Genomic DNA, 328097 nt, shown 5'->3' on the forward strand with positions numbered 1-328097 from the left:
CCCCGAGTGGTACTGGTCCAGCGCCGCCCGCGACATGGGCATCGTCTGGCACGAGCAGCCGCTGTGCGCCCGCGACGGGCGGGGCGGGATCGCCGCCACGCGCTGGTTCCCCGGCGGGCGGACCAACCTGGTCGAGTCCTGTCTGGAACGCCATGTGCGCCGCGGCCGCCCGGACGCGACCGCCCTGCGCTGGGAGCGCGAGGACGGCACGCGGGGACAACTCGGCTACCGCGAGACGGCGCGGCTGAGCGCCCGGGTCGCCACGGGACTCCGCGGCCTGGGAGTGGGGGAGGGGGACCGGGTGGCGGGCTATCTGCCACCCGGTCCCGAGGCCTTCGTGCTGCTCTTCGCCTGCGCCCGCATCGGCGCCGTCCTGGTCCCGATGTTCTCCGGCTTCGGCACCGAGGCGCTGGCGGTCCGGCTCGCCGACGCCGAGGCGCGGGTGCTGGTGACCGTCGAGGCGACGACCCGGCGCGGCAAGCGGTACGAGATGCTGCCCGTCGCCCGCGCGGCGGCGGAGAAGGTCCCCGAAGTACGCCACCTCGTGGTCGTCGCGGACGAGCCGACCGGCACGGCCACCACCACCTGGCGGGCCCTCACCGAGGCCGAGCCCGCCGAGACCGTCCATCTGCCCGCAGGTGCGCCCTTCCTGCTCCTGTACACGTCCGGCACCACCGGCCGCCCCAAAGGCGCCGTCCACACCCATGGCGGATTCCCCGTCCAGGTCGGCTCCGAGGTCCGCTACAACCTCGACGTGCGCCCCGACGACGTGGCCTTCTGGGTCACCGACCCCGGCTGGATCATGTTCGCGCTCGTCGTCATCGGCTGCACGCTCGCGGGTGCGAGCGTCCTCGCGTACGAGGGCGCAGTCGACCACCCCGGCCCGGACCGGCTGTGGCGGCTCCTGGACGACCACCGGGTGACCGTCTTCGGCAGCTCGCCCAGCCTCGCCCGGGCGATGATGACCACCGACGGGCCCGGGGCTGCCGCGTCCCGGCTGCGGATCCTCGGCTCCACCGGCGAGCCCTGGACCGAGGACGCCTGGCGCTGGTACTTCCACGAGGTCGGCGGCGGCCGCTGCCCCGTCATCAACATCAGCGGCGGTACGGAGGTGGGCGGTTCGCTCCTGGCGTCCGCGCCCACCGTCCCCCAGACGCCGTGCGGCTTCACCGGGCCCTGCCTCGGCATCGACGCGGTCATCGAGGACGCGGACGGCGCCGAGGTCGGCGAGGGCGAGATGGGCGAGCTGGTGGTGCGCCAGTCCTGGCCGGGCATGACCCGCGGCCTGTGGCGTGCGCCGGAGCGGTTCGCCCACACCTACTTCAGCCGCAGGCCCGGCCGCTGGTCCCACGGCGACCTCGCCTCCCGATCCGACGGGGAGTGGTTCGTGCACGGCCGCCTCGACGACGTGATGAAGGTGGCGGGCAAACGGCTCGGCCCCGCCGAGGTGGAGGAGGCCGCGCTCGGGGACCCCGCCGTGGCCGAGGCGGCGGCGGTCGGCATTCCGCACCCGGTGAAGGGCGAGGCGCTGTGGTGCTTCGTGGTGCCCGCGCACGGGACGCTGTCGGCGGCGGACGCCGACCGGATCCGCGCGCGCGTCGCCGACGCGCTCGGGCCCGCCTTCCGGCCCAGCCGGGTGATCGCCCTGCCCGAACTGCCCCGGACCCGCACCGGCAAGGTGATGCGCCGCCTCATCCGCGACTGCGTCACCCAAGACGCACCCGGAGACCTCTCCACGCTCGCCAACCCGCACAGCCTCGCAGCGCTGCGCGCCGCCGTCCACGAGGCGGCCGACGGCTGACACCGGACCGGCCGTCCGAGCGTCAACGGCGGCCACACACAAGGGATTTCCATGCCGACGATCGACATTCTCCTGCCCGGCTTCGCCATCGACACCGACCAGGGCTACCCCGCCTTCTGCGGCGTCTTCCTCGTCCGGGGCGTCGACGCCACCGGCCGCCCGCGCACCATCCTCGTCGACGCCGCCCACGTCGGACGCCGCCCCCATCTGTGGGCGGCGCTCGCGGCGCACGGCCTCACCGCGGCGGACATCGACACCGTGGTGCTCACCCACGCCCACTGGGACCACGTACAGAACATCGACCTGTTCCCGCGCGCCGAACTGCTCCTCCACGGCGACGAGCGGCGCTACGCCCACGCGCCGCACTCCAACGACTGGGCGACCCCCGCCTGGACCGGCCTGCTGCTCGAACAGCTGCCGATCCGGGAGGTGGCGGACGGCGAGGAGATCCTGCCCGGCGTCCGCGTCATCGCCCTGCCCGGGCACTCGCCCGGCAGCATCGGCGTCCTGGTCGACACCGACGCCGGGGTGGCCGCGATCACCGGCGACGCCCTGCACTTCGCGTACGTGGCCACCACGCGCCGCAACCCGCTGGTCTTCTGGGACGCCGAGCTCGCGGCCCGCAGCATCGACCGGGTGGTGGGGGCGGCCGATGTCATCTACCCGGGCCACGACCGCCCCTTCCGCCTCACCTCCGACGGCGCGATCGACTACCAGGAGCCGTTCGCGCTCACCGTCACCGGGCTGCGGCCCGACACCGAGGGGCTCGCCTTCGCCGACGGCTCCTCGCGCCCGCTGTGGGTCATGCCGGGCGTGGACGAGCAGCGCACGCTGTACGAGAAGAACGCGGAGGAGGCCCGGCGGCGCATGGCCGGGGTGCCGCGCGTGGTGCGGCCGCGCTGAGCCGGCCCGTCATGCGGGGGCCCGCCGCGCCTCGGTGAGCAGAGCGGCCAGCGAGCGGTTGAGCTCCTCGAAGAAGGGCTCGGGGGCCTCGCGCGGGAAGAAGTGGCCCCCAGGCACGGTGGTCAGCCGGAAGTCGCGCGCGTACCGCTCCCAGGCGCGGACCGCGCCCGGGTCCACGAGGGCGTCGTCCGCGCCCGCGAACGCCCGGATGTCGAGCGGCAGTCGCCGCTCGGCGTCGTCCGGGTCCGGCAGCCCCGCCTCCCGGTGGCTGGCGCAGATCCGCAAGTCGTCCCGGACGATGGGCAGCAGTGCGCGCAGCCAGTCGTCGCGGCCCAGGAACTGCGGGTGCAGCCCGCCGATGTCCACCAGGAGGCGGGCGAGGTCCGCGTCGCCGTACAGATCGGCCGGCGGCAGCGGCGGGGTGAGGTGCGGGGCCGCGTACGCGCCGACGTACAGCGCGAGCGGCGCCCGGCCCCCGGCCCGCATCCGGGCCGCCGCCACCGCGAAGCCGATCAGCGCGCCCATGCTGTGCCCGTATACCGCGTACGGCCGGTCCAGCCACGGGCCGAGCTCGTCGGCCAGGGCCTCGGCCAGGGTCCCCGCGTCCTGGAACCGCCGCTCGCGGAACCGCGATTCGCGGCCGGGCAACTGCACCGGCAGGACGTCCACTCCGGGTGCCACCCGCGCGGGCCACGGGGCGTAGAACGACGCCCCGCCGCCCGCGTGGTGGAAGCAGAACAGCCGCAGCGCCGCGTCCTCGCGTGGCGCCCGGACCAGGCAGCCCGCCGTGGCGGCCGTGGCGGGGCCGCTCACGCGCGCACCACCTCGTACATCTGCTGGAAGGTCACGGCCTCCAGGAGGTCGGCCACCGGGACGCGGCGGCCGGTGACGTTCTCCACCACGGTGACCAGGCGCAGCAGATGGACCGAGTCCCACTCGGCCACTTCGTCGAGGGGGCGGTCCAGGTCCTCGGGGGCGAGGCGGATGCCGAGCTCGTCCTCCAGGAGCGCGCAGAACCCGGCGGCGTCGGCGATGGCGGTGGCGGTCATGGTCAGTTCTCCTCGAAGGCGGTGTGCAGCCGCAGATGGGCGGGGGCGGGCGTGATGTCGCGCAGGGCATGGCGGAAGACGACTGTGGCGGGGTCCTCCGGGGCGACGCCGGTGGGGACGAAGCCGTGGTCGATGTAGAAGGAGGCGAAGGCGGCGTTGCGCGGGGTGGGCCGGTGGCGGGCCAGCGCGCCGTGCGCCCCGGACGCCGCCGCGTGCTCCAGGACGGCCGCCAGGCAGGCGCTCTCGATGCCGCGCGAGAACACCCGGCAGCTGAGCACGTAGTTGTCGATGTGCAGGTCCTCCGCGTCGCGGCGCCAGAACACCGCGCCGACCAGGCCGTGGTCGCCGAACCGGTCGCGGGCGCGGACCACCAGCACACCGCGGTCGGGGCGCTCGGCCCACTCCCGCACCTGCGGCAGCTGCAGGCGCTCGGGGGCGAGGTGGAACTGGTTGGTGCGCAGGGTGAGCTGGGAGACGCGGGACAGCTCGGCGGGCTCCGGCGGGCGCACGGTGACCTCGATACCGAGACCGTCCAGATAGTCCTGGTACGAGCCGGTGTCCTCGCGGAACTCCTGGCGCCTGGCCTCGGTGCGGTAGCGGGCCGCCCGCTCGCGGTCCTCGTCGGTGAGCACCGGTAGGTCGAACCAGCCGTCCGCGAGCAGCGCGGCCGGGTGCAGGGCCGGCTCCTCGTCGACGTGGACCACCGCGACCTGCGGCAGCTGCTCGCGCACCAGACCGCACTCGAAGGTGCTGTCGTCGACGAACACGAAGCTGTCCAGACCGATCCCGACCCGCTCCGCGATGTCGCGCAGATTGTCGTGCTTGGCCGACCAGTTGGCGTTGACGCGGACGAAGTCCTCCTCGCGCAGCAGCATCGAGGGGTGCTCGCGCAGCGCCTCGCGCACCTTGGCGTCGTCGTTCTTGCTGCTGACGGCGAGCAGCACGCCCTGCGAGCCGAGCTGGGCCACCACCCGCTGGAACTCGGCGAACGCCTCGCCGCGGAACCCGCTGCCGAGCTCGACGCCGTCCACGCCGTCCTCGCCGAGCACCCCGCCCCACAACGTCCCGTCCAGGTCGAGGACCAGGCACTTGCGGGTCCGGCCGAGCAGCCCGGTGACAAGGTGGCCGACGTCCCGGGCGTAGCTCGCGAGCAGTCCCTCGGCGAGGCGCGCCTTGGCGTACAGGCCCGTGCGCGGCTCGTACGCCGGTGTGCCCTGGGCGACCAGCGGGTCGAGGTCGACGACGATCAGCCCGGGGTGCTCCTCGGCGAGCGCGAGCAGCCCGCTGTTGAACTCGCGCCAGACGATGCCGAGCCGGGCCCGGGAGCGCAGATCCACCAGCTGGCGGGCGTGGCGGTGCAGCAGCGGAACCGTGTTGAGGACCAACGGGCCGCGCCCGCCGTCCTGGTGGGCGCGGACGGCCCGGGAGATCAGGGCGAGCCGGGACCTGGCCGCGGCCTCGACGTCCTCGACCCGCCAGGGCAGCGGCACCTCCTCGAAGACGGTGTGCGCGTCCAGCAGGCACAGCGTGAGCGTGGGCCGCCGGTCCGGCTCGGCACCGCCGGGCCCGAGCAGGTCCGCCAGATACGAGCCGTACGGCGAGACCACCGGGTCGAGCAGCAGCCCGTGGCGCGCCAGCTCCGCGGTGAGCGGGGCGACCAGCGGGGCGACGGTGGACTGGCCGGTGACGGCGACGGTCACCACGGGCACGTCGGCGTGGTGGCGGACGACGTCGTCGCGGTCGAGCCGGGCGAGCAGCTGGCCCGCGGCGGGCAGTTGCCGCTCCGGAAGCCGGGCGAGCAGCGGCCGTACCGACGGGTACTCGGCTTCCAGGCGCCCGGCCGCGTACAAGTCGCGCAGGGTGCGCAGCACCTCGGGGTCCTGCCAACTTCCGCCCGCTGAAGGGGTGTTGGTCGTGATGGTGGTCATGCGCGCTCCAGGGCGATGCCGGACTTGATCCACTTGCTGGACTCCACGGCGACGGTGACCGCGCGCCCGCCGCCCTGCCACCGGCCGAGCAGCTCGGCGAGCTGGAGGAAGGGCAGGGCGTTGCCGTTGTTGCCGACCGTGCGCACCACGTTGACGCGCTGGGCGAGCGGGGCGGGCATCGCGTCGGAGATGCGGTCGCTCATCCGGCCGGAGAGCTGGGGCGGCAGCAGATAGTCCACCTGGTCGGCCGTCCAGCCGACGTCGCCGATGAGCTCCCAGAACATCTGGGTGGCGAGGACCGGCACCGCCGCCTCGATCGCCTTGTAGTCCTCGGAGATCGCGATGCGGTCGCTGTGCCGGTCGCCCAGGCCGAACCAGTCGATGACCTGGCCGGGCGCCTTGCCCAGGCCCACCAGGCGGTTGAGGACCTGGCGGATCTCCACGCGCTCCCCGAACGACTCGGCGCTGAGCACGGCCGCGCCCGCCCCGTCGCCGAACAGGATGTAGTTGACCAGCTCGCCGGGGGTGCGCGAGCCGGGGTCGAAGTCCGTCTCCAGGTGCTTGGCGCAGACGTCGCCACCGATCACCAGGACCGTCGAGCAGCGCCCGGCGAGGAGCAGGGTGCGGGCCACGTCCAGTGCCTGGACAGCCCCGGCGCAGCCGGACTGGAGCTGGTAGGTGGGGACGTTGTCGATGCCGAGGCGGTCCGCCACCAGGTTGACGGTGGCGGGCATCAGCTGGTCCGGGGTGGCGGTGCCCATGACGACGCAGTCGATGTCGACGGCCTCCAGGCCCGCCGCCGCGAGCGCCCGGTCCGCCGCGGTCGCCGCGATGTCCGCGAGGGAGTGGCGGACCTGGCCGGTCGCCAGGTCGACGGCGAAGTGCCTGCTGACGTTGCCGATGAACATCTCGGCCCACTGCTCGTCGACGCCGACGAGCTTGGCCAGGGTGGCGTTGTCCACCGGTTCCCCCGGCAGGCAGGTGCCGACCGAGACCAGGTGGGCGACGGGGGCGGGTGACGGACTCATGTGCGCGGTCCTTCCGGGGCGGACGGTGTCGGGGCAGTCGGTACGAGGAGGCGCTCGCCCAGATAGCGGGCGAGGTCGCCCACCGTCTCCAGGCTGGCGAGCAGCTCCTCGACGGGCAGGCTGCCGAGCTCGGGCAGCTCGTTCTCGATGCGGGTCTTGAGCTCCATGACCTGGATCGAGTCGAAGCCGAGGTCCTCGGCGAGGCGGGATCGGTCCCGTACCGCCGAGGGGTCGTGCCCGCCGACCCGGCACACCAGACGGTGCGTCACCTCGGACACCCCGTGGGGGGAACCACCGTCCGGGGTCGGCGGGCACGGGTCCGCGAGGTCCGCCACCGGCGGCCGCGCGGCCGCCGCGTCCACGGGGAGGTGGGGCGCGGGCGGTTCGGGGGCGGTGGCGGAGCGCCAGGCGCGGAAGCTGTCGTCGAAGACGTACGGCGGCAGCCGGCGCGGCACGCGGTCCGCCTCCGGGTACAGGCTGTCCCAGGTGGGATCGGCCCCGGCGCTCCACAGCTGCCCGAGCAGATGGTGCAGCGGGTGGCGGGGCGCGCGCTCGCCGGGATGGGCGGCGAGGCAGCTCACCGGGTCCGCGTCGGCCGGCCGGAGCCGGGCGAGCATGGGGGTGAGCACGGCGCGCGGGCCGATCTCCACGATGTGGGTGACGCCGGACGAGAACAGCTCGGCGGCGGCGTCGGCGAACCGCACCGGCGCGGTGATCTGGCGCGCCCAGTAGTCGGCGTCCATGCGCTCCTCGCCGCCCATGACCCGCCCGTACACCGTCGAGAAGACCGGCACCGAGGGGGCGCCCGCCGTCACGTCCGCGCCCTCGTGCCGGAACGGGTCGACGGCGGGCCGCATCAGCGGGGAGTGGAAGGCGTGCGAGACGGTCAGCGGGCGGGCGTTGACACCCCGGTCGGCCAACGTTGCGCGCAGCAGGGCGAGTTCGTCGAGCCCACCGGCGACCACCGTGCTGCGCGGACCGTTGACGGCCGCGACGCAGACCCGTGCGGGATCGGTGAGCAGCGCCGCCACCTCCGCCTCGGGCAGTGGTACGGCGAGCATGCCGCCGCCGTCCGGGAGCGCCTCCATGAGCGCGCCCCGGCGGGCGACGAGACGCGCCGCGTCGGCCGCTTCGAGCACTCCGGCCGCGCACGCGGCGGCGAACTCGCCGATGCTGTGGCCGATGACGGCGGCGGGCCGGATCCCGGCGTCGGCCAGGGCGCCCGCCATCGCGTACTCGACGGCGAAGAGCGCCGGTTGGGCGAGGCCCGTGCGGTGCACGCCCGGATCGCCCGCCAGGACCGCGTCGCGCACCGAGAGGCCGAGGTGGCCCGCCAAGTGCGCGTCGATCTCGTCGAAGAGGCGGGCGTAGACGGGGGAGGAGGCGTACCAGGAGGCGGCCATGCCGGGGTGCTGGGCGCCCTGCCCGGTGAAGGCGAACGCCACCGCGGGCGCCGTGCGCCGCACCCCGCCCTCCTCGTCGTGGGTGCGCTCGGCGGCCTCGCGCAGCCCCGCCACCACGGACGCCAGATCGCCCGCGGCGACGGCGACGCGGTGCGGCAGCCGGGACTTGACGCGGTTGCTGGTCCAGCACAGCTGGGCGAGCCGGTCCTCGGGCAGCCGGGCCAGCGCGTCGGCTTGCGCCAGCAGATTGGGGCGCAGCTGGCGCGCGGAGCGGGCGGAGACGGTGAACACGCCCGGGACCCGCTCGCCGGAGCGGTGCACCGCGCGCGGCGGGGAGGAGAGCACGGCGTGCGCGTTGGTGCCGCCCATGCCGAAGCTGCTGACGGCGGCGTGCACGGTGCCGGACGGCAGCCGAAGCGGGGACCTGAGCAGCGACAGGCGCCGGTCGGGCAGTTGGAGCCCCGGGTTCTCGTCGTCGGCGAAGCGGCTGGGCGGCACCGTGCGGTGGTGCAGCGCCAGGACCGTCTTGACGACCCCGGCGATCCCGGCGGCGCCCTCCGCGTGCCCGAAGTTGCTCTTGACCGAGCCGAGCGCGACGCTGCCGCCGCTGCGGCCGCTGGTGAGGTGGCCGAGCGCCTGGGCCTCCATCATGTCGCCGAGGAGGGTGCCGGTGCCGTGCGCCTCGATGAAGCCGATGTCGTCGGCGCCTACCTCGGCCGAGCGCCAGACCCGCTCGATGAGCTGCTGCTGGGCCCAGCGGTTGGGCGCGGTGATGCCGTTGCTGCGGCCGTCCTGGTTGACGCCGGTGCCGCGCAGCACCGCGTAGACGGGCTGGCGGTCGGCGAGCGCGTCGGCGAGCCGGCGCAGCACGAGCACGGCGACGCCCTCGGCGCGGCCGATGCCGTCGGCGGACGCGCTGAACGGCTTGCAGCGGCCGTCGGGCGCGGACAGGCCCGCCTGGGTGTAGAAGATGTTGAGGACCGGCGTCATGATCAGGTTGGTGCCCCCGGCGAGCGCGTAGTCGCAGTCGCCCGCGCGCAGCGCGCCGGAGGCGAGGTGCAGGGCCACGAGCGAGGACGAGCACGCCGTGTCCACCGCCAGGCTGGGACCCTTGAGGTCCAGGTGGTACGAGACGCGGTTGGCGCCCATGAAGTAGCCGTTGCCGGAGCCGTGCCGGGCGGTGATCCCGTCGTAGTCGGCCAGTTGGAGGTGGGCCCACTCGTTGGCCATCACCCCCACGAACACGCCCGTGTCGGTCCCGGCCAGGTCCTCGGGGGCCACCGCCGCGTCCTCGATGGCGCGCCAGGAGCACTGGAGCAGCAGCCGCTGCTGCGGGTCCATGGCGGCCGCCTCGCGCGGTGAGATCCCGAAGAAGGCCGGGTCGAAGGCGTCCGGGTCGTCGATGAAGCCGCCGCGCACGGTGTTGGAGCGGCCGGGCGGCCGGGCCTCGCCCGGGGAGGCCGGGTCGGCGAGCACATAGCGGTCCGCCTCCCAGCGCTCCTCGGGGACGCGCCGGGTGCCGTCCCGGCCCTCCATCAGGAGGTTCCAGAACTCGCCTGCGTCCCGGGCCCCGGGGAAGCGGCAGTCGAGCCCGACGACCGCGACCGGTTCGGGTGCGCTCACGAGGCGGCCCCGGCGTCCCCCACGGCGAGCAGCTCGGCCAGGTGCCCGGCGATCGCGCGTACCGTCGGGAAGTCGTACGCGAGGGTCGGCGGAACGGCCAGCAGGTGGCGCTCCTCTATCTCGCCGCAGATGCCGATGGCGGCCACCGAGTCGATGCCGTAGTCGGCGAGCGGGGTGGTCGGGTCGATCTCCCGGGCGGGCCGGTGCAGATGGAAGGCCACCCGGTCGATGAGCCACTTCTCCAGGTCCGCGGGGGCGAGGACCGGGGTCTGCGGGCGGATCGCGGTGCGGGTGTCGGGGGCGATGGACATGAGGTACCTCTTCCTTGGGGGCGCTCGGTGGACCGGGCGGGCTCAGCGGCCGGGGGCGGCCAGCGGAGCCGAGTGCTCGGGGGTCTCGGCCGGGCGGGCGACGAGCTCCGCGACCGGCCGCTCCAGGCGCTGGTGGAGTACGGACAGGGCGCCGTCGAGGAACAGCCGGCGCATCAGGGTGCGCTGCGTCTTGCCGCTGGTGGTCTTGCGGACCGCGCCGGGGCGCACCAGGACCACACTGGCGGCGGGGAGCTGGAAGCGGCGGCTGAGCACGGTCTGGACGGAGGCGGCGAGGGCGGGCAGGTCGTGCTCGCCCTGCTGGTTGGGGCGGACCTCCTGCACCACCACGACGTGCGAGCGGTCGCCCTCCTCGTCCCCGACGGTGAACACCGCCCCGCCGCCGCGCCGCAGGGCGGGCCCCGAGTCCTGCACGGCCTGCTCGATGTCCTGCGGGTAGAGGTTGCGGCCGTGGTGGATGAGCATCTCCTTGATGCGGCCGGTGACGAACAGCTCCCCGCCGACCAGTCCGCCGAGGTCGCCGGTGCGCAGATAGCCGGTGCGGCCGTCGGCGGTCTCGGCGCGGAAGGTCTCGTCGGTGGCCTCGGGGCGGTTCCAGTAGCCGCGCGCCACGGACGGGCCGCGCAGCCAGATCTCGCCGACCTGGCCGTCCGCCAGCGCCTGGCGCGTCATGGGGTCGACGATGAGCACCTCGCTCCCGGCCGGCGCGCCGCAGCCCACCAGGGTCCTGGAGACGCGGTCGGGGCGGGCGGGTCGCAGCTCGTGCTGCTCCAGGAGGTGTGCGTCGACGGCGAGTTCGACGTGCGGGGCGGTGGTGTCCCCGGCGGAGGCCAGCAGGGTGTTCTCGGCCAGCCCGTAGCAGGGGAACAGCGCCTCGGGGCGCAGCCCCTGGGCGGCGAAGCGCGCGGTGAAGGTGCGGATGGTGGCGGCGCGCACCGGCTCGGCGCCGTTGAGCGCCACCCGCAGGCTGGACAGGTCGAGCCCCTCGGCCTGCTCGTCGGTGGTGCGGCGGGCGCACAGCTCGTACCCGAAGTCGGGCGAGGCGGTGCCCTCGACGCGGTAGTCGTGGATCATCCGCAGCCAGCGGTGCGGCTGCTTGATGAAGGAGATCGGCGACATCTGGACGCTCGTGCCGCCCATCCACAGCGGGTGCAGCGTCATCCCGATGAGGCCCATGTCGTGGTAGAGCGGCAGCCAGCTGCCGGTGACGACGCCGGGCGTGGTGAGCATGGCGTGGTGGATGGCCTCCTGGTTCGCGGCCAGGTTGGCGTGCGTGACCATGACGCCCTTGGGCTGGCTGGTGGAGCCCGAGCTGTATTGGAGGAAGGCGATGTCGTCGGCGCGGACCTGCGGCGGGAACCACAGTGCGGTGTCCTCGCCGTCGTCCTCGGGCGCCAGGCACACCACGTCCTGCTCCCCGGAGGCCGCCAGCCAGGCGGCGAGCCCCTGGCGGTGCTCGGGCAGGGTGAGGACCGCGCCCACCGAGGCGTCCCTCAGGATGCCGCTGACCCGGGCCAGCCGCTCGCCCGGCTCGTCCGGCAGCGGCGCCGGGATGGCGGTGCGCCCGGCGTAGAAGCAGCCGAGGAACGCGGTGACGAAGTCCAGCGTGGGCGGGTAGAGCAGCAGCACCGGGCGGGACGGGTCGCCCAGCGACTCCTGGCGCAGCCGGGTGGCGATCAGCCGGGCGCGGCGGTCCAGTTCGGCGTAGGTGAGCTCCTCGGGCCGCATGGTCCGGCCGTCCTCGTGCAGGTACACGAACGCGAGCCGGTCGGGGTGCTGCTCGGCTCCGGCGCGTACGGCCTCGGTCAACGTCTGGTGCATCTCTTCCCCTGTCGGTCAATCCGGGTCGGTCTGTCCGGGCTGGCGCGGCACCAAGTGCCATCTGTCGACCCATCGTTGGTGGGAAGCGAAAAGGACGTGTAAAGGCAGCCTTGAGGTGCACGTCGCAGCTTCAGAGGTTCCCGCAGGGTGCGCGGGAGAGGGGGAGCGCGAGGGGTGTTCACACGGGTAGGGAGGCGAAGTTGGCACCCAGTGCCGCAAGCTCACCTCACTCTCCCGTCACCCGGATGTGAGTCACCACTGTTTCGATACGCCATTGACTCGATTGGCGGGCGGGTCTAGCGTCGTCAACCGCACAGCCGCAGACGGCAGTTCACGCAACACCCTCTTCCTTCCGAGGAGCGGCATCCCGTGACCACTCAGCTCGAACCCCGCACGACCGAGCAGGACCAGGCCGCCGCCCACCGCTGGTGGGTACTGGGCGTGCTCGTGGTCAGCCTCCTGCTCGTGGTCCTCGACACCTCGATCCTCAACGTCGCGCTCAAGACGCTCGCCGAGCCCGCACCACAGGGCCTGGGCGCCTCCTCCAGCGCACTGCAGTGGTCGGTGGACTCGTACACGCTCGTCTTCGCGGCCCTCCTGTTCAGCACCGGAGTGCTGGCCGACCGCTGGGGCCGCAAACGCACCCTGGTGACCGGGCTCGTCGTCTTCGGCGGCTGCTCGCTCTGGTCCGCCTACGCGGGCAGCGCGGGCGAACTCATCGCCGCCCGCGCCGGACTCGGCGTCGGCGGCGCGCTGGTGATGCCCGCGACCCTGGCGATCATCATGAACGTCTTCCCGCCCGCCGAACACGCCAAGGCAGTCGGCATCTGGGCCGGGGCGGCCGGTCTGGCGGTCGCCGTCGGGCCCATCACCGGCGGCGCGCTCCTGGAGCACTTCTGGTGGGGCTCGGTCTTCCTCATCAACATCCCGATCGTCGTGATCGGCACCGTCGCCGCGCTGATCATCGTGCCGGAGTCCCGGGACCCCGGGCGCGGCGGCTTCGACCCGGTGGGCGTCGCCCTGTCCGTGGCGGGTCTCACCCTCCTCGTGTACGGGGTGATCCAGGGCGGCGAGTCGGACGACTGGGCGGCGGGGCGGGTGTGGGGGACGATGCTCGGCGGGCTCGTCGTGCTGGCGGCCTTCGTCGGCTGGGAGCGGCGGGCCGAGCGCCCGGCCCTCGACATCGCGCTGTTCCGCGTCCCGCGCTTCTCGGCCGCCGTGACCGTGATCGGCCTGGTGTTCTTCGCGCTGCTCGGCGCCACCTTCTTCCTCGTCTTCTATCTGCAGAGCGTGCGCGGCTGGACGCCCCTGCAGGCCGGGTACTGCCTGCTGCCGCTGGCCGTGGCCCAGTTGGCGTTCTCACCGCCCGCCACGCTCGCGGCCAAACGCATCGGGGTGCGCCCGGTGTGCACCACCGGGATGCTGCTGACCACGCTGGCGTTCGTCACCGTCGCCACCGTCGACGAGCACACCTCGCTGTGGCTGCTCGAATCCGTCTTCTTCGTCCTGGGCGTGGGCATCGCCTGCGTGATGCCGCCCGCCACCGCCGCCGTCATGTCGGCCCTGCCCCGCCAGCGCGCGGGCACCGGCTCGGCCGTCAACACCACCTTCCGCCAGGTGGGCGGGGCGCTCGGCGTCGCCGTCCTCGGCTCGGTGCTCTCCACCGCCTACCGCTCGCGGATGTCGGACCACCTGGGAGCCGTGCCGGACCAACTGCGCGACAAGGCCGGGGAGTCCGTGCAGAGCAGCCTCGCCGCGGCCGACGCGCTCGGCCCGCGCGGCACCTCCCTCGCGGGCCACGCCGTCGACTCGTTCGTCTCCGCGATGCACGTCACCGCACTGGTCGCCGCCGGGGTCACCTTCGTCGGCACCCTCGTCAGCCTGCTCCTGCTGCCCGCCCGTACGCCCGACGACGGAGCCGGCGCGCCCGAGGCGGCCAGGGTCCACCACTCCTCGGAGGTCTGAGCATGCCACCACCCGTTCCACCGGAGGCCGAGGGCGCCGCGCCCGCCGGCCTCCGGCCCGTCCCCGCGACCGGGGACGGGCCCGCCCCCGCGCAGCGCACCGCCCGCGGCGGGCGCCAGCGCGACCCCGCGGCCGACCGGGCGATCCTGGAGAGCACCCTGGGCCTGCTCGGCGAGGGGTGCAGCTTCAGCGCGCTGTCGATGGACCTGGTGGCTCAGCGGGCCGGGGTCGCCCGCGCCACCATCTACCGCCGCTGGCGCAACAAGGAAGAGCTGGTGCTCGCGGCCCTGAGCAGCCTCGACGTGCCCGTCACCCCCTCGGACGGACTGCCCCTGCGGGAGCGCCTGGTGGACCTGGTCGACCAGATCCGCCACCGCGGCCAGGACACCAACCTGCACCGCCTGCTGGCCGGCCTCCTCGGCGAGGCGGTGCACCGGCCGCAACTGGTGGAGGCGTACGAGAACACCGCGGTCGCCGCACGGAGGGACGCCATGCGGCAGGTGCTGCGCGACGGGCTGGACAGCGGAGAGCTGCGCCCCGGCCTCGACGTCGACCAGGCCATCGAGCTGCTGACGGGCCCGATGCTCGCGCGGCTGATCCTGCGTCAGCAGCCGGTGGAGTCCGCCGCGTTCGCCGAGGCGATCGTGGACACCTTCCTCGACGGCACCCGGAGCAACCCCGCACCCCGGTAGCCGGGCCGCGCCCACCGGACCGGGAACCGGGAACCCGGGCGCACGCACTGGTCGGCCGCAGCGCCATCCGCCCGTCCGCGCGGACGGGTACCGAACCGCCTCCCCATGCAGGAGCCGCAACCATGAAGTTCCTCTTCGACGACCCCGCCTTCGACTACCAGGCCTTACGAGCCGCCGGCTACGCCGACTTCGGCGGAGCCCAGCTCGGCGAGGTCATCGCCGTCGCCTCGCGCATCCCCGGCGGCGACACCGACGCCTGGCGGCGCGAGTGGACCGCGCTGGCCGAACGCGTCCACGGCCTCGCCACCGCCGCGCTCGCCCAGCACCGCACCCTCGACGCCCGCGCGGCCCTGCTGCGCGCCCACACGTACTACCGCACCGCCGAGTTCTTCCTGCGCGACGACCCGCTGCACGACCCCGAGGCGGTACGGCTGATGCGGCTCTCCAAGGAGACCTTCGCCGAGGCGGCCGGGCTCATGGAGCGCCCCCCGGAGTTCGTCCGCATCCCGTACGGGGACGGCTCGCTGCCCGGGTACTTCTACCGCGCCGACGACTCCGACGGGCCGCGCCCGACCCTCATCCACCACGGCGGCATCGACTCGACGCTCGAAGAGGGCTACTTCTTCATCGCGGCCGCCGCCCAGGCGCGCGGCTACCACGTCCTCTGCTTCGAAGGGCCCGGGCAGGGCTCGGTGCTGCGCGAGCAGGGACTCACCTTCCGGCCGGACTGGGAGGAGGTGGTCACGCCCGTGGTCGACTTCGCGCTGGCCCAGCCGGGGGTGGACCCCGAGCGCGTCACCCTGGTCGGGACCAGCCTCGGGGGGCTGCTCGCCGTCCGGGCCGCCGCGTTCGAGCACCGGCTCGCCGGATGCGTCGCCCATGACGCCGTCTGGCAGCTCGGGGACGTCGTCTGGCTGCCGCCGTTCGTCCACGAGTGGGTGGAGCAGGGCTGCGACGACTTCGCCAACCCCGTGATGTACGGGATCGCCGTGCAGCAGACCTTCACGCGCTGGCTGCTGCGGCAGGCGATGTGGACGTTCGGGGCGCAGAGCCCCTCCGAACTGCTGCGCCGGATGCCCGCGTTCGGCCTCGCGGACGTGGTCGGGCAGGTGCGCTGTCCGGTCCTGGTGCTCGACGCCGAGGAGGACATGTTCTTCGCCGGTCTGGAACACGCGAAGAAGGTGTACACGGGCCTGGGCGGCCCCAAGACCCTGCACGTGTTCACCGCGGACGAGGGCGGGGGAGCCCACTGCCACTCCGGGTCCATGACCCTCTTCCACGACCGGGTCTTCTCCTGGCTCGCCGAGACCCCGGCGTCCGAACCCGCGCCGTCCGTCTGACCGTTCGCACAGGCACGCCCGAGGCGGGCGGCCCCGGTGTCCCCGGGCCGCCCGCCTCGGGTGCTGTGTATACGGCCCCCGGAATTAATAATCGAATTCCCGCTGATTGGTGGCCGAAATGGCTCCTGGGTGCTGCGCTCCGGGTGTTAGCGCCCTTTTAATGGTTACGTAACGACTGCTCGACTACGATGTTTATCGGCAATCGCGTGCAGCTTGGGCGCGAGGGCCTGGGGTGAACGGGGAGATCCGAACTAGTTGAATGCCCGGCATGCATTCAAGGGGGTTGCGTCACGTGTCCCTGTCCTATGCACGACCGAGTCATCCGCTGCGCTACGAGGTACTGGGGCGGCTCCGGGTGACCTGCGGCGACGTCGATCTGACGCCGGCGCCACCGAAGATCGCCAAGCTGCTCGCTCTGCTGACGATCCGGGCAGGGGAGACCGTACCGGGCGACAAACTCATGGCGGAGCTCTGGGAACAGCACCCGCCGCGCTGTGCGGCGGCGAGCCTGCGGGTCTATGTGTCACAGCTGCGCAAGCTGCTCGGCACCCCCGGCCGGGCGTCGCCGATCGTCACTGTTTCCCCGGGTTACATTCTCGACGTCAGCCAGAACCAACTCGATGTCCGGACCTTCGAGAGGTTGTATGAAAGCGGCCGGGCCCGTTACCTGGCGGCCGACTACCTGGCCGCGTCCGAGTGTCTGAGAAATGCCCTCGCCCTGTGGCGGGGGCCGGTTCTGGACGGCATGTCGGGGTCTTCGGAGATCGGCTCGTTCGCCGCCGTGGAGGAGGAGAAACGGCTGAATTGCATCGAGCTGAATATTGAATCCGCCCTGGCGCTCGGCCGCCATCACGCCGTGATAGAGGAGCTCAAGGGACTCGTCGTCCAGCACCCGCTGCGCGAGCCCTTCTACCGCCAGCTGATGGCCGCCCTGTACCGGGTGGGCCGCCAGGGCGACGCCCTGGGCGTCTACCGCAGCGCGCGCCAGGTCATCCGGGAGGAGCTGGGCGTCGAACCGGGCCCGCCGCTGCGGCTGACGCAGGAAGCCATCCTGCGGGCCGATCCGGCCAGGCTGGAAGCCGTCGGCGTGACGGCGTCGGCACGCTGAACCACTACGGATCGCGGCGAGCCGGCTCAGACCGTTCCCTGAGCCGGTGCACGGCCGCGCGGTCGGGACGGGCGTCAGAGGACGCGCCGCAGGGATTCCGGCGTGAGGTCGGCGAGCGTCGGATAGCCGTCCACCGCCATCAGCAGATCCGCCTCGGCCAGCAGGGAACGCAGCACGTGGACGACACCGTCCGTACCGCCTATGGACAGTCCGTACGCATAGGGGCGGCCGACGCCGACGGCCGTGGCGCCCAGGGCCACGGCCTTCACGATGTCCGCCCCGGTGCGGACGCCCGAGTCGAACAGCACGGGCAGGCCGTCGGCCGCCTCGACCACGCCGGGCAGCGCGTCCAGGGCGGGCAGCCCGCCGTTGGCCTGGCGTCCGCCGTGGTTGGAGCAGTAGATCCCGTCCACGCCGCCGTCCTTCGCGCGCCGGACGTCCTCGGGGTGGCAGAGGCCCTTCACGATCAGCGGCAGCTCGGTGAGCGACCGCAGCCAGGGCAGGTCGTCCCAGGTGAGCGGGTTGCCGAAGACCTGCGCCCAGCGTATGGCGGCGGCCCGCGGATCCTCTTCGGGGGTGCGGTCCAGGGCGGCCCGGAAGACCGGGTCGGAGGTGTAGTTGGCCAGGCAGTGGCCCCGCAGCTGGGGGAAGTTGGCGGTGCTCAGGTCGCGCGGGCGCCACCCGGTGACCCAGGTGTCGAGGGTGACCACGATGGCCTTGAACCCCGCCTTCTCGGCCCGGCGCACCAGGCTCTCGGCCAGCTCGCGGTCGGTGGGGGTGTACAGCTGGAAGAAGCCCGGCGTGGAGCCGAACTCGGCGGCGACCTCCTCCAGGGGGTCGACGGTGAGCGTCGAGGCGACCATCGGGACGCCGGTGCGGGCGGCCGCGCCGGCCGTCGCCAGATCGCCGTGCCCGTCCTGGGCGCACAGCCCGATGACCCCGATCGGCGCCATGAACAGCGGCGACGGCAAGGTCATCCCGAACAGCTCGACGGACAGGTCGCGCCGCGCGGCCCCGACGAACATCCTCGGGTACAGCCCCCAGCGCTCGAAGGCCGACGCGTTGGCCCGCTGGGTGAGCTCGTCACCCGCACCGCCCGCCACGTACGACCACAGGGAAGGCCCCAGCGCGGCCTCGGCGCGGGACTCCAGCTCCTCGTACGTGAAGGGGAAGCGCGGCACGACGCCGCCGAGCCCCTCGAAGTAGATCTCGTTCTGGTAGAAACCGAACGGCTGGCTCATCAAGCGGCCCTCTCCTCGATCACTGGCTGATCACCGACTGGTCCCTGGCTGATGCCCGAGCGATCCCTACCCCTCATCTCCTCGCCGCAGCGCCCCTTTACGGCCGCCGTAAGTGGCATGGTGGAGAGTGAGGATCCAAGGACCCGGGCCCCGGGGAGACACCATGATCGGCCGTTTCCAGCCCGACCGGCAGCTGACCGCCCGCATGCTGGTCACCCTCTTTCTGCTCGGCCTGCTGTACGTGGGGTTCGTGGCCGCGCTGCTCGTCCTGCTGAAGTCGACGGTGCTGGTCGTCGTCATCGCCGCGGCGCTGCTGTTCGGGCAGTACTGGTTCTCCGACCGGATCGCCCTCTACGCCATGCGCGGCCGTCTCGTCACCCGCGAGGAGCAGCCCCAACTGCACGGTGTCATCGACCGGTTGTGCGCCACGGCGGACATGCCGGTGCCCCGGGTCGCCCTCGCCGACACCGATCTGCCCAACGCCTTCGCCACCGGGCGCAACGCCGACCACGCCGTCGTCTGCGTCACCACCGGGCTGCTCAGGCGACTGGAACCGGAGGAGCTGGAGGGGGTGCTGGCGCACGAGCTCTCGCACGTCGCCCACCGCGACGTCGCGGTGATCACCGTCGCCTCGTTCCTGGGCGTCATCGCCGGGCTGATCGTCCGCTTCGCCTTCTACTCCCAGATGTTCGGCGGCCGCCGCCGCGGCGACCAGAACACCTTCGCCATCCTGATGGCCGTGATGGCGGTCTCGGCGGCGGTGTACGCGCTGAGCTTCCTGCTGATCCGGGCCCTGTCCCGGTACCGGGAGCTGGCCGCCGACCGGGCCGCCGCCCTGCTCACCGGCCGCCCCTCCGCGCTCGCCTCGGCGCTGACCAAGCTGGACGGCGACATCGCCCGCATCCCCAGCAAGGACCTGCGCACGGCCAGCGCCTTCAACGCCTTCTACTTCGTGCCCGCCCTCGGCGCCGGCGCCTCGCTCTCCCGGCTCCTGTCCACCCACCCCAGCCTGGAGCAGCGGCTCGCCGGGCTGGCGAAGATCTCGGCGGAGCTGGGCCGCCCGGCATGAGCGGCCCCGCGCGCCCCGGACCGTACGGCCGAGAACCGTACGACGAGAGCCGCCACAGGACGGAGTGACTGATCCGCATGGGCTTCCTGGACATCCTGCTCGGGCGCACCAAGCCCGTCGCCCCCGACCTCGACCGGCTCTTCGCGGTGCCGTCGGCGGCCGTCACCCTGGAGGCGGCGGCCGGGTTCACGCCGACCGGCCGTGGCTCGGTCTGCTTCACCACGGTCGAAGGCGGGGCCTTCACCCGGATCCGCGAGGACGTCGAGGAACTGCTCAACGCGGACGCCGAACGGGCCGGGAGCCCGGTGGAGTCCAGCCGCGACGAGTACGGCTACACCTGGCTCCTGTCGCGGCGCGGCCCCGCCGACGTGACCGCGCTCGCCGGGGACCTGCACGCGGTGAACACCGCCCTGGAGGGCAGCGGCTTCGGCCCCCAACTGCTGTGCTCCCTGGTCGGTTTCGAGAACGCCGAGGGGCAGGCGCTCGCGCTGGTGTACCTCTACAAGCGCGGCACGTTCTACCCCTTCGCCCCGCTGTCCGGCGAGAAGCGCGACAGCGCGCTGGAGCTGCGGATCAAGGCGGTCCTCGCGGACGACCTGCACGTCGAGCAGGACCTCGCCCGCTGGTTCCCGGTGTGGGGCGCGCCCGGGCTGTGAGCGGCCGCTGTCACGCGGGCGGATAGGCGCGGTCGCGTACGAGCTGTCGGGTGAGGCGGGTGAAGGCGCGGGCGGCGGCGCTCTCGTACGCGCTCTCCCGCCGCAGCAGGGTCACCGTGCGGGCGGGCAGGGCCGGTTCGAGCGGGACCGGGTGCAGGCGCGGGTGGTCGTGGGTGACCGCGTCGGGCAGGACGGTGGCCAGTGGGGTGCGCTGGACGATCTCCACCAGGGCCTGGACGGAGTTGGCCTCCACCGCGATGTGCGGCCGCACGCCGTGCGCGTCGAGGTAGGCGTCGATGTGGCCACGGGTGGCGAAGTCACCGCTGAGTAGGGCGAGTTGGCGGTGTGCCAGGTCGTGGACGGGGAGCGGCGGCGAGGAGGCGGTGCCCACGACGAGGGTCAGGGTCTCGGTGAACAGGGGCGTCGCGGCGATCCCGGGCAGATGGGGCCGGTGGAAGGCGATGCCGAGGTCGAGCTCGTCGGCCAGCAGAGCGGCCTCGATGCGGTCCTGCGCCAGCTCCTTCACGTCCAGAGTGATGCCGGGGTGGCGGGCGTGGAGCTCCGCGACGAGAGGGCCGGTGAGATACGCGGTGAAGGTCGGCGTCACGGCGAGGCGCAGGCTGCCGCGCGAGAGGTCGGCCACGTCGAGGACCGCGCGCTCGGCGGCGGCCAGCTCCCGCAGGGCGCGGCGGGCGTAGTGGACGTACGTCTCGCCCGCGTCGGTGAGCCGTACGGTCCGCCCGGTGCGGTCCAGGAGCTGCGCCCCCACCGTGCGTTCGAGCTGTTTCACCTGCTGGGAGAGCGTGGGCTGCGAGATGCGCAGCTCCTCGGCGGCGCGGGTGAAGTTGCCGTGCTCGGCGACGGCGAGCAGATAGCGCAGATGACGCAGTTCCGGGGCCATGGACCAACTATAGATGAGACCAATAGCAGATATGGATAGCACGTCTTGGACACTATAGGAGCAGGTCATGCATGGTGGATCTCGTCAGCCCCACGGGGCCGACAGCCACCGAAGGGAGTGACATGCAAGACCTCACCGAGGGCGTCGCACGGTTCCGCCGGGACGTCTTCCCGGCCAAGGCGGAGCTCTTCGCACACCTGGCGACCAACCACCGGCCGTCGACGCTGTTCATCAGCTGTTCCGACGCCCGGGTGGTGCCGGAGCTGATCACCGGGAGCGAGCCGGGCGAGCTGTTCGTCATCCGCACCGCCGGAAACCTCGTTCCCGCGTACGCACCGGGCATCGACGGCATCGCGGCCAGCATCGAGTACGCGGTCGCCGCCCTGGGCGTCACCGACATCGTCATCTGCGGCCACTCCGCCTGCGGCGCGATGACCGCACTGGCCGAGAGCCACGACATGGGCGCCCTGCCGACCACCGCCGACTGGCTGCGCCACGCGGATGCCGCAAGGGCCCGCACCACCACGGCCGGGGTCGACGCCCTGGTGCGCAGCAACGTCCGCGCCCAGCTGGCGAACCTGGTCACCCACCCGTCGGTGGCCCGCGCCCTGACGCGGGGCACGGTCGCGCTGCACGGCTGGTGCTACGACATCGGCAGCGGCACCGTCGAGCAGCTCGACGTCGTGAACCCCTTCGCCACCGCGGCCTGATCCCCCTCTTCCACCGTTCTCACCCGCTCGAAAAGGAGCTCTTTCCCATGGTGCACGCCCAGTTCGACAACACCGCCCGTCAGGCCCTGGCCGCCAAGGCCGTCGACGCCAAGATCCGCAAGGACCTGTCCTGGCAGCAGATAGCCGACGCCGCCGGTCTGTCGGTCGCCTTCGTCACCGCCGCCGTCCTCGGCCAGCACCCGCTGCCCACGGCCTCGGCCGAGGCCGTGGCCGAGCTCCTGGACCTGGACGCCGATGACGCCAGGACGCTGCAGACCATCCCGACCCGCGGCTCGATCCCCGGCGGCATCCCCACCGACCCGACGATCTACCGCTTCTACGAGATGCTCCAGGTGTACGGCACCACGCTGAAGGCCCTGGTCCACGAGCAGCTCGGGGACGGCATCATCTCCGCGATCAACTTCAAGCTGGACGTGAAGAAGGTCGCCGACCCCGACGGCGGCGAGCGCGCGGTGATCACGCTGGACGGCAAGTACCTGCCGACCAAGCCGTTCTGACCCGATGCGGCTCTGATCCGATAGGGCTTTGCCCCGATACGGCGACGGGCGGCGGATCGTCCCCCACGACGACCCGCCGCCCGCCTACCGCCTCCTCCCCTACGCCGCGTGCAGCGCCAGCGTGGGGGAGAGCCGTGCCGCCCGTACCGCCGGATACAGGCCCGCGACCGTGCCGATCACCAAGGTCGCGCCGAAGCCGCCGCCGACCGCCCACAGCGGGACCACCCATGGCAGCCCTCCCGAGGAGGCGTACACACCGGTCGCCGCCGCGCCCAGACCGACGCCCGCGAGCCCGCCCAGGCCCGAGAGCATCAGCGACTCCGCGACGAACTGGATGCGGATCTGGCCCCGGGTGGCGCCGAGCGAGCGGCGCAGACCGATCTCGTGGCGGCGTTCGAGCACCGAGATGATCATGGTGTTGGCGACCCCGACCCCGCCCACCAGGAGCGCGATCCCGCCCAGGCCGAGCAGCAGCGTGGACAGCGCGCCCTCGGTCGCCGCCTTCGCCTGGAGCGCCGCCGACGGATCGCTGACGTCGACGTTCTGCGGGTTGCGCGGGTCGACCGTCGGCGCGAGCAGCTTCTGCACCTGGCGCACGGAGGCGTCCGTGGACCGTTCGTACACGGCCGTGGGGTGTCCGTCGAAGCTGAGCAGTTGCTGCGCCGCCGCCCAGCCGACCAGCGCCGACCGCTCGATCTCGGGCGCCAGCGGCATCGGGCCGAGCACGCCGACGACCGTGAAGTACCGGTCGCCGATCCACACCTGCTGCCCCGGCTCGGTCACACCGAGCCGTTCGGCGGCGACGTGGCCGAGGACCACGGACGGGTAGCGGCCGTTGGCGGCGTTCAGCCAGGTCCCGGCGGCGACCTTGCCGCGCAGGACATCGAGGAGCCGTTCGGTGGCCGCCTTGACGGCGATGCCGCCGGTCTCGTCCTTGGGGATCTTCTCGGTGCGCCGCACGGACTGCTTGAGGTCGCCGGTGGCGCCGACCTCCTGGACGCCGTCGATCCGCCCCACCATGCCCGGCGCGTCCTTGGGCAGCTTCACCTCCTGCCCGCTGAACATGCCCTCGCCGGGCTTGGCCACCAGCATGTTGGTGCCGAGCGCGTCCAGCTGGCGCATCAACTGCGCCTGGCTGGAGGCCGAGATGCCCACCACGGCGATCATCGTGGCGATGCCGATGGCGATCCCGAGCGCCGAGAGCACCACCCGGACGGGACGGCTGCGCAGCCCGGCCGAACCGACGTGCAGCACGTCCCGGGGGCTCAGCCGGGCCGCCTTGAGCCGCGTGCGCGAAGCGCCTTCCGTACGAGGGGAAACAGGAGCCATCACGCCGCGACCTTTCCCCGTGCCGTGTCCGCGACCACGCGCCCGTCGCGGATGCGCACCTGGCGGGGGAGCCCCGCCGCTATCTCGGTGTCGTGGGTGATGACCGCGATGGTCGCGCCCTCCCGGTTCAGATCGTGCAGGAGCTCCATCACGGCCTCCCCGGACGCCGAGTCCAGCGCCCCGGTCGGCTCGTCGGCGAGCAGCAGAGCGGGCTCGCCCACGACGGCCCGGGCGATGGCGACGCGCTGCTTCTGCCCGCCGGACAGCTCGTGCGGGCGGTGCTTCATCCGGTCCGCGAGGCCCACGCGGGCGAGCGCGTCGGCGGCCAGGGCGCGGCGCCGGGCCCGCGGAAGCCCGGAGTAGAGCAGCCCCTCGGCCACGTTGTCCCGGGCGCTGACGCCCGGCACCAGGTGGAACGCCTGGAAGACGAAGCCGATGTGCTGCGAGCGCAGCGCGGAGAGCCGCCGGTCGGTGAGCGAGGCCACGTCGAAGCCCGCGATCTCCACCGTTCCGGCGGAGGGCCGGTCCAGGGTGCCGACGATGTGCAGCAGGGTGGACTTGCCGGAGCCGGACGGACCGGCGATCGCCAGCAACTCGCCCCGCCCGATGGTGAGATCGACCCCGTCGAGGGCCCGGACGCCGCCCGCGTACTCCTTGGTGACGCCGCTGAGGCGGACGACCGTGCTCATACGGACGGCACCCCGACCTTCATGCCCTCGCGCAGTCCGCCGCCGCTGACCTCCACGCGCCCCTGTCCGAACATGCCGAGCTCGACCTCCACCTCGCGGGCGGTGCCGTTCTCCACCACCTGGACCCCGAAGCCCCCGCCGGGCAGCGCCAGCAGCGCGTTGACCGGGACGGACAGGACGTCCTTCCTCGTCTCACCGGTCAGCTCGACCGTGACGGGCGCCTGGTCGAAGCCGTCGACCTTCTTGGGGTCGTCGAAGGAGACCGTGATCTCGATCTTCGGCGTCTTGTCCTGGGCGTCGTCGCCGGGCTTCGCGGTCTTGCCGACGCCGCTCACCCGGCCCGGAGCCCGGCTGCCGTCCGGCAGCTGCACGGAGACCTTCGTGCCGGTCTTCGCGGACTTGGCGTCCGCGACCGGCACTTTGAACCGGACGACCCGCTCCGAGCCGGTGACGGTGAGCACCGGTTTGCCGGGGCCCACCGGGTCGCCGGTGGCCGCGCCCGCCTCCTTGATCCGCAGGGCGCTGCCCGCGAAGGCGATCTGGTCGGTTCCTATCTGCCCGGTCTGCTTCAGGTCGTGGGACCTCTGCCAGCGCTTGACGGCGGCCGCGGTGGCCGAGGTGTACTCGTCGTCGACGGTGAAGCCGGAGTAGCCGAGCGCGGCCAGGTTCTCCTCGACCTGGCGGACGTCCTTGCCCTTGTCGCCGCTCTTCAGCGTCCGGTACATCGGCTCCGAGCCGTACATCAGCCGCACCGGCCTGCCGTCCACCTCGTAGAGGCGTCCGTCGCGCCGCACGGTCGAGCCCGTACCGGCGATCCAGTTGAGGGTGCCGGTGGCGCCCGCGTTGATCCGCCGCTCGCCGAGGAAGCCGAGCGTGCCGTCCTGCTGCGAGCTGTCGCTGAGGTCGCCGCGGGTGACGGGGGCGGTGGCGGGCGGCAGCCCCGAGCGGTCCTGGGACTTCTTGTGCTCGGGGGTGCCGAGGGCGGTGACGGCGACACCGCCCCCGGCGACAAGCACGATCGTGGTGAGCGCGACGGCCAGTCGGCGGCGGCTCATCGGCTGACGCTCTCGCACGCCTTGTTCGCCTTGTCGAACTTCACCTTCTCGGCGCCCTCGGGGATGCGCTGCGCCGACATCATCCCGCCGTCGAACTTCGGGTCGGGCATGTTGAAGCCGTTCTTACGCATGCACTGGGCGTACTTGAGCATCTTGTCCTTGTCCGCCTGCGTGGGGCCCTTGCCGCTGCCCGAGCCGCCCTTGCCCGCGCACGCCTTGAGCGCCTTCTCCATCTTCTCCTTCGTCATGCCGTCGCCGGAGATGCTCACGGCGCGGTCGTCCTGGCCGGGCTTGGGCTCGGGCACGTTCAGCCCCTGCTCGCGCAGGCACTTGCGGTGCTCCAGGGCCTGGTCGGCCTTCTTGCCCGCGTCGCTCGTGCTGTCGTTCCCGGCGTCCGGGCCCTTGCCGCCGGAACAGCCGGTGGCGACGAGCGCGAGGGCGGAGAGGGCCGTGGCCGCCATGATCCGGCCGAGGTGTCGCTGCGAGGTCGTCATGGCCGGGAGCCTGCCGGGAGGGGGTGTTTCGTTTCTCTCAGCGGATGCGTTAACAACGGCGAAAGGCCCCTTTCATATACACAGGGGGCATGCGCGTACTGGTGGTGGAGGACGAGGAATTCCTGGCGGAGATGATCGCCGAGGGGCTGCGCCGCGACGCGCTCGCCGTCGACGTGGCCGCCGACGGCCCCGAGGCGCTGCGCAAGCTGGCCTTCGGCGCGTACGACGTGATGGTCCTCGACCGCGATCTGCCCGGCCTGCACGGCGACGAGGTGTGCCGGCACGTGGTCGAGCGGCGGCTGCTGACGCGGGTGCTGATGCTGACGGCCGCCGGGACCGTGCGCGACCGGGTCGACGGCCTGGGCCTGGGCGCCGACGACTACCTCGCCAAGCCCTTCGCGTACGACGAACTCCTCGCCCGCGTCCTGGCGCTCGGCCGCCGTGCCCGGCCCGCCCTTCCGCCCGTCCTGGAGCGCGCCGGGATCGTCCTGGACACCGCCCGCCGCCAGGCCAGCCGCGACGGACGCCATCTGCACCTGTCGCGCAAGGAGTTCGCGGTCCTCGAAGCGCTGCTGCGGGCCGAGGGCGCGGTGGTCAGCGGCGAGGACCTCATCGAGCAGGTGTGGGAGGAGCACACCAGCTACCGCACCAACGCCGTACGCGTCACCCTCAGCAAGCTCCGCGCCAAACTGGGCGAGCCGCCCGTGGTGGAGACGGTGCCGGGCGCGGGCTACCGGATCGGCGCATGAGGTCCGAACGCGCCCGGCTGACCGCCCTGTACGGCGGGCTCCTGGTCCTGGCGGGCGCCCTGCTCACGGCGGTGGTGTACCTGCTGGTCCAGCAGGGGCTCTACGCCTCGATCAGTACGGCCGTGACGACCGCCGTGCCCGCCAAGGAGCTGAAGGACCTCCCCACCGCCGTCCCCCGGCAGAGCGCCGCGCCCGCGAGCCCGTCCCCGCTGCCGCCGGGCGTCGTCCAGGGTCTCGCGGTCACCCGGACGCTCAGCGACGCGGCCGAGCACGCCGCCCTCAACCGGCTGCTCGCGGTCTCCGTGATCGTCTTCTGTGCCTACGCGGTGCTCTCCATCGCGCTCGCCTGGTGGATGGCGGGCCGGGTGCTGCGCCCGGTCGCCGTGATCACCGAGACCGCGCGGCGGCTGTCCGGCGAGAACCTGCACGAGCGGATCGCCCTGGAGGCGCCGCCGGGCGAGCTCAAGCAACTGGCGGACACCTTCGACGGGATGCTGGGGCGGATGGAGCAGCTCGTCTCGGCCCAGCAGCGGTTCGCCGCGAACGCCGCCCACGAGCTGCGCACCCCGGTGGCCGTGCAGCGGGCGGCGGCGGAGATCGGGCTCGCGGGGGAGCCGGACGCGCAGAAGGTGGCGCGGATCCGCGCCAAGCTCATCGCGGTCGCCGACGACAGCGAGCGGATCATCGAGGGGCTGCTGCTGCTCGCGGCCTCCGAGCAGGGCCTGGAGCGCCGGGAGCCGGTGGCGGTGCACGAGGTCGCCCGGGAGGCGGTGGGCGCACTCGCGGGCGAGGCGAAGGAGCGGGGCGTGACGGTCACGGTCCACGCCGGTCCGCTGACCGTGCCCGGGGACGCGGTGCTGCTCGACCGGCTGCTGCACAACCTGGTCGCCAACGGCATCCGCCACAACGTGCCGGACGGCCGCGTCGAGGTCCGCACCGGCCCCGACGGCATCACGGTGTCCAACACCGGCCCCGAGATCCCCCCGGACACGGTCCCCGCCCTCTTCGAACCCTTCCGCCGCCTCACCCAACGCCACCGCCACACCCCGGGCGAGGGCGCGGGCCTGGGCATGTCGATCGTCGCGGCGATCGCCCGGGCGCATGGGGGGAGGACGAGGGCGTATGCGAATGGAGAGGGGGGCGGCCTCACCGTGCAGGTGACCTTTCCTCGGGTTGCCGAGCCCCTACGGCACGGGTGAGCGGAGCCGTGGAGCCGCGTGCGGTCCCGGGTGCCCTACAGGGGCGCGGGGAACTGCGCGACCAGCCCAGACGGCCCGCAGTCGACCAAGCACAGAAGCAGCAAGTGCTTAGTCGCCCTCTATCAGCCGCTGCAAGCCCGGCGCATACAGATCCGCAACCCGCTCGGCCGAGGCAAGATGCCCCGCGCCCGGGCGGTGCAGGCTCAACGTCGCTCCCAGACCAAGGAGCTGGCCCGCGATCAGCTCGGCCCGCAACTCCGCGTCGGGGACGGGCAGCAGCCCGGACAGCCGCGCGGTGACCTGCTCGCGGAACCGGTCGCGCAGCAGCGTGCGCTCGTCGTCGCGCCCCAGCGAGAAGACGACGCGCAGCAGCGGATCGCCCCGGAACTCGTCACGCAGCCGCAGCATCGTGAGCACGAGGTGGCGTCCCAGCTCGGCGGGCGGCGCCGCGAACAGCTCGTCGGCCACGGGCTGGAAGTCGGCGACCGTGTGGAACAGCTGCTCCTTGCTGCCGAACCGCTTCACGATGAGGGAAGGACTGACCCCCGCGTCGGCCGCGATGCCCCGCAGGGTCACCTCGGTGTAGGCGCGCAGGGCGAAGGCGCGGCGCGCGGCGCGCAGGATGGCGTCGCGGCCGGTGCCCTGCTCGGGGGCCGTACTCTCCACGGGCGCGGTGGTCATCTGCCCTCCTGGGCCGCGGGCACCGATGTCGACCCTCCGACCGTACCGGCCCCGGCCGCCCCGGCGCGCTCCGGTCGCCGCGCGGGCAGGAACGCCGTCGCCACCAGGGCCGCGAGCGCGGCGCCCGCCGCGATCAGGAAGATCAGCAGATACGCGTGCAGAGTGGGCGCGGTGCGGCCCGCCGCCTCGAACGTGACGTTGGCCAGGACCGCGGTGACCACCGCGCTGCAGCACGCCTGGCCCACCGAACGCATCAGGGTGTTGAGGCCGTTCGCGGCGCCGGTCTCGCTCACCGGCACGCCCTGCATGACGAGGGCCGGGAGCGCCGAGTACGCGATGGCGGTACCGGCCGAGACCACGGTGGCGCCGGCCACGATCAGCCAGAGGCTGTGGCTGGTGAAGAACCGTACGACGTAACCCACCGCCATCACGCAGGCGGCCAGACCGAGGGCCGTCCGGGGGCCGTACTTGGCGGATATCTTCGCCGACACCGGCGACAGCGCGACCATCGAGAGACCGCCGGGCAGCAGACACAGACCGCTGACCACGATGGACGCGCCCAGCCCGTATCCGGTGGACTTCGGCTCCTGCACCATCTGGGCGGTCACCAACGAGTTGGCGTAGAAGGCGAAGCCGATGAAGAGGGCGGCGATGTTGGTGAGCAGGACCGCGGGCCGGGCCGAGACCCGCAGGTCGACCATCGGGGATTCGGTACGCAGCTCGTAGCGGCCCCAGACGAGGGCGATCGCCAGCGACCCGGCGAGCAGGCCGAGGGTGCGCGCCGAGGTCCAGCCCCAGTCGGCGCCCTGGGTGATCGCCAGCAGCAGGCCGACCAGGGCGGCGGTGAGGCCGAGCGTGCCGAGCACGTCGAAGCGGCCCGGGGTGCGCACCGGTGACTCGGGGACGATCCAGAGCACCAGGAGCAGATCGAGGACGCCGAGGGCCGCCGACGCCCAGAACATGGTGTGCCAGTCGAAGTTCTCCACGACCAGCGCCGCCACCGGGAGTCCCACGGCGGCGCCGATGCCGAGCGTGGAGCTCATCAGGGCTATGGAGGGCAGGACGCGGGCGGGCGGCAGTTCGTCGCGGATGATGCTGATGCCGAGTGGGATGACGGCGAGGGCCGCGCCCTGGAGCGCGCGGCCCGCGATCAGCACGCCGATGTCGGAGGTGGCCGCGCACAGCACGGACCCGACGGTCAGCACGCCGAGCGAGGCGAGCAGGACGCGCCGCTTGCCGTACATGTCGCCGACCCGGCCGAGGACCGGGGTGAAGACCGCGCCGGTCAGCAGCGTGATGGTGACGAGCCAGCCCGCCGCGCCCGGACTGCTGCCGGTGAGGGCCGGGACGTGCGGCAGCAGCGGCACGACCAGTGTCTGCATCACGGCGACGACCACACCGCAGAAGGCGAGCACGGGGACGACGAAGCGGCTGCGGGGGTCGTGGGCGGGGGTGGCTGTCGCCGCGGTCATGCTGCTCCAGGGGCTGGTCAGGAAGGGGTGCACAAGCGTTCACCCCCTCTTAGGGTAAACGCTTGTGCACCCCCGTGTCCCGGCCTTGTAGAGCCGCTGAGCGGACTCCTGGAAGTCCGCTGGACCGCTCAGCCTCCCGACGACAGCCTTCCCAGCGTCTCGATCACGGACCGCGACGCCGGGGACCCGGGCTCGATCAGCGTGTAGTGGCCGGTGCCCGGCAGCAGGACGTGCTCGGCATCCGTGTGCACCGCGAGGTAGTCCGTGAACTGCCCCAGCGGCACCTCCTCGTCCACCTCTCCGTTCAGCACCACCGTGCGCACCCCCGTGGTGCCCTTGCCGCGCAGCAGGGTGAGCGGGTCGACCAGCGGGAGCCGCGCCTCGACCTGGTCGGCGCCGCCCAGCAGTTGCAGGCCCGCGCCGTCGCTGAGGTCGTCGCGGATGGTGGCCGCGAGGTCGGTGATCGGGGCGAGGCCCAGGACCGCCGTGGGCAGCCGGGTGGTGTACCAGGGCGAGCTCTCGGGCAGCAGGGCCCGCGCCCCGGCCCACAGGGCGAGGTGGCCGCCGGAGCAGTGGCCCGCGAGCACGAAGGGCCGCCCCTCGGGGATGGTGTCGACGGCGAGCGCGATGTCGTCGAAGGTGGCCGGATACCCGCCCGCCCCGCCCGACCTGCGGAAGCCCGGCAGGATCGTGGTGAACCCGTGCTGTGCCAGATGGGCCGCGAACGGGGTCAGATGCATCCGGTCGTAGCGCCAGTAGCCGCCGTGCAGCAGCATCACCAGCGGCGCCTCGGGGTCCTCGGCCGGCCACAGGTCGTACACCTGGTGCGGGTGCGAGCCGTACTTGCGGTGCACGGGGGCCAGCACCGGGCGGATGCTCAGCACCCGGCGCTCCTCCTCGGCCGCGAACGCGGAAGGGGTCCTAGACATAGCTGCGCGCCGTCCAGAGCTCGGGGAACACGGACCGCTGGGCGCGCTTCTCCAGCCACGCCACGCCCGGCGAGCCGCCGCTGCCCGCCTTGGCGCCCATCGCCCGGCGGGTGGCGAGCAGATGGTCGCTGCGCCAGCGCAGCACGAGCTCGGCCACCTCGGTGAGCTCCTCGCCGAGCCGCACCAGCGGGTCGTCCTGCGGCCCGGCGTAGATCTGCCGCCAGACCTCCTCGACCCAGGAGTCCGGCTGGTACGCCTCGGTCACGTCCCGCTCCACGACGTGCTCCGGCACGGGCAGGCCGCGGCGGTACAGGAAGCGCAGCACCTCGTCGTAGAGCGACGGCTCGGCCAGCGCCTCCTCCAGCTCGGCGTAGACGGCCGGGTGCCCCCGGTGCGCCTGCACCATGGAGCGGGACTTGTCGGCGAGCAGGAACTCCATGTGGCGGTACTGCGCCGACTGGAACCCGGAGGCCTCGCCGAAGGCCGCGCGGAACCCGTTGAACTGGGCCGGGGTCAGCGCCGCCAGCGGCGTCCAGGAGTCGTTGAGCGCCTGGTGCGAGCGGCGGCTGCGGCGCAGCGCGTCCATCGCTTGCTCGAGGTCGTCCTTGAGTAAGGCGTCCCGGGCCGTGCGCCACTCGTACACGATGAGGGTGAACCACAGCTCCATCACCTGGGTGGTGACGATGAACGCCATCTCACCGGGGTCGTTGGAGAGCGGCCGCTGGAGGGTGGAAAGCAGCGAGGCGTGGACGTAGTCCTCGTACGGCGTGGTCCCCTCGAACTGCACCTGGGGCGCCTCGTCGGCGGCCGCGGGCGTGGCGAGGGCGCTGGTCTGCTCGGTCATGGGTCTCCGTAGGTGGTGGGGCGGGCCGGGTGGTCAGACCGGCATTCCGATGTGCGCGCCCCCGGTCGCGTCCAGCCACTGGCCGGTGACCCAGCGCGCGTCGTCACTCGCCACGAACGCGACCACGTCGGCGATGTCCGACGGGCGGCCGATCCGGTTGAAGACGGAGGTGGCCGCGTACGCGTTCAGCACCTCCGGCACCTTCAGGGTCGGGTTGATCTCCGTGTAGGTGAAGCCGGGCGCCACCGCGTTCACGGTGATCCCCCGCGTGCCCAGCTCCGGAGCGAGGGCGAGGGTGAGGGTGTCCAGGGCGCCCTTGGTCATCGAGTACGCGGAGATGTTCGGCATGGCGATCCGGGTGACGCCGGAGGAGATGTTGATGATGCGGCCGTTGTCGCGCAGCCGGCCGAGGCCCTGCTGGATGACGAAGAAGGGGGCCTTGACGTTGATCGCGAAGAGCCGGTCGTACTCCTTCTCGCTGACGTCGCCGATCCGCCTCGGCAGGGTGACCCCGGCATTGTTGACGAGGATGTCCAGGCCGGGCTCGGCGCCGTACTCGGACAGCCCCTTGTCGAAGGCGGCCCACAGCGCCTCGGCGTCGCCGGGCACGCCGAGCTCGGCGCGGAGCGCGAACGCCCGGCCGCCGGCCGCCTCGATCTCGGCGACGGCCTCCTCGGCGGCCTCGGTGCGGTGCCCGTAGTGCACGGCCACCAGGGCGCCCTCGGCGGCCAGCCGCAGCGAGATCGCCCGGCCGATTCCGCGGCTGCCACCGGTCACCAGGGCCGTCCGGCCGCTCAGCCTGCCCGTACTGGTCATCTCTCCACACTCCTGTGATCTCGGGGGACCGCGCGGTGGTCGCTGCGGTCGGGGGGCGGCAATGCGTCTGCCGCGTACGGGTGTCGGTACGGCGGGTGCTCAGGCGTCGAAGTCGAGCGCGATCTCGTCCGACTCCGGACGGGCCCGGCAGGGCAGGGTGTAGCCCGCGGCCAGCTCCGCCGGGCCCAGGGCGTACTGACGGTCCATCACCGCGCTGCCCCGGACCACCTTGGCGCGACAGCTGCCGCACAGGCCGTCGCGGCAGGAGTACGGGGTCTCCGGCCGGGCGCGCAGCACCGCGTCCAGCACCACGCGGTCCTCGGGCTTCATCACCGTCTCGGTGGTGCGGCCGTCCAGGCGGGCGGAGATGAGACCGGTGCGGCCCAGCGGCTCCGGCGGCGGCGCGGGCGGCAGGCCGCCGCCGGTGGAGAAGAGCTCGAAGCGCACCCGCGCCTCGTCCGCGCCCCACCGCGTGAGCGCCTCCCGGACGGTCTCGACCAGCCCCCACGGCCCGCACAGATAGAAGTGCGTGCGCTCGTCGGGCTCGGCGCCGAGCAGCGCCAGCAGCTTGGGCAGCCGGGCCGCGTCGATCCGGCCGGAGAGCAGCTCGCTCTCGCGCTCCTCGCGGGAGAGCACGTGCAGGGCGAAGAACCGGCCCACGTGGGCGTCCTTGAGGTCGGTCAGCTCGTCCGCGAGCAGCACCGACTGCGCGCTGCGGTTGGCGTAGACGAGCGAGACCCGGCAGTGGGGGTCCTCCCGCAGCGCGGCCGCCGCCATGCTCAGCAGGGGAGTGATGCCGCTGCCGCCCGCCACCAGGACGTGGTGCGCGCCGGGCACCTCCGCCAGGCGGAAGTCGCCGGTGGGCGGGCCGAGTTCGAGGGTGTCGCCGGGGGCGAGCTCCTTGGTGGCGTACTCGGCGAAGCCGTCCGCGCCGAGCCGCTTGACCACCAGCCGCAGCCCGGCCGGGTCCCGGGGCGGCAGGCAGACCGAGTAGCTGCGGCGCAGCTCGCGCCCCTCGGGCCGGTGCCGTACGACCACGTGCTGGCCGGCCCGGTGCGCGAAGGTGTCCGCGAGCGGGGCGGGCACGGCGAGGCTGATCGCCACCGACTCGTCGCCGACCTGCTCCACGGTGGTCACCGGCAGCCGGTACCAGCCGGTCGCCCGGCGGGTGGGCGCCGGGGAGGCGGCGGTGCCGCTAGTCGTCGCTGTCGTCATGGGGGTGCGTCACATCGCCTTCAGATGCGCGAAGGTCTCCTGGCACGAGGTGCACACCAGGACGGCTTGGCAGCGGGTCGCGCCGAAGTGGCTCTGCGGCCGGGTCGCCACCGAGCCGCAGTGCGGGCAGGGCGCGCCCAGGCCGATCCGGACCGGCAGGGGCGCCCCGGCGGGGCCGGGCGGCACGATGCCGTGCTCGGAGAGCTTGCGGCGGCCCTCGTCGGTGATCCAGTCGGTGGTCCAGGCGGGCGCGAGCACCTGCCGCACCCGTGCGTCGGGGTGGCCGCTCTCGGTGAGCACGGCCCGGATCCCGGCCTCGATGGCGGGCATCGCCGGGCAGCCCAGGTAGGTCGGGGTGATGACGACCTCCAGGGCGCCGTCGTCCGCGGGTTGAACGGCGCGGATGACCCCCAGGTCGGCCAGCGAGATCATCGGGAGTTCGGGGTCGGGCACGGTGTTCACCCGGGCCCGCACCTCGTCGGCGTCCAGCCGGACGGCGCTCACCAGGTGCCTCCCGGGTACTGGAGGCGTACGGACCGGAACTCGGCGAACAGCGGCGCGAACGCCTCGGTGTGCAGCCCGTCCCGGCCTCCCGTGGCCTGCCACGCGGGCTTGGGCAGCGTCAGACGCGCCTCGTCGAGGACGGCGGCGACCTCCCGCTCCCACTCCTCGCGCAGCCGCGCCGGGGCGACCGCGGTCCCCGCCGCGTCCAGCCGGTCCACCAGGGCGTCCCGCTCGAAGAGTTCGGCCGCGTACGGCCAGACCAGGTCGAGCCCGGCCTGCATCCGGCGGCGGCTCTCGGCGGTGCCCCGGCCGAGCCGTACGGTCCACTGGTCGGCGTGCATCTGGTGGTACTCGACCTCCCGGGACGCCCGCGCGCCGAAGGCGGCGAGGGTGGCGTCGGAGGACTTCTCCAGGGCGCTCCACAGCAGCCTGCTGTAGTGCGCGTACACCAGCTGGCGGGCGATCGTCACGGCGAAGTCGCCGGGCACCAGCTCCATCAGGAGCGCGCTGCGGAACTGGCGCTCGGTGCGGTGGTAGGCCAGCTCGTCCTCGCCGCGGCCGGTGCCGTCGAGCGTGCCGCTGTACGCGAGCAGGGTACGGGCGTGGCCGAGCAGGTCGAGCGCGATGTTGGCGAGCGCCAGGTCCTCCTCGATGGTGGGCGCCCGGGTCACCAGGGCGCACAGCCGCTGGCACAGCACCAGCGCGTCGTCGCCCAGGCGCAGGACGTACTCGGCGAGATCCGTGTCTTCAGCGGTGGGCTCAGCCGTCATGGCCGCTTTCCTCGTTCAACGGGATGTAGTGCTCGGGGTACCGGTACGGCTTGTGGGCGGCGTTGCTGAAGAACGGGTCCTTCTCGCTCGGCGAGGCGGCGTGCACCGAGTCGGAGCGCACCACCCACACCGAGACCGTCTCGCCCCTGCGGGTGTACAGATCCCTGGCGTTGGCCAGCGCCATGTCGGCGTCGGCCCCGTGGACCGAGCCCACGTGCTGGTGCGCCAGGCCCCGGCGCGGCCGGATGAACACCTCCCACGGCGTCAGCACCCGTGCGGACCGCTCACTCATGACACGCGCCTTCCCTCGTCGTCCAGTTCCACCGACTCCAGTTCGCCATCGGCCAGTTGGGCCGCGTACGCGTCGACCGCCTCGCGCACCCAGGCGCCGTCCTCGTGCGCCGCCACCCGGTGGGCGAGCCGCTGGCGCGCGCACTGCGAGCCGTCGCCGAGCGCGCCGCGGAACAACTGCCAGTCGATCGGGCTGAAGTCGTAGTGCCCCCGCTCCTCGTTCCAGCGGATCGCCGGGTCGGGCAGGGTCACCCCCATCCGCTCCGCCTGCGGCACGACGTTGTCGACGAACCGCTGGCGCAGCTCGTCGTTGGTGTGCCGCTTGATGCCCCAGGCCATGGAGCGCTGGGAGACAGCGGCGCCCATCGCCGCGGTGCGGTCGTCCGCGCCGCCCGCCACGGTGTCCGGCGGGCCGAACATCAGCGCCACCGCGGGCAGCCACCAGCGGTTGACGGCGTCCTGCGCCATCTCCTTCTGCTCGGGCGTCCCCTGGCACAGCGACCACAGCACGTCGTAGCCCTGGCGGACGTGGAACGCCTCCTCCTGGCACACCCGGCGCATCGCCCGGGCGTACGGGCCGTAGGAGGTGTGGCACAGCGGCGCCTGGTTGACGACGGCAGCGCCGTCCGTGAGCCAGGCGATGGCTCCGGTGTCGGCCCAGGTCAGGGCCGGGTGGTTGAAGGTGGCCGCATAGCGCTGGTGGCCGCTGTGCAGCGCGTCGAGGAGGTCGGCGCGCGACACCCCGAGGGTCTCCGCCGCCGAGTAGAGGTAGAGCCCGTGGCCCGCCTCGTCCTGCACCTTCGCCAGCAGACTGGCCTTGCGGTGCAGCGAGGGCGCCCGGGTGAGCCAGGAGCCCTCGGGCTGCATGCCGATGATCTCGGAGTGCGCGTGCTGGGAGACCTGCCGGACCAGCATCCGCCGGTAGCCGTCCGGCATCCAGTCCCGGGGCTCGATCTGCTCCCCGGCCGCGAGCAGCGCCTCGAAGTGCGCGTTGAGCTGCTCCACGCCGTCGACCACCCCTTCGTCCAGGACCGCCGCGGTGGCGGTGCCTTCACAGATGAAGAGGTCTGACCTGGGGCGTTCAATCCCCGCGCACATGCCGTTGACCCGTGACGAAGGTCACGCGGGGGCGGGGGAGTGTGGGCGGCCGCGTGCGCCTCTCTCTTCGGTAGTCAGTGCTGAACGAGAGGGGTATGCCATGAGCACCATCAGGACGATGCTGGTCGAGCTGACCGGGACGCCCGAGTTCGCCGAGGCGATCGGGGACGACGAGGACCTCAGCGCCAGCGGGATCGACTCCGGGGACCTGGTCCGCCTCATCCTGCTCATCGAGCAGCGCACCGGCGTCGAGGTGACGGCCGAGGACATGGAGGGCCTGACCACCATCGCGGACTACGAGCGGTTCATCGCGGGCCGCGACGCCGCCACCCCGCAGCAGGGCGCCGCCTGATGTGGCTGACCCAGTTGGCGGAGCGCAACCGCCAGTGCTTCCCGGACCGGACGGCCCTGGTGGACGAGCACCGCTCCGTCACCTGGGCCCAGTTCCACGACCGGGGCATCAGCCTCGCCCACGGGCTCGCCGGGCTCGGCATCCGGCGCGGTGACCGCGTCGCCGTGCTCTCCCTGGACCGCGTCGAGGTCCTGGAGTCGTACTTCGCGCTGGCCCGCATCGGGGCGCTCTTCGTCCCGCTCAACCACAGCCTGACGCCGGCCGAGGTGACCGGGATCGTAGAACGCACCGGCGCCGTAGCCGTGATCGGCGAGAGCGCGCTCCTCGCCCGCCACCCCGATCTGCCGGTGCGCACCCGCATCCCCCTGGACGACGAGGCGTTCGCCGCGCTAGGCGCCGAGGGCGGACCGGCGCTCGACGACATCCCGGACGACGCCCCCGCCGCGATCCTGCACACCTCGGCGACGACCGGCCAGGCCAAGGGCGTCACCGTCGACCACGCCTCGTTCCGGGCCATCGCGCTCGGCTGGCTGGCCGTGGCCCGGCCCGCCGACGACATGGTGCTGGTCAACTGCTGCCCGCTCTACCACGGCAGCATGGTCGTCTCGCTGACATACATGGCCGCGGGCGCGACCGTCGTCCTGATGCCCGGCTTCAAGCCGCAGACCGCGCTGGCCGCCGTCGAGACCCACCGCGCCACCCACGTCTGGCTCGTCCCGCAGATGCTGCGCTTCCTGCTGCGCGCCAAGTCCGCCGACACCGCGGACCTCTCGACCCTGCGCGAGATCCTGTACGGGGCCGCGCCCATGCCCCCCGACATCTACGCCGAGGCCGTCGAACGGCTCGGCTGCGGATTCCGGCAGGTGTACGGGATGACCGAGGTCGGCGGCCCGTTCGTCACGCTCGGCCCCGACGAGCACCCGGAGCCCGGCGCGGTGCCCGAGGTGATCCCGGCCGGCCGGGTCATCCCCGGCATGTCCGCGCGCGCCCTGGACGCCCAGGGCCAGGAGGTCGGGCCCGGCGACATCGGGGAGATCTGCGTGCGCGGCCCCGGTCTGATGCGCGGCTACTGGGGTGACGAGGCCGCCACCGCCGAGATCACCGTCGACGGCTGGATCCGCACCGGCGACCTCGGGTTCATCGACCGCGACGGCCTCATCCGGCTGATCGACCGCAGCAAGGACCTGATCATCCGGGCCGGCCAGAACGTCTACCCCTCGGAGATCGAGCGCGCCCTCCAGACCCACCCGGCGGTGCGCGACGCGGCGGTCGTCGGGGTGCCGGACGAGGACTTCGGCGAGGTCCCGCTGGCGTACGTCGTCGTCGAAGAGGGCACCGGAACGGTCGAGTTGCAGGCCCACCTGGCCCAGCGTCTCGCCTCGTACAAGCGCCCCCGGCGCATCGAGTTCATCGACCAGGTCCCTCGCAACCCGGCTGGGAAGATCATCAAAAAGCTGCTGCGTGCGTGACGCGGCGGCGTCCGATGCCCACGCCCTGCCGGAGGCGGCCCCCGGCAGGGCGGCCGCCGAGGCGGCGCTGCTCCTGCTGAGGCCCGCTCTCCGGGCCGACGGTCTCTCGCTCGGACTCGCGTACGCGGACGACCCGTCGGCGCGTCCGGGCGGCCCCGGGGAGCGGGCGTCGGCCGCCGCGATGCCGCCCCCGCGACGCCGTGACTTCCTCGCCGGACGCTGTGCGGCCCGGCGGGCACTGGCCGAGGCGGGCCACCCGGCGGCGGAGATCCTCCGGTCGGGCCGACGGCCGCTGTTCCCCGGTGGTTTCGCCGGGTCGATCAGCCACTCCGGCGGTCTGGCCGTCGCCCTGGCCGCGCGCGTCCCCGCCCTCGGCTGCGACCTCGAACTGCGGGGCCTGCCCCTGGAGAGCGCCCACATCGTGCTCGGCCCTGACGAGCGGGGCCCGGTCGACGACGCGCCGGACCGGGCCGCCGCCGAGCACCGGCTGCTGTGTGCCTTCTCGGCCAAGGAGGCCGCGTACAAGGCGTTCGGCGCCCTGCTCGGCGAGCGGGCCCCGGCGACGCTGCTCGCCCTGGCGACCCGGCCGGTGCCCGGCGGCTTCCGTGCTTGGCCCCGGTCGCTGCCGGGCCAGGTCATCGACGTACGGGTGCGACCGGCCGGGCCGGGCGTATTCAGCTGGGCCGTCGTACCCGTGGTGTGAACAGGTGCGACGGCCCAACTGCCCTATTACGCCTTCGCGTTGACCAGAATCGCCATGTTGCCCGCCGGGTGCTGGTTGTCGTGGATCAGCTGGTGGGCCTTGCCGATCTCCTCGAAGCCGAGCGTGAGCGACAGGCACGGGTCGAGCAGGCCCTGGTCGATCATGGTGGTCACCTCGCGGGCCTCGCGGGCGTTGGAGACGTGGGAGCCCTGCAGCCGCTTCTGGCGCATCCACAGGAACCGCAGGTCCACATCGCCGTTGTAGCCCGTGGTGCCGCCGCAGATGACGACCATGCCCGCGTTGTCGCACAGGTACATGGAGGTCGGGATGGTGTCGGCGCCCGAGTGCTCCAGGACGATCCTGGGGGCCCGGCGCTCGCCGAGGACCTCCCAGAAGCGGCGGCCGAAGGCGCGGGCGCCCTTGAGCCACCGGGCCATCGCCTCGTCGTCGGAGGTGTCGGGCAGCCGGCCCCAGTGGTCGAAGTCCCGGCGGTTGATGTAGCCCTTGGCGCCCAACTCCACGCAGTACTCGCCGCGTTCGTCGCTGGAGACCACCGCGATGGGGATGCCGCCGCGCTGGCGCACCATCTGGATCGCCATACAGCCGAGGCCGCCCGCCCCGCCCCAGATCAGCACCGCGTCACCGGGACGCACGGTGTGCGGCTCCCAGCCGAAGAGCTGGCGGTAGGCGGTGGCGGCGGTCGCCATGTAGCAGGCGGCCTGTGCCCAGGAGAGCCGCTTCGGCTTGGGGTGGCACTGGTACTCGTCGACGACGGCGAACTGCGCGAACGACCCGTAGTTCTCCTCGTACCCCCACACGCTCTGCGAGGACGAGGTGCAGGGGTCGGCGCCGAGCCGGATGTCCTCGGCGCTCTCGTCCCAGATGCTGGCGAGCAGCACGATCTCGTCGCCCGGCTTGAGGCGCACGCCCTCGCCGACCGCCCAGACGATGCCGGACGCGTCGGAGCCGCCGATGTGGAAGTCCTCGACGGCGCCGCGCTTCTGCCGGGCGGCTATGACGTCGACGGGGTCACCGAGCGAGGCCCACACGTTGTTGTAGTTGACGCCCGCCGCCATCACCTTGATGAGCACCTGGCCGGGCCCGACCGGGGGCACGTCGACGACTTCGGTTTGGAAGGCGCCGATGGGCGGCCCGTAGCGCTCGGGCCGGATGAGCGAGGCGTACATGCGCTTGGGCGCCTCGCCGAGCGGCGGCGCGTCACCGAGTTCGTACAGTTCCTGGGTCACGGGGTCGCTCCTGAGGGGGTCGCGGGGTGGGGTGCCTGCGCCAGGCGGGCGAGGCAGTCACGGTGGGCGGCGGCGGGTCCGGTGGCGTCCCACCCGGCCGGTACGGCGGCGAACGCGGGCCACAGGGAGTGCTCTCCCGCCGCGTTGACGAGCACCAGGTGCGACGGCTCGTCCTCGCCGCGGGGCTCGAACGGACTTGGCACGGTTGTTCCCTTCGTTGCTGCGCGGCCGGGGCCGCGGCGTGCCGCACGGTCGGGCGTGCGGCACGGCGTTCGGGTGGTCATCCGGCGGCGGGCCGCAGGGCGGCGGCGAGCACCGCGCCGATGCGGGCCATCGGCTCCGGCTCGGTCATCTCGTAGTGGCCGCATGGCACGGTGTGGTCGGTGAACGCGCCGCCGACGTACGGGCGCCAGCTGTCGGCCTTCCCGGTCGCCAGCGACAGGTCGGCCGGGTCGGCGGGAGCGCCGGCGTCCTCGGTGGCGCTGAAGAAGAGCACGTCGCCGCGGAACACCTCGGGGGCGAACTCGGGGGCGATGGCGAGGTTGTTGCGCATCACCCGGGCGATCGCGAGCGCCTCCTCGCGGGTCACCGGCGAAGGTCCGCGCTCGGCGCCGGCCTCGCTGATCCGCCGGATCACCTCGTCAACGTCGCTCGCCCCGCCGTCGGGCATCTCCAGGCCCGCGACGCGGACGAGCAGGGACGCCACCTGGCGCTCGGTCGCGGCCGGGTCGGCGGCCTCGTCCTGGGTGAGCGGGGCGTCCAGCATGGCCAGCAACTCGACCTCCTCGCCCTGCCGTTGCAGCGCGGTGGCCATCGCATGGGCGACGAAGCCGCCGTAGGACCAGCCCAGCAGCCGGTACGGGCCCTCCGGCTGCACCTCGCGCAGATGGGCCAGGTAGGAGTCGACCATGTCCTTGGCGTCGGCGGCCGGTTCGCGCGTGCCGTCCAGACCGTGGGCCTGGAGGCCGTAGACCGGCTGGCGGGCCCCGAGGTGGGGCAGCAGCCCGGTGTAGCGCCAGGCGATGCCCGCGCCGGGGTGCACACAGAACAGCGGGCGCTGGTCGCCGTCGGCGCGCAGCGGCAGCAGCGGGGCGAACGCGTCCCGCCCGGCCGCACCGCCGCGCCCGGCGAGCGCCACCAGACCGGCGACGGTGGGCGCCGACAGGAAGGCGGCGGCCGGGACGTCCAGGACCCCCTCGGCGCGCATCCGGCCCGCGAGGATCACGGCGCGCATCGAGTCGCCGCCCAGGTCGAAGTAGTTGTCGTGGACGCCGATGCCCTCGATGCCCAGCGCCTCCTCCCAGTGCCCGGCCACGGCGCGCTCCTGCGGGGTCCGGGGCGCGGCGTACTCGGTGGTGAGGTAGGGCCGGGGGGCCCGGCCGGAGCCGCCGCCCGGCGCCGCGTCCTCATCCGTGCCGACCGGCGGCTTGGCACCGGGCGCCTCGATCCAGTGGCGGCGCCGCTCGAAGGCGTACCCCGGCAGCGGCACCCGGCGCGGCTCGCGCGCCTCCTCGGGGCCGGTGATGTCGGCGGGCACGCCCGCGCTCCACAGCCGGCCGAGCGCTTCCGCGAAGACCTGCCCGTCGGGGCTCGCGGCCTTGGCGTGGCGCATGGTGGGGACGGTGGTCACCGGCGCGTCCCCCAGCCGCGCCCCGGCCAGCTTGGCGAGGCTGTCGCCCGGGCCGATCTCCACGAACAGCGGGTTGCCGCGCTGCCAGAGCGAGGCGATGCCGTCGGTGAACCGGACCGTGCGGCGGGTGTGGTCGAGCCAGTGGTCGACGCTCGTCGCCTGCTCGTCGGTGACCCAGGTGCCGGTGACGTTGGTGATGTACGGGATCTCGGGCGCCCGCAGCGACACGGTCCGCAGGGCGTCCGCGAAGGCGGGCAGGATCGGGTCCAGGACGTGGGAGTGCGCGGCCGCGGGCATCCGCAGCCGGCGGAAGGCCACCTCGTCCGCGAGCAGCCGCGCCTCCAGGGCCGTCACCGCGTCCGCGCGCCCCGCGACCGTACAGGCGGTGGGGCCGTTGACGGCCGCCAGCGACAGGTCGTCGGTGAGGTAGCCGCGCAGCTCCTCCTCGCCGAGGGCGACGCCCACGGTGGCGCCCCCGGCCGAGGCGATCAGCCGGATCCGCTCCGCGACCAGCGGCAGCATCTCCTCCGGCGTCATCACCCCGGCCAGCGTGGCCGCGGTGTACTCGCCCAGCGAGTGCCCGATGAACGCGGCGGGCCGCACCCCGTGCTCCATCAGCGCGGTGGCCAGGGCGTATTCGGTGACCACCAGGGCCAGGAAGGCGTCGACGCCGCCGGGTTCGGTGTGCTCGTACAGCGCGGTGCGCAGATCGCGGCCGGTCACCGGCCGCAGGATCGCTGCGCACCGGTCGACGGCGTCCCGGTAGACCGGCAGGTCGCGGTAGAGCCCGGCGCCCATGCCGATGTACTGGGTGCCGCCGCCGGGCAGCAGGAACGCGACCGGCGGGGCGTCCTCGCCGCGCACCTCGGCGGGGGCCTGGAGCGGGTGCAGCAGGATCCGCGCGGCCTGCTCGGCGCTCTGCGCCGCCACCGCCGCCCGGTGGGGCATGGCGGGGCGGTCGGTGCGCAGGGTGTGGGCGACGTCCGCCAGGTCGGTCCCGGGGTGCTCGGTGAGGTGGCGCCCGAGGTTGGCGGCCTGGCCGCGCAGGGCGCCCGGGGTGCGGGCGGAGAGCGGCAGCACGTGCCAGCGCGGGTTCTCCTCCTGGCGCGGGGCCGGTGCGGCCGGGGCGGTCGGAGCCTCCTCCACGATCACATGGGCGTTGGTGCCGCCGACCCCGAACGCGCTGACGGCGGCCCGGCGCGGCCCGGAGCCGGACTTCCAGTCCTCCAGGGCGGTGGGCACCCGGAACGGGCTCGCCGCGAAGTCGATCAGCGGGTTGGGCTGCTCGAAGTGGAGGGTCGGCGGTATCTGCCGGTGCTCCAGGGCAAGCACGATCTTGATGAAGCCGGCGATCCCGGCGGCCGCGCCCAGGTGGCCGATGTTGCTCTTGACCGACCCCAGGGCGCAGAACTGCTTGCGGTCGCTGCTCTCGCGGAACGCCCGGGTGAGGGCGGCCACTTCGATGGGGTCGCCGATGCGGGTGGCGGTGCCGTGGGCCTCCACGTAGCCGATCGAGTCCGCGTCGATGCCCGCGGCCACCTGGGCGGCGAGGATCGCCTCCGTCTGGCCCTCGGTGCTGGGGGCGGTGAAACCGACCTTGCGGCGGCCGTCGTTGTTGATGGCCGAGCCCCGGATCACCGCCCGGATGCGGTCCCCGTCGGCGAGGGCGTCCTCCAGGCGCTTGAGGACCACCATGCCGACGCCGTCGCCCGAGGAGGTGCCCGCCGCGTCGGCGGCGAACGCCCGGCAGCGCCCGTCCGGCGAGAACGGCCCGTCGGGCACGTGCCGGTAGCCGAGCATCGCCGACGGGTTGAGCGAGGCGGCCCCGGCCAGTGCGACGTCGCACCGGTAGTCGATCAGGTCCTGGCAGGCGGTGTGGATCCCGACGAGCGCGGTGGAACACGCCGTCTGGAGCGACAGGCTGGGCCCGGTCAGGCCCAGTTCGTACGAGATCCGGGTGGCCAGGGTGCCCAGCGAGTTGCTGGTGGCCGCGTGGACCAGGGCGACCGAGGCGCTCTGCCCGGCGAAGCGGGGGTGGACGTGGCCCGGGTAGTAGCGGCTGTCGCCCGCCCCGGCGTACACCCCGACCTGGAGGTTGCCGTGCCCGTCGGCGTATCCCGCCTCCTCCAGGGCGTGGTAGGCGCACTCCAGGAGGAGGCGCTGCTGCGGGTCGATGACCTCGGCCTCGGCCGGGCTGTAGCCGAAGAACGCGGAGTCGAACCGGTCGATGCCCTCGACCACCGACGCCATCCGCACCAGGTCCGGGTCGGCCAGGCCCGCCGGGTCGCCGCCCGCCGCCAGGAACTCCTCGTCGCCGATGGGCCGGATCGACTCCCGCCCGGCCGCGAGGTTCTCCCAGAACTCCTCGACCGTGTCGGCGCCGGGGAAGCGCGCCGCCATGCCGACGACCGCGATCGCCGTGTCGGGCCCGTACTCCTGCCCGTCCGTCTCATCCATCGTTGCGGGATCCATCGTTGCGGGGTCCTTCGTGCTCGGTGTGCGGGGTGTTCGGGGCGGGGCGGCGGGAGGCCCGGGCGGCGCGCTGGCGCTCGGCCCGCTGGCGTACGCGGTCGAGTCCGGTGGCCGGGGCGCTGTCCGGCGCCGTGGCGTGCACGGCGTCGGCGGATGCGGGTGCGGTGCCACCGGCGCCGATGTCGGTGAGGTGGCGGGCGAGCGCCCGGACGCTGGGGTGGCTGAACAGGTCGACCACGCTCAGGTCGCAGCCGAGCTCCTCGTTGACCGCGCCCTGGGCGCGGACCAGGAGCAGCGAGTGGCCGCCGAGGTCGAAGAAGTTCTCCTCGACACCGACCCGGTCGCGCTCCAGGACCCGGCACCAGATGGCGCTCAGGACCTTCTCCAGGCGGCGCAGGCCCTCGGCGGAGTCGTCCGAGGCCCCGGCCGCGTCGGCCGTCGACGAACCGGCCGCGCGCAGCACCCAGTTGCCGGTCGCCCCGGCAGCGTCGGCGGACTTCCCGGCCGCCCTGTACAGGACGCCGAGGTCGGCGTCGTCCTCCAGGGCCACCCGGCCCGCCAGACGGTGCACCGGGCGCGGCGGCGCCTGCACGTGGCCGCGCACCCAGGGCATGGCCCGGTCGGTGCCGATCAGCAGGTGCGGCTCGTCGAGCGTGCGGGCCAGGTCGAAGGAGCGCAGCGCGGCGGAGGAGTCCAGGACGCGGTAACCGCGCGCCTCCGTCAGCGACTTGAGGCCGTACCCCTCGCTCATGCCGAGCTCGTCCCACATGCTCCAGGCCAGGCTCTGCGCGTCCAGACCGGCACCGCGCTGATGGGCGGCGAGGGCGTCGAGGAACGCGTTGGCGGCGGCGTACGAGCTGCTCATGGAGCCGCCGAAGTAGCCGTTGACCGAGGAGAACGAGACGAACGAGCGGACCTCGTGCTCCTGGGCGAGCCGGTGCAGCGCCCAGCCGCCGGTGACCTTCGCGGCCAGCGCCGCACGCCACTCCTCCAGGCCCAGATCGGCCACCGCCCGCTGCTCGAAGCGGCCCGCGAGGTGCACCACCCCGGCCAGCGGGGCCGACCAGGCGGCGGCCGCCTCGCCGACGACGGCGCGCAGCGCGTCCGGGTCGGTGATGTCGGCGCTCGCGTACCGCACGTCGCCCAGCTCGCGCAGGCTCCGGTACGTCTCGATCCGGCGGGCCAGCGCCCCGCCCTCGGCGAGGTGCTTGCCCCAGCTGTCCTCGTCGGGCAGTTGGGTGCGCCCGACAAGGAGCAGCCGGGTGCCCGGCGTCCTGAGCAGGTGCTCGGCGAGCCGTCCGGCCACTCCGCCCAGACCGCCGCTGACGAGGCGGAACCCCTCGGCGACGGGCACCGGGGTGCGCGGCAGGGGATCGGGCAGCGGGGCGAGACGGCGGATCCAGCGCTGCCCGTCGCGGAACGCCACCTCGGCGTCGGCCACGGGCGCTGCGGCCTCCGCGAGCAGCAGCTCGGCGGTCTGCTCCGTGCCAAGGCCATCCAGGTCCACCTGGACGGTGCTCAGCCACGGCAGCTCCTCGCGCAGGCTCTTGAGGAGCCCGCCGACGGCGCCGTGCGTGTACGAGGGGCGCTCGTCCGGGAGCACCGCCTGGCCCCGCGCACCGACGAAGTGGACGGCGACGCGGCGGCCCGAGGTGTGACGGGCCGTCAGGGCCTGGGCGAGGCAGAGAAGCGAGTCGGCGCCGTCGCGCTGGGCGTCCAACAGCTCGCCCACGCCCTCCGGTTCGCCGCTCCCGGTGCCGAGCGCGCCCAGGTGCAGGACGGTGTCCACGGGCCGGTCGTCCGCCGCGAGCCCGTCGAGCAGGCGTCCGTAGTCCTCGGCCGCGTCGACGCGCACCCGGTAGGCGGCGGCGTCCAGCCGGGCGAACTCCGGCCCGGCGGTGACCACCGTGCACCGGGCGCCCCGAGCCCGCAGCCGCTCCGCGACGATCTCGGCCACCTCGGCGACCGGTGCGTGGCGCCCGGCGAGGACCAGGGTGTGCCCGCCGGGTGCGGCCGGGGCGTGGACGCGCTCGGCGCGCTGCCACACCGGGCGCAGGAACCAGTCCGGCACGGTCGCGGTGCTGCCCAGCAGGATCTCCGACGCCTGGGCGAGCTGGTCGAACTCGCCCGCCTCGAACCGCTTGCGCAGCTGGGTGCGCTGGATCTTCCCGATCTCCGTCTTGGGGATCACGGCCGCCTCGACCGGCATCAGGTGCGCCGGGCTGATGCCGATCTCCCGGGTGACCTTGCCGCGGACGGCCCGCAGCGCCTGGGTGACGTCGGTGCCCTCCTCCACGTGGAAGAAGAGCGCGAGCTCGTCGGTGCCCGCCGAGGGGTCGGTGCGCACCGCGCAGGCCGCGGTGAAACTCCGTACCACGAAGGGCAGTTCCTCGACGCAGGACTCGATCTCGTGGCTGTAGTGGTTGACGCCGTTGACGATGATGACGTCCTTGGCGCGGCCGGTGATGTACAGCTCGCCGGAGCGCAGGAAGGCCAGGTCGCCGGTCTCGAACCAGCCGTCGGGGGTGAACGACTCGGCGTTCGCCTTCGGGTTGTCGTGGTAGGCGGCGGTCACGGTGGTGCCGCGCACCTGGAGCCGGCCCGCGGTGCCCTCGGCGACGATACGGTCCTGGTCGTCCACGATCCGCATGGCGAAGCCCGGGTAGGGCAGCCCGCAGCTGACGAAGGTCTCCTCGCCGGGCAGCGGTTCGGCCGCGAGGACGGTGTCGGTGACCACCGAGGACGTCTCGGACATGCCCCAGCAGGGGTGCATGACGTCCTGCGGCAGCCCGAAGGGCTTGAGAACCTCCAGGAAGCGCCGGGCGGTCGCGGCGACGACCACCTCGCCCGCGTTCATCACCAGACGTACGGGGGAGAGGTCCCAGGGCCGTCCGGCCATCCGGTGGGCCTGCTCGCTGACCAGGCCGAACGCGAAGTTGGGGGCCCAGGTGACACTGGCGCGGTGCCGGTGCGCCAGGTCCATCCAGCGCAGCGGGTCCTCCAGGATCCAGGACGTCGGCGCGTGCACCTGGCGGCAGCCCAGGTAGACGTCGCGCAGGTGGAACATGACCACACCGGTGACGTGGTCGAGCGGGATCCAGTTGACCGAGACGTCGTGCTCGGTCAGCGAGTTGAGGGAGGCGGTGGCCGCCGCCCGGGTCAGGACGTTGCGGTGGCTGAGCCGGACCGCCTTGGGCAGCCCGGTGCTGCCCGAGGTCAGCAGCATCAGCACCACGTCGTCGGGCCGGGCCGGGTGCCAGTCGCCGTCGGCCGGTCCCTCGCGCAGGGCGTCCGTGGTGGTGAGCCGCAGGCCGTCCCAGGCGCGCCGCGCGGCGAGGTCGCGCAGCCCCGCCTCACCGGACGCGGAGGTGATGATCCAGGGGCGGTGGAGCATCTCCCACACGCCCTCCAGCTTGGTCAGGGGCGCCGACGTCGTCGCGTACGAGACGGGGACGGTCAGCGGCACGGTGACGAAGCCGCCCAGGACGCAGCCCCACAGCGTGGCGAGGAAGTCCTCGGTGTCCTCGCACTGGAGGATCACCTGGTCGCCGGGGCGCAGCCCCAGCTCGCGCAGACCGCCCAGGACGCGCGAGGCCTCCTCGATCAGCGAGGCGTAGCTGCGGCGCGTCTCGGTGCCGTCGGCGCGGACGTGGACGACCTCGGCGTGCGGGCCGCCCTCGGCCGCCCGCCGCAGCGCCTCGGCCCAACTGCCCACCGTCGGTTCGGGCAGCTCGGGTCCTTCGCTCAGCGCGGGCACGACCGTGCCCGCGTCGGCGCCGGAGGTGTGCGCGGGGGCGTCCGTGCGCGCGGAGGACGAGCCGATGTACAACCGGCCGAGTTGCTCGGTGACTTCCTCCAGGGCCACGGTCGCCGAGCGGACGCCCGGCAGCCCGGCCAGACCGCGCTCCCACTGCTCGGCGGCCTCGGTGTCGATCACGGGCAGTCGGTCGAGCGCCTCGGTGTCCAGGGTGCCGTCGGGGTTCCTGGGCAGGTCGTTGACGGCGGCGATCCGGGGAGCCTGCTCGGCGTCGGTGCGGCGCAGGGCGCGGGCCGCCTGCTCGGCCGCGGCGGCCCGGGTCGGTACGGCGAACACGGTCGGCCGTCCGTCCGCGCCCGCCACGGCCACCGCGTCGCGCAGGTCGCCCCGGGCGAGGAGTTCGCGCTCCAGGTCCGCCGGGTCGAACCCGGTGTCCGCCGCCTCGGCCCGGACGACGGGCTCGGGGGCGGGCAGGGCGCCGAGGCGCAGACCGGGGTCGGCGGCGACAGCGGTCAGCAGGGCGTGCAGGGCGCCAGCCGCGCGTTCCACGGTGGCGTGGTCGAACAGGTCGGCAGCGTACTCGACGTGGCAGGCGAGGCCGTCCCCGGCGCCGTCCTGAGCGCGGTGCTCCACCACGTCCACGAAGAGGTCGAACTTGGCGGTGCCGGTGGCGCTAGGCCGCAGCGGCGCCTCGGTGCCGCCGAGCCGCAGCACGGCCTCGGTGTTGTTCTGCAGGGCGAGCATCACCTGGAAGAGCGGGTGGCGGGCCGGGGTGCGGGCCGGGTTGAGCTCCTCCACGAGCCGGTCGAAGGGCAGGTCCTGGTGGTCGTAGGCGGCCAGGTCGAAGTCCCGTACACGGCCGAGCAGTTCGCGGAACTCGGGGTCGCCCGAGGTGTCGGTGCGCAGCACCAGCGAGTTGGCCATCAGACCGATGAGGTCGTCGAGCGCCTCGTCGGCGCGCCCGGCGACGGGGGTGCCGATGGGGATGTCGGTGCCCGCGCCCCAGCGGGTGAGCAGCGCGGCCAGGGCGCTCTGCAACACCATGAACAGGCTCGCGCCGCTCTCGTCGGCGAGGCGCAGCAGGGCGCGGTGCAGCTCGGGGGAGACGTCGAGGGTCAGATGGCCGCCGCGACGGCCCGGGGCCTGGGGCCGGGGCCGGTCGGCGGGCAGTGGGATCTCGACGGGGAGGCCGCCGAGGGCGTCCTTCCAGAAGCCGAGTTGACGACTCATCAACTTGCTGTCGGGGGCGAGCAGTTCGCGCTGCCAGAGCGCGTAGTCGGCGTACTGGACCGGCAGTGCGTCCCAGCCCGGGTCGCGGCCCTCGGCGCGGGCCGCGTACGCGGCGGACAGGTCCTCGGCCAGCGGGCGCAGCGACCAGCCGTCGGCCGCGCTGTGGTGCAGGACGATCACCAGCGTCCGCGCCGCCCCCGTCCCGTACAGACCGGCCCACAGCGGTTGGTCCCGGGTGAGGTCGAACCGGTGCCCGCGGGCGAGGGCGACATACGCCTCGACCTCCTGCGCGGGGCAGTCGACGACGTGCAGCACGGGCCGCAGGGTGCCCGGCGCGGCTATCTCCTGGCGGGGGGTGCCGCCGGTCTCCGGGAGCAGGGTGCGCAGGCTCTCGTGCCGGTCGGCGACATCGGCGAGGGCCGCCCGCAGGGCGTCCACGTCGATCTCCCGCGCCAGCGGGACCACCAGCGGAATGTTGTACGTGGCGGCCGCCCCGTCCAGCTGGTTGAGGAACCACATGCTCTGCTGGGTGGCGGAGAGCGGCACCGGGTCCGGCCGCTCGGCGCGCACCAGCGGCGGCCGGTCGGCGCCGGGGCCGTCGGACGTGACGTGGGCGGCGAGCGCCGCCGGGGTGGGCAGGGCGAAGAAGTCGGCCATGGAGACCTCGGCGCCGGTGGCCGTGCGCAGCCGGGTCATCAGGCGCGTGGCGAGCAGCGAGTGCCCGCCGAGGTCGAAGAAGTTGTCGTCGGCGCCGACCGTTCCCTCCGGCAGCCGCAGCAGTTCTTCGTAGAGGCGGCACAGCAGCGCCTGCGACCCGGTGGCCGGGGTGCGGCCGGTGGCCGCGGCGGCGAAGTCGGGGGCGGGCAGGGCCTTGGTGTCCAGCTTGCCGTTGGCCGTCAGCGGCAGCGCGTCCAGGATCACGCACGCGCTGGGCACCATGTGCTCGGGCAGCGACTCGGCCAGGTGGGCGCGCAGTTCGGCCGGCTGCGGACGCGATCCGGGGGCGGGGACCGCGTACGCCACCAGGATCCGGTCGGCCGCTCCCTCCGTCTCGCGGGTCACCACGGCGGCGCGGGCCACGTCCGGGTGGCCGACGAGCGCGGCCTCGATCTCACCGGGCTCGATCCGGAAGCCGCGGATCTTCACCTGCTGGTCGGAGCGGCCCGCGTACTCGAGCGTGCCGTCGGCCGAGCGCCGGGCCAGGTCGCCGGTGCGGTACATCCGCTCGCCCGGCGCGCCGAAGGGGTCGGCGACGAACCGCTCGGCCGTCAGCTCGGGGCGGTTCAGGTAGCCGAGGGCGAGACCGGGTCCCGCCACGTACATCTCGCCGACCCGGCCGGGCACAACCGGCTGGAGGCAGTGGTCGAGGACGTACACCCGGAGGTCCGGGAGCGCGGTGCCGATGACGCTGCGGGCGCGCGGGTCCTCGATCAGCTCGCGGGTGACGCGGTGGTGGGTGACGTGCACGGTGGTCTCGGTGATGCCGTACATGTTGACCAGGGCGGGCGACGCGTCGCCGTGCCGCTCCAGCCAGGGGCGCAGATGCGCGGGTTCGAGGGCCTCGCCGCCGAACACCACGTACCGCAGGGCGAGCGGGCCGTCCTCGGCACCGGCTTCCTGGTCGGCCTGGACGAGCTGCTGGAAGGCGGAGGGCGTCTGGTTGAGGACGGTGACGCCCTCGCTCCGCAGCAGCCGCAGGAAGTCGCGCGGGGAGCGGCTGGTGTCGTACGGGACGACGACGAGCCGGCCGCCGTGCAGCAGCGGCCCCCAGATCTCCCAGACGGAGAAGTCGAAGGCGTACGAGTGGAAGAGCGTCCACACGTCGTCGGCGCCGAAGGCGAAGTGGGCGGCGGACGTCTCGAAGAGGCGCACGACGTTGGAGTGCGGGATCACCACGCCCTTGGGGCGGCCGGTGGAGCCCGAGGTGTGGATGATGTACGCCGGGTCGCGCGGGGTGAGCGGCGTCGGGCGGTCGGCGCCCGTGAGGTCGGTGTCCGGGCGCGCCGCGAGGTCGCGCTCGACGGCCGCGTCCCCGATGACCACGGCGGCGGCGCCGGTCTCCGGCAGCGTCGGCGCGGTGTGCGCGTCGGTGACGAGCAGCGCGGGCGCGGCGTCCTCGGCCACCGCGCGGATGCGCTCGGCCGGGTAGCCGGGGTCCAGCGGCAGGTAGGCGGCGCCGGACTTGACCACGGCGAGCAGGGCGACGACGAGTTCCGCCGAGCGGGGCAGCGCCAGGGCCACCACCTGGCCGGGTCCCGCGCCGCGCTCGACGAGCAGGCGGGCGATCCGGTTGGCGCGGGCGTTGAGCTCGGCGTAGGTCAGCGAGGCGCCCTCGCACGTGACGGCGACGGCGTGCGGGGTGCGGGCGGCCTGCGCCTCGAAGCGGGCGGGCAGGACGGCGTCGGGCGCGGTGTGCGCGGCCTCGGCGGGGGCGTCCTGCGGTGCCTCACCGGGGAGCAGCAGGCTCGTGCGGGCGAGCGGCAGGGCGGCGTCGGCCTCGGCGAGCTGGTCGAGCAGGAGCAGCAACCGCCGCTGGTGGTCTTCGAGTTCGGCCTCGGTGTACAAGGCGGGGTTGGCGTCGAAGGCGATCCACAGCCCCTCGCCGCCCGCGCCGGGCCGGACGTTGATCTGGAGGTCCTCGACGGCGCCGCCGGACAGGTGGTGCGAGGTGGTGCGGTGGCCGCCGAAGGGCGGCTCCTCGTCGAACGGGACGAGGTTGACGACCGGACCGTACAACCGCCGTGCCCCGCCGATGAGTTTGAGGTCGCGGCGCAGGTCCTCGGCCCGGTACTGCTGGTGCCTGCGGACGTCGCGTAACTCGGCGGCGACCGCCGCGACCAGCTCACCGGCCGTGGTGGCGGGGGTGACGGCGAGGCGCAGCGGCAGGATGTTGGAGGCCGTGCCGGGGGTGCGCAGGGCGGTGGAGCCGAGCCGGCTCATGGTGGGCAGGCCGAGCACGATGTCGTCCTGTGCGGTGACCCGGTGCAGATAGGCGGCGACGGCCGCCACTACGAGGTCGTTGCGCGCCCCGCCCAGGCGCGCGGCCGCGGTGGCCAGCCGCTCGGTGGCGGCGGCGGAGAGCAGCGAGGTGCGGCGAAGGAAGGAGGCGGCGGGCGGTGCCACGGCCTCGGTGAGTCCGGTGGCGCCGGGGGAGTCGGCGAACCGGCCGGTCCAGTAGGCGCGGTCGCGCACGAAGCGGTCCGAGGCCCGGTAGGCCGTCTCCTCGTCCAGCAGGCGGCTCACCGGGGCGAACGGGCACTCGGGCACCTCGCGGCCGTCGGCGAGGGCCGCGTACACCTCGGACAGGCGCCGGGCGACCAGCTTGTAGCTGTAGCCGTCGAGGAGGATGTGGTGGGCCCGCAGGAACCAGAAGAAGCGGTCGGGGGCCACGGTGAAGAGGGCGTGGGTGAACAACGGCCCCTCGGAGAGGTCGGCGGCCGTCGCCATGTCGGCGCGTATCCATGCCTCGGCCGCCGCGCGCGGGTCCGCCTCGCCGCTGACGTCCACCAGCCGCAGCGGCCAGTCGTCACCGCCGGTCTGCGTGGAGCGGGGGCCGTCGGCGCTGTCGGTGAAGCGCAGGGCGAAGGTCTGCGCCTCGCCGACGGCGCGGCGCAGCGCGGTCTCGAAGAGCGCGGTGTCCACGGGGCCGTGGATCTCCACGTACTCGGCGGTGTTGTAGGCGGCGTTCGCGGGGTCGAGCCGCTGGGCGAACCAGAGTCCCTGCTGGGCTCCGGTCAGCGGGCTACTGGTGTCCTCCTGGACAGACATGGCACCAACCCTCATTAGGCGTCTGTGAAATTCGCGGCACGCGGAAAGAGCCCGCGGGCCCTCGCTGGGAAGCCGTTGGGCAGGCGCGTGCGATCCGCCCCACCGGGTGAGCGGAATGTTCATGGGAACGGAAGCAAGGAATGCGTCGCCGGAATACCGCTGCGGGGGCGGAATCCCGGTGAGAGCCGGCGGTGCCGTGACGGCGCAGCCTTCCTCGGAACAGCCACCCTGCATGAGGAGAAGTCGGCAGGTCAAGAGGATCATCCTCCCGGGCGTGTCCCCGACGGACCGTCAAAAACGCTTGGATTAGGGGTTTCACCCTGCCCCATGTCATGTGCACGGCGGTATGGATTTGGCCAGCTTTCGAAGTTCAGTTTGCGTCAACGAATCGGCCATGACCTGTTAAAAGATCGTGCTGTTGGCAAGTGCCACCTCGGGAAGACCGCTGTATACGAGCGCCTCGCGGGATCCGCCGAGGGCCGATGTTGAGCCAAATCGGCTTGCGCGGCGGGAGAGGTGGTTCCGTTCCGGTTAGCGTTCGGGGCACTCTGGGTATTCCCCCGACTGCGGAAGCGGGCCGGGTACCCGGGGGGTTGAGGGATAGGTCACTCCGCAAGCCTCCTTGAAGCCCTTGCGGCAGAATGGAATTGCCGCTTCACTGAAGCGCGATTCGAGATCCGCGCATAGGCCAATACGGCTGGGAACCAATGCGTGAAGGAAAGTCGAAAGGTCATGGGGATGCAGCGCAAGTTATGCCCGGTCGAAACGATCTACGTGGCGCAGCGGAGCCGTGCCGTGCTCTCCTGCACCGTGCGCGGCGACCTCGACGAGAAGCTGTTCGCCGCGGCGTTCGCCGCCAAGGTCGCCGAACACCCCTCGCTGCGCTGCCGGATCGCCGTCGAGGACGGGGTCCATGTGCTCCAGCCGATGGCGGCGGACGAACAGCCGAGGCTGCTGGTGCGCGACGGCGGGCCCGACTCCTTCACCGAGGAGTTCAACACCCCGCTGCCCGTCGGCGGCCCGCTGGTGCGGGCCGTGCTGCTGCGCGGTACCGACGAGCACACCGTGATGCTCAGCGTCGACCACACCATCACCGACGGCCACAGCGCCATCGCCCTCCAGAACGCCCTGTGGGACACCTACACCGCACTGTCCGGTGAACTCCCCGACGGCGCCGGGGAGTACGGCGAGACCTGGCCGAGCCCCGTCTCCGAACTGCTGCCGCCCGTCTCCGAGCGGGAGGCCGAGGAGTATCTCGCGCGCCGCGTCGAGCGGACCCGGCAGGCCCCCGTCGTCTGTCTGCCGTACGAGGCCGTGGGCACCGAACGCCCCGCCGGAGAGCTCGAACTCGCCGTGCGGCGCGTGCTGTTGGAGCCCGACGAGACCGCGCGGCTGCTGCGCTTCGCCAAGGCCGAGGGCGTGTCGGTGCACGGCCTGATCGCCGCGGCGGCCCTGACCGCCGTCCGCCACCGCCTCGGCGGCGAACCCGGGGTGCGCACGCTCGGCTGCCTCTCCCCGGTCGACCTGCGCTCCCGGCTCACCCCGCCGCTGGACCGCGAGGTGATGGTGCCCGCGGTCACCTCCTGCCTGGACGTGCTCGAAGTGGCGCACGACGCGGACCCGCTGAGCCTGGCCCGCCTGGTCACGGAGAACCTGCACGCGGCCATCGAGCGCGGCGACTTCCTCCAGGAACTGCACCTGCTGCCGAAGGTCCCGCAGCACCCCGCGCTCCTCGCCACCAGCGTGATCGTGACCAACATGGGCCGCGTCTCGGGCCCGGTGACACCGGACGGTCTGGAGGTCACCGACGTCCGCCTCGCGCCGGCCCGTGAGCACTACTTCCCGCAGGCCGGGCGCGGCCCCGTGATGGCGTGCGTGGTCTCCTTCGACGACCGGCTCGGCATCGAACTGCCCTACAGCGCGGGGTGTTTCACCCACGAGCAGATCGACGGGATCGGCGCCGCTCTGCACACCACCCTGCTCGCGTTCGCCGCCCACCGCGACGACGCCGAGGGCGCGGTGGCGGTGTCCGCGTGAGGGGCGCACCGGCCCGGCGCGGCCCGCACCCGCCACGCACCCGTTCGAGCAGACCGAGTCCAGGAGTACTCCCGCGGTGATCACGACGAACGATGCGCAGGCCCCCGTCACCACGGCCCTGCTGCCGCGCGCACAGGCCGGGGACGACCGGGCCATGAACGACATCCTCCTGCACATCGCACCCTTCGTCGGCCGGCTCTGTCTGCCGATTGCCCAGGGCCACAGCTCCGACGCCGCGCAGGAGGCCATGCTCGCGATATTCCGCGGCATCCGGGGCCTGCGCGAACCCGAGGCGTTCTACGGCTGGGTCCGCGCGGTCACCGTACGGGAGGCGGTCCGCACCTCGAAACGGCTGAGCCAGGGACCCACCGACGACCTGACCGACCGCGCCCTGGACGGCAACCCCCTGGACACCGTGCACATCTCCGACGCCATGGACCGGCTGCCCGACCAGCACCGCCAGGTCCTCGTGCTGCGCGCGGTCTACGGCATGAACGAGGAGGAGATGGCGGCGACCCTGGCCCTGCCCGTCGGCACTGTCCGCTCCCGGCTGCACCGCGCCCGGCGCAACTTCCAGAACGCCTGGCACCAGCAGTCGGCGTGACGGCGGCTCAACAGCAGGCGGCCACCGCGGGCCGTCACCCCACCGGGCGGCGGTCGACCGGCGTGACGGGGGTGCGGACGGCGACCGTGGTGCGGCGCGGGCCCGACCACGGGGCGGGCACGGCGTCGATGTCCCTCGCCAGCCAGTAGGCCAGCTGCTCGTAGTTGATCCGCCAGCCGCGGAAGTGCGGCCACGCCTCCTCCGGCGTGCGCTCCATCGGATACCCTTGGTCGGCCATCCGCGCCACACCGTGCAGGAAGTCCTCGTAGGTGAGCTCGATCGGGTCGTCGGGGTGCGGGTCGCGGTCGTACGGGATGCCCCGCAGATCCGCGATGTCGCGCAGACAGACGAACCCGGCCCGCAGCGCGAGCCGGACCTCGGCCTTGGGGTGGGAGGGGTTGAAGGCGAGCCGCAGCGCCGCCGCGTCCATCACGGCCAGCAGGGCGATCAGCCAGTTGCGGTTGGCCTTGGGGGAGCGGAAGTGGATCAGTACCGGGTAGGTGGTGTGGCTCTCGCTCACCTCGGCGCTCCACCGCTCCCAGTTGCGGAACAGCTCGGTGAGGCTGTGCAGCAGCTCGACCTGGGCGTACCGGGCGAGGATCTCCGGCCCCCAGGGCGGGCTGCCCGCACGTGACTGGAGGAGGGTCACCTCCGTCTCGCGCCGCTGGTAGGCGGCGTAGAGGGTGGGCAGATAGCCGATCTGGAGGCCGATCACGACGGGGCCGGTGGCGGCGGCGCAGAAGTCGATGACGTTGAGCGTGACCCGGGAGCCGCTGGCGAAGCCGAGGGTGAAGAGCGAGGAGCCGGACTCCACCATCGCGTCCTGGAACGGCAGCCGGCTGACGGCCGCCTCCAGAAGCGCGTAGCCGACCATGAAGCACGCCAGCCAGCCCATCAGCGTCACCACGATGGCCAGCGGCGCCACCGGGGCGAGTATCCGGTCCTTCGACTCCGCCTCCGGCAACCGGTCGGCCACCAGCTGGAACGGCCGCCGGACCAGGCCGTGGACGATCTGGGTGAAGCCGGAGCGGGTCGGCCGGGGGATCACCAGGGTGCGCAGCACCGAGGAGAAGATCCCGAGGACGACGACGGCACCCGTGATGCCCTGTAGTACACGCACCGCAGCTCTGTTCCTTCCCGGGTCGTGGGGATCATTCAAGCGCACGACGTGCGGGAACCACCCCCGACCCGGTCAGTGGGCCAGCGGGTTCGCGGCCGGGGCGCCCGGGCCCGGGTAGTCGGGGTCGTCCTCGGCCCGGGGCAGCGGACGGTGTCCCTCGGACCAGTCGTTGGTCCAGCCGCACACCCCGCAGGCGTACCGGCCGTCGAGCCCGGCCACGCGCGTGCCGCACTTGCGGCACTCGGCGTGCGTGATGTCGGGGGTGAACCCCGTGTCCGGCGCGGAGAGCGCGGCGCCGTGAACTTCACCCGCGCCGCCCCCGGTTGGTGGAGTGATCAACTACCTCTCCAGGTCTGCTAAATTTTCGCTTCGCCGCCATCTGGGACGCGGCCAGTTCAGCACCATTTCCGGGGGAGCAAGACTCTTATGAAGCGTACTTTGGCATGCCTTGGCGCCTTCGCCGCCATCACCGTCGGCATGTTCGTGACCGGTCCGTCGGCGCAGGCCGCCTCGGGCTGCACCGACACGACGAAGTACTACGACACCGCCGGCTACTACACCGACCTCCCGACCGCCGGCCTGCGCGGCACGTACTCCTGCACCCTGCGCCGCGGCGTGAAGAACGACGCCGTCTACGAGCTCCAGGTCACCCTGAACGAGTGCTACGGCCAGAACACGGGCGGCTTCGACGGCGACTTCGGCCCGAGCACCGAGACGGCCCTGCGCAACGTCCAGCGCAGCCTCGGCCTGTCCGCCGACGGCGTCTACGGCCCCAACACCCGCGACGGCCTCAAGTGGGCCTGGCGCAGCATGGCCGGCAACCACCGCTGCCTCAAGCTGACCCAGGCCCCGGGCCCGCTGAGCACCCGCTAGCCCCAGGGCGTACGCCCCTCGGTCCGCCACCCTCAAGTGACGGCGGACCGAGGGGCTTTCCCGTGTCGTGGGACGGCCTCGTACCACCGTACGAGGGCTGTTCTCGGCCATCGCGTCGAGCCTGCCCGTGGGCCGCCGCGCGGCTCGCTAGGCTGCGGCTGCCGATGCGGTGTGGGTCTCAGGAGATGAGGCGCGATGGGGTGGTCCCTGGGCTGGGCGCGAATGGCGATGACAGGGATCGCCGCGGTGGGGATGGTCGTCGGTGAGGGCGCACTCGCCCCCGGTGCCGCGCAGAGCGCGCCGACCGTGGGGTACGGGCGGACGGTCTCCGTCGCCCCCGGCATCTCCTACCGGAGCTTCACCGTGACCGCCTCCCACGGGCTGACACGTGGTCACCTCGTGGTGGCGGACCTGGGCAACCCGCACGTCAAGGTGGACCTCCTCACACCGGGAGCGGTGGCCGCCCGGGCGAAGGTCACCGCGATGGCCGACGCCATGGACGCGGTCGCCGCCGTCAACGGGGACTTCTTCAACATAAGCGAGACCCAGCACCCCGGCGTGGAGGCCACCGGTGCCTCCTCGGGCCCGGCCATCGCGTCCGGCCGCCCGCTGAAGGCCGCCGTGCCCGACGGCCAGCGGTTCGGCCCCACGCTTCCGCCGGGCACCAGCGCCCGGGACGTCATCGGCGTCGACCCCGCGCGCACCGGGCGCCTCGACCGCCTCTCCCTGGAGGGAACCGTCGACACCGGCCGGGGCGGGCTGCGCCTCGCCGGGCTCAACCAGTACGCCCTGCCGGTGGACGGGGTGGGCGCCTTCACCGCCAAGTGGGGGTCCGCTTCCCGGGCGCGCGCCGTGTGCGGCACCGACACCGCGCGCGGTGCGCCGTGCACCAAGGACACGTACGAGGTGACGGTACGGCGCGGCCGCGTCGTCAGTACGTCGACCGACCCGGGCAAGGGGCCGGTCCCCGTCGGCACCTTCGTCCTGGTGGGGCGCGAGAAGGGGGCCCACGCCCTGAGCGCGCTGCGCCCCGGGGACCGGGCCGGGCTCGCCTACCGGCTGCGCGCCCGCCGGGGGCCGCTGGCGTTCGCGGTGGGCGGCATGCCGGTGCTGCGGGCCCGCACACCGCTGAACGGACTCGACGACCGTACGGCCGCCACCCGCACCGGCGCGGGGATCGGCGGCCACGGCCACCGCCTCTACCTCATCGCCCTGAACGGCTCGGCCGAGAACGACGCGGGCCTCACCCTCGCCGAACTCGCCCGTCTGATGCGGGACATGGGCGCCGACGACGCGGTCAACCTGGACGGCGGCGGCTCCTCCACGCTGGCCACGCGCGGCCCCGGCGACCCGGGCGTCGTCGTACGCAACCGGCCGCCGGGGAGCTTCGAACGCGCGGTGGCCAACGGCATCGGGGTCTTCGTGAGGCGCTGAGAGCCTGTCGGCGATTGAACGGTCCGTCAGCGGCTGACGTAACAACGCGCAAGACACCTACGGGAGTCGATCGCGTCACTCGTTGCCGAGGAGGGAGTCTTCTTGTGAACTGGCGAAAGCGTGCGGCGTGCCGTACCGAGGACCCTGAGCTGTTCTTCCCGACGTACAGCAGGCGTTTCGCGGACCAGCAGCTGGCGGAGGCCAAGGCGGTCTGCCGCAGATGCCCGGTGACCACCGCGTGCCTGGAGTGGGCGCTGTCGAACAACGAGAAGCGCGGAGTGTGGGGCGGGCTCAGCGAGACCGAACTGCGCAGGGCGAGGCGGCGGATGGGCGTGGAAGTCGCCTGACGGGGGCGGACCCTGTGTCGCGCGGTAACAGCCGCGCGACTGAACGCCCGGGGGCGCGGCGCCGTATCAACCGGTCAGTAGCGTGCCGCGCCCGAGGAGGAGCCCGTGCCTTTTCGCCGTCTTCGCCGTCGCCTCCGGGGGACGGCCGCATGGTTGCTCGTCGCCGTGGTGGCGGGCGGACTCGCGTTCACCGTCACCAAGAACTCCACGGGGCCGCACGGCGGTTCCGGCCCGATCGGCTCCAGCGATCCGGCCGGGGCCGCCCGGCGCGCCGACCCGGGGCGGACCCCGGGCGGCTGGCAGGACTGGAACCGCTGGCTGCGGGGCGCGGCGGACTTCGTCAACCCCGTGGTCGACGGGCTGTGGGGGCCGGAGCGGATGGCCGGAGCCGCCGAGGGTGAGCGGTCCTTCGACGGCAGCGAGATGCCCCGGGGCGTCTCCGACCCCGAGCCGGACGCCGTGGACGCGCGGCCCGTCGCCCGCCCGTACGGCGAGAACGCGCCCACGGCCGGGCGGCTGTTCTTCGACACTCCCAAGGGGCCCGCCGCCTGCTCCGGCACGGTGGTGCGTGATCCCGCCCACCCGGGCCGGTCCAACCTGGTGTGGACCGCCGGGCACTGCGTCCACTCGGGCAAGGACGGCGGGTGGCTGAGGAACATCGTCTTCGCACCCGGGTTCGACAAGAGTGGAGCGGGTGGGCGCGGGAGTGCGGCGCCCCTGGGGATCTGGTGGGCCGACTGGGCGCAGACCTCCCAGCAGTGGATCGACCACGGCACCTCCAACGCGGGGGCGGGCGCGGCCTTCGACTTCGCGGTGCTCCATGTACGGCAGGCGGCCGGTGCTACGCGGTCGCTGGAGGAGACCGTCGGGGCGGCGGCGGACGTGGCCTTCGACGCCGAACTCTCCGGCTCCCGGGGCCTGGTCGACATCGTGGGGTATCCGGCGGGCCGCCCGTTCGACGGCTCGGCCCTCTTCCACTGCGCCGACCGGCCCGGCTCGTTCTCCGTCGCCGCCGACCAGCCCGACATGTACCGCATGGGCTGCACCATGACCGAGGGCTCCTCCGGCGGCGGCTGGCTGGTGCGCCGGGGCGACGGCGCACTGGTCCTCGTCTCCAACACCTCACTCGGCTCCCGCCCGGCCGCCTGGTTGGCGGGGCCGCATCTGGGTGCGGACGCGCGGCGCGTACTGACGGAGGTAAGCCGTCGGTTCGCCGGTAGTTGACGGGTCGTCGGGTCCTTTCCCCGGGGGCGGATGGGCAGCGCTCACCTTTGCTGACCAACCTTCAAAAATGTTCTTTCGCAATCATGGTGAACACCACACCCGTCTCATCCGTACCTAGGACTGCACACCTTCCGCCGATTCCGATCGGCTACGGAACACATCCCAGGAGGCGGCGAGTTGACTCACAGGCGCATACCCAAGCGGCGGGCCGTAATGGCAGGAGCGGGGGCCGCGGGCCTCATCGCGGCGGCCGTACTGCTCCCACGTGCGAACGCGTCACAGGCGCAGCCCGAGGCCCCGTCCGGGGCAGCGGCCGGGAAGGCGAACGCGGCCTCGGCGGCAGCCGTGGTGCGAGGCCTGGCCCAGCAGCTCGGCGACGCCTTCGCGGGGTCGTACTACGACGCCGCCAAGCAGCAGGTCGTCGTGAACGTCGCCGGTAACGACAGCAACGCGAACGAGCGGGTGAAGAAGGCCGGGGCGGTGCCGCGCGCGGTCCGCAACAGTGCGGCCGAACTGCGCTCGGCGGCCCACACCCTCGCCCGTACGGCGACGATCCCGGGCACCGCCTGGGCCGTCGACCCCCGGACCAACCGCATCGTGGTCTCGGCGGACCGGACGGTGAAGGGGGCGCAGTGGACCAGACTGGAGAAGGCCGTCAGGGCCCTCGGCGCGGACACCGCCCGGATCCAGAAGTCCGCCGGACAGTTCAAGGCGTTCAGCGAAGGCGGTGACGCGATATTCGGCGGCGGCGCACGCTGCTCCCTCGGCTTCAACGTCACCACCCAGGACGGCAAACCGGGGTTCATCACCGCGGGCCACTGCGGTGCCGCGGCCAAGAAGTGGTCGCTCAGCGCGAACGGGGCGCCCGCCGCCACCGTCCAGAAGGCGACCTTCCCCGGCAGCGGCGACTTCTCCCTGCTGACGTACGACGACGCCGCGACGCAGGCCCCGAGCGCGGTTGACACGGGGCAGGGCAAGCTGGTCCAGATCACCGGGGCGGCCGACGCGTCCGTGGGCGAGCGCGTCCTGCGCATGGGCAGCACGACCGGTCTGCACGACGGCAAGGTCACCGGCCTCGACGCCACGGTGAACTACCCCGAGGGTACGGTCACCGGATTGATCCAGACCGACGTCTGCGCCGAGCCGGGCGACAGCGGTGGCTCCCTGTTCACCGCCGACGGCGGCGCGGTCGGGCTCACCTCCGGTGGCAGCGGCAACTGCAAGGCCGGCGGCGAGACGTTCTTCCAGCCCGTCACGACCGCCCTCGCGGCGGTGGGCGCGACGATCGGTGAGGGTGGTCAGGGATCCGGTGGCTCGGGCGGAGACGGTGGTGCGGGCGACACCGGCGGTATGGGTGACGCGGGTGCTTCCGGTGGCGCGGATGCGTCGGGTGGTGCGGACGGTTCGGGACAGCCGGGGAACGGCGTGATCTCGATGGAGCCCGCACCCGGCTACGGCCGCCAGTGAGAGCGGTTCGCCGAGAACGGAGGTTCGCTCAGAAGTGAGAACTGGGAACTGAGAACAACCCGGCGGCCGTTCTGTCGACAGACGGCGGCCGGGTTCTTCCCACGGACGTGGCCACCCGCTGAAGGTGCCTCGGCACCCGGGTGGCCACGGCGCGGTGGGGGCGCGGTCCCGTCAGACGGTCGCGGGAGCGGGTGCGGGAGCCGTGGCGGGGGCGTCCACGGCTTCCGCGTCTGCGGTGGGTGTCTCGGTCTTCTCGGCGGACGCCGGGTTGCGGTGTGCCGTGTAGAAGACGGAGCCCTGCTTGCGCTCGCGCTCCAACTCGCCCTTGGCGACGAGTGCTTCGAGCGTGTTGCGGACCACCTGAGGGCTGGTCGTGCGGTCGGGGTGAGTGGTTGTCAGTTCGGTGAGGATGTCGGCGACCGTACGCGGCTCCTGGTGGTCCGCGAACAGGCCGAGCACCAGCTCACGCAGGGTGGGGCCACTGCTTTCCGTGCTCTTGCGGGCCGGCTTCTTGGCCGGTGCGGCAGCCTTCTTGGGGCTGGTGGCCGTCTTCGTCGTCCGGGCCGCCTTGGCCTCCGGCTTCTCCGCCTGGGGCTTACGGGGCTTGGGCACCGCCGCGACGGTGGGTGTGGCCGCGGGGGCGGCTGCTGCGGCGGGGGCCGGTGTCTTGGCCGGGGGCTGTGCCTTGGCGGTGCGCTTGCGCGGCGCCGTCTGCGCCTGGGCCGCCGCGGCGGCGGTGGTGCCGAGGGTGTGCTGCATGGTTTGCAGCAGGCCGTGGTCCCGCTCCAGGGACTCGAGCTGGTCCTTGAGTGTGTCGAGTTCGGCGCGGATACGTGACTGGTCCTGCTGGTTGGCTTCCAGGTCGGCGGTGACACGCGCCGCGTACTGGTCCTTGAGTGTGGTGAAGTCCGGCTCGTCCGCCATGAGAATTCGCTTTCCTCGTGCTGGATGTTGCCGCCGGATGCTACCCATCTCTGCGGCAACAGCACAGGTGAGTGCGCACAAGATTCACACGTTGGAGACACCAGGGGCCACAAACCGTCGGTTCGCGGTGGGGGTTTGGCGGTGGGTGTCGGCCACAGGGGCGCGCGGAGCGTGCCCTTTTCCGCCGTGCGCTCCCGTACGCCGTACCCACGGGGGAAACGAAGGCGTGGGGCCGGGACGTCAAACAAGTGCACCCGAACGGGGACGGCCTGGGGAGGCCGTGCGGTTACGAGGGGGACACTGTGGGACGCAGGCGGAAGACGCACGGGTTACCGGTGGTGGTACTGACAACGCTGCTGACGGTGGTGCTGCTCGCGGGCACGGCGGCGCCGAGCTTCGCGGCGGGGATGCCGGGCCGTGCGCAGGGGAGGAGTGCGGAGGCCGGGCCACCGTTGTCGCCCGGCCCGTCGCCCTCCGCCTCGGGCCCGGCACCGTCCAAGTCCAAGGAGAAACCGCCCCCTTCGAAGTCGCCTTCGGCACCACCGGATCCGGAGCACCCCAGCCCATCGGTGTCCAAGCCGTCGGAGCCGACTCCGTCGCCGACCAAGCCCACGGTGGAGCCGACCAAGCCCACCCCGACCACGCCTACCAGCCCTACCACCCATCCGACCCGCCCTCACGTGACTCCCGTGCTGTCGGTTCCCGAGAAGGTGGAGCAGGGCACGCGGCTGGTCGTGTCCGGCGAGCACTTCGACTGCGGGTCGGGCGAAGACGACGGCAGGGAGGCGGGTTCGCTCACGCTGACCGGCGAGCTACTGGTACCGACCACTGTACGGACCGACCCGTCAGGCTCGTTCTCGCACCCGATCAAGGTGCCCGAGAAGGCGCCTCCGGGTGTGTACGAGGTGGTCGCGACCTGTGACGCGCGCCCTTCCGTGACCGACTCGGACTCCTATGAAGTGGTGGCGGCCAAGGTGGTACAACCGCCCACCCCGACCCTCACCCTCTCGCGCGCTTCCGGGCCGCCCGAGACCAACGTGGGCGTCTCCGGCGAGGGGTTCCTGTGCCGAGGACCCGCCCGCCTGCTGTGGGACGGGGCCGACCTGCCGGGGACGGGCGTTACGCCCGGGACGGACGGCAAACTGTCCGCCTCCTTCGCCGTACCGGCCGGTGCCGGGGCCGGTACGTACAAGGTGACGGCGACCTGCGAAGCGGCGCCCGTGGGCGCCAGGGGCGTGGGAACGGCTCCGGCGGTGGCCATCGTGAACGTCGAGGCCTCGCAGACCTTCACGGTGACCCGACCGGCCATCACCCCGCCGCCGACGGGGAAGTACGAGATCACCATCCACCTGACCGACTACCCGGCCGTCTGCACTTGGGGCAGGATCCTGGTCGGCGGCAAGGGCCCGCTCGACCCGTGGCTGGACGCCGACTCGTACAAGGGCGACGCCGAGCCTGGCCACTGGAGGTTCATCGACCTCCACGCCTTCATTCCCCCGGATATGAAGGGCCACCAGCCGGTGGACCTCGACTGTCCCGGGCGCGCGGTGGAGCAGGCGGGGACCATCGACCTCCCGCCCGAGCCGTTCACGGCGTTCTTCCTGCCCCAGGGCTCACCGGTCGAGCACCACTCCGAGGGCAGCACCGGCGTCCTGCCCAGGCCCGAGCTGCCGGGGTTCACACCGCCCACTCCGACCCCGTCCCCCTCCGGCACACCGGGCCCCAGCCCGACCTCCTCGGACGATGTGCTTGGCACGCCCGACCCCGACCCGAGCCCTACGGCGAGCGCGCCCCCGGAGCAGGTCGGTGGCCATGACCGTCCGGCCGGGCTGGTGGGCAGTATGCGCACCCCGGCGGAAGTGTCCTGGGCGCTCAAGGACATCGCGGGATCGGTGGGGATGGCGGTCTGGTTCCTGCTGCTCGTGCTGCTGCTGGAGAAGGCGTTCCCCTCGCAGCTGGCGGACAACGCGCTGAGCCGTTGGTGGCACCGGCGCCGCGCGGGACGGGCGGCGCTGCGGAGCGCCGCACTGCCGGGCTGGCTGCGGATGGGTGCCTTCGCCCTGCTCGGCGGAGCGCTCGTCGTCTGGGCCGACGCCACGACCCACTGGAGTGCGCCCACCGTGGGGAAGGCGCTGGGAGCGGCGGTCGGCACCCTGCTGATCCTGGTGACGTACGAGAAGACGAAGGACTCGCTGCTGCGCCCCGGGCGGGGCGGTGTACGGGCCGAGTTGCGGGTGGTTCCCGCGGGGCTGCTCCTCGCGGCGCTGATGGCGGCGCTCTCGCGCGGCCTGGCGTTCCCGGTCCCGTACGTCTACGGCCTGGTGGCGGTCTATGTGGTGCTCGGCGCCGTGCCTCCCGGTTCGCGCAACGCCATGCCGAAGGGGCAGGCGGTGCTGGTCGGCGGCATCTGCGTCCTGAGTGCCGCACTGCTGGTGTGGGTCCTCGGCACACCGCTGATCGAGTCGGGCCGCACGGCCGGGGCCGGCACCTTCCAGAACGTGCTCGCGTACACCGTCGGTCTGATGGTCGTCGGCGGCATAGAGGTCGTGGTGTTCGGGATGCTGCCGCTCTCCGGCATGGACGGCCACGCCCTGAAGAGCTGGAGCAAACCGGCGTGGTACGCGCTGTATCTGCTCGCCCTGACCCTGTTCTTCCACGTCCTGCTGCACTCCGTGCACCCCGGCTTCGGCCCGGGGTTCGTGGTCTCGAAGGACCTGCGCTGGTGCACCCTGGCCATCGCCACCGGCCTGTTCGTGGCGGCGTGGGTGTTCTCGCTGGGCCTGCGCAGGCACGTGGCGAGGCTGGAACGCAGGGCGGCGGCGGTGGGCTGAGCGTGGTGCGCGGCGGGCACTTCCCGCTGGTGCTCGCCGTCACCGGAGCGGCGGTGTGCGCGGTGTGGGGTCGGCGTCGATGATGGGAGCCCTGTGCCGTGTACGTATACGAGAGACGGGACGCAGCGATGCCGCAGGATCGAACGGGTGGACCGGCCGAGCCGCCGTCCCCGGAAGCGGGGCGCGCCTGGTCCGGGCACGAGGGTGCGGAGGCGTTCGCGGCGGTGGAGGCGGGCACCGACTGGCTGCTCGGCTACCCGTTCGTGTTCAAGGCGCTGGCCGGGGCGGACGGGGCGCTCCTCGACTTCGGCTGCGGGCCGGGCCGCGTCGCCGCACACGCGGCCCGGGCGCTCGGGATGCGGGTCATCGGGGTGGACGCCTCCCCGGACATGCTCGCGCTGGCCCGGAAGGAGGGCCCGCCCGGAGCCGAGTACCACCTGGTCGCGGACGGCCGGGTGGACGGACTGCCGGACGCCTGCGCGGACGCGGCGATGTGCAACCACGTGCTGGCGTCGCTGCCCGACGAGCGGACGGTGCTGGAGGTGTTCACCGAGATCCACCGACTGCTCCGGCCCGGGGCGCGGTTCGCGGTGCTGACCACCGACCCCGCCTGCGCGGGCATCGAGTACGCGTCGCTGCGGGTGGGCGAGCCGGGTGTGACGTACGGCCCGGGCGAGCCCATGCCTGTACGACTGCGCCGTACGGACGGGACGTGGCAGTCCGTGCGGAACCACGCGTGGCCGGTGGAGGCGTTCCCGCCGTTGCTGGAACGAGTGGGCTTCGCCGCTGTGGCACAGCACCATCCGACGCCCGACGAGGCGGTGGGGGTGGCCGACCCGGAGCATGTGCGCGGCCGCGACTGGTCCGCCGAGCGGCTGCGGCCGCCGCTGGTGGTAACCACCGCGGTCAAGCGTTGACGCCGGGCGGTTCGACACGACCCGTGGTGTGCGGTGCTGTTACGAAGGGGCCGCGCATCCGGGTGGGAGGCGTACGTACACCGGGAGTTGACATAAGTGCTGGTTACGGAAATGTCCTGAATTCGTAAAGCGCGTCGGGTCGACGGGTTCCGATCGCCGCGGCGGGCCAGAGTGTGGGTCCTCGGCACCAGCCGGGAACCTGGCCCGCCCCGTCACCGGCCCGTTCAAGGCCCGCACCGGGGCTTGTCCTTGAGAGAGCACGCACATGTCTGCTTCGCGCACCAGCCGCCGTATCTTCGCCACCGTCCTCGCCGCCGGCACCCTGATCGGCGCCGCGGCCCTGCCCGCCGCGGCGGACGGCCACCACCGGCACGCTCCCCGCGACACCGTGGTCATCGGCAAGGTGCAGTACAACAGCCCCGGCCGCGACGACCACTCGAACCGCAGCCTCAACAACGAGTGGGTGGAGGTCATGAACACCGGTCGCCACGCAGTGAACCTGCGCGGCTTCACCCTCACCGCGAGCGACGGCGCCCGCTACCGCTTCCACACCCTGCGTCTGGAGGGCCACTCGGCGGTCAAGGTCCACACGGGCGTCGGCCGTGACAGCGGCAGCGACGTCTACCAGGACCGCCACAACTACGTCTGGGACAACCACCGCGACACCGCGACCCTGCGCAACGACAACGGCCGGATCCTCGACACCGCCATGTGGGGGCGCAGCCACCACGGTGGACACCGGCACCACTGACCCGCGTCGGTGACCGGCCCCGGGTACAGGGGCCGGTCACCGCCCGGCACCACCCAGCACCATCGCGCGGCGCGTCCGCGGCCCCACCGGCCGCCGGGCGCGCCGCGCTTTGTCATCGTCTTCCAGTAGGACGCGAGTTCACCTCAAGCGCACTAGCCTCGCTCGCTCAAGCTGAACATCTTTGCGGATGGAGAGCACGTGAACGACAGGACGAAGAAGCTGGGCGGCATGGCTTCGGCGGTGGGTCTGCTGGCGGCCGGTGTGATGCTGGGCGTCGCTCCGACGGCGAACGCGGCGGTCGGGCCGACGGGGTGCAGCGCGTACGTCTCGCACACCAACGACCATGTGGCCGTGGGCTGGTGTTCGCACGGCAACGGCACCTGGTACGTACAGGCCAAGTGCGCCGGTCCCGGCCGGGTGAACGGCCCGTACAAGGGGGACCAGGGCTACCGCAAGCTCGGCCAGGAGAAGGCGTCGACGCTCAACTGCGGTACGTCCGGCTACCCGCTGGAGATGAAGGTCGTCAACGTCAAGCCGTGAGTCGACGGCTCCGGTCCTGACGGGGAGACCCCGCTCGTGCCGCCGGACAACGGCACGCGCGGGGGCCTCCCTCGTGAACTCAGGAGGTTTCGGGCCTTCCTGCGTTGGGCGGTGCGGCGCGGAGCGTGCCCGCCATCGGCGTGGCGAGCTGGGTCCAGCCCTCGTCCCAGGTGAAGGTCGTGCCGTTGGTGTCGCCGTGGGTCTGCCAGACAGTGCCAGCTGTGGTGACCACCTTGACCCAGCTGTCGTTGCCGTGCGAATCGATGGCGATCCCGCAGACGTTGGCGGGGTAGTTCGGGTTGTCGGCGTTGGTCAGATCGGTCCAGACGACCGCACCTCCCGGTGTCGCCTGCCGACCGGCGAACGCCTTGCCGTTGATGAGCGCCGCGTTGAAGGTCTCGGTGCTCGACGGGGCGTTGCTGTCGATCTCGTAGCACGAGGCCGGGCCGGTGGCTCCGGTCGCCCCTGTGGCTCCAGTCGCGCCCGTGGCACCAGTAGCTCCTGTCGCGCCCGTCGCGCCCGTGGCTCCTGTCGCACCCGTTGCGCCCGTGGCGCCTGTGGCTCCTGTCGCGCCGGTGTGGCCAGTGGCCCCCGTGGCGCCCGTGGCTCCGGTCGCGCCGGTGGGACCCGTGGGTCCTGTCGGGCCGGTGGGGCCCGTGGGTCCTGTCGGGCCGGTGGGGCCCGTCGGTCCGGTCGCTCCCTTGGGCCCCGTCGGTCCGGGCGGTCCCTTCGGGCCCTGCGGTCCGGGCGGGCCCTGCTGGCAGTGGTCGTCGTCGCCGCCCATGGCGGGGCGCACGGACTTCGCGTCGGGCCAGTGCGGGGGCCGGCAGTGGTCGTCGTCCCCGCCTCTTTCGTCTTCTTCGCCGTACGCGACCCGGGTGCCCACGCCCTGAGGCGCGGCAGCCGCCGCCGGTCCGGCCGCACCGGCCAGCACAAGGGTGAGCGACGCGACGGCGCTTCCGGCGAGCCACTTGCCACGCCGGGGCAGCGGACCGAGCCGTGACCCCGACCTGTAGTCAGAATTCACTTACTTGCTCCCTCTTCGGAAAGGTCTGGTGCGTTCCACGAACGCATTCGAAGGCATCCCCGTTCGGAAGGGGTTCGTTCGCCCCGGTGCCGCAGAACACGCAGGTGGGTAAGCGGTTCGGAGTAGTGAAACCACTCCGATGGCTCAGCTGGGCGCTGCCGCGCGGGCACCCGCGTACGCCAGAACGGGCGACCCTTCCCCCCGCTCCGGCGTGGGTGACGCCGGCGGCCGACGCCTGGGTGTCACAGTGGGCCGCTGTTCGAACGACGCACCGAAACGGGTGGGTGATGCCGTGAAGCCGTCCATTTGTCTCTGCATGATCGTCAAGAACGAGGCGCGGGTCATCGAGCGCTGTCTCGCCTCCGTACGCGACCTGATCGACACCTGGGTCATCTCCGACACGGGGTCCACCGACGGCACGCAGGACCTGATCCGGGCCGCCCTCGACGGCGTCCCGGGCGAGCTGAGGGAAGAGCCCTGGGTGAACTTCGGCCACAACCGCACCCTGAACATCTCGCACGCCCGGAACAAGGCCGACTACCTGCTGCTCCTCGACGCGGACCTGGTGATCCGCCAGGACGGCCCGCTCCCGGACCTCACCGCGCACGCGTACATGCTGCGCCACGAGGGCGACACCTCGTACCGCATCAAGCGCCTGGTCCGCGCCGATTTCGCCTGGTACTACGAGGGCGTCACCCACGAGTACCTCACCTGCGACCGGGCGACCGGCCAGGAGAACCTCGACGCGCTGACGATCCTCGACTTCGCCGACGGCGGGTCGCGCCACGACAAGTTCGAACGCGACGCACGGCTGCTCGGCGCCGAGCTGGACCGCGACCCGGAGAACCACCGCACCGTCTTCTACCTGGCCCAGACCATGCGCGACATGGGCAGGACCGACGAGGCCATCGGTCTCTACCAGCGCCGCGCCGAGATGGGCGGCTGGGTGGAGGAGGTCTACTACTCACTGCTCCAGGTGGGTGTCCTGCGCGCGGAGAGCGGTGACTGGCCGTCCGCGATGGACGCCCTCGTACGGGCCTGGGAGGTCCGCCCGGAGCGTCTGGAGGCCTGCTACGAGCTGGCGTCGAGGCTGCGCACGATGGGCCGTCACCAGTCGGCGCACGCGATCGCCGGTGCGGGTCTGGACCGCACCGCGCCGGAGGACCTCCTGTTCACCCAGCCCTGGGTGTACCGGTGGGGGCTGCTGTTCGAGTTCTCCATCACGGCGTACTGGACCGGTGACTTCGCGGCTTCCCTGCGGGCCTGCGACCGGCTCCTCGCGCTGTCGGACCTGCCCGAGCCCTACCGCAAGCAGACCCTGGCCAACCGCCGGTTCGCCGAGGAGCAGCTGGCGGGCGCGGCGGCGGGGCGTGGGGCGGGTGCGGCCGTGCCCGCTTCGTGAGCCCGCCTCACCCCAACCGCCCGCCTCACCCCAACCGCTCGATCGCCACCATCGCGGCGTCGTCCCCCAGGCAGTGCCCCGCCGCATGGCTGAGCAGGTCGTCGCAGAGGTGGCTGAGCAGGGCGCGGGGGTTCGTGCCCTGCCAGGCGGCCAGGCGTTCCGCCAAGGGGTAGAACGTTCCCGTGTCGTCGCGGGCCTCGATGACGCCGTCCGTGTAGAGCAGCATGATGTCGCCCGCCTCGAACGCGAAGGTCTCCGCGGCGAACGTCTGCGCCGCGAGACCGGGCTCCACGAGCTCGGAGAGGCCCAGCGGCGGGGCCGGATGGGTCACGTCGAGGCGGATGACCCGGCCGCCGCGCAGGAGCAGCGGCGGCGGGTGTCCGCAGTTGACCAGGCCGAGCGTCTGGCGGTCGTCGGGCACGTCGAGCACGGCCGCGGTGATGAACGCCTCGCCCGGGTCGTCGACGCCGTCGGCGTCCTCGACGCACGCGTCCTGCAGGTCCGGGACGACCGCGCCTTCGAGATAGGCCACGAGGCCGGACAGTTCGGCCTCCTGGTGGGCCGAGGCCCGGAAGGCGCCCAGGACGACGGCCGCGTCCCCCACGGCCTCCAGGCCCTTGCCGCGTACGTCACCGATGAGCAGCCGGGTCCCGTGGGGGGTGCGGGCGGCGGCGTAGAGGTCGCCGCCGATCTGTGCCTCCGCCTCCGCCGCCAGGTACACCGACGCCATGCGCAGCGGGCCGATCCGCTCCCTCAGCGGCCGCAGCACCACCTGCTGGGCGGCCTCGGCCACCGAGCGCAGCTGGACGAGCTCCTTCTCGCGCACCTCGCGCAGATGGGCGAAGAGCGTCACGAACACCGAGATCAGGATCAGCGAGACGATCTGGACCGTGTGGTTGAGGTCGGTGGCGCTGCTGCGCACCATCGCCACCACGACCTGCGCGAGTACGGCGACCGCACCGATGAACCCCGTGATGCGGGGCCCGGCGAAGGAGGCGGTGAGGGCGGGCGCGGCCACCAGGAACGGCCCGAGGTGGACGTCGGACGGAGCCAGGACGTCGCCCACCGTGACGAGCGCGATCAGCGCGATCGGCGCCGCGAGCAGCGCGTGGCGCAGTCGGTGGTACGGGTGGCGCCGCGCGTTCAGTGCCCGAAGATCCATGACTCCTGCTTACACCGCACCCCGGCCCGCATCCCCCAAGCCCGGCCGACACGGAGGTGAAGTCCTGCGACGGACAGGTGGGCGTAGCGGGTGTGAGGGGTCGGGCGCGGGCCGTCCGTGGCGGGTGGGTTCGGACGCCGGAGGGGTGGATACGTACATCGGCGGCAGGGGGGCGGGGCACTACGGCCCGCAAGGTTCGGCCGTCGGCCTCCGGTGCGGCGGCCCGGCTCGGCCTGATTCCTCCTTGCCGTCGTTTCCCCGTGCGTGAAATGGCGTACGGACCTTGACAGTTGATATTGCTACATCAAAGATCACCGAGGAGAGGGGGTGCCGTGACGGAGCACGTGTTGGTGTTCGGCGTCGGGTACGACATACCGGCCCGCATGCGCGCGTTCGGCGAGACGGCCGGACAGAAGGTCACCACGTCCGTCATGTGCTGGCCCGAACACCTCGCGAAGACGGACGACATCGAGGAGCACAGCCGGATCGTCGTCCTGGGCCCGGAGGCCTCCGACGAGGAGTGGATCGCGATGGCCCGGTCCATCGACGCCGTCGACCCGGTGACCCGGATCGGCTCCTTCTACGACGACTGCCGGCCGCAGGCCGCCCTGGTCGCCCAGGCCCTCGGTCTCGACACGCACACCCCCGAGATCGTCGAACTCGTCATGAACAAGTACGCGATGCGGCAGCGGCTCGCCGAGACCGGTGTCGAGGCCACGGCCTCCGCCGTCGTCGAGAGCCCCGCCCAACTGCACTCCTTCGCCGAGGCGCACGGCTACCCCTGTGTGGTCAAACCGCTCACGGGCGCGGCCGGCAAGGGTGTCTCCGTCATCGCCGGGGCCGCCGAGGCCGAGGCGGCACTGGAGCGCGCCAGCGGTACGGGCCCCGATGCGCGGGCCACCGTCGAGGAGTTCCTCGCGGGTGCGCAGTACAGCGTGGAGGCCTTCTCGGAGCGGGGCGAGCACGTGGTCGTCACCATCACCCGCAAGTACTCCGACCCCGTCAGCCTGGTCGAGCTCGGGCATGTGATGCCCGCGCCGCTGAAGCCCGAGGAGACGGAGGCCGTCACCCGGCACGTCGTCGCCACCCTGGACGCGCTGGGCGTCGAGTTCGGGCCCACCCACACCGAGGTCATCCTCACCGAGCGCGGGCCGCGCGTCATCGAGACGCATCTGCGCACCGGCGGCGACGAACTCTGGAACATGGTGACCGACGCGACCGGTGTGGACCTGATCGAGTCGCAGCTCCAGCAGATCCTGGGTGAGAAGGTGCTGCCCGGAATCCGTGCCACGCTCGACGACGCGGACCGGGCCGGCCGCAGCGAGGCCATCTGGTTCGCGGGCGCCCCCGCCCAGGGAACCCTCGTCGAGGTGTCCGGCGCCGACGCCGAGCGCCCCGACGCGGTCACGCTCAACGTCCTGGGGACACCGGGCGCCGAACTGAACGGCCTGCAGAACAGCTTCTCCCGGCTGGCCTGGGCCCGCGCCCACGCCGACACCGCCGAGGAAGCGGTCGCCCTCGCCCAGGAGGCGATCGACGGACTCGCGTTCATCACGCGCGTACCGGCCGCGCGCGGCGAACTCCTCTAGCGGGCGGGATCGGGCCGCCCCTCTTGGACAATCCGATTGCGGCGCGCCATACCCGGTGATATCCCACCGGGTATGGAATGCCTCGTAACAGCACGGCTCGTACTCCACCCGATGAGCGTCGAGGACGCCGTCGCGCTGACCGCGGACGAGCCGGGCGGGTACGCGCACTGGGCGCCCGGATATCCCACCGAGGCCGACACGGCCGGGGCCCGGCGCTATCTGGAGACGTGCGAGAGCGCCGGCGACCCGCAGCCGTTCGGCGCGTACGAGATCCGCCGCCGCGAGGACGGCCGCGCCATCGGCGGCCTCGGCTTCCACGGCGCCCCCGACCTCGACGGAACCGTGACGATCGGCTACGGCCTGGTCCCGGCGGTGCAGGGCAACGGCTACGCCACCGAAGCCCTGCGCGCCCTGCTGCTGTTCGCCCGCGCCGAGGGCATCACCCGCGTCAAGGGCGACACGTCCCACGACAACATCGCCTCCCAGCGGGTGATGACCGCGGCGGGCATGAGCCTCGTCGCCCAGGACGAGTGGCTGAAGTACTACGCGGTGGAGTGGGCGGAGGACTGGGCGGACGACTGGATGGAGGAGTCGACGGACTGTGTGTGAGGCGACGTCCGCATCCGCCCCGCGCTGATCAGCCCTTGAGCACCCTCCGTACCACCTCCGCGAACTCCACGGGCTGCCCGAGGAAGCCGCCGTGGTCGCCCGGGAACTCGACCGGCCGCACCGCGAGCCGCTCGGCCAGGGCCATGGAGGTGCGGGCGGTGATCAGAGCGCCCGAGGTGGCTCCGATGCCGACGACGGTACGGGTCGGGGCGGCCTTCAGCGCGGCGATGTCGGGTATGTAGGCGGCGGTGCCGCGCAGCTCGTGGGCGAAGAAGCGGACACCGTTGGCGATGTCCCGGGGCGAGGGCTCGAAGACGGGCGGGGCGGCTTCGGCCTGATCGGTGCCGTCGCCGTCGTACTGTTCGGAGGGCTGGTCGAAGCCCGCGTTGGCCATGAACTTCCGCCACGCGGCGGGCTGCCCCTCGCGGTGGAACGTCAGGATGATGTCCTCGGTCGCGGCGCGCTGTTCGGCCGCGTCCGGGAGCAGTTCCATCACGGGCGGCTCGTGCGCGATGAGCGTCCCCACCCGCCCGGGGTGCCGGGCGACCAGGGCGAGCCCGGTCACCGCGCCGCCGCTGCTCCCGAACACGTCGGCGGTCTCGGCCCCGAGGGCGTCGAGCAGGGCGGCGACGTCGTCGGCACGCAGCTCGGGGGTGGAGTCCTGCTCGGGGTCGTCGAGGGTGCTGCCCGAGATGCCGCGCGGGTCGTGGGTGACGACGGTGTGGTCGCTCGCGAGTGCGTCGGCCAGCGGCGCGAACGCCCCGGCGTCCATCGGCGCCCCCATGACGAGCAGCAGCGGCCCGGAGCCGCGCACCTCGTAGTGCAGGCGCGCGCCGGGGACGTCGAGGGTGTGCGTGGTGGTCATGTGCGGTGTGCCCTTCCGTCCGAGTCGTCCGCGGGTGCGGTGACGGAGGGAAGACCGGTGCGGGAGCGGAAACTCATCGCCTGCCCGGGAAGAGGGTTGTCACACCGCCCCCACCTGGAGGAACGCCGTCACCGTCCGCGTGAAACCCTGCGGGTCGTCGAGCCAGGGGAAGTGTCCTGAGCCCGGTTGGACGGTGAGTTGGACCTTCGGGATCAACTCGGCGATGTCGGCCGCGACTCGGGGCAGCGGACCGCTGTCCAACTCTCCCGCGAGCAGCAGGACCGGAGCGTCCAGTTTCCCGATGACGGCCCGGGCAGCTTCGGGGGAGAAGGCGCCGGACGACGCGTACTCCTCCGCCGCCTCGAAGTTGCTCTGCTCCACGTCGGCCGTGGCGTGCGCCCGCGCGGTCGCGTCCCAACGGCCGTAGAAGAAGGGGGCGATGGCGTCCCAGTCGGCGTCGGCGTCGGACCCGGCCCAGATCCGCTCGTACGCCTCGTACGCGCCCCCGAACCACGGCTCGGACTCGCGTAGGGCGGCCGCCTCCCGGCGGTGGTCCTCGGTGAAGTCGACGCCGAGGGCCCGTGCGCGGGCGGTGATCAGGGTGAGCGTACGGACGCGGTGCGGGTGGCGGGCCGCGTACAGCAGGGCGAGGTCGCCGCCCGCCGAGTGCGCGAGCAGGTCGACGCGGTCGAGCCCCAGATGGTCGCGGAGTGCTTCGACGTCCGCTACCTGCCGGTCGACGCGGTACGTCGCCGGGTCGGCCGGAACCTGCGAGTCGCCGGTCCCGCGCAGATCGAGCAGGACCAGTCGGCGGTGTGCCGCGAGGCCGCCGAGGTCCCCGAGGTAGGCGGAGGCGCGCATGGGTCCGCCGGGTATGCAGAGCAGCGGCTCGCCGTCGCCGCGCAGGTGGTAGGCGAGTTCGGTTCCGTCCGGGGCGGTGAAGGCAGGCATGGCGCCATCCTCACCGCCCCGCGACGATCACGGCAAGGGAGTTCCCTCAGTCCGCCACCGCGAGCTGCACCCGGCTGTGCGCGGGCTCGTCGATCTCGTCCAGCACGGCGAGCGCCAGGTCGGGGTGCGCGATGTGCCCGGGGCCGTCGAGGACCGTGCCGACCGCCGTGCGGTACCGGCCGGTGCGCGGACCCTGAGCGTCCAGGTCGAGGGGCGGCACCACCATCAGCCAGTCGAGCTCGGGCCCGGCCGCGCCCAGCGTCGCGAACTCGGCCACGTGCCCCTGCGAGAACACCCGGTACTGCTCCGGGAACTCCGGCGCGTCCATGATCCGTACACCCGGCGCCGTCTCCAGCGTCGTGGCGATGCCCAGCACCACCAGCCGGCCCACCCCGGCCGCCTTGAGGCCGCCGGTCAGGGCCTCGGCGGCGGAGACGAAGTACTCCTCGGAGGGCACGTCGAGGCGCACCGAGGCGTTCACGGCCGCGTCGTGGCCGGTCGCTGCGGCGGCCACCGAGGCGGCGTCGGTGGCGTCGCCCCGTACGACGGTCACGGCGTCGGAGCCGAGGCCGGGATACTTCGCGGGGTCGCGCACGACGGCCGTCACCAGGTGCCCGCGTGCCACCGCCTCGGCCACCACGGCCCGGCCCACCCGCCCGCCGGCGCCGAAGACGGCGATGCGCTTGGGGGAGTCGGAGGAGTGGGCGGGGTGTGCGGAATCCGCGTGCGTCGTTGTCATGCGGGGAACGCTAGGACGGGCACCCCTGGTTACCGCAAAGGTACTGGGCTAGCGTCGCCACCATGAACGACAGCCCCACCCGCGCACCGCTGCCCGCCGACCTCTTCGACCGCCCCGACTGCGCGGGTGGTCTGGTGCCCTTCCGCGTCGGCGACAAGTGGACCGGTGTGGTCCTGCGCTGTCTGGAGGAGGGCCCGCGCCGGTTCTCCGAACTGCGGGTGCCACTGCACTGGATCACCCCGAAGGTGCTGACCGAGACCCTGCGCGCGATGGAGCGGGACGGCTTCCTCACCCGTACCGCGTACGACGAGAACCCGCCCCGCGTCGAGTACGAACTCACCGCGCTCGGACGGTCGTTGATCGATCCCCTCAACGCCACCTGCGCGTGGTCGCGGGCGCACCTGAGCGAGGTCACGGAGGCCCGCGAGCAGTACACGGTCCGGTAGCCGGACGCGAGGACGTACGAAGGCGAGGCCGGGCCCGCGCGTGCCCGGCCTGCCGGATGCGGGTGCTCAGTGGTTACCGGGGCGGGTCGTCAGTGGTTGGTGCCCGACGCCCATACGGCCCGGCTGCCGTCGTAGATGACCACGTTGCCGTCGTCCTGGACGGCGAGGCGCGAGCCCGGGCGGCCGTCGGTGTTGGAGGCCCACACCGGGCGGTTGGAGCGGGTGTAGACGACGAAGTTGCCGTCCGTCTGGAAGCGGGCGGTCCAGCCCCGGCCGACGGTGTTCGAGGCCCAGCGGGCCCGGTTGAACTCGTCGTAGATGACGAGGTTGCCGTCGGACTGCATGACCAGCCGAGCGGTGTCGGAGCTCACCGACTCGTTGTGGTTGAGGGTGAAGGGTGCATAGCGTATCTGGGTCGAATCCACCCGCGCCGACGCCGACTTGGCGGCGGTGGGCGACGGGGTGTGGTGCGAGGGTGTCGCACTCGCCTGCCCGACGAGGGCCATGGTGGCGAGGGTGGCGGTGGCCAGAAGTGTGGTGACTCTCTTCCCCACGAGAAAACTCCTTGGGTCAGGTAGTTCATCCATGGGCGCCCGGACCGGGCGCCGCACTCGGACTCTGACACCACGGCCGCACCGGAAGGACCCGCTCCGGGCCCGGGTGACGTGTTTCCCGTGCCTCTTCGACCGGAAATGGCAGGATCAACTGTCAGGGGTGCATACGGCGAGTGATCCCTACACGAGTCACCTCGGAGGGCTCACTGCGCGGCGTAGAGCAGATCCACGTTCCGCTCCGCCCACTCGCGCATGTGCGCCAGCGGCTCGGCCGCGCTGTGGCCCAGCTCGGTGAGGGCGTACTCGACGTGCGGGGGCACGGCGGGGTAGACCGTACGGGAGACGAGGCCCGCCTCCTCCAGGCGGCGCAGGGTCTGGGTGAGCACCTTGGGGCTGACGCCCTGGAGCACACGCTGCAGCGCCCCGAACCGTACGGGACCGTCCTCCATGGCGCCGATCGCCAGCGCGCTCCACTTGTTGGCCAGGAGCTCCAGCACGTTCCGGCAGGGGCACAGGGCCGCGTAGACGTCGTGCTTGTCGTGGCTGCCGGTGGTGCAGTTCCTGCTCATGGGCGATTCCTCGGCGCTTCCTCCGCGCCGGGGGCGCGATCAGGTGGGGGACGCTATCCAAAAGATAGTAGGTGCCCTTGCAGGTTACTACTACCCCTCCCATAGCTTTGCCGCATCGTTCACCGCGAGGGCCCAGCCGCCCCGCATTCGAGGAGTCACCCATGTCCCACACCGCCCCCACGATGCGCGCCGTCACCCAGTCCGCCTTCGGCGGCCCCGAGGTCCTCCGGGTCACCGAGGCCCCGCGCCCCGTCCCGCTGCCGACCGAGGTCCTGGTCCGGGTCGTCTCCGCCGGGGTCAACCCGGTCGACGTGAAGACGCGGGAGGGCCACGGTATGGCGGGCGTCCTCGGGGAGCCGCCGTTCGTCCTCGGGTGGGACGTCTCCGGAGTGGTCGAGGAGATCGGCTTCGGCGTGCACACCCTGGAGGTGGGGGACGAGGTGTACGGCATGCCGTGGTTCCCCCGCGCCGCCGGCGGCCACGCCGAGTACGTCACCGCTCCGGCCCGCCAGTTCGCCCGCAAGCCCGCGTCCCTGGACCACGACGGGGCCGCGGCCGTCCCGCTGGCCGCGCTCACCGCCTGGCAGATCCTGGTGGACACCGCCGATGTGCGCCCCGGGCAGCGCGTGCTGGTCCACGCGGCGGCGGGTGGCGTGGGTCACTTCGCCGTGCAGATCGCCAAGCACCTCGGGGCCCACGTCATCGCCACCGCGAGCGCGGGCAAGCACGCCTGGCTGAAGGAGCTCGGCGCCGACGAGGTCGTCGACTACACCGCCACCCGCTTCGAGCAGGAGCTCTCCGACGTCGACCTGGTCGTCGACCTCGTCGGTGACGAGATCGACAGCACCAGCACGCGCTCCCTCGCCGTGCTGCGCTCGGGCGGCCTGCTCGTCGCCGTCCCCTCCGGTGTGTCGGAGGAGCTCGCCGGGAAGGCCGCCGCGGCCGGTGTGCGGGCCAGGCCGTTCCTGGTGGAGCCGGACGGCACGGCCCTGACCACCCTGGCCGGTCTCATCGACGCGGGCGCGATCAAGGTCGAGGTGGCGGCGGTGCTGCCGCTGGAGCAGGCCGCCGAGGCCCACCGGCAGCAGGCCTCGGGCCGCACCCGGGGCAAGATCGTCCTGCGGGTCGCCGAGTGACGAAGCACTGAGGGGTGTGCGGCCCCGCTGTCACGACGCCCCGCCCCCGGTTCCGGCCGGAGGCGGGGCGTCCGACGTGAACAGCCTCCCGTACCCGGTGATCGCGGCGGTGTCGCTCCCGGCCGCCCGAAGCACCGCCCACAACAGGACCTGATTGGCTGTCAGTACGGGCCGCCCGAGGGTGTTCTCGAGGGTCTCCACCATCCCCACGGCCCGGAAGCCGTTGCCTCCCACGACGACGGCCTCCGCCTCATCAGGAACACGCCCGGCCACCCAGTCGTGCAGCTCGTCCGGCCGGATGAGGGCCTGCCCGCTGGGGAGGTCGCAGGGCGCGGAGAAACGTACGTCGAGTCCGGCGGCCTCGTAGTAGGCCCGGCCGAGGTCGTTGAGCCCGGTGTCGAACCACGGCGGATCGACCAGGCAGATCCGGGTGGCCCCCACGGCGCGCAGGGCCTCCACCGTCGAGGCGCAGGTGGCGACCACCGGCAGCCCGTGCGCGCGGCCCGCGAGGCGCGCGAGCATCGCCGCCTCGGCGTCCGCGCCGATCACATACGCGGAGCTGGTGAACGCGTAGCCGATGGCCGCCACGGGCGCGGTGGCGAGCTGGGCCGCGGCCTCGTCGACGTACGGCGGCTCGGCGAAGGCCCGCACGGGCGCCAGCGGGATCGTGGAGTCCATGGCGCCGCCCCGGCGCATGGCGCCGAACGGCACCCGGGCGGCGTGCACGCCCACGTCCGGCGGAGCCATCGCGCGGAACTCCGACTCGGGGCCCACGTCGCCGTGCGGGGTGAGCACACCGACGCGCACCCGTACGTCCCAGCCATCAGGTCGCCACATCGCTCCCGCACCTCCACACGGACGGTTCCTCTTCGGACTGGTTGCCTCCGCTTGTCCATCGTGCGGGTCCGCGGCCGCCCGCGCGACACGCCGACGCCATCCGGGTGCGCCCGGTGCGACGGCTGTGACCTGCGGGTTCTCGCTCTCCGAGGAGTTGAGCGCCGCGCGATCAACACCTGTGCATGATGCCGCAGTTGACCGGTGTCCTTGGATCGAACAACCTCACCACGGCTATCTTCCCGATGTGAGGAACGACAACCAGCAGCCAACCGCCCCCTTTCCCCGGAAGTCGTTCCGTACCGCCCGCGGGACCGCTCGGTCAAGACGACAGGAGAGTGTTGGTATGAGGAGTGGCGTGCCCAGGACGCTGTGCATAGTCGGCGCCGGACCGCGCGGTCTCTCGGTGCTGGAGCGGCTGTGTGCCAACGAGCGTGCGCAGCCGACGCACTCCTCGGTGACTGTGCACGTCGTCGAGCCGTGCGAGCCCGGCGCGGGTGCGGTGTGGCGCACCGACCAGTCCCGTCTGCTGCTGATGAACACGGTGGCGTCCCAGATCACCGTGCACACCGACGCCAGCTCGTGCATCGAGGGGCCCATCGAGCCCGGACCCACCCTCCAGGAGTGGGCCGCCGAGCTCGCCGCGTCCGGCGGGCGCGCCGGGCACGACGAGCAGACCCTCGCCGAGGCCCGTGACCTGGGCCCGAACACCTACCCCACCCGCGCCTTCTACGGCAGCTACCTCTCCGCGATGTTCCAGCAGGTCGTCCGGCGCGCCCCCGCGCACGTCACGATCGAGGTGCACCGCTCGCGCGCCGTAGCCGTGACGGACAGCCACGGCGAGGCCGACTGCGAGCAGGCCGTGGGCCTGTCCGACGGCACCTGGCTCAGTGGTCTGGACGCCGTGATCCTCGCCCAGGGCCACGTTCCCGTGCGGCCGACCGCCCACGAGGAGCGGACCGCCAGCCTCGCCCGGGTGCACGGCCTGCGCTACCTCCAGCCCGCCAACCCCGCGGACCTCGACCTGAGCGTGGTCAAGGCGGGCGAGCCGGTCCTGCTGCGCGGCCTCGGCCTCAACTTCTTCGACCACATGACCCTGCTCACCCAGGGCCGCGGCGGCTCCTTCGAGCGCGTCGACGGCCGTCTGGTGTACCGGCCCTCGGGCCAGGAGCCGGTGATGTATGCCACCTCCCGCCGGGGCGTTCCCTACCACGCGCGCGGCGAGAACGAGAAGGGCGCCTCGGAGCGCTACTACCCCCGCCTCCTCACCCCCGAGCACGTCGAGACCCTGCGCAAGCGGGCCGACGACGGCGAACGGATCGGTCTGCGCGACGAGTTGTGGCCGCTGATCACCCGCGAGGTGGAGAGCGTCTACTACGGCACCTGGCTCACCGCCCGCGGCCGCGACGCCGAGCGCACCGACCTGGTGGACCGCTTCCTGGTCTGCGAGAGCGTCGAGGAGCAGAACGCGTTGCTGGACGCGGCCGGCATCCCCGAGGCGGAGCGCTGGAGCTGGGAGCGCCTTTCGCGCCCGTACGACGGCCAGGAGTTCGGCGACCGGGACGCGTTCCGCGACTGGCTGCTCCAGTACCTGCGCGACGACGTGCGCGAGGCCAAGTACGGCAACCTCAGCGGTCCGCTCAAGTCCGCCCTGGACGTCCTGCGCGACCTGCGCAACGAGATCCGGCTCGCGGTCGACCACAGCGGGCTGCACGGCGACTCGCACCGCGACGAACTCGACGGCTGGTACACGCCGTTGAACGCCTTCCTCTCCATCGGCCCGCCCACCTCGCGCATCGAGGAGATGATCGCGCTGATCGAGGCGGGCGTCCTGGAACTCACCGGCCCGCAGACCGAGATACGCATCGACACGGTCAACCCCGCCTTCGTCGCCCACTCCCGGGCCGTACCCGGACCGCCCGTGCGGGCCCACGTACTCATCGAGGCGCGGCTGCCCGAGGCGGATCTGCGGCGAGCCGCCGACCCGCTGCTCCAGCACCTGGTCGCCACCGGGCAGGCCGTCAACCACCGGGTGCCCATCGAGGGCAGCAGGACCGGGTACGAGACCGGCGGCCTCGCCGTCGCCGAGCGCCCCTACCGCGTCCGCGACGCCCGGGGCCGGGCGCACCCGCGCCGGTTCGCCTACGGTGTGCCCACGGAGTCCGTGCACTGGGTGACCGCGGCCGGGATCCGGCCGGGGGTGGACTCGGTGACCCTGGCCGACTCCGACGCCATCGCCCGCGCGGTGCTCGCCCTCGCACCCCGTCCCACCACCTCGGTCGCCGCGTCCGACCATCTGCAAGGAGCACTCGTATGACCGCCCGCCCCGACAACCTGCTCGACTCCGGCCTGCTCTCGCCGGTCCGCGTGGGCACCCCTGTCGAGGAGGCCGTCGGCGATCTGGCGTGGCTGCAGGCGATGCTCGACGCCGAGGCCGGCCTCGCCCGGGCGCAGGCCCGGCTCGGCACCCTGCCGCAGAAGGTCGCCGAGGTCATCGGCGCCGAGGCCCGCGCCGAGCACCTCGACCTGAGGGAGCTGGCGCTGGCCGCGCGGGAGACCGCCAACCCGGTGGTGGGTCTGGTGCAGGCGTTCAGCGAGCGCGTCGCCGCCGTGGACCCGGCGGCCGCCCACTATGTGCACCGCGGCTCCACCAGCCAGGACATCTTCGACACCGGCGCGATGCTGGTCGCCCAGCGGGCGCTGCGGCTGATGCGCGCCGACCTCGCCAGGTCCGCCGACGCCCTGGCCGGGCTCGCCCGGGAGCACCGCGACACCACCATGGCGGGCCGCACCCTGGCCCTGCACGCGGTGCCCACCACGTTCGGGCTGAAGGCCGCGGGCTGGCGCAAGCTGCTGCTCGACGCGGACCTGCGCCTGGAGCGCGTCCTGGAGGGAGGGCTGCCCGTCTCCCTGGGCGGGGCGGCCGGAACGCTCGCCGGATATCTGGAGTACGCGCGCCTCGACGGCGAGGGCCCTCTGGACCCGGGCGCGTACGCGGCACGCCTCACCGACACCTTCGCGCAGGAGACGGGCCTGGCCACCGCCGAACTGCCCTGGCACACCCTGCGTACGCCCATCGCCGACCTGGCGGCCGCCCTCGCCTTCACGGCCGCCGCCCTCGGCAAGATCGCGGTGGACGTGCAGTCGCTGACCCGCACCGAGGTCGCGGAGGTCGCCGAGCCCGCGGTCACCGGGCGCGGCAGCTCCTCGGCCATGCCGCACAAGCGCAACCCGGTGCTCGCGACGCTGCTGCGCAGCGCGGCGCTCCAGGTGCCCGTGCTCGCGGCGGGCGTCACCCAGTGCATGCTCTCCGAGGACGAGCGCTCCGCCGGGGCCTGGCACGCGGAGTGGCAGCTGCTGCGCGAGTGCCTGCGGCTGACCGGCGGCGCCACCCACACCCTGGTCGAACTGGCCGAGGGGCTGGAGGTGCGGCCGCAGCGGATGGCCGAGAACCTGGCGCTGACCGGCGGCCAGATCGTCTCCGAGCGCATCGCCGCCGTACTGGCACCCAAGCTCGGCAAGGCCGAGGCCAAGCAGGCACTCACCCGGGCCTCGCACACCGCACAGCAAACCGGCCGCCTGCTCGGGGACGTGCTCGCCGAGTCCGACGAGCTCAGCGGCCACTTCACCGCCGGGGAGCTGGCCGAGCTGTGCGACCCGGCCCGGTACACCGGCGCGGCGGCGGCCCTCGTGGACCGGGCGGTGCGCTAGCCGCACCGAGGTCGCGGGCCGCCCGGCCGGGGGATACCCCGATCGGACCTGCCGTCTGCGTGGCTGACGGTCACTCAGCACCGAAGGTGCTGCCCTGTGACAGGGGGGCACGCGACGACAGGAGATCCATGCGTACCGCACTGCTGCGCAACGGGGCCAGGGCGGCGGCCGCCGCCCTGGCCTTCGCCACCGCCCTCGGTGGCGCCGCCACCGCCACCGCCCAGGAGGAGTACGGCGGCCACGGCCGCCACCCCGTCGAGGTGTCGATCGGGGCCTCGGGCATCCACGCGCCGGACACCGCACAGGCCGGTCTCGTCGCCTTCCACGTGAGGACCGACGACAAGAACGGGCATTTCCTCCAGGCCTTCCGCCCCCACCGCGGTGTCACCGTCCGCAAGGTGCTCGCCGACCTGGCCAAGGCCGTCGACCGGAACTCTCCCGCCACTGCCGCGCGGGGCATCTCGGCCGTACGTGACGAGGCGGACGCGCTCGGCGGCGCCCAGGTCACCCCGTCCGTGTCGGAGACCTTCACCACCCCGATCAGCGCGGGCCCCGTCCTCCTCCTGGACTTCACCGCCTTCCTGGCCGACCCGGCCCATCCGGTCACCCGCACGCTGAACCTGCGCGGGAGCCGGCGCGGCGGCTCCTCCGAGGACCTCGCGGCCTTTCCCGACAGCATCGTGATCACCCACGAGACGTCGGCCGGTCCCCGCTTCGACGTCAACGGCCTGCGCAGGGCCGCGGACAACATCCTGGTCCACAACGCCTCGGACGAGCTCCACGAGATGGGGCTCCAGCCCGTCAAGCGCGGCACCACCGACGCCCAGATCCAGGCGTTCTTCGGCGGCGACGGCTCCGGGACACCGCCGTTCACCGGCCCCTCCCTCGGCCTCGGCGCCATCTCCCCGGGCCGCACGGCGCTGCTGGAGACCCACCACCTGCCCCCGGGCACGTACGCGCTGCTGTGCTTCGTACCGGACGACAAGACCGGGCGTCCGCACGTCGCCGAGGGCATGCACAAGGTCGTCGTGCTGACCTGACGGCGTCGAGCGTGAACCGTCGACCAAATCCGGCCTGCAGGGCCGGATTTGGCCGGAACGTAAGACAAAAGGATCTTCGCGTTCGGGCGATTGTGACAGGCTGTTGGTCTGTCACATGTGCAAGAACGAACGAGAAGAGAGACGTTCATGACCACAGTGCTCGGAACCTCCGTGGACATCCCCACGCAGGACGGCACCGCCGACGCCTATCTCGTCCACCCCGACGACAACGCCCCGCACCCCGCGGTCCTGTTCTACATGGACGCCTTCGGCATCCGCCCCCACCTCAAGGGGATGGCCGACCGGATCGCCGCGGCCGGTTACACCGTCCTGGTCCCCAACGTGCTCTACCGCGTGGGGCGGGCGCCGATCGTCGAGCTGCCCGACTTCATCGACCCGCAGCAGCGGCCCGACCTCTTCGAGATCCTCGGCCCGCACATATTCGCCCTCACCCCCGAGCTGGTCGTGCGCGACGCCGACGCGTATCTGCGCTGGCTCGCCGACTCCCCGCTGGTCACGGACGGGCCGGTGGGCGTCACCGGCTACTGCATGGGCGCGGGCCTGGCCCTGCGCACCGCCGGATCCTTCCCCGAGCGGGTCGCGGCGGCGGCCGGGTTCCACGGCGGCCGCATGGCGACCGACGCCCCCGACAGCCCGCACCTGCTCGCCGACCGCATCACCGCGGAGCTGTACTTCGGCCACGCCGACCAGGACCCCGGCATGCCCGCCGAGCAGATCGACCGCCTGAACAAGGCCCTCTCGGCGGCCGGGGTGCGCCACGAGGCCGAGGTCTACGAAGGCGCCCAGCACGGCTTCACCCAGGCCGACACCGCCGCGTACGACGCGGCCGGCGACGCTCGCCACTGGGAGGCCCTGCTCGCCCTGCTGAACCGCGCCCTCTGACCGCGCGTGCACAAGGGAAGAGGCCCGCATCCCAAAGGATGCGGGCCTCTTCGCACAGTAGCGGGGACAGGATTTGAACCTGCGACCTCTGGGTTATGAGCCCAGCGAGCTACCGAGCTGCTCCACCCCGCGTCGGTGAACACAACTGTACGGCACTGTGCGCCTCCCCTTGACCAGCCGTCCCCTCCACCCCACCCCGCGAACCCGCAGGAGCCACACCATGGACGCCCAGGCGCCCGTCGAACCCATCAGCCCGGCACGGTTGCAGGCACTCAGCGACGGCATCATCGCGATCGCCGCCACCTTGCTGATCCTCGAAGTGAAACCGCCGGGCGCGGAGGAGCGCGTGTGGTCCGCGCTGTGGCACGAGTGGCCGTCGCTGGCGGCCTACGCGGTCACCTTCCTGATCATCGGGATCGCCTGGGTGCACCACCACAACCTCTTCCACCAGGTACGCAGGGTGGACCGGCCACTGCTGTTCCTCAACATAGGCATGCTGGCCACGGTGTCCTTCCTCCCGCTGCCGACCGCGACGCTCGGCAACCACCTGCGCGGCGACGACGCCGGCCCCGCAGCGGTGTTCTACACCCTGTCGATGCTGCTGGCCTCACTGTGGTTCACGCTGCTCTGGCACCACCTGTGCCGTCGGCCGGAGCTGCTGCACACCGGGGCGCGGGAGCACGCGCGCAACGCCCGCAGACACTCGCTGCTGGGCCCCGTGGGCTACGCGGTGGCCGCGCTGATCGCCCTGTTCAGCCCGGTGGGCGCACTGGCGGTCAGCGCGGCGCTGGTCGTGTACTTCATCGTGGGGCGCCGCGCCCCCGCCGCACGCACCCACCTCGCGCGCGGAGCGTGAGTCGGCGGCGGAAATCCCTGAGGAAACCGCCCGGGGCGGCCGCCGGGACAACCGGCAGACCGCCCCGCGCGGGGCTCAGCTCGCGTACAGCTGGGTCGTCGGGACCACCTGCTGGTCCTGGCCCGGGCTGGACCACAGGAGTTTCATGTGCGCCTCGCCGGTCTGCTCCGCGTACTCGATCCTGATCGTGTGGCGTTTGCCCGCGGTGAGGCCGACGGCGGCCTTGTCGACGCGCGGGCCGTGCGGCGACCAGGAGTCGATCACCAGCCTGCCGTCGATCCAGACGCGCGCCATGTCGTCCGAGACGGTCGTGAGGGTGTACGTCTCGGAGCGGCGCGGCTCGATCGTGCCGGTCCACCGGATGCTGAACCAGTCCGCCGGGACCGCCGGGTCGGGCGAACCGGCGAACCTCCAGGCGTGGTTCACGGCGGGGTCGGTGCGGGTGACCTTCGGGGTGCCGGTGAGGTAACCGTTGTCGAAGATCTCTTCCTTGAGTCCGTGGCCGGTTCCGGCGGGGGTGGTGGGACCGGGGTTCACGGTCAGTTCGACGACCGTGGCAACGGCGTTGGTCGCGGCGCCCGACGGCCTGATGTCGAACCCGTCACCGGCCTTGGTGACCCGCACCTGCTGCCCGCTGCCCAGCACCCGCGCCGCCTTCACATCGAAGGCCGTACGCGCCTTCAGATGCAGGGCCGCGCCGCCGGACGGCCACTGGGTGACCGCCGCGTACAGCTTGTCGCCCTTGCGGCTGACCGACCCCCAGGCGGGCTCGTCGACCAGGCCGCCGTAGCGGGCGCCGTAGACGGCCTCGCCCTGCCCCGAGGTGCGCAGCCAGTCGCCCATCTGCCGCAGCCGGTCGACGGAGGGCTGCGGGATGCGGCCGCGGGCGTCGGGACCGACGTTCAGGAGGTAGTTGCCGCTGCGCGAGGTGGTGGCGAGGAGGTTGCGTACCAGCGTCGTACCGGACTTCCAGTTCTGGTCGTAACGGGCGTACCCCCAGTGGTCGTTCAGCGTCATGCACGACTCCCACAGCTGGCCGTCGACCGGCGCGGCGGGGATCTCCTGCTCGGGGGTGCCGTAGTCGCCGTCCACGACGCGGCGCTTGCCGACCCGGTTGTTGACGACGAGGTCGGGGCTGAGGCCGTGCAGATAGGACTCCAGACGCTCGCCGTCCCGCTCGGACCACGGGTTGTGGGGGTTCTCGGTCGACCACTCGCCGTCGAACCACAGCAGATCGGGGTGGTAGCCGTCGACGAGCTCCTTGAGCTGGGCGTACATGCGCTGCTCGTACTTGGGGAAGGTCGTCGGGCTCGCGAAGTCCGGGTCGTGCCAGTCCCAGATCGAGTAATAGAACCCGAGCTTGATGCCCGCCGCCGTGGTGGCTTGCTTGAGCTCGGCGAGGATGTCGCGGTTCTTGTCGAAGGCCGAATGGTCGCGAAGGTTCCAGGAGTTGACCTTGGTGGGCCACATCGCATAGCCCTCGTGGTGCTTGGAGGTGACGACGATGTAGCGCATCCCGGCGTCCTTGGCCGCCTTGACCACGGCCTTGGCGTCGAAGTCGGCGGGGTTGAAGGTCGCGGCCTGCTTCTCGTACGCGTCCATGGGGATGCCGCACTCCCGCTTGATCCATTCGGCGTTGCGGCAGACGCTGCCGTCGGGGCGGCGGTACTCGCCCTCCCAGTTCGAGTACGACCCGAAGTGGATGAACATCCCGAAGCGGTCCTCGCGGAACCAGTTGGTGCGGTCGGAGGTGAACGGGTCGTCGGTGGCGTAGTCCGTACCGGGGCCCGCGACCTGGGCGGGTGGGGCGACGGCGGGTGGGTCCGCCGCGCTCGCGGCAGCGGCGGGAGCCATCGAGGCTCCCAGGGCGGAGGCGAGGAACACGGCGAGCCCGGCGACTGTGCGCCCGGTGCGACTGAGTGCGGTGTGCATGGGGCGACTCCCTGGTGTGAGGGTTCGCCCGGGAACGTAGGGACGAATACATCGGATGTCAATGCGCCCAGCACTCTTGATTCGCGGGGGAGTTGGTCCACTCCACGCGTAATCGACGGCAAGTGGTCCGATGACTACGGGTTTGATTGACTGAGAGCATGAGCGATCTCTTCGTCAAGATCTGCGGTCTGCGGACCGAGCGCGCTGTGGACGCGGCCGTCGAGGCCGGGGCCGACGCGGTGGGCTTCGTCTTCGCGGCCAGCCCGCGCACGGTGGACGCCGAAACGGCCCGACGGCTGGCCCTGCGGGTGCCGGAGCACGTCCTCACGGTCGGTGTGTTCCGGGGCCAGCCGGTGGACGAGGTCCGGCGTCTTACGGAGGAGAGCGGCATCCGCGCCGTGCAGCTCCACGGCGACGAGGGGCCGGAGTACTACACGGCCCTGCGCGCGCCGGGCCGCACCCTGATCCGGGCCACCGCCGCCACCGAGGTCCCGGTCCGCCGCGGCGAGCTGGACGAGGACATGCTGCTGCTGGACGCCCCCGACCCGGGCTCGGGCAAGCCGTGGAACTGGGCCTCGCCCGGCTTCACCGCCCCCGAGGGCCGCTGGCTGCTGGCGGGCGGACTGCACCCGGACAACGTCCGCCGGGCCGTCGAGGCCACCGGCGCGTGGGGCGTGGACGTCTCCAGCGGTGTGGAGAGCGAACGCGGGGTGAAGTCGGAGCAGCTGATCCGGGCCTTCGTGGCGGCGGCGCGGAAGTAGGCGGCCTCAGCGGTAGGCGGCCCTATTGGATGATCCCCTTGAGGGGATCACCGAAGGGGAGCGCGTCGAGTACCCAGACGTCGGCGGGGGCGCTCATCAGTCCCGCCACCTTCGCACGGGTCCGCGCGAAGGTGGGTCCGGCGGAGTGGACCGCGAGGTCCTCGTCGGTGGTCCAGCGTTCGACGACGAAGATCGACGTCTGGTCGGTGTGCAGGGCGAACAGCTCGCACCCCGGCTCCTGGTGGACCAGGGGGACGGCCTCAGCGTAGACGTCCAACACCTCTTGCAGACGACCGGGTTCGGGGTGGACACGCGCGATGACTACGGGCATGGGGCCGACCTTATCGCGGTGTTCCTGGACTGGCCGGGGCCCGGTGGTCCGGGAGCCCGCCGCGCGGGGCCGGACTGCCCGGCCCGCTCCGCTGTGGCCCTGAACCAGGCCCCGGCGGCACCTCACGACCCCGCCCGGATGCGAAGAGGCGGGGGAAGGGGTGATCCTGGGGTGCGGGGGCTGTTCTAGGAGGACAAGACATGTCCGTGATGGACAAGCTCAAGCAAATGCTCAAGGGGCACGAGGACCAGGCGGGCCAGGGTATCGACCGCGCCGGTGACTTCGTCGACGAGAAGACCCAGGGCAAGTACAGCAGCCAGGTCGACACGGCCCAGGAGAAGCTCAAGGAGCAGTTGGGATCGGACCGCACCCAGGAGCAGCGCGGGGAAGGCCCGCCCATGTGAACCACTTAGGCGTACGGGCGCCGGCCCCGGCACTTGCCGGGGCCGACGGCCCGTTGCTCAAGCGCCCGCCGCGGCCTCCCGGCATACGGGGCAGCGGTCCTTCGCGTCCCACGTGGCCCATCCGAAGGCCGCGGGCGTGAGGGACTGGCCTTCCAACTCCGCGCGCACGGCGACCCGGTAGGCCCACACCGCCGCGATGTAGGGGTGGTACGCCTCGTGGAAGGCGGCCGACTCCGCCCCGGCGCCGGTCGCCACCGCCCTGCGCAGCGCGCGCAGTTGCTCGAACATGCCCTGCCCGGCACCGGCGACGCCCGCGCTGGCCTCGATGAACAACCGCTCGCGCACCTCCTGGATGCCGCCCTCACGCAGCGCCGCCCGGGTGGCCGCCTCCAGGTCGGACTCCTCACCGGGGCTTTGCGCGAGGTGACGCAACCGCGTGAAGCACGCCTCGGCGGCGGTGATGAACTCCAGATACACCGCCCGCCGCCGCGCCCCGCCCCCGCGCTGGTCCTCCCGACGATGACGCAGGTAGTCGGCCAGCACGGTCCCGGAAATCGCGATCGAGCCACCGCTGAAGGTCGCGACGAGCGTGCCCCAGTCCACCTTTGCGTTCCCCCAGAGTTCATGCCGTCGGATGCGGAACCTACGCGGCTCAGCCCCCGATGGCCGCCTGATACTGCTCCGCCGTCAGCAGCTCGTCCGTCGGCTCGCCCTGGGCCGGGGTGAGTTTGAAGAGCCAGATGCCGTACGGGTCCGTGTTGACCGACTGCGGGGTGGCGACGGCGTCCGCGTTGGTGGCGACGATCTCGCCCGCCAACGGGGCGTAGATGTCGTTCGCCGCCTTCACCGATTCGACCGTGCCCACGGCCTCCTTACGGGAGACGGTCTTTCCGGCGTCGGGGAGTTCCAGGAACTCGATGTCTCCCAGGGCCTGTCGTGCGTAGTCGGTGAGGCCCACCGCGAGCACGCCGTCGCCCTCGTCTCGGACCCACTGGTGGAACAGGGTGTAGCGCAGGTCGGTGGGGATGTTCGACATGCTCGGGCTCCATTCGGCACACGCGGCACACGTACGTACCGTCCACGGCGGACGATCACGAGGAAATCTTCCCTGTGCGGCGGCCGGTTGGAGATGGTTTTTGGACAGCGGGAAGGTGTGAGGAAGCACACCGTCACAGGTTGCGGGCGATGGTGCTGATGACCTCGTCCAGGGCGATCTCCTTGAGCCCGGTGCCCGCCACCGAGGGCACGAACAGGGTCTTGTCCCAGGTCTCCGCGATGTCGCGCCACGGTTGCTGCTCCGGCGCGAAGATCAGCAGTCGCTTGGCGGACTGGTCCATCAGGGCGCCGTCCAGGCCCTCGCGGCCCCATTGGTCGTGGAGTTCGTCGAGGGTGCGTGGGTAGACGTCGTAGTCCGAGGGGGAGGCGGATGTCGCGGCCTTGCGGCGCGATGACCACCACGGCGGCCGGTCCGAGGGGGACTTGGCGGCGCGTCGGCGAGGAGTGTGTTTGCCCAGGGGGTGGGCCGGTGCGTCGGTGAACAGGACGACGATGTGCCGTCGGTCGTCGGTCTCCGCCGACCACGGTGAGCGGACCGCCAGGGCGAGTGCCTCCAGGCCCGACTCGGGGACGTCGCCCCCGCCGGTCGCCCTCAGTCCCGCGATGAACTCCGCGAACTCCGCGTCCTGTTCGGGCAGGTCCAGGAACGCCGTGCGTTCGATCGCGTGGTTGCGGTCCGCCCCGAAGTCGCGGAAGGCGATCACCCGTAACCGCATGCGGCCGACGGCCATCCCGCGCCGGGCCATCACGGTCTTCAGCCGCCCGTGGAAGGACAGCGCTCCTTCCTTCACCTGGTTCAGCACCGGGGCCATACTGCCCGTCACGTCGACGCAGAGCACGATGTCCACGGCCCAGCCGTCTGTCACCGGAGCGTCCGGCATCGCCCCACCCCCGCCGCCGAGTCGCCCGCGCCGCTGTGCGCGGACATCAGGTTCAAAGGGTGTGGGAGGAGGCGGTGGTTTGGGAAGGGTGTGTGCCGGAACAGGGTGGTGTCCGGCACGGAGCCGCTCCGTACCGGACACCACCTCATCGTGCGCGCTGGGCTCAGCAGGCTCCCAGGTCCTGCCAGACACCCCACTGACCGGTGGTGCCGGGCTCCTCGCCCTGCGTCCACCACTTGGCCTTCCAGTTGTGGCCCTTGTGCGACACCTGCGTCCCGCCGGTGTAGACGGAGGTGGCGTTCCACGGGGTGGCCGTGCACTGGTGGCCGCTGCCGCCGGTGATGGTCAGGGTGTACGTGGCCGAGTGGTCGGCGGAGGCGTTGGAGCCGGTCACCGTGAGGGTGTACGTGCCCGAGACGGCCGCCGACGTCGTCGACACCGTCAGGGTGGACGAGCCGCCCGCCGTCACCGAGGTGGGGCTGAGCGAGGCGGTGACACCGGCCGGGGCGCCGCTGACGGTGAGGTTGACGGACTGCGCCTGACCTGCGGTGACCGCCGTCTTGACCGTGGTGGTGGCCGAACTTCCCGCCGCCACCGAGCCGCTGTCGGGCGAGGCCGCCACCGAGAAGTCATTGGCGGGAGCGGTGGTACCGGAGGTGAACGGCTCGAAGATGTGGCTGAAGTCCCAGGTGTTCTGCTGGATGCCGGAGCAGTTGTCCGCGGCCGCACCGCCGGGGCAACTGCCGTTGTCGCGCTGGAGCGCCCAGAACGACAGGGTGTTGATGCCCTTGGAGACGGCCCAGTTGTACACCTGGGTGGCGTTGGCCAGCGTGAACGTCTCGGCGGGCCCGAAGTCGTCGACGCCCGGCATCTCGGTGACCCCGATCATGCCCCACAGCTGGGCCGAGGTCTTGCCGGGGTAGAGCTGGGCGAGCTGGTTGTACAGCCCCTGGGCCGCCGTCTGGGTGTCGTTGGCCATGTTGTGGCTGGCGTTGTCGTAGTAGTCGAACGTCATGATGTTGGCGACGTCGACGCGCGCCCCGTTGCTCACCGCGTTGCGGAGCACGGCGAGGCCGCTGGCGGCGAGACCCGAGGTGGTGGTGGGCAGGGTGTACGAGATCTCGACCTTGCGGCCGTTGGCCGCCGCCCAGTCCTGGACCTGCTTGATCGCCTTGTTGCGCCGGTCGATTCCGGCGCTGTTGTCCAGCGAGTCGACCTCGATGTCCATGTCGAGCCGGGACAGGTCGTAGGTCGTGATGACCTTCTCGTACGCGGCGGCGATCTGGCCGACGTCCGTGCAACTGTCGGCGATCTCGGTGCCGGTGGTGTCGGCGGTGTAGCCACCGAAGGACGGGATGACGTCCCCGCCGCGCGACTGGATGGTCTTGATGTCGCTGCCGAAGGTGGAGGCGGCGATCGGCATCCCGCTGTCGCCGTTCCAGTACGGCGTGCAGGAGCCCTTGGACGCCGTCTGGATGAACGCCATGGTCAGGTGCTTCGCGCCGGACTGGGCGGCCAGCGCGGCGGGGCTCTCGCCGGTCCAGGCCTCGAAGTAGGGGGCGAAGACATGGGCCGGCAGAGGGGTCGCGGCCTGGGCGGAGCCGCCGCCGAGCACGGCGAGGCCCGCCGTGGCCACGGCGGTGACGGTCGCGGTCAGGACCGCGCGGAGGGTACGCATGCGTCTCATGTCCGTCCAAGGTGTGAGGGGTGCGTCCGCCAATTCCCGTGGGACACAGCGGTGTTGGGTATGGGATATCTCCGTGATCAGAGACATGTCAATGGACTGGACCAAAACAGGACTAGACCAATTTCGGGCAAGGGTGGCTACGGCGTCGGTCACCGGGGATGCGGCGCACTGGACCACTCGCCGGGGAATTCCGCGGGGCGGGGAGGCGGGCACCCGGGACTCCGTCACCCGTACGGCCCATGCCGTTCGCAGCCCCCCGGCGCCGTGGGTATGTTCGGACCGTCGCTCGTTCACCGCCACCCGCCGCCCAAGGAGAAGCGCACATGGCCGGTCTCGTACGGAAGAGTTTCGATGCGCCGGAGGAGGTCCGTCCGTTCGAGGACGGCAAGGGGCGCCTGGAGCTGGTCAACGTGGGCGGGGGACAGGTGGGCCGGGCGACGTTCGAGCCGGGCTGGAAGTGGTCCGAACACGTCAAGCCGATCGCCCAGACCGACAGTTGCCTGGTCGCCCACGCGGGCTATGTCGTCTCCGGCCGGATGAAGGTCGTCATGAACGACGGCCAGGAAGAGGACTTCGGCCCCGGCGACTACATGAACATCGCGCCCGGTCACGACGCCTGGGTCCTCGGCGGCGACCCGTGCGTCGTCGTCGACTGGATGGGATTCGCGGACTACGCGAAGAGGTAGCCGCGCCCCGCACCCGCATACGCACCGCGCCCCCTCCACCAAGAGGGGGCGCGGTGCGTCTCGGCCGCTGCGCGAACGGCCGGTTTCCGTCGGTCGGTTACGCCGTGGCCTCGCGGCGGAACAGGGCGGTCCACAGGAACGGCTCGCCGAAGCGCGGTGAGTCCGGCGGCTCGTTGCGCATCCGGCGCAGCTCGACCTCCGCGAGGTCGGAGAAGATCCAGCGCAGGGACTCCGGGGTGTAGGCGAGGCCGCCGTGCAGGCCGTTCTGGCGGTAGAAGTCGCCGTCGGGGAGTTCGGAGCCCATCTCGCCCGACGCGAAACAGGTGAGGGCGAGATGGCCCCCGGGCGCCAGCGCCCGGTCGAGCAGGTCGAGGTAGCTGATGCGGCGGTGCGGCGGCAGATGGTGGAAGCAGCCGGAGTCGTAGATCAGGTCGTACGGCCCGGCCAGCACCGTATCGGCCAGCGTGAACGCGTCGCCCCGGTGGAACCGGATGTCGGCCCCCGCCTCCTTGGCGCGCTCCTCGGCCCAGTCGATGGCTCCGGGGGAGAGGTCGACGGCGTCCACCTCGAAGCCCAGCGAGGCGAGGTGGAGCGCGTTGCGGCCCGGCCCGCAGCCCAGGTCGAGCGCCCGGCCCGGCGCGATCAGCCCACGGTCGAGGTAGCTGACGAGGTTCTCGTCCGGCTTCGCCACGAAGAACGGCACCGGTTTGGTGTGGTCCGCGTAGAACTCGTCCCACCAGGTCGCCGCACCGATCGTCCACCGGTCGGCCTCGGGCGCGAACAGGCCGTCCATGAGCTTCAGTACGTCGTCGATGGTGCGGATGTTCCGGTCCATCCGGTCCCCCTTTCCCTGTCCCGTGATCGTAGGGAGGGCAGGAAGGAAAGACCAGATCAGGCGGGGTGCGGGGAGGTCGTGAGCGGCCGCGTGAGGGCCCTGGGTGATCATGGAAAGGGTCCCACGCGTGGGCGGGGGCGCGGAGTTGTTCAGGGTCCCGTCCAGGGCCGCCCCGGGGGAAGTGTCGAGGGGGTCGGGCGGGGTTTCTCAAAAGGGCACCAGGGCGGCGGCCCGGTGGCGGACTCCAGTCGCGAGTTCGTCACCGCGGCCCGCCGCGCCCGGCGGAATCAGCCGGTCAGCGGCCGGGACTTGCGCCCCGACACCTCGTCTATCTCGATGTGAGCCTTCTGCAGCAGCTGGGACGCGAGGTCCATCAGGACCCGCGAGCCCGCGATCTCTTCGCCGACCCGCAGCTGCTCGGGGTCCGAGGGGTGGCGCATCGCGTAGCCGTGCCCCTTCACCTCGGTGCCGTCACCGAGTCTGACCAGGCCCACCGCGCTGGTGCGGTCCCCGACCTCGGAGAACTCCAGCTCCACATGCCACCCGACGAGTGTGGTCATGACGGATCACCTCCAGGGCTCGCCCTTCCTACCTCCAGGGTCCCTCGGCGGCACCCCGGCCGCGAGACGGAGACGGAGTGCGGCGGCCGCCGGGCGTTCCTACTCTGGATGCCAGACCCCGGAGGACGCGATGACCGCCCAGCCCGACCCGCATCTGGCCATGATCCGCGACGTGGAGCCCCGGACCCCGCAGGGCTGCGAGGACTGTCTGCGCCTGGGCTCCCCCTGGGTCCACCTGCGGCTCTGCCTCAGCTGCGGCCACGTCGGCTGCTGCGACTCGTCCCCGCTGCGCCACGCCCGCGCGCACGCCGCGAGCGAGGAGCACCCCATCGTGCGCTCCTTCGAACCCGGCGAGGACTGGCGCTGGTGCTTCGTCCACGACGCCCTGGTCTGAGACCGCGGGCGCGGGTCGCCCACCATCCCACCATCCGGGCAACGTGGCGCGCCATACCCAAGGTTGGGGATACCGGGCGCCGCTCCCGTGGTTCGACCATGGACGGGAATCACGGCGACGGGGGACGACAGTGGACCACGGACTCAGATCGGTACGGCACGGGGGAGACGGCGGCGCGGTGGGGCGCGGCGTGCTGGAGGGGGCGTTCTCGCTGTTGGAGGCGCTGGCGCGGGTGGAGGAAGGGGGACTGAGCGAGCTGGCGGCGCATGCGGGGCTGCCCAAGACGACCGTGCACCGCATGCTGGACCAGCTCGTGGCGCTGGACGCGGTGCAGCGCCGGTCGGGCCGGTACCGCATGGGACCGGCGATCGTCCGCCTCGGCCGGGCCTGGAGCCCCGACCGGCCGCTGCACACGGCCGCCGTGGGGCCGCTGCGGCACCTCGCCGCGGCCACCCGCGCCAGCGTCAGCGTGTCGGTGCCCGGCACCGGAAACCCGCTGGTGGTGGCCGCGCTGCCCGGCGAGGTGGACGACGTCTTCCCGCTGCGGGCCGGTGCGGTCCTGCCGCCCGGGAGCGCCGCCGAGGTGGTGCTGGCGGCGGCCGGACCGGTGAGGGAGCCACCCGAGGGCCACGGCGACGGGTCCTGGCAGCGCCGGATCGAGGTGGCGCGCGAGCAGGGAACGGCCACCGACCACTACGAGGCCGACGTACTGGTGGCCTGTCTGGCGGCGCCCGTCCGCGCCCCGTCGGGAAAGGTCGTCGCCGCGCTCGCGGTCTCCGTCCTCGACCGCCGCAGGCTCGCCACCGCGGGCGAACCACTGCGCCGCGCGGCCCGCATGATCGGCGCGAACCTGGCACGTATGCCGCAGGCGTGGCAGCTCTGAGGGACGGGCTCCGCCGCCGAAAAACATCCGGGCCCGGCCCCGGACCGTGCTTCCATGACGCGGTGAAGAGCGAGAGAAGCGAACCGCGACGCCCAGTCCCGTACGTCCGCATGCGCAGGGATAGCGACCTGGACGCGTGCGTCCACGCGCTCGCCGCCGTCCACGAGCGCGACGGCTATCCGGTGAACTGGCCCGACCGCCCCGCCGACTGGCTGGCGCAGCCGTCGCTCCTCTCCGCCTGGGTGGCGGAGCTGGACGGCCGGGTCGCCGGTCACATCGGTCTGTCGCTCAGCGGTACGGGGGATGTGGCACCCGGTCTGTGGAGCGCCCGCGCCGGGGTCGGCCCCGACGCGACCGCCGTGGTCAGCCGGCTGTTCGTCGCCCCCGGGGCGCGCGGGCACGGGATCGGCCGACTGCTGATGGCCCGGGCGGTGGCCGAGGCCCGGGCCCGAGGTCTGCATCCGGTGCTCGACGTGGTGGCCTCGGACACCGCGGCGACCGCGCTGTACGAACGGCTCGGCTGGGAGCTGCTGGCCGAGGTCGAGCAGAAGTGGGGACCCCGGCAGACCGTGGCCGTCCGCTGCTACGCGGCGGGCGGCTGACGGCGCCGGAGCCCCGCCCGGGCTCAGCCCGCCGCGTGCGTCTCGCGCAGGAAGTCGACGAGTATGCCGTTGACCTCGTCGGGGCGCTCCAGGTTGGGGAGGTGGCCCGCCCAGGGGAGTTCGAGGTGGCGGGCGTCGGCCAGCACACCGGTGAGGTGCACGGCGATCTGCCGGAAGTCCGCGAAGTCGTGGTCGCCGGAGACGAGCAGGGTGGGGGCCTTGATCGCGGACAGGTCGGGCTCGACCTTGATCTGGCCGAACTCCTCCTCGGCGGCGATCTGGACGTCGAAGGCGTTGCGCTGCATCACGCGCACCTGCTCCCGGACCGAGGCATCGGCCTCGGGGCCCACCCAAGCTTCCACGTTGAGGTCGGTCGCCGCGGCGATGTCGCCGGCCTCGATCAGCGCGTCCTCGCGGTCGCCGAACGCGTCGAGTTCGGCGGTGGGCTCGTGCCCGGCCAGCGCGGTGCAGAGCAGTCCCAGCGAGGTGACCCGCCCCGGCCAACGGGCCGCGATCTCCAGCCCGACCCGGCCGCCGCCGGACGACGCGATCACCGCCGCGCGCTCGATGCCGAGCTCGTCCAGCAGGGCGACGACGTCCTCCGCGTTGTTGTACGGACGGTCGGGCATCGGCGACGCGCCGAAGCCGCGGAAGTCGCAGCGCACCACCCGGTAGCCGGCGCCGACGAGCGCCGACACCTGGGGGTCCCACATCCGCCGGTCGCAGACGGTGGAGTGGAGCAGGAGCACTGCGGGGCCGGTTCCGGCCACATCATGGGAAAGATTCACCGCGTCACCGTAGATGATCACACCCGCGCCGTACACCCCAGTTTTCCGGCCCGGGAGTCGGCCGGGTGCGGTGCCTCCGAACCGTCGGCCGCCGTCGGCAGCGTGGCGACGGGCCACCAGAAGTCGTCCCGGATGCCGTCCTCGGTGGCGGTGTCGATCTCCGGCTGTTCGCCGGTAAGGCGTCGAGTCATACGGTCAAGTGTGGTCGGTGGGACGCCAGTTGAGGAGGCGATTTCTAGAACAGTTTTCTACAGATCGCTGCGCTAGGGTTGCCATCATGGCAGACAGCATCCCGATCGGTGCCCCCTGGGGCGCCCCCCGAGCCCGAGGCCCTCGGCACGGGCACGCCACGCACCGGGCGGGGCGCGGTCATGTCGCCTAGGCAGCAGCGCGGTGAGGCCACCGTCGACCGCCTGCTGACGTCCGCCCTGCGGGTGTTCGCCGAGTCCGGCCAGCAGGGATTCACCGTCAGCGCCGTCACCCGCGCCAGCGGGGTCAGCCTCGGCAGCCTCTACCACCACTTCGGCAGCTTCGACGGCCTGGCGGCCGCTCTCTACACCCGGTGCATGGAGCAGCTCTTCGACGAGATGACCGCCGTGCTCACCCGGGCCCGCACCGCCCGCACCGGCATCCGCGCGCTCGTCCAGTGCTATCTGCGCTTCACCGAGGAGCACCCGGACGTCGCGCTCTTCCTGCACGCCTCCGCGTACTCCGGCTATCTCGCCGCCCACGCCGACGAGATCCGCCGGGTCAAGGCGATCAAGCTGGCCGTCATCGCCGCCTGGCTGGGCCCGCGCGTCGAGGCAGGCGAGATCGCGCCCCTCCCCTCGCCCCTGATCGACGTCCTCATCCTCGGGCCCCCGGCCGAAACCGCACGCCGCTGGCTGTCCAGTACGTACGACATCGACCTCGCCCAGGCGTACCGGATCCTGCCCGACCGGGTCTGGCGCTCGCTTCAGCCGGACTGACCGGACGGGACCTGGGCGGGGACCGGAGCGGCGGGGGTCGCCGCCCGGCGCGCGCCCCGGAGCGTCGCGGGCCCCATCGCGTACGAGGCCACCAGGATCATCCCGCCGAGCAGCAGCCAGCCGGGGCTGCCCCAGTCCACCAGGAGCGCGGTCAGCAGCAGCGGGCCCAGGGTGCGGGCGACGGTGACGCCCGTGCCGAACAGGCCCTGGTACTCGCCGATCCGGTCGGCCGGTGCCAGGTCGAAGCCGATCTGCCAGGAGCCCGCCGAGTGCAGCATCTCGGCGACGACCAGGAGCACCGAACCGGCGACGAGCGCCGCTGCGACCACCCAGGGCTCGTCACCCACAGCCGACAGCGCGAAGACCGCGCAGGCCGCCAGCATCACCGCGCCGGAACGGCGCACCGACCGCACGGCGCTCGCGAGTCCCGTGACGCTCCGGGCCGTGCGCACCTGGAAGAGCATCACCGCACCGGTGTTGAGCACGAACAGCGCCGAGACCAGCCAGGCCGGTGCGGCCGTGCGCTGAGTGATCCACAGCGGAATCCCCAGGCTGAGCAGCGGCATCCGCAGGAGCAGCACGGTGTTGAGGAGGGCGACCACGACGTACGGGCGGTCCTTGAGGACCGTCGGGCCACCGCGCCCGCCCGTGGGTGACGGCACGGGGGCGACCCGGGGGAGCCGCGCCAGGAGCAGCGCGCACACCAGGAAGCTCGCCGCGTCCAGGGCGAAGACCGTGAGGTAGGCGCCGGTCGTATCGGAGTGCAGGGCCACACCCCCGAGCGCCGCGCCCACGGCGAGCCCGGCGTTGAGCGTGGCCTGAAGACGTGCCAGGGTCGCCGTCCGCTCGGCCTCGGTCACCAGCCCGGCGAGGAGTGACTGACGGGCCGCCGACAGGCCCGACTGGGCCGTCGCGTAAAGGATGGCGGCCAGCAGGAACGGTACGAAGGAGCGGACGACCAGGAACGACGCCACCGCCGCGCCGGTCGTCAGGGCGAGGAGCACCGCCGTCCCGCGGGGCCCGCGCCGGTCCGCGAGCCGCCCGAGCGGTACGCCCGCGACCGAGCCGACCGCCCACGCGAGCGTCAGCCCCAGGCCGATGCGCGCCGGGGCGAGACCGACGACGCGCGTGAAGTACAGGGCGGAGGTGACGAGGTACGCGCCGTCGCCGACGGAATTGGTCAGTTGGGCCAGCGAGAGAAGGCGCCGAGGGTCTGCGGGGGCCACCGATCTTGTCGTCATGTACGGGACACTATGGCCCCGGTGGCCCTTCCCGCTGGTCCATTTCGCACGGGTGTGAGTGGGCCATTCCTCGCGTGCCGGTGGCGCCCGCGCTTTCGTACCGCCTCGGGGTCGCCGAACATGCGTTCCTCGTAGCGCGCGAGGGCGAGCAGCGCGCCCAGCATCAGGGGCGGGATCAGAACGGCCACGATGACCACGACGACTCCTCACGGGCGAACGGGTCTGTGGGATCGCGTAGCCCCGCAGGCGCGTCGAAAACATCGAACTGGCGAGGGAGGGAGGTAAGGGGTTGAATCTGGTGCAAATCGGCTACACGATGATGACCGACCAGACCGGCCCCCGCGCCCTCGTCTCCGACCTGGTGGCCGCGGAGCGCGCGAACACGTGGTGGGCACCGACGTCTCGGTCTTCGTCGACGCGGTACGCCCGTTCGCCGAGGTCGCCCTCGTCCAGATCGGCGGCGAGCAGCAACTCCCCTTCATCCACTGGGCCGAGGAGAAACTACTGCCCGCCCTGCGCGAGCTGTGACGCCGCCTCGGCCACCGCGCGACGGAGCCAGGTGGCTGTTCGGCCGACTCCCATGCCCCGCTCAGCCCGTGAGGACGCCCGGCAGCGCTAGCGCGCCGAGCAGGGCGGTGCCCGCCAGCAGCCAGGCCACGTAGTCGCCGATGTGGCCGGAGTGGAGGCGGCGCAGCGGCTCCGCCCAGCGGTGCGGTTCGGTGCGCGCCGGGCCGCGTACGGCCGCCCCGGCGAGGCCCGCCGCCAGCACCGCCGAGGCGAGCCCGAGGAGCACCCCCGGCAAGGTCCAGTGCGGTGCGTGGTGCGCCTCCACGCCGAACGCCCGGCCGGTCGCCTCCGCCAGGCCCGGCACCAGACCCGACGCCAGCGACCCGGCGAGCAGTACAGCGGGCACCCCGAGCATGGTCGCGGGCACCCGGCCGAGCCGGCCCTCGGTCTCCGGCTCCTCGTCCTCGCCGCTCGTCTCGTGCGCCGGGTCGCTCGGGGGCGGCTGCCCCAGGCCCAGAAACACCCGGGCGGCCACCCTGAGCACGGCACCCGCGGTGAGGGACGACACGGCGACGAACAGCACGGTGAAGCCGCCGCCCGCCGCCTCCTCCGCGACCGACTTGCCCAGTCCCGTGCCGAACGGCGGCAGCCCCGCCAGAGCCAGCGCCCCCACCGTGAACAGGACGGCGACGACCGGCAACTCCCGGGCGCGGCCGTGCAGTTCGTGCTCGTCGACGCTGCCGTAGCGGTCGAGCAGGATGCCGGTACAGGCGAACAGGGCGGCCTTCGCGCCCGCGTGGCCCAGGACGTACAGCGCCACCCCGCCGCTCGCCTCCGGCCGCAGCAGGCCGACGCCGACGAGGAAGAGCCCGGTGTGGGCGACGGTCGAATAGGCGAGCAGGCGCTTGATGTGGCGCTGCTGCCAGCACATCAGCGCGCCGACCAGCGCGGTCAGCGTGCCGAGCACCACCAGGGCGCGCTCGGCGTCCGGGGCGGGCAGCCCGCCCGGTCCCGCGAAGACCGTGCCGTACACCCGCCAGGTGCCGTACACCCCCAGCTCCACCATCACCCCGGACAGCAGCATGCACACCGGCGTCGGCGCGACCGCGTGCGCGTCGGGCAGCCAGAAGTGGAACGGCGCGGCGGCCGCCTTCACCAGCAGGCCGGTCAGGACGAGGGCGAAGGCGGCCAGGGTCAGCGCGTCCGGCCCGCCGTGCGCGTCCAGGCGCGCCCCGATCTGCCGCATGCCGAGCTCGCCGGTGCGGGCGTAGAGCAGCACGATGCCGGTCAGCGTGGCGTACGCGCCCAGCGAGTTGACCACCCCGAAGGTGAGCGCGCCCTGGACCGCCTTGGCCTCCTCGACGCGGTAGCCGGTCAGCGCGTACGCCACCACGCTCATCAGCTCGAAGAAGACGAAGGCGTTGAAGAGGTCCCCGGTGAGCGCGAAGCCGCACATGCCCGCCTGGAAGAGCAGGACCAGCACGGGGAAGGAGCCCGCGTGGCGGCGCGGCGGCTCGTCGAAGTAGTGCCAGGAGTAGACGAGTACGGCGACGACCAGGACGGACACCAGGGCGGCGAGCCCGGTGCCGGGACCGTCCCCGACCAGGACGATGCCGACACCCGCCCCGTTCTTCGGCCGCCAGCCGCCCACCCACTCCTCGGCGCCGGGCGAGGAGTGGACGAGCAGGACGATCGCGAGGACGGCCGTCGCCGCCGCGGTGCAGGCGCCGACCGACTCGGCGGCGACGCGCGGCAGTCGGCGCCCGGCGGCCACCAGGGCGGCGGCGCCGAGCAGCGGCAGGGCCACGACCAGCGGCAGCAGCTGGTTCATCCGCGCAGCTCGGAGAGCTCGTCGGGATCCACCGTGCCGTGCCGCTTGGCCACCTGCATCACCAGCGCGAGCAGCAGCGCGGTCACCGTCGCCCCGACCACGACGTCGGTGAGGGCGAGCGCCTGCACGACGGGGTCGACGACCGGCCGCGAGCCCGGTGCCAGGTCGGAGTGGACCGGCGCCGTGCCGCCGTCCCGGTAGCCCACGGCGAGCAGCAGGACGTACGTGGAGGACTGGCAGACCGCCAGACAGCCCACCGCGTGGACCAGGTGGCGGCTGGTGGCGATGCCGTAGCAGCCCGCCAGGAAGATCCAGCCCGCGACCAGGTACGGCAGTACGGACATCACCGCGCGCTCGCGCCCCCGTTCATTCCCCTCGGTCGTTCCCGCTTCCGGTGCTCCGCTCGATCTCCACGGCCTGGTCGAGGAAGCGGGCGAGCAGCACCACCACCGCACAGGCCACCTCCATGCCGACGGCCGCGTTGAGGAGCGGTACGGTCCCGCCCGACGCCAGGGTGTTGAACGTGCCGTACGGCAGCAGGGTGTTGGCGAGGAACGCGGAGCCGCCGACGAGTCCCGCGACGCCGAGGATCAGATACGCCGCCTCGCCCGCCGCGTCCCCGACCTCGTACAGGCCGACCGGCCGGATCCGCTCCAGGGCGCGGTAGTCCGCCCCGATGTAGAGCAGGTGCAGCGCGGTCGCCACGACCACGCCGCCCTGGAAGCCGCCGCCGGGGCTCAGCTGCCCGTGTGCGATGACGTAGAGCCCGGTCAGCAGCGCGACCGGCAGCATGACCAGCGCGTAGCGGCGGACGGGGGCGGCGACCCGCTCGGGGGCGGGGCGCACCTGGCGCTCGTCGCGGGTCTGGCGCAGCAGTACGACGGTGCCGAGCACCGCGGCGAACAGGATGGTCTCCTCGCCCAGGGTGTCGAAGGCCCGCTGGTCGAAGTTGACGGACGCGATGGTGTTGGAGGTCCGGCGGGCGAGGGAGGCCTCGACGGCGCGCTCCCCGTACGGGTGGTCGTCGCCGCCGAAGCCCGGCAGCCGCAGTGCGGCGGCCGCGAGCAGCGCGGCCACGCCGAGGCCGCCCACGGCCAGGACCCACATCCGCAGTCGCCGGCTCACCGGCCGCCGTCCTCGCGCTGCCCCCGGCGCCGGACCTTGCGTACGGACAGCAGGATCAGCAGCGGGGTGAGCGCCGAGCCCACCGCGAGCTGGGAGAGGGCCACGTCCGGTGCCTGCAGCACCGTGAACAGGACGGCGAGCGCAAGGCCGAGCACCGCGAGCACCAGCGCCTGGCGGGCCGGGTCACGGACCGCCACCGCCGCGGTCGCCGCCACGGCGACCAGGAGCAGCGCGAGGACGGTGAGCACATCAGCCATGGGAGGTCGCCTCCGCGTTCCGGTAGCCGCCCGAGACCGCCCGGGAGGCGATGACGTTCCCGGCGACCAGGAGCGCCCCGGTCACCAGCAGTTTCACCATGGCCCGGCCCGGTCCCGTGGCCGCGCACACCGCGACGACCACCGCCGTGGTGGCCAGGGCGGCCGCTGCGGTCAGCAGGTTGGTGTGCGGGGGATGCGGGGAGAGGTCGTCGGCGAGCAGCCGTGCGTACACCAAGGTGCCGACCGGGCCGAGCACGGCGAGCACCAGGGCGAGGTCGGTGTACGAGGGCCGTTGGTAGCCCTGCGCGAGCAGCAGCATGACCAGGCAGACGGCCGACGTGCCGAAGTTCTGGGCGACCACCCGGCGCCCCACCGGCCCGGTCGCGACGGCCCACACCACCGGCCCGAACCCCACCGCGAGCAGGACGGTCGCGGTCCACAGCCACCCGTTCACCGCTCGCCCATCGCCCGCCGCGCCCCGCAGGCCGCCAGCGCCCCCAGCAGGGCGCACCCGGCCCCGACGAACCCCTCCAGGGCGTCGACCGTACTGATGAACACGAGCCACGCGGCCATCAGCAGGAGCCACCACGCGAGGAGTTCGGCGGTCACGGCCGCCGCTCGACCCATCCGTACATCACCTCGACAGCTGTCGGGAACCGGTGGGCGCGCCCGGGTCGGACGCGCCCGCGTCGCGGGGAGTGCGCTCATGAAAGCACCGAGGGCAGGCGGGCCGCCGACGGCGCGCGGCGCCACCGCGCCCCGCCTTCTCCGGGCCGGCGGGTACCCGGCGCTCCGCCCGGCAATCCCCCGGACGGCGGGGCCGCCGTTTCGCGAGGCCCGGGAGGGGCACCCGGCTCCACGCCACATCCAGCGCCGGGGCGGGGAACGCCGCAGCCCGTGCGGCCCATGTGGCCGGATGCCCGGCGGTCGGAGATGCTCGATCTAGAGACGGCAGACGGCGGACCGCCGGGGCCGCATCCGCGCGCGGTGCGACGGGAAGGGAGCGCACACCATGCGACACGGTCCTGCGGGCCCCGCGAGAAGGCACCGATCGACCCCGTGGGTGCGCGATGACCTCCGTGGGGCCTGACGCCGACGACGGCCGCGAGCCGGAGCACCCGGCCTCGGCGGGGGTTGTCCGGGACGTGGGCCGCAAGGGCGTGGGCGGCCGGTCGTGGTTCGCCGTCGGTTTCTCGCTGGGCCTGGGAGCGACGCTGGCGTGGCTGACGGTGCAGACCGTCCTGGAGGTCGGCAGCCTGCTCACCCTGCTGCTGCTCGCCGTGTTCCTCGCGCTCGCCCTCGAACCCGTCGTCGTGTGGCTCACCCGCCACCGGTTGCGCCGGGGCTGGGCCGTCGCGGTCGTCCTGGTCCTGCTGCTCGCGCTGTTCGCGGGGTTCCTGGCGCTGGTCGTACCGCCGGCCGCCGACGAGATCAACGCGCTGGTCAAGGCCGTTCCCGGCTGGCTGCGGGACCTGCACGACCACAACTCCGCGCTGGGCCGGTTCGAGGACCGCTACCACCTGGTGGAGAAGGCCAGGCAGCAGTTCTCCTCCGGTGGGGCGGCCGGGCTGGCCGGCGGGCTGCTGGGCGCCGGGAAGTTCGTGGTCGGCGCGATCACCTCGGCCGCCATCGTCATCGTCGTGACGGTGTACGTGATGGCGTTCCTGCCCGGGCTCAAACGGTTCTGCCTGCGCTTCGTGGCGGCCCGCAAACGCCCGCACGCCCAGGAGGTCACCGAGGAGGTCCTCAACCGGGTGGGGCGCTACATGCTCGGCAACGTGGCCACCTCGGTCATCGCCGGTGCGGCCACCTTCGTCTGGTGCGCGGTGACCGGCGTCCCCTACCCGGCGGCGCTCGGCGTCTTCATCGCGCTGATGGACCTCATCCCCATCGTCGGCACCACCATCGGCGGCATCGTCGTCAGCCTGGTGGCCCTGTCGGTGTCCCTGCCGGTCGCCCTGGCCACCGCGGGCTTCTACGTCGGTTTCCGGCTGGCCGAGGACTATCTGATCGTGCCCCGGGTCATGAAGTTCGCCGTCGACGTCCACCCGCTCGTCACGGTCGTGGGCGTACTGATCGGCGGGGCGCTGCTCGGTGTCATCGGCGCCCTGGTCGCCATCCCGGCCGCCGTCGCCATCGGCATCGTCCTGGACGAGCACGTCTTCTCCAGGACGGATACGTCCTGACGCGCCTGCCGTACGAGGGGGAACACCCTCGTACGGCAGGCGCGAGGATCCCGGCTAGATACCGAAGGGCGCCGCGTAACGGACGGTGCCGCCAGGCAGCGGGTGGGCCGGGTCCAGGGCCAGGGCCATCAGGGCCTCGTCCGGGACCTCGATGGTCAGGCCGATCCCGTGCGCGGAGGCGCGGGTGAAGCCGAACCGCGGGTAGTACGCGGGGTGTCCGAGGACGACCGCGAAGCGCTCGCCGAGGCCCGCGGCCGCCTCCAGTGCGGCGCGGACGGCGGCCGAACCGGCCCCGCTCCGCTGGTACTCGGGCAGTACGGCGACGGGAGCCAGGCACAGGGCCGGGGTGTCGCCGATGTGGCAGCGGGTCAGCAGGGCGTGGCCGACGGGGCGGCCGTCCTCGTCGGTGCTGACGAGGGAGAGGCCGTCGATCCAGGCGGGGTCGGCGCGCAGGGCGTCGACGAGGTCGGCCTCCCCGGGAGTCTCGAACGCCGCGAGGTTGACGGCACGGACGGCGGGGATGTCGGCGCCGGTCTCGGCGCGGGTGTTCCAGGGGTTGCGTGTACGCATGACGGGATGAGGATCCGTTTCATGGTGGGTTCGTGTGGGAGAACACCTCGCGAGCTCACGCTCTCGGCGAGGCGGGGTGACTGGGTCAGACCGTCGCCCGGGACGTGAGGGCGGTCCGGGCGCTGCTCTTCGCAGTGGCCTTGAGCGCGGTCATCAGCCCCACCTCCCTTTCATCCTCAATCCGAAACGACACGAACCCTTGAAATGTACCACATTGCCGGGAAAACACCCGTGGATTTCATGGGTGTCCCACGTTGCTAGCCGGTCGGCGACGGTGGGGAAGCGGCCGGGGCGAGGGGAGCGCGAACCGTCGGGCGGGTGCGGCTGAGGTAGCGCTCGGCGGCATGCACCGCCTCGCGCGCGGTGCGCTCGCCCATGAGCACGCAGAGCGTGTACGCGGTGTCCTCGAAGCGTCGGCGCAGGGCGGGCTCATGGGGCTGTGCCAGGACCGCGCGTTCATGCGCCCGGTAGTGCGAGAGCAGCCGTGCGAGGGTCTGCTTGTCGGGCAGCAGCATCATGTCCTCCTGCACATGGGCGGGCCCCGGCCCACCCATCCTGACCGGGTCCGGGGACCTGCGCGAGCCGTATTGCTGCGCTCCGTGACGACCCGCGCCAACGGGGCCGGGCGGAGGGACTCCGCCCGGCCCCACAGCGCCGGGAACCGCGTTATTTGCGGAACGCGTCCTTGGTCTTCTCCTTGGCCTGGCGGAGATCGCCCTTCGCCTTCTCGGCGCGCCCCTCGGCGGCCTTGCTCTCGTTGCCCACCGCGCGGGCCGCGGTCTCCTTGGCCTTTCCCTTGGCCTGCTCGACCTTCGCCTTGGCCTTCTCGTTCTTCGCGGTCACGGTAATCACACCCTGATCTTTTCGAATTCGGTGGTCACGTCCGAGTCTGACCGTTCAGTGGATCCGCAAACGTCTCTCTCGTATCCGCCGGGAATCCCTCCGGGTAGCGCGTTCACCACCGGTACCAGCGGCTTCGGCGCCCACCACCCGCGGCCGGACGCGCGACGAAACCCACGAGCCACAGGACCAGGACGACAAGCGCGACCCACCACAGAACCTGGAGCGCGAAACCGGCGCCGAAGAGAAGCAGCGCGAGCAGGAGAACGACAAGAAGGGGAACCATGCTATGCACCTCCACAAAAGCGGGTTCCCCTGCCGGGCCGCGTCATGCACGGCGAATTCCGGACAGGGGTCGGGTGATTGCCGGTAACGGAGATCCGTTCATGGTTTTCCACCCCTGGACCCACGGGCATCGGCCGTCGCCGCGTCCGTGACGTCCAGGAACACCTGGTCGGCGTCGGGCCAGATGTTGGCCACCGATTCCTTGATGCGCTCGCAGACCAGCTCGACCCGCTCGCTCTCCAGGCCCGGCGCCAGGTCGATACGGGCCGCGACCAGCGCGGAGTCGGTGCCGAGCCGCATGGTGAGCAGGGCCTCCACGCTGTCGATCTCCGGCTGCGCGTCCAGCAGCGCCCGGATGCGGTCGCGTGTCTCGGGGTCGACCGCCTCCCCGATGAGCTGGTCGCGGGCGTCCTTGCCGAGCCGGTACGCCACGTATCCGAGCAGTGCGCCGATGGCCAGCGAGGCCGAGCCTTCCCAGACCACCTGACCGGTTGTCATGTGCAGCGCCATCCCGGCCATGGCGAGGGTGACGCCGAGCACGGCCGTCCCGTCCTCCGCGACCACCGTGCGCAGCGCGGGATCGCGCCCGATGCCGCCGCCCGGCTGGCCGCGCACCTGGTGCAGGGCCCGCAGCAGCGACGCGCCCTCGGCGAGGAGGGCGACCGCGAGCACGGCGAGCCCCGCGATGTACCCGGAGTGCGACTCGTCCGCGCCCGAGCGCAGGGCCTCGATGCCCTGGAAGACGGAGAAGCAGCCGCCCATCACGAAGATGCCCACGGCCGCGAGCAGGGACCAGAAGAAGCGTTCCTTGCCGTAGCCGAAGGGGTGGTGGCGGTCCGGCGGACGGCGGCTGCGGCGCAGTGCGGCCAGCAGGAAGACCTCGTTGACGCTGTCCGCGACGGAGTGGGCCGCCTCGGAGAGCAGCGCCGGGGAGCCGGCGACGACCCCGCCGATCGCCTTCGCCACGGCGATGAGCAGATTCGCGCCGAGCGCGACGAGGACGGTGAGCCGGGTGCCGGAGTCCTTGCCCCCGGTCCGCCCCGGCGCCTTGCCGTTCCTGTTCCCGCTCACGGTCCGCGCTCCCCGTCAGGGCGACCAGCGGCTTCCACGGGCAGCAGCGGGCCCAGCGGTCCGAGGTCGATGTTGAGGTCCTCCGGGCGCAGCCCGAACTTCGCCCTCAGCTCGCCCATCCGGTCCTCCAGGAGCATCAAGGTGAGCCCGATCCGCTCCTCCTGCTCGCCGGTGAGCTCACCGGTCTCCACCCGGCGCAGGGCCTGACGTTCCATCAGCTGGCGGAGCAGCTCCACCACGGTCAGGACCAGTCGGGCGAGATCGCGCTCCACCGTGTCGGCGTCGAGCTCCACGCGCCGCCGCCCGCTCATGAGCCCTCCCAGAAGCGGTCGTACGAGCTGGTCGGCAGCGCGGGCCCCTCGCTCTCGTACGCGTTCTCGAACGGCGAATGGACCTCCGCGCTCACCGAGCTGACCAGCGCGTTGAGATCGATCCGGACCAGGTCCACGTCCGCGATGCGCAGGGTGAGGTCGCCGGCGAGGACCACGCCTCCCGCGAGGAGCCGGTCGAGCAGATCGACCAGGGCCACCTGCCGCTCGGCGTGGGTGCCGTCAACGGCTGCCGTCGGGGCCATCGGCTCCTCCTCCGTCCGCGTCCACGCCGCCCGCGAAGGAGTACGGCGCCCACGGCCCGGTCACCTCGACGCGCACCCCCGCGACCCGCGATCCGTGCCGCTCGGCGAGGGCGACGAACTCCGCGCTGCGCTCGCGCGGCACCAGATAGGCGGCGTTGAGCACGTTCTCGCCCGCCTGCCCCGAGATCCGCGCGCTCTGCGGCCGGTGCAGCCGCTCCGCCTCGGCGTGCCCGGACAGCGTCCGGCGCAGACTGCGGGAGAGGGCGCCCGCCTGCCGCCAGGTGTCCTCACGGGCCTGGCGCTGGCCCAGCCTGCGGCGCAGATACTCCCGCCCGCTCGCGGGCTTCGCCCGCGGCGCGGGCTCGGGCGCCGAGGCTTCCGCGTACACCTTGACGCCCCACTCGACCCGCCCGTCCAGCCGCTCCAGGGCCGGTACGAAACGGGCGCGCCCGGAGTCGAGCAGTCGGCGCACCCCGCCCGTGCCCCGGCACACCGTGGCGAGCCGCAGCGGAATCGCGCAGGTCACCGAGGACAGCGCGGCCACCACCGCCTGATGGGCGCGGGCGGTGGCGGCGAGCCAGTCCAGGTCCTCCAGATGGGCGCGGAGCGGGGCGGCGTCGAACTCCCCTGCGGGCACCGGGCTCGCCGCCGCGCACAGCCCCCGGTGGACGATCAGCCTCGGCGGCCCGCCGTCCAGGCCGCGCACGCCGTCGGGCGGCGCCCCCTCGAAGGGCCGCACGACCGCGTAGACGTACCACAGCGCCTCATTCATCGCGTACCACCTCCGCGTGCGCGTCCCGGGAGTCGTCGTGGCGGCTTTCCAGTTCGGCGATGCGGGCCTGCAACTGCTCGTTCTCCCGGGAGAGTTCACGGCGGCGGGCGGCGCCGGAGAGCGCGGGGTCGTCCTCCCACCAGTCGATGCCCATTTCCTTCGCCTTGTCCAGGGAGGCGACGATGAGGCGGAGTTTGATGGTGAGGAGTTCGATGTCGAGGAGATTGATGCGAATGTCCCCGGCGATGACGATTCCCTTGTCGAGGACGCGTTCGAGGATGTCGGCGAGATTCGCGCTGCCGCCGTCCGACGCATACGGATCGGAGAGCCGTCCCGGGACCGTCATCAGCGCCTCCGCGAACCGGACTTGGCGTACCGGCGACCGGATTCTTGGGGCTCTTCCGGCGCGTCCTCTTCAGCCTCTTCCCATTCGTCGCCATATTCGACGGCGTCGTCGGTGTTCTCGGTGCCCTCGGGAATTTCCTCGTCCCCCTCCGGCTCCTCCTCGTACTCGCCCTCGAACGGCTCCTCGTCCCCGTGGGCCTCGTCGTAGGCGTCCTCGTCGCGCGTCTTCTCCTCCTGCGCCAGCGCGTCCTCGTGGCTCAGGACGACCTCGCCGTCGCGGATCTCGCCGCGCCAGCCGTCCGGGGCCTCGCCGCGCAGGGCGATGTGCCGGGCGAAGTTCTTCAGGTCGAGCCGGGCCCGGCGGCCCTGGGCGCGCCAGAGGTTGCCGGTCCGCTCGAACAGGCCCTTCGGGTAGTACTCGACGACCAGCAGCACCCGGGTGAGGGAGTCGCCCAGCGGGTGGAAGGTCACCACGCCCTTGGTGGTGCCCTTGGCACCCTCCGAAGTCCACGCGATGCGTGCGTCGGGGACCTGCTCGGTGGTGTGCGCCTTCCAGCTGCGGCTGGACCAGAAGACCTTCAGCTTCCAGTCGGAGCTGGTGTCGTCGGCGCTGTTCGCGCTGCGGACACCCTTGGTGAAGTGGGAGAACTCCTGGTACTGGGTCCACTGGTCGTACGCCTCGCGAACCGGTACGCCCACGTCGACCGACTCCATGATGACCGTCGGTTTGCGGCCGCCGCCCTTGCCGGGCTTCTTGCCGCCGAGGTTCCTGAACGCGTCGGTGACGTTCTCCTTGAGGTGGCCGGCGCCGAGTTCCAGGGCGGTACGGAGCGGCCCCTTGCCCTCGGTGAGTTTGCGGCCGCCTTTCAGCGCCAGCGCGGAGAAACCGGGGCTGCGCCCCTCGGCGATGTCGTTCAACTTCACCGTGGACTCGCCGAGTTTGCGCCCGATGCCGGTCAGCGCCCGCTCCAGCTGGGCGAGCGCGAGGGCCTGTAGCTCGGACTTGAGGCGGTCGGTGACGGCGCTGTCGACCAGCCCGGTCGCCTGTTTCGCCCCCGTCTGTTTCGTCTCAGTCACGGGACCGGCCCCCCTTCGCCTCGGCCCGCTCCGAGGAGCGGCTCCCGGCGCCGGGGGCCCGGCGCGCGGCGGCGGCCTTCTTCGCGGTGACGGCACGGCGTACCGGCTCGGACTTCTTCGCCGACTCCGCCTTCTTCGCGGGCGCGGACCGCTTCGCCCGGTCGGCCGTCTTCTTGACGGGTTCGGTGGTCTTCTCGGCCGCCTCCGCCCGGCCCTCGGGAACCACTCCGGAGATGCGGTCCTGCACATCGAGGGTGCGGTCGTGCAGCCGGTCCGCGATGCCTTCGAGCTGCCGGTTGACCAGGGCGCCGGTGGCCGCCCTGCCCACCCCGCGCAGGTCCTCGCGCAGTTGGTCGCCGATCTCCTTGAACTGCGGGTTGCTCTCCAACTGCCCGGCCGCGAACTCCGCGAGCGCCCCGGGGCTGAGCTTGAGGCGCTTGCCGAGCACCATGGTGCCGATGCCGAACGCGAGCTTGGCCTTCTTGGTGCGACCGAGCACATAGCCCGCGCCTACCGCGAGCCCTATTGCCAGCCGGTTGTTCATCGTGACGGATTCCTGTTCTCCAGCCGTTCGAGGAGCTCGTCCTCGCGGCGGTCGAACTCGGCCTCGTCGATCTCGCCCGCCATCAACCGCTGTTCCAGCACGGCGAGTTCGTTGCGGATGGCCGAGGGGTCGTGGTACTGCTGCTCCGCCTGCGCTACCACCTGCTCCAGCACCCAGAAGGTGCCGCGCACAGGGGCCGCGGGGAGCAGCAGCAGTTCCTTGAGCAGTCCCACGGGGAGCCTCCCGTCGGGTCGGGCGCGTCAGTCCGTGAAGCTGTACGGAGGCAGTGGACCGTGCACCTGGACGACGAGGTGCGGTGCCTCCTTGCGCAGTGTCTCCACGGACGCCACGAACTCGTCGGCGCGCTCGCGCGCCACCAGGAACGAGAGGTTGGCCAGCCAGCCGGTGGACTGCGGCCCGGGCCGCTCCTCCTCGGCGGCGCGCTCCAGGGCCCGCTGGATCAGCACCGCGTCCCGCGCCTCGCGCTGCTGCACCGCGACGGCGATCCGCTCGCCCAGGCGCAGCTTCTGCTCGTAGGTGCCGCCGCCCGCCTGCCGGTTGGCCTCGCTCAGGGCGCGCAACTCGGGGCTTTCCGCGAGCACTTGGTGCAGCACGGCCTCTTCGTCGTGGGCGGCCTTGATGTTGTACTCGACCTTGCCCTCAAGGGCTTCGAGGCGCTCCAGATACCGCTCGCCGTGCTCGGCCAGCGCGGCCTTCACGGCGTCGTCGTCGGGCGAGACACCGCCGAACCGCATCGGCAGCACCGCGCCGCCCGCGCCCGCCTCGGCGAGCACGCTCTGATGCGCCAGCAGATCGCGCCGCTTGGGCCGCAGGTCCTCGGGCGCGTCGCTGACCAGCGCCACCAGCTCGCCCTGGACGACCGTCCGCACCGGGCGCGGCGGATCGCCGACGCCGCCCATCTCCTCGGGCAGGTGCGCGTGCGTGCGGTGCGCGATCCCGTAGATGTACGTGGTCATTCCTGCTCCTCCTTCCGGCGCGCGGCGGTGCGCCGGGTGCGCGGGCGCTGCTCGGGTTCGGCTTCGTCGCGGGCCTGCTGGAAGGCGTCGGAGATGGTCTGGGCGGCGCCCGAGAGCGCGCCCTTGGACTTGCCGCGCGCACCGGACTCGGTGATCTCCCCGACCAGGTCGGGCAGTCCGGGGCTCTTGCGCGGACCGGCCTCCAGGTCGAGCCGGTTGCACGCCTCCGCGAAGCGCAGATAGGTGTCGACGCTCGCGACGACCACCCGTACGTCGATCTTGAGGATCTCGATGCCGACGAGGGAGACGCGCACGAACGCGTCGATCACGAGCCCCCGGTCGAGCACCAGCTCCAGGACGTCGTAGAGACCACTGGTCCCGCCGCTGCCTCCTTGTTGTGCCGGGACAACCGTCATGGTGTCCGGCCCTCCTTGTCTGTGATGTCGTAGGTTGAAGTCGTCGTCCTACGGGGTGCGGTCGGCCCGTCCCCGCTCGTACCGGCGCAGCCGCCGGTAGCCGGTCAGCTCGCCGTGCCGGTCCAGCTCGACCTCGTACGAGGCGAGCAGGCTCATGGTGTCGGGGACCCGGGCGAGCTCCAGGACCTCGATGCGCAGGACCCAGCCGTCCTCGCCGCGTTCGAAGGACGAGACCGACTCCGCCGTCATTCCGGTGAGTTCGGCGAGCTGGGCCCGGGCGCCGCGCAGTACGTCCATGGGGCCGGGCAGCTCCTCCCGGGAGTGGCGTTTGCCGCCGGACGTGTTCTCTGATGTGTTCGCCATGTCACCTCGCGTCTGAGGCTTTCCGGGTAGCCCCGCGCGGGCGGGGCAAACCCGCTCGATCAGCTCGTGACGACCCGCTCGTACAGCACCCGGACCGTCGCCGTGATGGACGCCGCGTCGATGGCGGCCTCGGCCAGTTGCTCCTCGGGGGTCGCGGAGCCGGGCATGTTCTCGACGGCGAGCCTGACCAGGCGGGGCATCGGGCGGCCGTCGGCGAAGCACTCGGCGACCGCGTCGCCGAGGCCGCCCTGGGAGCGGTGGTCCTCGACGGTGACCAGACACCCCGTCAGCGCCGCCGCCTCCTGGAGCACCCGCTCGTCGACCGGCTTGACCGAGTACAGGTCGACGACCCGCACCGGGATGCCGCTCTCCTCCAGCGCGTCCGCCGCGACCAGCGCCTCGTGGACGGTGACGCCCGCCGCGACCAGGGTCACCTTGTCGTGCGGCGAGGACCGCAGCACCTTGGAGCCGCCGACCGGGAACTCCTCGTCGGGCCCGTAGAGCACCGGGGTGTCGCCCCGGGTGGTGCGCAGATAGCGGATGCCCTCGCCGTCCGCCGTCGCCGCGACGAGCCTGGCCGTCTGGTTGGCGTCGCAGGGGTAGAGCACCGTACTGCCGTGCACCGCCCGGAACATCGCCAGGTCCTCCAGACCCATCTGCGACGGCCCGTCCTGCCCGATGGCGACGCCCGCGTGCGAGCCCGCCACGACGAGCGAGGCCCGGCTGATCGCGGCCATCCGCAGGAAGTCGTGGGCGCGGGTCAGGAACGCGGCGAACGTGGCGGCGTACGGCGTCCAGCCCCGGGCCGCCAGGCCCACGGCGGCCGCCAGCATCTGCTGTTCGGCGATGTAGCACTCGAAGTACCGCTCGGGGTGCTCCTTCGCGAAGAGCTCCGCCTTCGTCGAGTCGCCCACCTCGCCGTCGAGCACCACCACGTCGCCGCGCGCCGTGCCGAGGGCGGCGAGCGCCTGCCCGTAGGCGGTACGGGTGGCGACCTTCTCGCCCACTTCGTAGCGGGGCAGCGCAAGACGGCCGGAGGGCGCGGCCTCGGGCGTGCGGGCGGCGGGGGGCGCGGTCACGTCGACGCGGACGAAGCGGGGGCCGCCGAGCTCGGTGACGGCCGCCTCGGCGTCCGGCAGCGGCTTGCCGTGCATCCCCTCGCGGTCCTCCACGGAGGCGACGCCCTTGCCCTTCACCGTGCCCGCGAGGATCGCGGTGGGCCGGCGCGCGGTGGCCGCCGCCTCCCGGTACGCCGCGTCGACCGCCTCGACGTCATGGCCGTCGACCTCGACGGTGTGCCAGTCGAAGGCGCGGAACCTGCGCGCGTACGCGGCCAGGTCGCGCTGGTGGCGGGTCGGGCCGCGCTGGCCCAGCCGGTTGACGTCGACGATCAGCGTGAGGTTGTCCAGGTGCTGGTCCCCGGCGTGCTCGGCCGCCTCCCAGATCGAGCCCTCCGCGAGCTCGCTGTCGCCGCACAGCACCCAGACGCGGTACGGGAGGTGGTCGAGGTGCTTGCCCGCCAAGGCCATGCCCACCCCGACCGGCAGCCCCTGGCCGAGCGAGCCGGTGGCCACGTCCACCCACGGCAGCCGTGGGGTGGGATGCCCCTCCAGACGGCTTCCCTGCCGCCGGAAGGTCAGCAGCTCCTCGTCGTCGACGACCCCGGCCGCGCGGTACATCGCGTACAGCAGCGGCGAGGCGTGCCCCTTGGAGAGGATCAGCCGGTCGTTGGCGGGGTGCTCGGGCCGTTCGAAGTCGTACCGCAGATGCCCGGCCAGGAGCACGGCGGCCAGGTCGGCCGCGGACATCGAGGACGTCGGGTGGCCGGACCCGGCGGCGTCGGCGGCGCGGACCGCGTCGACCCTCAACTGCTGTCCCAGCTCGGTCAGTTCGGTGCGGTCGGGGGTGCGGGCGCTCTTCATGGTCTCAGTCCTTTCGGGTCGTGGGTGCGGGGCCGCCCGGGACGCGGGCCTGCTCCGGGGTCGCCGTGTCCAGCGGCACCGACCAGGACCGCACGAGGCCCAGCTGGACGCCCTGGCGGGGGAGCACGGCGTCGAGCAGCCAGTCGGCGGCCACGCGCACCCGGTTGCCGGGCATGGCGGCGAGGTGGTAGCCGCGGGTGACGGCGCCGGCGAGGGGGCCCGAGAGCGGCACGCCCAGCGGGTTGGCCGCGGCCTGCACCCCGCCGAGGTCCACGACGAACCCCAAGTCATGGTGTTTGTACGGCTGCTGGGTGCCGAAGCCGAGCGAGGCGGCCACGTTGAGCGCGGCCGTCCTGCCCTGCCGGGAGGCGTGCTGCGCGGTCATCGGGGTGAACTCGCCGGGCCGGGTGAGGTCGGGCACGGCCGCCGCGTCGCCGCAGGCGAACACCTCGGGGCGGCCCGGCACGTTCAGCCGCGGCTCCACGAGCAGCCGTCCGCGCTCCACGGACAGACCGAGCTCCGAGACCAGCGGATCAGGGCGCACGCCCACGCACCAGATCAGGGTGCGGGTCGGGACGAACTCGCCGTCGTCCAGGTGCACCCCGTCGTCGGTCGCCTCCTTCACCGACGTGCGGGTGCGCACGTCGACACCCCGGCGGCGCAGCACCCGGTCGGCCGTGACGGACAGCCTGCGGTCGAGTTCGGGCAGCAGCCGGTCGGCGATGTCGAGCAGGATCCAGCGCGCCGGTTCGCGCCGGTCGAGGGCGTCGGTGAACAGCTTGCCGTGCGCGGCCACCTCGGTGCCGGTGTAGCCGCCGCCGACCACCACGAAGGTGCGCCGCGCGGCCCGCTCCCGAGGGGTGTCGGTGCCCTGCGCGGCCAGCTCCATCTGCCGGGTGACGTGGTCGCGCAGATACAGCGCCTCGGGCATCCCCCGGAAGCCGTGCGCGTGCTCGGTGACCCCGGGCACCGGAAGCAGCTTGTTGACGCTGCCGACGGCGAGCACCAGCCGGTCGTACGCCAGCTCGCCCGGCACCCCCTCCGGCCCCGTGTAGGACACCGTCGAGGCGTCCAGATCGACCCGCCCGGCCTCACCGAGCACGAGCCGCACCCCGGGCAGCGTCCCGGTGAGCGAGACGGTGACCCGGCGCGGCTCCAGGATCCCGGCGGAGACCTGGGGGAGCAGGGGGAGGTAGAGGAAGTAGTCCGTGGGGTTGAGCAGGGTGATCCGGGCGCGGCCGCGCATCCGGCGCGCTAGGGTGCGGGCGGCCTCGTACCCGGCGAACCCGGCGCCTACGACGACGATGCGGGGGCGGTCCGGAGTAGGGGTGGTCACGTTCGGCTCCCGTTGGCTGGGGGCGGGCGGACAGGGTTCCCGCGTGCCCTTGGCGGGCGGGGCCAAACACGGGCCGGGGCGCCGGCGGGTGTGCGCGGCCGTGTCGGACGACACCGGCCGTGACCGTCCCGGCGCGATCACGCGGATAGGCTGTCCGGGTGTCCACGCGCCAGCAGCTCATCCTCGAAACCGCGACCCGCCTCATCGCCCGACGCGGAGTGCGCGGTCTGCGGGTCGAGGAACTGGCGGCGGAGGCTTCGGTGTCGACCGGGCTCATCTACTACCACTTCGGCGACCGCGCGGGCCTGATGCGCCGCACCCTGGAGTTCATCAACGAGCGCGCCGAGCGCTATACGGAACCGTCCGCGAGCCCCCGCACCGACCCCCGGCGCCACCTGGAGGAGATGCTGCTCCTCGAACTGCAGGACGACCCGATGGTGGTGGAGAACAGCACCGCGTGGGGGGAGTTCCAGGCGAGCGCCAGGTTCGACGCCGAGCTGCGCGAGCAACTGCGCGAGTCCACGGCCCGCTGGGTCGAGTACGCGGCCGACCTCATCCGGCGGGCCCAGGACGCGGGCACGGTCCGGGACGAGGTGGTCGCCGCCGACGCGGCCGAGCGGATCACCGCGCTGGTGGAGGGCCTGAGCGAGCGCTGGCTGACGGGCACGCTGACGCTGGAGCGCGCGCGGGGCCTGCTGCGGGACGCACTGGTCCTGGAGCTGGGCCCCGAGGCACGCGGGTAGAGCCCGTCCCCAGCTCGCCCCGCCCGGCCCCGCAAAAGGTCCACTTTCAGCAAAAATATCCACCTGTTTCGCCAGAAAGCGCACCCGGCACGCCCGCTCTCTTCATTCTTGACTGAATTTTCAGTCAGTGAGACAGTGCGGACATGGCACAGCCCTCGAAGACCCCCTTCACCCGTCGCGCCGCACTGCGCACCCTGGCCGCGACCGGCGCGGTCGCTCTCGGCGCCACGGCGTGCTCCCCGGAGGACGCGATGTCGCAGACCGCCTCGTCCCCGTCGCCGTCCGGCCGGGCATCGGGCCCCGCCGGAAGCCGCCGCCTGGGCGCCGAGTGGGAGAGCCATGCGCGTACGTTCATGTGCTGGCCCGCCTCGACCGGCGTCTGGGGCGGACAACTGTCCGCGGTCCGCAAGGACATCGCGGCGCTCGCGCGTGCCGTCGGCGCCTATGAACCCGTGGTCCTGCTGGCCCGCCCCGCGCAGGTGCGGGCGGCGCAGCAGGCCTGCGGGGAGGACGTCGAGGTCGTACCGATCCCGGTGGACGACCTGTGGGCCAGGGACACGGTCCCGGTGTTCGTCGAGGACGGCGGGCAGGTGCGCGGCGTCGACCTCAACTTCAGCGGCTGGGGCAACAAGCAGCGGCACGCCGACGACGCCGGGGTCGCCCGTGCGGTGCTCGCCAAGTACGGCATCCCGCGCGAGCGGACGTGGCTGGTGGCCGAGGGCGGCTCGTTCGAGACCGACGGCGCGGGCACGCTGATGGTCACCGAGAGCTCGGTGGTCAACGACAACCGCAACCGGGGCAAGTCCCGCCAGCAGATCGAGGACGAGCTCAAGCGCGTGTTCGGTGTGGCGAAGGTGATCTGGTTCACCGGTGTGCGCGGCGAGGACATCACCGACGCGCACGTCGACTCGCTGGCCCGTTTCGTCGCGCCCGGAGTCGTCCTCCTGGACCGGGCGTTCCCGGGCGAGCCCGCGGACTCCTGGTCCCGCTCGGCCGACCAGGCCAGACGGGTCCTCAAGGACACCCCCGACGCGCGCGGCAAGAAGATCCAGGTCGTCGACCTGCCGCAGCCCGACCCCGACCGCATCACGGGCACCGACCCCGAGATGCTCACCTCGTACGTCAACTTCTACGTCGCCAACGGGGCCGTGTTCGTCCCGGCGTTCGGCGACGCCAAGGCCGACGACCGCGCCAAGGGGATCCTGCGCGACCACTTCCCCGGCCGGGAGGTCGTCGGCGTGAAGATCGACGCCGTCGCCTCCGGCGGGGGCGGCATCCACTGCTCGACCCACGACCAGCCGGGCAAGCCCACGGAGTGAGGCGCGGGCACCCGTTCCGGTGACGGGGCGGCCCGCAGGGAACCCCGGCACCGGATCTTCCGTCTGCCCGGGTACGAATGCCGGTTCGCGGGTGGGAGGGTGCGGTGGAACGGGGGAGCGGGGCGACCCGTCGTACCGTGCTGGCGGGCCTGGCGCTGGGCGTTCCGCTCGCGCTGAGCGGGTGCGGCCCGAAGGGCCATGCCTCCACGTCGGCTTCCGTCTCCGGGGCCGACACCACCATCATGATCATCCGGCACGGTGAGAAGCCCGGCGGGGGCGAGCGGGGCCGGGACGAGAGCGGTCAGCGGGACAAGAAGTCGCTGACCGCACGCGGCTGGCAGCGCGCGAAGGCCCTGCCCGGGCTGTTCGTCGCGGCCTCCGGACGGCCCGCCCCGCCGCTGCCCCGGCCCGCCACGCTCTTCGCGGCGGCGGACACGGGGCCGCACGCCGGTGCGCACCGGATGCGCCAGACCGTCGCGCCCCTGGCCGAGGCGCTGCACGAGCGCGTGGACGTGTCGATCGCGGAGGGCCAGGAGAGCGCGCTGGCCGCCGCCGCGCTGGCGGCCCCGGCGCCGGTCCTGATCTGCTGGGAGCACTCCAGGATCCCGGACATCGTCCGGGCGCTGGGCGCCGCGGACTCCGGGGCGCCGCAGGCGTGGCCCGAACGGTTCGACCTCGTCTGGGTGTTCACGCGGCGGGCGGGCAAGTGGTCGTTCCGGGCGGTGGCGCAGGGGCTGCTGGCGGGCGACGCCTGAGCCCGCTCAGAACTCGGAGTTGGCGAACCAGCGGTCCAGCAGCTCCGCGTCCCCGCTCGTCCCCACCGATCCGGCCGAGCGGTCGAGGCGGCCGTAGACGAGCAGCAGGAGGTCGGCGGCCGTTCCCCGGACGGTCGCGTCGGCGGCCGTGCCGGCGCCGTCCGCGACGACGCCGAAGCCGTCGGGGCGCAGCTGTACGAGCCATTCGGCGTCCGTGTCGGCGCACGCGAAGCGGAGGTGCTGGACGCCCCCGGCGCCGCGCAAATTGGCGACCTTGGGCGCGAAGAACGTGGCGAAGGGGAGGTTGACCAGGAACTCGTCGACGCCGTCCCGGGCGAGCGCCTGGTCGATCTCGGAGTCCAGGCCGAGGGCCCGCTCCGCGTCGACGCGGTGCACCAGGGTCTCGAACAGCATCCGGCGCACCCAGAAGCGGGCGTGGCCGTCCGCGCCCCAGACCCACATCGGCGCGTCGAGGTCGGTGCCGGCGAACACCTGCTCCGCCTCGGCCGCGCCCGCCGCCAGCCAGTCGGCGTAGCTGTCCTCCCGCTCCGGCAGCCGCAGGTCCACGTCACGGCTCTTGGGCCGCTCCTGGACGCGGGCGCGCAGCAGCGCCGTGAACATGCGCTGGGCGCCGCCGGTGTGCTTGACCAGGTCGACGAGGGTCCAGCCCGGGCAGGTGGGCACGGCGAGCGTCGGATCGGCGCCCTTGACCAGGCCCGCGAACCGGCGCTCTCGGTGGCGACGGCCGTCCGGTGGTCGAGCGGTTCGGCGGTGTGCATGGTGGGGCGCCTCCTGGCGGGCCGGTTCTTCGTCAGTGGCAGCGTGTCACAGCCGCTCCGGCCGCAGGCAGGCGGGCAGGGCCGGGGCCGCCCTCACTCCGTGGCGGCACTCGCGAGCACCGCGTCGACCACCTCGTTGTCGCCGGGCTCGGGCGACTCGGTGACGCCGAGCAGGAAGGCCGAGCGGTCGCCGCCGCGCGTGACGATGGTCAGGCGCATCCGGCCCGCCCTGCCGCTGTCGTCCCGCACGTCCAGCGCCACCGTGTACGCGGGGTGGCCGCTCACCGTCGTGGCCCTGGACTCCTCCACCGTCGACCTGCCGTCCGGGTAGAAGAACTCCGCGTTGGACCGCGCCGCCGTCTCCGTCCGCCGCTTCAGGTCCGGCTCCTCGATGCCCCTGCCCCGCCCGGCGAGCACGGCGGCGCCGCCCCGGCCGCCGGAGTCCTTCGTGGTGATCGAGGAGGTGAAGGCCTGGATCAGGTCCTTGCCGTCGTTGCTCTTCCAGCCCTCGGGTATCGCGTACGAGAGCCCGGCCGAGTCGTCCGTCACGCGCGGCCGCCCGGCCAGCGGCGAGTCGTCCTCGTCCCGGTTCAGCCACCACACCGACGCCCCGGCGACGAGCACCAGGACCAGCGCCGCGACGGCGCCGACGATCCAGGCGCGCCGAGTACGCGGGCGTCGGGGCTGGTGGGGCGGTACGGGCGGAAGGGGCGAGGGGCTGACGGCGGGCGGTGTTGTCATGACCCCAGCTTCCGGGGCGAGGCCGGGCGCGACCTGAGCGGTCGTACTCAGTCCCGTACTCACAGGTACTCATCTCCCCTCACCCGGTCATCCGTGGGCACACCAGTTCCCTCCGCCCGTTTCGGCCCGCCGGCACCAGGGGAAGTAACCCCGCCATGACCACACTTGGCGCCGTCTTCCGCCCGCAGAACGCCCCCGAACGCCTCCGCTCCGTCGCCCTCGCCGCCGACTCCGCCGGTCTGGAACAGCTCTGGCTGTGGGAGGACTGCTTCCTGGAGAGCGGCATCGCCAGCGCGGCGGCCGCCCTCGCGTGGACCGAGCGGCTGCACGTGGGCGTCGGGCTGCTGCCGGTGCCGCTGCGCAATGTGGCGCTGACCGCGATGGAGAGCGCGACGCTGCACCGGCTCTTCCCCGGCCGCGTCACGCTGGCCGTGGGGCACGGGGTGCAGGACTGGATGGAGCAGGTCGGGGCGCGGGCCGGGTCGCCGCTGACGCTGCTGCGGGAGCATCTCGGCGCGCTGCGCGGCCTGTTGGGCGGGGAGAGCGTCACCGTCGACGGACGCTATGTGCGGCTCGACGGGGTCGCCCTGGACTATCCGCCGCACGGGTCCGCCCCGGTGCTGTCGGGCGCGACCGGCCCGCGCACCCTGCGCCTGTCCGGCGAGGCGTCCGACGGCACCGTCCTGGTGGCGGGCACCGGCCCGGACGGGGTGCGCCGGGCCCGTACGCTCGTCGACGAGGGCCGGGCCGCGGCCGCCCGCACCGACCACCACCCGCTGGTCGCCTATCTGCTCGCCGCCACCGGGCCGGACGCCGCCGAACGCGTACGTGCGGAGCTCGCGACCAAGAAGGGCGGGGACGCGTTCGGTGTGGCCGGGGACGCCGCCGCCGTCGCGGAGGCGGTGCGGCGGCTCGCCGAGGCCGGGGCGGACAGCGTGATCCTCGAACCCACCCCCGACGAACCGGACACCGAGGCGTTCGTCCGCTTCACCGCCGAGGAGGTCCGCCCGCTGGTGCTCAGCTGACGGTCGACGGCGCGAGGGCGAACCCGGAGCCCTCGCGCCGGACCTCGACCAGACCGGCCCCGGCGAAGTGCGCCGGGACCACCAACTCCCGCTCGGTGGCGGCCCGTTCGAGGATGCGGCGGCGGCTGTCGGCGGCCTGTTCCGCGTCGAGGCAGAAGCCGCTGTTGCAGGACGGGTCGAGGATCTGCACCGGGCTGTGCAGCAGGTCCCCCACGAAGACCGCCCGGTCGGTCCCGGACGTGAGTCGCAGGACCGACGAGCCGGGGGTGTGGCCGGGTGCGGATTCCAGGGTGAGGTGTTCGTCGATGCGGTACGAGCCGTCCCACAGCACGGACTGCCCGGCCCGGTGGATCGGCGCCACACTGTCCTCGTGGAGCAGCCGGTCGTCCCGGCGGGCGCCCTTCGCGTACGCGTTGTCCGGTCCGTAGTGGAAGTCGTCGGCGGCCGGGAGCAGATAGCGGGCGTTGGGGAACGTGGGCACCCACTCCCCGTCGGCGTCCCTGGTGTTCCAGCCGACGTGGTCGCTGTGGATGTGCGTGTTGACGACGACGTCCACGTCCTCCGGGCGCACCCCGGCCCGCGCCAGCGCGCCGAGGAAGTCGCCCTGCCAGTGGTGGAAGAGCGGCGAGTCCGGCCGCTCGCGCCCGTTGCCCACCCCGGTGTCGACCAGGACGGTCCGGCCGCCGCTGCGCAGCACCCACGTCTGGAGCGCGAGCACCGCCGTGTCGCTCTCCGGCTCCCAGTGGTCGGGCGCCAGCCACTTCCTCGTTGTCCTTCCACACCTCGGCGCCGACCTCCGGGACGAGGCTCCGAGCGGGCACGAACGGCCCCTGCCACTCCACGACCCGGGCGACCTCGACGTCCCCCAGGACGATGCGCTGTTCGCTCTCCTTGTTCATGTCTGCGACCGTACGGGGGAGTGGATGAGCTTCTCAATGCCCGTTCGGCTCATATCGATACGCGTGCGTCTCACCGTCGGCCCAGGAGATACGCTGCCGGGGTGGACGTGGTGAGCGATGCGATCTCGGCCGTACGGATCGGGCGGCCCTCCTCCGACCGGGTGCGGGCGAGCGGGAGCTGGTGCACCCGCCTCGCCCCGTACGACGGAGCCGGTTTCCACATCGTCCTGGAGGGCTCCTGCTGGCTGCTGCCCGACGGCGGCGCCCCCGTCGCGCTCGGCGTGGGCGACGCGGTGCTGCTGCCGCACGGCGCCGGGCATGTGCTCGCGGACTCCGCCGTCGACGCGGAGGCGGTGGCGCGGGCGCTGCCGTTCGAGGACTGGTCCGGCGACGGGTATCCCACGGTCGCCGGTTCGGACGAGGCGCAGGGGCAGCTCCACGTGCTCTGCGGCAAGTACCGGCTCGACCACAGCCGCGTCCACCCGCTCATGGCGGAGCTGCCGCAGGTCGTCCATCTGCCGCACCGGGTGGGCCGCCACCCCGAACTCCGCGCCGCCATCGACCTGCTGGGCGTCGAACTCGGCGACCGGCGCCCCGGCGCGGGCATCGCGGTCCCCAGCCTGCTCGACCTCCTGCTCGTCTATATGATCCGGGCCTGGATGAGCGAGAGCACGGCCGGAGCGTGGTCGGCCGCGCTGGGCGACCCGGTGGTGGCTGCCGCGCTGCGCGCGCTGCACGCGGACCCGGCCGCCCCGTGGAGCAACGACCGGCTGGCCACCGAGGCCGGTGTCTCCCGCCCCACCCTGGCCCGCCGGTTCACCGCGCTGGTGGGCCGCCCGCCGATGGCGTACCTCACCTGGTGGCGGCTGACCCGCGCCGCGCACCTGCTGCGCGACACCACCGACCCGCTGGCCGCCATCGCCGCCCGGATCGGCTACGGCACCCCGTACGCCTTCTCCCACGCCTTCACCAGGGAGTTCGGCACCACCCCCGGCCGCTACCGGGAAGGGCATCAAGGAGATCGCGCCCCCGAACCGGCCTAGCCGGGAGAACATGAGGGCGTGCCGATACGCAGACCCACATCACCGCAGCCCGCCCCGGTCGACGACCCCCTCCTGGAGCAGGCCCTCTCCGACCTCGACTGGTACGCGCGGACCCGCGACCGGGCCCGGCGGTGGCACTGGACCACCGAGCTCGGCGCGCTGCTCACCGGCGCCGCCACCGTCGTCGCGGCGGGCACCCAGGCGCCTCCCGCGGCCACCGCCACGCTGGCCGGACTCACCGTCTTCATCGGCGGGTTCCGGCAGGTGTTCAACCACGCCGAGCGGCATGTGCTCTCCGCGGAGGCCTGGTCCAGGCTGCGGCTGGCGATCCGCCGCTACCGGCTGATCCCGGAGGAGGAGCGGGACGAGACGGTCCGCCGGCGGCTCCAGGAGGAGATCGAGGACGTGGCGACCACCGAGGTGCAGAACTGGGCGGCGGGCCGCCGCGGACTGCGGCCGGGGCCGGTGGCGGGCGGTCAGCTGCCGCAGTGACACCCCGGGATCTGTTTCCATAGGGGCTGGTCATCGGCGTTGTCTGCGAGGAGTTGGCCCTGAACACCTGGGGTGCGGAGGTTGTGTCGGCCGGGCTGCTGCTGGCCGTGCTGGTGTGTGCGGTGGTACGCCCGTGGGGCTGGCCCGAGGCGGTGGTGGCGGTCCCGGCGGCGGGTGCGGTCGTCGCCTGCGGGGCGATCTCCCTGGACCACGCGCAGGCCGAGGCCGCCCGGCTGGGGCCGGTGATCGGCTTTCTGGCGGCGGTCCTCGTGCTCGCCCAGCTCTGCGACGACGAGGGGTTGTTCCAGGCCTGCGGGGCCTGGATGGCCCGCACCGCCGCCGGCAAACCGCGCCGCCTGCTGGCCCAGGTGTTCGCGGTCGCCTCGGCCGTCACGGCGGTGCTCAGCCTGGACGCCACGGTGGTGCTGCTCACCCCGGTGGTGTTCGCCACCGCCGCCCGGCTCGGCGCGCGGTCCAAACCCCACGTCTACGCCTGCACCCATCTGTCCAACACGGCGTCGCTGCTGCTGCCCGTCTCCAACCTCACCAACCTGCTCGCGTTCGCGGCCAGCGGGCTGAGCTTCACCCGGTTCGCCGCGCTCATGACCTTGCCGTGGCTGGCGGCCATCGGGGTCGAGTACGCGGTCCTGCGACGGTTCTTCGCCACCGACCTCGACGCCGGGGCGTCGGCCCCGTCCCGCGCCGAGCCGCCCGAACTGCCGCTGTTCGCCCTGCTGACCGTGGCGGGCACGCTGGCCGGGTTCGTGCTCACCTCGGCGGTCGGGATCGACCCGGCCTGGGCGGCGGCGGCCGGTGCGCTCGTGCTGGCGACCCGCGCGCTGGTGCGGCGCCGCACCACACCCGCCGCCCTGGTCGGCGCCGCGGCGCTGCCGTTCCTCGCCTTCGTGCTCGCCCTGGGCATCGTGGTCCGCGCGGTGGTCGACAACGGCCTCGCCTCGGGCCTGGCCCATCTGGTCCCCGACGGCACCGGTCTGCCCGCGCTGCTCGGCGTGGCCGCGCTGGCCGCCGTACTGGCCAACGTCATCAACAACCTGCCCGCCGTACTGGTCCTGCTGCCGCTGACCGCGCCGACCGGCCCGGGCGCCGTGCTCGCGGTGCTGCTCGGCGTCAACATCGGGCCCAACCTCACCTACGCCGGGTCACTGGCGACCCTGCTGTGGCGGCGCATCGTGCGGGAGCACGACAGCGACGTGGACCTGCGAGAGTTCACCCGGCTCGGTCTTCTCGTCGTGCCCCTCGCCCTGGCGCTCGCCGTGCTGGCACTGTGGGGGTCGCTGCACGTGCTCGGAGGCTGATGCACCATGACCGTCGTCGTCTGGATCACCGAAGGTTCCTGGCCCGCGTGCGTCGACGCGGCCCGCGCCCACACGGCGGACGGCGCCGACATCGTGCTCCTCCACGTCACCGGCCACGACGTGCCGGCGGTGGCCCACGGCGCCTACGCCGGGTTGCTCGGCCGCGGCCACCCCGAACGCGACCCCGGCACCCGCCTGGAACACCTGGCCGACCTCTCCGCCCAGGACCTGCTGCGCGCCGCCGCCGAACGCCTCGGCCGCCCGTGCCGGAGCCTGGAGCGCACCGGGCGCACGGAACGGGAGGTCGTGGCCGTCGCCGAGGGCGCCGACCTGCTGGTCTTCGCCCGCGACGGCGACCGCTCCCGGCTGGGCCCCAAGAGCCTGGGCCCCGCCTCCCGTTTCGTCCTGGACCACGCCCCCTGCCCCGTCCTCCTGGTCTGGCCCGAACCGGCCCCGGGGGTCGCCACACTGCCCCCGGAGCCACCGGACCGGCTCAGCTGACCTGCCACTGCTGGTACGTCGAGCCGCTGGCCGTCTGCTGGGTGACCAGGGCGCCGTCGGTGGCGGACGCGGTGGTCAGCAGGAGCGCGCTGTTCTTGTTGGCGACCGAGTAGCGGCCCGCGCCCAGCCCGGTGAACTGCCAGCGCTGACTGTCGCGGCCCGTGCAGGTCGCCTGGACGACGGCGGCGCCCGCGGTGGTGGCGCTCCCGGCCACGTCCGCGCAGAGCTTGGAGGCGCCGTTCACCATGGTGTAGCTGCCGTCGCCGTTGAGGGCCAGCTGCCACTGCTGGTTGGGCCCGCCGTGCGGGGTCCAGGTGATCAGCTGGGTGCCGGACGTGCCGGAGCTCGCCGGGTCGTCGAGCGCCTTGCCGCCCGCGGTGAGGGTCCGGGTGCCGCTCAACTGGCCGCCGTACGCCTCGAACTCGTACAGCGAGTACCCGTACGAGGTGCCGCGCTGGGTGGCGTACAGACGGAGGTAGCGCCCGGAGCCGGAGAGCCCGGTGAGGTCCTGGACGCCGCCGGTGCCGCTGGTGGTGGAGTAGAGCGTGCGCCAGGTCGTCGCGTCGTCGGAGAGCTGGATCTGGAAGGCCTTGCCGTACGCGGCCTCCCAGCGCAGCACCACGCGGTTGACGTTCTGCGCGGAGCCGAGGTCGACCTGGAGCCACTGCGGGTCGCTGTAGGCGCTGGACCAGCGGGTGGCGCCGTCGCCGTCGGTGGCCGAGGCGGCCGGGAAGTTGACGGTTTCGGTGCTGGAGGCGGTGGTGGGGCGGTTGCGGGCGAGGTTGCCTGGCTGGGAGAGACCCGGCCAGGCGGGGTTGTGGCCGACGGCCGCGACGATCGGGGTGAACGCGGCGTAACTGCTCGCCGGCTTCGGGGACCCCCAGGTCTGCTGGGCGAGGCCGCGCAGCGGGTACATGATGCCGGCCGCGATCTGGTCCTCGGTCTCCGCGTTGGGGTTGTCGCACCACACGTGGATCAGCGAGCCGGGGTTCCTGGCCGGGTCGGTGAGGGTGTTGTTGCCCTGGAACAGATCCGGGGTCCACGTCTCGTACATCCACTTGGTGTCGGGTTTGGCGCCCCCGAGGACGTAATAGGTGGGTGTCCAGGACTCGTTGGCCACGGTGTGCCCGGCCGCCGCCAGTTGCTGCGGGGTGAGGCCGTAGTTGTACCAGTACTCGACGAGGATGTCCGCGTTCGGGGTGACGGTGCCGTCGCCGGACTTGATGCCGTCGTTCCACATCCGGGTGGTCTTCCCGGCCGCCCGCACCAGCGCGTCGGCCCAGTTGACGTACCCGTAGTAGGTGTCCTTGGCGGTGGCGTCGGCGCCGTAGTGGGCGCGGGCGTAGCTGAGCAGCTGGGGGTAGCTGTTGTAGTCGGTGACGTACTCGTCCGCGCCGATGTGCCAGTAGCGGGCCGGGAAGAGCGGCAGGTACTCGTTGACCAGGTCCTTGATCAGGGTGTACGTGCCGGGCAGCGAGAGGTCGATGAACTCGGCGCTGGCCGTGCCGGAGCTGTTCTTGAGCTTGAGCTCGGGGTGGGCGGCCAGGACCGCGTTCATGTGCCCGGGGGTGTCGATCTCCGGGACGATGGTGACGTGGTACTTCTGCCCGAGCGCCACCAGGTCGGCGATGTCCTGCTTGGTGTAGTGGTCGGTGGAGACGATCTCCGGGTGGGTGGAGCTTTCGAGCCGGAAGCCGTACGTGTCCGACAGGTGGAAGTGGAAGTAGTTGAGCTTGAGGTAGGCCAGCTCCTTGATGTGCTGGCGGACCCAGGCGACGGTGAAGAACTTCCGGCCCTGGTCGATCATGAGGCCGCGCTCGGGTTTGGTGGGCCAGTCCACGGCCGTCCCGGCGGGCACCGAGGGGGACTGGTGGAGCAGTTGGAGGAGGGTGCGGGTGCCGTAGAAGGCGCCGGTGTCGGTGGCCGCCTGGATGGTGACGGCCTGGCCGACGGTCATCTTGTAGCCCTCGGCGGGCAGCGTGCCGTCGCCGAGGGTGAGCCCGATGTCGCCGGTGGCGGGCGTCCCGGTGACGACGGCCACCGTCCGCCCGGTCTGCGCGGCGAGGTCGTCCGCCAACGTGGCGGCTTCGTCGGAGAGTTGGGCGGTGTAGGCGGGGTCGACGGCGATCCGGCTGGTGGCGGTGAAGGCGTACGTGCCGGAGCCTGCCGTCCACTGCCGTAGTGCCGGAACGGTCTGCGGGGGCCCGGCGGCCGCCTGGGCGGGCGTGGCGGCGACGCCGGGCAGGGCGAGCGCGGCCAGCGCGCAGACCGCGGCGATCAGGAATCTGAGCAGTCGCATGGCGTATCCCTGGTCAAGGAAGGGGGCAGGGGGCGTGCGAGGTGAGTGGCGCCAGTGCAGCGTAGTGCCGCGTCCATGTCAAGAGATGCTCGAAACTCCGCCGTATCGCGCGCGATCGAGCAGGGAGCGGGCTTCCGCGGCGCTGTCCGCGCACGAAAACCCAAGAAGCGACGACGAAAACACATGTACTCCCGGCCGCCACCGGCAGTGGGATCGGGCGAACGCTCCTCCTCGGAGAGAAAGGACGACGACCTGTGTCACGCCTGCGAAGAGCCCTCGCGGCAACGGCCGCGGCCATCCCCCTGCTGGCCGGCGTCGTGCTGGCTCCGGAACCGGCGTCGGCGGCCGCGCCCGACGCCACGTACACGATCTCGATCGGGTCGGTGAACTCCTACAAGTACCCGACCGACACCCCGGCCGCCTCCTACGTCGACAAGGACGGCACCTTCTACTTCCAGCAGTCCGCCGCGCTCTACGGCGCGAGCGAGCCCCGGTACTGGGACTTCTACACCGGTACGGACTTCGACGACGCCACCCGGTCGAGTGCGATCAGCAACGCCGTGAACCCGGCCAACTCCAGCGACAGGAACAACGACACCACCTGGCGCTGCAACAACAGCCCCACCGGCGTGACGGCGACGTCCGCCGGGTCGGGCTCGGGCTACTCCCAGAAGAACTTCTGCGACCTGGTCGGGGTGTGGGTCGACCCGGACACGGGGGACTGGTACGGCCTGGTGCACAACGAGTTCACCCCGCAGCCCTTCGGTGACGGCCTGCACTACGACGCCATCGACTACGCGGTCTCCAAGAACCAGGGCAAGGTGTGGACCATCCTCGGCCACGCCATCACCTCGCCGTACAGCACCACCCGCAACGACTCGACGGCCTTCCCCCAGCAGACGTACCACTACGGAGACGGCGACCAGCGGCTGTTCGTCGACCCGGCGTCGGGCTACTTCTACGTCTACTACGGTTCGCGGGTCGTCCCCAAGGGCGGCACCGGCGGCAGCACCGGCGGGCTGGCGCACGTCGCCCGCGCGCCGATCTCCTCGAAGATGGCGAGCGGCTCCTGGTCGAAGTGGTACGACGGCGCCTGGTCGCAGCCCGGTGTGGGCGGCCGGGAGAGCAACATGGTGCCGGTGACCTCGGCGAACCCGACCGGCTACACGCCGGTGTCCGACGACTACGACCCCGCCAACGGCGGAACCGTCGACCAGCAGGTCGCGGCGGGCCAACTCCCGGCCAAGTCGGACCTGTTCATCATGAACATCGCCTACGACGCCCACCTCGGCCTCTACATCGGCGAGCCGGAGGTCGTCTCGGGGAAGGCGCCCCAGCGCTTCTACGTGACCGACGACCTGGCGACGCAGAAGTGGCGGCTGATCGGGGACTCGGGCAGCTACACCTCCGGCTCCTGGTACCGCTGGATGGTGGACTCCGCGAACCGCACGAACTCGACGATCGTCGGCAGGACGTTCCGGTCCTACTGCTCCATCGCCTGCGCCCGATCCGACGGCGAGTACGCCGAGGTCACGGTGGGCTCGTCCGCGCCCGCCACTCCGCCCGTCGACCCCACGAAGACGTACCGCGTCGGCAGCGGATCCGGCCGTGTGCTCGCCCAGACCTCCGGCGGCTCGACGGTCACCTCGCTGGGCTCCGCCACCGGTTCGAACCTGGAGGCGTGGGCCTTCACGGGCAACGGCGACGGCTCGTACCGGATCGCCAACGCGGCCACCGGGAACCTGCTGGGCGTCGACTCCGACGCGAAGACCGGCCGCGCCTGGGCGGCCAAACCGTCCGCCACCGTGCCCGGATCCGGCGGTCCCACGGTCGGGCAGCAGTGGTTCGTCGTCCCGGAGGTGTCGTCCGGCGGTGCACGCAGTGGTGCGTACCGACTGGTCAACCGCTACAGCGGGCTGGTGCTCGGCATGTCGTCGGAGGCCGCCCGCCTCGCCGAGACCACACCGGTCCGCACCTGGACCAATACGACGGGCGGAGTCGGCGGCTCGCGCACCGCCGCCGAGCAGACGCTGACCCTGACCGCGACAGGCTCGGCCCCGGCGAACCTGAACGGCCCGCACACCGTATCCGTGTCCGGCAAGGGGCTCGACGACCCCGACTGGTCCAAGGCGACCGGGGTGCAGCTGGTGACCTGGTCGCTCAACGGCGGGTCCAACCAGATCTGGAACTTCACCCAGCAGTCCGACGGCTCGTACACGCTGGTCAACGCCTACTCGAACCTGTGCGCCGACGACGACGGCGGGCTCACCGCACCGGGCACGGCGGTGATCCAGTGGACGTGCACCGGCAGTGCGAACCAGCGCTGGAACGTCACCCGACTCGCCTCGGGCGCCTACGCCATCGCCAACGCGCACAGCGGACTGCTGCTGACGACGTCGTCGGGCTCCGACGGCGGCCGGGTCACCCAGCAGGCCGACACCCACAGCGCGCTCCAGCAGTGGACGATCACCTGACCGTTCCGCCACCGGTCGTGAAGACCCCCGCGCGTGCGGCGGCGGCCGCGGCCTCGGCGGCGCGGTCCGCCGCCGCCTCGTCGAGCACGGTGGCGGTGGTCAGCAGGCGGTAGTACAGGGGGGCCGAGACCGCGCGGATCACTTCGCGGGTGTCGGTCCCCTTCGTCAACTCTCCTCGTTCAACGGCCTGTTGGACGCACGGCGCCCATTCGTCGACGCGCGTCTCGTAGAAGCGGTGCAGGGCGGCGGCGGTCTGCTCGTCGCAGGTCGCCGCGGCGATCACCGCTTTGAAGAGGGGGCCCTGGCGGGCGTCGGCCAGGGTGCGCTGGACGAGCCGGGCGTTGGCGCGCAGATCGCCCAGGAGCGTCCCCGTCTCCGTGCGCGGCAGCGACTGCTCGGCCATGTCCGCGAGCAGGTCGGCCACGAGGCCCGCCGGAGTGCCCCAGCGCCGGTAGACCGTGGTCTTGCCGACCTCGGCGCGGCGCGCCACATCGGCCAGGTCCAGCTCGGCGAGACCGCCCTCCGCGAGCGCGTCACCGGCGGCGGCGAGCACCGCGGTCCGTACGCGAGCGGTGCGGCCGCCGGGCCGGACGGTCCCCGGGTCTGCGTCTCCGGAAGCCATAACGGGTCTCCTGTTCCATTAACGGGTGAGGCTCTGCTACGTTGTGGGCACATCCTAACGGAACCGCAGAACCGTTAGTGGTCGTCGCTCGGCGACCGCACCGGCTGCACACGGAGAGGAACCTGTCATGGAATACAGGCGGCTGGGCGCGTCGGGGCTGATGGTGCCCGCACTGAGCTTCGGGGCCGGGACGTTCGGCGGGCGCGGGGAGCTCTTCAGCGCCTGGGGCGACACCGACGCGGAGCAGGCGCGCCGACTGGTGGACATCTGCCTGGAGGCCGGGGTCACCATGTTCGACACCGCCGACGTGTACTCCGCCGGTGCCTCGGAGGAAGTGCTCGGCGCGGCGATCAAGGGGCGGCGCGACGAGGTGATCATCTCCACCAAGGCCGGACTGCCGATGGGCGACGGACCCGGCGACGCGGGCACCTCCCGCTCGCGCCTGATCCGCGGCGTCGAGGACGCGCTGCGCCGCCTCGGCACCGACTACATCGACATCTTCCAGCTGCACGCCTTCGACGCGGGCACCCCGATCGAGGAGGTCATGTCCACGCTCGACGACCTGGTACGGGCCGGAAAGATCCGCTACACCGGCGTCTCCAACTTCTCCGGCTGGCAGCTGATGAAGTCGCAGGCCACGGCGGACCGGTACGGCTACCAGCGCTATGCGGCACACCAGGTGTACTACTCGCTGGTGGGCCGTGACTACGAGTGGGAGCTGATGCCGCTCGGCGCCGACCAGGGCGTCGGCGCGGTGGTGTGGAGCCCGCTCGGCTGGGGCCGGCTCACCGGCAGGATCCGCCGCGGGCAGCCGCTGCCGGAGCAGAGCCGGCTGCACACCACCGCCGACTACGGCCCGCCCGTCGAGGACGAGCTGCTCTACCGGGTGGTCGACACGCTCGACGAGCTGGCGGAGGAGACCGGCAGGACGATCCCGCAGATCGCCCTCAACTGGCTGCTGCGCCGCCCCACCGTCTCCTCGGTCATCATCGGCGCCCGCAACGAGGAGCAGCTGCGGCAGAACCTCGGCGCGCTCGGCTGGGCCCTGACGGCCGAGCAGGTCGCCCGCCTCGACGCCGCGAGCGGCCGGACCGCGCCCTACCCGTACTTCCCGTACGAGCGACAGGAGGGGTTCGCCCGGCTCAACCCGCCGATGACGGGCGGGGCGGGTGCCGGGCAGGCGTAGGGCCGGATCAGGCGGTGTACTCCGGGATGTTCGCCTCGGCCCAGGCGGCGAGGACGCGGGCGCAGTCGGCCACCGACTCGCGCCACGTCCTGGCCGCGCCCTCGCCCGCCTCGTCGCTGACGTGCTTGACGATACGGAGGGGGACACCGGCCCGCTGCGCCACGGAGGCGAGCGCGTAGCCCTCCATGTCGACGAGGTGGGCGCGCAGCGCCAGGCGGGCGCGGGCTTCCTCGTCGGCTATGAACGAGTCGCCGGTCGCCAGCGTCGGCCCGCCCCGGTCGGACACGTCGAGCGGTGGGCCGTACACCTCGCCGGTCAGCGCGGCCAGCACGTCGCTGTCCAGGTCGTGCTGGAGCACCGAGCCGATGACATGGGTGCCGGTCCACCCCGGGCGCAGCGCCCCGGCCGTGCCCAGGTTGACGACCCGGGAGGGGTGCGGCCCGCGCCCCAGGACGGTGGCCAGCGTGCCCGCCGCGTTCACCTTGCCCATGCCGGTGAGCAGGACGGGCAGATCCGTGTCGAGGAACTGCGCCTCTTCCTTGACGGCCAGCACGAGCAGCGGGCGGTCGGCGGCGATGTGTCCTGAGAGCTCCATGGGGACCAGGGTATTTCCGTGGGATCGGTGCTCCGGCGGCGGGTCAGGTGTGTGGGTGGGTGTGCTCCTGACCTGCGCCCCGTTTGATGCCCGTGTTTCAAGGAAGGCGCACCGGAGGGACGGCGTATGCCTCCCGCCGGTTTCCCGGAGACCGGGACTCAGTACACAGGAATGGAGAACACCGTGGCTGCCGTGAAGAGCACGTTGCCGGATGCCGACCTGAAGGTCGTGGGGACCGCGCTGCAGGGTGCCCTGGTGGATTTGGTGGATCTGTCGCTGGTGGCCAAGCAGGTGCACTGGAACGTCGTCGGCCCGCGCTTCCGCTCGGTCCACCTCCAGCTCGACGAGGTGGTGACCACCGCGCGGCTGCACTCCGACGTGGTGGCCGAACGCGCCTCCGCGCTCGGTGTCACCCCGGACGGCCGGGCCGCGACCGTGGCGGCCGCCTCCGCGATCGGCACGGTCCCGGAGGGCTGGATCAGGGACACCGAGGCCGTGCAGGTGCTCGTCGTCGCCCTGGGCAGGGTGACCGAGCGCATGCGCGAGCGGATCGCCGCGACCGGGGAGCCGGATCCGGTCACCCAGGACCTGCTCATCACCCTGACCGGGGAGCTGGAGAAGCACGCCTGGATGTTCCAGGCGGAGGACGCCTGACCCGTCACCCCCGCCCGGGCGCGCTACACGTGGTGGTCGTGCTCCGGCGCGTCCGGCCCTTGCGGTGGTCGGGTGTCGGGCGTCTGCCAGGAGTCCGCGCGCGGCTGGGGTCCCTGCGGGGGCTTCGGCCGCCGCGCGGCCCGGCGGCTGCCGAACCAGAAGGCCCCGATCAGGACGGCCACGACGAGGATGCCGACGATCAGGAACAGCCACGAGGACGAGGTGCTGGCGGCGAGGGGCTGGGAGAGCGTGAGGGTGTTCATGCACGGCGGGTGACCGGTGGGCGCGAAAGAAAACATCCGCCCCTGGGGCCGTGTGAGGCGCCCGCACAGGGGTACCGGCGCAAGCGCGTCGGCGGCACCGGCCTGGGCGGGCAGTGCACCGACGCGGCCCCGTAGAAGGCACTCGTGGAAAGGTCATCCCGTGTCGATGAAAGTCTCCGACCATGTTCTGGAACGGCTGCGCCAGTGGGAGGTCGAGCACGTCTTCGCGTACGCGGGCGACGGCATCAACGGCCTGCTCGCCGCCTGGGGCCGGGCCGACGACAAACCCCGGTTCATCCAGGCGCGGCACGAGGAGATGGCCGCGTTCGAGGCGGTGGGGTACGCGAAGTTCTCCGGGCGGGTGGGGGTGTGCGCGGCCACCTCGGGCCCCGGCGCGATCCATCTGCTCAACGGCCTCTACGACGCCAAGCTCGACCACGTGCCGGTTGTGGCGATCGTGGGTCAGACCAATCGCAGTGCCATGGGCGGCTCGTACCAGCAGGAGGTCGATCTGCTGAGCCTGTTCAAGGACGTGGCCTCCGAGTACTGCGAGATGGTGACCGTCCCCGAGCAACTGCCCAACGTCATCGACCGGGCCATGCGCACCGCCGCCGCCCGGCGGACCGTCACCGCCGTGATCATCCCGGCCGATGTGCAGGAGCTCGACTACGAACCGCCCGGCCACGCCTTCAAGATGGTGCCCTCCAGCCTCGGCGCCGCGCACTACGCGCCCGTTCCCGCCGACGACGAGATCGCCAGGGCCGCCGAAGTCCTGAACGCGGGGGAGAAGGTGGCCGTGCTCATCGGGCAGGGCGCGCGGGGCGCCCGGGCCGAGGTCGAGCGGCTCGCGGACGTGCTGGGCGCGGGCGTCGCCAAGGCGCTGCTCGGCAAGGACGCGCTCCCCGACGACCTGCCGTACGTCACCGGCGCCATCGGCCTGCTGGGCACCCGGCCCTCGTACGAGCTCATGCGGGACTGCGACACGCTGCTCGTGGTGGGGTCGAGCTTCCCGTACACCCAGTTCCTGCCCGAACTCGACCAGGCGCGGGCGGTGCAGATCGACATCGACCCGTTCATGGTGGGACTGCGCTACCCCTTCGAGGTCAACCTCGTCGGCGACGCCCGCGAGACGCTGACCCGGCTGCTGCCCTTGCTCAAGCGCAAGAAGCACGACAAGTGGCGCAAGAAGATCGAGAAGGACACCGCCCGCTGGTGGCAGGTGATGGAGCGGCGCGCGGCGATCGACGCGGATCCGATCAACCCCGAGTACGTGGTGCACGCGCTCGACGCGCTGCTGCCCGACGACGTCATCCTCGCCGCGGACTCCGGCTCGGCCGCCAACTGGTACGCCCGCCATCTGCGGATGCGCGGCACGATGCGCGGCTCGCTCTCCGGCACGCTGGCCACGATGGGGCCGGGCGTCCCGTACGTGATCGGTGCCAAGTTCGCCCACCCGGACCGCCCGGCCGTCGCGATCGTCGGCGACGGGGCGATGCAGATGAACGGGCTCGCGGAGCTGATCACCGTGGCCAAGTACTGGCGCGAGTGGGAGAACCCCCGCCTGGTCGTCGCGGTGCTCAACAACCAGGACCTCAACCAGGTCACTTGGGAGATGCGCGCCATGTCCGGCGCCCCGCAGTTCCTGCCGTCGCAGGAGCTCCCCGATGTGCCGTACGCGGACTTCGCGCGCTCCATCGGGCTCGACGGCGTACGGGTCGAGAAGCCCGGTGACGTCGAGGGCGCCTGGCGGCGGGCGCTGGACGCGGACCGGCCGTTCGTCGTCGAGTTCCGCACCGACCCGGCGGTCCCGCCGATCCCGCCGCACGCCTCGCTCGACCAGATCGAGGCCGCCGCAGCGTCGATCGTCAAGGGCGACAGCGACCGCGTCGGCATGATCCGGCAGGGACTGAAGGCGAAGGTGCAGGAGATGCTGCCGGGCAGCCGACACCGGGAGGACCGGCCGGGCGCGAGTGGCGACGCCTGACGCGGGACCCGCGAAGAGGCGGTGGCCCGGGAACGCGGGCAGAGTGGCATGGGTGGGTTTCACCGCCCGGGCGCGGGCAACCCGCAGGGTGCCCGCGCGGGACCCGACCGTACCGACCGACGCAGGAGGAGTGCCCCGATGAAGCCCACCGCCGCATCCCAGGCGCCGCCGGAACACCGCGTCCAAGTGGTGCTCAGCGCCTGTTCGGCCGACGACGCCGAGTCGGTCCTGGGCGTGCTGCGCCGGTACTTCTCGGTCGACGCGGGCGCCGACGACGCGGGCCACCGGCCCACGAGCCCCGATCCGGCGCGTCCGACCGTGTGGACGGCGGCCTTCGACACCTCGCGGGTGCCGGAGGAGGTGGGCCGGGCCGCGCTGGGCGGTGCGGTGACCGTCGACGTACAGGGCGGCCCCGTCGCGGTGGCCCGGCTCCGGGACGTCCTGCACCGGACCTTCGAGGTGGAGGACGCGGGGGCGGCCTCGGGCGACCAAGAAGTGGATCTGCAACTGCGACTTCGGGGGCGGTAGGAGCGCGCCCACTCAGCCGCGTCGCTCCAGCTCCGCCACCGGGCTGTCGTCGAGCGCGGCCAACAGCGCCGCCGGGTTGTCGTAGACGGCCACCGCGCCCGCCTCCTCCAGATCGGCGCGCGGGATGCCGCCCGCCAGGACGCCCACGGGCCGCACTCCGGCTCTGGCCGCCGCCTTCATGTCCCAGACCGTGTCGCCGACGAACACCGACGTTGCGGCGTCGCCGTCGACCAGTGCCAGCGCCTGGTGGACGGGGTCGGGGGCCGGTTTCCCGGAGTCGACGTCGTCCGCGCCGGCGCCGGTGATCACAACGGTCTGCGGCATGATCTCGTCCGTCCCTCCGGGCATCCCGTGGTGGGATACCCCTCGAAAGCCTCCCCATTCCCATGAACGGCCACTGAACGACCACGTGAATGAGCGCGGGCGGGCGCCGGCAAATGGTCCACCAATAAAACGTCTTCGGGAATGTGTGTGGCCGTCCGATGGGGGCACACGGAGAGTTGGAGGTTGATTGCCATGGTCCCCTTGCTCCTCGTTCTCCTGCTGGTCCTGATCCTTTTCGGCGCCGGCTTCGCACTCAAGATCCTGTGGTGGATCGCGATCGCGGTACTGGTCCTGTGGCTCATCGGATTCGTCGCCCGGCCGAGGGGTGGATCCGGCCGCTGGTATCGCTGGTAGCGGTGTTCCGCGCGGGAGGTTCCGCAAAGGCCGAAAAAGCGAGGTGTGGGCCGGAGGAACTCGGGCACCCGGCCCGTCGGGAGAGAGCGTCACCGAATGCTTTGAGCGGCGACGCTCTTCCGGTGCACCAATACCGAGTTCTGGCGCACGAATGACGAAAGGAATCACGTTTCATGACTGAGAACATCTGGGGCTACCCGGAAACCAGCGGCCACCTCGCCGGCGCGGATCTGCGCGGCTGGAGCGTCGAGGCCACCGACGGGAGCATCGGCAAGGTCGACAAGCACTCGGACGAGGTCGGCTCCGCGTACATCGTGGTCGACACCGGCGTCTGGATCTTCGGCAAGCACGTGCTGCTGCCCGCCGGTACCGTGACGCGGCTCGACGCGGCCGAGAAGAAGGTGTACGTGGACCGTACGAAGGCCCAGATCAAGTCCGCCCCCGAGTTCGACCGGGAGAAGCACCTCGGTGACCCCGGTTACCACGACCAGGTCGGTGGCTACTACAGCGGTCGCCCGCCGGTCGTCTGACGGTCGTCTGACGTTGCCATCAGGACCGCGTGTATCAGGACCCATTGAGCACACAAGAGCAAGATTCCCTCAGTCAGCGGGGCCGCCCGGAACAGCAGATCCGGGCGGCCCCGCTGCGTTCGCCGCTCACGCCGCCTCACCCGGCGCCGCGCACATCGCCTCCTCGCGCAGCCGCGTGCAGCACTGCCGCAGCAGTCGGCACACGTGCATCTGGGAGATGCCGAGCTCCCGGCCGATGTTCTTCTGTGTCATCCCCTGGAAGTAGCGCAGATAGAGGATCTTCCGCTCCCGGGCGGGAAGTTCGCGCAGACCGGGCTTGACGGACTCGCGGTCGATCAGCGTGTCGAGCGCCGGGTCCTCGCAGCCGATGGTGTCGGCCAGTGTGTACGAGCTCGGCGTGCCGCCGGTCTGTTCGGCGTCCAGGGACATGGCGCGGAAGCCGTCGAGGGCTTCCAGGCCGTCCCGTACGTCCGTCTCGCTCAGGCCGGTGTGTTCGGCCAGCTCCCGGACGGTCGGTTCGCCGGTTCCGGCGGACTGCAGCTCGTGGCGGGCCGTGCGGACGCGGTTGCGGAGCTCCTGGACGCGGCGCGGCACGTGGAGGGTCCACATGTGGTCGCGGAAGTGGCGCTTGATCTCGCCGGTGATGGTGGGAACGGCGTAGGCGACGAACGGTGTGCCCAGGGCGGGATCGAAGCCGTCGACGGCTTTGAGCAGGCCCAGGGCGGCGACCTGGCGCAGATCCTCCACGGATTCGCCGCGGTCGCGGAAACGTCCGGCGAGCCGTTCCGCGAGGGGAAGCCAGGAATTCACCAACTGCTCGCGCAGTGCCGCCCGTTCGGGCCCGTCGGGCAGTGCGGTGAGTCGCACGAACGCTTCGTCGGTATCCGGTGTGTCGTCGTACGTGCGGCGATTGGCGCAGTGAGTGGACATGACGTGCGCTCCTCGGACGGAAAAGGGATCTCCGTCGGAAAAGGAGGGGGTGCAGGGCCGGGGTGTAGGTCCCCGCCGCCCATTCCGTGGCAGCGTATTTCCACTGGAACGGGCCGTATGCATGCGGCGGAGCGGAATTCCGGGAAACTTCGTGGTGTGTGCGAGGGGTGACTTTGGGTGCGAGGCCGGGCGAATGCCGGGGCGTTTGTCCGCGCCCGCCGCCGTCACCGGGGCGACGCCGCTGCCCGAAGCTGGTTAGATCGAGCCGGGCGCGACCCCGGCGTAGATCGCGAAAGCGGTCGGCACGGCAGAGGGAGACACCATGGGCACGGCCAGGAGGACGGGCGCGCGGTCGCAGGCGCCGCGGGGCGGCGGGAGCCACGACGTGCTCCGGGTGCACGGGGCGCGCGTGAACAACCTCAAGGACGTCAGCGTCGAGATCCCCAAACGTCGGCTGACGGTGTTCACCGGGGTCTCCGGCTCCGGCAAGAGCTCGCTGGTGTTCGACACGATCGCCGCGGAGTCGCAGCGGCTGATCAACGAGACGTACAGTGCCTTCGTCCAGGGTTTCATGCCCACCCTGGCGCGGCCCGAGGTCGACGTCCTCGAAGGGCTGACGACCGCGATCGTCGTCGACCAGCAGCGGATGGGCGGCGACCCCCGCTCCACCGTCGGCACCGCCACCGACGCCAACGCGATGCTGCGCATCCTCTTCAGCAGGCTCGGGCAACCGCACATCGGCTCGCCCAACGCGTTCGCCTTCAACGTCCCCTCGGTCCGGGCGAGCGGCGCGATCACGGTCGACCGGGGTGCCGGGCGGACCAAGGCCGTGAAGGCGACCTTCAACCGCACCGGCGGCATGTGCACGCGCTGCGAAGGCCGGGGCGCGGTCACCGACATCGACCTCGCCCAGCTCTACGACGACTCCAAGTCGATCGCCGAGGGCGCGATCACGGTCCCTGGCTATACGGGCGGTGGCTGGAACTCCCGGCTCTACGCCGAGTCGGGCTTCTTCCCGCCGGAGAAGCCGATCCGCAAGTACACCAAGAAGGAGCTGCACGACTTCCTCTACCGCGAGCCGACCCGGATGAAGATCGCGGGCATCAACATGACGTACGAGGGGCTGGTCCCGCGGATCCAGAAGTCGATGCTCTCCAAGGACCGGGAGGCGATGCAGCCGCACATCCGGGAGTTCGTGGACCGGGCGGTCACCTTCACCGACTGCCCCGAGTGCGGCGGCACCCGGCTCAGCGAGGCGGCCCGGTCGTCGAAGATCGAGGGGATCAGCATCGCCGACGCCTGCGCGATGCAGACCAGCGACCTGGCCGCCTGGGTCCGGGGCCTCGACGAGCCGTCCGTGGCGCCGCTCCTCGCGACCCTGGAGCGCACCCTCGACTCGTTCGTGGAGATCGGCCTCGGCTACCTCGCCCTCGACCGGCCGTCGGGCACGCTGTCGGGCGGCGAGGCCCAGCGGGTCAAGATGATCCGCCACCTCGGCTCCTCGCTCACCGACGTCACGTACGTCTTCGACGAGCCCACCACGGGTCTGCACCCCCATGACATCCAGCGGATGAACGACCTGCTGCTGCGGCTGCGCGACAAGGGCAACACGGTGCTCGTGGTGGAGCACAAGCCGCAGACGATCGCGATCGCCGACCACGTCGTCGACCTCGGCCCCGGCGCGGGTACGGCGGGCGGCACCGTCTGCTTCGAGGGCACCGTCGAGGGGCTGAGGGCGGGCGGCACCGTCACCGGCCGCCACCTCGACGACCGGGCCGCCCTCAAGGAGAAGGTGCGCACGCCCGGCGGGGTGCTGGAGATCCGCGGCGCGACCGCGCACAACCTGCGCGACGTCGACGTCGACCTGCCGCTGGGCGTGCTCTGCGTCGTCACCGGCGTGGCGGGCTCCGGCAAGAGCTCCCTGGTCCACGGCTCGCTCCCGCCGGGCGCGGACGTGGTGTCGGTCGACCAGGGGGCCATCAAGGGATCGCGGCGCAGCAACCCCGCCACGTACACCGGGCTGCTCGATCCGATCCGCAAGGCGTTCGCCAAGGCCAACGGCGTGAAGCCGGCGCTGTTCAGCGCCAACTCCGAGGGCGCCTGCCCCGGTTGCAACGGCGCCGGAGTGATCTACACCGATCTGGCGATGATGGCCGGAGTGGCGACCAGCTGCGTCGAGTGCGAGGGGAAGCGGTTCGAGGCGTCGGTCCTCGACCACCACCTCGGCGGCCGCGACATCAGCGAGGTGCTGGCGATGTCGGTGGGCGAGGCGGAGGAGTTCTTCGCCGACGGCGAGGCGCGTACGCCGGCCGCGCACCGGATCCTCACCCGGCTCTCCGACGTCGGGCTCGGCTACCTCACCCTCGGCCAGCCGCTCACCACGCTGTCCGGCGGCGAGCGGCAGCGGCTCGAACTGGCCACCCATATGGCCGACAAGGGCGGCGTGTACGTCCTGGACGAGCCGACCACCGGCCTCCACCTCGCCGACGTCGAGCAGTTGCTCGGCCTCCTCGACCGGCTCGTCGACTCCGGCAAGTCGGTCATCGTCGTCGAGCACCACCCGGCGGTGATGGCGCACGCCGACTGGATCGTCGACCTCGGCCCCGGGGCGGGCCACGACGGCGGCCGGATCGTCTTCGAGGGCACCCCCGCCGACCTGGTCGCCGCCCGCTCCACCCTCACGGGCGAGCATCTGGCGCGGTACGTCGGCGAGTGACCCCCAGCGCTCGTGGGCCCCATACGCAGCGGCGCTAGGTCCTGACGCTCTCGCTCGTGATCAGGTCGATAACCGCCGGAATCCCGCCTTCCGTGAAGGCCCGGTGCTGCCGGTCGGCGCCGGTTCCCCGGCGCAGGAGCCGCTGCATCATGGAGTGGACCTCAAGCCCGTCGCCCGACGCCTCCAGAGCGGGGCCGATGTGCCGCGCGAGCTGGCACAGCACGTCGCCGCAGCTGCGCCGCTGTCCGGCGGGGTCGAGGAGGACGCCGTTGAGGCCTTCCCGGGCGGCGCGCCAGGTCGCGGCCTGGAGCAGTTCGAGCGGGCACTCCGGTACGGGCTCGCCGTCCTTGTGCTCGCGGATCGCGGTGGCGACCAGGGCGCGGATGATCCCGGCGAGCATCACCGCCTCGTCGACCCGCACCTGCACGTCGAGACAGCGCACCTCGATAGTGGGGTAGCGCTCGGAGAGGCGCGCGTGCCAGTAGAGCTGCCCGCTGTCGCTGACCGCCCCGGCGGTGATGAGCGCCTCCGCGCGGCTCTCGTAGTCGTCGAGGTCGGCGAAGCGCGGCGGGGGGCCGCTGACCGGCCAGCGGCTGAAGACGAGGGTGCGCCAGCTGGCGAACCCGGTGTCGCGGCCGTGCCACAGCGGTGAGTTGGCCGACATGGCGAGCAGGGTGGGCAGCCAGACGCGGATCCGGTTGAGGACGGCGACGCCGACCTCCCGGTCCGGCACTCCCACGTGCACGTGCATGCCGTTGATCAGCTGCTCGTCGACCAGCTGCCCCGCGTTCGTCTGCATCGCCAGATAGCGCGGCCGCGGAGTGACGGGGACGGGCCCCGCGCCGTTGACGGGAGCGGCCCCCACGGCGGCGACCCTGCAGCCCACGCGCTCCGCCGCGGTCCCCACCGTGTGCCGCAGACGCACCAGATGGCCGCCCAGCTCCGCCAGAGCCAGGCAGACCGGGGTCGCCACCTCCACCTGAGCCTGGAGCAGCTCGGCCTGCACCTCCGGCTCCTCGACCGTGTCCGGTCCGGTCAGTGCCCGTACCTCTTCCGAACGGGGCAGGGGCCGGCCGGTCACGGGGTCCACCAGCAAATACTCTTCTTCGACCCCAAAGGTGAGCATGAGAGGTGGTTACCCGCGCCCGAACCGGTCGAACCCGTGTGCGTTTGCGCCAGTCGGCCGGTACGCCCCCGGCGCAGGGGCGCACGACCGGCGCGCGGAGCAGTGGGAGGTGCCGCCGAGATGCCGGAGGGTGGCGGCTGTACGAGGGTGTGGAGAAGCCGTCGACCCGTCAGACCGAGGAGCCGTGAGGATGGAAGCAAGCGATCGCCCGCGTGAGCACAGCCCCGGGCCCGACTCCGGACCGGCCGACCGCGGTGGCGTGCTCCCGCCCACGCACTCGCGCATGACCCTGAAGGTGAACGACACCGTCCACGTCATCGAGCTCGACCACCGCACCACCCTCCTCGACCTGCTGCGCGAGCACCTCGCCCTCACCGGGTCGAAGAAGGGCTGCGACCAGGGCCAGTGCGGGGCGTGCACCGTGCTCGTCGACGGCAGACGGGTCAACAGCTGTCTGCTGCTCGCGGTGGCGCAGGAGGGGTGCGAGGTCGTCACCGTGGAGGGGCTCGCCGAGGCGGCGGGCGCGGACGGCGATCTGCACCCCCTGCAGCAGGCGTTCCTGGACCGGGACGCGCTCCAGTGCGGCTACTGCACCCCGGGCCAGCTCTGCTCGGCCGTGGGCATGCTGGAGGAGGCGAGAGCGGGCCAGCCGTCGGTCGTCACCGACACCGACCGGCCGACCGACGCCCCGGTGCGGCTGACCGTCGAGGAGATCCGGGAGCGGCTGAGCGGCAACCTGTGCCGCTGCGGGGCGTATCCGCACATCGTGGAGGCCGTGCAGGAAGTGGTCGTACGCGATGTCGCCGCGCGGGAGGTGATCGTGTGAAGCCGCTGCTGTACGTGAGGGCCGAGAGCGTCGGAGAGGCCGCCGCCGCCCACGCGGGCCGCCCGGAAGCGCGGTATCTGGGCGGCGGGACCAACCTCGTCGATCTGATGAAGCTCGGCGTGGAGCGGCCCGAGGTGCTCATCGACATCTCGCGGCTGCCCCTTGACCAGGTGGAGGAGCTGCCCGACGGCGCGCTGCGGATCGGCGCGACCGTGCGCAACAGCGACCTCGCCGGGCATCCGCTGGTCCGCGAGCGGTATCCGGTGCTGTCGCAGGCGCTGCTCAGCGGGGCCTCCGGCCAGCTGCGCAATGTGGCCACCACCGCGGGGAACCTCCTCCAGCGCACCCGCTGCGCCTACTTCCAGGACGTGGGCAAGCCGTGCAACAAGCGGGTGCCGGGCAGCGGCTGCGGCGCCCTGACCGGCGTCAACCGCGACCACGCGGTGCTCGGCCACTCGGAGCACTGCGTCGCCACCCACCCCTCCGACCTGGCCGTGGCGCTGGCGGCGCTCGACGCGGTGGTCGAGCTGGCGGGACCGGGCGGCGGCCGGACGGTCGAGCTGACCGAGTTCCACCGGCTGCCGCAGGACAGCCCCGACCAGGACACCGTGATCCGCCCCGGCGAACTCATCACCGGGGTGCTGCTGCCGCCCCTGCCCGGCGGCACCGTCTCGCGCTACCGCAAGGCGCGGGACCGGGCGTCGTTCGCCTTCGCGCTGGCCTCCGTCGCCGCCACCGTCCAGGTGCGGGGCGGTGTGGTCCGGCACATCGGGGTCGCGTTCGGCGGGCTGGCCCACCGCCCGTGGCGTGCCCGGCGGACGGAGGCCGCGCTGCTGGGCAGTGCGCCCACCCCCGAGGCGGTCGCCCGGGCCGTGGACGCCGAGCTCGCCGCCGCCGTCCCGCTGCGGGACAACGCGTACAAGGTGTCCCTCGCCCGCGACCTCGCCTGCGAAGTGCTCGGCTCGCTGACCGCCCGGACCTGACCGGGCCCCCGGAGAGGAGAGCCGCCGTGGGAGCGACCCCGAGCGCCCCGGGTGCGCCGGTCGAGCGCCGGGAGGGGCGCGCGAAGGTGACCGGCGCCGCCAAATACGCGACGGAATACGCGCCGCCGGGCCGGGTGTACGGATGGCCGGTGCCCGCGACCGTCGCGCGCGGCACGGTCGTCTCCCTCGACACCTCGGCCGCGCTCGCGCTTCCCGGAGTGCTGGCCGTCCTCACCTCGGACTCCGCCCCGCGCCTCGCCGACGCGGGCGATCCGACGCTGGCCGTGCTCCAGGACTCCCGGGTGCCGCACCACGGCTGGCCGGTCGCCCTGGCCGTCGCCGAGACCCTGGAGGCGGCCCGGGAGGCCGCCGGGGCCGTACGGGTGCGCTATGCGACCGAGCCGCACGACGTGACCCTGACGGTGGATCACCCGCGGGCCTACCAACCCGATGAGGTCAACGGGGGCCACCCGGGGGAGCGTCGGCAGGGCGATCCGGACGGCGCGTTCGCCGACGCGGCGGTCCGGGTGGACGTGTCGTACGCGGTGCCGCCGCTGCACAACCACCCCATGGAGCCGCACGGGGCGACCGCGCTCTGGCGGGACGACGAGCTCACCGTGTTCGACTCCAGCCAGGGCGGCGACACCGTACGCGCCACCCTGGCGAAGCTCTTCGCGCTGCCCGAGGAGCGGGTGAGCGTCGTCTGCGAGCACGTCGGCGGCGGCTTCGGCTCCAAAGGCACACCCCGCCCCCATGTCGTCCTCGCCGCACTGGCCGCCCGGCACACCGGACGCCCGGTCCAACTCGCCCTGCTCAGGCGTGAGTTGACGGAACTGGTCGGCCACCGCGCCCCGACCCTGCACCGCGTCCGGCTCGGTGCCCGGCCCGACGGCGTCCTCACCTCGCTGATCCACGAGGTCACCACGCACACCTCGCGCATCAGGGAGTTCGTGGAGCAGGCGGCGGTCCCGGCCCGCGTGATGTACGCCAGCGGGAGCAGCCGCACCAGCCACCGGGCGGTGGCTCTGGACGTCCCCACCCCGTCCTGGATGCGCGCACCGGGCGAGGCACCCGGCATGTACGCCCTGGAGTCCGCCGTCGACGAACTCGCCTGCGCCCTCGGGATGGACCCCATCGAGCTGCGGGTGGCCAACGAACCCCCGGCCGAGCCGGACAGCGGGCGCCCCTTCAGCAGCCGGCACCTCGTCGAGTGCCTGCGCGAGGGCGCCGCGCGCTTCGGCTGGGACGGTCGCGACCCCCGGCCGGGCGTACGGCGTTCGGGACCTTGGCTCACCGGCACCGGGGTCGCGGCGGCCACCTATCCCGTCCTGGTCTCGCCCAGCCGCGCCACGGTCACCGCCCACCCCGACGGGCTGTACGTCGTACGGCTCAACGCCACCGACATCGGCACCGGCGCCCGTACCGTACTCGCCCAGATCGCGGCGCAGGCGCTCGGTGTCCGGGTGGACTCGGTCCGTACGGAGATCGGTGTCACCGGCCTGCCCAGGGCGCCGCTCGCGGGCGGGTCCGCCGGCACGGCGTCCTGGGGCTGGGCCGTGCACGAGGCGTGCCGGGACCTGGCCCGCCAACTCGCCGAGCGGTCAGGCCCGTTGCCGCCCGGGGGAATGACCGCGTCCGCCGACACCGCGGGCACCGCGGACGCGGAATCCCCCTACGCGCGGCACGCGTTCGGCGCCCACTTCGCCGAAGCCGCTGTGGACACCGACACCGGAGAAGTACGGGTGCGGCGGTTGCTCGGGGTGTACGCGGCGGGGCGGATCCTCAACGCGCGCACCGCCCGCTCCCAGTTCATCGGCGGCATGGTGATGGGCCTCGGCATGGCGCTCACCGAGGGCGGTGGTGTGGACCCCGCATCCGGCGCCTTCATCGGCAGCGACCTCGCGGGCTACCACGTGCCCGGCCACGCCGACGTGCCCGCGATCGAGGCGCACTGGATCGACGAGGAGGACCCCCACCTCAACCCGATGGGCAGCAAGGGCATCGGGGAGATCGGCATCGTGGGAACGGCCGCCGCGATCGGAAACGCGGTCCACCACGCCACCGGCGTCCGCTTCCGGGAACTGCCGCTCACCCCCGACCGCGTCCACGTCTGACGCTCAGGCGCGGTGGCGGTGGCTGGTGTCGCACCACGGGTAGGTCCGGCTGCGGCGGCAGGTGCACAGCGCCACCACACAGCGGTCGGAGACCGCGCTGGTGCCGTCCTCCAGGACGACTTCCACGGGCCCCTCGACGAGGACGGGCCCCTCGCGCCGGACGCGGATGCGGCGCGGCTTGTCAGACGGGTCGTTCGGCACGGATGACCACCAGCTCTTCCGTCGTCTCGGTTTCCTCGATCAGGCCCTGCGCGTCCAGCCACGCCCGCCGGGCCCGCAGGACGGGCCCGAAGGGGATGAATCCGCGCGCGGCCACCGCCGCCTTGAGCCCCGCGCTCCGCAGCTCCCGCAGACTCGCCTCCGGCCCGCTGAGCGCGGAGTGGACAAGGAGCAGCACCCCGCCGGGACGCAGCAGGCGGGGTGCCTCGCGGCAGATGCGGCGCACGAACAGCCGCCCGTCGTGCCCGGCGTCCCAGGCCCGCGCGGCGCCGTGCCGGGGAGGGGCGGCGGCGCGCGCGGGCACGTAGGGCGGATTGCTCAGGATGAGGTCGTACGCCTGCCCCGCCACCGGCGCCAGCAGGTTTCCGCGCACCACACGCACCGGCAGACCGGCGAGCCGTGCGTTGAGCCGGGCGGTGAGAACGGCGAGCCAGGAGATGTCCACGGCGGTCACCCGGGCGCCGCGCCGGGCGGCGGCGAGGGCCAGCGCGCCGGTGCCCGTACCCACGTCGAGGACCTGGGCCCCGGGCGACACCGCCTCGTCGCGCAGCGCATCGGCCAGCAGAGCGGTGTCGGCCTGCGGGGTGTAGACGCCCGGTGGGGCCAGGAGAGTCATGTACGCCGAGTGCCCGGCCAAACGGGAAAGATCCTCGTAAATGCGTGTTTATCAGTCGGAATCCGGTTCCGGTCCAACGGACACGGTGGCCGGGCCGTCGAGCGGTGTCCGCAGCGAGCTGCGCCCCGCCCGCCAGTGCCCCAGCAGATCCTCGCCGAACCGGTCCTCCAGGAACACGGTGGCGTCGATGCCGAACACGACATCGGGCGCCAGGTGCGGCTCCTGCTCCAGGAGGCCGCCGATCACCTCGTGCCGCACCACCTGCTCGTGCACCGCGTCGGCCTCCACGTGCTCGGTGTAGAAGAGCTCGGCGGCGGGGCCCGCGCCCGCGCGCTGCATCGCGAGCGCCAGACGCCGGGATGCGGGCGACGAGGTGATCTCCAGGGTGGCGAAGTGCCCGACGAGCGCGCCCCGCAGGCTCCGGTGCAGCCCGCACAGGGACATGAGGTTCACCGTGGCGAGCGTCGGCGCCGATGCGGCGTTCAGATAGCGGCCGTACGCCGTGTCGAGGCCCAGGTCGGCCATGAGGTCGGCGAAGAGCCGGGCGTGGACCCGCTCGGCGCGGCCGCCGCCGAACTCGTCGAACTCCACCGCCGCCATCCCCGCCTTGGCCCGGCCCCACAGCCGGGGCAGCACCCAGGCGTGCGGGTCGGCCTCCTTGAGGTGGTAGAGCGACCGCTGGGCGGCGTACTCGCGCAGCTGCCACAGACGGCCCTCCTCCTGGAGGTGGTGCGAGACCCCGGTGCCGTGAAGGGGCTCGACGAGCAGGTCGTCGACGGCCTCGTCCACACCGTGGCCACGGGCCGCGTCGCGGCGCAGGGCGTCGAGGAAGCGCGCCTCCAGCAGGGCGCGCGCGGCGAGCAGCGCGGGATCCCATTCGACGGCGTCGTCCACCCCGGCGAAGCCCCGGTAGTGCGGCTCGTAGCAGACGTACAGCGCGAGCTGGAGGTCGTCGCCGTAGGGGTCGGCGCCGGCGGCCGCCCGCGCGTCCGGGAGCGGGGTGCCCTCGCCGCGCAGGTGGGCGATCACGGCTGCGGAGACCTCGCCGCGGCCGTCCGGCAGGGCGGGGCCCCGCTGATCGATGGTCATGGTCTGCGGGTACCCCCTGAATGCCGTACGCAACGGGCGCACCCGGTACGCCGTCGGTCACGGGCGTCCCGTCCGTCCCTCCCGGGTGGCCGCCGGATTGCGATCCGTAGGAGCGGGTACCGATGCGTGACCGTTCGCGTGCCGTGGGAGCGGGTGGCCGTGCCGGGGCGCGGAGAGTGGCAGGAGGCTGCGATGGACAGCGACGACAGGACGCGGCGCACCGACGGCGGCCGCGACGAGACCGCCGAGGGGCGGGCGGACCGCAAGTGGGGCGACCTCATCCAGGAGGTCCGGGTGGCCCAGACGGGCGTGCAGATCCTCTTCGGCTTCCTCCTGACCGTCGCCTTCACCCCGCTCTTCCACCAGCTCGGCGACACCGACAAGGCCATCTACGTCGCCACGGTCGTGCTCGGATCGGCGACCACGGGCGCCCTGGTGGCTCCGGTCTCCTTCCACCGGCTCCTCGCCGGCCGCCACATCAAACCGACGGCCGTCGCCTGGGCCTCCCGGCTCACCGTCGTCGGGCTCGTCCTGCTCCTGGCCACGATGACCTGCTCGCTCATCCTCGTACTGCGGGTGGCCTCGCACGGCGGGTACTGGCCGTGGCTGGTCGGCGCCGTGGTGGCCTGGTACCTGGTGTGCTGGTTCGTGCTGCCGCTGTGGGTGCGGCACTGGCACACGGAGGGCGAGGCGGACTGAGCGCGTGACCGGCCTCGCGCCCGGGAACGAAAGGGGCCGCGCGGGTAAAATCCGCAGGGGACACGTTGGCCCGCTCTCCGACCGTTCGGGACGGGAGATGCCGTGATCAAGCCGGTGCCGGACACCTCGGGGACGGTCGGCGCGCAGACGGCCTCGACCATCGCCGCGCTGTCCGCCGAGGCCGCCCGGCTGCGCGCCGAGCGCGCCCGTCACCACCTCCTCGACCTGGCCACCGGAGTCCTCGCGGCGCAGCTGCGCGTCGGCCCCGCCCAGGCGCGCGAGCACCTGGAGAAACTCTCGCGGGACACCGGGGTGAGCCCGGAGGACCTCGCCGCGGACGTGGTGAACGGCGTCGCGGGCGACCCCGGGGCCGCCCCGGCCGCCGAGGGCGCCCCGCCCCTCGCCGAGGCCCGCCGGGCCCGCCGTGCGGTGGCGGCCGCCGAGACGTACGAGAGCGTCGACGAATCCGCGGCGGCCCTGCTGGAGGGCGGTCTGGCACCTCTGGGCGCCCAGAGCCTGTGGCTGTGGCGCCGTACGGAGACGGGCTGTCTGCGGCTCGCCGGGCACGCCGGGGTGAGCGCCGCCGAGGCGGTGGTGTGGCAGTGGATCCCGCCGGGCGCACCCGCCATGTTCCATTCGGTCGTGGTGGACGGCAGCGCCTGCTGGCTCGGCTCCGGCCCGCCGCACGGCGAGGAGCTGCCGGGCCCGGGGCGGCGCGCGGGCCGGGCGCTGCTGCCGCTGGGCGCCCAGGGGGCGATCGTGGGCCTGGCGCTGGTCGTGTGGCCGGAGCCGGTGGACTTCGACGCGGCGCTGCGGCGGGCCCTGACCGGGCTGGTGGAGGTCGCCGGGACTGTGCTCGGCGGGGTCGAGGGCGAGCCGTCCGAGGTGCCCGCGCTGCTGGATGTACTGGACGCGCTCGGCCATCCCGCGATGGTGCTGCGGGGAGCGCCCGAGTCCCTCGCGCCGGCCGTCGAGTACACCAACGGGCCCGCCGTGCGGAGCCTGGGCGGGTCCGCGCCGCCCGTCGGCCGGCCGCTCGCCCTCGCCTTCCCGTACGTCCACGCCGAGCTCGCCCGGCTGGCCCGGGGCGCCCACGGCTCGTCCAGGCGCCAGAGCGTGCCCCGGCTGCCGAGGCTGGCCGCAGAGGCGACGGCCGCGCCGCTCCTCGACGTACGCGTCCTGCCCGCGGGCGCCGACCGGACCGTGGTGCTCTGGCACGCCAGCAGCGACCCCGAGATGTCCGCGAGCCGGGCCGTGGGCCATCTCGAAGGCGTGGCGCTGTTCCGGGACAGCGTGGCGGGCGACGCCTCGGTGTGGTCCGCGCCCGCCTACCGCATCTTCGGCATCGACCGGGACGCGGCGCCCGTCCCGCTGCTCGCCATGCGGTCGATGCTGCACCCCGAGGACGGCGACGTGCTGACCCGGCTGCTCACCACCCTCACCGAACACCAGCGGGGCGCGCTCGCCGTCCTGCGGATCGTCCGGGGCGACGGCACGCTGCGGCACGTCCGCGTCGCCGCCGAGCCGCTCGTCGACGACGGCGTCGTCACCGGGATCACCGGCGTCTACCAGGACGTTTCGGCGAGCAGGCGTACCGAGGCCGCGCTGACGGCGACGTTCGACCAGCTCACGGCCGTACAGAAGCAGGCGGCCATCCGTGACGAGATGGCCCTGCGCCTCCAGCAGGCCATCGTCCCCGAGACGCCGGGCATCCAGGAGCTGCCGGGCCTGTCGGTCGCGGCCCGCTACCGGCCTGCCGCGCAGGAGTACCGGGTCGGCGGCGACTGGTACGACGCGCTGCCGCTGCCCAGCGGCCGGGTCCTGCTGGCGGTCGGTGACATCGCCGGGCACGGCATCGGCGCCGCCACCGGCATGGTCGCCCTGCGCAACGCGCTGCGGGGGCTCGCCTTCAGCGGCCACACGCCGGGGCGGCTGATGGAGTGGCTGAACGAGGTGGCGCTGCGCACCAGCGGCGGCCCGACCGCCACCGCCGTGTGCGCCCTCTACGATCCGGCCGACCGGTCGCTGCGCTGGTCGAGCGCGGGGCACCTGCCGCTGCTGTTGCTGCGCGACGGCCGGGCGCGGCTCCTTGAGGGGCCGCACGACCTGCTGCTCGGCGCGAGCCCGTCCGTGACGTACCGGGAGATGCGCACACCACTGCGCCGCGACGACACCCTGCTGCTGTACACGGACGGTCTGATCGAGCGGCGCCACGACGCGCTGGACCAGGGCCTGGAGACGCTGGTGGGCCTCGCCGAGCAGTCGAGCGCGTGCGAGGTCGAGGAACAGGTGGACCGGCTGCTCGAAGCGGCCACCGGCGACACGGACGACGACACCAGCGTCGTCGCGATCCGGGTGCGCGGCTGAACCGCCCCTCGACCGGCCCCTTCTGACGGAAGGTCAGTCTCCCTTGAGGTGGTCGTGGATGACGGCCAGCAGCCGGTCCGCGTCGACCGGTTTGGCGACGTACTCGTCGACCCCCGCCGCGAGTGCCTTGGCGCGCTCGCCGGGCATCGCCTTCGCCGTCACCGCGATGATCGGGAGCCGGGCGAAGCGGGGTTGGCGCCGGATCGCGGCGGTGGCCGCGTAGCCGTCCATTCCGGCCATCATCACGTCCATCACCACCAGATCGATGTCGTCGCGGGCGGTCAGCAGGTCGATCCCGGCCTGGCCCCCGGCCGCCGTCAGCACCCGCATCCCGGCGTGTTCGAGGATCTGGGTGAGCGCGAAGACGTTGCGCGTGTCGTCGTCCACCACGAGGACGGTGTGCCCGGACGGCGCGGGCGCGGAAGCCTCGGCCTGCGGTACGGGCTCGGCGTCGTGCTCAGCAGTGCGGTCGGAGCGGCCGCCGAGCGGCAGATAGAGCGTGAACGTGCTGCCCCGGCCCACGGCGCTCTCCGCCACGATCACCCCGCCGAGCAGCCGGGCCACCTCACGGCTGATGGACAGGCCCAGGCCGGTGCCCCCGTACCGCCGGGCGGCGGTGCCGTCGCCCTGCTGGAAGGCGCCGAAGACGCTCTCCAGGCGGTCCTCGGGGATGCCGACGCCGGTGTCGGTGACCCGGAAGGCCAGCGCGGGGCCAGCGGAGCGCAGGGCGTACGGCAGTTGGTCGGCGGCGGCGGTGTGGACGTCGAGCCGGACGCGGCCGCTGTCGGTGAACTTCAGCGCGTTGGAGAGCAGGTTGCGCAGGATCTGGCGCAGCCGCGCCTCGTCGGTGGTCAGCTCCTCGGGCAGGCCCGGGGCGGCCACGACCTGGAAGTCCAGGGCGCGTTCGGCGGCCACCGGGCGGAAGGTCGCCTCCAGGTAGTCCAGCAGCTGCCGCAGCGAGAACGGCTCGGGGCGGATGTCCATCTTCCCCGCCTCGACCTTGGACAGGTCCAGGATGTCGTTGATGAGCTGGAGCAGGTCGGAGCCCGCGGAGTGGATGACCTCGGCGTAGTCGACCTGCTTCGCCGTCAGGTTCCCGTCCGGGTTCTGGGCGAGCAGCCGGGCCAGGATGAGCAGGCTGTTGAGCGGAGTGCGCAGCTCGTGGCTCATGTTGGCCAGGAACTGCGACTTGTACATGGACGTCCGCGAGAGCTGCTGGGCCCGCACCTCCAGCTCCTGGCGGGCCTGTTCGATCTCCAGGTTCTTGCCCTCGATGTCCCGGTTGCGGTCGGCGAGCAGCGCCGCCTTCTCCTGGAGTTCGGCGTTGGAGCGCCTCAGCTCCCGCTGCTGCTCCTGCAACTCCTGGGAGCGGGTGCGCAGTTCGGAGGTGAGCCGCTGGGACTCCCCGAGCAGCTGGTCGGTGCGGACGCTGGCGATGAGCGAGCTGACGTTGACGCCGACCGTCTCGATGAACTGGTCCAGGAAGTCCCGGTGCAGCTCGCTGAAGGGGCGCAGCGCGGCCAGCTCCACGGCGCCGAGGACCTGCTCCTCGACCACCACCGGCAGGACGATCAGCTGGCCGGGGTCGCCGGAACCGGCGCCGGAGGCGATCGTCGCGTAACCGTGCGGGACCCGGTCCACCACGATCGTGCGCCTGCTGCGGGCGGCCTCGCCGACCAGGGACTGGCCGAGGCGGAAACGGCGCGGCCCGGCGGCGGGGTCGTCGGGGGAGCCGTAGGCGGCGGTCATCACGAGCTCCGTGCCGTGCTCGTCCTCGTGGGTCAGGAAGAAGGCGCCGTACTGAGCGGACACCAGCGGGGGCACCTCGCTCATGATCAGCTCGGCTAGGTCGGGCAGGTTCGCGGTGCCCTGCATCAGCCCGGAGACCCGGGCGAGGTTCGTCTTCAGCCAGTCCTGGGCCTCGTTGGCCCGGGTGGTGGCCCGCAGGGACTCGACCATCGCGTTGATGTTGTCCTTGAGGTCGCCCACCTCGCCGGGCGCGTCGACCGTGATCGAGCGGGTGAGGTCGCCCTCGGCGACCGCGCTGGTGACCTCGGCGATGGCGCGGACCTGCCGGGTGAGGTTCCCGGCCAGCTCGTTGACGTTCTCGGTGAGCCGCTTCCAGGTGCCGGAGACGCCCTCGACCTCCGCCTGGCCGCCGAGCCGTCCCTCGCTGCCCACTTCGCGGGCGACCCGGGTGACCTCGGCGGCGAACGACGACAGCTGGTCCACCATCGTGTTGATGGTCGTCTTGAGCTCCAGGATCTCTCCGCGTGCGTCCACGTCGATCCTGCGGGTCAGGTCGCCGCCCGCCACGGCGGTGGTGACCTGGGCGATGTTGCGCACCTGGTTGGTGAGGTTGTTCGCCATGAAGTTGACGTTGTCGGTGAGGTCCTTCCAGGTGCCCGACCCCCCTCGTACGGTGGCCTGGCCGCCGAGTTTGCCGTCGGTGCCCACCTCTTTGGCCACGCGGGTGACCTCCTCGGCGAACGAGGAGAGCCGGTCGACCATCGTGTTGATGGTCTCCTTCAGCTCCAGGATCTCGCCGCGCGCGTCCACCCGGATCTTCTGGGTGAGGTCGCCGCGCGCCACCGCCGTGGCGACCTGGGCGATCGAGCGCACCTGCGAGGTGAGGTTGTCGGCCATGGTGTTCACACCGGAGGTCAGCTCCAGCCACACCCCGCGCACCCGCGGTTCCCTGGCGTGGCCGCCGAGCAGCCCCTGGCCGCCGACCTCCCGGGCCACCCGGGTGACCTCGGAGGTGACCAGGGACAGCTGCTCCACCATCCCGTTGTAGATGGTCGCGATCTCGCCCAGCGGGCCGCCCGCGTCATCGGGCAGCCGGGCCGACAGATCCCCGTCCCGTACGGCGGTGAGCCCCGCGAGCAGTCGGCGCAGGGCGTCCTCGGCGGGCTCCGCGGGGGGATCGGAGGAGCCGTGGCCGGGGATGCGACCAGACACGTCCATCGCAACCTCGCATCGAGCCGTCGTGGCGCACGGCCCGTGCGCGGCTCGCGCGTACGGCGAGCCCGACGGGCCCCTCCACTCTGGCACGGTCGGCCCCTGCCGACATCCCGGGGCGGGGCACCTGCGTGCGAGGCGCCCGTCAGCGGGCCGGCCCGGCCGGAGGACCCACGGGCATCTCGAACCACACGGTCTTCCCCGCCCCGCGCGGCACCCAGCCCCAGGCCGAGGAGAGCCGCTGCAGCAGATACAGGCCGTGCCCCGACGAAGCGGCCGGGCGGTGCCTGCCGTGCGGGTGCGGACCCAGCGGGCTGTGGTCGCTCACCTGCACCCACAGCCTGCCGTCGATGCGGTCGAGGCGGAGCTCGTACGGGGCGTCACCGTGTCGGCACGCGTTGGTGGCCACCTCGGAGACCAGCAGCAGCACGTCCGCCACCGCCACCCGCCCCTGCCCGCCGCCGGGCCCGAGCCACTCGTCGAGGACCTTCCGGGTGAGGTCGCGGCACTGGGCCACCACACCCGGTCCCCGCTGGAGGCTGAACCGGCGACTCTCCGTCACGTGTTCCGTGGCATGCCCGCGATGCATACCGGGCGGGTGCCCGGACCCTGACGAATGAACCACAATCCGCATCAAAGCACCTAAATGCGGGCATCACCCCCTCAGGACGCTCGGACGACGGACCCGCCGCCACCCGGCGGCGCAGGCCCCCGCCCCGTCGAAGGAGCCCCATGTCCACCGCTCGCGAAGACACTGTCCGTACGGAAGCACCGGCGCCCGTGGTCCGTGCCCGCGCGCTGGACGGCATACCCGAGGTGGCGCGGCCCCAGGACCTGAGCACCGGCGACGCGCAGTCCCTCTCGGCGACCCTGTTCCGGCGCCTGGCCGAGCTGGAGGAGGGCACGCCCGAGCACGCGTACGTACGGAACACGCTGGTCGAGCTGAACCTCAGCCTGGTCAAGTTCGCGGCCCGGCGGTTCCGCAACCGCGCCGAGCCGATGGAGGACATCGTCCAGGTCGGCACCATCGGGCTGATCAAGGCGATCGACCGCTTCGACGTGGAGCGGGAGGTGGAGTTCTCCTCCTTCGCGCTGCCCACGATCAGCGGGGAGATGAAGCGCTTCTTCCGCGACACCAGCTGGGCGGTCCAGGTACCCCGCAGGCTTCAGGAGCTGCGTCTGCGGCTGGCCAGGGCCCTTGAGGCGCTCGGCCAGGAGCTGGGCCGCCCGCCGACGACGGCGGAGCTGGCCGCCCACCTCGGGGTGACCGAGGCCGAGGTCGTCGAGGGCGAGCGGGCGGCCAACGGCTACATGGCGCGGTCGCTGGACGTGCCGGACGACGACACCGGGGCCGCCGCCGGACTCATGCGCAGGCTCGGCGAGGAGGAGGGCGCGTTCGACGTCGTCGACTCGCTGGAATCCCTCAAACCGCTCATCGCGGGCCTGACCGACCGCGAGCGCGCCCTGCTCTCCCTGCGCTTCGGCGAGGAGCTGACCCAGGCAGAGATCGGCGCCAGGGTCGGGCTCTCCCAGATGCACGTCTCGCGCCTGCTGGCCCAGATCCTGGAACGGCTGCGTGCGGGGCTGCTCGAAGACGCCCCCGAACCGGACGCGGACCGGTCAGCGGCTCCCGGGTGAGTGCCGGTACCCCGGTGAGGGTGACCCCTGCGCCCGCGACGGCAGCGCGACCTCCAGCCACACCACCTTGCCCGTCCCCACCGGCAGCGAGCCCCAGTCCCCGGCGAGCCGGTCGAGCACCATCAGACCGTGGCCGCCCGGCAGCGAGGGGGCCCGGGGGCGGCGGGCGGGGGCGACGGGACTGCCGTCGGCGACCTCCACCCGCAGATGGCCGTCCGCGTGGCGCAGCACGAGCTCGCGCGGCCCGCCCGCGTGCAGACAGGCGTTGGTGACGACCTCCGAGACGAGCAGGAGCACGTCGTCCACGCGCGCCCGGTCGTCCTCCCGGGCGGTCGTGGTCCACCCCCAGTCGGCCAGCGCGAGCGCGGTGAAGTCGCGGCAGCGGGTGACCACGCCCTTCGTGCCGAAGAGCTCCAGGCGGCGGATCTGGCTCCGCCCGGCCCGGCCCATGTCACCCATCGCCTTCTCCGCTACTCCGGCGGGCGGCCCGTGAGCGCCTGGTCCAGGTCGGCGTGGATGCGGAACACCGCGTACGCACCGGTGATCTCGAACATCCGGGCTACGGGCGGCTGGAGCGCGGCCAGCTCGATGCCGCCGCCCTCGGCCTGTGTGGCCGCCGCCCGCGCCCGCAGCAGCGCGTTCAGGCCGGTCGAGTCGCAGAACCGCAGACCGGCGCAGTCGACCACGATCCGCTCCGGGGCGGCCGCGATCTGCTCCGCGAGGGCAGTGCGCAACGGCTCCACCGTGTCGTGGTCCAGCTCGCCGGTGAGTGAGAGCACCGCGGCCCCGCCGACTCGCCGTGCCGCGACGGCGAACCGTCTGCCCCCGGCGGTGCCCCCGTCGTACGAGTCGTCGCTCGTGTCCGGTGACATGGGTCCACCCGCCTCCTTCGCCACTGCTCGGTGGTGCTCCGCACCGGGCGCCTGTAGGAAGAGTGCCCAATGATCGGCGCTCCAGTGCTCGGGCGGGGCGCGAGCCCGGCCCACCCATCCTCCCCGGCCGGACCCGCTTCCGCGATCGGTACGGCCGAGCCGGGCGGGCCTGCCCTGGATCGGCCGCACCCCGGTTTGAGCTGCTGATACGGGGTGACCCGGCAGACAGCCGAGAATCCGGAGTTACGAGAGAGGGGCACCGATGGGAATCACCGACAGCGCGGCCAGGCTCGCCGCCGAGGCGGACCTGAAGGAACGCGCGACACACGCCACGCACCGGACGACCGAGGCGGCGGCCGGGGCCCGCACGGCAGTCGGCCAGGCGGCCCGCACGGTCCGCGACCACACCCCCGAGCCCGTACGCCGGGCGACGGCCGTGGCGGCGATGGCAGGGCGCGCCCACCCCCGGCAGATCCTGCTGGCCGTGGCGGCCATGGCGGGCGCACTGTTCGTCCTGCGGGGCCGGCGCCACCGGAAGTGACTCCGCCGCCGGGCCACTGCGCACGCCGTTCGGCCGACCGCGGCCCGCGCCCGGTCGCACGCCCGGGCGTCCGGGCGCAGCATGGAAGACGGAAAGTCGTGCCGATCGGCCTGGGCCTGGCCAGCGGGCGTGTCCCGCGCAGGGGCGTACGGGTGAGGAGGCCGGTGATGGCTGGTGCGCAGTCCTTCCCGGCCCGCGCGGGGGCGAGAGATCCGTCGCTGGTGGCCGGTGGTCTGCTGGACGTGCTCGGGGTGGCCGCGGTCGTCCTTGACGCCGAGGGCCGCATCCGGCTGTGGAGTCCGCAGGCCAAGCGGGTGTACGGGTACACCGCCCAGGAGGCGCTGGGGCAGTACGCCGCGAAGCTGCTGGTGGACGAGGAGCACCGCGATGTGGTGCTGCGGCTGTTCGCCCAGGTGATGTCCGGCGAGGGCACCTGGGCGGGCGTCTTCCCGGTCCGGCACAAGGACGGCAGCTCCCTCCTGGTGGAGTTCCGCAACGTGCGCCTGGAAGCCGACAACGGCCGTATGTTCGCACTGGGCCTGGCCTCCGAGCAGGCCACGCTGCGGCGGGTGGAGCGCGATCTGGCCCTGTCGCTGCGGCTCGTGGACCAATCGCCCATCGGCCTGGCGGTCCTCAACACCGAGCTGCGGTACGTCCTGGTGAACCCCGCACTGGAGCGCATCAACGGCGTTCCGGCCGACGAGCACCTGGGGCGCCGGATCGTCGACGTGCTGCCGTTCCTGGACGGGGCCACCGTCGAGGAACGGATGCGCGAGGTGATGGCGAGCGGGCGCCCGGTGCTCGACGAGTTCACCACCGGCCGCACCGCCGCCGACCCCGAGCGGGACCACTCCTGGCTGGTGTCGGTGTACCGGCTCGACGACCAGGCCGGGCACGTCCTCGGCGTCGCGGTGTCCGTCGTCGACGTGACCGAGCAGCACGAGGCGGCCGTCTCCGCCGCCCAGGCCCGGCGCCGGCTGTCACTGATCGCGGACGCGTCCGTCCGTATCGGCACCACCCTCGACCTGGAGGTGACGGCCCGCGAGCTGGCCGACGTCGCCGTCCCGGAGGTGGCCGACATCGCGGCCGTCGACGTGCTCGACACCGTCCTGGCCGGTCCCCGGCCGGGGGAGGCGGACGGCGCCGTGCGGTTCCGCGCGCTGGCGCTCAACGCGGCCTACCCCACCCCGGCCACCGAGGCAGCCGACGCGGTCGGCGACGTCGCCCTGTACGGACCCACCCGGCTGGTGACCCAGTGCGCCCGCACCGGCCGCCCCGTCCTCGTCCCCCGGGTACGCCCCCAGGACCTGCCGCGCATCGCCCGCAACGAGGACGCCGTGCACCTGCTCGCCGCCGCCGGAGTCCACTCCTACCTCGCCGTCCCGCTCATCGCCCGCGGCCAGGTCCTCGGCGCGCTCGACCTCAAGCGCGCCCGCAACCCCGCCCCGTTCAGCAAGGACGACGTGCTGCTGGCCACCGAACTCGCCGCCCGCGCGGCGGTGTCCATCGACAACGCCCGCTGGTACCAGCGCCAGCGCGAGACGGCCCTGATGCTCCAGCGCCATCTGCTGCCCCAACGCCCCGCCGCACCACGCGGGTTGGACATCGCCTACCGCTACCAGCCGGCCGCGGCCGACGACGAGACCGGCGGCGACTGGTTCGACGTCATCGCCCTCAGCGGCGACCGTACGGCCCTGGTCGTCGGCGACGTGATGGGCAGTGGCATCAACGCCGCCGCCACCATGGGCCAACTGCGCGCCACGGCCCGCGCCCTGGCCCGGCTCGACCTTGCCCCCGCGACCGTGCTGACCCATCTGGACGCCGCCACCGCCGACCTGGGCGATGCGACGGCGACGTGTGTGTACGCGCTCTACGACCCCCACACGCACCTGTGCCACATCGCCGTCGCCGGCCACCCGCCGCCGGTGCACCTGCGTCCCGGCCGCCCGCCCCGGCTCCTGGACCTGCCCACCGGAGCGCCGCTGGGCGTGGGCGGCGTCCCGTTCTCGACCACCGCCGTCACCCTCGACCCGGGCGACGACCTCGTCCTGTACACCGACGGTCTGATCGAGACCCGCGACCAGGACATCGACACCCGGCTCGCGACCCTCACCGATCTGCTGACCGGCCCCAGCCGCCCGCTTGAGGACACCTGCGACTTCCTCCTCGCCGCCCTGCGCCGCCCGGACACCCACGACGACGTGGCCCTGCTGATCGCCCGGGCCCACGCCCTCACGGCCACCTGATCGGCTCACACCTACATCTGCGTGCCGAAGTCCTGGGTCCACCAAGGGCCCCCGGGGCCGTTGTGGATGCCGACTCCCAGCTCCTTGAAGGCGCAGTTGAGGATGTTCGCGCGGTGCCCGGGGCTGTTCATCCAGGAGTTCATGACGTCGGCCGGGGTCTGCTGGCCGCGGGCGATGTTCTCGCCGTAGGTGGACCACTGGTATCCGGCGGCGTGGATGCGCTCGCCGGGGCCCGACCCGCTCGGGTCGGTGTGGTCGAAGAAATCCTGTGCCGCCATGTTGTCGGAGTGGCGCTGCGCGGCCGTGGCGAGCTTGGAGTTGTCGCTCACGGGGCCGCAGCCGTTCTTGGCCCGCTCGGTGTTGACCAGCGCGATCACCTGCTGGGCGGTCGAGCCCTGCTTGGCGAGGGAGTTCGGCACCTTGGGCGCGTGCGACGAGGGGGTCTTGGCGGTGGCGGTGTGCGGCGCGGGGCTGTGCGCGGTGGGCTTCGGTGAGGCGGACGAGTGACTCGGGGACGGCGATGAACTCGGCTTCGAGGAAGGGGAGTTGGGGGTGCGCGTCGGCCCCGTGGCGGTGGCGCCGTCGGGGCTCGCCGCTGTGACGGTGCCGTCGGCCGGGGCGTCGGCGACCGCGGTGGGAGGCCCGGACGGATCCGACGAGACGTGGATGACCACGGCGAGGCCGCCTATCGCGGTGGCGCCCGCCAGCACCGCGGCGGCCCGGCGCCGCCGCCTGGCACGGTCGCGGTCGCGGCGGAGCTCGCCCCGGGTCGCCCCCTCGGAGGGTGCGCCCTTGCCACGGGGTGCCTGGCGGTGGCGGCCGGGCGGCGACGGCGGCCGCGGCGGCTCCACCGAGGCGACCGTCCCGTACGCCATGGGCGCGGTGGCCCGGTGCGCGGCCAGGGCCGCGAACAGACCCGCCGCCGAAGCCACCGGCACCAGGGCGAGCCCCGCCAGCAGGCCCTCGGGCGGTACGAGTCCAGTGGCGAGGCCGGAGCAGATGGGGCACACGCGGGTGTGCCGGGTGATGCGCTTGCGCCACAGCGAGGAGGGCACACCGTCCCAGAGCGAGAGCAGGCCGGTGAGTTCGTGGCAGCGCGGGGCGACCGCCAGGGTCCGCACCACCTGGCGCGACGCGTCGAGCCGCTCCTTCATGCGCTGCACGCGTACGGCGGTGTGCTGCGGGGTCAGTTCGAGCGACGCGGCCACCTCGGCGCGGGTCAGGTACCCCGCCGTTTCCAGCCACCACAGCGAGAGCAGCCCCCGGTCCTCGGGCTCCAGCCAGCGGGTGGCCTCGGCGGCCTCCCTGCGCTGCCCGGAGAGCCCGAGCCGCAGGATCGTCAGGTCGACGAAGTCGGCGCCGGGGTCGGGCAGGTCACTCGTCTCCTGGATGCCGGTGCCGTCCGGCCGGGTGCGGGCGCGCTGCCAGTACTGGCGCAGTTGGTTCATGGTGATGGCCACCACCCACGACCGGAAGCTGGCGGGGTCACGCAGCCCCGCGAGGCCGTCGAGCATCCGCAGCACGCTCTCCTGGACCACGTCGTCGACGTCGGCGTGACCGTTCAGCGCCCGACCGACGATGTTGTAGACCAGCGGCAGGCAGGCCGCGACAAGTTCGTCCTGGGCGTGCTGATCGCCGGCTCGCGCCGCCTCGACCGTCGCCGTCCCGTACTCCATGTTCACGCCTCGTCCACTCTCCCCGGGCCCCGGTGGTCTCCGGGCTCCAACCGACTGCTTCTCCACCGTGGGAGATCGGCGGGGGAGCGACGGATAACGAAAACGTGGAGGAAATCTTTTTCCCCGCCGTTTCCCGGGCGTGCGGGGTCACCCCGTGCGCCGCCCGAGCAGGGCGAGACCCATGCCGCTGGCCGTGTAGTGGACTTCGCGCCGGTAGCGGTGGCTGGTGACCAGACCGGCGTCGCGCAGCACGGCGAGGTGCTGGGATACCGCGCCGAGGCTGAGGCCCGTACGCGCGGCCAGCTGCGTGGTGGTGGCCGGTGAGCTCGTGTCGGCGAGCACCCGGGCGCGGCTGCGGCCGAGCAGCCGCGCCAGGCCCTCGTCGGCGGTGCCGCGCCGCTCCCACAGGGTGCCCACGGCGCGCGCGGGGTACAGGACGCAGGGCGGCGTCGGGCCCCGGCCGGGCAGCAGACGGCAGCGGGTGGCGAACGCGGTGGGGACCAGGGTGATCCCGCCCCCGTCGAGCCCCCACTCGCCCCGTGGCAGGTCCACCGACACCAGCCGGTCCTCGGTCCACCGCAGGGTGGGGTGGAGGTGGGCGAACACCTCCTGGATGCCGTCCTCGGCCAACTGGCGGGTGCGGTGGACGACGTCCGCCTCCAGGACGGCGCGGATGCGCGGCCAGTACGGCCGCACGGCGGCCCGCCACCAGGCGAACACCGCGTCACCCACCTCGGAAGGCACACCGGCGAGGGCGAGTTCCTCCTCGATCTCGGTGAGCGGACACCGTGGGGGAGGGGGCTCGAAACCGGCGAGTGCGGTACGCAGCGGATCGAGGCACCGAGCCAGCTCGCCGTCCTGGCGCAGGACCAATGCCTTCTTGATCCACGGCAGGTGGACGGCGTGCCGCCCGGGGTCCTCCGAAGCCCGCAGGCTCGCCACCGTCTCCCACAACGGCGAGATAGCGAACCGCAGGTTGACCAGATCGTCCACCCCGAACCGCACCGCTCCCATGCCCCGCGCCCCCCCGATCACCCCATGACGTTTTCGGTCAGACTAAAACAATGGCCCGGCCGCCCCGCCGGTGGTGGAGTGCGCGATCATGACGCTCTCCTCCTCCACGGACACCACCCCGGCACGGCCGGGCGCCCTGCTGCGCGACCGCGACTTCCGCAGGCTCTGGGCCGCCGACACGGTCAGCCAGGCCGGTACGGCCGTCACCGTCCTCGCGCTTCCCCTCATCGCCATCGGCGCCCTCGACGCGACCCCCTTCCAGGCCGGGCTGCTCATGACGTTCGAGTACCTCGGCTTCCTGCTCCTGGGGCTGTCCGCCGGGGCGTGGGTGGACCGGGCGCGCCGCCGCCGGGTCATGGTCGCCGGTGACCTGGGCCGCGCCGCACTGCTGGCCTCGGTGCCCGTCGCGAGCGCGCTGGACGTGCTGAGCCTGCCCCAGCTGTACGCGGTGGCCTTCGGCGTGTCCGTGTGCACGGTGTTCTTCGACGTGGCCGCCCAGAGCCACCTCCCCCAACTCGTCGACGGTCCCCGGCTGATGGAGGCCAACGTCAAACTGGAGGCCGGCCGCACCCTCACCCAGGCCGCGGGTCCCGGTGCGGGAGGCGCGCTCGTCGGGGCGCTCACCGCACCCCTCGCCGTCGTGGTGGACGCCGTCAGCTACCTCGCCTCCGCGCTCCTGCTCACCCGCGTACGCCGCCCCGATACAGTGCCGCCCGCGTCGACGACGACGCCGGGCCTGCGCGGTGAGATCACCGAAGGGCTGCGCTTCCTCTTCGCCCACCGGACGCTGCGGGCGCTCACCCTCACCTCGGCGATCTCCAACCTGTGCGGCACGATTGGCGCGTCCATGCTGCTCGTCCTGCTCGCCGGAGACCTCGGCCTCTCCCCGTTCCTGTGCGGTCTGGTGTTCACCGCCGAAGCCGTCGGCGGCTTCCTCGGCAGTCTGCTCACCACGAGGATCGCCGCCCGCCTCGGCCAGGGACCGGCGATGTGTCTGTCCGTGCTGACCAGTGGGGTGCTCTGGTTGCTCGCGCTGCCCTTCTACGAGTCCGACTGGCGCTTCGCGCTTGCCGTCGCGCTCCAGGGCCTCGGCTGGACGGCGTTCATGACCTTCAAAATCACCTCGGTTGCCCTGCGCCAGCAACTCTGCCCGCCCGCGCTCCTGGGCCGGATGACGGCGACTTTTCGGTTCGTGGTCTGGGGCTCCATGCCGATCGGCGCACTCCTGGGCGGCACCCTGGCCGAGCACTTCGGTGCCCGCACGGCGCTGTGGGTGGGAGCGCTGGGCGAACTGCTCGCCGTGGTGCCGGTGTTCCTCGCCACGGTGCGAAACGTACGTATGTCCGTGTCCGACCAGGGGCACGGGGCTCGGCGGACAGGTGCTGTCCGCCGAACTCCGTGCGGCTGATGCCGTACGGCGAGAGAGTCATCGACCCGGTCCAACCCCGGCGGAGGAGAAGGGTCAGGCCTTCGCGGGCACGGCGTCGGCGGTGGGCGTCGCAGCCGCTTCGGCGGACTTCTTGTCCGGGGCGGTGTAGAAGACCGAGCCCTGCTTGCGCTCCCGCTCCAGCTCGCCCTTGGCGACGAGCGCTTCGAGGGTGTTGCGGACGACCTGGGGGCTGGTCTTGCGGTCGGGGTGGGCGGTGGTCAGTTCGGCGAGGACGTCGGAGACCGTACGCGGCTCCTGGTGTCCGGCGAAGAGGCCGAGCACGACCTCGCGCAGGGTGGGGCCGGAGGTCTCCGCCTTGCTCCGGGAAGCGGTCTTCGCCGGAGCGGTGTTCTTGCGCGGGGCCCGGGCGGGCTTGGCCGCGGCGGCCTTGACCTCGGTCTTCTTCGTCCGGGGGGTGGGCACCTTGGCCGGTGCGACGGCCTTCGCGGGAGCGGCCTTCGTGGCCGCGGCCTTCTTGGGGGCGGCCTTCGCCGGGGCGCCGCCGAGGGTGTGCTGCATGGTTTGCAGCAGGCCGTGGTCCCGCTCCAGGGCTTCGAGTTGCCCCTTCAGTGTGTCGAGTTCGGCGCGAATACGTGACTGGTCCTGCTGGTTGGCGTCCAGATCGGCGGTGACACGCGCCGCGTACTGGTCCTTGAGTGTGCTGGTGTCCGGCTCGTCCGCCATGGGAGTTCGCTTTCCTCGTGCTGGATGATGCCGCCGGATGCCGGCCCTTGCTGCGGGCACAGCACAGGCGAGTTCTCAAAAAGATACACACCTCACCCAAACAAACGCAGCCCGTCTGAATCGGCTGCACACTAAAGAGTTGATGAGAGAAACGGTGAATCTCCCGATCATGCGAGGGATCACCGGCCGGGGAGCACGTCCTACGACCGGCGTGGTAGGTGTGGCGAAGTCGCCTACCACGAAAGTTCACCCGGGATGAAACCCTCGCCTGATGCCTCGTCAGCAGCGGTGACCTAGGGTGCGGTTGCCGGAATTCGGACGGGAAATCGGACGCGAAAACGGGAGATGACATGAGTGCTGTCGACGTACGCCGGGTGTCGGTCGCTCTGAGCGCCGCCGCGCTGATGGTGGGGAGCCTGCTGGGCGCCACCGCGGCGCAGGCCAAGCCGGGCGTCGCCAACATCGGTACGGGATCGGGGAACAAGGCCGGGATCAAGTGCGTCCAGCGCGCGTTCAACGCGTACGCGGGCACCAGGCTGACCGTGGACGGCGTGTACGGAAAGAACACCAAGGACGCCGTGGTGAACTTCCAGCGCTTCTGGCGCCTCCCGGTCGACGGGGTCGTGGGCCCGAACACCGGCGGCACGATCGAGTTCATGGTGGCCCAGAACAACGGCGGCAAGGACGTGTGGCGGACCAACGGCTGCTGGGCGGTGGTCCCGACCAAGAACTGACCCGGGCCGCACAGCGGCCGGTGCACGTGCTGCCACCTGGGGTGCGACCGGCATCACCGGCATGATCGGATCGGCACGGGGCACCCGAGACCCCAGGCCCCGTCGCGTCCCCCGTCGCGGCGGGGTCGCCCCCGCCCCCGTACCCTGTGCGGTCGGCCCGGCGGTGGGCGAGGCGGTTCCCTCACGAAAGCGAGGGGGATTGACCCATGGGAACCCTGGGCAAGTGCGCAGGGGGTGAGTGCGGGCGGTTCCGCATGCAGGACGGGGGCAGTGAGGTGAGTGAGGAGACGGCTCCTACCGGGAGGACCGGGCTCGTGCCGGTCGACGCCGCGGAGGCGCGCAGGCGGGTGAAGGCCCTGCTGGGCGCCGTGCTGGGCAGATCGCCGCTGTGGACGCAGGAGACGGTGGTCGCGGACGCGCTGCTGGTGACGTCGGAGCTGGTGACGAACGCGCTGCGGCACGCGGGCGGTGTCACCGCGTTCGAGGCGATGGCGGACCGCGTGGGGCTGCGGCTGGTGGTCGAGGACGCGAGCTGCGGGCTGCCGTCCACGAAGGAGCCGAGCGGCGACTTCACCCCCGGCGGCTACGGCTGGCCGATGATCTGCCGCCTGGCGACCAGCGTCACCGTCAGCCTGCTGCCGTCGGGAGGCAAACGCATCCAGGTCTTCGTGCCGCTGTAGTCGTGGCGGCGCGAGGGGCTCACGCCGACCTCGGCGTCAGATCCCGCTCGTACGACGCCGTACGGTCGTCGTCGCGCCACGGCAGCAGCAGCGGGGTCGCCAGGAGCAGCAGACCGGCGATCGCTATGGCCGTGCGTGGCCCGGCGGCAGCGGCCAGCAGACCCCACAGCGCCGTCATGGCCGCGATCGTGGCGCTGCTGGTGACCGACCACGCGGAGAGCGTACGGGCCACCCGGTCGTCCTCGGTCCGCGCGAGCCGGTAGGTGGCGTACACCGGGTTGAACACACCCGAGCAGGTGATCAGCGCGAACTCGACGGCGATGACGAGCACCAGCCCTGCGACCCCGGGCCGGACGAACCCGAGCCCGACCGACCAGCACGCGCGCAGCGTCCCGGAGGCGACCATCACCCGATGCTGCCCGAACCGGGTGGCGAGCGGGCCGGCCAGCCGCGAGCCCAGCAGTCCGCCGAGGCAGGCGATGCCGAACGCGAGGCCGTACTGCCAGGGCGCGAATCCGAGGTCACCGAGCATGAGCGCGGCGAGCACCGGCGCGGTGGCCATGACCAGGCCGTTGTTCAGGACCGTGTTGAAGAACAGCGGGCGCAGTGTCCGGTGGGCCAGGATGTACCGCCACCCCTCCAGCAGGTCCCCGGCCCGCATCCGGGGCGCACCGGTCCGTACGGGCCGCGGCTCCTGCCCGCCGATCGCGCGGATCCCCACCGCGGACAGCAGGAAACTGACGGCGTTGGCCAGTACGGTCGTCACCGGACCCAGCACCCCGATCGCGACGCCGCCCAGCGGCGGGCCGAGCACGGAGGCCGTCCAGGTGGTGGACTCGAAGCGGCCGTTCGCGACGAGCAGGTCCTCGGGCCGTACGAGCGACTTGAGGCACGCCCCGGCCGCCGCCTTGAAGGTGATGTCGCAGGCGGCCACCATCACGGACACCGCCAGGAGCTGGCCGAAGCCCAGCAGGCCGAGGGCGTACGCGACGGGGACGCTCAGCAGCGCGGCGAACCGGACGAGGTCCATGGCGACCATCACCGGCCGCTTGCGGCGGAACTCCACCCACGGGCCGAGCGGCAGCGCGACCGCCGCCCCCACCGCGAGCCCCGCGGCCGCCAGCGCCGACACCTGGGCGGGCCCGGCGTGCAGGGCGAGGATCGCGACCAGCGGGAACGCGTCGAACGCCAGCCAGGTGCCGAGCGTGCTCGCCCCGTACGCGGCCCACAGCCATCCGAATCCGCGCCCGAGCGCTCTGCTGCCCGCCATGCCCGGCGCACTCCTCGCTGTCCCGCCCGGAGATCCGGAACGACCTCACCTGGAGCAGCGATCAAAGCGGGCGGCACCGCCCCGGGTCAAACAGCCACCCGGGGCCGGGCCACGACGCGGGCGGAACAGGCCACGCGTCACTCGACGGCGACGCCCATGCCGGTCCGCAGCTTGGTGAGGATCCGGCGCAGGATGCGCGAGACCTGCATCTGGGAGACGCCGAGCGCCTCACCGATCTCCGACTGGGTGCGCTCCTCCACGAACCGCAGGTGCACGACGAAACGCTCGCGCTCGGTCAGCGTGTCCATCGCGGGCGCGAGGGCCTGGAAGTCCTCGACCAGCTCCATGGCCGGGTCCTCGCAGCCGATGACGTCGGCGAGCGCGGCCTCCCCCTCCTCCTCGTTGCCGGACAGGGCGGCGTCGAGGGACGAGGAGTGGTAGCCGTTGGCGGCCAGCTGGGCCTCCAGGACCTCCTCCTCGCTGATGTCCATCAGCGCGGCCAGTTCCTTGACGGTCGGGGAGCGGTCAAGCCGGCTCTCCAGCTCGGCCCGGGCCTTGCCCAGCTCCGTGCGGCGCTCCTGCAGTCGGCGCGGGACGTGCACGGCCCAGGTGGTGTCGCGGAAGAAGCGCTTCATCTCGCCGACGACATAGGGCACGGCGAAGGTGGCGAACTGCGTCTCGCGGGACAGCTCGAACCGGTCGATCGCCTTGATCAGCCCGATCATGCCCACCTGGACGACGTCCTCGATCTCGTCCGCGTACTGGCGAAAGCGCCGCGCGGCGAAGCGCACGAGCGACATGTTCATCTCGATCAGGGTGTTGCGGGCGTACTGATGGGCGGGGGTTCCCTCCTCCAGTACCGCGAGCTGTTCGAAGAAGAGGCGTGACAATTCCCGGGCGTCACGTGGGGCGAGCCTGTCGGGGCACTCGACCAAAGGCAGTTCGGGTGCCACCTGGCTCCGCTGTCCCACCGTGGTGCCGACCTCGACCGTCGTCATGATCTCTCCTTGGATCGACCTGTACAGCTTCCAACGCGTTCCGAACGCGAAGAGCGTGTACCCGCGAACTCACTTCGCACACGGCCCTGTTTCGAAGGGGCCGAAATGCGGTTGGGGGCGGGCCGCGCCCCTTGTCGGCCCGGTGCTCGTCTGCGGGCCGTCCCCAACTGGTCGCGCAGTTCCCCGCGCCCCTAATTGCGCCCCTTCGGGCCGCCCAGGGGATCCACCGAACCTGCCGCGCCTGCACCAGAGTTGCGCTCCCAGCGAGCACGAGGAGACTGGGCCGCGAGCAGACGAGCGGGGCTCACCAGGACTCCGACACCTCGGCCTGGTGCCGCTCCCCTGCACCCGCCGCCGCCCGGATGCGCAGGGCGGCGAGCGGCAGGATCAGCACGGACAGGATGGCCGCGCCGACGAGCGCCGCGCCCTCGCGGGTGTCGAGCGTGCCGTCGTCGATGCCGATGGTGGTGATGGCGACGACGAGGGGCAGACAGGTCGCGCAGTACAGGGCGAGGGCGGTGCGGTCGCGGCGCGCGAGGTCGTTCGGCGCGAGGAGGAGGGCGGGGGCGCCGCGTACGAGCAGGAAGAGGACGAGGAAGGCGGGGACCAGGGCGAGGGGGCGGCCGCCGTGGAGGAGGGCGGACAGGTCGAATTCGATGCCGGTGACGATGAAGAAGATCGGTACGAGGAAGCCGAAGCCCATTGCCTCGACCTTGCCGAGGATGTCACCGCTGTGGTCGGGCGCCGCGCCGACGAGGACGAGCCGCGTGAGCAGCCCGGCGGCGAACGCGCCGAGCAGGGAGTCGAGTCCGAAGGCGGCCGAGAGCCCGAGCATGCAGGCGAGCAGCAGCATGACGAAGCGGACGGCGAACTGGCCGCTGCTGTGCAGGGTCCTGGCGATGATCCGGGAGAACCAGGGCGGGCGCGGCCGCAGGGCCCAGAAGACGGCCGCCGCGGTCACGCCGGCGAACGCGATCAGCACGACCCCGGCCCGCCCGGGCCCGCGCCCGCTGAGCAGCACGGCCATCGCGATGATCGGGCCGAACTCGCCGACCGCGCCGAAGGCCATCACCACGGTGCCGAAGCGCCCGCGCAGACTGCCGGAGTCGCGCAGGATGGGCAGGACGGCCCCGAGGGCGGTGCTGGTGAGCGCGGTGCCGATGACGAAGCTCTTGTCGGCCGCGCCGCCGGTGAGCGCGAAGGCGATGCCGAGGGCCAGGCCGAGCGTGACCAGCCAGGCCCACACCGACCGGCGCAGGGTGTCCCCGCGCACCGCGCCGAAGTCGATCTCGTACCCCGCCAGGAAGATCAGCATGGAAAGACCGAGGTGCGACAGCACGTCGATGAGCTGGTCCTTCCGGGCCCAGTCCAGGATGTCGGGGCCGATGAGGACGCCGAGCAGGATCTCGAAGACGGCGACCGGTACGGGAGCCCAGCGGCCGACGGCGTATGCGATCAGGGGCGCGAGGACCGCGATGGCCATGATCAGGATGAGCGTCCCGGTGTGCGACATGGCTCGTATCTAGCACAAAGACAGCCAAAATCCCCCAATACCCCGCGCCCCTTGGTCAGGCGAACATGGCCGCGTGGTCGGCCGCCCACCGTGCGAACGGCAGCGGCGGCCGTCCCAGGATCCGCCGCGCGGTACCGGTCGCCGGGGATCCGCCCCGGGCCGCGGCGACGATGAACTGCACAATCGAGGCGGCGGCCGCGGGCGACCCGAACCGCTCGAACTCCCGCTGGGCCCGCGCCTCGGTGAGCTCCTCGATCCGGACCGGCCGTCCGGCGGCCTCGCCGATCAGCTCGACCTGGCGGCGCTGCGACATCAGCTCGCCGCCCGTCAGCAGATCGCTGACCCCGCTCTCCGCGCGGCCGGTCAGCGCGGCGACCGCCGCTGCGGCCACATCGCGCTCGTGGATCGGCGCGGTGGCCGCCTCCGGGTGCAGCATCCGGGCCACGCCCTCCGCGCGGATCGAGTACGACCAGGCCAGCGCGTTGTTCGCGAGGACGAGCGGACGGATCGGGGTCCAGCGCAGACCGGAGGCGGCGAGCACCCGCTCCATCGCGCGGTGCTCCTCGGCGATCGCGTTGCCGTGCGCGTACGGCAGGAGCACGCTCCCGGAGGAGAGGACCACCACGTGCTCGACGCCCGCCGCGCGGGCGGCGACGGCGAAGTCGGCCAGGCCCGCCGTGGCGTACACGAACACCTTCCGTACGCCGTCCAACGCGGCCGGGAGCGTCTGCGGCCTGGTGAGGTCGGCCGCGACGACGGGGACGCCGGCGGGCAGGTCCGCGGTCTCCGGGGTGCGTGCGGACGCCCGGACCGGCTCGCCCAGGGCGAGGAGCTGGTCGAGGACCTGTCGTCCGACGCTTCCGCGAGCCCCGATCACCAGCGTGGTCATGTGCGCCCTCCTGGGGTGCCGTGTCGTCCCGGTCGTCCTGGTTCTATCCGACATGGTCGGGGAAGTCAGAACGGGCTTGTCGGGCCAGACGGTCATAAAATGCTGTTACCGACCAGTCTGCTTCCGAGGGAGGCCTCGATGCGAGCGACCGAGGGTGACCAGCTGGTGCAGCACGGCAGGGTCGTGGGCCAGCACGACAAGACGGGCGAGATCGTCCAGGTGCTGGGGGAGAACGGGGCGCCGCCCTACCGGGTCCGCTTCCCGGACGGCCATGAGTCGATCATGGCGCCGGGCCCCGACTGCGCGGTGCGGTCGGAGGGAGCGTCAAGGAAGGAGCGGTGGTAGCCAGGTTGTGGGCGCTGTCTTGAAATCGCCCCTGACAAACCCCACTTGAAGGATTTTCTCGTACGCCAGTTCCCCCGCTCGGGAACCTTTCCGTGCACGAACATGTCATCCATGGGAAGGTGTCGATCTCCCTGGAGTGACGGGTGGGACACCAGGGGTGGACGAGTCGAGGGGGCACGCCTGTGGGCGGGGAGCATGGTGTCGATCTGAGTGGCAGTGGAGCGGAGCCGCTCGCGCCGGACGACCCACGGCAGATCGGCTCGTTCCCGCTGGTCGGAAGGCTCGGTTCCGGTGGCATGGGGCGGGTGTACCTCGGGGTGGCCTCGGGCCGTTACACCGCCGTCAAGCAGGTCCTGCCGATCCTTGCCGAGGACCAGGACTTCCTGCGGCACTTCGGGCACGAACTCGACAACCTGGGCAGGCTGCCCACCGGTGTCAGCGCGTCGCTGCTCGCCACCGACCGCACCGCGCGGCCGCCGTGGTTCGCCACCGAGTACGTACCCGGACTCACGCTGGACGCGGCGGTCGAGCTGCACGGCGGGTCACTGCCGCGCGAGGCGCTCTGGCGGCTGCTGGGGGACGCCGCGTCCGCCCTGCACGCCGTGCATTCCCGGGAGATCGTCCACCGGGACCTCAAGCCCTCCAACGTGATGCTCACCCTGGACGGCCTCACCCTGATCGACTTCGGGATCGCGCGGGCCGCGGACCAGAGCAGGCTGACCCAGACCGGCATGGTCATCGGGACGCTCGCCTACATGGCACCCGAACAGGCCGCGGGCAGCGTCCGGTTGACCGGCGCCGCCGATGTGTTCTCCCTCGGCTGTCTGGTCGTGTACGCGGCGACGGGACGGCCGCCGTTCGGGGAGGGCGCCGGACACGCCCAGCTGTACCGCATCGTGCACGAGGAGCCCGACCTCGAACCGGTGCGCCGTATCGACGCCGAGCTGGCGGACCTGCTCGAAACCTGTCTGGCGAAGAACCCCGCGGCCCGGCCCGCCGCGTCCGACCTGGCCGACCTCGCCCGCGAGAAGGCACCGTCCGTGGACGCGGCGTGGCCGTCGGCCATCGCCGAGCGGCTGTCCGAGCGGGCCGCGTTCGCCGCGAAGGTGCCCGACCTCGCCGAGTTCACCCGGTCGACGGTCAACCTCCGTCCCGCCGCCGCACCGGAAGTGGGCGTGGTGCAGGACGCGCCCGCCGCCAAGAAGCCGCGCGAGCGCCGCCCCCGCGTGCTGCTCGCGGTGGTCCCGGCCGTGGTCGTCGTGAGCGGCACGGTCATCGGCGTCAGCCTGATGCCGTACGGCTCCGACACGCGCGGCGCGGACCGGCCCGCCACCGGGGCGTCGTCCCCCGCCGCGCACTCCGCCGGGCAGCGCGGGGGAGCGCCTTCGGCGCAGCCGAACCGCTCGGGCACGCCGTCGTCGCCCGCCGCCAGTGCCTCCTCGGGCCCGTCGGGCGCGGCCTCCTCGGGACCTTCCGGAGCTTCCGGCACCACCGCCGCACCCCCGGGATCCGGCCCGCGCCCGGGCGGCGGGGCGGGTGGTGCCGGCTCCGGCTCGGGTGGCTCGGGCGGCGGCACACCGGCCGGAGGCGGCACCCGCACCAACCGCCCCCCGGCGGACCCGCCCGCCCAGAGCGGTGGCGCGGCGATCGGCTCAGCGGGCACCTACCGCGTCAAGAACGTCTCCAACAGCCAGTGCCTGAGCGCCGGCGGCACCGGCGCCTCGTACGGACCCTGCGAGTCCACCGCGTCGTACGCGTGGACCTTCAAGTACGCCTCCGACGGCACCTTCCAGCTGGTCAACCGGGGCAGCGGCTACTGCCTCGTGGGCGGCAGCGACTTCGGCGGGGGCGGCGGTTTCACCGGCTACGCCACCACCTTCCCCTGCGGCCAGACCGCCGGCGGCCAGCACTGGCGGATCGGCACCCGCACGTCGTCCGGCAGCACCATCAAGAACACGTCGAGCGGTGACTGCCTCGAAGTGGGCAGCAACGGCGCGATGGTGACCCCGTGCGACGCCACCCAGCACGCCCAGCTGTGGGTCAACGGCGGGGCCGCCTCGTGAGGTCCGGCCGAATCGGGGGGAGCGTGCGGGGGAAGAGTCCCCGGCGTGACTGACTCCACGCTCTGGATCTCGTCGTTGACCGCCGGTACGGCCGTGCTCGCCAGCTGGGTCACCAGCCGCGGCACGGCCCGCGCCGCCCAGATCCAGGCCGCCGCCACCGAGCGCACCCAGCGCACCATCCGGATCAGCGAGGCACGGCGGTCGGCCTATGTGAGCCTGATCGAGCAGGCACACAAGATGGCGGAGCTGTACTGGACGGTGTCGGACATCCACAAGTCGGGCGGCAGCCGCGCCGAACAACTCCCCGCGCTGAAGGAGGTGCAGGCCAGCCTGAGGGTGGAGTACGGCAGACTCCGACACTTCATATGGGTGATCAACCTGGAGGGGCCGGACAACGTGGCCGCGGCCGCCGAGACGCTCAGGCTCTCGACTCGGCCTCCGCACCGGGCACTTGGCGCGTCGATCGAGGGCGAGCCGGACGCCGTCGCGCTGTTCGACCAGTGCTACGACCCCTTCTGGGAGTCGGTCCTGGCCTTCGTCTCCGCCGCTCGCACGGCGGTGCACGACTTGTAGAGGGGCGCTATTGCAGGTGCGCCCTGACCTCGTCCGCCAGGAGCCGTGCCGTGTCGTTCGTGGGGGCGACCAGGCGGGTACGGGTCAGGGCGAAGGACAGGCCGCGGGCGCGGTCCGCGAAGGCGATGCTGCCGCCGCTGCCGTGGTGGCCGAACGAGGTGAGTTCCCCGGCCATTTCGGGCAGGCCCAGGAAGTAGCCGAGCCCCTTGGCGTGCCGGGCGCGCAGCACCCGGTCCTTGCCGCTGACGGCCACCGCGGTCGCGAGCTTCACACGGGCGCGGGGCAGCAGGCGTACGCCGTCCACCTCGCCGAGCAGCGCCGCGTACAGCCGCGCGGCGGCCCGGGCGGTGGTGGTGCCGCCCGCGGGCAGGTCCGCGAGGAGGAAGTCGCGGCGGTTGGCCAGCTCGGCGACCGTCCATACGCCGGGGTTCGGCGCGACCAGCGCACGGAAGGGCGCCGTCGGCGGCAACGACGCCAGCCAGGCACCCCAGCCGCCCTCCACCAGCGGTGCCGTGCGCGGCAGTTCGGCCTCGGGCAGGCCGAAGAACAGCTCGTCCGCAATGCCGAGCGGCTCGGTGACATAGGTGCGCAGGGCCTCGGCGGGGGTGAGTCCGGTGACGCGGCGCACGGTCTCGCCCAGGATCCAGCCGAAGGTCCAGCCGTGGTAGCCGCTGTCGGTGCCGGGCTCCCACAGCGGCTCCTGCTCCGCCACGACGGCGCACATGGTGTCCCAGTCGCACAGCTCGGCCGGGGTGAGGGCGACCGGCAGCTGCGGTACGCCCGCCGTGTGGGTCAGGGCGTGGCGTACGGTCACGCGCTCCTTGCCGTGGGCGGCGAACTCGGGCCAGTAGTGGGCGATCGGGGTGTCGTAGTCGATCAGCCCGCGCTCGGCGAGGACATGCACGAGCGTGGTGGTGAAGCCCTTGCCGGTGGAGAAGCCGTGGATCAGTGTGGCGGGGCCGAGCGGGCGGCCGTCCGGCGAACCGGCCGTACCCGCGCACGCGTCGACGACGAGCTGGCCGTCCGCGTAGACGGCGACCTGGAGCCCGCTCTCCGCCCCGGACCCGACGAGCGTGCCGAGGACCGCCTCGACCCGCGCCTGCACCTTCGCGTTCACGCCGGTACCCACCCCCGCATCATGACAGCGCCCCCACCCGGCCGCTCGCCGGTGGGGCCGGAGAAAAGGGTGGGACTTCGCGGCGGCCGCGGGCTACCCTCCCCGGATGCCTCAACTCACCGGTGACGAACCCCTGCCCGGTCGTTCGCGCGCGCTGTGGCGCGACCGCGACTTCGACGTTTTCTGGGCCGCGCAGACCCTCTCCGTCGTCGGTGACTCGTTCGCCCTGATCGCCCTGCCGCTGCTCGTGCTGCACGCGACGGGCTCGGTCGCGCAGATGGGCCTGCTGACCGGCGCCGCGGGCGCGGCCGCGGTCGTCGCGGGGGTGTTCGCCGGGGTCGTGGTCGACCGCCTCGACCGTAGGAAGCTGCTGATCGCGTGCGACCTCGTCCGCCTGGTGCTCTACGCGCTGATACCGCTGGTGTGGGCGTTCGGCCCGCAGATCTGGCTGCTGTACGTGGTGCTTCCGCTGGCCGAGGCCGTCGGGATGCTGTTCTCCGTCACGTATGTCACCGTCGTACGGGCGCTGGTGCCGGGCGACCGGATCACCGAGGCCAACGGCAGGCTGAACGCGACGGCAGCGGCGGCCGGTGTCGTGGGGCCGCTGCTCGCGGGTGTGGTGGCGGCCTGGGTGGGCCCGGCGGCGGCCGTCGCCGTGGACGCCGTGAGCTTCGGGGTGTCGGCGGTCTGTCTGAGCCTCGTCCGGTTCAAGGGCCGGGCCGAGCCGTCCGGTGACGCGGTGCGGGAGCCGCGACGGGAGTCGATCGGCAAGGAGTTCGCCGCCGGGGTGTCGTTCCTGCGGCGGCATCCGGTGCTGCGGAGCCTGACCGTTCTGCTGTCGGTCTTCAGCTTCCTGACGCTCGGCCTCAACGACCTGATCATCTATCACCTCAAGCACGACCTCGGCCAGGGCGACGGAGCGGTCGGCACCGTCTTCGCCGTCGGCGCCCTGGGCACGGTCGTCGGCGCGCTGCTGGTCGCCCGGATCCGCCACCGGCTCGGCTTCGGCGCGACCTGGATCAGCGGCGTCGCGGTCTGCGGGCTCGCCCTGGCGGCGATCGGCTCGGCCGGGAGCGTGGCGGGCATCGCGGCCCTGACCGCCGCGTTCCTCGGCTGCGTCAGTGTGTCCGGGACCTGCTCGATGTCGCTGCGGCAGGAAGTGACCCCGGACCATCTGCTGGGCCGGGTCACCTCCGCCTTCTGGACCATCCACTACTCGGCGGCCCCCATCGGCGCGGCCGTCCTCACCTGGGCCGCGCAGCGGTACGGCACCGGGTCGGTGTGCCTGGTCGCCGGGGCGTGCTGTCTGCTCACCGGGGTGCTGGCGCTGTTCACCCCGGTCCGCGCGCGCCGCCCCGAACAGGCCGGACCGGTCGCGGGCGGCCCCGCCCTGAGCGGGCCTGGCCAGGAGTCGGCCCGTAGTGGATCATGTCGGGATGACTGATCCACTTCCCCTGGCGCCGTTCGCCGCGGTGCGGCTGGCCGGGTACACGAAGGCCGACCAGAGCGAGATCCTGGGCGAGGGCGCCGACCCCTTCGGTGTCGCGGACGCCGGTCTGACCTGGCTGCCCAAGGAGGACCACTTCGGCGTCCGCCACGAGGGACGGCTGGTGGCCCACACGGGGCTGCTGTCGCTGCCGATGTCGGTCGGCGGGGTCGACGTGGAGGTGATGGGCGTCGGCGGGGTGGCCGTGGCCCCCGATCTGCGCGGGCACGGCCTGGCCCGGCTGGTCGTCGGCGCGGCCCTGGACCACGCGCGCACCAGGGGGCCGAGGCACGCTCTCCTGTTCTGCCGGCCGCCGCTCGTCGAGCTCTACCGGCGGCTCGGCTGGCGCACCCTGGAGCGGGACGTCGAAGTGGGGCAGCCGGACGGCCCCGTCGTCATGCCGCTGCGGACCATGTGGATCCCGCTGCACGACGACGAGCCCTGGCCCGACGGCCCGGTGAGGCTGCTCTCCTACCCGATGTGAGCGGCCGGGTCAGCCCTGCCGGGGGTCGGGCTTGAGGATGGCGAAGGGGGCGCCGTGCGGGTCGGCGAGCCAGGCGATCCGGCCGACGTCCGGCACGTCCGCCGCGGGCATGAGGACCGAGCCGCCGTTCGTCTGCGCCCGCTCGGTCGTGGCGTCCGCGTCGGCCACGCAGAAGTACGGGATCCAGCGCGGCTCCATGCCCTCCTGGAGCGGGGCGAGGCCGCCGAACGAGGCGTCCTGCTGGTCGCCGTCGGCGGCGGACAGCACGGTGTACGTCATGCCGGGCGCCTCCATCTCCTGCGAGCGCCAGCCGAACAGGGAGCGGTAGAAGGACAGCGCGGCCGGTACGTCACTGGCGTGCAGTTCGGCCCAGAGCAGTGTGTTCTCCTCGGACGTCGCCTCCAGGCCCTTGGTGGCGGCGGGCTGCCAGACGGAGAACTCGGCGCCGCCCGGGTCGGTCAGACACGCCATCCGGCCCGCTTCCATGACGTCGAAGGGCGCCACCCGCACGGTCCCGCCCGCCTGCTCGACCGCCTTGGCGGTGGCGTCCGCGTCCGGTGTCTGGAAGTACACCGTCCAGGCCGGGCTGGCGCCCTCCTCGGTGAGCGGACCCAGGGCGGCGACCGTCTTGCCGTCCTTCTGGAAGAAGCCGTACCCGCCGGCCTCGGGGCCCGCGGACTGGAAGTCCCACCCGAAGACACCGCCGTAGAAGGTCGCGGAGGCCTCCGTGTCGGGGCTGCCGAGGTCGAGCCAGTTGGGTGCGCCGGTGACGAAGTCGGTACTGAGCATGGTTGCGTGCCTGCCTTTCGCGGATCTGGCCGTGAGGGCGGGGAGTCCGCGGCCGGGCCGGTGTCCTCCCGTGGGCGAACCAGCCCATAACGGATCGTAGTGACAGGGCTGCGCATGGGGGATGCGGAACGGCGGAACGGGTGACGTACGGAAGGACGCGGCCCGGCCGCGCGCGGGCGTGCGGGCCGCTCACCACCGTCGCGGGCTCGGCCTTCAGCGGCGGGACGCTGCGGCCCGCCGCGCGCCGAAACGCCACGTCCGGCTCGTCCTGCCGCCCTCGCGCCGCCGCTCCCCGAGGTGGTGGAAGCCGCGTCCCATACGGCGGCCGAGCAGCAGATAGCCCAGCAGCGCCCCGGACGTGTTGAGCAGCACGTCGTCCACGTCGAACGCGCGCCCCTCGACGAGCGCCCCCTGCGCCAGCTCGATGAAGACCATCACGACGACCGTGTAGAGCAGCACCCGCACCGCCCGCAGCCGTCGGCGCACCAGCACCGGCAGGATCAGCCCGAAGGGCACGCCGAGCAGCAGATTGCCGCCCACCTGACGGCAGGCGGCGAGGAAGGTGTAGTCGTCGGCGTACTGGCGCAGCGAGTGCCCCGGCCGCAGGTTGGACCCCGCGAGGTCGCGCGACGCGGGCGACGGGGTGAGGGTGACCTCGGCGAGGACGACGGAGAACGCCACCAGCGCGGCGATCGCCACCACCATGATCAGAATCCGAACGGCCATGACCCGCCTGGCAGTTCGCGCCCTGGCCCGCTCGGCTTGAGTGGTCATGCCGTGCGGATTCCCCGTAACGCCGACGGTACGCCCCGGGTCACGCCAGCAGGGTGAGCACCCCCGGCAGTACGCGCGCGGTGACCGGCAGGACCGCCTCGACCTCTCCGTCCGCCCCGTACGGCAGCGGGCGGTCCGCCTCGATGCGCACTTCGCGGCCGCGCAGGATCTCCACCTGCGGCCGGTGGACGTGGCTGCCGTCCTCCAGCTCCTTCATGACCTTGAAGAACAGGCGGCGGGGGGAGTCGTTGAGGACGACCACGTCGAGCAGTCCGTCGTCGACCGCCGCCCCGGGCGCGATGTGCCGTCCGAAGCCGTAGAAGCCGGAGTTGGCGGCGATGACGGTGTAGCCGCTGCGCTCATGGACCGTGCCGTCGATCGTGACGCGGTAGTGGGCGGTGCGCCAGCCGAGCACCGCGCGCAGGCCGCCCATGTAGTACGAGGCGGCGCCGCGCAGCAGCCGGGAGGCGTTGGCGTGCCGGTTGGCCACCGCGTCGACCCCGGCGTAGACGCTGCCGAGGACGGCGACCTTGTCGTGCACGGCCGACTCGACCTCGATGGCGTCGACCTTCCTTGGCTCGCCGCGCAGCAGCAGCTCGGCCAGCGCGGCGGGCTCGGAGGGCAGCCCGAGCGCGCGGGCGAAGTCGTTGCCGCGCCCGGCCGGCACGATGCCCACGAGGGCGTCGGTACCGGCCAGGGCGCCCGCCACGCACCCCGCCATGCCGTCGCCGCCGACCCCGAGCACCACGCGGCCCTGTTCGGCGGCCCGGCGGGCCAGGGTGCGGGCGTGATCGAGGCCGCGGCTGTACTCGACCTCCAGCTCCGCACCCCCCTCGCGCAGCAGCCGGGCCAGCGGGATCAGGGCGGCGGCGCCCTGTGACCCGCCCGCGGTGGGGTTGACGACGGCCGTGAACTGTCGCATGGCTACGCTCCGATGGGCGACGACGGTGTTGCTTGCGGGCGGGGGACGCGGGTGCTGCGCGCGGTCAGACGGTGGGCAGCGGCGGCAGCAGGATGCCGGGGTTCAGGATGCCCGCCGGGTCGAGCCGGTCCTTGACCGCGTGCAGGACCTCGACGCCGAGCGGGCCGATCTCCCGGGCGTACCAGTCGCGGTGGTCGGTGCCGACGCCGTGGTGGTGGCTGATGGTGCCGCCCGCGGCGAGGATGGCGTCGTTGGCCGCCCGCTTGGCCGGGGCCCAGTGTGCCACCGGGTCCTTGCCCTGGGCGCTGACCACCGTGAAGTAGAGCGAGGCGCCCGCCGGGTAGACGTGCGAGACGTGGCACATCACCAGCGGCGGGGTGCCCGCGTCGGTGAGGGACCGGGTGAGGGCGGTGCGCACGGCGTCGTACAGGGCCGGGATGTCGGACCAGAAGGCGGCCGTCTCCAGGGTCTCGGCGAAGGCGCCGGCGTCCAGGAGCGCGTCGCGCAGATAGGGCGCGTTGTAGCGGCCGTGGGCCCAGCCGGTGCCCGGGTCCTCGCCCAGCGGCTCGCCCTGCGCCGCGCTCAGTGCGGTGTGCACGCGCGCCTTGCGGTGGGCGACCTCGTCGGCGGTGCCCTCGTACCCGACGATCGCCAGGCAGCCCGCGTCGGAGGAGAGGGAGCCGCCGATGGCGTCCGGCTTGGCGAGGCCGATCATGGTCTCGGTCTCGTCGGACAGCCGCAGCACGGTGGGCATCGGCCCGTCCTGGGCGAGCGTGCGCAGTGCGGCCTGGCCCTGGGCGAAGGACGGGAAGCGCCAGCCCTCGTAGACCTTGGCGTCGGCCGTGGGGTGGATCCGTACGGTCACCGAGGTGATCACGCCGAAGGCTCCCTCGGAGCCGAGGACGAGCTGGCGCAGGTCCGGTCCGGCGGCCGAGCGCGGGGCCCGGCCGAGGTCCAGGGTGCCGCGCGGGGTGGCCACCTGAAGGGCCGTCACCATGTCGTCGAAGCGCCCGAAGCCCGCGGAGGCCTGGCCGCTGGAGCGGGCGGCCGCGAACCCGCCGACCGTCGCCCACTCGAAGGACTGGGGGAAGTGGCCGAGCGTGTAGCCCCGTTCGGCCAGCAGCGCCTCCACCTCGGGGCCGCGCAGCCCGGGCTGGAGGGTGGCGGTGCGGGAGACCTCGTCGAGGGCGACCAGGCGGTTCATCCGGCGCAGGTCGAGCGCCACGAAGGCGGTGTGGCCCTGCGGCGCCAGTCCGCCGACGACGGAGGTGCCGCCGCCGAAGGGGACGACGGCGACGCGGTGCTCGGTGCAGGCCGCGAGAACGGCCAGGACCTCGTCGTGGTCGGCGGGCAGCACCACGGCGTCCGGTGCGTCAGTGACCTCACCGGCCCGGATGCGCAGCAGGTCGGGGGTGGACTTGCCGCGGGTGTGGCGGACCCGGGTCTCGTCGTCGCCGCGCACGTGCGCCTCGCCGACCGCGGCCTCCAGGGCGGCCCTGGCCTCCCCGGTCAGCCGCGAGAGGCGGGGCTCGATGGCCGCGAGGGCCGTCGCCGGGGCGTCCGCCGGGCGCACCCCCAGCAGGTCCCGCAGCAGGCCCACCACTTCTTCGGGCAGTGGCGCCGCCTTGGCCGGATCGCCCCAGCCGCTCCACAGCATGTCCAGCGAACCCACCTGATCACCCGCTTCGTCGCGCAGTTGTTCCGGTCCCACGGCGTGGGGGGCGGCTTGCCGTCGCCCGTTCCGTCGTTACACTGTGACAGATGAAGCCCATTCGTCACAACCGTCGGGACGACGAGGCGGTGCTCGACGCCGCCCGGGACTGCGTTCTCGCGGTCGGCGTCCGCCGGACGACCCTCACCGACGTCGCCCGCCGGGCCGGGGTCTCCCGCATGACCATCTACCGGCGCTGGCCCGACGTGCGCACCCTGGTGGGCGACGTCATGACACGGGAGTGGGTGTCCGTCACCCTCGGGGACACACCCACCACCGACACCACCCGCCCCGTGCGCGAGCAGTTGGTCGACGGGCTCGTGGCGGGGCTGCGCGCCTTCCGGTCCCATCCGCTGCTGTGCAAGATCCTCGACGTCGACCCGGAACTGCTGCTGCCGTACCTCTTCGACCGGCGCGGCGCCAGCCAGGACGCGCTGCTCGCCTTCGTCCAGGAGGCCCTGGAGCAGGGGCACAAGGACGGTTCCGTCCGCGCCGACCACCCGCTGCGCCAGACCAGGTCGCTCTTCCTGGTGATCCAGTCCTTCGCGCTCTCGCTGCAGACCATGACGGACGCGGCGGACCCCGAACTCGCCGACGAAGCGTTCTACGACGAGCTCCGGCACATCCTCGAGAGGACCCTCGCCCCATGAGCCGTACCGAACCCCGCTCGGACTTCTCCCTCACCGCCGCCCGCCGCGCCCGCGAACTGGACGAACTGGCCGCCGGGACGACCGTCGACGTCCTGGTCGTCGGCCTCGGCGCGACCGGCGCCGGAGCCGCCCTGGACGCCGCCTCGCGCGGTCTGTCCGTCGCCGCGATCGACGCGTACGACCTGGCCTTCGGCACCTCCCGCTGGAGCTCCAAGCTCATCCACGGCGGACTGCGCTACCTGGCCTCCGGGCAGCTCGGCGTCGCGCACGAGAGCGCGGTGGAGCGCGGGGTGCTGATGGAGCGCACCGCCCCCCACCTGGTGCGCGCCCAGCCGTTCGTGCTGCCCCTCACCTCGCTGACCTCCCGGCGCAACGCGGCGCTGGCGCAGGCCGGGCTGCGCGCCGGCGACCTGCTGCGCGTCTCGGCGGGCACCGCACGGCGCACCCTGCCGGGACCGCGCCGCCTCTCGGCCGTCGAGACCCTGCGGTCCGCGCCCGGGCTGCGTACGCACGGCCTGTACGGCGGACTGCTCTCCTGGGACGGTCAACTGGCCGACGACGCCCGCCTGGTGACCGCCATCGCCCGCACCGCCGCCGGACACGGGGCCCGCGTCCTCACCCGGACCCGCGCCCTGTCCGTCACCGGCTCCGGCGCCCTCGTACGCGACGAGCTGACCGGGCAGGAGCTGACCATCCGGGCCCGCGCGGTCGTCAACGCCACCGGCGTCTGGGCGGACCAGCTGGTCGACGGCGTCAAGCTGCGCCCCTCGCGCGGCACCCACCTGGTGCTGCGCGGCAGCACCCTGCCCGGCCTCACCGCCGGGCTGCACATCCCCGTACCCGGCGAGACCAACCGCTTCGTCCTGGTCCTGCCGCAAGGGGACGGCCGGGTGTACGTGGGGCTCACCGACGAGCCCGTCGACGGGCCGCTCCAGGACGAGCCCACGCCCCCCGAGTCCGACATCGGCTTCCTGCTCGACGTCCTCAACACCGCCCTGGACACACCCGTCCACCGCGACGACGTGGTGGGCGCCTTCGCCGGGCTGCGGCCGCTGCTCGACGACGACGGCTCGGGCAGCCGCACCTCCGACATCTCGCGGCGGCACGCGGTGCTGACGTCGAGCGAGGGGGTCGTGACCATCGTCGGCGGCAAGCTGACCACCTACCGGCGGATGGCCCAGGACGCCCTCGACGCCGCACTGGCCGCCCGGGGCATGACGGCGGCGCCCTGCCGCACCGCACGCCTGCCCCTGGTCGGCGCCGCCGCGCCCGCGGAGCTCGCCGCCCTGCCGGTACCCCGCAGACTGCTCGCCCGGTACGGCACCGAGGCCACCGCCCTGCACGCGCTCGGCGAGTCCGACCCCCGGCTGCGCGAACCGGTGGCCGACGGTGTGGAGACCACCCGGGCCGAACTGTGGTGGGCGATCAGGCACGAGGGCGCGCTCGACGAGTCCGACCTCCTCGACCGCCGCACCCGCGTCGGCCTGGTGCCCGCCGACCGGGCCGCGGCCCTCGACGCGGCACGCGAGGCACTCGACGCGGCGGCACACGAGTCCGCCGGATCCTGAGCTTCGCCGGGTCCTGGGCGGCGGGGCGGACGCGGTCGGCCCCGTGTGCTTCCCCGAGCTCACCGGGCCGCCCGGAAAGTGCCTGGTCACGGGCGTCTTCCCGGGCTCCGGACCGGAGTAGAGTGGACCTGCCGGGAGCCTTTCGTGCACCCGCTCCCAGGTGGGTGCCGTTTCCGGCGATCGAGACATCGGGCTGTCGTCGACGAGCCCGGAGGCGGGTTCGCGCCATGACCACGACCATCGACCTCACAGCACCTCACGCGCTCGCCCCACCGGTTCCCGCCCGTCTGTCGCTCACCCCGCGCAGCGCGCTGCCCGGGCAGTTGGACGGTGCCTGGTGGCCCGCGTCCCGCGACCTGGCCGTCGAGCTCGTGGGGCTGGCCCGGGCCCTGGACGGGGCGCGGGGGCGGATCACCCGCGTCATCGTGAACCCCGCCCGCTGGCCCGTGATCCCGCACAAGGTTCCCGTCGCCGGGCACACCGTGCACGTGGGCTGGTTCACCGAGCAGGACCCCGACAAGGTGATCCTGCTCTGCGGTACCGTCGCCCGCTGGGACCTGCTGGTGGTGCCGCCCGCGACCTCTCCGGCCGGCGCGGCCCGGCTGATGTCCGCCGCCGCGATCCCGGGAAGCGTCCTCACGGCGGGCGCGCTGATGGCCGCCGAAGCCGTCATCGGCCGGATACGGGAGGCACCGGGCGGGGACACCCCGCACCCCGGACCCGACGCACGACGCCGGGAAGACGCCTGGGAGTCCGAGGGCGGGGCCTGTATGTCGCCCTACGGTCACCCCATCGGCGGCCCCTCCGCACACGTCTGGAGGTGAGGAACATGGTGACCGTCCTCCTCGTCGTCGCCATCCTCCTCATGATCGGCATCGGCATGCGCCTGATCCATCTGCTCAACGCGCAGCACGACGCGCGGATCGCGTCGTACCAGTTCGGCGCCACCCTGCCGGCCTTCCGCAGGCGCAGCCACAAGCACCACCGGCGGGCACACCGCCGCTGAGCCGTCGACCGACGGGACCAAGTCGCGTTGAACACCGCCGAGCCCCTGCCTTAGGCGCGAGGGGCGTGGGCCCCGGGCGTGGGCCGGATGGAGCAGTGTGAAGGCGTGAAGCGGCACGGCGTCTGATGCTGGGTCAGGGGAAACGGGCGAGCCGGACCCGGCCGCCGTCATGCCTTCAGGAGGTACCCACGTGGCCGCACAACGCCGTGCCCGTCTGCCGCTGGCTGTCGCCGCTCTGCTCGCCGCCGCCTCGGCCGGTGCACTCGTCCCGTCCGCGCAGGCCGTACAGACACCGCCGCCGCAGGACCGGGCGCTGCAACGAGGACTTGAGCAACTCGTGGGCGCGGTCGGCGGACCGCCCGGTGTCATCGCCGTACTCAAACGAGGCGACCACGCCGACGTCTACCGGGCCGGGGTCGCCGACACCGAGACCGGGCGGCCACCGCGCCCCATCGATCACATGCGTCTCGCCAGCGTGTCCAAGGCGTACAGCGCGGCCGTGGCCCTGCGGCTGGTCGACCAGGGGCGGCTGTCGCTGGACACCACCATCGGCAGACGGCTGCCGCAACTGCCCGCCGCATGGCACAAGGTGACACTTCGTCAGCTGCTCAACCATACCAGCGGACTTCCCGACTTCACCACTTCCGCCGAGTTCCGCAGGATCCTCGGTGAGGACCCCCACCACGTCTTCGACTCGCGCAAGCTGCTCGACTTCGCCGCCGGGCAGCCGCTCGCCTTCCGGCCGGGCTCGCGCTACCAGTACTCCAACTCCGACAACATCGCCGTCGCGCTCATGGCCGAGGCCGCCACCGGCCACCGCTACGAGGACCTGCTCAAGCACCTCGTGTACCGCCCGCTGGGCCTGCGGCAGACCAGCCTGCCGCAGGGTTTCCGGCTGCCCGAGCCGTATCTGCACGGCTATGCGGTCGACCCGCCCGCCCCGCCGGAGGACGTCACCGAGCTCTTCGGCTCCTCGGGCCTGTGGGCGTCCGGAGCCGTCGTGGCGACCCCGAAGGACCTCGGCCGGTTCATCCGCGGCCACGCCGGAGGAACGCTGCTCTCGCCGCACACCCGCAAGGAGCAGGTGACGTTCGTCCCCGGCGGCGCGTCCGAACCGGCGGGCCCGGGCGCCAACTCGGCCGGACTGGGGATCTTCCGTTACGCCACCCGCTGCGGTGTGCTCTACGGCCACACCGGCAACACCGCCGGATACACCCAGCTGGCCGCCGCGACACCGGACGGCAGGAGGTCCCTGACCTTCTCGATCACGACCCAGACCAGCAAGAGCATCAAGCCCGCGCTCCTGGCGCAAGTGCGCAAGGTGCAGGAGGACTTCGCGTGCGCGCTGCTGCGCCGCTGAGGTGGGGATATCCCCACCGCGGCCGACCGGCTCGCCGGATGTTCCCGACCGCGTCGGAACGGCCACCATGAGTACATGATCACGCAGTTCAGGAAGACCGCGGCGCTCGTCGCCGGACTGTGCGCGCTCGGCGCGCTCACCACCACCGGCGCGGCGGGCGCCGCGGAACGGCCCGGCCCCGAAGGTATCTGGCAGGTCGACGACTACGGGACGGTGCTCGCCGTACACGGCGGGGTCCTGGACACCTACCAGGTGACGTCCGTCAGCTGTCTGAAGGGCGTCGTGGGCACCCGCGACAAGGACACACCGGCGCGGTACGCCATGGCGGACGGCGATGTGTACACCCTCCGCGCCGGGGCGCGGGCGAAGCTGCACATCGACGGGTCACCGGGGGACCGCTCCCTGCGGCGGCTCACCGCGCTGCCTGACACCTGCCGCGCACCGCAGCCCGGCGCGTTCGACGTCTTCTGGCAGACGTTCCAGGAGAACTACCCCTTCTTCGCCGCCAAGGGGATCGACTGGAAGGAGGTGCGCGAGCGCCACCGGCCGCGCGCCGAGGCGGCGCGCACCGACGCCGAGCTCTACGGCATCCTCACCGAGATGGTCGCGCCGCTGCACGACGCCCATGTCGTCGTCTCCGCCGACAAGACCGGCTTCTTCGGCATGACCCGCCCCGGCACGGTCGTTCCCGGCCCCGGCCTCGACACCAAGGTCAGGGCGTTCGTGGAGCGCCGCGACCTGAAGGGGCGGTCGCTGCGGCCGTACGCCAACGGCCGGATCGGATACGCCGACGTGCCCGCGCCGGGCGGCGGAAGCTACGGCTATCTGCGGCTGTCCGCGTTCAGCGGCTACAGCGAGGCGAACACCTACGCGGCCAACCGCGCCGAACTCGACCGCGCCCTCGACGCGATCCTCACCCCCGACCGGGTGCACCGGCTGCGCGGGCTGATCCTCGACGTACGGGTCAACGGCGGCGGCTCCGACAGCCTCGGTCTCGACCTCGCGGCCCGCCTCACCGACCGCCCGTACTTCGCCTACGCCAAGCGCACCCGCCACACCGACCCCCAGCCGCAGCACGTCCGCCCGGCCGCCGCCACGCGCTACTCCGGGCCGGTCGCGCTGCTCACCGGAGGGTCGACGTTCAGCGCGGGGGAGACGTTCACCCAGGCCATGATGGAGCGGCCCGCGCCGACGACGCGGATCGGGGAGCCCACCCAGGGCGTCTTCTCCGACGTGATGGAGCGCGCACTGCCGGGCGAGGGCCACAAGAAGTGGTGGTTCGGCCTGCCCAACGAGGAGTTCCTGACCCGCGACGGCAGGACGACGTTCGACGGGGTCGGGGTGCCGCCTCTGCTGCCCGAACCCGTCTTCACGGACGAGGAGTTCGCCCATGACCGGGATGCGGCGTTCGACCGTGCGGTGAGGTGGCTGGGGGAGCGGGGCCGCTGAACAGTGGACCCCGGCGCTCTTCCGAGTGCCGGGGTCCGGTCGGCCTTAGGAGGCGTCCCGTACCGTCCCGGTGAACTCCGGGCCGGGGCGCGGCTCCCAGCTCGAGTCGTACGTGATCAGACGCGCGCGCAGCCATTCCACGGGCTCATTGAGTCCGTCCTTGACGGTGGGCACGGACACCTCGGCGCTCACCTTGCCTGCGGGCACGGTGACCGAGAGGGAGGGGTCGTCCACCACCTTGGAGAGCGGCCGGGCCGGAGCGGAGGTCGCGTCGAAGGTGTCCTTGAGCCACTGCGGGGTGACGTCCAGGGTGGACAACTCCGCGCCCTTGTCGACCGGCAGTAGGGCGAAGTCGGCCATGACGTCCGCGTCGGCGACCGCCGACAGGGAGAACCGCCAGGTCAGCGGCTGGCCCTCGACCACATGGTCCGCGACGGGTGTGACCGTGACCGTGGGCTTCGGGTCGTCGTCCCGCGCGGTGACCCCACCGCGGTGCGAGCCGACCACCGTGCCGCGCACCGCCTTGACGAACGCGTCCTGTACGAGGTCGTAGCCATAGCGGGTGTTGCCGCGCACCACCACCGGCACGTCGATGTCATGGCCGCCCGGGCGGACCGTGACCGTGCGGACGGTGACGTTCTCCGTGCCCGGCTGGGGCACGAACAGCCGGACCTGGCCGCTGCCGTGGCCGGAGACCCGTACCGGGACGCGGTAGGTGCGCGTACCGGAGTCGCCTTCCTTCACCGTCAGCCGGCCGATGTCGACGCGGGTCAGCGCGGGTGCGTGCACGGCCGGGGTGCCGGGCTTCCAGCCCGAGGCGTCCATCAGCCACGCCTGGCCGCTCTTGGTGCGCGGGGTCAGCTCCAGAGCCCTGACCCGCTTCAGGTCGAGCCCGGTGCGGGCGGCGGCGGACAGCGGCATACGGACCTCACGCGCCCAGTACGAGGCGGTGCGCCCGGTGCCCGGCAGCCCGTCGACGCGCGCCCGGCCGAGGGTCGCCCGGTGGCCCGAGGCGTCGACGAGGGTGACGTCCAGCTGGGTGCCGGTGGTGTTGGGCGGGACGATCACCCGTAGCGCCAGCGCTTCGTTGCCCGCCAGGGAGACCGGACGCGCGGGCCGCACGGTGAGCGGCGAACCCGCCCGCGACCAGCGCATGGCCACCGCGTCGCGGCCGGGCTCCTTCGCCGTCTCCCACGAGGCGAAGTGCGGCGACGCCCCCGCGGTGTCGCGCGGCAGACAGGCGCGGGCCGGATCGGGGTCGACCTGGGCGCACACCCGGCCGCCCGACACGGCGAGGTCGGGGCCCGGCAGGAACGCCGGGGTGCGGTGGGCGCCGACCGCGTGGGACAGCACCCGGGCGGGGTCCGCCGAGGGCGCGCGGCGGCCGGAGCCGTCCAGGAGCGGGCGCACCCGGTCGTCGCCCGCGACGAACAGCCGGGCCGCCGCCGCGATGTAGGTGGCGCCCGCGGTCTGCTGCCGCGTGGCCGTCAGCCGGGTCCTGGTGCCCGGTGCGCAGATCCGGTCGGGGGTGTCGTCGGAGGAGAAGTCGTCGTCGGCGGGCGCCTTCGACTGGCCCGGAGTCCACTCGCTGTTGAAGAAGTTGTGGTTGGCGCCGACCATGTACACCGCGCTGTGCAGCGCGGCGCCGCGGCTGACTCCGCGTGTGCCGTCGACGTATATCTCGCCCTGCAGATCGGATACATCGCCGTCGCAGCCCGGCAGGACGGTCAGCGAGGGCACGTCGGGGGCGGGGTTCTGGCCGAAGACCGTCGGGCCGATCAGGACCGTGCCCCGGATGTTCCAGCGGACCGGACCGCGATAGCCGTCCTGGTCGGCGGGCGGCGCGTAGAGGCTGTCGAGGGCCGCCCGGTTGACGCCCTCGCCGCCCCGGGAGTGGCCGACGAGCAGCACACGGGACGGGTCCGCCGGGGCGACGGCGCGCACGGTGGCCGGTGCGCCGGACCGCTTCGCGGCCCACTGCGCCCAGCGGGCCAGATGCTGCCGGACCAGGGACGAACGGGCCTGGGCGCCGCCGTCGTCGAGCACGCCGTCCTGCCCGTTGATGCCGTTGGCGGCGATCGACACCGTCACATAGCCCTGCGAGGCCAGCAGCTGCTGGGCGCGCAGATACCCGTCCTGGCTCGGCACCGGCAGCGCACCGGGCTTGCACGGCCACTCGCCGCCGTCGTCGCCGGTGGTGGTGAAGCAGGTGTAGTGGCGGCCGTGCAGGAACAGCGCCAGCGGGCGCTTGCCCGGGGCGTTGGTCGGCCCCACCACGGTGCCGAGCATCTCCACCGGAGCCTTGAGACCCGGCAGCCGCACCGGGTCGAGGGTGTACGAGCCCCGGGCCGTGCGGTACGGACCCGGCACTCCGGGATCCACCTCGTTCGCGGGGAGCGGGGCCTCCGCCTGCGGGGCGGCGGGGGCGAGACCGGTCGGCGGGGGCGTGGTGCGTCCGGCCCCGGCCCCGGCCCCCGTCCCGGCCGCGTCGAGGCGGCGGCCGCCGGCCAGCACCTTCAGGTCGGCGGCCGACCCGATCCGCGTGCCGTCGAGCGGCAGGTGGAAGGAGCGCCGGTCCTGGGCGGGGACCGGCAGTCCGAGGAGGCGGTCACCGGCGCGGAACTCGACCCGGGCGTCGCCCACGGGCACCGGGTCGGGAGAGGTCCAGGTCAGCTGCCGGGCGGCGCCGGTGCCGGAGATACGCCAGCCCGGCGGCAAGCGGTCGTCGTCGGCGGTCTTGGACAGGGGGTTCGCTAAGGGGCGGGCGGACGGTTGCGCCTGGGCGAGCTCCGGTGACACAGCCGCCAGCGTGAGCACCGCCAGCGTGGCGGTCACGATGCGTTTCACACGTATCAAAGTGGTCGTCCTCGTCGTCGTTCTCGTCGGGGCGCCCCGGGCGAGGCCGAGGGCCCTTCGTCGTCCGGAGGACGGCAACGGGTGGGCGGGGGTTGCCCCGTGGTGCGCGGCGCGCCGTGAGCATGGCCGGAACCTGGCGCGGTGGCGGATACCGACCGCTGGACCAGGAGCTTGCCGAAACGGCAAGAAGAGTTGCCCCCTGGGGCGACCGGTCGCACGGTGCAGGTATGAACGCGATGGAGAAGAACCGCAGTGAACTGGATGTCGTGGTGGTCGGCGGCGGTGTCGCCGGGCTGTCGGGCGCGCTGACGCTCGTGCGGTCGCGCAGGTCCGTGGTGGTCGTGGACTCCGGCGAACCGCGCAACGCACCCGCGGCCGCCGCCCACGGACTGCTGTCCCGCGACGGCATACCGCCCCTGGAACTACTGAAGGCGGGCCGCGAGGAGGTGGCGGGCTACGGCGGCCGGATCGTCTCCGACCGTGCGGTGGCCGCGCGGCCGGTGGACGGCGGCTTCGTCGTCGAGACCGAGGGCGGGAGCAGCTTCACCGCCCGGCGGTTGCTGGTGACGACGGGGCTGGCGGACGAGCTGCCCGCGATTCACGGACTGCGCGAGCGGTGGGGGCGCGATGTGCTGCACTGCCCGTACTGCCACGGCTGGGAGGTGCGCGACCTGCCCATAGGTGTGCTGGCCACCGGCCCCGCCTCGATGCACCAGGCGCTGCTGTTCCGGCAGTTGTCGCCCCGGGTCACGTACTTCCCGCACACCGAGCCCGGCCCGGACCCGGAGCAGTCGGAGCGGCTGGCGGCGCTCGGGATCGCCGTCGCCGAGGGGGAGGTGGCCGGTCTCGACGTCGAGGACGACCGGCTGGCGGCCGTACGGCTGTCCTCGGGTGTACGGGTGCCCGTGTCGGCACTGGCGGTCGCCCCGCGCTTGGTCGCCCGGGGAGGTGTGCTGTCCGGCCTGGGGCTCACCGCGGTGGAGCACCCCATGGGTGTGGGGATGTACGTGGAGTCGGACGACAGCGGACTCACCGGTGTGCCCGGGGTGTGGGTGGCGGGCAACGTCACCGACCTCATGGCCGGCGTTCCGGCCGCCGCGGCCGCAGGGGTGCGGGCCGCGGCGGCCATGAACGCGGATCTGGTGGCCACCGACGCCGACGCGGCGGTGGCGGCTTACCGGAAGTCGGCCCCCGGGGTCGCGGACGCGCGCTGACGGGATTGGTTCTCTTTCGACTGGGGACCGCGCGTGGTTGGTGGCGCAGTTCCATGCATCACGGCTCCTCGCGCCCTTTCGGGTGGTCAGCCCCGGCGCCCGCCAGCCCCCTTCGTCCCCGGTTCGTCCGCGTCCAGCACCGACACGGCGTGGGCCGCCGAGGCCAGCGTCACATGGCGGTGCCAGCCCGCGTAGGAGCGGCCGGTGAAGTCCCGGATGCCGAGGCGGTCCGTGGTCTCGCGGAAGTCGTGGTCGGCGCGGCGGACGAGGCGGCTCAGCCGCATCAGGGTGGGCAGCCGGGTCTCCGTCATATCGGTGAGCCACAGTTCCACCGGCCCCTGGCGGCGGCTCTCCGCCACACCGAGGAGGGCCAGTTCGCCCGGCCCGGCCAACTGCCGTACGGCGGGCGAGGGGCGGACGCCGATCTTGGTGGTCAGATGCATCGGCCGTCCGCTCTCGGGACCGCGCCCCGGCAGCGGGGCCGGGCGCATCCGGTCACGGGCGGCGGTCATGATCTGGATGGCCTGCTGGACCTCCGGCGTCCGCCCCTGCAACGCGGGGTCGGTCACGGTGAGCTGGACCGCGCCGTTGATCCGGGCGAGGAAGGGGACCCCGGCGGCCCGGAAGGACGCGATGGTGGAGGCCAGGTCCATGTGCCGGGCGTCCAGCACGACCGGCCGCCGGGGCAGCCCCCAGCCGCTCGCCGTCTCCACGGCCGCCTCGACCGCCCAGTCGCCCAGAGTGAGGTCGCCGAGGTCGTCGGGGATGGACGCCTGGCGGCGCCGGATGCGGTCGTTGAGCCAGGAGGGCGAGAGGTGCAGCCGCCAGTTGAGGGGCACGCTCATCCTCTCGGTGGCGGACCAGACGCCCACCGCCTGCTGGGCGTTGACCAGCTGGCCCAGCTCGGAGACGAACTGCCGGTCCACCCCCACCGAGTTCTCGCCGGTCTTCGGAATGACCATGGGCCGCACCACATACGCCATCGGCGGGTCCAGCTGGGTGATGTGACGGGCGAGGGAGCGGCGCACCGGGACCCAGTCCCAGGTCGAGTCGCTGACGAAGTGGTGGAGGCTCTGCTCGGTGGCCGAACCACCCAGCAGGGCCGCCATGTTGCGTATCGAACGGCGCCCCTTCGCGCCGAGCAGACCCCGCAGGTACGCGACGCCCCTCAGCCGCTGGTCGCTGCGCCGCAGGGAGGCGAACAGCACCGTGCTCACCTCGGTGAGCACCCGCTCGTCCCAGGTCGCGGATGAGCCTGATTGGTGGGAGTCGTCGTCGGACGGGCAGTTCTCTAGTATCTGGGCAACGGCATTCATGAGTCCCCCGTGGACCTTGGAATGAGTGGGAGGAAGGGCTCGCCCAGTCCGGCGGGCCACTTGATTCCGGATCCAACGATGCTCGTCGCGCACTCGCGTGCCAAGGTAGAGGGGGCACCCTCTGACCGCCCCGAGGAGAGGGGTAACCTCCCTCTCACCGCTTCCAATCTTCCGGCCCCGACTTCTTGCCGGAGACAACCATCACACGCGGGGATCCGAGGTGGTGGCGGACACCACGGGGAACGGCATGGTCCGGCAAAGGGCAGGGCGGCCGACCGGTTTGTTCTCCTGAATCCCCTGGTCAGAGAGCCGTCTTGGACGTGTTCGAGGGCGGCGGACATGTGGTCCGGCCACACAGAACGCACCGTGACGGACGCAGGATCGGGCACTGCACGCTGCTACCGGCGGTACGGCCAGCGCGCTCAGCGTACGCCCGCACCCTCGGCGAGAAACACCCTGCTGCATACACAGAAACGCCCGGCCGCGAAGACCGTGGAGGTCTTCGCGGCCGGGCGTGGCGGCGGTGGGTGGTGGCTCAGGCCGAGCGGGCTCCGCTGTGGGCGAGCAGGTCGAGCGAGAGCAGCGGGGCGGTCCTGGTGGGCGCGTCGATCACCGGGTCGCAGGCCAGCACCGCCTGGTGCAGCCGGTTCATCCGGGGGGACGGTTCGAGCCCGAGCTCGTCGCCCAGCATCCTGCGCAGCCGCTGGACGACCTCCAGCGCCTGGGTGCGCCGCCCGGAACGGCTCAGCGCCAGCATGAACTGGGCGTGCAGATTCTCGTGCGTGGGATACAGCGCGCACAGCGCGCTCAGTTCACCGAGAAGATCATGGTGCCTGCCGAGCCGGAGATCGGCGTCGATGCGCTGTTCCTGGACGCTGATCCGGGTTTCCTCCAGACCCGCCAGATGAATACGCAGAACGGGCCCCGCCTGGACGTCGGAGAGCGCCGATCCCTCCCACAGCCCCAGGGCCGTGGAGAGCAGTTCGGAAGCGACGGCGTCGTTCTTGCCGAGTTCCGCCCTGCCCTGGCGCACGAGATCGTGGAAGAGATTGACGTCGAGTTCCTCGGGGCGGACAGCGAGCAGATATCCGCCGTCCCTGGTCTGCAGCAATTCGCGCGCCGCCTTGAGGCTGCCGATGCGCGGCACCCGCTTCAGGATGCGCCTGAGCTGCAGAACGTACGACTGGAGCGTGGAAAGCCCGGTATCCGGGGGACTTTCTCCCCACAGTTCCTCGATACAGGTCCCGACGGTGACGACTTGATTGGCGTTGAAGACGAGCAGCGCGAGGAGCTGACGCTGTTTGGGTGCGGTGGGGGCGTAATCGTGACCGTTTTCACGCACCCGCAGCGAACCGAGCACCGAGAATTCCATGACGACCTCTCGCTTGTTTCCCCGAATTGACGAAACCGGTGACGACCGGTGGCGCCGTTGTTCAGCGAGACTATCCCCGGGGCCCGGGTGGCTCTCCCAGGAGAGTTCAGGATCCGTCAACTCGCTCCATCGCGGCCCCCCATCGGGAGTTCAGTCAGCCTCCCTCGGGATTCCGTAACGTCGGCCTCCGTCGACACGATCCCCGAGGAGGCACACGTGCGACTCGCAGGGAAGGTCGCCATCGTCACCGGTGGCACCAAAGGCCTGGGGTACGCGATCGCCCAGGCATACGCCAAGGAAGGGTGCCGCGTCGTCTGCGCCGCCCGCGAGCCCGACGAGGGGCGCGAACTGCCGCCGGTGGGCGAGGGCGACCTCGCCTACCACCCCGTGGACGTCCGCGACCCGGACTCGGTGGAAGCGCTGATGCGCGGCACGTACGAGGCATACGGCCGCCTGGACGTCCTGGTGGCCGGCGCAGGCGTCAGCCGGGCCGGTCCGGCTCAGGGGCTGGACGCCGCGCACTGGGACGACGTCATCTCCACCAATCTCAACGGTACGTTTCTGTCCGTGCGTTCAGCGGTGCCGTACCTCTTGCGCGACGGCGGGGGCCGCGTCATCACCCTGTCGTCGGCGCTGGCGACCCGGGTGGCCCCCGGCTCGTCGGCGTACGCGGCGTCGAAGGCCGGGATCGAGATGCTCACCCGGGTCGTCGCCGTCGAGCTGGCGGGCAAGCCCATCACGGTGAACTGCCTGAGCCCGGGCTTCATCGACGAGGGGATGGGACGCCAGCTGGCCCGCAACGAAACCGTCTGGGACTACTACCGCGGCAAGATCGCGGCCGGTCGCGCCGGACGGGCCGAGGAGATAGCCGACGCCGCGCTGTTCCTGGCCGACGACGGCTCCGACTACGTCAACGGCCATGTCCTGGAGGTCAACGGCGGGCTGAGGTGGTGACCCACGACCACCCCGGCCCGTACCCCTTGCGCGCTGCCGACCGGCACCACTCGTAATTCCTGAAAAACCGTCAGACAAGGAGATCGACAGCCATGTCCCCATGGACCAAAGCGACTTGGGCGGAGGCCTCGTGAAGGCACTGGTGTCCGGTGACTCCGGACTGCGCCTCGACTCGGTCGCCGAGCCCGAGCCGCGCCCCGACCAGGCGCTCGTCGAGGTGCACGCGATCGCCGTCAACCGCGGTGAGCTCGCACTGATGGGGCAGCTCCCGCCGGGGTCCCGGCTCGGCTGGGATGTGGCGGGCACGGTCCTGCGCGCTGCCGCCGACGGGACCGGACCCGCGGCCGGAACCCGCGTCACCGCTCTCGCCGAACGCGACGGCTGGGCCGAGCGGATAGCCCTGTCGCCCACCCGGCTCACCCCCGTGCCCGACGGCCTGGACTGGCCCGCCGCCGCGGCCCTGCCGGTGGCGGGACTGACCGCGCTGTACGCGCTGGAGTACGCGGGACCGCTGCTCGGCCGGTCCGTGGTGATCACCGGCGCGGGCGGCGGAGTGGGCCGGATGCTGGTGCAGCTCGCCGCCGCCGCGGGCGCCGAGGTCATCGCCCAGGTCGGCTCCCCGGGCCGTGCGGAGGGCCTGCGGTCCCTGGGCGCCCACACCGTCGAGACGTACGAGGAGGGCGACGCCGGAGGTCCGGTGGACGTGCTGGTCGACAGCGTCGGCGGGCGGGTGCTCGCCGGTGCCTTCGGGCGGGTGCGGCCGGGCGGCACGGTCGTCTGCTACGGCAACACCGTGCGCGAGGAACTGCGGCTGCCGCTGGACTGGGGCCATGCGCGCCCCGGACTGCGGATCAGCTACCTCCACCTCTTCGACGAGGTGACCCGCCGCAGCGTCGCCCGCGACCTCGCCTCGCTGGTGCGCCTGGTGGCCGAGGGGCGGCTCACGCCCGAGGTCGCGGCGGTCGGGTCCTGGAGCGATCCCGAGCCCGCGCTCGACGCGCTGCGGCAGCGGCAGGCCAACGGCAAGGTCGTCCTCACCCTCTGAGACCTTCCTTCCCCGGGGCCCGGCGGTTTGTGCGGACCGCCGGGCCCCCACCCCTGCCGTGACGCGCCCCGGAGTCCTCCAGCCGTCGGTCACCGGCGCACCTCCTGTCCTCCAGGAGGTGTGGCCACCGTGGAAGGCATGAGCCTGCCATCCACAGCGTCCTCCGACAGCCCCGTCTCCCAGGTACCGCCGCCGCGCGTGGAGGAGGTGGCCGACCGGATCTTCGCGTACGTCCAGCCCGACGGAGGCTGGTGCCTGAACAACGCCGGGATCCTGGCCGGCCCCCACTCGGTGGCGCTCGTCGACACCGCGGCCACCGAGGCCAGGGCCCGCGCCCTGCGCGCCGCCGCGCTCGAACGCGGCGGCGCCGAACCGCGGACCGTCCTGAACACCCACCACCACGGCGACCACACCTTCGGCAACGCCGTCGCCGCCCCGCACGCCACCGTCATCGCGCACACGCACACCCGCGCCGAGATGGCCGAGAAGGGCGAGGGCCTCAAGCACGTGTGGCCCGACACCCCCTGGGGCGACCTCGGCGACCTCGGCCGCTCGCTGCCGATGGTGACCTTCGAGGACCGGCTGACGGTGTACGTCGACGACCTTGCGGTCGAGCTGATGTACGTGGGCCCGGCGCACTCCAGCAACGACGTGGTGGTGTGGGTGCCCGAGCACCGGGTGCTGTTCGCGGGCGACGTCCTGATGCCCGGGTGCACGCCGTTCCTGCTCGCCGGGTCGATCGTCGGCTCCCTGGAGGCGATCACGCGGCTGCGGGCGCTTGGGCCCCGTACCGTCGTGGGCGGGCACGGCCCGGTGGCCGGGCCCGAGGCACTCGACGAGGCGGAGGCGTATCTGCGCTGGCTGCAGAAGGTCGCCACGGAGGGGGTCGACGCGGGACTCACCCCGTTCGAGGCGGCCCGCGACACCCCGCTCGGCGCGCACGCGGAACTGCGCGACCCGGAGCGGCTGGTGGCCAATCTGCACCGCGCCTACTCCGAGGCGCTCGGCAACCCCCTGGACACCCAGATCCGCTCGGCCCCGGTGATGGGCGAGATGGCCCGCCTCAACGGCGGCCAGGCCCTGGCCTGTCTGGCCTGAAGGTAAACGCACGCAGTCGCCCCGCCGGTCGAACCGGCGGGGCGAAGCCATGCGCGGGCGCAGGCGCTAGCCGCGCTCGCCAGACCCCTCGGAGGAGGGTGCGACGGTGTGCAGGGCGCCCCGGTGGAAGACCAGGGGCGGGCGGGCGGCGTCCACCCCGAGACCCACCACTTCGGCGACGGCGAAGAAGTGGTCGCCGAGCCGCTGGACCTGGCGCACCAGACAGTCCAGCCAGGCGGTGGTGCCCGGCAGCACCGGGTTGCCGTGCGGCGACTCCCACCACGTCAGACCGGCGAACTTGCTCGCGGTGTCACCCGGTCCGCCGCTCTTGGCGAAGCGCGCGCACAGCTCCTGCTGGTCGTGGGCGAGGATGTTGACGGTGAAGGACCCCGCCTCGCTCATCGGCGGCCAGCTCACCGACTTCTCGTCGATGAAGATCCCTACGAGGGGCGGTTCGAGCGACACCGACACGAACGACCCCACCACAAGTCCGGCGGGCCCGGCCGCCGTCGCCGCGGTGACCACGGTGACGGGGCTCGGGACGTGGCCGAGTATGTGCCGGAACAGCTGCGGCTCCACGAACGCACCCACAGGCGGTGCCCAGGACATGTCGACCTCCTCAATGGTGTTCTCCGGTCAACAGCCATGCTGGGGGAGGTGGTTGGGGAACCGGTCGGAGGCGGATGCAGAGCCGCCGATGAGCGCGTCGGGCCGCCCCCGGCGTCGCCGTTCATCCTCCATCCGGTCCCCATCGGCCGCGAAGACCATGGGGGACACCCGTATATGGATGGAGGAGCCGGCCATGCCCGTGCCCCAGCAACGTGATCCCGAACTCACCCGCAAACATCTGACGACCTGGCTCGCCGAACGGCTGCCCGAGGCGGCGGACCTGCGCGTCCGCGTCGAGGTGCCCGAGGGCCTCGGCTTCTCCAACGAGACGCTGCTCGTGGACACCAAGTGGGGGCCACAGGGCTCCGAGGAGCACCGCCGCCTGGTCGTCCGGGTCGCCCCCACCCGCTACCGGGTGATGCCGGGCTCCCGGCTCGACGAGGAGTACCGCGTCCTCGACGCCCTGCGCGACACCGACGTTCCGGTGCCCGGCGTCGTCGGCTTCGAGCCCGACCCCGGACTGCTCGGCGCGCCCTTCTACGCCATGGACCGCGTCGAGGGCTGGGTCCCGCCGGACCTGCCCTCGTACCACCGCGACGGCGGACCTGTGTCCGCGCTGGACGAAGGCAGCCGCGCGGCGGTGTGGTGGGGCGGTGTGGAGGCGCTGCACCGCATCCACCGCCTCGACGCCAGTGCGCTCGGCCTCGACGCCCTGCGCGAGTCGACACACGGTCCCTACGGACTCGGCGCCCAACTCGACTACTACGAAGCCCACATGGACCACTTCGGCGGCGCGGACAGCGTCCCGGTCCGCGAGGCGCTGGCGCTGCTGCGGGACGGGCTGCCGCCCGAGCCGGAGCGGCCGAGCCTGCTGTGGGGCGACGCGCGCCTGGGCAACCTGATGTTCTCCGGGGTGGCCCCCGTGGCCGTACTGGACTGGGAGATGACCTTCCTGGGCCCCGGCGAGGCCGACCTCGGCTGGTACCTCTACCTCGACCGGCACCTCAGCGAGGGCGTCGGCGCACCCCGGCTGCCCGGGCTGCCCGGGCGCGCCGAGACGGTCCGGCGCTACGAGGAGCTGGCGGGGCGGCCCGTCGCGGCGCACATGGACTGGTACGAGGTGTTCGCGGGCTTCCGGTTCGCCCTGATCGCCTCCCGGGTGGGCCGGCTCCTGGTGGAGCACGGCCTGGTCGCCGCGGAGGCTGACGTCCCGCTGGCGCGCAACGCCGCCAACCTGCTCGCCCGCACCCTGGAACCGCTGGCCTGAGCCCGCGGCCCATGTTCAACTCGCCCCAACCTTACGTATGTTCCGACCCGTTCAGAGAGGCCGTCCCATGGAAACCCATCAGCACCGCACCGACGCCCTGGTCGTCGGCAGTGGTTACGCCGGATCGATCGCGGCCCTGCGGCTCGCCGAGGCCGGGGTCGCCACGATCGTCCTGGAGCGCGGCCGCCGCTGGCAGGTCGGCGCCGACGGCGACACCTTCGCCACCCAGCACCGGCCGGACGGCCGCGCTTCCTGGCTGAGCCCCAAGTCCCCGCTCACCGACCAGGCGCTCGACATCTACCCGGGTGTCCTGGAGTCCCTGGAGGGCGAGGGCCTGACGATGATCGCCGCGGCGGGCGTCGGCGGCGCCTCGCTGCTCAGCAACGGCACGATGGTCGAGCCCTCGCCCGAGCTCTTCCGCCGGGCCTTCGGGGACTTCCTCGACCAGCAGGAGATGCACGACGTCTGGTACCCGCAGGCCCGGGAGCTGATCGGCTGCTCCCCGATACCGAAGGACGTCCTCGACTCCGACTTCTACCGCTCCTCGCGCGACTTCATGGACCAGCTGGAGCGGGCGGGCATCCCCTACGACCTGGTCGACCTGGCCGTCGACTGGGACGCGATCCGCGAGGAGATGGCCGGCCGCCGCACCGCCTCGCACATCGCCGGGCTCAACGTCTTCGGCGTCAACAGCGGCGCCCAGCGCAGCATGGACGTCACCGTCCTCGCCCGCGCCGAGGCGACGGGCCACGTCGAGGTGCGCCCGCTCAGCGTGGTCACCGGGATCCGGCCGCAGGGCGACGGCCACCTCGTCTCGTACGACGAACTCGACGAGCGCGGCACACTGGTCGCCCGGCACGAGGTGCACACCACGCACCTGGTCCTGGCGGCGGGCACGCTGGGCACCACCCGGCTGCTGCTGCGCGCCAAGGCCGCCGGACACCTGCCCGGCCTGGACGCCTCGGTGGGCACCCGGGTCGGCAACAGCGAGGTCATCACCGCCCGGACGGGGATGGCCCCCAACAACCCGGCGCAGGGCGGCCCGTGCTCGGTCATCGTCAAGGACTGGCAGGACAACCCGCACGCCCCGGTGACCCTCCTCAACTTCCCCTGGGTGGACGCCCCGTCCGACGAGGGGTGGATCACCACCATCGGCGCCTCGCCGACCGAGCCGCTGGGCTCCTTCCGGTACGACGCCGGCAAGGACGACGTGGTCCTGAACTGGCCCGTGGAGGACCCGCGCGCGGTGCGGGCGACCCACGCGGTCCAGCACACCCTGGACCGGCTCAACGCGGCCACCCCGGGCAGCAAGACGGCCTTCAACCGCATCGGCACCACGGGCGGCAACGTGGTGGGCGGTGTGCCGCTGGGCCTGGCCACCGCCGCCGACGGCAGTGTGCGCGGCGCGCGCAACCTGTACGTCGTCGACAGCTCGTTGCTGCACGGCTCGTCCGGCGCCGTGCCGCCCGCGCTGACCATCTCGGCGGTCGCCGCGCGCGTGGCCTCGCTGCTGGTGGCCTCGGTCACGGGCGCCTGACCCGCCGATCGCTTCGGCGGACATACGAGAGGGGCTCCCCCGATGGTTTCGGGGGAGCCCCTTCCTCGTGCCCGCGCGCGTGGCGCGAAGTGCCGTGTGTCTACCGGAAGTTCGGGATGACCTGCTCGGCGAAGAGCCGGGCGGTGCGGGCCGTCTCCTCGTAGGGCGGGTTGCCGGAGATCATCTGGAGGCTGATGGTGACGTCGCCGTACCACTCGCGGATGGTGCGCAGCCGCTCGGTGACCTCGGCGGGGGTGCCCACCAGCGTCTTGTTCTCGGCCACCGACTTGTCGAAGTCGGACTTCTTGATCTTGTCGACGATGGCCTCGTACCCGGCGTAGCCCTCGCTGCGGCGGGTGCCCCAGGCGGCGACGGCGTCGACCATCACGGCGTTGGTGCGCTGCGAGTACTCACGGCCCTTGGCCATCGCCTCGGCGGAGTCCTCGCTGAGGTAGCAGCCGTAGCTCAGGTGCACCTCGTCGCCGCCCGGCGCGTGGCCCGCGTCGGCGTACGCCTTGCGGTACAGCGTGAGCATCTCCTGCACCTTCTCGCGCTTGGAGATGGACGGCACGAGCAGCAGCCCGTGGCCGTCGTGGCCCGCCTGCTCGCAGGACGAGGGCGTGATGGCCGCGGCCACCAGGATCCTCGGGTGCGGGCGCTGGTAGGGCCTCGGGAGCAGGGTGACCGGGCCGAACTTGTAGAACTCGCTGTCCCAGACCACGTTCTCCTCGGACCACAGCTTCTGGCAGGCGCGCAGGCCGTCCAGGAACCGGGGCCGGCTCTCGTCCATGGCCAGCTCGAAGGCGTCGAACTCGTCCGGCAGGAACGCCCGGCCGAAGCCCACCTGGAGGCGGCCCTTGGAGATGTTGTCCAGCATGGCGAGCTTGCCGGCCAGCTTCAGCGGGTGCGTGAAGGCCGGGATCACCGCGCCGGTGACCAGCTTGATGCGGCTGGTGCGGGCGGCCGCGGCGGCCAGGAAGGTCACCGGGTCCGGGCTGTAGCCGCCGTACTTGAAGAAGTAGTGCTCCACGGTCTTGATGTGGTCGTAGCCGAGCTCCTCGGCGAGCTCCACGAGCCGCAGGGCCTCGTCGAAGTACACATCGGCGGGCTTCTCCTCCGGACCGACGGTGGGGAAGAAATTGATACCGAATTCCATTGCTACTCCGTGTCGTCGCAGACGTGTTGGTCTGGTATGTCGTTGGGCGGTGCGGTCAGAACACGACCCCGGCGCCGCCGTCCACCGGCAGCACGAGGCCGGTGGCGAAGGACGCCTCGGGGCGCGCCAGGTGGACCAGCCACCAGGCGATCTCCTCGGGCTGCCCGACCCGGCCGAGCGGCACCCGGGCGCGCTGGCGCTCGCGCATCCGCTCGATGCCCGCGGCGTCGAGGCCGGCGTGCTCGCCGATCGGGGTCTCCACGGGCCCGGGGGCCACGGCGGCGACCCGGATGCCGCGCGGCGCGAGTTCGAGCGCCCATGTGCGGGTGAGGAAGTCGAGCGCCGCCTTGGTGGCGCCGTAGACGGAATGGCCGGGCCAGCCGCGCTGGTTGCCGGCGGTGGTGACGTTGAGGACGGTGCCCTTGGCCGCTTCGAGGTGGGGGAGCGCTTCCTGGGTGAGGAAGAGCGGCGCGAGCAGGTTGGTGGCCACCTGGCGGTGGGTGTCGTCCGCCTCGATGGTGCCGAGCGGGGCGGACCGCATGGTCACGGCGTTGTTCACCAGGACGTCGAGGCCGCCCAGTTCGCGTACGGCCGCCTCCACGACGAGCCGCGGCCCGTCCGGCGTGGAGACGTCGGCGGCGAACGGGTGGATCCCGGGGCGCCCGGCCGCCGTCTCGGCGAGCCGGGCGGCGCCGCGCCCCACCACCAGGACCCGGGCGCCCTCGTCGGCGAAGGCGTGCGCCACCGCCCGCCCGATCCCGGTGCCGGCCCCGGTGACGACGACGCACCGCCCGGCCAGGCCCGTGTCCGCGCCCGTGGCCGGGCCGGTCACAGCTCCGTGCGCTCTCCGTCGGTGCCGACCGGCGACCACCACAGGTTGCCCCGCGTGACACCGTCGGCGAACAGGGCGCTGCGCCCCTCGACGATCTTCCCGTTCTCCCAGCGCAGCATGTGCACGCCCTCGACCTGGAGCCGCTCGTACGGGGAGACGGTGCCCTCCTCGGCGTGCGCGCGGTAACCGTCGAGGCGGTAGATGTCGACGGAGACGCCCTCCGCCTCGTTGATCAGGATGTGCTGCGTCTCGGCCTCGATGCGGCCGCCGCACGCCTCGCCCAGCTTCCCCATCTTCTGGAGGTAGTCGTCCAGGCCGTTGAACCAGCCGGCGAACTGGTGGTTGCCGGGCATCTGGAAGCGCAGGTCCTCGGACCAGTATTCGGTGATCTTGTCGCGGTCGCCGGTCATGAGGGCCGCGTAGGCAGCCTCCACCCGCTCACGTGTCAGATCGGCCATGGTGTTCCTCCTGCTCGGTGCCGGTGTGCGAACCGGCCACGCTGTCGTGGGAGTTGACCCGGTGCCGGACGAGCCAGCCGTCGTCGTGACGGACCAGCTCGTCCCGCCCGGTGGTGCTCAAGTGGAGCTCGCAGGGACCGCCTCGCGGGGTCTGTACGAGCACCGCGTCGTAGCGGGTGTGCACGGCGCCGTCCGGGGCGGGGCGCACGGTCAGCATCCCGATCAGATACCGCCGTACCCGCCCGTCCGCCCGGCGCTCGCCGACCGCTCCGCGGGCCGCCGCCGCGATGGCGGCGCGCCCGGTGCGTACGGGCGGCGCGTTCCCGGCGAAGACCTTGTCCGCCGGGGCCTCCTGCTCGAAGACGGCGTCCTCGGTGAAGGTGAGCGCCCAGCGGTCCACGTCGCCGTCGCCCAGGAGGCGCACCTGGCGGGCGTAGAACCGCTGGACCTCGTCGTAGAGGCGGCCGTCCGCGGTGTCCGGGGGCGGGGGCGCCATCGGGTCAGGACCCGTCGTGGTTGATGTCGCGGTGCTTGATCAGCCACCGGCCGGACCGCCGGACCAGGACGTCCTCGCCGGTGGTGCTCAGATACACCGAGGCCTTGCCGCCGTGCGGGGTCTCGAAGACGACCGCGTAGTACTGGGTGCGGACCGCCTCCTCCTCCCCGGCGTCGGCGCTCTCGGGGGTCGCGACCACCATGGAGAACCAGTGCCGGCGCTGGACGTTGCGTCCCGCGAGCCGGTCGACGCCGCGCCGCATGGAGGTGGCGATGTGCGAACGGCCCTTCCACGGCTCGGGCTTGACGTTCTGCGCGAACACCCCGTCCTCGGTGAAGCCCTGTGCCCACTCCTCCGCCTCACCCGCGTCGAGCAGCTGCATGTGGCGGGCGTAGAACTGGAGGATCTGGGCGTACGTGTCCGCCGAGACGGCGGGCACATGCGTGCCGGCGGACGCCATGACCGCGGCGACGTCGGGGGTCATCGGGCCGCTCCGGCCTCGCGGGCGACGCCCTCGACGACGACGTCGCTCAGGTGCGGCTCGCCCTTGATGACGGTGCCCAGCGCCTTGAGGCGGGCCCGGAACTCGGGCTCGGCCAGCGCCGTGTCGAAGGACTCCTTGCTGTCCCACTCGGCCACGTTGAAGTAGGTGCCCGGCTCCTTCTGGGAGCGGATCAGCTGGTAGCGGATCAGACCGGGCTGCACCTCCATGAACTCGGCGACGTGCGCGTAGATCCGCTCCAGCTCCTCGGGCTTGCCGATGAGCGTCAGCTTGTTGACGAAGACGACCACGAAGACTCCTCGTTAGGACGAACGGTGACCCCGGCCACCGGCGCGGGCCGGACGGCTCCGGCCCGTGGGTGGTGGCTCCGGGGGCGCTCTCCACACTCCGCCCCGCCGCTGATGCCTGGTTGGTGACTCGTTGGAGGACGGCGGCGCCCGTACGCCACGACCGGGCCCCCAGCCCGTCGGTATCGCGCCCCGATCCGGTCACCGTCCCGGCTGCCGATGCTGAGGGCACCGTCTTGTCCACCGAACCCGGGAGTGTCCGTGTCCGAGGCATCCGTGCCCGTCCTCATCGCCGGCGGCGGTCTGTCAGGCCTGTCCACCGCGCTCTTCCTCGGCCTGCACGGCGTCCGGCCGCTGCTGGTCGAGAAACACCCCGGCACCTCCGTCGTGATGAAGGCGCGCGGGCAGTACCCGCACACGATGGAGGCGCTACGCATCGGCGGCGTGGCCGACCGGATCACCGCCGCCTCGCCGGGCGGCACCGGCGACTTCTACATGGCGCTCGCCGAGACCCTCTCCGGCCCGGTGCTGCGCGGCATCATGACGCAGGGCGAGATGAGCATGGGCCACGTCTCGCCCGAGGACTGGGCGATGGCCAGCCAGGAGCACACCGAGGTCATCCTCGCCGAGCGCGCCCGCGAGCTCGGCGCCGAACTCGCCTTCGGCACCGAGCTGGTCTCCTTCACCCAGGACGCCGACGGGGTCACCGCGCTCCTGCGCGACGTGGCCACCGGCGCCGAACGCACCGTGCGCGCCGACCACATGGTGGCGGCCGACGGCCGCAAGAGCCCAGCTCGCCGGGCCCTGGGCGTCGGCATCCACGGGCGCGGACGGCTCGGCGAGGTCTTCCGGGTGTTCTTCGACGCGGACATGAGCGGCCCCCTCAAGGGCCTGGAGGGAGGCGTGACCGAGGGGCAGAGGTTCGCCCTGTTCCACCTCCTGCAGCCGGTGCCGGGCGTCTTCTACACCACGGACATCCCCGGCCGGTACGGATACATCCACGGCATGACCAAGGACCAGCCCGACTTCCGCGACTGGACCGAGGAGCAGTGCGCCGCCCTCGTACGCACCGGTCTGGGCATGCCCGACCTGGAGCTGACGGTGGCGGGCTCGGGCCGCACCGAGATCGTGTGCGAGGTCGCGGACCGGTTCTCCGTCGGGCGGGTGCACCTGGTGGGCGACGCGGCGAAGGTGGTGCCGGCGCCCGGCGGGCTCGGCGGCAACACGGCCATCATGGACGGCTTCTACCTCGCCTGGAAGCTGGCCCTGACCGTCCGGGGGCAGGCCGGCCCGGGGCTGCTCGCCAGCCACGACGCGGAGCGCAGGCCGGTCTCCGACATGATCGCGGAGCAGCAGTTCGCCAACACCGTGGAGCGCCTGGGCCCCGACCTCGACGACGGCACGGCGGCCGAGCCCATCCACCCCGTCGTCCAGGTCTTCGGCTACCGCTGCGCCCAGGGCGCCGTGGTCCTGGAGCCGGGCGACGAGGGCGAGCTCCTGGAGGACCCGACGGCCCCCACCGGCCGCCCCGGCTCACGGGCGCCGTACGTACGGCTCGACGGCGGCGGCTCCACCACCGCCCTGTTCGGCCGCTCCTTCGTCCTGCTCGCCGGGGCCGACGCCACCGGGTGGGAGGCCGCCGCGAAGAGCGCCGCCGGGCGGCTCGGCATCGAGATCGCCGTGCACCGGGCGAGCGGCTGGGAGAAGAGCTACGGCGTGACGCCCACGGGCGCGGCCCTGGTGCGCCCCGACCGCTTCATCGCCTGGCGCGCGGCGGACGACTCCGGGACTTCGGGCCTGGAGGACGCCCTGCGCACGGTCCTGGACCGCCCCGCCACCTGACCACAGAACCTTCCCTCAGCTGAATCGGAGACTGCGACCATGACCATTTTGGTGACCGGGGCGACCGGCAACATCGGCGGCAAGGTGCTGGCGCGCCTGCACGCGGCGGGCCATTCCGTACGGGCCCTGACCCGCGACCCCGCCCGCGCCGGGCTCCCGTCCGGCATAGAGGTGGTGGGCGCCGACCTGGGCCTGCCCGACACGCTGCCGGACGCGCTCGACGGCGTGCGGAAGGTCTTCCTCATGTCGCTCGGCCACAACAAGCGCACCCACGACGCGAATCTGGTCGCCGTGGCCCGCAAGACGGGCGTCGAGCACATCGTGCAGCTGTCCACGCTCGGTGTCGCGGAGGTCGAGGAGGAGAACGACACCCCGCTGGGCCTGTGGCACCGCCAGGCCGAGAAGGCGCTCACCGAGTCGGGCCTGGCCTGGACGATCCTGCGCCCCAACGGCTTCATGACGGTCGCCCTCGGCTGGGCGGACGCGGCGCGCGGGGACGGCGTGGTGCGCAGCCCCGTCGCCGATCTGCCCGAGGCGCTGGTGGACCCGCAGGACATCGCCGACGTGGCGGTGCGCGCGCTGACCGAGCCGGGCCACGAGGGCCGCACCTACGCGCTGACCGGCCCCGAGGCGCTGACGGCCCGTGAGCAGGTGGCGGTGCTCGGGTCGGTGCTCGGCCGGAAGCTGCGCTTCGAGCAGATCTCGATCGAGGAGCACCGCGCGGTCATGGCGGGGCTGTACGGGGAGGCCACCGCCGACGGCGTGGTGGCGGCGCTGCGGAAGGCGCTCGAATCGGGCGACGACTTCCGCGGGCGGCTGTTCCCGGACGTGCAGGGCGTGCTCGGCCGCCGGGCGCGCAGCTTCCGGGACTGGGCCGAGGCGCACACGGCCGACTTCGCCTGAGCCTCGCTCCCTGCTGACTTCGCTTGACCGGTAAGGCTGTTACGGCAAGGTGCCCGGCGTCCATCGGATGGACGCCGGGCACCGTCGTGTTCGCCGGAGCCGGAGGGGTGTCAGGCGGCGGCCTGGGCGAAGGCCCGGGTGCGCTTCTGGTAGCGCGGGCGCCACACGGCCTTGTAGAGGAAGCGCACCGGAGGCGGCACCACTCCGAGCGCGGTGCGCTGCGTCTCCTCGGAGGCGCCGTCGAGCACCCAGGGGAAGTACAGGGCGCCGCCCTTGACCCCCAGCATGCGCCGCTGCTCGGCGCCGAACGTGTCGTACTCCTGGGCGCTGAGCACCGAAAGGACCACGGGCAGCGCCGCCCGCTCCTCGTGTTCGAGGTGGTGGGCCAGCTTGTCGGCCACGGTGGAGATCAGGGCGGGCAGCCGCTCCTGCTGCCGCTGGGCCAGTACGTCCTCGACGGCATCGAGGAGCGGGTCGAGGGCCTCGTGCTCGTCGTCCATCTCGTCGAGCAGCCGCAACCGCGCCGGGTCGTCGGCGAGCTTGGCGCGCATCAGCGGCCACAGCACCTTGTCCTCGGCGGTGTGGTGGATCGTCAGGAACGTCTGGAAGGTCTCCCACCCGGTCCGGAAGGCCGAGCCGGGCGCGGTGCCGTTGTCCCGGGCGGCCGCGGCCAGCAGGCCCAGGTCGCGCCGGAAGGCGTCGTGGGTCGCGTACATCAGCGTCAGATCGGGCTGGGCGCGGCCCTCGGTGGCGGTCATGGCAGGGGTCCTCTCACAAAACGGGTCGGGTGTCGCTGCGGTCGTTGCGGCGGTGGGGGAAGACGCCGGGCCGGCACTGAACGGTGCACGTTGCTCCGAACCTATGGAACAGCTTGCCCCACAGTAAGGTGTGGGGCAAGCTGTTCCATAAAGCTTCGTCGGGGAAGGTGGTCGGACAGTGGGTCGCACGGCGGGACAAGCCGCAGCTGCGGTACGCGTGACCTGCGCATACGTCAGCGGAAGGAGACACAGCAACCCGGGCCGCGCCCCTTACACTCGTGCCACCACGACGACAGGACGGAGCCGGATGTCCGCGCCCACCGAGCCGAGCCGCACCTCCGACGCGCCGGGCCGCGGCCCCGACCCGCGCGCCGAGCGCAGCCGGGCCGCCGCCCTGGCCGCCGCTCGGGACCTGCTCATCGAGCAGGGCTGGTCGGCCGTCACCCATGTCGCCGTCGCCGCCCGCAGCGGAGTGGGCCGTACGACTCTCTACCGCCACTGGCCCGACGCCTCGGGCCTGGTCCGGGACGTCATCGCCGAACGGATCTCCACCGCGCACACCCCGCCGACGGGCGTCCTGCGCGACGACCTCATCCGCGAACTCGACGGGCTGCGCCGCCTGCTGCACGATCCGGTGAGCGACAGAGGGCTGCGCGCGGTCATCGAGCGCGCCGGGGTCGACCCGGTCTTCGCCCGGCTCAAGGAGGCGCTCTACCGCGAGGGCTCCCGCGTCTTCCGTACCGTGCTCGACGCGGCCAAGGCCCGGGGCGAGCTGGCCGCGGACCTCGATGCGGACCTGGCGGTCGACCAGCTGGCGGGCCCGCTGATGTACCGGCGACTGCTCGCCGGGCGGGCGGTCACCGCCGAGTACATCGAGCGCGTGGTCGACGACTTCCTCGCCGCCCACGCCCCCACCTGAACCGGAACCCGCCCCGGTACGCGTACCGGGGCGGGCGGGGAGCCTCCTGGAGCGGGGTCAGCGCACGACCTGCCCGGCCACCGCCTGGCCCCGCAGCGACGCGCTGACCTTGGACAGGCGCAGGGCCAGCTGGATCTCCAGGGCCGGGCCCGGCTGCTGCCACTCGGGGCCGAGCAGCTGCGAGACGCGCTCCAGGCGCCGGGCCACCGTGTTGGTGTGCACCCGCAGCGCCTCGGCCGCGTACGTGGGACTGGCGCCCGCCGCGAAGTACGCCTCCAGGGTGGCGGCGAGATTGGTGGAGCGCCGCTCGTCGTAGGTGAGGATCGGGCCGAGCGTCTGCTCGATGAACGCGCCGATGTCCCGACTGCCGCCCAGCAGCATGCCGACGAAGCCGAGTTCGTCGGCCATCGCCGGAGTGTCCGCGTCCTCCTTGCCGAGGATCGTCAGGACGTCCAGACAGGCGGCGGCCTCCTGGTACGCGGCGCGGAGCTCCTCCGGGCCGCCGCAGGCCGAGGCCGCGCCCACCGCGACCGGCCGGCCGAGCGTCTTGGCCAGGCGCTGCTTCACGTCGCGGGCGGCCTCGCGCGCGTCGGAGTGCGGCAGCAGGATCACGAGATGGCCGTTGTGGACCGTTCTGGCGCCCCCGCGGAGCCAGACGAAGGTCGACGTCCAGGTCGACAGGGCGTGGCCGCCGCCGACCGGCAGCTGGGTGACGATCACGGCGTGCCGACGGCTCAGGTCGAGCCCGAGCCCCTTGAGGCGGCGCTGACAGCGGCGGCTGAACGGGACGCCGTTGAGCAGCCGGTCCAGCGCCTCGTCGCGGAACTTGCGGTCGGCGGACTCGGTGCCGCGGTTGAGCGTGACCAGGATCGCCGCCGCCTGGACCGCGTACCGGACCAGGTCCAGGTCGGGAGTCCGGCCCGCCGGGCAGCGCAGGACGAACGCGCCCCGGTCCTCCTCGCCCGCCCGCACGGGCACCACCGCGGTGCCGTCGTCCAGGTGGACGACGCGCTGCTCGGCGCGCGCCGTGAAGGTCGCGGCGGCCAGCTCCTCCTCGTCGTCCCACTCGCCGCCGGTGCGGGCCATCGTGTCGTCGTTCTCGTCACGCAGCCACACCGAGCCGTCGAGCTCCTTGACCGCGGCGGCGGCGAACGCCTTCACATCGGCTCCGCCGAGGGCGAGTTCGACCAGCTGCCCGCCGCTGAGCGCCGTCTCCCGCTGCGTCCGCTCCCGGGCGCGCAGCCGGTCGACCTCGGCGGCCAGCTCGGCGACCCGGCCGCGGGCGTTCTCCAGGGCCTGGACCGACTGCACGGCGGCGGTGGCGTAGTTGGCGACGGTGGACATCGTCGCGACCTCGTCCGCCGTGTACGAGCGGGCGACCCGGTCGCCGCCGAAGAGCACGCCCACCACCTTGCCCGCGCTGCGCAGCGGCACCGCGACCAGCGCCGTCAGGCCCTCCTCGACGACGACGGCCTCGATGTGGTCGGAGCGCGGGATCGTGTCGTTCCGGTGGCAGTCGGAGGTCCACACCGGCGACTGGCCCACCGCGTCGATGGCGTTCAGGCCCTGCCAGACGGGGACGCGGGCGACCCCGCCGAGCACGGAGATAGCGCCGTCGGCGGCGCGGATGCACGACCCGTCCTCGCCGTCGAGGAGCAGCACCCAGGCCATGTCCACGTGCAGCAGGAGCCGGGTGCGGCGCACCAGGGTGGTGAGCAGCGAGTCGAGGTCCTCCTGCTCGGCCAGGGCCCGGGTGGTGTCCATCAGCAGCGCGAGCTCGTTCTTGCGCCGCTCCAGGTCGGCCATCTGCTGCTCGACCCCGAGGGCGAGTTGCTCGGCCCGTTCGAGGTCGTCCACGACGTGGGGCGGAGCGCCTCCCCGCCGTGCCTGCAGCGCCGGTTGACTGAAGGCTCCGCGGGAGGCCCGCATCGCCAGGAGTTCCAGATAGGTGACGGCACCGCTCAGGGTGGCCGTGTCTTCGGACATCTCACTCCGTACTGTGCGCAGGGGGATGCTCCGCCGACGGGTGGCGCCGATGCGACAGAGCGACTGGGGGTGATGGGGGGTGTCCAGTCTCCGCCGGTCCGTCGCCCGGCGGAAGAACGCACGGCGCCCGGGGGTGCGCCGTGGTCGGCGGGTCGAACGGCAGGGCGGAAGCGGCACCGCTGACCTGCTCTTGAGTTCTCCGGCTGCATTCTTCGTCACCACGACAGGACCCCCCGCGGCCATTAGGACTTCATCACGATGGCGCGATCAAGTAATTTCCCGTGTTTTGGCCAGAACTGTGCGGCGCCTCGGGAATCGCCGCTGATGGGGCTCCGGACGGGCTTCCGGAACTTGACACGCGAGCGTCAGTACGGTCCGCCGGGGCCGCGAGAAGCTCCATTACCTCAACCCGGTGCCGCTCCACGAGATCCAGGGAGCGATGGATCCAGAAGGTCGAACGCCTGTGGACCCGCCCGGGCGGCGAGGGCCGACGCCAATCCGTTCGCGGCCCGAGCCGCACGTCCGTAACCTGCGGGGATGCACATCCCGACCCACGAACTGACCGCGGCCGACCGCGAGCTCATCGACTTCGCGCGTGACATCGTCGACGCGAACACCGACGGGGAGGACGGCGTCCACACCATGGGCGCCGCCGTCCGCGCGGCCGACGGTGCGATGTACGGCGGCATCAACCTCTACCACTTCACCGGCGGCCCCTGCGCGGAGCTCGTCGCCCTCGGCAACGCGCGCGCCTGTGGCGCCCGGGAGCTCTCCACGATCGTCGCCGTCGGCAACCTCGGCCGCGGTGTCGTGGGCCCGTGCGGCAGGGACCGGCAGGTCCTCTTCGACTACCACCCCGGCATCCGCGTGATCCTGCCCACGGCCGGGGGCGTCGTGGCAAGCGTGGCGATCAAGGACCTCGTGCCGTTCGCCTACGCGTGGAGCCCGGACGGGGCCTCGAAGGCGGACGACGGCGAACGGCCCGGCACGCCGTAACGGGGTGGCGAAGCGCACTCATAGAGCGGGGCTATGGGTCCATCGACCCATAGCCCCTACCGGGGTGCGGGGCGCGGGCGGAGGGTGAGGTCGTAAGCCTTCCGCTGAAGCAGGGACACCATGTACACCCTCCTCTTCCTCCTCATCTTCTTGTGCGTCCTGGCGGTGCTCCGCGAGTGGCCCCGCCGGTTCCGGATGCTCCTGTGGACGGGAACCCTGGCCGCCACGGTGCTGGCGTTCCTGCCCCACGTCCTGGACCACACCTTCCACATCGCCCTCTGAGCCGTACGCCCTCGGAGGAGGAGACCTCACCATGACCGCCACACTCACCGCCCCCGCCCCCGCCACCTCGGCCGGCCTCTCGCACCGCCTCGGACTGTGGTTCGCCCACGCCTACGTCCTGGGCATGTGCGGCACCCTCGCCGGTGCCTACTTCTTCCAGTTCGGGCTGGGGGAGTACCCCTGCCCCATGTGTCTGCTCCAGCGGATGTTCTTCCTGCTCAGCGCGGTCGGCCCGGCCTGGATCATCGCCCGCTCGCGCAACGGCGCGGTGACCACCCGCGAGTTCGCCGCCGGCTGGGGGTGGGCCGTGGTGGCCGCGCTGATCGGGAGCACCGTCTCGGCCACCCAGGTCCTGATGCACATCGTGCCCCCGGACCCCGGGTACGCCGGCGCCCTGTTCGGCCTGCACCTGTACACCTGGGCCCTGATCGCCTTCCTTGCCGCCGCGGTCGCCGCCGGAGCCGCCCTGTTCCTGGCCCCCGAGGCCGAGCCCCTGGACGCCGGCGTCGCCTCGCCCGCCCTGCGCAGGGCCTCGGCCGTGACCCTCGCCGTGCTGCTCGCCTTCGCGGCCAGCAACCTCGTGGCCTGCTTCGTCCTCCAGGGCTTCCACTGGCAGATGCCCGGTGACCCCACCAGCTACCGGCTCATCACCGACCTCCTCTGACCCCCGGACCCGCCTCTTCCCCGGCCGACCCCGACCTCGGCCGGGGAAGAGGCGTACGGCCGCCCGCGCCCGCATTCGGACGCGGAGACGTCCCCCACACCGGCGCATCCGCTCCACGGGACTGTCCAGGTCCGGCCGAGGCGGGCGACGATGGTCGTCTATGGTCGCGGAACCCCGGGTCGCGCAACCCCCGGTCACGGAGCCTCTGATCGCGCAGCCGTGTGCGCGCAAGTGCCACGCCGTCCTGTCCCTGCTGGGGGCCGTACTCGCCGCCGCCTTCGGCGCGTGGGCGTTCTGGGCCCTGGCCGCCCCCGCCGCGTACGCCGCCGCACCCGCGCGCGGGCGCGGCCCACTGCGAACTGGGCGCCTACTTCAGCGACTTGTTCGACATCGACCCGGTCAGGAACCGGTTCTCCGCACGGCTGTGGCTGTGGACGATCTGCCCGGACCGGAGCTCCGACCCGCTGCCGCACGTCTCCCTGACCAACGCCGACGACCCGGTGACCTCGGAGCCGCACGTGGTCGACCGGGGCGGGCAGGTGCTCGACCAGGTGCTGGTGCAGTCGAGCTTCCGCCAGGAGTGGGACGTACGCGACTTCCCCTTCGACCGGCACCGCATCGAGGTCCTGGTGACCGCGCCGGACGACACCACCCGCTTCCGCTTCGCGCCGGACGCGGCCGACTCCTCGCTCAACCCGGAGATCCGCCCGCCCGGCTGGCGGGTCACCGGCTTCCGTCTGACCGCGGTGGACCAGCACTACGCGACCAACTACGGCGACCGCGGCCTGCGCCACGGCAGCACCTACAGCCGCGTCCGCATCCAGATCGACGTGGCCCGCGCCGATCCGACGGCCTTCTGGAAGCTCACCACCCCGCTCTACCTCGCGCTGCTCATCGCCGCCGCCACCTTCCTGGTCTCCTCGGCCGACGAGGAGCTGGTGACCGCCGAGCGGCTGGAGGGCATGCACAGCCGGCTCGGGGTGCTCGGCGGGGGCCTGTTCGTGGTGGTGCTGAACGGGCAGCAGGTCGACTCGACGGTCTCCAGCACCAGCGGGCTGACCCTGATGGACTGGCTCCACCTGGCCACCCTTGCCTTCCTCCTGCTCGCCGTGGCCGGCACCGTCCTGGCCTGGCGCTGGACCGCCCGGGGCGGCAGCACGGCACGGGCGGAGCGGCTCAGCCGCCGGGGAGCGTGGATCGGACTCGCCGCGTACGCGGTGACGTGCGGGGGACTGGTCGCGCTGGCGGCGTGCCGCTGAGCCTCCGTCAGGGATCAGACCGCCAGGGTGGCGACGGGGTGCAGCGCGGCGAACTCCAGCGGCGCCGACGGGTCGATGGAGACGTCGTGCGGAGCCGGTTCGGCGCCCGCCCGCACCAGCAGATCGCCCACCGCCGCGATCATCGCGCCGTTGTCCGTGCACAGCCGCAGCGGCGGTACACGCAGGGTGATGCCCGCCGCCCCGCAGCGCTCCTGGGCCAGCGCCCGCACCCGGGAGTTGGCGGCCACCCCGCCCACGACGACCAACGTGCCGACCCCGTGCCGGACGCAGGCCGCGACGGCCTTGCGGGTCAGCACGTCCGCGACCGCCTCCTGGAGGGCGGCGGCCCCGTCGGCGACCGGCAGTACACCGTCCCGGTGCCGCTCGGCCCAGCGGGCGGCCGCCGTCTTGAGACCCGAGAAGGAGAAGGCGTACGGATCGTCGCGCGGGCCGGTCAGGGGACGCGGGAACACCACGGCGTCCGGCCTCCCCTCGCGCGCCGCGCGGTCGATCGCGGGCCCGCCCGGGTACGGCAGCCCGAAGGCCCGGGCCACCTTGTCGAAGCACTCGCCCGCCGCGTCGTCGACGGTGTCCCCGAGATGCACGATCGGATCGCGTGCCAGATCCCGTACGAGCAGCAGCGAGGTGTGTCCGCCGGAGACGATCAGCACCATGCAGGGGTCGGGCAGCGGCCCGTGCTCCAGCGTGTCGGCCGCCACGTGCCCGGCCAGGTGGTGCACCCCGTACAACGGCACGTCCAGCGCGTACGCCAGCGCCTTCGCGCCCGCGAGCCCCACTTGGAGCGCCCCGGACAGACCGGGCCCGGTGGTCACCGCGACGGCCCCGATGTCCGCCATCCTCAACCCGGCCTCGGCCAGGGCCCGGTGGACCACCGGGGTGAGGGAGTGGAGATGGGCGCGGGCGGCGATCTCCGGCACGACCCCACCGAACCGAGCGTGCTCGTCCATGCTGGACGCCACGACGTGCCCGAGCAGCCGCCCGTCCCGCACGAGCCCCGCGCCGGTCTCGTCACAGGACGACTCGATGCCGAGCACCAGGGAAGAACTCACCGGACCACCTTTCTGCATAGAATTAGTTATTGCACATCCTATGCAAGAAGCCCTTCGGGTCAGACGGGCGCGCACTCGCACGCGACCCCGTCAGCCGCAAAGCGCCATCGGCGCATACCCCGGCGCATACGCGCGCCACGTCTCCCGCGTGATCCCGCCGCCCGAGACCGCACACGCCAGCGCCTCCCATTCCCGGAGTGCGAACGGCCACCGGACCACCGTCGCCGCGCTGCCCTCCAGCAGTGTGCGTCCGTCGGGGGACATGGTGAGGGCGACTACGTCGCCGTCGGTGTAGCGCAGGGGGCTGCCGATGGGGGTGCCCGTCGCCGGGTTCCAGAGGCGTACCGTGCTGTCCTCCGATCCGGATGCCAGCATGTCGTCGCCCCAGGCCAGGGAACGTACGGTGTCGGTGTGGCCGGTCAGTGTGCGCAGGGGGCGGCCCGAGGTCGTCTCCCACAGGATGACGCGGCGGTCGTCGCTTCCGCTCGCCAGCATGTGGCCGTCCGGTGAGAACGCCAGCGTCGGGACGTAGAGGTGGTGGCCCTTCAACTCCACCGGGGTGGTGGTGTAGTTGGTGTTTTCTCTCCATAGCAGGATGCGGGTTTCCTCCCCGTTGTCCAGCCCCACCGCCAGCTCACCGTGTGGTCCCAGCGCCACCGACCTCACCTGGCCCGTCAGGCCCACCCCCACGGGCGGACCGTCCCGTGTCAGGAGCAGTACCGGGCCGTCCCGCCAGGCGGCCACGGCCGTGCCGTCCGGGGCCGCTCGTACGTCCACGGCGCCCGGGTGGCGTACCACCACGCGCTGTGTGCCCGTCCGGGGGGTGAGCTCGCGCAGTGCCCCGTCGTCGGTGAGTGCCAGCAGTGCCGTGGGGGAGCGCCAGGCCAGGCCCACCACCGCCGGGCCGCCGGTGTTCCAGGAGGAGGGGGTGTCGAGGAGGCGGACGGTGCCGCTGTTCGTCCCTACCGCGACCGTGCCGTCCGGGCCGTACGCGAGCGCGGTGACCTCGCCGTCGGCCGTCGCCACCGGGTGGGACGCGGGGGAGCGGCGGCCCGTCACGTCCCAGGTCACCAGCCGGTGTTCACGGTTGAGGGACACCAGCGTCCGGCCGTCCGTGGCCAGGTCCTGGACCGCGGCGGTGGGCGGTCCCGTGCGCGCCGCACCCTGCCGCACCGGTGCGCCGCGGAGCACCCAGCCGTGCACCCGGCCCACCTCGTCGCCCGTGAACACCACACCCGTGAGCGGATCGGCCACCAGGGCCGTGGACGTGGGAGCCGCAGCCGTGGTGGGTGGGGTCGCCAGTGACTGCGTGCTCGCCCAGGTGTGGATCTGTGTGCCGTCGACGGCCGAGGGGTGTCCATCCGGGCCCAGCGCCAAGCGGATTCCGTAGGGAGCGGCGTGGAGTTCCGCGTCCGCCGCCGTTGCGTCCGTGATCGCCGACACCCGCACGGCCACCACATGTCCGCCCGCCGCCACCACGGCCAGGTGTCTCTCCTCGTCCACGACGACCGCCGACACCGCCCCACCCAGTTTGATCAGCGGCAGCGATACGGGCGGCTTCCCCGGCACCAACCGCCAGCGGGCGAGCGTGCCGTCGTCCGTTCCGGTCAGCAGCACCCCGGCCGACTCGTCCACCGCGACCGCGCTGACCCGTACGCGTAACGGCAACTGGACGCGTACAACCGGCTGTTCGCCACCGACACCCTGCATCAGAACTGTCCCACCCTCGTCGCCGGACACCAACCGGGCCGACCTCGTCAGGGCCACCGCCGTCACGGTGTCGTCATGGCGCGCACCCGCGCGGCGCACCTCCCGCCCGGTGAGTGGATCGACCAGGCGTACGGTCCCGTCCGAGCAGCCCAACACGGCCGCACCCTGCGGTGTGAGGGTCGGAGCCAGCACGTTCGCCGCCACACCGCCCAGCTCCGGGACGAGCGAGGTCAACTGGCCTTCGGGGGAGGCCAGTACATTGACGAGTGTTTCGCGTGTGGCCTGGGTGTCCCGCACCCGTACACCCGCGAGCGCGATGAGAGCCGCGGCATCGCGCCGCTCACCCGCCGCCGTACGCGCCTGGGCAGCGAGCCGCAGGCCCTCGACGGTGGTCCTCGCCTCCTCGGTGATGCGCACCTGCCGGAACAGGACCGCCCCGACGACCAGCGCCAGCACCAGCCCGAGCGCGGTGAACAACTGGCGCCGCAGCACGAGCTTCGTCCGTCGCTCGGCTTCCCTGGTGCGCTCCTCAGTACGGCGTCTGTCGTCCTCCGCGTCCCGCGAGGCCCGGACGAAGTCCTGTTCGGCCGGGTTGAGTGACCACCGGGCGCCGTCGAGCGCGTCGAGGCCGCGCAGTTGCCCGGACGGCAGGAGGAACCCGGGGTCCCGGCGTTCCGCCAGCCAGCGGCGGGTCTGCGCGGAGATGTCGTCCTGCAGGCGCTTCGCCTTGACGTCCTCCGAGAGCCACTCCCGCAGCAGCGGCCACTTCTCCAGAAGCACTTCGTGTGCGACTTCCAGCGTCGGCTCGGCCGTTTGCTTCTTGCGGTCGACGAGCAGGAGCCTCGCCTCGACGAACGGGCGGACGGCCGCCAGCACCGCCGCCTCGCTGTCGGCCTCGGTGATCAGTTCCGCGGCGGGCGCCCGGTGCCGCGTCGGCCGTTCACCGGCGCCCAGATAGGCGAGGCGGGTGAAGACACGGCGTACGGTGGCGTGCAGATCCGGGTCCAGGGCGAGCCAGATGCCCTGCACCCCTTCCTCCAGGACCGCGCCGATACCGCCGAGGCGCTGATACGCGGACAGCGTCAGCTCGTTCGCCGGGGTGCGCAGCTCCCACAGCCGCTTCAACGTGTACGCGATCAGGGGCAGGCTGCCGGCCCCGGCACCGGCGTCCTCGATGATCCGCCGGACCAACGTCTCCTCGACATGGCACCCGACGGTCTCGGCGGGGCCGCGCACCGCGCCGCGCAGACCGGCGTCCGAGAGCGGGAGCAGCCAGTACTGATGCTCCGTCACCAGTCGTGCGAGCGGGGCGCTCGACTCAAGGCAGTGGTACAGGTCGGCGCGCAGCGCCACCAGCACATGGGCCACCCCGTCCGCCTCGCTCGCGACGGAGAGCAGAGCCTCCTCCACACAACGGCGGTCCGCCTCCGGGACGGTGGGTTGCAACAGCTCCTCGAACTGATCCACCAGCCACGCCACCCGGCCCCCGCTCGCCCGCGCGAGCCGCGCCGACCACCGTCCGAACAACGCCGGATCGCGACGCAACTCACCTGCGTCGGGCAGCAGTTCGCCGTCCTCCCTCGTACCCCAGGCATCGCGCAACTCCTCGGCGAGCTGCTCCACCGGATGCTCACCGGGTACGAGGAATCCCACCACCCAGCGCGGCAGACCGGGCAGCCCGCGCTCGCGCAGTCGCAAGCGCACCCCGGCGTACAGCAAGGAGGACTTTCCGCTGCCCGAGGGCCCCACCAGGCTGCTGACCGGCTGCCGCAGCAGGCGGCGCAACACCTCGTCGGTCTCTGCGGCGCGGCCGTGGAAGAACCCCTCCCACTCCTGCCCGAAGGGTTGGAGTCCGGGGTACGGACAGCGGGTCGGGGCGGGGGTCAGCGGAGCCAGGGTCTGCTGGATCAGGAAGTGCTGGAAGGTGCCGACGTGGATGTCCCGGCCCGCGGCGAGGCCGTCGGCCTGGATGGTGATGTCGCCGGATCCCCTGACGACGGGGCCGGTGTTCTGGATGCTCGACGGTGGATCCGGCTCGTCCGTGGTCTCTTGGTCCGTTGTCACGGCGACGGTTGGGCGCTGCGTGATGCGGTCACCGTGTACGAGCGCGGGGGCAGTGTGACGGATTGCTTGGTGTGGTCGGAACCCATGAGGCCGCTCAGAGTGCACTCGCCGGACGTGCCGCTCGGCTTGGTCGGCTGCACCTTCACGGTCACCACGGGGTCGTTGACACCGATGTACGAGTCGTTTTCGAGCCGGCAGTCTCCCTTGGCCGTCATCGTCAGCATCCCGCCCTTGAAGGGGTCCGGACTCGTCACACGGACCCGGATGCCGACCGGGCCGGAGGGGTGGTGCATGGGCCGTTTGGGATCGGCCCAGGAGATGGACACGACCTGGTAGCCCACGGCGAAGTCACCGCGCACGGGCTCGGCCGGAGCCCAGGTGGCGTCGCCGTCCTGGTAGGCGAGGACGGTGCACGTTCCGGTGGTTCCGCTGATGGCGACGGTGGTCCCGCCGTTCGCCGACTCCACCTTGCAGCCTCCGGGGTCCCCGCCGAGTGCGTAACGTACGGGCAGGCCGGAGGTGGCGCAGGCGTGCAGGGTGGTGCTGGTGTGCGGATACGTGTGGGCGGTGCCGGGGCTGGGGAACACCACGGTCTGGGTGCGGCGCCCGCCGGTCGTCCCGGTGGGCGGTGACGACAGACCGCAGGGGCCGGACTTGCCGCCGCCCTTGTCGCCGGTGCTGGGGGAGGTGCTTTTGCCCGGGTCGGAGGGGCGGGTGTGTCCCGGGTCCGTGGACCCCGTAGTACTCCCAGTGCTCCCAGTGCTCCCAGGACCGGATGAGCCGCCGTCGTCACCACTTCCCGAACCGGACGTGTTCGAGCCGCCCTCACCAGGGCCACTCGTCGCCGAACCGCTGTGCGTGTCACTGCTCGTGTCGGGGGTGCCGTCGCCGGGCAGCGGTGATTCCTGCCCGCCTCCGTCGCTGATGGCCGTTGCCGGTGGGCGTACGGTTTGATGGTTTCCGCCGTGGGATCCACAACCGGCCGCGACCAGCACGAGGACTACAACTGCCAGTGATCTGGCTCTCGTGTACCGCATCGCTTCACCCCGCCGTCGGACCGGAGTCCGCCTCGGGAGGCTCCTCCGAGGCGCTGGTGCGCTGCTGGAAGAAACCGCTCACGGTCACGTCCCTGCCCGCCGCGATGCCGCCGCCGCGGATGTCCACGCTGCCGCCGCCGATGACGGCGGCACCGGCGTTCTCCACCCGGTGCCCCCGCGCTCGCCCGTCGCCCTCGGCCGCGACCAGGGACGCCAGCGTCCGGGCGAACTCCGGGTCCCGGGCCATGAGTTCCTCAAGGTGGTCCGCGACTGCGGCGCGGCGGTTGGCGTTGCCCGGCTGGTCGCCGAGGCGCCGCAGGGCGCCGTCCGCCTGGGGATCGCGGCGGAAGCGGTGGGCGACGGCGTCCCACACCGCTCTGGCCCGGTCGCCGACGAGGCCGTCGACGGCCACACCGGCGGTGTGCTGGGCCCAGCGGACCAGGATCGCGGTGACCGCGCCGACGGTTACGGGATCGGTCATGGATTCGTCCCCCCGTGTGTGTGGAGCCCGGGCGACCCGACTGTCCGGAAATGCCCGGTGATCCAACAGAATTGTCGCGCCAGTGGGTTTCGCGCGCATGGCCTGTGGCCATCTGCGGAGCCGGAATACGTCCGCTGCCGTATCCCGCGAAGAGGCCTCTCACGTAGGGCATCAGGGCAGGTGGGTGCTGCTCTCGCCTTGACCTTGCCACTGGCGGCAGGGTTGAACGATGACGGCATGAACACGGACACCAACCCCAGGATCGTCGTCGTCACCGGGGCCGGTACCGGCATAGGCCGGGCCACCGCCCACGCTTTCGCCGACGAGGGCGCCCACGTCCTGGCCGTCGGGCGTCGGCCCGAACCACTGCACGAGACCGCCGCCGACCGGGCGCGGATCACCCCTCTGGTCGCCGACATCACCGCCGAGGGCGAGCCCGCACGGATCGTCGAGACCGCGCTGGAGCTGCACGGGCGCCTGGACGTGCTGGTCAACAACGCTGGGATCGTACGCAGCGGTGCGCTCGACACCCTCACTCCGGAGGTGATCGCACGGCAGATCGCCACCAACCTGATCGCACCCGCACTGCTGGCCCAGGCCGCGCTGCCCGCCCTCGAAGCGTCCGGCGGGGTGATCGTCAACGTCAGCACCTCGGTCGGGCAGCGGGCCTGGCCCGGGAACTCGCTCTACGCGGCGACCAAGGCCGCGCTGGAGACGCTGACCCGCAGCTGGGCCGTCGAGTTGGCGCCCCGGGGCATCCGGGTGGTGGCCGTCGCCCCCGGAGCGATCGCCACACCGATCGGCGAGCACCAGGGACTCACGCCGGAGCGGCTGGCCGCGCTGCGCGAGTGGCAGCTGGCGCACACCCCGCTGGGTCGGATCGGCCGGCCGGAGGAGGTCGCCTGGGCCATCACCCACCTCGCCGCACCGGCCGCGTCGTTCATCACCGGGGTGATCCTCCCGGTCGACGGAGGTGCGGTGGTGGCGTGATAAGAGTGGTGCGGGAGGTGGGACGGGTGCGGATCGGTGAGTTGGCGAAGGCGACCGGAACGACGGCGCGCGCCTTGCGGCACTACGAACAGGCCGGGCTGATCGCCTCGGAGCGGGCCGCCAACGGCTACCGCGTCTTCGACGACCGTACGGTGGTACGCGTCCGCAACATCCGCCACCTGCTGGCCGCCGGACTCACCCTGGACGACGTACAGGTCTTCCTGCCCTGCCTGGACGGCGACGTGACCGCCGCACCCCCCTCGGACCGGGGCCTGCGCATCGCCCTGGACCGCCTGGCGGTCCTCAACGAACGCATCGCCACCCAGACAGAGGCCCGCGACCGCCTCCAGGCCGCGCTCCGAGAGCAGACGGGCGACCGGATCCGCCCGGTGGCCTAGATTCCCATAGGCGCCATATGGGCTTATTCGCTCTGCGCCGAAAGGCTTCGCCCCGGGGCGTCGACCGATGGTCTAGTTGCCGGCGGCATCGAGTCGCCGGTCCATGGGCGGCTCAACCGACGTCACCGTCAGGAGATGAGCCACATGGCCATGCTTCACAGGGCAAGACGCGCGTTGCTCGGCGTTGCCGCCGTGCTGACCGGAGGAGCCCTCGCGCTGTCCGGCGCCGGCGCCGCGCAGGCCGGTGTACAGGACGGCGGCACCTGTACCGGCAACTGGCACTACATCGGCAGCCCGGGCAACTTCTATATGTACGGCACCTACGCCGGGCAGGTGCAGCAGCTCTGGGATTCCTCCTGCAACCGGCTCCAGGCCCACTGGCAGTGGGCCGACGCGTTCCAGAAGGCCCACAGGGAGGGCACGGTCTGCGTCGCCATGGTGTCGCCCACCAGCGGCACGGTCGAGGACTACCGGTGCGGTCCGATCACCCAGAAGGACGTCTCCGGCTGGGGGTGGGTGCACGACGCCAACCCGGACGACTGGCGCGCCCAGGCCAACATGTGGACGCCGGACCGCAACTGCTACAACGACGCGTGGGGCACCGACCATTGGTACGGCGGGCAGGACTGGGCCGCGCCCCATACCGGCGGTGGGTGCTGAGCAGGCGCGCGCTCACGGCTCCGCGCGTCGTTCCGGTACGCCGAACTCCGCCCGCTCCTCGGACGTGAGGGAGCGGCGGAGGCGGGCCCGCGCCTCGCGGGTGAGGGTGGGGAGTTCGCGGGCGGTGTCCCAGACGCGCAGGGTGAGGTCGTGGGAGACCGAGGCGACGGAGCGGCCGTCGGGGGACCACGCCACCGCCGCGACCGGCGCCGCGTGTGTGCCGATGACATCCGCCTCGCCGTGCTCCGCCGGTGCCCAGGACCGGATGGTGCAGTCGTTGGACCCGGTCACCACCTGGGTGCCGTCCGGGGACCAGGCCAGATCGCGTACGAAGTCGTCGTGACCGTTCAGTACCCGGGTCACCGTGCCCGCCCGGCTGTCCCACAGCCGGGCGGTGCGGTCCCGGGAGACCGTGGCGAGGAGGGCGGACCCCGGTGACCAGCGGATGTGTGTCCGCCGCGTCCTCCTCGTCGAAGGAGCGCAGCCCGGGGTAGGGGTTGCGCGCGGCGGACCACACCGGACGCGGGGACGACCTGGCCCTCGACGATCCGCCGTCCATCAACGAGGCGACGACCTGGGCGACGACCGCGAGGACGACCGATCCCACCAGAATGCCCAGCGCCGACCGCTGTACCCAGGCGACGGCGGCCAGCGGGTGGTCGGTGTCGCTCGTGAGGAAGTTGGCGGCCAGTCCGGCCACGACACCGATCAGCAGCAGAGCGACTTGGAGTGCTGTCGCGACGACTCGACGCACCTCGCCCCCTCCACCGGAGTGCCCCCGTTGTCCCCTATGCGCAGGAGGGTAGGGGGACTTCACCCCCGGCGCAGGGGAGGCGACAGTTTTACCCGTCCCTGATGGCATGCCCTGGTCAAATCTGCCAGGCTTTCCGGCAGCCGCCGCCCCGGACCGCCCCGGGGAGGCGCGCGACAGAAATCTCACCGCGGCGATCGCGCGAGCGATGCGCGCAGTCCGCGGCCGCCCTCCGGCGCACCCAAGCCGTCGGGCGGCCACCGAGCAGGCCGGAATCCCGGCCGCGTCAAAGGAGTTACGTGTGAGACCGACCCCCCACAAGGCCCTCGCGGCGAGCGCACTCGTCGTCGCGCTGGCCGGTTTCTCGCTCCCCGGAACCGCGGCGGCAGCCGCACCGCAGGCCAAGGCCGCCGCCTGCACCCCGGCCCAGGTGGTCGCCAACGGCGGCTTCGAGAGCGGGACTTCGCCCTGGAGCCAGTCGCAGACCAGTGTGATCACCAGTCGCACCGGTCAGAGCGCCCACGGCGGCACCACCTTCGCCTGGCTGGACGGCGTCGGCAGCACCCACACCGACACGCTCTCCCAGAGCGTCACGATCCCCTCCGGGTGCAGCACCGCCACGCTCACCTTCTGGCTGCACATCGACACCGCCGAAACCACGTCGTCCACCGCGTACGACAAGCTGACGGCGAAGATCGGCAGCACGACCCTGGCGACGTACTCGAACCTGAACAAGAACACCGGGTACGTACAGAAGTCGCTCGACGTGTCGGCCTTCGCGGGGCAGACCGTGAACCTCGCCTTCACCGGAACCGAGGACTCCAGCCTCCAGACGAGCTTCGTCGTCGACGACGTCGCCCTCAACACGTCCGGCGACACCACCCCGCCGGGTGACTCCACCCGTACGCCGGCCTCGCCCTCGTACACCGTCAACCTCAGTAGCGACACCAGCGGCAGCGTCTGGACCGGCCACGAGAGCGCGACCTTCACCAACGCCTCCGCCACCCCGCTCAGCGAGGTGTATCTGAGGCTGTGGGACAACTACCACGGCACCTGCTCCGCGATGCCGATCACGGTCACCAACGTCACCGGCGGCACCGCGGGCTCCCTGTCGGTGGGCTGCACCGCCCTCCAGATCGCCCTGCCCACCCCGCTCGCGCAGGGCCAGAGCGCCACGATCGGCTTCGACCTGGGCATCACGGTCCCCAGTGGCGCCGACCGGTTCGGGCACGACGGGGCCTTCAACAACATCGGCAACGCCCTGCCCGTCCTCGCGGTCAAGGACGGCTCCGGCTGGCACCTGGACCCGTACACCAACAACGGCGAGTCGTTCTACTCCCTGGCCGCCGACTTCAAGGTGACCCTCGACCACCCCAACTCCCTGCTGGTGCCCGCCACCGGCACCTCCGTCGACACCCCCGGCTCCAGCGGGCGCACCGTGACCACCGCCACCGCCGCCAAGGTCCGTGACTTCGCCTGGGCTGCGGGCCCCTTCAGCAAGATCTCCGGCACCTCGCCGGCCGGAACAGCGATCAACATCTACTCCGTCTCGGGCATCAGCTCCTCGGACGCCCAGTCGATGCTGAGCACCGCCAAGTCCGCCGTGGACGCCCACGCGGCGCGCTTCGGCGCCTACCCGTACGGCGAGCTGGACGCGGTGATCGACAACAACTACTGGTTCGGCGGCATGGAGTACCCCGGCTTCGTCCTCGACCTGGTCAGCACCACCGCGCTCACCCACGAGATCGGCCACCAGTGGTTCTACGGAATCGTCGGCGACGACGAGTACAACAGCCCCTGGCTGGACGAGTCGTTCACCGACTACGCCACCGACCTGGCGCTCAACAAGACCGGCAGCGGCTGCTGGAACAGCGTCTCCTGGGCGTCGTCGGCCGAGAAGATCACCAACTCGATGGCCTACTGGGACGCCCACTCCTCGCGCTACTCCACCGTCGTCTACGGCTACGGCAAGTGCGCCCTGCACGACCTGCGGCGCGTCCTCGGTGACACCGCCATGGCCAAGCTCCTGAAGGACTACGCCACTTCGCACTGGTACGGCGTCTCGACGACGGCCGAGTTCAAGGCCGCCGCCCAGGCCGCCACGACCACGGACCTGACGTCGTTCTGGACCCAGCACCGCATCGAGGGCTGACCCCCTCCGTCTCTTACCCCTCGCCCGTCACGGCAGCGGCTGTGGCGGGCGAGGGCCGTTGTAGTGGGCGCTGGGGCGCATCCGGAGCGGGTGCTCCTCGTACTCCTCCAGGGCGTGCGCGATCCAGCCCGCGGTGCGCGCCACCGCGAACACCGTCTCGCCCGCCTCGACGGGCATACCGCAGGCCACGCTGAACACGGCGAGCGCGAGGTCGACGTTGGCGTGCAGCTCGGTGTGCCGGGCCGTCGTGGCGACCACGTCGTGGGCCGCGGCGAGCGCCTCCTCGGCCTGCGGAAGCTCAGCGAGCAGCTTGAACAGGGCCTGGGCGCGCGGGTCCTCGCCCGGGTAGAGGCGGTGGCCGAGGCCGGGCACGCGGCGGCCCGAGCGCAGATGGGCGGCGACCACGGGAGCGGCGCCGCCGCGCTCCAGGACCTCCGCGAGCATCTGGTGCGCGAGCCCGCTGGCGGCTCCGTGCAGCGGTCCGTCCAGTGCGCCGAGCCCCGCCGAGACGACGGCGTACGGATGGGCGCGCGCCGAGGCCGCGACCCGGGCGGCCAGTGTGGACGCGGCCAGATCATGGTCGATCAACAGGGCGAGAGCCGTGTCCAGTACGTTGATCGACGCCTCGTCGGGGAGCCTGGGCGTGAGCCGGTGCCACAGCTGCCAGGCGAGCCGCTCCGCGCCCCGGTGCCGCTTGCCCGCCGGGGGCAGCGCCCCGACCAGGGTCGGGATCAGCATCCGCGCGCAGCCGAGCACCGCCGCCGGTTCGAGGTCGAAGCGGAGCGGGTCGGCGGCCGAGACGGCGACCGTGGCGGCCCGCAGCCGGTCCATGGCGCCGCTGTGCGCGGGCAGCGCGCCGACCGCGAGCCGTGCCGCGTCGAGGAACTGCTGGGGCGCGGTGAACCGGGCGCCGCGCGGCAGCGTGCCGGTCCACACCCACTCCGCGACCTCCTCGAAGCCGTACGCCCCGGCGAGCTCCACCGCGTCGACGCCGCGGAAGTAGTAGTGGTCCTTGTCGATGAGCGTGAGTCCGGTACGGAAGGTCAGCTCGCCGGTGCGCGCGGCGGGTTCGCGGCGGGCGCTGCGCCGGGCCAGCGCGTCGACCTCCTTGGCGTCGAAGGTCGAGCCCCGCCCGCCGGGCGCCCGCTCGCTGCTCAGCTGGCCGCGGCTGACGTACGCGTACACCGTCTCCGGTTTCACGCCGAGCCGTTCGGCCGCTTCGCGGGTGGTGAGTCGCGACTGATCCGTCATGAGGTCACCGTATCCAAGATCGATCAATGTTGATTCAATCAATATTGACAGCCATCTCGTCAATCATAGACAGTCGAATCAACGTTGAGGAAGGGAAGAGACATGCCGACCACCACCACGGCTGTACCCCGCGGGCTCGCGGGCGTCGTCGTCACGGACACCGCACTCGGGGACGTCCGCGGCCGCGAGGGCTTCTACCACTACCGCCAGTACTCGGCCGTCGAGCTCGCGCAGACCCGCGGCTTCGAGGACGTGTGGCACCTGATGTTCCACGGCGAACTCCCCGACGCCGCCGCCCGCGCGGACTTCACCGCCCGCACCGCGGCCCTGCGCCACCTGCCCCGCGAGGTCACCGACGCGCTGCCCGGCATCGCCGCCGCGGGCGCCGCCTCCGGACCGCTCGCCGGACTGCGCACCGCCCTCTCCCTGCTCGGCGCCGCCCAGGGCTTCCGTCCGGTCTACGACCTCGACGCCGACCGGCGCCGCGAGGACGCGCTCGCCGCCTGCGCCGCCGTCCCCACCCTGCTGACCGCGCTGTACCGCCTCGGCCAGGGGCTCGATCCCGTCGAGCCGCGCGACGACCTGTCGTACGCCGCCAACTACCTCTACATGATGACCGGTTCGGAGCCCGCGCCCGACCGCGTCCGGGCGATCGAGCGGTACCTCATCTCCACCGTCGACCACGGCTTCAACGCCTCCACGTTCACCGCGCGCGTCGTCGCCTCCACCGGCGCCGACATGGCGGCGTCCCTGGTCGCGGCTGTCGGCGCGCTCTCCGGCCCGCTGCACGGCGGCGCCCCCAGCCGCGCCCTGGACACGCTCGACGCCATCGGCTCCCCGGACCGCATCGACGCGTGGGTGCGCGAGCGGGTCCTCGCGGGCGACCGCATCATGGGCTTCGGCCACCCCGTCTACCGCACCGAGGACCCGCGTTCGCGGATGCTGCGGGGCATCGCCGAGGGCATCGGCGGCCCGCTGGTCGCGTTCGCCGTCGAGGTCGAGCGGCAGGTCGAGGCGATCCTCGCCGAGCTGAAGCCCGGCCGGGAGCTGCACACCAACGTGGAGTTCTACGCGGGCGTGGTCATGGAGCTGTGCGGGGTGCCGCGCGAGATGTTCACCCCGACGTTCTGCGCGGCCCGGGTGGTCGGCTGGAGCGCCAACATCCTGGAGCAGGCGGAGGACTCGAAGATCATCCGCCCGGCGGCCCACTACGCGGGCCCGCCCGCGCCGCAGCCCGTACCGGCGTCGTGAGTACCGCGCCCTGACGGGGACTTGGGGCATACCAGGGTGCTTGGGGCAGGCAGGGGAGCCGTCGAATAATGGATGTGCCCCTCCCGCGCCGCGCCCCTACGCTCGGCGCGTGGACCACGTCACCCTCGCCTGCGTCGTACTCCCCGTCACCGCCTTGCTGTACGGGGTGCTCGGTATGCGCCGCCTGCGCGAGCGGCGGTGGTACCGGGAGGCGGTCGCGCACTGCGCCGCGATCGAGATCGACCCGTACTACGCCGTGCGCGACGCGTGGTGGCCCGAGGACGACATCCAGGCGGCGGCCGCCCGGCTGGTGCTCGACGGGCTGGTCACCGTCAACCACCGCGGCAACATGAGCCCCACGGAGGCCGGTGCGGATCCCGCGAGCAGCGCGGGGCACCCGCTGCCGGACGCCCTGCTCGCCGCGGTGCGCCGCCGCACCGCACCCGCCACCCTCGGCAGCGTGCTGCTGCGCGACACCGTGTTCGACGACGTCCGGGCGCGGTTCCACGCCGACTGCGACGCCCGTCTGCGGCCGCGGCGGCCGCCCGCGCCGCGCAACCTCGGCTGTCTGGGCTGCACCGGGTGGATGCTGTTCCTGGCGCAGTTCGGGTTCGCCGCCGCCGGGCTGTTCGACATGGCGCCCCACGGGCCGCTCCAGTGGGCCGCCGCCGTCGTCACCGGCCTGGCGCTGATCGCGCAGATCGCCGCGCTCGGCAGCGAGCGCACCCCGGCCGACCTGCCGGACCCCTTCGCCGAACGGCTGGCGGAGCTGGAACGGCACCCGGCGCTCGCGGAGCTGGCCGCGCGGAACCCGGAGGCCAAGGCATGGCTCGGGGCCGGCAGGTTCCGCACCCGCCGGGGCCGCAACCGGGGACGGCCCCGGCGCCGCGTCACGCGTACCGAAGCCGGGGCCGGGGCCTGAGCGGGGTGTGCACCGGGACCCTCGTCGAGCGTCCCGGTGCACGGACCCGCGTCAGCGCCAGATCGTCTGGACCGAGTCGAACTGCACCCAGGTGATCGGGTTGCCGGTGTTGGCGCCGTACACCGTCACGGAACCGGCGGTGTTCACCTCGAAGCGGCAGGCGTTGATGCCCTGGCTGTTGTTGCGGGGCGCGGTGGCGCGGATGTACGAGGTGGGCCGGGCCATGGCGGCGGGCAGCGTGGCGACCTTGGTGTCGGCGGAGAAGCTGCCGGTGATGATGCCGCGGGCCTGCAGGAACGTGGTGCCCGCGATGGTGACGAGGCGGACCTGCGGGGTCGAGCCGGTCTGCGCGGTGATGCCGGGCTCCAGGACCAGGTCGGCCCACTCGCCGGCCTCCACACCGGCGGCGGCCGCGGGGGAGGCGGCGGCGAGGTTGGCGACGGCCACGGCGGCGGGCACGGCGAAGGCGGCACCGAGGATGCTGCGGCGGTTGTAGGACATGGTGGTTGGTCTCCTTGACGAGGCCTTGTGCGAAATGACGGAGGGGGCTGCGGGCGCGGTCAGCGCCAGGCGGCGCTGAAGCTGTCGAGCTGCGCCCAGGTGATGGCGTTGGTGTCGCGTCCGCCGAACAGCCGCAGTGCGCGGTCGGTGCCGGCCTCGACCCGGGCCACGCAGTAGCCGCCGTTGTTGTTGCGCGGCACGTTGGCGCGGGTCGCCACGCTGGGGCTCAGCGTGTCGGGCAGGGTGCCGATGACCGCGTCGCCGTCGAAGGTGCCCTTGACGCCGCCGCTGAGCTGGAGCGTCGTGGTGCCCGCGATGCTGATGAGGCGGCCCTGCGGCGGGTTCTGGTCGGCGGTGACGCCCGGGGCGAGGGCGATCGGCTGCCAGTCGGTGATCACCTTGACGCCGTCGACCTCCTGGGTGTCCGGGAGCGTCACGATGGTGCAGGTGCGCGGTCCGGGGTCCTCGCAGGCGAAGCCGAAGTGCAGGTTGGTCACGCCGTTCCGCACGTCCACGTGCAGGCCCTCGGGCTCGCGCCACTCAAGACCCGGGGCCGCGGTGATGAAGTGGTGGTCCAGGACGTTCCCGGTGGCCCACTCCATCGCGGTGATGTAGGTGTTGCCCGGCGGGGGGTTCCTGGTCGCGGTGCTGGACTCGCCGTTGAGCAGGTACAGCACGCCCTTGTGGGATGCGTACCCCTGGAACACGCCCAGGTCCGTGGGCAGCGTGATGCGCTGGAGCGGCTCGAAGACGCCCGCCGAGGCCTTGGCCAGGTCGTACCGCTCGACGTGCGTCCCACCGTCGTAGAACCGCACCACCAGCTCGTTGGCGCTGCGGTCGATGGTGGGGGTGGCGAAGAGCGCGTTCGGCGTGGGGCGGTACGGCTTGGCGTGCAGCGACGAGCCGTAGTCCAGGACCGTTCCCGACCGGAAGTCGAAGTTGGTGATGGAGGTGCCGAAGCCCTCGTTCTTGCTGTTGGGCTGCGACGCCGTCTCGGTCCACAGGCGGATGACGCCGCCCCGGTTCTCGACGCCGAGGTTGACACCGTGGCCGAAGCCCCGCAGGTACATGTAGCCGGTGATGTCGCCCGACCGGTTGAGGCGGGTCAGGCACATGTCGCCGTGCGCGTTGCGGGTGTCGTAGTCGACGGGCCCGGACTCGCCGCTGAGGGTCAGGCCGCCCTGCATCAGTTGGAGCACGAAGAGGTCGCCCGACACCGGCTCGGTGCTGAACGACTGCATGACGGTGCTGTTCTTGAGCGGGCGCCGGTGCAGCAGCTTGCCCACCGGTCCCGCGAGGTCTATCTGTCCTTCAATGGTGACGCTCAACGACGCCGCTCCTTCATACACGTTTCGGTGCTGTCGTGATCGGAACGGCGACAGTTTCGCACGGGCGTTCCCGTGGTGGGAGCCGTGGTGCGCCGATCCGGTGCGGCCGCTGTTGTCAGCCGGTCAGGGTGGCCTTGGAGCGCATCGCGAGGAAGTTGCTCCGGTAGGCGTCGTGGGTCGCGGCGCCCTCGACGCGCAGCAGGGCCTCGTCGTTCTCCCGCAGAGAGGACACGTCGAGGTTGTGGGAGCCGGTGAAGGTCCACTTGGTGTCCGGGTGCCCCGCGTAGTTGCCCTCGACCAGCAGGTACTTGGAGTGCACGAACAGGTCATCCGCGTCGTCGCCGGGCGTGCCGTTGTCGAGGTGGAGGCGGTACGGCTTGATGCGCGCGTGGTTGCCGAGGGTCGCGAGCTGGCTCGTCGTGTTGTAGACGACCTCGATCCAGCAGTCCTGGTCGGCCAGCTGCCGCAGCTTGTTCGCCACCTCGGTGCGGGTGAAGGCGTAGGCGGCGACGCGGACGACCGTCTTGTGGGAGGCGGACCCGACCGTCGTGTTGCCCGTGCACGACACGTTGTTCAGCACGTCGACCATGAGGTCGCCGGTCTGCTGCGGGAAGAAGTAGTACTTCTCGCCCCCGGACGTGGTGCCCTGCCGGTAGTAGTCGGCGTTGCGCTTCTCGGCGGCGAGGTCGTTGAAGTACGCCGTGTACGCGGTGTACAGGTCGGTGTTGCCCACCGAGGTGTACGCGTTGTTCCAGAACCGGGAGGTGTTCGCCGGGGTCTGGTTGGCGGACGTCTGGATCACCACGTCCTCGGCGACGCCCGCGTCTCCCACCCGGGAGAAGAGGAAGAACTTGTTGTGGTTGATGTGGTTCTTGCTCGGGTCGAGCGTGGTGTCCGCGATGCACGCCCGGTCCTTCGGGCAGACGTGGATCCAGGACGGCTGGGTCATGTCCTTGCCGAGGGCGGCCGCCAGTTGGGTGGCGGCCGTGGAGGTGGAGAACGCGTAGTCGAGGACGACCCGTACCTGTACGCCCCGGTCGTGGGCGCGGATCAGCGCGTCGCTGTAGCCGGTGTCGGTCAGGGCGTACAGGGCGGCACGCAGCGTGCGGCCGCTCTGGGTGTTGTCGATCGCCCCGACGATGTGGTCCTTGATCGCGTTCTGCTCGGCCGCGGTGCCCTGCGGGTCGTTGAAGACCGCGCCCGTCGTGGGCATCGGCGCCGGGTCCGCCGCGGCGGCCGGGGACGGGACGAGCAGCGCGGCCAGGAGGGACCCGGCGAGCAGCGCCGCGGCACATATGCGTCTGATGTCTCTCACTCCTTGACAAAGATCGTTCCTGCTGTGAGCAGGTGCACGATAGCCCCCCGGGCCCGACTCCCCGACGGCGCCCGAGGGAATCGGTTGCCTCATATGGGCTGTGTCTTACGTCACATGAGGCACAGCCATCACGTTGCTACCGGTTTGCGCAATCTTGCGCCGACGCCCCGCCTAAAACGCTCGAACGGCAGGTGAGGCCCCCGGTGGCGGGCGGGATGGGTCTACACCACCAGCGAGGGCAGCGGGCGTGCACACCGCTGCAAACGCATGTTCGTCGCCGGAACGCAAGTGCCCGGTGACCTTTCACGGCTCCGCGGTTGCACATTCCGGCGCCGCCGCACGTCATCTGTTCGAAGGCGCGCAGCAGCGCCTTCCGGGGCCGTCGGGGGGCGGGACGGGCGGCCCCAGTCGTGCACCAGGAAGGAGCCGGAAGTCTCGTGACGATCGATCGGGTTGGCGATGTGGTCCTGGCAGTTCTCGCGGTGCGGGTGTTGGGCCGCGACGCGGTCCTGTTACTGCGGCGCGCCGCCGCCGCGGGCGTACGGACGGGTGTGAGCGAGTTGCTGCGTACGGACCGGGAGGGAGACCGGTGAGCCAGGACCTCCCGCACCGCTCGCCGGGCAGACCCGCGATGACGAACCAGCAGCTTCCGGTGGACTTCAGCGCGTTCCACCACATGCACCGGCCCGTCTATCTGCGCTGGGCGCAGACCGTCCTCAACCACCGCGCGGACGCCGAGGAAGCCGTCGACGCCGCCTTCGAACAGCTCCTGATGATCTGGACCGCCGTCCTGTCGAAGGAGAACCCCGCCGCGTACGCCTGGAGCGTGCTGCGCAGCCGCACCCTCGACCTGGCCCGCGCCCGCAAACGGCGCTCCGCCCTGTTGGAGGCGGCCGCCTTCGACACCGTCGCCCTGACCCGGACCGCCGATCCCATCGGCCAGTTGGAGGAGAGCCTGGCCCTCTTCCACGCGGTACGCCAGCTGCCGCCGCGCCAGATGGACGTCATGGTCCTGCTCCACCTCAACGGCCTGACCCCCGCACAGGTCGGTGACCACCTCGGCATCACCGCGGCCGCCGTCCGCTCCACCGCCCGCCACGCCAAGCGCCGGCTGCGCCACACCCTCGGTCTCGCGGCCGAGCAGACCGAGGAGGGGCACGCCGATGACATCGCCCATTGACGGCGTGCTCGCCCGTGCCCGTCTGTCCCACCGGCCGTGCACCGAGGCCGACGTGGACGCCGCCGAACAGCGCCTCGCCGCCCGGGTCGCCGCTCCGCCGCCCGCCCCGGCCCGGCCGGGCCGCTTCCGGCTGGCCGCCTGGCGGGCGCTCCTTTCCGAGCCGGGACCGCCGCTGGACGAGGTGTGCGCGGCTCAGGACCTCACCGTCGTCTGCGAGATGTTCGTCATCCACCCCGACGCGCTCGACGACCTGAAGCTCTTCTTCGCCCGCGCGCTGCCCGAGCCGGCCGGCGCCCGCATCCTGGGCTGCATGCTGCACCTGACCGGCCGCCCCGAATCGGCCCGCTTCTGGTGGCAGTACGCGGCCGGGGCGGGCGACGCGGCCGCCACGTTCTGCCTCGGCCTGCACCACCGCGCCCTGGGCGAACACCCCGAGGCCGAGTGGTGGCACACCCAGACGGACACCCTCAGTGCCCACGGCGCGACCGTCGCGAACGTGGACCTGAAGACCACGCTGCGCATCCTGCGCGCCCTGCGCACCGGACCGCTGCCGGTGCCGGACCTGGTCCACGCCGTCCTCGACTACATACCGGCGGCGCTCTCCTACGTCGACGACGACCTCGAACTACCCCTGCCCGACCCGGACTTCACCGACCACATCACGGCCCTGACCACCCACGCGGCCACCGCCGGCTCCCCGCGCACACCGTCCGGCCGTGCCCCGGACCCGCTGCCGGAACGCCCCACCCGGGACCGCTCGACGTCCTTCACGACGGGATGGCGGGTGAACACGGGCCGGCCGTGGCCGCACGGACCGTACGGTCCATACGACCCTTCGGACCTGCCCTAGCCGACGCGGTCGAGGAAGGCGAGCGCGCGCTGGGTGAGCAGCGCGGCCGCCTCCTCCGTGTACGAGGGCAGGCCGGCGTCGGCGAACAGGTGCTGCTTGCCGGGGTAGAGGAACAGCTCGGCGTCCGGCGTCGACTCCACCAGGGCCCGGGCCGCCTCGATGTCGCCCTCGTCCACGAAGTACTCGTCCCCATCCATCCCGTGGATCTGGACCGGAACCCCCTGCGGCCACGCCTCACCGAACTCCGCGACCGGCACGCAGGAGTGGAACAGCAGCGCGCCCTTCGCCCCCGGCCGGGTCTGGGCGAGGGACTGCGCGGGCAGCACGCCGAGGGAGAAGCCCACGTAGACCAGCTCGGCGGGCAGCCCTTCGGCGGCCGCCCGCCCCCGCTCCACGATGGTGCCGAACCCCGTCTCCTGTACGTGGGCCACACCGTCCTCCAGGTCGTCGAAGACCCGCCCCTCGTACAGATCCGGGACGTGGACGGTGTGGCCCGCCGCTCTCAGCGTCTCCGCGAAGGCGCGGACGCCCGAGGTCAGGCCCTGTGCGTGGTGGAACAGCAATACCTCGGCCATGGCTGTCCTTTCGTACCCTTCGTATGGGGAACCCGGACGGCTCCCCGGTTTCGAGTATTGCGGGAGGCACTGACAACCGCCGTCGGCGAGCTCAGCCGACGCTCACCTCAGCCGACGGGCTGGGGCCGCAGGGACGGCTGGGGCAGCCGGGGCACGAGAGGTGCCGGAGCGGTGAGACCGTCGGCTCCCGGCGGGACCGGGACCGCGGCGAAGATCGCGTCCTGCTGTGCCTGGAGCTCCTTGGCCCGCTCGGGGCTCGTGCTGGGGAGGCGCTGCTCCTCGTACAACTTGTGTGTGACCTCCTGGGCGTCCTTGCTCGCCGGGGTGTGGAACTGCACCTCGAAGAGGTGCTCTGAACGAGGCGCCCGCCAAGCGGAGTTGATGGCCTTGTAGCCCTTGGCGCGGCCCCAGGTGTTGGACCACTTGGCGTTGGCGTTGCCCCACCCGGACAGCACGGAGGCGGCGAGCGCGACGCCCTTGGTGTAGCGGCCGTCCGGCCACTGGAGCGTGTAGCGCACCGAGTCGCTGATGCCGGCCAGCGCGTCGTTCACGTCCCGCTCCGGGTGTTCCAGCAGCGAGGTGGCGACCTTGCGCTTGAGCGAGTCCGCCGACTTGAGGCGGTGGTCGAACCCGATGAGCTCGGCGCCGCTGATCAGCGCGGCCGCCCTCACCTGCGGGCTGATGGAGCGCTCGGCCCTCTTGGCCCGGTCGATGAAGGCGTCGACCTTGGCGTTGTCGGCGGCGTTGAGCGACAGCCCGTCACCCGTCCACCCGCCGTCGTCCAGCGCCGCTTTGAATACGGGGGCGGATACGGGGGTGAACGCGGCGGTGTTGACCGTACGGGCCGTGCCCGCGCGGTCGGCCGGGGGAGCTGCGGCCGCGCTCTGGATCGCGCCCACGCTCAGCGCCGCGGCCAGCGCGGCGGCGGTCGCGGCCCGCGAGACGGTACGACTGATGTTCATCGGTGCCTGGTGTTCCTCTCTCGACGGCGAACATCCGCCGCCCGGGGGAGGGCCCCGGGCAGCGGACGGTCTCTGACGAGAAACCCAACAGGAGGAACCGGCGGCGAGTTGTCGCCTGGGCCCCGACCGGGCGAATGCTGTCCTGATCACACCGAAGGAAGGCGTGATTCCGTATGCGTGCCCAGTCGGTCGGGCTCAGCAGCCGAGAGCGGTGAGGTGCTGGTAGAGCGCCTCGTGCCCGTCGGCCTCCGGGTGCAGACCGTCGACGAGCAGGTCGGTCTTCCCGTACAGCGGCTCCCACATGTCGAGGAAGTCGATGTGGTTCTCCTGGCACCAGGTGCGCATGGACTCGCGCAGGGCCAGCGCCCGCTCCTTGGTGAAGCACAGGCCCCCGTAGTCCCGGGTGCGGTCCTCGTCGAGCCAACTCGGTCCCACGACGACGAGGCGCGCGTTGTGCGCGAGGGCGGTGGCGGCGAGTGAGCCGAGACCGTCCGCGAGGTGCGCGAGCCCGTCGAGATGGCCCTCCGGGGCGGACAGCGGCACGGCCGAGTCGTTGATCCCGGCGGCGACGAGAAGGGTGTCGGGCAGCCGGGGGCCCAGCAGCGCCGGTGTCTGCTCGGCGGCCTGGGCCAGGGTGCTGCCCGGAATGGCCAGGTTGAAGACCCGGTGCTCGGCCTCGTTCCGGGCGATATGGGTGGCCGCCAGGCGAGCCGCCCACCCTCCCCGCGGGTCGCAGCGCCCGTACGCGATGCTGTCGCCCACGATCACGATCCGCGCCGCCGGACGCAGCGGCTTCGCGTCCAGATAGGCCCAGACGCTCTCACCGGAGGAGAGGAGCACTCGCCGACGGACGTAGTCGTCGACTTCGTACGCGTCGGCCGCGGCGAGGTCCTGGTCGGTGAGACGCAGCACGGCGCCTTCGACCACGGCCCCGTACTTGCGCTCCAGCGTCAGGTGCACGTCCAGACCGCTGGTGGCGATCACGGCCGGGTCGGTGATCGCGATGGGCCTGGTCGTATAGCCGGAGAGCGACGCCGGAGCAGTGGGCACGGCCTGGCCGAAGAGGGCGGTCTGGACCCGCTCGTCCATGAGCGTGCCGAAGGAGAAGAGGGCGTGAGGACGTGAGACGGTCACTTTGGGGTGCGGGGCCTTTCTTGAAGGGTTGATCAACATCACCCTAACGGGCGCCCGGGGCGTGGGTCCCGCCGCTCCCACGCGGCCCCGCGCCCGACGGCTCGCCGGCCAGGTGGTTCTCGATGCGGGCAATCCCGCGAGCGCGCAGCCGGAGTCTCCCGCAGCCACGACCCCTGCCTCGCGACCCCACACCCACCACCCCCCTTTCACCCCGACGTCGACAATCCTTAACGTGTCAGTCCCCCGCGCGGCGCCACCCGGGGCACACACTGATCCACATCCCGCACGCAACGGTGACGACGATCCGTCCGCCGTGCCGTCGACGGGGGCTCGTCACCCACTCCGCCCCTTCGCTCAAGGACGCAAGGCCCGTGCCCGAAATCGTCACTCTCCGCGGCCGCACCCTCCGGCTGGAGCCGCTCGCCGAACGTCACGTCGAGGCACTGGCGCGTGCCGCCGCCGAGGATCGTGGCAGCTATGCCTTCACGCCCGTGCCCTGTGGGGTGGAGGCGACCGAGCGGTATGTCGCCGACGCGCTGGCGGCTCGGGCGACGGGGCGCGCGCTGCCGTTCGCCACGGTGCGGGTCGCGGACGGGCGGGTCGTGGGGTCGACGCGCTTCTGCGAGCTGGACTACTGGCAGGGGCCGGTGCCCTGGCCGCCGGCCCCGCGCGGCCCGCTGGGTCCCGTGCGCACCGCCATCCCGGACGCGGCGGAGATCGGCGGCACCTGGCTCTCCTCGTGCGCCCAGGGCACCGGCATCAACACCGAGGCCAAGCTGTTGATGCTGCGGCACGCCTTCGAGACCTGGGGCGTCCGGCGAGTCTCGATGCGCGCCGACGCCCGCAACCTGCGCTCGCGCACCGCGATCGAACGCCTCGGCGCGACCCTCGACGGTGTGCACCGGGCACACTCCCGGGGCCTGGACGGCATGGTCCGCAGTACGGCCTTCTACTCGATCCTCGACGAGGAGTGGCCCCGGGTGCGGGAACAGCTCGAACAGAGGGTGGGTGCGGCGCGGCTGAAGGCGACCGGCACACGCTCGCTCGTCCCGGCGTGAGGGGAGTGTCGGGGAAAAGCGTTTGACGCCTGCCACCGCCCAGCGGTCGGATGGTCGCCCATGAGCTCAGCACAGATGTACTCCGACCTGCACCCCATCGACGACGCACTCGTACGGCGGTTGGTCGCCGGGCAGTTCCCCCAGTGGGCGGGGCTGCCGGTGGTGCGTTTTCCGTCCGGCGGGACGGTCAACGCCATGTACCGGCTGGGCGACGACATGGTCGTACGGCTGCCGCTGGTGCGGGGCGGAGCCTCGGACGTGACGATGGAGCGGGAGTGGCTGCCCCGCCTCGCGTCGGTGCTGCCCACGCCCGTCCCCGAGGTGCTCGGAGCCGGGGAGCCGACCGAGGGGTATCCGTGGGATTGGTCGGTGTACCGGTGGCTGGCGGGGGAGAACCCGGAGGCGGGGGCGCTGAGCGAACCGGTGCTGCTGGCCGAGGACTTGGCCGGGTTCGTGGCCGCGATGCGCGGCATCACGTTGCCGGGGGCGCCGCCCGCCCACCGCGGCGGCCCGGTCGCCTCGCTCGACGCGTCGACCCGCGCGGCGATCGAGCAACTGCGCGGGATCCCGCAGGAGGGCGTCGACTGCGATGCCGTGCTCGCCGTGTGGGAGGACGCGCTGCGCGCCCCGGCCTGGGACGGGCCGCCGGTGTGGCTGCACGCCGACCTGATGCCGGGCAATGTGCTGGTGAACGGCGGCAGGCTCACCTCGGTGATCGACTTCGGTTGCATGGGGATGGGCGACCCCGCCTGCGACCTCTTCCCCGCCTGGAACCTGCTCCCCGCCGACGCACGGAAGGTCTTCCGCGACGCGCTGGGCGTGGACGACGCCGCCTGGATCCGCGGCCGAGGACGGACGCTCTCACAGGCGCTGATCGCGCTGCCCGACTACCGGACGACCAACCCGGCGATGGCGAACAACGCCCGGCATGTGATCCGGGCGGTGCTCGAAGAGTGCTGAGCTACGGACTCCCTTAACTCCAAGGCGCGGAAGCCGTGTTGGCGGCCTTGGTGCTCCGGAATGCCAGCCGGTCCGCCGCCCGCCGCCCCCGGCTCTCCAGCGGTTCGTGATCGCCGCCCGCCTGATGCATCAAGTGGCCGTCCACGACCTGGACTTCGTCGAGACCCAGCCCACCGACGCGGAGAAGGTCGAGAGTGCCGTGGTGGCCACGATCCTCGTCGAACCGGTGCTGCGGGCGCTCCACCGGCTGGCCCAGGAGGAGGAGTCGGCCCGGCGGTACGGGTTGTAGAGCCGCCGCGTGCGTACACCCCTGTCGGAGCTGCGGGACCCGATGCTTTCCCCGGCCGCTGTCGACGGGCTGCGCATGCTCGCCGAACGAGGCGTTTGACCGCCTCGGGCCGGGGTGGGGCGTCCGGTCTGCCCCACCCCGTTTCCGTCAGCGCAGCACCGACGAGAAGTTGTCGAGCTGGATCCAGGTGACCGGGTCCGTGGTCTGCGGGCCGTACACCATGACGCGGCCCGACGTGTCCGCCTCCACCCGGGTGGCGTTGACGCCGAGGTGGTTGTTGCGCGGGCAGACACCGCGGGTCGTCTTCGGCGGACGTATGGCCGCCGGGAGGGTGCCCAGCTGCGAGTCACCGGTGAAGTTGCAGGTGAGCACGCCGCGCAGCTGGAGGAACTCGGTGCCCGCGATGCTCACCACCCGGGCCTGCGCGGGTGTGTCCGCGTCCGCGGAGACGCCCGAGGTCAGCGCGATGGCCGTCCAGTCCACGACGACCTGCACCCCGGTCGGGGCAGCGGCGGCGGGCGAGGCGGTGAGCAGCGGCACACCGACGGCCGCGGTGGGTACCGCGAGGGCCGTGGCGAGCAGGGAGCGGCGGCTGGTGGTGCGCGAGGGCATGGTCGATCCTCCGGATCGCGAGAGAGGGTGGGGGTGTCCGAGCTTCGGCGCGGTCATCGCCAGGCGGTCGAGACGCAGTCGAGGTCGATCCAGGAGATGGAGTTGTCCGCGGTGGCGCCGAACGCCCACAGCTCACCGAGCTTGTTCGCCTCGACCCGGCAGACTCCCACCCCGTAGTACATGTTGCGCGGTGTGTTCTGCCGTACGGGCCGCGTGGGCCAGAGCCGCTGCGGCAGCGTCGCGATCAGGGCGTCCCCGGTGAGGCTGCAGGTGAGCGTGCCGCGCAGCTGGAGGTACGTGGTGTCGGCGAGGGCGACCAGGCGGCCGCGCGGAGCCTCGGCGCCCGCCTTGACGCCGGTGGCGAGGGTGAGGTTCTCCCAGTCGGACAGCACCTTCACCCCGTCGACCGCCGGCTGCGTCGGGTACCAGCCGATGGTGACGTTGCGGCGCCCGGTGGTGCCGGGGACGGTGTCGCTGAAGCCGAACAGCAGCCGGGTCTCACCGGTCTTCGGGTCCACCTCGACGGCCAGCCCCTCGGGCTCGCGCCGCTCCAGACCGTCGGCGCCGGTGACCACCTGCGAGTCGAGCTTCGTCTTCGAGTCCAGGGAGTACGACGTGATGTACGCGGTCCCCGGGTAGGTCGTGACCGGGTCCTTCTTCCACTGGTAGACGTACAGGACGCCGTTGAGGGCGGTGTACCCCTGGAAGGTGAGTCCGGTTTCCGCGCCCGCCGGCAGCTCGAAGGTGCTGCCGATCTCCACCCACTCGCCCTGCGCCGCCTTGGCCAGGTCGTAGCGGGTGAAGCACCGCACACTGCCCTTGAAGTAGACGATCGTCAGGGTGTTGTTGGCGAGGTCCACCGACGGGCCGGTGCTCCGTCCGCCCGGCGGGCAGAACTTCTGCGCGGCGGGCACGTCGGCCTGGTCGAGGGTGGCCCCGTCGACGAAGCGGAAGCGGGTCACAGCCGTACCGAAGGCGTTGCTCACACCGTCATTGGGGGAAACCGGACCGACCTCGGTCCACAGGTAGGTGTCGGTCCCGACCGGCTCGGCCCCCATCGAGATCCCGTGCCCGAAGCCCGTGAGGTACATGCTGCCCGTCAGCCGCCCGGTGTTCCGGTCGATGCGGTTGAGGTACATGTTCCCGAGCGGCGTCTTGGCGGCGCTCTCCATCTGGAGCACGAAGACGTGTCCGTTGACCGGGTCGGAAGCGATCGCCTGCGGAGCGGGATTCTTCGTCAACGGCACGGTCTGGATGAGCTTGCCGGTCACTCCGGACAGGTTGATCCCGTTTATGTCGGTAATGGCCATGGATTCCCCTTCTGTGGGGCGCGATCCGGCCCCACCGACCGAGATCGTACGCATGTGCCACACCGTGCGATGACCAGGGCGGCCGTGCTGTCGTGGGGCATACGACAGCACGGCCGCCCTGGTGGGGACCGGTCCGGCCGGTCACCCTGTCAGCTGCTCGCGGGCGTCAGCGGGGCCCGCCCTTGCCTCCCTTGCCCTTGCCGCCCTTGTCGGGCTCGCCGCGCTTGTTGGTGAGCTTGACGGTGACACCCCTGGACGCGTTGGCGGCGGTCACCTCGTGGGGGCCGCTGACCCGGTTCTCCGGCAGGACGTACCCCTCGGGCACGGCCGTCTCCTGGACGTAGTACGAGCCGAGGGGCAGGTCGGAGAAGACGCACCGGCCCGCGTTCCCGGTCGCGCAGCCGGGGCCCACCGGGGTGTCGGGCGTGGTGCCCGACGTCTGGAGCCCGGGGGTTCCGTTGGTCTCGTGCCACAGCCGGAACACCGCGCCCGCCAGCGGACCGCCGGTCTCGGCGTCCGTCTTGTCGACGGTGAGCGATCCCTTCGGCTCGACGTGCCGGTGGTCGGTCACGGTCACCGAGACGCCCCGGGAGGCGTTGGCCTCGGTGAGGACGAGGGGTCCGAAGTGCGCGGGGGAGGGCAGGTCGTAGCCTTCCGGTGCCCTGGTCTCCACCCAGTAGTACGTGCCTGGCACAACCTTCCGGGTGCAGGCACCGGAGCCGTCGGTCGTGCAGGGGGTTCCCCGGCGGGTGTCCGGGGTGGTGCCCGTGGTCTGCAGTCCGGTGGTCCCGTTGGTCTCCTCCCACAGCTCGAACACCGCCCCGGCGAGCGGCCTGCCGGTGGCCTGGTCCGTCTTGACGACCTTCACCTCGCCCTCGGTGGGCGGCGCGCTGCCGCAGTCGGGCAGGTTCCCGTCGAAGGCGTAGTTGTGGAACTCCTGGCCACCGCCGCCCGACGGCGGGCTGGTGTGGGTGAGCGAACCGGTCGTGAAGAAGCGCCCGTTGATGCCGGGCAGCTCCACCGTCGCCCGGGAGGCCTGGTTGCCGATCAGCACGCTGCCCTGGAACTGGCCGGTGCCCTTGAAACCGACGGAGGTCGCGTCGGGGAAGTTCCACAGCAGCCGGCTGCGCAGCTGGTTGAACGGGCTGGAGTCGTCGATCGTGCCGCTGTAGGTGGTGATGGTCCGGCTGGTCCCGAGCACGTTGACCAGCACGGTCGCCCCGGCGGGGATGCGGGCGAACCGGATGCCCTCCTGGCCGCCGCTCGCGCTCTGCATGTCGAAGTCGACGTTGAACACCTGGAGCATGGAGGTGCCGTCACCGGTGAACAGGGTCTCCCCGCCCGCGTGCACGGCCGTCCCGGTGGGCGTACGGGTGCCGCCGCCGGGGTGCGCGTAGCACTTGCTGGCGTCGGTGAGCTGTCCCCGCAGCGCGGTGTACGGCTTGGCCGCGTCCGGGTCGTGGACGGTGCGCTGGGACAGGATGGTCCCGGTGGCGGAGCCCGCGTGGCGTACGACGCCCTGCTCGGCCAGCAGCCGCTGACCGGTCGCGACGGTGACGTTGCCGCCGGTGGTCAGCCAGTCCGCACCGACCGGCGGCGCGACCCGGGAGCCGACCCCGGCCTCGCCGACGTTGTAGATGCCGCTGACGCCCGAGGCCTTGTTCTGGTCGAAATTGCCGAGCACGACGACGCGGCCCTCGGCTTCGGCGGCCTTCTCCCGTACGTGGAAGTCACCGCCGACGTATACGTTGATGCCGTTGTCGCGGAACCGGATGGGCCCGTTGTGGATGGGCGGGTAGCCGTCGGGGGGACAGTGGCCCGGCACGCACGGGCCGAGACCACCGGGCAGCGGCGCGGCAGCCAGCGCGGCTTGGGAGGGCGCCTGCCCGCCGGGCAGGGCCGTCGCCGTCGCGGGGAGAGCGGCCACGGACAGGACGGTCGCGGTCAGCAGGGGTCTGAGGGATCTCGCGCCGGGTCGGGCCAGGGAGAGACGGAACACCGGAACAACCAGCTCCTCGAAAGTGTGATGACCCCCCCTCAGAGCCAGGCTCACACACCCCCGGTCGCCGCCGGACGACCCGGCGGGTGTCGCGGGCGAAGACCACCGCAAAGGACCATCGCCGCCACCGACCGCCAGGTCGGCGGGTCTGCCGCACGTCGTCACCTCCACGGCGCTTGCTTGTCGCCCACGCCGGTGTCCCGGCAAGCCGCGGTCGACGGGGCGGAGCGGTCAGCCGACGCCGTACATACCTATACGATCTTGGGTGTACTAGTGCTATGAAGGCCGGGGCACTGACCAAGTCGCCGGGGAACAGGGGTACTTCTCATATGGCTGGAATCACGATCGCGCGTTCGGTGACCACGCTCGCGGCCACCGCCGCGCTGCTGGCCGGGAGCGCCGTGGGCGCGTCCGCCGCGCAGGGCCAGGCCGAGCCGGACGTCTCGGGGGTGCGTGCCGCGCTGCAGCGCGTGGTGGACGCGGGGGCGCCGGGCGCGTTCGCGGTGATCCGCGACCACGGCAAGGACGAGCGCGGCCGGACGGTGGCGCTGGGCAAGGCCAACCTCGACGGCACGCCCATGAACGCGGGCCTGCGCTTCCGCGTGGGCAGCAACTCCAAGATGTTCACCTCGGTCCTGGTGATGCGCCTGGCCGAGCAGGGCCGCATCGACCTGGACAAGCCGCTGCGCGACTACCTGCCCGCCGGGACGCTTCCCGAGAGCTGGGCGATCACCGCGCGCCAGGTCATGGAGCACCGCGCCGGTGTGTACGACCACACCAACGACCTCCTGGAGCAGAGCGGGGAGGAGACCACCGCCGCCTTCGAGAAGCGCATCCGTAACAACGTCTACGAGCCCAAGGACCTCGTGGCGATGTCGGTGAAGCACGGTCTCCAGTACACCCCGGGGACGGCGTACGCGTATTCGAACACCGACTTCGTGCTGCTGGGTCTCGCCGCCGAGCACCTCACCGGGCGCCCGTATGCCGAGCTGCTGCGCCAGCAGATCTTCGAGCCGCTGAAGCTGCGTCAGACGACCTTCACCGTGCCCCAGAAGACCATCGCGGGCCCGCACGTCACCGGCTATCTGACCAACGACGACCGCACCAAGCCGCTGCTCGACTCGACCGAGCAGACCGCCTCCTGGGTCTGGAGCGCGGGCGGCGTGGTCTCCTCCGCCCGCGACCTCGACCGCTTCATGACCGCCCTGCTCGCCGGAGGCTCCGGCGGGCTGGTCTCCGACGAGTCGCTGCGACAGATGACGAGCGTGCTCCCCACCGGCACGGCGAAGATCAGCTACGGCCTGGGGGTCCGGGAGATCGCGCTCTCCTGCGGCAAGGTGCTCGGCCACGGCGGAATCGTCCAGGGCTACAACACGCAGACGTTCTCCACCCCGGACGGCAAGCGCACGGTCGTCCTCTTCGCGAACGCCTCCAACAACGGCGCGATCACCAGCGGTCTGACCAACACCCTGGAGCCCGCGTTCTGCGGCAAGGCGCCCGCCGCGCCCACCCCGCGCAGCTCGATCACCGGAAACGGGAACGGCAACGCGGACAGGGACGGCGGTCGCTGGATCCCCACCGTGGAGGACACCCGCATCTGACGTGACTCGCACGGGAAAGGGCGCCCGCTGAAAGCGGCGGGCGCCCGCGCCCACCACCGTACGAAGTTCTCGTCACGACGTACCGGGACGCGTGCTCAGGCCGCCGGGAGCTGGTCGTACGTCTTGAAGGTGTAGTACGCCGTGTACGTGATCCCGCTCTCGCCCGTCTTGGCGGGCAGACCGAAGCGGTGGTTCACCAACCGGGTGAGCGGGCCGCAGCCGGTGGCGGCCGGGACGGTCAGGGTCCGGTCGTACGCGCTGAAGCGGACCAGCGGAGGGTTCTTCGACAGCCAGGTGCTGGGGCCGTCCTTGCGGAGGTGGAGCGCGACCGGGTGGGCGTCCGTGCCGACGGTGCACCGCTCGCCGAGCAGCGGTGAGACGAGCCGGAACTTCATGTCCAGGGCGCCCTTGTCGGTGCCGGTACCCAGGAAGTCCGCGTAACCGCCGTACTCGGGCTGGATGGCCAGGCCGAGGAGTGGGTTGCGGCCGGTCCGGCCCAGCAGGCCGCCGGGCACCGGGGTCGCGTCGGCCCGCAGTGTCCCGAAGACCTGCCCGGACGTGCCGTCCGGTAGCGGCCCCTCGGCGTGCGTCAAGGTGATCGGCTTCATGTCCGGGACGGTGATCCCGCCGAGCTTGAAGTGCGAGTAGCCGACGGTCACTTCGCAGCGCCACTTGTCGCGGTCGACGCCGGCGGGGAGGTCGGTGGGGCAGTCGCGGTAGTCGACGTGCGCGAACACGTCCGAGGCGGGGTCGGTGGGATCGGCCGCGCCCTGGGCGAGGGCCGGGGCCTGCGCGGCCGTGGCGAGGAGGGCGACGGCGGCGGCGATCGTCCCGACTCCCGCTGCCGCACGGCCCGTTCGACTGCTACGGGCCGCCGGCTTCGTCTTGTTCGTCTTCATACCGCCGATCCTCGGGGCCGACCGACCCCCGTTCATCGGGGACGACCCTGACTCGGCCCGAGGGCACCCCTGAGGAGTCGTCAGGGGTTTCTCCCGGGTGGAGCCAGGGGCACGTATCCACGTAACTCGGTTGACCGCCCGCGTACTTCAGACGCGGACGCCACTCCCGAACACCCCGTCGGCGGTGAACGCCAGCTCGGCGAAGCGTTCGCCGATGTGGCGGTGGGTGGCCGCGTCCGGGTGGAGTTCGTCGGGCAGGGGGAGCCGGGCGGCGTCGGCCTCGCCGTAGAGGGCGCGGCCGTCGAGGTGGTGCAGGTGCGGGTCCTCGGCCGCACGCTGCGCCACGATCCGAGCCAGCTCGTCCCGGATCACGCCCAGGGTCAGCTTCCCGCTCGCGCGTTCCGCCGGGTCGCCCATGGCCTTGAACCGCAGCTGTCCGGCGCCGAGGGTCGTGACGTCCAGGGCGCTGGGGCCGGGTGTGTCCTCGTGGATGGGGCACAGGATGGGCGAGACGACCAGCAGGGGTGTGTCCGGGTGGCCTTCACGGATGGTGTCCAGGAAGCCGTGCACGGCCGGGCCGAAGGCGCGCAGCCGCATCAGGTCGGTGTTGACCACATTGAGGCCGATCTTGACGCTGATCAAGTCGGCCGGGGTGTCCCGCAGCGCGCGTGCGGTGAACGGGTCGAGCAGGGCGCTGCCGCCCAGCCCCAGGTTGATCAGCTCGACACCGCCGAGGGACGCGGCGAGCGCGGGCCAGGTGGTCGAGGGGCTGGCGGCGTCGGAGCCGTGGCTGATCGAACTGCCGTGATGCAGCCACACCTTGCGGCCCCGGTCCGGGGCGGGGGCTATGGGGGCGTCGGTGCGTACGGCGATGAGCTCGGTGGTCTCGTTGTGCGGCAGCCAGATCTCGACGTCCTTGGGGGCGTCGGGCAGGCCCGTGAAGCGGAGGGTGCCGTGCTGCCCGGGCCGGTGCTCGACGGAGCCGGACGTCATGTCGATGGTCAGGGTGTTGCCGCCCGCCGCACTGGCCTGCCCGGCGAGCACGCCGTCGACGACCAGGTCGTACACGCCGTCCGGGCGGGGCGGGGCGCCCACGTAGACCCGCTTGGTGGGCAGGGTGTCCAGCTCGATCGCGGTGGCGCGGGTGCGCAAGGCCAGACGTACGCCGGAGGGCTGGGACTCGGCCATCGCCAACTGCCCGTCCGTGTTCTGGGCCCGGGCTCGGGCGGGGAGCCGGTGCGGCAGCACGCCGTGCTTGGTGCGCTCCACGTCGAGGGCGCCGCGCAGGAGGTCGGCGGTGACGGGTGTGGTGATCCAGTTTTCCTGGGTGTGCATGGCCCCTACGTGGTCTTCGGAGTTGCTGGGGTGGTCGGTGCGCCGCGCAGGCGTGCGGGGCGGGGTCACTGTGCGGGCCAGTTCCGCAGCAGGGCGTCCAGGGCGTCCAGGATCCGCGTCCAGGTCTGCTGGGTGTCGGGGGCGCTGTGGCTGAAGCCGCCGCCGAGTTCCAGGGTGATGTAGCCGTGGAAGACGCTGCCGAGCAGTCGGACCGCGTGCGTCTGGTCGGGTTCGCTCAGGTCGTAGCCGCGCAGGATGGCCCGGGTCATCTGGGCGTGTCTGCCGCCCGCGCTGGCGGCCGCCGCCTCCGGGGTGAGCCTCAGCTGGGCGGCGGCGTAGCGGCCGGGGTGTTCGCGCGCGTAGTCCCGGTAGACGTTCGCCAGCGCGGCCAGGGCGTCCTTGCCCGCGCGCCCGGCCAGGGCGGCGGCGCCCCGGTCGGCGAGCTCCTCCAGGGCGAGGAGCGCGATCCGCGTCTTGAGGTCCTGGGAGTTCTTGACGTGCGAGTACAGGCTCGCGACCTTGACGTCGAAGTGCCGGGCCAGCGCCGAGACGGTCACTTGCTCGAAGCCGACCTCGTCGGCCAGTTCCGCCCCGGCCCGGGTCAGGCGTTCCGTGCTCAGCCCTACGCGTCCCATCGTCTCCCTCTCGCTCGCCTGAACCGATTATGCGTTTGCCTAACACCTTTAGGCAAACTAGCCTCACCCTTATGAAGCAGCTGACTGAAAAAGAGATCCGTGCCGCGTTCGTGAACTGCACCAAGGGCGAGGCCAAGCGCCTGTCCGTGCCGCGTGACCTGGCCGAGCATCCCTGGGACGACCTGGACTACTTCGGCTGGCGAGATCCCCAAGCCCCCGGCCGGGCCTATCTGGTCGCGGAGCTGGAGGGCACCGTCAGGGCCCTGGTCCTGCGGAGCCCCGGCCACACCTCCGGGCAGGCCCGCCGCAGCATGTGCTCGATATGCCTGACGACCCACGACGGCGGCGTGTCCCTGATGGTCGCGCCGAAGGCGGGCAAGGCGGGACAGCAGGGCAACTCGGTGGGTGTCTACCTCTGCAGCGACCTCGCGTGTTCGCTGTACGTACGCGGCAAGAAGGACGTGGGCGCCGGTGCGCGGCTCCACGAGACGATCACTCTGGAGGAGAAGATCGAGCGGACCGTGGCGAACCTCGCCGCGTTCGCCGCGAAGGTGACGACGGTCTGACCGGCGGGCGTCCCCGTCAGGCCGCAGGCTGGGGCCGGAAGGTGCGGCGGTACGACTGGGGGCCGACGCCGATGGCGCTGTGCAGGTGCTGGCGCAGGGAGGCCCCGGTGCCGAACCCGGCCCGGTGTGCGACGACGTCGACGGGCCAGTCGGTGGTCTCCAGGAAGTGGCGGGCGAGGTCGACGCGCTGCCGGGCGAGCCACTGGCCCGGCGTGCTGCCGGCCTCGTCCCGGAAGCGGCGGCTGAAAGTGCGCACGCTCATCCCGGCGTGGGCGGCGAGCCCGGCCAGGGTGAGCGGCTCGGCCAGGTGCTCGGCGGCCCAGGCCCGGGTGGCCGCGGTGCTGCCGGTGGCGGGGTCGGGCACCGGGCGCTTGATGTACTGGGCCTGGCCCCCTTCCCGCCAGGGCGGCACCACGCAGAGCCGTGCGACCTCGTTCGCGACGCGGCTGCCGTGGTCGCGGCGCACGATGTGCAGACACAGGTCGATGCCCGCGGCGACCCCGGCGGAGGTCAGCACGTCGCCGTCGTCGACGTACAGCACGTCGGGGTCGATGCGGGTGCGGGTGAACATCCGCTGCAACCGGTCGGCTTCCCGCCAGTGGGTGGTGGCCCGGCGGCCGTCGAGCAGCCCCGCGGCGGCCAGTACGTACGTGCCGGTGCAGATCGCGACGACCCGCGTGCCCGGACGTAGGGCCGCCAGGGCGTCCCGCAGCGGGCCGGGCAGACGGCCCTCCTCCCGTATCGCTCCCAGCCGGTGGGAGGGCGGGATGACGACGGTGTCGACGGCGGCCAGCAGGGAGGCGTCGTGGGTGACGGCGAGGTCGTAGTCGGCCTCGGCCCGTACCGGGCCGCCGTCCAGGCTGCACGTGGTGACCGAGTAGAGGGGATTTCCCCCATGGTCGCGGGCGGCGTGGAAGATGCGGGCGGGGATGCCCAGTTCGAAGGGGACGACGCCGTCCAGGGCCAGAACGCCAACCGAGTGCATGGCCGGATCCTTTCAGGACGTGACCATCACGCCACCACCAGGGCCCCGGTCGGCCGGACAGGCTTGGGGTCACGTGCCGGACATCAGCGGCACGCGACCCCGAAGCACCGCCCGCAACCGGATGAGGAACGCCCTTCATGAGCCAGCCCACCACCCCCACGTCGACCATGCGCGCCGTTTCCCAGGACCGGGCCGGAGCCCCCGACGTCCTCAAGGTCATCGAGACGGCCCGGCCGGAGCCGGGCCGGGGCGAGATCCTGGTCCGGGTGCAAGCGGCGGGCGTGAACCCCGCCGACTGGAAGACCCGCGAGCGCGGCGGGTTCGCCGACGGCTCGACACCTCCCTTCATCCTCGGCTTCGACGTGGCCGGAGTCGTGGAAGGCGTCGGCGCGGGCGTGACGCTCTTCCATGTCGGCGACGAGGTCTTCGGGATGCCGCGTTTCCCGCACCCGGCGGGCGCGTACGCCGAGTACGTCACCGCACCCGCCCGCCACTTCGCCCCGCGCCCGCGCGGCCTCGACCCCGTACAGGCGGGCGCCCTGCCGCTGGCCGCGCTCACCGCCTGGCAGGCCCTGGTGGACACCGCGCGCGTCCGGGCCGGGCAGCGCGTCCTGATCCACGCCGCGGCCGGTGGCGTCGGCCATCTGGCCGTCCAGATCGCCAAGGCGCGCGGCGCGTACGTCATCGCCACCGCCAGCGCCGCCAAGCACGACCTGCTGCGCTCGCTCGGCGCCGACGAGGTCGTCGACTACCGCACCCAGGACGTCGCCGAGACCGTCCACGACGTCGACGTGGTCCTCGACGGCATCGGCGGCGCCAACTGGTCGCGCTCCCTGCGCACCTTGCGCCCCGGCGGCCTCCTCGTCTCCATCCTGCCCTTCGACCACACCTTCCCCGCCGAGTGGGCCGAAGCGGCAGGAGTGCGCGCGGTGTTCATGCTCGTCGAGCCCGACCACCACGGGCTGCGCGAGATCGGCGCGCTGGTCGAGGACGGCCGGCTGCGGGTGGTCGTCGATTCCGTGTTCCCCCTCGAACGGGCCGCCGAGGCGCACCGGTTGGGCGAGACCGGCCGTACCACCGGAAAGATCGTCCTGACCGTCACCCCGGCGCCGGACGCCGGCGAGGTCCCCCCTTCGGGCGACGCCCCCGACGCCCCCGACGCCCCGGACAACGCGTAAACAGTGCGGGCGGGCCGGGAGCCCCGTCGGCTTCCGGCCGCGCCGGAGGGGGCTGACGGCGTCCGGGGCACGCGTGTTGCGCCGGTGTGTGCCCCCGCGCGGTCTCCGGAATGACGCGATGCGTACGGCAACCGACCGGGTCGAGGGATGAAAGGAGCGTGAATGTCACCCGCCCCGACGGCATTTGTCGCCGGATTTCCGGAACGTTGAACGGGTGGGAAGTGGCCACAGTGTGGGAAATCAGTCGGTGCGCGAAGGACGTGGTGGCCGCCGTCGGGCGGGGCCGATTAGGATCACCGACGCGGACCGTGCACCGACGTACGGCCCGCGTGTTGCCCGAGGGCAACGGGAGAACCGCGGGGGAAATGTGGGGGAGTGGGAATGGTGACGCCGGAGCGTTTACGCGTCAATTCTTTATCGCCTTCGCCCATCGGCGAGATCCGGCAGCTGCACACCCTGGGCCCGACCGGCACCAATCTGGAGGCCGCGGCCCATGAGTGGTTCCGGCGGCGAGGACTTGAGGGCGAAGGGCGGGTGACCCTGCACGCGACCCTCGAATACGCGATGGAGAGCGTGCCCAGAAACGGCGAGCACGCCCTCGTCGCCTGTGCCGTCTATCCGGAGCTGCACACGCTCGTCTTCGGAAACCTGCGGGTTTGCCGCATGGTGGACTCCTTCGTGTGGCCCACCCACGAAATGGTGCTCGCCGTCGCGCCGGGCGGCGGCGCCGAGCCGCGCACCGTGGCCACCCACCCCGCGCCCGCCGGACTCGTACCACCGTCGAGTGAACGGCAGGTGGTGACCAGCAACGCGCAGGCGGCCATCGACTGCGCCGACGGCAAGGCCGAGGGGTGCGTCACCACCGTCGTCGCGGCGAAGGCCCACGGCCTGCGGGTGCTGCACAGCTTCGGCGAGGTGCCGATGGTCTACACCGTGCACCACGTGCGGGAGGCCGCTCCGTGACCGCGACGCCCCACACGCACCGCCTCCACGACGAGATCCTCGGCGAGGCGGAACGGCTCGGCGAAGGTCTCCTGCCGCGCATCGACGCCTTCCGCACCCGCCAGCTCGACGACGGTACGGTCCCGGAGCCCGGGGAGGAGGACCGGCGCGGCCTCCTGGCCATCAAGGACGAGGCCGTCGGCTGGTTCGCCGGGCACGGCAGGGCGAACCAGGCCGACGCGCTGGCCGCCGACATCGACGGCTGGCTGGCCGCCGGACTCGACACTCCCCCGCACTTCGCCCGCAGCCGCGACGCCCTGACCGCCCCGGCCGACGGCGACTGGGCGGCCTTCCTCGCCCCCGTGCAGACCACCAACAGCGTGCCGCCGGTGGGCAGGCGGCTGGAGTTCTTCCTGGTCCGCCGCAAGGAGCCCGACGCGCTTTCCGAGCTGGCCGTGCGCTATCCGCACCCCAAGAACAACTGCCAGGCCACCGTGCTGCTCGCGGGCAGCGAAGGCCTGACCCAAGGCAACTGCATCGTCTTCTTCCCGGAGAACGTCGCCGCCCACGACAAGGTGGCCGAACAGGCTTACGCGATCTTCTTCTTCAGTAAATTCCGCCGCATTCACGAGACATACGCGGTGCCGTCGGCGCGGGCCATCCTCACCCCGGATTCCGTTCCGCACGCCTCGACCGGAATGGACCCGGAGGTCTGTTACCAGGCCCGTTCCCTCTGGGGTTATCTGCACGACTACTTCCACCACCAGGGGCAGTGGCCGCTCGACCGGCACATCAAACTCAAGATGAACTGGTTCATCGGCCTGCTCGAAGAGCTCAAGGTCGACGCCAAGACCGTGCTCGCCTGCCACGACGACGCCGTTCCGTACGCCGACGAGCAGATCGCGATGATCCTTTTGGAGCGGATGTTCCGCTATCCGCTCGACGCCCGCGCGGTCCGCAACTTCGACGCGGGCACCGGGGTGTTCCTCTACTCGTGGCTGCGCGAACGCGGTGCCCTCGCCGACCACGGCGGGCGCCTGTCGCTGTCGTACGACCGCGTCCTCGACGGACTGCGCGAACTGGTGGACACGATCGAGGCGATGGAAGCTTCGGTCGGCACGCCCGAGGAGTACCGCGCGGCGGCCAGGGAACTGGTACGAACGCAGCTGCGCCAGGGCGCGGAGGGCGACCGCTACGCGTTCACGGACGACCAGCTGACGCTCGTGCGCGCACGGGACCGGCTGGCGGCCCTGCCACCCCTGCACTTCGCGCCCGCCGAGGTGTGAGCAAGCCATCGAGAGCTGAGGAGACGAGCGACATGGACACCCACGCCACGGGGGACGAGGGCCTGGCCTTGCAGCGGTCCGCCATGGAGGCGGCGGTACGGTTGTACTTCGAGGCGTGCAACAAGGTCGACCGCGACCTGTTCGCCCAGTGCCTCTCCGAGCACGTCGTGCACTACCTCGCCGGGGGTATGTCCGGCCCCATCGAGGGCATCGACCCGGTCGTGGAGCGCTGGGGCGCCGACGTCCGCGCCAACGACTCCCACTGGGCCGTGGACGCCGTCTACGCCGACGCGCACAGCCGCACCGCCGTCTGCGAGTGGACCGCCTTCAAGCCGCGCCTGGGCAAGGTGCTGCGCGGCGCCGAGGTCTACCGCTTCGACGCCTCGGGCCTGATCGACGAGGTCCGCATCTACTACGCGTCCCGCCGCGACGACACCGTCCCGGTCAACGAACTGGAGGGCTTCCCCTACGCGGAACGGGGCTTCGCCACGTGAGCGACGCGAACCACGCGCCCGTCCCGCCCCCGCTCGACGACCGGGACGGCACCATCTGGCTCGACGGACGCCTCGTGCCCTGGCGCGAGGCCCGGCTGCACGTCCTCAGCCACGGGCTGCACTACGGTGGCAGCGTCTTCGAGGGCGAACGCGTCTACGGCGGCCGGGTCTTCAAGCTCCACGAGCACAGCCTCCGCCTGGTCGCCTCGGCCCGCGAGATGGGCTTCGCACTGCCCTGGAACGCCGACGAGCTGGACGCCGCCACCCGCGAGGTGGTGGCCGTCGCTGGCCTGGCCGAGGGCTATGTCCGCCCGGTCGCCTGGCGCGGCAGCGACACCCTGCGCCTGGTCGCGCGGGACAGCTCGGTCCAGGTGGCGATCGCGGCGTGGCCCTGGCCGCAGGTCTTCGCCTCCGGGCCGCGCGGCATCCGGCTGCGCACCTCGCGCTGGCGGCGCCCCGCCCCCGACACCGCGCCGGTCCGCGCCAAGACCGCGGCCCTGTACGCCCTCGGCTCCCTCGCCGGACAGGAGGCGGAGGAGGCGGGTAGCGACGACGCGCTGCTCCTCGACCACCGTGGCCGCCTCGCCGAGGCCACCGGCGCCAACCTGTTCCTGGTGGTCGACGGCGCCCTGCACACCCCGCCGCCGGAGTGCGTACTGGACGGCATCACCCGCCGTACCGTCATCGCGCTCGCCCACGGGCTCGGCCTCACCGTCGTCGAGCGGCACCTGGATCCGGCCGAACTGTCCCGCGCCGACGAGGTGTTCCTGACCGGCACGGCGTACGAGGTCCAGCCGGTCACCGCCGTCGACGCCCTGGAGTACCCGATCGGCGAGGTGACGAGCGCGCTGGTGGAGGCGTACGCGCGAACCGTGCGCGAGCCCAGCCCGGACCCGACCAGCAAGGCCGCCCCGGCCGTGGCGAGCGAGAGCGGATGACCGGCACCGAATCCGAGCCCACCCGTCCGGCCCCGCCCACCGGGCGGCGCGAGGCCTGGGCGGCGGGCGCCAGGGCCGCGGTGCCGTTCACCGTGGCGATCTTCGCGTTCGGCATCTCCTTCGGCGTCCTCGCCAAGGGCGCGGGCTTCGGGGCGATCGGCGCGACCTCGATGTCCGGTCTGGTCTTCGTCGGCTCCTCGCAGTTCGCCGCCGTCTCCGTGATCGTCAACGGCGGCGGCTGGGCGGCCGCGGCCGTGGCGGGCACCCTGCTGAACCTGCGCTATCTGGTGATGGGCTTCGCCATCCTGCCCGCGCTGCGCGGCGGCCGGGCCCGCCGCGCCGTCGAGTCCCAGCTCGTCATCGAGGAGTCCTGGGCCATCGCCAGCGACGCGGACGGGCGCTTCGACCGGATCCGGCTGCTCTCCTCGGGCGTGGTGCTCTGGCTCGGCTGGGTCCTGGGCACCCTGCTGGGGGCGATCGGCCCGTTCAAGGCGGTCGACGTCCTCAACTACGGCCTGGACGCCGTCTCACCGGTCCTGTTCTTCCTGCTGCTGGCGCCCCACCTGGGCACCGCCCGCAAGCGGACGGCCGCCGCCACCGCGGCCGTGTGCGCCGCGGCCCTCACCGCGGCCGGGCTGCCCGACGCGGCCATCGCCGTGGCCTGTCTGATCGCCGTCGCCTGGACGGCGAAGTCCCGATGAGCCGGCCAGTGAAAGTGCGGGGGGCCCGTTGAGCAACGACCCGTGGATCGTCGTCGGCGCCCTGGTGGTGACCACGTTCCTCATCAAGGGCGCCGGTTCGCTGGTGATGGGCGACCGCGAACTGCCCGGCTGGTTCCCCCGGTTCGTGGAGTACCTGACGCCCGCGCTGCTCGCCGTCCTGGTCGTCACCCAACTGGTGGGCTCGGCGGGCGCGCACGGCATGACCTTCGACGCCCGCCTCGCCGGGTTCGCGGGGGCCCTGGTGGCCTGGCGGCTCAAGGCGCCCGTGCCGCTCGTCGTCCTGGTGGCGGCGGTGATCACCGCGCTGGTACGCGCGCTCAGCTGAGGCCGCAGTCCTCGCCGCGCACGGCGGCGGCGACCTCCAGGGCCCGCGCCAGACCGGGTTCGTACCCGGCGGCCCGGTGCAGCCGCAGGGACCGCTCGACGGCCTGCCCCGCCTTGGTGCGGTGGCCGAGCGCCAGGTGCACCCGGGCGAGTTCGGTCCGCGCCTCGGCCTCGACGAGCCGCAGCCCGGCCTGCCCGGCGGTGCTCAGGGCCCGCCGGGTGTACGCGAGGGCCTCGCGGTTCTCGCCCAGGTGCCGGTTGGCCGCGGCCAGGCCCACACAGGCCGCCGCGTCCGCCCGCAGGCACCCCGTCGCCCGGGCCGCCTCCAGAGCGCGCTGGTGGTGGTCCAGGGCGCCGGGCGCGTCGTCCAGGTGCAGCAGTACGGTGCCGATGGTGTTCAGCGCGTCCGGCTCGACCAGCCGGCGGTGCGTGCGGTGGGTGATGCTGAGCGCGTCCATCCCGTACTTGAGCGCGAGCCGGGGATCGCCGCTGTCGCGGCACACCGCCGCGAGCGCGTTGAGCGCGCCCTCCGCCGCGTACGTGGACAGCAGCCTGCCGTGCGCGGCCAGCGCCCGGGTGAGCAGGCGCTGCGCCTCCTCCAGGGCGCCCTGTGCGTGGTGGACGGCGCCGAGCCCCCACAGGGCCAGCATCACGGTGTGCTCGTCGCCCGACGCCTCGGCACGCTCGCGGGCCTCGGTGAAGTACGGCCGCGCCGCCTCCAGTTGGCCCCGGTCCAGGCGGACGGAGCCGAGCAGGAACAGCGCCCACGCCTCCCCGGCGGGCTCCCCGCCCTCGCGGTAGAGGGCCAGGGTATGCTCGGCGTGGCGCGCGGCCTGGTCGAGGGCGCCCAGTTCGCGGTGCGAGGCGGCGAGCCCGAGCACGGCACCGGCCCGCTCCACCGGCAGCCCGGCCCGCCCGAAGAGGGAGTCGGCGCGGGCGCTGTGCCGCAGCGCCTCGTCGTGGCGGGCCAGCTCCCACAGGACGTAGCACAGGCTCCAGTGCATCACCGCGCGCGCGTGGTCGTCGCGCTCGGCCTCGGCGGCGCGCAGCCCGGTCTCCGCGGCGCGCAGCCAGTCGGTGCGCTGGCCGTGCTCCATCAGATGGCCGTGGGTGGCCAGCGCGGACTTCCAGGCGAAGGGCCGCGGCCCGTGGCCCAGGGCGTGCTGGGCGCAGGCCAGCAGGGCGGCCCGCTCGTCCTCCAGCCAGGAGGACGCGGCGGGCGGGCCGCTGAAGGTCAGGGGCGCGGTCGGGGAGCCGTCCGGTTCCGGCGGGGCGGCGGCGTACCAGGAGTAGAAGGTGCCATACAGCAGATGGCCGGCCTGCTCGGCGGTTCCCAGGTACCAGGTGAGCAGCCGGTCGAGCGCCTCCTCGCGTACGGCGGCGGTGTCCTCGGCCCGGGCACGCTCGCGGGCGAACAGGCGGACCAGGGCGTGCAGATGGAACCGGCCGGGCCGGTGCGTCTCCAGCAGGCTGCGCGCGACCAGCTGGTCCAGGAGCCGGGCCGTGGCGTTCAGCGGCGTCCCGGCCAGCGCGGCGACGGCCGGGGTGGAGACCTCCGCGCCGGGGGTGAGGGCGAGCAGCCGCAGGAGCCGCTGCTCCGGCGCGGGCAGCGAGCGGTAGGACAGCGCGAGGGCGCTGCGCACGCCGGTGTGCTGTTCCTGGTCGAGGGTGAGGTCGTCCAGACGGTCGTCGCCGCGCAGTGTCTCCACGACCTCCGCGAGGGGCAGGTGCTGGTCGCCGATGAGATGGGCCGCCACGATCCGTACGGCCAAGGGCAGGCCGCCGCACAGGTGGACGGTCTCGGCGGCGGCCTCGGGTTCGCCGCGTACCCGGTCGGCGCCGATGACGCGGGCGAGCAGCGCGAGCCCCTCCTCGTCGTTGAAGACCGCCACGTTCACCCGGTGGGCGTCGTGGAACGCGGTCAGGCCCCGCAGGTCGTTGCGGCTGGTGACGACGACGAAGCAGGTCGGTGAGCCGGGCAGCAGCGGGCGCACCTGTTCGAGACCGGCCGCGTCGTCCAGGAGGATCAGCATCCGCTTGCCCGCGAGGAGCGAGCGGTACAGCGCGGCCTTCTCGTCGGTGTTCTCCGGCAGGTGCCCGGCGCCGACCCCGAGGGCCCGCAGGAGCTGGCCCAGGGCGTCGTCGGCGGTGGTCGGGGGCTCGTCGGCGTGGCCGCGCAGGTTCGCGTACAGCTGTCCGTCGGGGAAGCGGTCGGCGGCCCGGTGCATCCAGTGCACGGCGAGCGCGGTCTTGCCGACGCCCGCCATGCCGGAGAGCGAGGAGATCACCAGCGTCTGCCCCGGGCCCGAGGCGTACTGGGACAGCAGGACGTCGAGCTCGCGCAGATAGCCGGTGCGGCCGGTGAAGCTGCCCACGTCGGGCGGCAGTTGGCGGGGGACCGGGAAAGCGGCGGGCGGCGGCGGGGGCTCGGGGACGGGCTCGGCGGCGAGACCGGGGTCGCCGACGAGGACGCGCTGGTGGAGCTCCTTGAGCGGGCGGCCCGGCTCGATGCCCACTTCGTCGTCGAGGAGCTGGTAGTAGTCGCGGTACGAGGCGAGCGCGTCGGCCTGGCGCCCCGAGCGGTACAGCGCCAGCATCAGCTGGCAGCGCAGCCGCTCGCGCAGCGGGAACTCGGCCACCAGCGTGGTCAGTTCGGGCACCGACTCCTCGAAACGGCCCAGCTCGACCAGCGCGTCCAGCCGGTCCTCCCGGGCCACGAGGCGCAGCTCTTCGAGGCGGTCGGCCTCGGCCAGCGCGAAGCTGCGGTCGCTGACGCCTTCGAGCGCGGGCCCGGTCCACAGGGCGAGGGCCTGGTCGAGCAGGGTGACCGCGGCCCGGGCGTCGTCGTCGGCCGCGGCCTTGCGGGCCTGGTCGGTCAGGTGCACGAAGTGCAGGGCGTCGACCTGCTCGTCGGCCACCTGGAGGGTGTAGCTGGTGTTGCTGCGGGCGCCCGCGCTGAGCAGGAGCTCGAAGCCGGAGGTGGCCCTTCGCCCCGGTTCCAGGATGCGCCGCAGATGCATGACGTGGGTGCGCAGGGCGCTGACCGCGCCGTCCGGGGCGTCGCCCTCCCACAGGAGCTCGGAGAGCCGGGAGGTGCTGACCGGACGGCCGCGGGCGAGCGCCAGGGCGGCCACGAGTGCGCGCTGCTGCGGCCCGAGGCCGATGTGCCGGCCCTGGACCTCCACACTCACCGGGCCCAGGAGGCGGATCCGTACCGACTCCTTCGGTGCCGGTTCCGCCCCGGGCCCCGAGGTGCGGCTCACACCATTGCCTCTGCTTTCCTGTTCCCGCTGCCCGTTGCCTGGTACCTCGTTCCCGCTCGGCGCCGGGACGCTCAGCCGGGGCCGGTGACGAAGCCCCGGATGACCGGGCCGGAGACGGAGAACTCCCACGCGGTGTCGATGTCCCCCCAGATGTCGTTGTGGAAACGCGCCGTCACCGAAAGACCGTCGTGCGACTCCCGTACCACCTCCATCCGGGCGTGCGAGGAGAAGAGCTCGCGCTCCACCCAGGCGTCGAGATCGCGTTCGGTGCCGACGTCGACCACCGTGGCGTCCTTGGCGAGGACGGTCCACAGGGCCTGCTGGTCCTGGGCGTTGACCGCGTCGACGAACGCGCGTACGACCGGGTGGGAGGGCATGCCGGGGGGAGTCATCTCTGGTGCCTCTCTGCGGGGTGGGGGCGGCGGGCGGACGCTCAGCTGTCGGTCACGGCCCGGTGCAGGGCGTGGGTGTCCTCGAAGAGGTGGTAGCGGGCGATCTTCCCGTCCACGACCGTGACGTGGGCGGCGAACGGGGTCACCAGGGGCTTGCCGGTGGCCTTCACGGTGTCCCGGAGATGGCCGATGATCACCCCCTGTTCACCGTCGACCACGATGTGCGTCACCGTGAACTCCTCGGGCTTCAGATACTCGTGGAGGGTCGTGAAGAACGTCTTGACCCCCTCCCGCCCGCTCCTCAGGCCCGACCACGGCACCGCCGAGGATCCCGGAGCGTCAAATTCCGCCGACTCGGCGAAGACCTGCACAGCGCCGTCCAGATCCCGCTCCGAGAGCCGGGCCAGATAGGCGTCGATCGCAGCTCGGGTGGCCTTCGCGGCGCCCTCGGTGGGCTGCGTGGACATCTCACCAACTCCTCGTCCGTGCTGTTCCTCGGTCGTGAGGCTCCAGTGTGGTGCGCCTGTGGCGGCGAGCGTAAGTCGCTCGCCGCTTTCCGGCCATGTGCCCGCGGTTCGCGTGAGCGGGTACGAGGATGACGATCACCGTGGGGCCGCTGAGCCGGGGTGCCCGCCGACAGACCGGTCACGCGCCGACGCCGGCCGACTGAATCGACGGTGGGCGGCGAGGAGTCGCTCTCCTCACCGCCCACCACCCTCCCGCCCGGAGGGCCTACAGCGCCGGGTACGCGTTCTTCATGAGCTCCTGGAACTGGGCGGAGAACCAGTGGCCGGAGAGCGGGGCGTTCGGCAGCGCGCCCGAGAGGTGGTTGCCGTTGCGGGGATTGCCGGTGTACGTCGGGTCGCACATCCGGTCGAGGCCCTTGCCCTCGTCATTGGGGATCGCGGTGCTGGAGCCGTCGGACTCGCCCGGCGGCTTCATCCACACGTACGCGTCGATCCCCGCGGCCGGGGCGGCCTTCGGGCGCTCGCCGAGGCCCGCGCCCGCCTGGTTGCACCAGTTGCCGATGTGGATGCGGCGGTCGTAGCGGCCGTCCTCCACATAGGTGTCGACACTCGTCTTCGCACCGGGGCCGGTGGGCCTGGCGGTGCCGCCCCAGCCGTTGCGCGAGGTGTCGATCAGCATGCCGATCCCGGGGTCGAAGCCGACGGAGACCAGCTTGGTGCGGAACGCCTGAGCGTAGGAGAGCTCGTCGACGTACCGGTTCCAGTCCACCCACTTGGACTGGCGGACCGAGACGCCGTTGACGGAGTCGTCGATGGTGAAGTTGTTCTCCTTCAGGGCGCTGTAGTTGGCCGTGTTGGTGATGAAGCCGTGCACGTCGGCGGGTGTGGCGCCCTCGGCGGTCGCGGCCTTCTTGAACATGTCGGCGGAGGGGCCGAAGTTGTCGTCCCAGCCGATCCAGCCGTGGTGCCCGGCGTCGAGGTAGTTGTACACGTTGGGGATGGCGCCCAGCTTGTGCAGCGCGTATCCGACTCCCTTGACGTAGTTGCCGTTGGCCAGCATGGTGTCGCACTGCGGGGTGGCCGTGGCACGGCCGCCGGTGTTGGTGACGAGGTTGGGCAGCGAGTCGATCTCGACGGTGGTGACGATCCGCAGCGCGGCGTACTTGGCGTCGGAGAGGATCGCGGCGATCGGGTCGATGAACTGCGTCTTGTACTTGTCGATCTCGGTGGGGCCGAGCTCGCCGTTGGATGCCAGCGCGGAGCAGTCGCGGCCCGGCAGGTCGTAGACGACCAGCTGGACCACCATCTCGCCGCTGCCCTTCTGCTTGAGTGCCTCGTCCAGGTGGGCGCGCAGGCCCATGCTCCCGCTCGTCCCGGCGACGACGGCGATCCGGTCGAGCCAGATGCCCGTGGGCTGGTTGGAGACCCGGGTGCCGCCGGGCTCGGCGGCCGCCTTCGCGGACCACTCCGGGTTCACGTACACCTTGGCCCCGGCGTACGGGTTGTCCACCCGGTTGCCCGCCGGGGGAGTCGTGGGCGGGGTGGTCGGCGGGTCGGTGGGGGTGTCGCCGCCGTTGCAGGCCACGCCGTTGAGGGTGAACGAGGTGGGGAGGGCGTTGGTGCCGCTGTAGGAGGCGTTGAAGCCGAAGTCGGCCGAGCCGCCGGTCGCCAGCGTGCCGTTGTAGCTCTCGTTGGCGGCGGTGACCGCCGGGCCGGACTGGGTCACCTTGGCGTTCCAGCCCTGGGTGACCTGCTGGTTCCCGGCGTAGCTCCACTTCACGTTCCAACTGCTCACGGCGGGGCCGTTGTTGGTGACCTTGACGGAGGTGGTGAAGCCGGTGGACCACTGGTTCTGGACCTGGTAGGCGACGGTGCAGGCGGACGCCGCCGACGCGGTGCCCGCGGCGCCGACGACACCGGCGGTGCCGGTCGCGGCTCCGGCGAGAACACCGGCGGCGAGCAGCGCCGTTCGTTTTCTGGAGGGTCGGACGGGTATGCGGCTCATGGTGTGGGCCATGTCCTCTCGATAGATGGGGTCAGTTGACGGAGCGCAGGTGGTCGCGCAGGCCGGTGCCGTACGCGGTGGGGGTGCCGTCGTAGCTAGTGATCAGCGAGGGGCCGGACGAGCAGTCCCAGGTGTTCCAGGTCCAGCCCAGATAGGAGATCCCCCGGTCGTCGAACCACTTCATGGCGCGGTCGACGAAGGAGTGCGCGCAGGTGTTCTCGCCCAGCTCGCCCGCGACGAGGGGGACCCGGGCGGCGACGGGTGCGAGGGTGGAGTCCCAGCACGACTCGCTCGCACAGCTGTTGAAGTTGTAGCCGTGGTAGGCGGCGGCCAGGTTGCCCGCCGGGTCGGCGGGAGCGCGGGCGGGCCACTGGCTGAGGTCGTTGGCGTAGGCGATACCACCGGCCAGTACGACGTTGCGGGCGCCCGCTCCCCGCACCGCGTCCAGCAGGTCCTGCATCCCGGCCACCTCGTAGCCGATGCCTGGGCAGTCCCCGCCGTCGCGCCAGCAGCTCCACGCCTGGTCGGCGGTGGAGGTGGCCCGGTCCGGGTAAGGCTCGTTGAACAGGTCGAAGACGACGGCCGGGTCGCTCTTGAAGGTGGTGGCGACCGAGGACCAGAACGCGGGCGCGTACTGGGCGTCGGGCATCGGTTTCTGACAGCTGGCGTGGACGTCGGAGCAGCCGGCCGAGTTGCCGGTGTACTGCCCGTACGACCAGTGGAGTTCGACGATCGGCGTCATCCCGTGGGCCGCGACGCGGTGGACGAGGTCCTGGACGGCGCTGATGTAACGGGCACCCGCGTAGGCGGGGTCGATGTTGGCCAGGCCCAGCCAGCACTCCTCGTTGAGCGGGATGCGCACGGCGCCCGCGTGCCAGGAGGCGATGGCGGCCACCGAGGCGTCGTCCACCGGGCCGTCGAAGATGCCGTGTCCCTGGACGCACATGAACTCGCCGCCGGACCGGTTGACGCCGAGCAGCCTGCGGGTGGCGCCGCCCGCGTCGACCAGCTTGTTCCCGGAGACGTGGAGCACGGGCGCGCCGGTGCCGGGGGTCGGTGAGGGGGAGGTGGGGGTGGGTGTCGGCGTGGGGTCGCCGCCGCCCGTGGTGGCGCACGGCTCGCCGTTGAGGGTGAACGCGCGGGGCGGTGTGTCGGCGCCGGTCAGGGAGGCGAGGAAGCCGAGGGTGGTGCTCGCGCCGTGGGCGAGCGAACCGTTCCAGCTCTCGTTGGCGGCGGTGACGGTGGCGCCGGACTGGGACCACTTGGCGTTCCAGCCCTGGGTCACCTTCTGGTTGCCGGTGAACGCGAAGCCCAGGCTCCAACCGGACAGCGCGGACGCGTTGTTGGTGAGCGTGACGGAACCTTGGAAGCCGCCGCCCCATTCGTTCGTGACGGAGTACGCCACCGAGCAGGACGGCTCGGCTCCGGATGCCGTGACGCGAGGGACGACCACGGCGCTCGCGAGCACGAGCGCCGCCGCGCCGAAGGCTACGGCCAAGTGCGGGGGGTGTCGCATGAGCGGATCCTTCACGGCCGGGACGACGGCAGATGCCCGGCGTCCGACGGATGGAAGCGCTCCCACTGGTGGGGCATCACGGTAGGGGCTCGGGGTGTGCGTGGCAAGGGAGCCTGAAGTAGCCGGGCCCCGTGGACCCCCCGGGCGATTCGGTGCGCGCGGGGGTCCACGAGCCGTCAACTGCCCTGGTGCGGCGAAGAGTTGACCGCAGAGTGCATCGCTTGACTTCGACTCCTCAAGCATCTTGACCGCGAGCCCGTCCAACTCCATGCTGGGAGCGCTCCCACTGGTTCAAGACTTGTGCACAACCCCCACATCACCCTCCGAGTCGTCCTGGAGGGCCGTGCATGGCACCAGGAAGAGGAAGGAGGACCACCGGCGTCCGAAAGTGTTCGCATGATGTCGTTCCGGACCATCACGGTCGGGTTCCGTCCGCAGCGAGACTGGTCGCATCAGCACATCGAGATGCGAGGGAACCATGAGTGCAACAGGTGCGGTCGTCGTCTACGGGGCTACCGGTCACACAGGTCGTTTCGTCGTCGCCGAGCTGCGCAGGCGCGGCCTCGCGACCGTCGTCTCCGGCCGCAACGCCGCCCAGTTGGAGGCGCTGGCCGCCGAGTGGGCGGACGTGGAGGTGAGGCCGGCCACCGTGGACGACCCGGGTTCGCTGGACCGGGCCCTCGCGGGTGCGGTCGCGGTCATCAACTGCGCCGGTCCGTTCGCGCTGACCGGCGGGCCCGTCGCCGAGGCGGCCCTGCGTGCGGGGATCCCGTACGTCGACGTGGCGGCGGAGCTCGAAGCCAACGTGTCGATGTTCGCCGAGTACGCGGAGGCGGCCCGCAAGGCCGAGGTCCCCGTGGTTCCGGCGATGGCGTTCTACGGGGGTCTGGGCGACCTGATGGTGACGGCCGCGATGGGGGAGTGGACCGCCGCGGACGAGGTGCACGTCGCGTACGGGCTGAGCAGCTGGCACCCCACGGCGGGTACCCGGGCGGCGGGCGAGGTGTCCCACGAGCGTCGTGGGGGCCGTCGGGTGCGGTTCGCGGACGGTGCGTTGCAGTACCACGACGACGAGGTGTGGGAGCAGGACTGGGACTTCCCGGAGCCGCTGGGCCGGCGAGCGGTGATCGCCGAGTTCACCATGGCCGATGTCGTCACCGTTCCCAGCCATGTGGACGTGCGCGAAGTGCGCACCTACATGGCCGTGGAGGCGGCGCGGGACCTGGCCGAGGAGAGCACGCCGGGGCCGCAGTCCGTGGATGCGCTGGGGCGTTCGGACCAGACCTTCGTCGTCGACGTGCTGGTTCGCGCGGGCGGCGCCGAGCGCCGCGCCATAGCCCGTGGCCAGGACATCTACGCGGTCACCGCACCCCTGGCGGTGGAGGCCGTCCAGCGCATCCTGGCCGGGCGCACCCGCACGACAGGCGTGGCCTCGGCCGGGGCGATGTTCGAGGCGGCGGACTTCCTGCGGGCGCTGGCCCCGCACGTGACGGTCGAGCTGCCGCTCTGAGCGGCTCTTCCGGGCAGGTTACCGGGGGGTAGCGCGGGGAGATCCTCGGGTCGATACTTCGGCGGGCAGGGCAACTTGACCTTGGAGGGGTATCGATGAAGAGGAACACGAAGCTGAGCAGTATGCTCCGCGCCGCCTTACGCGGGCCGCGCCGCGCCATCGCTCCTGCCGTCGTACTGGCAGCGGCCGCAGGGGTGTTGGCCCCCACCTCCGCCCACGCGGCACCCGCCTGCGAAGCCGTACGATCGGCAGCGCCACCGGTCGAGGTGGCGCACATATCCGACTGGGTCGAGTCGATCGCGGTGGACAAGCGGGGCCGGATGTTCGCCACCGCGTACTTCACCGGCCGCGTCTACCGCATCGACGCGCCGGGCAGCACCCCCGTGCCCCTCACCGGGAACATCGGCGCCAACGGCGGAATCGTGGTGCGCGAGGACGGCCGCCTTCTCGTCGGCACCGGGAACGACGCCCTGCACTCGCTCACCGGCGACGCGCTTCCGCTGTCGAAGCTGCTGCTGGTGGATCCGGATTCCGGGCAGGTCAGTACGTACGCGCCGGGGCTCGGCGGCATCGACGGCGTCGCCCTGGCGCCCGACGGCACCGTCTACACCACGACCGTGGGCGGCCGCAGCATCGGCCGTGTCACGCCGGACGGGCGCGTCGACCCCTCGTGGGCCCAGGTGCAGCAGCCCAACGGGATCGCCGTCTCCCCCGACGGAACGCAGGTCTACGTCATCCAGACCACCGTCGCCCCCGGCCTCTACCGCATCCCGGCCGACGACCCGGCACACCCCCGACGCTGGATCTCCGCGTCCCCGTCCGACGCCCTCGCCCTCCCCGACGGCCTCACGCTCGACGGCCGGGGACGCCCGCTGATCGCCACCCACGCGGCAGGGCAGATCTGGCGGGTCGAGGGCGACAGCCTCTGCACGGTGGAGTCGGGCCTGTACCTCTCCACCCAGATCACCTACGGCCACGGCGACCGCGGCTTCTCGGCGGGCAGGCTCTACCGGTCGGGTGTCAACGGGAAGATCTACGAGGTTCCGGCCGGTGCCGAGCCGGATCAGCGGGGCGGGGCCTCGGCGATGCGGTAACCCACCCCAGGGGGGGGACCGCCGCCCGGGAGCGCGGCTTGGCGCGGGTCAGCTCCCGGGCACGGGGATGGCGGCGGTGTCGAAGTCACCGGCGATGATCGACGTGGCGAAGTCGGCCAGCCGGAGGTGGTTGCTGCGTGCGTAGCTGCGGAACGCGAAGAACGCCTCGTCCGGTGAGGTCTGCCAGCGCTCGGAGAGGATGCCCTTGACCTGTTCCACCAGGATGCGGCTGTTGAGCGCGGTCTGGAGCTGGGTCCTCTCGATGTGGGACTGCTCCAGGGTGCGCTGCTGGAGGATCGTGATCGTGGCGACGCCGGCGAGGGCCTTGGCGAGGGCGATGTCGCTCTCGCCGAGCTGGTGGGGGCTCTTCTGGAAGAGGTTGAGCGCGCCGATGTTGCGGTCCCGCAGCCGCAGCGGGATCGCGTGCGTGGCCACGTAACCCGTCTCGCGCGCCCGGGTGGCGAAACGGGGCCAGTTGGCCGTCGCCCCGGGGCTGGTGAGGTCGATGTTGGTCCTGGCCGCACCGCTTCGGTAGCAGTCCACGCATGGGCCCTGGTGGTGCTGGAGGGCGAACAGCTCCAGGAGGCGGGTGTGTTCGTCCGAGGCGGCCACGACCTGCAGTTCACCCAGCGCGTCGGCGAGCAGGATCCCGGCCGCCGAGACGTCGAGCAGTTCGACGCACCGGGTGGACAGCCGCTGGAGCAGGTCCAGGACGTCGAAGTCCTCCGTCAGCGAGTCGGCGACCTCCATGAAGATCTCCGCCAGGCGTTGTTCGCGGGCCATGCCGATCATCCCTTTCGACTGCCGGGCGAGTGGGGCCCGTCTTTATCGTCGTTGAACCGCAGCCGTCTGGCTACTACGTCCCCGGCTACATCGCCGAGCGGCAGATCCCGGCTGTAGGCGAACGCGCGCAACCGCAGCAGGGCCTCCGAGAGCGAGACGTCCAGCTGCACGCTGACCATGCCGGTCGCCTGGTGCACCACGGCCCGGTGCAGCTCCATCGGCGGCCCCATGACCGTGCCGGAACCCACCGGGCGGCTCCCGTTGCCCTCCAGGAGCAGCCCGGTCAGCGCGGCGGCCAGGGTCAGCGCGTCGGCGAGCTGCTGTTCCGGCATGGTGGCGCCGGGCGCGGAGGCCAGCACCGTCAGGACACCCAGCCGGATCGCGCCGAGGCCCAGGGGGAAGCAGCACACGCCGACGACGCCCAGTTTCCGGGCCTCGGTCAGCAGGGTGGGCCATCGGTCGGGCCGGACCGTGTCCAGATCCGGTGCCATGACGGCCGTGCCGGTCCGCGCGGCGTCCGGGCCCGGCCCCACACCGAGGGTGAACTGGAGCTCCTCGAACTCTGCGGCGACCCCCGGTGAACGCCACAGCGGCTCCACCCCCTGGTCCTCCCCGACCAGCACGGACACCGCGACACCCGCGGCCCCCAGGGCCTGCGCGCAGGCGACCGCCAGAACGCTGCCGTCACCGTGACGCAGCGACCGGAGCACGTCAGCCATGCCGTCGCTGATCACCGATTTCCGCCCTGCCGGGGTCACGGGCGATGCACCCACCGGCTCATTGGCAACACTACCCGCCTTCGCAGGGGGTTGCCGTCACCGTCGGCGGCTCATCCGGATGCGGATGGTGGTGCCGTGGTGGGTGGTGCGCATGTCGGCGGCGTCGCTGAGCTGCCGGATGATCCACAGCCCTCGGCCGTCCAGATGGGAGGTGTCCGGCGGCAGGTATCCGGCCAGCGCGGTGTCCAGCGTGCCCTTGGGGTCGCTGATCTCGCAGAACACCTCGGCGACCGTGGTCCACATCCGGCAGCAGCCGGCCCCGCCGCCGTGCCGTACGGCGTTCGCGGCGGCCTCGTCGACGCAGATCAGCAGGCTGTCGATCCGGTCGGCGGGCAGCGCCGCGCGGCGCGCGAGCCGTGCGGCGAACGCCCGCAGGTCGGCGATGTGCTGGGGCCCGTCGAAGCGGAACTCGCCGCAGCCGACCGGCGGTTCGGGCAGCGGCACGCTGTCGCAGGCCGCACTGAACCGCTCCGGCGTGACATGGGCGGGGTTGAGGCGGTGGGCGGCTCCGGTGGTCAGGGTGGGGTGGGTGAGCTGGGCGGCGTGCAGGACGTGGGCGGGCAGGGTGCGGGTGTCGTACGGGCACAGGTGCCAGGCACCGGTCGAGGCCAGGGCGAGGGTGAGCAGCGATTCGTAGCGGTTCCACTCGCGGGCCTGGTCGGAGGTGAGCCCGATCCACGGCGTCTCGCCCAGCACCCGGGACGGGCCGGACGTGGCGTGGGCCCTGTCGTGGAAGGCGAGCAGGGCCTGGGCGGGGGTGCGGTACCAGTGGGCGGGGGCGAAGGCGACGTCCTCGGCCCACGACCCCAGCCGGTGGCGCAGCAGTGCGGTGTTGTGCCGTGTGGTGGCGACGAAGACGGGCTCACCCGCGGCGAGGCCGTCGTGGGTGAAGGGGAGCGCGGCGGCCAGGAACTGCTCGTCGTCGCCGTAGAGCAGGAGATGGTGCGCGTGGGGAGCAGGCTCCGGCCGGGACGGCGCGCGCGGATCACTCATCGGGGATCTCCTCAAGGAGGGTCAGCGGCACCTCGGGCCGGTCCCAGCCGCAGGCGCGGAGCATCTCGGCGACGGCACCGGTCCGGGTGTGCACGATCAGGCGGCGGCCGGGTTCCAGCAGCTCGGCGAAGGCCACCAGTACGTGAAGTGAGGCGAAGTTCAAGAACGTGACCTCGTTGAGGTCCACCGTGACGTCCGCCGAGACCTTGTCCACGGCGAGCAGATGGCCCACCAGCGCGGCCTGATTGGTCACGTCGACCTGACCGGCGAGCCGCAGGCCCGGCGGATCGGCGGTGCCCCAGATCCGCAGCAGGGCGTCGGTGTAGAGAGGGGGGTGCACGAGCGGCCTCTTCCCTGCCCGCACCGCGCTGACCCGGTGGAAGCAGCCGCACCTGGGATCCGCCGTGGCTGTCGGCGGCAGTCCGGCAGCCGGGCTCCTCGCGCGGTGGGGCTGACGACCGGCCGCACAGGACCGGGCGGGTGTCCGCGGGCGGCATGGCGCCTCCCCTCCACGGGGCCGCCGCATGCCGGCATCAGAACGGGGTTCGTGCCGGTGTAGGCATCTACGGATTCCCCTCGACACTACGCCGGTCGGGCGGCACATAGCGGGCACGGGAGCCGGTTGTCCGAACATGCCTTCCCCGGATGCCCGGCCACCGTCGGCCGCGGCGGCCCCGTGCCCAACTGGCGTGAACCAACGTTGTAGAGGTGTGTACGGGCAAGCAGCGGGGGCAGTCGGAAACGTATCGTGACCGTATCGAGTGGAGGGGTTCCTCATGTTGATGGCTCACCCGGCAGTGCTGCGTGATCTGCTCGCCGAATACGACGCGCTGTGCGCGCTGAACGCCGCCGAGGGGGGCGAGGCCACCCGTCGGCGGCTCGAGGACGTCTCCTACACCCTGTGCGTGTCGACGGGGACGCGGGACGTCGACGCGGCCGTGATCGCCGCACGTCACCGGCTGCCCGGTGCGCGCACCTTCGACGACTCGGTGCTGAGCGCGTGAACGGGATCCCGGATGCAGGCCACCGTGGCGGGCGGGACGGGGCAGGCGCGGGCGAGGAGGTGGCGCGGCTGCGCGAGGAGGTGCGCGATCTCCGGGCCCAGGTCCGCAGCCGCCCGCTGATCGCGCACGCCCAGGGCATCCTGCAGGAGCGCTACCGACTGCCCGATGCCGAGAGCGCGTTCGCGCTGCTGCGCCGGTCCTCGCAACGCTTCAACGTGAAGCTGCGCGTGCTGGCCGAAGCCGTTGTGCGTACCCCAAGACCCGACGACCCACAGGAGTTGTGGTTCCCGGGGCGGGTGCGCCGAAAGCCGCCGGCCCTGGACGCGGTCGGGGTGGACGACCCGGGCCGTGCCAACCGGGGCGCGGTGCTCGGCGCGGTCCTGTCGCAGACGCTGGCCATCACGGGCACGGACATGGGCAACGTACAGATCGCCGACCGCGCCGCGGGCGGGCTGCGCATGGAACACCACACCGGACTCGGCGAGCACTTCGTGGAGTTCTTCGCCTTCGTCGGCGAGGACGGTACGTCGTGCGCGAAGGCCGCCAGAGACGTGGCGTTGACCACCGTGCGCGACGTGGCCGCCGACCCCGTGTTCACCGACGCGGCACGGCACACCATCCTCGCGGCGGGCAGCCGAGCCTGCCACAGCGTTCCGCTGGTCAGCGAGTCGGGCGCGTGCCTGGGCATGGTCTCCGCACACCTTGAGCGCCCCACGAAGGATCTGCACCCGGCCCAGGAGAAGGCCCTCGTCGCCACCGGCCACCAGGTCGGGCGCTGGCTCGCCTGGCACGAACGCACCGTCGTACTGGACGCGTTGGAGCACCTGCACGCCCAGGGCCGCTCGACGGACACGGACGCGGAGACGGACACGCGTACTGATTCGTGATCGGCTCTATGCTGCGACGATGATCAAGCCGATTGAACTCGTGATATTCGACTGCGACGGTGTGCTGGTCGACAGCGAACGCATCGCCGCACGCGTACAGGTCGCCCTCGGCGCGGAGCTGGGGTGGCCGCTCACCGAGGAAGAGGTCGTCGACCGTTTCATCGGGCGCTCCAGCGCCTCGATAGGCGAGCAGATCGCCGCCCGACTGGGCGCGGAGACGGCCGTCGTCTGGCGGGAGCGGTTCGAGGAGCTCCACCGGGAGGCGGTGGACGCGGGGCTGTTGCCCGTGGACGGGCTGCCCGAGGCGCTCGACGCGATCACCCTGCCGACGTGCGTCGCCTCCAGCGGCTCCCACGACAAGATGCGCCACACCCTCGGCCGCACCGGCCTGTACGAGCACTTCGAGGGCCGTATTTACAGCGCTACCGAAGTCGCGCGAGGCAAGCCCGCCCCGGACCTGTTTCTGCACGCGGCCCGACAGATGGGTGTCGCCCCCGCCGCGTGCGTGGTGGTCGAGGACAGCCGTCCCGGCGTCGAGGCCGCCCGCGCCGCCGGGATGCGCGCCTTCGGCTATGCCGGAGGGCTGACCCCGGCCGAGCGGCTCGAAGGCCCGGACACGGTCGTCTTCCACGACATGCGCAAACTGCCGTACCTCCTCGCCGAGCAGTGACGGGATCCGGCCCGGGACGAGCTCAACTCCCGTGCCGCTGAGGGCACTGGCGACGGACCCGCACCCGGTGGCCCCGGCCCGCCGGAACTGGATATGCTCCTTCCGGAGTGGTCAGGAAGCGGCTGCCCCGCTCATCGCCGTGCAGCCGATCAGTGGGAGCCGTCTGTGCCCGTACCACCTCCGTCGTCCCGCGTGCCCGGAGCCGGTTCACCGCCGGGCCCGGGCCAGGCGCTTCTGCTGGTCGACGACCACGAGGACAACCTGTTCGCCCTGGAGCACGCCCTCACTCCGCTGGGCCGCCCGGTCCTGCGGGCCACCAGCGGCGAACAGGCCCTCAAGACGGTGTTGCGCGAGCCCGTCGCCACGGTGGTGATGGACGTGGTGATGCCGCACATCGACGGACTGCAGACGCTGGACTACCTCCACCGCCTGGACCAGACCCGCGACCTGCCGGTCCTGCTGGTCACCGGCACCAGCCGCGACAACCAGCTCGCCCAGCTCGCGTACAAACTCGGCGCCGCCGGGATCCTCCTCAAACCCCTCGACCCGTGGGCGCTGTGCTGCCACGTCCGTACCCTCGCCGACCTCTACACCCGCACACCACCCACCGTGTAGGCACACCTGGTCAGCCCAGCACGAACGGCAACCTCGCGGCCAGCTCGCCGAGTTCGGCCTTCTCGGCCGCCGTCGGCGCCCGTCGGCCAGTGCCGATCAGGAGTGCGTCCGTGTCGGTGAGCGACGCGGGGAACGCGGCGCCGGCGATCTCCTCCAGCATCGCCCGGGTCCGGGCCAGGCCCTCGACGGGCGGCCCGGGCACCTCCGGGAGGTGGGCGATCAGGTCGAGGTGGTGCAGGGTCCATTCCAGGACGTACGCGGAGAGGTAGTCGCCCACGGTCAGCACCTCGTCCTGGGTGCCCACCCGGGCGGTGGCATCCGCGAGTCGGGCGGCGCGGCCTGCGGCGGAGCCGACGTCGTCGAGGTGGAACTTGAGCAGGCGCGGTTCCTGGTAGGCGGCGGCCAGCCGTACGGTCAGCGCGTCGAGCGGGTCCTCGCCGGTCGGCGGCCGGTCCTCGACCTTCCAGTACGTCACCGCGTCGACGGTCGGTTCCGTGTCGGCGGGGGTGGCGAGGGTGATCAGGACGTCCTGCGCGTCGATGACCAGGTGGCAGACGAGGTCCCGTACGAGCCAGCCGGTGCAGCCGGACGGCCGCGCGAAGTCCTCGTCCGGGAGGTCGGCGACGGCCGTGCGCAACGCCGTCCACGAGCGTGAGAAGAGATCCACCCGAGCAAGGTAGTGCGGCGCCGGAACGGCGAACAAGCGTATTTGGAGGGTGTGGTGAGCCCGGCTTGGACCGCACGGGGGAGAATCGCGCCATGACGATGATCAAGACGGTGGGGATCCGGGCCGGGATGCTGCCGGTGGCGGTGCTGGCCCTGCTGGTGACGGGGTGCGGCACCGAGCGGGCGGGGGCCGGTGCGGACCGGGCGACCTCGCGGACCCCGGTGGCGACACCGAGCACGCCGGTGGAGTCGCCGTGCCCGGGCGAGAGCCCCACGTCGGCGCCTCCGGCGGCGGCCACCACGACCCCGGCCGTGCCGCCCGTCGACCACTACGCCGAGAACCACGGGTTCATGGTCCCCTTCCCGCTGCACGGCAAGCAGCGCTGCGAGGGGCTCCAAGTCGTCGGACGCGTCCAGAAGGCGCTGGAACCGCTGCGCAAGCGCGGTGACTTCGCCCCCGAGAGCACCCGCACCGCGCTCACCGGCCTCGGCTACCCGGCCGGGCAGGTCAGTTCGTACCAGAACGGCTCCACCGGGGTCGGCTTCCTCATCGACGCGTTCCCGCTGTGCGTGGAGGGCACCATGGATGTCGGCTCGACCAAGGCGGAAGCCTTCGGCGGCTACCCCGACCACTCCGGCTGCGACCGTCCCAGCGGCGGTCACTGAGGAGCGTGCTCGTAGTCGCCGTGATGGGCCTCGTCCTGGGCGAGCAGGGCGAGGAGGGAGGCGACGGTGAGGCCCGCCTCGGCCTCGGCCGGGTGGCGCAGGACCTTGCCTGGCTCGATCTGGTAGGTGTTGCCGCGCCCCGCACGTGTGTGGGAGAGGAATCCGGCCTGCTCCAGATCGGCGATGATTTTCTGGACGGCGCGTTCCGTGAGTCTGCAGTGCGCGGCGATGTCACGGATCCGCGCGCTCTGGTTCTCGGCGATGGCGGCGAGCACGCGCGCGTGGCTGGTGATGAACGTCCATCCTGTGTGCGGTTCCGGCACTTCACCCATGGCTCGGATCGTACGCCCTGTGCTTCGTGTATAGGAACAGGCGAATCTGACTTCATGTATCTCTTGACGTGTCTCCGGTCCGAAGGCGACGCTGTGCACGGAGGACGGACCCGAGCACCCAGAGCACACCGGGAGATGGCCATGGCGCAGCCGTCATACTCTGCGGAGCCCGACGACACGGGCGTTCCCGGGGTGGATCCCGGTCTTGAACTCGACCAGCTGCGGCGGGCGATGGAGAGCCGGGGGACGATCGACCTGGCCCGGGGCGTCCTCATGGCCGCCTTCGCCATCAGCCCGGAGGCCGCCTGGAACGCGCTGGTCATGACGTCCCAGAACACCAACACCAAACTGCACCTGGTGGCCCAGCAGGTGGTCGACTCGGCCGGCGGCGCCGTGCTGGCCGCGCCGGTTCAGAAGCAGCTCTCGGCGGCGATCGCCAAGCTCACCACGGCGGCCGTCGATTCCGTCGGTGGCGAAGAGCCGTAGACGACCGTGGACACCACGGGTCGCACACCGGTCCGTGTTCTGAGGTTTTCTCCCCGGCGTACGAGGTAGTCCGGTAGGGCGGTTCCTTCGTACGGAGGACGTAGGCGCCGGACAGGTTGGGACCAACAGCCGCCGGCGCCGCCCGCCTCGTCGAGGGGCAAGATTCAGAGTGCCCCTCGGCTGGGCAGTTCCTCGCCGCAGCGAGCGCAGTAGCGGGCGTCGGCCTCTTGGGCCAGGCGCCCGCATGCCGGGCAGACACGGTCCAGTGAGCAGGGCGCCTCACCGCCCTCGCCTGCTTCGGCGTCGACGGTACGGAGACCGATCCGCAGCCCGGGGCGTCGCTGGTGGACGGAGAGGTACGCGAGGCCGTTCGGCCCCGCGAGCAGTGCCCGGCGCGCTGTTCTCGGCAGCCAGGCCACGGACCCCGGTTCCACCGCCTGCCGCTCCACCCCGTTGTCGAGGTGGCCGTCGCCTTCGACCACGACCAGCAGCACGTCCAGCTCGGACTCGACGTGCTCGGCCACGGCCGCGCCCGGAGACAGCCGCACCAGGTTGACGTCGAGCTGGCGTCCCGGCTCCGCCAGCCGCCACAACGCGCCCCCTTGCCCTTCCTCGGCTGCGGCGACGGCCGCATGAACGGCGACCAGCACTCGGGACGTCTCGACTGGGGCGTGCAACGGTCTCTCCTGACGGCGCTGGCGGACGCTGACGGGTCTGGACGAGGACCGTACCGGATCCGGACGGCCGTCGGGCCGCCTTGCACCGCATGGCGGTAGCAGGTATTCCGCTTCCTGCACCGGGTGTCCCTCACATGAGTGGCGGCTGTTTGGTCATGGTGTCCCAGGGCACTCGCGGCTGCATGGAGTGGCTCAATGACCAAGAATGGATGCGTGAAGCGGCCTGCGTCGGCGTCGACCCGGAACTGTTCTTCCCGGTAGGCCACACCGGTCCGGCGGTCGAGGACCGAGCCGCCGCTCAACGCATCTGCCGAAGCTGCCCCGTAGCCCAGCAGTGTCTTTCGTACGCCTCGGCTTCCGGGCAGGTCACGGGGGTGTGGGGCGGTCTTACGGAGGAGGAGCGGGCGCGGATGCGGCGCCGCGGCAGGCGGCGGGCACGGCGGTGACGACATGACCCGTGAAGTGACCGGGAGTCGCGCCCGTGCCGGGCGGTGTCACTTCCGTCAGGTTCACTCCCGGCAGAGACAGAAGGGGTGGCCCGCCGGGTCCGCGTAGACGCGGAAGTCGCGTTCGCCGTCGCGGTCGTCCAGGTCGAGTGGCGTGGCTCCCAGGGCCAGCACCTGCTGTTCTGCCGCGTCCATGTCCCGGACGTGGAAGTCCAGATGCATCTGCTGCGAGTTGTCGTCGGCGCGCGGCCACTTCGGCGGGGTGTGGCCGGGGGCGAGCTGGAAGGCGAGCCGGTGACCGCCGGGGGCGTAGAGGTCGTACCACTCCTCGTCGCTGTCCTTGGTCACCTCTCCGCCGAGGAGCTCCGCGTAGAACGCCGCGAGCGCCTGCGGGTCGGGGCAGTCCAGGGCCACGAGACAGTAGGTTGCGATGGCCATGCCGGTTTCCTCATGGGTCGATTGATCGCCGCGGCTGATCGAGGCCGATCGTCACGCTGACCGCCAGGGCTTGGTGCGCTTACCGGTACCCGTAATCGCTTCGGGTACGCGGGCGGTGTCGGCATACGAGTGACCGTGCGGCCGTTGCCCCGCCTCGCGCGCGGGGCCCCTACCCGCCCACCAGGGCCCCCACCAGGCGCGTCATCTGCGCCCGTGGCTCGGGTGCGCCCGGCCAGCTGGTGAGCAGGAGGTGGTGGGCGGTGCCGACCAGGGCCAGGGCCGTGGCCGCCGGGTCGACGGTCCGCGCCACGCGGGACAGCTCGCGTTCGGCCAGCAGGTACTCCGCGATGGCCTCCTGGATCGCGGCGAAACCGGGTGCCCCCGCCTCCAGCGCCTCGCGGATGCGCAGCGCGGCCGCGGGGCGTGTCATGGCCAGTGCGGCGACGGCCGGGCCGCCCGAGTCGAGCAGCGCCAGGGCGACGGCCTCCACGTTCCCCGCGACCGAGCCGTGCCCGACGAGCCCCGAGAGTGCCTCGGCCTTCGTGGCCGTACGGGCGAACCGGTCGAGGCAGAGCTCTGCGACGAACTCGTCGAGGCCTGCGAAGTGCGTGTGCAGCAGCCCCTTGGCGCACCCCGCCTCGGTGGTGACGGCACGGCTGGTCAGCGCGCCGGGCCCACCCTTCTCTAGGACCCGCTCGGCGGCCGCGAACAGCCGCTCCCGTACGTCTGGCGTCGCCACTCCACGCGGTGACATGGACCTTCTCCCGTATCGCTGAGGCGGGTCGGCGGACGCGTTCCCCGTGCTCCGGATCCTAGCCGGGGTTGTCAGTATGGGCACGTGCCCATACTGTTTGGGCGTTCGCCCATTCTCCGTCGCTCCGCAGGAGGTACTCGTGCCCGACATCGTCAACACCGAGCAGGCGCAGGCCTGGAACGGGCCCGAAGGCGCCCACTGGGCCCGCAACCAGGACCGCTGGAACGCCGTGAACGAAGGCTTCAACGAGCTGCTGCTCGACGCCGCCGCCCTGACCGAGGAGTGCCGTGTCCTCGACATCGGCTGCGGGTCCGGTCAGACCACGCGGCTCGCCGCGCTCAGGGTGCCCCGTGGGGATGCGCTCGGCCTCGACCTGTCCGGCCCGATGCTCGCCGAGGCCCGCGTCCGGGCGGAGCGCGATGGGTTGTCCAACCTCGCCTTCGCGCAGGGCGACGCCCAGGTCCACCCCTTCGAAGCGGCCGCCCACGACTCGGCGCTGAGCCGCTACGGGCTGATGTTCTTCGCCGACCCCGTCGCCGCCTTCGGCAACATCGGGCGGGCGCTGCGACCGGGCGGGCGGCTGGCGTTCGTGTGCCCGGCGGCCGCCGAACGCAACGGCTGGGTCGAGGCGCTCTCGGCACTGAGCGGTCTGCTGCCCATGGGTGATCTGGCGCGGCCGGGTCTGCCGGGCATGTTCTCGCTGGCCGATCCGGCCCGTATCCGCGAAGTCCTCACCGGGGCCGGGTTCACCGCCGTCACCGTCACCGAAGCGCAGGCGTACGGGACCTGGGGGAGCGGGGCGGCGGACGCGGCGGAGTTCCTGCTGGGCACGGGGCCCGGCAGCCACCTGATGCGGCAGGTGGACGAGGCGACCCTGGCCCGCGCCCGCCGGACGCTGGAGGACCGGTTGCGCGCGCACGAGACATCTGACGGCACGGTCCGGCTGCTCAGCACGTCATGGCTGGTCACGGCGGACCGTTCGGCGTGAGGCAGGGCTCGACCTCCCCCCGTGCGGACGCCCGCCTTCGGGTGTTTCCCGGCGGGCGCGGCCGGGCACCTGGGAGGAGGCCGGTCCCGTACGGGAAGATCAGTGTGACGACGAGTAGGGATGCCATGCCGACTGCCACCGCCCCCGCCGCGTTACCGCCGCTGCACCGCGTCGTGCTGGGCGGCACGGGCCCCGAGGACGTCGTCTTCGACGGCTCCGGGCGCTTGCTGGCCGGTGTCGCGGACGGGCGCGTCCTGCGGATCGGCCTTCCCGAACCCGGCGGGCCCGATCGCCCCGCCGAGGTCAGCGAGGTCGGACGGACGGGCGGGCGGCCCCTCGGCCTCGAAGTCCTGCCCGACGGGCGGCTGTTGGTGTGCGACGCCCAGCGCGGCCTGCTCCGCCTCGATCCGGACGGCAAGGCCGACGTCGAGGTGCTGGCCGACTCGGTGGCCGGGGCGCCCCTGCGGTTCTGCAGCAACGCCGTGGCCGCCTCGGACGGCACGGTGTACTTCACGGTGTCCAGCCGCCGTCACGGCCTCGACGACTGGCTGTCCGACATCATCGAGCACCGGCCCACGGGCCTGCTGGCGCGGCTGGCACCCGGAGGCGAGCCCGAAGTGGTCCTCGACGGGCTCCAGTTCGCGAACGGGGTGGCGCTGGCGCCCGACGAGTCGTTCGTCACGGTGGCCGAGACCGGCGCCCGACGGCTGACCAGGCTGTGGCTGACCGGCCCCGCCGCGGGCCGCCACGACACCCTGGCCGACGGCCTGCCCGGCTTCCCCGACAACATGTCCCGCAGTCCCGGCGGCGGATTCTGGGTCGCGCTCGCCGGGACGCGTATGCCCCCGCTGGAATGGCTGCACCGGGCCGCACCCCGGGTGCGCCGGGCGGTGGCGGCCACGGCCCGGCGGCTGCCGCCCCCGCCGGCCCTGGGCGGCGCGCGTGTGGTCGAGGTGGACGCGTACGGCGGGGTGGTGCGCGAGCTGCGGAGGCGCGGGTACCGGATGGTGACCGGCGTGGCCCAGCACGGGGGTCGGCTGGCCCTGGGCAGTCTCCAGGAGGGCGCCGTGGCCTGGTGCGACCTCCGCGAGCCCGAGCCTTCTATTTGACCTAAAGGTCAAAAACGGTGCTACGGTACACCCATGGGCAGGCCGAAGCAGTTCGATCCGGACGTGGCGGTGGAGCGCGCGATGGACGTGTTCTGGCGCAAGGGGTACGCGGCGACGACGCCGCAGGACCTCGTGGACGAGCTCGGCATCGGCAAGGGCAGCCTGTACAACACCTTCGGCAGCAAGCACGCGTTGTTCGAGCGGGCGCTCGCCCGCTACCGGGAATCGCAGGCCGAGTGGCTGGCGGAGCTCCTCGATCACCCCGGTACGGCCAAGGACCGGCTGCGGGGTGCGTTGGAGGCGCTCGTCGCGCTCGACCTGGGCGATCCGGACCGGCGCGGCTGCATGGCGGTCAACGCCGCCGCCGAGTCGGCCCCTTCGGACGCCGAGACGGCCGACACCGTACGCAAGATGTTCGCGCGTACGGAGGGCGCCTTCCGTGCGACCGTCGAGGAAGGCCAGCGAGCCGGTGAGATCGACGGCGGCCGCGACGCGGCTTCGCTGGCGGCCTGGCTGCTCGCGACGGTGATCGGCATGCGCGTCATGGCGAAGACGGCCGAGGACGCCACGCAGTTGCGGCGGGTCGTGGACGCGGTGATGGGGTCGTTGTAGGTCGACGGCGTCGGCTGTGGGCGGCCCCGTTTTTTGTGCGCTAATTCTGTACCTCTAGTTCAAAAAACCTTCCAAGAACCTTTCAAGGAGTCGGACATGGAGCTCAACCTCGCCGGGAAGACCGCGGTCGTCACGGGGGCCAGCCGAGGCGTCGGCCTCGCGATCGCCCGGCAGCTCGTCGACGAGGGCGTACGGGTCGTCGGCGCGGCCCGTACGATCACCGCCGAACTGAAGGAGACCGGCGCCCACCCGGTCGCGGTCGACCTGAGTACGCCGCAAGGCGCGGAGGAGTTGGCGGCCCAGGCGCTCGCGACTCTCGGCGGCGTGGACATCCTGGTCAACAACATCGGCGGCGGGGACACATTCAACCTGGACGGCTTCCTCGCGACCGACGACGCCCTGTGGGCCCACAGCTTCGAGGTCAACCTCTTCGGTACGGTCCGGGTCACCCGGCGGCTGCTGCCGAGCATCCTGGAGCGGCGCGGTTCGGTGGTGAACATCTCGTCGATGACCGCGCGTCTGCCGGGCACGGGCCCGATCGAGTACGGCGCCGCGAAGGCGGGCCTCAACGCGTTCGGCAAGGCGCTGTCCGAGGAGTTCGGGCCCCAGGGCGTGCGCGTGAACACGGTCTCGCCCGGCCCGACGCGTACGGCCATATGGGAGGCCGACGACAGCTTCGGCGCCCTCCTCGCCGAGGCGAACGGCGTCGGGCACCACGAGTTCGTGTCCGGGGTGCCCGTGGCGATGGGCATGACCATCGGTCGGATGGTGGAGCCCGAAGAGGTCGCGGCCGTCGTCGCCTTCCTCGCCTCGGACCGCGCTGCCGGAATCACGGGCGCGGACTACGTCGTCGAGGGAGGCGGCATCAAGACGGTGTGAGGCGCACGAATCAGACGAGACGATTCGTCTTGACCCGGTCGCGCCTTCGCCGAGGCGGCGCTGGCGGCGGGCGACCGCGTCGCGGCCGCCGCGCGCACCGCCGGTCCGCTGGAGGAGCTGGCGGCCGCCCACCCCGGCCGGGTCCTGCCGCGCCGGAGGTCGCGGACAAGTAGGAGGGTCCGTGGCCTCACGGTCGGGGGAGGGGAGGGTGGTTCCCCGTCACTGGACCTTGATCGTGGCCTTCCACAGCAGAACGGCGTGCGAACACACCTGCCCCGGCTGGGCGACGCACCTCCGCTGGGAGGTGATGTCGCTCGTGCCGCTCCCCGTCGCCTCGAAGACCGCGGTCGCGTCCCCGCCGGGTGACGTGCTGCCGCCGGTCCGCCGCAAGGTGGCGGGCACGCCGGCCTGCGGCTCGCTCCACACCCACATCACGCCCTGCTCGCGGGAGCCGGTCAGCTGGACCCTGACCTCGTCCCCGGCCCGCACGGTCACGGTGCGGCCGTCGTCGGCGTTGGTGAGCGGGACGACCGCTCGGACGGACGTGGGGTGCGGTGCGGCGGAAACGGTCCCGCTGACCACCGTCGCGGTCACGGCCAACCCCAGCGCCAGCCCGGTTGCGTACTTCACGGTCTTCACGGTTACCTCCATGGACAGATGACGGACGTAGTGGTGAACGCCCCGCGCATCCGTGACGCAATGCCCGCCCCCCGGAAGATCACCTGAATCGCTGAACGGCTGTCCTCTACGGTTGGTCAGTCGACGGTGAACGAGTGGGTTGCCCCGAACGACCCGGCGACCTTGATGTCCACCACCAGCTCGGGGTGGGTGGCCACCACGGTGACGGTGGGATCCGCGCGTACGACACGGTGACCGGCGGGATCGGCCGTGACGCGTATGGTGTCGCCCGTCTGGGTCGGGTCCGCGAGGGCGCAGGTCCAGCCCTGGCGGGTGCGGCCCCACACCGCGGTGGCGGGCCCGGACACCTGCACCCGGTCGACGGCGCCCGCGCTGAAGAACGACGCGGCGGTGAGGTGTCCGTCGAGGCGGACCGCCTGCACCTGGCCCGAGTTGGCCAGCACCTTCCAGCGCCCGCCGGCCCGGCGGGTCTGGGCGGCCGAGGCGCCCGGCAGCACGGCGTAGGCGTAGCTCGCCCCCGTGGGGCGGACCCCGTGGTCGAGCACGATCTGCTGGTAGCGGCGGGTGTACGGGTCGGCGGTGCCGTGGGTGTTGGCACCGGTGTCGATGCCCAGCCAGGTGCCGGTGCGGTCCTCGCGCAGCAGTGTGAGCGGCTTGGTGTCGTTCCCGTCGAGGAGCACATAGCCGGCCGTCCCCTCCAGATGCAGCCAGCGCGCGTGAGGTACGACCGTGGCGCGGCCGAGCGGTGAGGAGTCGCGGCGGCCGTCGACGAGCAGGGCCGCGGTGCCGTTCTCGCCGAGGTTGCGGTTCTCGATCGCCGTACGTACGGGGGCGCCGGAGGAGTCGGTGATGGCCGCGCCCAGGCAGATGACCGCGTCGGGGGCGAAGAACCACGACTTCTTGGCGGACAGGGTGCCGTCCTGCGAGACGAAGTCGAGGGCCTGGACGCCGTGTCGGTCGTCGAAGCGCGTACCGCCCGCGAAGGAGCGGGTGGTACGCGGCGGGTCGGCCAGCAACGGCGGCGGGGCCGCGTCCTTCACGGTGGCGCCGGGCAGGAGTGTGGCGTCGACCGTGGGCCAGTAGGCGTCGCTGTAGTGGCCCTGCTGCTCGGGCAGGAAGGTGTAGAGCACGCCGTCGCCGGTGTACCAGCCGTGCAGGTTCATGCCGTTGATGGACTCGTAGCGGCAGATGCGTGCCGACCCCGTGCCGAGCGACGCCGACCAGCGGCGGGTGACGTGCGCCATCCGGTCCATCTGCGGAAACGTACGGTGTGCGGTCGCGTCGTCCGAATCGCCCTGTACGCACGGCAGTTGCTCGGCGAATTCGACCTCGGGCACTCCGACGGGCTGGAGTCCGCCCGCGAACCGGCCCACGTTCGACACGTCGAGGTACGGCGCCCAGGTGCCCTCGGCGATCCAGCGCGCGGCGAGCCGGGACAGCCGCGTCCGGTCCTCGCCCGTCGCGGTCCTCGCCAGCAGCACCACCGAGGCGATGAACTGGTGGCCCGCGTCGTGCCCGGTCTCGCCCTGGCGGGACAGCATCCGGCCGCGCACCGGCTCCATCATCGACCCGGCGAACAGGAACGGCGCGTGCACATCCGTGACGACCTGCTCGAACTGCTCCCGTACGGCGGGCGCGAGCCGGGTCGCGGTGTCCTGGGTGACATGCGTCAGGGCGGCGATCGCACTGAGCAGGACCAGGCCGTAGTGGCCGGGGTAGGGCACCACGTCGTGCTGGAGGAACGAGCCGTCGGGGTGGTAGCCGTCGCCCCGGGTGGTGCGTCTGGTCAGGTCCGCCGCGCCACCGCCGACGGTGTCGGTGACGGCCGCGATCCCGGCGGCGACCCGGGCGGAGTCGCCGGCGAGCGCGCCGGACACCACGGTGATGAGCGCCTTGTCCGCGCGGTTGGCTCCCGTCTCCACGGTGGCGGGGTTGTTGGTGCGGCGGTTGGGATCGGCGACGAAGCGCAGGACGGGGCGCAGGACGCGTTCCCGGTCGGCGGCGGACAGCCGGTCGCCGAGCGCGACGACGGTCTGGAGCAGCCAGTACGGCACACCTATCTCGTACGAGTACCAGTTGCCGATCTCGGCGGTGTTCTCGTTGTACTGGGTGCGGTAGAGGGTGTTGAGCGCGGTGGCGATGCGTTCGGGCAGCTCCGGCCGGGCCGAGAGCGCGGACCCGGGGGTGGCCCAGTCCACGGCGATGGTCCGCAGTCGGTAGTACATCGAGGGGAAGTAGGTGCTGCCGGGGCCGACCGGCAGGTCCGGCCAGAGTTGGTCGGCGGTGACGTTCATGGCCACGTCGTAGCCGACCGCGACCTGGTCCAGGGCCGCCACTGCCCGGTTCCTCTTGGGGGAGCTCCGGTTGCTGCCGATCTGGAGCTCCCGGTAGGCCGCCACGATCTTGGCGTGGTCCGTTGATTCCGCTTCGGCCCCGGACACCGCCGCCGCTGGCGTGGCCAACTGGAGCGGAACAGCGGTTGCTGCGGCGGCGGTTGCCCCGCATCGCAATACGTCTCGGCGATCGAGCGACATCGCTTGTCCTCACGTCGGAGTCGGCATCGTATGCGCCCCGCCCGGTTACGTACATGAACAATAAACAGATACGGGGACCGTTGAGCTCGGGCAAGGTAGCTCTGCGGCCAAGTTCCCGTCAATGCTTCACACATCCGAACACCACTAATCAGGACGTAGGAGACCGGCACCGGCGCGGTCGACTCCCGGGCGCCCTTCTAGGGTGTGCAGTGCGAAAGCCCACCGATCGGCCGGGAGTTGTCATGCCGCTGAAGATGAAGTTGACCGCGATCACCCTCGACTGCTCGGATCCGCTGGCCCTGGCGACGTTCTACCAGCAGGCCACCGGCCTCGAACCCCACCCGAAGTCGGACGCCGAGTTCGCCGGACTGAACAGCCCGGACGGGTTGTTCATCGGGTTCCAGCGGGTCGACGACTACCGGGCCCCGGACTGGCCCGACCAGACCGTTCCCCAGCAGTCGCACCTCGACTTCGAGGTCGACGATCTCGACGAGGCGGAGGCCCGGCTCCTCGAACTGGGTGCGGGCAAGCCGGAGTACCAGCCGGGCGGGGAGAGGTGGCGGGTCTTCACCGATCCGGCCGGGCATCCGTTCTGCCTGGTCACCGGCTGATTGACCGTCATCCCGGGAGGGCGGTGTGGCTAGGACCCGCCGTCTCCCGGGGCAGGCTCCGTGCCGAACGGCGCCAGTACCGCGGCCGCCAGATGGTCGCGGAACCAGCGGTGGCCCGGGTCGGTCGAGTTCCGGGGGTGCCAGGCCATTCCCAGTTCGAGGGGTGCCAGGTCCAGGGGGACGGGGAAGGTGCGCAGCCCCAGCGCGGAGATGGTGTCCGAGAGCCAGCCGTCCAGGGTGAGCGCGACGAGGTCGGTGGTACGGGCGAGCATCATCGCGCTCGTATGGCTGGGGACGACGACCGAGATACGACGCCGCAGCCCGCGTTCCGCGAGGGCGTTGTCGATGGGGCCCAGGCGTTTGCCGAGCCGGGAGATGCCGATGTGGTCGGCCGCGGCGAAACGGCGGGCGGTGATGCGCCCGTCGAAGAGGGAGTGCCCGCTGCGGGCGATGCCCACCAGCGGCATCTCCGTGAGCTGGCGGGTGCGGATCTCCGGGTCCAGGTGCCCGAGGACGCCCAGTTCCACGTCCACCAACCCCTGCCGCAGCGCGGGGCCGCCCTCGATCGCCTCCGGCAGGAAGACCACGTCCACGTGCGGCGCCTCCGCGTGGATCCGGTCGGTCAAGGTCCCGGCCAGCCCCGTCAGAAGCAGGTCGGTGGCTTGCACGGTGAACGTGCGCTGGAGGTGTACGGCGTCGAAACCGGCCCCGGGCCGCAGGACGTTGTCGCAGCCGCGCAGCAACGCGCTCACCTCGTCCCGGAGTTCCAGGGCACGCGGGGTCGGGACCATCCCCTGCCCCGCGCGGACCAGGAGCGGGTCGCCGACGGCACGCCGCAGCCGGGCCAGCGTGCGGCTGGCGGCCGCCGGTGACGTGCCGAGCCGCTCGGCGGCGCGGGTCACGCTGTTCTCCTGGAGCAGAGCGTCCAGGGCGCGCAGCAGATTGAGATCCAATGGTGCTCCTGAGCTGCATGTTTACGCCTGGGGCAATGATTAGGTGCTCATTCTTGCATTGTTGTGGGGCTCGGCCGTGGCGAGAGTGGAGACGTCCGCGAAACGCATCGCGTGACACCCCCTTCCACCTCTTCAAGGAGCCCTCTGTGCCCTCCGAGCCACAGTCCCCCCGCGCCGGTCGAGACGGCGACGTTCTGGCCGTCGTCAGTCAGAGCGGGCCGACCATCTCGTTCTTCGACGCCGCCTCCGACCGGCACATCGGCACGATCGACATCGTCGCCGAGCCCCACGAGGTGTGTTTCGACCCGACGCAGCGCCTCCTGTGGTGCACCACCTCGTACCACTCGGGCTACTACCACGCGAACAGCGGCCGACGCACCGAGCTGACCGTCATCGACGCCGACACGCGCCGCATCGTCGAGGTCATCGACCTCGCCCCCGAACACGGGCCGCACGGGCTCGCGTTGGACACGGAACGCCGTCGTCTCTACGTCAGCGTCGAGGGCTCGGCGGACCGGCCCGGCGGTGTCGTGGTCATCGACACGGAGACCCGACGGCCGCTGGGCAGGATCGACACGGACGCGCCCGGCCCGCACTGGTTCGCCATCGACCCCGCGGGGAGGACGGGGTACGCCACCAACAAGGAAGCGCCGTTCGTGTCGGTCGTCGACCTCGAACGGGGCGTCCTCACCGCGAAGGTCGAGGTGCCGGGCAGTGAGGGACTGGCCGTTTCGGCCGACGGTGCCCACGCCTACGTGGCCTCGCCGTACGCCGGTTCCTTCCTCGCCGCCGACGGGGACCGGCCGGACACGGGGATCAAGGTCATCGACGCCCGGACGGCGTCCGTGGTCGACACACTGCCCACCGACGGCGTCGTCCTGCCGGTCCACCTCACCTCGACGGGCAAGCTGCTCGTGGGCGAACTGCGCATGGAACCCGACCCGGCGTCCCAGCTCGGCCGCCAGGCGCCGGGCCGCCTCACGGTGTTCTCCGCCGACACCGGTAAGCGGCTGGGCGGCCTCGAAGTGGGGCTCTTCCCGCTGACCATCACCGCGTCGCCGGACGGTCGGATCGGTTACGTGTCCTGTGTCGTCTCGTCCACCGTGCACATCGTCGACCTGGAGACGCTGCGGGAGCTGAGCCGGTTGGACATCGCCAAGGCTGGCGAGCCCGGCGCCCACGGTCTGGCCTACATCCCGCGTCCGGCCTGAGGGTCGAGCGCGAGTGCACCAGCAGTAAGGCCGGACGGCGTAGAGGTGGGTCGGGGCCGGCAATCTACAGCGCCCCGTGTGAGTCGTACGCAACTGCTACGAAAGGCACTCGATGCCCGCTCCCGGCCCCCTCTCACGTAGAAAACTGCTCATGACGGGCGTGGCCCTCGGCGGGGCCGCCCTCGTGTCCCCGTTGTCGGGCTCCGCGCACGCGGCCGAGTCGGGTGGGCGCACCTGGCCCGCCCGGTTCGCGCTCCCCAACGGCTTCCGCCCCGAGGGCATCGCCATCGGCCGCGAGCCGTACGTGTATCTCGGCTCGCTCGCCAACGGCGACATCCTCCGCGTCAGCCTGGCCACGGGCGAACGCCGCCTCGTCAGCAAGGGCCTCGGAGAAGCGCACGGCAGCGGTGGCCTCAAGACGGACGGGCGCGGGCGGCTGTTCGTCAGCGGCGGCTCGGAGATCCGCGTGGTCGACATCCGCTCGGGCGCCGTCACGCACGTCTACCCGGTGGACGCACCGACGGCCATGGTCAACGACGTGGTCCTCACCCCGTCCGCCGCCTGGTTCACCGACTCGTTCAACGCCCAGCTCTACAAGGTCCCCCTCGGCCCCGGCGGCGAGCCGCTGGGCATGGAGCCGGTGCCGCTGACCGGGGAGTGGGTCCAGGGCACCAGCTGGACCGCCAACGGCATCGTCCGCACCCCCGACCGCAGCGCCCTGCTCGTCGCCAACAACGTCGTCGACGGCGGGGGAGTGATGAGGGTCGACCCGCGTACCGGAGCGGCGAGCCGGGTCGGCCTCGGCGAGCTGAAACTCCCCAGCGGGGACGGCCTGCTGCTGCTCGGGCAGGTGCTGTACGTGGTGCAGAACCAGCAGAACGCCATCGACGTGATTCGGCTCAACGCGGCCGGGACGCAGGGCACGTGGCTCCGGCGGATCACCGATCCCCGCTTCCGGATCCCGACCACGGTGGCGGTGTGGGGCGACCGGCTCTATCTGCCCAACGCACGGATGGACATCACACCGACGCCGGACACGGAGTACGACGTGGTGGCGGTGCCGTTGCGGGGGTGAGTGGTCCCCAGAGGTATGCGGCCCGCTGAGCGGGCCGTGTGCTTCTCTCGTCCATCTCCCCCCTCCTCCTTCCGAGGGACACGGCACCTGAGGAGGAGCCGTCGGGTTCGGCCGTATGAGGGACGATCCCCAACTGATCGCTGCCTACAGTCGGTTCCGTGGAATCCGCTCACGGAAGGGCTGGTATGCCTGAGAAGAAGGCCAGGTCGGTTGCGGTCAACCGGTCGAGTGTGTCGCACAAGGTCCGGTACGCGATCGCCAACCCGGGGCGTATCGCGCCGCACGTCAAACGTACGGCGAGGGACACCTGGTTGCGGCTGAAGCACCCCGATCACGTCGACTACTACCGTGCCGTGATGGCTTCCGACGCCGCCCGCAGTCCGGAGGCGGCGGTGGGCAGCAAGACGCATGACCGCTGGCTGGCGTTGGGCAAGATGCAGTTCGACTACCTGCGGGAACACGGACTGAGCCCGGACCAGCGGATGCTGGACATCGGCTGCGGAAACCTGCGGGCGGGCTGGCGGTTCATCGAATACCTGGACGCGGGCCACTACTACGGCATCGACATATCCCCCGACATCCTCATCGCGGCGAAGAGCACGGTGGCATCCCGGGCCCTCCAGGGGAAACTGCCCCACCTGACGATCACCCAGAACCTCACCTTCGACTTCCTGCCCGACGCCCACTTCGACGTGGTTCACGCCCACAGCGTCTTCTCGCACTCACCGATCGAGGTCATCGAGGAGTGCTTCGCGCACGTGGGACGCATCCTGCGGCCGGACGGGTTCTTCGACTTCACCTTCGACCGTACGGAGGGCGCCGAACACCAGGTGCTGCGCGAGGACTTCTACTACCGCACCTCCACGCTCGTCGCACTCGCCGAACGGCACGGCCTGGCCGCACGGTTCATGGACGACTGGGAGACACGCAGACACGGCCAGTCCAAGATCCGTGTCACCCACCGGGCCGCCTGAGAGCGGATGCGCCGCTGAGGGGACGTCAACGTGGGCGCGCACAGTGCGGCTCTCGGCCCGTGCGCGCGCCCCCGCCCGCCTCGTAGAGTCTGCCGACATGACAACCACTTCCGTCTCTCCCGCCGACGCCCTCGCCGCCCTGCTCGCCGGGAACCGGCGCTTCGTGGCCGGGGCGCCGCAGCACCCGAATCAGGACGCCGCACGGCGCGCCGAGCTCGCCCCGGCGCAGAAGCCCTTCGCGGTGCTCCTTGGCTGCTCCGACTCCAGGCTGGCCGCCGAGATCATCTTCGATCAGGGCCTCGGCGACCTGTTCGTGGTGCGCACCGCCGGGCACGTCCTGGGACCGGAGGTCCTGGGCAGCATCGAGTACGGCACGAGCGTGCTGGACTGCCGCCTCGTCGTGGTCCTCGGACACGACTCCTGCGGCGCCGTCGCGGCCGCCCGCGCCGCGGTCGAGGACGGGCTGTCCGCAGCGGGGTACGTCCGGGACGTCGTCGAGCGTGTCACCCCCAGCGTGCTGGCCGCCCGCGCCGCCGGTCTCACCTCGGACAGCGACCTCATCGACACGCACATACTGCACACCGTTGACCTGCTCCTGGACCGCTCCCGCGTCCTCGCCGACCAGGTCGCCTCCGGCCACACCGGAGTCGTCGGCCTGGCCTACCAACTCGCCGAAGGCAGCGCCCGCCTCGTCACCGCCCACGGGATCCCCACCGAGTCAGCGCCTGTCCGACGCACGCGCTGAGATCCCGCCCATTGCCCCCCGAACCACCCTGTCGCTAGCCTGTGTTCGTCATTCCGGCCGTTGACCGGAGTTTCGAACACGGAGGGTGGGTGGCGGGCCATGGGGCGACTCGTGCCGGCGGTGACCAGGGCGCTGGACGTGCTGGAGCTCTTCCTGGAGAGCGAGGCGCCGCTCTCCGCGCCGGACGTCATGCGCAGGCTCGGGCTGCCACGGACGACGGTCCACGAGCTGGTCACCACGCTGGCCGCCCGCTCCTATCTGGTCGCGGTACCCGAGCAGCCGGGGCGCTACCGGCTCGGCGTCCGTACGTACCAGCTCGGCAGCCGGTACGCCGAGCAGCTCGACCTCGCCGCCGAGGGGCAGCAGGTGGCCCGCGAGGTCGCCCAGACCTGCGACGAGACCGTGCATGTGGCGATCCTGGAGGACACCGACGTCATCTATATCGCCAAAGTGGACTCCACCCACGCCGTCCGCATGGTCTCGGCCGCCGGCCGCCGCCTCCCCGCCCACTGCACCTCCGTCGGCAAGATGCTGCTCGCCTCGCTCCCGGAAGCCGAACTCGACGCCAGGATCGGCGGCGTGGAGCTCGTCGCCATGACGCCCGACAGCATCACCGACCCTGAGGTGCTGCGCACCGCGCTCGTCGAGATACGGGCCCGGGGCACCGCCTTCGAGCACCGCGAATCCAACCCGGACGTCAGCTGCGTGGCCGCCCCGGTACGTGACAGCGCGGGCCGGGTCGTCGCCGCGCTGTCCGTCTCCGTACCGATGATCCGGTGGACCGAGGCGCGTGAGACGGAGCTCGCCGAGCTGGCGCTGAAGGGCGCGGGCGACCTGTCCGTACGGCTCGGCCACCGGGGCGCGCGATGAACCCCGAGGTGGCCGTGCCGGCAGCGGCCGAGCTCGGCGAAGGACCCACCTGGGACCCGGTGGCCGGGCGGCTGATCTGGGTCGACATCCTGGCGTCGCGAATCCACACGTACGAGCCGGGCAGCGGAAGCCGTACGGTCATGGCGACCGAGCAGCACGTCGGCGCCGCGAAGCCGCGCGCGGGCGGCGGCCTCGTCGTCAACCTCCGCGACGGCGTCGGGCTCTACGGCCCCGACGGCGCCTTCTCGTGGCTGCTGCGGGACCCCGTGCCCGGGCGGCGCGGCAACGACGCGGCGGTCGCACCGGACGGCGCCCTGTGGGCGGGCACCATGCGCTACGACGAGGCGCCGGGCGGCGGCTCCCTCACCCGGATCACGGGCGACGGCGCGACCACCGTGTTGCCCGACCCGGTGTCGGTCAGCAACGGCACCGGCTGGAGCCCGGACGGCCGCCTCATGTACTACGTCGACAGCCCGACCCGGCGCATCGACGTCTTCGACTACGACGGACAACTCGTCCACGAACGGCGGCCGTTCGCCGTCATCGACAGCGGCTCCGGCTTCCCCGACGGGCTCACCGTCGACGCCGACGGCGGCATCTGGGTGGCGTTCTGGGACGGGGCCGCGGTGCGCCGCTACCACCCCGACGGCACACTCGACCTGGTCGTCGAGCTGCCCGTGCGCCGCCCCACCGCCTGCGCCTTCGGCGGCCCGGACCTCACCGACCTGTACATCACCACCGCCCGGACGGGCCTGCGGCAGCCGCACCCGCTCTCCGGGTCGCTCCTGGTGCTGCCGGGCATGGGACGCGGAACGCCGGGCACCGCCTTCGCCGGATGAGCGGAGGCGGTACCCGGCTCCCACGCCTCAGCGCGTCGAGAAGGCGTGCACGGTCGACGTCCGGTACGTCTCGCCCGGGCGCAGCACCGTGGACGGGAAGGCCGGGTGGTTGGGGGAGTCCGGGAAGTGCTGGGCCTCCAGGCAGAGGGCGTCGCCCTGGCGGTAGGTGCGGCCGGAGGTGCCGACCAGGGTGCCGTCCAGGAAGTTGCCGGTGTAGAACTGCATTCCAGGCTCGGTGGTGTACATCCTCATCACCCGCCCGGAGTGCGGCTCGGCGAGCGTGAGCGCGTACGCGGGGTCCGGCGTGCTCCCCTTGTCCAGGACCCAGTTGTGGTCGAACCCCTTGGCGTACACCAGTTGTCGGTGGCCCTGGCGGATGTCCCGGCCGATCGGCTTCGTACGCCGGAAGTCGAAGGGGGTGCCGGACACCCGGGCCAGCTCGCCGGTCGGTATGAGGCCCGCGTCGACCGGGGTGTAGCGGGCGGCGGCCAGTTCGAGGGTGTGGTCGTGGACCGGGCCGCTGCCCTCGCCCGCGAGGTTGAAGTAGGTGTGGCTGGTGAGGTTGATGACCGTCGCTCGGTCCGTGGTCGCCGAGTAGTCGATGCGCCACTCGCCGCGTGCCGTGAGGGTGTAGGTGACCTGGACCTTCAACGTGCCGGGGTAGCCCATCTCGCCGTCCGGTGAGGTCCGGGAGAGCACGAGACCGCTGCCGGAGCGACGGGTGAAGGGCTCCACCCGCCACATGTGCTTGTCGAAGCCCCTGGTGCCGCCGTGCAGGCTGTTCGCGCTGTCGTTGAGCGGCAGTTGGTAGGTGTGGCCGTCGAGGGTGAACCTGCCCGCCGCGATGCGGTTGCCGTAGCGGCCGATGAGGGCGCCGAAGTACGGGGACTTGGCGACGTAGTCGGCGAGGTCGTCGAAGCCGAGCGCGATGTTGGCCCGGTGGCCGTGCCGGTCGGGCACGTCGAGGCGGTGCACGATCCCGCCGTACGAGAGCACCTCCAGCCGGATGCCGCCGTTGGCGACGGTCCACAGGTGTACGGGGGTGCCGTCGTCCAGGGCGCCGAACAGGGTCCTGGTGGGGGTGGAGCCCGACGCGGCGTGGGCGGTGCCGAGGCTGGTCGCCACCAGGCCGGTCGCCAGGCCCGCCGCCATCACCGTACGTCTGCTGGTGTTCATGTCCCCTGCTCCTCCGGGTAGATGATGGTGTGTCATGAGCCGACCTTGCGTTTGTTCCAGACGTCGAAGCCCACCGCGGCCAGCAGGACGAACCCCTTGATGACCTGCTGGTAGTCGGTGCCGACGCCGACCAGCGACATACCGTTGTTGAGCACGCCGAGCACCAGGCCGCCGATGATCGCGCCGAGGACCGTGCCCACGCCGCCGCTCATCGAGGCGCCGCCGATGAACGCGGCCGCGATGGCCTCCAGCTCGAAGTTGACGCCCGCGTTGGGCGTGCCCGCGTTCAGGCGTGCCGCGAAGACGACGCCGGCGAGGGCGGCGAGCACCCCCATGTTCACGAAGACCAGGAAGGTGACCCGCTTGTCCTTGACGCCGGAGAGCTTCGCCGCCGCCTGGTTGCCGCCGAGCGCGTACACATGCCGTCCCACCACCGCGTTGCGCATCACGAAGCCGAGCCCGATGAGCAGGGCGGCGAGCAGGAGCAGCACCACCGGTACGCCCCGATAGCTGGCCAGGGTGAGGGTGAAGGCGAGGACGGCGGCGACCATCGCCACGCACTTGGTGAGGAACAGGCCACGGGGGAGCACATCGAGCTCGTACGCCTGCTCGCGCCGCCGGGAGCGCACCTCCTGGACCAGGACGACGGCGATCAGGCCGAGCCCCAACAGGACCGTGAGGTTGTGGTAGTTGGTGTCCGGGCCGACCTCGGGGAGGTATCCGGTGGAGATCTTCTGGAAGCCCTCGGGGAACGGGCCGAGCGAGCGGGAGCCGAGCAGGATCTGGGTGCCGCCCCGGAAGAGCAGCATCCCGGCGAGCGTGACGATGAACGACGGGATGCCGACGTACGCGATCCAGAAGCCCTGCCAGGCGCCCGCGACCGCGCCGATGGCGAGTGCCACGGCCAGCGCGAGCACCCAGGGCACATGGTGCTCCACCATCATCACGGCGCACGCCGCCGAGACGAAGGCCGCCAGCGAGCCGACGGACAGGTCGATGTGACCGGCGATGATGACGATCACCATGCCGATGGCGAGGACCAGGATGTAGCTGTTCTGGAGCACCAGGTTGGTGACGTTGTTCGGCTTGAGCAGGACGCCGTCGGTCCATATCTGGAACAGCACGACGATCAGTCCGAGCGCGACGAGCATCCCGTACTGGCGCATGTTGCGGCGGGCCGCGTCCAGGAGCAGCGCCCCGGTCGGGGAGCGCGGTGGCTCGGGAGTCCTCGGGGTGCTCGGTGCGGCGTCGGTGGTGACCGGACCCATAGCGGCTACCTCTTGTTCGTGGTCATGTCGTGCGTGGTCATGAGGCGCATCAGGACTTCCTGGGTCGCGTCCGCCCGGGCGGTCTCGCCGGTGAGGCGACCGGCCGCCATGGTGTAGACGCGGTCGCACATGCCGAGGAGTTCGGGCAGTTCGGAGGAGATGAAGACGACGGCCTTGCCCTGGGCGGCGAGCCGGTCGATGACGGTGTAGATCTCGTACTTGGCGCCCACGTCGATGCCGCGCGTGGGCTCGTCGAGGATCAGCACATCGGGACCCGCGAAGATCCACTTGCTGAGGACGACCTTCTGCTGGTTGCCGCCGGAGAGCCGTCCTACCTGCTCGAAGACGGTCGGCGCCTTGATGCCCATGGAGGTGCGGTAGGACTCGGCGACGCGGCGCTCCTCGTGCTCGTCGACGATGCCGCGCCGGGACACCTTGCCCAGGGCGCCCAGGGTGATGTTGCGGCTGATGGTGTCGATGAGGTTGAGGCCGTAGTGCTTGCGGTCCTCGGTGACGTACGCGATGCCGTGGCCCACCGCCTCGGGGACCGTCCTCGTACGGATTTGGTGGCCGTCCTTCCACACCGTGCCGCTGATGCCCCGGCCGTAGGAGCGGCCGAAGACGCTCATGGCCAGCTCGGTGCGGCCCGCTCCCATCAGCCCGGCGACGCCCACGATCTCGCCGCGTCTGACGTGCAGGGTGACGTCGTCGACGACCTTGCGCTGCTGGTCGATGGGGTGGTGCACGGTCCAGTCGCGCACCTCCAGGGCGGGGTGGGCGCCCGGATCTCCCGCGTAGGGGGTGCGTTCGGGGAAGCGGTGGTCGAGGTCGCGGCCGACCATGGACCGGATGATGCGCTCCTCGGTGGTGTCCGGGGCCTTCACGTCCAGGGTCTCGATGGTCCTGCCGTCCCGCAGGACGGTGACCGAGTCGGCGACCGCCGCGATCTCGTTGAGCTTGTGCGAGATGATGATCGAGGCGATGCCCTGGGCCTTGAGCTCCAGGATGAGGCCGAGGAGATGGGCGCTGTCCTCGTCGTTGAGCGCGGCGGTCGGCTCGTCCAGGATGAGCAGCCGTACCTCCTTGGAGAGGGCCTTGGCGATTTCCACGAGCTGTTGTTTGCCGACTCCGATGTCCGCGACCCTGGTCTGCGGATGCTCGCGCAGGCCCACCCGCTTCATCAGCCGCGCCGCGTGTTGGAGCGTCGCGCCCCAGCTCACGATCCCGCGCCTGGCGTGCTCGTTGCCGAGGAAGATGTTCTCGGCGATCGACAGATAGGGGACGAGCGCCAGCTCCTGGTGGATGATGACGATGCCGCGCGCCTCGCTGGCCCGCATGTCCTTGAACGCGCAGGGCTCGCCCTGGAAGAGGATGTCGCCCTGGTAGCTTCCGTGCGGGTGGACGCCGCTGAGGACCTTCATCAGGGTGGACTTGCCCGCGCCGTTCTCGCCGCAGACGGCGTGCACCTCGCCGGGGGCGACGGTGAGGGTGACGTCGGAGAGCGCCCGGACGCCGGGGAACGTCTTGACGATGGAGCGCATCTCAAGAAGGGGCGCCCCCATGTCCGGGGTGTTCACTTCAGGTCACTCGCCTTGATGTAGCCCGAATCGACCAGCGTGGCCTGGTAGTTGGACTTGTCGACGCTGACCGGGTCGAGGAGGAAGGCGGGCACGACCTTCTTCTCGTTGTCGTACGTCTTGGTGTCGTTGACCTGGGGCGTCTTCCCGGTGAGCACCGCGTCGGCCATCTGCACGGCCTGCTTGGCCAGGGCGCGGGTGTCCTTGTAGACGGTCTGGGACTGGTCGCCCGCGATGATCGACTTCACGGACGCCACCTCGGCGTCCTGCCCGGTGACGACCGGATACGGCTTGGCGCTCGTTCCGTAGCCGCCGGAGCGCAGGGCGGACAGGATGCCGATCGAGATCCCGTCGTACGGCGAGAGGACGGCGTCGACGTGCTCGGTGGAGTACGCCTTCGTCAGCAGGTCGTCCATGCGCTTCTGCGCGGTGGCGCCGTCCCAGCGCAGCGTGGTCACCTGGTTGAGGCGGGTCTGGCCGCTGCGCACCACGAGCTGCTTCTTGTCGATGTAGGGCTGGAGCGTCTTGAGGGCGCCCTGGAAGAAGTAGCGGGTGTTGTTGTCGTCGGGCGACCCGGCGAACAGCTCGATGTTGAAGGGGCCCTGCTTGCCGTTCTTGAGGCCGAGCTTGTCGACGATGTACGTGGCCTGGAGCACTCCGACCTTCTCGTTGTCGAACGATGCGTAGTAGTCGACGTTCGGCGAGCCGAGGATGAGGCGGTCGTAGGAGATCACCTTGATGTGCTGGTCGGCGGCCTGCTTGAGGACGTCGCCGAGCGCCCGCCCGTCGATCGCCGCGATCACCAGGGCGTCCACGCCCTTGGTGATCATGTTCTCGACCTGGGCGACCTGCTGGTCGACGCTGTCCTCGCCGTACTGGAGGTCGGTCTTGTAGCCGAGCGCCCGGAACTGCTGGGCCATGTTGTTCCCGTCGGCGATCCAGCGCTCGGACGACTTGGTCGGCATCGCTATGCCGATCGTGGATCCCTTGCCGCCCTTGGGCGTCGCCTTGCCGCCGCCCTCGCTGTCCTGCCCGCAGGCGGTCAGGGCGAGGGTCGCGGCGAGGGCGAGCACGAGTGCGGCTGGTCGGGTGCGGCGCATGGTCATCAGTCCTTCGGGTTCACGGCGAAGCGGTGCAGGGGGCCGGGGAGGCGGGAGCCGAGCGGGGACATACCGCCGCCGGCGCCGAGGCGGTCGAGCAGATCGAGGACGAGCCGGCCCCGGCGCACCCGCTCGCGGGCGGTGTCCAGGGCGGTGTCGCGCAGATGGGCGCCGTAGGGGTAGATGCCGGGCGCCCGGGAGAGGCCGAACTTGAGGTAGAGCGGGGCGGCGCGGCGGATCAGCTCGGGCGCCTCGTACATCCGCACATAGCCGCCGAGGTCGTCGGGCGCCTCGATGTAGAGGTCGAGCGGGACCCCCGACACCCGGCGGACCTCGGTGAAGTGCGCGGGCGTCAGATCGGAGGGCACGTTGACGGAGTCGGCGCCCAACTGCTCGTACACCGCCACCGAGGCCGGGTTGACCGGGCCGATCAGCGCGGAGACCTTGAGGGTGGTGTCGGCGGGCAGCAGACCCCGCTCGCGCATCCGGTGCAGGCTCCACAGCACGCCCTCGTCCGCCACGAGCAGACAGCGCACCCCCAACTCGGCGGCCCGCAGGGCGTCTTCGACGCATCCGGCGAGCGCGTCGTGGCCACGGGCGCGCAGTCCCGCGCCGCCCGAGTCGCTGCGCGCGGAGGCCCCGGTGTCCCAGGTGCCGCGCGGCCCGGTGAACAGGCAGAGCTCGATGTCGCGTTCGGCGCACCCCTCTACCATCTCGGTGATCTCGGCGTCGGAGAGCATCCACACCCCGCTGCCCTGGCTGATGCGGTGGACGGGCACGTCGAGGCGGGACGACTCCTTCAGTACGACGGAGAGCGCCTCCGGACCCTCGACGGAGGGGATCTCGGTGCGCCAGGTGCCTCCGTCGGGGAACGCGTGCGGGGAGGAGTCGGCGGGGTTGTCGTGTGGGGCGGCCAGGCCGAGTGTCGCGAGGGCCGGTTCGCCGGGGCGGCGGGGGCCCGCGGGGCCCGGGACGGGGGCGGTGTCCGGTACGTCGGTCACAGGCGGATTCCTTGTGCGAGAGAGTTCAGATACGGGGGTGTTCGATATGTCGAACGAGGTTCGGCTTGTTGGGTGTGCGGACGTACGGCTGCGGGCGGCGACGAGACGTCAGGGGCGCAGCAGCACCTTTCCGGTCTTCGGGTCACCGCCTCCGACGAGCGCGAGGGCGTCGGCGTACCGCTCCAGCGGGAACTCGTTCGTGATCAGTGACGCCGGGTCGATGAGGCCCGAGCCGTAGGCCCGTACGGCGAACGACCAGGCGGCGGACGGGGCGCCGAAGACGCTCCGCACGGTGAGCTGGCTCACCGAGAGGTGCACCGGGTCGATGCCCACCGCGCCGCGCGCGAACATCCCGGTGAGGACGACCCGGCCCCCGCGCCGGGCGAGCAGACAGGCGTCGGCGGCGGTGGTACGGGCCCCGGCCGTCTCCACGACGAGGTCGTAGCGGCCGTGCACCTTGGGGGAGTGGGCGGGCGCCCGGGCCTCGGTCGCGCCCATACGGCAGGCCAGCTCGGCCCGTCCGCGCCGGGGGTCGATGACGGCCAGCTCGCCGGGGGAGGAGGCGGCCAGGAACTGGACCGCGAGCAGCCCGAGCGTTCCCGCGCCGACCACCGCGACCCGCTCGCCCGGCTCCGGCGCCGCTGCCCGTACGGCGGCGGCCACCACAGCGGCGGGCTCCAGCAGCGCCGCGCCGCGCAGGTCCGCGTCGTCCGGCAGTGGGTGCAGCAGCCGGGCGGGCACCACCAGGTGGTCGGCGAAGGCGCCGGGATGGGTGAAGCCGGTCTCCGCGTACGCGGCGGAGCACAGGGAGGTGTCCCCGGCCCGGCACCGCTCGCAGGTCCCGCAGGAGCGGAACCCCTCGGCGACCGTCTTGCGCCCCACCAGCGCGGGATCGACCCCGGGCCCGACCGCCACGACGGTTCCGGACCACTCGTGGCCGGGGGTGAGGGGATAGCGCACATAGCCGGGGGCGCGGTGGCCGTCGTACACCTCGCGGTCGCTCAGGCAGATCCCGGCGGCGGTGACCTCGACGAGCACTTCGCCGGGGCCGGGCTGCGGGAGCGGCCGGGTGACCAGGTGGTGGGTGCCGGGCGCGTCGACGACGATCGCCCGGCTGGTAGCCGGGGTGTCGTGGGGATCCTCTGGGGGGCCGCCGCTCATCGGGTCGCCCTCGAAGTCCCCGCTCCCACCCCCGCTCATCCCGCCGCCCCCGAGGCCTTCGGAGCGCGCTTCTCCCAGCCCTCCGCCCACAGGTCGAACCGGGCCCGCTGCTGGGGGAACTCGGCGGCCGCGTCCACGTCGAGCTCGACGCCGAGGCCGGGAGCCTGCGGCAGTTCGAAGTAGCCGTCGACCACCTGGGGGGCGCCCTTGACGACGTTCTTGATCTCCGCGTCCGCGAAGTCGTTGAAGTGCTCCAGGATCTTGAAGTTCGGGGTGCAGCCCGCCACTTGGAGGCTGGCCGCGGTGAGCACCGGGCCGCCCACGTTGTGCGGAGCGACGAGCATGTAGTGCGTCTCGGCGGTCGCGGCGAGCTTGCGGGTCTCCAGGATGCCGCCGATGTGGCCCACGTCGGGCTGGATGACGTCGGCGGCCTGCGACTCGAAGAGCTCCCTGAACTCGATGCGGTCGTGGATGCGTTCGCCGGTCGCGATCGGGACGTCCACCTTGGCGGCGACCTTCTCCAGGGCCTTGAGGTTCTCCGGCGGCACCGGCTCCTCCAGCCAGGCGGGCTCGAAGGGGGCGAGGTCGCGGGCCAGGCGTACCGCCGTGGACGGCGAGAACCGCCCATGCATCTCCAGCATCAGCTCCGCGTCGGGGCCGATCGCGTCCCGTACCGCCTCGATCAGCGACACGGCGTACCGGGTCTGCTGGTGGTCGAGCTCGAAGTGGCCGGTGCCGAACGGGTCGATCTTCAGCGCCCGGTAGCCGCGCTCGACGACCGCCCGGGCCGCCTTGTGGTACGCCTCGGGGGTGCGCTCGGTGGTGTACCAGCCGTTGGCGTACGCCTTGACCCGGTCCGTGACCTTCCCGCCGAGCAGCTGCCAGACCGGGACGCCGAGCGCCTTGCCCTTGATGTCCCAGCACGCCATCTCGACGACCGCGATGCCGGACATCACGATCTCACCGGCCCGCCCGTAGTCGCCGTACTTCATCCGGCGCACCAGGTCCTCGATCGCGAACGGGTCGGAACCGGCGATGTGGTTGGCCTCGGCCTCGCGCAGATAGCCGAGGAGCGCGTCGGTGCGGCCGAGCATCCGGGTCTCGCCGACTCCGGTGAGGCCCTCGTCGGTGTGGACCTGGACGTAGGTGAGGTTGCGCCAGGGAGTCCCGACGACGTGAGTGCTGATTCCCGTGATTCGCAAGGCAGTTGCTCCCGAGGCTGCGGCCCATGCCGTTCGATATTTCGTCACACGTTCGAAATGTTGGCGTGACGGTAATGACGTGCGGCCGCAGGTGTCAATGGGTGGCGCGGGAACCGTTCCGGAGTCGGCGGCGGCCAGGGCGATCCACAACCGCCTCGCACCGCCTCGGGTGTTGACGTCGGGGCCGGGGAGGCGGAATGCTCCCGGCGGCGCAGTAGCGTCGAAATGCAGAACGCTGTCCGAAATCTCGAACTCGCACCGAGAGTTGAGGAGTTCAGCATGACCCCACGCACCCCCACCGGACCGACCGGGCAACCCGACTCCGGGCCCGGCCGCAGAGCGGTCGTCACAGCGCTCGGCGCCTTGCCGCTGGCCGGAGCGATCGGCCCCGCGTTCGGGGCCTCCCCGGCGCGGGCGGCGGCCGACGCGCTCCCCGCGCCCGTCGCCCACTGGGCCTTCGACGAGGCGGCCGGAACCACCGCCGCCGACAGCGCCGGCGGCCGCACGCTCACCCTCAACGCGGGTGCGCGCTGGGGTGCGGCGAAGTCGGGGGCGGCCGGCCTCGACGTATCGGCGGGCGGCAACGCCACCACGCGCGGGCCCGCCGTGGACACCGCGAAGAGCTTCAGCGTCGCCGCCTGGGTACGGCTCTCCGCCACCACCGGCTATCAGACGTTCGTCTCCGTCGACGGCGCCCAGGTCAGCGCATTCTTCCTGCAACTGCGCGACGACACCGGTGCGTTCGCCTTCACCCGACTGCCGTCGGACGCCACCTCGGCGAACGCCTCCGCAGCCGTCGCCGGTGCCTCCTTCGCCCCTGTGACCGGAACCTGGTACCACCTCCTCGGGGTCGACGACACGGCGACCGGGGTCGTCCGGCTCTACGTCAACGGCGTCCTGGAGGGCGAGGTGCCCTACACCGGCGGCTGGCGCGCCACCGGCGCCACCGCCGTGGGGCGCGGCCTCTTCGGGGGCGCCGAGGTCGACCAGGCGCACGGCCTCATCGACGACGTCCAGGTCTTCGACACCGCCCTCACCGCCGAGCAGGCCGCGGCCCTCGCGGGCGTGCCGGTGGACTCCACCAAGCCGCTGCTGACCGTCGACGCCACCCGGCCCGGCCCCGTGGTCAGCCCGGAACTCGGCGGCATCTTCTTCGAGGACATCAACCACAGCGGCGAGGGCGGACTGTACGCCGAACTCGTCAACAACCGCAGCTTCATGGCCGCGCCCACACCGCTGCACTGGTCCACCGTGGGCCGCGCCACCTTCGCCGTGGACACCGGCCAACCGCTCAACCAGGCGCTGACCCGGTCGCTGCGCGTCACGGCCGCCGCCGCAGGAGACGGCGTCGCGAACGAGGGTTTCTGGGGCGTCCCGGTCCGCCCCTCCACCACCTACCGCGCCTCGCTCCACGTCAAGTCACCGGTCATGGCGGGCAGGTTGACGGTCTCGATCGTCGGTACGGACGGCACGGTCCACGCGACCGCGACCACGGGAGGGCTCACCAACGCGTGGCGCAAGCACGAGCTGACCCTGCGCACCGGCCCCAGCGCCCCCACCACCCTCAACGCCCGCCTGGTCGTCACCGCCCCGGCCCCCGGCACGCTCTGGCTGAGCCAGGTCTCGCTCTTCCCGCCGACGTACAAGGGGCGGCGCAACGGCCTGCGCGTGGACCTGATGGAGAAGCTCGCCGCCCTCCAGCCCGCTTTCCTGCGCTTCCCCGGCGGCAACTACCTCGAAGGCAACGTCATCGCCGACCGCTTCGACTGGAAGAAGACCATCGGCCCGGTCGAACAGCGGCCCGGACACCGCAACTCCGCCTGGGGGTACTGGTCCACCGACGGCCTCGGCCTGCCCGAATACCTCCAGATGACCGAGGACCTCGGCTGCACCCCGCTGCTGTGCGTGTACGCCGGATACTCCCTCCAGGGCGCCCATGTCACCGGCGACGCCCTCAAGCCCTTCGTGCAGGACGCCCTCGACCAGATCGAGTACATCACCGGGCCCGCCACCTCCACCTGGGGCGCCCGACGCGCGGCCGACGGACACCCGGCGCCCTACCCCCTCACCTACGTGGAGATCGGCAACGAGGACTGGTTCGACAAGTCCGGCTCGTACGAGGAGCGTTACGCCGCCTTCCACGACGCCATCAAGGCCCGCTACCCCGCCCTCAAGCTGATCGCCACGACACCGGTCGCCTCCCGCCCGTACGACCTGATCGACGAGCACTCCTACCAGTCGCCGTCCGCCTTCCAGGCGGGCTCCCACAAATACGACGGCCGCGACCGGCACAGCCCCAAGGTGTTCGTCGGGGAGTGGGCCGCGCAGGAGGGCCGCCCCACGCCCAACCTGGACGCCGCGCTCGGTGACGCCTCCTGGGTGGCCGGGCTCATCCGCAACTCCGACCAGGTCCTCATGGAGTCGTACGCGCCGCTGTTCAGCCACGTCAACGACAACACCTGGGCCACCAACCTCATCGCCTACTCCGGTCTGACCAGCTACAACTCGCCCAGCTACTACGCACAGCAGATGCTGCGCACCCGCCGGGGCACGGTGGTGCTGCCCACCGGGGTGCGTGCGCTGCCCGGCCTCAACGTCGTCACCACCCACGACCCGGCCGACCACCGCATCTACCTCGCGGTGGTCAACACGGGCGGCACGGCCCGCAAGACGGCCGTCTCCCTCCAAGGGGTGGCCCGTACGGCCCCGACCGGCACCGTCACGGTCCTGGCGGCGGCGGACAAGAAGGCCACCAACACGCTCGCCGACCCCGAAGCGGTGGTCCCGCACACCCGGTCCGTCAGCGGCATCACACCCGCTTTCACCGCGACCTTCGCCCCGTACTCGGTCACGGTCCTGGAGGTGCGGACGGTCTGAGCGGCGCGGGGTGTCGCCCCCCTGCCGCGCGTCGGAGGGGGCGGGCTTCCCGAGCGACCGTACGGTGCTGCCATGTCCGACGTCGACCCCGGCGGCCCTGCGGCGGCCGGACACCCCGCGCCCTCGCCCCAGGTGCTCGAAGCCCTGCGCGAGCGGCTCAAGGAACGCATCTACGCGGCGATCACCATGCTCGCGGTGGTCGTCGCCCTCGCCCAGAACCCGCACACCCGGCACAGCACGGCGGCCACCTATGTGCTGGGTACGGCGGTGGGTCTGTGGCTGGCGACGCTGGTGGCCGACGCACAGGCACACCGTGTCGTCCACCAGCGCCTGCCGAACCGCCGGGAGGTGCGGCACATGCTGTTCGTCAGCAGTCCGCTGCTCAGCTGCGCGGTGGGACCGCTACTGATGACCGGTCTGTCGGCGGCCGGTGCCCTCGACCTGACCGACGCGCTGTGGGTCGCGGTGGGGGTGGATGTCGCCTCGCTGGCGGCGTGGGGGTTCGCTAGCGGGCGGCGGATGGGCGGCGGGGTACTGCTGTCGTTCGTGGCGGGACTGACGGACGCGGCCATCGGCCTGGGCGTGGTGATGGTGAAGGTGGTCACCGGCCACTGACCCTGGCTGCCGCCGGGGTGACGCTGTATCAGGAGTGTGACAAAGGGTGTGGTCTTCCTCATTGCCCGGGTGATCGGCCCCTGATGGAGTGAGCGCATGCGTCCCGCCGCCCTCCTCTCCGTCTGCGCCCTCACCGCGAGCACCGTCCTGGTCGCCGGATGCGGATCGGAGGGCGCCGCCTCCGGCTCCCGTGCCGCGTCCGGCTCGCCGACGTGCGCCTCCCGCCCGCCCGTGGGCGAGCCTTCCGAGCTGAAGAGGGACGGCGTGACGATCCTCGGCCAGGACTGCGGCCCGTCCGCCGACGCGCGGACGAAGTTCCAGGTCACGAACGCGGAGAGCGAACCGTTCGCGTACACGGTCTCCTTCGAGGTCCTGAACGGCGCCGGGGAGGTCGTCTCCAACCCGCGCCGGACGCTGGCGTCCGTGCCGCCGGGCCGGACCGTCCAGGACACCGTCGCGCTGGGAGACGTTCCCACCTCCGGTGCGCGCGTGCGCATCGGCAAGGTGCGGGCGGTCCCGGCGGACGAGGCCTCCGACGTGCCGGCGAAGTGCCCGCCCTCGGGGATGCGCGTCACGACCGACGAGGGCGATGCGGCGATGGGGCTGCGCGTCGTGGGAATGCGCCTGATCAACTGCGGGACCGGAGCCATCCGGACCGACGGCTACCCGCGCCTCCAGCTCCTCGACGAGCGGAGGCGCCCGGTCACCGGCGTACGGATCCTCGACGGCACCGGGGCGATCTCCACGGCCGGCGGCCCCGACACACCGCCGCGGCCGGTGACCCTGCGGCCGGGCGAAACGGCATCCGCCTCCCTGATGTGGCGCAACACCACCGAATCCGGCACACCCGTGAACATCCCGTACGTAAGGGTGACGGTGAAACCCGGCTCCCCGACCGCCATCGTGACCCCGGAACTCGACCTCGGAACCACGGGAAGGCTGGGAGTCGGCCCCTGGACGAAGGAGACGAAGGGCCAGGCCTCCCGCCCGACGACGCCCGACAGCCTCGGCGGGGGCAGGCCCAGCCGCGGCGCGCTTTCGACGGGGGAATAGCCGCAGCCCCCTCACCAACCTCCACAGGGTGCACACAAACCCATGAGCCGGTCACATCGGACGCAGGTGGGACCCGGTGTCACCTGTCACCCTGTGCTGCCTCATGATGACCCGCATGTCCCACACTTCCAGGCGCAGCCTGCTCGCCGTCTTCGCGGCCTCGGCTGCCACCGTCCCGCTCAGCGGCCTGGCCGCCGCCCCGGCGCGTGCCGCCGTTTCCGCCGGCTCTTCCGGGTCCCTCGCGGCGCCCGCCGGTCTGACCTCGCCGCGCTCCTCGGTCACGCTGCCGCCGCTGAATGCCTCGTACTTCAGCCAGCTGACGCTGAACACCCCGCTCACCACCGCCGTGCTGTCGGGCACCCCGTCCCGGACCGAGGTCACCTCCGGCGGCAAGCGCGTCGCCCTGCTGACCACCGGCGCCCGTACCGTCGTGCTGCCCGGCCCGCAGCGCACCTTCACGGAGAACAAGAAGGCCTTCGTGGACGACTTCGGGCGCACCCTGCCCGACCTGTCGCTGCCCGTGGCCGACCGCTCGTACTGGGGCACCTCCCCGGGCGGCGGCAGCTGGTCGACGCTCGGGCCCGCCGACACCGACTACTCGGTCGTGCCGGGCGCCGGTGTCATCAGCCTCACCACCGACTTCGCCAGCCGTCACGCCACCCTGCGCGACGGCGAGATCACCGACTTCGACGTGCGGTCCGTGGCGCACTTCGACAAGGTGCCCACCGGCCAGGCGTGCTCCTACGCGCTGTCCTTCGGCTACCAGGACACCAGCAACAACTACCGGGCCCGGCTGTCCTTCCTGACCACCGGCGCGGTGGAACTGCGCGTCGAGAAGGAGGTCGCCGACAAGGTCGACCTGCTGCCGACCACGTCCGCCGTCACCCTCGCCACGGGCGTGGCCGCCGGCACCGACTGGACGATCCGGGTGCGCCGCGAGGGCACCCGCATCCAGGTCAAGGCCTGGCGCACCGCGTCCACGGAACCGGCCTCCTGGACCTTCGACGTCAGCGACCCCACCTTCGGCAAGGGCCGGGTCGGTCTGCGCGCGCTGGCCAACGACGGCTGCACCAACCTGCCGGTCAAGCTGGTCGTCAGCCGCTTCCAGGTGGACCAGTCCACCTGGGCCGCACCGCCGAGCGTCACCCACGGCGACTGGGTGCGGGTGCTGCCCGTGCCCTTCGACGGGAACTGGACGCCGGAGCTGGAGAAGACCATCCGCGCCTGGGCGGGCTCGACGGCCCCGGACGTCCTCGCGTACGCGGCGATGTTCCTCGCCGACGCGCCCGCCGTGGTCAGCGGTACCGCGCCCACCAAGGACAAGCAGGTCCTGGGCCAGGCGGGGTACGGCTACCTCGACCCGCAGGGCTACCGCTACGAGGGCGCCGACTTCCACGAGTACATGAACACCGGCTGGACCTTCCCCGACGGCACCTACACCGGCCCGTCCAGCAAGCAGGTCGGCAACCTCGACTGCTCCGGCTACACGCGCATGGTGTACGGCTACCACATGGGCGTACCGATGGCGGCGGGCGAGGACACCTCCCGCACCCGCATCCCGCGCAAGTCCCGCCACATGGTCGACTACGCGCCCGGTGCGCGCATCGACCAGACCGACGGGACCAACCCGCCCGCGGCGACGCTGCTCCAGCCCGGCGACCTGGTGCTGTTCAACGCCGACTCCGGCGACGACAACCCGACGGTGACGGTCGACCACGTCGGCATCTACCTGGGCGCGGACGCGGAGGGCAAGCGCCGCTTCCTGTCCAGCCGCAAGACGGGCAACGGCCCCACCATGTCGGACCTGGGCGGCGCCTCGCTGCTGGACGGCACGGGTACGTACGCCAAGAAGCTCCACACGGTCCACCGCATCTGACGGAGGGGACCCCGAGCGGGCGGTCGTCCGCCCGGGCGGTGCTGAGCACGGCCCGGGCGGACGATCGACGTCCCTTGTTTTGATCTGATCGTTCCAAAACGTGCTAGTGTCCTGCTCATGGGGCGACCACGGCAGTTCGACGAGCGGCAGGCGGTGGCTGCGGCCTGCCAGGCCTTCTGGGCGAAGGGCTACGAAGCCACCTCCACCCAGGATCTGTGCGAGGCCACCGGCCTCGGCCGGAGCAGCGTCTACAACACCTTCACCTCGAAGGACCACCTCTTCCGGCGCGCGCTGGCCCACTACATCGACACCATGACGGCCCGCCAGGTCGCCCTCCTCGAAGAGGAGGGGAGCAGCGGTCTGGAGCGGATCCGGGCGCTGTTCGCCATGCTCCTCGAAGGGGAGATGGAGAACCGCGAACTCGGACGGGCCGCAGGCTGCTTCACGGTCAACACCCTCACCGAGCCGGTCTCGGAGACCGACCCCGAGGTCGCCCGGCTCCTCGCCAAGGACCTGGAGCGGCGCCTGGGTTCCTTCCGTGCCGTGATCGAGGAGGGGCAGCGGGACGGGTCCATCGGCTCCTCGCGCGATTCCGCCGGGCTCGCCTGGTACCTCAGCTCGGTGATCGCCGGAATGCGGATCGCCTCCCAGGCGGGCGCCGACCGCACCGCGCTGGAGCAGATCATGGCGACCGGAGCCGACGCGCTCGGCCGCTGACCGCCCGCCGCCGATCCAGCCGGGTGTGCACCCTTCGTATGCAGTCGTCATTCACCATGCCCGAATTTTGGACTGGCCAATACAGAACAGGGGGCTGTTTGCCATGCCCAAGTCCGTCCACCTCATGGCGTTCGGCATCTTCGCCATGGTCACCAGCGAGTTCCTGGTCGGCGGCCTCATGCCGCAGATCGCCGATGACCTGCACGTCAGCATCGCCCAAGTCGGCTATCTGATAACGGCGTTCGCTCTCGCCATGGCCATCGGCGGCCCCTTCGCGACCGTCGCCGTGCTCAGGCTGCGCCCCAAGACGGCGCTGATGGCGCTGTTCGCCGTCTTCCTCGCCGGGAACGTCCTGGCCGCGACCGCCGGCAGCTACGGCGTCATGCTCGCCGCCCGACTCATCACGGGCACGGCCTCCGCCGCGTTCTTCGGCGTCGCCCTTTCCGTCGTCGCCCAGATCACCTCGCCGGACGTACGCGGCCGTGCCATCGGCGTCGCCATGCAGGGCCTGATGGTCGGCACCCTCCTCGGGCTTCCCCTGTCCACGCTCGTCGGCCAGCAGTGGGGCTGGCGTGCCGGGTTCGTCGGGGTCGGCGTGGTCACCGTCGCCGCCGCTGTCGCCACGGCGGTCGCCGTTCCCTCGCTCGAACACGCCGACGGGGCGGGCGAGTTCCGCGACGAGCTCGCCGTCTTCCGCAACGCGCGGCTCTGGCTGGTCCTGTCCACCTCGACGCTCATCATCGGCGCGACCTTCTCGGCCTTCTCCTACTTCACGCCGATCCTCACCGACCTCACCGGCTTCTCGCACGGCGCGGTCCCGCTGCTCCTGCTCGTGTACGGGGCAGCCACGGTGGCCGGCAACGCGGTCGTCGCCCGTCTCGCCGACTCCCGCACCATTCCGGTGCTGGTGGGCGGGCTCGCCCTGAACATCGTGTTCCTGACCGCCTTCGCCCTGCTCGCGGACCACAAGGTCCCCGCGGTCCTCGCCATGACGGGCATCGGGCTCGTCGGCGTCACCCTCAACCCGGCGATGATCAGCCGGGTGCAGCGCACGGCGAACGCGCGCCCCCTGGTCAACACCGTCCACTCGTCCTTCATCACGCTGGGCGTGGTGCTCGGCTCCGGACTCGGCGGAGCGGCCATCGCGGTCCAGGGCCTGCGGGCGCCGCTGTGGCTGGGAGCGGGGACAGCGGTGCTCGCGCTCGTCACGCTGGTACCGGACGTCGTACGGGCACGGCGGGGCGAACGGCGGGGTACGGCACCCGCCGCCTCCGCCGCACGGCGAGAGAGCTCACTGGCGGCATCACGCGGCTAGGGTCGCTGGGAGAGGCGCATCACGCCGACACTCCGCGAGGCACGGGTCGATCGGGCAAGCCGTGCTGTGGCTGCCGGGCAGAGGGCGACGGTCTCCAGCACCGTCGCACCCCGCCCGGCAGAACCCAGCAGGAAAGGCCCCTGGCGTCCGCGGTGCGCCGCGGGTTACGCGGGCTGGTTGGTGACGTAGAAGCCCGGGTCGTGGATCGGGGTGATCTCGGCCTTCTCGCCCTCCGCGGCCAGCCATTCCGCGCGCAGCCGGGCGGCCTCGTCGTCGGCCTGGGAGGCGGGGACGAGACGGCCGTCGGGGGTGAGGCGCATCGGAGTGTCGCCCGCGGGGCGCCAGTCGAAGCGAGCGGCGATCTTGAAAAGGTCTTCCTGGGTCAGGGGCCCGCCGTTGTCCTTCTCGGCCTGGAGGGCGGTCGGGTGGTAGTCCTCGTAACCGCCGGGCATGTGCAGGGTGAGGAAGTGGCAGCCCTCGCCGGGCGGAGTGGCCCAGGTGTGGCGGGTGCCACTGGTGATGTGGGCGAGCGCGCGCGGGCGCAGCTCCACGACCTCGTCGTCGACCTGGACCAAGAGGGTGCCGGACACGACGTAGTACGTCTCCGTCGACTCGGCGTGGGTGTGCAGCGGAGGGCCCGACCAGGCCGGGCCCTGGCGGGTTTCCACCCAGGATGCCGCTTGGCCGGTCATCTTGCTGGAGAGGACGATCTCGAATCCGCGGCGACCCTCGGGGCGCTGGCCGGGGAGGACGATGTGCGTCATAAGAGGGGCTTCTCTTTCCGCTTGATAATGGCTTGAGTTCTGATCTACCCCACATCGGGCCTGTTCGTCTGCGGGTACCCGTCCGCAGTCGAACGCGAACGCCTCCCGCCCCGGGGCCGCCACACCACCGGCTGGGGCTCCCGTCACCTCCTGGGGTTTCACGAGGTCGGCACGGGTGATCGCTGGTAGAAGTCGCTCTCTGGTGAACCCCCTTGTGATGAGGTGGACTTCCTGTCCGTTCTACCGCCCAGGGAGCCTGCCGTGTCCGTCTCTGCACAGGAAATCTTCCAGAAGTACGTGTACGCCGGTGCGATGACCCGTAACGCCGACGCTCTTGCCGAACTGTTTACCGAGGACGGCGTCCTGGAGGCACCGCTCGTGCCCGCCGACGCGGCCTTCCCGAGGCGGACGGAGGGGCGGGAGGAGATCCGCAGGGCGATGGCGGCGTACTACGAGCGGCAGACGGGTGGCGGGGGAGTGGGAGTGCCGAACGTCGAGAAGTCCCGGTACGTGCTGCACCTCACCGAAGACCCCGAGGTGTTCATCGCCGAGATCGACACGGTCTTCGACGGGGAGGGGGACGGGGCGGACGAGACTTTCTCGCTGGTCCAGATCGTCCGCGTCCGCGACGGGAAGATCGCTCATCTGCGCGACTACTTCACGCCGGGGCTGGTGAGTTGAGCGGTTCACCGGGGTGTCGGGCACGCCCGCGTCCCGGTACCGGCGTGCCAGACTCGTGACCATGACTGACGGCCCTGCAACCGCGTCCGCGTGGTCCCGAGCAGAAGCCTTCCTACGTGGCCGGGGCGCGGCGCGGATGCCCCACCCGGGCGGCACGCTCCTGGAGCACCTCGCCCGGGTGCGCGGCCTGTTGGCCGAGTGGGGAGCCGATTCCCGGATCCAGGCGGCGGGGCTGTGCCACGCCACGTACGGAACCGACGGCTTCGACGAGACGCTGCTGCCGGTCACCGAACGAGCCGTGCTCGCCGAGCTGATCGGCGAGCGGGCCGAGGCGCTCGTCTACTTGTACGCCAGTTGCGACCGCGGCGCCGTGTACCCGCAGCTCGGCGGCGTCGAGCCGGTGGTCTTCCGGGATCGTTTCACCGGCGCGGAACACACGCCGGACGAGGTCGATCTGCGCGCGTTCCTGGAGATCACCGCCGCCAACGAGCTCGATGTGATGGCTCACAACGCCGAACTCGCCGAGCGCCACGGTGCCCAGCTCCACCGGCTGTTCACCCGCTCGGGCGGCCTGCTCTCCCGCGCCGCCCGGGACGCCTGCGCGCGACAGCTGGGGCCGTAGCGAGTCGTCAAGCGTCCCGCCGCACCGGCCGCGCCCACAACAGCACCGCCGTGGTGGCCGCCAGCAGGGCGACGCAGGCGCTGAAGATCAGGCCCGACTGCCGCAGGCCCAGCGTGACAGCCATGATCCCCACGCCGACCACGGGGATCGAGATCGCCACGTACAGCACGACGAACAGCGCGGAGGTGATCTCCGCGCGGCGTTCGGGCGGGCTGTGCCGGCCCACGTCGGTGATACCGGCCCGGAACGACAGGCCCTGGCCCACGCCCGCGGCGACCGCGCCCACCACAAGGAGGGGCAGGGAGGCCGTCAGCAGCGCGGAGGCGATCAGCGCCATGCCCGCCACGAGGATCACGCAGCCCCACGGCAGCGCCCGGCGGACCCCGACCCGTCCCATCAGCAGCTGGCCGGCCGTCGAGGCGGCGAAGACCGTGAAGACCACCGTGCCGGAGACCGCGGGTTCGCTCACCCCCACCACCTCGCTCAGGAAGCTCGGCGCCACCGAGGTGAACAGACCCAGGGTGGCGAACCCGGCGAAGCCCGCCATGGCCGCCGGGACGAACGCGGGGCGCACCGACGGCGGCACGTGCAACCGCCGGGGGCGGGTGAAGGTGCCGCTGCGGTCCCGTACCGTCTCCGGGATCAGCAGGACGCCGACGACGGCCGCCGCCACCAGGGCCAGGTCCACGATGAACACCTGGTGGAGCGGGTCCGGCGCGTACTGCGCGATCAGGCCCGCCAGCAGCGGTCCGCTGCCCAGGCCGCCCATGTTGGCCGCGGTCGCGATCAGCGTGGCCGACCCGGCCCACCGCCGAGGGGCCAGCTCCACCACGGCGGCCGTCGCGGTCCCCGTGAACAGGCCCGCCGACAGCCCCGAAAGCACCCGGCCCGCGAACAGCTCCGGCAGCCCCCGCTCGAAGAGGAACGACAGCGCGCTCAGCGCCGACAGCACCAGCCCCGCCAGCAGCACCGGCCGCCGGCCCACGGAGTCCGACAACTGCCCCAGCAGGAGCAGCGCCACGATGACCCCGACCGCGTACACCGCGAAGATCACCGTCACCAGGAAGGAGGAGAAGCCCAACTCCCGCTGGTACATGCGGTACAGGGGAGTGGGCAGCGTCGTGCCGCACATCGCGACGACGAACGCGTAGGCGGCCACGGCGAAGGGCCAGCCGCGCCCGCTGCCGTACGTGCCGGGGCCGGCGTCGTCCGCTTCGCGCGCGGATACGGGGTTGCTCACGGCGACTGCCTATCAGGAACACCCCGGTGAGAGCCGCGCGCCCCGCGCGCCGGAGGTGAGGACTCACCGGCTGGGCGAAGGCGAGGACACCTGCCGCCGCCGTGGCCCCGGGAGTCCATGGGACCGACCAGTGGGGCCACGACAGGGCCGCAGCCTCATGTGTCCGGGGCCCGGGGGAGCCGACGGTATGAGGGCATCGACCGAACCTCGGGCAGTCCCCGGCAACCTCCGGGCAGCGCCCGGTCTGTGAGTCCCTCATGCTTTCCTCCCGTTCACCCGTAGCCCTCGACCGGAGCATCGGCTCCGGGCTCGCCCGTTTCCCCTTGCAGATACGGGCCGGCGCCGCCTTGTGGGACGAGCTGACCGGTATCGCCCGGCGGCTGGACGCCGAGCGGTTCGTGGTCGTCTCCGACCCCGGCGTCCCGGCGGCCCACGCCCACCGCGTCCTGCACCACCTGGGCGCGGTCGCTCCCGCCGACCTGGTGGGGGCGTCCGGCACGGACGACGTTCCTCCCGAGGCCGTGATCGTCGGCCTCGGCGGTACGAGCGTCCTCGACGCCGTCGCCGAGCGGGCCGCGCACACCCGCCGGGGCCCGCTCCTGCTGCCGACCACGCTGCCCGCCGTGCTGGACACCGCGCTGTCGCTGGTCGGCCCCGGTGGGCCGCGTCGGCTGCCGGTGCTGGTCCGGGCGCAGCTGGAGTTCCTCGACACGCTGGCACCCGGTGCCGTCAGGCCCGGGCTGTACGCCCTGGTCAGGAACGTGCTGTCGGTGTGCCCCGCCTCGTACGACCAGGTCTGCGCCCGGCTGCGCCCGGACGGCAGGTACGACAGGAGCGCACTGGCCTCCTTCATCGCCCTGTGCGCCGACGCCCGGGCGGCTCTGACCTGCTACGACCCGCTGGAGGACGGGCCGGCCGGGGCGTTCCGGTACGGGCACGCGGTGGCCGACGCACTGCGCGCCCTCGGCGTCGGCGCCCTGCGCTACGGCGACGCCGTCGCCCTGGGCCTGCTGGTGGCCGCCCGGTGCGCCCGCGACCTGGGACTGCTCGACGCTGAGGGGGAGGCCGCACACCGGGAGCTGCTCGCGCGCTGGGGCGCTCCCGACGTCCTTCCCGCACCCGTCACCGCGCAGGACGTGCTGGAGGTCCTGCGGCGCGTCCGGAAGGTCGCGGACGACCCGGACAGCACCGTCGACATGGTGCTGCTCGACGCCCTGGGACAGCCCCATGTGTGCGGTGGCCACACTGTCGCCGCCGTCGGCCGGGACGCCCTGCGGGCGGGCCTGGAGGCGGTCGCGGCGCCGGACGTCATGGTGGCGCGCCCCGGCGACCGGGATCCGGCCGGGACACGGTCGGGACCGACGTCTCATGTGCCCGGGGCGCCGGGACCCGCAGCGTGGTGAAGGAGGTTCCGTTCCGACCTCGACAAACCCTTTCGGCCCCGCCCCACCTCCTGTGAGGAGACCACCCGTGACCACCCTGGCCCACCATTCCACCCACGGCCTGTTCACCTCGGGCGAGCCGGTCCGCTCCTGGACCGTGAGCACCGCCAAGCCCGTCCGCTACGAGGTCGGCTTCACACCGGACGTCCTGGACCCGCGCAACCCCGCACTCGCGGGTGCCGGAGTCCCGGGCGACGGCCCGGCGCCGCCCCGACGGCTCCTCGTCGTGGAGACCACGGTCGACGAGCTGTACGGCGACCGCCTCCGCGCCTACGGAGCCGCCCGCGGTCTGGACTTCCAGATACACGTGCTGACCGCCCACGAGCAGCTGAAGACGATGGACGCCGTGTTCTCGGTGGCGCAGGCGATGGACCGGTTCGGCATCGCCCGGCGCAGCGAGCCGGTCGTCGCCCTCGGCGGCGGCGTGCTGATGGACGTCGTCGGCCTGGCGTGCAGCCTCTACCGCCGCAGCACCCCGTACGTACGCGTACCCACGACCCTCATCGGGTTGGTCGACGCGGGCGTCGGGGCGAAGACCGGGGTGAACTTCGGGCCGCACAAGAACCGGCTCGGCACCTACCACCCCGCCGCGCAGACCCTCCTGGACCCGCGCTTCCTGGCCACCCTCGACCGGCGGCACCTGAGCAACGGCATGGCCGAGATCCTGAAGATCGCCCTGATCAAGGACCGGGAGTTGTTCGGTCTGCTGGAGACCCACGGGAGCCGACTGGTCGGCGAGAACTTCCAGGGGCCGAGCCCTGTCGTACGGCAAGTGCTCGGCCGGGCCGTGCACGGCATGCTGGAGGAGCTGCAGGGCAACCTGTGGGAGAGCGAGCTGGAGCGGGTCGTCGACTACGGCCACTCCCTCAGCCCCACGCTGGAGATGCGCGCCCTGCCCGAACTGCTGCACGGCGAGGCGGTCTGCCTCGACATGGCACTGACCACGCTGATCGCCGAACGGCGGGGCCTGGTCCTGCCGAGGGAGCGCCGACGGATCCTGGACGTGATGCGCGGCCTCGCCCTGCCCATATGGCACCGGCTGTGCGAACCGGGCGTGCTGGGCGAGGCTCTGGCCGACACGGTCCGCCACCGCGACGGCAGCCAGCGCCTGCCCCTGCCCCTCGGCATCGGCGACGCCGTCTTCGTCGACGACGTGACACCCGGCGAACTGGCCTTCGCGGCCGAGCGCCTGAGGACGTATCACTCGGAGGCCGAGGAGACCGGTCGTGGGTTCGGGGAGGCCGGTCATGAGTGAGGCAGTGGTGATTGCCGATGTCCACGAACCGGCCGACGTGCACGGCGTGCACGCCGCCGAGGGCCACTCGCGCTGGACGTGTCTGGCCCGGCGCCCCGGGCTGCACGGCCGCTGGGAAGCGGTCGAGTGGGCCTGGCTGCCGCCGGGCGGCGTCAGCGGGGAACACCGCCACTCGCGCACCGAGGAGTTGTACTTCGTCCTCGACGGGCAGGGCGAGATCACCCTCGACGGCCGCCCTTACCCCGTCCACCCGGGCACGACCGTCCTGACCGGCCTCGGCCGTCGGCACGGCCTGCGCAACACCGGTCGGCGGCCGCTGTCCTGGCTCGTCATCGAGATCCCCGCCGACGCGGACACCCATACGCTCACGAAGGGCACCACCATGGACGACTCACCCCGTGTCAGCCACGCCGTCGTCGCCGACCTGCGCCGGAGCGGGCCCGTCGACGCCGCCACCGTCCTCACCGGCCCCCTGCGCACCGTGCGCGTGACCCGACTGCTCCCCAGCGGTACGGCCGAGCTGGCCGCCCGGGACGTCGAGCACACCGTGTACGTCACCGACGGCGCCGGAACGGTGGAGGCCGGAGCCACGACCGTGGCCCTCGCCCCCGGCGTCTCCGTGACCCTGCCCCTGGGCACCGGGGCCCGCGTCCTGGCGGGCGGCGACGGCCTCGAGTACTTCCACGCCGTCCTGGACGTCCCCGTAGAGGAGCACCAGTGATCATCAATGCGAGCCACCGGTCGGCCGCCGTGCACACCGGCGGCCGGGAAACCATCCGCATCCGCTGTCTGGCCCGGCGCGGCATGCTGCACAGCGAGTGCGAGGCCGTCGACCGGGTGAGCCTGGCGCCCCACGCGCACTACGACCTCGTGGGCCGGGCCGACGCCGAGGTGGCCTGGTACGTCCTGCGCGGCCCGCTCACCGCCCGCTGGACCAGCGGGCCGCCCACCGGCACGGAGCTCGACGAGGACGATCTGCTCCTGGCCCGTGCGGCGGACGACGTCACCCTGCGGGCCGGACCGGAAGGCGCCGAGCTGCTGTGCCTGACGGTGACACCCACGGCCGTCACCCGCCGCCTCCCGCTCCGCACCCCCGACCTGACCAAGGACCGGACATGACCACCAACGCCCCGGCCACCGCCACCACTTCGCTCACCCCCGGGCTGCGCGCTGTCCACCACATCGCCTTCACCGTGCCCGACCTCGACGAGGCGGTCGCCTTCTTCACCGGGGTGCTGGGCGCCGAGGAGGCCTACCGCACCGGGCCGATCGCCGCTGACGACGACTGGATGCACCGGCAGCTCGGCGTCGACCCCCGGGCAACCGTCCACATCGCCATGCTGCGCTTCGGTCCCGCCCTCAACCTCGAACTCTTCGAGTACACCGGCCCCGGCCGACGCGAGCGGATGCCCCGCAACAGCGATGTGGGCGGCCACCATCTGGCGCTGTGGACGGACGACTTCGACGCCTCCGTGCGGCACCTCACCGCCACACCGGGCGTACGGATGCTCGGCGAGCCGGAGGAGGTGGGTGCAGGTCCCATCCGCGGCACGCGGTGGGTGTACCTCACCACCCCGTGGGGCCTGCACTTCGAACTCGTCCACGCCCCCGACCGCCAGCCCTACCAGGACCACACCGCCGTACGCCTCTACCGACCGGGGGCGCCGCACGAAGGGAGAGGGACATGACCGGCATCTGGGGACCGGGCACCCCGCCGGTGGTCCGGCACGACGCCACCCGCTACGACGCCGACGTCATCGTGATCGGCTCGGGTGCCGGGGGAGCGACCGTGGCCTGGGCCCTCGCCGGGTCCGGCGCCCGCGTCCTCGTCGTCGAGCGCGGCGGGTTCCTGCCCCGCGAGGAGGCCAACTGGTCGCCGGAGGCCGTCTTCGGCGACGGCCGCTACCGCAACGCCGAGACCTGGCACACCACCGGAGGCAAGGCCTTCACCCCCGCCGCCCACTACTACGTCGGCGGCACCACCAAGGTGTACGGGGCGAGCCTGCCCCGGCTGCGCGAGAGCGACTTCGACGCGGTGGAGCACCTGGACGGCACCTCCCCGTCCTGGCCCTTCGAGTACGCCGAGCTGGAGCCGTTCTACGCCGAGGCCGAGCGCCTGTACCGGGTGCACGGCCAGGACGGCCACGACCCCACGGAACCGGCCCGCTCCGGCCCGTACCCCCACCCGCCGGTCGCCCACGCGCCCCGCATCGCGGAGCTGGAGCAGCGGCTGCGCGCCCAGGGGCTGCACCCCCATCCGCTGGAGCTCGGCGTCGACCTGGCCGACGGCGGGACGTGTGCGCGGTGCGGGACCTGCGACGGTTTCCCGTGCCGCGTCGGCGCCAAGAGCGACGCGGAGACGCGCGCCCTGCGCCCCGCCCTGCGCACCCCGTCGGTCCGGCTGCTCACCCATACGTATGTCTCCCGGCTGCGCACCGATCCGTCCGGGCGCACGGTCACCACCGTCGAAGCCACCAGGAACGGGCACCGGGTCACCCTCACCGCAGGGACCGTCGTCGTCTCCTGCGGGGCCGTCAACTCGGCGGTGCTGCTGCTGCGTTCGGCGAACAGCGCCCACCCCGCGGGGCTGGCCAACGGCAGCGGTCTGGTGGGGCGCAACCTGATGCTGCACCACAACAGCATGCTGATGGCCGTCGACCCACGGCACCGCAACGCGGCGGTCTTCCAGAAGACCCTCGCCGTCAACGACTTCTACCGGGCCGGCGCCCACACCCCTCACCCGCTGGGCAACCTCCAGCTGATGGGCAAGGTCCACCCCGCCGCGATGGCGACCGCGCACCCGCGCGTGCCCCGCCGCGTCCTGGGCGAGCTCGCCGCCCACAGCGTCGACTGGTGGCTCATCTCGGAGGACCTGCCCCGTCCGGACAACCGGGTGCTGCTCGGGCCCAGGGGAGGAGTCACGCTCGACTGGCACCCCGTCAACGCCCGCGCCCACCGGCGGCTGGTGCGCGAAGGGGCGCGGATGATGCGCCGGGCCGGTTACCCGCTGGTCCTCACCCACCGCATGGGCGTCGAGCACACCGGTCACCAGTGCGGCACGACCGTCGCCGGCCACGACCCCGCCCGCTCGGTGCTGGACCCCTACTGCCGCAGCCACGAGGTGAGCAACCTGTTCGTCGTCGACGGCGGTTTCTTCCCCTCCTCCGCGGCGGTCAACCCCACCCTGACCATCGTCGCGCAGGCCCTGCGCGCGGGCAGCAGCGCCGCGATCCTGCCCTGACACGCCAAGCCCCTGACGCCACAAACCCCTGTCCGCAAAGGAACCCCACCATGTCACTGCACCGTCTGTCCTCCGTCACCATCGGCGTTCCCGACCCCGCGGCGACCGCCCCGTACTACACCGAACTCGGCCTGCGGGCGCAGGACGACGGCTGGTTCGCCACCCGCGACGGCGGCCGCCAGCTGCGGATCGTGTCGGCGCCCACCCGTCGGCTGATCGAGATGCGCGTCGGCGTCGACGACAGCGACGACCTCGACGCGGCCGCCGCCCGGCTGCGCCGTATGGGCATCGCCGCCGCTCGCGGCGCCGGTCCGAGCCTGACCGCGGCCGACCCCGTCACCGGCGCCCGTGCCGTGCTCCAGGTCGAACCGCGCCCTACACCGCCCCCGACACCCCCCACCCCGTACAACGGACCGGGCCGCACCGAGCGCACCACCGGCCGGGCCCCTGGTGTGATGCGCCCCGACCGGGTGCGGCCCAGCAAGCTGGGGCACGCCGTCCTGGGCACCCCCGATCCGAGGGCCACGGCGGCCTTCTTCGGCGACGGCCTCGGCTTCAAGGTGAGCGACTCGCTGGGCGACGCGGGCTGCTTCCTGCGCTGCACCACCGACCACCACAACATCCTCGTCCTGAAGGCCCCCGTGGCCTTCCTGCACCACACGTCCTGGCAGGTCGACGACGTCGACGACATCGGACGCGGCGCCATGGCCATGCTGGAGGACCACCCCGAGCGCCACATCTGGGGCTTCGGCCGCCACTTCATCGGCTCCAACTTCTTCTGGTACCTCAAGGACCCGGCGGGCAACTTCACGGAGTACTACTCCGACATGGACTGCATCGTCGACGACCAGCTGTGGGATCCGGAGGTCTTCGACGTCAACGAGAGCTTCTTCAGCTGGGGGCAGCCGCCCCCGCCCTCGTGGATCGCGCCGGAGGACATGGCCGCGCTGATGACCGGCACCCACACGGCCTGACGCCCGCCCCGCGCGGCGCCGGGTCCGACGGCGCCGGGGCGAGCAACAAAACGAGAGATCGCCCAGGGCGGCCGTTAACGTCACCCTGTGAGCCAAGAAGACGAGGACGCCGCCGTGCCCCGAGTCCTGATCGTCGACGACCACCCGTTGTTCCGCAGCGGTCTGAAGGCCGCGCTGGAGAGCACCGGCGGCACCGACGTCGTCGCCGAGGCCGCCACCGCCGCCGAGGCGCTGGAGGCGGTGGCGCGGCAGATCCCGGACGTCGTCGTCATGGACCTGGCCCTGCCCGACGCCTCCGGCATCGACGTCACCCGGCAGCTCAGCGCACTCCACCCCGGTCTGCCGGTGCTGATGCTGACCATGTCCGACGACGACGGCAGCCTGCTGGCCGCCCTGCAGGCCGGTGCCCGCGGCTATCTGGTCAAGGGCGCGGGCGCGGGAGAGGTCCTGCACGCGGTACGCACGGTGGCCGCCGGCGGCGCGGTGTTCGGCCCGCAGACCGCGCAGCGGCTCACCGCGCTGCTGCGCGAGGGCCGCCGCCACGACGCCGAGCAGCTGTTCCCGGCGCTCACGGCACGCGAGGCCGAGGTGCTGGAGCTCATCGCCCGGGGCCTGGACAACCACCGCATCGCCCGGCAACTGGTGCTGTCCGAGAAGACGGTCCGCAACCACGTCACGCACATCTTCGACAAGCTCCAGGTGACCACCCGCGCCGAGGCCGTGGCCAGGGCGCGGGACGCGGGCCTGGGGGACGAGGACTGAGGGAGCGGACTCCGGTGGACGAGACGGCATCCGTGCGGGGCGGCCGGTCGGCGCCGACCTTCGCCGCGTACGGGCTGACTCTCGCCTCCGCCGTGATCTGGGCGGTCCTCGCCCTGGCCCACCTGGACGACGCGCGGCTCACCCCGTACATCATCCCGCGCGGTGTGCCCGTGGTGGCCGCCACCGGAGTCGTCCTGCTCGGCGCCTTCATGACGGCCCATCGGCCCCGTAGCGTCCTGGGCCCGCTCCTGGTCGCGACCGGCACGGCCAACGTCTTCTCGGACGCGGGCCTGATCGCCGTGGCCGTCACCGACGCCCCCCACGGCCTCGGCCTCACCATGGCCCTCGTCTCCCGGCTCTCCTACGCCCTGGCCGCCTTCACCTTCTACGCGCTGCCGCTGTACCTGCCGAGCGGCGAACTGCCCCGCCACCGGGTCTGGCGGGTCTACCTCGTGCTCGTCGCCGCGTGGAGCCTGGTGCCCGCCTACACCGACCCGGTCCCCTACACCGTGCCCGACCCGTTCGAGCGGGGCGCCTGGCAGCGCCTGCGGGCCGCCCTGCTCGACCACGTCGCCGTCGTCCCCGTGACGACCGTCCTCCTGCTCACCGGCCTGACCGTCATGGCCGTACGCTGGTGGCGCACCCCCGACCGGCGGCAGTTCATCCCGGTCATGCCCTACGTGCTGTGGCTGGTGTTCCTCTACGTCAACCGCGTCGCCCCGCCGACGGGCGCCTTCTGGTCGTACGCGTACGCCGTGGCGTTCCTGTGGCCGTTCTGCGCGATCTACGGCATCAGCCGCGACCGCTCGGGCCAACTGGACCGGGCCACCCGCAAGATACTGGCCTCCCTCCTGCTCACGGCCGCTCTGATCGCCGTGTACACCGTCGTCTCGCTGCTGGTGCTGCGCGCCCTGCCCGGCGGACTGAGCACCCAGGCCCTGGTGTCGGGCGCGGTGGGCCTGGCCTCCGGGGCGCTGCTCTATCCCTGCGCACGGCTGGCCGTACGGGTGGTGGACCGCATCTACTACGGCGACCGCGCCCGCCCCTACCAAGTCGTCCGCGCCCTCTCGCGACGGCTCAGCCAGGCCGCCGCACCCGCGCAGGCGCCACGCCTGCTGTGCGACACGGTGGTGAGCACCCTCAACCTGCCCGGGGCCAAAGTGGTGGTCGACACCCGCAGCGGGCCGCGCACCCTGGCCGCCGCCGGGGAGCCGGTGCCCGACTCCTACGGCTTCCCCCTGACGTACGAAGGCAATGTCGTCGGCCATCTGCACGTCGCCCCGAGGGCGGGCCAGCGCGCCCTCGACCGCCAGGACCAGGAAGTCCTGCGGTCCCTCGCCGACCAGGCGTCCCCCGCGCTCGCCTCCGTACGCCTCTACGAGGACCTGCGGGCGACCCGCGAGCGCATGGTGGTGACGCGGGAGGAGGCCCGCCGCGCCCTGCGGCACGACCTGCACGACAGTCTGGGGCCCGCCCTTTCGGGGGCCCGGCTGCAGATCGACACCGCGCGCTTCGCCGTACCGGACGGCTCGGCGGCCGCCCGGCCGCTGGAGACCGCCTCCGAGGGCATCGGGCAGGCCATCGCCGAGCTCCGCCAGATCTCCGCCGGGCTGGCACCGGCCGCCCTGGACCGCAACGGGCTCGACGGTGCGCTGCGGCAGTTGGCGGACCGGTTCGGGCAGCGGCTCGTGGTGGACGTGTGCTTCACGCCCGACCCGCTGCCGGGGCTGCCGGCCGCCGTGGAGGTGGCCGTCTACCTCATCGGGGGCGAGGCGCTGAACAACGTCGTACGGCACTCGGGGGCCACCGGGGCCGTGCTGCGCGTGCACGTGGTGCCGGACGAGGTGACGATCGAGGTCAGCGACGACGGGCACGGGCTCGCGGAACACCGTGCGGGCGACGGAGTGGGGATCCGGTCGATGCGGGAGCGGGCGACCGAGCTGGGCGGGCAGTTCACCCTCGCTCGGGGCCCGGAACGAGGCATGGTCGTCAGGGCGTCGTTCCCGCCGGTGGCGGGCCCGTTCCCGGTATGACGGCGCACGGGTGCACGAGATGACGGCGTCAGGGTGCACGTTCGTTCAGGTGTGCCCCTTTCGGGCGAAGGAAAGCCTTCCCGCCCCCGGGTAGACACCCTCCATGGCCACCACACGCAGCCTGTTCGTCTCCTTCCTCGCTCTCGTCTGCCTGGCCGTCGCGGTCCCGGCCCGGGCGGGCGCTGCGGCACCGGAGGATCCAGCTGTGGTCAGCACGGACGCGGGACGCGTACGCGGTGTGGTCACCGACCGCGGCCGTGACTTCCTCGGCGTGCCGTTCGCCGCGCCGCCGGTGGGGGAGCGCCGGTGGCGGCCGCCCCAGCCCGTCGCCGCGTGGTCCGGCATCCGGGACGCGGCTCACTTCGCCGACGCGTGCGCCCAGCAGGCCCGGCCGGTCCTCGGCACCTCCGAGGTCACCAACGAGGACTGCCTCTACCTCAATGTCTTCACCCCACCGGGCGGCGGGAGCGGCAAACCGGTCCTGGTGTGGTTCCACGGCGGCTCGTTCGTCTCCGGGACCGCCGCCCACTACGACCCGTCCCACCTCGCCCGCACGGGCGACCTGGTCGTGGTCACGGCCAACTACCGGCTCGGCGCCTTCGGTTTCCTGGCCCACCGGGGGCTGACGGCCGAGGCGCCGGACACCGGATCCGGCAACTACGGCCTCATGGACCAGCAGGCCGTGCTCCGTTGGACCCGGGCGAACGCGGCGGCCTTCGGGGGTGATCCCGCGCGGGTCACGGCGGCCGGGCAGTCGTCGGGCGGGCTGAGCGTGTGCGGGCACCTGGTGGCGCCCGGCTCGCGCGGGCTTTTCGCGCGTGCCGTCATCCAGAGCGCGCCGTGCGGTGTGGCGTCCCGCCCGCTGGCCGAGGCCACCTCGGCGGGTTCGTCCTTCGCGGCGGGTGCGGGGTGCCTGGGCACCACGCCCGCCGTGGTCGTGTCGTGCCTGCGGGGGAAGTCGGCCGCCGCGCTGCTGAAGGCGCCGACGAGCGGCGCGGCCCCGTGGTGGCCGGTGTCGGGGACGCCCCTCCTGCCCGTACCGCCCGGGCAGGCCATCGAGGCGGGGGACTACGCCCGGGTGCCGGTGCTGATCGGCAACGGGCTGGACGAGGGCACCATCGGCGCCCTCATCGTCGAGTCCGGCGGCACACGCCTCAACGCGGGCACCTACCCCGTCGTCCTGACCAGCCTCTTCAAACTCGACGGCCCGCGCGTCGCCGCGCACTACCCGGCCTCGCGCTACGGCAACGACTACCGTCTGGCCTTCGGGGCCGCGTTCGGCGACTACCTCGTCGCCTGCCCCACCCGGGAGGCGGCACGTCAGCTCGCCACCACGACCCCGGGCCGCGTCTTCGCGTACGAGTTCGCCGACCGCTCCGCGCCCAACCTCTACCACACGCCCGCGGATCTCCCGCTGGGCGCCTACCACGGCGCCGAGATCCCGTACCTGTTCACCTACCTCCCGGCGCCGGACGTCCGCCTGACCCCGGCCCAGACCCGTCTGTCGCAAACGATGACCACCCTCTGGTCGAGCTTCGCGACGACGTCGACCCCGGCCCCCGCCACCTGGCCGCCCACCGCCCCGACCCCCTACCGCCAGCTCTCCCTGGCCCCGGACGCGGTCACCCTCCGGACGGACTTCGACACGTCCCACCAGTGCGCGTTCTGGGCCACGATCGCGCGGCCGACCTCGCAGGGGCCGGTGGCATAGGGCGCCGCCGAAGTTTCCTGTGAGGTTTTCGGCCAACGTTGGCCGGCGCGGACCGGCAAGGACTTAAGTCCCTAGGCCCCCACCGGGATCGGGGCTTGCATGGCGTACCAGGAATTCCGTCCCGTACGCCCGTGCCGCAGAAAGGTCTTGAATCCCCCATGTCCCAGATACCCGGTGTGTCCCGGCGGCGCCTGTTGGCCCTCGCGCCCGCCGCCTCAGTCGCCGCCACGATTCCGGTCACCCTCGCCGTCGCGACGCCCGCGCAGGCCGCACCGCCCAAGAAGGGGGCGAGCCGGTCCCTTCAGGAGATCACCGACGCCTGGGGCGGTTGGCTGGCCCGTGAGCGCCATCCGTCGTCCCGGGGCTGTCGGTTCACCGCCTCCACGGACTACGGGAAGCAGAGCTTCCTCGCCGACTACCACCGCCATCAGGTCCGTACGAAGTACTCCGGCATCACCTACGACCCGAACGCGCCCTCGCCGATCCCCGGCCAGGTCAGCTCGGTCACCACGAACTACCGCAACGGCACGTCGGTCGAGCAGACCGTCACGTACAAGCAGAGCAAGACGACGGAGCAGGATCTGCGGATCTCGGTGACCGAGTCGCTGAAGATCGGTGTGACGATGGAGGTGTCGGCGGAGATCCCGGCCGTCGCCAAGGTGAGCGAGACCACCTCCATCGAGGCGAGCCTTTCCTCGACCCAGGAGTTCGCGCACAAGGAGACACAGACCTGGAGCGTCGACCTGCCGCTGCGGATCCCGCCGAAGTCCGCCGTCGAGGCGTCGTTGGTGGTGGGGACGCAGCGGTACGACATCGACTGGACGGCCACGGTGTCGATGTCCGGGATGGTGGCCGTGTGGTTCAACGAGAAGGTCGACCTCAACGGCGGCTCGGACCTGCACTGGCTGTGGTTCGTCCCGATCGAGGACGTCTTCCGCGACTGCCGGGCCCACGGCATCGTGGACACGACCGGTTACGAGGTCACGGCGGACGCGACGGTGAACGCCTTCGCGACCGGCACGTTCAGCGGCGGCCAGGGTGTCTCGCTGAACATCAACACCGTGCAGAAGCCGTTGGACGGCCGCGCCGCACACGGTGTGGGCGCCCAGCCGCTCACCGTGCCGCTGACGCCGGACGGTCGGCGTTCCGTCGTCGCGGGCCGCTGAGCCGGTACGCGTAGGGGCCGCCGTCATGCCGGGCGGGGGAGAGGCGGCGGCCCGTGACGGTGTACCACTGCCGGGCAAGGACGGCGGCCAGGGCGATCTCCACCGCATCACCGCCGTAGTACATCGCCTCCGCGGCGCCGGCCAGGTCGTGGCCGGTGAAAGCGGTGCCGGGCGGGGAGGCGCTGTACAGGGACTTGGCCAGCACCGAGTGGGCGGTGGCCGCCGCGATCAGGGTGGCGGCCCGCAGCGGCAGGCCGTACCGGTGGCGTACGGGTTCGAGTTGGCAGACGGCGAAGCTGAACAGCAGTCCGGCGGCCAGGACGTGGGTGTAGACGGCGGCGTGCAGCCAGGGTTGGTCGTGGAGGTGGGCGAACAACCGGGTGCGATACAGCACCCATAGTCCGCCCACGTCGAGCACGGCGGCCACCGGGGGCAGGACCAGCCAACCGACCGGGCGGGAGCGGACCGTGGCCCGCAGACCGCGCCGTGCGGGACCCGCCGGTAGGGCGCGCAGGACGAGTGTCACCGGGCGGCCCAGGACCAGCAGCAGCGGGGCGGCCATGCCGATGACCAGGTGCTGGAGCATATGAGCGGTGAACTCCCCGCCCGGCAGGGGGACAAGGGCCACCGCTACCAGGCACACCTGTCCGGCGGTGAAGGAGGCGTCCCGTAACCGTGGCCACACGTCCCCTCGGCGCCGCAGCCGTCGCGCCGCCAGCAGGTAACCAACTGCCGCACTGAGGGCCAGCACGGCGGCCACCCCCGCCGGGGCGCCGTTGGCCTGCCCGGCAGGCATCGGCGCCATCAGCCCGGCTCCCGGCCCGCCACCGTGTCGGTCGCGTGCGTTTCACCGGTAAGGGGACGCCTCACCAGCACCGCACCGACGATCAGGAAGACCACCGCCAGCACGTTCCACGTCCAGTCGTAGGGGACCAGGTCGACGTGATAGCGGATCTGGTGCAGCTTGAGGAGCTTGTGCTGGATCGTGCCGTCGTAGAGCTGGAAGAACCCCGCGCCCAGCAGGATCCCGCCGGTCAGACCCCGGCCGGTCAGCGCACCGCGCCTGCGCAGGTCCGCGACCAGCACCAGGCCGATGACCACGGCGAACCAGCCGAAGGCGTGGAACAGGCCGTCGGAGACCAGTCCCACGCCGGGGGTGGACTTGTCGTAGAAGTGGTGCCAGTGCAGGAGCTGGTGGAACACCGTCTCATCCACGAACGCGGCGATCCCGACCCCGATGAGCACCCCCGACCACGCGGAGCGCTGGGGACGGACCGTCCCGTAGTCCGGGGGCGGCGAGCGACGGGGTGTCGAAGTGGTAGCCACAGGCGGCCTCCTGACGGGAGGTGGGACCGTACTTCCTCCCCTGCGGATACCCTCTCGGCCCGCGCCCACCGCCTCCCACCGTATTGCGGCTCACTTCCACCCCTGCGTCAGTGCTTCTCCCTCCTGGTCTGGTCCATACCGACGACCTTGAAGTACGCGCGGTCGGTCGCGGTGTCCTCCAGGCAGCCGCGCAGCCGCATCCGGTCGTGGTCGGCGAGAGCGGGGTGGACGACGCCCGCGTAGAGGCCGTCGCCGAGGCTGCCGAGAGGGGCGTCGTAGAGCGGGACCGCGGTGGAGTGGCGGCAGCGGTTCCAGATCTCGTGGGCCAGCAGCGCCTGGTACTCCTGGCCGGATACCCCCCGGGTGGCGAGGCGGACCACCACCGAGGTCGCGACGGTGTCCGGGGCGCGCTCCTCGGGGCGGGTTTCGGTCAGTTCGCCGAGCCCGAGGACGAGGGCGGCCAGTGCGGTGGTTCCGGCGATGAAACCGGTGACCTGGTGTCGCCTGCGGCGCCGGTCCGGGCCGGTCGCGGGCAGGGCGTCGAGGTCGGCGCCGAGCGGCGGTGCGGCGAGGACCGCGAGACGGCCCGCGACCCGGCGGTCGGCGGCGGGGCGGACCGTGCTCTGGGCGATCTTCTGGACGAGCCGCGCGAGCCCCGAGAGCACGGCACCTGCGGCCATCAGAACGGGGACGAAGACGTGCGTGCGCTCCACCCGGATGTCGTCCAGCCACCGGAAGCGCGCGGCGGGATCCTCCGCGCGGGGTTGTTCCAGCCGGGCCAGGACGTCGGCGTGACGCCGGTGGCCCTCACTGATGCGCTGCTCGATGCGGCTGAGACGGCCCAGCAGGACCAGGCCGAGCAGCAGCACTTCGGCGACGAGCAGCAGAACACCGCACATGATCGCGCGCTGCCACTGCCAGCGGTAGAGGTAGATGACGACGTACGAGCCCGCGCCGAGCCCGGCCGCGCCCGCGAAGAGGTGTGCCAGTCGCTTCACCGGTCGGCCGCCTCTCGCGTACGGGTGTCCGCCAGGCATACGTCCCCGCTCGTGCCGTCGACGGCCAGACGGGTCCCCGGAGCGAACCGCTGTACGGCGTCGGCGGCGCCGACCACTGCGGGCACCTTGAACTCCCTTGCCAGCACGGCCAGATGGGACAGCGGGCTGCCGGTCTGGGCGACCAGGGCGGTCACCTGCGGCAGCAGGGGAGCGAGGGCCGGGTCGAGGGTGCGTACGACCAGGACGGCGTCCTCGGGGCGCTCACCCCGGCCGTCCCAGGCGGTTCCGGTGGCGCGGCCGCCGGAGACGCCCTGGGCGGCGCCGTTGCTCGGGCGTTCGGCGACCACCACGGAGTCGCCCGCCAGCCGGAAGGTGTCGGGCAGCGGCGGGCTGTCGGGGCGGGGGAGGCGCTGGGCGACGTCGCCCGGTAAGGGAGAACCGTCCAAGGCGCTCGCTAACTCGTGCCACTGCAACTGCGCGACGGCTCGGTGCGACAGGGTGATACGGCGTGCGGCGTCGTGGACGAGGTGTACCTGGAGTTGGTGGATCCAGCGGATGCGCATCCGCAGTGACTCGCGGGTCGGCAGGGTGAGGTGACGTGAGTCCGTCGACGTGACCGTAGGTGTGTGACCGTTCTCCTCGGTCGGAGGCAGTCGCAGGGGAACGGTGAGACTCGGCGGGGTGAGCGCCAGGACCACCGGTGTGCCCGCCACGATCTCGGTGTCCGTGCGCCCCTGGCCTCGGCCTTCGGTCAGTGCGGCGAGCGCCGCGCTCGCGGCCGTACGGGTGCTGCTCTCCCGCAGCAACGCGCCCGCCAGCGCCTCCTGCGCGTGCAGGGCCGCCAGGGCCGAGCGCGTCCAGCGCAGTAGATCGGCCAGGTCGGCGCGCGAGAGCTCGGCCGGTGCCGGGGTCTCGGCCAACCGGCGGTCGATGTCGGCCGTGAGGTCGAGGGCGAGGTCGGGCAGGGCGCGGGTCAATCGCCCGGTGCGCCACGCCGCTGCCAGACGGCGGGCGCCCGGCAGCGGGTTGAGCCTGGCCAGCAGACGGTGGCGGGGCGGTGCGATGCCCAGCAGACGCAGGTCCGCCGCGGCACGTCCGGCGACCGTGGTCGCCACGGGGTGGGTGCGCAGCAGACGGCGCGGTGCGCTGCCCGCGATGTCGAGCGCGGAGCAGATACCCCGGGCCATCGGCGCCACCCACAGGTCCTCCTCCAGCGGTTGCAGGGTGCCGGGGAGGGTTTCGGCGACGGGGCCGGGGCCGAGCAGCCGTGCGCCGCGGGCGGGGCGCGCGGTCATGGCCGTGATGGGACGGGCCTGGAACAGCCACAGCCGTCCTGCCGCGTCGAAGCCGAACTCCATGTCCTGCGGCCCGCCGAAGATCCTCTCCACCTGCCGGGCCAGACGGGCGAGGCGGTGGAGCTCGGTACGGGTCAGCAGGTGCTCGCCGTTGGTGTGCGGGGTGGTGGGGCGCAGCCGTCGGCCCGAGCGGGTCAAGTGGTAGCTGGTGCCGTCCTGTTCACCGCTGACCAGGGTGTCGGGCCCGCCGCGCACGGCGCTGACCAGCATCCGGTCCAGCCGGCCTTCCACGGGGTCGGCACCGAAGAGCACCCCGCCCACGCGTGCGTCGAGCATGGGCTGGACGAGGACCGCCATCGGGGCCCGGGTGCCGTCGAGCCGGTCGGCGGAGTCGAGGACCGTACGCACGGCCGCGCGGAAGCCGGGCCAGTCGCGTATGTCGAGCACGGAGGCGAACTGCCCGGCCAGGGAGGACTCCTCGGTGTCCTCCTGCGGGGACGAGGAGCGTACGACCAGTGGGACGGCGCCGTCTTGGGAGAGCTCGTGCCAGGCGTGCCGCAGGGCTCGGGCGTCGTCACCGGCGCCGTGCGGGATGACGAAGCCGGGCAGGACCGGCAGCCCGGCGGCTGCCGCACGCGCCAGGTTGGCGGCTTTGGAGCCCGCGGACAGGGGCAGTTGAGCGGCGGGCCGGTCCAGCGCGACGGCCGCGTCGGGGTGGACGCCGGTTTCCTCGCCGCGTTCCTCGCCCTGTTCCCGGCCGCGTTCATCGAGGGTGGTCATCGCACACCGTCCGCAGCGTCCGTTGACGCGTACGTCCGCGCGGTGACTGGGGAGGCTGGTGGGAACGTCGGCCCGATCCACGACAGTGCGAGCATGTTTCTCCCCCTCGGCCCCGGGTCCGGGATTCGACCGATCCTTCACATCGGTGTTGTTCATGTCAGTTTCCGCTTGAGTTTGCCTTGCCTTGCGGGGGAGATGACGGCAGAGCAGTGCGGAACAAGCCACGGGGGTACGACGACGTCCGCGCCGAGGTCACGGGTCCGTGACTCGGCGCGGTGCGGGCGTCGTCGTCCGCCCGTCGGGCGGTTGGTTCTACTCTTCGAAGTAGGCGTTCAGTACTTCTTCGAGCTGCTCGGACCACTGGGCGAGGCTCGCCCGGTCCTCGGCCTGGACGTCCATGCGGAACCAGCGGGGCCGGGGCAGATGCACCGTGACCGCGAACCGGCGGTTCCAGCGGGAGGTCGCGTACTCGACGGCGCTGAGCTCGTCCCAGCCGAAGTCGGCCTCCTCGCCGTCGAGGCACAGCCGGATGCCCGCGCGGTCGGCGGTGATGGATCCCCGCCGGTCGGACGCGGAGAGGGTGGGCCCGTCCTCGGCCGAGCCGGACGCGGGGCGTTCGGGGTCGGGTTCGTCGGCCGCGGGCTCGGCGTCGGCGTCCGCCGTCGGCGCGGTGGCGGGCTCGGGCTCCTCGGCCCTCACGTCTTCCGCCTCGGCCTCGTCGGCCGTCACGTCGTCCGCTTCGGCCTCCGGCCCCGGCTCGGCCGTCTTCTGCTCATCCGTCTTCCGCCCCTGCGTCGACGCGTCGGGCGCGGTCGCCGGGGCGGGCATCAGCCCGGGGATGTGCGCCGGGTTGAGCGCGGCGGCGTTGAGGGCGGTGTGCTGGTCGTCTGTTTGCTGGTCCACGGCGCGAAGTATGGCGAACAACGCTGTGTGAGAGCCATAAGGGGGTGTCATATCGCCGGTCCGCGAGGCCTGATCTTGTCCGGGAGTCGTCTTTTCCGAGGGGTGGGACACGGTCGGCCACTGGCCCGCCCGGGCGGCTCGCCGGCTCGCCCCGGCGCGCCCGGCTCCCGCCGCCGGGTGTGGCTTCCACAGTGGGCGGGTGAGCGACATGACAGACGCCGGGGCGGCCGACGGTACGGGCAGTGGGGCCGAGGAACACCGCGCGGGCTGGTTCGAGTTGTTCTTCGACCT

General features: G+C 72.5%; 316 protein-coding genes, 1 tRNA gene and 5 pseudogenes (1 of these 322 running past the window's edge). 157 read left to right on the plus strand and 165 right to left on the minus strand.

Features of this window, described 5'->3' with window-relative positions; all coding sequences use genetic code 11:
• Both IE252_RS10795 and IE252_RS10800 read left to right on the plus strand, forming a co-directional pair.
• Nucleotides 1-1801, plus strand: the 3' portion of a protein-coding gene (locus tag IE252_RS10795; protein WP_190089133.1) for an AMP-binding protein. The gene continues 119 nt to the left of window position 1, outside the view; 1801 of the gene's 1920 nt are visible here — the last part of the coding sequence; its start codon lies off the left edge, out of view; the stop codon is at nucleotides 1799-1801.
• Nucleotides 1802-1852: 51 nt separating this feature from the next.
• Nucleotides 1853-2704, plus strand: coding sequence for an MBL fold metallo-hydrolase (locus IE252_RS10800; RefSeq protein ID WP_190089134.1), 852 nt, complete (start codon nucleotides 1853-1855; stop codon nucleotides 2702-2704).
• A gap of 9 nt (nucleotides 2705-2713) precedes the next feature.
• On the opposite strand, the gene IE252_RS10805 is transcribed toward IE252_RS10800, so the two are convergent.
• Genes IE252_RS10805 through IE252_RS10835 form a run of 7 tightly spaced genes read right to left on the minus strand, consistent with a single transcriptional unit; the run spans nucleotide 2714 to nucleotide 11885 of the window.
• Nucleotides 2714-3517 carry a thioesterase II family protein gene (locus IE252_RS10805; protein WP_190089135.1) on the minus strand — a complete coding sequence of 268 codons (804 nt, stop codon included), beginning with the start codon at nucleotides 3515-3517 and terminating at the stop codon, nucleotides 2714-2716.
• Nucleotides 3514-3753: an acyl carrier protein gene (locus tag IE252_RS10810; RefSeq protein WP_190089136.1), complete on the minus strand. Its 240-nt coding sequence runs from the start codon at nucleotides 3751-3753 to the stop codon at nucleotides 3514-3516. The genes IE252_RS10805 and IE252_RS10810 overlap by 4 nt, the downstream gene beginning before the upstream one ends.
• Before the next feature lie 2 nt (nucleotides 3754-3755).
• Nucleotides 3756-5681, minus strand: coding sequence for an HAD-IIIC family phosphatase (locus IE252_RS10815; protein ID WP_190089137.1), 1926 nt, complete (start codon nucleotides 5679-5681; stop codon nucleotides 3756-3758).
• Nucleotides 5678-6709 carry a 3-oxoacyl-ACP synthase III family protein gene (locus IE252_RS10820; protein ID WP_190089138.1) on the minus strand — a complete coding sequence of 344 codons (1032 nt, stop codon included), beginning with the start codon at nucleotides 6707-6709 and terminating at the stop codon, nucleotides 5678-5680. Before IE252_RS10820 ends, IE252_RS10815 begins: the two co-directional genes overlap by 4 nt.
• Complete coding sequence (locus tag IE252_RS10825; protein WP_229848201.1) at nucleotides 6706-9735, minus strand: type I polyketide synthase; 3030 nt, start codon at nucleotides 9733-9735, stop codon at nucleotides 6706-6708. The genes IE252_RS10820 and IE252_RS10825 overlap by 4 nt, the downstream gene beginning before the upstream one ends.
• On the minus strand, nucleotides 9732-10046 hold the full coding sequence (locus IE252_RS10830) for an acyl carrier protein (protein ID WP_190089139.1): 315 nt from the start codon (nucleotides 10044-10046) through the stop codon (nucleotides 9732-9734). The genes IE252_RS10825 and IE252_RS10830 overlap by 4 nt, the downstream gene beginning before the upstream one ends.
• 42 nt (nucleotides 10047-10088) lie before the next feature.
• Complete coding sequence (locus IE252_RS10835) at nucleotides 10089-11885, minus strand: fatty acyl-AMP ligase (RefSeq protein WP_190089140.1); 1797 nt, start codon at nucleotides 11883-11885, stop codon at nucleotides 10089-10091.
• 369 nt (nucleotides 11886-12254) lie between these two features.
• On the opposite strand from IE252_RS10835, the gene IE252_RS10840 reads away from it, so the two are divergent.
• The 4 genes from IE252_RS10840 (at nucleotide 12255) to IE252_RS10855 (ending at nucleotide 16990) form a co-directional block, all read left to right on the plus strand.
• The gene (locus IE252_RS10840) at nucleotides 12255-13850 is read left to right on the plus strand and encodes a DHA2 family efflux MFS transporter permease subunit (protein WP_190089141.1); all 1596 of its coding nucleotides are present in this window, start codon (nucleotides 12255-12257) and stop codon (nucleotides 13848-13850) included.
• Nucleotides 13851-13852: 2 nt separating this feature from the next.
• On the plus strand, nucleotides 13853-14542 hold the full coding sequence (locus IE252_RS10845) for a TetR/AcrR family transcriptional regulator (RefSeq protein WP_190089142.1): 690 nt from the start codon (nucleotides 13853-13855) through the stop codon (nucleotides 14540-14542).
• Between the two features lie 122 nt (nucleotides 14543-14664).
• Nucleotides 14665-15882, plus strand: a complete 1218-nt coding sequence (locus tag IE252_RS10850; RefSeq protein ID WP_190089143.1) for an alpha/beta hydrolase family protein — start codon at nucleotides 14665-14667, stop codon at nucleotides 15880-15882.
• Between the two features lie 292 nt (nucleotides 15883-16174).
• Nucleotides 16175-16990 carry an AfsR/SARP family transcriptional regulator gene (locus IE252_RS10855; RefSeq protein ID WP_190089144.1) on the plus strand — a complete coding sequence of 272 codons (816 nt, stop codon included), beginning with the start codon at nucleotides 16175-16177 and terminating at the stop codon, nucleotides 16988-16990.
• 74 nt (nucleotides 16991-17064) lie between these two features.
• On the opposite strand, the gene IE252_RS10860 is transcribed toward IE252_RS10855, so the two are convergent.
• Entirely contained in the window at nucleotides 17065-18231 is a 1167-nt protein-coding gene (locus IE252_RS10860; protein ID WP_190089145.1) for an alpha-hydroxy-acid oxidizing protein, read from the minus strand.
• A 163-nt stretch (nucleotides 18232-18394) separates the two neighbouring features.
• On the opposite strand from IE252_RS10860, the gene htpX reads away from it, so the two are divergent.
• Together htpX and pspAB are read left to right on the plus strand one after the other, a co-directional pair.
• Nucleotides 18395-19300, plus strand: coding sequence for a zinc metalloprotease HtpX (gene htpX / locus IE252_RS10865; RefSeq protein ID WP_190089146.1), 906 nt, complete (start codon nucleotides 18395-18397; stop codon nucleotides 19298-19300).
• Nucleotides 19301-19377: 77 nt separating this feature from the next.
• A complete protein-coding gene (gene pspAB / locus IE252_RS10870) occupies nucleotides 19378-19956 on the plus strand; it encodes a PspA-associated protein PspAB (RefSeq protein ID WP_190089147.1) in 579 nt (192 codons plus the stop codon).
• A 10-nt stretch (nucleotides 19957-19966) separates the two neighbouring features.
• On the opposite strand, the gene cynR is transcribed toward pspAB, so the two are convergent.
• Nucleotides 19967-20857, minus strand: a complete 891-nt coding sequence (gene cynR / locus IE252_RS10875; protein ID WP_190089148.1) for a transcriptional regulator CynR — start codon at nucleotides 20855-20857, stop codon at nucleotides 19967-19969.
• Nucleotides 20858-20979: 122 nt separating this feature from the next.
• Between cynR and IE252_RS10880 the strand changes: the two genes are divergently transcribed.
• Together IE252_RS10880 and cynS are read left to right on the plus strand one after the other, a co-directional pair.
• Nucleotides 20980-21567: a carbonic anhydrase gene (locus tag IE252_RS10880; RefSeq protein WP_190089149.1), complete on the plus strand. Its 588-nt coding sequence runs from the start codon at nucleotides 20980-20982 to the stop codon at nucleotides 21565-21567.
• A 47-nt stretch (nucleotides 21568-21614) separates the two neighbouring features.
• A complete protein-coding gene (cynS, locus tag IE252_RS10885; protein ID WP_190089150.1) occupies nucleotides 21615-22085 on the plus strand; it encodes a cyanase in 471 nt (156 codons plus the stop codon).
• A gap of 99 nt (nucleotides 22086-22184) precedes the next feature.
• Here cynS and IE252_RS10890 read toward each other — a convergent pair whose 3' ends face one another.
• The 4 genes from IE252_RS10890 to IE252_RS10905 are packed head-to-tail and all read right to left on the minus strand — an operon-like array spanning nucleotide 22185 to nucleotide 25652.
• The gene (locus IE252_RS10890; protein ID WP_190089151.1) at nucleotides 22185-23414 is read right to left on the minus strand and encodes an ABC transporter permease; all 1230 of its coding nucleotides are present in this window, start codon (nucleotides 23412-23414) and stop codon (nucleotides 22185-22187) included.
• Nucleotides 23414-24103 carry an ABC transporter ATP-binding protein gene (locus IE252_RS10895; RefSeq protein ID WP_190089152.1) on the minus strand — a complete coding sequence of 230 codons (690 nt, stop codon included), beginning with the start codon at nucleotides 24101-24103 and terminating at the stop codon, nucleotides 23414-23416. Before IE252_RS10895 ends, IE252_RS10890 begins: the two co-directional genes overlap by 1 nt.
• Nucleotides 24100-25158: an efflux RND transporter periplasmic adaptor subunit gene (locus tag IE252_RS10900; RefSeq protein WP_190089153.1), complete on the minus strand. Its 1059-nt coding sequence runs from the start codon at nucleotides 25156-25158 to the stop codon at nucleotides 24100-24102. Before IE252_RS10900 ends, IE252_RS10895 begins: the two co-directional genes overlap by 4 nt.
• A complete protein-coding gene (locus tag IE252_RS10905; RefSeq protein ID WP_190089154.1) occupies nucleotides 25155-25652 on the minus strand; it encodes a hypothetical protein in 498 nt (165 codons plus the stop codon). Before IE252_RS10905 ends, IE252_RS10900 begins: the two co-directional genes overlap by 4 nt.
• An 89-nt stretch (nucleotides 25653-25741) precedes the next feature.
• Here IE252_RS10905 and IE252_RS10910 point away from each other — a divergent pair, with 89 nt between their 5' ends.
• The gene (locus tag IE252_RS10910) at nucleotides 25742-26401 is read left to right on the plus strand and encodes a response regulator transcription factor (protein ID WP_190089155.1); all 660 of its coding nucleotides are present in this window, start codon (nucleotides 25742-25744) and stop codon (nucleotides 26399-26401) included.
• Nucleotides 26398-27600 (plus strand): sensor histidine kinase, encoded by a 1203-nt coding sequence (locus tag IE252_RS10915; protein WP_190089156.1) that lies wholly within the window; start codon nucleotides 26398-26400, stop codon nucleotides 27598-27600. Before IE252_RS10910 ends, IE252_RS10915 begins: the two co-directional genes overlap by 4 nt.
• Before the next feature lie 108 nt (nucleotides 27601-27708).
• On the opposite strand, the gene IE252_RS10920 is transcribed toward IE252_RS10915, so the two are convergent.
• The 10 genes from IE252_RS10920 to paaA all read right to left on the minus strand — a co-directional run bounded on the left by IE252_RS10920 (nucleotide 27709) and on the right by paaA (nucleotide 36220).
• Nucleotides 27709-28281, minus strand: coding sequence for a TetR/AcrR family transcriptional regulator (locus tag IE252_RS10920; protein WP_190089157.1), 573 nt, complete (start codon nucleotides 28279-28281; stop codon nucleotides 27709-27711).
• Nucleotides 28278-29753, minus strand: coding sequence for an MFS transporter (locus IE252_RS10925; protein ID WP_190089158.1), 1476 nt, complete (start codon nucleotides 29751-29753; stop codon nucleotides 28278-28280). The genes IE252_RS10920 and IE252_RS10925 overlap by 4 nt, the downstream gene beginning before the upstream one ends.
• 128 nt (nucleotides 29754-29881) lie before the next feature.
• Nucleotides 29882-30682: an alpha/beta hydrolase gene (locus IE252_RS10930; RefSeq protein ID WP_190089159.1), complete on the minus strand. Its 801-nt coding sequence runs from the start codon at nucleotides 30680-30682 to the stop codon at nucleotides 29882-29884.
• Nucleotides 30675-31526, minus strand: coding sequence for a tryptophan 2,3-dioxygenase (locus IE252_RS10935; protein WP_190089160.1), 852 nt, complete (start codon nucleotides 31524-31526; stop codon nucleotides 30675-30677). The genes IE252_RS10930 and IE252_RS10935 overlap by 8 nt, the downstream gene beginning before the upstream one ends.
• A 33-nt stretch (nucleotides 31527-31559) precedes the next feature.
• Nucleotides 31560-32342 carry an SDR family oxidoreductase gene (locus IE252_RS10940; RefSeq protein WP_190089161.1) on the minus strand — a complete coding sequence of 261 codons (783 nt, stop codon included), beginning with the start codon at nucleotides 32340-32342 and terminating at the stop codon, nucleotides 31560-31562.
• A gap of 99 nt (nucleotides 32343-32441) precedes the next feature.
• Nucleotides 32442-33557, minus strand: coding sequence for a 2Fe-2S iron-sulfur cluster-binding protein (locus IE252_RS10945; protein ID WP_190089162.1), 1116 nt, complete (start codon nucleotides 33555-33557; stop codon nucleotides 32442-32444).
• Nucleotides 33558-33566: 9 nt separating this feature from the next.
• Nucleotides 33567-34064 carry a 1,2-phenylacetyl-CoA epoxidase subunit PaaD gene (paaD, locus tag IE252_RS10950; protein WP_190089417.1) on the minus strand — a complete coding sequence of 166 codons (498 nt, stop codon included), beginning with the start codon at nucleotides 34062-34064 and terminating at the stop codon, nucleotides 33567-33569.
• A complete protein-coding gene (paaC, locus tag IE252_RS10955; RefSeq protein WP_190089163.1) occupies nucleotides 34058-34831 on the minus strand; it encodes a 1,2-phenylacetyl-CoA epoxidase subunit PaaC in 774 nt (257 codons plus the stop codon). Before paaC ends, paaD begins: the two co-directional genes overlap by 7 nt.
• Complete coding sequence (paaB, locus tag IE252_RS10960) at nucleotides 34821-35123, minus strand: 1,2-phenylacetyl-CoA epoxidase subunit PaaB (protein ID WP_101386676.1); 303 nt, start codon at nucleotides 35121-35123, stop codon at nucleotides 34821-34823. Before paaB ends, paaC begins: the two co-directional genes overlap by 11 nt.
• Nucleotides 35120-36220, minus strand: a complete 1101-nt coding sequence (gene paaA, locus IE252_RS10965) for a 1,2-phenylacetyl-CoA epoxidase subunit PaaA (protein ID WP_190089164.1) — start codon at nucleotides 36218-36220, stop codon at nucleotides 35120-35122. Before paaA ends, paaB begins: the two co-directional genes overlap by 4 nt.
• A 100-nt stretch (nucleotides 36221-36320) precedes the next feature.
• On the opposite strand from paaA, the gene IE252_RS10970 reads away from it, so the two are divergent.
• Genes IE252_RS10970 through IE252_RS43945 form a run of 3 tightly spaced genes read left to right on the plus strand, consistent with a single transcriptional unit; the run spans nucleotide 36321 to nucleotide 38744 of the window.
• On the plus strand, nucleotides 36321-36572 hold the full coding sequence (locus tag IE252_RS10970) for an acyl carrier protein (protein WP_101386674.1): 252 nt from the start codon (nucleotides 36321-36323) through the stop codon (nucleotides 36570-36572).
• The gene (locus tag IE252_RS10975) at nucleotides 36572-38041 is read left to right on the plus strand and encodes a class I adenylate-forming enzyme family protein (protein WP_190089165.1); all 1470 of its coding nucleotides are present in this window, start codon (nucleotides 36572-36574) and stop codon (nucleotides 38039-38041) included. Before IE252_RS10970 ends, IE252_RS10975 begins: the two co-directional genes overlap by 1 nt.
• The gene (locus IE252_RS43945; protein ID WP_308434530.1) at nucleotides 38034-38744 is read left to right on the plus strand and encodes a 4'-phosphopantetheinyl transferase family protein; all 711 of its coding nucleotides are present in this window, start codon (nucleotides 38034-38036) and stop codon (nucleotides 38742-38744) included. Before IE252_RS10975 ends, IE252_RS43945 begins: the two co-directional genes overlap by 8 nt.
• Nucleotides 38745-38770: 26 nt before the next feature.
• Here IE252_RS43945 and ccrA read toward each other — a convergent pair whose 3' ends face one another.
• From ccrA to IE252_RS11000, 4 genes are all read right to left on the minus strand, one after another.
• Nucleotides 38771-39931 (minus strand): crotonyl-CoA carboxylase/reductase, encoded by a 1161-nt coding sequence (gene ccrA, locus IE252_RS10985; protein ID WP_190089419.1) that lies wholly within the window; start codon nucleotides 39929-39931, stop codon nucleotides 38771-38773.
• A gap of 56 nt (nucleotides 39932-39987) precedes the next feature.
• A complete protein-coding gene (locus IE252_RS10990; protein WP_190089166.1) occupies nucleotides 39988-40194 on the minus strand; it encodes an MbtH family protein in 207 nt (68 codons plus the stop codon).
• Nucleotides 40195-40271: 77 nt separating this feature from the next.
• Nucleotides 40272-44078, minus strand: coding sequence for a type I polyketide synthase (locus tag IE252_RS10995; RefSeq protein WP_190089167.1), 3807 nt, complete (start codon nucleotides 44076-44078; stop codon nucleotides 40272-40274).
• Nucleotides 44071-52848 carry a non-ribosomal peptide synthetase gene (locus IE252_RS11000; protein ID WP_190089168.1) on the minus strand — a complete coding sequence of 2926 codons (8778 nt, stop codon included), beginning with the start codon at nucleotides 52846-52848 and terminating at the stop codon, nucleotides 44071-44073. Before IE252_RS11000 ends, IE252_RS10995 begins: the two co-directional genes overlap by 8 nt.
• A gap of 738 nt (nucleotides 52849-53586) precedes the next feature.
• On the opposite strand from IE252_RS11000, the gene IE252_RS11005 reads away from it, so the two are divergent.
• Both IE252_RS11005 and IE252_RS11010 read left to right on the plus strand, forming a co-directional pair.
• The gene (locus IE252_RS11005) at nucleotides 53587-54885 is read left to right on the plus strand and encodes a phthiocerol/phthiodiolone dimycocerosyl transferase family protein (protein ID WP_229848203.1); all 1299 of its coding nucleotides are present in this window, start codon (nucleotides 53587-53589) and stop codon (nucleotides 54883-54885) included.
• Nucleotides 54886-54961: 76 nt separating this feature from the next.
• On the plus strand, nucleotides 54962-55489 hold the full coding sequence (locus IE252_RS11010) for an RNA polymerase sigma factor (RefSeq protein ID WP_190089169.1): 528 nt from the start codon (nucleotides 54962-54964) through the stop codon (nucleotides 55487-55489).
• A 34-nt stretch (nucleotides 55490-55523) separates the two neighbouring features.
• Here IE252_RS11010 and IE252_RS11015 read toward each other — a convergent pair whose 3' ends face one another.
• Entirely contained in the window at nucleotides 55524-56609 is a 1086-nt protein-coding gene (locus IE252_RS11015) for a hypothetical protein (RefSeq protein WP_190089170.1), read from the minus strand.
• A gap of 72 nt (nucleotides 56610-56681) precedes the next feature.
• The gene (locus IE252_RS11020; protein WP_308434531.1) at nucleotides 56682-56948 is read right to left on the minus strand and encodes a hypothetical protein; all 267 of its coding nucleotides are present in this window, start codon (nucleotides 56946-56948) and stop codon (nucleotides 56682-56684) included.
• An 87-nt stretch (nucleotides 56949-57035) separates the two neighbouring features.
• On the opposite strand from IE252_RS11020, the gene IE252_RS11025 reads away from it, so the two are divergent.
• The 5 genes from IE252_RS11025 (at nucleotide 57036) to IE252_RS11045 (ending at nucleotide 61954) form a co-directional block, all read left to right on the plus strand.
• The gene (locus IE252_RS11025; RefSeq protein WP_190089171.1) at nucleotides 57036-57482 is read left to right on the plus strand and encodes a peptidoglycan-binding domain-containing protein; all 447 of its coding nucleotides are present in this window, start codon (nucleotides 57036-57038) and stop codon (nucleotides 57480-57482) included.
• A gap of 195 nt (nucleotides 57483-57677) precedes the next feature.
• Nucleotides 57678-58916, plus strand: a complete 1239-nt coding sequence (locus IE252_RS11030) for a phosphodiester glycosidase family protein (RefSeq protein ID WP_229848205.1) — start codon at nucleotides 57678-57680, stop codon at nucleotides 58914-58916.
• A 104-nt stretch (nucleotides 58917-59020) separates the two neighbouring features.
• Nucleotides 59021-59263, plus strand: coding sequence for a WhiB family transcriptional regulator (locus tag IE252_RS11035; protein WP_101386666.1), 243 nt, complete (start codon nucleotides 59021-59023; stop codon nucleotides 59261-59263).
• Nucleotides 59264-59368: 105 nt separating this feature from the next.
• Nucleotides 59369-60487, plus strand: a complete 1119-nt coding sequence (locus IE252_RS11040; RefSeq protein ID WP_190089172.1) for a trypsin-like serine peptidase — start codon at nucleotides 59369-59371, stop codon at nucleotides 60485-60487.
• 213 nt (nucleotides 60488-60700) lie between these two features.
• Nucleotides 60701-61954 carry a S1 family peptidase gene (locus IE252_RS11045; RefSeq protein WP_190089173.1) on the plus strand — a complete coding sequence of 418 codons (1254 nt, stop codon included), beginning with the start codon at nucleotides 60701-60703 and terminating at the stop codon, nucleotides 61952-61954.
• 171 nt (nucleotides 61955-62125) lie between these two features.
• Here IE252_RS11045 and IE252_RS11050 read toward each other — a convergent pair whose 3' ends face one another.
• Nucleotides 62126-62878 (minus strand): hypothetical protein, encoded by a 753-nt coding sequence (locus IE252_RS11050; protein WP_190089174.1) that lies wholly within the window; start codon nucleotides 62876-62878, stop codon nucleotides 62126-62128.
• 689 nt (nucleotides 62879-63567) lie between these two features.
• Here IE252_RS11050 and IE252_RS11055 point away from each other — a divergent pair.
• The 4 genes from IE252_RS11055 (at nucleotide 63568) to IE252_RS11070 (ending at nucleotide 67917) form a co-directional block, all read left to right on the plus strand.
• The gene (locus IE252_RS11055) at nucleotides 63568-65709 is read left to right on the plus strand and encodes an FGLLP motif-containing membrane protein (protein WP_190089175.1); all 2142 of its coding nucleotides are present in this window, start codon (nucleotides 63568-63570) and stop codon (nucleotides 65707-65709) included.
• 128 nt (nucleotides 65710-65837) lie between these two features.
• Nucleotides 65838-66626, plus strand: a complete 789-nt coding sequence (locus IE252_RS11060; RefSeq protein ID WP_190089176.1) for a class I SAM-dependent methyltransferase — start codon at nucleotides 65838-65840, stop codon at nucleotides 66624-66626.
• Between the two features lie 265 nt (nucleotides 66627-66891).
• Nucleotides 66892-67377, plus strand: coding sequence for a lamin tail domain-containing protein (locus IE252_RS11065; protein WP_190089177.1), 486 nt, complete (start codon nucleotides 66892-66894; stop codon nucleotides 67375-67377).
• 198 nt (nucleotides 67378-67575) lie between these two features.
• On the plus strand, nucleotides 67576-67917 hold the full coding sequence (locus IE252_RS11070) for a hypothetical protein (protein WP_190089178.1): 342 nt from the start codon (nucleotides 67576-67578) through the stop codon (nucleotides 67915-67917).
• Nucleotides 67918-67996: 79 nt separating this feature from the next.
• Here the strand turns inward: IE252_RS11070 and IE252_RS11075 are convergent, their stop codons facing one another.
• Complete coding sequence (locus IE252_RS11075) at nucleotides 67997-68944, minus strand: hypothetical protein (RefSeq protein ID WP_229848207.1); 948 nt, start codon at nucleotides 68942-68944, stop codon at nucleotides 67997-67999.
• 316 nt (nucleotides 68945-69260) lie between these two features.
• On the opposite strand from IE252_RS11075, the gene IE252_RS11080 reads away from it, so the two are divergent.
• Nucleotides 69261-70346, plus strand: a complete 1086-nt coding sequence (locus IE252_RS11080; protein ID WP_190089179.1) for a glycosyltransferase — start codon at nucleotides 69261-69263, stop codon at nucleotides 70344-70346.
• A gap of 25 nt (nucleotides 70347-70371) precedes the next feature.
• Here the strand turns inward: IE252_RS11080 and IE252_RS11085 are convergent, their stop codons facing one another.
• Nucleotides 70372-71508: a PP2C family protein-serine/threonine phosphatase gene (locus tag IE252_RS11085; RefSeq protein WP_190089180.1), complete on the minus strand. Its 1137-nt coding sequence runs from the start codon at nucleotides 71506-71508 to the stop codon at nucleotides 70372-70374.
• Nucleotides 71509-71840: 332 nt separating this feature from the next.
• Between IE252_RS11085 and IE252_RS11090 the strand changes: the two genes are divergently transcribed.
• Both IE252_RS11090 and IE252_RS11095 read left to right on the plus strand, forming a co-directional pair.
• Nucleotides 71841-73097 (plus strand): ATP-grasp domain-containing protein, encoded by a 1257-nt coding sequence (locus IE252_RS11090; RefSeq protein ID WP_190089181.1) that lies wholly within the window; start codon nucleotides 71841-71843, stop codon nucleotides 73095-73097.
• Nucleotides 73098-73169: 72 nt separating this feature from the next.
• Nucleotides 73170-73706, plus strand: a complete 537-nt coding sequence (locus IE252_RS11095) for a GNAT family N-acetyltransferase (protein WP_190089182.1) — start codon at nucleotides 73170-73172, stop codon at nucleotides 73704-73706.
• Between the two features lie 28 nt (nucleotides 73707-73734).
• Here IE252_RS11095 and IE252_RS11100 read toward each other — a convergent pair whose 3' ends face one another.
• The 3 genes from IE252_RS11100 to IE252_RS11110 form a co-directional block, all read right to left on the minus strand.
• The gene (locus tag IE252_RS11100) at nucleotides 73735-74571 is read right to left on the minus strand and encodes an alpha/beta fold hydrolase (RefSeq protein ID WP_190089183.1); all 837 of its coding nucleotides are present in this window, start codon (nucleotides 74569-74571) and stop codon (nucleotides 73735-73737) included.
• A gap of 99 nt (nucleotides 74572-74670) precedes the next feature.
• The gene (locus tag IE252_RS11105) at nucleotides 74671-75522 is read right to left on the minus strand and encodes an alpha/beta fold hydrolase (RefSeq protein ID WP_190089184.1); all 852 of its coding nucleotides are present in this window, start codon (nucleotides 75520-75522) and stop codon (nucleotides 74671-74673) included.
• Between the two features lie 46 nt (nucleotides 75523-75568).
• Complete coding sequence (locus IE252_RS11110) at nucleotides 75569-76261, minus strand: NAD(P)-dependent oxidoreductase (RefSeq protein WP_190089185.1); 693 nt, start codon at nucleotides 76259-76261, stop codon at nucleotides 75569-75571.
• 62 nt (nucleotides 76262-76323) lie between these two features.
• On the opposite strand from IE252_RS11110, the gene IE252_RS11115 reads away from it, so the two are divergent.
• On the plus strand, nucleotides 76324-76707 hold the full coding sequence (locus tag IE252_RS11115; protein WP_190089186.1) for a winged helix-turn-helix transcriptional regulator: 384 nt from the start codon (nucleotides 76324-76326) through the stop codon (nucleotides 76705-76707).
• Nucleotides 76708-76796: 89 nt separating this feature from the next.
• Here IE252_RS11115 and IE252_RS11120 read toward each other — a convergent pair whose 3' ends face one another.
• Nucleotides 76797-77261, minus strand: coding sequence for a hypothetical protein (locus IE252_RS11120; RefSeq protein ID WP_190089187.1), 465 nt, complete (start codon nucleotides 77259-77261; stop codon nucleotides 76797-76799).
• Nucleotides 77262-77464: 203 nt separating this feature from the next.
• Complete coding sequence (locus IE252_RS11125; protein ID WP_190089188.1) at nucleotides 77465-77830, minus strand: winged helix-turn-helix transcriptional regulator; 366 nt, start codon at nucleotides 77828-77830, stop codon at nucleotides 77465-77467.
• Nucleotides 77831-77991: 161 nt separating this feature from the next.
• Here IE252_RS11125 and IE252_RS11130 point away from each other — a divergent pair, with 161 nt between their 5' ends.
• The gene (locus IE252_RS11130; protein WP_229848209.1) at nucleotides 77992-78966 is read left to right on the plus strand and encodes an NADP-dependent oxidoreductase; all 975 of its coding nucleotides are present in this window, start codon (nucleotides 77992-77994) and stop codon (nucleotides 78964-78966) included.
• 30 nt (nucleotides 78967-78996) lie between these two features.
• Here the strand turns inward: IE252_RS11130 and IE252_RS11135 are convergent, their stop codons facing one another.
• Nucleotides 78997-79803 (minus strand): maleate cis-trans isomerase family protein, encoded by an 807-nt coding sequence (locus IE252_RS11135; RefSeq protein WP_190089189.1) that lies wholly within the window; start codon nucleotides 79801-79803, stop codon nucleotides 78997-78999.
• Between the two features lie 343 nt (nucleotides 79804-80146).
• Here IE252_RS11135 and IE252_RS11140 point away from each other — a divergent pair, with 343 nt between their 5' ends.
• The 4 genes from IE252_RS11140 (at nucleotide 80147) to IE252_RS11155 (ending at nucleotide 85454) form a co-directional block, all read left to right on the plus strand.
• Entirely contained in the window at nucleotides 80147-82117 is a 1971-nt protein-coding gene (locus IE252_RS11140) for an FAD/NAD(P)-binding protein (RefSeq protein ID WP_190089190.1), read from the plus strand.
• The gene (locus IE252_RS11145) at nucleotides 82114-83511 is read left to right on the plus strand and encodes a nitrosuccinate lyase (protein WP_190089191.1); all 1398 of its coding nucleotides are present in this window, start codon (nucleotides 82114-82116) and stop codon (nucleotides 83509-83511) included. The genes IE252_RS11140 and IE252_RS11145 overlap by 4 nt, the downstream gene beginning before the upstream one ends.
• 128 nt (nucleotides 83512-83639) lie before the next feature.
• Nucleotides 83640-84551, plus strand: a complete 912-nt coding sequence (locus IE252_RS11150) for a hypothetical protein (RefSeq protein WP_190089192.1) — start codon at nucleotides 83640-83642, stop codon at nucleotides 84549-84551.
• Between the two features lie 147 nt (nucleotides 84552-84698).
• Nucleotides 84699-85454: a dienelactone hydrolase family protein gene (locus tag IE252_RS11155; protein WP_190089193.1), complete on the plus strand. Its 756-nt coding sequence runs from the start codon at nucleotides 84699-84701 to the stop codon at nucleotides 85452-85454.
• A gap of 58 nt (nucleotides 85455-85512) precedes the next feature.
• Here the strand turns inward: IE252_RS11155 and IE252_RS11160 are convergent.
• A tRNA-Met gene (locus IE252_RS11160) sits at nucleotides 85513-85586 on the minus strand.
• A gap of 88 nt (nucleotides 85587-85674) precedes the next feature.
• On the opposite strand from IE252_RS11160, the gene IE252_RS11165 reads away from it, so the two are divergent.
• Complete coding sequence (locus IE252_RS11165) at nucleotides 85675-86310, plus strand: TMEM175 family protein (protein WP_190089194.1); 636 nt, start codon at nucleotides 85675-85677, stop codon at nucleotides 86308-86310.
• A 75-nt stretch (nucleotides 86311-86385) separates the two neighbouring features.
• On the opposite strand, the gene IE252_RS11170 is transcribed toward IE252_RS11165, so the two are convergent.
• A complete protein-coding gene (locus IE252_RS11170; RefSeq protein WP_190089195.1) occupies nucleotides 86386-88242 on the minus strand; it encodes an alpha-L-fucosidase in 1857 nt (618 codons plus the stop codon).
• A 158-nt stretch (nucleotides 88243-88400) separates the two neighbouring features.
• Here IE252_RS11170 and IE252_RS11175 point away from each other — a divergent pair, with 158 nt between their 5' ends.
• Nucleotides 88401-89003: a phosphoribosylanthranilate isomerase gene (locus tag IE252_RS11175; protein WP_190089196.1), complete on the plus strand. Its 603-nt coding sequence runs from the start codon at nucleotides 88401-88403 to the stop codon at nucleotides 89001-89003.
• Nucleotides 89004-89025: 22 nt separating this feature from the next.
• Here the strand turns inward: IE252_RS11175 and IE252_RS11180 are convergent, their stop codons facing one another.
• On the minus strand, nucleotides 89026-89334 hold the full coding sequence (locus tag IE252_RS11180) for a putative quinol monooxygenase (RefSeq protein ID WP_190089197.1): 309 nt from the start codon (nucleotides 89332-89334) through the stop codon (nucleotides 89026-89028).
• Between the two features lie 200 nt (nucleotides 89335-89534).
• Between IE252_RS11180 and IE252_RS11185 the strand changes: the two genes are divergently transcribed.
• The gene (locus IE252_RS11185; protein WP_190089198.1) at nucleotides 89535-89738 is read left to right on the plus strand and encodes an antitoxin; all 204 of its coding nucleotides are present in this window, start codon (nucleotides 89535-89537) and stop codon (nucleotides 89736-89738) included.
• 57 nt (nucleotides 89739-89795) lie between these two features.
• On the opposite strand, the gene IE252_RS11190 is transcribed toward IE252_RS11185, so the two are convergent.
• The 4 genes from IE252_RS11190 to IE252_RS11205 all read right to left on the minus strand — a co-directional run bounded on the left by IE252_RS11190 (nucleotide 89796) and on the right by IE252_RS11205 (nucleotide 93362).
• The gene (locus IE252_RS11190) at nucleotides 89796-90341 is read right to left on the minus strand and encodes a CchlQ (RefSeq protein ID WP_190089199.1); all 546 of its coding nucleotides are present in this window, start codon (nucleotides 90339-90341) and stop codon (nucleotides 89796-89798) included.
• Nucleotides 90342-90390: 49 nt separating this feature from the next.
• A complete protein-coding gene (gcvH, locus tag IE252_RS11195) occupies nucleotides 90391-90774 on the minus strand; it encodes a glycine cleavage system protein GcvH (protein WP_190089200.1) in 384 nt (127 codons plus the stop codon).
• 133 nt (nucleotides 90775-90907) lie between these two features.
• Entirely contained in the window at nucleotides 90908-91675 is a 768-nt protein-coding gene (locus tag IE252_RS11200) for a vWA domain-containing protein (RefSeq protein ID WP_190089201.1), read from the minus strand.
• A 163-nt stretch (nucleotides 91676-91838) separates the two neighbouring features.
• The gene (locus IE252_RS11205; RefSeq protein ID WP_190089202.1) at nucleotides 91839-93362 is read right to left on the minus strand and encodes a chitinase; all 1524 of its coding nucleotides are present in this window, start codon (nucleotides 93360-93362) and stop codon (nucleotides 91839-91841) included.
• A 323-nt stretch (nucleotides 93363-93685) separates the two neighbouring features.
• On the opposite strand from IE252_RS11205, the gene IE252_RS11210 reads away from it, so the two are divergent.
• Entirely contained in the window at nucleotides 93686-94048 is a 363-nt protein-coding gene (locus IE252_RS11210; protein WP_190089203.1) for a cupin domain-containing protein, read from the plus strand.
• A 97-nt stretch (nucleotides 94049-94145) separates the two neighbouring features.
• On the opposite strand, the gene IE252_RS11215 is transcribed toward IE252_RS11210, so the two are convergent.
• A complete protein-coding gene (locus IE252_RS11215; protein WP_190089204.1) occupies nucleotides 94146-94883 on the minus strand; it encodes a class I SAM-dependent methyltransferase in 738 nt (245 codons plus the stop codon).
• 287 nt (nucleotides 94884-95170) lie between these two features.
• Nucleotides 95171-95443 (minus strand): DUF1876 domain-containing protein, encoded by a 273-nt coding sequence (locus IE252_RS11220; protein WP_190089205.1) that lies wholly within the window; start codon nucleotides 95441-95443, stop codon nucleotides 95171-95173.
• 130 nt (nucleotides 95444-95573) lie between these two features.
• On the opposite strand from IE252_RS11220, the gene IE252_RS11225 reads away from it, so the two are divergent.
• The 3 genes from IE252_RS11225 (at nucleotide 95574) to IE252_RS11235 (ending at nucleotide 97322) form a co-directional block, all read left to right on the plus strand.
• Nucleotides 95574-95837: a UBP-type zinc finger domain-containing protein gene (locus tag IE252_RS11225; protein ID WP_190089206.1), complete on the plus strand. Its 264-nt coding sequence runs from the start codon at nucleotides 95574-95576 to the stop codon at nucleotides 95835-95837.
• Between the two features lie 130 nt (nucleotides 95838-95967).
• Nucleotides 95968-96720, plus strand: a complete 753-nt coding sequence (locus IE252_RS11230) for an IclR family transcriptional regulator (protein ID WP_190089207.1) — start codon at nucleotides 95968-95970, stop codon at nucleotides 96718-96720.
• 110 nt (nucleotides 96721-96830) lie between these two features.
• Nucleotides 96831-97322: a GNAT family N-acetyltransferase gene (locus IE252_RS11235; protein WP_190089208.1), complete on the plus strand. Its 492-nt coding sequence runs from the start codon at nucleotides 96831-96833 to the stop codon at nucleotides 97320-97322.
• 23 nt (nucleotides 97323-97345) lie between these two features.
• Here IE252_RS11235 and IE252_RS11240 read toward each other — a convergent pair whose 3' ends face one another.
• Both IE252_RS11240 and IE252_RS11245 read right to left on the minus strand, forming a co-directional pair.
• Nucleotides 97346-98110: an alpha/beta fold hydrolase gene (locus tag IE252_RS11240; RefSeq protein WP_190089209.1), complete on the minus strand. Its 765-nt coding sequence runs from the start codon at nucleotides 98108-98110 to the stop codon at nucleotides 97346-97348.
• Between the two features lie 17 nt (nucleotides 98111-98127).
• Entirely contained in the window at nucleotides 98128-98301 is a 174-nt protein-coding gene (locus IE252_RS11245) for a hypothetical protein (RefSeq protein ID WP_190089210.1), read from the minus strand.
• Between the two features lie 180 nt (nucleotides 98302-98481).
• On the opposite strand from IE252_RS11245, the gene IE252_RS11250 reads away from it, so the two are divergent.
• Nucleotides 98482-99078, plus strand: a complete 597-nt coding sequence (locus IE252_RS11250) for a TetR/AcrR family transcriptional regulator (RefSeq protein WP_190089211.1) — start codon at nucleotides 98482-98484, stop codon at nucleotides 99076-99078.
• On the opposite strand, the gene IE252_RS11255 is transcribed toward IE252_RS11250, so the two are convergent.
• Entirely contained in the window at nucleotides 99066-100319 is a 1254-nt protein-coding gene (locus IE252_RS11255; protein ID WP_190089212.1) for an MFS transporter, read from the minus strand. The genes IE252_RS11250 and IE252_RS11255 overlap by 13 nt on opposite strands.
• 390 nt (nucleotides 100320-100709) lie before the next feature.
• Here IE252_RS11255 and IE252_RS11260 point away from each other — a divergent pair.
• Nucleotides 100710-100847: pseudogene (locus tag IE252_RS11260) on the plus strand (LLM class F420-dependent oxidoreductase); the annotation flags it as partial.
• 61 nt (nucleotides 100848-100908) lie between these two features.
• Here IE252_RS11260 and IE252_RS11265 read toward each other — a convergent pair.
• Genes IE252_RS11265 through IE252_RS11290 form a run of 6 tightly spaced genes read right to left on the minus strand, consistent with a single transcriptional unit; the run spans nucleotide 100909 to nucleotide 104666 of the window.
• Entirely contained in the window at nucleotides 100909-102657 is a 1749-nt protein-coding gene (locus IE252_RS11265) for a complex I subunit 5 family protein (RefSeq protein ID WP_190089213.1), read from the minus strand.
• Nucleotides 102654-103001, minus strand: a complete 348-nt coding sequence (locus tag IE252_RS11270; RefSeq protein ID WP_190089214.1) for a sodium:proton antiporter — start codon at nucleotides 102999-103001, stop codon at nucleotides 102654-102656. Before IE252_RS11270 ends, IE252_RS11265 begins: the two co-directional genes overlap by 4 nt.
• A 22-nt stretch (nucleotides 103002-103023) precedes the next feature.
• Entirely contained in the window at nucleotides 103024-103782 is a 759-nt protein-coding gene (locus IE252_RS11275; RefSeq protein WP_190089215.1) for an MnhB domain-containing protein, read from the minus strand.
• Nucleotides 103779-104039 carry a Na(+)/H(+) antiporter subunit B gene (locus tag IE252_RS11280; protein WP_190089216.1) on the minus strand — a complete coding sequence of 87 codons (261 nt, stop codon included), beginning with the start codon at nucleotides 104037-104039 and terminating at the stop codon, nucleotides 103779-103781. Before IE252_RS11280 ends, IE252_RS11275 begins: the two co-directional genes overlap by 4 nt.
• Nucleotides 104032-104493, minus strand: coding sequence for an MrpF/PhaF family protein (locus IE252_RS11285; RefSeq protein ID WP_190089217.1), 462 nt, complete (start codon nucleotides 104491-104493; stop codon nucleotides 104032-104034). Before IE252_RS11285 ends, IE252_RS11280 begins: the two co-directional genes overlap by 8 nt.
• The gene (locus tag IE252_RS11290) at nucleotides 104490-104666 is read right to left on the minus strand and encodes a hypothetical protein (protein WP_190089218.1); all 177 of its coding nucleotides are present in this window, start codon (nucleotides 104664-104666) and stop codon (nucleotides 104490-104492) included. The genes IE252_RS11285 and IE252_RS11290 overlap by 4 nt, the downstream gene beginning before the upstream one ends.
• Nucleotides 104667-105109: 443 nt before the next feature.
• On the opposite strand from IE252_RS11290, the gene IE252_RS11295 reads away from it, so the two are divergent.
• A complete protein-coding gene (locus IE252_RS11295) occupies nucleotides 105110-106225 on the plus strand; it encodes an AI-2E family transporter (RefSeq protein ID WP_190089219.1) in 1116 nt (371 codons plus the stop codon).
• Between the two features lie 54 nt (nucleotides 106226-106279).
• On the opposite strand, the gene IE252_RS11300 is transcribed toward IE252_RS11295, so the two are convergent.
• The 17 genes from IE252_RS11300 to IE252_RS11380 all read right to left on the minus strand — a co-directional run bounded on the left by IE252_RS11300 (nucleotide 106280) and on the right by IE252_RS11380 (nucleotide 117317).
• Nucleotides 106280-106795: a GNAT family N-acetyltransferase gene (locus IE252_RS11300; protein ID WP_190089220.1), complete on the minus strand. Its 516-nt coding sequence runs from the start codon at nucleotides 106793-106795 to the stop codon at nucleotides 106280-106282.
• A gap of 257 nt (nucleotides 106796-107052) precedes the next feature.
• Nucleotides 107053-107310 (minus strand): DUF5133 domain-containing protein, encoded by a 258-nt coding sequence (locus tag IE252_RS11305; RefSeq protein ID WP_190089425.1) that lies wholly within the window; start codon nucleotides 107308-107310, stop codon nucleotides 107053-107055.
• A gap of 151 nt (nucleotides 107311-107461) precedes the next feature.
• Nucleotides 107462-107638: a CsbD family protein gene (locus IE252_RS11310; protein ID WP_373298542.1), complete on the minus strand. Its 177-nt coding sequence runs from the start codon at nucleotides 107636-107638 to the stop codon at nucleotides 107462-107464.
• Between the two features lie 112 nt (nucleotides 107639-107750).
• The gene (locus IE252_RS11315; protein ID WP_190089222.1) at nucleotides 107751-107921 is read right to left on the minus strand and encodes a hydrophobic protein; all 171 of its coding nucleotides are present in this window, start codon (nucleotides 107919-107921) and stop codon (nucleotides 107751-107753) included.
• A gap of 98 nt (nucleotides 107922-108019) precedes the next feature.
• A complete protein-coding gene (locus tag IE252_RS11320) occupies nucleotides 108020-108991 on the minus strand; it encodes a cation diffusion facilitator family transporter (protein ID WP_190089223.1) in 972 nt (323 codons plus the stop codon).
• Nucleotides 108988-109302 (minus strand): gas vesicle protein K, encoded by a 315-nt coding sequence (locus tag IE252_RS11325; RefSeq protein WP_190089224.1) that lies wholly within the window; start codon nucleotides 109300-109302, stop codon nucleotides 108988-108990. Before IE252_RS11325 ends, IE252_RS11320 begins: the two co-directional genes overlap by 4 nt.
• Nucleotides 109299-109565, minus strand: a complete 267-nt coding sequence (locus IE252_RS11330) for a gas vesicle protein (protein ID WP_190089225.1) — start codon at nucleotides 109563-109565, stop codon at nucleotides 109299-109301. The genes IE252_RS11325 and IE252_RS11330 overlap by 4 nt, the downstream gene beginning before the upstream one ends.
• Nucleotides 109543-110337: a GvpL/GvpF family gas vesicle protein gene (locus IE252_RS11335; protein WP_190089226.1), complete on the minus strand. Its 795-nt coding sequence runs from the start codon at nucleotides 110335-110337 to the stop codon at nucleotides 109543-109545. Before IE252_RS11335 ends, IE252_RS11330 begins: the two co-directional genes overlap by 23 nt.
• Nucleotides 110330-110683 carry a gas vesicle protein gene (locus IE252_RS11340; RefSeq protein WP_190089227.1) on the minus strand — a complete coding sequence of 118 codons (354 nt, stop codon included), beginning with the start codon at nucleotides 110681-110683 and terminating at the stop codon, nucleotides 110330-110332. The genes IE252_RS11335 and IE252_RS11340 overlap by 8 nt, the downstream gene beginning before the upstream one ends.
• Nucleotides 110683-111759, minus strand: coding sequence for an SRPBCC family protein (locus IE252_RS11345; RefSeq protein WP_190089228.1), 1077 nt, complete (start codon nucleotides 111757-111759; stop codon nucleotides 110683-110685). Before IE252_RS11345 ends, IE252_RS11340 begins: the two co-directional genes overlap by 1 nt.
• Entirely contained in the window at nucleotides 111752-112303 is a 552-nt protein-coding gene (locus tag IE252_RS11350) for a DNA primase (RefSeq protein WP_190089229.1), read from the minus strand. Before IE252_RS11350 ends, IE252_RS11345 begins: the two co-directional genes overlap by 8 nt.
• The gene (locus tag IE252_RS11355; protein WP_190089230.1) at nucleotides 112300-112536 is read right to left on the minus strand and encodes a gas vesicle protein GvpG; all 237 of its coding nucleotides are present in this window, start codon (nucleotides 112534-112536) and stop codon (nucleotides 112300-112302) included. The genes IE252_RS11350 and IE252_RS11355 overlap by 4 nt, the downstream gene beginning before the upstream one ends.
• Before the next feature lie 27 nt (nucleotides 112537-112563).
• Complete coding sequence (locus tag IE252_RS11360) at nucleotides 112564-113280, minus strand: GvpL/GvpF family gas vesicle protein (protein WP_190089231.1); 717 nt, start codon at nucleotides 113278-113280, stop codon at nucleotides 112564-112566.
• Nucleotides 113277-113696: a gas vesicle structural protein GvpA gene (locus IE252_RS11365; RefSeq protein WP_101386609.1), complete on the minus strand. Its 420-nt coding sequence runs from the start codon at nucleotides 113694-113696 to the stop codon at nucleotides 113277-113279. Before IE252_RS11365 ends, IE252_RS11360 begins: the two co-directional genes overlap by 4 nt.
• A 48-nt stretch (nucleotides 113697-113744) precedes the next feature.
• On the minus strand, nucleotides 113745-114059 hold the full coding sequence (locus IE252_RS11370) for a gas vesicle protein GvpO (RefSeq protein ID WP_190089232.1): 315 nt from the start codon (nucleotides 114057-114059) through the stop codon (nucleotides 113745-113747).
• 59 nt (nucleotides 114060-114118) lie between these two features.
• Complete coding sequence (locus IE252_RS11375) at nucleotides 114119-115981, minus strand: transketolase (protein ID WP_190089233.1); 1863 nt, start codon at nucleotides 115979-115981, stop codon at nucleotides 114119-114121.
• Between the two features lie 4 nt (nucleotides 115982-115985).
• Nucleotides 115986-117317 carry an NAD(P)/FAD-dependent oxidoreductase gene (locus IE252_RS11380; protein ID WP_190089234.1) on the minus strand — a complete coding sequence of 444 codons (1332 nt, stop codon included), beginning with the start codon at nucleotides 117315-117317 and terminating at the stop codon, nucleotides 115986-115988.
• Nucleotides 117318-117475: 158 nt separating this feature from the next.
• On the opposite strand from IE252_RS11380, the gene IE252_RS11385 reads away from it, so the two are divergent.
• From IE252_RS11385 to IE252_RS11395, 3 genes are all read left to right on the plus strand, one after another.
• Nucleotides 117476-118060: a TetR/AcrR family transcriptional regulator gene (locus tag IE252_RS11385; protein WP_190089235.1), complete on the plus strand. Its 585-nt coding sequence runs from the start codon at nucleotides 117476-117478 to the stop codon at nucleotides 118058-118060.
• 143 nt (nucleotides 118061-118203) lie between these two features.
• Nucleotides 118204-119379 (plus strand): agmatine deiminase family protein, encoded by a 1176-nt coding sequence (locus IE252_RS11390; protein ID WP_190089236.1) that lies wholly within the window; start codon nucleotides 118204-118206, stop codon nucleotides 119377-119379.
• Between the two features lie 104 nt (nucleotides 119380-119483).
• Nucleotides 119484-120134, plus strand: a complete 651-nt coding sequence (locus tag IE252_RS11395) for a hypothetical protein (RefSeq protein WP_229848213.1) — start codon at nucleotides 119484-119486, stop codon at nucleotides 120132-120134.
• Nucleotides 120135-120140: 6 nt separating this feature from the next.
• Here IE252_RS11395 and IE252_RS11400 read toward each other — a convergent pair whose 3' ends face one another.
• Nucleotides 120141-120818, minus strand: a complete 678-nt coding sequence (locus IE252_RS11400; RefSeq protein WP_229848215.1) for a maleylpyruvate isomerase family mycothiol-dependent enzyme — start codon at nucleotides 120816-120818, stop codon at nucleotides 120141-120143.
• A gap of 188 nt (nucleotides 120819-121006) precedes the next feature.
• Nucleotides 121007-121654 carry a hypothetical protein gene (locus IE252_RS11405; RefSeq protein WP_190089237.1) on the minus strand — a complete coding sequence of 216 codons (648 nt, stop codon included), beginning with the start codon at nucleotides 121652-121654 and terminating at the stop codon, nucleotides 121007-121009.
• A 155-nt stretch (nucleotides 121655-121809) separates the two neighbouring features.
• On the opposite strand from IE252_RS11405, the gene IE252_RS11410 reads away from it, so the two are divergent.
• Nucleotides 121810-122679, plus strand: a complete 870-nt coding sequence (locus tag IE252_RS11410) for an LLM class flavin-dependent oxidoreductase (RefSeq protein ID WP_190089238.1) — start codon at nucleotides 121810-121812, stop codon at nucleotides 122677-122679.
• Here the strand turns inward: IE252_RS11410 and IE252_RS11415 are convergent.
• Nucleotides 122672-123578 (minus strand): annotated as a pseudogene (locus IE252_RS11415) (MBL fold metallo-hydrolase). The gene IE252_RS11410 and the pseudogene IE252_RS11415 sit on opposite strands and share 8 nt — an antisense overlap.
• A gap of 101 nt (nucleotides 123579-123679) precedes the next feature.
• Between IE252_RS11415 and IE252_RS11420 the strand changes: the two are divergent.
• The 4 genes from IE252_RS11420 to IE252_RS11435 are packed head-to-tail and all read left to right on the plus strand — an operon-like array spanning nucleotide 123680 to nucleotide 126930.
• Nucleotides 123680-124621 (plus strand): AraC family transcriptional regulator, encoded by a 942-nt coding sequence (locus IE252_RS11420; protein ID WP_190089239.1) that lies wholly within the window; start codon nucleotides 123680-123682, stop codon nucleotides 124619-124621.
• Nucleotides 124622-124639: 18 nt separating this feature from the next.
• Nucleotides 124640-125113: an SLATT domain-containing protein gene (locus IE252_RS11425; protein WP_229848217.1), complete on the plus strand. Its 474-nt coding sequence runs from the start codon at nucleotides 124640-124642 to the stop codon at nucleotides 125111-125113.
• 59 nt (nucleotides 125114-125172) lie between these two features.
• Entirely contained in the window at nucleotides 125173-126429 is a 1257-nt protein-coding gene (locus IE252_RS11430; protein ID WP_190089428.1) for an SLC13 family permease, read from the plus strand.
• Between the two features lie 6 nt (nucleotides 126430-126435).
• Nucleotides 126436-126930, plus strand: a complete 495-nt coding sequence (locus IE252_RS11435; protein ID WP_190089240.1) for a universal stress protein — start codon at nucleotides 126436-126438, stop codon at nucleotides 126928-126930.
• Here IE252_RS11435 and IE252_RS11440 read toward each other — a convergent pair.
• On the minus strand, nucleotides 126923-129229 hold the full coding sequence (locus IE252_RS11440) for a family 20 glycosylhydrolase (RefSeq protein ID WP_190089241.1): 2307 nt from the start codon (nucleotides 129227-129229) through the stop codon (nucleotides 126923-126925). The two genes, IE252_RS11435 and IE252_RS11440, sit on opposite strands and share 8 nt — an antisense overlap.
• 254 nt (nucleotides 129230-129483) lie before the next feature.
• Between IE252_RS11440 and IE252_RS11445 the strand changes: the two genes are divergently transcribed.
• Nucleotides 129484-131703: an RICIN domain-containing protein gene (locus tag IE252_RS11445; RefSeq protein ID WP_308434532.1), complete on the plus strand. Its 2220-nt coding sequence runs from the start codon at nucleotides 129484-129486 to the stop codon at nucleotides 131701-131703.
• Here the strand turns inward: IE252_RS11445 and IE252_RS11450 are convergent.
• Nucleotides 131696-132325: a TetR/AcrR family transcriptional regulator gene (locus IE252_RS11450; RefSeq protein ID WP_190089242.1), complete on the minus strand. Its 630-nt coding sequence runs from the start codon at nucleotides 132323-132325 to the stop codon at nucleotides 131696-131698. The two genes, IE252_RS11445 and IE252_RS11450, sit on opposite strands and share 8 nt — an antisense overlap.
• A gap of 127 nt (nucleotides 132326-132452) precedes the next feature.
• On the opposite strand from IE252_RS11450, the gene IE252_RS11455 reads away from it, so the two are divergent.
• Entirely contained in the window at nucleotides 132453-133511 is a 1059-nt protein-coding gene (locus IE252_RS11455) for an aldo/keto reductase (protein WP_190089243.1), read from the plus strand.
• A gap of 7 nt (nucleotides 133512-133518) precedes the next feature.
• Here IE252_RS11455 and IE252_RS11460 read toward each other — a convergent pair whose 3' ends face one another.
• Nucleotides 133519-134106, minus strand: a complete 588-nt coding sequence (locus tag IE252_RS11460; RefSeq protein ID WP_190089244.1) for a nucleosidase — start codon at nucleotides 134104-134106, stop codon at nucleotides 133519-133521.
• Nucleotides 134107-134289: 183 nt separating this feature from the next.
• Here IE252_RS11460 and IE252_RS11465 point away from each other — a divergent pair, with 183 nt between their 5' ends.
• The gene (locus IE252_RS11465; protein WP_190089245.1) at nucleotides 134290-134760 is read left to right on the plus strand and encodes a Dps family protein; all 471 of its coding nucleotides are present in this window, start codon (nucleotides 134290-134292) and stop codon (nucleotides 134758-134760) included.
• Between the two features lie 23 nt (nucleotides 134761-134783).
• Here the strand turns inward: IE252_RS11465 and IE252_RS11470 are convergent, their stop codons facing one another.
• Nucleotides 134784-135023, minus strand: a complete 240-nt coding sequence (locus IE252_RS11470) for a DUF6479 family protein (protein ID WP_190089246.1) — start codon at nucleotides 135021-135023, stop codon at nucleotides 134784-134786.
• 166 nt (nucleotides 135024-135189) lie between these two features.
• Between IE252_RS11470 and IE252_RS11475 the strand changes: the two genes are divergently transcribed.
• Both IE252_RS11475 and IE252_RS11480 read left to right on the plus strand, forming a co-directional pair.
• The gene (locus IE252_RS11475; protein WP_190089247.1) at nucleotides 135190-137007 is read left to right on the plus strand and encodes a thiamine pyrophosphate-requiring protein; all 1818 of its coding nucleotides are present in this window, start codon (nucleotides 135190-135192) and stop codon (nucleotides 137005-137007) included.
• A gap of 138 nt (nucleotides 137008-137145) precedes the next feature.
• A complete protein-coding gene (locus IE252_RS11480) occupies nucleotides 137146-137535 on the plus strand; it encodes a hypothetical protein (RefSeq protein ID WP_190089248.1) in 390 nt (129 codons plus the stop codon).
• 12 nt (nucleotides 137536-137547) lie between these two features.
• Here the strand turns inward: IE252_RS11480 and IE252_RS11485 are convergent, their stop codons facing one another.
• The gene (locus tag IE252_RS11485; protein ID WP_190089249.1) at nucleotides 137548-137883 is read right to left on the minus strand and encodes an HAD family hydrolase; all 336 of its coding nucleotides are present in this window, start codon (nucleotides 137881-137883) and stop codon (nucleotides 137548-137550) included.
• A gap of 168 nt (nucleotides 137884-138051) precedes the next feature.
• Between IE252_RS11485 and IE252_RS11490 the strand changes: the two genes are divergently transcribed.
• Entirely contained in the window at nucleotides 138052-138213 is a 162-nt protein-coding gene (locus IE252_RS11490; RefSeq protein WP_190089250.1) for a hydrophobic protein, read from the plus strand.
• A 173-nt stretch (nucleotides 138214-138386) separates the two neighbouring features.
• Nucleotides 138387-138743 (plus strand): PRC-barrel domain-containing protein, encoded by a 357-nt coding sequence (locus IE252_RS11495; protein WP_190089251.1) that lies wholly within the window; start codon nucleotides 138387-138389, stop codon nucleotides 138741-138743.
• A gap of 126 nt (nucleotides 138744-138869) precedes the next feature.
• On the opposite strand, the gene IE252_RS11500 is transcribed toward IE252_RS11495, so the two are convergent.
• Nucleotides 138870-139673, minus strand: a complete 804-nt coding sequence (locus tag IE252_RS11500; protein ID WP_190089252.1) for an RNA polymerase sigma factor SigF — start codon at nucleotides 139671-139673, stop codon at nucleotides 138870-138872.
• A gap of 322 nt (nucleotides 139674-139995) precedes the next feature.
• Here IE252_RS11500 and IE252_RS11505 point away from each other — a divergent pair, with 322 nt between their 5' ends.
• A complete protein-coding gene (locus IE252_RS11505) occupies nucleotides 139996-142389 on the plus strand; it encodes an ATP-binding cassette domain-containing protein (protein WP_190089253.1) in 2394 nt (797 codons plus the stop codon).
• A 34-nt stretch (nucleotides 142390-142423) separates the two neighbouring features.
• Here IE252_RS11505 and IE252_RS11510 read toward each other — a convergent pair whose 3' ends face one another.
• Nucleotides 142424-143515, minus strand: a complete 1092-nt coding sequence (locus IE252_RS11510) for a carboxylate-amine ligase (protein WP_190089254.1) — start codon at nucleotides 143513-143515, stop codon at nucleotides 142424-142426.
• A gap of 283 nt (nucleotides 143516-143798) precedes the next feature.
• On the opposite strand from IE252_RS11510, the gene IE252_RS11515 reads away from it, so the two are divergent.
• Genes IE252_RS11515 through IE252_RS11525 form a run of 3 tightly spaced genes read left to right on the plus strand, consistent with a single transcriptional unit; the run spans nucleotide 143799 to nucleotide 147438 of the window.
• Entirely contained in the window at nucleotides 143799-144341 is a 543-nt protein-coding gene (locus IE252_RS11515) for a 2Fe-2S iron-sulfur cluster-binding protein (RefSeq protein ID WP_229848220.1), read from the plus strand.
• The gene (locus IE252_RS11520; RefSeq protein ID WP_190089256.1) at nucleotides 144338-145324 is read left to right on the plus strand and encodes an FAD binding domain-containing protein; all 987 of its coding nucleotides are present in this window, start codon (nucleotides 144338-144340) and stop codon (nucleotides 145322-145324) included. The genes IE252_RS11515 and IE252_RS11520 overlap by 4 nt, the downstream gene beginning before the upstream one ends.
• A 26-nt stretch (nucleotides 145325-145350) precedes the next feature.
• Entirely contained in the window at nucleotides 145351-147438 is a 2088-nt protein-coding gene (locus IE252_RS11525) for a xanthine dehydrogenase family protein molybdopterin-binding subunit (RefSeq protein WP_190089257.1), read from the plus strand.
• Between the two features lie 3 nt (nucleotides 147439-147441).
• On the opposite strand, the gene IE252_RS11530 is transcribed toward IE252_RS11525, so the two are convergent.
• The 3 genes from IE252_RS11530 to IE252_RS11540 are packed head-to-tail and all read right to left on the minus strand — an operon-like array spanning nucleotide 147442 to nucleotide 149362.
• Complete coding sequence (locus IE252_RS11530; protein WP_190089258.1) at nucleotides 147442-147639, minus strand: CDGSH iron-sulfur domain-containing protein; 198 nt, start codon at nucleotides 147637-147639, stop codon at nucleotides 147442-147444.
• The gene (locus IE252_RS11535) at nucleotides 147620-148273 is read right to left on the minus strand and encodes a HemK2/MTQ2 family protein methyltransferase (RefSeq protein ID WP_190089259.1); all 654 of its coding nucleotides are present in this window, start codon (nucleotides 148271-148273) and stop codon (nucleotides 147620-147622) included. The genes IE252_RS11530 and IE252_RS11535 overlap by 20 nt, the downstream gene beginning before the upstream one ends.
• Before the next feature lie 51 nt (nucleotides 148274-148324).
• Nucleotides 148325-149362, minus strand: a complete 1038-nt coding sequence (locus IE252_RS11540; protein WP_190089260.1) for an iron-containing redox enzyme family protein — start codon at nucleotides 149360-149362, stop codon at nucleotides 148325-148327.
• Nucleotides 149363-149554: 192 nt separating this feature from the next.
• On the opposite strand from IE252_RS11540, the gene IE252_RS11545 reads away from it, so the two are divergent.
• Nucleotides 149555-150061, plus strand: coding sequence for a DUF6328 family protein (locus IE252_RS11545; protein ID WP_190089261.1), 507 nt, complete (start codon nucleotides 149555-149557; stop codon nucleotides 150059-150061).
• A 102-nt stretch (nucleotides 150062-150163) separates the two neighbouring features.
• Nucleotides 150164-152428 carry a SpoIIE family protein phosphatase gene (locus IE252_RS11550; RefSeq protein ID WP_190089262.1) on the plus strand — a complete coding sequence of 755 codons (2265 nt, stop codon included), beginning with the start codon at nucleotides 150164-150166 and terminating at the stop codon, nucleotides 152426-152428.
• A 33-nt stretch (nucleotides 152429-152461) separates the two neighbouring features.
• Here IE252_RS11550 and IE252_RS11555 read toward each other — a convergent pair whose 3' ends face one another.
• Nucleotides 152462-155395 (minus strand): HAMP domain-containing protein, encoded by a 2934-nt coding sequence (locus tag IE252_RS11555; protein ID WP_190089263.1) that lies wholly within the window; start codon nucleotides 155393-155395, stop codon nucleotides 152462-152464.
• Nucleotides 155396-155534: 139 nt separating this feature from the next.
• Entirely contained in the window at nucleotides 155535-155951 is a 417-nt protein-coding gene (locus IE252_RS11560) for an ATP-binding protein (RefSeq protein WP_229848223.1), read from the minus strand.
• A gap of 170 nt (nucleotides 155952-156121) precedes the next feature.
• On the opposite strand from IE252_RS11560, the gene IE252_RS11565 reads away from it, so the two are divergent.
• A complete protein-coding gene (locus tag IE252_RS11565) occupies nucleotides 156122-157027 on the plus strand; it encodes a SigB/SigF/SigG family RNA polymerase sigma factor (RefSeq protein WP_190089265.1) in 906 nt (301 codons plus the stop codon).
• On the opposite strand, the gene IE252_RS11570 is transcribed toward IE252_RS11565, so the two are convergent.
• Both IE252_RS11570 and IE252_RS11575 read right to left on the minus strand, forming a co-directional pair.
• A complete protein-coding gene (locus tag IE252_RS11570; protein WP_190089266.1) occupies nucleotides 157010-157486 on the minus strand; it encodes an ATP-binding protein in 477 nt (158 codons plus the stop codon). The genes IE252_RS11565 and IE252_RS11570 overlap by 18 nt on opposite strands.
• Before the next feature lie 11 nt (nucleotides 157487-157497).
• The gene (locus IE252_RS11575) at nucleotides 157498-157899 is read right to left on the minus strand and encodes an STAS domain-containing protein (protein ID WP_190089267.1); all 402 of its coding nucleotides are present in this window, start codon (nucleotides 157897-157899) and stop codon (nucleotides 157498-157500) included.
• A gap of 262 nt (nucleotides 157900-158161) precedes the next feature.
• On the opposite strand from IE252_RS11575, the gene IE252_RS11580 reads away from it, so the two are divergent.
• The gene (locus tag IE252_RS11580; protein ID WP_190089268.1) at nucleotides 158162-158440 is read left to right on the plus strand and encodes a hypothetical protein; all 279 of its coding nucleotides are present in this window, start codon (nucleotides 158162-158164) and stop codon (nucleotides 158438-158440) included.
• A 167-nt stretch (nucleotides 158441-158607) separates the two neighbouring features.
• Entirely contained in the window at nucleotides 158608-160686 is a 2079-nt protein-coding gene (locus tag IE252_RS11585; RefSeq protein WP_190089269.1) for a SpoIIE family protein phosphatase, read from the plus strand.
• Nucleotides 160687-160697: 11 nt separating this feature from the next.
• Here the strand turns inward: IE252_RS11585 and IE252_RS11590 are convergent, their stop codons facing one another.
• Both IE252_RS11590 and IE252_RS11595 read right to left on the minus strand, forming a co-directional pair.
• On the minus strand, nucleotides 160698-162362 hold the full coding sequence (locus tag IE252_RS11590; protein WP_190089270.1) for a sigma-70 family RNA polymerase sigma factor: 1665 nt from the start codon (nucleotides 162360-162362) through the stop codon (nucleotides 160698-160700).
• Nucleotides 162363-162509: 147 nt separating this feature from the next.
• On the minus strand, nucleotides 162510-163376 hold the full coding sequence (locus IE252_RS11595; RefSeq protein ID WP_190089271.1) for an ArsR/SmtB family transcription factor: 867 nt from the start codon (nucleotides 163374-163376) through the stop codon (nucleotides 162510-162512).
• Between the two features lie 88 nt (nucleotides 163377-163464).
• Between IE252_RS11595 and IE252_RS11600 the strand changes: the two genes are divergently transcribed.
• Nucleotides 163465-164784, plus strand: a complete 1320-nt coding sequence (locus tag IE252_RS11600) for an MFS transporter (protein WP_190089272.1) — start codon at nucleotides 163465-163467, stop codon at nucleotides 164782-164784.
• 54 nt (nucleotides 164785-164838) lie between these two features.
• On the opposite strand, the gene IE252_RS11605 is transcribed toward IE252_RS11600, so the two are convergent.
• On the minus strand, nucleotides 164839-165489 hold the full coding sequence (locus tag IE252_RS11605) for a hypothetical protein (RefSeq protein WP_190089273.1): 651 nt from the start codon (nucleotides 165487-165489) through the stop codon (nucleotides 164839-164841).
• Between the two features lie 350 nt (nucleotides 165490-165839).
• Between IE252_RS11605 and IE252_RS11610 the strand changes: the two genes are divergently transcribed.
• Together IE252_RS11610 and IE252_RS11615 are read left to right on the plus strand one after the other, a co-directional pair.
• Nucleotides 165840-166223 (plus strand): peptidoglycan-binding domain-containing protein, encoded by a 384-nt coding sequence (locus IE252_RS11610; protein ID WP_190089274.1) that lies wholly within the window; start codon nucleotides 165840-165842, stop codon nucleotides 166221-166223.
• A 314-nt stretch (nucleotides 166224-166537) separates the two neighbouring features.
• Nucleotides 166538-166903, plus strand: a complete 366-nt coding sequence (locus IE252_RS11615) for an ATP-binding protein (RefSeq protein ID WP_190089275.1) — start codon at nucleotides 166538-166540, stop codon at nucleotides 166901-166903.
• Between the two features lie 19 nt (nucleotides 166904-166922).
• Here the strand turns inward: IE252_RS11615 and IE252_RS11620 are convergent, their stop codons facing one another.
• The 4 genes from IE252_RS11620 to IE252_RS11635 form a co-directional block, all read right to left on the minus strand.
• The gene (locus IE252_RS11620; protein ID WP_190089276.1) at nucleotides 166923-168173 is read right to left on the minus strand and encodes an MFS transporter; all 1251 of its coding nucleotides are present in this window, start codon (nucleotides 168171-168173) and stop codon (nucleotides 166923-166925) included.
• 137 nt (nucleotides 168174-168310) lie between these two features.
• On the minus strand, nucleotides 168311-169171 hold the full coding sequence (locus IE252_RS11625) for a SigB/SigF/SigG family RNA polymerase sigma factor (RefSeq protein ID WP_190089277.1): 861 nt from the start codon (nucleotides 169169-169171) through the stop codon (nucleotides 168311-168313).
• A 304-nt stretch (nucleotides 169172-169475) separates the two neighbouring features.
• On the minus strand, nucleotides 169476-170684 hold the full coding sequence (locus IE252_RS11630) for a cation:proton antiporter (RefSeq protein WP_190089278.1): 1209 nt from the start codon (nucleotides 170682-170684) through the stop codon (nucleotides 169476-169478).
• A gap of 55 nt (nucleotides 170685-170739) precedes the next feature.
• Nucleotides 170740-171573, minus strand: coding sequence for an NAD(P)H-binding protein (locus IE252_RS11635; protein ID WP_190089279.1), 834 nt, complete (start codon nucleotides 171571-171573; stop codon nucleotides 170740-170742).
• A 138-nt stretch (nucleotides 171574-171711) separates the two neighbouring features.
• Between IE252_RS11635 and IE252_RS11640 the strand changes: the two genes are divergently transcribed.
• From IE252_RS11640 to IE252_RS11650, 3 genes are all read left to right on the plus strand, one after another.
• Nucleotides 171712-171918, plus strand: a complete 207-nt coding sequence (locus tag IE252_RS11640) for a DUF1918 domain-containing protein (RefSeq protein ID WP_190089280.1) — start codon at nucleotides 171712-171714, stop codon at nucleotides 171916-171918.
• Nucleotides 171919-172100: 182 nt separating this feature from the next.
• Entirely contained in the window at nucleotides 172101-173981 is a 1881-nt protein-coding gene (locus IE252_RS11645; protein ID WP_190089281.1) for a serine/threonine-protein kinase, read from the plus strand.
• Between the two features lie 45 nt (nucleotides 173982-174026).
• Complete coding sequence (locus tag IE252_RS11650; protein WP_190089282.1) at nucleotides 174027-174554, plus strand: hypothetical protein; 528 nt, start codon at nucleotides 174027-174029, stop codon at nucleotides 174552-174554.
• A gap of 7 nt (nucleotides 174555-174561) precedes the next feature.
• Here IE252_RS11650 and IE252_RS11655 read toward each other — a convergent pair whose 3' ends face one another.
• Nucleotides 174562-175683, minus strand: coding sequence for a serine hydrolase domain-containing protein (locus IE252_RS11655; RefSeq protein ID WP_229848225.1), 1122 nt, complete (start codon nucleotides 175681-175683; stop codon nucleotides 174562-174564).
• A gap of 94 nt (nucleotides 175684-175777) precedes the next feature.
• On the opposite strand from IE252_RS11655, the gene IE252_RS11660 reads away from it, so the two are divergent.
• Both IE252_RS11660 and IE252_RS11665 read left to right on the plus strand, forming a co-directional pair.
• Nucleotides 175778-177115: an MFS transporter gene (locus IE252_RS11660; protein ID WP_190089283.1), complete on the plus strand. Its 1338-nt coding sequence runs from the start codon at nucleotides 175778-175780 to the stop codon at nucleotides 177113-177115.
• Nucleotides 177108-177641, plus strand: coding sequence for a GNAT family N-acetyltransferase (locus tag IE252_RS11665; protein ID WP_190089284.1), 534 nt, complete (start codon nucleotides 177108-177110; stop codon nucleotides 177639-177641). The genes IE252_RS11660 and IE252_RS11665 overlap by 8 nt, the downstream gene beginning before the upstream one ends.
• Nucleotides 177642-177650: 9 nt before the next feature.
• On the opposite strand, the gene IE252_RS11670 is transcribed toward IE252_RS11665, so the two are convergent.
• From IE252_RS11670 to IE252_RS11685, 4 genes are all read right to left on the minus strand, one after another.
• Nucleotides 177651-178430, minus strand: coding sequence for a VOC family protein (locus tag IE252_RS11670; protein WP_190089285.1), 780 nt, complete (start codon nucleotides 178428-178430; stop codon nucleotides 177651-177653).
• 213 nt (nucleotides 178431-178643) lie between these two features.
• The gene (locus IE252_RS11675; protein ID WP_373298543.1) at nucleotides 178644-179156 is read right to left on the minus strand and encodes a VanZ family protein; all 513 of its coding nucleotides are present in this window, start codon (nucleotides 179154-179156) and stop codon (nucleotides 178644-178646) included.
• Between the two features lie 88 nt (nucleotides 179157-179244).
• Entirely contained in the window at nucleotides 179245-180126 is an 882-nt protein-coding gene (locus IE252_RS11680; RefSeq protein WP_190089286.1) for a diacylglycerol/lipid kinase family protein, read from the minus strand.
• Between the two features lie 64 nt (nucleotides 180127-180190).
• On the minus strand, nucleotides 180191-181789 hold the full coding sequence (locus tag IE252_RS11685) for an FAD-binding oxidoreductase (protein WP_190089432.1): 1599 nt from the start codon (nucleotides 181787-181789) through the stop codon (nucleotides 180191-180193).
• Nucleotides 181790-181887: 98 nt separating this feature from the next.
• Between IE252_RS11685 and IE252_RS11690 the strand changes: the two genes are divergently transcribed.
• From IE252_RS11690 to IE252_RS11715, 6 genes are all read left to right on the plus strand, one after another.
• Entirely contained in the window at nucleotides 181888-182487 is a 600-nt protein-coding gene (locus IE252_RS11690; RefSeq protein WP_190089287.1) for a TetR/AcrR family transcriptional regulator, read from the plus strand.
• Nucleotides 182484-184055 (plus strand): glycerol-3-phosphate dehydrogenase/oxidase, encoded by a 1572-nt coding sequence (locus IE252_RS11695; RefSeq protein WP_190089288.1) that lies wholly within the window; start codon nucleotides 182484-182486, stop codon nucleotides 184053-184055. Before IE252_RS11690 ends, IE252_RS11695 begins: the two co-directional genes overlap by 4 nt.
• A gap of 227 nt (nucleotides 184056-184282) precedes the next feature.
• Nucleotides 184283-184879 carry a DUF5994 family protein gene (locus IE252_RS11700; protein ID WP_190089289.1) on the plus strand — a complete coding sequence of 199 codons (597 nt, stop codon included), beginning with the start codon at nucleotides 184283-184285 and terminating at the stop codon, nucleotides 184877-184879.
• Between the two features lie 5 nt (nucleotides 184880-184884).
• Nucleotides 184885-185061 carry a hypothetical protein gene (locus IE252_RS11705; protein WP_190089290.1) on the plus strand — a complete coding sequence of 59 codons (177 nt, stop codon included), beginning with the start codon at nucleotides 184885-184887 and terminating at the stop codon, nucleotides 185059-185061.
• Nucleotides 185062-185230: 169 nt separating this feature from the next.
• On the plus strand, nucleotides 185231-186421 hold the full coding sequence (locus tag IE252_RS11710; protein WP_190089291.1) for a serine hydrolase domain-containing protein: 1191 nt from the start codon (nucleotides 185231-185233) through the stop codon (nucleotides 186419-186421).
• A gap of 75 nt (nucleotides 186422-186496) precedes the next feature.
• Nucleotides 186497-187870: a S41 family peptidase gene (locus IE252_RS11715; protein WP_190089292.1), complete on the plus strand. Its 1374-nt coding sequence runs from the start codon at nucleotides 186497-186499 to the stop codon at nucleotides 187868-187870.
• Between the two features lie 45 nt (nucleotides 187871-187915).
• On the opposite strand, the gene IE252_RS11720 is transcribed toward IE252_RS11715, so the two are convergent.
• Entirely contained in the window at nucleotides 187916-190726 is a 2811-nt protein-coding gene (locus IE252_RS11720) for an alpha/beta hydrolase family protein (protein ID WP_190089293.1), read from the minus strand.
• 227 nt (nucleotides 190727-190953) lie between these two features.
• On the opposite strand from IE252_RS11720, the gene IE252_RS11725 reads away from it, so the two are divergent.
• Nucleotides 190954-191940 (plus strand): NAD(P)/FAD-dependent oxidoreductase, encoded by a 987-nt coding sequence (locus IE252_RS11725; RefSeq protein WP_229848227.1) that lies wholly within the window; start codon nucleotides 190954-190956, stop codon nucleotides 191938-191940.
• A gap of 86 nt (nucleotides 191941-192026) precedes the next feature.
• Here IE252_RS11725 and IE252_RS11730 read toward each other — a convergent pair whose 3' ends face one another.
• A complete protein-coding gene (locus IE252_RS11730) occupies nucleotides 192027-193256 on the minus strand; it encodes an IS701 family transposase (protein WP_229848229.1) in 1230 nt (409 codons plus the stop codon).
• A 535-nt stretch (nucleotides 193257-193791) separates the two neighbouring features.
• Nucleotides 193792-194628 carry an AfsR/SARP family transcriptional regulator gene (locus IE252_RS11735; protein WP_190089294.1) on the minus strand — a complete coding sequence of 279 codons (837 nt, stop codon included), beginning with the start codon at nucleotides 194626-194628 and terminating at the stop codon, nucleotides 193792-193794.
• Nucleotides 194629-194844: 216 nt separating this feature from the next.
• Between IE252_RS11735 and IE252_RS11740 the strand changes: the two genes are divergently transcribed.
• The 3 genes from IE252_RS11740 (at nucleotide 194845) to IE252_RS11750 (ending at nucleotide 197725) form a co-directional block, all read left to right on the plus strand.
• The gene (locus IE252_RS11740) at nucleotides 194845-195582 is read left to right on the plus strand and encodes an SDR family NAD(P)-dependent oxidoreductase (protein WP_190089295.1); all 738 of its coding nucleotides are present in this window, start codon (nucleotides 194845-194847) and stop codon (nucleotides 195580-195582) included.
• 130 nt (nucleotides 195583-195712) lie between these two features.
• Complete coding sequence (locus IE252_RS11745; RefSeq protein WP_229848231.1) at nucleotides 195713-196627, plus strand: zinc-binding dehydrogenase; 915 nt, start codon at nucleotides 195713-195715, stop codon at nucleotides 196625-196627.
• A 138-nt stretch (nucleotides 196628-196765) separates the two neighbouring features.
• Nucleotides 196766-197725, plus strand: a complete 960-nt coding sequence (locus IE252_RS11750) for an MBL fold metallo-hydrolase (protein WP_190089297.1) — start codon at nucleotides 196766-196768, stop codon at nucleotides 197723-197725.
• Between the two features lie 66 nt (nucleotides 197726-197791).
• On the opposite strand, the gene IE252_RS11755 is transcribed toward IE252_RS11750, so the two are convergent.
• On the minus strand, nucleotides 197792-198334 hold the full coding sequence (locus IE252_RS11755) for a flavin reductase family protein (RefSeq protein WP_190089298.1): 543 nt from the start codon (nucleotides 198332-198334) through the stop codon (nucleotides 197792-197794).
• A 193-nt stretch (nucleotides 198335-198527) separates the two neighbouring features.
• Here IE252_RS11755 and IE252_RS11760 point away from each other — a divergent pair, with 193 nt between their 5' ends.
• Entirely contained in the window at nucleotides 198528-199601 is a 1074-nt protein-coding gene (locus IE252_RS11760; protein WP_190089299.1) for a phosphotransferase family protein, read from the plus strand.
• 67 nt (nucleotides 199602-199668) lie between these two features.
• On the plus strand, nucleotides 199669-201138 hold the full coding sequence (locus IE252_RS11765) for an FAD-binding protein (protein ID WP_190089300.1): 1470 nt from the start codon (nucleotides 199669-199671) through the stop codon (nucleotides 201136-201138).
• 100 nt (nucleotides 201139-201238) lie between these two features.
• Here the strand turns inward: IE252_RS11765 and IE252_RS11770 are convergent, their stop codons facing one another.
• Genes IE252_RS11770 through IE252_RS11795 form a run of 6 tightly spaced genes read right to left on the minus strand, consistent with a single transcriptional unit; the run spans nucleotide 201239 to nucleotide 204872 of the window.
• Nucleotides 201239-202294, minus strand: coding sequence for an LLM class flavin-dependent oxidoreductase (locus IE252_RS11770; RefSeq protein WP_190089301.1), 1056 nt, complete (start codon nucleotides 202292-202294; stop codon nucleotides 201239-201241).
• Nucleotides 202295-202349: 55 nt separating this feature from the next.
• Nucleotides 202350-203126, minus strand: coding sequence for an SDR family NAD(P)-dependent oxidoreductase (locus tag IE252_RS11775; RefSeq protein ID WP_229848233.1), 777 nt, complete (start codon nucleotides 203124-203126; stop codon nucleotides 202350-202352).
• Nucleotides 203123-203584: a nuclear transport factor 2 family protein gene (locus tag IE252_RS11780; RefSeq protein ID WP_190089302.1), complete on the minus strand. Its 462-nt coding sequence runs from the start codon at nucleotides 203582-203584 to the stop codon at nucleotides 203123-203125. Before IE252_RS11780 ends, IE252_RS11775 begins: the two co-directional genes overlap by 4 nt.
• Nucleotides 203565-204080 (minus strand): nuclear transport factor 2 family protein, encoded by a 516-nt coding sequence (locus tag IE252_RS11785; protein WP_190089303.1) that lies wholly within the window; start codon nucleotides 204078-204080, stop codon nucleotides 203565-203567. Before IE252_RS11785 ends, IE252_RS11780 begins: the two co-directional genes overlap by 20 nt.
• A 4-nt stretch (nucleotides 204081-204084) precedes the next feature.
• Nucleotides 204085-204564, minus strand: a complete 480-nt coding sequence (locus IE252_RS11790; RefSeq protein ID WP_229848235.1) for a nuclear transport factor 2 family protein — start codon at nucleotides 204562-204564, stop codon at nucleotides 204085-204087.
• Nucleotides 204561-204872: an antibiotic biosynthesis monooxygenase family protein gene (locus IE252_RS11795; RefSeq protein WP_101386545.1), complete on the minus strand. Its 312-nt coding sequence runs from the start codon at nucleotides 204870-204872 to the stop codon at nucleotides 204561-204563. The genes IE252_RS11790 and IE252_RS11795 overlap by 4 nt, the downstream gene beginning before the upstream one ends.
• Nucleotides 204873-205130: 258 nt before the next feature.
• On the opposite strand from IE252_RS11795, the gene IE252_RS11800 reads away from it, so the two are divergent.
• Complete coding sequence (locus IE252_RS11800; RefSeq protein WP_229848237.1) at nucleotides 205131-206711, plus strand: FAD-dependent monooxygenase; 1581 nt, start codon at nucleotides 205131-205133, stop codon at nucleotides 206709-206711.
• A gap of 39 nt (nucleotides 206712-206750) precedes the next feature.
• Entirely contained in the window at nucleotides 206751-207614 is an 864-nt protein-coding gene (locus IE252_RS11805; protein ID WP_190089305.1) for an NAD(P)H-binding protein, read from the plus strand.
• 110 nt (nucleotides 207615-207724) lie between these two features.
• Here IE252_RS11805 and IE252_RS11810 read toward each other — a convergent pair whose 3' ends face one another.
• A complete protein-coding gene (locus tag IE252_RS11810) occupies nucleotides 207725-208372 on the minus strand; it encodes a hemerythrin domain-containing protein (RefSeq protein ID WP_190089306.1) in 648 nt (215 codons plus the stop codon).
• A 307-nt stretch (nucleotides 208373-208679) separates the two neighbouring features.
• Between IE252_RS11810 and IE252_RS11815 the strand changes: the two genes are divergently transcribed.
• Nucleotides 208680-209291, plus strand: coding sequence for a TetR/AcrR family transcriptional regulator (locus tag IE252_RS11815; RefSeq protein ID WP_190089307.1), 612 nt, complete (start codon nucleotides 208680-208682; stop codon nucleotides 209289-209291).
• 57 nt (nucleotides 209292-209348) lie between these two features.
• On the opposite strand, the gene IE252_RS11820 is transcribed toward IE252_RS11815, so the two are convergent.
• Nucleotides 209349-211277: a helix-turn-helix domain-containing protein gene (locus IE252_RS11820; RefSeq protein ID WP_190089308.1), complete on the minus strand. Its 1929-nt coding sequence runs from the start codon at nucleotides 211275-211277 to the stop codon at nucleotides 209349-209351.
• Nucleotides 211278-211641: 364 nt separating this feature from the next.
• Here IE252_RS11820 and IE252_RS11825 point away from each other — a divergent pair.
• The 5 genes and pseudogenes from IE252_RS11825 to IE252_RS11845 all read left to right on the plus strand — a co-directional run.
• Nucleotides 211642-211738 (plus strand): annotated as a pseudogene (locus IE252_RS11825) (ArsR family transcriptional regulator); the annotation flags it as partial.
• Between the two features lie 76 nt (nucleotides 211739-211814).
• Nucleotides 211815-212273, plus strand: a complete 459-nt coding sequence (locus IE252_RS11830) for a cytidine deaminase family protein (protein WP_190089309.1) — start codon at nucleotides 211815-211817, stop codon at nucleotides 212271-212273.
• A 120-nt stretch (nucleotides 212274-212393) separates the two neighbouring features.
• Nucleotides 212394-212555: a hypothetical protein gene (locus IE252_RS11835; RefSeq protein ID WP_190089310.1), complete on the plus strand. Its 162-nt coding sequence runs from the start codon at nucleotides 212394-212396 to the stop codon at nucleotides 212553-212555.
• A gap of 31 nt (nucleotides 212556-212586) precedes the next feature.
• Nucleotides 212587-213219, plus strand: a complete 633-nt coding sequence (locus tag IE252_RS11840) for a disulfide bond formation protein B (RefSeq protein WP_190089311.1) — start codon at nucleotides 212587-212589, stop codon at nucleotides 213217-213219.
• A gap of 380 nt (nucleotides 213220-213599) precedes the next feature.
• The gene (locus IE252_RS11845; RefSeq protein WP_190089312.1) at nucleotides 213600-214478 is read left to right on the plus strand and encodes a ligand-gated ion channel; all 879 of its coding nucleotides are present in this window, start codon (nucleotides 213600-213602) and stop codon (nucleotides 214476-214478) included.
• A gap of 14 nt (nucleotides 214479-214492) precedes the next feature.
• On the opposite strand, the gene tsaD is transcribed toward IE252_RS11845, so the two are convergent.
• From tsaD to IE252_RS11865, 4 genes are all read right to left on the minus strand, one after another.
• Nucleotides 214493-215566 carry a tRNA (adenosine(37)-N6)-threonylcarbamoyltransferase complex transferase subunit TsaD gene (tsaD, locus tag IE252_RS11850; protein ID WP_373298544.1) on the minus strand — a complete coding sequence of 358 codons (1074 nt, stop codon included), beginning with the start codon at nucleotides 215564-215566 and terminating at the stop codon, nucleotides 214493-214495.
• 72 nt (nucleotides 215567-215638) lie between these two features.
• Entirely contained in the window at nucleotides 215639-219322 is a 3684-nt protein-coding gene (locus IE252_RS11855) for an nSTAND1 domain-containing NTPase (protein ID WP_190089314.1), read from the minus strand.
• The gene (locus IE252_RS11860) at nucleotides 219319-219912 is read right to left on the minus strand and encodes a hypothetical protein (RefSeq protein ID WP_190089315.1); all 594 of its coding nucleotides are present in this window, start codon (nucleotides 219910-219912) and stop codon (nucleotides 219319-219321) included. The genes IE252_RS11855 and IE252_RS11860 overlap by 4 nt, the downstream gene beginning before the upstream one ends.
• Nucleotides 219913-220363: 451 nt before the next feature.
• Nucleotides 220364-220840: a hypothetical protein gene (locus tag IE252_RS11865; protein ID WP_190089316.1), complete on the minus strand. Its 477-nt coding sequence runs from the start codon at nucleotides 220838-220840 to the stop codon at nucleotides 220364-220366.
• 237 nt (nucleotides 220841-221077) lie between these two features.
• On the opposite strand from IE252_RS11865, the gene IE252_RS11870 reads away from it, so the two are divergent.
• The 3 genes from IE252_RS11870 to IE252_RS11880 all read left to right on the plus strand — a co-directional run bounded on the left by IE252_RS11870 (nucleotide 221078) and on the right by IE252_RS11880 (nucleotide 222888).
• Nucleotides 221078-221830 carry an SDR family NAD(P)-dependent oxidoreductase gene (locus IE252_RS11870; protein WP_190089317.1) on the plus strand — a complete coding sequence of 251 codons (753 nt, stop codon included), beginning with the start codon at nucleotides 221078-221080 and terminating at the stop codon, nucleotides 221828-221830.
• A gap of 26 nt (nucleotides 221831-221856) precedes the next feature.
• Nucleotides 221857-222228: a MerR family transcriptional regulator gene (locus IE252_RS11875; protein WP_190089436.1), complete on the plus strand. Its 372-nt coding sequence runs from the start codon at nucleotides 221857-221859 to the stop codon at nucleotides 222226-222228.
• A 144-nt stretch (nucleotides 222229-222372) separates the two neighbouring features.
• On the plus strand, nucleotides 222373-222888 hold the full coding sequence (locus IE252_RS11880) for a hypothetical protein (protein ID WP_190089318.1): 516 nt from the start codon (nucleotides 222373-222375) through the stop codon (nucleotides 222886-222888).
• A gap of 12 nt (nucleotides 222889-222900) precedes the next feature.
• On the opposite strand, the gene IE252_RS11885 is transcribed toward IE252_RS11880, so the two are convergent.
• Entirely contained in the window at nucleotides 222901-223251 is a 351-nt protein-coding gene (locus IE252_RS11885; protein WP_190089437.1) for a WD40 repeat domain-containing protein, read from the minus strand.
• A gap of 24 nt (nucleotides 223252-223275) precedes the next feature.
• Nucleotides 223276-223335 (minus strand): annotated as a pseudogene (locus IE252_RS44250) (hypothetical protein); the annotation flags it as partial.
• Nucleotides 223336-223940: 605 nt separating this feature from the next.
• On the opposite strand from IE252_RS44250, the gene IE252_RS11895 reads away from it, so the two are divergent.
• A complete protein-coding gene (locus tag IE252_RS11895) occupies nucleotides 223941-225791 on the plus strand; it encodes a M1 family aminopeptidase (RefSeq protein WP_190089319.1) in 1851 nt (616 codons plus the stop codon).
• Nucleotides 225792-225818: 27 nt separating this feature from the next.
• Here the strand turns inward: IE252_RS11895 and IE252_RS11900 are convergent, their stop codons facing one another.
• Nucleotides 225819-227042: a citrate synthase gene (locus tag IE252_RS11900; protein WP_190089320.1), complete on the minus strand. Its 1224-nt coding sequence runs from the start codon at nucleotides 227040-227042 to the stop codon at nucleotides 225819-225821.
• A gap of 102 nt (nucleotides 227043-227144) precedes the next feature.
• Between IE252_RS11900 and IE252_RS11905 the strand changes: the two genes are divergently transcribed.
• Complete coding sequence (locus IE252_RS11905) at nucleotides 227145-228293, plus strand: citrate synthase (RefSeq protein ID WP_190089321.1); 1149 nt, start codon at nucleotides 227145-227147, stop codon at nucleotides 228291-228293.
• Nucleotides 228294-228402: 109 nt separating this feature from the next.
• Entirely contained in the window at nucleotides 228403-229215 is an 813-nt protein-coding gene (locus IE252_RS11910; RefSeq protein WP_190089322.1) for a hypothetical protein, read from the plus strand.
• 51 nt (nucleotides 229216-229266) lie between these two features.
• Here IE252_RS11910 and IE252_RS11915 read toward each other — a convergent pair whose 3' ends face one another.
• The 3 genes from IE252_RS11915 to IE252_RS11925 all read right to left on the minus strand — a co-directional run bounded on the left by IE252_RS11915 (nucleotide 229267) and on the right by IE252_RS11925 (nucleotide 232359).
• A complete protein-coding gene (locus tag IE252_RS11915) occupies nucleotides 229267-229716 on the minus strand; it encodes a hypothetical protein (RefSeq protein WP_190089323.1) in 450 nt (149 codons plus the stop codon).
• A 59-nt stretch (nucleotides 229717-229775) separates the two neighbouring features.
• Nucleotides 229776-231044 (minus strand): phage baseplate protein, encoded by a 1269-nt coding sequence (locus IE252_RS11920; RefSeq protein WP_190089324.1) that lies wholly within the window; start codon nucleotides 231042-231044, stop codon nucleotides 229776-229778.
• A gap of 115 nt (nucleotides 231045-231159) precedes the next feature.
• On the minus strand, nucleotides 231160-232359 hold the full coding sequence (locus IE252_RS11925) for a phospholipase D-like domain-containing protein (protein ID WP_190089325.1): 1200 nt from the start codon (nucleotides 232357-232359) through the stop codon (nucleotides 231160-231162).
• Nucleotides 232360-232796: 437 nt separating this feature from the next.
• Here IE252_RS11925 and IE252_RS11930 point away from each other — a divergent pair, with 437 nt between their 5' ends.
• Genes IE252_RS11930 through IE252_RS11940 form a run of 3 tightly spaced genes read left to right on the plus strand, consistent with a single transcriptional unit; the run spans nucleotide 232797 to nucleotide 234389 of the window.
• The gene (locus IE252_RS11930) at nucleotides 232797-232952 is read left to right on the plus strand and encodes a hypothetical protein (RefSeq protein ID WP_190089326.1); all 156 of its coding nucleotides are present in this window, start codon (nucleotides 232797-232799) and stop codon (nucleotides 232950-232952) included.
• Nucleotides 232949-233539, plus strand: a complete 591-nt coding sequence (locus IE252_RS11935) for a sigma-70 family RNA polymerase sigma factor (protein ID WP_229848239.1) — start codon at nucleotides 232949-232951, stop codon at nucleotides 233537-233539. Before IE252_RS11930 ends, IE252_RS11935 begins: the two co-directional genes overlap by 4 nt.
• Nucleotides 233523-234389 (plus strand): hypothetical protein, encoded by an 867-nt coding sequence (locus IE252_RS11940; protein WP_190089327.1) that lies wholly within the window; start codon nucleotides 233523-233525, stop codon nucleotides 234387-234389. Before IE252_RS11935 ends, IE252_RS11940 begins: the two co-directional genes overlap by 17 nt.
• Here the strand turns inward: IE252_RS11940 and IE252_RS11945 are convergent.
• The 3 genes from IE252_RS11945 to IE252_RS11955 form a co-directional block, all read right to left on the minus strand.
• Entirely contained in the window at nucleotides 234386-234964 is a 579-nt protein-coding gene (locus IE252_RS11945; protein WP_190089328.1) for a dienelactone hydrolase family protein, read from the minus strand. The two genes, IE252_RS11940 and IE252_RS11945, sit on opposite strands and share 4 nt — an antisense overlap.
• A 107-nt stretch (nucleotides 234965-235071) precedes the next feature.
• Nucleotides 235072-235926, minus strand: coding sequence for an ATP nucleotide 3'-pyrophosphokinase (locus tag IE252_RS11950; RefSeq protein ID WP_190089329.1), 855 nt, complete (start codon nucleotides 235924-235926; stop codon nucleotides 235072-235074).
• A gap of 195 nt (nucleotides 235927-236121) precedes the next feature.
• A complete protein-coding gene (locus tag IE252_RS11955) occupies nucleotides 236122-237060 on the minus strand; it encodes a GDSL-type esterase/lipase family protein (protein WP_190089330.1) in 939 nt (312 codons plus the stop codon).
• Between the two features lie 371 nt (nucleotides 237061-237431).
• Between IE252_RS11955 and IE252_RS11960 the strand changes: the two genes are divergently transcribed.
• From IE252_RS11960 to IE252_RS11970, 3 genes and pseudogenes are all read left to right on the plus strand, one after another.
• Nucleotides 237432-238118, plus strand: coding sequence for a GNAT family N-acetyltransferase (locus IE252_RS11960; protein WP_229848241.1), 687 nt, complete (start codon nucleotides 237432-237434; stop codon nucleotides 238116-238118).
• A 60-nt stretch (nucleotides 238119-238178) separates the two neighbouring features.
• Complete coding sequence (locus tag IE252_RS11965; protein ID WP_229848243.1) at nucleotides 238179-239078, plus strand: aminoglycoside phosphotransferase family protein; 900 nt, start codon at nucleotides 238179-238181, stop codon at nucleotides 239076-239078.
• 115 nt (nucleotides 239079-239193) lie between these two features.
• A pseudogene (locus IE252_RS11970) lies at nucleotides 239194-239367 on the plus strand (MerR family transcriptional regulator); the annotation flags it as partial.
• A gap of 147 nt (nucleotides 239368-239514) precedes the next feature.
• Here IE252_RS11970 and IE252_RS11975 read toward each other — a convergent pair.
• The 3 genes from IE252_RS11975 to IE252_RS11985 all read right to left on the minus strand — a co-directional run bounded on the left by IE252_RS11975 (nucleotide 239515) and on the right by IE252_RS11985 (nucleotide 243216).
• The gene (locus IE252_RS11975) at nucleotides 239515-239979 is read right to left on the minus strand and encodes a hypothetical protein (protein WP_229848246.1); all 465 of its coding nucleotides are present in this window, start codon (nucleotides 239977-239979) and stop codon (nucleotides 239515-239517) included.
• 53 nt (nucleotides 239980-240032) lie between these two features.
• Nucleotides 240033-241289 (minus strand): phage baseplate protein, encoded by a 1257-nt coding sequence (locus IE252_RS11980; RefSeq protein WP_190089333.1) that lies wholly within the window; start codon nucleotides 241287-241289, stop codon nucleotides 240033-240035.
• 166 nt (nucleotides 241290-241455) lie between these two features.
• Complete coding sequence (locus IE252_RS11985; protein WP_229848248.1) at nucleotides 241456-243216, minus strand: choice-of-anchor A family protein; 1761 nt, start codon at nucleotides 243214-243216, stop codon at nucleotides 241456-241458.
• A gap of 401 nt (nucleotides 243217-243617) precedes the next feature.
• On the opposite strand from IE252_RS11985, the gene IE252_RS11990 reads away from it, so the two are divergent.
• The gene (locus tag IE252_RS11990; protein ID WP_190089334.1) at nucleotides 243618-244889 is read left to right on the plus strand and encodes a serine hydrolase domain-containing protein; all 1272 of its coding nucleotides are present in this window, start codon (nucleotides 243618-243620) and stop codon (nucleotides 244887-244889) included.
• Nucleotides 244890-244984: 95 nt separating this feature from the next.
• On the opposite strand, the gene IE252_RS11995 is transcribed toward IE252_RS11990, so the two are convergent.
• The 3 genes from IE252_RS11995 to IE252_RS12005 all read right to left on the minus strand — a co-directional run bounded on the left by IE252_RS11995 (nucleotide 244985) and on the right by IE252_RS12005 (nucleotide 247758).
• Complete coding sequence (locus IE252_RS11995; protein ID WP_229848250.1) at nucleotides 244985-245788, minus strand: hypothetical protein; 804 nt, start codon at nucleotides 245786-245788, stop codon at nucleotides 244985-244987.
• Nucleotides 245789-245935: 147 nt separating this feature from the next.
• Nucleotides 245936-247123, minus strand: coding sequence for a GDSL-type esterase/lipase family protein (locus IE252_RS12000; protein WP_190089335.1), 1188 nt, complete (start codon nucleotides 247121-247123; stop codon nucleotides 245936-245938).
• Nucleotides 247124-247188: 65 nt separating this feature from the next.
• Nucleotides 247189-247758, minus strand: a complete 570-nt coding sequence (locus tag IE252_RS12005) for a TetR/AcrR family transcriptional regulator (protein ID WP_190089336.1) — start codon at nucleotides 247756-247758, stop codon at nucleotides 247189-247191.
• 71 nt (nucleotides 247759-247829) lie between these two features.
• Here IE252_RS12005 and IE252_RS12010 point away from each other — a divergent pair, with 71 nt between their 5' ends.
• Entirely contained in the window at nucleotides 247830-248324 is a 495-nt protein-coding gene (locus IE252_RS12010) for an FBP domain-containing protein (RefSeq protein WP_190089337.1), read from the plus strand.
• A 16-nt stretch (nucleotides 248325-248340) separates the two neighbouring features.
• Here IE252_RS12010 and IE252_RS12015 read toward each other — a convergent pair whose 3' ends face one another.
• Nucleotides 248341-249309: a GlxA family transcriptional regulator gene (locus tag IE252_RS12015; protein WP_190089338.1), complete on the minus strand. Its 969-nt coding sequence runs from the start codon at nucleotides 249307-249309 to the stop codon at nucleotides 248341-248343.
• A 137-nt stretch (nucleotides 249310-249446) separates the two neighbouring features.
• On the opposite strand from IE252_RS12015, the gene IE252_RS12020 reads away from it, so the two are divergent.
• From IE252_RS12020 to IE252_RS12050, 7 genes are all read left to right on the plus strand, one after another.
• Nucleotides 249447-250487 (plus strand): NADP-dependent oxidoreductase, encoded by a 1041-nt coding sequence (locus IE252_RS12020; RefSeq protein WP_190089339.1) that lies wholly within the window; start codon nucleotides 249447-249449, stop codon nucleotides 250485-250487.
• Nucleotides 250488-250868: 381 nt separating this feature from the next.
• A complete protein-coding gene (locus IE252_RS12025; protein ID WP_190089340.1) occupies nucleotides 250869-251450 on the plus strand; it encodes a type 2 periplasmic-binding domain-containing protein in 582 nt (193 codons plus the stop codon).
• Complete coding sequence (locus IE252_RS12030) at nucleotides 251447-252715, plus strand: DUF6421 family protein (RefSeq protein WP_190089341.1); 1269 nt, start codon at nucleotides 251447-251449, stop codon at nucleotides 252713-252715. Before IE252_RS12025 ends, IE252_RS12030 begins: the two co-directional genes overlap by 4 nt.
• A 32-nt stretch (nucleotides 252716-252747) precedes the next feature.
• Nucleotides 252748-253209: a nuclear transport factor 2 family protein gene (locus tag IE252_RS12035; RefSeq protein WP_190089342.1), complete on the plus strand. Its 462-nt coding sequence runs from the start codon at nucleotides 252748-252750 to the stop codon at nucleotides 253207-253209.
• Nucleotides 253206-254147, plus strand: a complete 942-nt coding sequence (locus tag IE252_RS12040; RefSeq protein WP_190089343.1) for a branched-chain amino acid transaminase — start codon at nucleotides 253206-253208, stop codon at nucleotides 254145-254147. Before IE252_RS12035 ends, IE252_RS12040 begins: the two co-directional genes overlap by 4 nt.
• Entirely contained in the window at nucleotides 254144-254848 is a 705-nt protein-coding gene (locus tag IE252_RS12045; protein ID WP_190089344.1) for an AzlC family ABC transporter permease, read from the plus strand. Before IE252_RS12040 ends, IE252_RS12045 begins: the two co-directional genes overlap by 4 nt.
• 28 nt (nucleotides 254849-254876) lie before the next feature.
• A complete protein-coding gene (locus IE252_RS12050; protein ID WP_190089345.1) occupies nucleotides 254877-255194 on the plus strand; it encodes an AzlD domain-containing protein in 318 nt (105 codons plus the stop codon).
• Here the strand turns inward: IE252_RS12050 and IE252_RS12055 are convergent.
• From IE252_RS12055 to IE252_RS12075, 5 genes are all read right to left on the minus strand, one after another.
• On the minus strand, nucleotides 255187-258456 hold the full coding sequence (locus tag IE252_RS12055; RefSeq protein WP_190089346.1) for an AfsR/SARP family transcriptional regulator: 3270 nt from the start codon (nucleotides 258454-258456) through the stop codon (nucleotides 255187-255189). The two genes, IE252_RS12050 and IE252_RS12055, sit on opposite strands and share 8 nt — an antisense overlap.
• Nucleotides 258457-258527: 71 nt before the next feature.
• On the minus strand, nucleotides 258528-258848 hold the full coding sequence (locus IE252_RS12060) for a nuclear transport factor 2 family protein (protein ID WP_190089347.1): 321 nt from the start codon (nucleotides 258846-258848) through the stop codon (nucleotides 258528-258530).
• Nucleotides 258849-258889: 41 nt separating this feature from the next.
• The gene (locus IE252_RS12065; protein WP_190089348.1) at nucleotides 258890-259315 is read right to left on the minus strand and encodes a nuclear transport factor 2 family protein; all 426 of its coding nucleotides are present in this window, start codon (nucleotides 259313-259315) and stop codon (nucleotides 258890-258892) included.
• Between the two features lie 265 nt (nucleotides 259316-259580).
• A complete protein-coding gene (locus IE252_RS12070) occupies nucleotides 259581-261320 on the minus strand; it encodes a glycoside hydrolase family 6 protein (protein WP_190089349.1) in 1740 nt (579 codons plus the stop codon).
• A 31-nt stretch (nucleotides 261321-261351) separates the two neighbouring features.
• Entirely contained in the window at nucleotides 261352-262836 is a 1485-nt protein-coding gene (locus IE252_RS12075; RefSeq protein WP_190089350.1) for a cellulose binding domain-containing protein, read from the minus strand.
• 478 nt (nucleotides 262837-263314) lie between these two features.
• Between IE252_RS12075 and IE252_RS12080 the strand changes: the two genes are divergently transcribed.
• Together IE252_RS12080 and IE252_RS12085 are read left to right on the plus strand one after the other, a co-directional pair.
• Nucleotides 263315-264346 (plus strand): saccharopine dehydrogenase family protein, encoded by a 1032-nt coding sequence (locus IE252_RS12080; protein ID WP_190089351.1) that lies wholly within the window; start codon nucleotides 263315-263317, stop codon nucleotides 264344-264346.
• Nucleotides 264347-264441: 95 nt separating this feature from the next.
• A complete protein-coding gene (locus IE252_RS12085) occupies nucleotides 264442-265440 on the plus strand; it encodes an SMP-30/gluconolactonase/LRE family protein (protein ID WP_190089352.1) in 999 nt (332 codons plus the stop codon).
• A gap of 48 nt (nucleotides 265441-265488) precedes the next feature.
• On the opposite strand, the gene IE252_RS12090 is transcribed toward IE252_RS12085, so the two are convergent.
• From IE252_RS12090 to IE252_RS12105, 4 genes are all read right to left on the minus strand, one after another.
• Nucleotides 265489-266232, minus strand: coding sequence for a GAF and ANTAR domain-containing protein (locus IE252_RS12090; protein ID WP_190089353.1), 744 nt, complete (start codon nucleotides 266230-266232; stop codon nucleotides 265489-265491).
• Nucleotides 266229-266942, minus strand: coding sequence for an ANTAR domain-containing protein (locus tag IE252_RS12095; RefSeq protein ID WP_229848251.1), 714 nt, complete (start codon nucleotides 266940-266942; stop codon nucleotides 266229-266231). Before IE252_RS12095 ends, IE252_RS12090 begins: the two co-directional genes overlap by 4 nt.
• A gap of 96 nt (nucleotides 266943-267038) precedes the next feature.
• Nucleotides 267039-267995: an anti-sigma factor RsbA family regulatory protein gene (locus IE252_RS12100; RefSeq protein WP_190089354.1), complete on the minus strand. Its 957-nt coding sequence runs from the start codon at nucleotides 267993-267995 to the stop codon at nucleotides 267039-267041.
• Nucleotides 267988-268335, minus strand: coding sequence for an STAS domain-containing protein (locus IE252_RS12105; RefSeq protein ID WP_190089355.1), 348 nt, complete (start codon nucleotides 268333-268335; stop codon nucleotides 267988-267990). Before IE252_RS12105 ends, IE252_RS12100 begins: the two co-directional genes overlap by 8 nt.
• Before the next feature lie 436 nt (nucleotides 268336-268771).
• Here IE252_RS12105 and IE252_RS12110 point away from each other — a divergent pair, with 436 nt between their 5' ends.
• The 4 genes from IE252_RS12110 (at nucleotide 268772) to IE252_RS12125 (ending at nucleotide 271171) form a co-directional block, all read left to right on the plus strand.
• On the plus strand, nucleotides 268772-268999 hold the full coding sequence (locus tag IE252_RS12110; protein ID WP_101386501.1) for a DUF5133 domain-containing protein: 228 nt from the start codon (nucleotides 268772-268774) through the stop codon (nucleotides 268997-268999).
• On the plus strand, nucleotides 268996-269886 hold the full coding sequence (locus IE252_RS12115; protein ID WP_229848253.1) for an ANTAR domain-containing protein: 891 nt from the start codon (nucleotides 268996-268998) through the stop codon (nucleotides 269884-269886). The genes IE252_RS12110 and IE252_RS12115 overlap by 4 nt, the downstream gene beginning before the upstream one ends.
• Nucleotides 269887-269905: 19 nt before the next feature.
• A complete protein-coding gene (locus IE252_RS12120) occupies nucleotides 269906-270556 on the plus strand; it encodes an HAD family hydrolase (protein ID WP_190089356.1) in 651 nt (216 codons plus the stop codon).
• A 165-nt stretch (nucleotides 270557-270721) separates the two neighbouring features.
• Nucleotides 270722-271171: a response regulator gene (locus IE252_RS12125; protein ID WP_190089357.1), complete on the plus strand. Its 450-nt coding sequence runs from the start codon at nucleotides 270722-270724 to the stop codon at nucleotides 271169-271171.
• Between the two features lie 10 nt (nucleotides 271172-271181).
• Here the strand turns inward: IE252_RS12125 and IE252_RS12130 are convergent, their stop codons facing one another.
• Nucleotides 271182-271838: a maleylpyruvate isomerase N-terminal domain-containing protein gene (locus tag IE252_RS12130; protein ID WP_190089358.1), complete on the minus strand. Its 657-nt coding sequence runs from the start codon at nucleotides 271836-271838 to the stop codon at nucleotides 271182-271184.
• 92 nt (nucleotides 271839-271930) lie between these two features.
• Between IE252_RS12130 and IE252_RS12135 the strand changes: the two genes are divergently transcribed.
• Nucleotides 271931-272503, plus strand: a complete 573-nt coding sequence (locus IE252_RS12135; RefSeq protein WP_190089359.1) for a hypothetical protein — start codon at nucleotides 271931-271933, stop codon at nucleotides 272501-272503.
• Here the strand turns inward: IE252_RS12135 and IE252_RS12140 are convergent.
• Nucleotides 272497-272835, minus strand: a complete 339-nt coding sequence (locus IE252_RS12140) for a MarR family transcriptional regulator (protein WP_190089360.1) — start codon at nucleotides 272833-272835, stop codon at nucleotides 272497-272499. The genes IE252_RS12135 and IE252_RS12140 overlap by 7 nt on opposite strands.
• A gap of 141 nt (nucleotides 272836-272976) precedes the next feature.
• Here IE252_RS12140 and IE252_RS12145 point away from each other — a divergent pair, with 141 nt between their 5' ends.
• Complete coding sequence (locus IE252_RS12145) at nucleotides 272977-273321, plus strand: ANTAR domain-containing protein (RefSeq protein WP_229848255.1); 345 nt, start codon at nucleotides 272977-272979, stop codon at nucleotides 273319-273321.
• A gap of 164 nt (nucleotides 273322-273485) precedes the next feature.
• On the opposite strand, the gene IE252_RS12150 is transcribed toward IE252_RS12145, so the two are convergent.
• Nucleotides 273486-273998, minus strand: a complete 513-nt coding sequence (locus tag IE252_RS12150) for a hypothetical protein (protein ID WP_373298545.1) — start codon at nucleotides 273996-273998, stop codon at nucleotides 273486-273488.
• 209 nt (nucleotides 273999-274207) lie between these two features.
• On the opposite strand from IE252_RS12150, the gene IE252_RS12155 reads away from it, so the two are divergent.
• Nucleotides 274208-274444 carry a WhiB family transcriptional regulator gene (locus IE252_RS12155; protein WP_229848257.1) on the plus strand — a complete coding sequence of 79 codons (237 nt, stop codon included), beginning with the start codon at nucleotides 274208-274210 and terminating at the stop codon, nucleotides 274442-274444.
• Between the two features lie 63 nt (nucleotides 274445-274507).
• Here the strand turns inward: IE252_RS12155 and IE252_RS12160 are convergent, their stop codons facing one another.
• Both IE252_RS12160 and IE252_RS12165 read right to left on the minus strand, forming a co-directional pair.
• Nucleotides 274508-274882 carry a VOC family protein gene (locus tag IE252_RS12160; protein WP_190089363.1) on the minus strand — a complete coding sequence of 125 codons (375 nt, stop codon included), beginning with the start codon at nucleotides 274880-274882 and terminating at the stop codon, nucleotides 274508-274510.
• Between the two features lie 169 nt (nucleotides 274883-275051).
• A complete protein-coding gene (locus tag IE252_RS12165) occupies nucleotides 275052-275636 on the minus strand; it encodes a TetR/AcrR family transcriptional regulator (protein ID WP_190089364.1) in 585 nt (194 codons plus the stop codon).
• Between the two features lie 139 nt (nucleotides 275637-275775).
• Here IE252_RS12165 and IE252_RS12170 point away from each other — a divergent pair, with 139 nt between their 5' ends.
• From IE252_RS12170 to IE252_RS12185, 4 genes are all read left to right on the plus strand, one after another.
• On the plus strand, nucleotides 275776-276624 hold the full coding sequence (locus IE252_RS12170; RefSeq protein WP_190089365.1) for a class I SAM-dependent methyltransferase: 849 nt from the start codon (nucleotides 275776-275778) through the stop codon (nucleotides 276622-276624).
• A gap of 125 nt (nucleotides 276625-276749) precedes the next feature.
• Complete coding sequence (locus IE252_RS12175) at nucleotides 276750-277733, plus strand: SMP-30/gluconolactonase/LRE family protein (protein ID WP_190089366.1); 984 nt, start codon at nucleotides 276750-276752, stop codon at nucleotides 277731-277733.
• A 33-nt stretch (nucleotides 277734-277766) separates the two neighbouring features.
• On the plus strand, nucleotides 277767-278345 hold the full coding sequence (locus IE252_RS12180) for a TetR/AcrR family transcriptional regulator (RefSeq protein WP_190089367.1): 579 nt from the start codon (nucleotides 277767-277769) through the stop codon (nucleotides 278343-278345).
• A gap of 96 nt (nucleotides 278346-278441) precedes the next feature.
• Nucleotides 278442-279224, plus strand: coding sequence for an oxidoreductase (locus IE252_RS12185; protein WP_190089368.1), 783 nt, complete (start codon nucleotides 278442-278444; stop codon nucleotides 279222-279224).
• A gap of 219 nt (nucleotides 279225-279443) precedes the next feature.
• On the opposite strand, the gene IE252_RS12190 is transcribed toward IE252_RS12185, so the two are convergent.
• Both IE252_RS12190 and IE252_RS12195 read right to left on the minus strand, forming a co-directional pair.
• Nucleotides 279444-279863, minus strand: a complete 420-nt coding sequence (locus tag IE252_RS12190; RefSeq protein ID WP_190089369.1) for a hypothetical protein — start codon at nucleotides 279861-279863, stop codon at nucleotides 279444-279446.
• Between the two features lie 116 nt (nucleotides 279864-279979).
• The gene (locus IE252_RS12195) at nucleotides 279980-282325 is read right to left on the minus strand and encodes a polysaccharide lyase 8 family protein (protein WP_229848259.1); all 2346 of its coding nucleotides are present in this window, start codon (nucleotides 282323-282325) and stop codon (nucleotides 279980-279982) included.
• A gap of 314 nt (nucleotides 282326-282639) precedes the next feature.
• Here IE252_RS12195 and IE252_RS12200 point away from each other — a divergent pair, with 314 nt between their 5' ends.
• Nucleotides 282640-283008 (plus strand): VOC family protein, encoded by a 369-nt coding sequence (locus IE252_RS12200; RefSeq protein ID WP_190089371.1) that lies wholly within the window; start codon nucleotides 282640-282642, stop codon nucleotides 283006-283008.
• A gap of 29 nt (nucleotides 283009-283037) precedes the next feature.
• Here IE252_RS12200 and IE252_RS12205 read toward each other — a convergent pair whose 3' ends face one another.
• Nucleotides 283038-283961: a LysR family transcriptional regulator gene (locus tag IE252_RS12205; protein ID WP_190089372.1), complete on the minus strand. Its 924-nt coding sequence runs from the start codon at nucleotides 283959-283961 to the stop codon at nucleotides 283038-283040.
• A 146-nt stretch (nucleotides 283962-284107) separates the two neighbouring features.
• On the opposite strand from IE252_RS12205, the gene IE252_RS12210 reads away from it, so the two are divergent.
• The 6 genes from IE252_RS12210 to IE252_RS12235 all read left to right on the plus strand — a co-directional run bounded on the left by IE252_RS12210 (nucleotide 284108) and on the right by IE252_RS12235 (nucleotide 289675).
• On the plus strand, nucleotides 284108-285172 hold the full coding sequence (locus IE252_RS12210) for a YncE family protein (RefSeq protein WP_190089373.1): 1065 nt from the start codon (nucleotides 284108-284110) through the stop codon (nucleotides 285170-285172).
• A gap of 151 nt (nucleotides 285173-285323) precedes the next feature.
• Nucleotides 285324-286247, plus strand: a complete 924-nt coding sequence (locus tag IE252_RS12215) for an SMP-30/gluconolactonase/LRE family protein (RefSeq protein WP_229848262.1) — start codon at nucleotides 285324-285326, stop codon at nucleotides 286245-286247.
• Between the two features lie 185 nt (nucleotides 286248-286432).
• On the plus strand, nucleotides 286433-287221 hold the full coding sequence (locus IE252_RS12220) for a class I SAM-dependent DNA methyltransferase (protein WP_190089375.1): 789 nt from the start codon (nucleotides 286433-286435) through the stop codon (nucleotides 287219-287221).
• 97 nt (nucleotides 287222-287318) lie between these two features.
• Nucleotides 287319-287966, plus strand: a complete 648-nt coding sequence (locus IE252_RS12225) for a carbonic anhydrase (RefSeq protein WP_190089376.1) — start codon at nucleotides 287319-287321, stop codon at nucleotides 287964-287966.
• 99 nt (nucleotides 287967-288065) lie between these two features.
• Nucleotides 288066-288836 carry an IclR family transcriptional regulator gene (locus IE252_RS12230; RefSeq protein ID WP_190089377.1) on the plus strand — a complete coding sequence of 257 codons (771 nt, stop codon included), beginning with the start codon at nucleotides 288066-288068 and terminating at the stop codon, nucleotides 288834-288836.
• Nucleotides 288833-289675, plus strand: a complete 843-nt coding sequence (locus IE252_RS12235) for an SMP-30/gluconolactonase/LRE family protein (protein ID WP_190089378.1) — start codon at nucleotides 288833-288835, stop codon at nucleotides 289673-289675. Before IE252_RS12230 ends, IE252_RS12235 begins: the two co-directional genes overlap by 4 nt.
• Nucleotides 289676-289702: 27 nt before the next feature.
• Here IE252_RS12235 and IE252_RS12240 read toward each other — a convergent pair whose 3' ends face one another.
• The 7 genes from IE252_RS12240 to IE252_RS12270 form a co-directional block, all read right to left on the minus strand.
• The gene (locus tag IE252_RS12240; protein WP_190089379.1) at nucleotides 289703-290851 is read right to left on the minus strand and encodes an aldose epimerase family protein; all 1149 of its coding nucleotides are present in this window, start codon (nucleotides 290849-290851) and stop codon (nucleotides 289703-289705) included.
• A gap of 32 nt (nucleotides 290852-290883) precedes the next feature.
• A complete protein-coding gene (gene mmsB / locus IE252_RS12245) occupies nucleotides 290884-292119 on the minus strand; it encodes a multiple monosaccharide ABC transporter permease (protein WP_190089380.1) in 1236 nt (411 codons plus the stop codon).
• Between the two features lie 5 nt (nucleotides 292120-292124).
• A complete protein-coding gene (mmsA, locus tag IE252_RS12250; protein ID WP_190089445.1) occupies nucleotides 292125-293681 on the minus strand; it encodes a multiple monosaccharide ABC transporter ATP-binding protein in 1557 nt (518 codons plus the stop codon).
• 11 nt (nucleotides 293682-293692) lie between these two features.
• The gene (chvE, locus tag IE252_RS12255) at nucleotides 293693-294802 is read right to left on the minus strand and encodes a multiple monosaccharide ABC transporter substrate-binding protein (RefSeq protein ID WP_190089381.1); all 1110 of its coding nucleotides are present in this window, start codon (nucleotides 294800-294802) and stop codon (nucleotides 293693-293695) included.
• On the minus strand, nucleotides 294802-295797 hold the full coding sequence (locus IE252_RS12260) for a hypothetical protein (protein WP_190089382.1): 996 nt from the start codon (nucleotides 295795-295797) through the stop codon (nucleotides 294802-294804). The genes chvE and IE252_RS12260 overlap by 1 nt, the downstream gene beginning before the upstream one ends.
• A gap of 108 nt (nucleotides 295798-295905) precedes the next feature.
• Nucleotides 295906-296958 carry a zinc-dependent alcohol dehydrogenase gene (locus IE252_RS12265; RefSeq protein ID WP_190089446.1) on the minus strand — a complete coding sequence of 351 codons (1053 nt, stop codon included), beginning with the start codon at nucleotides 296956-296958 and terminating at the stop codon, nucleotides 295906-295908.
• A gap of 35 nt (nucleotides 296959-296993) precedes the next feature.
• Complete coding sequence (locus IE252_RS12270) at nucleotides 296994-298160, minus strand: mandelate racemase/muconate lactonizing enzyme family protein (RefSeq protein WP_190089383.1); 1167 nt, start codon at nucleotides 298158-298160, stop codon at nucleotides 296994-296996.
• Between the two features lie 279 nt (nucleotides 298161-298439).
• Between IE252_RS12270 and IE252_RS12275 the strand changes: the two genes are divergently transcribed.
• The 6 genes from IE252_RS12275 (at nucleotide 298440) to IE252_RS12300 (ending at nucleotide 306613) form a co-directional block, all read left to right on the plus strand.
• Nucleotides 298440-301037, plus strand: coding sequence for an alpha-L-arabinofuranosidase family protein (locus IE252_RS12275; RefSeq protein WP_190089384.1), 2598 nt, complete (start codon nucleotides 298440-298442; stop codon nucleotides 301035-301037).
• 72 nt (nucleotides 301038-301109) lie between these two features.
• Complete coding sequence (locus IE252_RS12280; RefSeq protein ID WP_190089385.1) at nucleotides 301110-301652, plus strand: hypothetical protein; 543 nt, start codon at nucleotides 301110-301112, stop codon at nucleotides 301650-301652.
• 96 nt (nucleotides 301653-301748) lie between these two features.
• Nucleotides 301749-302705, plus strand: coding sequence for a DUF4232 domain-containing protein (locus IE252_RS12285; RefSeq protein ID WP_190089386.1), 957 nt, complete (start codon nucleotides 301749-301751; stop codon nucleotides 302703-302705).
• Between the two features lie 115 nt (nucleotides 302706-302820).
• Nucleotides 302821-304581 carry an NlpC/P60 family protein gene (locus tag IE252_RS12290; protein WP_190089387.1) on the plus strand — a complete coding sequence of 587 codons (1761 nt, stop codon included), beginning with the start codon at nucleotides 302821-302823 and terminating at the stop codon, nucleotides 304579-304581.
• A 117-nt stretch (nucleotides 304582-304698) separates the two neighbouring features.
• Nucleotides 304699-305298, plus strand: a complete 600-nt coding sequence (locus IE252_RS12295) for a TetR/AcrR family transcriptional regulator (protein ID WP_190089388.1) — start codon at nucleotides 304699-304701, stop codon at nucleotides 305296-305298.
• 103 nt (nucleotides 305299-305401) lie between these two features.
• On the plus strand, nucleotides 305402-306613 hold the full coding sequence (locus IE252_RS12300) for an MFS transporter (RefSeq protein ID WP_190089389.1): 1212 nt from the start codon (nucleotides 305402-305404) through the stop codon (nucleotides 306611-306613).
• A 164-nt stretch (nucleotides 306614-306777) separates the two neighbouring features.
• Here IE252_RS12300 and IE252_RS12305 read toward each other — a convergent pair whose 3' ends face one another.
• Entirely contained in the window at nucleotides 306778-307377 is a 600-nt protein-coding gene (locus tag IE252_RS12305) for a cupin domain-containing protein (protein WP_190089390.1), read from the minus strand.
• A 261-nt stretch (nucleotides 307378-307638) separates the two neighbouring features.
• Here IE252_RS12305 and IE252_RS12310 point away from each other — a divergent pair, with 261 nt between their 5' ends.
• Together IE252_RS12310 and IE252_RS12315 are read left to right on the plus strand one after the other, a co-directional pair.
• Nucleotides 307639-308058 carry a nuclear transport factor 2 family protein gene (locus tag IE252_RS12310; protein WP_229848264.1) on the plus strand — a complete coding sequence of 140 codons (420 nt, stop codon included), beginning with the start codon at nucleotides 307639-307641 and terminating at the stop codon, nucleotides 308056-308058.
• Nucleotides 308059-308119: 61 nt separating this feature from the next.
• The gene (locus IE252_RS12315) at nucleotides 308120-308680 is read left to right on the plus strand and encodes a DUF6817 domain-containing protein (RefSeq protein WP_190089391.1); all 561 of its coding nucleotides are present in this window, start codon (nucleotides 308120-308122) and stop codon (nucleotides 308678-308680) included.
• A 7-nt stretch (nucleotides 308681-308687) separates the two neighbouring features.
• Here IE252_RS12315 and IE252_RS12320 read toward each other — a convergent pair whose 3' ends face one another.
• Complete coding sequence (locus IE252_RS12320; RefSeq protein WP_268248402.1) at nucleotides 308688-309839, minus strand: MFS transporter; 1152 nt, start codon at nucleotides 309837-309839, stop codon at nucleotides 308688-308690.
• 338 nt (nucleotides 309840-310177) lie between these two features.
• On the opposite strand from IE252_RS12320, the gene IE252_RS12325 reads away from it, so the two are divergent.
• The 11 genes from IE252_RS12325 (at nucleotide 310178) to IE252_RS12375 (ending at nucleotide 322504) form a co-directional block, all read left to right on the plus strand.
• On the plus strand, nucleotides 310178-311323 hold the full coding sequence (locus IE252_RS12325) for a 3-dehydroquinate synthase family protein (RefSeq protein WP_190089392.1): 1146 nt from the start codon (nucleotides 310178-310180) through the stop codon (nucleotides 311321-311323).
• Between the two features lie 67 nt (nucleotides 311324-311390).
• Nucleotides 311391-312617, plus strand: a complete 1227-nt coding sequence (locus tag IE252_RS12330; protein ID WP_229848266.1) for a sedoheptulose 7-phosphate cyclase — start codon at nucleotides 311391-311393, stop codon at nucleotides 312615-312617.
• The gene (locus IE252_RS12335) at nucleotides 312610-313338 is read left to right on the plus strand and encodes a cupin domain-containing protein (RefSeq protein ID WP_190089394.1); all 729 of its coding nucleotides are present in this window, start codon (nucleotides 312610-312612) and stop codon (nucleotides 313336-313338) included. Before IE252_RS12330 ends, IE252_RS12335 begins: the two co-directional genes overlap by 8 nt.
• The gene (locus tag IE252_RS12340) at nucleotides 313335-313736 is read left to right on the plus strand and encodes a cupin domain-containing protein (RefSeq protein ID WP_190089395.1); all 402 of its coding nucleotides are present in this window, start codon (nucleotides 313335-313337) and stop codon (nucleotides 313734-313736) included. Before IE252_RS12335 ends, IE252_RS12340 begins: the two co-directional genes overlap by 4 nt.
• Nucleotides 313733-314305 carry a VOC family protein gene (locus IE252_RS12345; protein ID WP_190089396.1) on the plus strand — a complete coding sequence of 191 codons (573 nt, stop codon included), beginning with the start codon at nucleotides 313733-313735 and terminating at the stop codon, nucleotides 314303-314305. Before IE252_RS12340 ends, IE252_RS12345 begins: the two co-directional genes overlap by 4 nt.
• Complete coding sequence (locus IE252_RS12350) at nucleotides 314302-315858, plus strand: FAD-dependent oxidoreductase (protein WP_190089397.1); 1557 nt, start codon at nucleotides 314302-314304, stop codon at nucleotides 315856-315858. Before IE252_RS12345 ends, IE252_RS12350 begins: the two co-directional genes overlap by 4 nt.
• Nucleotides 315859-315908: 50 nt before the next feature.
• On the plus strand, nucleotides 315909-316832 hold the full coding sequence (locus tag IE252_RS12355) for a VOC family protein (protein WP_190089398.1): 924 nt from the start codon (nucleotides 315909-315911) through the stop codon (nucleotides 316830-316832).
• 87 nt (nucleotides 316833-316919) lie between these two features.
• Entirely contained in the window at nucleotides 316920-317594 is a 675-nt protein-coding gene (locus tag IE252_RS12360) for a response regulator (protein ID WP_229848268.1), read from the plus strand.
• A 14-nt stretch (nucleotides 317595-317608) separates the two neighbouring features.
• The gene (locus IE252_RS12365; protein WP_190089399.1) at nucleotides 317609-319627 is read left to right on the plus strand and encodes a GAF domain-containing sensor histidine kinase; all 2019 of its coding nucleotides are present in this window, start codon (nucleotides 317609-317611) and stop codon (nucleotides 319625-319627) included.
• A gap of 103 nt (nucleotides 319628-319730) precedes the next feature.
• Nucleotides 319731-321338 (plus strand): carboxylesterase/lipase family protein, encoded by a 1608-nt coding sequence (locus IE252_RS12370; RefSeq protein ID WP_190089400.1) that lies wholly within the window; start codon nucleotides 319731-319733, stop codon nucleotides 321336-321338.
• Between the two features lie 158 nt (nucleotides 321339-321496).
• On the plus strand, nucleotides 321497-322504 hold the full coding sequence (locus IE252_RS12375) for an ETX/MTX2 family pore-forming toxin (RefSeq protein WP_229848270.1): 1008 nt from the start codon (nucleotides 321497-321499) through the stop codon (nucleotides 322502-322504).
• On the opposite strand, the gene IE252_RS12380 is transcribed toward IE252_RS12375, so the two are convergent.
• The 5 genes from IE252_RS12380 to IE252_RS12400 form a co-directional block, all read right to left on the minus strand.
• The gene (locus tag IE252_RS12380) at nucleotides 322452-323309 is read right to left on the minus strand and encodes a cytochrome c oxidase assembly protein (protein WP_190089401.1); all 858 of its coding nucleotides are present in this window, start codon (nucleotides 323307-323309) and stop codon (nucleotides 322452-322454) included. The genes IE252_RS12375 and IE252_RS12380 overlap by 53 nt on opposite strands.
• Nucleotides 323309-323830 (minus strand): DUF2243 domain-containing protein, encoded by a 522-nt coding sequence (locus IE252_RS12385; RefSeq protein WP_190089402.1) that lies wholly within the window; start codon nucleotides 323828-323830, stop codon nucleotides 323309-323311. Before IE252_RS12385 ends, IE252_RS12380 begins: the two co-directional genes overlap by 1 nt.
• Nucleotides 323831-323937: 107 nt before the next feature.
• On the minus strand, nucleotides 323938-324828 hold the full coding sequence (locus IE252_RS12390; protein ID WP_190089403.1) for a hypothetical protein: 891 nt from the start codon (nucleotides 324826-324828) through the stop codon (nucleotides 323938-323940).
• Nucleotides 324825-326903 (minus strand): PEP/pyruvate-binding domain-containing protein, encoded by a 2079-nt coding sequence (locus IE252_RS12395; protein WP_190089404.1) that lies wholly within the window; start codon nucleotides 326901-326903, stop codon nucleotides 324825-324827. Before IE252_RS12395 ends, IE252_RS12390 begins: the two co-directional genes overlap by 4 nt.
• A gap of 312 nt (nucleotides 326904-327215) precedes the next feature.
• Nucleotides 327216-327806: a hypothetical protein gene (locus IE252_RS12400; RefSeq protein ID WP_190089405.1), complete on the minus strand. Its 591-nt coding sequence runs from the start codon at nucleotides 327804-327806 to the stop codon at nucleotides 327216-327218.
• Between the last annotated feature and the right edge of the window lie 291 nt (nucleotides 327807-328097).

The sequence above is a fragment of the Streptomyces melanogenes genome, assembly GCF_014649795.1.
GTDB classification, from domain to species: domain Bacteria; phylum Actinomycetota; class Actinomycetes; order Streptomycetales; family Streptomycetaceae; genus Streptomyces; species Streptomyces noboritoensis.

What these genes read in the sequence shown, in the direction of transcription:
- IE252_RS11915 (WP_190089323.1), bottom strand. Translation starts at nt 229,716, where the DNA reads ATGTCCTACAACCGCCGCAGCATCCTCGGTGCCGCCTTCGCCGTGCCC.
- IE252_RS11665 (WP_190089284.1), top strand. Translation starts at nt 177,108, where the DNA reads ATGACTGATCCACTTCCCCTGGCGCCGTTCGCCGCGGTGCGGCTGGCC.
- IE252_RS12090 (WP_190089353.1), bottom strand. Translation starts at nt 266,232, where the DNA reads ATGATCGGCATGGCCCGCGAACAACGCCTGGCGGAGATCTTCATGGAG.
- IE252_RS11940 (WP_190089327.1), top strand. Translation starts at nt 233,523, where the DNA reads ATGACATCGCCCATTGACGGCGTGCTCGCCCGTGCCCGTCTGTCCCAC.
- IE252_RS11350 (WP_190089229.1), bottom strand. Translation starts at nt 112,303, where the DNA reads ATGAACAACCGGCTGGCAATAGGGCTCGCGGTAGGCGCGGGCTATGTG.
- IE252_RS12075 (WP_190089350.1), bottom strand. Translation starts at nt 262,836, where the DNA reads ATGCGACACCCCCCGCACTTGGCCGTAGCCTTCGGCGCGGCGGCGCTC.
- IE252_RS12065 (WP_190089348.1), bottom strand. Translation starts at nt 259,315, where the DNA reads ATGTCCACGCAGCCCACCGAGGGCGCCGCGAAGGCCACCCGAGCTGCG.
- paaB (WP_101386676.1), bottom strand. Translation starts at nt 35,123, where the DNA reads ATGAGTGAGCGGTCCGCACGGGTGCTGACGCCGTGGGAGGTGTTCATC.
- IE252_RS10820 (WP_190089138.1), bottom strand. Translation starts at nt 6,709, where the DNA reads ATGAGTCCGTCACCCGCCCCCGTCGCCCACCTGGTCTCGGTCGGCACC.
- IE252_RS11130 (WP_229848209.1), top strand. Translation starts at nt 77,992, where the DNA reads ATGTCCCACACCGCCCCCACGATGCGCGCCGTCACCCAGTCCGCCTTC.
- IE252_RS11545 (WP_190089261.1), top strand. Translation starts at nt 149,555, where the DNA reads ATGGACAGCGACGACAGGACGCGGCGCACCGACGGCGGCCGCGACGAG.
- IE252_RS10900 (WP_190089153.1), bottom strand. Translation starts at nt 25,158, where the DNA reads ATGAGCCGCCGCCGACTGGCCGTCGCGCTCACCACGATCGTGCTTGTC.
- IE252_RS10810 (WP_190089136.1), bottom strand. Translation starts at nt 3,753, where the DNA reads ATGACCGCCACCGCCATCGCCGACGCCGCCGGGTTCTGCGCGCTCCTG.
- IE252_RS11405 (WP_190089237.1), bottom strand. Translation starts at nt 121,654, where the DNA reads ATGACAACACCGCCCGCCGTCAGCCCCTCGCCCCTTCCGCCCGTACCG.
- IE252_RS11750 (WP_190089297.1), top strand. Translation starts at nt 196,766, where the DNA reads ATGAGCCTGCCATCCACAGCGTCCTCCGACAGCCCCGTCTCCCAGGTA.
- IE252_RS11270 (WP_190089214.1), bottom strand. Translation starts at nt 103,001, where the DNA reads ATGTCCGTACTGCCGTACCTGGTCGCGGGCTGGATCTTCCTGGCGGGC.
- IE252_RS11510 (WP_190089254.1), bottom strand. Translation starts at nt 143,515, where the DNA reads ATGCTCACCTTTGGGGTCGAAGAAGAGTATTTGCTGGTGGACCCCGTG.
- mmsB (WP_190089380.1), bottom strand. Translation starts at nt 292,119, where the DNA reads ATGGGTCCGGTCACCACCGACGCCGCACCGAGCACCCCGAGGACTCCC.
- IE252_RS11485 (WP_190089249.1), bottom strand. Translation starts at nt 137,883, where the DNA reads ATGCCCGGAGGGACGGACGAGATCATGCCGCAGACCGTTGTGATCACC.
- IE252_RS11255 (WP_190089212.1), bottom strand. Translation starts at nt 100,319, where the DNA reads ATGACGACAAGATCGGTGGCCCCCGCAGACCCTCGGCGCCTTCTCTCG.
- IE252_RS11125 (WP_190089188.1), bottom strand. Translation starts at nt 77,830, where the DNA reads ATGAGCAGGAACTGCACCACCGGCAGCCACGACAAGCACGACGTCTAC.
- IE252_RS11105 (WP_190089184.1), bottom strand. Translation starts at nt 75,522, where the DNA reads ATGCCTGCCTTCACCGCCCCGGACGGAACCGAACTCGCCTACCACCTG.
- IE252_RS11670 (WP_190089285.1), bottom strand. Translation starts at nt 178,430, where the DNA reads ATGCTCAGTACCGACTTCGTCACCGGCGCACCCAACTGGCTCGACCTC.
- IE252_RS12290 (WP_190089387.1), top strand. Translation starts at nt 302,821, where the DNA reads ATGTCCCACACTTCCAGGCGCAGCCTGCTCGCCGTCTTCGCGGCCTCG.
- IE252_RS11710 (WP_190089291.1), top strand. Translation starts at nt 185,231, where the DNA reads ATGCCTTCAGGAGGTACCCACGTGGCCGCACAACGCCGTGCCCGTCTG.
- IE252_RS10890 (WP_190089151.1), bottom strand. Translation starts at nt 23,414, where the DNA reads ATGGCTCCTGTTTCCCCTCGTACGGAAGGCGCTTCGCGCACGCGGCTC.
- IE252_RS11865 (WP_190089316.1), bottom strand. Translation starts at nt 220,840, where the DNA reads ATGACCGATCCCGTAACCGTCGGCGCGGTCACCGCGATCCTGGTCCGC.
- IE252_RS11700 (WP_190089289.1), top strand. Translation starts at nt 184,283, where the DNA reads ATGACCACGACCATCGACCTCACAGCACCTCACGCGCTCGCCCCACCG.
- IE252_RS11635 (WP_190089279.1), bottom strand. Translation starts at nt 171,573, where the DNA reads ATGACCACGCTGGTGATCGGGGCTCGCGGAAGCGTCGGACGACAGGTC.
- IE252_RS12200 (WP_190089371.1), top strand. Translation starts at nt 282,640, where the DNA reads ATGCCGCTGAAGATGAAGTTGACCGCGATCACCCTCGACTGCTCGGAT.
- IE252_RS11695 (WP_190089288.1), top strand. Translation starts at nt 182,484, where the DNA reads ATGAGCCGTACCGAACCCCGCTCGGACTTCTCCCTCACCGCCGCCCGC.
- IE252_RS12100 (WP_190089354.1), bottom strand. Translation starts at nt 267,995, where the DNA reads ATGAGTGATCCGCGCGCGCCGTCCCGGCCGGAGCCTGCTCCCCACGCG.
- IE252_RS11805 (WP_190089305.1), top strand. Translation starts at nt 206,751, where the DNA reads ATGACCATTTTGGTGACCGGGGCGACCGGCAACATCGGCGGCAAGGTG.
- IE252_RS11205 (WP_190089202.1), bottom strand. Translation starts at nt 93,362, where the DNA reads ATGAGACGCATGCGTACCCTCCGCGCGGTCCTGACCGCGACCGTCACC.
- IE252_RS10975 (WP_190089165.1), top strand. Translation starts at nt 36,572, where the DNA reads ATGTGGCTGACCCAGTTGGCGGAGCGCAACCGCCAGTGCTTCCCGGAC.
- IE252_RS11990 (WP_190089334.1), top strand. Translation starts at nt 243,618, where the DNA reads ATGGCTGGAATCACGATCGCGCGTTCGGTGACCACGCTCGCGGCCACC.
- IE252_RS11030 (WP_229848205.1), top strand. Translation starts at nt 57,678, where the DNA reads ATGGGGTGGTCCCTGGGCTGGGCGCGAATGGCGATGACAGGGATCGCC.
- IE252_RS11975 (WP_229848246.1), bottom strand. Translation starts at nt 239,979, where the DNA reads ATGCCCTCGCGCACCACCAGCCGCCGCTCCCTGCTCGCCACGGCCCTC.
- IE252_RS11265 (WP_190089213.1), bottom strand. Translation starts at nt 102,657, where the DNA reads ATGAACCAGCTGCTGCCGCTGGTCGTGGCCCTGCCGCTGCTCGGCGCC.
- IE252_RS12095 (WP_229848251.1), bottom strand. Translation starts at nt 266,942, where the DNA reads ATGGCTGACGTGCTCCGGTCGCTGCGTCACGGTGACGGCAGCGTTCTG.
- IE252_RS11140 (WP_190089190.1), top strand. Translation starts at nt 80,147, where the DNA reads ATGAGGAGTGGCGTGCCCAGGACGCTGTGCATAGTCGGCGCCGGACCG.
- IE252_RS11050 (WP_190089174.1), bottom strand. Translation starts at nt 62,878, where the DNA reads ATGGCGGACGAGCCGGACTTCACCACACTCAAGGACCAGTACGCGGCG.
- IE252_RS11840 (WP_190089311.1), top strand. Translation starts at nt 212,587, where the DNA reads ATGACCGCCACACTCACCGCCCCCGCCCCCGCCACCTCGGCCGGCCTC.
- IE252_RS12015 (WP_190089338.1), bottom strand. Translation starts at nt 249,309, where the DNA reads ATGCACTCGGTTGGCGTTCTGGCCCTGGACGGCGTCGTCCCCTTCGAA.
- IE252_RS11565 (WP_190089265.1), top strand. Translation starts at nt 156,122, where the DNA reads ATGTCCACCGCTCGCGAAGACACTGTCCGTACGGAAGCACCGGCGCCC.
- IE252_RS12355 (WP_190089398.1), top strand. Translation starts at nt 315,909, where the DNA reads ATGTCACTGCACCGTCTGTCCTCCGTCACCATCGGCGTTCCCGACCCC.
- IE252_RS11330 (WP_190089225.1), bottom strand. Translation starts at nt 109,565, where the DNA reads ATGGCCCCGACGGCAGCCGTTGACGGCACCCACGCCGAGCGGCAGGTG.
- IE252_RS12180 (WP_190089367.1), top strand. Translation starts at nt 277,767, where the DNA reads ATGGGCAGGCCGAAGCAGTTCGATCCGGACGTGGCGGTGGAGCGCGCG.
- IE252_RS10845 (WP_190089142.1), top strand. Translation starts at nt 13,853, where the DNA reads ATGCCACCACCCGTTCCACCGGAGGCCGAGGGCGCCGCGCCCGCCGGC.
- IE252_RS12325 (WP_190089392.1), top strand. Translation starts at nt 310,178, where the DNA reads ATGCTTTCCTCCCGTTCACCCGTAGCCCTCGACCGGAGCATCGGCTCC.
- IE252_RS11065 (WP_190089177.1), top strand. Translation starts at nt 66,892, where the DNA reads ATGTCTGCTTCGCGCACCAGCCGCCGTATCTTCGCCACCGTCCTCGCC.
- IE252_RS12225 (WP_190089376.1), top strand. Translation starts at nt 287,319, where the DNA reads ATGACAACCACTTCCGTCTCTCCCGCCGACGCCCTCGCCGCCCTGCTC.
- IE252_RS10995 (WP_190089167.1), bottom strand. Translation starts at nt 44,078, where the DNA reads ATGGATGAGACGGACGGGCAGGAGTACGGGCCCGACACGGCGATCGCG.
- IE252_RS11540 (WP_190089260.1), bottom strand. Translation starts at nt 149,362, where the DNA reads ATGACCATCGATCAGCGGGGCCCCGCCCTGCCGGACGGCCGCGGCGAG.
- IE252_RS12215 (WP_229848262.1), top strand. Translation starts at nt 285,324, where the DNA reads ATGACGGGCGTGGCCCTCGGCGGGGCCGCCCTCGTGTCCCCGTTGTCG.
- IE252_RS12335 (WP_190089394.1), top strand. Translation starts at nt 312,610, where the DNA reads ATGAGTGAGGCAGTGGTGATTGCCGATGTCCACGAACCGGCCGACGTG.
- paaC (WP_190089163.1), bottom strand. Translation starts at nt 34,831, where the DNA reads ATGACGGCTGAGCCCACCGCTGAAGACACGGATCTCGCCGAGTACGTC.
- IE252_RS10970 (WP_101386674.1), top strand. Translation starts at nt 36,321, where the DNA reads ATGAGCACCATCAGGACGATGCTGGTCGAGCTGACCGGGACGCCCGAG.
- IE252_RS12295 (WP_190089388.1), top strand. Translation starts at nt 304,699, where the DNA reads ATGGGGCGACCACGGCAGTTCGACGAGCGGCAGGCGGTGGCTGCGGCC.
- IE252_RS12220 (WP_190089375.1), top strand. Translation starts at nt 286,433, where the DNA reads ATGCCTGAGAAGAAGGCCAGGTCGGTTGCGGTCAACCGGTCGAGTGTG.
- IE252_RS11410 (WP_190089238.1), top strand. Translation starts at nt 121,810, where the DNA reads ATGACCACACTTGGCGCCGTCTTCCGCCCGCAGAACGCCCCCGAACGC.
- IE252_RS11390 (WP_190089236.1), top strand. Translation starts at nt 118,204, where the DNA reads ATGGCACAGCCCTCGAAGACCCCCTTCACCCGTCGCGCCGCACTGCGC.
- IE252_RS11555 (WP_190089263.1), bottom strand. Translation starts at nt 155,395, where the DNA reads ATGGACGTGTCTGGTCGCATCCCCGGCCACGGCTCCTCCGATCCCCCC.
- IE252_RS12135 (WP_190089359.1), top strand. Translation starts at nt 271,931, where the DNA reads ATGACGATGATCAAGACGGTGGGGATCCGGGCCGGGATGCTGCCGGTG.
- IE252_RS10850 (WP_190089143.1), top strand. Translation starts at nt 14,665, where the DNA reads ATGAAGTTCCTCTTCGACGACCCCGCCTTCGACTACCAGGCCTTACGA.
- htpX (WP_190089146.1), top strand. Translation starts at nt 18,395, where the DNA reads ATGATCGGCCGTTTCCAGCCCGACCGGCAGCTGACCGCCCGCATGCTG.
- IE252_RS11675 (WP_373298543.1), bottom strand. Translation starts at nt 179,156, where the DNA reads ATGGCCGTTCGGATTCTGATCATGGTGGTGGCGATCGCCGCGCTGGTG.
- IE252_RS12375 (WP_229848270.1), top strand. Translation starts at nt 321,497, where the DNA reads ATGTCCCAGATACCCGGTGTGTCCCGGCGGCGCCTGTTGGCCCTCGCG.
- IE252_RS12370 (WP_190089400.1), top strand. Translation starts at nt 319,731, where the DNA reads ATGGCCACCACACGCAGCCTGTTCGTCTCCTTCCTCGCTCTCGTCTGC.
- IE252_RS12185 (WP_190089368.1), top strand. Translation starts at nt 278,442, where the DNA reads ATGGAGCTCAACCTCGCCGGGAAGACCGCGGTCGTCACGGGGGCCAGC.
- IE252_RS11145 (WP_190089191.1), top strand. Translation starts at nt 82,114, where the DNA reads ATGACCGCCCGCCCCGACAACCTGCTCGACTCCGGCCTGCTCTCGCCG.
- IE252_RS10830 (WP_190089139.1), bottom strand. Translation starts at nt 10,046, where the DNA reads ATGTCCATCGCCCCCGACACCCGCACCGCGATCCGCCCGCAGACCCCG.
- IE252_RS11660 (WP_190089283.1), top strand. Translation starts at nt 175,778, where the DNA reads ATGCCTCAACTCACCGGTGACGAACCCCTGCCCGGTCGTTCGCGCGCG.
- IE252_RS10895 (WP_190089152.1), bottom strand. Translation starts at nt 24,103, where the DNA reads ATGAGCACGGTCGTCCGCCTCAGCGGCGTCACCAAGGAGTACGCGGGC.
- IE252_RS10835 (WP_190089140.1), bottom strand. Translation starts at nt 11,885, where the DNA reads ATGCACCAGACGTTGACCGAGGCCGTACGCGCCGGAGCCGAGCAGCAC.
- IE252_RS12120 (WP_190089356.1), top strand. Translation starts at nt 269,906, where the DNA reads ATGATCAAGCCGATTGAACTCGTGATATTCGACTGCGACGGTGTGCTG.
- IE252_RS11715 (WP_190089292.1), top strand. Translation starts at nt 186,497, where the DNA reads ATGATCACGCAGTTCAGGAAGACCGCGGCGCTCGTCGCCGGACTGTGC.
- IE252_RS11290 (WP_190089218.1), bottom strand. Translation starts at nt 104,666, where the DNA reads ATGGGTCGAGCGGCGGCCGTGACCGCCGAACTCCTCGCGTGGTGGCTC.
- IE252_RS11945 (WP_190089328.1), bottom strand. Translation starts at nt 234,964, where the DNA reads ATGGCCGAGGTATTGCTGTTCCACCACGCACAGGGCCTGACCTCGGGC.
- IE252_RS11995 (WP_229848250.1), bottom strand. Translation starts at nt 245,788, where the DNA reads ATGAAGACGAACAAGACGAAGCCGGCGGCCCGTAGCAGTCGAACGGGC.
- IE252_RS10905 (WP_190089154.1), bottom strand. Translation starts at nt 25,652, where the DNA reads ATGACGACCTCGCAGCGACACCTCGGCCGGATCATGGCGGCCACGGCC.
- IE252_RS11150 (WP_190089192.1), top strand. Translation starts at nt 83,640, where the DNA reads ATGCGTACCGCACTGCTGCGCAACGGGGCCAGGGCGGCGGCCGCCGCC.
- ccrA (WP_190089419.1), bottom strand. Translation starts at nt 39,931, where the DNA reads ATGTACGCCTCGCTCATCCGGCCCGAGCGCTACGGGCCGCCCATCGGC.
- IE252_RS11515 (WP_229848220.1), top strand. Translation starts at nt 143,799, where the DNA reads ATGACCCTGAAGGTGAACGACACCGTCCACGTCATCGAGCTCGACCAC.
- IE252_RS11340 (WP_190089227.1), bottom strand. Translation starts at nt 110,683, where the DNA reads ATGACGGTCCCGGGACGGCTCTCCGATCCGTATGCGTCGGACGGCGGC.
- IE252_RS12140 (WP_190089360.1), bottom strand. Translation starts at nt 272,835, where the DNA reads ATGGGTGAAGTGCCGGAACCGCACACAGGATGGACGTTCATCACCAGC.
- IE252_RS11605 (WP_190089273.1), bottom strand. Translation starts at nt 165,489, where the DNA reads ATGGCGGACGAGCCGGACACCAGCACACTCAAGGACCAGTACGCGGCG.
- IE252_RS11570 (WP_190089266.1), bottom strand. Translation starts at nt 157,486, where the DNA reads ATGGGTGACATGGGCCGGGCCGGGCGGAGCCAGATCCGCCGCCTGGAG.
- IE252_RS11765 (WP_190089300.1), top strand. Translation starts at nt 199,669, where the DNA reads ATGGAAACCCATCAGCACCGCACCGACGCCCTGGTCGTCGGCAGTGGT.
- IE252_RS11060 (WP_190089176.1), top strand. Translation starts at nt 65,838, where the DNA reads ATGCCGCAGGATCGAACGGGTGGACCGGCCGAGCCGCCGTCCCCGGAA.
- IE252_RS11735 (WP_190089294.1), bottom strand. Translation starts at nt 194,628, where the DNA reads ATGGAATTCTCGGTGCTCGGTTCGCTGCGGGTGCGTGAAAACGGTCAC.
- IE252_RS11315 (WP_190089222.1), bottom strand. Translation starts at nt 107,921, where the DNA reads ATGGTTCCCCTTCTTGTCGTTCTCCTGCTCGCGCTGCTTCTCTTCGGC.
- IE252_RS11725 (WP_229848227.1), top strand. Translation starts at nt 190,954, where the DNA reads ATGAACGCGATGGAGAAGAACCGCAGTGAACTGGATGTCGTGGTGGTC.
- IE252_RS11790 (WP_229848235.1), bottom strand. Translation starts at nt 204,564, where the DNA reads ATGACCCCCGACGTCGCCGCGGTCATGGCGTCCGCCGGCACGCATGTG.
- IE252_RS11000 (WP_190089168.1), bottom strand. Translation starts at nt 52,848, where the DNA reads ATGTCTGTCCAGGAGGACACCAGTAGCCCGCTGACCGGAGCCCAGCAG.
- IE252_RS11835 (WP_190089310.1), top strand. Translation starts at nt 212,394, where the DNA reads ATGTACACCCTCCTCTTCCTCCTCATCTTCTTGTGCGTCCTGGCGGTG.
- IE252_RS12025 (WP_190089340.1), top strand. Translation starts at nt 250,869, where the DNA reads ATGGTGACGCCGGAGCGTTTACGCGTCAATTCTTTATCGCCTTCGCCC.
- IE252_RS11100 (WP_190089183.1), bottom strand. Translation starts at nt 74,571, where the DNA reads ATGACCACCACGCACACCCTCGACGTCCCCGGCGCGCGCCTGCACTAC.
- IE252_RS11185 (WP_190089198.1), top strand. Translation starts at nt 89,535, where the DNA reads ATGTCCGTGATGGACAAGCTCAAGCAAATGCTCAAGGGGCACGAGGAC.
- IE252_RS11170 (WP_190089195.1), bottom strand. Translation starts at nt 88,242, where the DNA reads ATGCACACCGCACTCAGTCGCACCGGGCGCACAGTCGCCGGGCTCGCC.
- IE252_RS10910 (WP_190089155.1), top strand. Translation starts at nt 25,742, where the DNA reads ATGCGCGTACTGGTGGTGGAGGACGAGGAATTCCTGGCGGAGATGATC.
- IE252_RS12005 (WP_190089336.1), bottom strand. Translation starts at nt 247,758, where the DNA reads ATGGGACGCGTAGGGCTGAGCACGGAACGCCTGACCCGGGCCGGGGCG.
- IE252_RS11370 (WP_190089232.1), bottom strand. Translation starts at nt 114,059, where the DNA reads ATGGCGAACACATCAGAGAACACGTCCGGCGGCAAACGCCACTCCCGG.
- IE252_RS12280 (WP_190089385.1), top strand. Translation starts at nt 301,110, where the DNA reads ATGTCCGACGTCGACCCCGGCGGCCCTGCGGCGGCCGGACACCCCGCG.
- IE252_RS11640 (WP_190089280.1), top strand. Translation starts at nt 171,712, where the DNA reads ATGCGAGCGACCGAGGGTGACCAGCTGGTGCAGCACGGCAGGGTCGTG.
- IE252_RS11480 (WP_190089248.1), top strand. Translation starts at nt 137,146, where the DNA reads ATGAAGCCCACCGCCGCATCCCAGGCGCCGCCGGAACACCGCGTCCAA.
- IE252_RS11005 (WP_229848203.1), top strand. Translation starts at nt 53,587, where the DNA reads ATGCAGCGCAAGTTATGCCCGGTCGAAACGATCTACGTGGCGCAGCGG.
- IE252_RS12110 (WP_101386501.1), top strand. Translation starts at nt 268,772, where the DNA reads ATGTTGATGGCTCACCCGGCAGTGCTGCGTGATCTGCTCGCCGAATAC.
- IE252_RS11500 (WP_190089252.1), bottom strand. Translation starts at nt 139,673, where the DNA reads ATGTCCACTCACTGCGCCAATCGCCGCACGTACGACGACACACCGGAT.
- IE252_RS11905 (WP_190089321.1), top strand. Translation starts at nt 227,145, where the DNA reads ATGCCGACCACCACCACGGCTGTACCCCGCGGGCTCGCGGGCGTCGTC.
- IE252_RS11085 (WP_190089180.1), bottom strand. Translation starts at nt 71,508, where the DNA reads ATGGATCTTCGGGCACTGAACGCGCGGCGCCACCCGTACCACCGACTG.
- IE252_RS10935 (WP_190089160.1), bottom strand. Translation starts at nt 31,526, where the DNA reads ATGACCGAGCAGACCAGCGCCCTCGCCACGCCCGCGGCCGCCGACGAG.
- IE252_RS12160 (WP_190089363.1), bottom strand. Translation starts at nt 274,882, where the DNA reads ATGGCCATCGCAACCTACTGTCTCGTGGCCCTGGACTGCCCCGACCCG.
- IE252_RS12145 (WP_229848255.1), top strand. Translation starts at nt 272,977, where the DNA reads ATGGCGCAGCCGTCATACTCTGCGGAGCCCGACGACACGGGCGTTCCC.
- IE252_RS11815 (WP_190089307.1), top strand. Translation starts at nt 208,680, where the DNA reads ATGTCCGCGCCCACCGAGCCGAGCCGCACCTCCGACGCGCCGGGCCGC.
- IE252_RS10815 (WP_190089137.1), bottom strand. Translation starts at nt 5,681, where the DNA reads ATGACCACCATCACGACCAACACCCCTTCAGCGGGCGGAAGTTGGCAG.
- IE252_RS11870 (WP_190089317.1), top strand. Translation starts at nt 221,078, where the DNA reads ATGAACACGGACACCAACCCCAGGATCGTCGTCGTCACCGGGGCCGGT.
- IE252_RS10920 (WP_190089157.1), bottom strand. Translation starts at nt 28,281, where the DNA reads ATGACCACCGCGCCCGTGGAGAGTACGGCCCCCGAGCAGGGCACCGGC.
- IE252_RS11535 (WP_190089259.1), bottom strand. Translation starts at nt 148,273, where the DNA reads ATGACTCTCCTGGCCCCACCGGGCGTCTACACCCCGCAGGCCGACACC.
- IE252_RS11245 (WP_190089210.1), bottom strand. Translation starts at nt 98,301, where the DNA reads ATGACTCGACGCCTTACCGGCGAACAGCCGGAGATCGACACCGCCACC.
- IE252_RS12000 (WP_190089335.1), bottom strand. Translation starts at nt 247,123, where the DNA reads ATGCACACCCAGGAAAACTGGATCACCACACCCGTCACCGCCGACCTC.
- IE252_RS11760 (WP_190089299.1), top strand. Translation starts at nt 198,528, where the DNA reads ATGCCCGTGCCCCAGCAACGTGATCCCGAACTCACCCGCAAACATCTG.
- cynR (WP_190089148.1), bottom strand. Translation starts at nt 20,857, where the DNA reads ATGGCCCCGGAACTGCGTCATCTGCGCTATCTGCTCGCCGTCGCCGAG.
- IE252_RS12230 (WP_190089377.1), top strand. Translation starts at nt 288,066, where the DNA reads ATGGGGCGACTCGTGCCGGCGGTGACCAGGGCGCTGGACGTGCTGGAG.
- IE252_RS11810 (WP_190089306.1), bottom strand. Translation starts at nt 208,372, where the DNA reads ATGACCGCCACCGAGGGCCGCGCCCAGCCCGATCTGACGCTGATGTAC.
- IE252_RS11780 (WP_190089302.1), bottom strand. Translation starts at nt 203,584, where the DNA reads ATGGCCGATCTGACACGTGAGCGGGTGGAGGCTGCCTACGCGGCCCTC.
- IE252_RS11325 (WP_190089224.1), bottom strand. Translation starts at nt 109,302, where the DNA reads ATGAGCGGGCGGCGGCGCGTGGAGCTCGACGCCGACACGGTGGAGCGC.
- IE252_RS11755 (WP_190089298.1), bottom strand. Translation starts at nt 198,334, where the DNA reads ATGTCCTGGGCACCGCCTGTGGGTGCGTTCGTGGAGCCGCAGCTGTTC.
- IE252_RS11220 (WP_190089205.1), bottom strand. Translation starts at nt 95,443, where the DNA reads ATGACCACACTCGTCGGGTGGCATGTGGAGCTGGAGTTCTCCGAGGTC.
- IE252_RS12275 (WP_190089384.1), top strand. Translation starts at nt 298,440, where the DNA reads ATGACCCCACGCACCCCCACCGGACCGACCGGGCAACCCGACTCCGGG.
- IE252_RS11830 (WP_190089309.1), top strand. Translation starts at nt 211,815, where the DNA reads ATGCACATCCCGACCCACGAACTGACCGCGGCCGACCGCGAGCTCATC.
- IE252_RS12155 (WP_229848257.1), top strand. Translation starts at nt 274,208, where the DNA reads ATGCGTGAAGCGGCCTGCGTCGGCGTCGACCCGGAACTGTTCTTCCCG.
- IE252_RS12350 (WP_190089397.1), top strand. Translation starts at nt 314,302, where the DNA reads ATGACCGGCATCTGGGGACCGGGCACCCCGCCGGTGGTCCGGCACGAC.
- IE252_RS10800 (WP_190089134.1), top strand. Translation starts at nt 1,853, where the DNA reads ATGCCGACGATCGACATTCTCCTGCCCGGCTTCGCCATCGACACCGAC.
- IE252_RS11080 (WP_190089179.1), top strand. Translation starts at nt 69,261, where the DNA reads ATGATCGTCAAGAACGAGGCGCGGGTCATCGAGCGCTGTCTCGCCTCC.
- IE252_RS11475 (WP_190089247.1), top strand. Translation starts at nt 135,190, where the DNA reads ATGAAAGTCTCCGACCATGTTCTGGAACGGCTGCGCCAGTGGGAGGTC.
- IE252_RS11595 (WP_190089271.1), bottom strand. Translation starts at nt 163,376, where the DNA reads ATGGGAGCGGTGCGGTTCGGGGTGGACGATCTGGTCAACCTGCGGTTC.
- gcvH (WP_190089200.1), bottom strand. Translation starts at nt 90,774, where the DNA reads ATGTCGAACATCCCCACCGACCTGCGCTACACCCTGTTCCACCAGTGG.
- IE252_RS11175 (WP_190089196.1), top strand. Translation starts at nt 88,401, where the DNA reads ATGAGCGATCTCTTCGTCAAGATCTGCGGTCTGCGGACCGAGCGCGCT.
- IE252_RS12165 (WP_190089364.1), bottom strand. Translation starts at nt 275,636, where the DNA reads ATGTCACCGCGTGGAGTGGCGACGCCAGACGTACGGGAGCGGCTGTTC.
- IE252_RS12020 (WP_190089339.1), top strand. Translation starts at nt 249,447, where the DNA reads ATGAGCCAGCCCACCACCCCCACGTCGACCATGCGCGCCGTTTCCCAG.
- IE252_RS11155 (WP_190089193.1), top strand. Translation starts at nt 84,699, where the DNA reads ATGACCACAGTGCTCGGAACCTCCGTGGACATCCCCACGCAGGACGGC.
- IE252_RS11180 (WP_190089197.1), bottom strand. Translation starts at nt 89,334, where the DNA reads ATGCCCGTAGTCATCGCGCGTGTCCACCCCGAACCCGGTCGTCTGCAA.
- IE252_RS12285 (WP_190089386.1), top strand. Translation starts at nt 301,749, where the DNA reads ATGCGTCCCGCCGCCCTCCTCTCCGTCTGCGCCCTCACCGCGAGCACC.
- IE252_RS11460 (WP_190089244.1), bottom strand. Translation starts at nt 134,106, where the DNA reads ATGGAGCTCTCAGGACACATCGCCGCCGACCGCCCGCTGCTCGTGCTG.
- IE252_RS11705 (WP_190089290.1), top strand. Translation starts at nt 184,885, where the DNA reads ATGGTGACCGTCCTCCTCGTCGTCGCCATCCTCCTCATGATCGGCATC.
- IE252_RS11590 (WP_190089270.1), bottom strand. Translation starts at nt 162,362, where the DNA reads ATGGAGTACGGGACGGCGACGGTCGAGGCGGCGCGAGCCGGCGATCAG.
- IE252_RS12080 (WP_190089351.1), top strand. Translation starts at nt 263,315, where the DNA reads ATGAGTGCAACAGGTGCGGTCGTCGTCTACGGGGCTACCGGTCACACA.
- IE252_RS12240 (WP_190089379.1), bottom strand. Translation starts at nt 290,851, where the DNA reads ATGAACACCAGCAGACGTACGGTGATGGCGGCGGGCCTGGCGACCGGC.
- IE252_RS12265 (WP_190089446.1), bottom strand. Translation starts at nt 296,958, where the DNA reads ATGAGCGGCGGCCCCCCAGAGGATCCCCACGACACCCCGGCTACCAGC.
- IE252_RS11690 (WP_190089287.1), top strand. Translation starts at nt 181,888, where the DNA reads ATGAAGCCCATTCGTCACAACCGTCGGGACGACGAGGCGGTGCTCGAC.
- IE252_RS11585 (WP_190089269.1), top strand. Translation starts at nt 158,608, where the DNA reads ATGGCTGGTGCGCAGTCCTTCCCGGCCCGCGCGGGGGCGAGAGATCCG.
- IE252_RS11680 (WP_190089286.1), bottom strand. Translation starts at nt 180,126, where the DNA reads ATGCGACAGTTCACGGCCGTCGTCAACCCCACCGCGGGCGGGTCACAG.
- tsaD (WP_373298544.1), bottom strand. Translation starts at nt 215,566, where the DNA reads ATGCAGAAAGGTGGTCCGGTGAGTTCTTCCCTGGTGCTCGGCATCGAG.
- IE252_RS11620 (WP_190089276.1), bottom strand. Translation starts at nt 168,173, where the DNA reads ATGGCGGGCAGCAGAGCGCTCGGGCGCGGATTCGGATGGCTGTGGGCC.
- IE252_RS11450 (WP_190089242.1), bottom strand. Translation starts at nt 132,325, where the DNA reads ATGGCTTCCGGAGACGCAGACCCGGGGACCGTCCGGCCCGGCGGCCGC.
- mmsA (WP_190089445.1), bottom strand. Translation starts at nt 293,681, where the DNA reads ATGGGGGCGCCCCTTCTTGAGATGCGCTCCATCGTCAAGACGTTCCCC.
- IE252_RS12175 (WP_190089366.1), top strand. Translation starts at nt 276,750, where the DNA reads ATGCCGACTGCCACCGCCCCCGCCGCGTTACCGCCGCTGCACCGCGTC.
- IE252_RS10880 (WP_190089149.1), top strand. Translation starts at nt 20,980, where the DNA reads ATGCAAGACCTCACCGAGGGCGTCGCACGGTTCCGCCGGGACGTCTTC.
- chvE (WP_190089381.1), bottom strand. Translation starts at nt 294,802, where the DNA reads ATGACCATGCGCCGCACCCGACCAGCCGCACTCGTGCTCGCCCTCGCC.
- IE252_RS11025 (WP_190089171.1), top strand. Translation starts at nt 57,036, where the DNA reads ATGAAGCGTACTTTGGCATGCCTTGGCGCCTTCGCCGCCATCACCGTC.
- IE252_RS11115 (WP_190089186.1), top strand. Translation starts at nt 76,324, where the DNA reads ATGAACGACAGCCCCACCCGCGCACCGCTGCCCGCCGACCTCTTCGAC.
- IE252_RS11785 (WP_190089303.1), bottom strand. Translation starts at nt 204,080, where the DNA reads ATGGCGCCCCCGCCCCCGGACACCGCGGACGGCCGCCTCTACGACGAG.
- IE252_RS11200 (WP_190089201.1), bottom strand. Translation starts at nt 91,675, where the DNA reads ATGCCGGACGCTCCGGTGACAGACGGCTGGGCCGTGGACATCGTGCTC.
- IE252_RS11250 (WP_190089211.1), top strand. Translation starts at nt 98,482, where the DNA reads ATGTCGCCTAGGCAGCAGCGCGGTGAGGCCACCGTCGACCGCCTGCTG.
- IE252_RS11495 (WP_190089251.1), top strand. Translation starts at nt 138,387, where the DNA reads ATGACTGAGAACATCTGGGGCTACCCGGAAACCAGCGGCCACCTCGCC.
- IE252_RS11235 (WP_190089208.1), top strand. Translation starts at nt 96,831, where the DNA reads ATGCGCAGGGATAGCGACCTGGACGCGTGCGTCCACGCGCTCGCCGCC.
- IE252_RS12380 (WP_190089401.1), bottom strand. Translation starts at nt 323,309, where the DNA reads ATGGCGCCGATGCCTGCCGGGCAGGCCAACGGCGCCCCGGCGGGGGTG.
- IE252_RS11880 (WP_190089318.1), top strand. Translation starts at nt 222,373, where the DNA reads ATGGCCATGCTTCACAGGGCAAGACGCGCGTTGCTCGGCGTTGCCGCC.
- IE252_RS11625 (WP_190089277.1), bottom strand. Translation starts at nt 169,171, where the DNA reads ATGACGACGGTCGAGGTCGGCACCACGGTGGGACAGCGGAGCCAGGTG.
- IE252_RS11600 (WP_190089272.1), top strand. Translation starts at nt 163,465, where the DNA reads ATGACGCTCTCCTCCTCCACGGACACCACCCCGGCACGGCCGGGCGCC.
- IE252_RS12305 (WP_190089390.1), bottom strand. Translation starts at nt 307,377, where the DNA reads ATGACGCACATCGTCCTCCCCGGCCAGCGCCCCGAGGGTCGCCGCGGA.
- IE252_RS11455 (WP_190089243.1), top strand. Translation starts at nt 132,453, where the DNA reads ATGGAATACAGGCGGCTGGGCGCGTCGGGGCTGATGGTGCCCGCACTG.
- IE252_RS10860 (WP_190089145.1), bottom strand. Translation starts at nt 18,231, where the DNA reads ATGAGCCAGCCGTTCGGTTTCTACCAGAACGAGATCTACTTCGAGGGG.
- pspAB (WP_190089147.1), top strand. Translation starts at nt 19,378, where the DNA reads ATGGGCTTCCTGGACATCCTGCTCGGGCGCACCAAGCCCGTCGCCCCC.
- IE252_RS12060 (WP_190089347.1), bottom strand. Translation starts at nt 258,848, where the DNA reads ATGACTCCCCCCGGCATGCCCTCCCACCCGGTCGTACGCGCGTTCGTC.
- IE252_RS11225 (WP_190089206.1), top strand. Translation starts at nt 95,574, where the DNA reads ATGACCGCCCAGCCCGACCCGCATCTGGCCATGATCCGCGACGTGGAG.
- IE252_RS11295 (WP_190089219.1), top strand. Translation starts at nt 105,110, where the DNA reads ATGACCTCCGTGGGGCCTGACGCCGACGACGGCCGCGAGCCGGAGCAC.
- IE252_RS11965 (WP_229848243.1), top strand. Translation starts at nt 238,179, where the DNA reads ATGAGCTCAGCACAGATGTACTCCGACCTGCACCCCATCGACGACGCA.
- IE252_RS11095 (WP_190089182.1), top strand. Translation starts at nt 73,170, where the DNA reads ATGGAATGCCTCGTAACAGCACGGCTCGTACTCCACCCGATGAGCGTC.
- IE252_RS12345 (WP_190089396.1), top strand. Translation starts at nt 313,733, where the DNA reads ATGACCACCAACGCCCCGGCCACCGCCACCACTTCGCTCACCCCCGGG.
- IE252_RS11575 (WP_190089267.1), bottom strand. Translation starts at nt 157,899, where the DNA reads ATGTCACCGGACACGAGCGACGACTCGTACGACGGGGGCACCGCCGGG.
- IE252_RS11165 (WP_190089194.1), top strand. Translation starts at nt 85,675, where the DNA reads ATGGACGCCCAGGCGCCCGTCGAACCCATCAGCCCGGCACGGTTGCAG.
- IE252_RS12315 (WP_190089391.1), top strand. Translation starts at nt 308,120, where the DNA reads ATGACTGACGGCCCTGCAACCGCGTCCGCGTGGTCCCGAGCAGAAGCC.
- IE252_RS10930 (WP_190089159.1), bottom strand. Translation starts at nt 30,682, where the DNA reads ATGTCTAGGACCCCTTCCGCGTTCGCGGCCGAGGAGGAGCGCCGGGTG.
- IE252_RS11300 (WP_190089220.1), bottom strand. Translation starts at nt 106,795, where the DNA reads ATGCGTACACGCAACCCCTGGAACACCCGCGCCGAGACCGGCGCCGAC.
- IE252_RS11505 (WP_190089253.1), top strand. Translation starts at nt 139,996, where the DNA reads ATGGGCACGGCCAGGAGGACGGGCGCGCGGTCGCAGGCGCCGCGGGGC.
- IE252_RS11110 (WP_190089185.1), bottom strand. Translation starts at nt 76,261, where the DNA reads ATGACAACGACGCACGCGGATTCCGCACACCCCGCCCACTCCTCCGAC.
- IE252_RS11630 (WP_190089278.1), bottom strand. Translation starts at nt 170,684, where the DNA reads ATGTCGCACACCGGGACGCTCATCCTGATCATGGCCATCGCGGTCCTC.
- IE252_RS11045 (WP_190089173.1), top strand. Translation starts at nt 60,701, where the DNA reads ATGGCAGGAGCGGGGGCCGCGGGCCTCATCGCGGCGGCCGTACTGCTC.
- IE252_RS11820 (WP_190089308.1), bottom strand. Translation starts at nt 211,277, where the DNA reads ATGTCCGAAGACACGGCCACCCTGAGCGGTGCCGTCACCTATCTGGAA.
- IE252_RS11135 (WP_190089189.1), bottom strand. Translation starts at nt 79,803, where the DNA reads ATGTGGCGACCTGATGGCTGGGACGTACGGGTGCGCGTCGGTGTGCTC.
- IE252_RS11435 (WP_190089240.1), top strand. Translation starts at nt 126,436, where the DNA reads ATGACCGTCGTCGTCTGGATCACCGAAGGTTCCTGGCCCGCGTGCGTC.
- IE252_RS12035 (WP_190089342.1), top strand. Translation starts at nt 252,748, where the DNA reads ATGGACACCCACGCCACGGGGGACGAGGGCCTGGCCTTGCAGCGGTCC.
- IE252_RS11950 (WP_190089329.1), bottom strand. Translation starts at nt 235,926, where the DNA reads ATGAACATCAGTCGTACCGTCTCGCGGGCCGCGACCGCCGCCGCGCTG.
- IE252_RS11335 (WP_190089226.1), bottom strand. Translation starts at nt 110,337, where the DNA reads ATGAATGAGGCGCTGTGGTACGTCTACGCGGTCGTGCGGCCCTTCGAG.
- IE252_RS11360 (WP_190089231.1), bottom strand. Translation starts at nt 113,280, where the DNA reads ATGACCACGTACATCTACGGGATCGCGCACCGCACGCACGCGCACCTG.
- IE252_RS12235 (WP_190089378.1), top strand. Translation starts at nt 288,833, where the DNA reads ATGAACCCCGAGGTGGCCGTGCCGGCAGCGGCCGAGCTCGGCGAAGGA.
- IE252_RS11770 (WP_190089301.1), bottom strand. Translation starts at nt 202,294, where the DNA reads ATGGAATTCGGTATCAATTTCTTCCCCACCGTCGGTCCGGAGGAGAAG.
- IE252_RS12010 (WP_190089337.1), top strand. Translation starts at nt 247,830, where the DNA reads ATGAAGCAGCTGACTGAAAAAGAGATCCGTGCCGCGTTCGTGAACTGC.
- IE252_RS10945 (WP_190089162.1), bottom strand. Translation starts at nt 33,557, where the DNA reads ATGACGACAGCGACGACTAGCGGCACCGCCGCCTCCCCGGCGCCCACC.
- cynS (WP_190089150.1), top strand. Translation starts at nt 21,615, where the DNA reads ATGGTGCACGCCCAGTTCGACAACACCGCCCGTCAGGCCCTGGCCGCC.
- IE252_RS11365 (WP_101386609.1), bottom strand. Translation starts at nt 113,696, where the DNA reads ATGACGGTTGTCCCGGCACAACAAGGAGGCAGCGGCGGGACCAGTGGT.
- IE252_RS11900 (WP_190089320.1), bottom strand. Translation starts at nt 227,042, where the DNA reads ATGACGGATCAGTCGCGACTCACCACCCGCGAAGCGGCCGAACGGCTC.
- IE252_RS12395 (WP_190089404.1), bottom strand. Translation starts at nt 326,903, where the DNA reads ATGACCACCCTCGATGAACGCGGCCGGGAACAGGGCGAGGAACGCGGC.
- IE252_RS11440 (WP_190089241.1), bottom strand. Translation starts at nt 129,229, where the DNA reads ATGCGACTGCTCAGATTCCTGATCGCCGCGGTCTGCGCGCTGGCCGCG.
- IE252_RS12070 (WP_190089349.1), bottom strand. Translation starts at nt 261,320, where the DNA reads ATGAGCCGCATACCCGTCCGACCCTCCAGAAAACGAACGGCGCTGCTC.
- IE252_RS11730 (WP_229848229.1), bottom strand. Translation starts at nt 193,256, where the DNA reads ATGAATGCCGTTGCCCAGATACTAGAGAACTGCCCGTCCGACGACGAC.
- IE252_RS10915 (WP_190089156.1), top strand. Translation starts at nt 26,398, where the DNA reads ATGAGGTCCGAACGCGCCCGGCTGACCGCCCTGTACGGCGGGCTCCTG.
- IE252_RS11210 (WP_190089203.1), top strand. Translation starts at nt 93,686, where the DNA reads ATGGCCGGTCTCGTACGGAAGAGTTTCGATGCGCCGGAGGAGGTCCGT.
- IE252_RS11490 (WP_190089250.1), top strand. Translation starts at nt 138,052, where the DNA reads ATGGTCCCCTTGCTCCTCGTTCTCCTGCTGGTCCTGATCCTTTTCGGC.
- IE252_RS11280 (WP_190089216.1), bottom strand. Translation starts at nt 104,039, where the DNA reads ATGGCTGATGTGCTCACCGTCCTCGCGCTGCTCCTGGTCGCCGTGGCG.
- IE252_RS10940 (WP_190089161.1), bottom strand. Translation starts at nt 32,342, where the DNA reads ATGACCAGTACGGGCAGGCTGAGCGGCCGGACGGCCCTGGTGACCGGT.
- IE252_RS12085 (WP_190089352.1), top strand. Translation starts at nt 264,442, where the DNA reads ATGAAGAGGAACACGAAGCTGAGCAGTATGCTCCGCGCCGCCTTACGC.
- IE252_RS11580 (WP_190089268.1), top strand. Translation starts at nt 158,162, where the DNA reads ATGGGAATCACCGACAGCGCGGCCAGGCTCGCCGCCGAGGCGGACCTG.
- IE252_RS11305 (WP_190089425.1), bottom strand. Translation starts at nt 107,310, where the DNA reads ATGCTGCTGCCCGACAAGCAGACCCTCGCACGGCTGCTCTCGCACTAC.
- IE252_RS11375 (WP_190089233.1), bottom strand. Translation starts at nt 115,981, where the DNA reads ATGAAGAGCGCCCGCACCCCCGACCGCACCGAACTGACCGAGCTGGGA.
- IE252_RS11980 (WP_190089333.1), bottom strand. Translation starts at nt 241,289, where the DNA reads ATGGCCATTACCGACATAAACGGGATCAACCTGTCCGGAGTGACCGGC.
- IE252_RS12045 (WP_190089344.1), top strand. Translation starts at nt 254,144, where the DNA reads ATGACCGGCACCGAATCCGAGCCCACCCGTCCGGCCCCGCCCACCGGG.
- IE252_RS11610 (WP_190089274.1), top strand. Translation starts at nt 165,840, where the DNA reads ATGAGTGCTGTCGACGTACGCCGGGTGTCGGTCGCTCTGAGCGCCGCC.
- IE252_RS12300 (WP_190089389.1), top strand. Translation starts at nt 305,402, where the DNA reads ATGCCCAAGTCCGTCCACCTCATGGCGTTCGGCATCTTCGCCATGGTC.
- paaA (WP_190089164.1), bottom strand. Translation starts at nt 36,220, where the DNA reads ATGTGCGCGGGGATTGAACGCCCCAGGTCAGACCTCTTCATCTGTGAA.
- IE252_RS11215 (WP_190089204.1), bottom strand. Translation starts at nt 94,883, where the DNA reads ATGGACCGGAACATCCGCACCATCGACGACGTACTGAAGCTCATGGAC.
- IE252_RS10925 (WP_190089158.1), bottom strand. Translation starts at nt 29,753, where the DNA reads ATGACCGCGGCGACAGCCACCCCCGCCCACGACCCCCGCAGCCGCTTC.
- IE252_RS11470 (WP_190089246.1), bottom strand. Translation starts at nt 135,023, where the DNA reads ATGAACACCCTCACGCTCTCCCAGCCCCTCGCCGCCAGCACCTCGTCC.